This window comes from Nocardia coffeae (genome assembly GCF_019890715.1).
Classification (GTDB): Bacteria; Actinomycetota; Actinomycetes; order Mycobacteriales; family Mycobacteriaceae; genus Nocardia; species Nocardia jiangxiensis.
Genome location: NZ_JAINZY010000005.1, coordinates 230,685 through 563,354, shown reverse-complemented (window position 1 = coordinate 563,354; position 332,670 = coordinate 230,685). Strand labels below are relative to the sequence as shown.

General features: G+C 67.7%; 264 protein-coding genes, 1 tRNA gene, 1 pseudogene and 1 riboswitch (1 of these 267 cut by a window edge). Of the genes and pseudogenes, 132 read left to right on the top strand and 134 right to left on the bottom strand.

Features of this window, described 5'->3' with window-relative positions; all coding sequences use genetic code 11:
• Positions 1 to 275: 275 nt before the first annotated feature.
• Complete coding sequence (locus K7711_RS22015; protein ID WP_222971278.1) at positions 276 to 680, top strand: hypothetical protein; 405 nt, start codon at positions 276 to 278, stop codon at positions 678 to 680.
• 103 nt (positions 681 to 783) lie between these two features.
• On the opposite strand, the gene K7711_RS22010 is transcribed toward K7711_RS22015, so the two are convergent.
• Positions 784 to 1,329 carry a methylated-DNA--[protein]-cysteine S-methyltransferase gene (locus K7711_RS22010; protein WP_222971277.1) on the bottom strand — a complete coding sequence of 182 codons (546 nt, stop codon included), beginning with the start codon at positions 1,327 to 1,329 and terminating at the stop codon, positions 784 to 786.
• 52 nt (positions 1,330 to 1,381) lie between these two features.
• Complete coding sequence (locus K7711_RS22005) at positions 1,382 to 1,663, bottom strand: hypothetical protein (RefSeq protein WP_222971276.1); 282 nt, start codon at positions 1,661 to 1,663, stop codon at positions 1,382 to 1,384.
• A 62-nt stretch (positions 1,664 to 1,725) separates the two neighbouring features.
• Here K7711_RS22005 and yczR point away from each other — a divergent pair, with 62 nt between their 5' ends.
• Positions 1,726 to 3,213, top strand: coding sequence for a MocR-like transcription factor YczR (gene yczR / locus K7711_RS22000; protein WP_222971275.1), 1,488 nt, complete (start codon positions 1,726 to 1,728; stop codon positions 3,211 to 3,213).
• A gap of 65 nt (positions 3,214 to 3,278) precedes the next feature.
• Here the strand turns inward: yczR and K7711_RS21995 are convergent, their stop codons facing one another.
• Together K7711_RS21995 and K7711_RS21990 are read right to left on the bottom strand one after the other, a co-directional pair.
• Positions 3,279 to 3,431: a hypothetical protein gene (locus tag K7711_RS21995; protein ID WP_222971274.1), complete on the bottom strand. Its 153-nt coding sequence runs from the start codon at positions 3,429 to 3,431 to the stop codon at positions 3,279 to 3,281.
• Between the two features lie 89 nt (positions 3,432 to 3,520).
• On the bottom strand, positions 3,521 to 4,810 hold the full coding sequence (locus tag K7711_RS21990; RefSeq protein ID WP_222971273.1) for an adenylosuccinate synthase: 1,290 nt from the start codon (positions 4,808 to 4,810) through the stop codon (positions 3,521 to 3,523).
• A gap of 301 nt (positions 4,811 to 5,111) precedes the next feature.
• On the opposite strand from K7711_RS21990, the gene K7711_RS21985 reads away from it, so the two are divergent.
• Together K7711_RS21985 and K7711_RS21980 are read left to right on the top strand one after the other, a co-directional pair.
• The gene (locus K7711_RS21985; RefSeq protein ID WP_235747527.1) at positions 5,112 to 5,708 is read left to right on the top strand and encodes a hypothetical protein; all 597 of its coding nucleotides are present in this window, start codon (positions 5,112 to 5,114) and stop codon (positions 5,706 to 5,708) included.
• Positions 5,705 to 6,493: a site-2 protease family protein gene (locus K7711_RS21980; protein WP_222971271.1), complete on the top strand. Its 789-nt coding sequence runs from the start codon at positions 5,705 to 5,707 to the stop codon at positions 6,491 to 6,493. Before K7711_RS21985 ends, K7711_RS21980 begins: the two co-directional genes overlap by 4 nt.
• Positions 6,494 to 6,944: 451 nt before the next feature.
• On the opposite strand, the gene K7711_RS21975 is transcribed toward K7711_RS21980, so the two are convergent.
• The 4 genes from K7711_RS21975 to K7711_RS21960 form a co-directional block, all read right to left on the bottom strand.
• Complete coding sequence (locus tag K7711_RS21975) at positions 6,945 to 8,039, bottom strand: FUSC family protein (protein ID WP_222971270.1); 1,095 nt, start codon at positions 8,037 to 8,039, stop codon at positions 6,945 to 6,947.
• A gap of 232 nt (positions 8,040 to 8,271) precedes the next feature.
• On the bottom strand, positions 8,272 to 8,718 hold the full coding sequence (locus K7711_RS21970) for a DUF3151 domain-containing protein (protein ID WP_040828652.1): 447 nt from the start codon (positions 8,716 to 8,718) through the stop codon (positions 8,272 to 8,274).
• Positions 8,719 to 9,745: 1,027 nt separating this feature from the next.
• The gene (locus tag K7711_RS21965; RefSeq protein ID WP_222971269.1) at positions 9,746 to 10,162 is read right to left on the bottom strand and encodes a hypothetical protein; all 417 of its coding nucleotides are present in this window, start codon (positions 10,160 to 10,162) and stop codon (positions 9,746 to 9,748) included.
• Between the two features lie 930 nt (positions 10,163 to 11,092).
• A complete protein-coding gene (locus K7711_RS21960) occupies positions 11,093 to 11,440 on the bottom strand; it encodes a hypothetical protein (protein WP_222971268.1) in 348 nt (115 codons plus the stop codon).
• Between the two features lie 7 nt (positions 11,441 to 11,447).
• Here K7711_RS21960 and K7711_RS21955 point away from each other — a divergent pair, with 7 nt between their 5' ends.
• On the top strand, positions 11,448 to 12,533 hold the full coding sequence (locus tag K7711_RS21955; RefSeq protein WP_222971267.1) for an Rv0361 family membrane protein: 1,086 nt from the start codon (positions 11,448 to 11,450) through the stop codon (positions 12,531 to 12,533).
• Between the two features lie 220 nt (positions 12,534 to 12,753).
• On the top strand, positions 12,754 to 13,797 hold the full coding sequence (locus K7711_RS21950; RefSeq protein WP_222971266.1) for a fused (3R)-hydroxyacyl-ACP dehydratase subunits HadA/HadB: 1,044 nt from the start codon (positions 12,754 to 12,756) through the stop codon (positions 13,795 to 13,797).
• A gap of 5 nt (positions 13,798 to 13,802) precedes the next feature.
• Here K7711_RS21950 and K7711_RS21945 read toward each other — a convergent pair whose 3' ends face one another.
• The gene (locus K7711_RS21945; RefSeq protein ID WP_372460171.1) at positions 13,803 to 15,248 is read right to left on the bottom strand and encodes a glycoside hydrolase family 183 protein; all 1,446 of its coding nucleotides are present in this window, start codon (positions 15,246 to 15,248) and stop codon (positions 13,803 to 13,805) included.
• Between the two features lie 257 nt (positions 15,249 to 15,505).
• On the opposite strand from K7711_RS21945, the gene K7711_RS21940 reads away from it, so the two are divergent.
• Complete coding sequence (locus K7711_RS21940) at positions 15,506 to 15,844, top strand: excalibur calcium-binding domain-containing protein (protein ID WP_308014870.1); 339 nt, start codon at positions 15,506 to 15,508, stop codon at positions 15,842 to 15,844.
• Between the two features lie 215 nt (positions 15,845 to 16,059).
• On the opposite strand, the gene K7711_RS21935 is transcribed toward K7711_RS21940, so the two are convergent.
• Positions 16,060 to 17,139, bottom strand: a complete 1,080-nt coding sequence (locus K7711_RS21935) for a BTAD domain-containing putative transcriptional regulator (RefSeq protein ID WP_222971265.1) — start codon at positions 17,137 to 17,139, stop codon at positions 16,060 to 16,062.
• Between the two features lie 374 nt (positions 17,140 to 17,513).
• Positions 17,514 to 18,551 carry a class II fructose-bisphosphate aldolase gene (gene fbaA, locus K7711_RS21930; protein WP_222971264.1) on the bottom strand — a complete coding sequence of 346 codons (1,038 nt, stop codon included), beginning with the start codon at positions 18,549 to 18,551 and terminating at the stop codon, positions 17,514 to 17,516.
• Between the two features lie 159 nt (positions 18,552 to 18,710).
• On the opposite strand from fbaA, the gene K7711_RS21925 reads away from it, so the two are divergent.
• The gene (locus K7711_RS21925) at positions 18,711 to 19,424 is read left to right on the top strand and encodes a DedA family protein (RefSeq protein WP_372460170.1); all 714 of its coding nucleotides are present in this window, start codon (positions 18,711 to 18,713) and stop codon (positions 19,422 to 19,424) included.
• Between the two features lie 40 nt (positions 19,425 to 19,464).
• Positions 19,465 to 20,130: a DedA family protein gene (locus tag K7711_RS21920; RefSeq protein WP_222971339.1), complete on the top strand. Its 666-nt coding sequence runs from the start codon at positions 19,465 to 19,467 to the stop codon at positions 20,128 to 20,130.
• A gap of 12 nt (positions 20,131 to 20,142) precedes the next feature.
• Here K7711_RS21920 and K7711_RS21915 read toward each other — a convergent pair whose 3' ends face one another.
• Both K7711_RS21915 and K7711_RS21910 read right to left on the bottom strand, forming a co-directional pair.
• Positions 20,143 to 21,228, bottom strand: a complete 1,086-nt coding sequence (locus tag K7711_RS21915; protein WP_222971338.1) for a glycoside hydrolase family 76 protein — start codon at positions 21,226 to 21,228, stop codon at positions 20,143 to 20,145.
• A 182-nt stretch (positions 21,229 to 21,410) separates the two neighbouring features.
• A complete protein-coding gene (locus K7711_RS21910) occupies positions 21,411 to 22,082 on the bottom strand; it encodes a TrmH family RNA methyltransferase (RefSeq protein ID WP_308014869.1) in 672 nt (223 codons plus the stop codon).
• 143 nt (positions 22,083 to 22,225) lie between these two features.
• Between K7711_RS21910 and K7711_RS21905 the strand changes: the two genes are divergently transcribed.
• Positions 22,226 to 22,645 carry a hypothetical protein gene (locus tag K7711_RS21905; protein WP_372460169.1) on the top strand — a complete coding sequence of 140 codons (420 nt, stop codon included), beginning with the start codon at positions 22,226 to 22,228 and terminating at the stop codon, positions 22,643 to 22,645.
• Between the two features lie 3 nt (positions 22,646 to 22,648).
• Here the strand turns inward: K7711_RS21905 and K7711_RS21900 are convergent, their stop codons facing one another.
• From K7711_RS21900 to clpB, 7 genes are all read right to left on the bottom strand, one after another.
• Positions 22,649 to 23,332, bottom strand: a complete 684-nt coding sequence (locus K7711_RS21900; RefSeq protein ID WP_222971262.1) for a lysoplasmalogenase — start codon at positions 23,330 to 23,332, stop codon at positions 22,649 to 22,651.
• Entirely contained in the window at positions 23,332 to 24,390 is a 1,059-nt protein-coding gene (locus K7711_RS21895) for a beta-ketoacyl-ACP synthase 3 (RefSeq protein ID WP_222971261.1), read from the bottom strand. The genes K7711_RS21900 and K7711_RS21895 overlap by 1 nt, the downstream gene beginning before the upstream one ends.
• A 90-nt stretch (positions 24,391 to 24,480) precedes the next feature.
• Positions 24,481 to 25,026 (bottom strand): orotate phosphoribosyltransferase, encoded by a 546-nt coding sequence (gene pyrE, locus K7711_RS21890; protein ID WP_040828671.1) that lies wholly within the window; start codon positions 25,024 to 25,026, stop codon positions 24,481 to 24,483.
• Positions 25,027 to 25,077: 51 nt separating this feature from the next.
• Positions 25,078 to 25,887: an SDR family NAD(P)-dependent oxidoreductase gene (locus K7711_RS21885; RefSeq protein WP_222971260.1), complete on the bottom strand. Its 810-nt coding sequence runs from the start codon at positions 25,885 to 25,887 to the stop codon at positions 25,078 to 25,080.
• Positions 25,888 to 25,947: 60 nt separating this feature from the next.
• Positions 25,948 to 27,123, bottom strand: a complete 1,176-nt coding sequence (locus K7711_RS48970; RefSeq protein WP_308014868.1) for a TtfA family protein — start codon at positions 27,121 to 27,123, stop codon at positions 25,948 to 25,950.
• Between the two features lie 84 nt (positions 27,124 to 27,207).
• Complete coding sequence (locus K7711_RS21875) at positions 27,208 to 28,059, bottom strand: DUF5666 domain-containing protein (protein WP_222971259.1); 852 nt, start codon at positions 28,057 to 28,059, stop codon at positions 27,208 to 27,210.
• Positions 28,060 to 28,115: 56 nt separating this feature from the next.
• Positions 28,116 to 30,671, bottom strand: coding sequence for an ATP-dependent chaperone ClpB (clpB, locus tag K7711_RS21870; protein ID WP_222971258.1), 2,556 nt, complete (start codon positions 30,669 to 30,671; stop codon positions 28,116 to 28,118).
• A gap of 307 nt (positions 30,672 to 30,978) precedes the next feature.
• Between clpB and K7711_RS21865 the strand changes: the two genes are divergently transcribed.
• A complete protein-coding gene (locus tag K7711_RS21865; RefSeq protein ID WP_222971257.1) occupies positions 30,979 to 32,139 on the top strand; it encodes an FAD-binding oxidoreductase in 1,161 nt (386 codons plus the stop codon).
• 57 nt (positions 32,140 to 32,196) lie between these two features.
• On the top strand, positions 32,197 to 32,982 hold the full coding sequence (locus tag K7711_RS21860; RefSeq protein WP_222971256.1) for an FAD-binding oxidoreductase: 786 nt from the start codon (positions 32,197 to 32,199) through the stop codon (positions 32,980 to 32,982).
• Between the two features lie 6 nt (positions 32,983 to 32,988).
• Here K7711_RS21860 and K7711_RS21855 read toward each other — a convergent pair whose 3' ends face one another.
• From K7711_RS21855 to K7711_RS21810, 10 genes are all read right to left on the bottom strand, one after another.
• Positions 32,989 to 34,158: a globin domain-containing protein gene (locus K7711_RS21855; RefSeq protein ID WP_222971255.1), complete on the bottom strand. Its 1,170-nt coding sequence runs from the start codon at positions 34,156 to 34,158 to the stop codon at positions 32,989 to 32,991.
• 531 nt (positions 34,159 to 34,689) lie between these two features.
• Positions 34,690 to 35,115: a heat shock protein transcriptional repressor HspR gene (locus K7711_RS21850; protein ID WP_235747526.1), complete on the bottom strand. Its 426-nt coding sequence runs from the start codon at positions 35,113 to 35,115 to the stop codon at positions 34,690 to 34,692.
• On the bottom strand, positions 35,115 to 36,299 hold the full coding sequence (gene dnaJ, locus K7711_RS21845; RefSeq protein ID WP_222971334.1) for a molecular chaperone DnaJ: 1,185 nt from the start codon (positions 36,297 to 36,299) through the stop codon (positions 35,115 to 35,117). The genes K7711_RS21850 and dnaJ overlap by 1 nt, the downstream gene beginning before the upstream one ends.
• Positions 36,300 to 36,368: 69 nt before the next feature.
• Positions 36,369 to 36,986 (bottom strand): nucleotide exchange factor GrpE, encoded by a 618-nt coding sequence (gene grpE, locus K7711_RS21840; RefSeq protein ID WP_222971254.1) that lies wholly within the window; start codon positions 36,984 to 36,986, stop codon positions 36,369 to 36,371.
• Positions 36,983 to 38,818: a molecular chaperone DnaK gene (dnaK, locus tag K7711_RS21835; protein WP_222971253.1), complete on the bottom strand. Its 1,836-nt coding sequence runs from the start codon at positions 38,816 to 38,818 to the stop codon at positions 36,983 to 36,985. The genes grpE and dnaK overlap by 4 nt, the downstream gene beginning before the upstream one ends.
• Positions 38,819 to 39,125: 307 nt before the next feature.
• Positions 39,126 to 39,770, bottom strand: coding sequence for an HhH-GDP family DNA glycosylase (locus K7711_RS21830; RefSeq protein ID WP_222971252.1), 645 nt, complete (start codon positions 39,768 to 39,770; stop codon positions 39,126 to 39,128).
• A gap of 66 nt (positions 39,771 to 39,836) precedes the next feature.
• On the bottom strand, positions 39,837 to 40,721 hold the full coding sequence (locus tag K7711_RS21825) for an RNA polymerase sigma factor (protein WP_308014867.1): 885 nt from the start codon (positions 40,719 to 40,721) through the stop codon (positions 39,837 to 39,839).
• Positions 40,722 to 40,772: 51 nt separating this feature from the next.
• Entirely contained in the window at positions 40,773 to 41,660 is an 888-nt protein-coding gene (locus K7711_RS21820; RefSeq protein WP_222971251.1) for a haloalkane dehalogenase, read from the bottom strand.
• A 103-nt stretch (positions 41,661 to 41,763) separates the two neighbouring features.
• Complete coding sequence (locus tag K7711_RS21815; RefSeq protein ID WP_222971250.1) at positions 41,764 to 42,591, bottom strand: DUF1707 SHOCT-like domain-containing protein; 828 nt, start codon at positions 42,589 to 42,591, stop codon at positions 41,764 to 41,766.
• Positions 42,592 to 42,600: 9 nt separating this feature from the next.
• Positions 42,601 to 43,686 carry a DUF1707 SHOCT-like domain-containing protein gene (locus K7711_RS21810; protein WP_222971249.1) on the bottom strand — a complete coding sequence of 362 codons (1,086 nt, stop codon included), beginning with the start codon at positions 43,684 to 43,686 and terminating at the stop codon, positions 42,601 to 42,603.
• Positions 43,687 to 43,943: 257 nt separating this feature from the next.
• On the opposite strand from K7711_RS21810, the gene K7711_RS21805 reads away from it, so the two are divergent.
• The gene (locus K7711_RS21805) at positions 43,944 to 45,092 is read left to right on the top strand and encodes a zinc-binding dehydrogenase (protein ID WP_222971248.1); all 1,149 of its coding nucleotides are present in this window, start codon (positions 43,944 to 43,946) and stop codon (positions 45,090 to 45,092) included.
• Positions 45,093 to 45,319: 227 nt separating this feature from the next.
• Here K7711_RS21805 and K7711_RS21800 read toward each other — a convergent pair whose 3' ends face one another.
• The 3 genes from K7711_RS21800 to K7711_RS21790 form a co-directional block, all read right to left on the bottom strand.
• Positions 45,320 to 46,888: a dynamin family protein gene (locus K7711_RS21800; protein WP_308014866.1), complete on the bottom strand. Its 1,569-nt coding sequence runs from the start codon at positions 46,886 to 46,888 to the stop codon at positions 45,320 to 45,322.
• 142 nt (positions 46,889 to 47,030) lie between these two features.
• Positions 47,031 to 48,854, bottom strand: a complete 1,824-nt coding sequence (locus K7711_RS21795; protein WP_222971247.1) for a dynamin family protein — start codon at positions 48,852 to 48,854, stop codon at positions 47,031 to 47,033.
• 32 nt (positions 48,855 to 48,886) lie between these two features.
• Complete coding sequence (locus tag K7711_RS21790) at positions 48,887 to 51,517, bottom strand: IniB N-terminal domain-containing protein (RefSeq protein WP_222971246.1); 2,631 nt, start codon at positions 51,515 to 51,517, stop codon at positions 48,887 to 48,889.
• Between the two features lie 271 nt (positions 51,518 to 51,788).
• On the opposite strand from K7711_RS21790, the gene K7711_RS21785 reads away from it, so the two are divergent.
• From K7711_RS21785 to K7711_RS21760, 6 genes are all read left to right on the top strand, one after another.
• A complete protein-coding gene (locus K7711_RS21785; RefSeq protein WP_222971245.1) occupies positions 51,789 to 53,471 on the top strand; it encodes an Hsp70 family protein in 1,683 nt (560 codons plus the stop codon).
• A gap of 14 nt (positions 53,472 to 53,485) precedes the next feature.
• The gene (locus K7711_RS21780) at positions 53,486 to 55,999 is read left to right on the top strand and encodes a LuxR C-terminal-related transcriptional regulator (protein WP_308014865.1); all 2,514 of its coding nucleotides are present in this window, start codon (positions 53,486 to 53,488) and stop codon (positions 55,997 to 55,999) included.
• 45 nt (positions 56,000 to 56,044) lie between these two features.
• A complete protein-coding gene (locus tag K7711_RS21775) occupies positions 56,045 to 57,235 on the top strand; it encodes a hypothetical protein (protein WP_222971243.1) in 1,191 nt (396 codons plus the stop codon).
• 169 nt (positions 57,236 to 57,404) lie between these two features.
• Positions 57,405 to 58,769 (top strand): S1 family peptidase, encoded by a 1,365-nt coding sequence (locus tag K7711_RS21770; protein WP_222971242.1) that lies wholly within the window; start codon positions 57,405 to 57,407, stop codon positions 58,767 to 58,769.
• A 111-nt stretch (positions 58,770 to 58,880) separates the two neighbouring features.
• Positions 58,881 to 60,230 (top strand): S1 family peptidase, encoded by a 1,350-nt coding sequence (locus K7711_RS21765; RefSeq protein WP_222971241.1) that lies wholly within the window; start codon positions 58,881 to 58,883, stop codon positions 60,228 to 60,230.
• A gap of 354 nt (positions 60,231 to 60,584) precedes the next feature.
• Positions 60,585 to 61,427, top strand: a complete 843-nt coding sequence (locus K7711_RS21760; protein WP_222971240.1) for an NRDE family protein — start codon at positions 60,585 to 60,587, stop codon at positions 61,425 to 61,427.
• Between the two features lie 11 nt (positions 61,428 to 61,438).
• On the opposite strand, the gene K7711_RS21755 is transcribed toward K7711_RS21760, so the two are convergent.
• Positions 61,439 to 62,155 carry a DUF8020 domain-containing protein gene (locus K7711_RS21755; RefSeq protein WP_235747525.1) on the bottom strand — a complete coding sequence of 239 codons (717 nt, stop codon included), beginning with the start codon at positions 62,153 to 62,155 and terminating at the stop codon, positions 61,439 to 61,441.
• 137 nt (positions 62,156 to 62,292) lie between these two features.
• Positions 62,293 to 63,126 carry a DUF8020 domain-containing protein gene (locus tag K7711_RS21750; protein ID WP_235747524.1) on the bottom strand — a complete coding sequence of 278 codons (834 nt, stop codon included), beginning with the start codon at positions 63,124 to 63,126 and terminating at the stop codon, positions 62,293 to 62,295.
• A gap of 474 nt (positions 63,127 to 63,600) precedes the next feature.
• Between K7711_RS21750 and K7711_RS21745 the strand changes: the two genes are divergently transcribed.
• Positions 63,601 to 67,014 (top strand): (Fe-S)-binding protein, encoded by a 3,414-nt coding sequence (locus K7711_RS21745; protein ID WP_222971239.1) that lies wholly within the window; start codon positions 63,601 to 63,603, stop codon positions 67,012 to 67,014.
• 179 nt (positions 67,015 to 67,193) lie between these two features.
• Here K7711_RS21745 and K7711_RS21740 read toward each other — a convergent pair whose 3' ends face one another.
• On the bottom strand, positions 67,194 to 67,643 hold the full coding sequence (locus K7711_RS21740; RefSeq protein WP_222971238.1) for a hypothetical protein: 450 nt from the start codon (positions 67,641 to 67,643) through the stop codon (positions 67,194 to 67,196).
• 254 nt (positions 67,644 to 67,897) lie between these two features.
• On the opposite strand from K7711_RS21740, the gene K7711_RS21735 reads away from it, so the two are divergent.
• From K7711_RS21735 to K7711_RS47710, 3 genes and pseudogenes are all read left to right on the top strand, one after another.
• Positions 67,898 to 69,235 carry a helix-turn-helix domain-containing protein gene (locus tag K7711_RS21735; protein WP_235747523.1) on the top strand — a complete coding sequence of 446 codons (1,338 nt, stop codon included), beginning with the start codon at positions 67,898 to 67,900 and terminating at the stop codon, positions 69,233 to 69,235.
• Positions 69,236 to 69,605: 370 nt separating this feature from the next.
• Positions 69,606 to 70,862 carry a pyridoxal phosphate-dependent aminotransferase gene (locus tag K7711_RS21730; RefSeq protein WP_222971236.1) on the top strand — a complete coding sequence of 419 codons (1,257 nt, stop codon included), beginning with the start codon at positions 69,606 to 69,608 and terminating at the stop codon, positions 70,860 to 70,862.
• Between the two features lie 354 nt (positions 70,863 to 71,216).
• Positions 71,217 to 72,467, top strand: a pseudogene (locus K7711_RS47710) (YibE/F family protein); the annotation flags it as partial.
• An 864-nt stretch (positions 72,468 to 73,331) separates the two neighbouring features.
• Here the strand turns inward: K7711_RS47710 and K7711_RS21720 are convergent.
• Positions 73,332 to 74,729 carry a DUF7159 family protein gene (locus tag K7711_RS21720; RefSeq protein WP_222971234.1) on the bottom strand — a complete coding sequence of 466 codons (1,398 nt, stop codon included), beginning with the start codon at positions 74,727 to 74,729 and terminating at the stop codon, positions 73,332 to 73,334.
• Positions 74,730 to 74,859: 130 nt separating this feature from the next.
• A complete protein-coding gene (locus K7711_RS21715) occupies positions 74,860 to 76,182 on the bottom strand; it encodes a UDP-glucose dehydrogenase family protein (RefSeq protein WP_222971233.1) in 1,323 nt (440 codons plus the stop codon).
• Between the two features lie 278 nt (positions 76,183 to 76,460).
• Here K7711_RS21715 and K7711_RS21710 point away from each other — a divergent pair, with 278 nt between their 5' ends.
• The 3 genes from K7711_RS21710 (at position 76,461) to K7711_RS21700 (ending at position 80,367) form a co-directional block, all read left to right on the top strand.
• Complete coding sequence (locus K7711_RS21710) at positions 76,461 to 78,026, top strand: S53 family peptidase (protein WP_222971232.1); 1,566 nt, start codon at positions 76,461 to 76,463, stop codon at positions 78,024 to 78,026.
• A 22-nt stretch (positions 78,027 to 78,048) separates the two neighbouring features.
• A complete protein-coding gene (locus tag K7711_RS21705) occupies positions 78,049 to 78,597 on the top strand; it encodes a YdcF family protein (RefSeq protein ID WP_222971231.1) in 549 nt (182 codons plus the stop codon).
• Between the two features lie 129 nt (positions 78,598 to 78,726).
• A complete protein-coding gene (locus K7711_RS21700) occupies positions 78,727 to 80,367 on the top strand; it encodes a purine-cytosine permease family protein (RefSeq protein ID WP_308014864.1) in 1,641 nt (546 codons plus the stop codon).
• 84 nt (positions 80,368 to 80,451) lie between these two features.
• Here K7711_RS21700 and dcd read toward each other — a convergent pair whose 3' ends face one another.
• From dcd to K7711_RS21660, 8 genes are all read right to left on the bottom strand, one after another.
• The gene (gene dcd / locus K7711_RS21695) at positions 80,452 to 81,027 is read right to left on the bottom strand and encodes a dCTP deaminase (protein ID WP_222971230.1); all 576 of its coding nucleotides are present in this window, start codon (positions 81,025 to 81,027) and stop codon (positions 80,452 to 80,454) included.
• 46 nt (positions 81,028 to 81,073) lie between these two features.
• A complete protein-coding gene (locus K7711_RS21690) occupies positions 81,074 to 81,850 on the bottom strand; it encodes a MerR family transcriptional regulator (protein WP_222971229.1) in 777 nt (258 codons plus the stop codon).
• Positions 81,851 to 81,933: 83 nt separating this feature from the next.
• Positions 81,934 to 83,433 carry a flavin-containing monooxygenase gene (locus K7711_RS21685; RefSeq protein WP_222971328.1) on the bottom strand — a complete coding sequence of 500 codons (1,500 nt, stop codon included), beginning with the start codon at positions 83,431 to 83,433 and terminating at the stop codon, positions 81,934 to 81,936.
• Between the two features lie 25 nt (positions 83,434 to 83,458).
• Positions 83,459 to 84,379: a ferritin-like domain-containing protein gene (locus K7711_RS21680; RefSeq protein WP_222971228.1), complete on the bottom strand. Its 921-nt coding sequence runs from the start codon at positions 84,377 to 84,379 to the stop codon at positions 83,459 to 83,461.
• A 1-nt stretch (position 84,380) separates the two neighbouring features.
• Positions 84,381 to 85,289: an SDR family NAD(P)-dependent oxidoreductase gene (locus K7711_RS21675; protein ID WP_222971227.1), complete on the bottom strand. Its 909-nt coding sequence runs from the start codon at positions 85,287 to 85,289 to the stop codon at positions 84,381 to 84,383.
• Between the two features lie 2 nt (positions 85,290 to 85,291).
• Positions 85,292 to 86,263: an alpha/beta hydrolase gene (locus K7711_RS21670; protein ID WP_308014863.1), complete on the bottom strand. Its 972-nt coding sequence runs from the start codon at positions 86,261 to 86,263 to the stop codon at positions 85,292 to 85,294.
• Between the two features lie 249 nt (positions 86,264 to 86,512).
• Positions 86,513 to 87,505, bottom strand: a complete 993-nt coding sequence (locus K7711_RS21665) for a ketopantoate reductase family protein (protein ID WP_222971225.1) — start codon at positions 87,503 to 87,505, stop codon at positions 86,513 to 86,515.
• Between the two features lie 71 nt (positions 87,506 to 87,576).
• Positions 87,577 to 88,122 (bottom strand): SLATT domain-containing protein, encoded by a 546-nt coding sequence (locus tag K7711_RS21660; RefSeq protein WP_222971224.1) that lies wholly within the window; start codon positions 88,120 to 88,122, stop codon positions 87,577 to 87,579.
• Positions 88,123 to 88,268: 146 nt separating this feature from the next.
• On the opposite strand from K7711_RS21660, the gene K7711_RS21655 reads away from it, so the two are divergent.
• Entirely contained in the window at positions 88,269 to 88,649 is a 381-nt protein-coding gene (locus K7711_RS21655) for a hypothetical protein (RefSeq protein WP_222971223.1), read from the top strand.
• Between the two features lie 70 nt (positions 88,650 to 88,719).
• The gene (locus K7711_RS21650) at positions 88,720 to 89,532 is read left to right on the top strand and encodes an RES domain-containing protein (RefSeq protein ID WP_222971222.1); all 813 of its coding nucleotides are present in this window, start codon (positions 88,720 to 88,722) and stop codon (positions 89,530 to 89,532) included.
• Between the two features lie 21 nt (positions 89,533 to 89,553).
• Here the strand turns inward: K7711_RS21650 and K7711_RS21645 are convergent, their stop codons facing one another.
• From K7711_RS21645 to K7711_RS21625, 5 genes are all read right to left on the bottom strand, one after another.
• Positions 89,554 to 90,345: a hypothetical protein gene (locus tag K7711_RS21645; protein WP_222971221.1), complete on the bottom strand. Its 792-nt coding sequence runs from the start codon at positions 90,343 to 90,345 to the stop codon at positions 89,554 to 89,556.
• A 280-nt stretch (positions 90,346 to 90,625) separates the two neighbouring features.
• On the bottom strand, positions 90,626 to 124,609 hold the full coding sequence (locus K7711_RS21640) for a C2 family cysteine protease (RefSeq protein ID WP_222971220.1): 33,984 nt from the start codon (positions 124,607 to 124,609) through the stop codon (positions 90,626 to 90,628).
• Positions 124,610 to 125,127: 518 nt separating this feature from the next.
• Positions 125,128 to 125,907, bottom strand: coding sequence for an IclR family transcriptional regulator (locus tag K7711_RS21635; RefSeq protein ID WP_222971219.1), 780 nt, complete (start codon positions 125,905 to 125,907; stop codon positions 125,128 to 125,130).
• A gap of 28 nt (positions 125,908 to 125,935) precedes the next feature.
• Positions 125,936 to 126,736 carry an alpha/beta fold hydrolase gene (locus tag K7711_RS21630; RefSeq protein ID WP_222971218.1) on the bottom strand — a complete coding sequence of 267 codons (801 nt, stop codon included), beginning with the start codon at positions 126,734 to 126,736 and terminating at the stop codon, positions 125,936 to 125,938.
• Positions 126,737 to 126,775: 39 nt separating this feature from the next.
• Entirely contained in the window at positions 126,776 to 128,038 is a 1,263-nt protein-coding gene (locus tag K7711_RS21625; protein ID WP_222971217.1) for a metal-dependent hydrolase family protein, read from the bottom strand.
• 191 nt (positions 128,039 to 128,229) lie between these two features.
• Between K7711_RS21625 and K7711_RS21620 the strand changes: the two genes are divergently transcribed.
• Positions 128,230 to 129,483 (top strand): metal-dependent hydrolase family protein, encoded by a 1,254-nt coding sequence (locus tag K7711_RS21620; RefSeq protein ID WP_222971216.1) that lies wholly within the window; start codon positions 128,230 to 128,232, stop codon positions 129,481 to 129,483.
• 87 nt (positions 129,484 to 129,570) lie between these two features.
• Here the strand turns inward: K7711_RS21620 and K7711_RS21615 are convergent, their stop codons facing one another.
• The 3 genes from K7711_RS21615 to K7711_RS48470 all read right to left on the bottom strand — a co-directional run bounded on the left by K7711_RS21615 (position 129,571) and on the right by K7711_RS48470 (position 131,455).
• Positions 129,571 to 131,022, bottom strand: coding sequence for a sodium:solute symporter family protein (locus K7711_RS21615; RefSeq protein ID WP_222971215.1), 1,452 nt, complete (start codon positions 131,020 to 131,022; stop codon positions 129,571 to 129,573).
• Positions 131,023 to 131,027: 5 nt separating this feature from the next.
• Positions 131,028 to 131,228: a hypothetical protein gene (locus K7711_RS21610; protein ID WP_222971214.1), complete on the bottom strand. Its 201-nt coding sequence runs from the start codon at positions 131,226 to 131,228 to the stop codon at positions 131,028 to 131,030.
• Positions 131,229 to 131,329: 101 nt separating this feature from the next.
• Complete coding sequence (locus K7711_RS48470) at positions 131,330 to 131,455, bottom strand: hypothetical protein (protein WP_268929392.1); 126 nt, start codon at positions 131,453 to 131,455, stop codon at positions 131,330 to 131,332.
• Positions 131,456 to 131,942: 487 nt separating this feature from the next.
• On the opposite strand from K7711_RS48470, the gene K7711_RS21605 reads away from it, so the two are divergent.
• Positions 131,943 to 132,013 (top strand) — tRNA-Gly (locus K7711_RS21605).
• Positions 132,014 to 132,277: 264 nt separating this feature from the next.
• Here the strand turns inward: K7711_RS21605 and K7711_RS21600 are convergent.
• A complete protein-coding gene (locus tag K7711_RS21600) occupies positions 132,278 to 132,724 on the bottom strand; it encodes a hypothetical protein (RefSeq protein WP_222971213.1) in 447 nt (148 codons plus the stop codon).
• 200 nt (positions 132,725 to 132,924) lie between these two features.
• Positions 132,925 to 133,314: an FHA domain-containing protein gene (locus K7711_RS21595; RefSeq protein ID WP_222971212.1), complete on the bottom strand. Its 390-nt coding sequence runs from the start codon at positions 133,312 to 133,314 to the stop codon at positions 132,925 to 132,927.
• Between the two features lie 218 nt (positions 133,315 to 133,532).
• On the opposite strand from K7711_RS21595, the gene K7711_RS21590 reads away from it, so the two are divergent.
• On the top strand, positions 133,533 to 133,898 hold the full coding sequence (locus tag K7711_RS21590; protein WP_222971211.1) for a hypothetical protein: 366 nt from the start codon (positions 133,533 to 133,535) through the stop codon (positions 133,896 to 133,898).
• 112 nt (positions 133,899 to 134,010) lie between these two features.
• On the opposite strand, the gene K7711_RS21585 is transcribed toward K7711_RS21590, so the two are convergent.
• Together K7711_RS21585 and K7711_RS21580 are read right to left on the bottom strand one after the other, a co-directional pair.
• The gene (locus K7711_RS21585) at positions 134,011 to 135,129 is read right to left on the bottom strand and encodes an alkane 1-monooxygenase (RefSeq protein ID WP_235747521.1); all 1,119 of its coding nucleotides are present in this window, start codon (positions 135,127 to 135,129) and stop codon (positions 134,011 to 134,013) included.
• 328 nt (positions 135,130 to 135,457) lie between these two features.
• Positions 135,458 to 136,534, bottom strand: a complete 1,077-nt coding sequence (locus K7711_RS21580) for a lipase family protein (RefSeq protein ID WP_222971209.1) — start codon at positions 136,532 to 136,534, stop codon at positions 135,458 to 135,460.
• Between K7711_RS21580 and K7711_RS21575 the strand changes: the two genes are divergently transcribed.
• Positions 136,512 to 136,859 (top strand): hypothetical protein, encoded by a 348-nt coding sequence (locus K7711_RS21575; protein ID WP_222971208.1) that lies wholly within the window; start codon positions 136,512 to 136,514, stop codon positions 136,857 to 136,859. The two genes, K7711_RS21580 and K7711_RS21575, sit on opposite strands and share 23 nt — an antisense overlap.
• 295 nt (positions 136,860 to 137,154) lie before the next feature.
• Here K7711_RS21575 and K7711_RS21570 read toward each other — a convergent pair whose 3' ends face one another.
• The 3 genes from K7711_RS21570 to K7711_RS21560 form a co-directional block, all read right to left on the bottom strand.
• Positions 137,155 to 137,475, bottom strand: a complete 321-nt coding sequence (locus K7711_RS21570) for a hypothetical protein (protein ID WP_040828866.1) — start codon at positions 137,473 to 137,475, stop codon at positions 137,155 to 137,157.
• A gap of 119 nt (positions 137,476 to 137,594) precedes the next feature.
• The gene (locus K7711_RS21565) at positions 137,595 to 137,891 is read right to left on the bottom strand and encodes a hypothetical protein (protein ID WP_222971207.1); all 297 of its coding nucleotides are present in this window, start codon (positions 137,889 to 137,891) and stop codon (positions 137,595 to 137,597) included.
• Positions 137,878 to 138,102: a hypothetical protein gene (locus K7711_RS21560; protein ID WP_222971206.1), complete on the bottom strand. Its 225-nt coding sequence runs from the start codon at positions 138,100 to 138,102 to the stop codon at positions 137,878 to 137,880. The genes K7711_RS21565 and K7711_RS21560 overlap by 14 nt, the downstream gene beginning before the upstream one ends.
• 74 nt (positions 138,103 to 138,176) lie before the next feature.
• On the opposite strand from K7711_RS21560, the gene K7711_RS21555 reads away from it, so the two are divergent.
• The 4 genes from K7711_RS21555 (at position 138,177) to K7711_RS21540 (ending at position 142,015) form a co-directional block, all read left to right on the top strand.
• Positions 138,177 to 138,962, top strand: coding sequence for an alpha/beta fold hydrolase (locus tag K7711_RS21555; RefSeq protein ID WP_308014862.1), 786 nt, complete (start codon positions 138,177 to 138,179; stop codon positions 138,960 to 138,962).
• A complete protein-coding gene (locus K7711_RS21550) occupies positions 138,959 to 139,702 on the top strand; it encodes a crotonase/enoyl-CoA hydratase family protein (protein ID WP_222971204.1) in 744 nt (247 codons plus the stop codon). The genes K7711_RS21555 and K7711_RS21550 overlap by 4 nt, the downstream gene beginning before the upstream one ends.
• A gap of 265 nt (positions 139,703 to 139,967) precedes the next feature.
• Positions 139,968 to 141,020, top strand: a complete 1,053-nt coding sequence (locus K7711_RS21545) for a glycoside hydrolase family 183 protein (RefSeq protein WP_222971327.1) — start codon at positions 139,968 to 139,970, stop codon at positions 141,018 to 141,020.
• A gap of 302 nt (positions 141,021 to 141,322) precedes the next feature.
• Positions 141,323 to 142,015, top strand: coding sequence for a class I SAM-dependent methyltransferase (locus K7711_RS21540; protein WP_222971203.1), 693 nt, complete (start codon positions 141,323 to 141,325; stop codon positions 142,013 to 142,015).
• A 6-nt stretch (positions 142,016 to 142,021) separates the two neighbouring features.
• Here the strand turns inward: K7711_RS21540 and K7711_RS21535 are convergent, their stop codons facing one another.
• Positions 142,022 to 142,633 (bottom strand): alpha/beta hydrolase family protein, encoded by a 612-nt coding sequence (locus K7711_RS21535; protein WP_222971202.1) that lies wholly within the window; start codon positions 142,631 to 142,633, stop codon positions 142,022 to 142,024.
• 320 nt (positions 142,634 to 142,953) lie between these two features.
• Between K7711_RS21535 and K7711_RS21530 the strand changes: the two genes are divergently transcribed.
• The 5 genes from K7711_RS21530 to K7711_RS21510 all read left to right on the top strand — a co-directional run bounded on the left by K7711_RS21530 (position 142,954) and on the right by K7711_RS21510 (position 149,989).
• Positions 142,954 to 144,780: an acyl-CoA dehydrogenase gene (locus tag K7711_RS21530; protein ID WP_222971201.1), complete on the top strand. Its 1,827-nt coding sequence runs from the start codon at positions 142,954 to 142,956 to the stop codon at positions 144,778 to 144,780.
• Positions 144,781 to 145,070: 290 nt separating this feature from the next.
• Positions 145,071 to 146,153, top strand: a complete 1,083-nt coding sequence (locus K7711_RS21525; protein WP_222971200.1) for a glycoside hydrolase family 183 protein — start codon at positions 145,071 to 145,073, stop codon at positions 146,151 to 146,153.
• A gap of 750 nt (positions 146,154 to 146,903) precedes the next feature.
• Positions 146,904 to 147,932, top strand: coding sequence for a phosphogluconate dehydrogenase (NAD(+)-dependent, decarboxylating) (gene gnd, locus K7711_RS21520; protein WP_222971199.1), 1,029 nt, complete (start codon positions 146,904 to 146,906; stop codon positions 147,930 to 147,932).
• Positions 147,933 to 148,079: 147 nt separating this feature from the next.
• The gene (locus K7711_RS21515; RefSeq protein WP_222971198.1) at positions 148,080 to 149,240 is read left to right on the top strand and encodes a glycoside hydrolase family 3 N-terminal domain-containing protein; all 1,161 of its coding nucleotides are present in this window, start codon (positions 148,080 to 148,082) and stop codon (positions 149,238 to 149,240) included.
• A 149-nt stretch (positions 149,241 to 149,389) separates the two neighbouring features.
• Positions 149,390 to 149,989, top strand: coding sequence for a TetR/AcrR family transcriptional regulator (locus tag K7711_RS21510; RefSeq protein WP_040829089.1), 600 nt, complete (start codon positions 149,390 to 149,392; stop codon positions 149,987 to 149,989).
• Between the two features lie 50 nt (positions 149,990 to 150,039).
• On the opposite strand, the gene K7711_RS21505 is transcribed toward K7711_RS21510, so the two are convergent.
• A complete protein-coding gene (locus tag K7711_RS21505; protein WP_222971197.1) occupies positions 150,040 to 150,975 on the bottom strand; it encodes an AraC family transcriptional regulator in 936 nt (311 codons plus the stop codon).
• Between the two features lie 326 nt (positions 150,976 to 151,301).
• Between K7711_RS21505 and K7711_RS21500 the strand changes: the two genes are divergently transcribed.
• The 3 genes from K7711_RS21500 to K7711_RS21490 all read left to right on the top strand — a co-directional run bounded on the left by K7711_RS21500 (position 151,302) and on the right by K7711_RS21490 (position 154,531).
• Positions 151,302 to 152,273, top strand: a complete 972-nt coding sequence (locus tag K7711_RS21500) for a phosphotriesterase family protein (protein ID WP_222971196.1) — start codon at positions 151,302 to 151,304, stop codon at positions 152,271 to 152,273.
• Between the two features lie 50 nt (positions 152,274 to 152,323).
• The gene (locus K7711_RS21495; RefSeq protein ID WP_222971195.1) at positions 152,324 to 153,544 is read left to right on the top strand and encodes a cytochrome P450; all 1,221 of its coding nucleotides are present in this window, start codon (positions 152,324 to 152,326) and stop codon (positions 153,542 to 153,544) included.
• A 114-nt stretch (positions 153,545 to 153,658) separates the two neighbouring features.
• Entirely contained in the window at positions 153,659 to 154,531 is an 873-nt protein-coding gene (locus K7711_RS21490) for a glycosyltransferase family protein (protein ID WP_222971194.1), read from the top strand.
• A gap of 120 nt (positions 154,532 to 154,651) precedes the next feature.
• Here the strand turns inward: K7711_RS21490 and K7711_RS21485 are convergent, their stop codons facing one another.
• Positions 154,652 to 155,518, bottom strand: a complete 867-nt coding sequence (locus K7711_RS21485) for a MaoC family dehydratase (RefSeq protein ID WP_222971193.1) — start codon at positions 155,516 to 155,518, stop codon at positions 154,652 to 154,654.
• Between the two features lie 12 nt (positions 155,519 to 155,530).
• Positions 155,531 to 156,925 (bottom strand): 3-oxoacyl-ACP reductase, encoded by a 1,395-nt coding sequence (locus tag K7711_RS21480; protein WP_222971326.1) that lies wholly within the window; start codon positions 156,923 to 156,925, stop codon positions 155,531 to 155,533.
• Between the two features lie 240 nt (positions 156,926 to 157,165).
• Between K7711_RS21480 and K7711_RS21475 the strand changes: the two genes are divergently transcribed.
• Both K7711_RS21475 and K7711_RS21470 read left to right on the top strand, forming a co-directional pair.
• The gene (locus K7711_RS21475; RefSeq protein ID WP_222971192.1) at positions 157,166 to 158,482 is read left to right on the top strand and encodes an acetyl-CoA C-acetyltransferase; all 1,317 of its coding nucleotides are present in this window, start codon (positions 157,166 to 157,168) and stop codon (positions 158,480 to 158,482) included.
• A gap of 24 nt (positions 158,483 to 158,506) precedes the next feature.
• Entirely contained in the window at positions 158,507 to 159,028 is a 522-nt protein-coding gene (locus K7711_RS21470) for a GNAT family N-acetyltransferase (protein ID WP_222971191.1), read from the top strand.
• A 25-nt stretch (positions 159,029 to 159,053) separates the two neighbouring features.
• Here K7711_RS21470 and K7711_RS21465 read toward each other — a convergent pair whose 3' ends face one another.
• Together K7711_RS21465 and K7711_RS21460 are read right to left on the bottom strand one after the other, a co-directional pair.
• The gene (locus K7711_RS21465) at positions 159,054 to 160,415 is read right to left on the bottom strand and encodes an ADP-ribosylglycohydrolase family protein (RefSeq protein ID WP_222971190.1); all 1,362 of its coding nucleotides are present in this window, start codon (positions 160,413 to 160,415) and stop codon (positions 159,054 to 159,056) included.
• 8 nt (positions 160,416 to 160,423) lie between these two features.
• Positions 160,424 to 160,792 carry a hypothetical protein gene (locus K7711_RS21460; RefSeq protein WP_222971189.1) on the bottom strand — a complete coding sequence of 123 codons (369 nt, stop codon included), beginning with the start codon at positions 160,790 to 160,792 and terminating at the stop codon, positions 160,424 to 160,426.
• 430 nt (positions 160,793 to 161,222) lie between these two features.
• On the opposite strand from K7711_RS21460, the gene K7711_RS21455 reads away from it, so the two are divergent.
• From K7711_RS21455 to K7711_RS21440, 4 genes are all read left to right on the top strand, one after another.
• Positions 161,223 to 161,705: a universal stress protein gene (locus tag K7711_RS21455; protein WP_040829099.1), complete on the top strand. Its 483-nt coding sequence runs from the start codon at positions 161,223 to 161,225 to the stop codon at positions 161,703 to 161,705.
• Between the two features lie 97 nt (positions 161,706 to 161,802).
• Positions 161,803 to 162,885, top strand: a complete 1,083-nt coding sequence (locus tag K7711_RS21450) for an isochorismate synthase (RefSeq protein WP_222971188.1) — start codon at positions 161,803 to 161,805, stop codon at positions 162,883 to 162,885.
• Positions 162,886 to 163,274: 389 nt separating this feature from the next.
• Positions 163,275 to 163,445 carry a DUF2613 domain-containing protein gene (locus K7711_RS21445; RefSeq protein WP_083896113.1) on the top strand — a complete coding sequence of 57 codons (171 nt, stop codon included), beginning with the start codon at positions 163,275 to 163,277 and terminating at the stop codon, positions 163,443 to 163,445.
• On the top strand, positions 163,426 to 167,931 hold the full coding sequence (locus K7711_RS21440) for an alpha-(1->3)-arabinofuranosyltransferase (RefSeq protein WP_235747519.1): 4,506 nt from the start codon (positions 163,426 to 163,428) through the stop codon (positions 167,929 to 167,931). Before K7711_RS21445 ends, K7711_RS21440 begins: the two co-directional genes overlap by 20 nt.
• Here the strand turns inward: K7711_RS21440 and K7711_RS21435 are convergent.
• Positions 167,928 to 169,079 (bottom strand): acyltransferase family protein, encoded by a 1,152-nt coding sequence (locus tag K7711_RS21435; RefSeq protein ID WP_222971186.1) that lies wholly within the window; start codon positions 169,077 to 169,079, stop codon positions 167,928 to 167,930. The genes K7711_RS21440 and K7711_RS21435 overlap by 4 nt on opposite strands.
• 165 nt (positions 169,080 to 169,244) lie before the next feature.
• Here K7711_RS21435 and pgfA point away from each other — a divergent pair, with 165 nt between their 5' ends.
• The gene (gene pgfA / locus K7711_RS21430; RefSeq protein ID WP_222971185.1) at positions 169,245 to 170,399 is read left to right on the top strand and encodes a cell envelope lipid trafficking protein PgfA; all 1,155 of its coding nucleotides are present in this window, start codon (positions 169,245 to 169,247) and stop codon (positions 170,397 to 170,399) included.
• A gap of 91 nt (positions 170,400 to 170,490) precedes the next feature.
• Here the strand turns inward: pgfA and K7711_RS21425 are convergent, their stop codons facing one another.
• Positions 170,491 to 171,876, bottom strand: a complete 1,386-nt coding sequence (locus K7711_RS21425) for a polysaccharide biosynthesis protein (protein WP_222971184.1) — start codon at positions 171,874 to 171,876, stop codon at positions 170,491 to 170,493.
• A 777-nt stretch (positions 171,877 to 172,653) separates the two neighbouring features.
• Between K7711_RS21425 and K7711_RS47705 the strand changes: the two genes are divergently transcribed.
• The gene (locus K7711_RS47705; protein ID WP_504740509.1) at positions 172,654 to 174,990 is read left to right on the top strand and encodes a hypothetical protein; all 2,337 of its coding nucleotides are present in this window, start codon (positions 172,654 to 172,656) and stop codon (positions 174,988 to 174,990) included.
• Here the strand turns inward: K7711_RS47705 and K7711_RS21415 are convergent.
• A complete protein-coding gene (locus tag K7711_RS21415) occupies positions 174,950 to 176,128 on the bottom strand; it encodes a glycosyltransferase family 4 protein (RefSeq protein ID WP_222971183.1) in 1,179 nt (392 codons plus the stop codon). The genes K7711_RS47705 and K7711_RS21415 overlap by 41 nt on opposite strands.
• A 159-nt stretch (positions 176,129 to 176,287) precedes the next feature.
• Between K7711_RS21415 and K7711_RS21410 the strand changes: the two genes are divergently transcribed.
• Positions 176,288 to 177,139: a class I SAM-dependent methyltransferase gene (locus tag K7711_RS21410; RefSeq protein ID WP_222971182.1), complete on the top strand. Its 852-nt coding sequence runs from the start codon at positions 176,288 to 176,290 to the stop codon at positions 177,137 to 177,139.
• A 47-nt stretch (positions 177,140 to 177,186) separates the two neighbouring features.
• Here the strand turns inward: K7711_RS21410 and K7711_RS21405 are convergent, their stop codons facing one another.
• From K7711_RS21405 to K7711_RS21385, 5 genes are all read right to left on the bottom strand, one after another.
• Positions 177,187 to 177,444 (bottom strand): hypothetical protein, encoded by a 258-nt coding sequence (locus K7711_RS21405; protein ID WP_235747518.1) that lies wholly within the window; start codon positions 177,442 to 177,444, stop codon positions 177,187 to 177,189.
• A gap of 206 nt (positions 177,445 to 177,650) precedes the next feature.
• On the bottom strand, positions 177,651 to 177,851 hold the full coding sequence (locus K7711_RS21400; protein WP_222971344.1) for a hypothetical protein: 201 nt from the start codon (positions 177,849 to 177,851) through the stop codon (positions 177,651 to 177,653).
• Positions 177,852 to 178,150: 299 nt separating this feature from the next.
• On the bottom strand, positions 178,151 to 179,983 hold the full coding sequence (locus tag K7711_RS21395; protein ID WP_222971181.1) for a phosphoenolpyruvate carboxykinase (GTP): 1,833 nt from the start codon (positions 179,981 to 179,983) through the stop codon (positions 178,151 to 178,153).
• A 353-nt stretch (positions 179,984 to 180,336) separates the two neighbouring features.
• On the bottom strand, positions 180,337 to 181,863 hold the full coding sequence (locus K7711_RS21390) for a hypothetical protein (protein WP_222971180.1): 1,527 nt from the start codon (positions 181,861 to 181,863) through the stop codon (positions 180,337 to 180,339).
• Entirely contained in the window at positions 181,850 to 182,980 is a 1,131-nt protein-coding gene (locus K7711_RS21385) for a GTPase family protein (protein WP_308014860.1), read from the bottom strand. The genes K7711_RS21390 and K7711_RS21385 overlap by 14 nt, the downstream gene beginning before the upstream one ends.
• Before the next feature lie 589 nt (positions 182,981 to 183,569).
• On the opposite strand from K7711_RS21385, the gene K7711_RS21380 reads away from it, so the two are divergent.
• The 4 genes from K7711_RS21380 to K7711_RS21365 all read left to right on the top strand — a co-directional run bounded on the left by K7711_RS21380 (position 183,570) and on the right by K7711_RS21365 (position 189,765).
• On the top strand, positions 183,570 to 184,931 hold the full coding sequence (locus K7711_RS21380; protein ID WP_222971179.1) for a lipase family protein: 1,362 nt from the start codon (positions 183,570 to 183,572) through the stop codon (positions 184,929 to 184,931).
• Between the two features lie 59 nt (positions 184,932 to 184,990).
• A complete protein-coding gene (trmB, locus tag K7711_RS21375) occupies positions 184,991 to 185,842 on the top strand; it encodes a tRNA (guanosine(46)-N7)-methyltransferase TrmB (protein WP_222971178.1) in 852 nt (283 codons plus the stop codon).
• A gap of 103 nt (positions 185,843 to 185,945) precedes the next feature.
• Complete coding sequence (locus K7711_RS21370; protein ID WP_372460177.1) at positions 185,946 to 186,671, top strand: NYN domain-containing protein; 726 nt, start codon at positions 185,946 to 185,948, stop codon at positions 186,669 to 186,671.
• A 1-nt stretch (position 186,672) separates the two neighbouring features.
• Positions 186,673 to 189,765, top strand: coding sequence for an MMPL family transporter (locus K7711_RS21365; protein WP_222971176.1), 3,093 nt, complete (start codon positions 186,673 to 186,675; stop codon positions 189,763 to 189,765).
• Between the two features lie 160 nt (positions 189,766 to 189,925).
• On the opposite strand, the gene K7711_RS21360 is transcribed toward K7711_RS21365, so the two are convergent.
• A complete protein-coding gene (locus K7711_RS21360) occupies positions 189,926 to 190,732 on the bottom strand; it encodes an alpha/beta fold hydrolase (protein ID WP_222971175.1) in 807 nt (268 codons plus the stop codon).
• Between the two features lie 39 nt (positions 190,733 to 190,771).
• Complete coding sequence (locus K7711_RS21355; RefSeq protein ID WP_222971174.1) at positions 190,772 to 191,449, bottom strand: DUF1707 SHOCT-like domain-containing protein; 678 nt, start codon at positions 191,447 to 191,449, stop codon at positions 190,772 to 190,774.
• A 276-nt stretch (positions 191,450 to 191,725) separates the two neighbouring features.
• Between K7711_RS21355 and K7711_RS21350 the strand changes: the two genes are divergently transcribed.
• From K7711_RS21350 to K7711_RS21325, 6 genes are all read left to right on the top strand, one after another.
• The gene (locus K7711_RS21350) at positions 191,726 to 192,904 is read left to right on the top strand and encodes an AI-2E family transporter (protein WP_308014877.1); all 1,179 of its coding nucleotides are present in this window, start codon (positions 191,726 to 191,728) and stop codon (positions 192,902 to 192,904) included.
• Between the two features lie 58 nt (positions 192,905 to 192,962).
• A complete protein-coding gene (macS, locus tag K7711_RS21345) occupies positions 192,963 to 194,159 on the top strand; it encodes a MacS family sensor histidine kinase (protein ID WP_222971172.1) in 1,197 nt (398 codons plus the stop codon).
• 1 nt (position 194,160) lies between these two features.
• Complete coding sequence (locus K7711_RS21340) at positions 194,161 to 194,847, top strand: response regulator (RefSeq protein WP_222971171.1); 687 nt, start codon at positions 194,161 to 194,163, stop codon at positions 194,845 to 194,847.
• 233 nt (positions 194,848 to 195,080) lie between these two features.
• Entirely contained in the window at positions 195,081 to 196,631 is a 1,551-nt protein-coding gene (locus K7711_RS21335; RefSeq protein ID WP_222971170.1) for an adenylate/guanylate cyclase domain-containing protein, read from the top strand.
• Positions 196,632 to 196,636: 5 nt separating this feature from the next.
• Positions 196,637 to 197,803, top strand: coding sequence for a lysylphosphatidylglycerol synthase transmembrane domain-containing protein (locus K7711_RS21330; protein ID WP_222971169.1), 1,167 nt, complete (start codon positions 196,637 to 196,639; stop codon positions 197,801 to 197,803).
• Positions 197,804 to 197,830: 27 nt separating this feature from the next.
• Positions 197,831 to 198,211 carry a DUF3054 domain-containing protein gene (locus K7711_RS21325; protein WP_222971168.1) on the top strand — a complete coding sequence of 127 codons (381 nt, stop codon included), beginning with the start codon at positions 197,831 to 197,833 and terminating at the stop codon, positions 198,209 to 198,211.
• Between the two features lie 3 nt (positions 198,212 to 198,214).
• Here the strand turns inward: K7711_RS21325 and K7711_RS21320 are convergent, their stop codons facing one another.
• Complete coding sequence (locus K7711_RS21320) at positions 198,215 to 199,894, bottom strand: NTF2-like N-terminal transpeptidase domain-containing protein (RefSeq protein WP_222971167.1); 1,680 nt, start codon at positions 199,892 to 199,894, stop codon at positions 198,215 to 198,217.
• A gap of 281 nt (positions 199,895 to 200,175) precedes the next feature.
• Between K7711_RS21320 and abmR the strand changes: the two genes are divergently transcribed.
• Together abmR and aroQ are read left to right on the top strand one after the other, a co-directional pair.
• Positions 200,176 to 200,781: an ATP-binding transcription factor AbmR gene (gene abmR / locus K7711_RS21315; protein ID WP_222971166.1), complete on the top strand. Its 606-nt coding sequence runs from the start codon at positions 200,176 to 200,178 to the stop codon at positions 200,779 to 200,781.
• Positions 200,782 to 200,839: 58 nt separating this feature from the next.
• On the top strand, positions 200,840 to 201,271 hold the full coding sequence (gene aroQ, locus K7711_RS21310) for a type II 3-dehydroquinate dehydratase (protein ID WP_222971165.1): 432 nt from the start codon (positions 200,840 to 200,842) through the stop codon (positions 201,269 to 201,271).
• A gap of 22 nt (positions 201,272 to 201,293) precedes the next feature.
• Here aroQ and K7711_RS21305 read toward each other — a convergent pair whose 3' ends face one another.
• The gene (locus K7711_RS21305) at positions 201,294 to 202,415 is read right to left on the bottom strand and encodes a glycerate kinase (protein WP_222971164.1); all 1,122 of its coding nucleotides are present in this window, start codon (positions 202,413 to 202,415) and stop codon (positions 201,294 to 201,296) included.
• A gap of 194 nt (positions 202,416 to 202,609) precedes the next feature.
• Here K7711_RS21305 and K7711_RS21300 point away from each other — a divergent pair, with 194 nt between their 5' ends.
• On the top strand, positions 202,610 to 202,927 hold the full coding sequence (locus K7711_RS21300; RefSeq protein ID WP_222971163.1) for a GNAT family N-acetyltransferase: 318 nt from the start codon (positions 202,610 to 202,612) through the stop codon (positions 202,925 to 202,927).
• Between the two features lie 7 nt (positions 202,928 to 202,934).
• Here K7711_RS21300 and K7711_RS21295 read toward each other — a convergent pair whose 3' ends face one another.
• A complete protein-coding gene (locus K7711_RS21295; RefSeq protein ID WP_222971162.1) occupies positions 202,935 to 203,696 on the bottom strand; it encodes a lysophospholipid acyltransferase family protein in 762 nt (253 codons plus the stop codon).
• A gap of 360 nt (positions 203,697 to 204,056) precedes the next feature.
• Here K7711_RS21295 and K7711_RS21290 point away from each other — a divergent pair, with 360 nt between their 5' ends.
• From K7711_RS21290 to K7711_RS21280, 3 genes are all read left to right on the top strand, one after another.
• On the top strand, positions 204,057 to 204,671 hold the full coding sequence (locus tag K7711_RS21290) for a YqgE/AlgH family protein (RefSeq protein WP_222971161.1): 615 nt from the start codon (positions 204,057 to 204,059) through the stop codon (positions 204,669 to 204,671).
• A 135-nt stretch (positions 204,672 to 204,806) separates the two neighbouring features.
• Complete coding sequence (locus tag K7711_RS21285; protein ID WP_308014876.1) at positions 204,807 to 205,325, top strand: sigma-70 family RNA polymerase sigma factor; 519 nt, start codon at positions 204,807 to 204,809, stop codon at positions 205,323 to 205,325.
• On the top strand, positions 205,322 to 206,068 hold the full coding sequence (locus K7711_RS21280) for an anti-sigma factor family protein (RefSeq protein WP_222971160.1): 747 nt from the start codon (positions 205,322 to 205,324) through the stop codon (positions 206,066 to 206,068). Before K7711_RS21285 ends, K7711_RS21280 begins: the two co-directional genes overlap by 4 nt.
• A gap of 40 nt (positions 206,069 to 206,108) precedes the next feature.
• Here K7711_RS21280 and K7711_RS21275 read toward each other — a convergent pair whose 3' ends face one another.
• The 4 genes from K7711_RS21275 to K7711_RS21260 all read right to left on the bottom strand — a co-directional run bounded on the left by K7711_RS21275 (position 206,109) and on the right by K7711_RS21260 (position 210,683).
• Positions 206,109 to 207,113, bottom strand: coding sequence for an aminotransferase class I/II-fold pyridoxal phosphate-dependent enzyme (locus tag K7711_RS21275; protein ID WP_372460176.1), 1,005 nt, complete (start codon positions 207,111 to 207,113; stop codon positions 206,109 to 206,111).
• Positions 207,114 to 207,289: 176 nt separating this feature from the next.
• On the bottom strand, positions 207,290 to 208,324 hold the full coding sequence (locus K7711_RS21270) for a 3-oxoacyl-ACP synthase III family protein (RefSeq protein WP_222971159.1): 1,035 nt from the start codon (positions 208,322 to 208,324) through the stop codon (positions 207,290 to 207,292).
• An 8-nt stretch (positions 208,325 to 208,332) separates the two neighbouring features.
• Positions 208,333 to 208,992 (bottom strand): DUF8713 domain-containing protein, encoded by a 660-nt coding sequence (locus tag K7711_RS21265; RefSeq protein WP_222971158.1) that lies wholly within the window; start codon positions 208,990 to 208,992, stop codon positions 208,333 to 208,335.
• Entirely contained in the window at positions 208,989 to 210,683 is a 1,695-nt protein-coding gene (locus K7711_RS21260) for a thiamine pyrophosphate-binding protein (RefSeq protein ID WP_222971157.1), read from the bottom strand. The genes K7711_RS21265 and K7711_RS21260 overlap by 4 nt, the downstream gene beginning before the upstream one ends.
• 151 nt (positions 210,684 to 210,834) lie before the next feature.
• Between K7711_RS21260 and K7711_RS21255 the strand changes: the two genes are divergently transcribed.
• The 3 genes from K7711_RS21255 to K7711_RS21245 all read left to right on the top strand — a co-directional run bounded on the left by K7711_RS21255 (position 210,835) and on the right by K7711_RS21245 (position 213,193).
• Positions 210,835 to 211,350 carry an EXLDI protein gene (locus K7711_RS21255; RefSeq protein WP_222971156.1) on the top strand — a complete coding sequence of 172 codons (516 nt, stop codon included), beginning with the start codon at positions 210,835 to 210,837 and terminating at the stop codon, positions 211,348 to 211,350.
• Between the two features lie 122 nt (positions 211,351 to 211,472).
• Positions 211,473 to 212,423 (top strand): ATP-binding cassette domain-containing protein, encoded by a 951-nt coding sequence (locus tag K7711_RS21250; protein ID WP_222971155.1) that lies wholly within the window; start codon positions 211,473 to 211,475, stop codon positions 212,421 to 212,423.
• A complete protein-coding gene (locus tag K7711_RS21245) occupies positions 212,420 to 213,193 on the top strand; it encodes an ABC transporter permease (RefSeq protein ID WP_222971154.1) in 774 nt (257 codons plus the stop codon). Before K7711_RS21250 ends, K7711_RS21245 begins: the two co-directional genes overlap by 4 nt.
• A gap of 52 nt (positions 213,194 to 213,245) precedes the next feature.
• Here K7711_RS21245 and K7711_RS21240 read toward each other — a convergent pair whose 3' ends face one another.
• Positions 213,246 to 213,866, bottom strand: coding sequence for an HAD family hydrolase (locus tag K7711_RS21240; protein WP_222971153.1), 621 nt, complete (start codon positions 213,864 to 213,866; stop codon positions 213,246 to 213,248).
• Between the two features lie 15 nt (positions 213,867 to 213,881).
• The gene (locus tag K7711_RS21235) at positions 213,882 to 214,355 is read right to left on the bottom strand and encodes an SdpI family protein (RefSeq protein ID WP_235747517.1); all 474 of its coding nucleotides are present in this window, start codon (positions 214,353 to 214,355) and stop codon (positions 213,882 to 213,884) included.
• A 148-nt stretch (positions 214,356 to 214,503) separates the two neighbouring features.
• Between K7711_RS21235 and leuS the strand changes: the two genes are divergently transcribed.
• Positions 214,504 to 217,350 carry a leucine--tRNA ligase gene (leuS, locus tag K7711_RS21230; RefSeq protein ID WP_308014859.1) on the top strand — a complete coding sequence of 949 codons (2,847 nt, stop codon included), beginning with the start codon at positions 214,504 to 214,506 and terminating at the stop codon, positions 217,348 to 217,350.
• Positions 217,351 to 217,372: 22 nt separating this feature from the next.
• Here leuS and K7711_RS21225 read toward each other — a convergent pair whose 3' ends face one another.
• Positions 217,373 to 218,218 carry a polysaccharide deacetylase family protein gene (locus K7711_RS21225; RefSeq protein WP_235747516.1) on the bottom strand — a complete coding sequence of 282 codons (846 nt, stop codon included), beginning with the start codon at positions 218,216 to 218,218 and terminating at the stop codon, positions 217,373 to 217,375.
• A gap of 89 nt (positions 218,219 to 218,307) precedes the next feature.
• On the bottom strand, positions 218,308 to 219,012 hold the full coding sequence (locus tag K7711_RS21220; RefSeq protein WP_222971151.1) for an SDR family oxidoreductase: 705 nt from the start codon (positions 219,010 to 219,012) through the stop codon (positions 218,308 to 218,310).
• Positions 219,013 to 219,136: 124 nt separating this feature from the next.
• Between K7711_RS21220 and ggh the strand changes: the two genes are divergently transcribed.
• Together ggh and K7711_RS21210 are read left to right on the top strand one after the other, a co-directional pair.
• Positions 219,137 to 220,471 carry a glucosylglycerate hydrolase gene (ggh, locus tag K7711_RS21215; RefSeq protein WP_040829133.1) on the top strand — a complete coding sequence of 445 codons (1,335 nt, stop codon included), beginning with the start codon at positions 219,137 to 219,139 and terminating at the stop codon, positions 220,469 to 220,471.
• A 112-nt stretch (positions 220,472 to 220,583) separates the two neighbouring features.
• Positions 220,584 to 221,342, top strand: coding sequence for a glycoside hydrolase family 25 protein (locus K7711_RS21210; protein WP_222971150.1), 759 nt, complete (start codon positions 220,584 to 220,586; stop codon positions 221,340 to 221,342).
• Between the two features lie 13 nt (positions 221,343 to 221,355).
• On the opposite strand, the gene K7711_RS21205 is transcribed toward K7711_RS21210, so the two are convergent.
• Complete coding sequence (locus tag K7711_RS21205; protein WP_308014875.1) at positions 221,356 to 222,120, bottom strand: amino acid ABC transporter ATP-binding protein; 765 nt, start codon at positions 222,118 to 222,120, stop codon at positions 221,356 to 221,358.
• Positions 222,121 to 222,143: 23 nt separating this feature from the next.
• The gene (locus K7711_RS21200) at positions 222,144 to 223,946 is read right to left on the bottom strand and encodes an ABC transporter substrate-binding protein/permease (RefSeq protein ID WP_222971149.1); all 1,803 of its coding nucleotides are present in this window, start codon (positions 223,944 to 223,946) and stop codon (positions 222,144 to 222,146) included.
• Between the two features lie 209 nt (positions 223,947 to 224,155).
• On the opposite strand from K7711_RS21200, the gene K7711_RS21195 reads away from it, so the two are divergent.
• Positions 224,156 to 225,007 carry an alpha/beta fold hydrolase gene (locus tag K7711_RS21195; RefSeq protein WP_222971148.1) on the top strand — a complete coding sequence of 284 codons (852 nt, stop codon included), beginning with the start codon at positions 224,156 to 224,158 and terminating at the stop codon, positions 225,005 to 225,007.
• Complete coding sequence (locus K7711_RS21190) at positions 225,000 to 225,569, top strand: TetR/AcrR family transcriptional regulator (protein ID WP_222971147.1); 570 nt, start codon at positions 225,000 to 225,002, stop codon at positions 225,567 to 225,569. Before K7711_RS21195 ends, K7711_RS21190 begins: the two co-directional genes overlap by 8 nt.
• 55 nt (positions 225,570 to 225,624) lie before the next feature.
• On the opposite strand, the gene K7711_RS21185 is transcribed toward K7711_RS21190, so the two are convergent.
• On the bottom strand, positions 225,625 to 226,047 hold the full coding sequence (locus tag K7711_RS21185; protein WP_222971146.1) for a nitroreductase family deazaflavin-dependent oxidoreductase: 423 nt from the start codon (positions 226,045 to 226,047) through the stop codon (positions 225,625 to 225,627).
• 102 nt (positions 226,048 to 226,149) lie between these two features.
• Here K7711_RS21185 and K7711_RS21180 point away from each other — a divergent pair, with 102 nt between their 5' ends.
• Positions 226,150 to 227,118, top strand: coding sequence for an AraC family transcriptional regulator (locus K7711_RS21180; RefSeq protein WP_222971145.1), 969 nt, complete (start codon positions 226,150 to 226,152; stop codon positions 227,116 to 227,118).
• A gap of 144 nt (positions 227,119 to 227,262) precedes the next feature.
• Here the strand turns inward: K7711_RS21180 and K7711_RS21175 are convergent, their stop codons facing one another.
• Complete coding sequence (locus K7711_RS21175) at positions 227,263 to 228,201, bottom strand: LLM class F420-dependent oxidoreductase (protein WP_222971144.1); 939 nt, start codon at positions 228,199 to 228,201, stop codon at positions 227,263 to 227,265.
• Between the two features lie 23 nt (positions 228,202 to 228,224).
• Entirely contained in the window at positions 228,225 to 228,860 is a 636-nt protein-coding gene (locus K7711_RS21170) for an NADPH-dependent F420 reductase (protein ID WP_222971143.1), read from the bottom strand.
• A 126-nt stretch (positions 228,861 to 228,986) separates the two neighbouring features.
• On the opposite strand from K7711_RS21170, the gene K7711_RS21165 reads away from it, so the two are divergent.
• Entirely contained in the window at positions 228,987 to 229,931 is a 945-nt protein-coding gene (locus K7711_RS21165) for a LysR family transcriptional regulator (protein ID WP_222971142.1), read from the top strand.
• Positions 229,932 to 230,123: 192 nt separating this feature from the next.
• Positions 230,124 to 230,843 carry a VC0807 family protein gene (locus K7711_RS21160; RefSeq protein ID WP_222971141.1) on the top strand — a complete coding sequence of 240 codons (720 nt, stop codon included), beginning with the start codon at positions 230,124 to 230,126 and terminating at the stop codon, positions 230,841 to 230,843.
• Positions 230,844 to 230,880: 37 nt separating this feature from the next.
• Here K7711_RS21160 and K7711_RS21155 read toward each other — a convergent pair whose 3' ends face one another.
• Positions 230,881 to 231,372: a hypothetical protein gene (locus tag K7711_RS21155; protein ID WP_308014858.1), complete on the bottom strand. Its 492-nt coding sequence runs from the start codon at positions 231,370 to 231,372 to the stop codon at positions 230,881 to 230,883.
• A gap of 120 nt (positions 231,373 to 231,492) precedes the next feature.
• Here K7711_RS21155 and K7711_RS21150 point away from each other — a divergent pair, with 120 nt between their 5' ends.
• Positions 231,493 to 231,804, top strand: a complete 312-nt coding sequence (locus K7711_RS21150) for a cupin domain-containing protein (protein WP_222971139.1) — start codon at positions 231,493 to 231,495, stop codon at positions 231,802 to 231,804.
• Between the two features lie 100 nt (positions 231,805 to 231,904).
• On the opposite strand, the gene K7711_RS21145 is transcribed toward K7711_RS21150, so the two are convergent.
• Together K7711_RS21145 and K7711_RS21140 are read right to left on the bottom strand one after the other, a co-directional pair.
• Complete coding sequence (locus K7711_RS21145) at positions 231,905 to 232,279, bottom strand: hypothetical protein (protein ID WP_222971138.1); 375 nt, start codon at positions 232,277 to 232,279, stop codon at positions 231,905 to 231,907.
• Between the two features lie 174 nt (positions 232,280 to 232,453).
• The gene (locus K7711_RS21140; protein WP_222971137.1) at positions 232,454 to 233,371 is read right to left on the bottom strand and encodes a TIGR03620 family F420-dependent LLM class oxidoreductase; all 918 of its coding nucleotides are present in this window, start codon (positions 233,369 to 233,371) and stop codon (positions 232,454 to 232,456) included.
• A gap of 170 nt (positions 233,372 to 233,541) precedes the next feature.
• Between K7711_RS21140 and K7711_RS21135 the strand changes: the two genes are divergently transcribed.
• Positions 233,542 to 234,453, top strand: coding sequence for a LysR family transcriptional regulator (locus K7711_RS21135; RefSeq protein ID WP_222971136.1), 912 nt, complete (start codon positions 233,542 to 233,544; stop codon positions 234,451 to 234,453).
• Positions 234,454 to 234,745: 292 nt separating this feature from the next.
• Here the strand turns inward: K7711_RS21135 and K7711_RS21130 are convergent, their stop codons facing one another.
• On the bottom strand, positions 234,746 to 235,540 hold the full coding sequence (locus K7711_RS21130; RefSeq protein WP_222971135.1) for an LLM class F420-dependent oxidoreductase: 795 nt from the start codon (positions 235,538 to 235,540) through the stop codon (positions 234,746 to 234,748).
• A gap of 211 nt (positions 235,541 to 235,751) precedes the next feature.
• On the opposite strand from K7711_RS21130, the gene K7711_RS21125 reads away from it, so the two are divergent.
• Entirely contained in the window at positions 235,752 to 236,837 is a 1,086-nt protein-coding gene (locus tag K7711_RS21125) for an ABC transporter ATP-binding protein (protein WP_222971134.1), read from the top strand.
• Here K7711_RS21125 and K7711_RS21120 read toward each other — a convergent pair.
• Positions 236,830 to 237,357, bottom strand: coding sequence for a winged helix-turn-helix transcriptional regulator (locus tag K7711_RS21120; RefSeq protein WP_235747515.1), 528 nt, complete (start codon positions 237,355 to 237,357; stop codon positions 236,830 to 236,832). The genes K7711_RS21125 and K7711_RS21120 overlap by 8 nt on opposite strands.
• 109 nt (positions 237,358 to 237,466) lie before the next feature.
• On the opposite strand from K7711_RS21120, the gene K7711_RS21115 reads away from it, so the two are divergent.
• Together K7711_RS21115 and K7711_RS21110 are read left to right on the top strand one after the other, a co-directional pair.
• Positions 237,467 to 238,636, top strand: coding sequence for a thiolase family protein (locus tag K7711_RS21115; protein WP_222971132.1), 1,170 nt, complete (start codon positions 237,467 to 237,469; stop codon positions 238,634 to 238,636).
• A 263-nt stretch (positions 238,637 to 238,899) separates the two neighbouring features.
• A complete protein-coding gene (locus K7711_RS21110; RefSeq protein WP_222971131.1) occupies positions 238,900 to 239,880 on the top strand; it encodes an o-succinylbenzoate synthase in 981 nt (326 codons plus the stop codon).
• Between the two features lie 22 nt (positions 239,881 to 239,902).
• Here K7711_RS21110 and K7711_RS21105 read toward each other — a convergent pair whose 3' ends face one another.
• The 3 genes from K7711_RS21105 to K7711_RS21095 form a co-directional block, all read right to left on the bottom strand.
• Complete coding sequence (locus K7711_RS21105; protein ID WP_222971130.1) at positions 239,903 to 240,865, bottom strand: class I SAM-dependent methyltransferase; 963 nt, start codon at positions 240,863 to 240,865, stop codon at positions 239,903 to 239,905.
• Positions 240,866 to 240,936: 71 nt separating this feature from the next.
• Complete coding sequence (locus K7711_RS21100) at positions 240,937 to 241,449, bottom strand: TIGR04338 family metallohydrolase (protein ID WP_222971129.1); 513 nt, start codon at positions 241,447 to 241,449, stop codon at positions 240,937 to 240,939.
• A gap of 129 nt (positions 241,450 to 241,578) precedes the next feature.
• On the bottom strand, positions 241,579 to 242,409 hold the full coding sequence (locus K7711_RS21095; RefSeq protein WP_222971128.1) for a DUF2786 domain-containing protein: 831 nt from the start codon (positions 242,407 to 242,409) through the stop codon (positions 241,579 to 241,581).
• A gap of 165 nt (positions 242,410 to 242,574) precedes the next feature.
• On the opposite strand from K7711_RS21095, the gene K7711_RS21090 reads away from it, so the two are divergent.
• The 3 genes from K7711_RS21090 to K7711_RS21080 all read left to right on the top strand — a co-directional run bounded on the left by K7711_RS21090 (position 242,575) and on the right by K7711_RS21080 (position 245,887).
• Complete coding sequence (locus K7711_RS21090; RefSeq protein WP_222971127.1) at positions 242,575 to 243,876, top strand: ABC transporter substrate-binding protein; 1,302 nt, start codon at positions 242,575 to 242,577, stop codon at positions 243,874 to 243,876.
• A 122-nt stretch (positions 243,877 to 243,998) separates the two neighbouring features.
• Entirely contained in the window at positions 243,999 to 244,982 is a 984-nt protein-coding gene (locus K7711_RS21085) for a carbohydrate ABC transporter permease (RefSeq protein ID WP_222971126.1), read from the top strand.
• Between the two features lie 83 nt (positions 244,983 to 245,065).
• On the top strand, positions 245,066 to 245,887 hold the full coding sequence (locus K7711_RS21080) for a carbohydrate ABC transporter permease (RefSeq protein ID WP_222971319.1): 822 nt from the start codon (positions 245,066 to 245,068) through the stop codon (positions 245,885 to 245,887).
• Positions 245,888 to 245,921: 34 nt separating this feature from the next.
• Here the strand turns inward: K7711_RS21080 and K7711_RS21075 are convergent, their stop codons facing one another.
• Positions 245,922 to 246,254: an antibiotic biosynthesis monooxygenase family protein gene (locus K7711_RS21075; protein WP_222971125.1), complete on the bottom strand. Its 333-nt coding sequence runs from the start codon at positions 246,252 to 246,254 to the stop codon at positions 245,922 to 245,924.
• Between the two features lie 59 nt (positions 246,255 to 246,313).
• Here K7711_RS21075 and K7711_RS21070 point away from each other — a divergent pair, with 59 nt between their 5' ends.
• The 4 genes from K7711_RS21070 (at position 246,314) to K7711_RS21055 (ending at position 250,462) form a co-directional block, all read left to right on the top strand.
• Positions 246,314 to 246,751, top strand: a complete 438-nt coding sequence (locus K7711_RS21070) for a MarR family winged helix-turn-helix transcriptional regulator (RefSeq protein WP_222971124.1) — start codon at positions 246,314 to 246,316, stop codon at positions 246,749 to 246,751.
• Positions 246,752 to 246,916: 165 nt separating this feature from the next.
• On the top strand, positions 246,917 to 249,166 hold the full coding sequence (locus K7711_RS21065; RefSeq protein WP_222971318.1) for a transglycosylase domain-containing protein: 2,250 nt from the start codon (positions 246,917 to 246,919) through the stop codon (positions 249,164 to 249,166).
• Between the two features lie 399 nt (positions 249,167 to 249,565).
• Entirely contained in the window at positions 249,566 to 250,027 is a 462-nt protein-coding gene (locus K7711_RS21060) for a GyrI-like domain-containing protein (RefSeq protein ID WP_222971123.1), read from the top strand.
• A 9-nt stretch (positions 250,028 to 250,036) separates the two neighbouring features.
• On the top strand, positions 250,037 to 250,462 hold the full coding sequence (locus tag K7711_RS21055; RefSeq protein WP_222971122.1) for a GyrI-like domain-containing protein: 426 nt from the start codon (positions 250,037 to 250,039) through the stop codon (positions 250,460 to 250,462).
• Positions 250,463 to 250,479: 17 nt separating this feature from the next.
• On the opposite strand, the gene K7711_RS21050 is transcribed toward K7711_RS21055, so the two are convergent.
• From K7711_RS21050 to K7711_RS21025, 6 genes are all read right to left on the bottom strand, one after another.
• Positions 250,480 to 251,148 carry a Crp/Fnr family transcriptional regulator gene (locus K7711_RS21050; RefSeq protein WP_222971121.1) on the bottom strand — a complete coding sequence of 223 codons (669 nt, stop codon included), beginning with the start codon at positions 251,146 to 251,148 and terminating at the stop codon, positions 250,480 to 250,482.
• Positions 251,145 to 252,779, bottom strand: a complete 1,635-nt coding sequence (locus tag K7711_RS48965) for an adenylate/guanylate cyclase domain-containing protein (RefSeq protein WP_222971120.1) — start codon at positions 252,777 to 252,779, stop codon at positions 251,145 to 251,147. The genes K7711_RS21050 and K7711_RS48965 overlap by 4 nt, the downstream gene beginning before the upstream one ends.
• Positions 252,780 to 252,843: 64 nt before the next feature.
• Positions 252,844 to 254,379 carry a serine/threonine-protein kinase gene (locus K7711_RS21040; RefSeq protein ID WP_222971119.1) on the bottom strand — a complete coding sequence of 512 codons (1,536 nt, stop codon included), beginning with the start codon at positions 254,377 to 254,379 and terminating at the stop codon, positions 252,844 to 252,846.
• Positions 254,380 to 254,708: 329 nt separating this feature from the next.
• The gene (locus tag K7711_RS21035) at positions 254,709 to 255,002 is read right to left on the bottom strand and encodes a hypothetical protein (RefSeq protein ID WP_222971118.1); all 294 of its coding nucleotides are present in this window, start codon (positions 255,000 to 255,002) and stop codon (positions 254,709 to 254,711) included.
• Between the two features lie 203 nt (positions 255,003 to 255,205).
• Positions 255,206 to 256,321 (bottom strand): inositol-3-phosphate synthase, encoded by a 1,116-nt coding sequence (locus tag K7711_RS21030; protein WP_222971117.1) that lies wholly within the window; start codon positions 256,319 to 256,321, stop codon positions 255,206 to 255,208.
• Entirely contained in the window at positions 256,314 to 256,871 is a 558-nt protein-coding gene (locus tag K7711_RS21025) for a PadR family transcriptional regulator (RefSeq protein ID WP_040829363.1), read from the bottom strand. The genes K7711_RS21030 and K7711_RS21025 overlap by 8 nt, the downstream gene beginning before the upstream one ends.
• 171 nt (positions 256,872 to 257,042) lie before the next feature.
• On the opposite strand from K7711_RS21025, the gene K7711_RS21020 reads away from it, so the two are divergent.
• From K7711_RS21020 to K7711_RS21010, 3 genes are all read left to right on the top strand, one after another.
• Entirely contained in the window at positions 257,043 to 257,453 is a 411-nt protein-coding gene (locus K7711_RS21020; RefSeq protein ID WP_040829364.1) for a DUF5318 domain-containing protein, read from the top strand.
• A gap of 280 nt (positions 257,454 to 257,733) precedes the next feature.
• Entirely contained in the window at positions 257,734 to 260,295 is a 2,562-nt protein-coding gene (locus K7711_RS21015) for a transglycosylase domain-containing protein (RefSeq protein ID WP_372460175.1), read from the top strand.
• A 119-nt stretch (positions 260,296 to 260,414) separates the two neighbouring features.
• Positions 260,415 to 262,040, top strand: a complete 1,626-nt coding sequence (locus K7711_RS21010; protein WP_222971317.1) for a glycosyltransferase family 87 protein — start codon at positions 260,415 to 260,417, stop codon at positions 262,038 to 262,040.
• Positions 262,041 to 262,074: 34 nt separating this feature from the next.
• Here K7711_RS21010 and K7711_RS21005 read toward each other — a convergent pair whose 3' ends face one another.
• The gene (locus K7711_RS21005) at positions 262,075 to 263,526 is read right to left on the bottom strand and encodes a glycosyltransferase family 87 protein (protein ID WP_235747514.1); all 1,452 of its coding nucleotides are present in this window, start codon (positions 263,524 to 263,526) and stop codon (positions 262,075 to 262,077) included.
• A gap of 170 nt (positions 263,527 to 263,696) precedes the next feature.
• Here K7711_RS21005 and rpsF point away from each other — a divergent pair, with 170 nt between their 5' ends.
• The 5 genes from rpsF (at position 263,697) to K7711_RS20980 (ending at position 268,865) form a co-directional block, all read left to right on the top strand.
• Positions 263,697 to 263,987 (top strand): 30S ribosomal protein S6, encoded by a 291-nt coding sequence (gene rpsF, locus K7711_RS21000; RefSeq protein WP_040829173.1) that lies wholly within the window; start codon positions 263,697 to 263,699, stop codon positions 263,985 to 263,987.
• 120 nt (positions 263,988 to 264,107) lie between these two features.
• Positions 264,108 to 264,653, top strand: a complete 546-nt coding sequence (locus K7711_RS20995; RefSeq protein WP_222971115.1) for a single-stranded DNA-binding protein — start codon at positions 264,108 to 264,110, stop codon at positions 264,651 to 264,653.
• 57 nt (positions 264,654 to 264,710) lie between these two features.
• The gene (gene rpsR, locus K7711_RS20990) at positions 264,711 to 264,980 is read left to right on the top strand and encodes a 30S ribosomal protein S18 (RefSeq protein WP_222971114.1); all 270 of its coding nucleotides are present in this window, start codon (positions 264,711 to 264,713) and stop codon (positions 264,978 to 264,980) included.
• 19 nt (positions 264,981 to 264,999) lie between these two features.
• Positions 265,000 to 265,455 carry a 50S ribosomal protein L9 gene (rplI, locus tag K7711_RS20985; RefSeq protein WP_040829177.1) on the top strand — a complete coding sequence of 152 codons (456 nt, stop codon included), beginning with the start codon at positions 265,000 to 265,002 and terminating at the stop codon, positions 265,453 to 265,455.
• Between the two features lie 755 nt (positions 265,456 to 266,210).
• Entirely contained in the window at positions 266,211 to 268,865 is a 2,655-nt protein-coding gene (locus K7711_RS20980; RefSeq protein ID WP_222971113.1) for a replicative DNA helicase, read from the top strand.
• On the opposite strand, the gene K7711_RS20975 is transcribed toward K7711_RS20980, so the two are convergent.
• On the bottom strand, positions 268,862 to 269,443 hold the full coding sequence (locus K7711_RS20975) for a TetR/AcrR family transcriptional regulator (protein ID WP_222971112.1): 582 nt from the start codon (positions 269,441 to 269,443) through the stop codon (positions 268,862 to 268,864). The two genes, K7711_RS20980 and K7711_RS20975, sit on opposite strands and share 4 nt — an antisense overlap.
• A gap of 100 nt (positions 269,444 to 269,543) precedes the next feature.
• On the opposite strand from K7711_RS20975, the gene K7711_RS20970 reads away from it, so the two are divergent.
• Positions 269,544 to 270,521: an NADP-dependent oxidoreductase gene (locus tag K7711_RS20970; RefSeq protein WP_235747513.1), complete on the top strand. Its 978-nt coding sequence runs from the start codon at positions 269,544 to 269,546 to the stop codon at positions 270,519 to 270,521.
• A 6-nt stretch (positions 270,522 to 270,527) separates the two neighbouring features.
• Here K7711_RS20970 and K7711_RS20965 read toward each other — a convergent pair whose 3' ends face one another.
• Complete coding sequence (locus tag K7711_RS20965) at positions 270,528 to 271,130, bottom strand: TetR/AcrR family transcriptional regulator (RefSeq protein WP_222971111.1); 603 nt, start codon at positions 271,128 to 271,130, stop codon at positions 270,528 to 270,530.
• 52 nt (positions 271,131 to 271,182) lie between these two features.
• On the opposite strand from K7711_RS20965, the gene K7711_RS20960 reads away from it, so the two are divergent.
• Positions 271,183 to 272,073: an SDR family oxidoreductase gene (locus K7711_RS20960; RefSeq protein ID WP_222971110.1), complete on the top strand. Its 891-nt coding sequence runs from the start codon at positions 271,183 to 271,185 to the stop codon at positions 272,071 to 272,073.
• 57 nt (positions 272,074 to 272,130) lie between these two features.
• Here K7711_RS20960 and K7711_RS20955 read toward each other — a convergent pair whose 3' ends face one another.
• Positions 272,131 to 272,886, bottom strand: coding sequence for a DUF899 domain-containing protein (locus tag K7711_RS20955; RefSeq protein ID WP_222971109.1), 756 nt, complete (start codon positions 272,884 to 272,886; stop codon positions 272,131 to 272,133).
• Between the two features lie 14 nt (positions 272,887 to 272,900).
• Positions 272,901 to 273,665, bottom strand: a complete 765-nt coding sequence (locus K7711_RS20950) for an SDR family NAD(P)-dependent oxidoreductase (RefSeq protein WP_222971108.1) — start codon at positions 273,663 to 273,665, stop codon at positions 272,901 to 272,903.
• Between the two features lie 214 nt (positions 273,666 to 273,879).
• On the opposite strand from K7711_RS20950, the gene K7711_RS20945 reads away from it, so the two are divergent.
• Entirely contained in the window at positions 273,880 to 274,827 is a 948-nt protein-coding gene (locus tag K7711_RS20945) for an RNA polymerase subunit sigma-70 (RefSeq protein ID WP_222971107.1), read from the top strand.
• A 160-nt stretch (positions 274,828 to 274,987) separates the two neighbouring features.
• Here K7711_RS20945 and K7711_RS20940 read toward each other — a convergent pair whose 3' ends face one another.
• On the bottom strand, positions 274,988 to 275,572 hold the full coding sequence (locus K7711_RS20940) for a helix-turn-helix domain-containing protein (protein WP_222971106.1): 585 nt from the start codon (positions 275,570 to 275,572) through the stop codon (positions 274,988 to 274,990).
• A 103-nt stretch (positions 275,573 to 275,675) separates the two neighbouring features.
• Between K7711_RS20940 and K7711_RS20935 the strand changes: the two genes are divergently transcribed.
• Positions 275,676 to 276,296, top strand: a complete 621-nt coding sequence (locus K7711_RS20935) for a class I SAM-dependent methyltransferase (RefSeq protein ID WP_222971105.1) — start codon at positions 275,676 to 275,678, stop codon at positions 276,294 to 276,296.
• A 252-nt stretch (positions 276,297 to 276,548) separates the two neighbouring features.
• Here the strand turns inward: K7711_RS20935 and K7711_RS20930 are convergent, their stop codons facing one another.
• On the bottom strand, positions 276,549 to 277,736 hold the full coding sequence (locus K7711_RS20930; RefSeq protein WP_222971104.1) for a citrate synthase: 1,188 nt from the start codon (positions 277,734 to 277,736) through the stop codon (positions 276,549 to 276,551).
• 54 nt (positions 277,737 to 277,790) lie between these two features.
• On the opposite strand from K7711_RS20930, the gene K7711_RS20925 reads away from it, so the two are divergent.
• On the top strand, positions 277,791 to 278,882 hold the full coding sequence (locus K7711_RS20925; protein ID WP_222971103.1) for a DUF2332 domain-containing protein: 1,092 nt from the start codon (positions 277,791 to 277,793) through the stop codon (positions 278,880 to 278,882).
• Positions 278,883 to 278,891: 9 nt separating this feature from the next.
• Here the strand turns inward: K7711_RS20925 and K7711_RS20920 are convergent, their stop codons facing one another.
• The gene (locus K7711_RS20920) at positions 278,892 to 279,437 is read right to left on the bottom strand and encodes an NUDIX domain-containing protein (protein ID WP_222971314.1); all 546 of its coding nucleotides are present in this window, start codon (positions 279,435 to 279,437) and stop codon (positions 278,892 to 278,894) included.
• Positions 279,438 to 279,554: 117 nt separating this feature from the next.
• Complete coding sequence (locus K7711_RS20915; RefSeq protein ID WP_051193943.1) at positions 279,555 to 279,845, bottom strand: ANTAR domain-containing protein; 291 nt, start codon at positions 279,843 to 279,845, stop codon at positions 279,555 to 279,557.
• Positions 279,846 to 280,371: 526 nt separating this feature from the next.
• On the opposite strand from K7711_RS20915, the gene K7711_RS20910 reads away from it, so the two are divergent.
• Positions 280,372 to 281,055, top strand: a complete 684-nt coding sequence (locus K7711_RS20910) for a class I SAM-dependent methyltransferase (RefSeq protein ID WP_308014856.1) — start codon at positions 280,372 to 280,374, stop codon at positions 281,053 to 281,055.
• Positions 281,056 to 281,085: 30 nt separating this feature from the next.
• A complete protein-coding gene (locus K7711_RS20905) occupies positions 281,086 to 282,660 on the top strand; it encodes a phytoene desaturase family protein (RefSeq protein WP_222971102.1) in 1,575 nt (524 codons plus the stop codon).
• Here K7711_RS20905 and K7711_RS20900 read toward each other — a convergent pair.
• The 3 genes from K7711_RS20900 to K7711_RS20890 form a co-directional block, all read right to left on the bottom strand.
• A complete protein-coding gene (locus tag K7711_RS20900) occupies positions 282,625 to 283,401 on the bottom strand; it encodes a class I SAM-dependent methyltransferase (RefSeq protein ID WP_308014855.1) in 777 nt (258 codons plus the stop codon). The genes K7711_RS20905 and K7711_RS20900 overlap by 36 nt on opposite strands.
• Positions 283,402 to 283,458: 57 nt before the next feature.
• A complete protein-coding gene (locus K7711_RS20895) occupies positions 283,459 to 283,983 on the bottom strand; it encodes a hypothetical protein (protein WP_222971100.1) in 525 nt (174 codons plus the stop codon).
• A 185-nt stretch (positions 283,984 to 284,168) separates the two neighbouring features.
• Entirely contained in the window at positions 284,169 to 284,795 is a 627-nt protein-coding gene (locus K7711_RS20890) for a DUF459 domain-containing protein (RefSeq protein ID WP_222971099.1), read from the bottom strand.
• 122 nt (positions 284,796 to 284,917) lie between these two features.
• Here K7711_RS20890 and K7711_RS20885 point away from each other — a divergent pair, with 122 nt between their 5' ends.
• The 4 genes from K7711_RS20885 (at position 284,918) to K7711_RS20870 (ending at position 290,100) form a co-directional block, all read left to right on the top strand.
• Positions 284,918 to 285,694: a 2OG-Fe(II) oxygenase gene (locus K7711_RS20885; protein ID WP_222971098.1), complete on the top strand. Its 777-nt coding sequence runs from the start codon at positions 284,918 to 284,920 to the stop codon at positions 285,692 to 285,694.
• Positions 285,681 to 286,475, top strand: coding sequence for an SDR family NAD(P)-dependent oxidoreductase (locus K7711_RS20880; protein WP_235747511.1), 795 nt, complete (start codon positions 285,681 to 285,683; stop codon positions 286,473 to 286,475). The genes K7711_RS20885 and K7711_RS20880 overlap by 14 nt, the downstream gene beginning before the upstream one ends.
• A 104-nt stretch (positions 286,476 to 286,579) precedes the next feature.
• Positions 286,580 to 288,952: a lysylphosphatidylglycerol synthase transmembrane domain-containing protein gene (locus tag K7711_RS20875; RefSeq protein WP_222971097.1), complete on the top strand. Its 2,373-nt coding sequence runs from the start codon at positions 286,580 to 286,582 to the stop codon at positions 288,950 to 288,952.
• 257 nt (positions 288,953 to 289,209) lie between these two features.
• Positions 289,210 to 290,100, top strand: a complete 891-nt coding sequence (locus K7711_RS20870; protein WP_222971096.1) for an EamA family transporter — start codon at positions 289,210 to 289,212, stop codon at positions 290,098 to 290,100.
• A gap of 2 nt (positions 290,101 to 290,102) precedes the next feature.
• On the opposite strand, the gene fadD5 is transcribed toward K7711_RS20870, so the two are convergent.
• On the bottom strand, positions 290,103 to 291,674 hold the full coding sequence (gene fadD5 / locus K7711_RS20865) for a fatty-acid--CoA ligase FadD5 (RefSeq protein WP_222971095.1): 1,572 nt from the start codon (positions 291,672 to 291,674) through the stop codon (positions 290,103 to 290,105).
• A 403-nt stretch (positions 291,675 to 292,077) separates the two neighbouring features.
• Between fadD5 and K7711_RS20860 the strand changes: the two genes are divergently transcribed.
• Complete coding sequence (locus K7711_RS20860; protein ID WP_222971094.1) at positions 292,078 to 293,049, top strand: NAD(P)H-dependent flavin oxidoreductase; 972 nt, start codon at positions 292,078 to 292,080, stop codon at positions 293,047 to 293,049.
• 79 nt (positions 293,050 to 293,128) lie between these two features.
• Here the strand turns inward: K7711_RS20860 and K7711_RS20855 are convergent, their stop codons facing one another.
• Positions 293,129 to 294,142: an MBL fold metallo-hydrolase gene (locus K7711_RS20855; RefSeq protein ID WP_308014854.1), complete on the bottom strand. Its 1,014-nt coding sequence runs from the start codon at positions 294,140 to 294,142 to the stop codon at positions 293,129 to 293,131.
• Between the two features lie 122 nt (positions 294,143 to 294,264).
• Here K7711_RS20855 and K7711_RS20850 point away from each other — a divergent pair, with 122 nt between their 5' ends.
• Genes K7711_RS20850 through K7711_RS20830 form a run of 5 tightly spaced genes read left to right on the top strand, consistent with a single transcriptional unit; the run spans position 294,265 to position 303,624 of the window.
• Complete coding sequence (locus K7711_RS20850) at positions 294,265 to 294,534, top strand: acyl carrier protein (protein ID WP_051193949.1); 270 nt, start codon at positions 294,265 to 294,267, stop codon at positions 294,532 to 294,534.
• Complete coding sequence (locus K7711_RS20845) at positions 294,531 to 300,323, top strand: type I polyketide synthase (RefSeq protein WP_222971092.1); 5,793 nt, start codon at positions 294,531 to 294,533, stop codon at positions 300,321 to 300,323. The genes K7711_RS20850 and K7711_RS20845 overlap by 4 nt, the downstream gene beginning before the upstream one ends.
• Positions 300,320 to 302,005: a fatty acyl-AMP ligase gene (locus K7711_RS20840; RefSeq protein WP_222971091.1), complete on the top strand. Its 1,686-nt coding sequence runs from the start codon at positions 300,320 to 300,322 to the stop codon at positions 302,003 to 302,005. Before K7711_RS20845 ends, K7711_RS20840 begins: the two co-directional genes overlap by 4 nt.
• Positions 302,006 to 302,048: 43 nt before the next feature.
• A complete protein-coding gene (locus K7711_RS20835) occupies positions 302,049 to 302,483 on the top strand; it encodes a hypothetical protein (RefSeq protein ID WP_222971090.1) in 435 nt (144 codons plus the stop codon).
• A 4-nt stretch (positions 302,484 to 302,487) separates the two neighbouring features.
• Entirely contained in the window at positions 302,488 to 303,624 is a 1,137-nt protein-coding gene (locus tag K7711_RS20830; RefSeq protein ID WP_222971089.1) for a cation:proton antiporter, read from the top strand.
• Between the two features lie 413 nt (positions 303,625 to 304,037).
• Here K7711_RS20830 and K7711_RS20825 read toward each other — a convergent pair whose 3' ends face one another.
• The 3 genes from K7711_RS20825 to K7711_RS20815 all read right to left on the bottom strand — a co-directional run bounded on the left by K7711_RS20825 (position 304,038) and on the right by K7711_RS20815 (position 305,966).
• Positions 304,038 to 304,433: an RNA-binding S4 domain-containing protein gene (locus tag K7711_RS20825; protein ID WP_222971310.1), complete on the bottom strand. Its 396-nt coding sequence runs from the start codon at positions 304,431 to 304,433 to the stop codon at positions 304,038 to 304,040.
• A 31-nt stretch (positions 304,434 to 304,464) separates the two neighbouring features.
• On the bottom strand, positions 304,465 to 305,088 hold the full coding sequence (locus tag K7711_RS20820; RefSeq protein ID WP_222971088.1) for a C40 family peptidase: 624 nt from the start codon (positions 305,086 to 305,088) through the stop codon (positions 304,465 to 304,467).
• A gap of 81 nt (positions 305,089 to 305,169) precedes the next feature.
• Positions 305,170 to 305,336, bottom strand: a riboswitch (cyclic di-AMP (ydaO/yuaA leader).
• Positions 305,337 to 305,672: 336 nt separating this feature from the next.
• Entirely contained in the window at positions 305,673 to 305,966 is a 294-nt protein-coding gene (locus tag K7711_RS20815; protein ID WP_222971087.1) for a hypothetical protein, read from the bottom strand.
• Positions 305,967 to 306,134: 168 nt separating this feature from the next.
• Between K7711_RS20815 and K7711_RS20810 the strand changes: the two genes are divergently transcribed.
• The 6 genes from K7711_RS20810 to K7711_RS20785 all read left to right on the top strand — a co-directional run bounded on the left by K7711_RS20810 (position 306,135) and on the right by K7711_RS20785 (position 313,669).
• Positions 306,135 to 307,319, top strand: a complete 1,185-nt coding sequence (locus K7711_RS20810; protein WP_222971309.1) for an ATP-binding protein — start codon at positions 306,135 to 306,137, stop codon at positions 307,317 to 307,319.
• A 496-nt stretch (positions 307,320 to 307,815) separates the two neighbouring features.
• Complete coding sequence (locus K7711_RS20805; RefSeq protein WP_222971086.1) at positions 307,816 to 308,778, top strand: alpha/beta fold hydrolase; 963 nt, start codon at positions 307,816 to 307,818, stop codon at positions 308,776 to 308,778.
• 184 nt (positions 308,779 to 308,962) lie between these two features.
• The gene (locus K7711_RS20800; RefSeq protein ID WP_040829203.1) at positions 308,963 to 309,253 is read left to right on the top strand and encodes an Rv0250c family protein; all 291 of its coding nucleotides are present in this window, start codon (positions 308,963 to 308,965) and stop codon (positions 309,251 to 309,253) included.
• Positions 309,254 to 310,112: 859 nt separating this feature from the next.
• On the top strand, positions 310,113 to 310,940 hold the full coding sequence (gene sdhC, locus K7711_RS20795; protein WP_222971308.1) for a succinate dehydrogenase subunit SdhC: 828 nt from the start codon (positions 310,113 to 310,115) through the stop codon (positions 310,938 to 310,940).
• A gap of 39 nt (positions 310,941 to 310,979) precedes the next feature.
• Positions 310,980 to 312,920, top strand: a complete 1,941-nt coding sequence (locus K7711_RS20790; protein WP_222971085.1) for a fumarate reductase/succinate dehydrogenase flavoprotein subunit — start codon at positions 310,980 to 310,982, stop codon at positions 312,918 to 312,920.
• Positions 312,921 to 312,922: 2 nt separating this feature from the next.
• Entirely contained in the window at positions 312,923 to 313,669 is a 747-nt protein-coding gene (locus tag K7711_RS20785) for a succinate dehydrogenase/fumarate reductase iron-sulfur subunit (protein ID WP_222971084.1), read from the top strand.
• Between the two features lie 472 nt (positions 313,670 to 314,141).
• On the opposite strand, the gene K7711_RS20775 is transcribed toward K7711_RS20785, so the two are convergent.
• Together K7711_RS20775 and K7711_RS20770 are read right to left on the bottom strand one after the other, a co-directional pair.
• Positions 314,142 to 314,348: a DUF397 domain-containing protein gene (locus tag K7711_RS20775; protein WP_222971082.1), complete on the bottom strand. Its 207-nt coding sequence runs from the start codon at positions 314,346 to 314,348 to the stop codon at positions 314,142 to 314,144.
• 56 nt (positions 314,349 to 314,404) lie between these two features.
• The gene (locus K7711_RS20770; RefSeq protein ID WP_040829383.1) at positions 314,405 to 315,310 is read right to left on the bottom strand and encodes a helix-turn-helix domain-containing protein; all 906 of its coding nucleotides are present in this window, start codon (positions 315,308 to 315,310) and stop codon (positions 314,405 to 314,407) included.
• Between the two features lie 325 nt (positions 315,311 to 315,635).
• Between K7711_RS20770 and K7711_RS20765 the strand changes: the two genes are divergently transcribed.
• The 8 genes from K7711_RS20765 (at position 315,636) to K7711_RS20730 (ending at position 322,147) form a co-directional block, all read left to right on the top strand.
• Positions 315,636 to 315,950 (top strand): hypothetical protein, encoded by a 315-nt coding sequence (locus K7711_RS20765; protein ID WP_040829211.1) that lies wholly within the window; start codon positions 315,636 to 315,638, stop codon positions 315,948 to 315,950.
• A complete protein-coding gene (locus K7711_RS20760) occupies positions 315,941 to 316,144 on the top strand; it encodes a hypothetical protein (protein WP_040829212.1) in 204 nt (67 codons plus the stop codon). Before K7711_RS20765 ends, K7711_RS20760 begins: the two co-directional genes overlap by 10 nt.
• Positions 316,141 to 316,470, top strand: coding sequence for a hypothetical protein (locus K7711_RS20755; protein WP_222971081.1), 330 nt, complete (start codon positions 316,141 to 316,143; stop codon positions 316,468 to 316,470). Before K7711_RS20760 ends, K7711_RS20755 begins: the two co-directional genes overlap by 4 nt.
• Positions 316,471 to 317,124: 654 nt before the next feature.
• The gene (locus K7711_RS20750; RefSeq protein ID WP_222971080.1) at positions 317,125 to 318,111 is read left to right on the top strand and encodes a DUF4190 domain-containing protein; all 987 of its coding nucleotides are present in this window, start codon (positions 317,125 to 317,127) and stop codon (positions 318,109 to 318,111) included.
• A gap of 88 nt (positions 318,112 to 318,199) precedes the next feature.
• Positions 318,200 to 318,952, top strand: a complete 753-nt coding sequence (locus K7711_RS20745) for an SDR family oxidoreductase (protein WP_222971079.1) — start codon at positions 318,200 to 318,202, stop codon at positions 318,950 to 318,952.
• A 168-nt stretch (positions 318,953 to 319,120) separates the two neighbouring features.
• Positions 319,121 to 319,987, top strand: coding sequence for a carbohydrate ABC transporter permease (locus K7711_RS20740; protein WP_222971078.1), 867 nt, complete (start codon positions 319,121 to 319,123; stop codon positions 319,985 to 319,987).
• Positions 319,977 to 320,855: a carbohydrate ABC transporter permease gene (locus tag K7711_RS20735; RefSeq protein ID WP_222971077.1), complete on the top strand. Its 879-nt coding sequence runs from the start codon at positions 319,977 to 319,979 to the stop codon at positions 320,853 to 320,855. Before K7711_RS20740 ends, K7711_RS20735 begins: the two co-directional genes overlap by 11 nt.
• 20 nt (positions 320,856 to 320,875) lie before the next feature.
• Positions 320,876 to 322,147 (top strand): ABC transporter substrate-binding protein, encoded by a 1,272-nt coding sequence (locus K7711_RS20730; RefSeq protein WP_222971307.1) that lies wholly within the window; start codon positions 320,876 to 320,878, stop codon positions 322,145 to 322,147.
• A 15-nt stretch (positions 322,148 to 322,162) separates the two neighbouring features.
• Here the strand turns inward: K7711_RS20730 and K7711_RS20725 are convergent, their stop codons facing one another.
• Positions 322,163 to 323,104, bottom strand: a complete 942-nt coding sequence (locus K7711_RS20725; RefSeq protein ID WP_222971306.1) for a DNA-3-methyladenine glycosylase family protein — start codon at positions 323,102 to 323,104, stop codon at positions 322,163 to 322,165.
• A gap of 367 nt (positions 323,105 to 323,471) precedes the next feature.
• On the bottom strand, positions 323,472 to 326,243 hold the full coding sequence (locus K7711_RS20720; RefSeq protein ID WP_222971076.1) for an FAD-binding and (Fe-S)-binding domain-containing protein: 2,772 nt from the start codon (positions 326,241 to 326,243) through the stop codon (positions 323,472 to 323,474).
• A gap of 96 nt (positions 326,244 to 326,339) precedes the next feature.
• On the opposite strand from K7711_RS20720, the gene K7711_RS20715 reads away from it, so the two are divergent.
• Positions 326,340 to 326,726, top strand: coding sequence for a hypothetical protein (locus tag K7711_RS20715; protein WP_222971075.1), 387 nt, complete (start codon positions 326,340 to 326,342; stop codon positions 326,724 to 326,726).
• Between the two features lie 200 nt (positions 326,727 to 326,926).
• Here K7711_RS20715 and K7711_RS20710 read toward each other — a convergent pair whose 3' ends face one another.
• The 5 genes from K7711_RS20710 to narH form a co-directional block, all read right to left on the bottom strand.
• Positions 326,927 to 327,826, bottom strand: a complete 900-nt coding sequence (locus K7711_RS20710; protein ID WP_222971074.1) for an NADP-dependent oxidoreductase — start codon at positions 327,824 to 327,826, stop codon at positions 326,927 to 326,929.
• An 89-nt stretch (positions 327,827 to 327,915) separates the two neighbouring features.
• Positions 327,916 to 329,796 (bottom strand): ABC transporter ATP-binding protein, encoded by a 1,881-nt coding sequence (locus K7711_RS20705; RefSeq protein WP_222971073.1) that lies wholly within the window; start codon positions 329,794 to 329,796, stop codon positions 327,916 to 327,918.
• A 217-nt stretch (positions 329,797 to 330,013) separates the two neighbouring features.
• On the bottom strand, positions 330,014 to 330,742 hold the full coding sequence (narI, locus tag K7711_RS20700) for a respiratory nitrate reductase subunit gamma (RefSeq protein ID WP_222971072.1): 729 nt from the start codon (positions 330,740 to 330,742) through the stop codon (positions 330,014 to 330,016).
• Complete coding sequence (narJ, locus tag K7711_RS20695) at positions 330,742 to 331,344, bottom strand: nitrate reductase molybdenum cofactor assembly chaperone (protein ID WP_222971071.1); 603 nt, start codon at positions 331,342 to 331,344, stop codon at positions 330,742 to 330,744. Before narJ ends, narI begins: the two co-directional genes overlap by 1 nt.
• Positions 331,341 to 332,670, bottom strand: partial view of a nitrate reductase subunit beta gene (gene narH, locus K7711_RS20690; protein WP_222971070.1) — the 3' portion only. 263 nt of this gene lie beyond the right edge of the window; the window shows 1,330 of its 1,593 coding nt (coding positions 264-1,593); the start codon falls outside the window, past its right edge; it ends in the stop codon at positions 331,341 to 331,343. Before narH ends, narJ begins: the two co-directional genes overlap by 4 nt.

The window sequence follows — 332,670 nt, the reverse complement described above, 5'->3', positions numbered from 1 at the left end:
AATGTCGCGGGAGCGGCCGCCGGAGCGGCGATCGGGGCGGGCCTCGGCGCGGCGGGAGGTGCGGCCGCCGGTGCCGCCGTGGTCGGGATTCCGGCCGCCCTCGTCGGCGGGGTGGCCGGCGGAATCGTCGGCGGCGCAGCCGGATCCGCCTTCGGCGCGGCGGTCTGATTCGCGGCGAACAGGGGATGGTTCCGGGGCCGATCGCCGATTACGATGCTGTCCGGGCGACTCGACGACGCGTCACCCATCCAGCAGATCATCGTGAAGGTGGTGTCGTGACTCGTCGTCGCAAGGTTTCGGCCGGTCTCGCAGCCGGATTGGCCGCACTGGCGGGTGCGGCCCTGATGGCGTGCACCGGGATCGCACTGGCCGACCCCGGGACGGTGCAGCCCGGGGTGAGCGCGGTGACCCCCGCGCCCCAGAAGTCGCCCCAAACCGATCAACCGGCCCAACTCCATTCGGCCACACCACAAGACCAGTCCCCCGCACCCCGCCGCCGCAGCACCCCCAAACCCTCGCAGACCACCACCCCGGCGGCGCCCCGCGAGGTCCACATCGGCGACCTGAACGCCCCCGTCCCCAACGTCGTGCCCGACGCGGTGGTCGACGGCGTCAACCGCACCAACCAGGACCTGCAGAGCATCATCAAGCCCACCCCCACCCAACAGCCGCACCACTAGCCGATCCTCGGCCTCGATCGGCCCCGGGAGAACACCCGAAATCGGCAGTGGCGCACAGCTCATCCAGCTGATATCGATCTCGAATATCCTGCGGCGCAGGTGATCAGAACAGGGTCGGTTCTCCGAAGCCCGGGGTGCGTTCGATTTCGAGGAGATGCGCCTTGGTGGTTATGCCGCCGGGGGCCGAGAAGCCGTGTAGGGCATGGTCGGCGGCCAGGACTCGGTGGCAGGGGATGATCAGGGGGATCGCGTTCTGGCCGAGTGCCTGGCCGACGGCCTGGGCCGCGCCGCGGGCGCCGATGCGCTCGGCGACCTGGCCGTAGGTGAGGGTGTGGCCGGGGTCGATGGCCCTGGTCACGCCGTAGACGGCGCGGTGGAAATCGGGAAGTTCGGTGTGGTCCAGCCGGATCCAGCGCAGATCGTCGAGGTTGCCGTCGAGGTGGGCGCGGCACGCTGCGATGACCTCGGCGGCCGTGGCATCCGGCTCGACCTCCCGGGCGCCGTCGCGCAGCATCCGGGTGCGGGTGTCCTGCGGTGTGGCCTCGGGTAGATGGAAGCGCAGGACGCCGACATCGGTCCAGACGAGGGCACAGACACCGATCGCGGTGTCGAAGAGCGCTGCCGAGGGCGAGCGATCCGAGGCGGGCATACCGTCAGTCTGCCGGACGGCACCGACAAGTTTCTATGCAGCAGTCCACTTCTCAGAACTGGACTGCCCTACGGAATACTCGACGACGCCCGACGACGGACGGCCGCACAACCACATCGGACTCGGCCCCGGCATCGCGATACGACTCGGCCGCAACCAGATCCGCGTATTGCCGCTGATCGTCTCGAAACGACAGCGACCAGTCCGACATCGGCGCATGCGGCCGATAACGCTCGAGCAGTCCGACAGCGCGCCCGGCGCCGCGCAGCGCGAGCCGATACACGATCACCGCGAAGGCCGCGACGACCAGCACAGAGGCGAGAAAGGTGACCATGTAGAGAATGATCCGGCCAGCTGGACTTGAATCAAATATCCAGAGGGTCGATACTGGACTGCATGGCAATACGTGTGATCAGCGCCGCCACCCTGACCCGCGATCTGGGCCGCTGGCGACACGACGAGAACGGTGACAAACGCGCGGCCCGCCCAGCGTATCTCGCTCTCGCGGAAAGCATTCGGCTGCTGATCCACGACGGCCGCGCCCCGCTGGGCGTCGCCCTGCCGAGTGAGCGAGATCTCGCCACCACCCTGAGTGTGAGTCGCACCACGGTCACCTCCGCGTACGCCCTCCTGCGCGAACACGGCTATCTGATCAGCCGCCAGGGTTCGCGCAGCACCGTCGCCCTGCCGCCGAGCGTCGCGCACGACGGCGCGAAACCCGCGCGCAGCATTCTGGCGCTGATGTCGCCGAATCAGGTGCCCACGATCGACCTGACCTATGCCGCGATGTCCGCTCCCCCGGAGATGAACGACGCGTACTCCGCTGCACTACAAGGCATTCCGCTCTATCTCGGCACACACGGCATGGATCCGGTCGGCGTCCCGCCGCTGCGCGAGGCGCTCGCCCGCCGCTACACCGAGCGCGGCCTGCCCACCGAACCCGATCAGATCCTGGTCACCCTCGGCGCTCAGCACGGCCTGCGCCTGCTGCTGAACGTCCTGACCGCACCGGCCGAACGAGTCCTGATCGATCACCCGACCTACCCCAACGCCATCGAGGCGATTCGCGATGTCGGCGCGCGCCCGGTCCCGGTTCCGCTGCTCCCGGAACACCCCGAAGCCGGTTGGGACCTCGACGGAATCCGCAGTGCGGCCAGGCAAACCGCGGCCAGCGCGGCATATCTACTGCCGGACTTCAACAATCCGACCGGACTGCTGATGAATGAGCGCGACCGCGCCGAACTCGCCGCCATCGCCCGCGACACCCGGATGACGGTGATCGTCGACGAATCCATGGTGGATCTGCAGCTCGACGGCGAAAATCCACCCCCGGTGGCCGCATTCGCCCGCGGCTCGGAGATCGTGACGATCGGTTCGGCGTCGAAATCGTTCTGGGGCGGTCTGCGCGTGGGCTGGGTCCGCGCCGCACCGTCGCTGATCACCAAACTGCTCGGCATCCGCTCGACGGTCGATCTGGGCACCCCGGTGATGGATCAGCTGGCCACGGTCCATCTGCTCGACAACGCGGGCCCCATTCTCGAGCAGCGCCGCGACCAACTCCGCAGCCGCCGAGCCACTCTGCTGGACGCCCTGGCCCAGGACCTGCCGGACTGGCGTGTGGTCCGCGGGGTCGGCGGCATGTCGCTGTGGGTCCAGTTGCCCACACCGGTGTCCTCCGCCCTGGCAGCGGTCGCGCCCAATCACGGTGTGCTGCTGGCGGCCGGACCGCGCTTCGGGGTGCAGGGCGCGTTCGAGCGCTTTCTGCGAATCCCCTTCACCCGGGACGAATCCGATCTGCGACTCGGCGTGAAATCCCTCGCCGAGGCCTACTCCACTCTGACCCCGCACGCCGCGGAACCGCTGGCCCCCATCACCTACTACTGACCACAACGAAAAACCGCACTCCGTCCGGTGATTCGGGCGAGGCGCGGCTCAACGTACGGTGCCGATCAGGATTCGCCGTTGGCATCCTGTTCTGCGGACTCGGGCGCAGCGTGATCGGGAACGCCGGGATTGGGATCCCGGGACAGGTCTATCAGCGGGTGGCGCTCAGCGCCCTCGGGGGCCGCGTGCCGCCCCTGGCTCTGCTGCTCCTGACTCATCGTGTGCTCTCCCTCCAGTTTTCGGACATCAGCACCTTATCCCGGGCGATTTCGGGTAGGCGGAGCGCCCAATCCCCCGGGCGCAGTGACTAACCCAGAATGTCGTGCCGGACGATGGTCTCGTCCCGGCCTGGTCCCACGCCGATGCACGAGATACGCGCACCGGACAGCTCCTCGAGCCGCTCGACGTAGGCGCGGGCGTTGGCGGGCAGATCCTCGAAGGCGCGCGCGTGCGAAATGTCCTCCCACCAGCCGGGCATCTGCTCGTAGATCGGCTTGGCGTGGTGGAATTCGGTCTGCGTGGTCGGCATCTGCTCCACGCGCTCGCCGTCGATCTCGTAGGCGACGCAGATCGGCACCTGGTCCAGGCTCGACAGCACATCGAGTTTGGTGAGGAAGTAGTCGGTGATGCCGTTGACCCGGGTCGCGTAACGCCCGATGACCGCGTCGAACCAGCCGGTGCGGCGCGCGCGTCCGGTGGTGACGCCGACCTCGCCGCCGGTCTTGGCCAGATATTCGCCGGACTGGTCGAACAGCTCGGTCGGGAACGGCCCCGAGCCGACGCGGGTGGTGTACGCCTTCAGGATGCCCAGCACCGTGGTGATCTTGTTCGGCCCGATGCCCGAACCCACCGCCGCACCGCCCGCGGTCGGATTCGAGGACGTCACATACGGATACGTGCCGTGGTCGACGTCCAGCAGCGTGCCCTGCGAACCCTCCAGCAGGACCGTCTGCCCGCCTTCGAGCGCCTCGTTCAGCAGCAGCCGGGTATCGCTGATCCGGTGCTTGAAGCCCTCGGCCTGACCGAGCACCTCGTCGACCACCTGCTGCGGATCCAGCGCGCGGCGGTTGTAGATCTTGACCAGCACCTGATTCTTGAACTCCAGTGCAGCCTCGACCTTCTGGGTGAGAATCTTCTCGTCCAGCACATCAGCCACCCGCACGCCCACGCGTGCGACCTTGTCCTGGTAGCACGGGCCGATACCGCGGCCGGTGGTGCCGATCTTCTTGTTGCCCAGGAAACGTTCGGTGACCTTATCGATCGCCACGTGGTACGGCATGATCAGGTGCGCGTCGGCCGAGAGCAGCAGGCGCGAGGTGTCCACGCCGCGCTTCTCGATTCCCGCCAGCTCGTCCAGTAGTACGCCCGGATCGACCACGACACCGTTGCCGATGACATTGGTGACTCCCGGAGTCAGAATTCCCGACGGGATCAGGTGCAACGCGAAGTTGTCCCCATTGGGCAGGACGACGGTGTGCCCGGCGTTGTTTCCGCCCTGGTACCGCACGACCCAGTCGACCCGGCCGCCGAGCAGGTCGGTGGCTTTGCCCTTGCCCTCGTCGCCCCATTGGGCGCCGATCAGGACGATTGCCGGCATGTGGAGTCTCCTACGGTTTCGACGCGCAGCGCCAACGCTGCAGCTACCTGCCGTTTGTCGAGGCGGTGGCCGGGAGGACAGTCTAGTGGATGGCCGCCGCGTGGCCCGCGAAGCACGACGCCGACTGGCACACCGGACACCGACCGGGACTATCGTTGCTCGGGAGGCGGGCTTTGGGAGTTCGCCCGAGCGCAGCGAGGTCGAGCATGGTGTCGGTTCCGAGGAGGGTGTTCCGCAGTTGAGTACCCACGTTCTCCGCTGCAACGGCGCCCCGGTACCGATTGCGCTCGCGTCCCTCTCGATGACACAGACCTCGGCGATTCCCGATGCGGCTCGGATCGATGAGCTGTTGCCGGTGCTGGCCGCGGACAGTCTGCCCCGGCTGATCGTGCTGGGTGAGGACGCCGGTCTGGCCGCGGTGCTCACCCATCTGTTGCGCACCGAGCGACTGCACGTGGAGATCGGGTACGTGCCGGTGGATCGCACCTACGGTTCGCGCGCCTATGAGACCGGCACCGGTTCGGCGGCGGCCGAGCGGGCCCTGGAGGGCAAGCCGCAGGACACTCCGCTGATCCGCGACGACACCGGCAAGGTACTGGTCGGCCGCGCCACCGTGACCGGGCCGGACGGGTCCCGCCTGGAGGGCGAGGCCTATGCCGACGAGGTGCCGTTGTTCTCGGGAACCATTGCGGCCCTGAATATCTCGCCCACCTTGGAGATGCCGGGCGCACGCGCGGCGGTGGTGCGCAGGTTCCGCCGGCGGCGCTGGGTCGCCGGCCGCGCGATCCAGTTGGGCACCCCGGGCGCGGTGGTGACCCGCGACGGCATCGCCGACGACCGGACCGTGCCCCGGGCGAGTTTCTACCGGCACAACGAGCCCTGGCGGCTGGTTCGATGAACCGCCCGTTCAACACCCGGCGCATGACCGGGGCGGTCCGGCCCAGCCCGATATTCCTGCTGATCGTGCTGCTCACCGCGGTCGGCGGGGTGGTGGCGTGGGAGGCCGAACTGACGTCCTGGCAGGCCAAGCTCGGCGTGTTCGTCTTCGTGGTGGCGGGCTGGATCGTGAGTATGTGCCTGCACGAGTTCGGCCATGCGTATTCGGCCTGGCGGGCGGGTGATCGCGAGGTGGAGCTGCGCGGATATCTGACTCTCAACCCGCTGCGGTACGCCCATCCGATGCTGTCGATCGGGCTGCCGATGTTGTTCATCGCGCTGGGCGGATTCGCGCTGCCGGGCGGTGCGGTCTACGTCCACGCGCACAATTTCTCCCCGCGCGTACAACGCACGATCAGTGCGGCCGGGCCCGCGGTGAATCTGGCGTGCGCGGTGGCGCTGCTGGCGATCGTGCGCGCGGCCGGATCCGAGCAGGACCATCCGGCGTTCTGGTTCGGACTGAGCTTCCTGGCATTTCTGCAGGTCACCGCGACCGTTCTGAACCTGCTGCCGATTCCGGGCACCGACGGCTACGGAATTCTGGAGCCCTCGCTGAGTTATCGGACGCGGCGGTCGATGGATCAGTTCAAGCCGTACGGGCTGTTGTTGCTGCTGGCGATCCTGTGGGTGCCGGGGCTGAATCGGGTGTTCTTCACGGCGGTGAATTATCTGTTCGAACTCTCGGGCGTGTCCTCGGACTGGTCCGCCTACGGGAGTTACCTGACCCGATTCTGGAATTCCTTCTGAACAGCCCCGAGCCCGAATTCACCTGAGCCCGAATTCGCCCTGGCCCGGAAATGGGTGGACCGCCCGATCCAGTCCATCGGGCGGTCCGTCTTCGTACGGGCGTCAGCGCAGTCCACCCCCCTCGACCGGCGCACCGTCGGACAGTGCTGGACGACGTCCTCCCCGGGTCGCACCTACTGACGTGCGGACCCCGTCGCTCCGACCGCGGGACGCGCACCGCCCGTACGAAGTTCCGACCGCGCCACCCCTCGTCGACGCGGTACGACAACGAAGTTATCGGCAGTGGGAAGCCGCTTCACGAGTAGTGCACTACCCGAACCACGATCGTTTTCGCGCGCAATTGGATCGGCGAACGCGCAGTCGCCCTTCGGATTACGCATCGAGGAAAATTGGTCCGGACCGGACGGCATCCGAACAGCAACCGGCGCGGATTCCGCTGCGGCGCCGGAGTTCAGTCCTGCGGTTCGACGTAGGGACGTTCGACGGTCGGCGGGAGCAACGCCATGGCCGACAGCCGCTGCACACCGCAGACCTGCATGAGATCGACCACGATGGAACGAAGTTGGGCGAACACCACGTGCGCGGACAACCCCGCGCCGTCGACCAGATCCACGGTCGCACCCTTGGCGACGCGACGTAGCACCCGGGTTGCCTCGGCGGCGTCGGGCTGCCGGCCCGGATCGGCCAGGACGTACTGCCGCACCACCTCGATGGCCTTGCCGAGTTCCTCGACCTCCTCGACGATTCCGGGATCGAGGATCTCGTCGTCGCGGACCAGGGTCAGAGCGCGGCGCAACAGGACGCGGATGTTGCGCACGGCGTTGTCCAGCGGATCCACCGCCGCCCGAATCAGATCCAGGCGCGGACGGGCGTTCCAGTACAGCGGGGAGATCCGGCTGACCTCGCGGCCGCCCTCGACCGCACTGCGCAACCCGTCGATCTGCGATTGCGTCCCGCGCGCGGATTGCAGTGCGACACGGATCTTTTCCGGATCCTGCTCGTGCAGGCCGTCCGCGCAGCCGGTGAGCGCGCGGCCCATCACGGCCAGGATGTCGGCGGCCTGCTGACGCGCACGGCGCACCGGATGCAGCGGGAAGATCGCCACCACCGCGATCCCGACCAGTCCGCCGACGAGCGAATCCACCACGCGCAGTGCGGCTCCCCCGCTGTGCGGCGGATACAGCGTCGCCACCAGCACCGCGGAACTCGCGGCCTGCATCGGGATGACCGCGCCGCGATCGAGGAATATCGCCGATCCCATCGCCACCGCGACGACCAGCGCGATCTGCCACGGCCCGTTGCCGACCCAGGAGATGAACAGATCACCGATCCCGATGCCGACACTGACCCCCGCGACCAGTTCCACCGAGCGCCGGATCCGCGCGCCGAACGCGACACCGATCGAGATGACCGCCGCGACCGGCGCGAAGAACGGCTGGGGGTGACCGACGATGTGATGCGCGACATACCACGCGATCGCCGCACCCACCGCGCACTGCAGGATCGGCAGCGCGGATTTACGGAGGCGTTGCCAGCCACTGCGCATACGCTCGACACTGCTCTCCCGAACAGCACTGACGGTGAACGAATCTGTGTTCAATTGCCTCCGCTTCGCTCCGGGGGCCGCGGCCCTCCAAGGGCCGATTCTTCCCTCCTCCGCTCCTGCGCTTCGCTCCCCCGCTCCGTCAGTCCAGAATCGACCCGGGCCGCGGCCGAAGGTTGGCGTTGTCCGAGGTGGGCGGAACTCCGTGACGCAGGCGCATCGTCATCGCGCAGGGTCAGTCGATGCCGAGTTCGGCGGCGGCGCGGGGGTCGCAGTCCTCGAGCAGGTCCAGGCAGCGGGCGTACTCGTCGGTCTCGCCGATGGTGCGGGCGGCACGAGCCAGGGCGCCGACGCTGCGCAGGAATCCGCGGTTGGGCTCGTGGCTCCACGGCACCGGGCCGAAACCCTTCCAGCCGTTGCGGCGCAACAGGTCCAGGCCGCGGTGGTAGCCGGTGCGCGCGAAGGCGTAGGCGGCGATGACATCGGCGTCGACCGAATCCGGGCCGGTGGCCTCGGACCGGGTGAGCGCGGCCTCGGCCAGGTGCGCCCAGGCGATGGAGGCCGTCGGGTGCGCGGCGGCGACCTGAACCGGGTCCTGTTTCTCGAGCAGGGCCGACTCCGCCTCCACATTCTCGGGGAGAAGTACCGGCTGCGGTCCGAGCAGATCACCGAAGGACGTCATGGCTCACCATCCTATGGCAGCCGCAATCTGCACCGCTGTCCGAAATGCTCGTTAGGCTTGCCTGGACCGAAACCGATCCGCCGAACGAAGGGCAGCGTGTGTCCGACCCGACAGACGATAAGAAGCCGCAGCCGGACTCTCCCGGCGCCGAGCAACGTCCGTCGTCCGGTGCGCCCGGATCCGGCCCCGCCGCCGTCCGAAACCAATTCATCTCCCGCGACCAGCTCCCCGGCCGCGGACCGGCCGACTCCAACCGCCGTGACCAGGGCGGGCCGCAGCCGCGCGGTGTCGCGCCCGGTGGTCCCGCAGATCAGCGCGGCCAGGGACCGGGCGGTCGCGCGTCCGGCGGGCCGGTCCCCCCGGCCGCGGGACAGAACCGTCCGCCGGGCGGCCCCCAGGGCGCGAACCCCGGCTCGGGACAAGCCGATCCGCCGGATCCTCGTTCGGCGAACGCGGGCCCGCGTCCGGGCAATGCGGGCGCACCGGGCACACCGCGTCCGGGCAACGCACCGAGGCCACTGATCCCCGGCGCTCCCGGACGTCCGGGTGGCGCCCCCGCCGCACCCCGTCCGGGCGGACCGCTCCCGGGACCCGGCGCACCACGCCCCGGCGGCAGCCCGGCGGGGAACCCTCCCGGCAACGGGCCGACCCCCGGCACATCACGTCCGGGCGGCGGGTCCGCCTCGAATCCGCCCGGCGGCCCGCGCACGCCACAGCAGCCCGGCGATGACCGGTCCGCGAAGTCCGCGACCGGGTCGACAACTCCGGGGGGCGACACGTCATCGAATGCGCAGCGGCAGGGCGAAGGGCCGACGGCGAAATTCGCGGGTTGGCCGGTCCGGTCGAGACAGCCCGGCGACGCACCGGCCTCGAATCCGCCTGCCGCACCACGTCCCGGCGGCGGGCCCGCCCCGGCCTCGGGGACTGCACGACCCGGCGGCCCGACGGGCACACCCGGACCGACTCCCGGCGGCACGCCCGGTCAACCACGGCCCGGCGAGGGGCCGACGGCGAAATTCGGCGGCAATCAGGGGGGATCCCCTGGAAGTGCTCCGGATTCGCCCGGGACACCGCGTCCCGGCGAGGGACCCACGGCGATGTTCGGCAGCAATCCGGCGGGATCCCCCGGGAATGCTCCGGCTTCGAATTCGCCCGCCGCGCCGCGGCCCGGCGATGCGCAGACGCTGAAGTTCGCGGGCGGGTCGACGCCTCCGGGTGGTCGCGACCCCCGATCGACCACAGCGCCGGCGGACAACCGACGTCCGGGTGGCGGACAGCCCGCGGGATGGCCGGGCAGCGGACCGGCCCAGGGTGCGCCCGCCTCGGGTGAGCCGGTCCGGCCCGATGCGCGGACCGGCAACGGTCCCGCGCAGGGCTCGCCGACACCGGCGGACCGGCCGGGCCCGGCGGGATCGACGCCGCCGCGCCCCGGCAACGAATCCACCCGGAGTGCGCCGAACCCCGCGCCCGGACCGCAGTCCGGCGATCAATCGGGCCAGCGCACACCGCCACCGACCAATCCGGCCCGGCCGGGTCCGGGGCTGTTCGGCGCCCTGCGCGCCTCCCGCGATCTGGTGAACCCGCCGGGCCGGTCCGGCCCGGGAGCCGCACAGCCCGGCGACGAGCCCGCCCGGAACACGCCGACGAATCCGGCCGGACGGCCCGGCGCCGAAACCGCCGGGACCACACGCGGACCGGCACAACGGCCACCCACGCCTGCCGATTCGACGGCACGGTCCAACGCGGGCGCACCCGCCGGGCCGAGGCTCGGCGAAACCCCCGGAACCACGCGACCGGGCGGTCCGGCACAACGGCCACCGGCATCCGCCGATTCGACAGCACGGTCGGGTCCGAGGGCATCCGACGGACCGCGCCCCGGCGGCGGGCCCGGTCAGGACGCACCCCCGAATCCGACCGCGCGGCCCGGCAACGGACCTGCACAACGGCTACCCGGTTCGCCGGATTCGACAGCACGATCCGGGGCACCGCGCCCCGGTGGCGGACCCGGCCAGGACGCACCCGCGAATCCGGCCGGACGACTCGGTGCGGATCCCTCCGCGACATCGCGACTCGGTGGACCGGCGCAACGCCCGGCCGCAGCAGACACGACAGCCCGGTCCGGCGGCGGGACACCCACACGCCCTGGCAACGGTCCGGCACAACGGCCGCCCGCAGCTGCCGATTCGGTGGATCGCGGGGCGGTGTCAGCTATGGGACCGCGCTTCGGCGGGACCGGTGAGAGGGTACTCATGAGTTCGACCGGACGGCCCGGGGACGAGGCATCCGGAAAGCAGCAAACCGGCGGATCGGCGGGAGGGGCGGATTCGACTCCGCCCGGAAATTCCGCCGGGTCGGATTCCGGTGGCAAGTCCGATCAGGGCACTCCCGCGAATCCGGCGCCCCGGCCCGGGACCGAGTCCTCGCGGCCCGGCAACGGACCGGCCCAGAGCGGATCCAAGACCGACAACCCTGCGGACCGACGGAAGACCGGGACGTCCGCGTCGAGCCCCGGCGACGGGCCGACTCGCGTGATACCCGCGCCCACGAATCCCGCATCGGGTTCCGGGAGCGGGAATCCGGCAGCCCGGCCCGGCTCGGTAACACCGCCCCGGCCCGCGGGGGGATCCGCGAATCCGGCGACCGGGCCGGGCACGGGACCGTCGGCGGTGCCGCGGCCCGGCAGCGTGACGCCCCCGAAGCCGGGCGGGGCGGGATCGACCACACCGGCGGTGTCGCTGCCGGGCGGTTCTTCCGCACCTGCTGGATCCTCGAAGGGGCAGGATTCGTCGGCCGAGGGCGCGGCGGGGACATCCGAGGCCGTCACCCAGGCCATGGCCAAGGGCGGCGGGAAGCCCGGAACAGCCGGTAAGCCCGATTCCGGGAAGTCCGATTCCGATGCGCGGGAAGAGAATTCGGAGCGGTCCGGCACACCGGGCGCGAGCGGCAAGACCACGGTCATCCCCAAGTCCGCACTGCCGGGCGGAAAACCTTCCGGCACAGCGAAATCCGGATCGGGTACCGACCCGGACCAGGGCGGCGCGAAGCCGATCGATCCGAAAACCGCTGTCATTCCGATGGTCCCGGACACTTCCGGCGACAAGACGACCGTGTTGCCGATCCAGGGCTCGGGCGAGCAGGCCACCGAGAAGATGCGGATGGACGGCAAAGCCGGGACCAGCGCCCCCTCACCGGCGGATGCGCAACCCACCGACCCGGGACAGCCGCGGCCGTTCTCGGCCCCGGGCGGAATGCAGGCCCAGTCGGGATCGCAATCCTTTGCGGCACAACAGCAATCCCCGGCCGAGCCGCGCACCATCGCCACCCCCCAGCGCATCCCCGGCGCACCGGACGAATCGACGGGCGAGCCCAAGCGCCGCAACCGGCGCGGACTGCTGATCGCGGGCGCGGCGGCCGTGCTGATCGTGGTTGTGGTCGGCGTGATCATCGCCGTCGTCGGCAGTGGCGACAATTCGCCCGAGGCGAAGGTCAAGACGGCCATCACCGCCTACACCAAGGCCCTGGATTCGGGCAGTCTGCCCGATCTGCAGGCCGCGACCTGCGGTGCGCAGAACGATTTCTACAAGGGCATGGCGAAGTCTCCCGACCAGTACGCGAGCGTGCACAAACTCGCGGTCGACCAGCGCAAGATCCCCAAGGTCGACAGCGTGAACTCGGTCCAGATCACCGGCGACAAGGCGGTGGCGCAGGCCAGCGTCTACACCGACGCCGATGCCACCCGCACCTCGCGCACCTTCGACCTGCAGAACACCGCCGACGGCTGGAAGGTGTGTGATCTGCCGAACGCCGCACAGTAGTCCGGCATCGCCTCGTCCACGGTGTGACGAGGCGATTCGCCGTGTGCTGTGACGCTTTCGCGTCGTCGGGCGATACCCCTCACACACACCTGGTCATCGGTCCTACTCGCCGGTAGAGTAATTGAGTTATCCGGCCGCGCCCACAGCCCGGGTGTGGCCCGCGCATTTCGCGCCATGATCGCCTTTTACAGAGTAAAGACAAGCAGGGAGCACAGGGAATATGCCGCAGCTGGCACCCGAAGCGTCAGCAACCACGGAACTGGTCGGGCAGAACTTCCGCATCAGGGATCACTACGACGTCGGTCGTGAGAAGGTCCGGGAATTCGCCCGCGCGGTCCAGAACAACCACCCGGCACACCGCTTCGAGGACGAGGCAGCCAAACTCGGCCACCGGAACATACTGGCGCCGCCGACCTTCGCCGCCGTCATCGGCATGACGATCACGCAGGCACTGCTGGATTCGACGCTCACGCAATACGATCTGTCCCAAATCCTGCAGACGGACCAGCTTTTCGAGATCCACCGCCCGCTCGTGGTCGGCCGGCGCACGACCAGTCAGGCAAAGATCGAATCGATCCGCCAGGTGCGCGGCAACGACTTCGTCACCGTGCGGGCCACCCTGATCGACGAGGACGGCGAGGTCGCGGTCGTCGCGACGGTGACGATCGTGGCGCGATTGGGCCAGGAAGTCGACTCCGATATCGCCCGGCTGGTCGAGGGCCTGGTGATGCAGCGCCGCGAGACCACCGAGGCCGACCCCGAGGTGCTCATCCCGATCACCGAGGAGCAGGCCGTCATCGTGCCGCCGCTGGCGCGATCACGCGAGCACACCGGGGTGCACACGGTCCCGCGCTTCGAGGAGCTGGCCGTCGGCGACGAGCTGCCGATCGGCCGAATGCAGCTCACCCGTGGCGATCTGGTGAACTACGCCGGCGTCGCCGCCGATCCGAACCCGATCCACTACAGCGACCGCGCCGCCGAACTGGCCGGACTGCCGACCGTGGTGGCACACGGCCTGCTCACCATGGGTCTGGGCGCGGAGTACCTGAGCTCGTGGCTGGGCGACCCGACCGCCGTCGAGTCCTACAGCGTGCGTTTCGCGAGCCTGGTCCCGGTCGAGGCCACCGCGCCCGCCCGGATCGAATTCACCGCCAAGGTCAAATCCCTGGACCCCGAACGCCGTACCGCGACCCTGCTCCTCTCGGGCAGCTCCGCCGGAAAGAAACTCTTCGGCCGAGCCATAGCAGTAGTCCAGCTGAGCTAGGAGATTCAGTCTTCCAACTGCGCGTGCATCAGGTAGACGTTGTAGTCGCTCCAGGTGCTGATGGTGAAGTAGAGGTCCGAGCCGGTGGACCAGGGGTGGATGAAACCGCCGTAGAGCTCCGGATACCGGGAGACGCTGACCGTGGGCGTGCTCTCGGACCAGACGCCCTGGGGTGAATTCGCTTCGCGCAGAACGATTGCGGCCTTGGCGGTGTCCAGATAACTCATCTGCCAGAGGTTGCGCGTGGTGTCGTAGCGCACCGATAGTTCACCGGCCGGACCCTGGACTATCGGTGTCGCGGAAGCGGATCCGCCGACTGGCGTCCACGAACCCTCGTGCCAGTACTGATACGCGGATGTGTTGAGCACCTGGGATTTACGCACCCGAGCCAGGCCCACCGAGCCCAGGCGGGTATTGGGCGTGCCGAACATGTAGACGTAGTCGCCCTGCGGAACCATCGCCGCCACTTGGAAATTCGCCAGTCCGAAGATGTCGTCCCAGTGCGCGTAGGGGTCCTTGGTCCAGGTCCGGCCGTGATCGTCGGAGTAGGCGATACCGCCGTAGTTGGTGAAGAAGGTGCCCGGCGCGCTGTTCCACGTGCGAATCGACATGTAGCTCAGGTACTGTCGCGATCCGACCGCGAAACCCGAGGTCGGGATCGTGGTGATCTCGATGTTGTCCTTCTTGCGACTGTCCAGCACCTCGGCGGCGTGACACCGGTCGTCGGTCACCATGCGATCGAAGATCGCGCCGTGACTCAGATCGTGATTCCTGCTGAACGCCAGCACATTACTGCGCCAGTCCTGACCCATGCCGCCGGGCGGATGGAAGCCGACACCGACGGTGTCACCGAAGGCCATGGCGACCTCACCGGGCGCACTCTCCCACGAGATCCCCAGATCGGTGCCGTACACCTGCCACCGTTTGTCGGTGCGATTGACCGAATTCGCACCGGTTTCCTTGGCCACCTCGCGCACCTCCCCGATCCGCGGCGCGGCGCGCACCGCCGACTGCGGTCCCGGTTCGGTCGGCGGATGCTGTTGTGCGGGCGGCGGCGGACCGGTGTGCGGGGACGGTCCCGGAGGCAGCGCGAAGTAGAACGGCTTGGGATTCACCAGCACATCGGGCAGGCCCAGGCGTTCCAGCAGACTCGGCGGAGGTGCGGGCGTATCGGTCAGATCGGGGCACGGATTGGTGCACGGGTTGGTCGGCAATGTCATCGTGGTGCGTTTGACCGGCGCGGACGCCGACGGACCCGGATCCACGGTCACCACCGGATAGGGCACCGGAACGTCGAGCGTCTTGGGCACCAGCGAGGCGTGCGTCGGCACCGGATCGGTTGCGCACGGCCCGATTCCGGGCGCCGGTGCGGGATCCGCGTGCGCCACGACCGGCACGACCGATACCCCGAGGACGAGCGTTCCGACGGCAGCAAGCAACCGCATGGCCATGGTCCAACCCCTCGCTCCCCCACTTGCGCTTATCGCCCGGACCAGACCCTACTGTATTTTCTGCCTCCGCTGCGCTGCGGCGGGCCGCGGCCCCCGAAGGGCCGTCGAAGTTGGCGTTACCCCGGGTGGACGGGCCTGGGTAACCCGGATTGGCGTTGCACAATGTTGGTGAGCGCAGTGCACGTCGAACTCTCAGGAAAAGCCGCCTAGAGTTGACGCGAAGCATTCATCCGATAGCAGCGTTCAGGATTGCCGCCGTGAACATTTCAGTAGTGCGCCGCATGATTCCCGTCGTCGCAGCAGCCGGGCTGCTCGGCCTGGTCGCACCCGGCGCGGCGCTGGCCGCACCAGGCTCGGGCGCCGGGACCGGTGGTTCGAGCGCTGGTGGCAGCGGATTCACCGTGGACGATCAGGGCACGATCAGCGCGCCGCAGAACAATTCCGGCGATCAGAACACTCCGGTCTGGTATCCGAACTGCGCCTCGGTGCGCGCCGCGGGCAAGGCCCCGCTGTACTCCTCACAGCCCGGCTACAGCGCACTGCTCGATCCGAAGGGCACCGGCGTGGCCTGCGGCCCCGGCAGCACCACGCCCTGATCTACGGCGAGATACGCCGACTTCGACTGCCGACCTGGCCGATTCCACACCGACCCGGCCCGCCCAGTTCCGCCCGCCCCGGGTAACGCCGACGCCAAGGCTGCGGCCCGGGTCGATTCTGGACTGAGTGGAGCGGAGGAGCGCAGCGGGGGAGCGGAGGGAGGGAAGAATCGGCCCTCAGGGGGCCGCGGCCCGCCGGAGCGAAGCGGAGGCCATTAAACACTGCCCTCGAAGCGCAGGACCGTCGACCCGATCCGCACGGCGTCGCCGTCGGCGAGCACCGATCCGCTGTCGATCAGCTCCTCGTTGATGTAGAGGCCGTTCGCCGAATGCAGATCCTTGATCAGCAGTCCGGCCCGGCTCGGCAGGATGTGCGCGTGATACCGGCTGACCTTCGGATCGTCCAGCACCAGGTCGTTGTCGGTCATGCGGCCGATCTTCAAGCCGCCCTTGGGAATCGAGACCGCGCGCCCGTCGGGCAGACGCAGCTGCCCGGAACGCGCCATCCGCGGCGTCTCGGTGACCGTCTCGGTCATCGCCTGCGCCATCCGCTCGACCTTGGCGATATCGGCGGTGTTCAGCGGCTCCTGCCGCAGCACCCGCTGCTCCAGCTCGGTCAGCGCCGGACCCGGATCGATACCCAGTTCGTCGGCCAGGACCGTGCGGACCCGACGGCACGCCTCGAGCGCATCGGCCTGCCGACCGGACAGGTACAGCGCGGTGATCAACTGCACCCACAGGGGCTCACGCAGCGGATGCTCGCCGGTCATCGACACCAGCTCACCGACAACGGAAGAGGCTCGGCCACAAGCGATTTCGGCATCGATCCGGGCCGAGGCGACCAGTAGCCGCTCCTCGTCCATCGCGGTGGCGAAACTCTCGGCGAAATGCAGGCCGGACAGATCGTCCAGCGCCTTACCGCTCCATTCGGCCAGCGCCGCGCCGAACAGCTCCGAGGCGCCGCGCGGATCACCGGCCGCGACGGCCTCCGAACCGGCCCGCCGCGCCGCGTCGAAACGACCCAGATCACATCCGACGTCCGGGATCTCGAGCCGGTACCCCGCCGACTCGGTGCGCAGCACCGACGCCGCATCCAGCCCCGAATTACGCAGCGTCTTACGGATATTCGAGACGAACACCTGCAGACTCGCCTGATACGAGTCCGGTGGCTCCTCGTTCCAGACGATATCGGCCAGCGCCTGCGAGGACACCGCCCGCCGCCGATTCACCGTCAGCGCGGCCAGCAGCGCCCGCGGCTTGGGCCCACCCACCGCAACGGGCGCACCATCGATCATCAACCGAACGGGCCCGAGAACCCGAACATCCAAGCTGTGTGACACTTCACCCCGCCTAGCCGCTAAGGACGCGCCGCCCCGTCGGAGTCACGGTACACCCGCGCCCCGACGGCCCTGCGCAACAACTGCTCTCGCAATTCACCTGGGCAACCGCATGGGTACACCCAGGACCAGACCACGCTCCCACCCGTCACCCGGAAACGCGAGCCCGGCGGCACCCGCCGACCCGATCCGTACGCAACAACCGATCTCGCGAGAACATGGGTAACTCCCCGGGCACGCCCGAAACCCGGCCACGCACCCATCCGTCGGCCCGACGCGCGAGTCCCCGGGCACCCAGCGAAACGCTGAGGTCCCGGGGAGGCGGAGGAGCGTTACTTCGCGCTGACGGACTTGCCTGCGGACTTCAGGTCGTTGCATGCCTCGACGACGCGGTCGGCCATCGAGGTCTCGGCCTTCTTCAGGTAGCTGCGCGGATCGTAGGTCTTCTTGTTGCCGACCTCGCCGTCGATCTTCAGCACACCGTCGTAGTTGGCGAACATGTGGCCCGCGATCGGACGGGTGAACGCGTACTGGGTGTCGGTGTCGACGTTCATCTTCACCACGCCGTACTTCAGCGAATCGTCGATCTCGGACTTCAGCGAGCCCGAACCGCCGTGGAAGACGAAATCGAACGGCTTGGACCCCTCGGCCAGGCCCAGCTTGGCCGAGGCCACCTTCTGGCCCTCGGCGAGCACCTCGGGCTTGAGCACCACGTTGCCCGGCTTGTACACACCGTGCACGTTGCCGAAGGTCGCGGCGAGCAGGTACTTGCCGTTCTCCCCGGAGCCCAGCGCGTCGATGGTCTTCACGAAGTCCTCGGACGAGGTGTAGAGCTTCTCGTTGATCTCGGCCTCGACGCCGTCCTCCTCACCACCGACGACACCGATCTCGACCTCGAGGATGATGTTCGCCGCGGCGGCCTGCTTGAGCAGTTCCTTGGCGATTTCGAGGTTCTCGTCGATCGGGATGGCCGAACCGTCCCACATGTGCGACTGGAACAGCGGGTTCTGCCCGGCCTTCACCCGCTCCTGGGAGATGGCCAGCAGCGGGCGGACGAAACCGTCCAGCTTGTCCTTGGGGCAGTGGTCGGTGTGCAGCGCGATGGTCACGTCGTACCGGGCGGCGATCACGTGCGCGAACTCGGCCAGCGCGGTGGCGCCGACGACCATATCCTTCACGCCCAGACCGGAACCGAATTCGGCGCCGCCGGTGGAGAACTGGATGATGCCGTCACTGCCGGCCTCGGCGAAACCGCGGATCGCTGCGTTGATCGTCTCCGACGAGGTGCAGTTGATCGCGGGGAATGCGAAGGAGTTCTCTTTGGCCCGACCGAGCATCTCGGCGTAGACCTCCGGAGTCGCAATGGGCACTAGGACCTCCGTGGTGGGAAGAAACAGATCTGTCCCCTCTCACCCTAAGGTGCCGCGTCCGCGCTCCGGAAGGTGGTACCGCCGTACCCGCACCCGGTCCACCACCGCAAATTCGGCACAGGTCGGTGTGATAGCTCAGGGGCCGGTACTGTGGGGGCCGTGACCGCGCTGGCCATTACCGACGTTCTTGCGAGCAGCTCCGGAATAAAGGGGCTGCTCGATCCCGTGCATCTGCTGACGGATACACCGCTCAAGCATGCGGTGCTTCCGGCCATCATGGTCATCGTCTTCATCGAAACAGGTCTGCTGTTCCCGGTCCTGCCCGGTGATTCGCTGCTGTTCACGGGCGGAATGCTGGCGGTGCAGAATCCGCATCCGGTATCGATCTGGGCGCTGGTGCCCGCCGTCGCGATCACCGCCATCGCGGGCGATCAGTGTGCCTACTGGATCGGGCGGGCCATCGGCCCGGCGCTGTTCCAGAAGGAGGACGGGCGCTTCTTCAAGCAGCAGTACGTCACCGAGACGCACGCGTTCTTCGAGAAGTACGGACCCAAGACCATCATCCTGGGCCGGTTCGTGCCGATCGTGCGCACCTTCATGCCGGTGCTGGCGGGTGTGTCCAAGATGGATTACCGCAAGTTCCTGACCTTCGACATCGTCGGTGGTATCGCGTGGGGCGGCGGCGTCACGATTCTGGGCGCGCTGCTGGGCAACGTGTCGTTCATCCGCAATCACATCGAGGCGATCTTCATCCTGATCGTGCTCGTCTCGATCCTGCCGGGCATCATCTCGGTCGCCAAGAAGCTCCGCAACCACGAGCCCGTGCTCGAGACCGAACCCGACGTAGTTCCGACGAACGAATCCTTGCGCTGACACCTTGCCGAACACCCCTGTAACCCTCGCACTCGGCGGTATGGAACCGCTGGATTCCGCCGGGCCGCTGCTGGTATGGATCGTCGTCCTGATCTTCGTGTTCCTGGAATGCGCCCTGATCATCGGCCTGTTCCTGCCGGGCGACTCGATGCTGCTCACCGCCGGAATCGTGCTTGCTTCCCACGAGACCGGCAGCACCCAGGTGTGGGCGCTGGCCGTGGGCACCATGATCGCCGCGATCGCGGGTAATCAGGTGGGGTACGTCATCGGGCATCGCACCGGACACCGACTGGTGGCCCGGCGCGACGGGCGATATATCAACACCAGAAATCTCACGCGAGTCACCGAGATGCTGCATCGGCACGGATTCCTGGCGGTGCTGGTGGCGCGCTGGATTCCCTGGGTGCGCACGCTGTGCCCGCTCGTGGCCGGGGCCGCGCAGATGGATCACCGGCGCTACACCCTCGCCAGCACGATCGGCGCGATCATCTGGGCTCCGGTGCTGTTGCTGATCGGCTTCTACGCGGGCGGATTCCTGGGCAAGGTGTCGTGGCTGATGCCGACGGTGATCGGGACGCTGGTCGCCTGCCTGATCATCGGGACCGCACTGGGCATTCGGCAGTACCGGTTGGAGATGTCTCGCCCGACCGAGGAGTTCGACCTCGATCGGCCCGAATCCATGTGCACCGAAGGCGAAGCCCTCTGACGGTCCGCGGACTCAGAATCCGGCGGCGGTCACCGTGTACGCGGCCTCCATCAGCAGCCATCCCGACAATTGCACCGACAGATCCCGCTCCGGGGTGCGCGACGGTGTGACCGATCCGTTCGCGGTGAATTTCGCCGCGCCCGCGGTCCCGACCGGCAGGTGCGCCGGATCGGACCAGACGTCGCCGAACAGCGGTTCGCCCTCCACCTCGAGCCGGTGATCCCAGGCCGCGCGGGCCGAGGCCGTGACGATCGAGGCGGCCTGCCGCCGGATCTGCGCCCGGTCGGCGTTCTCGCCCGGCAGCAGCAGGGCCACCAGTGCCAGATAACGCACCAGAATCCCGTTGAACAGTCCACCGTCCCCGCCGCTGCCGCCGGTGACGACACCGTGGTCGGTCATCTGCTCGGCGACCGCGGCGACCAGCCGCCGCACCCGGTCCACATGCACGGATTCACCTGTGTGCACGGCCAATTCGGTTTCCAGCCCGAGGACCACGCCTTGGCAGTAGCTGAAGACGTTGCGCTCCATCCGATTCGACGGCAGGTGCACGCCGTCCAGGATCAGGCCCGTCTCACCGTCACGCAGATTCTTGTCCAGCCAGTCCGCGATCTCCGTCGCCCGCGTGTAGCGACCGAAGCGGGCCAGGGCGATGGCGGCCGGACCGTTGGCCGGGGTGTTGTAGTAATCGGCGCCCTTGCGCCACGGGAGTGCGCCGATCTGCGGCTGCCAGCCGGTGGTCAGCGCCTTCTCCAGGGCGACCAGCCCGCCGCGCACATCGGTGACGCCGCGGATGCGGTCGGCGCGCTGCAACGCCAGGGCCAGCCAGGCCATATCGTCGTAGTAGTTGTTGGTCCAGCCGGTGAGGTTGCGCAGGCGATGCCCGCGGGCCAGCGCCGCGACGCGGCGCACCCGGGCCGCGGTCGGCTCGCGGTTGGCGGCGTCGACAGCACAGTCGATCAGATGCGCCTGCCACCAGTAGTTCCAGGTGAAGAACAGCCGCTCGCGCAGGACCGGGGGCCAGCCGACCACACCCAGCTCGGTTCCCGGAATCCCCCACAACCTGAGCAGACTGCGCGACACGATCGCGGATTCGGCCATATCCGCGCGGCGCGACCACTCCGCGGCCGTCGGATCGGCCGCCCCACCGGCCGCGGCACGGGCGTGCTGTGGGGTGGGCACATCGTCGCTGGACGCACTCATGGCATCCATGGTGCCAGCAGAACCGCCGTTTTCGCGCCCGATTTGTTACCCAACCGTCTCGCGTCCGCGATCGACCCGGTTCACCAGGCTCGGCTCGGATCGGCGTGCTGCGCGATCCAGGTGTGCATGGCGATCCCGGCCGCGACCCCGGCATTGATACTGCGCGTGGAACCGAACTGCGCGATCGAGACGGTCATGACCGCCGCCGACTTCGCCTGCTCGGTCACCCCCGGACCCTCCTGCCCGAACAGCAGCAGACAGTTGCGTGGCAGCCGCACCGTCTCCAGGGGCACGGCGCCGGGAACGTTGTCGACCGCGACGACGACCAGATTCGCGCGTTCGGCGAATTCCAGCAGTCCGGCGATATCGGCGTGATGTTCGATGTGCTGATACCGGTCGGTCACCATCGCGCCGCGCCGATTCCAGCGACGACGCCCGACGATGTGCACCGCCGCCGCGGCGAACGCGTTGGCCGTGCGGACCACGGTGCCGATATTCGCGTCGTGCCCGAAGTTCTCGATGGCGACATGGAATTCGTGCCTGCGCTCATCGATGTCGGCGATGATCGCCTCCCGCGTCCAGTACCGGTACGCGTCCACGACGTTGCGCCGATCGCCCTCGGCGAGCAACTCCGGATCCAGCCGCGGATCCCGCGGCGGCTCCGTCCCGAACTCCCGCACCCACGGCCCGACCCCGTACGGATGCTCACCCCATTCAGTGGGCCCAGGGAGTTCCTGGTCGCCCGCACTCACGATGCCGACCGCGCGCTGGTGGAAAACACCGATGGATGATCACACAACCGAGAACGCATTTACTGCGCGGGGTAGCGCGGGGGCACTACCCTGGTAAGTGGTGGTGGAGGTGGGTCATGAACCACTCTCGGATACTTCGCACTGTGCTCGGTGTGACAGCCGGGTACCTGATCCTTCTCGGCCTGTGGCTGGGGTGGGTGGTGCATCGCACGCCGCCGGGGACGGTGGCATTCCAGCTGGTGGCGTTGGTGGGGATGTTCGGATCCTGTGTCGGTCTGGGGATGCTCTACGCACAACGTCCCTCGCACAGTGATCGGAAGTTGTTGCGGCACGGCCTGGAAGGGTGGGCGGTGATCGAAGGCGTGCATCCGCTCGAACACACCGACCATCACACCGAACTCACCGAACTGGATCTCGAGCTGAACGTGCCCGGATCCGAAACCTACCGCGGCACCATCGTTTTCGACGTCGCTCCGATCGACCGTCCCAGAATCGCGGTCGGCGAGACGATCTCGATCCGCGTCGACCCGTCCGATCGCGACCGGATCATCCTGTGCCTGTGAGGATCACCGGTGGACTTCGGGATCGGCCAGCAGGTACTGGGCCGCGGCGTAGGTCCCCAGGATGACGCCCTCGCTGATCCGGCGAGCCCGCGAGGTCCGGGCGAACAGGCGACGCACCACGATCAGCCCGTCCGAGACGGTGAACAGCAGCGCGCCCAGTCCCAGCCGGCTACGCGGATCCGACGACGGAACAGTCATCCCCGCAACGGTTTCCGCCTCCGGAGCCAGCCCGGGATCCGAGGCGAGTACCGCGGCCGTACCGAGCGTGGCGCCGTACGCGCTCAACGGAATCGCGATCCGGGGCGCCCGAACCCGCAGCAGCGCACCGGCTCCCGCCCAAGCCGCGATCCGGGGCAGCGCCACCGCGACCCGCGGCCGCGCCCCACGCCGCCACCACAGCGCCGAATACCCCGTCTGCATCACCGCGAACGCGCTCGCGCCCGCGACCAGGCGACGATCGTCGTCCGGATCGATCAGCAGCACATCACCCACCGTCGCGGCGGCCAGCGAGCCGAGCAGCAACCGCCGATCCGCGGGAGCGAGCGCATCGCCCGCGCGCACCACGTCGGCGGCCAGCAGCGGCATCATCGCGGGCTTGCCGATCCACTGCAGCCGCTCGCGTCCGGTGAGCGCACCGGCCACGGTCAACGCGGCCGCCGCCGCATAGGCAATCCGGAACGGGCGCATCAGAAACTGGGCTCGAGCGGCACGGGTGGCAGCCGAACCACTTGACCGGCATAGCTCAGGCCGGCCCCGAAACCGAGCAGCAGGGCCAGCTGACCACCCTTGGCCCGCCCGCTGACCAGCATCTCCTCGATCGCCAGCGGTATCGACGCCGCCGAGGTGTTGCCGGTGTTCTCGATGTCGTTGGCCATCGGGATATCGTCGGCCAGACCGAGATTCTTGCGCATCAGCTCGTTGATCCGGGCATTGGCCTGATGCGGGACGAAGACCTCGATGTCCTCCTTGGCCACCCCGGACATCTCCAGCGCCGAGGACAACGCCCGCGGCAGCGTCACCGCGGCCCACCGGAACACCCGCGGCCCCTCCATCCGCAGCGACATCCGGCCTACCGGCTCGGCGTCGGGATCCGCGCCCTGCAACGCCTGCGCCTTGTCCATGTACGCGAGAAAATCCACGTTCTGGGCGATGGCCTCGGCGTTCTCGCCGTCACTGCCCCACACCGTCGGGGAGATGCCGTTCTCCTCGCTGGGCCCGACCACCACCGCACCGGCGCCGTCACCGAAGATCATCGCGGTGCCGCGGTCGGTCGGATCCAGCCCGACGGTCATCGTCTCGGCCCCGATCACCAGGATGTAATCGGCCGAACCGGCGCGGATCATATCCGCGGCCACGCCGAGCCCGTAGCCGAAACCGCCGCAGCCCGAGGTCAGGTCGAACGCCGGGATGCCGTTCATCCCCATGTCGTGCGCGATGGTCGGCGCACCGTGCGGGGTGAGCTTCAACCAGCTCGAACTGGCCAGCACCAGCGCGCCGATCAGGGACCGATCGATACCGCTGTTGGCGATCGCGCGCTCCCCCGCCGCGGCCGCCATCGAACGCAGCGTCTCGTCACCGCTGATCCAGCGCCGGTTGTGAATTCCGGTGCGCTCGTAGATCCACTCCGGGGTCGATTCGAGTACCTCGCACACCTCGGCGTTGCTGACGATCCGAGTGGGCCGGTAAGCGCCGATGCCGAGCATCGCGACATTCTCACGTCCCTTGTTCACCGCAATGCTCACCACAGGCGACTCACACGACCCTTCACGACAACACTGTTCGACAGGAGACCACCGTCCAGGCTAACCCAGTGCCAACAGCGTCGGACGTCCTCCTCACCCGAGGGCGAGATCCTTCAGCCCGAGGATCGAACGGTATTCCAGACCCTCCGCGGCGATCACCTGATCCGCCCCGGTCTCGCGGTCCACCACGGTCGCCACGCCGACCACCGTCGCCCCGGCCTCACGCAACGCGCGCACCGCGGTGAGCGGGGAATTCCCGGTCGTGGTGGTGTCCTCGACCACCAGCACCCGCTTACCGACGATGTCCGGACCCTCGATCTGCCGTTGCATGCCGTGCGTCTTGGCGGCCTTGCGCACCACGAACGCGTCCACCGGACGTCCGGGGGCGTGCATCACCGCAACCGCCACCGGATCGGCGCCCATGGTGAGCCCGCCGACCGCATCGAATTCCCAGTCCGATACCAGCTCGCGCAACAACGCTCCGATCAGCGGCGCTGCCTGGTGATGTAGTGTCGCGCGCCGCAGGTCGACGTAGTAGTCGGCCTCCTTGCCCGAAGACAGGGTGACTCGGCCGTGCACGACGGCCAGCTCCCGTACCAGCCCGGCCAGTCTGTCCCGGTCGGTGGTCGATTCGATCATCTTGTGTGCCGTGTCCTTTCTGGTCGACCGGCCGCTGCGGGCCTGGCCGCTCTAAGTCCTACCGCGTGCGTTGAACAGGGTCCGACTGGCGCGGACCAGCAGGGAGCGCGGGATCATCCCGGCCACCGTGGTGAGCACCTTGTACTGGGCGCCGGGCACGCTGACCACCTGGTTGGATTCCAGATCACGCAGTGAACCCGCCACTACCTGCTCGACATCGAGCCACATCGGCTTCGGCAGCGACGACATATCGATACCGGCCCGATCGTGGAATTCGGTGTGGACGAATCCGGGGCACAGCGCCTGCACTCGAACTCCCGTTCCTGCGAGTCCGCCCGCCAGCCCTTCGGACAAGGATACGACGTAGGCCTTGGACGCCGAATACGTCGATCCACGTCCCGGAATCAGACCCGCGACACTGGCGACGTTCACGATCGCGCCCTTCGCCGCGGCGATCATCGGCGGCAGTGCCGCGTGGGTCAGCTGCGTGACCGCGGTGACGTTGACGTCCAGCTGCGCCCGCAACTTCTCCCAATCGTTGGACCAGAACTCGCCGGAGATGCCCAGGCCGGCGTTGTTGACCAGGAACTCGACGCCCTCACCCAGCCGCTCGGCGACCCGATCGCGGTCGGCACGGTCGGCCAGATCCGCCGCCAGCACCTGGGACCGGGTGTCGAAACGCCTGCTCATCTCCTCGCCCAGGGCGACCAGACGCTGCTCGTCGCGGGCAACCAGCACCAGGTCGTAGCCGAGCGAGGCCAGCCGCGTCGCGTAGGCGTGGCCGATTCCGGACGTCGGACCGGTGACCATGGCTACGGGCCTGCTCGCGCCGGGTAGGCGGGCGGCGGGTGTTTCGGTCATGCCCTAATCATCGCGCACCCGTGCCGACCACCGTTCACCAGCGGTAGGCACCGCGGATGCTCAGCGCGGCGCGGGGCCCTGATACGGGCGGAAGCCGGGGTGGAACGGGCCGCCGGGGCGGTCGGACTCCTCCTCGGGCAGGTCCTCCGCGAATTCGGGTTCCTCGGGCTGGTGTTCGGAATCCTCGGGCGATTTTTCTTCGGCCGGGGGCCAGTTGCGCCGGACCCGGGTGCGCGGATCGGGCACCACGGCCAGCGCCGGGCGACGTTGCGGCGGTTCGGATTCCCCGGCGATATCGTTCACCAGCGAGGCGTACCCGCTGTCGGACTCGTCGGCGGGAATCTCGTAATCGCGTCGCTCGGAATCGAATTCGCCGAGTTTCGCGGACGGGTGCGCACGGTCGTCCGGATCGTCGAAGTCGCGCTCGTCGTAGCGGCGGTCCGCGTCGGGGCGTTCGGCGTACCTGCGCTCGTCGTCGTAGCGACGGTCCTGGTCGTAATCGCCGTAACCGCGTGGGCCCGGCCGATCCTGCTCGTAGTCCGCCTCGGGATCCTCGCCCTCGGCGCGAGCGCGCGGCAGCGGACGTCCCGGATCACGCACATCGGGATCCCCGGAGTCGCCGCCACCGGCCACCGGTGGCAGTACGTGCAGCAGGCCGGACAGCCGTAGCACCGCGTCGACCGCACCCTCCCACTCCCGCGAGGACAGGCCCACCGGCAGCACGCCGAGCGTCCAGTTGCCCTCACTCCACAGCTGTTGCACGCTGCCGGACAGGGTTTCGATGAAGGCGACCATCCGCTGATCCACCGCGTGCCGGGCGATATCCGGGTTGGTCGCGAACACCACTCGGTCACCGATCGCGCCGAGCAGCTCCAGATCCGCGTCCTTGGGCGGGGCGGCGGTCTTGAGGCGCAGGTCGATATCGATATCGGAGCCGATCTGCCGACGCACGGCGACCAGCGTCGCGGCGTCCTCCAGATCGAACAGAACGAACTTCTCGCCCTTGCGATTACCGGAGACCACGTCGACCGCGGACAGGTACCCGAGTTTGGCCATCGCACCGCGACGCCACGTCGCCGCCAGTGCCGGTTCGACCGAAACATAGGTGTAGCCCTGGGCTTTCGCCCAGACCTGACGCACGTGACCGGTCCGCTGCCGCTGGAGCCGATCGAAATACAGCAGCACGATCGCACCAACCAGTGCGATCGCCGCGAGTCCGAACCACATTGCCGTCATCGCGGACAAGTCTAGTTGCCACGCGCACCGCGCGTGGTGTGCGCACTGCGTGTTGTGCGTGGCCGCCCGGCCGCGGGCCGCGGATCAGCGCGTCGGCGTAGGTGTGGGAGTGCTCTGCGAGGGCAGTGCGGTGCCGATGACGATCTTGGCCTGAATCGACCCGTCGAGGTTCTTGTCACCCTGGACCACGACCATATCGCCGGGATGCAGATCGGCGATGGTGCTCGAACCCAGCGCGATCACCTCGGTCTTGGCATCGGTGTGCACGGTGATGGTCGAACCGGAGAGCGAATCGACGGTCAGCGTGGATCCGTCGTTCGCGCTGATCGTGCCCATCGTCGCGCCGAGGCCGTCGGCGGTGCCGCCCAGTCCGGGCAGCTGCGGCGCGGTGGTCGTCCCGGTGCCGGGCGTATCGGGCGACTGCGGGAACAGCGGCAGTCCGGTGGGAGCCGAGCGGTACGTGGTGCCCCCGGCGGTCGAGGACGACGACGAATCACTGCCCAGGAACAAGCCGACCGCGACCGCGCCGAGCACCACCACCGCGAAGGCCACCAGCGTCAGCCCCACCCACATGCCGCGCCGGTTGCGGTGCGGCGGGAGCTGGTCCGGCGGCAGATCGGGCGGGCCGACCAGCGTCGGCTGCGGGCCGGCCTGGACGGGCGTCGTGCGGGCCGGACCGATCCACTGGGTGTCGTACGCGGCCTCGCCCGGACCGGGCCCCTCGTAGACGCCCCACTGGCTCTGATACGGCGGCAGCTCCCGGGTCGGATTCGGCCCGGGAGCCTGGTCGAAGTACTGATAGGGCTCGGTCGACCCGTATGCGTCCGAGTACTCCGTCGTACGCATACCCTCAGGCTCGCCCGGCGCTCCGAGATGTTCGGTCGGCGCGTCGGGCGAATCCGGCCGCGGTGCCCACGGATCGCTCGGAGTGGTCATACATCCAGATTAGGGGAGATGTAGACCACATCCGAGGATCAGCCGTATGGCCCTGTTCACCTGCCGACAATCAGGCCGTCACCGTCCGGGGAGACGTTGACCTTCACCAGATCGCCGTCGGCGACCTCGCCTGCCAGCAGTTCCTTGGCCAGGGAATCCCCGATGGACTGCTGGATCAGCCGACGCAGCGGGCGGGCGCCGTAGGCCGCGTCGTAACCCCGCTCCGCCAGCCAGAACCGCGCCGCATCGCTGACCTCCAGGGTGAGCCGCCGCTGCGACAGACGCTTCTGCAGCTGGTTCAGCTGGATGCCGACGATCTCCTCGAGTTCCGACTCGTCGAGCGCGTGGAACATCACCACGTCGTCCAGGCGGTTGAGGAATTCCGGCTTGAACGCGGCGCGCACCGCGTTCATCACGAAATCCTTGTCGCCGCCCGCACCCAGGTTGGAGGTGAGGATGAGGATGGTGTTGCGGAAGTCGACCGTGCGGCCCTGGCCGTCGGTCAACCGGCCCTCGTCGAGCACCTGCAGCAGGATGTCGAACACGTCCGGGTGCGCCTTCTCGATCTCGTCGAACAGCACCACCGTGTACGGCCGGCGTCGCACCGCCTCGGTCAACTGACCGCCCTGGTCGTAGCCGACGTATCCGGGCGGCGCGCCGACCAGGCGAGCGACCGAGTGCTTCTCGGAGTACTCGCTCATATCGATGCGGGTCATGGCGCGCTCGTCGTCGAACAGGAAGTCCGCCAACGCCTTCGCCAGCTCCGTCTTACCGACGCCGGTGGGGCCGATGAACATGAACGAGCCGGTGGGCCGGTTCGGGTCGGCGACCCCGGCCCGCGCGCGACGCACCGCGTCCGAAACCGCTTGCACCGCTTCGGATTGCCCGACGACGCGCTTGCCCAGCTCCTCCTCCATGCGCAGCAGCTTGCGGGTTTCGCCCTCGAGCATCTTGCCCACGGGGATGCCGGTCCACGACGACACCACCTCGGCGATGTCGTTGGGGCCCACCTCTTCCTGCAGCATCACCTCGCCGTCCGCGGCCTTGCCGACCTGCTGTTCGGCCTCGGCCATGGCCAGCTCGGCGTGCGGGATGTCCTCGTAGCGCAGCTTCGAGACCTTTTCGAGGTCACCGTCGCGCTCGGCGCGCAGCTCCTCGTCGCGCAGCGCCTCCAGTTCCTCCTTGCGGACCCGGATCTGGTCGAGGGCGCCCTTCTCGTTCTGCCAGCGGGTGGTCAGCTGATTCAGCTTCTCGCGTGCGTCGGCGAGTTCGCCGCGCAGCTTCTCCAGCCGCTGTTTGGACGCCTCGTCGGTCTCCTTCGACAGCGCCATCTCCTCGATCTCGAGCCGGCGCACCGACCGCTCGACCTCGTCGATCTCCACCGGACGCGAGTCGATCTCCATGCGCAGCCGCGAGGCCGACTCGTCGACCAGGTCGATCGCCTTGTCCGGCAGGAACCGCGAGGTGATGTAGCGGTCGGACAGCGTCGCGGCGGCCACCAGCGCGGAGTCGGTGATGCGAACGCCGTGGTGCAGCTCGTAGCGCTCCTTGAGCCCGCGCAGGATGCCGACGGTGTCCTCCACCGACGGCTCGCCGACCATCACCTGCTGGAACCGGCGCTCGAGGGCCGCGTCCTTCTCGATGTGCCGGCGGTATTCGTCGAGCGTGGTGGCGCCGACCAGCCGCAACTCACCGCGGGCCAGCATCGGCTTGATCATGTTGCCGGCGTCCATCGCCGACTCGCCGGTGGCGCCCGCGCCGACGATGGTGTGCAGCTCGTCGATGAACGTGACCACCTGTCCGGCACTGGATTTGATCTCCTCCAGCACCGCCTTGAGCCGCTCCTCGAACTCACCGCGGTACTTCGCACCCGCCACCATCGCGCCCAGGTCCAGGGAGATGAGCTTCTTGCCCTTCAACGACTCCGGCACGTCGCCGGCGACGATGCGCTGGGCCAGGCCCTCCACGATCGCGGTCTTACCGACGCCGGGTTCACCGATCAATACCGGGTTGTTCTTGGTGCGGCGGCTCAGCACCTGGACGACACGGCGGATTTCGGTGTCGCGGCCGATGACCGGATCGAGCTTGCCTTCGCGAGCGGCCGCGGTCAGGTCGGTGGAGTACTTCTCCAGCGCCTGATAGGTGCTCTCGGGATCGGGGCTGGTCACGCGGGTGTTGCCGCGCACGGAGGCCAGCGCCTCGCGCAACGCGTCCGCGCTCGCGCCGTACTTCAGCAGCAGCTGCGAGATGTCGGAATCGCCACTGGCCAAACCGATCAGCAGCACCTCGGTGGAGACGTATTCGTCACCCAACTCCGTGGCCAGCTTCTGGGCGGCACTCATCGCGGCGACGGCCTCGCGGCCCAGCTGCGGTGTGGTTGTCGCGCCGGTCGCGCTGGGCAGCCGGTCGATGATGTCCTGGGCCTCGCGTCGAATCTGGACCGGATCAGCCGCGACAGCCTTCAACAGGGGGGCGGCGATGCCGTCGGTCTGATCCAGCAGGGCCACCAGCAAGTGCGCCGGACGAATCTCCGGGTTGCCCGCGGCCGAGGCGGACTGCAGCGCGGCGGTGAAGGCCGCCTGAGTTTTGGTGGTGGGATTGAACGAGTCCACGATCACCTTCCTACGTGTCGTCTGTGCGCAGCCTCGTCCGGCTGCTTCCGATCAGTTCAACGCAGTAGAAGTTGAGTCTGTTCCGCTCAAGTTTGAGTCTTTTCGGCGGCTCACGCAACATCACCGAGGACCACTTCCCCCACGCTAGCCCGGCGAACCACCCGACCACGGCGTTTCGCCCTCAGCGAGGTTGGGTACCGTCAAGACCTCATAACCGTGCGACCACGGTTTTTTCGGGGATACTGGAACCCGAGCCGGTCCGGGCGTGGCAGTCCGGACCGTTCTATGCAGAAAGGAAGCTCGAGTCGTGGATGCGCGTTCGGCTGCGCTGGTCCGCGCCAATTTCCGGTCCGTCATCGAATCGCCGAACGGGCCGGAACGGCTGGTCAGCGCGTTCTACGGCCATATGTTCGGGGAGAATCCCCGGCTGCGGGAGCTGTTCCCGCCCGCCATGGATATGCAGCCCAAGCGCGTGATGACCGCCGTGCAGTTCGTGCTCGACCATCTCGAGGACTGGGACCGCGCCCAGCACTTCCTCGAACAACTCGCCCGCGACCACCGCAAGTACGGGGTCGAGGCGGCACATTACGATATCGCCGGTCGCGCGCTGGTGGCCGCGTTCCGCACCTACTTCGGCATCGGCGGCTGGTCCCGCGAACTCGAGGAGGGCTGGCGCGATATCGGCATCCTGGTGTCCGCCTCGATGGCCATCGGCGCGAATTCCGATACCTCCCAGCCCTTCTGGGAGGCGACGGTGGTCGGGCACCGGCAGGTGCTGGAGGATCTGGCGATCGTGCGGCTGCAATCCGAGACGCCGATTCCCTATCAGGCCGGGCAGTACGTCCCGGTGTCGGTTCCGCAGCGGCCCAAGATGTGGCGGTACCTCTCGCCCGCGATTCCGACGAATCCCTACGGGGAGATCGAATTCCACGTCCGCAAGGTGGAGAACGGCTGGGTGAGCCCGGCCATCGTCGCCGAGACCGAGGCGGGGGACGTCTGGCAGATCGCCGGGCCGCTGGGCGGGCTGCACGTGGACCGCGACAGCGGCACGGATGTGCTGATGATCGGTTCGGGCACCGGTATCGCACCGCTGCGCGCGCAGCTCATCGAGATGGGCAGGCGCGGCGACAATCCGCGGGTGCACTTCTTCATGGGCGGGCAGTATCCGTGCGATCTGTACGACGTGCAGAACATGTGGCAGCTGTCGCTGAGCAATCCGTGGCTGACCGTGATCCCGGTGTGCGAGAACGCATCCAACCCGTGGTGGTATCCGCATCCCCCGGCCGACCCGCCGTTCGGCATGCACCGCAGGCTGATCGGTAATCTGGGTGCGGTGGTGGCGAGCTTCGGTTCCTGGTCCGATCGGCAGATCCAGATCGCCGGATCGGCCCGGATGATCGCGGCCACCACCCGGGCACTGGTGGCGGTCGGCACACCGGAATGGGCCATCACCGCGGATCCGGTGTGATCCGCAGCCGATCGATTCGACCGCAGGACAAGGTATTTCGACGAACAGGGATGGTGTATGACCCTCGGCCCCGATGAGACCGGCGAGATCCACCTCGGCGCGCCCACCGAATGGGCCGCGACGGTGGTCGGGCACCACCGGCTGCGGCACGACATCGCGGTGGTGCGGCTGATCGGTGATTACGTACCGTTCGTCGCGGGCCAGTCGGTCGAGGTGCAGATTCCGCAGCATCCCGGGTTGCGGCGGCGCCTGTCGCCCGCGCTGGCGCCTTCCCGGGACGGCAAGCTGGAGTTCCACGTCCGGACCGTGCCGGGCGGGTGGTGCAGCGGATCGATCGTCGCGGACACCCAGCCGGGCGACGAATGGCGGATCACCGATCCGGCGGGCTGGCTGGCGGTCGACAACGACGCGACCGATGTGGTGATGCTGGCCGGCGGCACCGGTCTGGCGCCGCTGCGCTCGATCCTGCTGGAGATCTCCCGTCGCCCGGAACCGCCCCGCACCCACCTGTTCATCGGCGGCCGCTCACCCCGCGATCTGTACGCCTCGGACATGCTCTACCTGCTGACCGGCGAACTTCCCTGGCTGACGGTCGTTCCCGTGGTGGAGAGTCCCGACGATCCGACGTGGGAAGACCCCTGGTACGAGAGCTGCCGGGTGGACGTGGGATTCGATGTGGACGAGATGCTGGAGGGCACTCTCGCGGACGTCGTCGGGGAGATGGGGCCGCTGGAGCACCACCAGATCCTGGTGTGCGGTTCGCCGGGGATGACCACGGCTACCATCGATCGTCTGATCCAGACCGGCACCCCCGCGGAAGCCATTCGCTACGAAGGGGTTTGAGGTCTCTCAGAACAACGGGTCGTGGCGGATGTTGGCGGCGGGGGTACCCGCTGCCATCAGGCGGAATTTGGTGGTCTGCACCATCGACGGGGAGCCCGAGATCTGCACGTCGCGATCGGCCCACGGGCCGTAACCCGCCACCACAGCGCCGATCTGGCCGGTGCGGCGCGGGTCCAGGCCCGGCAGATCCGGTGTCGGATCACCGGAATCGAAGTACCACCAAGGGTTTTCCTCGCTCTCGACGATCGGCGTGACGGTCAGCCATTTGCCGGCCGCGGCCAATTCGCTCAGCGTCACGAGGTCGTACAGGTCGCACGGGTGATGTCCGCCGACGAACAGGTGCACCCGCGGATTGGACCGGCGACGCGCCATCGCCACGAGTTGTGCTCGCAGCGGGGCGATTCCGGTGCCGCAGCCGATCATCAGCAGCTTGCGCCGGGTGTTGCGAGGGATGCCGAGCCCGCCCATCGGCGCACTCAACAGCCACTGGTCACCGACCGCGGTGTGCCCGACCAGGGCCGGGCTGACCCAGCCGCCGGTGCGGGCGCGCACGTGGAATTCGATCTCCCCCTCCGCATTCGACGGACCGGCCGGGGACAGGTACCGCCACATCCGCAGCCGGGACGGGATCTGCACGCTCAGGTACTGACCGGCGGCGTACTGCATCGGCTGATCCAACCGCACCCGCACGACGGCGAGATCGTCCAGCACCCGGCGATGTTCGACCACCGTGCCGCTCCACACCGCGGGCGTGTCCGGATCCTGCGCCCCCACGATCATGGTCCGCGTGATCAGGGTGACGCACTCCTGCCAGGCGTGCTCCGCCTCCTCGGTCCACAACTCGGTGCGCGCATGCGCACGCACCGCCGTGATCAGCGATTTCCCCACGGCCGGATAATGTTCCGGCGCGATGCCGTACTTGCGGTGATCGCGACCGAGCTGCGCGAGGAACGGCAGCAGCTCGTCGGGCTCCTCGAGCCGATCCACCACATGGGCGAGCGCGGAGACCAGCCGCTCACGCTGAGTGTCCAGGGATGCGGGAAAGAACTCACGCAGCTGCGGTTGCGCGCTGAACAGGATCGCGAAGAACGATCCGGCCACTTTCTCAGGCCCCGCCTCCTCCGCAGCAACCGCTTTGAACGTCGTCCTGACCAAGGCGGCGGCACGCGAATCCATCTGTCTCACAACCCCATTTCGCACTCGAATACGAGCACGGCCACGAGTAGCACGCCGTCCAGAAACCCGGCAGCAGCCGATACGATCAGAGTGTAGGCGAGGTTTGCCAGCAACGGACCAAACCTCCCGAACAACCCACGTGTAATTCCCCCCGAACCTGCTCAACGCAGGTGCCGACACCGATAAACCAACCGTTTGCCCAGTAAATTCGGTCATTCCCCGCCCACATCTCACCGAATCAACATGATTCATTTTGAAAGACTCACTTCTACAGCGATCTTCCTGCAATCGATCATCACTCGATGTCGACCGCCGGATCGCCCGAGATCACTACTCCGGCAACATTCTCGCCACCCAATCGCGGATTCCGAGGCCGCCGCCCCGGTGCCACATCACCCAATGCCCGACCCGCGAGCACAGCACATCTCGCGCAACCATTCACCGTGCGTACAGTGCGGGGAGGCCACTCCCCCAGCTACGAAAACAGCGCCCCTGTCACCAGGGGCGCTGTCTCGTTGGATATTTCGCGATCTAACGTCGCTTGTTGCGCGGCTGCCAGACCACGAGTGCGGTGCTGCGTTGCGGCGGAGTCAGATCGGGGCGGTAGCCCGAACGCAGGCGTTCCACCTCGTCGGAGAGCTCGCCGACCCGCTGTTGCAGCGCCTCGACCTGGTTGGTCAGTTCGATGATGCGCTTGATACCGGCCAGGTTGACGCCCTCGTCCTGGGACAGGCGCTGCACCTCGCGGAGCAACTCCACATCCCGGTTCGAATAGCGCCGGCCCCCGCCCGAGGTGCGGTGCGGGGTGACCAGACCCAGCCGGTCGTAGGTGCGCAGCGTTTGCGCGTGCATACCGGCCAGCTGGGCGGCAACCGAGATCACGAAGTACTCGACGCCTGCTCCACCCCGGTCGTTACCGGGCGGTTGTGGGGGCGAAGCCCCTGCATGACCGGACATTACGCACCTGCCCATCCAGCTCGCGGGTCGAACCCACCGGCCTTCTCCGCCTCCGCGTAACGCCGCAGCGCCTCGGAGGCCTCGTCGTCCAGCTTCGGCGGAATCGCGACCTTGACCGTCACCAGCAGGTCGCCCGCACCACCGGAGCGCTTGGGCACACCGCGCCCGCGCACTCTCAGGGTACGGCCGTCGGCGGTGCCCGCGGGCACCTTCACGCCGACCCGGCCCTCCAGCGTGGGCACGGACACCGTTGTGCCGAGCACCAATTCGCTGTAACTGACCGGCAGCACCAGGGTCAGGTCGTCGCCGTTGCGGCCGAAGACCTTGTCCTGGCTGACGTGCACGGTGACGAACAGATCACCCGCGGGCGCACCGCGCAGACCTGCTTCGCCCTGGCCCGCCAGGCGAATTCGCTGACCGTCCCGCACACCCGGCGGAATCCGCACCGTGATGGTGCGGGTCCGGTTCTGGATGCCGGTGCCGCGGCAGTCCACACACGGATCGTCGATGATCGACCCCGTGCCGCGGCAGTCCTCGCACGGTTCGCTGAATCCGAACGCACCCTGGTTCCGGCTGATGACGCCGGTTCCGTTGCAGTGCGGGCAGACTCGCGGACTCGTACCGGGCTTCGCGCCGCTGCCGTGACAGGTCGTACACGGCGACGGGCTGGTCATCCGCAGTGGCACGGTGACGCCCTGCGCGGCCTCGCGGAAGCCGAGATTGGTCTCGGTCTCCACATCGCTGCCGCGCCGCGGCCGGGTCGAGGTGCGCGTCGCACCACCGGGGCCGCGGTTGAACAAGCCGCCGAGAATATCGCCGAGCCCGCCGTCCGCGGTGGAACCGGCTGCGCCACCGAAGATGTCGCCCAGGTTGAATTCGTTGAATCCACCCTGTCCGTAGCCGCCACCGCCACCCGGTGAGAAGCCGCCACGACCGAAACCGCCGCTCGCGAACAACTTCCGGGCCTCGTCGTACTCCGTGCGCTTCTCCGGATCGGACAGCACGGCATGCGCCTCGCTGACGGCCTTGAACCGCTCCTCGGCCTTCACATCACCCGGATTCTTGTCCGGATGCAGGTCCCGGGCCAGCTTGCGATAGGCCTTCTTGATCTCGTCCTGGGTGGCGCCGGAGGAAATACCCAGCTCCTTGTAGAAGTCCTTCTCGAGCCACTCACGATTCACCAGGCATCTCCTCCTCTCTGTGCTTGTGCATACCCCCACCCCACCGCCCCGGTCAGCTCACATGTTCGCTGCTCAATGGTCGTCGTCATCGGTGCCAGCATTTCCTGTCACCAGATCTGTTACCCCGTCGGTCACTCCGACAAGCGCGTGCCGCAGCACCCGGTCGCCGAAGCGGTACCCCTTGCGCATCACGACACCGATCACCGGATCGTGGCCCTCACCCTCGTGCTGCACGGCCTCGTGCAGGGTCGGGTCGAACGACTCGCCTTCCGTGCCGAACTGCTCGAGCCCCTGCTTCTGCAGCGCCTCGGACAGCTTGTCCGCCACGGACTTCAGCGGCCCGGATTCCAGGTCGCCGTGTGCGCGAGCGCGATCCAGATCGTCCAGCACACCGAGTAGCTCGGTGACGACCGACGCCTTGGCGGTATCGATCGCGGCCTTGCGGTCGCGTTCGGTCCGCCGCCGATAGTTGGCGTATTCGGCGGTCAGGCGCTGCAGATCGGCTGTGCGCTCGGCCAATTCGGCACTGACCGGATCGGCGTGCACCTCGGCCTCGGCCGCCGATTCGGCTCCGCCCTCGGCCGCGGCGTCCTGCGACGCCGCGGCCTGGCGAACCTCACCAGTGACCGGATCGACCTTGCGGTTGTCCACGATCGTGACCGGTTCGGATTCCGGATTGTTTTCCGTCACTTCTTCTCCGGCTCTTCCACGACCTCCGCGTCGACGACCGTGTCATCGGATTCGGGAGCAGCACCGTTGCCCGACGCTGCCGCATCGGCCGACGACGCCTCGTAGATCGCCTGACCCAGGGCCTGCGACTCGGTGGCCAACTTCTCCACCGCGGTCTTGATGGCCTCGATGTCGGTGCCCTTCAGGGCCTCGTTGGCCTCGGTGATGGCCGACTCGACCTTGCCCTTGAGATCCGCGGGCACCTTGTCCTCGTTGTCCTTGATGAACTTCTCGGTCTGGTGCACCAGGGACTCGGCCTGGTTGCGGGTCTCGGCCTCCTCGCGACGGGTCTTGTCCTCCGCGGCGTGCGCCTCGGCGTCCTTGACCATCCGGTCGATCTCCTCCTTGGACAGGCCGGAGCCGTCCTGGATCTTGATCTTGTTCTCCTTGCCGGTGCCCTTGTCCTTCGCGGTCACGTGCACGATGCCGTTGGCGTCGATGTCGAAGGTGACCTCGATCTGCGGCACGCCGCGCGGGGCCGGCGGGAGACCGGTCAGCTCGAAGGAGCCCAGAAGCTTGTTGTGCGAAGCGATTTCGCGCTCACCCTGGAACACCTGGATCTGCACCGACGGCTGATTGTCATCGGCCGTGGTGAAGGTCTCCGACCGCTTGGTCGGGATGGTGGTGTTGCGCTCGATGAGCTTGGTCATCACGCCGCCCTTGGTCTCGATACCCAGCGACAGCGGGGTGACATCGAGCAGCAGGACGTCCTTGACCTCACCCTTGAGCACACCGGCCTGCAGGGCGGCGCCGACGGCGACGACCTCGTCCGGGTTCACGCCCTTGTTGGGCTCCTGCCCACCGGTCAGTTCCTTGACCAGCTCGGAAACGGCGGGCATACGGGTCGAACCGCCGACGAGCACAACGTGATCGATATTGGAGACCGAGATGCCGGCGTCCTTGATGACGGACTGGAACGGCTGACGGGTGCGGTCCAGCAGATCGGAGGTGATCTTCTGGAACTCCGAACGGCTCAGCTGCTCGTCCAGGAACAGCGGGTTCTTGTCCGCGTCGACGGTGATGTAAGGCAGGTTGATCGAGGTGCTCTGCGAGGAGCTCAGCTCGATCTTCGCCTTCTCCGCGGCCTCACGCAGCCGCTGCATCGCCATCTTGTCCTTGGTCAGGTCGATGCTGTTGCTGGACTTGAACTTGTCCACCAGCCACTGCACGACGCGCTCGTCCCAGTCGTCACCACCGAGGTGGTTGTCACCGGAGGTGGCGCGGACCTCGACGACGCCCTCGCCGATTTCCAGCAGCGAGACGTCGAAGGTGCCGCCACCGAGGTCGAAGACCAGGATGGTCTGTTCCTTGTCGCCCTTGTCCAGGCCGTAGGCCAGGGCCGCGGCGGTGGGCTCGTTGACGATGCGCAGCACGTTCAGACCGGCGATCTGGCCGGCTTCCTTGGTGGCCTGGCGCTGGGCGTCCTCGAAGTACGCCGGGACGGTGATGACCGCGTCGGTGATCTCCTCACCGAGGTAGGACTCCGCGTCGCGCTTGAGCTTCATCAGCACGCGCGCGCTGATCTCCTGCGGGGTGTATTTCTTGCCATCGATGTCCACGCTCCAGTCGGTGCCGATGTGGCGCTTGACCGAGCGGATGGTGCGATCGACGTTGGTGACGGCCTGGTTCTTGGCAGGCTGGCCGACGAGTACCTCGCCGTTCTTCGCGAACGCGACGATCGACGGAGTCGTCCGCGATCCTTCCGAGTTTGCGACGACGACCGGTTCGCCGCCTTCGAGAACGGCGACGACAGAGTTCGTGGTCCCGAGGTCGATACCGACCGCACGAGCCATTGTGTTCCTCCTATGTGACGTACCTATATGTGGCGATGCAGGGCAGACGCCTGCCGCGGCTGCCTGACGGCAACCACCGGACCTCACCCCGACACCGCCTGGAGCACGGTCCTCAGCAATACTGAGCGTGGTCGACTCAATCTTGCATGCACTCGGGGTCCGAGTCAACCAATAACTTGAGTCCTAGACGCTCAACTTTGCGTCGATCCAGTCCAACGAGCGGCCCGCCTCATCCATTCCCGCCCGGCCGAATTATTTTCCCAGACCGCCTCGGCGACCGAAACCTCCTGGTAGACGAGGTTTCGGACTATCCAGCCTCGGCGAGCACCGCGTCGGCGAGATCGCGGTCGAGGGTGACACGCACCAGTGCGGCGGCGAATTCCGCATCGCGACCCGACGGACTCAGCCGATCCAGACTCGCCGGATCGGCGGGCAGACCCAGCCGCTCGGCTCCCTGCCTGGCCCGATCGTCGAAATGCGGCCGCACCCAGGTCCACACGTCCTGGATCTCCCGCAGGAAGATATCCGCGCCGACCGGGCCGATGCCCTTGAACTGCTGTAGCAGCTCGGCCAGCCGACCCGGATCCTCGTCCGCGTCGCTCGCCAGACGGCGCAGATCACCGTGATAGCGCTCGAGCAGGAAGGTGGCGTTGCCGCCGAGGCGGGTGGCCGTGGATTCGTCGTAGCGCCGGTAGTGCCCGCGGCCCAGCGCATCGACCAGGTCCTGCCAGTCGGCCTCGGCGACGAGTCGCGGGGTGGTGAAGCCGGAGTCGATCAGCTCCCGGGTCGCGGCGACCGCGATATCCGAGGAGATGCGGGTGCTCAGCAATTCCGCGAGCATCAGCAGCTGGAACAGCGGCGCGGGTTCGTCGGCCGGTTCGATCCCGGCCTGCCGGGCATAGCTGGTACCGGCGCGATCCAGCAGCGCCCGCACGATATCCGTTCTGCTCATCGGGTGTACCTGCCTTTCTTTCGATCGGCCTACCCGGAACCGCGGCACTGACCACCGCGCGCCGACTCAGTCGCGCGGAGGTTCCAGCATCGGGAAACGTCCCGAATCGAGCAGGGCGGCGACCACATCCCTGCGCGCCTCGGGCGCGGCATAGTCCGGATGCGCGCGCAGTACGGCCGCGGCGTCGTGCAGGCCGATCATCTGTTGTTCGGCGGCGGCGGCCGTGCGACCGCCGGGGGTGATCGAGTGGGTGGCGTAGGCGGGGCGGCGAGGGTCGACGCGGCCGAGTTCGACGGCCTTGTCGACGCGGCGGGCACAACGGCACGCGGCCTTCGGATTCGCCAGGCCGCAGGTGGAGTTCAGGAAGTCGCCGAGGCGTTTCTTGGCTCGCTGCAGACGTTTTCGATAGGCGACCGGCGTCGTGCCGAGAATCCACGCCGCCGCGGACGAGTCGAATTCGAAGACCTCGCTCAGCACGAAGGCGACGCGCTCGTCCCGGCTCAGGCACTGCAGCATGGCCTGGCTGCAGGTCAGGCGGACCTCGCGGGTCAGCAGGGTCGCCTCGGGGCCGCGGTGATCCTGTTCGGCGAGCCCGTCGCGCAGATCGGTGGCGAATTCGTCCAGGGAGAGCTGGGCGCGTTCCTGCGGGCTGCGGCGGCGCAGATTCAGCAGATGGTTCACGCCGATGCGATACGCCCAGGTCAGCAGCCGGGCCTCGGCGCGCCAGGTGGACAGCTTGTCCAGCACGCGCAGCAGGATCTCCTGGGTGGCGTCCTCGGCGTCGGGCGGGCGGCCGGTCATCCGCAGCGCCAGCCGGTACAGCGGATCCTGCAGCAGCCGGACCACCTCGGTGACCGCGGCCGCGTCACCGGCGACCGCCCGCGCGACCAGATCCGCCTCGCCGGGGACGGGCTCCTGCGTGAACGGCGCTGCGGCCGATCCGATGCTCACCCCACCATGGTTCGACGGATCGGCCGGTCACGCAAGCACGGGGACGCCCACTCAGTGCGAAATCACCTCGGCCGACGTGGCAGCTCCGGACAGGTCGTGCGCGCGCAGCCACCGCGCCACCGCCGTGCCGATCGCATCGGGCTGATCCTCGGGCGCGTGATGTCCCGCGGGGCCGATGCCGGCCGTCTCGATGTTGGCGAATGTGGTTCTCGCCCAATCGATAGTCTCGTTCCCACCCATGCCGATGCCGTTCTCGACGGCCATCAGCAGTTTCGGGATCTGCGGGGTGTCGGCCATCGCGCGGCCGTAGTTCACCATGATCTCGGCGACGTCCGCGGGCTCGCCGTCGAACGGAATCTCCCTGGGCCACATCAGCATCGGGCGACGGGACTCGGGCGTCGGGTACGGCGCGCGGTAGACGTCCAGATCGGCCGGGGTCAGACTCTTCGCGCCGAAGGGCAGGTTGAATTCGATGAACATGTTCTCCTGCAAGATCAGCTGCTCACCCTCCGGCGAGCGGAACCGGCGGAACAGCTCCGCGCCCTGCGGCGGCATCTCCGCCCAGCTCAGCGGGCGCAGAAAGGTCTCGAGCACGGCGATCCCGCGCACCCGCTCCGGATATCGCGCCAGCCGGTCCATGGCCAGCGCCCCACCCCAGTCGTGCCCGACGAGCACGACCTCGTCCAGCCCCAGCGCATCGAACCAGGCATCCAGATAGCGCACGTGGTCGGCGAACCGATAAGCGATATCGGGCTTACCCGATTCCCCCATCCCGATCAGATCCGGCGCCAGCGTCCGCACCGCACCGCTCACATGCGGAATCACGTTGCGCCACAGGTACGAAGACGTGGGATTGCCGTGCAGGAAAACCACCGGCACGCCACCCTCGCCGGTGTCGGTGTAGTTGATGAACGAGTCGAGAACGTCGATGGCAGGCATCGCGGATCCTTCCGGTTGAAGTGCTTACACCGGGTTGGACACGTCCTGCGACGTCGTCGTGACAGGGCTTTCAAGTGATGTGCATCACACACTGGACCGGCCGCTAGGCGTGCGCCTTGGCGATGTACAGCGGCTCGCCGGTGAGGTCGACCATGAGGTATCCGCTGTGCGGGCCCTGGATGTAGATGGTCACGACCGGCTGGTTCCCCTCGCCGAGCGTGGTTCGGTCGATGATCACGTGGCTGATCGATGCCTCGGGCGCGCCGACCGACTGCGCCGCACCGGCCAGCAGGGCGGCCAGTTTCGGGATGTCGAGCGTGCTCAGATCGATCGGCTGCAGATCCGGCTGACGTCCGGTGGTCGTCCAGCTGTCGAAATTCCCTCGGTACGAGATTCTTTCGGACTTCGACGGGTCGTTCGCGGCGGGCCGCTCGATCGACGCGGTGTTCGGGTGCAGGACGATCTCGTCCGCGCGCAGGTCGCCGAAATGGGCGCGATAGGCGGCGAAGAAGGCTTCGATTCCGGCGGCGGTCGTCATATCCGTCGTCTCGAGACTCGCGACGGGTCCGTCGTCGCTGCTCGCCCAGCCGCACAGCATGCCGATCAGCGCCGCGGCCACCACCACGGCGGTCGCCAACAGCCATCGCCGCGAGGAGCGGCGTCGGGCCGGGCTGGCCACCGGCGTATCGACCAGATTCGCCGGGATCTGCAGATCGTGGAGAACGGCGTCCAACTGGGCGAAGGTGCGTGCGCGCATCGCGGATCGGGTGCGCTCGGCGTGTTCGGACTCGGTCAACTGGCCGTCCGCACGCGCGGCGTCCAGGACCGCACAGGCATCCACACGATCCGAATCACGAACGCGCAGTGCGCCGTTCACGGTTCCCGAAGACGAACCGGTACGCCCGGACGTCGCGGAACGGGAGGTTTGCATCAGCTGCGCCTAATCGCCGAAGGGGGACACGCGGATGAGCTGCCCGGCGGGCGTGGCCTCGAGATATCCGCTTTCTTTGAACTTGTTGCCGACGTAGATGCTGATCGTCGGCGCCTCGGTGATGCTGTCGACATCCATGATGATGTGGCTCACGGCGCCGCCCTCGACCTTCGTCATCGCGACCGAGCGGCTGATCAGATCACCCAGCGCGGCCACGTTCACCGTCGCCAGATCGAGGATCGGCTTGTCCTTCTGCCGAGTCGTCACCGCACTCGTGGCCAGGAATCCGCCCCGATAGTCGTAGTCGGCGACCCGATTCGGCTGCGCGAGGGTGGTGCGATCGATCGAGGCGTACTCGGGGAACAGACTCACCCGGTCGACCACGGTATCGCCGAATTTCGCCCGGTAGCGGCTCCGGAACTTGTCGAATCCGGCGGCGGTGGTCAGATCGGGCGTCTCGATCACCAGCGGCTGCACGGCCTGCGGCGCCGGAGCCGCCACGGGTGCGAGCGGCGGTGCGGATCGATGGGCCAGCCGGTAACCGCCGACCGCCGCGGCGATGGCGACGACGACCATCGCACCGGCGAACCAGGCCGCCCGCGGCCGGATCTTCGAGCGCGGATCGATCGGTGCGGGCGCGGGTTTCTGCAGGTCTTCGGTCAGTCCGGCGAGATCGCCCAGGGTCTGGGCCTCGGTGGTCAGCTCGGTGAGGGTGCGGTGTTCCTCGGTCGAGAGCTGCCCGTCGGCCAAGGCCACGTCCAGGGCACGGCAGGTCAGATCGCGATCCTCGTCGCGGGCCCGGATGTGGTCCGGATACCGTCCGATCCGGTGCGCCGGATTCGGCCGCGGCGGCTCGGACCAGCCCGCCACATCCGCCGGGAGTTGCAGATCCGCCACCAGTCCCCGCAGCTGTCCGATCGTGCGGGCGGTCCCGGCGCGGTCGGAGCGATCGTGATACTCCTCGGCTCCGAGCTGACCTTCTGCATAGGCGGCGTCGAGCAGCGTGCGGACCCGAACCCGGTCCATATCGCGAGCTCGCATCCCGCCCGAGGCCGCATTCGGCATTTCCGGCCTGTCGGACGATCGCGAGCTCACACCTGGATGTTAGAACGTCGACGACCTGCACCGGAGCCGGATCGACCGGCTTCGAGGATTCCGACGACCATTGGTCCCGTATCGGTCGCGCGCCGGTCACCGGACGGCAACCGGACACTGCTGTGCCGCGGGATCGTTCGAGGTGACGCGTTGTCCCATGGTCGAGGCACCCGGCCACGCCGGTCCGCACTCGAGTGCGCCGACGGGTGCGGCGAAGTCCATGTCACCCTCGGTGACCGCGCGGTACGGTTTCGGATATGAAGGCGGTGGTCTGTTCCGAAGGCGAGCTCGAAGTCGCCGAAATCCCCGCGCCCGAACCCGGTCCGGGGCAAGCCGTGATCGCCGTGCGGCGGTGCGGGATCTGCGGATCGGATCTGCATGCTCGGGTGCACTGCGACGAACTCGCGGACCTGGCCGTCGCGACCGGGTACGACGGGTTCATGCGGTCCGATCAGCGGGTCGTGCTCGGGCACGAATTCTGCGGGGAGATAGTCGATTACGGTCGCGGTTGCCGCAAACGCTGGAAGTCGGGCACCCGGGTGGTCGCCCTGCCGATCCTGCGCGCCGGGCGGGCGCCGCAGCTGACCGGACTGTCCGAGGCCGCGCCCGGCGGTTACGCCGAACAGGTGCTGGTGCAGGAATCGATGACGTTCCCGATCCCGAACGGCCTGTCCGACGACCTGGCCGCCCTCACCGAACCGATGGCCGTGGCCTGGCACGCGGTGCGCCGCAGCCGGATCGGCAGCAAGCAGACCGCCTTCGTGATCGGTTGCGGTCCAATCGGTCTCGCGGTGATCTCGATGCTGAAGGCGGCGGGCGTGCACACCGTCGTCGCCAGTGACTTCTCCACGCGCCGCCGGGAACTGGCCGCGCGCTGCGGTGCGGACGCGGTGGTCGATCCCAAGATAGAACAGCCCTGGACCGCGGGCCCGCGCACCGGCCGGATCGAGGGCGTCACCGATATCCTGAACCTCGGTTTCGACGCCATGGAGAAATTGCGTCGCGTCCCGAATCTGCCCTGGTGGCACCTGTTCCGGATGGCGCACACACTCCGTCTGGACCCGGCCGGTCCGGTGGTGTTCGAATGCGTCGGCGTTCCCGGCATGATCGAGCAGATCGTCACCGCAGCCCCGCCGCGCTCCCGGATCGTCGTCGTCGGCGTCTGCATGCAGACCGACCACTTCCGCCCCGCCATGGCCATCAACAAGGAACTCGACCTGCAGTTCGCCTTCGGCTACGACCCCGGCGAATTCCGCGACACCCTGCACATGATCGCCGACGGCAAGGTCGATCCGGCGCCCCTGATCACCGGAACCGTCGGCCTGCACGGCGTCCAGGACGCCTTCACCGCCCTCGCCCACCCGGACCAGCACGCCAAGATCCTGATCGACCCCGGCGCCTCGTGAGCGTATTCGGCGCGGGGCACACGCTTCGCCCCGGTGACGACGCAAATCGGTGCTCAGGCACACACGAATTGTGTGCCGGGCGCCGAACTCGGACGGATCGGCTGACCCCGCGAATCAACGCTCAGGCGCCAGTCGACCGTGCCCTCGACGCCGAGCGGATGCGGCATCTGATCACACCGATCGGCGCGGGGGTGACAGCGAGTTGCGCGCCTGGTGGGACGGGTGGATCAGCGGGGTGGGGTGATTCGGGCGAACGGGGTGGTGGGCGGGTCCTGGAGGAGGTCGAGCAGGCCCTCCGCGCTGCGGGCGGCGGTGCGGCAGGCGGTGGCGGTGAATTGGTCGGCGAGGGGGTGGGCGGCGCGGGATCGCCACTTGCGGACCGCGGACAGGGCTTGGTCGCGGAGGTGGCGGGAGGTCGCGTCCGAAGGGAGGCCGAGGCGGAGGTGGGCGGCGACGCCGGTGCCGCCGATGAGGCGGTGGAGTTCGGTGAGATCGTCTGGGGGCAAGGGTAATTCGTCGGTACGGAGGTGGCCCAGGAGGCGGAGTTCGGCGAAGCCGTGCACGTCGGCGAGGAGTGTGCGGACGCGGGGCAGGAGTTGATCGGCGGCGGTGCCCGGATGTGCGGTCAGCACTCGGGCCAGTCCGGTCAGGGCCGAATGCGCCTTCAATTGATCTGCGCGCTGGGCGAATTGCACGTCGAGCACGGTGCGTAGTTCTTCGAGACCGCTTCGTTTGGTCAATTCCGTTGCCAGGGAGGATGAGTCGCGCGCACCGAGGCGAATCAACGTGACCGCCAGGCGAATTCCGAACAGTCCGAATCGCGCGGCCAGGTGGGCGCGCAGCGGGGGCGGCACGGGAAGTGACAGATCCGGACCGGCGAATCGGTCCGCGGACAGCAGGGCGAGTCCGAGATCGTCCACCGGGACCGCGGCCAATGCCTCGAACGCGTCGAACTCGCGCTGACGCAAGGTGGCCGCGGCGAAGGCGAGCAGCCCGGCGACCGGAATGACCTCCTGGCACAAGCCCGTTCGCTCCAGCTCACCGGCGAATCGAGACGCCACGTCACGCGCGGAATGCAGTGCGTCGATGCGGCCGGAACCGATCTCGTCGGCGCGCGAGACCACGCCGATCACGCCCAGCGGGCCGTGTTCGCCCGTGCCGATCTGCTCCAGGAAACCGATGTCCGCGGCGTCGAGCCGACGCAGCAGATAGACCACGGCATCCGCGGCGGGCAGCGTGTCATCGGCCGTCTCGTCGGCGAGCAGTCGTTCTGTCCGGCGCGAGACGGCCCGGGACAACGAGGAGATGCCCGGGGTGTCGATGATCGTGGTGCGAGCCAGCGTCGCGGCGGGCCACTCGACGGCGAGATGGTCGACCTCGCGCCGCGCACCGGCGGGCCAGCGCAGTGCGGACAGGTCGAAGGTCAGGCCGTGTGCGCCCGGCAGCCCGTCCGCGCCGGGCCTGCGGCGCACCACGACATCGGCACGGGCCCCGTCCGCGGACATCGCGCCCACCCGCGGCGTGGAACCGTGCCGATACCAGGTGACCATGCGGGTGCACTCGGTCGCGTCGGTCGGCGCGATGTCCTGTCCCACAAGGGCATTGAGCAACGTCGACTTGCCCGCCTTCAGCTGCCCCGCCAACGCCACCCGCAACGGCTGATCGAGCCGCCGCGCACAGTCGTCCAACAGCCCCGCCGCATGCGGCTGCCCCGCGAACGCCCGTCGCGCGGCCGCCAGCAACGCCCGCGCCTCCGGCACGATCCCCTGCCGCACGCCTTCGACCTCGTCATTCACGCGGTCACAGTAACCAGCGCCGCTGTGAATTCGCTACGAACCACACAAATCATCCCGAGGATCACATCCCCCAGCCGATCCGGTCCGATCCCCACGGTCAGCCCGGCAGCAGCATCACACAAACCTCTGCGATTCCTCAGGGTCATCCCGGCGGGAGCAGCGCGTCGGCATGGCGGCGCAACTGTGCGACGGTCCCCAGCTGTTGTTCCAATTCGGTGCAGCGGGCGGCGCGGCGGGCGTTCTCCATGCCCGCGGCGTCCTGGGTGGCCTGCAGGGAGTCGTTGATCGAGCGGAGGCTGCGGTCGGCGATACCGGTGAAGTGGTCGCGCAGGAGGCGGTGAATGCGGTGCAGGCGATCGCGTGACTGTTTGCCCGCCTCGAAGCTGACGTCGTCGAGGTAGCGGCGCACGGCCGTCTTCGCCTCGCCTCGGCGGCGGGTCAGGCGTTCGCGCTTGTCGTCGCGGAATGCCTTGCCGCCCAGCAGAACACCCGCACCGAGGGAGAACGGATTGATCAGTGCCAGACCGGCGACCGTGCTGGCCAGGCCGATCATCACCATGCCGCCGTAGGAGCCGCGCATACCGACCAGGAGTTTGTGGCCCAGGCCGAGGTCGGGTTCGAGATCCGCGAGCGTCACCGATCCCGCGTCTGTGGGATTCAGGCCCTGACGCAGGGCGGGCAGTTCCACGCCGCCGAATTCGAGGAAATGTTCGCCGACCCGTTCGGCCAGCTGGACCGCCCGCGCGTGCGTCCACAGCAGGTTGTCGCCGATGGCGGTATCGGTCGTCGCGGTCAGCCACTCCTCGATCCGGTCCCAGTGCCGGGCCGGATCGTTCTCGTCGATCCAGTCCTCGGCGGTGCGGCCGATATTCCGGAGACGTTCGCGCAGGTCGTGGTCGATATCGCCGGTCAGATCGGTGATGCCGTCGCCGAGAGTCTGCTGCCAGGTGGCGGTTCGCCGATAGAGTTCCTCGGCCTGGGTCCTGGCCATGCGCAGTTCGCGCACGGCCAGTTCGCCGCGCTCGGGATCCTTCAGCGTGACCAGTTCACTGCTCAGGGCCAGGGCCAGATGCTCTGCGGCAGCGGAGATGTCGAGCGCGACGGCCCGCCGGGTGGCTTCGCGTCCACGCGCGACCACCTGTTCGCGCAGGAAATCGTAGAGTTCACCGAAACCCGATTCGCGGCCGAGCTGCTCGTCCTGCAGGCGCAGGGCGTGGCTGCGCAGCAGCGCGGACACCGGGAGGATCGGCGCCTCGATACCGTTGCGCCGCAGGTGTTCCCGATCGGCCTCGAGGATCTGCCGCCAGTGTGGATACAGATCGATCTTGCCCAGCAGCAGGGCCGTGGCCGGACACAGTTCGGTGATCTGCCGCAGCAGGTCGGCCTCGGGTTCGGTGAGTTCGGTGGACGCGTCCGAGATGACCAGCACCGCGTCGGCGGCCGGGGCCATCGCGAGTACCGCTGCCGCGCCGAAGGTTCCGTGGCCGCCGACGGCCGGGGTGTCCACCAGGACGATGCCCTCCGCGAGCAGCGGGTTGGGCGCCTGAACCTCCAGCCTCGTCACCCGTCCGTGCGAATGCGGAGTGACGGTGTGAATTTCACTGAGCGGCAACGGAACTCGCTGTTCCTGTGCCGAACTCCCGTCCGGCCCGGCCAGAACGACCTCGGCCTGCGGTTGCGGCCCGTACGCGAACAGTAGCGGAACCGTGGTGGTGGCGTCATCACCCACCGGGCTGATCTCGAGATTCAACAGCGCGTTGACGAACTGGCTCTTGCCCTGATTTCCCAGGCCCGCCACCACGATCCGGCGCCGCGGATCGCGCACCCGCTCGGCCAGCGTCTCCAGCCGTCCGACCAGATCGCCCCGATCCGCGGCGCGCGCGGCCGCGATCGTCTCCGCCAGGAGGTTCGGCAACGGCAATGCCGTTGTGCCGGATGCTGATTCGTCCACCACCACAGTTCCCATATCTGCTGCTCGCTCTCCTCGCCGTATTCCGCTCAGTGCAGCAATCCGCCGGTGATATCCACACCCGGATGCGTCTCGGTCGTCGTCGCGGCGGTGGTATCGCCGAACAACCCCGTACCCGCGGTATGCGTGGAATCCAGCCCGCCACCGAGGGAGCCGTTCCCGCCGGCACTCAGCGTGCTGTCGATCGTGCTGTGCGTCGCGGCGCCCAGAGTCGAGTCGACGCCGTTCCCGAACGCATGCGAAACATCCACACTCGTCCAGGGATTCGCTGCGGCAGCGGTGGTTCCATCGACTCCCAACGCACTGTGCACCGCACTGTCGGTCGCGCCGCCCACATTCACCCCGAGCCCGGTCCCCGCATGCAGCGCCGTCCCCGCCGTATCGGACACACTCAGATCTCCACCGCTGTGCACAGTCGCCCCACCAGCACCCGACAGACCTGTGGACAACCCCGTCCCAGCCGAAACCGCCGAATTCATCCCCGACGACACAACTGTGGACAGATCACTCCCGGCATGCGCAGCCGAATCCGCACCGGTCGAAAGCGTTGTGGACAAACCACTTCCAACGTGCGCCGCCGAATCCACACCCGTCGACAACGTCGTGGACAACCCACTGCCCACATGCAACGCCGAATCCGCTCCCGAAGACAACGTCGTCGAAAGCCCGCCACCCGCCTGCGCAGCCGACTCGGCACCAGCCGACAACGTGGTCGAAAGGCCATTACCCGCGTGCAGCACCGAGTCCGCACCGGTCGACAACGTTGTGGACAGACCACTTCCGACCTGCAATCCCGAATCCCCGGCCCCCGTCAACGCTGCGGAAAGCCCACTCTCGGTGTGCAGCGCGGAATCGGCGCCACCCGAGAGCGCCGTGGAGAGCCCACCACCGGCCTGCACCGCGGATTCGGCCGCCGTCGACAGTCCCGAATTCAGCCCCGTCGCGAGGGTTGTGGACAGACCGTTCCCGGTCTGCAATGCCGAATCCACGCCCGTGGTCAGGGTTGTGGAAAGACCGGTCCCCGCCTGCACCGCAGCATCCACACCGGTCGACAGGCTGGTGGACAACCCGGTCCCCGCCGACAATGCCGAATCCGCGCTCGACGACAAGGTTGTGGACAGATCATCCCCAGCCTGCAGTACCGAATTCGCCGCGGCCGACAAACCTGTGGACAGTTCGCTCCCGACGTTCACAGCACCGCCGACCTGCGATGCGAGCCCACTCTCCAGTCCCGTTCCGACCTGCGCGCCCAGCCCGGCGATATCACCGGCGGCGGTGGTCAGGCCGGTGGTCGATGCGGTCACGTCCGCACCGAGTCCTGTGTTCAATGCGCTCGCCGCGTCGCCCAGTGCTGCCGCGCCACCTGCCAGAGCACCGATTCCGCCGGTCAGACCGGTTGCGAGCGCCGCAGTCGCATCCGCACCGGCAGCCGACTCCAATCCGGCGCCCAGCTCGGTGCTCAACTCGCCACCGAGGCCGGCGGCGGAATCCAACCCGGCACCGAGATTCTCGGCCGCCCCGAGACCGGCGCCGAACTCACCGCCGAGGTTCGCGGCCGACTCCAGACCAGCACCCAACTCGGCCCCCAGGTTCGCGGCCGAGCCCAACCCGGCGCCCACCTCACCACCGAGGTCCGCAACCGATCCCAACCCGGCACCCAAGTTGGCAGCAGACTCCAGACCGGCACCCAACTCACCGCCCAAGTTCGCAGCCGATTCGAGGCCGGTGTCGACGGCAGCCGTCAGATCTCCGGTGGAGACCAGGTTGGTTGCCGAGGTCAGGCCGGCCGCTGCTTGCGTGCCGAGGTCGGCGGCGGTTCCGACGGCGGTGTCGACGCCGAGGCCCAGTTGCAGGGCGGTGGCGGACTGCGCGGCGGCGTTCGCGGCGAGTGCGGCTTCGGCGCTGAGTCCAGCCGCGGCCGCAGCGCCGAGACCGGCGACGGCACCGAGACCCGCGGCCGCTTCACCGCCGAGACCTGCGACCGCACCGAGTCCGGCGGCCGCTTCACCACCCAGACCCGCAGCTACTTCACCGCCCAGACCTGCGACCGCACCAAGCCCGGCAGCAGCTTCGGCCCCGAGAGCGGTCACTGCCCCAAGGCCGGCAGCAGCACCAGCGCCCAGACCGGCAGCAGCACCGGCCCCGAGACCGGCACCTGCTCCGAGGCCCGCACCGAGTCCGGCGGCGGCCGCGCTCAGAGCTGCGCCAACTTCGAGTGCGGCTTCGGTGCCGAGTCCAGCGGCAGCACCGAGTCCGGCGGCGGCTTCGGCGCCCAGACCTGCGGCTGCTCCGAGGCCCGCACCGATATCGGCGCCGAGTCCCGCGCCGAGGTCGGCACCGGTGCCGATAGCTCCACCGAGCCCCGCGCCAACTCCGACACCAGTGCCGAGCCCGACACCAGCCCCCGCACCGGCACCGGCACCCACGCTCCCACCAACCTGCGCGCCGGAACCTGCCGCGATGATCGCCGCGAGCTGATCGCCCCCGGAAACCAGGGCCGATTCGGCGACCATGGGCGCGACGGCGGCGATGTCCTCGGGAGTGACCGCGCCGAGTCCGGCGGCGCTGAGGGCCTCGGTGGGGTTGATGCAGTAACCCGTGGCGGCCTCGTGGTCGCGGAGTAGGGCGAGGATGAATTCGAGAATGGCGTTCGGGGTCATCGCGTCTCCTGGATCGGCGGACCCTGGTGATCCGCGGTAGTCGAATTGCCTTCGACGCTAGAAACCCCCGCGACAACGCGAAACGGGGTGAAACCCCCTCATATCGACACCGGTCGCGTTGGGGGTATGTCGCCGATTAGGGGAATTTCCCCGCAATCCCCCGAACACCGGTAACGGGGGGTCCCCGGCGGCCGAAAGGCTCGTTAGGTCGGCAGACCGCAGAACTCGCCGATTCACCGCACCACGTGCTCGGAACGACAGGAGTTCTCCGATGACTCAGGACCTGACGCTCGGCCTCACCGCCGGGTCGTCACAAACGGTCGCCGTGACAGCGGCGGCTTCCGGCCGGACGGGCGGATTCACCGTCCGTACCCGGCCGACGGCTCCCGGGCTGGCGCCGGATCTGGCGCGCACCCTGCCCGCGCGGGTCGGGGATCCGGTGGACATCCGCACCGATGACGGGCGGGCCCTGGCCCCGGCCGATCTGCTCGCCGAGGCCATCGGCGCGGCGGTGCGCGATATCGACCCCGCCGGCACGGTGGCCGCATTTCCGGCCTGGTGGTCGCCGCACGCGGTGCGGACCCAGCGCGCGGCGCTCGATCGCGCGGGCCGCGGCGATGTCGTCCTGGTTCCCGAACCCGCGGCGGCCGTGCGCTGGCTCGAGACCGCACACGATCTCGCCGATGGCACGATCGTGGTGGTCTACGACCTGGGCGCGACCGGCCTGACCGTCTCGGTGGCCGACACCGGCCCCGGTGGCGGACCGCGCGCGGAATCGGTGCGTTCCACCGCGGTCGGCGGTGACGAATTCGATCTGTTGATCATGCGCTACGTGCTGGCAAATGCCGTGGGTGATAACGATTTCGATCCGTTCGATCCGGCGGCCGAGCAGGAATTGGCCATTGTCCGGCAGCGCAGCAGAAATGCCAAAGAAGTACTGTCCGGAAATACCGCCACATCGGTCCCGGTCCGGTTGCCGGGCATCTCCCGCGACGTCCGCCTGGTCCGCGACGAACTCGAGGATCTGCTCCGCCGCCCCCTGTCGACCTCGCTGGAGTTGATCCACGAGGTGCTGCACCGGGCCGGGGTGGGTCGCGATTCGGTCGGCCGGATTCTGCTGACCGGCGGCGGCGCAGCGATTCCGCTGGTCACCGAGCTGATCTCGACCGAATTCGGCATCCCGGTGGTCGCCGCCGACGATCCGGCGCACACCAGTGCGTCGGGCGCGGCGCTGCTGGCGGCCGAACTGCTCGCCGAGTCGGCGGCTCCGCAGACCATCGCCCTGGCCTCGGGTGATGCGGTCCTGCACAGCGCGGCAGCGGCGCGGCCCGCGCCCGATGGATCGGTCGATGCCGTCCCGGACCTCCCCGCGGCAACGAAGACCCCCGTTCTACCCGCACTTCCGCAAGACACCACCGTCGACCGATCCGGGTCGCGACGTCGGGTGATCCTGATCGCCGTCGCGGCGATCGCGGCAGCGGCGCTGGCCACCGGGACGCTGGCACTGGGCACCACCACTCCGACGACGAGTTCCCCCGCGACCGTGAGCAGCACGACCACCACCAACGCCCCCTCGGGCACCTCGGCGCCCAGCGCGGCATCAGGTGGCGCAGTCGCCTCCGCGGCGCCGGCGGCGAATTCGGCCACCACCCGGAACGGAACCCCCACCTCCGCGAACGCCGCACCGGTGGCGGGCACGGCCGCTCCCCAATCGCAATCCCCAGCGGCCCCGGCGAATTCGGCCCAGTCGCCGAATACCGCAGCGCAACAACCGGTCACGGTGATCACCGTCCCGGCGATCCAGCCGCCGGCCGCACCGACGGTCCCGGCCGCACCGACCATTCCCAGTGCACCGCTGGGCAATTCCGGTACCAACCCGCTGAACCAAGCGGGCAGCACGCTCGGCACGGTACTGCAGGCACCGAGTCGAATACTTCCACAGACGGGCAAGTGAAAGGCGGTCAACAGGTGGTAGGAAATCCCCCCGTCGCGATCGAGTCGCTGCCCGGGGCACGAGATATCCTGCGCGAACTGGAATCCGGTGACGACGAGGGGTTCGTCCACCTGATCCGCGGACGCGCGGCGACGGGCAAATCCACCCTGCTCGGCGCGGTCCGCACGCGCCTACGCGCCCGCGGCATCCCCACCTGCGACACCGTCGCCGAGGCACTGGCGCCCGGCGCCCGGCCCGTGCTGATCCTCGACGACGCGCACACCCTCGACCCGATCGAGCTGGAAAAACTCAGCGCGGCAATAGGTTCGGACTGCGGCACGATCATCGTGGCGACCCGCCCGCGCCCGCACGACACCGCCCTGCGCACGCTCGCCGACGCGGTGTCCCGACGTGGCCGAGTGACCGACCTGCGCCCGCTCGGCGTGAGCGATATCGCCCCGTTCGCCCGCGAGCTGGGCATGATGGCCCCGCGCGCGATCGTCGAACACGTGCACCGCCGGACCGCCGGAATCCACGGCGGCGTGGTCGCCACGCTGTCCGCGGCCAGCGCCACCCGGCTCGACGCGGGGATCGCCGCGGTGGACCGGGCCGTCAGCGCCTGGGCGCGCTCGATGCTCGAGGACGCCGATCCGGATCTGCTGGACGTCTTCGTCGTCGCCACCACCGGCACCGGTCTGGACCCCGACGAACTCTCCGAGATCCTCGGGAAGAACTATTCCACCGCAAGGGATCTCATCGATCGAGCACGGGCGACGGCACTGGTGACCGACGCCGATCTGCTGCTGGCCGCGGCGGAGGCCCCGCTGCGCACGCTGGTCGGCGACCGCCGCTACCTGGCCGTGCAGCGACGGTTGCTGCAAGCCCGTCTGGATGCCGGACTGCTGCGCGATCACACCGCCCTGCTGCTCGCCGAATCCGGCGTCCACGACCCCCGGCTCACCGAATTCCTCTGCACCGCAGCGGAAAACGCGGGCGACGAGGCGGTCCGCTATTACACCGCGGCCGAACGCAGCGGCGCGGACCGGCGATCCATCGCGATCCGCTGGGCCGAGGCCGCCGCCCGCACCGGCGACGGTGACACCGCACTGCGACTGGCCGAACCGATCCTGGCCGATCCGGCCGTTCCGCGCACGGATCTGGCTGCGGCCGTGCGGATCTGCGCCGGAGTGTGGACCCGCCGCGGCCTGGCCGCCCGCGCCGCCCGGCTGTACAGCTGGCTCGGACCGGACCGGGTGGGCGTCGACTGGGCGCTCGGCGCGAGCGTGCAGTACCTGTCCGGCGATCCCGAAGCCGCCGCGGCACTCTCGGCCTCGGCGGACCAGTGGCCGCCGACCGAGGCCACCGCCCGCTCGAGCCTGATCGCCGACGCCCTGTCCCGCACGATCAGCGACTCCGGCCGCGCCGCAGCGGTTTCCGCCGCATCGTCACTGATCCAGGCCGCCCGCGCGGACAACGCCTCCCCCGACCCCGACCGCTTCGTCCCCTACACCGCGACCTCCATCGCCACCCTGCTGTGCCTGAGCATGGGCGAACCGCAGCGCGCGGCGGACGCGCTGAGCAACACCGCCCACGCCTACCCGGTCCTCGCGGCGTGGACCGCGATGCTCGGCGGCGACGAACAGACCGCCGCGGCGCTGATCGCCGAGGTGGACCTCACCGCACTCCCGCCGCGGGAACGTCTGCTCGCACACGGCGTCCGGATCGGATTGGCCCGCCGCGGCGGCGATCACACCGCCCTGACGCTCGCCTGGCAGGCCGCTCATCCGCTGTTCGACGAAGTCGGCGCGGATCTGCCGGCGCTGCTGCCGATCGGCGAACTGTGGCTGGCCGGTATCCGGCTCAACGACGAGGGCCGGATCGCCGCACTGGTCGAGGGGGCGCGAGAGTTGCTGTGCCGCTCGGGGAATCCGCCCGCGTGGGCGAATGCCTTCCACTGGTACGCGATTCAGGCGGCGATCGCCCGGATGTGCCCCGACGAACTGCTGCCACCGGCCCAGCAGCTCAAGGCCGCCGCCGAGACCGGTGATCCGCACGCCGCGATCCTGGCCGACGCGGGCCGCACCTGGATCCTGGTGCTGCGCGGGGAAGTCGACCGCGACCGGGTCACCGCCGCGGTGCGCAGGCTCGCCGAGATCGGGTTGAGCTGGGATGCCGCCCGGCTGGCCAGCGAGGCGGCGCTGGCGGGCAGCGATCCGGCGGCCTCCACCGCGCTGCTCAAACTGGCTCGCACCATCCGCGCCGACGCCCGTCCACCGCAACGCCCGATCGATCCGGCGGTCCCGGCCCGGCCCGAACGCCCCGAACCCGTGACCACCACCCCGGGGCCGGTGTTGAGCGACCGGGAACGCGAGGTCGCGGAGCTGGTCCTGCTCGGGATGACCTACCGCGAGATCGGCGCTCGGCTGTACATCTCGGCGAAGACGGTGGAGCATCATGTCGCGCGCATCCGACGTCGGATCGGGGCCGGGTCGCGTTCGGAGCTATTGTCGATGCTTCGCGCCATGGGGCACGGTTCGCTGCTCGTGTAGGCGGTGCGAGTACGAACCGGATTGGACCAGAGCGAGGTAACGAGGATGGCCACAGGGGTGGGCCTGCGAATCGCCGACGACGAATGCCTGGCGGCCATCGTCACAGGCGGAGGCGGCGAACCCGGAGAAGAGTCGTCCGAGCCGTATTTCGTGGTGCGTGAATCGGTCCTGCACATGTCCGAGGACGGCGATACCGCGCTGGGCGGTGACCCTCCGGCCGGACCGGCGCACTCCATCACCGGATTCACCGCGGCGGTCGGCGATCCGACGGGTATCAGCGTCGACGACGGCGAGGCGTATCGGGGCGAGGACCTGATGGCCACGGCCCTGTTCTGCCTGATCGATCTGGCGGCCGAGCATCTGAGCGGTCCCGCCGAGTTCTACGCGGTCCATCCCGCGGACTGGCCCGCCGCGCAGGTCCTGGCGCTGCGTGATGCCCTGGACTATCTGGGCCTGCGGTCGGTGGTGCTGATCAGCGAGGCGATCCTGCCCGACGCGCAGACGGGCCGGGAGATCGCCGCCGCGGCGGCACAGGGTGCGCTGGACGCGGTGCTGTCCACCCCGGCGGGCACCACCCCGCCGGATCCCACGCACGCGGAGAACCCGCTCGAAGCCACCGACGTGCTGCCCGCGATCCGCACTGTAGATCCGATGGCGCAGGCGTATTCCGCGGCCATCCCGGTCGACCGGTCGGCCGCGGCCGTACCGCCGCCCGCCCCGGCCGCGGAGCCGACCGCGACCAAGGTGGCCCCGGCCGTCGTCACACCCCCCGCCCCCGCCGACGCCAAACGCATCCCGATGCTGATCGCCGCGGCCGCCGCGATCGGCCTGCTGCTCGGCGGCATCGCGGTGGCGCTGCTGCTGGGCGGCGGCGATTCGACGCCGACGCCGACGGTGCCCGACGCCCGTTCGGACCTCACCCCGACGAGCCAGCCGACCACGACCACCACGCGCACCCCGGTCGCCATCACGCGCGCCCCGGTCACGGTCGTCCCGCGGCCCCCGGTCCGGCGCACCGCCGTTCCGCCACCGCCGAGCAGCGCGCCGCCCGCCACGACGCCGCCCGGTTCTGCTCCGACCGGCACGCCGACGACGGAGCCGAGCGCCACCACCGACCCGAACGACCCCTGGTACACCACACCGAGCCAATCGCCGTACTTTCCATACACTTTCGATCCCTACCCGACGTTCCCGATGCCGCCGACCTACGGTTTCCCGTCAGCGAACATTCCATGATCGGTTCATAGCGAACTTCGCGCGTTTGTGCCTTAAAGTGATGCGCTGACCGTAATAATCCGGCTCCGACCGGAGGGTGCGGTCAGCAGCAGAGCGAGGGTCGTTGTCGCGCAACGAAACACGGCCCCCGGATCTACCGGCACGATCGGGTGCCTTACGAAGGGACTTCATGCGCAAGTTGACGGGCCGTCGCGCAACGGTCAAAGCTTCCACCGTCGCAATCGCCTCGACCCTGCTCCTGAGTCCCCTGCTCGGTACCACAACCGCCAGTGCCGCACCCGCCCCGGCTGCGCAGCTCAAAGCCGATCAGTTACCGCCGACGCTGGTGCAGGCCATCGCACGCGATCTGAAGATGACCCCGGCGCAGTACCTCGATCGCGCTGCCAAGGCCCAGCAGTTGCGCGACTACGCCCGCCAGTTCCGGTCCGCGCACCCGGAGCAGTTCGCCGGTGCCTGGATGACCCGGGACGGCAAACCGACCATGGCCGTCACCTCGCTGGAGGCCGCTCACACCGCGTCCTCGGCCGGATATCAGACCCGGCTGGCTCCGATCTCCGCGGACAAGCTGGAGGGCTCGCTCGATCAGCTCACCCAGTGGATCAACACCCTGCCCCGCCAGGTCTCCTCGGCGATCAACTCGGTGGCGATCGACTTTCTGAACAGCCAGCTGGTGCTGACCGTCGCCAATACACCGGCCGGACATCTGTTGAACCTGCCGACGCTGATCGCCAATGTGAAGGTGATCCTGTCCCCCGACGCCGGCGGCCCGGTCGACCACCACCCGATGGGTGGGGACACCTACATCAGCGCGCCCACCTCGCTGAACGACTCCCAGCTCAAGACCGTCGACGTGTGCTCGTTCGGTTTCAACAGTGTCGACTCGCACGGCACCGCGCTGAATATCAGTGCGGGACACTGTGATCCGAATCTGGGCAAAGGCAATCAGCAGGCCGGGGTGTGGGTGCCCGATCCGCGCAACCTCAAGTCGAGCCCGCAGGCGGGTTCGTTCGTGAACGCCCAGCTGGGCGGGTCGAGCGGCCTGGACTACTCGGTGATCAAGCTGACCGACCGCGCGGTGAAGGCCGGGATGGACAAGCCTTCGGTGCGCGGCGCGAACGGCACCACGCTCACCCTCACCGGCACCGCCGAGCCGGTGACCGGCGCACCGGTGTGCAAGTCCGGTCAGTCCTCGACGTTCACCTGTGGCTACGTCGTCGCGGACCGGGTGGAGACGCAGCTGTACACCGCGGAGGGCGAATCCAAGACAGTGCGCGGTTTCGCCAGTTCGGCCTGCACGCTGGGCGGCGACAGCGGCGGCGCGATCGTGACCGGTACGCTTGCTCTCGGCATCACCAGCGGTTCGAACGCGGCCGACGCACCGGACTGCAAAGCGGCCAATATCGACCTCGCGCAGTACGGCGGCACGGCCTCGCTGGGTATCCCGATCCGGTCGATCCTCTCCGATATCGACGCCAGGTCCGGCGGCGGGCTCGGCTCGGGGATCTCGGTCCGGGTACGCCCGAATGCCGGATAAGTGTGGATTGTCCGTGAATTTCTACTGAACGATTTCGGCGTGTGTCCCCGCGCAGCCGATTACCCGACGTGATAAGTAGGCATCAGAGTGCGAAACCCATATAGTCGGCACATGCTCCTGCCACGCCATCTGCCCTCGCGCGCTGCCCGACGCGGCTCGCGCAACCGTTTCCGCAATGCTGCGGTCGCCGCCTCGGCGGCGATGTTGGTCCTGGGCCCGCTCGCGGCAACGGCATCCGCCGATCCGGCCAAGGCTCCCACGCCGAATCTGCCGGTCGACCTGGCCACGGCCGTGCAGCGGGATCTGAAGATCTCCCCGCAGGAGTACCTGCACCGGGCCGATCTGGCGCAGCACGTGAGCGACTTCTCCACCACCGCGCAGCGGGAGTACCCGCAGACCTTCGCCGGCGCCTGGCTGAACGACGCCGGCAAGGCCGTGATCGCGCTGGCTCCCGGCGCCGGTCACGACGATGCGAGCAAGGCCGCCACCAAGGCCGGATACCAGGTCAAGCAGGTCGCCAAGACCGAGACCGCGCTGCGCAGCGAGAAGAACGCCTTCCAGCAGTGGCTGTCCGGACAGCCCAAGTCGGTGTCGGAGAAGGTGCGCGGCGCGGTGATCGACACCGTGAACAACGCGCTCGCGGTCCGGGTCGACAAGGCCGGACTGCCGATGCCCGGATTCATCGATCCGGCGCGGGTGATCGTGATGGCCGCCGCGCCGACCGGCCCGCAGCAGTCCGATATCGCCAAGGCTTCGGCCGTCGCCGGGCAGATGCGCACCACCCAGGTCGCCGCCGGTGACGCGTACGCCTCGGTCGCGGGCAAGATGCAGCTGATCTGCTCCTCGGGTTTCAACGGCACCGACAGCCGCGGCAACGTCGTCAACATCACCGCCGGTCACTGCGACCCGAACATCCCCGCCGCGGGCACCGCGAACGCCCCGGCCATGTACGAGGTCGCGCCGGGCGAGCACCTGGGCGCGCAGCTGGGCACCTTCCAGAAGTCGGTGCTCGGCGCACAGGACTACTCGATCGTCGCGATCAACAGCGCGGCGCGTGGCCGCTTCAGCAACAACCTGGTTCGCGTTCCGGGTCAGGCGCCGCTGGCCATCACCGGCGTCGCGAATCCGGTCATCGGCGCACCGGTCTGCAAGTCGGGTTCGCGCACCGGTTTCAGCTGCGGTGTGGTGAGCGCGGTCGACCAGGAAGTCCAGGTCGGCGATCACAACCTGGAGCACTCGTTCTCCGCGAACATCTGCGCCCTGCCCGGTGACTCCGGCGGCCCGCTGGTGTCCGGCACGAAGGCGCTGGGCGTGTCCAGCGCGTCGTCGGTGGCCGACTACCCGATCTGCGAGATCCCCAACCTGATCGGCGCCCTCACCGGCAACGCCCCGCAGCTGTTCGCTCAGCCCCTCAGCGCGGTCCTGTCCGCCAACCCGGGCCTCCGCCTGCGCACCAACTGATCTCCCCGCCGAAAGGGCCGACAGCACAACGCTGTCGGCCCTTTCGCATACTGCACTGCCGAACCGATTGGCAGCTCAACGGCGGTGCCGGACAGTTACGGAATCCTGGGACATCCGGCATTCTGAATATATGTGCCTGATCGTGGCGGACCGACCGTGTCTCCAGCAGAGACGGCACACCTCGAGGTCACCGAATTCCGTCCACCCGAGGAACGCCAACTCCAAGGCCGTGGCCCGGGTCGATTCTGGACTGACCGGAGCGCCAGGAGCGAAGCGGGGGAGCGGAGGGAGGGAAGAATCGAGCCTCAGGGGGCCTCGGCCCCGCCGGAGCGAAGCGGAGGCCGAAGGTACAGCATGTGTCTGGTTTTGACAGGGTGGCGGGCGCACCCGGAGTACCGCCTGATCGTGGCGGCCAATCGGGACGAGTTCTACACCCGCCCCACCGAATCCATGCGGCGGTGGCCCGAGGTGGCGGGATTGCTCGCGGGACGGGATCTGGGTGCAGGGGGCGCGATCCCCGGGACCTGGCTGGGCCTGATGGGCGATTTGCATCGGTTCGCGGCGGTGACGAATGTGCGCGGACCGGGTGAGGATCGCACCGATGTGCGTTCGCGCGGCGCGCTGCTGATGGATTTCCTGCGCGGTGAGACCGTGCCGAAGAAGTTCCTCACCGCGGTGGCGGACGCTCCGGACGACTACAACGGTTACAACCTGATCGTCTCGGATCTGCAGACGCTGTGGTGGCACAGCAATCGCAGTGCGCACACTCCGCTCGAACTTCCCCCGGGCCTGCACGGACTGTCCAACGGCGCATTGGTGGGTTCGGTGGACAGCCTGCGCGACACCGTGGTTCGCACCGATACCGACGCACCGGCCTGGCCGAAGGTGCGCGACGGGCTACGCGACCTCGCCGCGGTCATCGCGAACGATCCGGGCGATGTGGACGGCTTCTTCACCGTCCTGGCCGACCGCACGATCGCACCCGACGACGAATTGCCTTCCACCGGACTGTCTCTCGAACGCGAACGCACGGTGTCGGCGCGGTTCATCCCCAGCACCGATCACGGAACCCGGTGCAGCACAGTGCTGTCGGTCCGGGAGAACGGCGAATTCACGATCACCGAGCGATCTTTCGCCATGCGCGGACACGATCTGGGCGAGGTGTCCTTCAGCGGCCGCCTCGAACTACCGCACTGAGCCGAACCCGCTCAGCGACCCGGATTCGCCCACTGGGTCGTGCCGTCCTTCGCCTTCCACGTGTTCTGCAGCTCGATGACCGCCTGATTCAGCGACGGACCGCCCGCCAGGATCGTGCCCAGCACGCCGCCGCCGATCCCGCCCAGGATCAGACCCGGGATGCACACGATCCAGAACGTCAGCACGCAGCCGACCAGACCGCCGATCACCGCGCCGATCAGACCGCCGACCGCGAAGGCCAGACCAGCCTTGGTCGCGACGTCGTTGAACGCGCGCTGGTTCTCGACCGCCGAGGCGACGGGCTGGGCCTGCAGCGGCTTGTCGGCGACGGTCGCGCCGACCAACCGGGGCGCGATCGGCTTGCTCAGATCCACTCCGGCGGGACGGACCGGGGTCAGATCCAGTTCGCGGCCGTCCGCGCGCAGTACCGGGGTGACCGGGATCCGCACCCCGGACACCCGGAAGTCCAGCGGCAGTTCGAGCGCGACGGCCCCGGCCGAATCCTTGACGTTCACGACCCGCCGGGTCTGCCCGGGTGTTTCGCCGGGCTTGTCGACCAGCTGGAACGTGCCGTTCTTCAGCTTGGTGACGACCGTCTTCCCGACCTTCGCGGCCGAATATTCGATCTGCGGCCGGGCGGTTGCAGGATCGGCGTGCGCGGTACCCAGCGCGACGGTCATCGAGCCGATGACCATGGCCGCAGCCGCAGCGCTTCTGCGGAACGTCATTCGGTATTCCAATCCCTCATCAGTTTCGGCCGTGATCTTAACCGAACGGGCGGCATCGGGCCCGGCTTACCGCCACGGGCGGATATACGACACCGGCCCGCTCGCCGAAAAGGCGAGCGGGCCGGTGTTGTTCGGGATTACTTGTGCGCTGCCGACGTGGTCGGGCTGACGCCCACCGCCTGCGCCCACTTGGTCTTACCGGCCGGCTTCTGCAGCGTGTTGATCAGATCCATGCCGGCCGCGACCAAGGTCGGACCACCGGCGGCGATGGTGCCGACGATGCCGCCGAGGGTCGCTCCGATCGGGATACCGGCGATGCAGCCCACACCGAACAGCGGCAGACCGAAGATGCAGCCGACGACCGCGCCGATGGCCATCCCCACGAAGCTGCCGATACCGGTGGCCAGGCCGAACTTCGTCGCGAAGTCGGTCATCGCGGCGTTGTCCTCCTGCGGCGAGGCGATGTCCTTGGCCTGCGGCGCGGCACTGGGCTTGGCCTGCGAGGCCGGGTTCGACGCGGGCTTCGGCGCGGCCTGCGCCACGACGCCCGGCTTGACGTCGGTCGAAGCGATCGGCTCGGGGATCACGGTCTCTTTGGTGATTGTCGCTCCGGCGGGCTTCTGCGGCGTCAACTGCAGAACCTTGCCGTTCTCTTTCACAACCGGCACGACCGGAATCTGCACGCCGGAGATGCGGTAATCCACCGGCATTTCCATGGCGATTTTTCCGGCCTTGTTTTTGACATTGATAATTTGCTGCGGCTTTGCCTGCGGCGTCGCGCCGGGCTTCTGCACGACCTGGAAGGTTCCCCCCTGCAGGGTGGCCACTACCGCCTTGTCCACCAGCTTGACCGAGTAGTCGATCGCATCTGCGGCCGGCTTCGGAGCGGGGGCGGCGTGCGCGGTACCGACAGCGGCGGTCATCGCACCGATGACCAGTGCGGCGCCCGCGGTAGCGGTGCGGAACTTCATTCGGTTTTCCAATCATCAACGGGTGCCGCGGTGTGCCTCCTCTCCGCGAGAGCTCGCGCATCCCTCGAGTCGCTGCCACATCGGTACCGCCGATGGGCGCGGCCTACGGGAACCCTCCCCGAGCAGAGTGGAGATTTACACAGCAAGCAGGACGCGCTGAGCCTAATCGAATGGTCCCCCGGAAGCGACATCCATTTCCCACCAATGGAGTAAGCGTGTCCTTCCCCGGAGGCGAAATTGTCGGGATTTACCGTTGAAGCGATTCAGACCACCGCAAACGCCCAGGACAGTACGTGAGCCGACTCACACACGAGGGCCCACGAGCCCCGGCACGCTGGGGCGTATCAACTTGCGATCATAGAGTGGACACGTAAGTTACCGGTGGGTAACTTACTGGCAGTTAGTATGCGAGACAACCCTGGCGGCAACAGCCCCTGCCGCCGAATGCTCGTTGAACCGAAGGAAGGTCGCGACATGAATGCCCTGACAGTGACGCTGGGCACGATCGGAGTGGTGTTCAGCCTGTTGGCTTGGGCGTCATTCCTGGGCGGCGTCGGCAAGATGGTCCGTGCCATCCGGCTCGGACAATCCGCACCGGACCGCTGGCGGCCGTTCCTACCCCGCCTCGAGACGATGATCGTCGAGTTCCTGGCGCACACCCGGATGGTCAAGTTCCGGACCGTCGGCTGGGCGCACTGGCTCGTGATGATCGGCTTCCTGGCCGGGTTCATCCTGTACTTCGAGGCGTACGGGCAGACCTTCGATCCCGAGTTCCACTGGCCGATCTTCGGCAACTGGCACATCTACCACTTCATGGACGAGCTGCTCGGCATCGCGACCGTGATCGGCATCCTGGTGCTGATCGTGATTCGTCAGCTCAACCACCCCCGGGTGCCCGCGCGGCTGTCCCGCTTCTCGGGTTCGGCGTTCGGCGCCGCCTACGCGATCGAGGCGATCGTGTTCATCGAGGGCATCGGCATGGTCCTGGTGAAGGCCGGCAAGATCGCCACCTATCACGAGTCGACCGCGTGGACCGACTTCTTCACCATGCAGGTGGCCAAGCTGCTCCCCAGCAGTGTGGCGCTGGTCGCGGTGTTCGCGTTCGTGAAGATGGTGTCCGGCAGCACCTTCCTGCTGCTGGTCGGCCGCAACATCAACTGGGGTGTGGCGTGGCACCGGTTCGCGGCGTTCTTCAACATCTACTTCAAGCGTGAGGACGACGGCGGCGTCGCGCTGGGTGCGGCCAAGCCGATGACGTCCAAGGGCAAGGCCCTGCTGGACATGGAGGAGATCGATCCCGACAACGACACCCTGGGCGTCGGCAAGGTCGAGGACTTCTCCTGGAAGGGCTGGCTGGACTTCACCACCTGCACCGAATGCGGTCGCTGCCAGTCGCAGTGCCCGGCGTGGAACACCGGTAAGCCGTTGTCCCCCAAGCTGTTGATCATGTCGCTGCGCGACCACGGACAGGCCAAGGCGCCGTATCTGCTGGCCGGTGGCCGCAAGGATATGGGCGGGGACGAGATCGGCCTGGTCGATGCCGAGGGCAAGCCGAACGAGGCCGCGCTGGCGCAGATCTCGGAGGCGGCGCGCACCGAGGCCGAGCGGCCGCTGGTCGGCGCCGAGGACGTCAACGGCATCATCGATCCCGAGGTGCTGTGGAGCTGCACCACCTGTGGCGCGTGCGTCGAGCAGTGCCCGGTGGATATCGAGCACGTCGACCACATCATCGATATGCGTCGTTACCAGGTGCTGATCGAATCGGAGTTCCCGTCCGAGCTGGCGGGCCTGTTCAAGAATCTGGAGAACAAGGGCAACCCCTGGGGTCAGAACGCCAAGGACCGCCTCAACTGGATCTCCGAGCTGGACTTCGACATTCCGGTGTTCGGCAAGGACGCCGACAGCTTCGACGGTTACGAGTACCTGTTCTGGGTCGGCTGCGCCGGTGCGTACGAGGACCGCGCGAAGAAGACCACCAAGGCGGTCGCCGAACTGCTGGCCACCGCGGGCGTGAAGTTCATGGTGCTCGGTCAGGAGGAGACCTGCACCGGTGATTCGGCCCGTCGCGCGGGTAACGAATTCCTGTTCCAGCAGCTGGCCATGCAGAACATCGAGACGTTCAACTCGGTGTTCGAGGGTATCGAGCAGTCCAAGCGGAAGATCGTCGTCACCTGTGCGCATTGCTTCAACGCGCTGAACAACGAATATCCGCAGGTGGGCGGCAATTACGAGGTCGTGCACCACACCCAGTTGCTGAACCGCCTGGTCCGCGGGAAGCAGCTGGTGCAGGTCAAGCCGGTGTCGGAGAAGGTCACCTACCACGACCCGTGCTACCTGGGCCGGCACAACAAGATCTACAACGCGCCCCGCGAACTGATGGGCGCCTCGGGCGCGACGGTGACCGAAATGCCGCGGCACGGCGAACGTTCCATGTGCTGTGGCGCCGGTGGCGCGCGCATGTGGATGGAAGAGCAGCTCGGTAAGCGGATCAACCTGGACCGGGTGGACGAGGCGCTCTCGACCCTGGACGGCGGCAACTCGCCGTCGTTGATCGCCACCGGCTGCCCGTTCTGCCGCGTCATGCTCACCGATGGCGTGACCGCGCGCAAGGATTCGGGCGAGGTCGGCCAGGGCGTCGAAGTGGTCGATGTGGCGCAGCTGATGCTGCAGTCCATCGAGCGGGTCGAACCGGCGACGTTGTCGCAGAACCTGACGGTGATCCAGGAGCCCAAGGCCGAGCCGGAGCCCGAGCCCGCCGCACCGGCCGCGCAGGCGGCGCCGGCCGCGGAACCTGCGGCCGCCGCGGAGGCGAAACCCGCTGCCGCCAACGGACTCGCGATGAAGGGCGGAGCCAAGGCTCCCGGTGGCGGACTGTCCATGAAGGGTGGCGGCAAGGCCCCCGGTGGCGGACTGTCGATGAAGGGTGCCGCCAAGGCGCCCGGCGCGAAGGCCGAACCGGCTGCGGCTGAGGCAGATTCGGCCGAAGCTCCGGCGGCTCCCGCACCCGCCAAGGGCCTGTCCATGAAGGGTGCGGCCAAGGCGCCCGGCGGCAAGGGACTCGCGATGAAGGGCGCGGCGAAAGCGCCCGGGGCCAAGGCGACACCCGCTCCGGCCGAGACCGAATCCGCCGAATCCGCCGCGGAAGCTCCCGCCGCACCCGCGGCCAAGCCCGGCGGCCTGTCGATGAAGGGCGCTACCAAGGCTCCCGGCGGCAAGGGGCTGGCCATGAAGGGCGGCATCAAGGCTCCCGGCGCGAAGGCCGCCGGAAGCGACTCCGCGGCAGGCGAATCCGCTCCGGCCGAATCCGCTGCGGCTCCCGAGCAGTCCGCGGCCACCGAATCGGCTCCGGCCGCTTCGGAGTCCAAGCCGACGGTCGCGGCCAAGGGCCTGGCGATGAAGTCCGGATTCAAGCGCCCCGGACCGAAGGCCCCGGGCGCGGCGAAACCGGCCGAGTCCGCGCCGGCGAGCGAATCCGCACCGGCCGCCGAGTCGGATGCGGCCCCCGAGCAGTCCGCTACTGCCGCAACCGAATCGGCTCCGGTCGCATCGGAGTCCAAGCCGACGGTGGCCGCCAAGGGCCTGGCGATGAAGTCCGGATTCAAGCGCCCCGGACCGAAGGCCCCGGGCGCGGAGGCCGCACCTGCTCCGTCCACCGACGGGGCGGCCCCGGCCGCGGAGGCTGCTCCGGCTGCCGAGGCTGCTCCGGCTGCGGAGGCTGCTCCGGCTGCCGAGGCTGCGGAGGCTGCGAGCGAATCCTCCTCGGCGGCAGCGGAGTCCGCACCCGCCGAGGCGGAGTCGTCCGGTAACGGCGCTCCCAAGCCCCCGACCGCCAAGCCGGGCGGCCTGGGCTTCAAGTCCGGAGCGAAGGCCCCGGGCCGCAAGAACTGACCGACTTCCGACAACCGAAGGGGCGTAGCCGATCTCGGCTACGCCCCTTCGGCGTTCCAGGCGTCCAAGAGATTTCGGTGCGAGAGAAACGAGCAGGCCCCATGACCGGGCCCGCCCCCGTCGACTGCCGGATGAAATGGGGGCGGACCCGGTGCGGGGCGGCGAGGACCGGTCTGCGGTCAGTCCTCGCCGCCACCCACCGCCAACGCTGTCGTGATGACGGCCGACAGGGGTGGGAGTGTGGTGTCGTCGCCGGTCGGCGGGACCACCCAGTGGCAGCCCTCCCGGGTCCAGCGGCCGAGGCCGGTCGGCAGCATGATCGCACTGCCGATGGCCGGAATGCGGATATCTATGCGGTTGAGCACGTCCGCGACCTGCGGCCCGGGTGGATCGTCCGGAGCGACCACGAAACTCCAGCGGATCTGACGGGCCAGAACGGGAGCGGACATACCTTCCTCGACCAGGGATTCGCTGACCCGTTCGGCGCGAACGGTGGGCAGATGCAGAACGCCGATGCGGCTGGTGATCGGCAACATGACGTAGCCGCCGCGCTCGATCACCGGCAGGGCGAACTCGTACCGGTACAACGCGACCCAATCCTCAGCGGTCCTGAGTTTCTCGACGTTCACGGCGAACTCCCTCGGTCCCTCCAAGGTTCCCGCGAACGGTGCCCGCGAGGTAACGCCCGCTCACTCGCCTTGCACTGCCCTTCCACTGCCTTTGACACACGACCTGCTGTTTCCCCGATACCAGCTCGATTTCGGCTGTGGCCGTGATCACTTCACGCTCGTACTCTGGAGTTCGAAGTTCGTGTGGAAAGGGTGACATCGTGGTCCGGCAGTGGTCTGGCAGGGAAGCCCGTGCCCTCCGCGATGCCAAGCGGATGAGTATCCGGGAGTTCGCTGCCCATTTGGGTGTACACGAACGACTGGTCTCGAAATGGGAGGCCGGGGGCACACGTGTCCACCCCCGGCCCGTCAACCAGGCCGCGCTGGACACCTCCCTGGCCAGGTCCGACGAGGTTGTGCGGGCACGGTTCGCGGCCATGATCGATCAGCCCCTCATCGATCGGCCCGCACCTGAATTCGATGCGCGGCCGGATGATTCGGCGCGCGCCCAGTACTCGAGCGACGCGGAACTGCTGACACTCGTCGACAACGGTGCGATGAGAGGTGATGCGTCGGGAACGATTTCGGAGAGGGATCTGATCATGGCGGCCGCCCACGAAGCCAGCGAGCATGCCGGACGCGCCGAGTCCACCAATATCGGCGCCACCACACTGGAGCAGTTCGACGCCGACGTCACCCGCATCGCCAACGCGTACGTGCACGCCTCGCCGGTCCCGATGATGGTCGAGATGCTGCGGGTGCGCCGACGGGTGTACCGGTTCCTGGAAGGACATCAGAGTCCCGCGGACACCGGTCATCTGTATCTGTTGGCCGGCACCCTGTCCGGGTTGCTCGCCAACGCCAGTACCGATCTGGGTTATCACGACGCCGCGGGTGAGCAGGCCCGCGCGGCCTGGGCTTATGCGGAATTGTGCGGGCACAACGGATTACGCGCCTGGACCCGAGGCATGCAGGCGCTGATCGAGTACTGGTCCGAGCGTCCGCGCCGCGCGGTGCAACTGGCGCAGAGCGGGCAACAGTACGCGGATTCGGTGACCTCGAAGGTGCGACTACTCAATATCGAGGCGCGCATCTGGTCCAAACTCGGTTCGATCAGCGATACCGAGCGCTGTATCCGCGCCGCCGACGTGGCCCGCGGCGGATCCGGCGCCGACGAACTGCACGACGAGATGGGCGGCGTCTTCGGATTCGACGAACCCAAGAGCCACTACTACGCCGGGGCCACCTACATCCATCTCGGCCAAGCCGAACCGGCCCTCATCGCGACCGATCGCGCCATCGACCTGTACGCGAACGGCCCGCAGGAGCAGCGTTCCTACGGCGCGGAAGCCCTGGCCCGGGTGGACAATGCGGCAGCGCACCTGATCAACGGCAGTCTCGACGGCGCCGCCGATTCGGTGCAGCCGGTGCTCGAGCTGGCCGAGGACAAGCGCATCGCGCAGCTGGAGGAACGTCTGACCGGGCTGCGGCACCGCATCGCCGGTCCACGCTTCCGGGCCGCGGTCGAGGCCCGGACGCTGGACGAACGCATCGAGGAGTTCTGCGGAACGAGTGCGGCCCGGGGGATGCTGCCCATCGATCCGGCACTGTGACCTTCTCCACAGTTCGCGGCCCGTCTCGCCCTTCGGACGCGAACCCACAACGGCGAAGAACACCACTCAGCCACCCGGTTCCGCCAACCCCGAACAACGTCAACCCCAAGGTTCGCGGCCCGTCTCGCCGATCGGACGCGTGGCGGGTGCGAGGAACGAGTACCCGACACGGGGCCGAACGGTGAGACCAAGGGGGCCGGCGAACAGCCGAAGCGAAGCGGAGGCAATCCAACACAGTTCGCGGCCCGTCTCGCCGGTCGGACGCGTGGCGGGTGCGAGGAACGAGTACCCGACACGGGGCCGACCGGTGAGACTCAGGGGGCCGCGAACCGCCGGAGCGAAGCGGAGGCCAAAGACACAGCGTGGCACCATGGGACGGGTGAGTCCTACCAGCCAGTCACCGCAGCGTCCGCGCCCTCTGGAGCAGTCGAGGAAGCTCCAGAACGTCCTGTACGAGATCCGGGGCCCGGTACACGCACATGCGGCACGGCTGGAGTCGGAGGGGCATCGGATCCTGAAGCTCAACATCGGCAATCCGGCGCCGTTCGGTTTCGACGCGCCGGATGTGATCATGCGCGACATGATCGCGGCGCTGCCGGTGGCGCAGGGATATTCCGAGTCCAAGGGCATCCTGTCGGCGCGGCGCGCGATCGTGACCCGCTACGAGCTGGTCTCCGGATTCCCGGAATTCGACGTCGACGACGTCTACCTGGGCAACGGCGTGTCCGAGCTGATCACGATGACCATGCAGGCCCTGCTGAACAACGGCGACGAGGTGCTGATCCCGGCGCCGGACTATCCGCTGTGGACGGCGATGACCAGCCTGGCCGGTGGCACACCGGTGCACTATCTGTGTGACGAGTCCAACGGCTGGCAGCCCGATATCGCCGATATCGAGTCCAAGATCACCGATCGGACCAAGGCGCTGCTGATCATCAACCCGAACAATCCGACGGGTGCGGTGTATTCGGCCGAGGTGTTGCAGCAGGTGGTCGATCTGGCCCGCAAACACCAGTTGCTGCTGCTGGCCGACGAGATCTACGACAAGATCCTGTACGACGACGCCAAGCACACCTCGCTGGCCACGTTGGCGCCCGACCTGCTGTGTCTGACGTTCAACGGCCTGTCCAAGGCGTATCGGGTGGCCGGATACCGTTCGGGCTGGCTGGTGATCAGCGGGCCGAAGGAGCATGCGGGCGGATTCCTGGAGGGGATCGACCTGCTGGCCTCCACCCGCCTGTGCCCGAATGTGCCTGCGCAGCATGCGATTCAGGTCGCCCTGGGCGGACATCAGAGCATCGAGGATCTGATCCTGCCGGGCGGGCGGCTGCTCGAGCAGCGTGATGTCGCGTGGGAGAAACTCAACACCATTCCGGGTGTGTCCTGTGTACAGCCCAAGGGTGCGCTGTACGCGTTCCCGCGGCTGGATCCCGAGGTGCACGAGATCCACGACGACGCGAAACTCGTCCTGGACCTGCTGTTGCAGGAGAAGATCCTGATGGTGCAGGGCACCGGTTTCAACTGGCCGCAGCACGATCATCTGCGGATCGTGACGTTGCCGTGGGCGCGTGATCTTGCGGTGGCGATCGAGCGGTTCGGCAACTTCCTGGCGAGCTATCGGCAATAGCCCCCTGATCGGATGACCGTCCCATAAAACAGACCGGAAGTACGAGAAGTCGGGTTTTTGAAGACTTGGCTAGCGCAAAGATCGCCGGTTTGTGTACAGTGGTTTTCGGCACCGAAAGTGCCCCGGCCGAGCCGCCTACCCCCCTGGGCCGCTCGGCCCCGGGTTCAGCCGCCTACCCCCCTGGGCCGCTGAGACCCCGGGCGGCGGAGACATCCCCCTGCTCTCCGCCGCCCCTCCCACACTCTTCGCATTTCACCGGATTCGCTTGGTACGTCCGGGTTTTCGACGCGTTCGCCGGGAATGCTCCGAAGCACTGCCAGTGCCGGTCGCGGTCCCATCCTTTACGCTCGCCCGGTGAGCGACCACCATCATCACCACGACCACTCCGGTCCGATCGCGATCGGGGCCACCGCGGCCCGGATCGTCGTCGGACTGTTGACCGGCATCGGCGTGCTCGTGGTGATCGGCGCGGTGGTGTTGTGGCCGAGTCATCAGCACATCGATATTCCACTGCCGATGCAGAACGGCGGCGGCGGCGCGGTGCAGACCGAGGCCGGCACGGTGACCAAGCAGGACACCGGCCCCTGCGGCAGTCAGTCGAACGGCAAGGTGTTCGCCGAAACCCCGCAACCGCCGCCCAACAACAGTTACGTCTGCGCGCGCAGCCTGGTCGCCATCGAATCCGGACCGGCCACCGGTCATCACACCCTGCTCGAGATCGCACCCGGTCCCGGCCAGCCCGTGCTGCATCAGGGCGATCACATCCGGGTCCTGCGGCAGAACGATCCCACCGGACAGCCCAACTACTCCTTCGAGGACTACTCCCGCGGCTTCCCGCTGACGCTGGTCGTGCTGATCTTCGCTCTGGTGGTCGTCGTGGTGGCGCGCTGGCGCGGATTGCGCGCGGTGATCGGACTGGTATTCGCCTTCGTCGTGCTGATCATGTTCATGTTGCCCGCGCTACTGGACGGCAAACCCGCGCTTCCGGTCGCGGTGGTGGCGGGGGCGATCATCCTCTACGCGGTGCTGTATCTGGCGCACGGGGTGAATCTGCGCACCAGTTCCGCGCTGCTGGGCACGTTGAGCGCGATGGTGCTGGCGACCGTATTGTCCTGGGCGGCATTGAAGATCACCCACGTGACCGGGTTGTCCCAGGAGGACAACACCAATGTCGCCACCTACGTGCAGCACGTCAGTATCACCGGACTGCTGCTGGCGGGGTTCATCATCGGCTCGCTCGGTGTGCTCAACGACGTCACCATCACCCAGGCCTCGGCGGCCTTCGAACTCGCCGCGATCGACGAGAAGGCAACGCGCCGAGAGGTTTTCGCCGCCGCCATGCGGGTGGGCCGGGACCATATCGCCAGTACCGTGTACACGCTGGTGCTCGCCTACGCCGGTGGGGCGCTGCCGCTGCTGCTGATGTTCTCGGTGGCGGGGCGCTCGCTGAGTGATGTGATCACCGGTGATTCGGTGGCCATCGAGATCGTGCGGTCCGCCGTGGGCGGCATCTGCCTGGCGTTGGCGGTGCCGCTGACCACGGTCATCGCGGTCCTGCTGGCCCGGCCGTTCTCGCTGAAATCCGCACCCGAACCCCCGCGCCGGCGCCCTCGCCCCGCGAAGGCTGTCGCCGGTGAACGGCCGACGCGCCGCGGACAGGACGCCCGGCCGCGGCGACGCGCGGCCGAACCGCAGCGGCATGCCGAGGCCGAAGCCGATCCGGACGACGACGAGGACTATCTGCACAGTCTCTCGCAGGAGGAGTACCGGCCCACGCGGCCGGGCCGGGCCGCGACGCGCCGACGTCCCGAGACCGATTCCGCGAGCCGTGGTTCCGCGGCGACCGAACAGCCGCCCGAGGAGTACGCGAACCGCGCCGAGGAATCGTATCCGCGCCGCCGAGCGAGCAGTCCGGCCGCGAATCAACAACCTGCCGAGCCGTATTCGGGCGAGCAGCCCGCCTCACCCCGCCGACGTCTGAGCGCGGATCCGCCGCACACCGGTTCACAACCCGCTGTACAGCGCCCCGACCCGTACGCGAACCAGTGGCCCGACCAGGCCGAGCCCGGCTATTCCGCACCCGACCCGACAGCCGATCCCCGGTCCCGCCGCGGGCGCCTGTCCGCCGAACCGTCGCCGGACTACGATACGAACCCCACCTACGACACCGGCGCGAACTCCTCCCCCGACTGGTTCGCCGACGCCGCGCCGCCCCGCCATTCCGGCCAGGCGTACCCCGAGCCCTGGCCCGCCGCCGACCCCTACGCGAGCGACACCTACTCGAATCAGTGGTCCGGCGAACAGTATCCGGGCGACGAGTCCCCCGACTACCCGCCGCAACCCAGACCGCGACTGTCCGGTAGGCCCGAGAACACCGACACCTCGGGCCGCCACTACCGAAGAGACTGGCCAGCAAACGAATACGACGAATGACCGCCGACAGTGACTCCGCGCACGGACCGGGCCGGTTCAGTGATGCGGAGCCGGAGGCAGCAACGGGGGGATGGTCGGGACCACGATGGCGGGCAGGCCAGGAACGACGATGATCGTGTTCGGGCCGGGATGGGTGGGGGCCGGGGATTCCGAACGCGGGTGATATTCCGGCGGCGGAGCCACCGAGGCATTGGTGGAATCGGCGGGTGGCGGGGTGACCGTCGTGCTGGGTGCGGCAGTGTGCGTGATGCTGGTCGGCACCGCGCTCCGGGTCGATTTCGTACTCTGTGAATCGCCCTGCAGCACTTGCGGACCCCAGCCCAGGGCCAGACCCAACGCGGCGACTACGACCAGTGCGCCGACCGCGACTCCCGCGACGCTCAGATCGCGTAGTCCGCGCGGCGCGCTGATCCCGCCCGACGCGAATTCGCCCGCGACGGACCGTGTTCCCCGGCCGCCGAGCATCATCCGCCGCTTACCGCGACGCGATCGGCCGCGACCACCCAGCACCGACCGGTCGGGCCGCACCACCGGCAGTATCTCGGTCTCGGCCTCGAAGGCCGCGCGGGCCTGCGCGACGGCGCGCGACGGGCGAGCCAGCAGCGCAGCGCCGCGGGCGATCACCGTCTCCGGATGCGCCGGCGCCAGTACCGGAACCCGCAGCCACCGTTCCAGAACCTTTGCCACCTGCGGAATCTGCGCGCAGCCGCCGATCGCGACGACAGCCTGCACCGACCGTTCGGAGCGGGTGATCACATCGCGCGTCATCCGGGCCGAGGACTCCACGGCGAGCATGATCAGCGCGTCGAAGTTCTCCTGCGACAACAGCACCAGCCCGTATTCGGACGGCAGGGCGACCGCGGTGCTGCCGGTCAACTGCTCCTTGGCCGAGCGGCACAGCTGATCGAGCAGCTCGAGCCCCTCGGGATCGGGCGGATGCTCGATGCGGCCGGACGCGATCTGCTGTTCGCGGATCAGCGAATCCAGATAGTCGCCGCTGATATCGCTGGTGCGCTCGCTGTGGTGGATCTGGCGGGTGACGATATCGACCACGCTGACCGACAGGCCCGCACCGCCCAGATCGTAGAGCGCGATCGTGGTCATTCCCTGCAATTCGCCGCTGGCCTGCAGGAATTCGACCGCCGCCGCGACCTCGGGCACCAGCTCGTAGTTGATGATCTGCCGACGCGCGAGGGCCGCGCGCACCGCCCGCGCATGCGGTTCGCTGCGATAGGCGATCGCGGTGGCGCCGATGTCCGGACCGAGTGCGGCGAGGATCGCCTCGACGGCGGCATCCTCCACGGGCTGCTCACCCACCGCGGCGACCCGCATATCGAAACGGTCCGGTGCGAATTGTTCGGCGGAATTACCGGGCTGGGGACGCGCAACGCGAATGGCGCTCGCCCCCACCGATATTCCCAATACCGAACTCATCTGCTGCCCATCTCGTCTCACACTGCACGACGTGCGCGCGGGCCGCTACGCAAGCTGGGTTCTACGCGAGATCCAGCCGTTGTCACTCACGTCCGCGGTACGGGCCACTGTACCTTGCCCCGCTACCAGACTACGGTGTGCCGAGTCCGGCGTACACCCATCCGGCCTCCCGCCACCTGGCGCGTTCGAGACAGTTGCGGCCGTCGATGATCGACCGCGAACGCACCACAGGATTCAGATCCTCGGGACGCAATGCGGTGAATTCCTTCCATTCGGTAAGCACCAACACCACATCCGCGCGATCGCAGGCATCCGCGACGGAGGTCGCATAATTCAGCGTCGGAAATACCCGCCGCGAATTCTCCAGAGCCTTGGGATCATAGACACTCACGACCGCGCCGTGCAGTTGAATCATTCCGGCGACATTGAGTGCGGGTGAATCGCGAACATCGTCGGATTCGGGTTTGAACGCAGCGCCGAGGACGGCCACGTTCGCCCCGAGCAGCGAGCCGCCGCACGCCTTCGCGGCCATGTCGACCACCTTGGTCCGGCGGCGCATGTTGATGTTGTCGACCTCGCGCAGGAACGCCACGGCGTGGTCGGCCCCGAGTTCACCGGCGCGGGCCATGAACGCGCGGATGTCCTTGGGCAGGCAGCCGCCGCCGAATCCCAAGCCCGCGTTGAGGAATCGACGTCCGATGCGGGCGTCGTAACCCAGCGCGTCGGCCAGGATCGTGACGTCCGCGCCGGTCGCCTCGCACACCTCCGAGACCGCGTTGATGAACGAAATCTTCGTCGCCAGAAAGGCATTCGCCGAGACCTTCACCAATTCCGCTGTGGCCAAGTCGGTCTGCAGGAACGGCACCTGCGCCTCGAGCAGCTCCGCGTAGATCTCCCGGACCAGTCCGGCGACCCAGTCGGCTCGCTCGCGCGCGGAGTCCAGGCCGAGCACCAGCCGGTCCGGACGCAGGGTGTCCTGGACCGCGAAGCCCTCGCGCAGGAATTCCGGATTCCACGCGACCTCGACCTCGGCCGTCGCGGCGGCCCGAGCGCGCGCACCCAGTTCGGCCGCGGTGCCCACCGGGACGGTGGATTTGCCGATGATCACCGAGGGCCGCTCGATCAGCGGGGCGAGCGAATCGATCACGGCGTGAACATATTTCAGGTCCGCGGCGTATTCGCCCTTCTTCTGCGGGGTGCCCACGCCGAGGAAGTGCACGTCGGCGTGATCGGCCGCCTCCGGATAGGAGGTGGTGAAGCGCAGCCGCCCGGCATCGAGGTTGCGGCGCAGCACCTCCTCGAGGCCCGGCTCGTAGAAGGGCGTCACCCCGTCGGAGAGCTTGGCGACCTTACCCGGGTCGACGTCGACGCCGACGACTTCGTGGCCCAGCTCGGCCATGCACGCGGCATGGGTGGCCCCCAGATACCCAGTCCCGAAAACCGTGAGACGCATATTCCATTGGTAAGCGCCCGTCGTGGCCGTGCCGCGTCGCCGAGGCAAGTGCTCGGGCAACATCAGATGTACAGGCGGAAACCCCCAGCTCACCGCCGTCCGCGGCGAAACCCGGGTGTACACCGCAGCGCAACCCGCCCGAAACAACCACCTCGAACCCGGACCCCGCGATCCGGGTCGCGCAGATCGCCGGTTGCGCTACGCTGGAGTCCTGTCGCGGGGGGGAGACCGAAAATGACAGCACTCCTTCGCATTTCGTGTGAACGGAGATTCTGCCGATGTCCGATGCCGCCACCGCCGCACTTCCCGGGAGTGCGCGCGCCGCACTCGCCGGAGTCGAAACTCTCGGTCCGGTCGATCCGGCCGCGACCGTCGAATTCACGGTGGTGCTGCGCCGCCGCGCCGAACTACCCGCCGATCTGATCACCGGCCCGCGGGCCGTCTCGGTTCAGGAGTTCACCCAGCAATACGGCGCGGATCCGGCCGATCTGGAACTGGTCGTCTCGACGCTGGAATCGGCCGGGGCCACGATCCTCGAACAGCACCCCGGATCGCGCCGGGTGCGCGCGAGCGCGCCGGTGTCGGTGGCGCAGAAGGTGTTCGCTACCGAACTGGTCCGGGTGAACGCCGCGCATCCGGTCGGCGGTGCGCAGATCGAACATCGGATGCGCACCGGTGAGCTGTCCATGCCCGCCGCGCTGGAGAATGTCGTCACGGCCGTCCTCGGCCTGGACGACCGGCCGCAGGTCGGAATTCACCTGCGCACGATGCAGGGGCATCCGACCGAGTCGGTGGTCTACACCCCGCCCCAGCTCGCCGAGGTCTACCACTTCCCGCAGGCCGGCGGCTCCCAGCAGCGTGCGGCGATCCTCGAATTCGGCGGTGGCTACGACGAAGCGGATATCGCGGCGTACTTCGCCGAACTCGGCATCGAACAGCCCGAGATCACCTCGGTCGGCGTCGACGGTGCGGTCAACGCGGGCACCACCGACGACGCGGCGCTGGAAGTCGCGTTGGACATCGACGTCATCGGCTCGGTCGCGCCGGGCGCGGAGATCGTCGTGTACTTCGCCCCGAACTCCGATCAGGGCTTCGTCGACGCTGTCGCCGCAGCGGTGCACGCCGATGTTCCGTATACGGTCATCAGCATCAGCTGGGGCATGGCCGAGGAGCGCTGGACCCCGCAGGCTTTGGGCGCGATCGATGCGCTGCTGGCCGATGCGGCGGCGCTCGGTGTGACGGTGTTCGTCTCCTCCGGTGACGACGGCAGCCGAACGAACGACTCCACTCCGGGGCCACACGTGTCGTTCCCGGCGTCCAGCCCGCATGTTCTGGCGGTCGGTGGGACCACCCTGTATGCCGATCTGCACACCCGCACGGTGGACGAGGAATCAGTGTGGAGCGGGCACACCGGCGGCGGGGTCAGTACGGTGTTCGAGCTGCCGGTCTGGCAGAAGGAGGTCGCGGTGCCACCGCGGGCCGGCCGGACCGGACGCGGCATCCCGGATGTCGCGGCCGACGCCGACGCGATGACCGGCTATCTGATCCGGGTCCGAGGCACCGAGATGCCGATCGGCGGGACCAGTGCCGCGGCGCCGCTGTGGGCGGGACTGTTCTGCCGGATCGCCGAACTGCTGCTCACGCCGGTCGGCCTGCTCCAGCCCGCGCTGTACAAGGGCGTCACCGCCGGGCAGGCCGCACCCGGCTTCCGCGACATCACCGAGGGCACCAACGGGCTCTACCGTGCCGGTGCGGGCTGGGACGCGTGCACCGGGCTGGGTGTCCCGCACGGTGAGGAGCTGTTGGAGATCGTGCGGCAGTACCTGATCTACGGGGCCGACTGATCGCGCTGGCTACGATCGGCGGATGGCACAGCGCCGCGGCAGAACGAGAGCGAAGTGGGCTGCGCTCGTCGTGATCGTCCTGCTCGCGGTGGCGGTGACCGCGTTGTGGCCGGTTTACGTTCGGCCGCAGGTCGATTCGCCCGCGCCCGCGGACGCGATCCTGGTCCTCGGCGGTGCGCACGACGGACGCGAGGAGCTGGGCCTGCGGCTGGCGCGGGAGGGTTACGCGCCGCGCGTGCTGTTCTCGGATCCGTACGAGCACAGCCCGCTGATGAACCGGATCTGTCACGGCGGATACCGGGTCGAGGTGGACTGCTTCGACCCGGATCCGCGCACCACGCTCGGGGAGGGGCGCGCGCTGGCCGAGCGGGCGCGGGCGGGGCACTGGCGGCGGGTGATCGTGGTGACGTTCACCCCGCACGTCTCGCGGGCCCGCTATGTGCTCGGAAAGTGCTGGAGCGGAGAGATTCTCATGGTCGACGCGCATCCGCCCGTCTCGTTCCGGCGGTGGGCGTACAACTTTCTCTATCAATCGGTCGGCTTTGTGAAAGCCGTCACCGAACAGTGCTGAGCCCTGCCGAATTCGCCGCCGAGGATGTGAAGTAACGCATCCGTAACGGCCCGGAAAACGCCGCTGCACATTCGCGAACCACCCTCGGCCCAGAGCCTGTTCACACGGGCCGGGATAGAGGGAGTTCACGTGGTCGACGTCGACGATCGCCGGGTGCAAGCCACCGCGACGAAGGAAACACTGGAAGACTACACGTTACGGTTCGCGCCGCGCAGCTATCGAAAATGGAGTCCGGCGGTGGTCGGCGTCTCGGCCCTGGGCGGCATCGCCTACCTGGCCGATTTCTCCATCGGAGCCAATGTCGGCATCGCGAACGGCACCGGGAACGCCCTGCTGGGCATCGGAATCTTCGCGGTCGTCATCATGCTGACCGGATTTCCGCTGGCCTACTATGCCGCGCGCTACAACATCGATCTGGATCTGATCACCCGCGGCAGCGGATTCGGCTACTACGGGTCGGTGATCACCAATCTGGTGTTCGCGTCGTTCACGTTCATCTTCTTCGCCACCGAGGGTTCGATCATGGCGCAGGGATTGCAACTGGGACTGCACATTCCGCTGTGGCTGGGATATCTGGCCTCCACGCTGCTGATCTTCCCGCTGGTGATCTACGGGATGAACACCCTGGCCAAGTTGCAGGTGTGGACGACGCCGCTGTGGCTGCTGCTGATGGTGCTGCCGTTCGTGTTCCTGCTGGTGCGGCACCCGGATTCGGTGCGCAGCTTCTTCGCCTACGGCGGCAAGGACGGTGGCGGCGTGAGCCTGACGGGCGCGCTGCTCGCCGCGGGCGTGTGCCTGTCGCTGATCGCGCAGATCGCCGAGCAGATCGATTATCTGCGCTTCATGCCGCCGAAAACCCCTGAGAACAAACGCAAATGGTGGGGCTGGATGTTGCTGGCCGGACCGGGCTGGGTGATCTTCGGTGCGGTCAAACAGGTCGTCGGCCTGTTCCTCGCGGTCTATCTGATCGCGAATCTTCCTGGCGCACAGTCGATCGCCAATCAGCCGGTGCATCAGTTCCTGGAGATCTACCGCGATATGGTGCCGGGCTGGCTGGCCATGACGCTGGCGGTGGTGCTCGTGGTGATCAGCCAGATCAAAATCAATGTGACCAATGCGTATTCGGGTTCGCTGGCGTGGACGAACTCCTTCACCCGCGTCACCAAGACCTATCCGGGACGACTGGTATTCCTCGGCGTCAATCTGGCGATCGCGCTGATTCTCATGGAAGCCAACATGTTCGACTTCCTGAACAATATCCTCGGCTTCTACGCCAACTGCGGTATCGCCTGGATCGTCACCGTCGCAACGGATATCGCGGTCAACAAGTATCTACTGAAGATCTCGCCGAAGCAGCCGGAATTTCGGCGCGGCATGCTGTACAACTTCAACCCGGTCGGACTCGTCGGATTCGGCGCGGCGGCGGTGCTGTCCATCCTGACGTTCTTCGGCGCGTTCGGGGAAATCCTGAAGCCGTATTCGCCGATCGTCGCGGTGGTGCTGGCCTTCGTCCTGACCCCGCTCACCGCCGTGCTCACCAAGGGCCGCTACTACCTGCGCCGCGCCGACGACGGCATCGACCTGCCGATGTTCGACGAACACGGCAACCCGTCCGGCGAAACCCTCACCTGCCACGTCACCGGCGTCGACTTCGAACGCCCCGACATGATCGCCTCCGCGATCCCCGGCCCCGAGGGCGAAATCCAGTACATCAGCTCCTTGGCGCTGTCCACGGACAAGTCCGGCGACCACGTCCTACCTGGTCACTGACCTGTCGACATCCGACGCACCCCGTACACGGAGCCGCCTCGCGCGGACTGTGCACGGGGTGCGTCTGCGTGTGCGGGCGGTGGCTCAGGGCTTGGGCAGGGGGAAGTTCAGGTAGGCCCGGGACGGTGTGGGACCGCGCTGGCCCTGGTACTTGGAACCGGCCGCGCTGCTGCCGTAGGGGTTCTCCGCGGGGCTGGTCAGGCGCAGCAGGCAGAGCTGGCCGATCTTCATCCCGGGCCACAGCGTGATCGGAAGATTCGCGACGTTGGACAGTTCGAGGGTGATGTGACCGGAGAATCCGGGATCGATGAATCCGGCCGTGGAGTGGGTGAGCAGGCCCAACCGGCCCAGACTCGACTTACCCTCGAGCCGCCCGGCCAGATCGTCCGGCAGGCTGCACACCTCGAGGGTCGAGCCCAGCACGAATTCGCCCGGGTGCAGGACGAACGGCTCCCCCTCGGTCGGTTCGACCAGGCTGGTCAGCTCGTCCTGGCGCTGCGCCGGATCGATATGGGTGTAGCGAGTGTTGTTGAACACCCGGAACATCCGGTCCAGCCGCACGTCGATACTCGACGGCTGCACCAGCCTCTCCTCGAACGGCTCCAGCCCGAGCCGCCCACTGGCCAGCTCGGCACGAATGTCGCGATCGGAAAGCAGCACGCCGAAATCCTAGTCGTGGGGTCTGCGGCGAGGATGCGACGGGGACTCACTTGCCGTGCTGCGAGACCGTCCCGTGCCGCAGCGCCGCCGTCGCCAGGTAGTCGCCCAGTTCGGTGCGCAACACCCGGTCCAGGGATTGGGCCAGGCTGGTGTGCACCGCGGTGACGCCCAGTTCGCGCAGGTGGTTGAGCATCTGCGTGGTCTCGGCGATCTCCTCGTTGCTCTCGGGCAGCCACCCGGGGCCGTGTTCGGCGACCAGGTGGTCCTTGGCCGCGGTGACCATGAGCTCGGCGATATCGTCGACCCGGCTGATCACCGCCGAGTACAGATCCAGCAGCCGGCGCAGGCCGATGCCGTATCCGTGCAGTTCGGCGAAGGTGGTGAGCAGTTCGGGTTCGGTGAACTCGACGGTCTCCTCGTGCAGCCGCACCAGGCCCAGTTCGCTCAGCCGGGCCAGCAGATCCGGATCGGGCATGCCGGTGTCCTGCTCGCCGAGCACGGTGGCGACGAGTTCGCGCGGCACCTCGAGCGTCTCGCCCTTACCCCAGGTCGCGGTCACCGCATGTTGCAGGCCGAGGATCTCGGTCAGATCCTTGCCGGTCTCCCAGCTGGTGATGAAGTCCGCGATGTGCGCGGTGGTGAAACCGCGCTGCAGCAGCGCGTCGATGATCTTCAGCCGCTCGAGATGCGATTCGTCGTAGACGAAGGCGCGGCCGCTGCGCTTGCTCGGCACCGGGAGCAGTCCGCGCTCCTGATAGGCGCGCACATTGCGGGAGGTGGTGCCGGCGGCTCGGGCGAGATCGTCGATGCGGTATTCCGCCATCCGAGGATCTCCATTCCCTTCGCTGCGAACCACCGAGATACCCGTGCCGCCGGTTGCGGCGCGGGCGTCGTACCTCGTCGAGTCTAACCGGTGACCGCGGTCACCGGCCGCTGCTCACCGGACGCGCGGGCCGCCGGTGTCAGCACGAAGTCGTCCGGATTCACCCGCGCCAGCTCCCGCGCGTACTGGGTGCCGAAGCCCGGGTACATGGTGGCGTTGAACCCGTCCTCGGTGAGATACCAACTGCGACAACCGGAATTCCACGTGGTGCCGGTCAGCCGCCGTTGCAGCCGGGCGTTGTAGCCGTCCTGCCGATCCCGGCGCACCTCGAGCGCACGCAGATCCCGATCGAGGATCAGGCCGATGGCGTCGGTCAGATAGTCGATCTGGGCCTCCATGTAGACCAGGGCCGAATTGTGCCCGGGACCGGAGTTGGGACCGAAGGTCAGGAACAGATTCGGATATCCCGCCACCGTGACGCTCTTGAATGCGTAAGCGCCCCGGCGCCATTCGTCCGCGAGCACCCGGCCGTCGCGACCGGTGACCGGTACCGGCGAACCGGTCTTGGACACCTCGAATCCGGTGGCGAACACGATGCAGTCGAAGCGGTGCTCGATCCCCTCGGCGGTGCGGATGCCCCGCGGGCTGATCGCGGCGATCGGCCAGGTCACCAGCGTGCAGTTGTCCCGCTGCAACGCCGGATAGTAGTCGCTGCTCATCAGCAGGCGTTTGCACCCGGCCCGGAAGTCCGGGGTCAGCTGCCGCCGCAGCCACGGATCGCGCACCTGAGTTCGCAAGTGCAGCAGGGCAACCGATTCGACGACCCGGGTCAGCGGGGTGTTCCACACCACGCCCAGCGCGACGGACTCGTGTCCCCAGAACCACGCCTCGCGGGCCAGCGACTGGGTGATCGGCAGCTGCCGGTACAGGCGCCTGGTCAGCGCGTTCGTCTCCCGGTTGAGGCGCGGCAGCACCCAGCCGGGCGTGCGCTGGAACACCTTGACCGATCCGGCCCGCTCGACCAGTACCGGAATGATCTGCACCGCACTGGCGCCCGTGCCGACCACGGCCACCCGCTTCCCGGTGAAGTCGTAGTCGTGATCCCACCGGGCGCTGTGGATCTTGTGCCCCTCGAAGGTCTCGATCCCCTCGATCTCGGGCAGGCTTGCATTGGCCAGCGGACCCGAGGCCAGAACAACGGTGCGTGCCTTGATCTTTCGGCGTCGACCACTGAAACTCACCGTCCAGGTGCCACTGGCCTCGTCGTAGTCGACTCCGGTCACGTTGTGGCCGAACCGGATTCGCGGCGCGATCCCGAATTCCCGGACCATGGTGTCGATGTACCCGAGAATTTCCGCACTGCCGGAATAGGTCTGCGACCAGTTCGGATTGGGCGCGAAGCTGTAGGAATACAACCGCGAGGGGATGTCGCAGGCCGCGCCCGGATAGGTGTTGTCCCGCCAGGTCCCGCCGACCCGGTCACCCCGCTCGAAGATAGCGAAGTTCCCGATCCCCTTCTGCCGCAATCTGATCGCCGTGCCGACACCGGCGAAACCGGCTCCGATGATCGCCACGTCCAGCATCTGTGTCTCGCTCATATCCGTCCGTTCACGCGACCGGCTCGTAGGTCAGTTCCTTCGACCACGTCGGCTGCGGGCGCAGCAGCGCCTTGGGATAGTGCGCGGTCAGCTTCACCATGGCGTCGGCGAACAGGTGGTACGGGTGATCGCGATGCACGACCCAGTTGCTGTGCATCTTGACGAACTGGAACATCGGCAGCCGCCGCACGAACTCGCTGCGCTCGCCCACACTCGCGTACCGGCGCATCGCGCCGTACAGCTTCTCCTCGCTGACGCCCATCGCGACGATGTTGTCCCGCATCTTGTTCAGCAGCGGAATGTAACTCAACGTGCCGACGATGAGCGAGGGCTTGCACCAGCCGCCGACCATATCGATCGCGAGCTTCCGGACCGGCGCGTGCCCGAGCAGATCCATGACCGCGTAATCGGTTGCCAGATGGCGTGATTCGTCGTTGTTGATCTTCTTGAACACCTCCTGCGCGACCGGATCGGTGACCTCGTCGGTGATGAATTTGATCAGCGCGCCGTCCAGCGCCACCTCGAGCATCGGGATCACGGTGCCCAGGAAGGACAGCGACATACCGTCGGAGTACTTGTCCAGAAAGTCGATCACGAGTTTGACGTTGACATTCGGCTCCGGAATCTCGTCACCGTCGAGCATGCCCCAGCGCCGCATCAGGGCCAGTTCGGCGTTGGCGTGGCGCTGCTCCTCGGCGTGGAAATACCGGTAGATCTCCTTCAGCGTCTCGGTCGGGGCCTTGCGGGCCATCGCGGCGAAACCGCGCGCGCCGACGTTCTCGATCCACATCAGATCGGCCATGAACGGTTTCAACCGGGCATGCAGATCCGGTCGGATCAGCTCGGCTCCCGGTGCGTCCCAATCGATATCGGCCAGTGCCCACTGCCGGGACTTGATCTTGGCCAGCATATCGTCGAAGTCGAAGGACATCTCAGACTCCTGTCTTCGTATCGTGTCCGTCCGCCGCCTCGGCCGACTGTTGATCGTCGTGCGGCAGAAGATGATTCATGACGCCCAGGGCGTGTGCGTAGAGGGTCGGGAAGTGCCGCTTGAGATGCCAGATCACCTGGGCGTCCAACTGCGGCACCACGTACAACCGGCCCCGGTCGTTGGCGTCGAGGGTGGTGCGCGCCACCTGCTCCGGGGTGAAACCGGTCCAGCGCATGAGGGTTTCGGCCAACTGCTGCGAGGCCGCGGTGATGCGGCCGTCCCGGGCGACGTTGGTGCGCACGAAGGTCGGGCACAGCACCGTCACCGCGACGCCGCTACCGGACAGCTCCGCGGCCATCGTCTCCGACAGCGACATGACCGCGGCCTTGGACACGTTGTACGGGCCCATCGAGGGTGCGGCGGCGAATCCGGCCGCCGAGGCGACGTTGATGATGCCGCCGCGTCCGGCCGCGCGCAGCCTCGGGACGAAGATCTCGCTGCCGTGCACCACACCCCACATGTTGATGCCCAGCGCCCACTGCCAGTCCTCGAATCCGATCTCCCCCACGGGTTTTCCGCCGATGCCCACACCCGCGTTGTTGACCACCAGGGTCGGCGGGCCGCCGAAGATCAGCTCGGCGTGCATGGCCAGGCTCTCCACGTCCTCGCGCCGGGAGACGTCGCAGACGACCGCGTGCGCCGCGCCGCCGTGGATCCGCCGGATCATCCGGACCGTCTCCTGCGCACGCTCCTCATCGATGTCGGAGCACACCACTTCGCCTCCGCGAGCGGCCAATTCGAGGGCGAAGGCGCGGCCGATACCGCTGCCCGCGCCGGTCACCACCGCCTTCGCAGCGCGCGAGCGGCGGTCGCCGCTCAGGGCGGCCACCAGATCGTCGAGTATCCACATGTTCAGCTCACCCGTTCCCGAACCGAGTTCTCCGCGAGTGCGGAGCGGACGAATTCCGCGGCGTGCCGCAGCGCGGGCCCCGCTTCGGGGACCAGCAGCGGCAACGCCTGGAAGACATGAATGCGGCCCGGCCACAGCTCGAGCTCGCAGCGAACCCCTGCCGCGCAAGCCATCTCGTGCAGTCGGCGCGCGTCATCGGACAGCATCTCCTCGGCGCTGGCCTGCACGAACAGCGGCGGCAGCGGGGTACCGGGCGCGATGTCCAGTCGCAGTCGCGGCGAGGCCGCGGACTGTCCGCGCGTGTACAGCTCCACGAGGCGGCGACCGGCCCGCGCGGGCGCCATCGGATCCGGGCGCCGCCGATCCTGCTGTTCGGCGAGCGTGAGCGTGAGATCCATCAGTGGCGAGAACATGAACGCTCCCGCGGGCTGCGCGATACCCGTGCGATCGTTGTGCAGCAACAGATCCAGCGCGAGATGCCCGCCCGCGGAATCGCCGCCGATCACCAGATCACCTGCTCGGTAACCTTTTTCGAGCAGCCAGCGGTATCCGGCCGCGACGTCCTGGGCCGCCGCCGGGAACCGGTGTTCGGGCGCGAGGCGATAGTCGACGAGAAATACCGGCAGTCCGGTCGCCTTCGACAGCCGCGAGGCCAGCCCGCGGTGGGTGCGCGCCGAGCAGACGACGTACCCGCTGCCGTGGATGTAGTAGATCGCGCGTTCGCCGTGCTCCACTCCCGCGGCCCGCACCCATTCCCCGCGCAGGTCACCGGCGCGAACCTCGACCACCGAGGTCCCCGGCAGGGTCGGCCCGAATGCCGCCATCACCGCCGCGATCAACCCGCGGCCCGCCCAGACCCCCGCCCGATTGGCCGGCAACAACCCGTTGACCTGCCGCAACCCGGCCACCGAGGCAGCCGCTGCGATTTGTGCCCGCAGGGACGCGGACCGCGGCAGCCCGGGGCCAGCGGTCACCGTTGACCCTGTACTCGTCATAGTCAGAGCATCACAGCGAATGTGCCAGTTGTCAATGGCACATTCGCTCCCGCCGCTTTCTGCCTCCGGCGGCCCGAGTTCTACTCTCCGGCGATCCAGCCGATATGAGCAAGGGCCGCAGCAGGATTCATGCCCGGTCGCGGAGCAGCGCAGGGCGGCTCGACCAGCCGATTACGGCACGCAAACGACTCGACGCCAGGTCACGAGCTGCCATCGCGGACCGCTCGGTCAGCCGAGCATGGCTCGTATCCGGCTCGGTGCGAGATCGCGGGGTTCGCGGCGGTCCCGGGCGTATTCGGTGACCAGGCGCTGGAGCAGATCGTTGATCGGCGTCGGCACCCCGTGCAGTCGTCCGAGCAGGGCGATCTCGCCGTTGAGGTAGTCGACCTCGGCCGAGCCGGTCGCGCGCGCGAGGCTCTGCCACGTCGAGCCGCCGAGCCGGGGCACCCCCTCGATCTGCTGCAACTGCATCCGATCACCTTGCACCACTTCACGTTCCGCCTCGTCGGCGTAGGGGATCCCGGCCGCGGCCAGGACCACCTCGCCCTCGGCTCGGGCGCCGCGCCACAGGTCCTGCGCCGGTTCACCGCTGTCGTCCAGCAGTGCCATCAGGGCGTTGCCCAGATTGTTGAGGAGTTTTCCGTACTTCCAGCGCATCACGTCCTCGACGACCGGGGCCAGGAATTGGCTCGAGGCCAGATGCTTGCCGAATTCGCTTATCGTGGAATCACTTCCGTGCGGGTAGCGGCCGAGCGTCAGGATGCCGCTCATGGGCGCGGTGTGCGAGACCACCACGCCCGGTTCCAGGTGCGTCGCGGGCAGCCACACGCACATCCCGTACACGGTGCGGAAGATCCGCTGCGCGACCCGTTCGTTCTCCACGCCGTTCTGGGCGCACACCAGCGCGAGCCGGTCCGCGGCGATCCCGCCACCGGCCACCGGCGCGGCGGCCCACTGCGTCAGCGCGGCCACGGTGTCCTGCGATTTCACCGCCAGTACCAGCACGTCGTCGGCCCGCAACTCGCCGAGTTCGGCGGCATCGGTCACGGCGTGGACCGGCAACGTCTCGGCGCCCTCGACGGTGACCAGCCGCAACCCGCTGCCGCGCAGCGCCGCCAGATGCGCACCGCGGGCGACCAGCACCACGTCGTTGCCGCCCTGAATCAGCCGCGCGCCGATGACACCGCCGACCGCACCCGCCCCGATGATGATGTATCGCATACCGGCGATGCTATGTGCGATCGGGCTCCGGGGCAGATCCGGCCGGGTATTCGGTCGCGAGACGGCGACGGCTATTCGGCTGAGGCACTGTCGCGTTCATGCGTCGCCGGCTGCGTTCGGCGCAGCGACGTCCACGCCTCGAGATCCTCTTCGAGGATCGCGTTGAGGTGCCGCATGGTCCCGCGGGCGAGTGTTCTGCGGTCGGCTCCCTCCGCCCGACGCAGTTCCGTGGTCCGCAGCAGGGCTTGCAGCTGGCCGAGAATCACGCTGCGCTGCACCCACATCTCACGATGCCGATACAGGCCGTCCCACGCGGTGAGCACCCCGATCGAGGCGGCCAGGCCGGTGCTGGCCAGGCCCAGCCACGGGGCATCGAACACGGCCACCGCAGCGCCGACCACAGCGATCAGGCCGTTGGCGACCGCGGTCCACACGACGACGCGTTTGGCGCGGGTCTTCACCACCACGCGGGAGCGCTGGTACTCGTTCCGATAGAACGTCAGGTAGTGGAGGCTGATCTCCAGCGTGTCGGCTCCCTCCGGCGGAGGCTCGGGGCTGTGCAGCCCGGAGGAGCGAGCTCTGCGCGGCTCACCGTCGGGCCGGCGAGTCTTGAACATGTATTCCCTGTTCAGAAGAGTGACACCGTACTGTAAGGTGGACTGAAAGTAGCACAAATGGTTGCATTTGGGTGGCATTCGCAGCTACCCTGATTGTCGACGCATTTGTGGTGAGGCAGGCTCACCCATCGAGGATTGTGAGGCCGATGAGCGCACCACACGAAGCCGTCGCCAGTCATGCGCAAGCGTCTCGGCTGCCCACGTCGGAGCTGACAGGTCAGCTCGTACACAATCTGGGTCCGACCCTCGTCGCACTCGTCGCCAACGTGCGCGATCGCAAACTGCCCTACAAGTGGTCGCAGACGGACGGGCCGCGTCCCCGCGATGCCGCACTCACCCGCCTACAGGTGGCCCACCGCTGTTGGAGCATTCTGTCGAGCACGGAAAGTGCGGATGTGGCGCGAGCGTGGTTCATCGGCGCGAACCCGCACCTGGAAGAGGACTCGCCCGCCATCGCGATCCGAGACGGCCGATATCGCGAAGTGATCACTGCGGCAGTGGCATTCGCGGACCGCTCCGGCGACTGACGAACACCCCGGATTCCCCCTTCGATACCATCCCTCTATCGGTGTCGACTCGGATGAAGGGGGAATGGTGGTGTCCGTCAGCGATATCCACTCCGGCGCCGGTACGAATCGCAGATGTCCCAAGACGGGCCTGGCGCTCGTTTCCTCCTCCCGCCGTGAGGTATTCCGCCTCGCCAAACCGGTGTACGGCCCGCTCAATCCGCTCAGGCGCGTCCCGTCCGGTCCGGAGGAACGAGAGGACTGGAACAGATACGACGTCGAGGGGCAGCAGACCGTCTACGCCGCCGGCACGATGGAGGGCGCCTACGGTGAGCTGCTGGCGCCGTTGCGTCCCAAGCTGCCGCGGCGGGCGATGGCGTATTTCGATGATGTGAGCGATGAGGACGAGCTCGAATCACTGATCCGCGAGGAATGGCGCAGCTCCGGATACCGCTCCCCCGGCGAGGTCGACCTGATGTGGCTGACCGAACTGCGGCTGTATCGAATCACCCTGCCCGCCAGGGGATGGTTCATCGATATCGAAGCCGCGGCGAGCCTTTCGGCCATCAGCACCACGTACGCACCGAGAACGCTCATCGAGCGCGGAGTCACCGACCTCACCGTCGCCGAGTTGCGCGGCCCCGCGCGCTGGCTCACCACCGCGATCGCGAACTCCATCTGGCCGGTGACCCTCTACGACGGGACGCTCGCGCACGGCGTGATGTTCGGATCGCGATACGGCAGCGAGTGGACCTGCTGGGCCGTCTGGCTGCGCCGATCCAGGCGATCGCGCCCGAAAGGTCTCATCACCACCGCCGACGACGGCACCGAAGTCCTGCAACCTGCCCTCAATCCCCCGCTGGAGGCGATTCTGTCGGCCTACGGCCTGACCGGAACCTGGTGAGAGTCAAGAGGTTTCGGGTGGCTACTGCTCCGTCGTCGCCGCCTCGGCCCGTTGTCGTAGCTCGGTGAGACCGGAGGCCAGATCCTCGGTGGTGCCGGGACCGACGACGCCGGACAACCGATCCGCGGCGAAGGCGGGGAACCTGCGCAACGCGTCGGTGGCCGGCTGCCCGGCGCGGTAGGCATCGCTGAATCGCAACTGCCACAGGCCCGCTGCGATCTCACCCGTGCGCCCGGCCTCCGGGCGTGGCAGATATCCGGCGGCATCATCGGTGACCGCGGCCCAGACATAGCCCACCACAACGGAATCCAGCCGGACCGGCAGATATCGGACCGGTGCGTCGGTCTCGGACGCGTAGTTCTCCAGCGGGGCACTCACCAGTGGACCCCAGCCCTGCTCGCGGTCCACCGGTGTGCCGTCGGGATAGGTGCCGTCCTGGATCAGCGGGCCCTCGCCCAGCGGCGGTCCGTCCGGATTGAGTTGCTCCCACAGCCAGGCCAGGCTCGGCGATTCGACCGGACTGCTCTGCGCCGGAACGGTTCCGGCGACCGCGTCCTCGGGTGCGCCGATCCACCGCTCGATCGCGGCACGCGCGCTCAGCCCGGCCGCGGCCGACTCGCTCAGTCTCGCCTCCCAGGCGATCAGGCAGTCCAGATCGTCACCGGCCACGGCGAGCCGGCGCTCGAAACCCGCGGCATGCTGGTCCGGGGACGCCCATATGCAGCCGATCACCTCACCGCGCCGGTGTACCGGCAGATAGACCACGGGTCGCCGCGTCCAATGGTGATAGCCGGGGGGTGTGCTGCTGGTCATCGGTACACGATATTCAGATGTACGCGGTCCTGCTCGACACCGCTGCGGAGGAGCATATTTCGCACGCAGCACGTGACCACCCGATGCGCGGGTCGTGATCGTCGCGTACCCGGGCCCACTGCTGCGGCATGGTGGGTGTGCGGGCGAGGTCGGGTCCGGTACTTCCGTCGCCGTGGATCGCGATTCCGCCGGTGCGTGCGGTACTCGGCGTCTGCGCGCTGTGCCGTGGCCGCAGTCACGGCGGACCGGGCGGCGACGAGGCCATCCCGCACCGGAGCGGTCACCCCGGCGGACCGTACAGGCCGAACGCACCGGCGCCACTCATACCGAGACGGCCGAACTTCGGCAGATGCGCGAAATCCACCGCGACGATGCCGCCGCGACGCGGGACGGTCGGATCGGGCGGGTCGATGCGGTCCGGATCACGGAGCCAGGCAGCGTCCGGGCTCGGCCGCCACCACTGCTTGCCGTTCCGGGCGGTGTAGAACTCGCGCCCGTCGGGCTCGCGCCGGAATCGGCGGCCGTCCCGGTATCGGTGGTGCTCGACGCCGTCCACACTCCGGTGGTACCGCCCGCCCGGTCCGACGCTGTAGACCTCGCCGTTCGGATCATCCCGGTACTGGGTGCCGTCCGGGCCGATCCGGTAGACGGTCCCGTCGGGCTCGCGGGGGAACCGGAAGCCGTTCTGCCCCAGAGTGGATTCGTGCGGGATGAGCCGGTATTCGATGCCGGGCAGCGGTTCGGGCAGCTTCCCCTTGCCGTCGTGCGGATTCTCCAGCAGCAGCCCGGTGGGCGTGCCGGAGTCGTCGTGTTCGACGCCCAGCACCGCGTACGCGTGATCGCCCACCAAACCCGGTACGGCGGTGGCGTTCGAGGGCTCCTGCCCGAACATCCGCGTGGCGACGACGATCGTGGTGCCCCGGCGCAGCGCGAAGTCGATCCGATGACCGACCGTCCGGGCGAGGTGCCGGTAGGGATCGGACAGCATCCGGCCCTCGGCCGGTCCGTCGCGCACTTCGCGGTACACGTCGAGCAGGATGTTCTTCTCCGACTCCCAGCGTCCCGGGAACCGCTCGTCGAGGTATGCACGGAAACCGTTGGGGGACAGCAAGTCCCTGGCCTGCATGAACTGTTTCCAGAGCGCGGTCCGGGCATTGCGATCGGACGGGTGCGCGGCGCGCAGTTCGTTCGAGAAGGCCGCGCGCTCCTGTTCGGTCCTGCGTTCCAGGTCGCCGTAGCTGTCGGCGGCCGCGCGGACGAATTCCGGGTCCGCGCCCTCGCCCAGCAGTTCGGCCAGATCGGCGGCATCCAGCCGCAGCGGATTGAGGAAGGACTCGTCGTCGATATCGCGCACGGGCTGTGCGCGGCCGTCCTCGGACAGGTAGAACCCGGCGTGCAGATGCCGGGTGAGGTCCAGGCCGCCACCCTCGGTCAGCTTCCGGTAGCCCTCGTCGCCACCCAGCCGATCCGCTACGGCCTTCTCGATCATGCTCGGCCACAACGGTTCCCCGGGCTCGTGGCCGATATAGCGCGCGGTCTCGGTGCCGGGCGCGAGGTAGATACTCTTCTCGACCCGGACCCATTCGTTCTTCCCGTCGACGCGCAACCGGACGCTGACGGTGCCGTCACCGTGATCGTGCAACATGGCGCGAATCGCGTGCGGGTTGCGGTGGGCCATCGCCTTGAGCGGTGCGACCAGGTTGCAGTCCCCGACCGCGCCCTGCCGTGCATCCTCGGGGCGCGGCCCGTACGGGCCGAACAGATCCTCCGAATGCCGTTCGGCGAGTGGAGGTACCGGGTGCACGACGTCGTCGGGGACGTTGTGGATCGCGTACCACGCCGAATCCTCGGGGCTCTTGATCAGGCGCCACAGCCGGGGGCCGGCCTTGGCGGCCGAGGTGCTGCCGTAGGCGATGCGCACCGCCTTCTCCACGTTCCCGGCACCGATGCCGAGTATCCGGATCTCACTCGGCACGTTCCAGCTCAGCGTGCCGCGAGTGGAGAATGCGTCGGGCACGAAGGTGAATCCGTCGGCCATGTCCACCGACACCCGCATGTCCAGCTGTCCGGCCGGGCCGTCGAACCGGTAGTAGGGCCGTCCCGAGGACGGGACGACGAATTCGGCCTCCGCCTGTCCGGTGGTCGGCAACTGCGACATCTTGCCGACGAGATCGATGAGGGTGAGCACCGGACCGGATTGCGGCTCGTCACCCGCGGAAATCGGTACGGGGACGACCGGGAGCAGTTGCCGCTTCCGTTCGGGGGTGAGGTTCTCCAGGCGCTCGTGCTCGGCCAGAACCGGCGGCTCGAGTCCGCTGCGGTCGTACCCGGTTCGCGGCGGGTCGGGAACATCTTTCGCGCCGAAGACGTCCGGCCGTGCCAGGGTCTGCTGCAGATCGCCGAAGTAGGTATCACTGTCCTCGGGCTCGAAATCGGTTGCGGTCCGGTCGGATTCGGATGCCGCCGGATCTGTGCGCGCATCCGTCGCGGACGACGCGGTGTGCTCGACCCCGGCGGGCGAGGTGGCGAAACCCATCCGCGTCGTGACGGGGAAGTCGGCCCCGTACAGGCCGTGGGCTCCCGCGCCGCTCAGTGCGAGCGTGTTGAACTTCGGCAGATGTTCGAGTCCGACCGTGAGCAGGCCGCCGCGCATCGGAATGGTCGGATCCGGCGGGTCGACCCGGAACGGGTCGAGGAACCACGCCGTACTGCCCGCCGGTCTTGTCCACTTGCCGCCGCTCGCGTCGGTCAAACGTCCACCGCCGCCGGGCAATTGCAGATATCGGGTGCCGTCGGGCATCGTGGTGTGCTCGATGCCGTTCGGATCCCGCCGGTATCGGATTCCGGTCGGACCGTAGGCGAATCGAGTGCCGTCCGGATCCACGCGGTACCGGGTGCCGTCCGGCTCGCTGCCGTATTCGGTGAACGTGCCATCGGCATGGTGGACCCGGCGAGACCCGCCACCCGCGTTCGGCCGATACTCGTCCTCCCGGACGTCGAGGCGATATTCGATGCCGGGGGCCGGAGCCACGAAACTCCGGTTGTTGTCGTGCGGATTCTCCAGGACGAGTCCCACCGGCCGACCACTCGCATCGCGCTCGACCCCGAGCACGGCGTAGTAGTGATTGCCGAGCAGCCCCGGCACCGAGCTGCGGTTCGCGTACACCCCGCCGAACAGGTCCGTACCGAGCACCGCGACGGTGCCGCGCCGCAACGCGAAGTCGATTCGCTCCGCGGTGGCCCGCGCGAGCGCCCCGGCACGGGAACCGAACGCCCGACTCTCCGCGCCGGCAATGCGGAAATCGCCGTATGCTTCGCCGAAATACTGTGTCAGAGCAGCTTTTTCGACGTCCCACTGATCCGGGAAGAGCTCGTCGAGGTAGGCGCGGAAACCCGGCGCCGAGTATCGGTCCTCGGTGCGCATGAACTGCTCCCACGCGGCGTCGCGGGCGGCCGGATCCTGGTGGTTCCGGGTGATCTCCTCCCAGCGCGTGGTGCGCAGGCCGTCCGCGACGAGGTACCAGCCGTGCACGGTGTCGGCGATCGCGCGGGAGAATTCGATATCGACCTGCGGCGCGGCATGATTCGCCACATCCGAGCGCACACTCGAACGCAGCGCATAGTCGGACACCAGCTCGTGCAGGGTGTCGACGTCGAATCCCAACGGGTTCAGGAAGTTCCAGTCGTCGACGTAGTGCACCGGCTGATGCACGCCCCCGGCCCCGACGCGGTGGAAACCGCGACCCAGGCGCGCGGCCGCCTCGGCGGACTGGACTCCGACGATCCCCTCGTATCCGTCGTCCGCACCGAAGCGATGTGCGAAAGCCTTCTCGATCAGGCTGGGCCACAGGGGTTCTCCGGGCTCGTGCGCGACGAAGGACGCGGATTTCGTGTTCGCGTCCACGGGCACCGTCATCGGATGGCGATCCCAGACCGGCACCTTGCCGACCATCAGTCGGACGCTGACGGTTCCGTCGCCGTGATCGTGCAGCATGTCCATGATCGCGTCCGGATCGTGTTCGGACAGCCATTTGAAGGGTGCGATCAGGCCGCAGTTGCCCAGGCCGCCCTGCCGCGCGTCCTGCGGCATCGGCCGCCCCTGCGGCCCGTAGAGCGGTGAGGTTCGCCGATCGGCGAACTGCGGCGGCTTGCCCACGACGTCGTCGGAGGCCGAGATGTGAGTCCAGCCCGCGACTCCGGGATATTTCACCGATCGCCGCATGCCGGTTCCGGAACGCACCACCACCGGCGCGCCGTGCGCCAGGGTCAGCGGAGCCCACTGCCCCTGATCGTCGCGGCCGAGGATGCGCAGGCGCGCGCCAGGCTGGGCACGCCAGCTCAGATGGCCGGTGACGCCGCCGGGGCTATCGGGCTGGAAGGTGAAGTCCTTCGCCAGGTCGGCGGGGATGCGGTAGGTCGGGCCGTTGGTGCGGATGGTCTCGTAGTAGGCGGGGGCGTCGTGCGGGCGGCGCAGGGTCGCGCGCTCCGTGCCGATGGCGGGCAGCAGCGACGTCCTGCCGTTCTGGTCGACGATCGTCAACTTGTCGAAATGCCGGAACGGGACCGTCACCCGCACCGGGACCACCGGGAACGACGCGGCGATCTGCTCCTCGGTCAGGTTCTCCAGGCGTTGGTCGGCGGGCAGCGGGCCGGGGCGCTCGAGCTGCGGATGCGCCAGGTCCGGGCGGCCCGGTTGCGGCGTGAAGTCGCCGGACACCGGTTCGTCGAGCAGGTCGAGCAGATCCGCGCCGAAGTAGGTGTCGCCGCCGGTCGGCTCGAATTCGGTTGTACCGGGCGCGGATTGCTGCTGCGACGACTGGGGGGCGGTGTTCGCGGCGGAGGTGTCCATCGTGGGATGAACGGTCGGCGGGGCCATCTGCGGTGCGGGAAGGCTTGTCGGCGAAGCTGTTTCGTATGCTGTCGCGGCGGCCTGGGGCCCGTACAACCCGTAGGCGCCCGGCCCGTCCATGCTGAGGCGGGTGAACTTGGGCAGATGTTCCAGTCCGACCGCGACGACCCCGCCCCCGGGCGGAGAGGCCATATCCGGCGGATCGTCGAATTCCGGAGCGGGCGAGAACTGGGTCTCGCCGGGACTCTTGCGGTAGGTGGTGCCGTACCAGTTGGTCCAGTACTCGGTGCCGTCCGGCGTGCGGCGGAATTTCTTGCCGTCCGGATGGGTCCGGTACTCGGTGCGGTCCGGGGCCGTGCGGTGCCGGGTGCCGTCCTGGTCGAGCCGGTAGAACGTGCCGTCCGGATCGCGGCGGTCCTGGCTGCCGTCCGGATGGATGTGCGAGACCGTGCCGTCGGCCTCCTCCTGCCGCAGTGAGCCCGCGCCGTCGGGGGTGTAGCCGGTTCCGCTGGGGGCCAGGCGATAGTGGATGCCGCCGACCGGAGTGGGGTAGAGCCGGTTGTCGTCCCACGGGTTGTCCAGCAGCAGCCGCACCGGGGCGCCGGTCTCGTCCCGCTCGACCCCGAGCACGGTGTAGGAGTGCCCGCCGACGAGACCGGGGACCCTGGTGACATCCTCCGTGGTATCGCCGAACCGGTGCGTATCGATCGTCACGCCGGTGCGGCGGCGCAGCGCGAATTCGATCTGCCGGGCGACGCCCTGGGCCATCGGATGATTCCGGGCAATCCAGCGATCCTCGGGAAGACCGCTGTACGCATCGGCGAAATAGTCTCGCAGCAGGTCTTTTTCGGTCGCCGCACCCTCCGGGTACAGCTCGTCCAGATACGTCCGGAAGCCCTGCGGTGAGCGCAGATCCCCGGTGCGCAGATACTCCTCGTACGCGGCGTCCCTGGCATCGTCGTCGTCCGGGTGGGCGGCCGAGAGGTCCTGCCACTTCGACTCACGCCCGGCGAGACTTCGCCGGTTCCACTCGTCGAAGGTGCCGACGATCCGGCGCACGAATTCCGGATCCCCGTCCGAGCCCAACACATCGTGCAGGGTGTTGGCGTCGATCCGCAGCGGATGCAGGAAGTCCTCGTCGTCGATGCTGCGCGCCGGCTGATCGAACCAGTCGCCCGCGCCGCGGTGTGCGTGCGCGCCGAGCATTCCCGCCGCTATACCGGGGCGAATGCCCTCGGTGAAGCCGTGGTAGCCGTCGCCGTTGTTGAGCCGGACCGCATACGCCTTCTCGATCATGCCGGCCCACAACGGCTCTCCCGGCACGTGCTTGGCGAAGTACCCCGCCGTGGTGCCCGGAGTGAGGTAGATGCTCTTGTGGACGCGAACCCATTCGAACGCGTCACCGATGCGGAATCGGACGCTGACGGTGCCGTCGCCGTGATCGTGCAGGATCTGCCGGAGGGATTGCGGATCGATTCTGGCCCTGGCGCGCAGGCCGGAGAGCAGACCACAGTCCCCGGCCCCGCCCTGGCGCGCATCGCGGGCCTGTGGTCCGGCCGGACCGAACAGGTCCTCGCCGGTCCGGTCGGCCAGCGTCGGCAGCTCGGGAAGTACCGCGTGCGGCGCGTTGATCCGAACCCATGCGCCCTGACCGGGATGGGTCACCCACCGCCACGGGCCGTCGCCCGGCCTGGCCACGAGCTTGTTGCCGAAGGGCACCTGGAGGGTGAACCGCTGTCCGGCGCTGTCGTAGGCGGTGAATCGGACCTCACCGCCGGGCGCGTCCCACTCGAGCCGGTCCGGCTGTCCGGCGGATCCGGGGTGGAGGGTGAAACCGTCGGTCAGCGACGCGGGGAGGCGGACGGTGCGGTCCGGGAGGAGGATCTCGTACTGTGCGCCGGTCGGGTCATCGATGTAGGTCGCTTCGGCGGTGAAGGTCGCCGGAAGTTCGTGCGTCACACCGTTTTCGTCGACCAGGACCAGCAGATCGCCGCCGTCGTCCGCGGTCTGCCGGACCGGTTCGACCGGGACGCCGGGCACCGGCAGCAGCGTCTCGCGTTGCTGGTCGGTGAGGTTCTCGAAGCGTTCGTGCTCGGCGAGGGTGGGCGGTTCGAATCCGGTGCGGTCGATGTGGGTGTGCGGTAATTCCGGGCCCGGTGCGCCGTGGAAGTCGACGCCGAGGACCTCGCCCAGGTAGCCGAGCAGGGTGTCCTCGGATTCCGCTGTCGCAGTCGCGGTTTCGGCAGGCCCGTAGAGACCGTGCGCGCCGGGACCGCTCACCGCGAGCGTGGTGAATTTCGGCAGGTGGGTGAGATCGACCGCGACGACGCCGCCGCGGCGGGGAAAGGTCGGGTCCGGGGGATCGGCGCGACGCGAGTCGGGTACCCACCCGGAACCGTTGGGCACCTTGCGGATTCGACGGCCGTCCACGGTCGTCCCGTACTCGTTCCCGTCGGGGGTGCGCCAGTACCGCGCGCCGTCCGGATAGGCGATGTGCAGGACGTCGTCCCGGCTGTGCGTGTAGTACCGGGTGCCGTCCGGGTCGAGGGTGTAGGCACTGCCGTCCGGATCCCAGCGATGCTGGGTGCCGTTCGCGCGGGTGCGGTATTCGGTGCCGTCGGGGGCCTTGCGATAGCGCTCACCGGTCGTCTCGGCGGGCTCGGGATCGAGACGGAATTCGACGCCGCTGCCTGCGGCGGGGCGCTTCGGATCGCGGTTGTGGTCCTGCGGATTCTCCAGCAGGAGCCGGACCGGTCTGCCGGTGTCGTCGCGTTCGACCGCGAGGACCGGGTAGGCGTGCGAATCGAGCAGGCCGGGTACCGCGGTCGCGCCCTCGATGCCGTCGCCGAATCGGTAGGTGCCCACCAGTACCGTGCTGTCGCGCTGGAGCGCGAAGTCGATCCGGGCGGCGATCGCCTGCGCGGCGACCTCATGATTCGACCGCAACGATCGCTGGTCGGCGTCGCCACCGTATACGCCGCTGAAATATCTTGTCAGAGCGTCTTTTTCAGCGTTCCAGTGATTCGGGTGGCCGCTCAGGGCCCGGTCGAGGTAGGCGCGGAACCGCTCGGCCGTCTGATGGGGGTACCGGCCGTTCGCATGGGGGTATTCCGCCGCGAGGTAGCGGGTCCACTCCTCGTCCAGCGCGGTCTGGTCCGCCGGTGAGCCGCTCGGGTAGCGGTCCGTGAGTTCGTGCCACGCCGCTACGCGCCGCGTCTCACGGTCCTGCTCCCAGGCGTCGTAGCTCTCGGCGAGTTCCCGGGCGAACTGGGGATCCGCACCGGGAAGTTCCGCACGCACCAGATCGTGCAGGGTGTCCACATCGAATCGCAAAGGGTGCAGGAAGACTCGGTCGTCGACGCTGCGGACGGGCTGCCGGGATGCGCCGTCCCCGGTGCGCAGCCCGTCGATGCCCAGGCGTTCGGCCGAGGCGACGGTGTCCTTCGCCGCGAGTTCGTAGCCGTGATATCCGTTGCCGTCGTTGAACCGGAGGGCGTACGCCTTCTCGATCATCGCCGCCCACAACGGTTCTCCCGGTTCGTGACCGGCGAAATATCCGCTGTCGCTGCCGCGTCGCGCGTAGACGGACTTCTCCACGCGAACCCATTCCGGTGTGCCGCCGACATCGAAGCGCACGCTCGCCGTGCCATCCCCGTTGTCGTGCACGATCTTCCGGATCGCCGCCGGGTTGCGGGCGGCCAGATGTTTGAGGCGGCCGATCAGGATGCAGTCACCGGCCCGGCCCTGCCGCGCGTCCTCCGGTCGTGCACCGTTCGCCCCGAACAGCGGATCATGGTGCCGCGCGGAGAGTTCGGGCGCTCTGCCGAACAGCCCGGCGGGCGCGGTGACCTCGACCGGAGCCGAATCTCCCGGACGTTTCACCGACCACGAGGACTCGCCCGACCGAGTGACCACGACCGGACTGTCGTGCCGCACACCGAGCATGGTGACCTGGCCGTGCTCATCGGAACCCAGGAAGCGGACCTCGCCGCCCGGCACGTTCCACCGCAACCTGCCCAGCGTCCGGGAACCCCGCGGCGACCGGTAGGTGAAGGTCTGCGAGTCGATGAATTCGCTGGGGATGAGCATGGCCGGTTCACCCGTGAGGTGAATCTCGTAGAACTGCCGCCCGGCACGTTCGACCGGTCTGGCGGGCACCCGTCCGTCCGAGCCGGCCGGCAGCGTCCGGGTCCGCCCGTCCCGGTCGACGAATGTGATCGCCGCGCCGTCACGATCGGTCCGCAGCCGACGCAGGGTGATCGGGACGCCCGGCGTCGGCAACAGCTCCCGCTTCCGCTGCGGCGAAAGCTGTTCGTGGCCTTCGGCATCGAGGAGTCGATCGGCATCGATCAGTGGCGGCGGAGTCGATTCGGTGTGGTCGACATGCGCCCGAACCTGGGCGCCGCCGAACTCCGTGCCGAGAATATCCAGCAGGTCGTGCCCGAAATAACTCTCGCCCTCCCCCGGCTCGAACGACGCCGCACGAGTGGATGCGGCTGCCGACGCGGACTCCGCGAGGGGCTGCCGGTCCTGCCCGATGCCCGGCCCCTCGTCGGTCTCATCCGCGTCACCCACGTGCCGTGTGGGACCGACCGGCATCCCGTCCGCGCCGTAGAGGACCGCACGCACGCTCGCCAGCTCTCGTTGCGGCAGCGGCGGGAACTTCTGTCGCACACCGATTCCCGGATCGTCGACGGAGACGACCCCGTCATCGTCGACCAGCAGATACGCGTGCGCACCGACGCCGTATTCATCGGTGGTGGTGTAGGTGTCCACGACCAGAGCGGTGGCGCCGGAGCCGAGGCGATCGAGCTCCCGGGCCACGGCCGCATGATCCGCGAACGATCGCAGGGGGGCGCCGGCACGGCTTTCGAGCTGGGCGCGCGTGACACCCGCGAGTCCGGCCGGCCTGTCGAACAGTGTGACGACAGGACTTCCGGTGCGACGCTTCAGTTCCGCAACGGCCAGGGGAGCACAGTTGTTCCGCGACGCACCCGGACCGGTGTGCGGCGGTGCCGCCACGCCGGTGCCGCCGATCCGCGAATTCGACGCCTGGGCATCGTGCCGCACGGGTGCGTGCGCGACGCTTCCATCGCCCTGTGCCGGCCCGGCCCTCCCGGCTGCCGCCAGGAGGTTCCGCGCCCCGCGGTCCGGCCGCGAGAATTCCCCGGCAGCCGCATCCGGGCGAGCGACCGCACGGGTCGGTTCAACGCGCTTCGGCTTCACCACCGACGGCGAACCGGCCGCATGCCCCGAGACCCCCGTTTGCGATCCATCCAGCGCTGTCGCGCCCCGGGCGACGGGCTGTGCGTACATGGTGACCACGGACGAATCCAGATGCGGTGCAGCATGTTCGGTCATCGATGCCGGGGCGTACAGATTCACCCGCCGCAACCCGCCCTCGCCGATGCCGGACCGGCGCGCGTCGACGAACGCGGAGACCTCGGCGGCGAGCCGCCCCGGCCCCTCCTGCACCGGCGCGGAGAACACACCGGGTAGCAGGAGTGCGGGCAGGTGAGTGGCCCGACTCTCGTCCTCGCCGATTCGGACCAGCATCGCATGGCCGGGCTGTCCGGCCCGAGTGCGCGATGCATCCGGTTGCACGACAAGGGATATCGCGCGATTCAGCGGTTCGGTCGAATTCTGTGTCCGAGCGTCCCAGTGCACGGTGGCCGCGGCGTGCACAGGGCCGATACCGATGGTCGCGGTGCGCTGATGCCCCGATATGTCCTGTTCGAACGACAGCAGGTGCACCTCGGGCGGCTGCGCACCCGCCTCGCGGGCGGTGAACGCGGCCTCGAGATCCACGGCGTGCAGATCGGCCAGGGTGTTGCGCAGGTTCCGCAGTCGGCGACGCTCGGCCCAGGACAGCGACCGTGCCTCGGCGAGGGCCCTGAGGCGGGCGATCTCGAGCTGGACATATTTGCGGTTCAGCGTGTCCCGAACGGACGCGGGAATGCCGTCGGCGCCGCGCAGCTCCGGATGATCGGTCAGCAGGCCGAGTTGGTATTCCGGCGCGAGATCCCCGAAATGCAGGTTTTCCCACCAGGTTCGGCCGTGCTCGCGCCACCATGCCGCCCGGTCCCGCGCATTCGGCTCGATAGCGTCTCGACTGCCGGGCAGCTGGGGCGGAACGATGCGATCGTGCGATCCGGTGCTCTCGGGGTGCGCGAAAGTACTATCCTGCCAGGACGTTCGGATGGTTCCACCGGCCAACTCCGCGCGCCACGCGTCGAGGTCGGTTTGCTGTTCGGTCACGGTCGCGCGGATGTCCTGCACCGCCTGGCGCATCGTATCGCCGTGCACCGCTGCGGGTTTCGAGAGAATGTCCTCCCGCCGGGCAACCGCGTGCTTCGTCGCATCGAGCAGGATCTGCTGACGGTCCAGGTGAGCGCGCTGGCGTCGGGGTTCGTCGAAGCGATCCCGCGGCCGGTTGTCGTGCCCGAGCCGCTCGAAGCCTTCGGCGAGGGAAAGCCCCTGCCGCCGCAGCCAATCCAGGTAGAAGTCGTTGATCTCCGGGCGCGGCAGGTAGTGCCCGCTGCGATCGGTGAGCAACGTCAGCATTCCATCGCGAGCCCCGATCTCGCCGGCGGCGGTGACGGTGCGCCCGCCGAGGAACGAGGAATGGTGCAGCACACCGGCTTCCGGAGGCGCGGCATACAGGTTGCCGAATTCGTCCGCTACGAAGATCGCCCGGCCGGGGGCCGGACCGTGCTCGTAGGTGATCCGGGTGGTGTCGAAGGCGCGGCCGTCCGAGGCGCGGAACAAACGCCCGCCCGGTCCCACGAAGAGCCGGTACTGTTCGAGTTCCTCGGCGTCCAGGTACCGGACGGCGGTGTCGAGCGAGCTCTCGGGCAGCCGCTCCAGCTGCCGTGCGTTCGCGACGGGATCCAGCGTGGCGTGCACGGTCATCGGCCGGGTCTCGCCGAGATGCTTCTTCTCCAGCGTCGCGCCGCCGAGCAGCGGGGTCTGTGGCGAGGCCAGGACGCGATCCAACGGCGCGGGGATCCGGTCGCGCGGCACCACCTCGGCCGAGGAGGCGACGAGTTCGGACCGGCTCGGATCGGACGGAGTGGTGAACAACCCGCCGACCTCGGTCACGCCGATCTCGTAATCACCGTCGGCCGTGCGCCGCACGAAGACCGCCTGCGCCTGCGGCGTCCCGAGCATCGGGATCACCTGCCCGTCCGGGCGTACGCTCATCACGTTCTTGTGCAAGGCTTCCGCGGCCAGCCGCAGCGGCGCCTCGGCATCGGCCGTCTTCCCGAGCGCGGCGGGGCTCGCCGCCATGAGCCGGCGCGAACGCGTCATCCACTCGTCGAAATCCTGCCGACGCCGCTGCTCGCGCTGCCACTCGTCGGGGCCGATCCCGCCCTGATCCCGCTCCTGGTCGATCTCCTTGCGCCGACGGGTCTCACGCAGTTCCGAACTGTCCAGATGCAGGCTCACATCCATCCGGACGAAGCGCGCCGACGGAAGTCCCACGATCCGCGCCATGGCGGCGAACACCGCGTCCTCGCCCTCGCGCACCGGCTCCCAGCGCGGCGGCATCCGCAGCGAATCATGCTGTGCCCCGGCGGTATCGGCCGCGGCGGGCAGATCCCGCGGCGGTGAGAATTCTGCTGGAGCCTCGGGCTGTTGCCGGTCGTCCATGCCGATGCGCGGTCCGTCGGCGGCGACGGCCGTGGGGGGTTCCAGCCGCGCGTGCAGGACGGTGACTCCGTCGGGGTCGCGTGCCACCCCGACGATCCGGTAGTTCGTGCCGCGCGGCAGGACGAGTTCCTGCTGGCTCGGGTAGACGCCATCGTCGCCGATGTACGCACCGCGCGCGCCCGGCGGCACGATCAGGTCCATCCGGTACGTGGCGGAGGGATCGCCGGTACCCACCGACGTGGACATGAAGCCGAGTTCGTGCTGCGGGACGTTGAGGACGCTGCCGTGCTCGTCGGTGGCGAGGAAGTCGATATCCGCGAGCTGGCGCACGAGACGTACCGGCTCGGTCAACGGAAGCAGATGCGCGGTCGCCTCGTCGAGTTCGGCGATCTGGTGACGGATCGTCCCGGCCCCGAAGGCCCGGCCGAAATACTCCAGATGGTTCTGCGAGATCTCCGCGAAAAGTTCTGCGTCCCTGTCGATCCGCTCCCATCGAGCCTGCGGCCTCGGATCCTCCAGAACCGTGTTCAGCGTGTGCAGCTGCGCGATGTCGTCGCTGGTTCGGGGGCCCTCGGCGAGCAGTTGCTCGCGTCGAGCGAACAACCCGGACACGTCCGGCGCGACACCGTAGGGCCCCGACAGCGTATGCAGAATCTCGCTGCTCTCCCGCAGCCGATCGACCCAGGCGTCGATGTCGGCATCCGATCCGATGGTCCGCAGCACACTGTTGACCAGGAACGATTCCTCGTAGGCCCGCAGCGCGGCGCGTTGGGACTCGGGCAGTCGATCCCAGAGGCCCAGCCGTTCCCGGGCGAATGCCGCACCCGCCTCGTCGGTGTCGAAGCGGCGGATGCCGTCGGGGTCGACATGTCCCAGGGGGTGCGCGGGATCGGTCGCCGGATCGTCGGGGTTCGGGACCGCATGGGCCGGATGGCCGTCGGGTGTGTACAACACGGCGCTGGTGGCCGCGAGATCGCGGCGGGGAATCGGCGGAAACGCGTGCGCCACATCGAATCCGGGATCGACGACGTCGATCGCGCCGTTCTCGTTGACCAGCAGGTAGGCGTGCGCCCCGATCCCGGCGTCATCCGTCGTGTGGTAGTCGTCCACGACCAGGGCGAGATGGCCGTGGCCGAGCGTCAGCAGCTGATTCGCGATGGCCGCGTGATCATCGAACGGCTGCAGCCACGCCCCGGCCGCATGTTCGATCTCCGACCGGCTGATGCCGTCGAGCCCGAGGGGAACCGTGATGAGCCGGGCGATCGGGCTGTCGGTGCGGCGGCGCAGTTCGGCGATGGTGAGCGGACCGCACAGGTTGCTGTGCCCCGCGGAGGGACCGGGCAGGTCACCGCGGGCACGCGATCCGGACGCATGCGACCTACTGCCGTCCGGTCTCCCCGAGTCGGTTCGACCGGAACGGCCACTGCCCGAACGGTTCCGGCCGTATCCCCCGAACACGGACGACCCCGCATCGCGCCGACCCGGCCCGGTGCGATCTCCCGGCGGGAGATTGCCCGCCGCGTCGTTCTCGTCTCCCTTTGCCGCAGCGGCGATATCGGCCGGGCCGTAGAAGCCGTGCGCACCCGCGCCGCTCATGCCGATGGCCTTGAACTTCGGCAGGTGCGCCAGATCGACCGCGACGACGCCGCCCCGGCGCGGGATGGTCATATCCGGCGGGTCGGTGCGGAGCGGATCCGGGGACCACTGCGGGGCGCCCGGCCGTTTGATCCATGTGGCGCCGTTCTTGTCGGTCAGGAATTCGCTGCGGTCGGGGGCGCGGCGGATCCGGCTGCCGTCGGGGAATGCCATGTGCTGTACGCGATCCCGGGTCTGCGCGAAGCGAACCCCGGTGGGTGCGATGGCGTAGACGGTCCCGTCCGGATCGCGGCGGTACTGGCCGCCGTCCGGGCGCAGGCCGTATTCGGTGTAGGTGCCGCCGGGCCGTCCCGACTCGTCCAGCACCGGCACCCGGCGATACCGGTTGCCCTCGGCGTCCGGGGTGTACTGCGTGCCGCGCGGGTCGAGCCGGTATTCGATCCCGGCGACCGGAGTCCGATAGACCCGGTTGGCGTCCCACGGCTGGTGATCCCACGGATTCTCCACCAGCACGCGGGCCGGCTCGCCGGACTCGTCGTATTCGACCGCGTGCACGGCGTAGACGTGGTTACCCGCCAAACCCGGTACCGCGGTGCGATTTTCGGTGCCCGGTCCGAACGTGTGCGTGGTGAGCGTCACGGTGGTGCCGCGTTGCAGCGCCCACTCGATCCGCCGCCCGATGGCCTGCTTGGCGACCGCGAAATCGTTCGACAACCGGCGATGCGTCGGCCCGCCGGTGTGCAGTGCGCTGAAATACCCTGCCAGGGCGTCTTTTTCGGCATCCCACCGACCCGGAAAACGCCGGTCGAGATCGGCGCGGAAGCCCGTGGGCGTGCCGGGATCGCCGGTGCGCGTGAACTCCTGCCACGCGAGGTCCCTGGCGACCTTGTCCTGCCCGTGCGTGGTCTCGAGGTTGTGCCAGGTGGTGCTGCGCAGCTCGGAACGTTCCCGCCGCCACTGATCATAGGTCTCGGCGAGTTCCCGGGCGAACTCGATATCCGCCTCGGGCAACAGCTTTCGCGGCGTTCCGGGCGGCACACCGGCGCGCATGCGCTGCTGCACCAGATCGTGCAGCGTATCGGCGTCGAACCCGAGCGGGTGCAGGTAGGCCGAATCATCGACGCTGCGGACCGGTTGTCGCAGGTTGCTGCCGGGCGCCTGATACGAGCCGGCACCCAGGCGCGCGTCCACCTCGGCCGGACGTCCGGCGATCGCATCGAGGGCGTGGTAGCCGTTGCCGTTGCCGAACCGCTTCGCGTATGCCTTCTCGATCAGGCTGACCCACAACGGTTCTCCGGGCTCGTGGCCGACGAAATGTCCGTTGCCGTCGGTCTCGTAGATCTCCGAGGTGACCGGAACCCATTCGTGCGCGCCGTCCACCAGGAACCGGATGCTGACCACGCCGTTACCGTGGTCGTGCACCATATCGGTGATCGATCGGGGGTTGTGCTCCGCCCGATGTTTGAGCACTGCCAGCAGCGCGCAGTCACCGAGCGCACCCTGGCGAACGTCCTGCGCCCGCGGACCGCCCGCCGCGAAGACCGGATCACCGCGTCGATCGACCAGGTCCGGCAGCTTCGGCAGCACACTGCGCGGAGCGGTCACCGCGACCGACCCGGATTCACCGGGCAGTTCGATCCACCGTTGCGTACCCGTCCCGGGCCGCGCCACGAGCGGCTCGTCGTAGGGCGCCCGGAGCACGGTCGGCGTCCCGTGCGCGTCGACGCCGAGGAATCGAACCTCTCCCCCGGTCTCGGACATGTCGATGTCCCAGCTCAACCGGCCCGAATCGCCGCCGGGACGGTCCGGTTCGAAGGTGAAGTCCTCGACCAGGGCGGCCGGGATCACCCGGTGCCGCCCGTTCGGACGCGCGATCCGGTAGGCCCAGGATCCGTCCTGCTGCTGGATCTTTCGCACCTGCACCATGTCGTCGGTGGGCAGTCGGAGTACGCGGCCGCCGTCGACCAGCGTGATGACGTCGTCGTCGCGGGCGGTGAAGGTGAATACTTCGTCGTCGACGGAGGCGGGCGGGCGGGCGGGCGTGATCGGCACGGGAAGGACCGGCAGCAGTTCCTCGCGCTGCTCGGGGGTGAGATCGTCCAGGTTGTCGAACCGGGTGTCCGGGCGCACGGGTGCGGGGCCGTCGTCGTGTTCCTGCGCGACGGAGGCCGGGTCGTGTTCGGGGACAACACGTTCGATCTCTCCCAGCAGGGCTTGGCCGAAGTAGGTCTCGCCATCCTCGGGCTCGAACGCGGGTGCCGCGGTGCGGGCCGGGTTGTTCCCCTCGACCGGTCTGGTACCGGATGTGATTGCGGCCGAACGACTCTCGGAGTCGTCCGATACCTGGGCGACGGTCCCGTCGGGGCGGGTGAGCGTCGCCGCACCGCGCAAGGGCAGCAGGCCCGCCGGTGGTCCGGGAATGCGGGCGGTGGGAGTCAGGCCCGAGCCGTCCTGCGGTGTCGCCGCGGCAGTCCGATTCGAGCCCGTGCCTTCCACTGCGACAGCACCGGAATCGATGTGGGGCGCGGTGGCTTTCACGAGCGAATCGGGCGCGTGCAGCTCGATCGTGAACGGCGCGGCGGCATTCGGACCCGAACGACGGGCATCGCCGAACGCGGTGATCGTCGCGGCCAACCGGTTCGGGCCGCGACCGGAGAACAACGCCGCCGGCGACCACGACCAGGTCCGCGAACTCTGCCCGGCGGCCGGGTCGACGGTCAGGATCGTCGCGCTGCTCGATTGCGCGCCAACGTGTTCCGTGTGCGCCAGCGCCGCCTCGGTCACGGCGTGCGTCATCGCGCCGACCGAGGCGTCGGCGGGGACGTGCCAGTGCACCGAAGCCGCGCTGTCGACGTCGCCGAATGCGATCGTCGCGGCCGCACGCCACCCCTGCGGATCCTGATCGAAGGACAGCAGGTGCACCGCAGCCGCGCCATTCCGGGATGCGGTGACCGCCGCCTCGAGCTCCGCGGTGTACACATCGGCGAGGGCGGTCTTCAAGTTGTGCAACCGACGCTGGATATCCGGCGTGCGTTCGGCGCCGCTCCCGAGACGCTCGATCTCGAGCTGAAGATGCCTGCGGTTCAGGGTATTGCGCACCGCGGCGGGAATACCCTCACCATTGCGCAGACCGGGGAAATCGGTGAGCAGACCGGATTGGTAGGCCGGTGCGAGATGCTCGAAGTGCAGTCCGTCCCACCAGCTACGGCCGTGCTCGCTCCACCAGCTCGCCAGATTGCGCGACGACCGCTCGGCGGCATCGGGTTCCGGCGGGGCCTGCGGGGGCCTGATCCGATCCTCCGGCGCCGTGGGCGAGGGATGCGCGAAGAGTTGACTGCGCAGATCCGGCTGCACCGCGCCCCCGTCGAGTCCGGCTCGCCAGCGGTCGATTTCGGCCTGCCGCTGGTTCAGCACCGCACGTGCGGCCTGCACGCCCGCACGCACCGTGGGCTCCTGCGCACCGTCCGATGCGGCCAGGGCGTTCTCCTTGCCGCTGAGCGCCGCCGCGGCCGCATCGAGCTGGATCTGCCGCCGCACGATCTCCTCGCGCTGCCGGTCCAATTCGCCGAACCGTTCACGGAGCCGGTTCTCGTGATCGAGCCGCTGGAAGTCGTAGCCGACGTGCAGGCCCTGATGCCGCAGCACGTCCAGGGCGTAGTCGTTGATCTCCGCGCGAGGCAGATAGTGTCCGCTGCGGTCGCCCATCGCGATCAGCCGACCGGCCCGCACGGCCATCTCACCGGCGGCGGTGACGCTGCGCCCACCCAGGAACGACGAGTGATGCAGCACACCGGGTTTCAGATTTCCGGCGTACAGGTTGCCGAATTCGTCCATCACGAATATCGCCCGGCCCCTGGGGCTTTCGATCGTGGTGTCCAACGGCATGCCGTCGCTGACGCGGAACAGCAACCCGTTCGGCCCCACGAACACCCGATACGTTTCGAGCTCCTCGGAGGTCATGTGCTTGACCGGCGTGTGGAAGGCGAGTTCCGGGAGCTCGGCGAGGGTTCTCGCGTCCGGGATCGCCTCGAGGCTGGATCTCGTTGTGATCGGCCGGATTTCACCCGCGTACCGCTTGTCCAGCGCCGCACCGTCGAGCAGAGGTGTCTGCGACGATGCCAGCACCCGGGTCAGCGGTGGCGGGACGCGATCCTCCGGTATCGCCGGGCCGGGACGAGTACCGCCAGCGGGCGGCGCGGCCGATTCGACCGGTCCCGCGAACAGATTGCCCGCCGCCGTGGTGCCGATCTCGTACCGCCCGGCGGAGGTGCGGCGCAGGAACACATCCGGCTGTCCCTCGAAAATGCCCGTCCGGAACCGCCGCCCGTCCGGATGCAGACTGACCACGTTCATCCCGAGGGCGTACGCGGCCAGCACCAAGGGCGCATCCACCGACTCCGGATCGGTCGCGGTCGCATGTGTGCCGGGATCGGCCGCCATGATCGCGCGGGAGCGAGCCAGCCAGTTGGCGACAGCGGGGCGGCCCTGCGGATTGGCGCGTTCGAACTCGTCCAGGCTCTGGTCGATCTTGGCGCGCACGGCCGCGGCACCGGGCAGATTCACCACCCTGGCGATGGCCGCGAACAGCGGATCCGCGGTGTCGCGCACCGGTTCCCAGTGTGTCGGCTCCGGCAGCCGCGGCGCGGCCGGGACGGTGCGGCTGCCGGAGCCGCGCGGCATCCGCCGCGTCTCGGCGGGCCGGTCCGGCCGATGATCGCCGTACACGCCGACGGCCCCGGCGCCGCTCATCCCGAGGACCGAGAACTTCGCCAGCTGCGCGAGGTGGACCGCGATGATGCCGCCTCGGGTCGGCGTCGCCATGTTCCGCGGGTCCTTGCGGTTCGGATCGTCCGACCAGTCCTCGTCCCCGGGGCGCTTCACCTTCTTGACCCGCTCGGGATCGGTCCAGTACTCGGTCCCGTCGGGTGTGCGCCAACGCCGCGTGCCGTCCGGCTCCTCCCGGTACATCGTCCCGTCCAGGCTCCGGAACATCCGGATGCCGTCCGGGGCGATGCGGTACTCGGTGTAGACGACCCCTTGGGGATCGTCCGGATCCGGATGTGGATCGCGGCGGTATCGGGTGCCGTCCTCGAGCGTGCCGTATTGGGTACCGTCCGCGGCCTCGCGATGCCGGGTGCCGCCCGGCGCGATCGGCGCCTCCGGTTCCGGGTCGAGGCGATATTCCAGGCCCTGCACCGGGGCCAGGTAGTCGTTGTTGTCGTCCAGCGGGTTGTCCACCAGCACGCGGATCAGGTCGCCGGACGCATTGCGCTCGACGCCCAGGACGGTGTAGTTGTGCTCGCCGATCAGGCCCGGTACGGCCTCGCCCTCGAAATCCTCGGGAAGGTCCTTGTACTTGGTGACACCCAGCGTCACCGCGGTGCCGCGCCGCAGCGCGAATTCGATCTGATGCGCGACCGCCCTGGCGGCGGGAGCGGCGGAGGCCGGCAGCACCCGATCTCTGGGCTGCCCCGTGTACACATGGGTGAAATACTGTGTCAGAGCCTCCTTTTCCGCATTCCACCGATGCGGCTGTCCCGGGTGGTGCTCGTCCAGGTGATCGGCCAGTGCCCGGTCCAGGTAGGCGCGGAATCCGGCCGGAGTGCGCGAATCCTTGTTCTCCCGGAAGTCTTTGCGCACGGCGTCCCTGGCGTCCCGATCGCGCCGATCGATCCGCCGCAGATCCCGGTTCAGCTGGGAGTACAGGGCACGACGATCGCGACGCCACGTGCCGAAGGTGTCGGCCACCTGGCGGGAGAACTCGATGTCGACCGGACCGTCGTGGTCCTCGGGAAGATTGGCCTGCACGAGTTCGTGCAGCGTATCGATGTCGAATCGCAACGGGTGCAGGTAATCCACGTCGTCCACGGCGCGAACAGGTTGGCGCACAGCACTGTTCGCGGCCTGGAAGAAGCCCTTGCTCAGATGTTCGGCCAGCACGGTGAGGTCGTGGCCCGCGCCGAAATCGTGGAAGCCGTCGCCCCGGTTGAACCGAACGGCGTACGCCTTCTCGATCATACTGGCCCACAACGGTTGTCCGGGCTTGTGCTGAACGAAGTGTCCGGTGTCGGTGCCGGCGCTGAGGTAGATCTGCTTGGTCACCCGGACCCACTCCGGCTTGCCGCGCACGACGAACCGGACGCTGACCGTACCGTCCCCGTGGTCGTGCACGATGTCCCGGATCGCCGCGGGATCGCTCACCGCCATCGCCTTGAGATGCGAGATCAGCGTGCAGTCACCGATGTACCCCTGTGCGGTGTCCTCCGGTCTGGGGCCCTGCGGCCCGAACAGCGGATCGTCGCGGCGGTCGGCGAGCGTCGGCAACTCGTCCAGGATCGCGGTGCGCGCCCTGACCCTGACCTTGTCGGACCTGCCCGGGAATTTCACCCACCACGCCTTGTCCTCGCGGTGCCGGGGCGTCATCACCAGGGACCTCTCGAACGCCACCCGCAGGATGGCCGGCCGATCCCGGTCGTCGGTTCCGACGAACAGGACTTCGCCGTCGCCCACATCCCAGGTCAGAGTTCCGCGGCTGCGGCTGCGCCGCGATCGGTCGAAGTGCATGCCACGGTTGTCGTCCAGGACGGGGATGTATCGGTTTTCGCCGTCCGCCGTGTGGATCTCGTAGTACTCGTGCCCGTGCCGTTCGACGATCTTCGCCTCTTCCCGGCCGGTGGGCGGCAGCCGGTGCATCTCGCCGCGGTGGTCGAAGACGACGAGGGTGTTCTCCCCCTTGGGCGGGGGGAACTCGAAGGCCACCCCGGGCTCGGGCAGCAGTTCGCGCCGCTGCCGCGAGGACAGGTTGTGCAGCAATTCGCTCTCACGAAGTGTCGGCGGTTGGAATCCCCTGTCCGAGAAGGTGTTCCGGGGTTTCTCCGGCACACCGTCGAGTTCGAAGGCGAGTTTCTCCAGCAGGTCGGCGCCGAAGTCGACGATTCCGTCGTCCGATCGGGTCCCGGGCCGCGGCACGCTGGATTCGCCGGTGTCGAAACCCGGGCGGGTGGCTTGGGCGCGCGTATGGGTTGCGCTGCCGTCGGCGGCGGGTACGTCGCGTCGCGTTAGATCGGCCGGGTATGACGATGTGCCGGGCCGGTGGTCCGAGAAGGGGGGATCCGCCTCCGGTTTGGGCCAGTCGTTCGACGACGTCGCGGTCCTGTCGCCGAAGGCGAAGCGGGTACCGGTACCGCGGATCGACAGCAGCGCGAATTTGCTCAGATGCGTGGCATCCACGGTGAGGGTGCCACCCGGGCCGTAGGTGAGTCCGTCGATGGTCTGCGACACATTCGGGTTGCGATCCCACGGGTTCTCCAGCACGACCGCGATACCGCCGTCGTCGCCGGAACGCACATCCACCACCGAATAGGCGTGGGAGCCGACCAGACCCGGATATCTGGTGGTGTTCTGCGAACCCTGGCCGAACTGTTCGGTGGACAGCAGAATCTTGTCGCCGCGGCCGCGGATGAACCGCACCAGATCGGCGAAGTGTTGCCGGGCAACGGAACTGGTCACCGGCGTCCCGGGATCGCTGATCCGGCCGAGATAGTCCAGAACGGCGGCGATCTCGCTCTGCCACTGCGCCCGCTCCGCCGGATCCAGGTGGTAGTTCAGGAAATTCCGGAAGCGATCGACCGAATCCTGGCGGTTGACAGTCCAGATCGGCTCCAGCCGACCGAGCCGTTGCGCGAACGCGAACACCGAATCCGGATCGGCACCGGTACCGATCTGCTCGACGAGCAGATCGTGCAGCGAGTCGACGCCCAACCGCATCGGATGCAGGAAGGTGGCCAGGTCGATACTGCGTACCGGCTGGTGAACGGCCCCGGTGTCGTCGATCTGGTAGGGCGGCAGCAACTCCATCATGGCGCGCGCGGGGTAGCCGCCCTTGATCGCCTGGAAGTTGCCGCCCTGTCGCACGGCGTACGCCTTCTCGATCAGGGCCGGCCACAGCGCACGGCTCGCGTCGTGGGCCGCGTAGATCATCCGACCCTGCGCATCGGTATACAGATCTCGGTTGACCCGCACCCACCGCGGAGCGCCCTGAGCGGTGAAGAACCGCACGGCGACGGTGTCGTCCGGATACTCGGTGATCATGTCCCGGATCGTCTGGGGATCGTTCGCCGCCATATCTTTCAGCGGCGCGATCAGATAGCAGTCCCCGACCCGGCCCTGGGCCGCATCCCCCGGCACGGGCCCCGCGTGGCCGAATACGCCCGCGGTCGCCCGCTGTATCGTGCGGCCGAGTTGCGCCAACGTCTGCTCCGAGACCCGGGTATTCCCGTCCAGCAGCAGTTCGCCGCCGATCCCGACGTCCAGAGGTATCGAGGTTCCGCCGGGCAGATGCGTCGGGCTGTCCGTCGACATCCGCCGCAGTCCCACGAATCCGAGTGCGGCGCCCTGCGACGACCAGGCGGTCGGCGTCTGCCAGTGGTAGGCGCCGTCACTGCCCGCTCCGAACACGGTCAACTCACCCAGCAGATCCCGGTGCACCGAATGGCTCGGGGAATCCGGATCCGCACCGACCCACACGGTGAGCAGATCCGGGTTCCCGGGGTCGTCGATGCCGTGCAGTTCATCGCCCGGCCGCAGGCTCAGCAGCCCGCCGTCGTGGTCCACGATGGTCAGCCGGTCCGTCGGCGCGGCGATCGCGGAACCCGGCATCCGCTGGATCGGCGGCGGATGCACCGGCTCGCCGAACGGCCGCACCGAAACTGTCGTGTCGGCGAGGATATCGGGGCGCAACAGCGCATATGCCTTCTGCGCCAACGCCGCCCACAGCGGTTCGCCGTCGGTGTGCGCCGCATGGATCGGCGAGCCCGACGAGTCGTGCAGCAGGCGCCGATCCACCCGCACCCAGTGCGGTCCGCCATCGATGAAGAACCGCACCCCGACCGTCCCGTCGGGATATTCGTGGAACATGTCCACCAGCGCCTGCGGATCCCGCGACGCGATCCTGCCGAGGTTGTTCAGCAGCACCCTGTGGTCGGCCCAGGTTCCCGCCCGCGCATCCGACGGCCGCGGCGTCGGCCGCGAATCCACCGTCGAGAACAGCGGACCCGTGTGCATGACCATCGCCGTGTCGGCCGCCGGCCCGCCCAGCCCCAGGGCATGTACGGCATCGGCCGGGAGCACGACTTTCGTACTCAGATTCTCGATCCGCACACCACCGGCCGCCGTGGGCTCGGTCGGCAGCAGTTCGCCCGGCCCCAGCTCCGACACACCCCGGTCGTAGAACAACAACGACCCGACCGGCCGCCCATACGCGTCCCGCCGCGGGGTGCCCTCCAATTCCCCACTGGGTCCCGTGGTCCAGTCGAGGTGGTCGAGCAGTTCCGTGTGCAGCCGGTGCAGCGTCCCGGACGGGTCCGAACTCGAGCGGATCTGTGCATTCCCCCTGACGTCCCGCCCGTCCCACAGCACGCTGTCCGTGGGCCCGATCACCACGGCCCGCCCGCCGCGGTCGATCAGCACCGTGTTCCCGGTATTCCCGATCGTGTCCGCCTGCTGCACCGCCAGATTCGGCGGCGCCGCCGAGGAGTACCTGGTGCGCCCGGCAGCGGGAACCGCATTCCCGGTGCTCTCGGGTTCGGCTTCGAACAACCAGCGCAGCTGGTCCGCGGACTCTCCGCCCTCGAGGTAGCCCGGCCCTGGACCGGCGTCCTGCGGGAAGTCCTCCCGCCCGGCGGTGAAAGCTGATTCCGGCGCGTTCTCGGTAGCTGCGGGTTCGGTTTCGAACAGCCAGCGCAGCTGATTCGCGGTGGTTGCGTCTCCGTCCACGAGGTAGCCGGGCCCCGCGCCGGTGTCCTCGGGGAAATCCTCCCGCTCGTCGGAGAGCTGCACACGATCGAACAGCCGTCGCAGACGGGCACGGATCCGGGCCGTGGTTCCAGGCCGTGACGCACCGGGCGTGGGATGGCTGCCGTCGGCGGTCGCGGGAGTTTGCGCGCTACGCCACGTTCGCAGTCCCCGCGGGGCACCGATCCGGAGGTCACCGAGAGTGTGGCCGCCGGGGGTATCACGGCCGGGGGCAATGTCCGGTCGGCCCTCGGGGGTGTAGACCGCAGCGGAGACGGAGCGAACATGTTCCGGACGATGCTCGGTGAAGGGTTGCTCGTGACCGGTGGCCGGTTCGTACACGTAGACGGTCCCACCACGATTGTGCAGGACATACGCGTGCGCGCCGATACCGTGCCGATCGGCTGTTTCGTAGACATCGACCACAGCAGCGGCCGAACCGTCCCCGAGCGCACGCAGCCGATCACCGACCGCATCGTGAGAATCGAAGTCCCGCAACGAAGTACGAGCCGCATCCGCGAACTCCGTAGCACTCACGCCGTCCAGCCCGATCGGGCGATCGATCGAGCCGATCTCCGCTCCGGTGAGTTCCGCGATCCGCCGCAGCGTCAGTGGTCCACAGGCATTCACAGGCGCGAGTTCGGGGACAGCGGTCGAGACCGGATCCCTTGCCACGGCGCGCGATCCGTCAACCGCGGTCGGCGCACGGCCGGATTGGTGGACCGTGACGATCGACGAATCCAGGTGCGGCACGGTGGAATTCACCGCAGCCGTCGGCAGGTGGAGGTGAATCTGCCGCAGAGCGACCGCATTCGCAGCTGCGCGGCGAGCGTCGGCGAATGCGGCGACCGTCGTTGCGAGCGGACTCGGGGCACCGGTCTGCTGTTCGGTGAACGTGTGCGACCGGTTCGGCCGCACCACAGTGCGGCCCTGGTCGCCGACCCGCAACACGGTCGCGGTGCCCGTCCCCGGATCGGACTGCGAATGCTGCTGTGCCACATCGATGATCGTGTGGTTCATCGAGAAGACGCTGGTGTTCGCCGGTGCGTGCCAGTGCACCGTATCGGCCGTATCCACGTGGCCGAACGCGATCGTCGCAGCGCCCGATCGCCCGTCGGCATTCTGGTCGAACGACAGCAGATGCACCGTGGGCGCGGCCGTACCGGAACGTTGTGCGGCGATGGACGTTTCGAGATCGGCAGCCTGCAGATCGGCGAGGATGTTCTTCAGGGCGTGCAGTTGACGCTGCGCTCCCCAGCCGAACCAACTGCTGCCGACGAGCTCGCCGAGCCTGGCGATCTCGAGCTGGATATACCTGCGGTTCAACATATCCCGCACCTGCGCGGGAATCCCCTCACCGTTGCGCAGGCCCGGGAAATCCCGGAGCAGCCGCGACTGGAATTCCGGTGACAGATCCGCGAAACGCAGGTCGTTCCACCAGCTCTCCCCGTGTTCACGCCACCAGCTCGCGCGCTCGGGCGCCGAGAATTCGGTATCGCCGAGTCCGCGCGAGCGCCCCGGCGGCTTGATGCGATCGCCGGGGTCGTGCGGTGCCGGGTGCGCGAACAGCTGACTCTGCAGGGACTTGTCGACCGCACCCGCCCCGGTGACGCGGCGCAAGCGATCCAGCTCGGTCTGCTGCCAGTCCACATCCTCGCGGGTGGCCCGCAGGGTGCCGCGCGTCACGGAGTCGCCCTGCTCCGGTGCGGGGTGCGCCGCGGCGAATATGTTCTCCCGCTGGGTAAGTGCCTGCTTCGTCGCGTCGAGCAGGATCTGCAGCCGCGCGATCTCGGCACGCTGGCGCTCCAGCTCGCCCGACCGGTCGCGTGGCTGGTCCTGGAAATCCCGGCGGGAGAAATTGGCGTCCAGGCGCAGGCCCTGACGTCGAAGCAGATCCAGCGCGAAGTCGTTGAGCTCCGGGCCAGGCTGATAGTGCCCGCTGGCATCGCTCATCGCGCGGAGCAGACCGTCGCGCACATCGAGCTCACCGGCCGCGGTGACGATGCGCCCGCCCAGGAACGACGAATGGTGCTGGACACCGAAATCCTGGTCGCCGGAATACAGGTTGCCGAATTCGTCCATGACGAATATCGCCCGGCCGTAACTGTCGTCCTGCGCGTTGTGAGCCCACGTGGTGTCGAACGGCAGACCGTCCGACGCCCGGCGCAACAGGCCGTCCTCGCCGACGAACAATCGGTGCGACTCGAGTTCCTCGGGAGTCATGTGCTTGACCGGAGTGTGATAGTCGCGGCCCGGTGCTTCCTGCCGGGGTTCGGCGTCCGGAACGGCGTCGACAGCGGTCTTCGCGACGATCGGCCGGGTCTCGCCGATGTACTTGTAGAGCAGGCCGGCACCATCGAGCAGCGGAATCGCAGGCGACGCCAGCACCCGGGTCAACGGCTGCGGGATATTCAGGGTCGCGCCCGTGCGCGCGCTGAGCTCGGCGCGCTGACGTTCGGTACTCACCGCCGTGAACAGATTGCCCTCAGGGGTCACGCCGATCTCGTAGTGACCGCCGGATGTGCGGCGCACGAACACATTCGGGCTGTACAGCAGGGGCACGGTTTCGGACGCATGCCCGTCCGGGTGCGCACTGACCACGTTCATGTTGAAGACCCTGGCGGCGACTTTCAGCGGTGCGTCCGCCGTATCGGGCTCGCGCGAGTTCCGATACGCGGCGGGGTCGGTAGCCATCGTCCGGCGGGCATCGACCAGCCAGTCGAGCATGTCCTGTGACCTGCCCTGCTCGCGCGCCCACTCCGCGTCGGACATCCGTCCGTCCTGCCAGCGGCCCCTGAATTCGTCCAGGGCCTCGCTCTCGGAGCGTTCCATCTCCGACAGACGCTGGTTGATCCGGTCGCGAACCGCGGAAACGCCGGGCAGGTCCAGGATCCGGGCGAGGGCCGCCATCAGCGGATCGCTGTCGTGGCGCACCGGCTCCCAGTGCGCCGGGGCCGGCGGGACCTGTGCGACCGGGCTGTCGGGCTCGTCGGCAACCGTTCGGTCCGGGACGAGGAAAGGCTCGATCCGGGGTGTGGCGGCAGGCTCCACCGTGGCATGCACGATACCGGTGTCGTTGTCGATGCCGGTGATCCGGAATTGCGTATCGCGAGCGAGCAGGAGCTGGTTCCGGCCCGGATGGGCAGCATCGGGGCCGAGGTGGATCCCACGCGTACCCGGCGGTATCACCAATTCCATCCGGTGGGCGAGGTCACCGTCGCGTACCGGGGGAGGTTCCACACCGAGCGAGACGGTCAGATAGCCCGGGTCGTGCCGCACACTGTCGATGAGGCCCGGTCCATCGAATTCGGCCGCGCCCCCGTGCTTTCCGATCACGAAATTGCCGACAGCGTGGATCGTCCGGCGCAGTGGAAGTTCGCGCTGGGTCGCCTGATCGAGCTGCGAAATGTGCTGTTGGACCACATCCGGGTCGAACACCTCGTCGTAGCTCTTCGCCAGGAACACCGACCACGTGCGATACAGGGCGAGGTGGTCCTGCATCTGTTTCCAGTGCGCCGCGGCGTCGTCGCGGGACAGAATCGCTTGCAGCGCCCGTTCTTTGCGCAACTCGGCATCGGTGGCGCTCGGCTTGCTCGCGATCTCGTTCGTCAGCCGGGTGAGCTGGTCACGCAACCCATCGATATCGGGTGGCACGGTGCGCCGGGGAACCAGCAGGCGCACGAGCTCGTAGTTCTGCGCGACCTCGGTGTACCACGCCTCGACCTTGTCGAACCAGCTGCTGCCCGTCCGGTCGGCGATGGTGCGCAGCACGTCGTCGACAATCGGTTGGGCCTGATGCGCGTTCAGCGCCGTCTGCTCGTCGGGTGCTAGCTCCTGCGGCAAGGCCGGCAGGCCGGCCTCGGTTTCCGCCGCCGGAGAAACCGGGATGTGCGATTCTCCGTCCGGGGCGGATGTCGTCGGAATGCCCGAATGCGGTTGCCCGGTAGAGCCGATCCGTAGTTCTTCGCCGAGCGAATTGCCCACGGTCCGGTCCGTCACGTCGCTATCGGCACTGGGGGCCGGCGGAATCGGCCGGCCCTGAGCGGTATACAGGGCTGCTTCGACTCCGGCGACGTCCCGGAGCGGCCGGGGCGGGAAGGAGTGCTCGGCTCCGAGTCCGCGATCGACGACGGTGAAGCCGTTCCCGTTGTTGACGATCAGGTAGGTGTGCGCGCCGATTCCGTATCCGTCACGGGTGGTGTAGGTGTCGACGACGAGCGCCGTGGCGCCGGGACCGTGCTGCGCCAGGGCGCTGGTGACAGCGTCGTGAGTGGTGAAGGGGCGCAGAGTGTTTCCCGCGGCATCTTCCAGCGCGGAGCGGGGAATGCCGGTCGGGCCGCCAGGAAGGGCGAGGGGGCGCACGACGGCGCTGTTGGTGCGGGCGATCAGCTCGTCGATGGTGAGCTGTGCGCAGATGTTGATATCGGGTGTGGCCAGGGAGCGTGTGCCGTCCGTGAAGAACACCGATGACGTACTGCCGTCGGACGTCCGGACGGTGTCGCCGTCCGGACGGGTGATCGTGGGATCGGTTTCGCTGCTGCGTATTTCGGTGTGGCGACCGTCGGTCTCGTCGTGCGATGTGACCGCGGCCGGGTTCGTGTTCTGGTTCGGATGTGCCCGGTCGGACTGTGGTCCGCGGGCGGCGAACGGGTTGTGGACGTTCGCGTCATCGAGATGCGCGGCGCCCGCCCGAGGCTGCGACACGGCCCCGTCGTCGGAGAGATCGTCGCGGAAGAGTTCGTCGAAGGACGCGTAGTCCAGGCGTCCGCGGGAATCTGAATCTTGTTGTCGTGGAGGTGGTGTCGTGGGCTGCCCGGCCGCGGATTCGATCTCGGGCGGCGCGTGTGCGGAATACGTGGGGGCACGACGGGAATCGACCAACTGCTGTTCCACCGCGGCCTTCTGTAGCGGGGTCGCGATGGTGCGCAGGTCGTGCGTGGCCTGATCCAGATCGATTCGGGTCTGCTCGAGCCTGGTCCCACTGTCGGTCGCACCGGTCCGATGCAGCTCGGTGGCCTCCGAATGTGATTGCGCCGCATCCTGATAACGGACCAGGAGTTGTTTCACGCGCGGAGTGGGTGCGCTGGACAGGTAGTCCTCCGGCGAGATGTAATGCACCGCCTCACCGGGGGTGCCGCCGTTCTCCCGACCCCCACGGGCCAGATCGCCGCTGCGCGCGGCCCGGGTCTCCACTTGGTGGTTCACCCGAGCGGAGTAGGCGGGTCCGCCACTGATTTTCACTTTCAGCCCACCGGCGGCGATGGCTTCGGGGACCGGCGTGATGTCCACCCCGCGGCTCATCACCTTGTTGCCCAGGGTGATCCTGCCCATCTTCCCGCCCTCGGCGATGATCTCCTGCAACTTGTCATACGCCGCGCGTTTGCTGCCGAACGAATCCATCCACGCCGCATCCACAGCGTTTAGTTCCACGTCGAGACCACGCGATTCGGCCTCGGCCCGCACAGCCTCGGCCAAGCGGCCGACGTCGGCGTTGTCCATGGCCACGCCCAGTTGCGGGGACCCGGCCTGTTCGAGTTTGCCGGTGTTCGGGTTTTCGACGAAGGCGGTGTCGATGATGTCCTTGGCCATCTGCGCGAATTTGCCGTCGCGGGTGGCGAAATGCTGATCGGGCAACCGATCGAGCTGGGAATCGAAGAACCGTTCCACGCGCGCGATAGGCCCGGTGCCGTACTCGTCGTGCATGATGTCTTCCACACCACGCGGGGTGTGCTCGGTCGCGGTGAGCAGGGTGCCCGAGGTGCCCCGGATCTCCAGATGCCCGCCGGAGAACAGCTGTTTACCGGTGATGCTGATCGAGTACTTCGGATCAGCGGTGATACCGCTGTCGTCTCCGCCGCGGCTGTGTTTGACCTCGAGGTATTTGGCGAATCCGTTCCAGCGGCTCGAGCTTTGCTTCTCCGGATCGTCCATGAGTTGATCGTTCGTCTTCGAGGAAATGATCTTGATCTTGCCGTCGCTGCCGACGTGGTAGTCGGTGTTCTCCCGCGGACCCCACTGCGCTTGCGCGGCATGCGCGTATTCCTCGGCCTGGGCGGGAGTCAGCGAGGTACCCAGCATCGCTTCGAGCTTCTCCCGGCCACCGGGGGTGAGGCGGGAATCGAACATGCCGGGAATATCCGGGTTCTTCCCGAAATCGGCCTCGGCCACGACACCTTCGTCTTTGGCGCGCTGGAAATCCCCCCAAATATCCTTGGTCTTTGCCACGAACTCCGGGCTCGCCTGCTCCGCCGCTCCCGGGGAGAGCACGTAATGGGTTTGCTCGTCGATCAACTGGGCATCGATCTCATCGACGGTCAGCTTGCCGCCGGGGAACGGTTCGAACCGCGCATCCACACCGTGCGCGGCAGCGGCCTCATCCAGCAGGGCCTTGTACTCGGGGAAGGTCGGCGCTTCCGCCAAACTCTGCTGCAACGATTTCAGATCATCGCCACCCAGCCCCGCCTCGGTCAGCGTGTCGATCATCGCCTGGGCTTCCTTCACCGCCCGGAAACCGTAATCCTGCGCGGTCCCCACCACGATGACGCTCTCTCCCGGCGCACGCGCCGGGAACGGCTGATCCGAATCCAGATGGTAAATAGTCAGATTCAGGTCGCGGTCGGCCACCAGTTTCAAGAACTCGTGCTGCATGTGATCCACCAGCGGATCACTACTTGTCATCACATGCGCCAAACCATCATCCAACGCCAGTCGCACGGATCTGAGGATGACGAGCATCTCCTTGCCCTCCCCGGTATCCACCTCCACCGGCGCGTGTTCCATCAACAAATCGGCTATATCCTGGGTGAACCGCTTCACCTTGCCGGTCACCCGGCGATTCAGCTCATTGAGCGCGGCATCCTTCTCGAGCTCCGACCCGTTCTTGATCCGGTCGGTCAATTCGGCGTCGCCGAGTTCGGTCAACGGACCCGATTTCTCCGACGGCTTTCCGGGACCGGCCTGCAGTTCGTAGTACTCCTGCCGAGCATCCGCGGCTGCTTTGGCTGCCCGCACCCGTTCGGTGGCGACCGCTTCGAAGGTTTCCGCACGGCCGATCCGCCCGGACAAGAACGCATCCCAGCGCGCGGACCCCGCCTCCCGCGACGCGGTGACAAGTTTGTCCAACGCGTCCTCGACCGTCCGCAAGTGCTCGGCCGCAGCCTGCTCGTAGGCGGCCCGAGCCCCGGATTCCTCCTCACCCTGGGCGGTTTCGAGATTCTTACGCGCATCCTCGACATGTTTTCCCGACTCGGCGATCCGATCGGTCTGCTCCTGACGCAACCGCGCCGCACGGCTCTCGGAATCGGCGATATCTTTGCGCACCTGAACAATCGGATCCTCCGGCGCGTGATCCGGGCGGGGCTCGACCCGCGCCGCGATGACCGTCGTGCCGTTGTCGTGACCGACGCCGGTGATCCGATAGGTGGTGTCGCGGGCCAGCAACAAATGGTGCGTATCCAGGTGGTCGCCGCCCACGTAGACACCGCGTGTGCCACGCGGAATCTCCAACTGCATGCGGAATGGGCTGCTGGTCGCCGAGGCCGGTTCGTCACGCAGCGGCAGCTGCAGATAGCCGGGTTCATGCTGGACGGTGTCGACCAGATCCCGAATGTTCCGGCCCGTGAACGGGTTACCGTTCTTGTCGACCAGAACGCGCGGATCGGTGAGGGGTCGGTCGATGCGGATCGCCTGCGGCAGTGGCAATTCGTGCCCGGTCGCTTTGTCGAGCAACTCGATGTTGCGTTGAATGTCGCCGGGCTCGAAAGGCCGGTTCAGGTTCTGCCGGAAGTAGTCGGTCCAGGTGCGGTGCAGCGCGGCGCGATTGCGGAGTTGGTTCCACCGTTCTTCGGGGTTCTCGTGGGACAGGATGTCCTCGATGGCCCGCATCTCGCGTTCTTGATCGGGTGTGCGGTTCTTGTTGTCCCGTAGAGTGTCCCGCCGGTCACGCAATGAATCGGCGGGTACTTCGCGCAGGGCGGGGATATCCGGTGCGAGATGATCCTTGCCGGTGAGCAGGCTCGCGGTCTGGTGGTCGGCGGCGAATTCGGTGTGCCGGTCGGGGATGTCGTCGGGTGGGATGTTGCGGAGCAGGTCGTTGACGGTGGCGATGTCGTGGTTGCCCTCCAGCGCCTCCCGCTCCTGGCTCGGCAGGTCGTCCCGGGTGTTCAACCTGTCGGCGGCGAAACCGTCGGCGTGCGTGAGGGATTCGAAGCTGCGCACCTCGTCCGGATTCGCCCGGACCTGTTGTGAATCGTGCAGCGGGGAGCGGATCTCGTCGGTGGGTGAGGAGAGCGGTGTTTCGCTCGAGCGCAGCGCCTGGTTCTGGCGGGAGATCGAGGGCGGTTCGGACCGGCGGGTCGTCGACAGGGAGTGGTCGGATTCGGTCGGCATCGATCGGATCCGGGATTGTTCCGAAACAGAGGGTGTGGCAGTCGCTTTCGGTGCGGTCTCGGTCTTGGATCCCGCGGCGATGCGGGTCACCGAGCGCGATCCGTCGTCCAGGGAGGACGGGCTCGGGCGTGCGGAGGCCGGGGTTCGTGTCGTGGTCGAGTCGGCGGATATCGGTCGGGACAGGTCCTGTGCCCGGTTCCGGATCGGGATATCGGACTTGGGGATGCGTGCGGAGCTTCCCGTCGAATCCTGCGGCGCGAGTGGGGTGGACCGGCTCTGGTTGTGCTCGGTGGAGGTGCGGGTCGGGTCGGACCGGGTATTGGACTCGTCGGGAACTTCCTCGACGGTGGTCCGGTTTTGCGTGCTACCCAGATCGTCTGTGGGCGTGACGGTTCGGTTCTGCGTGGACGGGATATCGGATTCGTCGGGGACCTCTTCCACGGTGGCCTGGTATCGCTTGCGATCCAGCCCCTCCGCGGGCGTGTTCCGCAGCGGAGTGGACTCCGAGTCCGGCTGCGGGGTGTTGTCTCGAAGGAACGGATTCGTGTTCCCGCCACGCGCGTTCGAATCCTCGACACGCGACTGCGGCCCACTGCGGTTACCGAACTGGTTCGTATTCTCCCCGCGCGCATTCGAGTTCACCCCGCGCGGTTGTGTCCCGTTGCCCCGCCGGAACGGATTAGTGGTGCCTGCCTGCACATTCGAATCCTCGACATGTGACTCGTTGCTCTGCCGGAACGGGTTGGTGTTCGCGCCACGCGGAGTCTGCGCCGCAGCAGGATTCGTTTCGGTAGTGGTGCTGCGCGCGTTCTGCGCCTGCGTATTGCGCGATCGGCCGTTCGGGGAGTTGTCTTCCCGCGAGGGCGTCGGCTGCGGCGAATTGTCCCGGGTCTTCTCCCCGCCCAGATTGTTCGTGGAATTCGAGCTGTCGTTCGAGGCGCTCTTGGTGTCGAGGCCGCCGGATTTGCCGCTGTACGTCGATGACCCGTCACCGTACGGCGGCGGTTTGTCCTCAGCGGTGTAGGCGGGCAACACCTCGCCCCCGCCCACAGGTCCAGCGGTGAACTTGGCTTGGAAATGCCCCAGCACCCCGTGCACGCCACCAACCAGACCACCACCCACACCACCCAGCAACGCCGCCGGATCGAACTCCCAATTCCCCGTCAACGCCCCATAAGTCACGATCCCCGCACCCGCACCCACCACACCCGCCGGAATACCGGACCCCACCGCCACCAAACCGGCCTTCCACCAGTTCATCCCACCATTCTTGGCAACCCAACCCCCCAAATACTTACCGCCGAAATGACCGATCGGCGTGGCCACACCACCGGACACCGCACCCACAGCCCCGGTAATGAACATCTGCTTGACGTTGAAACCCTTACTGTGCCCCTCACTCAACTCGATCCCCTGCGCCAGCGCATCGGTCCCCAACCCGATCGCACCCTGCTTCAGCACCTGAATCGCGGTCAACTTCCACAACGGCGTCGCCGCCAACCGCGACGCCCGCGCAGCCAACGCCGCCGCCAACCGCGACGCGATCAACCGCATGATCCCCGCACCCTCGGCCTCGATCAACGGCACCGCCCACGCCCCCCACAACGTGGCCAGCGCATACGCGATCTCCGCGGCCATCACCGCCAAAGTGATGATGATCTGCAACTTCGCGTACTCGGTCTGCTGCCCACAATCGAACACCGAATCCGCCAGCTGCTCGAGCCCCTCGACAATCTTCTCCACCGAGGAATCCCCCGAGAAGAACTGCTCGAACTGCGACCTCATCTGATCCGCGCCACTACCCCCGTAATTACTCGTCGCGGTATCACACGCGGCATGCAGTGGCGCGATGAGCGCGTTCAACGCATTCGCCGCATCGCTCCAGTCCCGACTCAACGCGAAAAGCGCATCCTCATCCCCCTTCGGCCACGACGACCCCGCCAGATACGACAACCACTGCAACCCGGCAGGCATCTCGATACTCATCGCTCACGCCCCCAACGCCGATCCATCAGCGTTCAGCCATCGACGACGAGAACCGAACCCCGCACCCCCGTGCCGCGAGCATGCGGAAACGCCACCCCGCGAAGACCTACCAGGTCAACGCCCGTTCGTCCGCAATTCACTTCGAATTCTCCTGCTACTCACCATGATCCGAAGCCAGCGACAACCCGCCCACCCGGTCACCCAAGGACCGTACCCCGACTTCGACCCCGCCTCCACCCATCCACCCACGAACCTCGACACCCCCCACCAGCCCCAAACCCCCACCCCTGAGCAGCACAATTGCGGGGGAGATCGAGGACGGGGTGAACCTGCTCGAGCGGGGTGTCCCCGAGAACCCTTGCGGCAGCGGAAAACAGGTGCGTGAGAGTGTGCTGGCGGCTGGGCGGGAGAGGTGGCTTGACGGTATCGGCGTACTGGGCGGTGACCGATGATCTGCTGGGCGAGGCGCGGAGAGCGGATCGGCGGAGTCGGCGTCCGGCGCCGAGGCCCAGCCGGCCTCACAGAGGCGCCGCGTACGCCGTCTCCCGGGCCAGTCGCACCGAGATCGCCCGGGTGGCCGAGGTGAGTTCGGCCAGCAGCCGGGCCAGAGTGCTGCTCGCTGTCGGCGCGATCGCCGACAGCACGCCCCGGTAGGTGCGGTCGTTGTCCAGGACCGGCACGGCCACGGCCTGGTAGCCGATGCGGCTCTCCTCGCTCTCGGTCGCGTACCCGCGCTGTCGGATCCGTTCCAGCTCGGCGGGGAACTGGGCCGCGGTCAGGGTGCGCGGGGTCCGGCGCACGATGCGCGTGGTGACCTCGGCGAGCGGGAACTGTGCCGGCAGCATGGCCACCGTCAGCTTCCCGGCGGCACTGGAGCACAACCGCATCTGACGCCCGCTCTCCGCGGACCGGACGCGGATACGGTGACTTCCCGCATGCTCGATGCAGAGCAGCTCGCCGCCCTGGGGAACCGCGAGCAGCACCGCGGTGTTGTTCAGCCGCTGCGCCAGATCCTCCATGACCGGCCTGGCCGCCCGGCCGAGCAGACGCTGCCCGGCTGCGCGCAGACCCAGCTGGTACAGCCTCATACTCAGCTGATATCGCGTGCCCTCGCGCTCGAGCAAACCGGTGGCGATCAGATCCTGGCACAACCGGTGCGTGGTGGCCTTGGCGATACCTGTGCGCTGGGTGATGTCGGTGAGGCTGAGCGAGAGATCCTCGTCGCGGAAGGCGGTGAGAATGCGGGTGACCTTGTCCAGCACCGAGCGGCGGTCGTCGTGCGTTGTCGTCGATGCCACGGGGGCCTCCTGGATCACCCGCAGGTTATCAATCCTTCGCCGCCCACTCGACGACGATCCGGGCGAATTCCACCGGCTGCTGTTCGGGAAGCGGTACATGCCCGCCGGGGACCACCCGTGTGGGAATGGAATGCAGGGTGGCGAACTTCTCGAGTGCGGGCATCGAGAAATGGTCGTTCTCTGCGCAGATCGCCAGCGTCCGGGCGGCAACCCGGGCCAGCCGCTGGTCGAGCATCGAGCGGCGGACGGCCTCATGGCCCTCCTCCACCCGGTCGAGGACGGTCAGCGCGTCGATCATGAAGCGGTTGAGTGCGTCCTCCTCGCCCGGGAGGTAGAACTCCCGCCGGTTGTTCCAGAGTTCGAGCAGATGCGAGCCGTCCGGCCGGGGTTCGACGTAATCCACCATCCGGCGTTCCCCGGCGGTGCGCCGCTTCTCCTCGTCGATATACGGGGTGCCGGACAGCAACAGGCTCCGTACCCGGTCGCCGAGCCGCGCGGCCAGCTCTACCGCGATGGCCCCGCCGGTGTGGTGGCCGACCAGATGGAAGCGATCCAGACCGAGCGCGTCGACGAATTCCTGCGCCGCGTCGGCCCAGCGCTCCACCGAATGCGGGCCGGTTGGCTTCGCCGAGCCGCCGTATCCGAGGGTATCCATGGCAATGGCCCGATATTCGGCGCCGACCAAGGGAAGCACGGAGAGGTACTCCGTCCACGAGCGTGGTGTCTGATGCAGCATCAGGATAGGAGTCGCGGAGCCGCATTCGGCATAGTGCAACTGCCCGAAGGAACTCGGCGCGTAACCGCGCTGGATCCGTGGGGTGTCGGTCATCGGGTCTCCTTTGTCTCGTGTGACGTGCAGAGCAACGGGTCAGGGGGTAACGAGCGCGACCGGGACCGCCGGCGCGTACTCCCGACCGCCTTGGAACACCGCCCGCAGCCGTCCCGGCTCGGACAGCACCCCGAGGTCGCGCACCGGATCGCCGTCCACCACCAGAAGATCGGCCCACCGCCCGGGCGCCACCACACCCGTACGCTCCCCGAGGCCCAGCGCCTCGGCGGCGGCGGAGGTCGCGGCAGTCAGCGCCTCCAGTGGGGACAGCCCGATCTCCTGGTGCAGGAGCTGGAGTTCGCGGGCATGTGCCCCGAAGCGCACGGTATTGCTGGAGTCGGTGCCCGCAATCAGCCGCACCCCCGACCGGTACGCCAGGCGCACGGACTCCAGACGCCGCTCCCGCAGGGCACGCGCCTTGTCCAACTGCTCGGGCGCCAGCCCTCGCTCCCGGCCGCGCTCGACCATGAACTCGCTGATGGACAGGGTCGGGCAGAGCGCCGTGCCCTGCTCGAGCATCCGTTCGACCAGCCGCTCGTCCAGTTCCGAGCCATGCTCCAGGGTGTCCACGCCCGCCGTCAGCGCCGTCTCGATTCCGGCGCGGGTATGCGCGTGCGCGGCGACCCGCAGACCGAGGGCGTGCGCCTCATCGACGATGGTGTCCACCTCGGCCAGGGTGTAGTTGCGCCACTCGGTGCGGTCACCGGCCGATAGCGTCCCGCCGCTGGTACAGATCTTGATCAGGTCCATGCCGAGCCGGGCGTACTCACGTACTCGCTTGCGGCATTCGTCCACACCGTCCGCCGGGGCCCACATCCGGCGCTCGTCCATGGTGGCCGGGCAGAACATATCGCCGTGCCCGGCCGTCATCCCGACCAGCCCGGCGGCCACCACCCGCGCCCCGTCCAGCACCCGAGCACCGATCGCATCCCGCACGGCGGCCTCGAGCCGACTTCCCGCCATATCGCGAACCGTGGTGAAACCGCTGTACAGCGCGGTACGAGCATTCGCCAAGGCGTGCAGAGTCTGGGTCTCCGCCGAGTTGACCATGTTCCACAGATGGACATCGGCCGGCCGCGCCGCCGCGTTGGCGCGAAGGTGGACATGGCAGTCGATCAGTCCGGGCAGCAGGGTCGCGCCGCGCAGGTCGTGGACGAGGTCCCCGGGCGCGCCCGAGATCGTGCCCGACGGACCGACCTCGCTGATGTACTCGCCCTCGACCACCACCGTCATATCCGGCCGGGGCTCGGCCCCGGTGCCGTCGACGAGGGTGGCGTGGGTGAGGACTACTCGATCTGTCATACGGACTTCCTTGCCGGGGGCGTGCTTCCGGACTCGTATCGAACACGCCCGCCCCACCCCGGCACCAGCGAACAGTTCCATTCTCCGGAACCAGCCGCTGGTCCCGACCTGCGGGCTTGTCTTATACACGCAAGAGCACACATCTGCCCGCGAGGGCATTCCGCTATTCACCCGAGGATGACGAGACACCCATGGCAGCAACCGCGACCAGCAGTACATCCACGACCTCCGGCACCCTCCGCGTGCACAGCGCCCGCCTCATCGACGGCACCGGCGCCGCCCCTGTCCAGGACGCCGTGATCCTGGTCGAGAACGGGCGGATCGCCTACGCAGGTCCGATCGCCGGCGCGCCCGCGATCCCCACGGGAACACCGGAACTCGACGCCGGTGGCCGCACGGTCCTGCCTGGCTTCTTCGACTGCCATACCCACCTGAGCTTCGCGCACGGCCAGCCTCACTTCCGCCGGGGCGAACTCGACCCGCTGATGCTCACCCTGGACACGCTGGACCGGCTCGAGCTCACCCTGAACGCGGGCATCACCACCGCCCGCGACCTCGGCGGGCTCCCCTCCGGCTACGGCCGGGCAGTGGCTGCCGGACGTGTCGTCGGCCCGCGCCTGCACACCGCCGTCCGCATCATCAGCCACACCGGCGGCCACGGCGACGTCCGCCTGCCCGACGGCCACGACCTCAGCGGCGGTATGTCCGAGATCGCGGACACCGAGGAGGAATGCCGGCTTGCGGTCCGCAAAGTGATCCGGGACGGCGCCGACGTCATCAAGGTGTGTGCCACCGGCGGTATGGCCAGCCCCTACGACCAGCCCGATGACGAGGGCCTGCGCGAGGAGGAGATCCGGGTGGTAGTGGACGAGGCCCGCCGCCACGGCGGCAAGCCGGTGGCCGCGCACGCTCAGGGCACGGCCGGCATCCTCAACGCCATTCGCGGCGGGGTCACCAGCGTCGAGCACGGCTACGGACTGGATGCTCAGGCGCTCGAACTCGCTGGTGAGCGCGGGACGTACGTCGTCCCCACGCTGTCCACCGTCTACGCGGGCATCAACAGGGACACCATGCCCGAGTACCACTACCAGAAGAAGATCCGCTGGTCCGGTATCACCAAGGAGAACATCGGCCGGGCCATCGAGCAGGGGGCGCGGATCGCCCTGGGTACGGACGCGGCGGTCTGCCCACACGGGCAGAACCTGATGGAGTTGTCCTACCTCGCCGACCTCGGCATGCGCCCGATGGACGCGATCATCGCGGGCACCCGCACCTCAGCCGAGCTTCTGGGCCTGGACGACTGTCTGGGTACCCTCGAAACCGGGAAGCTCGCCGACCTGATCCTGTGCGAGGGCGACCCGTTGGCGGACATCGGCCTGCTGGGCAAGCCGGAGAACGTCCAGGTGGTGGTGCAGGAGGGCGTCATCCGCAAGAACACGCTGTGAACGAGCGGCCAGCGAGGTGAAGTCGTGAGCTGACGAGAAACAGCGGGGCCGGGTCCCACGGACCCGGCCCTGCTGTGTGATGCGCGCTCAGGAACTCGCTACCTCGGCGGTCTCCGGCACCGAAGGCACCTCCACCGGCAGCCGCCCCAGCAATCGTCGAATCGTCTCCACACCCACCGTGACCACGAGGTTCGCCGCTAGACCTACCAGCCCCGGGGAGATGTGCCCCAGATTCACCTCCGGGCTGAAGGTCAACGCGATGACCACCGCAACCCCCGCCACGATCCCGCTCACCGCGCTCGCCGCACCCATCAGCGTCCTCCCGCGGCCCAGCGCGGCGATGGTCGCGGGGGCCAGTTGGCACAGTCCGGTGTAGGTCAGCAGCAGCAGATTGGCCAGCGAGTCCGGGCGGGCCAGCGCCAGCACGAGGGCGAGCCCGGTGAGCACGACGACCGTGCCCTGGCTGGCCCAGTACTGCCCGCGCTCCGAGCGCACCCGGACCACGTTGCGCGCCACCAATGGGCAGATGCCCACCAGCAGCCCGGCCGCCGGCACCATCGCTGCCGCGATCCCGCCCACCGCGATGACGCCCACCAGCCATCCGGGCAGCGCCCGACCGGCCAGGGTGAACAGAGCGGAATTGGCGTTACCCGAACCGCGCAGCACGGTCATCGCGACGAAACCCAGCACGATCGGCATCACCAGGCAGACCGAATACAGCGGCAGCACAATATAGTTCCGCCGCAGCACCTTCGCGTTGCGCGCGCTGAGAATGCTCGGCCAGTTGTGCGGGGACGTGACGAAAACCAGGCCGATCGTGCTCACCAGCACGCTGCTGACGAACCACGTCATGTCGTGCGCGCCCGCGTGCACATACAGGCTCTGCGGCATCGCCGCATGCGCCTTCGCGAACAGTCCGGAGATCCCGCCGGAGAAATGCAGCGGCAGGACGACCACCAGCAGCGCCAGCACCACAAGCATGATGGCGTCCTTGAAATAGGACGTGGTGGCCACGCCGCGCAACCCCGCCCACAGCACGAACGCGACAACCAGCACCGTCCCGCCGATCATGCTCCAGTGCGCGGACCGCTGGTCACCGGTGGCGAACCGGACGATCTGCCCCAGTCCGGTGATCTGCAACTGCAGGTAGGGCAGCAGAAACACCGTCCCCATCACACCGACCAGCCAGCCGAGGAACCGGCTGCCGTACACACCCTCGAAGAAATCACCCTGCGTCAGATATCCCGCCGCGGCGGACCTCCGGCGCAGCACCGGAGCCACCAGGTACAGGCCGAGAAACGCGAGCGGTGTGTAGATCAGCGGATAGAGAGCGCCATTGCCCACGCTGGCGCTCAGCGCCACCAGACCCACGAATGTGAACGTGGTGAACGCCTCGCCGGCCTGCAGCAGCCAAGTGGCGGCCATACCGAGTCTGCGGCCGCCGACCGCCCACCCGTCGATGTCGGTGCTGGCCCCGCGGCGGCCGATGAACCCGAGCAATCCGATCACGAGGATGCCGCCAATCATGACGGCCGACATGGAGTTCACTCCTCGTCACCTCCCTTGGACCGCTCGACGACTACGAGTACCGCACTGACCGAGACCGCGCAGAGACAGACCCACCACATGAGACTCGGCAGACCGAGCCATAGCTGTGGACCGTTCACGGCCGGCAGGGCCAGGCCCAGCGCGTAGAGAACGGGTGGGATCGCGAGGAGCAGCCAGCGTCTCCAGGTATTTCTCATGCCTCTCCTGGGGGCGCTTCCGATGAATTGGCACGATTATTCGGACGATCGGGACGGCGAACAAGGCGAGAGTTCCGGTAGACGGAACTCCGGGAAGCCGCCTATCCCATCCTGGTATCGCGCCCGCCGCCGATCTCGGCTTCCCCAACCCGCACCGCCGCCAGATCGCCCCGGGCACGATGCGCTGGTCCAGCAGCCAGCTCACCACCGCGCTGCTCGAATGTCACCGCGAGAACCTGCCGCAATGACACGCGAAACCGACTGCGCCCCAGTTAAATTCTGGATGTGTTCAAGCTGGTAGTAGCCAAAAGGTCACGCGAATAAGTACACCCCTGACTTCGAAGATATCCAGCGACCCGGAATTCAGGTGAAATCGTGGGGAAAGCTTTGCGACCCAGCACACTTGGGCAAGTCGACACCGATCGACGGCGAATGATCCGGGGCCGCAGAGAGTCACACGAGCCGCGCTGCGCCCGCTTATAAGGTCAGGTCAACGCCGTTAACTGGAGACTCGGATTCTGAGCCGCGCTCAGCGCCCCACCGCGGCGACGGCGACAACGCAGTCGGTACAGTTCGGAACCCGAACATCGCCCTCCCGAGCAACGGACAGCAGCCGACATCCACCTCGTCCGACCAGCCACCGCTTCTACCTGCGAAGTTGGGAATCCGCCGAACTCGTCTGCTATCTTCTCAGCGGGTCCGATAGGGCCGAATGCCGGTGTAGTTTAGTGGTAGAACATCAGCTTCCCAAGCTGAGAGTGCGGGTTCGATTCCCGTCACCGGCTCTCGAAAATGCCCCTCCGCCAGAGTTTTCCGTAATCTCGGCCGCCCCGCTCAGCACGAGGGTGAGGCTTCATTCCAATCCATGCCCCACCGTTTCGGCGCTCTGCAACCACGTCGAGGCGATCTCGGCGTTCGCCGATGCCGACGCAGCGTAGGCGGGCACGGTACGAGTCGACCAGAACGACCGGTACGCGGAAGAGGACGAACGCCTACCACGAAGAGCGCAACCGCCGAGGATGGCTCGAAGGCTGAGCGGCACCGGCGGATCAGCTCCGGTGGCGGAAACTGAGCAGGGATCCGAGGAGACCGCTCAGCGCGTAGAAGGCCGCCCATACCGTGATGACGATGAGCACGACGAACAGCGGTAGCCAGCTGGCTTTGTGATGATCGACGCTCCACCACACTCCCGTGAACAGGATTGCGCTGATGAACAGCAGGATGTCGCGCAAACCGGCGCGATAGGAGGCGGCTGCTCTGCGGAGCGGGCGGTATCGGTGGACGGTGGCGACCAGGTCGTCGATACGGATATCGATGCTTCGCTGGAGTTCGGCTCGCCGCTCCACATCCTGCGGCGACAGGCGGTCCAGTAGTTCCATGTCCTGCTTGATCGCCTTGCGGACGTCGGGGCCCTTCAGATATCCCGCCGCGGCGCCGAGAGCCAATCCACCGGCGATGGGCGCCAGCCCCAGGGCGAGGTCAGCGACAGCGGGCATGCGTTGACCTCCTCTCGACGCACTCGCCTCATGTGGACGATATGTCTGCTGGGCCGTGCGACGTGAGCGGCAAAAGTAACCGCGTTGGGCCCTACCCGACATCACTTCCACCGAGCTGGCCGGATCAGCACAGTTGGCCCGGTAGTGGTGCGCCGTCCCAAGACGACGCACCTCCCCCGGGCACTGCGCGAACCGCCGACTCAGAGCTCGTGATAGAAGCCCATGTTGACGCTGCGAGGCGCGCTGCGATCCGAGATGGTGATCTCACCGTGCCCGCCCCTCGGCAGCGCGACCACCCCGCCCTGTTCCAGGGACTGGCCGAGGTTGCCCACGACCACCCGCACCTCGGAAGCCGGCGCGGCCTCCGAATCCGGCGCCCAGCTCACCTCCCAGGTCCCCTCGGGACCACACGCGAACTCCAGGTGAACCGGGGAGACGAACACCCAGTCACCCGGCACGACGATCCGGCACACCGACTTGTCGCGCCCCACGCGCAACACGGCGCCCGCCTCGCTCGGGGCATCGGCCATCATCATGCCGCCCGTGGCGGCCTCCGACCCGGACACCGTCGCCATGGTCAGTTCGAGCACCTATTCCTCCTCAAAAGTCCCTGCTCAACAACAAATTCGGTCCACAGTGCCGGATCGGGCTCGCCCGGCACCATCACGAAACTACCGGCCGAGAATCGAACCGTCCGGATCAATGACGAAAGACCCTTCCAGCAGACCGGTATTCGTACGAAAGTCGATGCGAGAGGACGACCGAGTACGCACCATCCGTCACATCCGACAGAAGGCAGCGCACATCTATGGAGATCGATATATATCCGGCGCAGAGGATCGCAATCCCCTTTCTGCGCATCGCGATTCGACGCGGGAACAACATACGCGACCTGTACGAGGTCGGCGAGCGTCTCGGTTACAACGTCACAGATCTCGTCTACCTGGACGCCCGAGTCGAATTCCCGCTCACCACGATCGTGCGCGAGCTGCACGCGAGGCCGGGGGCGGCGGTCATCGTGCCGAACCTGCGGCACCTCGACGGCATAGACAGCGCCGTGCGCCTGATCGCGCAGGTCATCACCGTGGAAGGCGAACGCGTGCTCGAACGCGCGCGACACCGTCTCCCCGGGGACCTCGGGGTCGAGCGCATGAACACGCTCATCACCGGCTGACTCGTATACTGTTCTCACACAACGGATCTCGATGAGAGATTCGTCGTGCAGTCTCGCCGCGGCACACTCGTCGACAGGTGATCGACGCGATCGCTACGGCACTGCGCTGCGTTCATCCCCCGGGTTTCACGTTCACCAACGTCATGTCCCCGTCGTAGTGGTCCACGACCCGGTGGTCCATGACCGCGCGCCACAGCGGCGGAATGAAGGCGAGCACCATCATGGTGGCGTAGCCGTACGGCAGCTGCGGCGCCTGTTCGGGACTGCGCAGGGTCTGGTAGCGGCGGCCGGGGTTGGCGTGGTGGTCGCTGTGCCGCTGGAGATGGAACAGCAGGACGTTCGTGACGAGGCGGTCGCTGTTCCAACTGTCGCGTGGTGAGCATCGCTCGTAGCGGCCGTCGGTCCGGCGGGCGCGCTTCAGGCCGTAGTGCTCCAGGTAGTTCACCGTCTCGAGCAATCCGAAGCCGATCACGGCCTGCAACGCCAGGAACGGGATGATGGTGTACCCGAAGGCCAGGATCATCGCGCCGAACAGCACGGCGGTCAACGACCACGCCTGCAGCAGATTGTTCTCCCGGCTGAACCATCGTTTTCCCTTACGGGACAGACGTTCCCGTTCCAGGGACAGCGCCGATCGAAAACCACCGAAGACGCTGCGCGGCAGGAACCCCCACAGCGACTCACCGAAGCGGGCGCTCGCCGGATCCTCGGGCGTGGCGACGCGGACGTGGTGGCCGCGGTTGTGTTCGACGTAGAAGTGCCCGTATCCGGATTGCGCCAGTGCGATCTTCGCCAGGCGGCGTTCGAGATGTTCGGCTCGATGGCCGAGCTCGTGGGCCGTATTTATCCCGATGCCGGATACGATCCCGACCGTCACGGTCAACCCCAGTTTGTCGACGAGACTCAATTCGGGGCTGGACCACATATAACCTGCGACGGCCAGGCCGGCGAACTGTATCGGCAGGAAAAGGTAAGTGCACCAACGATAGTAATGATCGTCGGACAACACCTCGTAGTCCTGCTCGCTCATGTTGCCGCTGTCGCGCCCCACGGCGACGTCCAGCAGCGGTATCACCACCAGCACGAAGATCGGGCCGATCCACCAGAACAGTTCGAGTCCGGTGATCTGGACCAGTTGCGCCGGAAACAGTGCAGATGCGGGCGCTATCGTACCCAGAACCCAGAGATAGCGCTTCCGATCGCGAACAGCGATGTTTTCCATATCCGTCATAACCGTTTCGCCCCACCAAGCCCGATAAACGATCATTCGAAGGCATGTCCGACAGCAGGAGTAATGCGCCGACTCTCCCACGGTAGCGGCCCTGCTGTCGCGTGCCAACGGAAAATTGAAAACACCTGAATGACCGGGCATTCGCACTTTATGCTCGGAAATTAATTCACTACGAACGAAGGACTTTTTCCTCTAGACACACGGCCGGGTCGGACCAGGGCAATTATGCCCGTGGGCCGACCCGTTACCGGCGTTATTCGTTCGAACCGACAACCCGGCTGTCCGGACCGGGATATCGACGTGCCGAAATCGATCGTTCCTCCGGCGCCTACGGCAGCGCGCCGCAATTCACCGGAGCGGGCACATTGGCCAGCCGATCGGTGATCCACTGCTGCGAATCGGCCGCGGAGGGGAAGAAGGCCAGGTCGTGTGTGCCGACGATGCCGGACATCGGCGGCAGCGACCCGTCGACCTGGAACTGCACGGGCGTGCCGTGCCCACACCAGCTCGCGGCCAGGGTACGGACGAGCGGATACGGCATCGCATCATCGTTGCGGGCAGCGTAGACGCGCACCGGTACCGACGGGCCCAGGCCGCCGAGCCGCTGCTCGTCGAACGCCCTCTTCAGCACCGGGGTGCGATCGATCACGGCCGTTATCGGTTGTCCACTGGTGGTCCATCGGGAGGTGTTCTGCGGCTGCACGAAACTGCTGCCGAGGCCACCGCCGCATTTGCCCATCGAATCGTGCAGGATCCCTTTCCCGGTATTGTTCAGCGCGGCATCGAGCGCCGGGCGGGTGTCCGGGTAATCGGCGGCGATGCCGTTCAGGATCCACGCGATGGCCGGTGCGACGCCGGGACGCCCGTCGTTGCGACCGATGTAGAACTCGGGATCCACCAGGGGCGCACCGACATACGCCCCGCGCACATTCAGATCAGGGGCGTACTTCGGTTGCAATTCGGCCGCCGCGCCGGCGCCCATACCGCCCTGGGAGTAGCCGTAGAGCATGACCGGCGAGCGGGGATTCAGGCCGCTGCCGGGCAACCGCAACGCGGCGCGCGCGGAGTCCAGCACCGCGTACCCCTGCGTCTTGCGGTTCAGGAAATCGTGGATACCCGGTGCACCCATGTCGTGGTAATCGGTGATCACCACCCCCATACCGCGCGCCAGCATCTGATAGATCGGGGCGAGGTCGTATTCGACGATCGCGTCGGCAGGCGGCTGGAACTGCACACCCTGCGACAACATCGCCGAAGGCGCGCACTGATCACTCTGCCCCTGCGTGCCGCCCGCGTACGCGATCAGCGGACGTGCCCCGGGACCGGTCCACGGCTGCAGCGGCTCCAGATACGTTCCCACCACCGAGGTCGGCGAGTTGTTGGTGGTGCTGCTGGCGTACGTCATGCGTGTCGATCTCGCCGGAACGGTGCCCGGGATTCCGGGCGCCGAGAAATTCATCTGCGACGTGTCGGCCCGGATGATGGATCCCAGAGTTCCTCCGGACTGTGGCGCCGCCGGCTTCGACCAGGCCTGTGGTGTGGCGATCGCCGCACCGCCGGCCACGATGAGGGTTCCTGACAACGCTGCGACCCAGGCGCGTTTCCCGCTCCTCATATTCGATCCTTTCTGCGATTGGGTTATCCAGAGCAACTGGATCCGGATCGGATACCGAATCCGTGTTCGAGCGCAGAACCGGTCGTACATACAATTCGTGGTGCCGTGGGCATAGCTTAGGACATCACCGGAGCACAGCTGAGCCAGATCGCCGGTCGGATCGGACAATCGATCGAATTCCACCGAGAGGACGCCATTGCTGTTTCGCGCGACCGGCGAAACCATGTGAAAGACCGCGAATTACGCCCGTGGCGACGACGAAAGGCCCTTCGAAGCACCACCGGCGCACGAAAGTCGATACGGGAGAATCAAAACGAGGAGTCGGGTGAATCCCGCGCGGTCGCGAGGGCGAACCGCGGCGGATTGCGCTACCCGGCCGGGCGCGGACGCACCGGCCGGGGCGACACGCGCTACTTGATGCAGTCGGTGAGGATCTTCTGGGTGGCGGACTTGGCCTTGGCGGCGTCGTCCTTGCTCAGGCCCATGGTGGCGGAGTCGAGTTTGTTGGTATCGGTGCCGGGCTTGGTCATCAGGCGCAGTCCGTCCTGCGAGATGCCTTCGCCGACATAGATCTTCGCGGCGCAGTCGGCCAGCTTCGGGTCGTTCAGACCGCTGCTCTGCAACGCCTTGGACAGATCCGCCTGGGTGACCTCGGGCTGGGCGTTGCTCGAGCCACAGCCCGCCAGCAGGGGCACAGCGACCAACGCGGCGGCGATCAGCGTAATCCTCAACTGATTTCCTCGATTCTCGTCAAATACGGCTACGGCGGCGACACACAACCGCCGTGGTGATACTGCCGCATCCCACGGCTCCAGGACAGTCGGAGGTGACAATCCACAATCCGCGGGCGCTACAGATCCATCGCGGCACGCAGCGCGGTATCGAGTCGCTCCAGGGTGTCGTCCTCGACCGCGGCTATGCGTTCGGCCAGCCAACCTCGATAGATGCGGCCCAGATTGCCCGCGTGCACCCAGCCGTGACCGGGAATCGACACGGCCAGGATGTCCTGCGGATCCTCGTCGAGCAGTTCGGCGGCGATCAGCCAGGGGCGCGGCGACTCGTTGATGCCGTCACTCGAGATCAGGACGACGTTGCGACGCCGAGGCAAACCGTGCGGATTGTAGATCCACAGTTCACCCTTGCGCACGCATCAACTCCTCGGCGGCCGCGAGTTCGGCCTCCTCGGCGGCCGCGGCGGCCGCCGGATCGGGCACGGCAGCACAACCGGTGCGCACCGCTTCGCGCCGGGCGGCACGAGATATCCACGCGGACGGGGACATTCCCGCACGCTCCGCGGCCTGCTCGGCGAACGACCAGGCCGCCGCATCGAGTGACAACGTCACCTTACGGGTAGCCATACCAATTATCGTACCGCCGAAACGCACGAAACGAACACTGTTGGCATGACGCCAACCGTTGCTACCCTGTGCGCGTGCTGAATCACCACCGCGTCGGCAGCGGGGAGCCTCTGGTCCTGGTCCACGGCGTCGGCAGCCGCTGGCAGGTATGGGAGCCGGTGATCGACCGGCTGGCGCAATCGTTCGAGGTCTACGCGGTGGATCTGCCCGGATTCGGCGAATCCGAACCACTGGCGCACACCACCGTCGACATGCTCACCGACGCGTTGGCCGCCTTCCTCACCGAGAACGGCCTGGACACACCGCATCTGGCGGGCAATTCCATGGGCGGGCTGATCGTGCTGAACCTGGCCGCCCGCGGTCTGGCTCGTTCGGTGACTGCCTTCTCGCCGATCGGATTCTGGGCCACCGCCGGACGCGTCTGGTGTCAGCAGTCCCTCGGTCAGTCCGCGACGCTCGGCCGGATGCTGCGGCCCGCGCTGCCCTCGATCCTGGGCACGCCCGCCGGACGCGCCGCATTCCTGAGCCTGGTCTTCGGCAAGCCGTGGGCCGTGGGCGGCGACATCGCACTCGCCACCGCCCTCGGCGCGATCGACTCCCCCGGATTCGCACCGGCGTTGGCCTCCTTCGACCACGCCCGCCTGCAGGACTCCGGACGCCTGGCCCGCATCCCGGTCACCATCGCGTGGGGTAATCGTGACGTCCTGCTCACCTACGCCACCCAGAGCCGGCGCGCCCGCGCGCGGCTGCCCGAGGCGCGGCACCTCACCCTGCCCGGCAGCGGCCATACCCCGTTCTACGACGATCCCGATCGCTGCGCGCAGGCCATCCTCGAGCAGATCGCCGCGGCGGACCGATGAGCCCGGTCGCGCTGACCATCGACGGGAACCGTGCCGAGGTCGCCCTGGACCGTCCCGACAAACACAACGGTCTCACCATCGAGATGCTGCGCGAACTCACCCGCGTGGCGCGATTGATCCAGAACCGCAAGGATATTCGCGCGGTAATCCTGCGCGGAAACGGTCCGAGTTTCTCCAGCGGTCTGGATATCGCGGGGACGATGGGCAATCCGCTGGGCGTGGCGCGCAATTTCCTGCCGAATCCATTGCGCGGCACCAATTCTTTCCAGGAAGCCTGCTGGGCGTGGCGGCGACTGCCGCAACCGGTCGTCGCGGCCGTGCACGGGCATTGCTACGGCGGCGGCCTGCAACTCGCTTTGGCGGCCGACTTCCGTTTCGCCACACCGGATTCGGATTTCTCGGTGATGGAAGTGCGGCACGGCCTGATTCCGGATATGACCGGCGCGGCGACGTTGTCGCGGCTGATCGGCCTGGACAAAGCGCTGCTGCTGACCATGACCGCCGATCGGGTGGACGCCGCGCACGCCGCACGTATCGGCCTGATCACCGAGGTCAGCGAGGATCCGATCGCGACCGCGCAGCAGCTGACCGAGCGGATCGCCGAACGTTCACCGCACGCGGTCGCCGCCGCCAAACGATTGTTCGACCGGACCTGGAATGCGTCGGCCCGACGCGCTTTCGGCATCGAACGCGCGACTCAGCTGCCCTTGATACTTCGCCAAGCACGTTTTCGCAGGTAATCTGCGTACCGGCTGTACGCTACGAAGCCGGTGGCAATGCACACCGGTCGATATCTGCAGTACCCCCGTCGCCGGGGTAGCTAAACCCGTGCCGAATGTGCGCAGTTTGTATTTCACATTTTGCCAACCAGTCGATGATCGTGTGTGGCCGCTCTGAGTCTCCACCGGTATCGGCCGCCCGACTCGACACGACTCGGGAAGGCCGACCACGTTGTCCAGAGCAGTATCGATCCTGCTGTCCGCGATAGCCGCGGGTTCGGCGGTGATGTTGACCATGACCGCGCCCGCCGACGCGAATCCCAACGCCATCAACCCCATTCCCGTATTGAACGGGACCAGTGGCCTGCCGCACCTGGTCGGTCGCAGCCGTGCGATATTCCAGGTGACCGGCATGATGAGCCCCAACAACACGCAGAACTACAACGTCCTCGGTACCGATCTGGGCATCATGTGGGACAACGGCAGAGGCCAAATGCTCACCGCATTCGGCGATTCGGCCGGACTCGGGCTGCCGAACCTGCTGGCCGGCAGCACCTGGGCCTGGCGCAGCAATATCCTGGTGCGCAGCCACACCCACAATCCCGCCAACGGCATCTTCTACGACAGCGTCGTGCGCGACGCACTGGGCCAGGCACGCGATCTGATTCCCAGCCCGAAGATCCCGTTCATCGAGATCAGCCGAATCCCGACCGCGGGCATCGAAGTCGGCGGGGTGCAATACATGAGCCTGATGTCGGTGCGCAGCTGGGATAAGGACGGCCAGTGGACGACCAACTATTCCGGGCTGGGCGCCTCGGCGGACAACGGTGAAACCTGGGCGGATCTGGGATTCACCCGACGCCCCAATTCCGGTGGGAACGCCAAATTCCAGATGAACGCGTTCGCCAAATCCGGCGGCTACGTCTACGAGTACGGCACCCAGTCCGGGCGCAACCACGCCGCGTATGTGGCCCGGGTGGCCGAACACGATATTCAGAATCTCGGCGCGTACGAATACTGGGACGGCGGGCGCTGGCGACGCGGTGACGCGAACGCCGCCGCACCCATCGCGGGCGGTGTGGGCGAGCTGTCGGTGATGTGGAACCAATACCTCGGGCAGTACCTGATGCTGACGACCGATCCGTTCAACTCCGTCGTCCTGCGTCGGGCCTCCTCCCCACAGGGCCCGTGGAGCGCACCGGAGGTCCTGATCGACGCCCGCGAACTACCCACCGCCTACGCCCCGTCGATCTTCCCGTACCAAACCGGCCGCGACCTGTACTTCCTCACCACGGTCCACAGCCAGTACAACGTTGTCCTGATGCACACCACGCTGTAACTTTGGCCTCCGCTTCGCTGCGGCGGGCCGGGGCCCTATTAACCCCGGTCCTTCCCTCCCTACGCTCCCCCGCTTCGCTCCTCCGCTCCGGTCAGTCCAGGACCGGGGCGGGCCCCGGTCAGGTGTGGGCGTTGTCCGGGCGGGCGGAACCAGGTGGCCTCTGGTTGGTTTCGCGTGGCTGCCAGGTGTCGCAGCGCGTTCGGTCGGCGGTGAGCAGGATTCGGGTGAGCCGAACGCTCTGTTGCGTGGGGGTTTCGGGCCCGGCTGTGGTCGGGCGAGGCGGAGGCCGGAAGATACAACCCATGGATGCGGCCGATTGGGATGCTCGGTACACGCAGAGCGAGCTGGTGTGGGGGGCGCCGCCGAACGCCACCGTGGTCGAGCACGTGTACGGGCTCGAGCGGCGGGTGGTGTTGCAGCCGGACGCGGCCGGAGAGCCGGTTCCGGAACTTCCCCGCGCGCTGGATCTGGCGTGCGGGGAGGGGCGCAACACGCTGTGGCTGGCCACGCACGGATGGCAGGTTCGGGCGGTGGACTTCTCGCAGGTCGGGATCGACAAGGGGCGGACGGTGGCGTCGCGGTTGTCGCGGTCGGTGCGCGCCCGGATCGACTGGCAGTGCGCCGACATCACCGACCTCGACGCGGCCGAGATCACCGGGCCGTTCGAGCTGGTGCTGAGCGTGTTCGTCCATCTGCCCGCCGAACAGCGCCGGGCGATGCTGACCCGCGCCGCCGAACTACTCACCCCCGGCGGCACGCTGCTCGTACTCGGCCACGACACCACCAACATCACCGACGGTTTCGGTGGACCGCAGGATCGGTCGATCCTGTTCACGCCGGACGACGTGGTGACCGATCTGGCCGCGGTCCCCGATGTCCGCATCCGGATCGCCGATCGCGTACTGCGCGAGACCGAGGGCCGCGATGCGATCGATGCGCTGGTCGTGGCCACGAAGATCGTCCCCGATCTGGCGGAGCAGGCCGCGGAGAGCTGAACACCGTTACGCTCGGTCCGGCGCGGACCACCTGCGCAACCACGGTTCGACCGCGCCGACGATCAGATCGAATCCGCTGCGGAACGAATGTGGTTGTCCCGGAACAACTGTCACCTCGGCCGCATCGGCCGGATCCGGAATGCCGAAGGGGTCGCGCGCCCCGTTGACGACCACGACGTCGAGTGTCTGCGAGGCGGCGAGCAGTTCGTCCCGCCGCGTCTTCTCCGGCTTGCCCGGCGGATGCAACGGAAATGACAGCGCCAGAACGCCTTTCGCTCCGACCTCGACGGCCGTCCGGCACACCACCCGCGCCCCGTTACTGCGCCCGCCCTGGATCAGCGGCGCCGACCGCACCTTCTTGCGCAGTGCCGCAACGACTTCCAGCCAGGCCACATCCTGCGTGGTCACCGATCCCGGGGCCCGCCGCCCCGCTACCCGATAGGGCTGCACCACCCGCGCGACCGCCCCGCCCAACTCCACCGCGCAGTCGCGCACCGCCAGCAGATCCTTCGCCTCGACCCCGCCCCCGGATCCGTGGGTCAGCAACAGCAGGAATTTCGGCGACCGCGGCTTGTCGAGCTCGACCTCCGCAGGTCCCGCACTCGTCTCGATCCGCACATTCGCCGCCTCTCTCCGCACCCTCGGTGCGCCGCCGGAGTCCGGCCCCGCGCCTGGTCGCCGTATGCCACGACAGTAATCCCACGTCGCCGTTCGGCCGGTCACCGAGCCGAAGTGGCCGCACCCGATCTCAGCAGCGGTTTGTTCATCGCATCACACTGCTCGGTCATCCCTTTGACGACGGATTACCGGCCGGTAATATACGCTGTAAGTTACCCGCGAGTAGTGGACCAATGAAGGCCGTTCGCCACTTGCGGAGACCGCGGGCGGGAACGGGCAGCGTCCGACCGCACCAAACTCGATGGAGAGTGAGTAGACAGATGGGTCACTACAAGAGCAACGTCCGCGACCTGGAGTTCAACCTCTTCGAGGTGCTCGGCCTCGGTTCGATCCTCGACAGCGGCGCGTACGGCGATCTGGACGCCGACACCGTCAAGGAGATGCTGCGCGAGGTACGCCGGCTGGCCGAGGGCCCGCTGGGTGAATCCTTCGCCGACGCCGACCGCAACCCGCCGGTCTTCGACCCCGAGACCCACACCGTGGCGATCCCCGAATCCTTCAAGAAGTCCTTCCGGGCGATGCAGGAGGGCGGCTGGGAGAAGCTCGGCCTGCCCGAGGAGCTCGGCGGCCTCGGTGTGCCGCGTTCGATCCACTGGGCGATCAGCGAGCTGATCCTCGGCGCGCAGCCCGCCGCGTACATGTACGCCGCCGGTCCCGGCTTCAACGCGATCTTCTGGAACAACGGCACCGAAGAGCAGAAGAAGTGGGCCAAGATCGCGGTCGACCGCGACTGGGGCGCCACCATGGTGCTGACCGAGCCCGACGCCGGTTCCGACGTCGGCGCGGGCCGCACCAAGGCGGTCCAGCAGGAGGACGGCACCTGGCACATCGAGGGCGTGAAGCGCTTCATCACCTCCGGCGATGCCGACGACCTGTTCGAGAACACCGTGCACCTGGTGCTGGCGCGTCCCGAGGGCGCGGGTGCGGGCACCAAGGGCCTGTCGCTGTTCTTCGTGCCCAAGTTCCACTTCGACCACGAGACCGGCGAGCTGGGCGAGCGCAACGGCGTCTTCGTCACCGGCGTCGAGCACAAGATGGGCCTGAAAGTCTCGGCCACCTGTGAGGTCACCTTCGGCGGCCACGGCGTCCCGGCCAAGGGCTGGCTCGTCGGCGAGGTGCACAACGGCATCGCGCAGATGTTCGACGTCATCGAGAACGCGCGAATGATGGTGGGCACCAAGGCCATCGCGACGCTGTCGACCGGTTACCTGAACGCGCTGGAGTACGCCAAGACCCGCGTGCAGGGCGCCGACCTGACCCAGATGACCGACAAGGCCGCACCGCGCGTCACCATCACCCACCACCCCGACGTGCGACGCGCGCTGATGATGCAGAAGGCGTACGCCGAGGGCCTGCGCGCGGTCTACCTCTACACCGCCGCGCACCAGAACGCCGATATCGCCGAGCTGGTCTCGGGCGCGGACGCGGATCTGGCCGCCCGGGTCAACGATCTGCTGCTGCCGATCGTCAAGGGTGTCGGTTCCGAGCGGGCCTACCAGTACCTGACCGATTCGCTGCAGACCTTCGGCGGTTCGGGCTTCCTGCAGGACTACCCGATCGAGCAGTACATCCGCGACGCCAAGATCGACTCGCTGTACGAGGGCACCACCGCGATCCAGGCACAGGACTTCTTCTTCCGCAAGATCGCCCGCGACCGCGGTGTGGCGCTGGCGCACGTGGCCGGCCAGATCAGCAAGTTCCTCGAGCGTGAGGGCGGCAACGGCCGGCTCAAGGCCGAGCGCAAGCTGCTCGCCACCGCCCTCGAGGACGTGCAGGGCATGGCCGCGACCCTGACCGGTCACCTGATGGGCGCGCAGGAGGACACCAAGGAGCTGTACAAGGTGGGCCTGGGCTCGGTGCGGTTCCTGATGGCCGTGGGCGACCTGCTCGTCGGCTGGCAGTTGCTGTCGCAGGCCGAGATCGCCATCAAGGCGCTGGACAACGGCTCGACCGAGGCGTTCTACCAGGGCAAGATCGCGACCGCCCAGTTCTTCGCCCGCAATGTGCTGCCGGAGCTGACCGCGACCCGCGTGGTCCTGTCCAACCTGGACAACGACATCATGGAACTGGACGAAGCAGCATTCTGACCTGCTGAGTCCGGATGACCAGCACGCCCCGCGATCGGATTCACCTCTGATCGCGGGGCGTTTGCTATGTTCCGGCACGATTGCGCCCCGAACGCTCCCCGAATACGCGTTGTGATGGCCCGCGCGCGAACCCGCCGTAGCGAAGCGGAGGCCGAAGACACAGCATCACGATCATGTAACGGTGGGGGGCGAAACGGACGATGTGATCGATGTTGCGTGTCGCAAGTCGCACATCCGCGCCGTGAACCCGGCACAATACCCACGGCGTCACTCATGGAAGGGAACAGAGTATGAAACGACTGTCCGCATTGGCCGGAGCGTGTGCGGCGGTCGCGATGATCGCGGTCGGGGCGACCCCGGCCGGAGCCGACCCCAACAACATCAATCCCTTCCCCGGCCTGAACGGCACGAATGGTCTGCCCAACCTACCCGGGCCGACCAAGGCGATATTCCAGCTGACGGGAATGGCCAGCCCGAACCACACCGATCAGCAGAACGTGCTGGGCACCGATCTGGGCATCATGTGGGACGACGGGCACGGGCACATGATGAGCGCCTACGGCGACACCGCCGGGTTCGGCGTGCCCAACCTGCTGGCCGGAAGCGTCTGGGCCTGGCGGTCCAACGTGCTGTACCGCAGCCCCGCCGGAGCCGACCCGTCGCACGGCATCCACTACAACAGCTTCGTCGACAACCCGCTGCCCAGCCCGAAGATCCCCGGCATCGAGATCAGCTTCATTCCCACCGCGGGCATCTCGGTCAACGGCGTGCAGTACATGCGGATGATGTCGGTGCACAACTGGGGCAACGACGGGAAGTGGGCCACCAACTTCTCCACCCTGGCGGTCTCCGGTGACGACGGGCAGACCTGGGCCCAGCTGCCCACGACGCGCCGCGCGGCGGACGGACCGTGGAACAACTTCCAGCAGAACGCCTTCCTGAAGGCGAACGGCTACGTGTACGAGTACGGCACCCCCGCCGGCCGCAACAATCCAGGCTTCATCGCCCGGGTGAAACAGGCCGATATCGCCAACAACGAGGCCTACGAGTTCTGGGACGGCAAGACCTGGAAGCCGAAGGACCCGGCCCAGGCCAAGCCGATCGTCGGCGGCGTCGGCGAACTGTCGGTGATGTGGAACGAGTACCTGCACCAGTACGTCATGCTGACCACCGACCCGTTCGATTCGGTCGTCATGCGGACCGCGCCGAACCCCGAGGGCCCGTGGGGCCCCGCAAAGGTGCTGGTAGACGTGCGCAGCCTGCCGACCGCCTACGCCCCGATGCTCTACCCGTACCAGACCGGCAGCGCCCTGTACTTCGCACTGGGCATCCACAACCAATACAACGTGGTCCTGATGCGCTCGCCGCTGTAATTTTGGGCTGTATTTTTGGCCTCCGCTTCGCTCCGGCGGGTTTTCGGCGCTTTAAGGCTTGTCGTTGCACGCTCGAGACTCGGCCTTCGGCCATGCGCTTCGAGCGTGCAACGACAAGCCCGCGCCGAAAACCTTGGAGTCGGCGTTACCTGGCCTGACAGTTCCGGCGTACAGAGACGCATCGCCCTGGTCACGTCGGTTTTTCCTCGCTTCGCTTCGGTCGGTCTTCAGCCGGTGAGGTTCGTCGTTCGGGCGAACACAGTCGACGCGACGGGCGGGGCGAAAAGCGGAAGCACCCCCGGCGAAGCGTCTCTGTTCGGCTGGAAGTCGCCCGCGAAGCGAAAGGCTCAGAAAGGCCAACCCCGAGGTTTTCGGCGCGGGCTCGTCGTTCAGCCCTCGAAGCGCATGGCCGAAGGCCGAGTCTCGAGGGCTGAACGACGAGCCTTACAGCGCCGAAAACCCGCCGGAGCGAAGCGGAGGCCAAAAATACAGCAGCGAAGCGGAGGCCAAAAATAAGAGCCCCGTGCGGTTGCCGGGTCGGGGGTCTGGCAACTGCACGGAGCCGATCTGTGTATCGGAGCCCACGCGGGAGTGTTACACCACCGCGCGGTGCGGGCCTGAGATTTTTTCGTACCTGACAGAGTGGACAATCGAGAAGGCTGCGGCGTGGGCGTGACGGGTTCGCCGAGTGCGCCGCCATGGTGAGAGAGCTCGGACCCGCCGGAGCTCCGGACGACTCGAGGAGAAGGTATGCAGCTGGGAATGATCGGTCTCGGCCGGATGGGCGCCAATATCGTGCGCCGGATCGTCAAGGACGGGCACACCGCGGTCGGCTATGCCCGTCGAGAGAGCCAGATCAAGGAATTCGTCGACGAGCTGGGGGACAAGTTCACCGGCGCCACGGATTACAAGTCTTTCGTCGAGCAGCTCGAGGCGCCGCGCATCGTGTGGGTGATGATCCCGGCGGGGGCGACGGGTGCGGTGATCGATGAGGTCGCCGAGCTGCTCGATCCGGGCGACATCATCATCGATGGCGGGAACAGCCGTTACCACGAGGACATCGAGCGGTCGAAGGCGCTGGCGCCCAAGGGCATCCACTACATGGACATCGGCACTTCGGGTGGTGTGTGGGGTCTGGAGCGCGGCTACTGCCTGATGGTGGGCGGCGAGGCCGAGCAGGTCGCGCACATCGAACCGCTGCTGCGTTCGATCGCCCCCGGTGTGGATGCCGCTCCGCGTACCCCGGGTCGCACCGGTGAGCCTTCGCGCGCCGAGCAGGGTTATCTGCACTGCGGTCCGGCAGGTGCGGGTCATTTCGTGAAGATGGTGCACAACGGTATCGAGTACGGCGCCATGGCCGCGTACGCCGAGGGGATGAACATCCTGCACAAGGCGAATATCGGCGCGCAGTCCGACGCGACGCATTCGGCGGAGGAGACTCCGCTGGACAACCCGGAGTACTACCAGTACGACATCGACGTCCCGGAGGTCACCGAGTTGTGGCGGCGCGGGTCGGTGGTCGCTTCCTGGCTGCTGGATCTGACCGCGCAGCAGTTGCTGCTGGATCCCGAACTGTCCTCGTTCGGCGGCCGGGTGTCGGACTCGGGTGAGGGTCGCTGGACGATTTCCGCGGCGATCGATGAGGGCGTTCCCGCACCGGTGCTGTCCGCGGCGTTGTTCGCCCGTTTCTCCTCGCGCGGCGAGTCGCTGTACGCGGACAAGGTGCTCTCGGCGATGCGCAAGGGTTTCGGCGGGCACAACGAGCTTCCGGCGAAGTAGACCACCGCGAAACTCACTGCCCCGCATCATCGTTCGATGCGGGGCGGTGTCGTTTCCGGGTACGTCGGACACGGACGACGGCTTATTCGCGACATTCGTCCTGCCCGCTGTGTCCAGCGGAGATCGGACCGGCTAGCGTCGGACTACATGCGCAACGTCCGCGGGATCGTGCTTGCTGTCATGGCTGTCGGTTTGACCGCGTGTTCGAGCGGTTCGCCGACTTCGGCGCCGTCGAGTTCCACGACCGCTGCCCCCGGTACCAAACCGGCCCCCACGACCACCACCAGGTCTCAGGCGGACTGCGATGCCGATTATCTGGCGCAGTTCACCACGCGGCAGAAGCTCGCACAGCTGCTGACCGTCGGGGTGACCGGGACGGCGGACGCGGAGAACGTGGTGCGCACGAGTCAGGTCGGCGGGATCTTCATCGGCAGCTGGACCGATCAGGCGATGCTGGCCGATCATCAGATGGATCAGGTCAAGAGTGCGGCGAAGGTGCCGCTGATGGTGACCATCGATGAGGAGGGCGGCCGGGTCTCCCGGCTGAAGAACCTGATCGGCGCGATCCCCCCGGCCCGGACCATCGCTCAGACGATGTCCGCGGACGAGTTCTATTCGCAGAGCCTGACGCGCGGTAAGGCGATGAAGGATCTGGGCATCACCGTCGATTTGGCGCCGGACGCCGACGTCAGCGACGAGGCGGCCGATTCGGTCATCGGGGACCGGTCGTTCTCGAGCGATCCGAATGTGGTGACCTCCTTCGCGGGTGCGTTCATCCGGGCCATGCACGATGCGGGGCTCGGCGCGGTCATGAAGCATTTCCCGGGCCACGGCCACGGTTCGGGCGATTCGCATACCGGCGCGGTGCACACTCCGCCGCTGGCCCAGTTGCAGAACAACGATCTGGTTCCGTTCCGCAATCTGATCGGTTCGGGTGCAGCGGTCATGGTCGGCCACCTGGACGTTCCCGGGCTGACCACGCCGAACGTCCCGGCCAGTATCAGCCCGCAGGCGATGGCTCTGCTGCGGAACGGCAGCGGTTACGACGCGAAACCCTTCGACGGTCCGATCTTCACCGACGACCTGGGCGGGATGGCCGCGATCACCAACCGGATGAATATCGAGGACGCGGTGGCCGCGGCGCTCGAGGCCGGGGCCGACAACGCGCTGTGGACGTCCAGTTCGGCGGTTCCTCAGGTGCTCGACAAGCTCGAGCAGGAGGTGAGCTCGGGTCGTCTGCCGCTGGCTCAGGTGAATGCGTCGGTGCTGCGGATGGTCAAGTTCAAGGGCATCACCCCGCACTGCTGATCGCACTGGCCCGAATGCGACAGCGTTCCTGTCGCCGAGGCTCTGAGCTGCACACTCCTGGCCGTTCGCGGGCGACTTCCCGGCAATGCGCGGTTCGCATAACTTACCTAGGAGTAAGATAGGACTTTCATCATGGCCTAGGAGTGTGAATGGCAGGCGGTACGAAGCGGCTCCCACGGGCGGTTCGTGAACAGCAGATGCTGGACGCCGCCGTCGAGGTGTTCTCCCGCAAGGGTTATCACGACACATCAATGGATGCCATCGCCGCCGAAGCCAAGATATCCAAGCCGATGCTCTATCTGTACTACGGGTCCAAGGACGAGTTGTTCCGGGCCTGCATCGCCCGGGAGAGCATGCGTTTCATCGAGGCGGTCGCGGTCGCGGGCAATCCTCAGCTCACCCCGCACGAACAGCTGCGCGCGGGCCTCGAGGCGTTCCTGTCGTACGTCGACAACAACCGCCTGTCCTGGCAGGTCCTCTACCGTCAGGCATTGGGCCAGCAACCCTTCGCCTCGGAGATCGCCAACAGCCGCGAGCGCATCATCGAGCTGACCGCCAAACTGCTCGAATCCAGCGCCAAATATGCCGAGCCCGGAACGAATTTCGACATCGTCTCGGTAGCGGTGATCGGCGCGGGCGAGGCCATCGCGGACCGAATCGCCAGCGGGGAAGTGGAAGTCGCCGAGGCCGTCAATCTCCTCGACGACCTGGCCTGGCGCGGTCTGGCGGGTAGGAAGAAGGCCGAGTAGAGCACGCCCCGGCAGCACGAAGCCGGGCACCCCCGGCGAGATATCGCGGGTCAGTGGTTGCGCGCTTCCTGCGGCGTCAATCCGAACTGCGCCTTGAAAGCGGCGCCGAAGGCACTGAGCGAGCGGAACCCGCTGGCATAGGCGATCTGGGCGACCGTGCGGTCGGCGGAGCTTTCCCGGAGCAGGCGACGGGCGTGGCCCAACCGCTCGGCGCGGATCAATCGGCTCGGTGTCGTACCGGTGTTCTGCAAGGCCAGTTGGACCTGTCGCATGGACCAACCGAGGTGGTGCGCGATCGCTGCCGGGGTGAGTTCGGGGTCGGTGGCGTGTCGGCGGATGTAGTCACGGACCGCAGCGTCGACCGCCCCCAGCGTGGTGGGCAGCTCTCTACCCGAGCGCAGGCACAGTTTGAGCAGTTCGATCGCCATATCGGACGTCGTGGCGAAGCCGAGGCCGTCGACGGCCGCGCGCTGCTTGCTGAGCTCGCTGATCATGCCGAAGGCGACCGATCCCACACCCTGTCTCAAATCGATCACCGCGGGTCCGGCGCCGATATCGAGCGGAAGCGACCCGGCGGGGATGTTCATGACCCACCCTTGTGCGCTGTGCGCCTGCGCGAAGTCGAACGGGCGTGCCTTCGTGACCACCGCACCCTGTCCGGGCGACACCTGAACGGTGGTGTCGTCCTGCCGGAACTGCATCGCGCCGCCGGTCGGCACGACGACTCGCAGGCTCTCGTCGTCGTCCCGGCGAACATCCGTGCGTGTTCGCGCGTAGGTGATGCCGTCGGACCGAAAGCCGATCAGCTGGTATCCCGCGTAGTGCTGAGCCGCCGTGACGCCGTGGAAGGTCGCGGCATCGGCGAAACGGAACTGCAGGGTCCCCTGGTTTCGGCAGATGTGCTCGGCCCAGAAATCGGCGGACTCGCGGACCGAGACCGCGGAGGTGTCGACCTCCTGCACGAGATACGGCTCGGAATCTCTCATGGGGCAACTCTCCAGCGGCTTGCGCGTGTGCGTGCATTCCATGCGCGCACACGGTCGAACGGGCACAGACGCACTCATAACCTGGAGTCGAATTATGGCCGATCACACCGAGGAAAGACATCATGTCCTGCCGCAACCCTGACGATCAGGCCGATGAGAGTGCCAGCTGCGGGTCCTGCGATGCACAAGGGTGTGCGTTGTGCAACGGCGCTCGGTCGGGCCGCACGCACACCGACCGGACAGCCCGCCTGTTGTGCACCTCGCGTCGAGCTCACATCCGAAAGTTCTCGCCGTAGCCGGCCACACATTTCCAGGAGATATCGACGATGACGAATGTCCAGAGCGTGCGTGGTCCGGTGCCGGCCGAGCAGCTCGGCAACACGCTCATGCACGAGCACGTGTTCGTGCTGGGTGAGGAAATGCGGCGGAACTTCCCGGACTTTCCCGACCGCTGGGACGACGACGTGCGGATCGCGGACGCGGTGGAGAAGTTGCGCCAGTGCGCGTCGCGGGGAATCGCCACGATCGTCGACCCGACCGTGATCGGCCTGGGCCGCTACATCCCGCGCATCCAGCGGATCAACGAGCAGGTCGACATCAACATCATCGTCGCGACCGGCATATACACCTACAACGAAGTTCCGTTCCAGTTCCACTACACCGGCCCGGGACTGTTGTTCGACACCCCTGAGCCCATGGTCGAACTGTTCGTCAAGGACATCCGCGAAGGGATCGCCGATACCGGGGTCAAGGCGGCGTTCCTCAAGTGCGCGATCGAGGAACCGGGCCTGACCCCGGGGGTGGAACGCGTGATGCGCGCCGTCGGGCAGGCCCACGTCGAGACCGGTGCGCCGATCACCGTGCACACCAACCCGCACACAGGGTCCGGGCTCGTCGCGCAGAAGGTCCTCGCCGAGGAGGGGGTGGACCTGACCAAGGTCGTCATCGGTCACTCCGGGGACAGCACCGACCTGAACTACCTGTGCGAAATCGCCGATGCCGGTTCGTATCTCGGCATGGACCGGTTCGGCCTCGACGTGTTGCTGCCGTTCGAGCACCGGGTCGGCACGGTCGTCGAACTCGTCCGCCGCGGCTACGCGGACCGGATGGTGCTGGCGCACGATGCGGCCTGCTTCATCGACTGGCTCTCCGCGGAGGGCAAGGCAGCGGCGCTGCCGAACTGGATCTACACCCATATCAGCGACGACGTGCTGCCTGCCCTGCGCGAGCGCGGAGTCACCGACGAGCAGATCTCCACGATGCTGGCGGACAATCCGCGTCGCTACTTCTCGGCGTGATTCCCCGGGCTCCCGGGGCACGGCAGGACCGAGGTCGAGATGAGGACCGAATGATCCATCCGCCCACCTACGCCCACGGTGATCGAATCGCCCTGTACAGCCCCGAATTCGCCGCTCTGCCACACGAGTGTTACCGCGATATGCGCAAGCGCTTCGGGTCGCTGGTACCGGTCGAATTGTCGCCGGGAGTCCCCGCAACCCTGGTGATCGACTACCGCACGGCCGTGCAGGTCCTGCACGATCCCGCGCATTTTCCGGTCGATCCGCGGGTGTGGGAGAAGGACGTCCCCGACGAGTGCCCGGTGAAGCCGATGCTCGCCTGGCGGCCGAACGCGATACGCAATTCCGGGCAGGAACACCGGCGCTATCGGGAGGCCAATGTCGCGGCACTCTCGGCGGTCGACCTGCACGGTCTGCACGCGGTGGTGGAGCGGATCGCGGTGCCGCTGATCGCGCAGTTCTGCGAGACCGGCTCGGCCGACCTGATCGCGGATTACGCACGGCCACTGGCCTTTCAGGTCGTCAACGCGATGCTCGGGTGCTCACCCGATATCGGCCGGCGGGTCGCCACCGGCGTCATCACACTCTTCGAGGGCTCCGATGCCGCGGCCGGGAACGCGATGCTCGTCGGAGCGCTGAGCGAACTGGTCGCGGGCAAGCGCGCCGAGCCCGGTGACGATGTGACGACCCGGTTGGTCCAGCATCCGGCCGGGTTCGACGATCAGGAGCTCATCGAACAGCTCGTCACGCTCTACGCTGCGGGTGTCGAGCCGGTGCACAACCTGATCGTCAACACGCTGCTGTTGATCCTGACCAACGACCGCTTCGCGGGAAACCTGCTGGGCGGCAGCCTGTCCACCCGTGACGCGCTGGACGAGGTGCTGTTCCTGGACCCGCCGATCGCGAATTTCTGTATGACCTATCCGCGCCAGCCGGTGCTGCTCGACGAGGTGTGGCTGCCCGCCCATCAGCCCGTGATCATCAGCATCGCGGCGTGCAACAACGACCCGGCCATCAGCGGCGGCGACTACACCGGCAACCGATCGCACCTGGCCTGGGGCGCGGGCCCGCACGCCTGCCCCGCACGCCAATCCGGCTACCTGATCGCCCAGGACGGTGTGGACCAACTGCTCGATGCCCTGCCCGAGATCGAACTGTCCGTCGATCCCGGCGAATTGGCTTGGCGCCCAGGGCCTTTCCACCGCGCCCTGGCCACCCTGCCGGTCACCTTCGATCCGGCCCGGCCGTTCGCGAGCTGGCAGCCCGGCTGACGCCCCGGGCGCCCGGCGATCGAGAGCGATGCGCGGACCAGGCACGGCGGTATGCGACCGGGTCGCGGTACGCTGATTTCGGTCCGAGCCCCATTCCGCCATGAGGTGTGCGCATTGCCCGATCTGCTCGACAACGCCGATAAGACGAGGTTCGCAGTCACGATCGCACCGCCGGAAACATACGTTTGGCGAGAGGCATTCCGCGAAGTAGCCGAGACGGTGAACATCGCCCTGCAGCGGCTCGGGCACAGCAGTGTGCTGACCGATGCGGTGGACCTCCCCGGCCGCAGGCATATCCTGTTCGGCAGCAATACGTTGTCGTGGTGGGGAATCGAAATCCCGGACGATACGATCCTGTACAACCTGGAGGCCGTCACACCGGAATCGGATTGGCACTCCGAGGAATTGCTCGAATTGTTCCGCCGTTATCACGTGTGGGACTACAACCGCCACAACGTCGCGGCCCTTCGAGCAGCCGGTGTGCCGCGCGTCCAGTATGTGCCGATCGGCGGTGTGCCGGAACTGGACCGAATCCGACCGGCCGTGACACAGGATATCGACGTCCTGTTCGTCGGCACGTACAGCGCCAAGCGCGCCGCACCGATCGAGCAGCTCCAGCAGGCCGGCTACAACGCACAACTCCGCGAGGGCGTCTGGGGCGCGCAGCGCGACGACCTGTACGCACGGGCGAAAATAGTCCTGAACCTGCACGGCCCCACGATCTTCGAAGTCGTCCGCGTGTCCTACCTACTGGCCAACGGGATATTCGTCATATCGGAAAAGTGCCATTACGCCGACGAGGAGGAAGAATTCGCCGACGGCGTCGTATTCGTCGAATACGACCGCATCGCCGAAACCTGCATCCGCTACCTTTCCGACCACCGAGCGCGAGCAGCCAGAATCACCGCGGGTCGCGAAATCATGCGCAAACGATCGGCCAGGAGATACATCGGCGCCGCACTGGCCGAACCCGCATTCACCGGCTGACACTACCCGGCCCGGAAATGCAAGAGCCGCACGCCTTTCCGGTGATCATCGAATCCCCCATGCGATCCGATGAGTGCTCGCGGAAAGAGCGTGCGGCTCCGACTGCCCGGCGGTACCGGATCAGTGCAGGGTGCCCGTGAGGTAGGGGTATCCCTTCTTCGGGTGCTTCAGGGACAGGTCCCAGCCCTCGGCGGTGTGGTCCGCGTACGCGTTGATCGTGGACGGGAGCAGGATCGGTTTGCCGAAGCGGACCGAATAGGTTGCCGCGGCGGGGATTCGGCCCTCGACGAGGCCGAGAATGGCTGCGGCGGACCACATTCCGTGCGCGATGGAACGGGGGAAACCGAAGGCCTTGGCGCTCAGGGAGGACATGTGGATCGGGTTGCGGTCGCCCGAGGCCGCGGCGTAGCGGTGGATGATGGACTGGTCCACCGCCAGGGTGCGCAGCGGAGGCGGGGGAACCTCTTCGGGCTTGGGTTCGGGGCGGGGGCCACCGGACAGCGAGGTCTTCTGCTGGTGCAGGAACGACGAGGTCTGCCGCCACACCAGTTCCCGGCCGACGTTGATCTCCGTGATCGCGTCGACCACAAGACCTTTCGCGTGTTCGCGCAGGTTCTCCACATGGGTGTGGATGTCCAGCGGCTCACTGGCCGAGATCTCCCGGCGCCGCTCGATCACGTTCTCCATGTGCACCGAACCGACCGCGGTGAACGGGAAATCCCGCGCGGTCAGCAACTGCATGACGGTCGGGAAGGCCAGCACGAACGGATAGGTCACCGGTAGCGAGTCGCCGAACCGCAACCCGGCCGCATGGCAGTACGCGGCCAGATTGTCGATATCGACGCGCACACCGTTCAATTCCACCGCGCGGTCCGGAATCTGCGACTTGCGCGCCGAAACCAGTGGCAGCGGAACGGCTCCCAACGCGGCCTTGAGATACAGGCTGCCGGTCTTGGGCGGCTCGTTCAGTTTGATGGTCTGAGTCATCACGCGCTCCGCTCAGGCACCGATCAGGCCCTGGCCGCAGACGCGAACGACGTTGCCGTTCACCGCGTTCGAGGCCGGGCTGGCGAAATAGGCGATGGTCTCCGCGACGTCGACGGTCTGCCCGCCCTGCGAGAGCGAGCTGAGCAGCCGGCCCGCCTCACGGGTGCCCAGCGGGATCGCGGCGGTCATCGCGGTCTCGATGAAACCGGGCGCGACGGCGTTGATGGTGACGCCCTTCTCCGCCAGCTTCGGCGCCTCGGCGTCGACCATGCCGATCACACCGGCCTTGGACGCGCCGTAGTTGGTCTGGCCGCGGTTGCCCGCGATACCGGCGATGGAGGACACGTCGACCACGCGACCGCCCTGCTTCAGCACGCCCTTGGCGACCAGCGCCTCGGTGATGCGGTGCGGCGCAGCGAGATTCACGTTGAGCACGGCGTTCCACCGGGCGTCGTCCATATTGGCGAGCAGCTTGTCGCGGGTGATGCCGGCGTTGTGCACGATGATGTCGACGCCACCGAAACGCTGGGTGGCGAATTCGGCGATCTTGTCCGCGGCGTCGGCGGCGGTGACGTCCACCGCGAGCGCGGTGCCGCCGACCTTGTTCGCGGTCTGGGACAGCGCGTCACCGGCGGCGGGGATGTCCGCGGCGATCACGGTCGCGCCGTCGCGGGCGAACACCTCGGCGATGGTCGCGCCGATACCGCGCGCCGCACCGGTGACCACGGCGACCTTCCCGGCCAGCGGCTTGTCCCAGTCGGCCGGGGCGGTCGAATCGTCCTTGCCGACCCGGAACACCTGACCGTCGACGAAGGCCGACTTACCGGACAGGATGAAACGCAGCGTGGACTCGAGGCCGGTCGCGCCCGCGGCCGCCTCGGGGTGCAGGTAGACCAGGTTCGCGGTGGCGCCGCGCAGCAGCTCCTTGCCGACGCTACGGGTGAAACCCTCCAGCGCGCGCTGCGCTATCTGCTCCTCGACACTCGAGGTGAGCTCCGGAGTGGTGCCCACGACCAGGATGCGGCCGCTGGGCGCGATCGAGCGCATGGCCGGCTGATAGAACGCATACAGCTGCGCCAGATCCTCGATCGAACCGAGGCCGGTGGCGTCGAAGACCAGTGCGCCGAATTTCACGCCCTGGGCAGGTTCGTCGGCGAAGGTGTAGTCCGACAACAGGTTTCGCACCGCATCGGCCACCCGCCCCTTACCGCCGAGCAGGACCGGACCCGACAGCGCGGGCTCGCCCTTCCGGTAGCGGCGCAGTTTCTCCGGCTTGGGCAGCCCCAGCTTGCTGGCCAGGAACGAGCCGGGGGCCGAGTTGACGAACGATCCGTAGAGGTTGGGAGCGCCCTTGCTTTTGCTGGCTGCCACTGTTCCTACCTTTTCCTTGTGTCGTAGGTGACTCATCGTCGTGCCGGCCCGGTTGCCCGGACGTGTCGCATCCATCACGGGGTACGTATCGACAATGAACTTACTCCAGAGTAAGTTTAATGTAAACCGATAGCGAAGGGGCACCGGACTGCGCCGCTACTTCGGCAGTCCGGGAGCGCCGGAATCCCCGACGACCCACACCCGACGAGACCCGCGTATACCCACCCCGCCGGCTCCGCAAGCTCCGCCGGCTCACCGTCCCCCAAGGAGACTCGAGTGACAACCAAAGCCCGTTCGGCGAAGCCCACCTCGGCCAAGCAGGCACGCCCCGTCGCCGTCCTCGGCGGCAATCGGATCCCGTTCGCCCGCTCCGACGGCAAGTACGCGCACGCCTCCAACCAGGACATGTTCACCGCCGCACTCAACGGCCTGGTCAGCCGGTTCGGCCTGCAGGGCGAGCGGCTCGGATTCGTGGTCGGCGGCGCGGTGCTCAAGCGTGTCGGCGAGCACGGCATGATCCGCGAGAGCGTGCTGGGCAGCGAGCTGTCGCCCTACACGCCCGCGCACGATCTGCAGCTGGCCTGCGGCACCGGGTTGCAGTCGATCGTCACCGTCGGCGACGGAATCGCGTTGGGCCGCATCGACGTCGGCGTCGGCGGCGGCACCGACACCACCTCCGACGCACCCATCGGGGTCAGCGAATCGATGCGCGAGTGGATGCTCGACGCCAACCGCGCCAAGAAGAACTCCGACTACGTCAAGCTGGTCGGCCGGTTGCGGCCGAGCATGGTCGGCATCGAGATCCCGCGCAACGCCGAACCGCGCACGGGGCTGTCGATGGGCGAGCACGCCGCGATCACCGCGAAGGAATTCGGCATCTCCCGCGAGGCGCAGGACGAGCTGGCCTACCTCTCGCACCGCAACATGGCCGCCGCCTACGACCGCGGCTTCTTCGACGACCTGGTCACCCCGTTCCTCGGGCTGACCCGCGACGACAACCTGCGCCCGGGTTCGACGATCGAGAAGTTGTCCACGCTCGAGCCGGTGTTCGGCGTCAAGCTGGGCGACGCGACGATGACCGCGGGCAACTCCACCCCGCTCACCGACGGCGCGTCCGCGGTGCTGCTGTCCAGTGACGAGTGGGCGGCCGAACGCAACCTCGAGCCGCTGGCCCACCTGGTCGACAGCGAGGTCGCCGCGGTGGACTACATCCACGGTCCCGACGGCCTGCTGATGGCCCCCACCTACGCGGTGCCGCGGCTGCTGGCCCGCAACGGACTCACCTTGCAGGACTTCGACTACTACGAGATCCACGAGGCGTTCGCCTCGGTGGTGCTCGCGACGCTGCAGTCGTGGGAGTCCGACCAGTACTGCAAGGAGCGCCTGGGCCTGGACGGCGCGCTGGGGTCGATCGATCGGGCCAAGCTGAACGTCAACGGATCCTCGCTCGCCGCGGGCCACCCGTTCGCCGCGACCGGCGGCCGGATCATCGCGCAGGCCGCGAAGCAGTTGGCGGAGAAGGGATCCGGGCGCACCCTGATCTCCATCTGCGCCGCCGGGGGGCAGGGCGTGGTCGCGATCCTGGAGCGCTGAGCCGGATCGATACACTCTCGAAGAGTGAGTGACATCTCGACGGGCGAGCAGGTGCCGACCACCCGGTTGGCCCTGCTCCGCCCGGTCCCGGCCGACGCCGAGGCCATCCTGCGGATCTGCGGCGTCACCGAGCCATGGGTGACGATTGTTCCAAATCTTGCTGCGGCACAACGTCTCTACACCGAATGGGACGAGCACTGGCGGCAGCACGGCTACGGCTACTGGGCGGTGCGCGCGCACGCGGACGACACCGTCCTGGGGTTCTGCGGAATCCGCTCGATGACGATGCCCGCGGGCCCCGCGCTCAACCTCTTCTACCGGCTGGATCCCGCGACCCGAGGCCGGGGCTTCGCCGCCGAGGCGGCCGCCGCAGTGGTCGCCCACGCCCGCACGCATCTGCCGGAGCTACCGGTGATCGCCCGCATCCAGCCGACCAATGCCGCCTCGCACCGCGTCGCCGAACGCGCCGGACTGTCCCGCGCCGAATACCTGGACACCGACAGCTGGCACCACTACGTGACACCGGCCGGCTGGGGTCGCATGTAACGAGCCGCGCCCCTCGACCGCGGCATCACCCCGACGCGACCTGGCGTCGTGCGATATCGAAGGTGCGGCGGGCGAGGTCTGAGATGCGGACGTTGTCGTAACCGGAGACCGCCGTGTGCAGCCGGTCGGCCAGGGGATCGGTCCAGTGCGACGGGATCGCGTTGGCGCCCAGCAGGATTCCCGCGACCGAGCCCGCGGTCGCGGCGGTGGAGTCGGTATCCCAGCCCGCCTGCACGGTGAGGCCGACGGTCCGGGTGAAATCGCCTTCGCCCCAGAGCAATCCGACCGCGACGAGGCAGGCGTTGCCGATCGCGTGCACCCAGTTGTAGTGCCCGTGCCGGGCGTGCACGGTGGCGACGGCCTGGTCGTAGCCGATGCCGCGTTCATGATCGGCGACCACCTGCGCGAGTGCGACGGCGAGCCGGGAATGTTCCGGAATCGTCTGTTGCGCAACGTTGATCGCTTCCAGGGCGCTGCCCGCGGTGAAGGCCGCGGCGGTCAGGGCGGCCACCCAGATCGCCGCCCAGGCGCCGTTGCCGGTGTGCGAGACCGAGGCATCGCGCGCGGCGAGTTCGGCGGCGCGGGCCGGATCACCCGGACAGACGTAACCGTAGACGTCGGCGCGGACCATCGCGCCGATCCACTCGCGGTACGGATTGCGATAGGTCGCGGTGGCGGGCGGTTCCAGGCCGTCGATCAGATTGCGGTAGGCCACCCGATCGGCGGTGTAGGTCTGCAGGAACGGCATTCGCGCCAGCCATTCGGCGGCCACGTCGGCGGCGGTGAACTCGGTGCCCTGCTGTTCGAGCATGTGCAGGCTCAGCACCGGATAGTCCAGGTCGTCGTCGCGCGGGCAACCCTCGATCCGGCCGCGCACCGACTCCGGCCAGCCCGGCGCGAGGCGATAACCCTCCGGCATCGGACTGAGCACCGGAATGTAGTCGGCCAGCGGATAGGCCCCGGCCAGCTCGAGATAGCCGCGAATATGTTGCGGCGACCAGGCGAAACCGTTCTTCAGCGGTTTACCCAGCGTGCAGCCGACGCAGCGACCCAGCCAGCCGCCGTGCACGCGGTCGTACAGGTGGGTCGGATGCACCGGCGAACGCGGCGGCGCGACGGGCAGGGCTGCGCTGCCCGCCTCGTCGTACGGCCAGCCCGGATCGTGCGGCGCGGCCTCGATGCGCTCGAGCATCAGCCAGCACGCCGCGGCATTGGGCAGCCGGGTATGCGTGAGCTCGCGCACCTCCTCGGCGAAAACATCTACCGCATAACCGGATTCGCGGCGTTGCAGCCATTCGAAGTACAGCAGTGCGCGCGGGTCACCCTCGGGATGGCCGAAGAAGGCGGACTCGATCGGCTCCACACTGTCCACAGAAGTGATGTCCACAGAAGTATTCACAGGATGGCGATGACCGCCTCGACGACCTCGGACAGCAGCGGTAGTGATTCCTCACGCTGCGGGGGACGAGCCCACCAGCGCCCCTCGTGGGTGCGCCTGCCGAATCCGGTGGGCAGGATGACATTGCTTCGAGCAGGACCGATATCCACGCCGTGACGCTCCAATTGGACGGTGCATTCGAGATTCGGATACCCATCGAACACCGCGAGGAATGTGCGGCGCGCCGGTCGTTCCCGGACCAGCACCGGACCGGGCACTCCGCGAACGGTCAGTTCGTCGAGTATCGAGGACCCCAGTTGCTCGGGCGTGTTCACCGCCGCGATCTGGTCGACCAGTGGAAGCACCACGAATCCCGGTGCGGTCACATGCACTCGCGGCAGTCCGAACTGCGACCTGTACGCCTCGGCCCAATCTTGTGGAGTTGCAAGCTGTTCCGATCGCACATTCGACCTCGGCTCCGATGGTCCACCCTCCGGCGACGGGATCGGCCGCCGGGTATCCAGTGAAACTCCAAACCGGTGGGCTCGGCGCAAGTTTCGGTGAACCGTGAGCGAATTATGCAGAACGAAAGCACATGTCGTCGACATACCGACCGTTCGCGTTGTCAGTGGGATCGAGCTCCTCGCCGGACGGGACCCTACCGCGACCGACGGCGACCGGCCACCGATGCGCGGACCGCAGCCACCGACCCGGCGCGCATTCGCGCTGGCAAGAGGGCCTGACATCCCTGTTCCGGACCACTCGGACGGGTATTCTCACGACATAGTCGAGGCGCCGGAACCCAGGAGGTCCCCCATGCCCTGCGATCTGATGCTCATCGCCTACGACGGCTCGGAGAATGCCAAGCGAGCCGTCGAATACGCCGGGCGATTCCTGGCCGCACCCAAAGCCGTCGTGCTCACCGCCTGGGAGCCGATGGTCCGCCAGGCCGCGCGACTGTCCGGAATGTCCGGCGTGGTCCAGCCCGAATGGGTCTCCGACGAGGAGATCGAGGACATCGCCTACGTCGACGCGCGACAGATCAACGCCGAAGGGGTGCGGCTGGCCAAATTGGCCGGGCTCAACGCCGAACCGCGCACCGCCGAATGCACCTCGACGATCTGGAACGCCATCGTCGACGTCGCCGACGACCTGAACGTGGACATCATCGTCGCCGGCACCCGCGGCGCGACGGGTATCCGGGCGCTGCTGCACTCGAGCGTCGCCGAGGCCGTGCTCAAGCACTGCCACCGGCCGATCCTGCTGGTCCCGCCGGGGCGACATGCCGAATGCCCCTGATCGCGCGCTCGCCGAGTCGGGTTGCCGCGCATCACAGTGAGAGGTGCGTCCCCACCCGGGGTCCGCGCACTGTCCGGCCGACTATCGTCGAGGCACTATGGACGGATTTCTGCTCGCTCAGCCCGGCGGTGTCGTACGGACCGCGGGGGTCCGGTGCGCATTCGACGACGCGGAATCCGCCGCGGCCGAGCTTGCGGGCGGGACGGCCGAGCTGATCGTCGGGGCGCTGCCGTTCGATCCGCGTAACCCCGCGGCGCTGTGCGTGCCCGAGCGGGCGCAGCACACCGCGGGGCCGTGGCGTCCGGCGGCGGTGCCACCGCTGCCCGAGGTTCGGTTGATCACCGAAATTCCCAGTGCCGCAGAGCATATCGCGCGGGTGGCGAAGCTCGTGGAACAGCTCTCGGATCGTTCGCAACCGCTGCGCAAGGTGGTCGCGGCGCGTTCGGTGCTGGTGCAGGCGGACCAGCCGCTCGATCCGGAGGTGGTGGCCGCGCAGCTGCTGAGCAGACATCCCCGGGCCAACGTCTTCGCCGTCGATCTGAGTCCCGCCGGACGGCCGGGGGCCACGCTGGTCGGGGCCACGCCGGAGGTTCTGGTCGCCCGGCACGGCGAGACGGTGACGTTGCGCCCGCTGGCCGGGACGATCGCGCGTCATCCCGATCCCGACCTGGACGCCGAGCGCTCGCGAGAGCTGCTGGCCAGCGCGAAGAACCGTGCCGAGCACGCGTTCGTCATCGACTGGATCCGTGAGCAACTCGCCCCGCTGTGCGAACTCACCGTCCCGGACGGCCCCGAACTGACCAACACCCACGAGGTGTGGCATCTGGCCACGCCGATCAGCGGCCGGGTCCGCGACCCGCACACCACCGCCTTCGACCTGGCCCGCGCCCTGCACCCCACCCCCGCGGTCTGCGGCACCCCCACCGACCTGGCCCTGGACACCATCACCGCGACCGAGCAGGACCGCGGCTTCTACGGCGGCGCAGTCGGCTGGTGCGATGCCCGCGGCGACGGCGAATGGGTGGTCGCGATCCGCTGCGCCGAACTCTCCCCCGACGGCCGCACCGTGCGCGCCTTCGGCGGCGGCGGCATAGTCGCGGCCTCGGACCCCCGCGCCGAACTGGACGAGACGACCGCCAAACTCAGAACCTTCCTGGGCAGCCTCAACTGCCCTGTGTAATTCGCCGCGCTCGATTGCCCCGCGACCTACGCGCTCTCATAACGCGCCCAGCGGCGAAGCGTCTCTGTTCGGCTGGAAGTCGCCCGCGAAGCGAAAGGCTCAACAAGGCCAACAACAAAGGTTTTCGGCGCGGGCTCGTCGCTGCGCCCTCGAAGCGCATGGCCGAAGGCCGAGTCTCGAGGGCGCAGCGACGAGCCTTACAGCGCCGAAAACCCACCGCAGCGAAGCGGAGGCCAAAAATACAGAGCTACTCCCGCCGGAGCTTGCGGAGGCCGCCAGCCGCTCACTTACCCGGGGCAATGTGCCTATAGGCAAGTGCATCTACTTCACTGAAGTCAAGATGGTAGGTTGACGCGGATACGTACAGGTCGATGTATGGGAGTACCGCGATGAAGTTTGCCGTTCCCGGGGTAGCGAGCGCTGTCGTCGGAGCCGTGCTGGGCGCGGTCGCGGTGTTCGTGGTCACGGCTGCGGCGGCGCAGAATTCGCGGCCCGATGTGGACCGTAGCGGCAACCAGTCGTCATCGTTGCTCAACAACGTTGAGTACGGCAGCCGCTGAGTCGCCGGCCACCACTGAGTCCGATCCGGATGCGCCGCTGGGGCGGCGCTGGTTCGCGGGCACGGTCGTCGGCGCATTCCTGCTGACCTTTCTGCAGGCTCCCGGCCTCACCGTCGCCGACACCAAATTCGATCTCGCCCAGAATCCGCTGGGTTTCCTGCAGCGTGCCGCGCATCTGTGGAGCAGCCAGGCTCCCATGGGGCAGGTGCAGAATCAGGCCTACGGCTACTTCTTTCCGCACGGCAGTTTCTTCGTCCTCGGACACACGCTGGGTCTTCCGGCCTGGGTGACGCAGCGAATCTGGTGGGCGCTGCTGATTCTCGCCGGGTTCTGGGGCATCGTGCGGTTGTGCGAGGTGCTCGGCATCGGCAGCCGCGGCTCCCGGATCGTCGCGGCACTGGCTTTCGCCCTGTCGCCGCGGGTGCTGACCACCCTGGGATCGATCTCCTCGGAGACGCTCCCGATGATGCTGGCCCCCTGGGTTCTGCTCGCGCCCGCCGCGCTGGGTCGTGTTGTCAAGGTGCGCAAGGGGATACGTCGCCGGTACGGCGCGCTTTCACCGGCCGGTAGTGCGCTGGCGCTGGCGTTGATGGGTTCGGTGAACGCGGTCGCGACGGCGGCGGCCTTTCTGCCCGCACTGATCTGGTGGGCCGCGTACAAGCCGAATCGGGCGTGGTGGCGGTTCACCCGGGCCTGGATTCCGCTGCTGGCGTTGGGGACGCTGTGGTGGGTGGTGCCGCTGCTGATGCTCGGCAGGGTGAGTCCGCCGTTCCTGGACTACATCGAATCCTCGGGGGTCACCACCGAATGGGCCTCGCTGGGCGAGGTGTTGCGCGGGACCGACAGCTGGACCCCGTTCGTCTCGCCGGAACGAATCGCGGGCGCGGTGCTGGTCACCCAGCCCGCGGCGGTGCTGGCGACCGGGCTGCTGGCCGCGGCCGGGATGGCCGGGCTGGCGTTGCGGTCGATGCCGCACCGTGGACGGTTCGTGCTGATCCTGATGCTCGGGCTGGTCGGGATCTGTGCCGGGTACGTGGGGGATCTGGGCGGGCCGTTCGCCGAATCGGTGCGCGTGTTCCTGGACTCCGGCGGGGCGCCGCTGCGCAATGTGCACAAGCTCGAACCGCTGATCCGGATTCCGCTCATCGTCGGGCTGGCTCATCTGCTGCATCGCGTGCCGCTGCCGGGATCCGTGCCGATGCCGGTGTGGCGCAGCGCTTTCGCGCATCCGGAACGGCAGAAGATGGTGGCGGTCGCGGCCCTGATCCTGTGCGCCCTGGCACTGTCCACCTCGCTGGCGTGGACCGGCAAGCTGGCCCCGCGCGGCGCGTACGACCGGGTTCCGGCCTATTGGACCCAGACCGCGGACTGGCTGGCCGACCATGCCGCGAACACCCGCGCCCTGGTGGTGCCGGGCGCGCCGTTCGCCAGTCAGATCTGGGGACTGACCCGCGACGAACCGTTGCAGGCGCTGGCCAGAACGCCCTGGGCGGTGCGCGACGCCATCCCGCTCACCCCGCCCGGCACGATCCGGGCCATGGATTCGGTGCAGCGGCTGATCGCCGACGGACGCCCGTCGGCAGGACTGGCATCGACGCTGATCGATCAGGGCATCGGAATTCTGGTGCTGCGCAACGATCTGGACCCCGACACCTCCCGTTCGACCCGGCCACTGCTGGTCCACGAGGCCATCGAAGGCTCGCCCGGATTGACGAAGGTGGCCGAATTCGGGGACGAGATCGTCGCCTCGCACGGCAAGGGGCTGGTCTCCGACGGGGATCTGCGACCGTCTTATCCGGCCATCCAGATATATCGGGTGAGTGCGCCGCATCCGGGTGAGCAGGCCGATGTCCACAGCGGGCGGGGTGCGCCCGAGTCGTTCCCGGGCGCCTATACGGTGCCGCTGAACTCGGTGCCGGTGGTGCAGGGCGGGCCCGAGGTGCTCGAACGGTTGCGGCGCGATGCCGCCGCGCCGAACGGGCCGGTGCTGCTGTCCACCGATGCGGCGCGAGCCGGGTTATCAGGCAGCACAACGACTCTCACCGATACTCCGATGGATCGCGAGACGGATTTCGGCCGCGTCGACAATCACAATTCGGCGCTGCGCGCACCGACCGATGCCCGGCGGACCCGAAATCTGGTGCCCGATTACGCCGTTCCGGGAACGCCGCGCGTCCAGGGACAGTGGTCGGGGGCGACGATCACCGCATCCAGTTCGGCGGCCGACGCGACCCAGCTGGGCGGCACGGCGCCGGGCAGTTCCACCGCCGCGGCCGTGGACGGCGATCCGTCCACCGCGTGGCTGAGCAACAGTGCCGAACACGCTGTGGGCCAATGGCTTCGGCTGGATCTGAAGCACCCGATCAAGGCGGGGGTGCTGCAGGTGACCACGAGCGCGGCCGCACTGGGCGATCCGGTGGGCCTGGTCGAGGTGCGCACCACGCACGGTACGACGGCGGCACGCGTCAGCAAACCCGGTGAGCCCGTGTCCGTTTCACTACCACCGGGCCTGACCGGATGGGTGAAGATCACCGCGATCGAAACCGAGACCGGAAGTCTCGGTGGACAATTCGGCATCTCCGAGGTCTCGCTGCAGGACTATTCGAACCGGAACGCACCGGTGCCCGTCGCGATCCGCCACCGCACCGTCCTGCCCCCGGTCCCGGCCGGAACACAGGTGCAGGGCTGGAGTCTGGGGCAGGAATTCCCCGGGCGCAGTGGCTGTTTCGACGGGCCCGATCGAGTTCGATGCAGTAACGGACTCGCGCTCCCGCCGGAGGAACCGGGCGCCTTCGAACGCACGCTGAACGTCCCGTCACCGATGGAGGTCACCCCGCAACTGATGGTGCGCGCCCGGCAGGGCCCGGCGCTGGAAGCACTGCTGACCGATCACGACCGACCCATCGCGCGCGGTAAGGCCGACGTCGGCGACCTGCGCGGCTCGGCCTTCGCGGCCACGGACGGCGATCCGAGCACCAGCTGGATCGCCCCGCAGGACACGGTGCGAGATCCCGCGGGCCCCAAGCCGACCCTGACCCTGGAACTGCCCGCGCCGACCCTGGTGGACGGAGTCGAGATCACCCCGCCGCGCGGCGCGCTGCCCGCCCGCCCCACCTCGGTCGCGGTCGATCTCGGCGACGGACCGCAGACTCGCAAGCTCGACCCCGACGCACCGGCGGGTCGGCCGATCCGGATCCCGCTGCACCCCCACGTCACCGACCGGATCGAACTGAGCATCGCCACCTGGAATGCCGTACTGGACCGCACCGCACTGGGTTTCGATCAGCAGCAGCCGCCGGGAATCGCCGAGGTGAACGTCCTGGGGCCGGACTATCCGCCGCCCGCACGCGGCGACCGACCGGTCACCGTCGACTGCGCGCACGGTCCCACCGTCGCGGTGGCGGGACATCTCGTGCACACCACGATCACCGCGACCGCGCACCAATTGCTCACCAGCGCACCGGTTCCCGCGAAGGTCTGCGATATCGACACGGTGACCGCGACCGGAAAGACCGCACCGGCGAACGATCACCCGGCCAACGGATCCGGCTCGGTCGCACTGCCGACCGGAGACGTCGACCTCACCGTCGCACCCACCGACCTGTTCTCCGTCGACGAATTGCGGCTGCCCCGAACCGATCTCACCCCTCACCCGATCGCGGCTCCCCCCGGCACCCGGCTACTGGTCCTCCCGCTGAGCACCAACGTCGGCTGGCGCGCCCGCACCGCCGACGGCCACGAACTCACCCCCGTCGTCGTCGACGGCTGGCAACAGGCCTGGCTGCTGCCCGCCACCGCCCGGGGCCCTGTCACCATCGACTTCCCCATCGATCGCTGGTACCGCCTCGCCATCTTCGGCGGCCTGCTCCTGCTGCTCCCAGTGATAGCCCTGGCTCTCCCCCGCCCCCGCCGCTGGTGGAAGTCCGCTCGCACACCAGCTCCCGGCCACGACACGGGCACGGGCACGGGCACGGGCACGGGCACGGGCACGGGCACGGGCACGGAAGAGGTTGGCACGCAGGGAGAACCACCGGAGACGTCGCATGTCGATGCACTCCGGCCGGCGGAGCATGCTGCTGCGCAGGATGATTCGAGTTCAGGCGAAAGCTCCTCGGCTGCCGACGAATCAGCAGCCGAACCTCCCCGGGCAACCTCGGCCGAGGACGCTCCGGCCCCCCGCACCTGGAATCTGCGGATACCGGCCATGATCGGCCTGACGCTGGCGGTGTTCCTGATCTCCGGGCCGGTCGCGATCGTGCTGGCCGCAATCGGTTTCATCGCGCAGTGGTGGTACCCGCGGATCACGACGCGAGTGCTGGTGGCGGTGGCCGGAATCGGGACGATGATCTCGGCCGCGGCGCTGTCCACCGGACCGTGGCGGTCACCGGACGGATATATGGGCGGGTCGCTGTGGGTGCAGTTCCCGGCGCTGGCGGCGGTTGTCGCGCTGGGCGTCGCGGCGGTCGCGGTCCGGCGGAAGGGCTAGCCGACGCGGCGGCGGACCCAGCGCCGTACCGGCTCCTCGATCAGCGCGTAACCGGCCGCGGACAGCGGCAGGGTGAACAGCACGGTCAGTACCAGCACCTGCGGGAACATCCCGTGGAACGGAATGATGCCGAATATCTGGAACACCACGCTCAGCACCACCAGATGCCAGATGAAGATGCCGTAGGACCAACGCCCGATCACCGCGGCCGGCCGGCTCTCCAGCCACCGATGCCGGTGCCGGCCCAGGATCAGCGGCGCGAGCAGGCCGAACCCGATCAGCGCGCCCAGCGCCATCTTCGCCACGTACTGCCACGCCGCGCCGCGCGCCAGCCCGTCCGGTCCGGCCAGATCGGTCGAGGAGGCCAGCAGGGCGATCAACGCCAGCGACCACATGACCCAGCGGTTCGCGGCGATCCGACGCCACCGCGACGGATCCGCGACGGGCGTCTCGACCAGTTCGGCCAGCAGCATTCCGGCCGCGAACCAGGGCAGATAGCCGGGCAGCCAGTTGTCGGCGTGGATCGCGTTGGGTGTGGGCACCGGCAGCAGATTCCAGCCCAGGCTGATCAGTCCCAGCGCCAGCACGATCGGCGCACGCCACCGCGCGGACCGCCCGCGCAACCACACCACCGCGAAGGCCAGCAGCGGCAGCACCAGATAGAAGGCCATCTCCACGGACAGACTCCACATCTGGGTCAGCCCGTCGGTCAGCGTCAACGGCACGAAGACCTGGATCAACGCCAGATTCGCCACCCACACCCGTCGCCCCGCCGAATCCGCCGCCGTCGGCAGCAGAATCAACACCGCGCACACCACCACCCAGTAGGCGGGCAGGATGCGCGCGGCCCGATGCAGGAGATAACGTCCCGCCGACGGCGCGGTCCCCAGGCCGCGGGCCGCGGCGGCATGCGGTCGCCACAGCAGAAATCCGGACAGCCCGAAGAACACCGCAACCGCCATGTCGAATCGCTCGAACACACGGCCCAGCAGCGGAATTTCCGAGGCGCCGGTCTGAAACGCGACATGGGTCAGCACCACGCCCAGCGCGGCCAGCCCGCGCATACCCTCGAGCGCGGGCACGAACCCGCGCGCCGCCGCGGGCCGGGGTTCGGCCGAGGTGACGGGCGTGGTAATGGTCGTGGTCATCGGGTTCCAGTCTGCCGCGTGGGTATCCGCACCGGGATTCGGGATGTTTCCGGGCTCGGATCGGCGCTCGAGGGGTGCGGACTGTTAGTGTCGGGGCTCACGAGTGCTACGCCGTGACCACAGCGTTACTCGGAACTGCTTGGTACGACGACGAGGAGAGTTTGCATGGCACTCAGTGCCGGTACCAGAAGGACGGTGGCCTGCGTGCTCGTGGGTCTGGGCGCGCTGCTGATCGTCGCGGCGGTACTCATCCCAACATATACCCTCGGTCAGCTGGCCAAGACTCCCCTCGACCTGGAAATCACCACGATCGCACCGAATGACGCGAATGCGCCGAGCAAGGTCCTCGATATCAAGTCGCTCACCTCGGGCACCGGTGCGGCGAAGGTCAACTCCAACGTACGGCTGATCTCGCAGCGGTATCTGACCGTCGAGGATCCCTCGGACAAAACTCAGATGACGATCCAGGCCGGTCAGACCCTGCGCAACATCGACGCCCAGGGCGACACCGGTCTGCTGTCGGCGGTCATCGACCGGGTCACCATCAACCGCAAGACCGGTATGCCGGTCGACGACGACCCGAACGGCTCGATCGCGGTGAACACCGACAGCAACGGCAACAGCATCGCCGACCCGGTCCAGCACGACGGCCTGCAGTACCGGTTCCCGATCGGCACCGACAAGAAGACGTACCCGTACTTCGACATCAACGCGCGCAAGTCGTTCGATATCGACTTCGTCGACCAGACCGAGATCAACGACCTGAAGGTCTACCACTTCCAGCAGAAGATCCCGGCAACCGATCTGTCGAAGGTGGTCGCCACCACCAGCAACCAGGTGAGCCTGCCCGCCTCCAAGTGGGGCATCCCCGGCGGTGACACCCCCGTCACGATGGATCGCTTTTACACCAACACCCGCGACCTGTGGGTCGAGCCCCAGACCGGCACCATCATCAAGGGTTCCGAGCAGATCCACATGTACTACGCGCGCAACGGCGCCAAGCCGGACGTCACCGCGCTGCAGTCGACGCTGGTGTTCGACGACAACACGGTGAACTCGCAGATCGCGATCGCCAAGGACAATATGGACAAGCTCTCCCTGTACGGGCGGACGCTGCCGATCATCCTGGGCGCGGTAGGCGTGATCCTGCTGATCGCCGGCCTGGTGTTCGGCCTGCGCGGCGGCGGCAGCGAGAAGCCGGGACGTCTGGTGCGGCCGAAGAACCCCAAGGGCGGTGAGAGCGCCGAGCCGCGTCCGGGGTCCGGGTTCAATGTCAACGATCAGCCGACGACCCAGATCAAACTGCCGCGGAACACCTGAATGACCCGGTAGAGCAATACGATTCGCCGGTGGCTCCCCGTGCAGTGGGGAGCCACCGGCTTTTCGTTGCGTGGCACGCGCTGTGCAGCGATCAGGCCGAATGGTGAACCGGCATATCGTGATTGCGAGCGGCCGCGCGTAGCACCACCACGATCATCAGTACCGCGACGACTCCGACGACGAGCGTCGAGGTGCCGATCAGCACGGGAAGTGTGTGGGCGAACAGCGCGATCGCAACCACCTCGACGGCCAGTCCGATCCAGGTGATCGCGGCCGGGGCGGTGCGGTCCAGCGCGATCGCCGACAGCAGCGCGCCCTGCAGCAGGGCCAGCAGCGCGCCGTCGAGGGCGAACAACCAGAGCCAGCCCTCGATCGGGGCATAGTCACCTCCGGCGAGCAACGGCGCCAACGGGGCGAGAACCGTCGCACCCGCCACCGCCGCGACGCCGACACCCAGCAGCACGCCCAGCGCGGCGCGGATCGCGCGGGCCGAATACTGCGGCTGCGCCATCCGCGGATACAACACCACACCGACCGCCTGCGGCAGCCAGAACGCGATCTTCGTGGCGATCGCACCCAGCGCATACCGTCCGGCGTCGTCCCGCTCCAGCACGATCCGCGCCACGATCAGATCCGCCGAGGACATCGCCATCAACGCCGCCTGCACCTGCACGGCCCGCAACACCGCCAGACCGCCCGCGCGGATCCGCAACGCGTCCCGGGAGTCCATCGCGGCAGCCGCGGATGGACCGGCCGTCGTCGCTTCCCGCAGATTGCTTCCGCGGCCCGCGTATGCGCGATCACGATGTGGGGAGTCGGCGGAACTCGCATCCGCGCCGACCGAACTCCCGTCACGGGAGCCGATCTCGATACCGCCGGGGTCCGTGTCGAGGGTGCTCACCACCGGAACAGCAGCCCAGCGAGCGCCCATGGCAGCGACGAACAGGCCCAGGGCCGCGGCCCACAGCGCGGCGGCAGCGCCCGCACCCGCCGCGAGTACGACCAGAGCCGGGGCGACCCGCGCGACGCCGGCACCGCCGAGAACCGTCGCCAAGGCGCGAAAACGTCGGCCGCCCTGCAGAATTCCCTGCTCACCCGACAGCAGCACCTGCGCGGGTGCGGCGAGCAACGCACCGGCGGCCGCGACCGCACCGACGTGCAGCACCGCACTCACCACCGGCACCAGCACCGCCGCGATGACGGCGACGACCGCCGCGCACCACCACCCCAGCGCCCGCACCGTCGCCACCCGCGCACCGCGCACCAGCTCACGCGCCACGACGTTCTGCAGTGCCAATGCCGGAACCGCGCACAGCAGCTGCACCGCCAGCAGACTCGCGAACTCGCCGTACCCCGCCACCCCCAGCCATCGCCCGGCCAGCAACTGCAGCAGATACCCGGCCACATTCGCCGTCATCGCCCCAGCGGTCACCAATGTCAGATCCGCGACAGCGGGCAGACGACGGACACCGGACATCCCGCCATGCTGCCACCTCCCACCCTCCCCGCGCCGACGCGGCCCGCGCCGCATCGCCGGATCGCGCCCGCGATCCCAGCAGCAAGCCGACACCCGCACTCCGAAATCAACCGACGAGCGCCGCACTCCGGTAATTCGTACCGCTCACGAAGATGCACCTGCTCGATACCGGACAGCAGGACCTATCCGGACCCACCGCCGACCGGCGGGTCGTGCCACGCGCGTCGGAGACGCGGCACCTCATGGCTCGCCACGAAGGAGAGAACGACTCGATCGTCATTCCGACCGGCCTGACCTCCAGACCATCGCGGCGGTCGGGGCGATCGAACGATCAGCCTGCATGGACCGGGTCGACGACCGGCGGGCCGGACAAGGGGGCCGGACCAACAGAAGGACCGATCGAGCAGGAGGACCAGACCGACAGAAAGACCGGCCAGGCTGAAGAGCCAGCCAGTCAGGCAGACAGATATGCCGAACCGACAAAATGGGCCGAACCGACAAAATGGGCCGGGCCAACAGGTGGACCGAACAGACAGGTGGGCCGGACCGACAGGTGGGCCGGACCGACAGGCGGACCGAACCGACAGGCGGACCGAACCGACAGGCGGGGTGGACCGACAGGCGGGGTGGATCGGCAGGCAGGGTGGATCGGCAGGCAGGGTGAGCTCACAGGTGTGGGTGGATCGGCAGGCGGGGTGCGCTGACAGGTGTGGGTGGGGCCGGCGGGTGCGGGGTGGGAACGTAGGGTGGCTGAGCGTGACTGGGCGCGGGCGCGAGGTGCGGTGGGACCGGATCTGGCCTGCCGGGTACAGCCTGGTGCTGGCGTTGGTGGTGGTGGGGCCGCTGCTCGGGCCGGGGTACCTGCTGCTGCGGGACGGGGTGAGTACGCCGCGGTCCTATCCGACCGATTCGGCGCTGGGGCTTGGGGATGCCGCGCCGCGGGCCGTGCCGCAGGACTGGCTGCTCGCGACGGTGTCGTCGGTCGTGGACGGCGGGATCGTGGTGAAGGCGATCCTGGTCGCCGCACTGTGGGCCGCCGGATGGGGTGCGGCCGCGCTGGCCCGGCGACTGCTCGACGTCCCGGTCGGACCGCAGCTGGTGGCCGCAACCATCGCCGTCTGGAACCCCTACGTGGCCGAACGGCTGCTCCAGGGACATTGGAGCCTGCTGGCCGGATACGCCGCCCTGCCGTGGACCGTACTGGCGGCATACGGAATTCGGCGGCGTGCAACGGAAAAGCTCACCGTTGCGGCACAACCGGATCCGAGCATCGGGCGTGATGCTGCGGACGTGCACCGCGCGGCAGACAACTACGACCGGGCAGACGACCACAACCAAGCGGACGAAGACGACCGGGCGGACGACCACAACCAAGCGGGCGGGCATATCCGGGCAGGCGCGCACATCCGAGCGGGCGCATGCCGCCGGAGCAACGAGCACGTCGGGGCAGGTGCCCGCGGCCGGATGAATGTGCGCGGCCCGGGGTTTCGGGCGTGGGCGGTGTTGGGGGGTTGTCTGGCTGCGGCGGGGTTGACGCCGACCGGGGCACTGCTCGCGGGCTGTGTGGCATTCGTGGTGATCGGTCGGCGGAATCTGGTTGGGGCGCTGGGGTTGTGGTGTGTCGCCTCGGCGCCGTGGTTGGTGGCGGTCGCGTTGTCGGGGACGGGGGCCGAGCCTTCGGATCCGGCGGGGATCACCGCCTTCGCCGCGCGTGCCGAACCCGGGCTGGGCACGATCGGCAGCCTGGCCGGGCTCGGCGGAATCTGGAATGCGCAGGCCGTACCCGGCTCGCGCACAACGGTGTTCGCGCTGGTGGGTACGGCGGTGCTGTTCCTCATCGTGGCCGCCGGAATCCGCCGCGTCGCCGCACCCGGTGATGCGGCCACCCGCTATATCCGGCGAGCGCTGTTGATTCTCGCGGCGGTGGTGATCGTGCTCCCGGCGCTCGGTGCGACCGGATGGGGACTGCACGTCGGCCAATTCCTCGTCACCCGAATCCCCGGTGCCGGATTGTTCCGCGACACACAGAAATACGTCGCACTCGCCATGCCCGCGTTCACCCTGTGCGCCGCCGCGGGCTGTCACGCGATCGCCGCCAGGGTTCGGTCGGCACTCATGGAGCCGAACGTCCCGGAACATCCCTCGCCGATGAATCCCCCCGGCGGCACCCTGGAACGCAGTACAGAAATCCCCGAACACCACAGCCCCGCAGCACATCCCGATGCTGTACTGGAGCGCGACACAGCACCGGAGGGCGACACCTCGCAAGACGGGGAAGCAGCGCGAGGCAGGGAAGCAGCGCAAGACGGAGAGACAGCCCTGGACGGGGAGTCAGCGCAAGACGGGGAAGCAGCGCGAGAGCGTGAGGCAGCACGGGACGGCGAAGCAGCGCTAGAGGGTGAGGCAGCACGGGACGGCGAAGCAGCGCGAGAGCGTGAGGCAGCCGAACCTACGCGCGCAGATGACCGCACCGGAACAGGTTGGTTTGCAGCGGTATTCATCGCGCTGTTGATCGTGGTACTGCCGGATCTCGCGTGGGGCGTGGGTGGCGCGATGCGGGCGGTCCAGTACCCGGCGGGGTGGCAGCAGGTTGCCCAGCGGATGGACGGCCCCGGCGACGTCGCGGTGCTGCCCGGCGGGATGTTTCGCGAATTCCCCTACAGCGGAAGGGTTCCCGTTCTCGATCCGGCGCCACGAATGCTGCCGCGCGACGTACTACAGACCGGGGAGCTGCCGGTGCGAGGCGGCACCGTCACAGGGGAGGGTTCACGGGCCCGGATCGTCGAGAAGTTGCTGCTGAGCGGTGCGAGACCCGACGAACTCGCGGCGCACGGAGTCGGCTGGGTGCTGGTGGAGCACACCTCACCCGGCCCGCTCGGTGATTCGAGAGCTACCCTGGACCGGCTGACCACCGTGTACACCGACCACGATCTGAGCCTGTACCGAGTGCCGCAACCGCGCGGCATGTCGGCGAAATCCCATGGCCTGCACCGATCCATCGCGACCATCGCACATCTGGCCTGGGCGCTGCTACTCCTGACCGGCGTGCTGACCGCGGTGTACGGCCGATGGCCTATTCGGCGTACCGGACGCGCGGAGCGACCAGACCGCTGACGTACTCCCCGCGAGCAGCGGCCGACAACACCTCGTGGACGCCGTTCGCGGTCAGCTCCCAGGAGAACTCGCGCGCACGAGCACGAGCCTTCTCCCCCATGACCGTTCGTGTCTCGGCGGTGGCCAGCAGCTCGCCGACGGCCTCGCTCAACTGCTCCGGATCGTCCACCAGCAGCCCGGTCACCCCGTCCACGACCGAATCGGTGAGCCCGCGCGAACTGCGGTACCCGACCGTGGCCACCCCGTGCTGCGCGGCCTCGATCACCGCCAGCCCCCAGCCCTCCTTGCGCGAGGGCAGCACGTGCACCCATGCGCGCGAGAGCAATTCGTGTTTGCGAGCCTCGTCGACGTGGCCGTGGAAGGTCACCGACCCGGCGATGTGCAGTTGGTGCGCACGGATCTTCAGGTTCTCCGCCCACCAGCCGTCACCGATGATGTCCAGGTGCAGCCCCGGATACCGGCCCCGCAGGGCAGCCACCACGGCGAGCGCGTCCTCGATCTGCTTGTGCGGCACCAGCCGGGAGAGCACCACGATGCTCGGATGCGGCGTCCGGGTCTGCGCCGCACCGGTCGGCACCTGCGCCGGGACGGGTTCGGCGCCGTTGCGCACCACGGCGATTCGGGACGGGCCCACCCCGAGCGAGGCGAGTTCCTCCGCCGAGGGCAGCGAGACGGTCAGATACTGATTGCGGCGATGCGCCCACGGCGACAGCCGTGATTCGATCCACCAGCCGACCCGCCCTACCCAGTGCCCGGCGACCGGCCACTGCTCCCGATGTCCGTGATGCACCAGCACCACCGCGGGCGCGCGCGTCACCGCACGGGCGAAGAACGGAATGCCGTTCTGCGTGTCGATCACCGCATCCGGCCGCACGTCACGCAACGGTCCCAGGCCGATGCGCCCGAGCAGCATCGCCGCCAGCGCCCGCGGATACACCGTGAAACGCCCACCGGCCCGGCTGATCTCGATCCCGTCGACCCGCTCGCGTCGCGCCGCGCCGCGATACCGCGCGGTACGCAGCGTCACCTTCACTCCCCGCGCGGCGAGTTGCGCCCCCACCTGCTCGAGATACCGTTCGCTGCCGCCCCCTTGCGGATGGCCGGTGTCCCGCCAGCACAGCAGCAACACTTCGCGCACTTCGGCGACTCGAGTCGCCGCGGACGGCCCGCGAGGTCCGGGGTCGAGCACTGCGCACTCCAGGTGGTTATCGGAACGGATGAGGTGACAATCCGCTCCACCCTAGCGGCCGGATCCGCTCTCGAGGTTGTGGGATCACTGTGGAAAACTTGAAGAGCCATGCTTCGAGCCGACCGATCCGGAACGCGTCCCACCCCTGAACGCCGCGTCACCGCCGCACTCCCCCGCCGCGCCACCGCGTTCGGCAGGCGAGAATCCCCGAGCTTCGCCCGGCGCGCGACATTGCGCCGATCACTGCGTCTGCTGGGCAGTTTCCGATTCGAGCAGACCGATCCGGCGCTGTTCTACGGCGGGATCGCCGTGGATACCGCCGAGCTGATCGGCGACTTCTATCGCGATCACACCGGCTGTTCGCTGACCGGCGCGACGGTGCTGGACGTCGGCGGCGGACCGGGCTACTTCGCCGACGAGTTCACCGCGGCCGGTGCGCGCTATGTTCCGGTGGAGCCGGATCCGACCGAGATGCACGCCGCGGGTCTGACCGTGCGCGGCGCGGTCCGGGGTTCGGGAATGGCGCTGCCGTTCCGCGACGACGCGGTGGATATCTGCCTGTCCTCCAACGTGGCCGAACATGTTCCGCACCCGTGGCGGATGGCCGAGGAGATGCTCCGGGTGACCAGACCGGGCGGTCTGATGATGCTGTCCTACACCGTGTGGGCAGGTCCGTTCGGCGGGCACGAGACCGGGCCCTGGCACTATCTGGGCGGGGAGTACGCAGCCCGGCGGTATCGGCGTCGCACCGGTCGCGAGCCGAAGAATCGCTTCGGGACCTCACTGTTCGCGGTGCGCGCCGCCGACGGGTTGCGCTGGGCGGCACGGGCGAGCGAACGTGCGGACGTGCCGGCCGTCTTCCCGCGCTACCACCCGCGCTGGGCCTGGTGGTTGGTGCGTGTACCGGGCATCCGGGAACTACTGGTCAGCAACCTCGTGGTGGTCCTGGTCAAACGATGACCCGCGCCGTGCTCCGGCACTGAACCGCGCGAAGGTTGCCGCCGCACTCACCAGCGATGCCAGAACCTGCGCCCCACGGCCTGCTGAGATTCGGGCCACGGCGGTTCCTGCATCGCCAACCCCACCGTTTCCAGCGGTGTGAGCCCCACCGAGCAGGACAACTCGCGCACCGCAGCAACCGCCTCGGCGGCCTGCAGCGCGGCCGTCGCCTGTTCGAGCGTCAGCGTGCGGCCGGGCAGGAAGGATACGACCCACCCGCCGGTGCCGACGGATCTCGCCTGGTGCGGCGTCTGATCACTGGTCATCAACGATCTACCGACTACTTGCACCGCCACGACTCGGACTCCCCTGCAATTGCATCTGTAAAATCGGCCAAAGCAGCTAGTTATCAGCATGCTCCGTCGAGGGGCGAAACGCAATAGTGCGTTCTATGAAAAGCGAACCGGCAGGTAGGCTTTCGGGACTCGGGATGCCTGGAGGTAACCAGCGTGGCCGCTGTGACGCGAGAGCATCACTTCGGCGTCTGCACCCGCAACATCGCGGCCGAAACCTGACCCGGCCGACGCGGGGCATCGACGACCTCGACCTCCCACCCGTCAGGCAACGCCGCCTGCAATTGCCGCGCGGCCCGGCGCATCGGCGTACTCGCAGCCGACAGCTCGAACTCGGCTGTCCGCGGAACGACGGGCGAATCGAACTCCAGCTCGGTCATGCCCACGCACCTCCATGGTCGGCCTGCGCCGACGTGGGACGGAAATGTTCCGCCGAGACGGCGAGGCATTCAGTTCAGCCGATTAGTTAATTTCCCGCAATCGAACCGGTCGGACATGAGATGTAGAACACATTCGAGAATAAGGCACCGCCGCCCGTTTCATACCCATCCGGCCCCTACTACACCGATGTGAAAACTCACACCGCGCGCCATACGGCTCGCGAGGGCGTACCAGTACACGAAAAACCGCCCGCACCGTCGACAAGACGATGCGGGCGGCCGGGGTATTTGGCGGGGACTCAGCCCAGACGCTCTTTGAGTGCCTCGAATTCGTCACGCACGCCGGAGGGCAACTTATCGCCGACGAACTCGAACCACTCTTCGATGAGCGGAATCTCGCGGCGCCACTCGTCCAGATCGACCTTCAGCGAGGCGTCCACATCGGCCGCATCCACCGCCAGGCCCTCCAGATCGAGCTGCGCGGCGGTGGGCACATTGCCGACCGCGGTCGTCTCGGCCTCGGCCTTGCCCTCGATGCGGTTGATGATCCACTCCAGCACGCGCGAGTTCTCGCCGAAACCGGGCCACAGGAAGCGGCCGTCCTCGCCGCGCCGGAACCAGTTGACGTAGAAGATCTTCGGCAACTTGGTGGCATCGGCGTTCTTGCCCAGGTTGATCCAGTGGTTCATGTAGTCACCGACGTGGTAGCCCATGAACGGCAGCATCGCCATCGGATCGCGACGCACATTGCCGACCTTGCCCTCGGCGGCGGCGGTCTGCTCCGAGGACATGGTCGCGCCCATGAACACGCCGTGCTGCCAGTCGAAGGATTCGGTCACCAGCGGAATGGTGGTCTTGCGCCGCCCGCCGAACAGGATCGCCGAAATCGGCACGCCCTGCGGGTCGTCCCACTCCGGCGCCAGCGTGGGGCACTGCGACATCGGTGTGCAGTAACGCGAATTCGGGTGCGCGGCAAGGGTTTCGGTCTCCCGCAGGAACCAGTCGTTACCCTTCCAGTCGATCAGGTGATCGGGCTCGCCCTCGAGGCCCTCCCACCAGACGTCGTGGTCGTCGGTCAGCGCGACGTTGGTGTAGACGGTGTTTCCGGCCTCCAGGGTGGCCATCGCGTTCGGGTTCGAGTTGTGGTTGGTGCCGGGGGCGACACCGAAGAAACCGAACTCCGGGTTGACCGCGTACAGGCGGCCGTCCTCGCCGAAACGCATCCAGGCGATGTCGTCGCCCAGGGTCTCCGCGCGCCAGCCCGGCACGGTCGGCTGCAGCATCGCGAGGTTGGTCTTACCGCAGGCGCTGGGGAACGCGGCCGCGACGTAGTAGTTCTTGTTCTCCGGCGAGATCAGCTTGAGGATCAGCATGTGCTCGGCCAGCCAGCCCTCGTCGTGCGCCATCGCCGAGGCGATACGCAGCGAGTAACACTTCTTGCCCAGCAGGGCGTTACCGCCGTAACCCGAGCCATAGCTCCAGATCTCGCGATCCTCGGGGAAGTGGGTGATGTACTTGGTGTCGTTGCACGGCCACGGCACGTCGGCCTGGCCCGGCGCCAGCGGCGCACCGACCGAGTGCAGGGCCTTGACGAACGGCTTGTCCTTGCCCAGCTTCTCCAGCGCGGCCTTGCCCATCCGGGTCATCACGCGCATCGAGACCACGACGTACTCCGAATCGGTGATCTCCACACCCAGTTTCGGATCCTCGGCGCCCAGCGGACCCATGCAGAACGGCACCACGAACATGGTGCGGCCCTTCATCGAGCCGCGGTACAGCTCGGTCATGGTCCCCCGCATCTCGGTCGGATCGACCCAGTTGTTCGTCGGGCCGGCCTCGGACTCGGTGCGCGAGCAGATGTAGGTGCGCGACTCCACCCGCGCGACGTCGGAGGGATCCGACAGCGCCAGGAAGGAGTTGGGCTTCTTCGAGTCGTTGAGCCGCTGGAACGTGCCGGCCTCGACGAGCTGGGCGGTCAGCGCGTCCCACTCCGCGTCGGAGCCGTCCGCCCACACCACCCGTTCGGGCTGGGTGAGTTCTGCGACCTCCCGCACCCAGGCGAGCAGCCCCGCGTGCTCGGTAGGTGCGGTGCCATCGGATCCGTCAAGACCAGGAATGGTCACTGAGGTCATGAAAACTCTCCTGAGATGGGTGGCCGGGGTGCTGTGAGCGGGCAGCCGGAACAGCTCACGACACCGGAACTGCCACCATTGGCGGTAGGCACCCGTTCCGTCTCGCCGACTTCAGGGGTGGCATATGAGAAGGAGCGGATGCCGATGTTCCTTAGGTAAAGAGGTTAACGCGATGTGACGGTGAGTACGGAATGGGGTTGCTCACTCGGTACCCTGACATCATCTTCTCCAACCGCGGCCGCGAGGAATATCACGAAACGTCTGTTTCCGAGAAATATGCTGGCCCAGGAGTTATGGCCGAGTTAGCAGCGAACTCACGGCGACGCGAAGATCGACTACGTTCACCGCGTTCGTCAGCGCTGCGTGTGCACGGAATCGAGGAGCTGTAGATCACGTCGGCAGGCGGCCAGTTGTGCGGGCTGGCGAGAATTCAGCTCTCGCACTCGCGACTCCAATTCCGCGACGCGACGATCGCTTTCGACCACGCGCGTGGTCGTCGCACGGACCGCCTGATCGGTGAGCTGAGATTCGGCCTCCACCAGTGCGGTCGACACCCGCTGTTCGAGTTGGGCCTTGACGTTCACCAGAGCGTCGGAGACCCATTGACGGATATGTGCGCGATCGGCGATATGGCCGCGGGTGCGCACCACCCAGTAGGCCACGGCCGCACCGAGCAGCAGGGTGACCGGAATGGTCGCGTAGTTCAGCGCCGGGACCAGTGTCAACGGGGCGACCGCCAGGCGACCCAGACCGAATCCGCCCGAGGCGCCCAGCGCGATCATCAGGTGATCTTCCACACCCCGGTGCCGCGGTTCGGGATCGGGACCCAGCCGCGGCGGCGGATCGGTGCGGGGCACCGGGGGCCGGGCAGGCGCGTCGGGGGTGGGACCTGTCGCCGCCTCGAGCTGCCGCGACAGATCGGCCAGGCGCTGGGCGAGGACGGCATCGAGCTCGGCGGTCAGTTGATTCACCGACTGCTGCAGATCCGCGGGGTAGGTCTTGGTGGCGCGGCGGCCCAGGCGGTCGAGGTCGGATCTGGCGGTGGCGTTCAGCGCGCGGACGCGGGCGCCGACGTCGTGCAGCAGATCCATCCGCGCCAGATGCATGCGGTTGCGCAGTGCGGACATCGCCTGGGCCCGGCCACCGTCGCGGGCGGCCAGCAGCGTCGCGCGTTCCTCGCGCAGGCGGGCGACCTCGGTCCCGGAATTCAGTTCGGCGGACTGGTCGACGATGCGCTGCCGGGTGTCGGCCAGCACTCGGTGCAGGACCGCGGCCCAGCGGTCCGGTCCGCCGTCGGCGCCGGCCGCCGCGGTCAGCCGGATGTGCAGCTGGGCCAGGCCGGACCGGTCCAGCAGCGCGGCGTCGCCGGACTGGCGCGCGGCCACGGACAAGCGGGCCGAGACCGGCACGATGACCGGGTCCGCGCCGAGTACCTGGGTCAGCAGGGCGGTGTTGCGATCCAGGACCGCACGCCAGTCCGGGTAGGCGTGGGTGTTGTTCATGGCGAACAGGGTTCGGGTGCCGCCCGAGCGCAGCCGGGACACCGCGTTCAGCGTGCTGGCGCCCAGTGCGGCGCCGGCGTCGAGCAGCAGCAGCGCCACCGCGGGTGCGGCGCCCGGGTCCACCATCGGATCGGTCAGGGCGATGCGCGGTTCGAAACGGGCCAGCTCGGTGCGCAGCAGCAGGGTGCTGGCATCGGCGGGGCCGATCAGCGCGACCGCCTCGGGGGCGGGCAGCACGGCGGCAGACCCGGCGTCCCGGGGACCGCTCGCGGCGCGCAGCAACGCCGCACCCTGCGGATTCCAGCGTCCGACCACCGCATCTACTTCCGGCGAGAGCGGAGCCGGGGCGGAACTCGCGGGCGGGTCAGAGTCCGGCACTGCTCATCCGCTCGAACAACCGGACGTATCCGTTGTGCGCGCGCAGCGCGGCACGGCGGGCCGCGGCGGGCATATCGCTGGACACCACCGCGCGCCAGCGCTGAGCGCGAGCGATCGCGTCATCGGCGTCGGCCGGATACGCCGACGGATAGCCCGCGGCCAGATGCAGGACCTCCGGACAGGCCAGTCCGGCCCGCAGACCGGTCCACAGGGCCTCGTCACCGGACAGATAGTCCTCGATCAGGTCCCGGGCCCGGCCCGCACCCGGGCCGCCGGCGCGCGCGGCCAGGCGGGCCAGCTCGTCGAGGAAGTCGCCGCCGCGCTGCTCGGCGGACCGCTCGTACCGCCGGTGCAGCAGGGTGTGGACCGCATCGATCCCGCTGACCGCGTGCAGTATCTGCCGCATCGTCTGCGGGCCAAGATCCGGATCGCGCGCCAGCGCCGAGATCGCGGTCGACACCCCGAACAGGCCCCAGCGCGCGATCACCGCCTCGCGTTCGGCGGTGTCGGGCCCGAAATCCGGGGAGCAGAACAGTTCAGCGGTCAGCGTGAAGGTCGGATCGGTGGTGGCGGTGTGCCGCCGCAGCGTGGTCAGATCCTCCTGCGACGGCGTGCCCGACCTGGTCCGCACGGCCAGCTCGGAGACCACCGGCAGGGTCGCCATGCCCATCTCGTAGGCGCACTGGCCCACCGCCGCCTCCGCATCGGCCCAGCGGGAACCGACGGCATCGGCCTTGTTCAGCACCACCACGGTCCGATCGCGCGGCAACCGGGACAGCACGGCGCGGTCCCCCGGCTGCAGCGCCGAGGACAACACGTAGACCAGCAGATCGGCGTCGAGGGTCGGATCCGGATGACCCGGCTCGTCCACCGGGCTGGTCTCCTCGGCCGACATCAGCGCCAGCGCCTGCAGCAGAGTGGATTTGCCCGCGCCCGCGCGGCCGGTGACCTGGATGCGCACCGGGCGGCGCCACGCGCTCGCGGCGGCGGCGACCTGTTCGGCCACCCGCGGATCGGTCCCCGGACCCGTGCGTAGATTCGCGATCAACTGGTCGAGTTCCGGTGCGGGTCCGCCCTGTTCGGCGACCAGCCTGGTTGCCGCGGAGTCTGTCGGCACGGTACTACCCCCTTCCGGCGGGCAATTCTCGCAGAACTCACCCGGATTGTCGGCACGGACCACCGTATCTACCCCGCCGAATATCGGACCTGAAACCCACCCCGTCAAACCTCCGTCCGCACCCGCACCCGACGCGACGACAACGCCCTGCTCCCGAACCCTGGAAAGGGTGCGGATCCGAACACGATGTGCGACCGATTCAGCACTGGCGCAGCACCCGGACACTCCCGCCTTCGCACCCCGTCTCCGTGCATCCAGGATTTCGCCGCGCCCGACGTCGTCATCCCCTGCCCGCGAAACGCGGATCCCGGTGATCTCCGACACGCCCGAGGCACGAATCCGGAGCATCAATCAGCGAATGTTGTGTCATTGATCACAGGACGCAATCGGGAATCGGCCTCGGATGGCGGCTGTTTTATTGAGAGACAGCACAATTCAGGTGTGGCGAGGTTTTCGGGTGATCACCCGGTCGCCTACTCTGAGGCCGTCGGCGGCACCGCCGACGTGGGGCAGGGCTGTGCCCGACACCGGTCCGTGCGGGCGGGTGCGGGAAAACGGCCTGGTCACCAGGCTCAGTGAGGAGGTTGCGATGACCGTCATCGAGGACGTCATCGGACGGGTCGACGCGATATCCGGCGTCCGGGACACGATCGACGCGGCGCGTCCGCTGCTGCCGTCGCAGGATCCGTTCCTCATCCCTCCCGCAGACCTCACCCGTTACGCACCCGGCGCCATCCTGCGCAGCCGTGCGGTGCGAATCGGGCTGTTCGGCCTGGTCCCCCAACAGGTCTCGGCCTGGCAGCTGCTCTATCGCAGCACCGATATGAACGGCGACCCCGAGGCCGCGATCACCACGGTGCTGCTGCCCGCCGACGCGGATCCGGACGTCGAACGCCCGCTGCTGGCCTTCGAATCGGCGATCGACGCGACCGCCGAACAGTGCGCGCCGTCCTATGCGCTGCGTTTGGGCGCGGTCGCGCCCGGTTCGATCACCCAGCTGGAATGGATGCTGGTCGCGGGCGCGCTGCGGCGCGGCTGGGCGGTCGGCATCGCCGATCACGAGGGCCCGCACGGCAACTTCGGCGCGCCGCGCGAACCCGGCTACCGGTCCCTGGACGGCATTCGCGCCGCACTGCGCTTCGCGCCGCTGGGCCTGCACGCGCGGACTCCGGTCGCGGTGTGGGGCTATTCCGGCGGCGGTATGGCCGGATCCTGGCTGGTGGAGATGGCGCCGGTCTACGCGCCCGAACTCGATATCGTCGGCGCGGTACTCGGTGCGCCGGTCGGCGATCCGGGACAGGTGTTCGTCGATCTCAACGGCGGACGTTTCGCCGGATTCCCGCCGATCATGATCGCCGCGCTGCGCCGGCTCTACCCGGCGCTGGACAAAATCCTGAACGCCGAATTGAACGCCGAGGGCCGCCGCCTGCTGGACGTGGCCGCCCGCTCCGCACCGATGCTGGCACTGCCCCGCCTGACCGGCCGCGACGTCGGCGACTATCTGGACCGGCCGCTGGCAGAGCTGCTGGCCGAACCGGAGCTGCGCGCGATGCTCGACGACCTGCGCCTGGGCGGCCATGTCCCGAACTGCCCGGTGCTCATGATCCAGCCGGTGAACGACCAGGTCATCAACGTCCGAGCCATCGACGAGCAAGTCGCGCGCTACCGTCGCGGCGGCGCGAACGTCACCTATCTGCGCGACCGGCTCAGCGAACATTTCAGCCTGCTGCCCCTGGCCACGCCGCTGACACTGGACTGGCTCGCCGACCGGATCGCCGGACGCGCGGTCCCCGAGCCGAGCACCCGCACCGTCTGGTCGGTGGTGACCGATTCGTCGAGCTGGCGCGGTCTGCTCGAAATGACGGTCACCGCAACGCGAGTCGTGCTGGGACGCCCGTTGCGCGGCGAGTCGGGCCCGCAGTCCAGGCCGGCCCGCACGCTGGCGGCCTGATCAATCGTCCGGGAAGGGTTGCGCGGTCGCCTGCTGTGCTGATCATCCGATACTGGACAATGGACGCCGTGAACGACGCCGCGAACCACACTGCAGAGCTGGTCGCCGGGCCGCGGTCCACGGCATCGACGGCGGTCGACCGTGCCGCCGGCGCGCCGGATCCGGCCGCCGCCCAGCCCACCGGACCGGGCCACCCGACCGGCTCGCGCCTGCATCCCCGAGTCACCAGCTTCCGCTCTCGCCGTGGCGCACTCACCGCTACGCAGCAGCAATCCTGGGCGCGGATGTGGCCGCGCATCGGCCGCGACGTCTCGGACGACGCGCTCGACACGGCGGCCTGGTTCGGCCGGCAGGCCCCGCTGATCATCGAGATCGGCTGCGGGACCGGCACCGCGACCGCCGCGATGGCCCAGGCCGAACCGGACTTCGATCTGATCGGCATCGAGGTCTACAAGCCGGGTCTGGCGCAATTGGTGCAGCGCATCGAACGCGAGCGCATCGAGAACATCCGGCTGTTGCGCGGCGATGCGGTGGACGTCCTCGAACACATGATTGCCAAGGATTCACTGACTGGGGTTCGCGTGTTCTTCCCGGACCCCTGGCCCAAGGCTCGGCACCACAAGCGCCGCCTGCTGCAGCCCAGCACGATGACGCTCATCGCCAGCCGCCTGAGCCCCGGCGGGATTCTGCACGTCGCGACCGACCATGCCGGTTACGCCGAGCACATCGCCGAGGTGGGCGCGGCGGAACCGCAGTTCATCGGCCTCAACGAGGCCGCAGGCGGCGATCGCGACAGCTTCGCCCAATCCGCTCCGATCGGCTTCGACCGGCCCGTGACGAAATTCGAAAGTAAGGCGCATCGGGCCGGAAGCGACATCACAGAGCTGATTTGGGGGAAGATCGGAGCATGAGCGTGCGATGCGAGCGAACAGTTAGCTCAGCCATTCCCGCCGTCGAGGGTGCGCTGTCATGACGGTCAGCGAGATGGACCACGACGTGATGGACGTCACCAATATGGTGCACAACAGCCCTTCCGATCGCGCTCCGGCCCCGTCCACGGCGAGCTCGGGCGCCGGATCGGCCCCGCAGGGCAGCGGTACCGATGTGCGGCGGGTGCTGCTGGTCTGGGACGCGCCGAATCTCGACATGGGCCTCGGCGCGATCCTGGGCGGACGTCCCACCGCGGCGTACCGGCCGCGCTTCGACGCGCTGGGCCGCTGGCTGCTCGCCCGCACCGCCGAACTGTCCGTCGGCGGCACCGGCCGGGTGGAGGCCGAGGCCACGGTGTTCACCAACATCGCCCCCGGCACAGCCGATGTGGTGCGGCCCTGGGTGGAGGCGTTGCGCAACGTCGGTTACGCGGTCTTCGCCAAACCTAAGATCGACGAGGATTCCGACGTCGACAGCGATATGTTGGCGCACATCGAATTACGCCGCCGCGGTGCGGGTCTGGCCGGAATCATGGTGGCCTCCGCCGACGGTCAGGCGTTCCGCGAACCCCTCGAGGAGATCGCCGCAGGCGGCATCCCGGTGCAGGTGCTCGGATTCCGCGAGCATGCGAGCTGGGCCGTGACGTCCGATATCCTCGAGTTCATCGACCTCGAGGACATCCCGGGAGTGTTCCGCGAACCACTTCCCCGGGTCAGCCTCGAGTCGTTGCCCGACGAGGGTGCCTGGCTGCAGCCCTTCCGGCCGTTGTCCGCACTGCTCACCTCCCGCCCCGCGCAAGGAGTCGCTTAAAGTGTTCACCCGCTGGGGCGATTTGGTCTCCCGATTCCGCTACGTCGTACTGGGCGTGATGGTTGCCGCGCTGCTCGGTCTGGGCGCGTTCGGCCTCGGATTGGACAAACATCTCAGCTCCAGCGGGTGGGACGATCCCGGCTCCGAGTCGACACAGGCTGCGCAGCTGCTGGATTCGACGTACGGCCGCGACCACACCGGTGACGTCATCGTGCTGTACACCGCGCCGGACGGGAAGACCGTCGACGACCCGTCGTTCAACAAGCCGATCATCGAGAATCTGACCAATCTGCCCAAGCAGCATCCGGATCAGATCGACAAGGTCTTCGTCTCGCCGTGGAACGTGCCGGGCGCGGCCCAGTATTCGGCCTCGGTCACCGTGTCCAAGGACCGCAAGGTCGCCTTCGCCGCGGTCGAGCTCAAGGGCGACGACGACACCTCGACGATGAACAACTACCGGGAGGTCCACGACGCCTTCGACATTCCCGGGGTGAATGTTCAGATCGCCGGTCTGCAACCGGTCGCGGGCACCCTGAACGACACCATCGCGTCGGATCAGCGGCGCATGGAGGTCCTGGCCATTCCGGGCGTCGCGGTGTTGCTGTTCTTCATCTTCGGCGGCGTCGTCGCGGCGGCGCTGCCGCTGATCGTGGGTGGCCTGACGATCATCAGCGCCAACGGCATCGTGATGGCCCTGACGAAGTTCACCGAGGTGAACTCGTTCGTGAGCGCGGTGGTCTCGATGATCGGGCTGGGCCTGGCGATCGACTACGGCTTGTTCATCGTGAGCCGGTTCCGTGAGGAACTGGCCGACGGCTACGACACCCGCGCGGCCGTGCGACGTTCGGTCATGACCGCCGGACGCACCGTCGCGTTCTCCGCGACGATGATCATCGCGGCCAGTGCGAGCATGCTGCTGTTCCCGCAGGGCTTCCTGAAATCCGTCGCCTACGGCACGATCGCAACGGTCGCCCTGGCCGCGGTCGCCTCGCTGACGATCCTGCCCGCGATCCTGAGCATCCTGGGCCCGCGGGTGGACATGTTGGGGCTCAAGTGGTTCCGCAAGACCAAGACCACCGAGGAGATCGAGAACGGCTTCTGGGGCCGCAGCACGCAGTGGGTGATGAAACATCCACTGAAGGTGGCGGTCCCGCTGTGCATCGTGCTGCTGCTGTTGATCATTCCGGTGAAGAATCTGCAGTTCGGCGGGATCAGCGAAACCTATCTGCCGCCGGACAATCCGACTCGCGTGGCGCAGCAGGAATTCGATCAGCTGTTCCCGACGCGGCGGACCGATCCGATCAACCTGGTGATCGTCACCCAGGACTCCACGAAGATCTATTCGATTCTGGAGCAGGCGGACAAGGCTCCCGGGCTGGTCACGCAGTTCGCGGTCCCCGGCCAGCCGCCGACCGGTTCGGATGTCTGGAAGACCTCGACGACGCTGGCCAATTCGGACAACGCCAATGAAACCATCGACTATCTGCGGTCGATGAGCGTGCCCGACGGCGTCGACGTGTACATCGGTGGCACCCCGGCGATGCAGAAGGACAGTGTGGACGCGCTGTTGAGCCGGATGCCGCTGATGGTCGTGCTGGTCGTCTTCGTGACCACGCTGCTGATGTTCCTGACCTTCGGCTCGCTGGTGCTGCCGATCAAGGCCGCCTTGATGAGCGCCCTGGGCCTCGGCGCGACGCTGGGCATTCTGACCTGGATCTTCATCGACGGTCACGGGGCCGGGCTGATGAATTTCACGCCACAACCGATCATGTCGCCGGTACTGGTGCTGATCATCGCGATCATCTACGGCCTGTCGACGGACTACGAGGTGTTCCTGCTCTCACGCATGGTGGAGGCGCGCGCGGTGGGCGCGAGTACCACGGAGGCGGTCAAGTCCGGCACCGCGCAGACCGGCCGCATCATCACCGCCGCCGCGCTGATCCTGCTGGTGGTCACCGGCGCGTTCGCGTTCTCCGATCTGGTGATGATGCAGTACATCGCGTACGGCATGGTCGCGGCGCTGCTCATCGACGCCACCGTGATCCGCATGCTGCTGGTGCCCGCCACCATGAAGCTGCTCGGCGACGACTGCTGGTGGGCTCCGGCGTGGATGAAGCGGATCCAGGCCAAGATCGGTCTGGGCGAGCCGATGCTGGGCGATGAACGGCCCGGCGGGGGTGAGGTCGTCGACCTGGTCAAGACCACGCCGGTCACCGATCCGGTGACGATGCAGATCCCGATGATGCCGGACGGCACTCCGGCCAAGTCGGGCCGTAAACCCAAGCGCGCCAGGTTCATTCGGCACGCCGATCCGGAAGCGCCGACCGAGCGGCTGGACTCTCCCGAGACGCCCGATGCGAAGTCGGACGATGCGCAGACGAACGACGCGGGGACGAACAAGGCGAAGTCGGACGACACGAAGTCCGGCAACACGCGGAAGTCGCGGAGCGCGAAGTCTCGCATCCTGTCGCCGCCGGGAGTGCTGCAGCGGCCCGACCCGGAGGCATCCGGCGACGCCGCCGCGACGCCCGCGAGTGCATCGACCCCGCCGCAGTCCTCGCTGAATCTGCCGGGCGTCATCCCGGTGGCCGCGCCGGAGCCGACGCAGCAGTCCCCCGAGGTCTCGCCGCCGCGTAATCTGCCGCGTCCGCCGGTGCCGCCGGGTTCGGGCATGCCGGATCAGGCGGAGTACGGGACGACACAGGATGCGGGGGCCGATCAGGTCGGCACGACGCCCCGAATCCTGCCGCCGCGCCCCAAGCAGTCCGCGGTGCCGCCGCATCCGGCCGCCCGTGCGCAGCGTTATCAGCCGCACGACGGGGTCGATTCCGAGCCGACCGAGGCCGAACCCGCCGTCCCCGCGGGCGATGCCGGAGCCGACGCGCAGACCACGCCGACCCCGACCACCCGTCCCGGCCCGGCGGACCCCCGCCAGGAGGCCAGCCGCAGCAGTATCGAACAGTGGATGGCCGACCTGCGCTCTTCACGCAACCGCCCCGCCCAGCCCGAGAACACCGACGAGGGCAAGCATCACGGCGGCAGCAACCGGACCGTCAGCGTCAACGAGCTACTGCGCCGCCAGAACCGCGAGTGAGCACTGCGTTCGGATGTCGCATATGAGCCATCCGGCGCAAAAACGTCATTACTCCGAGGTGGGTGCCCGCTGCACCGGGCAGGATGCCGCGGATCGCTGAGGACCGGCGACCGCGAAACAGCAGCGTGGCATTCACCATGCACGTGCGGTTCCGCAGGCTCTATCCGTGCGACGCAGCCCGGCCGATCGCCGCGCGGACTTCTGTGGTGACCAGGTCGGGAGCTTCGAGCATCGGGACGTGCCCCACGCCCGGGAGGGTGCGGGATTCGACGCCGGGAGCGGCGATGCCGCGACCGTGGAATCGGGGCGGGAGCAGGCGATCGTGTTCACAGAGCAGCACCGTGACCGGAGCCTGAATCTCGGCGAGACCGGTGAATCCGTTCGCGAGAGTGGGGTCCCGGGCCAGATCGTCGACGACGTGGCAGTGCGCGGGAGCGGCGGCGCAGGCGGTGGCCAGGGCGTGCGGGACCGCGGCCGGACGGTGGGCCAGCAGCGGAATCACCAGGCTGCGCACCATGCTCGGAGCCGACGCTCCCGCACCGACGCCCAGGACCGGGCCGAACGCCCGGTACTTGCGGATCAACTGCTGGGTGGCCGGGACATCCGCCTCCCACAGTCCCCCGGGCGCGATGGCGACGACCGAGCGCGCCCGGCCCCGCGCGGCGAGCTCCAGGGCCAGCCAGCCACCGAGGGAATTGCCCACCAGATGTGCTGTGGGCCAGTCGTTCTGGTCCATGACGGCGGCCACGAAATCGGCCAGCGCGGTGAAGGTCGCGGGACCGGACACCGCCGGGCCGCCCCAGTGACCGGGCAGCGTCGGCGCGAAAACCTCGTGGTCACCGGATAGTTCGTCGATCACCGCGCCCCAGGACTGCCAGGTGAGCAGCAATCCGTGCAACAGCAGTACGGGCTCCCCTCGGCCGGCCCGGAAATGCGGATCCGGTTCGGCCGCGACACGCTGCACCATGGCGGTGACGATACCCGCGTGACCTCGCCTGTCGACCGGTCAGAATCCCGACATCAGCCGACGCCACTGCACCGCGAGCGGCTGTTTGGCGGTGACCGAGCCGAACCGCAGCCGACCGTGCACGACCACGTGCAGCGGCCCGATCGGCGGGCCGGTGCGCACCTTGTTGTTCACGCTGGACCCGATCAGCTCCAGGCCGTCGACGTCGACGGTGGCCGCGCCGGGCAGGATCAGCGTCAGCGAACTGCAGAAATCGTCCATGCGCAGCTCCACCACCTGCGTGGACATCACCGCCTGGGTGAAATCCAGACTGACGCTGGAGCAGTAGTTGTTCAGGTACATGGTCGGCGGGACGTGCCAGGGACCCTTGCGGCTGACCGAGGAGATCCGTGAGCGGATGGTCGCCGACGAGGCGGGCGTGGGGCCCGGAGCCTCGGCATACGACGGCGTCGCCCGACCGGCCGGATCGGGCTGCCCGACCAGCCGGACCCCGGGCAGATCGATCAGCACGGCGTTCAGTTCACCGCGGGTCTTGGCCGCCAGCGCGGTATCCATCCGTTCGGTGAACTCACCGAGCGAGAGCATCCCCAACCCGACCGCACGCTGTAGCAGCATCCCGACATGTTCGCGTTCCGCGTCCGAGACCCGCAGATCCCGATCGCCCGCCGCACCCCCGGTCTCGGGAACCGGCCCGGCGGAAACCGTTTCACCAGCCATGACATCGAGGCTACCGACGTCACAGGCCCCGCACATCAGGGCAATCCCTGATGTTCCGATCCGATACAGCCCCCGGTCAGGGTGTGGTTGACAGCACGGAAAACCGGCATTCCCGTCCGGTGCGCACACGTGCCCGCGACGGTCGCGACGGTTAGGCTCGGCCGCGTGACTGACGTTGGTTCGGACCGGAACGGGTCCGATGCGCAGGACTCCGAGACGCGCGAGAGCCGGAGCGGCCGTCGCGTCGCGGCCGACTCGGTACATCCGTTCGTCCGGGTGAGTGCCGAATGGTGCTGGCGGTTGCTGGTGATCGTGCTGGCAGTCGTCGTCATCGGCTATTTGTCCCGGCGGCTGGCCACGGTGGTCATCCCGGTCGCGATCGCCCTGCTGGCCGCGGCGCTGCTGGTGCCGCTGGTGGATCTGCTGCAGCGGCTGGGGTTGCCGCGCTCGATCGGGGTGTTCGTCTCGCTGGTCGGCTCGCTCGGGGTGATCGCCGGGGTGTTCACCTTCGTGATCGAGCAGTTCGTCACCGGCGTTCCGCAGCTGGCCAACGAATTCAAGACCAGCGTCCAATCCATTCAGGACTGGCTGATCAACGGCCCGCTGCACCTGAGCAACGACCAGATCCGCAATGCGGGCGACACCATCGTCAAAACGCTGGAGCGCAATCAGGATTCGCTGACCAACGGCGCGCTGACCACCGCGGCCGCGATCGGCGAATTCCTCACCGGCACCTTCCTGACGCTGTTCATCCTGATCTTCTTCCTCTACGGCGGCAATCAGATCTGGGAGTTCGTCACCCGGGTGGTGCCGACCCCGCAGCGCGAACGGGTGCGCACCGCCGGACGGCTCGGTTTCGGGACGCTGGTCGGATTCGTGCGCGCGACCGTCGCGGTGGCCGCGGTGGACGCGATCGGCATCGGCACCGGCCTGGCCATTCTCGGCGTGCCACTGGCGCTGCCGCTGGGGACGCTGGTGTTCATCGGGGCATTCATCCCGATCATCGGTTCGCTGCTGGCCGGTTCCATCGCGGTATTCCTGGCGTTGATGACCAAGGGGCTGGTCACGGCGTTGATCGTGCTGGGTATCACCGTCGCGGTGATGCAGTTGGAAAGCCACGTGCTGCAACCGCTGCTGCTCGGGCGCGCGGTGCGGATCCATCCGCTGGCGGTGGTCCTCGCGATCACCACCGGTGTGGTGCTGTACGGGCTGGTCGGCGGTCTGCTGGCGGTGCCGTTCGCCGCGGTGATGAACACCGCGATCCACTCGCTGCTGTCGGGCAGTTCCGAGGAGCTGTATCGGGAGCTCAACAGCGGTGCGTCGCGGCAGCCGATGTTCCACGCCCAACCCGACGAACCCGATCCGAATCGGTTCCGGCTGCCCGAACCCGTTGCGGGCAAGGCCGATTCGGACGAATCCGAAACCGAGGATCCCGACGCTCGAGAACCCCGATGACGGGAAGTCCGACGCCGGGATCGCGAAGACCGAGGATGCGCGCTGACAGGTGCGGCTGATGGCCGCCGGCGCGACACGTGAGCCGCAGGCGCCCGAGAGCGTCGGCGCGACCGCGCCGCTGTGGCGTGCGGCGCAGGCATTCCGCCTGGTCACCGCGCTGTATGCGATCGGCCAGGAGATCGCGTCGGCGCCGTACTACCGGCATCCCGGACTCAGCTGGGTTCTGATCGGTCTGCTCGTGCTCTGGTCGATCGTGTCGGCGGCGCTGCTGTCGCAGTGGCGGATCAGCACCTCACGACGGGTGCGCACGACGGTGGTGATCGGGGATCACCTGGTGGTGATCGCGCTGATGGCCGCCACCCGTCTGGTCGCCGATTACGCCTGGTTCCACGGACATCAGACCGTGCCGACGACGCTGTGGGCGGCCAATGCGGTGATCTCCGCCGCGATCGCGTCCGGTCCGGTGGGCGGGGTCGCGTCGGGTGTGCTGATCTCGGCGGTGAGCATCGTGGTTCGCGCGCAGTGGGAATTGGATCTGTGGTCCGATGCGACCGCGCCGATGCTGGTCTCGGTGGGCCTGGCGCTGGGCCTGGCGGCCGACACCGCCCGCCGCGCACACCGTCAACTGCAGCGTGCCGCCCTGCTCACCGCGGCCGCCCGGGAGCGTGAACGACTCGCCCGCGAGGTGCACGACGGAGTGTTGCAGGTGCTCAGCTACATCAAACGTCGCGGCAACGAGATCGGCGGCAGCACAGCGGAGTTGGCACAGCGGGCCGCCGAACAGGAAGTGGCGCTGCGGGTGCTGCTGTCCGAGCAGAGCGCACCCGTGCCCGACGTCCCGGATTCGCCTGCCGCCGAACAGGATCTGCGTCCTCTGCTGACCGCCCATGCCGCCCCCGACGTCTCGGTCTCCGCGCCCGCGGATCCGGTGCCGGTGGCCCGCGAGGCCGCCCGGGAACTCGCCGCCGCGGTGGCCGCCGCCCTGTCCAATACCGCGCTGCACGCCGGTCCCGACGCGAAAGCCTATGTCCTGCTGGAGGATACCGGTGAGGAGGTGATCGTCTCGGTCCGCGACGACGGTCCCGGCATCCCCGACGGCCGCCTCGCCGAGGCCGCCGCCCAGGGCAGGATGGGTGTGTCCCGATCCATCCTCGGCCGGATCGCCGCCCTCGGCGGCACCGCCGACCTGCGCACCGACGACGGCGCAGAATGGGAATTCCGTCTCCCCCGGCACCGACCGACCCGAAAGGGATGAGATGAGCCAGGACCCCGAGCCGCCCGCCACACCTGTGGCGCAACACGTTTCGGTGATGGTGGTGGACGATCACCCGATGTGGCGGGACGGGGTGTCGCGGGATCTGACCGAGGCCGGGTTCGAGGTGAGCGCGACGGCCGACGGGGTGGCCGCGGCCGCGCGACGCGCAGCGGCGGTGCAACCCGACGTGGTCCTGATGGATATGCAACTCCCCGACGGCAACGGCGCACAGGCCACCGCCGACATTCTGCGGGTGTCGCCGAACAGCCGGGTGCTGGTGCTGTCCGCCTCGGCCGAACGCGCCGACGTGCTGGACGCGATCAAGGCCGGGGCGACGGGTTATCTGGTCAAGAGCGCGTCCGTGGCCGAGCTGATCGACGCCGTGCGCGCCACCGCCGCAGGTCAGGCGGTGTTCACCCCGGGTCTGGCCGGTCTGGTCCTGGGCGAGTACCGCCGCATCGCCAGTACGCCCGCCGACCGCGACGCGCCGCACCGGCCCGCCCTCACCGATCGGGAGACCGAGGTGTTGCGCCTGGTCGCCAAGGGTCTGTCCGCGAAACAGATCGCCACCAGGCTGAGCCTGAGCCACCGCACGGTGGAGAACCACGTGCAGGCCACGCTGCGCAAACTCCAGCTCGCCAACCGGGTGGAACTGACCCGCTACGCCATCGAGCAAGGCCTGGAATGACGCCCACAGTCGCACCGACCATCGCCAACATCGACGTTCGCGGCCCGTCTCGCCGGTCGGACGCGTGGCGGGTGCGAGGAACGAGTACCCGACACGGGGCTCATCGGTGAGGCTTCGGAGGCCGCGAACCCGCCGGAGCGAAGCGGAGGCAAAAGACACAGCGGTAGATTGGTGATCGTGTCAGCGCCCCCGCGAGCCGTGCCAGCCGCACCTCCCACCTCTCGGTAGCAGGCATGGACTCGACACATCTGGCAGCGGTCAAGCAGACCATGCGGACGCGCTGGCCGCTGTACCTGGCCTCCATGCTCGCCGCCAACGCCTTCGGCGCGATCCTGGTCTACGCCTTCATCCAGTACGGCCTGCCCGCACCCGAGGGCTCCCCGACCGGTGTGCGCCGCACAGGCCTGCTGATTCCGCTCCTGGTCTTCGTGATCGGCGGCGTGCTGAGCCTGACCGCCTCGGCGCTGATGCTGCGTCCGGTGATGCGCTGGCAGGTGCGCGGCGGACCACCCAGCCGTCAGGAGCAGATGGCCGCCTTGCACGCCCCGCTGCGTCAGTCGATCCTGCATCTGCTGCTGTGGCTGGTGGGCGGCGCGGTGCTGGGCGCGACGATCATCGTGGACTCGCCGCAGCTCGCGGGCGCGGTCATCGTCACCGAATGTATGGCCGCGACCATCGTGTTCGGTTTCACCTACATGCTGGGTGAGCGGATTCTGCGTCCGGTCGCCGCGCACGCGCTGTCGATGGGCACGTTCGACCACACCCTCACCCCCGGCGTCGGCACCCGGATGGCGATGACCTGGGGTATGGGTACCTTCGCGCCGGTCATCGCGATCGTGCTGCTGTGCACGACGCAGATCACCTCGCAGGTGCATTTCTCCTCGCAGTCGCTGGCGGTGTCGATCCTGCTGCTGTGCGGTGTGGTGATCATGCAGGCGCTGGCGTTGTCGATGCTGACCGGTGCGAGCATCTCCGATCCGGTGCGCCAGCTCTCGCGGGCCATCGACCGGGTGCAGGAGGGCGCGCGCGATGTGCAGGTCGAGGTATTCGACGGTTCGGAGATCGGCCTTCTGCAGGTCGGGTTCAACCGGATGATGGAGGAGGCCGCGCAACGTCGCGAGCTGCAGGAGTTGTTCGGCCAGCACGTCGGCGAGGAGGTCGCTCGCCGCGCGCTCGAGTACGGCACCGAACTCGGTGGTGAAACCCGGTTCGTGGCAGTGCTGTTCGTCGATATGGTCGGCTCCACCGCGACCGCCGCGGAACATCCGCCGACCGAGGTGGTCAGCCTGCTCAACGAATTCTTCCGCGTCGTGGTGGATGTGATCGACCGGCACAACGGCCTGATCAACAAGTTCGTCGGCGATGCCGCGCTGGCCATCTTCGGCGCACCGCTGGACCGGCCCGACGCGCCCACCGCCGCCCTGGCCGCCGCCCGCGATCTGCGCGAGGCGCTGCGGGAGGTGCCCGGCCTGGACATCGGCATCGGCGTCTCGGCCGGACTGGCCGTGGCCGGGAACATCGGCGCGGCCAACCGCTTCGAGTACACCGTGATCGGCGATCCGGTGAACGAGGCGTCCCGCCTGACCGAACTGGCCAAGGAACGCCCCGAACGCGTGCTGACCTCGGGCAGCGCTCTGTACTTCGCCGATCTCGACGAACAGGCGCACTGGGAATCGGGCGAGGAGGTGCAGCTGCGCGGCCGCCGCCGCAAGACCCGGCTGGCCTGGCCGACGGCCGGTGCGGACGGTGACCCTACTGTCGTCCGGCCGCACTCATTAGGCTGACCCTTGTGACGGCCCATCGCGAACCTGCCGGTGAACCCGTGCCGGTCCCGGCACGGGCCCCCCGCGGCCGATTCTGGTGGGTGAAATGGCTGCTCGGTGTCGCGGTCTCCGCCCTGCTGATCGCCGAGGGCCTCTATATCTATCCGCGCCTGCACGAATCCTGGGAGAACCTCACCGAGCTGCACTGGGGCTGGGCCGCGGTCTGCGTGCTCATGCAGGCGATCTCGATGAGCGGATTCGCCCGCATCCAGAAGCAGCTGATGAATGCGGGCGGGGTACAGGTGAGCCAGCGGCGATCGCTGTCGGTGGTCTACGGCGCGACCGCGATGTCGGTGACGCTGCCCGCGGGCCCGATGTTCTCCACAGCCTTCACCTACCGCCAGACCCGGCGCTGGGGTGCGAGCCCGATCGTGGCCTCCTGGCAGCTGGTGTTCTCCGGTGTCATCGGGGCGGCGGGCATGGTGCTGCTCGGATTGGGTGGTGCGGCGCTGGTCGGCGACCGGGTCGGGCCGTGGAAGGTGGTGCTGTCCCTCGGCGCGCTGGTCCTGATCGTGGTCGCGGGCAACTACGCGTCCGGCAATCCGGGTTCGCTGCGGGCGCTGCTGCGCCGAATCCTGCGGCTGATCAACCGGATTCGCCATCATCCGCCCGAGGCGGGGATGGATCGGATCGAGGAGATCCTGCATCAGCTCGAATCGGTCGAACTGGGCCGGCGGGACGGCGCGCTGGTCATCGTCTGGGCGCTGATGCACCGGCTCGGTGACGTGGCCTGTCTGGGCGCGGCCTGTTACGCGGTCGGCGCCGAGCCGCGGGTGGCCGCGCTGATGATCGTGTTCAGCATGGGTAAAGCGGTGGGCAGCATCCCGTTCGCACCCGGCGGGATCGTCTACGTCGACGCCATGCTGATCTACGCACTGACCGCCATCGCGGGTCTGCCCACGGCGCAGGCGGTCGCGGCCGCGGGGGTGTATCGGCTGGTCAGCTTCATCCTGGTGGCGGTTATCGGCTGGATCGTGTTCGCCTTCCTGTTCCGCGGGCGACAGGCCGGGGATGCGGAATACGAGAAGGAATTCGAGGAACGTTCCCTGCTGACCGATCAGCGATCACGCGGGGACAACCGGGCGCCCGCGGGCGCCGACACCGACGACGAGGAGCAACCGCCGACCGGGTGAGCGGTATGCGGCGATTACGCTGACCGCGTGAAGAAATTGGCGCCGTTCCTCATCGACGTGGTGTTGGTGATCGTGTTCTGCCTGATCGGCCGACGCAGCCACCACGAGGGCGCCATCAGCGCCGGACTGTTCCGCACGCTGTGGCCGTTCGGGATCGGACTGCTGCTGGGCTGGGCGCTGGCCCCGCTGCTCGGCGCGCGCGGCCGATTCGACGACGTCCTGGCCCGATTCGACGCCCGGGGGCTGTGGCCCGCCGGGGTGACGCTGTGGCTGTCGACGTTGATCATCGGCATGGTGCTGCGGGTGATCAGCGGTCAGGGCATCGCATTCAGCTTCGTGCTGGTGGCCGCGGCGGTGCTGGCGTTGTTCCTGCTCGGCTGGCGAGCGGCCTGGCGGGCGCTGAGCTGAACGTCACTTGTCGGGTGTGGCGAAGGACTTCAGCAGCAGAGCGGCCATCCGCGCGGTCGCGTTTCCGCTGTCGATGTCGTCGATGTGGATGGCGAACGCCAGATCGCCGATATTGCCGATCAGCCAGCCGCTGGTGCCCGCGGTCGCCGCGAACGCGTTGACGCCCTGGTAGGCGTGCAGGCTCGCCAGATCCGGGCCGTCCGCGGCCGAATCACGCAGCATGGCACGCAATTTGTCGAGTACCGGGCCGGGCAGCGCCGAGAGCTGGGCGTCGGTCGTGCTGGGACGGCCGATCTCGATCATCGGCGGCGCCACCGAACCGCGCACGATACTGGCCGCCGCGATCGCCATCCCGAACGTGCTGGCCAGGATGGGATCCGAACCGCCCTCCTTGACCTGCTCGAAGCCGCGGCCGGCGATGGGCAGCCGGCCGCTGGTCTCGTCCAGTCCGGGCACCTTGAACCCGATGCCGACGCCCAGATCCGCCGCGGCCTGCGCGGCGTCCTGCACCGAAACGTCCTGCGGGGACTTGTTCTTCATGATTCCCGCGGCGGCCTTGAACAGGTCCATATTGCTGCCGGACGGATACGCGGTGGTGAACGCGGGTGAGCCCTGCGCACTGGCCTGATTGTTCTGCGCGGCGGCGACGACCGCGCCGGTGGAGGGCTGGATCGCCACGATCGAGGCGGCGGTGCCGACGCTGACCACCGCGTCCTCGGCGGCGCGCTGCAACTTCTGGTCCATGGTGGCCGCGATGTCCGGGCCGGGTGGGCCCTGACGTCCGGCGAGCTGGGTGACCATCGCCCCGTCGGGCCCGAACAGCTGGACGCCCCAGCCGCGGTGCGCATCCTTGTTGGCCTGCAGGACCTTGGTGTAGGCATCGGTCAACGGCGACCAGATGCGGCGGTCGGCGACGACCAGCTTGGGCTGCTTGTCCATGACGACGCCGGGAATCGCGGCCATCCGCGGTTCCAGGATCGCGAAGTCGTCGTCCCGCAACGAGACCGCGGTGATCGGCTTGCCCTGCGCGGCCTGCAACTGCTGCATCAGATCCCCGCCGGTGATCAGCGGTGCGACCGGTGAGATGGCGTCGGCGAGGGCGTTGGTGGTGGCGACCGGATCGGTCGTCTTGGTCGGATCGATCCTGACGGTGTTGATGTTCTGCTCGGACATCAACGGTGCGCCGACGTTGTCGTTCACCTTGGGGGTGGGCGTGGCGTCGGTGCGCACGAGCTTGACGGTGCGGGTGTTGTCCAGCTGCGGGATCACCAGGGTCGGATCCCAGGAGATGCGCCAGCCGACCGCCAATTTGCGGATACTGCCCTGCAGTTCGAAGTTCCAGTCCTTGCCGGGCCCGAAGTTCCAGTCCGCCTCGAGGTTGAACATGGCCGACGTGTCGTCCAGCCCGATGTACTGGACGACCTTGTAATCGGGCTTGCCGGTATCGAGCCCGTTGAACAGTTGCTTCAACGTTGCCTGCGCACCACTGGGGTACGAGGTGAGATCCGCGGCGTCCGCGGCGTTCTTGTCGTCCAGCAGGCTGGTGAAACGATTGACGATGGACTCGGGATCAGTCGGATTGCTCTGGAACCCGCATGCTCCCATCGTGATCGCCAGGACAGCCGCCCCTGCGAGTGCCGCTGCGCCCCTTACGCGAATGCGGCGGGATCCCCACACATCCATATCGCCCACTCTTCACTCTTGTCACTCCAGCAACGAGAACAACCGTACCCGACAGATTCGTTCGCGATGGCCGCCTTGACACCGTCCGCATTCTCCATGCTCAGCGACCACAATAATGCCCGTTCACCGACATCCACCGCACCGCCTACGGATTCCCGCTCGTGTTCGCTTCCTGGTCTGCTCAAAGGCTGTTCTCCGAGGGCGGAATCGTGCGGACAATTACCGGAGTAATCTTGTAATCACGATTACAGAGCAGACGATTCGAGTGAGGTTCGAGGCTCATGAGACAAGGACAACGCGGGCACGGCTTCGGCCGTCCGGGCGGCTGGCAGCAGGCCGATCTGCCCGACGCCGCCGATGCGCCGGACTGGTTCGCTGGACGATTGCCAACTGAATGGTTCAGTGGCGCACCGATCATCGAGATCGACCGCGACGAGATCGTCGTGATCGGCACGCTGCGGCCCACCACCCCCGAGGGCCCGGCCGACGCCCCCGAGGCCGAGGCCGATCAGCCCACCACGAAGATTCCGCGCGCCACCCAGGAAGGCCAGGTCGCCCGTTTCCGCGAGTCGACCCGCCCGGCGCGGATGCGGATCGCACAGGAGGCGCAGGGCCGCTTCGGACGCACGGTTTCCTGGGGTGTGCTGCTCGGCGACGAGCGGATCCTGTTCACCCACCAGGCCGTTCCGGTGATGACGCGGCTGCGTCAGCCCGAACGCAAGGTACTGGACACACTGGTCGACGCCGGTGTGGCCCGTTCCCGCTCGGACGCGCTGGCCTGGACGGTGAAACTGGCCGGTAAACACGCCGAGGAATGGCTCGGCGAGTTGCGCGAGGCGATGAGCAAGGTGGACACCCTGCGCGCCGAGGGCCCCAAGGGCCTGTAGGAATGCCCCCGGTGGGGCCGCGGCCCCACCGGAGCGGAGCGTAGGCCAAAATTACCTCATGCCAGCTCCGATCCTTGTGCTCAATGGGCCGAATCTGAACATGTTGGGTACTCGTCAGCCCGAGATCTACGGTTCGGACACCCTCGACGACGTGGTCGAGCTGTGCCACCGGACCGCGCAGCGATTCGATCGTGAGATCAGCGCGTTCCAGTCGAATTCCGAGGGCGCGCTGATCGATCGGATTCACGCCGCGCGCGGTGTGGAATCGGCCATCGTGATCAATCCGGGCGGGCTCACGCACACCTCGGTCGTGTTGCGTGACGCGCTGGTCATTCCGGAGGTGCCGATCGTCGAGGTGCACATCTCGAATGTGCATGCGCGCGAGGACTTCCGGCACCATTCGTACATCTCCCCCATCGCCACGGCGGTGATCGCCGGCATGGGCGCTCAGGGGTATGCGGCGGCGATCGAATTCCTCTGCACCCGTTGATCTTCGGGCGACCGGGGCCGGGTCAGCGGCGGTCGAGGACGATGCGTTCACCGATGCGTTCGAGCAGATCCGTCGCGTGGGTCATCGAGCGGACGGGATCGGGTTCGAGGCCGGCGAGGGTGTAGCAGGCGTCGAATCCGGCCGCGCGCAAGCGATCATCGGCGAGCAGGCAGCGTCCGGCGACGGCGATGACCGGGACTCCGGCTGCGCGGGCGGCCGTGGCGACGCCGATCGGCCCCTTGCCGTGCAGGGTTTGTTCGTCGAGTGACCCCTCCCCGGTGATCACCAGGCTCGCCCGATCGAGCAGGCGGGGGAAGTCGATCAGTTCGAGGATCACCTCGATACCGGGACGTTCGACGGCTCCGAGCACCGCCATGGCCGCGAATCCGGTGCCGCCCGCGGCGCCCGCGCCGGGACGTTCGGCCTGCCGCGGATCGATCAGCGTCGCCCAATTCGCCAGGGCCGCTTCGAGTAGCGCGCACTCCTGGGGACCCGCGCCCTTCTGCGGTGCGAAAACCGCTGCCGCGCCGTGTGGTCCGAGCAGCGGGTTGTCCACATCGCTGGCCAGGGTCAGTGCCGTGTCGGCCAGAGCGGGATGCATCCCGGTCCGATCGACGCGAACCGCATGCGCCAATGCCGCGCCACCCCTGGGTATTTCATCACCACGGTTGTCGAATATCCGCATCCCCAGCGCGGTCAGCATGCCCGCTCCGCCATCGGTGGACGCACTGCCGCCGACACCGAGCACGATCTCCCGCACACCTCGATCCAGTGCATGCGCGATCACCTGCCCCAGTCCGTACGTGCTCGCATGCAGCGGGTCCGGCCGTCCACCCGGCAATGTCGCCGGTCCCACGACCGAAGCGAGCTCGATCACCGCCGTCCGCCCCCGCACGGCATAGGCACTCACTCCCGGTTCCCCACCGGCTCCCGCCGCCCGCGCCTCGACCCGTTCCCATCCCACGGCCAGGAACGCGTCGGCCGTTCCGTCCCCGCCGTCGGCCACCGGAACCTGCGCGATCTCGATCCCCGGCGACACCCGCCGAATCCCGGCGGCCACCGCCGCGGCCACCTCCGGGGCAGTCGCGGATCCTTTGAACTTGTCCGGCGCCACCACGATCCGCCGCCACTCCGGCTCCCTCATCCCGTCATTTTGCGACACGCCCCACCCGGCCGCGCGGCGTGACCGGATACACCGCGATCGATCACGCGCACAGGGCAACCAACGGACCGCACGAACCCGCGGCCAACCCGGCATACCGTGCGCAACGCGAATCAATTCCGGGGAAATCAGCCGTACATTGCGACGCTGGTGGTCCGCTGTTCTAGGCTCGGTCGATGACATCCGGCCCGGAAGTCCGCGACAACTCCGTCGAGGATCGGTTCGAATTGTTCGTCGACGGGAATCTCGCGGGTATCGCGGAATATCAGGACACCGCCTCGGAGCGGGCCTTCGTACATACGGAGGTTTTCCCGGACTATTCGGGAAAGGGGTATGCGCGCCTGCTCGTGGACGCCGCGTTGGACAGTACGCGGCAGCAGGGGTTCGGCGTGCTGCCGCTCTGCCCGATGGTTCGGCACATCGTGGAGTCCGAGCCGGAATATCTGGCGTTGGTCCCCGCGTGGGCGCGAGGGCGGTTCGAATTGCCGCAATGAGCGCGGGTCAGTAGGCCGCGACCGCGCCGTCCAGGGCCTGCTGGAGTTCGGTGCGCACCAGTCGCGCGACCTCGGCCGGGCGGGCGGGCAGTTCGGGCACCGGAACCCCGAAGTGGAAACTGGCCGAAATCGCCTCCTGCTTGGTCGGTTCCACCGTGGGGTCGGCGCGCGGGCCGTAGCTGAGCCCGAGGCTGACCAGTGCCGGGCGCGCACCGAGTTTCGCCGCCCGGAACGCGATGTGCCCGACGCCGCTGCCGACGGCCTGCACCTGAGTGGGATCGACCTCGTTGCAGGTGCCCTCCGGAAATATCGCGATGCCGTCTCCGCGCGCCATCCGCTCGGCGCAGATGTCGATCATCAGCTGCCCGGCCGCGTTCACCGCCCGCAGGCCGTGGTCCTTCCCGCGAAAGACCGGAATTCCGCCCATCATGTCGATCCGCCGCCGCAGATCGTCCTCGACGAACAGTTCGTCCTTGGCCAGCACCCGAGTCCGCCCGATCACCGGCCGCAACCCACTGCGCCAGGCCGCCGCGGCCACCGTGTACGGATCCTGCTGCGACAGGTGATTGATCACGATCAGCAACGGCCGCCGCTCGGATATCAACCGCCGCAACGCCTCCCGCGCCCCCGCGGCATACCCGATCCGCGGCCGGTACCGCCGCGCCAGCACCGCGTAGGCGCCCCAGGCCTGCAACCGATTCTGCCGATGCTCCCGGTAGAAGTCGTACACGCCGTCACTGTTCTCGAGCACGACCTCAGGCCGTTCCATACCTACGCGCCTCCGCTTCGCTACACCGGGGCCCAGGCCCCACAGACCGATTCCATGCGAATCGGCCCGGCCCCACCCTTGCACCTGCCACGGTCACTGACCAGAGCAGAACAGAACGAAACGACCCCAGGACCGACCAAACGAGCAGCAGAACATCGAAAGTCATCCAAGTTCCGCCCACCTTGAAAAACGCCAACCCCAAGGCCGGGGCCCGGGTCGATTCTGGACTGACCGGAGCGGAGGAGCGCAGCGGGGGAGCGGAGGGAGGGAAGAATCGGCCCTTCGGGGGCCGCGGCCCGCCGGAGCGAAGCGGAGGCCATTAATACAGCGCGAGGGGTGAAGCGGTGCGATGATGGCTGGGTGGCACGCGCAGAGGAACACGGCGACCGCTCTCGACGAGAATTCCGGCACGAGGATCAGGCGGTGCGGCCCGGGACGCTGCTGGTTTCGGCGACCGACCTGGTCGAGCCGTCGTTCCGGCGGACGGTCGTGTACATCGTGGAGCACAACGACGCGGGCAGTCTGGGCGTCGTGTTGAATCGCCCGAGCGATACCGCTGTGCAGGATGTGCTGCCGCATTGGGCGGATCTGGCGGCCTCGCCGCGCACGCTGTACGTCGGTGGTCCGGTCAAACGCGACGCCGCACTCTGTTTGACGACCGTCAGGGTCGGTACCGCCATCGATCGCATCGATGGCCTGCGCCGGGTGGACGGCCGGGTGGCGTTGCTGGATCTGGATTCGGATCCGGACATCATCGCGCCGCTGGTGGAGGGTATCCGGATTTTCGCCGGGTACGCCGGTTGGACTTTCGGGCAGTTGGAGGGGGAGCTCGAGCGCGGCGATTGGATCGTGCTCTCGGCGCTGCCGTCGGATCCGATCGCGCAGCCCGGCGACCTGTGGGCGCAGGTGCTGCGCCGCCAGCCGCTACCGTTGTCGCTATTAGCGACGCATCCGATCGAACTAGAACGCAATTGACTGCGTATATAGCTAGTGTGGCCACGACATCCGCGCCCCCACCGCGGCGCCTGAGTTGGTGAGCCGATGGCGAGCTCGCCGCGGGCGACCAGTGACGGCGCGACCACTCAGCCTTTCCGAGGCGTTGCGCCGCCGATCCCGGACGGCGCGTCGGAGGTGCAGGCGATGCAGCTCCGGGCGCTGTACGACCAGCATGCGCAGCCCTTGTGGCGGTACACCTACAGCCTGGTCGGCGATTCCGGCCGGGCCGAGGACATCGTCCAGGAGACGCTGTTGCGGGCGTGGCAGCGACCGAATGTGCTGGACCAGTCGACTGCGTCGGCACGGGCCTGGTTGTTCACCGTCGCCCGCAACATGTCGGTGGACGAATATCGCAGCGCCCGGCACAGGCACGAGTTCCGTACGGACAATCCGCCCGAGCAGGCCAGTCCCGATCAGGCGGAGCGGACGCTGGACAGCTGGTTGATCACCGACGCGCTGGCCAGGTTGAGTTCCGATCACCGCGAGGTGATCGTCCGGGCGTATTACCGCGGCCTGTCGACTCAGCAGATCGCGATGGAACTGTCCATTCCCGAGGGCACCGTGAAATCCCGTATGCACTATGGGATGCGCGCGTTGCGTTCGGCATTACAGGAGATGGGGGTGACGAAGTGACGGACGTCCCCCGGATCGGGGAGAACGAGGCGGTGGTCCCGGATGGGGGCGACGACTACGTGATGTGGGATGCGCCGTACGTCCTGGGATCCCTCAGCCGCGCCGAACGCCTGCGTTACGAGGCGCATCTGGACGAGTGTGCCTCGTGCCGGGAGGCCGTGGCCGAATTATCGGGTCTGCCCGGACTTCTCGGTCAGGTCGAGCCCGAAGTGGCGCTGGCGCTGACCGATTCGCCGTCGACACCGCATGTCGTCGTGGTACCGCCGGAACCGAAGCCCGAGGATCCGGTTCCGATGGTCCGCAGCCACGGCCGGGAACGCTGGCTGACGATCGGCGCGGCGGTGGCTGCCGCGGCCGCGGCGGTGGCGATCGCGGTCCCGATCACCGCTGCGTTCGAGCATCGCACCGAAACCCCGCCGACCGAGCAGATCGTCTCCGAACGGCAGTTGGCTCCGGTGTTGCCCTCACCGGTCACCGCCAGTTACAAGCTCGTCGAGGTGCCCGGCGGGACGCGTATCGAAATGACTTGCAGCTATACACCTTCGGAGACCGAGTACAACTGGCACGGCGCGTTGTGGGTGGTCCACGCCGACGGCACCGAGGCGATGGTGGCGCAGTGGACGGCCCACCCGGGCCAGACCCTCACTCCCGACGGCACCACCGCCGTCCCGCCGGATCAGATCCGCGCGGTGCAGATCCGCGACTCGATCACCAATCAGGTCATGCTCACCAGTTCACTGTGAGGTGAACCCGCACAGCACCGCGATGGCGGTGCACAGGGGTTCAGCAACTCCCGGTTCGCTCCGGATCGGCCGGGGCGGTGGTCGACCACACCCCGGACTCCTCGCCCGCCGCCCGCTCGACCCGGACCAGCGCCGGACCGCACAGGGCCCGCTCCACCGCCCGATCCGCGGCCACATCGCCGACGGCGATCCGCGCGCTGCCGTCCGGATACCCCTTCGCCGCGATCCCCGCGCGGGCCAGCGTCTCGACCATGCCCGGCCCGGGCAGGTACAGGAAGTTCCCCCGGCTGCGCGGAATGCGGATACCGCTGCGCCGCAACGTTGTTCGCAACATCTCGCGCTGAACGGTGATCCGCAGGACCCGCTCGTTCAATTCGGTCGCCGCGGCATAGGAGGCCGCCACCGCGGCGGTCGCCGTCTCCGGCATCCCGAACGGCACCTGCAACCGACGCACCCGGCGCACCAGGTCCCGATGCCCGAACGCGTAGCCGATCCGGAGTCCGGCCAGCCCGTACGCCTTCGAGAACGTCCGCAGTATCAGCAGATTCGGGTATCGCGCGATGAGTTCGAGCGGATCGAGCACCTCCTCGGCGCTGAGGAATTCCGCATACGCTTCGTCCAGGATCACCGGAATATGCCGTGGCACACCGAAAAGGAACGCTTTCAACTCACTGGCCGCCGCCACGGTTCCGGTCGGATTGTGCGGACGACAGACCGCCACCAGCGCCGTGCGCTCGCCGATCGCCCGCGCCATCCCCCACAGATCCTGCCTCCCCGACGAATCCAGCGGCACCGCAACAGCTTCCAGACCCGTCATCGCCGCCATGATCGGATATCCGTCGAAGGTCGGCGAGGCGAAGACCATCTCCCGTCCGGGCCCGGCCAGCGTCTGCATGATCTGCAACGCCACCCCCGTCGCCCCGGCACCCACCACCACTTGATCGGCGTCGACCCCCACGCGGTCCGCAATCAACCGGGGCAATCGCTCGGGCAAGAACTCCGGATACCGATTGGCATGCGCCAGAGCCGAATTCATCGCTTCCATGACCGATGGCAACGGCGGGAACGGATTCTCACTCAACGTCAGATCGAACCGCCGCGCACCGTTCTCCCGGCTACGCGCGCCTTGACCAGCCCGGACTCTGCGCCGCATCGACCGATCCGTGCCGCCGCCACTCTTGCGCACGAACGGCCGCGACTCATCCTCGGCAGATCGAATACTCATCTCGCCGCACCCCAGCGCACCGCCGCCGCCCCGGCGAAATCACCGGCGTGGGCGAAGGCGGACATCAGGACGATCGATCCGTTGCGCACGCGACCGGCCTGGTTCTCGATGTCGAGAGTTACGGGAATGCCTGCGGCGAACAGGTTTCCGCAACGGTCGAAGGTGTCCGGATGACGTTCGGCAGGCAGCTCCAGAGCATCGTGCCAGTTGCGCAGGAACAGACGGTTGGGCTGATTGGTGACGAAGGTGTCGATATCGCGCCCCTTCACACCGATGTGGTCGCAGACCGCGAGCGCGACTTCGGGGACGAGGCGATTGCCGCGCGCGAAGACCTTGGTGATCTTGGATTCGGTGAAGCTCACACACGGCTGCCCCTCGCCGGGTTCCCACCATTTGCGCTCGGAGCCGGTGTTGAAATCCATATCCCCGGCGAACTCCGGATAGGTGCGCGTCTCGACGTCCAGGATCGGCGCGTCATCGCTCTTGACCAGCAACCCGACGCCACAGCCGTCACCGGGGACCGGCGCTTGCGCGAGTTTGCGGATATCGGGCTGGGTGAACACGGCTCCGGCCGAGTTCTGGATGGTGGCGATGAGCGCGGAGCGAGCATCGGTGGTACGCAGGATCATTCGCGCCAACTGCATCATGTACACGAAGGCCGCACAGCCGCTGTTCTGGATGTCCAGCACCGTCGAGGGCCGCATCCCCAGGCGCCGCGCCACCTCCGGACCGCACCCGACGATCGGGTTGTACGGCAGCTGGGTGTGCGTCAGCAGTACGTCCACCTCGGAGATCGTCTGCGCCCCATGACGTTCCACGAGCGGTTCGACGGCCCTGGCGACCATGTCGATCGAGGTCTCCTCGCGATCGACGTGATGGCGCGTCGCCGGGGAACGGAACATGACGTTCTTCGCCATCCGCGCCGATCGCATGTACGGGGTGAAGTACTCCGTGCTCACCGGCTCACCGGGCAGGTAGCTCGCCACATCGATCAGGCTGACCGGCGCGAGGCCGGGATCGGTCGATTCCATCGGGGGCCTCATTTCATCCAGTCGGGTTTGATCGGAAGTCCGTGCGCGGCACGGTATTCGCAGATCGCCTTGAGATTGTCGAGTTCGAGCTGGTGCCCGGCGGAGAACATCTCCCAGAAATCACCCACCCACACCGGCCGTTTCGGCGGCGCGGCGTCGGGATAGGGATTCTCGTCGTAGAACGGGTGGTGGCAATTGGTCCACAGCACAACCGAACCCGGCTTGTCGAACACCAGTTGCGCGTCGACCACGCGCATCAGATAGATCATCCACAGATGTCTGCCCTGATCCCACGCGCAGTGATAGTCGACGGTCATCGCGTCGGGATGGGCGACGGTGCGGGTGTAGATCTGGGTTTCCGGGCCCAGCCGGTCGTAGGCCAGCCACAGGCCGGGCTCGTCGGTTTCGGTGAATCCACGCAGGCTGTAGGTCCATTCCTCCAGGCAGCGCGTGTCGGCCAGATAGTCGAAGACCGCACGCGGCGGCGCGTCGATATACGCCTGGACCGGGCAGAACTGCCCGAAGATCTGGTCGTGCGGATAGACCGACCGGAGCATGTCCATGATGATCGGCGTGGTCTCCTCGCGATCGGAATTCTCGATCCGGAGTATCCCCGGAATCTCGCGATCCGGGATATCGCTGAGTGCGGGCAGGGCGCTGGCGGTCACGAATGCCTCCTCGGTACGGACAGGAACGGACTGAACGGGGGGATCTCGTCGGGATCACAGTCGATCGAAAGGAACGATGGTCCAGGGGTTCTCAGGCAGATGCGCAGCGCATCGGTCAGTTCCTCGGTGCTGGCCGGCGCGAATGCGGGCAGTCCGGGAAACATCGCCGCCACACCCGCTCCCAGATTCGAGGGGCGGAATCTGTTGAAGCTGTATCGGTCTCCGTAGTACAGCTGTTCGCGCGTGACGCACATGGCGTGCGCGTTGTTGTTGAACACCACGAAGGTCACCGGCAGCCGGTATTCGATCGCGGTGTGAATCTCCATGCCGTGCATGAAGAACGCCCCGTCCCCGGCGACGACGACCGTGCGCCGCTCGCGGGCGAAGGCGCAGCCGATGGCGGCCCCGAACGCGTACCCCATCCCGCCCATACCCAGCGCGACGACGAATCGTCCGTCGCGAGGCACCCGCAGGTGGTGCACCACCGAGGCTCCGGTGTTGCCGGCATCGGCGAAGACATCGGTCCCGGGTTCCAGGACGGCGCCGAGGGTTTCGACCATGTCGCGATAGCGCAATCCAGGACCGGTGGCCTCGGGCACCGACAACGCGGTCAACGACGATATCGACCGCTCGGCGGGCGGCGTGCGCGGCGGTGCGGCAACCACCCCCTCCGGCGACGACGCGGAACTCTCGAAATCCGCTGCCAGCTCGGCGAGTTCGACATCCAGATCGGTGCTGGTGGCGTAGATCGCGTCCAGGTACGGCCGCTCCGCACCCACCGCGGCCACCACGGTCCCGGACAACGCCTCGGCCAGTCCGGCGCGCGCGGTCACCGGCAGCCGGGTACCGACCAACAGGCACAGCGCACTGCCGCGCACGGCGTCCAGCAGTTCGGGATGCCCCATCGTTCCTGCCACTCCGCAGAATCCGGGTTCGTCCCAGGGAAATACGTCCTTCGCGTCCGGCGCCACGCCGAGGGCGGCCTCGAGCGCCGCGACCAGCCGTCGCAACCCTTCGCGGGCGTCGTCCCGAGCGACCTGATCTCCCGCGATAACGGTGATCTTGCCGGTACCCCTTGCGTTCCGCAGCGCCTCGCGCACGTTCCGCAACCCGGTCTCGTCCCGCACCCGCACCGCCGGACGCGGCCGAAAGGGCGCAACGGATCCCATCGGTGCGCGCTGAACATCCTTGGGCAGCAACAACACCGCGGGCCCACCACCCCGCGCGGCCTCGACCGCTCGCGCCAGATGCGCGGGCAGGGTCTGCACCGACTCCACCCGAGCGCAGTAGCGCGATACCTGATCGAAAAGCATGGCGGCATCGATCGTTCCGGCCTTGCCGCTGGAATCCTGAAAGGCCCCGTGCCCTTCCTGATCGGTCGGCGGCTGCCCGACCAGCGCCAGCACCGGAACCCGCGAGGTGAACGACTCCGCCAGCCCCGCAACGAGATTCATCGCCCCGCCGCCGGAGGTGGCCGCCACGACACCGAGACCGGCGGTGACCCTGGCATATCCGTCCGCCATCGTCGCGGCGGAGAACTCGTGTTTGGCCACCACCCCGGTCACCGCCCCGGAGGATTCGAAGATCGCATCGTAGAGATCCTCGATATTGGCGCCGTCGACACCGAAGACATGTCGCACGCCCAGAGCCTCGACAGCCCGCACCAGATACCCAACTGCCGTCGCAGACATCGGCGCTCCTTCCTGCCGTGTGCCTAGCGGGCCACGATCGGCCGCGCTCACCCCGAACTACGAAGCAGGCGGGCGGGTGGTTCATCCGCGTTCGAAGCGCATTCCCGTGCAGGATCTTGTGTGTATGTATACGTCTACGTATAGTGGAGTCATGCCCAACAAGACCGTATACGTCTCCGACGACGACCTACCCCTGTTCCAGCGCGCACAAGAGCTGGTCGGCGGCAATCTGTCGGGCGCGATCGTGACGGCGCTGCGCCGGTTCATCGAACTCGAGGAGGGACGTCAGGCAGGCTTCGAGGAGATCGTGCTGCGCGTCGGCCACAACGGCGTGCGCCAGGTGCGTTTCTCCGGCGCGCTGCTCACCGAGGCCCACGAATACACCGACGACGCCTTCGAGCGCATCCGAATCTACCGCAGCCGCAAGGGCAAATTCGTGCTGCACACCCAGAGCTCCAAGTGGGACGAGTACCCCACCGAGACCAACTGGATCAAGGATCTGACGAACTGGCGACGCATGCTGGGCGTCAACGATCCGGACTGGGGCGAATTCGCGATGGGCATCTTCGACTCGGCCGAGGAGCTCCGGGGAAAGATCCCCGATCCGATCTACGACCGCGTGGCCGGTATCGCCGACCGTCCGCACATCGAGGATCTCGACATCTGACGTCGCCGGGGCGGTGACCCCGCCCCGCACAACTACACAACACACCCCCTTGTCCGCGCACCGAAGCGGACACGGCTCACTCGAAGCATGCATTCATGCCTATCAGTTGATGAGAGGAAATCATGAGCGACAGCTCTCGCACACCGGCCATTTCGGTCTCCGGCCTGCGCAAATCCTATGGCGAGCAGATCGTGCTCGACGGAATCGACCTGACCGTGCCGCAGGGCACGATCTTCTCCCTGCTCGGCCCCAACGGTGCGGGCAAGACCACCACCGTGCAGATCCTGTCCACGCTGATCCGCGCCGATGCCGGCGAGGCGCGGGTCGGCGGCCACGACGTCGCCGCCGATCCGGGCCGGGTGCGCACGACCATCGGCGTCACCGGGCAGTTCTCCGCGGTCGACGATCTGCTCACCGGCCGGGAGAACCTGCTGATGATGGGCGATCTGTACCACCTGCCGCGCGCGGAGAACCGGCGCATCGCACAGCGACTGCTCGAACAGTTCGATCTGGTGGACGCCGCGGACAAGACCGCCTCGGGCTACTCCGGCGGGATGACCCGCCGGCTGGATCTGGCCATGACCCTGGTCGGCGGACCGCGCATCATCTTCCTGGACGAGCCGACCACGGGCCTGGACCCGCGCAGCCGCCGCGCCATGTGGGACATCATCCGCGAACTCGTCGCCGGCGGCGTCACGATCTTCCTGACCACCCAATATCTGGACGAGGCAGACGATCTCGCGCATCGGATCGCGGTTCTGGACCACGGCCGCATCGTCGCGGAAGGCACCCCGGACCAGCTCAAGCGCCTGGTACCCGGCGGGCACATCCGCCTGAGCTTCACCGACCGAGCCGAACTCGGCGTCGCGGCCGACCTGCTGGGCGGCGTCGCCGACGAACTGACCCTCGCGGTGCCCAGCGACGGATCGGTGAAATCCCTTCGCACCGTGCTGGATCGGCTCGACCAGGCCGGTATCGAACCCGGGGGCCTGGCGGTGCACACCCCCGACCTGGACGACGTATTCCTCTCCCTCACCGGACAACCCACTCCCGAAAAGGAAACCGCGCGATGAGCACCCTGACCTACCCACTGGCCGACTCGACCACCATGCTGCGCCGGAACCTGGTGCACGCCAAGCGATATCCCGGCATGACGATCGGCGTGATCCTGATGCCGGTGATCCTGCTACTGCTGTTCAACTACGTCTTCGGCGGCGCGCTGGGCCAGGCCACCGGCGGCGCGAAGTACATCGACTACATCGTGCCGGGAATGATGCTGATGATTCCGGCGTATCTCGTTGCAGGCATTGCGGTTTCGGTGGCCTCGGATATGACCAAGGGCATCGTCGACCGGTTCCGGACCATGCCGATCGATCACTCCTCGATCCTGACCGGGCAGGTCGTCGGCACCCTGATCCAGGGTCTGCTGGGTGTGGGGCTGATGGTCGCCGTGGGTGTGGCGATGGGGTTCCGCTCGCACGCCACCGTGCTGGAATGGGTGCTCGCATTCGGCCTGATCGCGCTGACGATCTTCGGATTGTCCTGGCTCGGTGTGGGTTTCGGCCTGGCCGCGTCGAATCCGGAGAGTGCGAGCAACACCCCGATGCCGATCCTGTTCCTGCCGTTCCTGGGCAGCGGTCTGGTCCCGACCGGCACCATGCCCGCCGGAGTGCGGCAGTTCGCGGAGTATCAGCCGTTCACTCCGCTGACCGAAACCATCCGTGGTCTGCTGATGGGCACGCCGATCGGGAACAACGGCATCATCGCGGTCGCGTGGTGCGCGGGTTTCATCGTGATCGGCTACCTCTGGTCGCGATCATTGTTCCGGCGTAAGACCAGCTGATCACGGTCGCCGCGAACCCCCGGGCAGGATCCCGGAGCCTGGGGGTTCAGCGCTACCGCCCCGACAGATGCGCGGCGAGCCAGCCATCGAATTCGGTGAGGTCGCCCAGCACCACATCCGCACCCGCTTCGCGCAGTTCCTCGGCGCTGCACGGACCGGTGGCCACCGCGACCGACAACGCCTCCGCGGTTCGCGCACCCCGCACGTCACCGGTGTGATCGCCGACGTAGATGTCCGCCCCGTATTCGCGCAGCGCCTCGGCCTTGCGCTCGGCCCACAGATTCCCGACGACCGCGTCGGCGGGAATGCCCAGATGCCGCAGATGCAGTTTCGCATTCGGCTCGTACTTCGCGGTGACCACGACCGCACGTCCACCGGCGGCCTGCACGGCCTCGACCGCCCGGCGCGCACCCGGCATCATCACCGTCCCGGCGATGGCGTGCTCGGGATACATCGAGCGATACAGCTCGGCGATCGCCGCGACGTCGTCGGCCGGGAACCAGTTCGCGATCTCCTCCTCGAGCGGCGGACCCAGCCGGGTGACCACCAGATCGCAGTCGATCGCCACACCCGTGCGCGCCGACAGCGCCCGATAGCAGGCGCCGATCCCCGGCCGGGAATCGATCAACGTCATATCCAGGTCGAAGCCGACCGTCAGCGCGGAGGAACTCATATCGAGGCTGTGCGCTCAGTTCGCGGGCTGGCAGGCATCACGCAGCGAGCACGCGCCGCAGGCATTGCCGCAGCTGCCGACCTCGGCAGCGGGAGCCAGCCGGGCGATGGCCTGTCCCGCGGCGTTCACTCCGGCGCCCAGGGTGAACAGCGCGATCGCCGCGGCGACGACGGCGGCGGCGATTCCGGCGATCGGCCCGGCCACCAGCGCGACCACACCGCCCGCGATCAGCAGCAGACCCGCGCCGATCGACGTGGGTGCGGCCACCTTGTTGGCGAGCCGGTACGACTCCTCGGTGCGCACGGCCTCCTCGGTGTGCACGCCGAAGTATCGATTGGGGGGCAGGGAGCCGGTCAGCCCGAGTACCCCGGTGACGACGGCCACCGCCGCCAGCACGAACAGGATCAACGCCACCACGAACACCCCGACGACGGTACTCGCGTACCGGATTCGAACCCGGCTCGACCCACCCGATGTGATGCGGACCATGTACCCTTCCCCAGGTTTCCCAGGGCCCTTTTTGGGCGCTGACGTGCGCACGCTTTACGCTGATGAGCAACGTTGAATCCGGGGAGCTCGATTAGTAGAAGGCAGGATCGTGCAGGACACTCGTGCAACCGAACCGACCGACGCAGCCGTGAGTGGACGCAGCGACGGCACCGGCGAGGTGCCCGCACACCGTTACAACGCCGACCTCGCCGGACGTATCGAGCGCAAATGGCAGCGGACCTGGGACGAGCGCGGCACGTTCCACGCGCCCAATCCGGTCGGCCCGCTACGCGGTGAGATCCCCGCCGACAAGCTGTTCATCCAGGACATGTTCCCGTATCCGTCCGGTGCGGGACTGCACGTCGGGCATCCGCTGGGCTATATCGCGACCGACGTGTTCGCCCGCTACCACCGCATGACCGGCCGCAATGTGCTGCACGCGCTGGGGTACGACGCGTTCGGCCTGCCCGCCGAGCAGTACGCGGTGCAGACCGGCGCGCATCCGCGGGTGACCACCGAATCGAATATAGCGACCATGCAGGGTCAGCTGGACCGGCTGGGTCTGGGGCACGACCGGCGGCGTTCGTTCGCCACCACCGATCCGGAGTTCTACAAGTGGACGCAGTGGATCTTCCTGCGCATCTACAACGCCTGGTACGACACGGATCTGGGCAAGGCGCGGCCGATCGAGCAGCTGATCGCCGAATTCGACAGCGGCGCGAGGACTCCCGAGGACGGCAAGGTCTGGGCCGAACTGTCCGCGACCGAGCGCAACGCCGTGGTGGACTCGTATCGTCTGGTGTACCAGTCCGATTCGATGGTCAACTGGTGCCCGGGTCTGGGCACGGTGCTGTCCAACGAGGAGGTCACCGCGGAGGGGCGCTCCGAGCGCGGTAACTTCCCGGTTTTCCGTAAGCGCCTGTGGCAGTGGATGATGCGGATCACCGCCTACTCCGATCGTCTGGTGGACGATCTGGATCACCTGGACTGGCCCGAGAACGTCAAGGCCATGCAGCGCAACTGGATCGGCCGCTCGCGCGGCGCGCAGGTGCGGTTCACCGCGGGCGCGGAGACGATCGAGGTTTTCACCACCCGGCCCGACACGCTGTTCGGCGCGACGTACGTGGTGCTGGCTCCCGAGCACGATCTGGTCGACACCCTGACCGCCGCCGCCTGGCCGTCCGGCGCCGACCCGCGCTGGCAGTTCGGCGACTCCGCGAATCCGGCCGAAGCCGTTGCGGCATATCGCAAGTCGATCGCAGCGAAATCGGATCTGGAGCGTCAGGAGAACAAGGAGAAGACCGGCGTCTTCCTGGGCGCGTACGCCACGAATCCGGTGAACGGCGCGCAGGTGCCGATCTTCATCGCCGACTACGTGCTCAGCGGCTACGGCACCGGCGCGATCATGGCCGTCCCCGGTCACGACCCGCGGGACTGGGATTTCGCCACCGCCTTCGGCCTGCCGATTCTGGAAGTGGTTGCGGGCGGCGATATCTCGCAGGCCGCGTACTCCGGTGAGGGCGCGCTGGTGAACTCCGGCTACCTGGACGGGCTGGAGATCGAGGCCGCCAAGGCGCGGGTCATCGAGCAACTCGAGGCCGACGGCCACGGCAGCGGCAAGGTCCAGTACAAGCTGCGGGACTGGCTGTTCGCCCGGCAGCGCTACTGGGGCGAGCCCTTCCCGATCGTGTACGACGAGGACGGCGCACCGCACGCACTGCCGGAATCCATGCTGCCGGTGACACTTCCGGAGATCGAGGATTTCGCGCCGGTCACCTTCGATCCGGACGACGCCGATTCCGAGCCGTCCCCGCCGCTGGCCAAGGCCACCGACTGGGTGCACGTGGAACTGGATCTGGGCGACGGCCCGAAGAAGTACCGCCGCGACACCAACGTCATGCCCAACTGGGCGGGCAGTTCCTGGTATCAGCTGCGCTACGCCGACCCGACCAACGCCGAGACCTTCTGCGCTCCGGAGAACGAGAAGTACTGGCTGGGACCGCGTCCCATCGAGCACGGCGACCAGGATCCGGGCGGTGTCGACCTGTACGTCGGCGGTGTGGAACACGCTGTGCTGCATCTGCTGTACGCGCGGTTCTGGCAGAAGGTGCTGTTCGATCTGGGTGATGTGACCGGCGTCGAACCGTATCGCCGCCTGTTCAACCAGGGCTACATCCAGGCGTTCGCCTACACCGATGCGCGTGGCGCGTACGTCCCGGCGGCGGAGATCGTCGAGCGGGATGGAAAGTTCTTCTGGACCAACACCTCCGGCGTCGAGGAGGAGGTCTTCCAGGAGTACGGCAAGATCGGCAAATCGCTGAAGAACGCCATCTCACCCGACGAGATGTGCGATCTGTACGGAGCGGACACCTTCCGGTTCTACGAGATGTCGATGGGCCCGCTGGACACCTCACGCCCCTGGGCGACCAAGGACGTCGTCGGCGCGCACCGCTTCCTGCAGCGCATCTGGCGACTGGTGGTGGACGAGGAGTCCGGCGACCTGCGCGTCATCGACGCCGAGCCGTCTGCCGAGGCACTTCGCCTGCTGCACAAGACGATCGCCGGAGCCGGTGACGACTACGCCAACCTGCGCGACAACACCGCGGGCGCGAAGCTGATCGAGCTGACCAACTTCCTGACCAAGAACTACCCCGAGGGCGCCCCGCGTGCGGTGGTCGAACCTCTGGTCCTGATGCTGGCCCCGATGGCTCCGCACATCGCCGAGGAACTCTGGGAACGCCTGGGCCACACCACAGCTCTGGCCCACGGCCCGTTCCCGCTCGCCGATCCCGCACTGCTGGTGGAGGATTCGGTCGAGTACCCCATCCAGGTCAACGGCAAGGTCCGCAGCCGGATCAGCGTCCCCGCCGATGCCGACGCGACAACGATCGAGACCGTGGCACTGGCCGACGAGAAGCTGCTGGAGTTCCTGAACGGCAAGACTCCGCGCAAGGTCATCGTCGTCCCGGGGCGCCTGGTCAACGTCGTGGCCTGAGGTACAGGCGTGCAGTAGCCGCTCAGACAGGCGGCAGGGTGACGTCGTTCAAGGTCACCATGGACAGCTTGCGCTCTTTGATGACGTCCACCATCTGGTTGTAGCAATGGGTGACGGCCGGATGGTTGGCGTGGCCGATGACGATCGCCTGCGGGTTGAAGTACTTGTGCGCCATCTCGATCAGGTACTGCTCGGTGACGATCGAGGAGTCGCTCAGCGAGCCGTACCAGAGGGTGGGCACCGTGTAGCCGTGTTCGGCGGCGACGCGGTCCACGGTCGCGTTGTGGAAACCGTACGGCGGACGGTAGAAAGGCGTGCCGTCTACGCCGAAGGTGTTGCGCAGGAAGGTTTTCGTGCGTTCGAGCTGATCGGCCACGCCGGCGGCGGAGAGTTTGGTCAGCGCCGGATGGTTCCAGGTGTGGTTACCGAGCTGGATCTGCCCCGACTCGACCAGCGGACGCAACGCGTCACGGTGCACGGTCCAGGAACTGTAGGCGGCGGTGACGAAGAAGGTGAAGCGCGCGCCGGTGTCCTGGGCGAATTTGATGTACGCGCCCACGACTTCGGCGTCGGCGCCGTCGTCGACGGTGAGCGCGAGAGTGTTGCCCTTACCGGGGAGCGCGGTGATGGTGTGCCGCGACAGGCGTGTCTTCGGGCCCCCGGGCGGGGCCGGGAGCAGCGGGACCGCGGCCCGCGTCGTCGGGAGTACAGGCGTCGACGATGGAGCCGCCGCCATACCCTTGACCAGATGATTCGGCCCAGCACCGGAGATCGCGGCACCATGCGTCGCGTCGCATCCGGACAGTGCTGCAGCTGTCCCGGCCGCCAGCAGCGTCAACCACTGCCTGCGGTTCATCGTCGAACTCATATTCGCAGAAAACCACTTCGTGCCGGAGACCACTGACCTCAGAAATCTACCGCAGGCAGCCTGCCCTTGCTCCCCGACGACACTCCCGACTACTCGGTGTCGCGGGCGATCGGGCGTAGCACGATTTCGGTGGGGTGGGCGTCGCGAGGTGTTTCGATCGCGGTGCGCACGGTGCGAGCGACAGTGCTCGCGGTGAGGAACTCCCCGGGCCGGTACTCGCGGCCCTCCCCGGCGACGATGTCGCGCTGCATGTCGGTGTCGATGCGGCCGGGATGTATTGAGGTGACCCGCAATTCGGGCTCCTCGAGACGTAGGGCGTCACCGAAGGCGCGCAGCGCGAACTTGCTCGCGGCGTAGACACCCCAGCCGGGATTGGCGCGCAGGCCCGCGCCCGAATTGATCAGCACGACATGGCCTCCGGCGGCACGCAGTGCGGGCAGCAGCAGCCTGGTCAACTCGGAGACAGCGATGATGTTGGCTTCCAAGGTGTTTCGCCACTGCTGGACCGACGATTCGGCGATGGTGCCGAGGTCGGCCACACCGGCGTTGTGCACCAGCACGTCCAGGCGCTCGATCGGGGCGCAGGCGCGGGCGAGGGCCTCGTAGTCGGTCAACTGCACCGGCCACGGGGTGTTGCCGGGGAGTTCCGCCGCGATCCCGTCCAGGGCCTCGGCCGTGCGCGCGCCCAGCAGCAGCTGATGGGTGGGGGCCAGTTCGCGGGCGATCGCCGCACCGAGGCCACGGCTGGCGCCGGTGATCAGAGCGGTCGGCGTGGGCGTCTCGGCGTCGGGCATGGGCTCACCGTAATCGACTCGGAGTGGGTGCGGCATCGCCGACCACGAGCCGCTGACGGACCTCCCGCGGCCCGTCCGAGGTGCGCAGCGCGCACATCTGAAGGTGTCGTCGCAGAATAGGGGGATGAACGGGCCTGGTTTCACCCCCACACAGCTGGCAGCCCGTGCCGCGTACCTGCTACGCGGTAACGACCTGGGGACGATGACCAGCGCCGCACCGCGCCTGTATCCACACCAGTGGAGCTGGGACGCCGCATTCGTCGCGGTCGGACTCGCCCCGTTGAGTGTGGAGCGTGCCGTGGTCGAACTGGACACGCTGCTGTCGGCACAGTGGAAGAACGGCATGATCCCGCACATCGTGTTCGCCAACGGTGTGGATGGATATTTCCCGGGCCCCGCGCGCTGGGAGTGCCGCAAGCTCGCGGCCAACGCGCCCGACGGACCGGACACCTCCGGGATCACCCAGCCGCCGGTGCACGCCATCGCGGTGCAGCGCATCCTCGACCATTCGCGCCGCCACGGGCGCAGCACCCGCGCGGTGGCCGAGGAATTCCTGGACCGGCGCTGGCCGGACCTGATGCGCTGGCACCGCTGGCTGGCCCATTCACGCGATCCGAAACAGAACGGGCGGATCACGATCTATCACGGCTGGGAGTCCGGAATGGACAACTCCCCGCGCTGGGATCGCGCCTACCAGAACGTCGTCCCGGGTGATCTGCCGCCGTACGAGCGCGCGGACAACACGCTGGTGGATCCGGCCCAACGCCCGACCGATCGCGAGTACGACCGCTATCTGTGGCTGGTCGAGCAGATGCGCCGATGTGGATACGACGATTTTCAAGAGGCGTCGTCGATGAGTTTCGCCGTGGAGGACGTGTTCGTCACCGCGATCTTCGTGCTGGCCTGTGAAGTTCTGGCCGCGATCGGTGAGGACTACCGGCTGCCCCGCGCCGATGTGCGCGAACTCTACGAATGGGCGTCGTATTTCCGCGCGGGCGTGATCGCGACGACCGATCCGCGTTCGGGCGCCGCACGCGACTACGACCTGCGGCTGGATTCGTGGATCAATACCGAGACCCTGGCCGTGTTCGCGCCGCTGCTGTGCGGCGGGCTGCCCCGCGAGGCCGAACGCAACCTGCTGCGCATCTTCGAGGGACCACGCTATTGCGGACATCCGGATCTGCGCTACGCCCTGCCGCCGTCCACCTCGCCGGTCTCCAAGGATTTCCGCCGCACCGAATATTGGCGCGGACCGGTCTGGCCGGTGATGAGCTGGCTGTTCTCCTGGGTCTTCGCCCGCCGAGGCTGGGCCGAGCGGTCGTTCATGCTGCGCGCGGAGGGTTTGCGGCAGGCCGCCGACGGCAGTTTCGCCGAGTATTACGACCCGTTCAGCGGTGCGCCGCTGGGCAGTATGCAGCAGTCCTGGACGGCGGCCTCGGTGCTGGACTGGCTCGGCTGAATTCCCAATTTCAGTGAGATTGCCCTAAAACAGCACATCTGCGGCAATCCACTGACACAGAACACGGTCAGGTCTCTGGCCTCCACAGCGACATCCGCTTACCCTCTTGACCATGTATCGACGCATCACGGCTCATCCCCAGGTTCGTCGCTCTCTTCTGTCGCTATCGGCATTTGCCGCCGTCGGCATACTATCGGCAACCGGTCCGGCCATCGCCGCCCCCACCGGTCCGGACGTCTCGTCGTGGCAGCACGTGGACGGCCGGTGGATCAACTGGTTCGCCGTGCGCGGCTCGGGCAACAGCTTCGCGATGCTCAAGGCAACCGAGGGGCTGGACTACGTCAACCCCTACTTCGTGCCGGACAGCCTGCTGATGCGCGCGGCCGGAGTCGCACGCGGCACCTATCACTACGCCCGGCCCAATCTGCCGCCCGAACCACAGGCCGCGCTGTACGCCACGGTGGTCCTGGGTCAGCACGGCGTGCTCGACCTGCCGCCGGTGCTGGATATCGAGAATTCCGGCGGACTGGCGCCGGCCGCGCTCATCAACTGGACGCACCGCTACCTCAACACGGTGCAGTCCCTCACCGGCCGCGTGCCGATCGTCTACACCTACCCGCGCTTCTGGCGCACGGCCATGGCGAATTCGAACCAGTTCACCCAGTACCCGCTGTGGATCGCCGACTACAGCGGCAAACCCCAACCCGACATCCCCGGCGGCTGGCCCACCTGGACCTTCTGGCAGACAACCGATTCCGGCACCATCCCCGGCATCGCGGGCCGCACGGACGTCAACGTCTACAGCGGCGCCCAGGGCGATTTCGGCCGTTATGCCAACATGCCGTCCTCCGGAAGCAGCAGCGGCAGTTAGCCGAGGCCGACAGTCACAGCACCTGGGAGAGGAACTGTCTCAGGCGCGGGGTTTGCGCATCGTCGAATATGCGGTCGGGCGAACCGGATTCGACCAGCTGCCCCTGATCCATGAACATGACGCTGTCGGAAACCGAACGGGCGAAACCCATTTCGTGCGTGACGACGATCATCGTCATACCGCCCGAGGCCAGATCCGTCATGAGTGCCAGGATGCCCTTGACCAGTTCCGGGTCCAGGGCCGAGGTGGCCTCGTCGAACAGCATGAGTTCCGGTTTCATCGCCAGGGCGCGGGCGATGGCGACGCGTTGCTGTTGTCCGCCGGACAGATTCGCCGGGCGGGTGTTGGCGCGCGCGAGGAGGCCGACAGTCTCCAACTGGTCCATGGCGACCTCGCGAGCCGCGTCCCGGGACAGCCCGCGCAGCTTGCGCGGGCCCAGTGCGACGTTGTCCAGGACGCTCATGTGCGGGAACAGGTTGAAGTGCTGGAACACCATCCCGATGCGCTGCCGCAACCGGTCCGGATCCTCGCGGAGCACCGAGACGCCGTCGATCAGCACATCGCCCGAATCCGGTTCGTGCAGGCGGTTCAGCACCCGCAGCAGCGTGGATTTACCCGAGCCCGAGGGGCCGATGACGGTGGTGGTCTTCCCGGCGTCGACGTGGATATCGACGCCGCGCAACACCTGGTTGCCGCCCAGGGTCAGGTGCAGGTCGGTTCCGGTGAGCGAGGAACTGGCCCGGGTTGCTCCGGACTGCTCGCCGCCGGTGCCCTCGATCTCGTTGCCGTGGTGGCTCACGCTCAGCGCCCTTCCGTGGTGACGGACTGCTCGACCGGTTCGACGGGGCCGTCGACCTTTTCCGCACGCCCGGTGCGCAACCGCCGGTCGATGTAGTTGACCAGGTGCGTCAGCGGAATCGTCAACAGCAGATACACCAGACCCGCGGCGACCAGCGGGGACAGATTGCCCGTCTGGGCGTTGAGATCCCTTCCGACCGCGAACAATTCACGCTGAGTGGCCAGCAGGCCGAGGAAGTAGATCAGCGAGGAATCCTTGATCAGCGCGATGAACTGATTCATCAACGCGGGCAACACTCTTCGGACGCCTTGCGGAATCACCACCAGCGTCATCGACTGCCGGTAACCGAATCCGATGGCGCGGGCGGCTTCCATCTGCCCGGCCTCCACCGACTGGATCCCGGACCGGAAGATCTCGCCGATATAGGCCGAGGCCAGCAGCGCCAGCGCGACCGCGCCGAGCCAGTAGGGGTTGTTGCCGGTCAGATTCTTCACCACCGGGCCGACACCCAGACCGATGATGAGGATGATCACCACGGCGGGAAGACCCCGGAAGATATCGGTGTAAATCCTTGCGGGCCAACGCAACCAGCGCGTCCGGGAAATACCCGCCACCGCCAGCAGCATGCCGATGATCGTGCCGAGCACACCCGAAACCAAGGCCAGGATCAGCGTATTGGGCAAACCGGTTGTGAACAGGTCCGGAAATGCCTTGCGGTACAACGACCAGTCGAAGAACGTATCGCCCAACTGCCGCAGGGTCGACTTCGGCGCGGCCTGGGCCGTCGTGGTGGTGTGATGTTCCGCGGCGATCTTCGCGAAATCCGGCAGCTGCGGCACCGGAGCCGCCTTCGACCCCGGCTTCCAGCCCGGCGGGAACGGCCGCGGCTCCCAGTTGGAGTACAGCTTGGCGTAGGTGCCATCCGCGATGACCGCGTCCAGCCCGGCGTTGAGCGCATCGATCAGCGGTTGATTACCCGGCCGCACCGCCCAGGCCGTGAAATTGTCCAGGCTGAACGTGTTCTGCACGATCGAGGTCGAATCCCCCGGTTTGACCGCACCGGTAGCCTGCGCCGAGGGCGCCACCCAGGCATCGATCTGCCCGGTCTTCAGATTCGCGTACGCGGTGTTGTAGTCCGGGAATTTCACCGGGTCCAGATGCAGCGTGTTCACCACGTACTCGTCCTGGACGGTGCCCTGCACCACGCCGATCCGCACGCCCGGGTGCAGGTCCGAGAAGCCGTGCAGCGCACTGCCGTTCGGGACGACCAGGGAGAAGTACCCGAAGTCGTAACCGTTGGTGAAATCCACCAGCTTGCGACGTTCGTCGGTGGTGGTGATGCTCGACGATCCGACATCGAACCGCCGATTCGCCACCTGGGCGAGCAGACCGGAGAACTCGGTCCCCGAGAACTGCACGCGCAGACCGAGTTTCGCGCCGATCGCCTTCAGCAGCTCGTTGTCGAATCCGGTGAACTGCCCCTTGGAGTCCACGCAGATGCTCGGCGGCGCATCGGACAGCGTGCCCACACTCAGCACGCCCGGCGCCAGCAGGCCCAGCTTGTTCACATCGATCTGTTCGACGGGTTCGGTCGTCTGGGTCGTGAATCGATCGGCCCCCGCCGACGCGCCCGCGGCCAGGTTCGTCGGCGCGGCGGCCGCGGCCGCCTCCCCCGGCGGCGAACACAGATCCCGGCTAGCCGACGAATTGCCCCCATTCGATCCGCAACCGGCCACGAACAGTACCGCGAGCAGGGATAACACGGTGACCAGCGTGCGAAGCACCGAACGAGGCAAACGGACCATAGCCGGAAACAGTAGCCGGATACCCGGCACGGACGGGCTTAACGGGCGGGGATCGTCGGGCACGGCAGACATCATCCCGGTCGCGTGGCCCCGCGGGAACCTCTGCGATCAGCTTGATTCGAGCGATCCGATCGACCTGTTGACACCTTCGGCTAATTCGATTAGCTTTATGGCTATCAGCTTTAGCCACTAGCTCCACGGGAGTTGACATGACCGAGTACCTGACCATCGGCAATGGACAGATCGCCTACGACGTGACGGGCGAGGGCCCGCTGATCGTGCTGTCGCACGGCATGGGTGATCACCGCAACGCCTTCCGCCACCTGGTCCCCTTGCTGGTCGACGCGGGCTATCGCGTCGCGAATGCCGATCTGCGCGGACACGGCGACTCCAGCATGAACTGGACCTCGCACGACGGCAGCGAGGCCATCTCCCGCACCGACGTCGCGGGAGATCTGCTCGCACTCATCCGGCACCTGGGTGGCCCGGCGGTCATCATCGGACATTCGCTCTCCGGCGGTGCGGCCACCATCGCCGCAGCTCAGGCTCCCGAACTGGTGAGCGCGATCGTCGAACTCGACCCGTTCACCAAGAAGCAGACGTTCCCGCTGGGCGCACTGCTGACCGTGCGGCGCTACCGGCGCGGCGCACTGCGGCTGATCGGCACGCAGCTGTTCAAGAGCCTCGGGATCTGGATGAGCTACCTGGACGTCGCCTACCCGAACAAGCCGTCCGACCACGCCGAGGCCATGGCCACACTCACCGCCAAACTCCGCGAGCCCGGTCGTTTCGCCGAGTTCATGAAGACCGGCAAGTCCACCCCCGCCGACGCGCACGCGCAGCTGCCGAACCTGTCGAGCCCCGCGCTGATCATCATGGGCACCGAGGATCCGGACTGGGCCGCCCCGAAGGCCGAGGCCGATGCGGTCGTCGCCCTCATGCCCGCCGGACTGGGCCGGGTCGCCATGCTCGAGGGCTCGGGGCACTACCCGCACGCCGACGCCGCCGAGCAGGTGGCCGAGCTGACCCTGAAATTCCTTGCCGGACAACAGCATGCCTAGGGCCGGCCTGAGCCGGGCCGAGGTCGTGCGCGCGGGTGCGGAACTGGCCGACGAGATCGGCTTCGCCAACCTCAGCATGGGGTCGCTCGCCGAAAAGCTCAGTGTGCGAACACCTTCGCTCTACAAGCACGTGGCGAGCCTGGCGGAATTGCAGCACGATATCGCGACATTGGCCATGTCCCAGGCCGACATCCTGATTCGCGACGCGATGCACGGCCTGTCGGGCACCGAGGCGTTACGCGCCTTCGCGCACGCCTTCGGCGATTACGTGGCCGCACATCCGGGCCGCTACAACGCGATCAACGCCGCCGGTTTCACCGGACCCGGTGATCCGCTGCTGGAATCCAGTGGGCGCGTCATCGATTCGATCGCAGCTGTGCTGCGCGGCTATGGAATTCCCGAGGCGGATATGGATCACGCGGTCCGCACGCTGCGCTGCGCCTTCCACGGATTCGCCGCCCTGCAAGCCTCCGGCGGGTTCCACTGGACCGGCGACCCGCAGGACAGTTACGAGTGGATGATCAGCTTCATCGATCGCGGACTCCGCAGCACGGACCGATGACACAGTCTCGGCACCCGCGGACCGGGCGAGGTCTTCGATCAGGAGACTTCCGCGGTCAGGCCCGTACCAGTTCGATGACGGGGATGACCCGGGTCGTCTTGCTCTGATACTCGGCGAACTGCGGCTGCACGGCGGACTGCTTGGCGTAGATCTCGTCGCGCTCGGCGCCGCTGAGTACCTTCGCGGTCACCGGGAAGGTCTCCGTGCCGACCTCCACCTTCGTCTCCGGGTTGGCGACGAGATTGTGGTACCAGGCCGGATTCTCGTCGGAGCCGCCCTTACTGCCGAAGACGAACAACCGCTCACCCTCGCCGAAGTACACCAGCGGCGCGATCCGCTCGGTGCCGGACTTCGCGCCGACGTGGTGCACCAGGATCAGCGGCACGTCCGCGAAGATGCCCGAGCCCTTACCGCCGGTGCTGCGGAACTCATCGATGACCTTGCGATTCATTGCGTCGAAGTCGATAGCATCTGTCATGGCACCACCATATGGACTCGAGTCGCTACAAACGATGATCAAAACTGCCTAAATCATATCCATTTGTTTCATCGATGCGAGAGCGTCGGTATCCTCGGATACATGGATCTACTCGCCGATGTGCTCACCGTCGCCGGAGTTCGCGGTGCGGCCGGTGCACGGATCGAGGCCGCCGAGACCTGGAAGACCTCCTGGCCGCACATCGGTCGCCCGGTGTTCTACGCCGTCACCTCGGGCACGGCGTGGCTGCGCGTTCCCGGGCTCGAGGCCGAGCAGTTGATGCCGGGCGACGTCGTGCTGCTGCCGACCGGGTCCGAGCACACCTTGGGTAGCGATGTCGACACCGTCGCGTATTCCTGCGATTGCGCGACGGCCGAACAGGCCCGCGCCCAGGCGAGTGTGCTGCGCATCGGCGAGGGCGAGATCCGCACGCACATCCTGGGCGCCTCCTACGAGTACGACCCGGTGGTATCCACCCAGGTCCTGGCCTCGCTACCGGAGATGGTGCACATCCGCGCGGACAACGGCGGCACCTGCCTGGACGACACCGTGCGCCTCCTGGCCCGCGAGCTGGCTGTTCCTCAGATCGCCGGCGCGGTCGTGCTCAACCGGTTGGTCGACATCCTGCTCATCCAACTCCTCCGAGTCTGGATGTGCCGCAATCCGTTGCAGGAGAAAGGTTCCTGGCTGGGAGTCCTGAGCGACCCGCTGGTGAGTGTAGCGGTGACCAAACTGCACCAGGCCCCGTCCAAACCCTGGACCACCGACCTCCTGGCGACCGAACTCTCGGTCTCCCGCACCACTCTCGCCCGCCGATTCCGCACCGTCGCAGGCGAAACCCCCGGCAGCTACCTGACCCGCTGGCGAATGAACCTCGCCGCGATCCGCCTCCGAGACACCGAGGACACCCTCGAAACCATCGCGCACGCAGTCGGTTACACCTCGATGCCCGCCTTCAGCCGAGCATTCCGGCGGGATCGCGGCCAGGCACCCGGGACCTACCGCCATGCGGTGCGCGCGGATGCCACCGCAGGCGCGGAATTCTGCGCACAGCGGGTCGCTCACCGCTGATGCAGACCTGTGGCGACGTCATCCGGCGACCATCCGCAACGGCCTACGCCCACAGGGGTCGACCACTCCCCTTCGGCGCGCCCTCGAGCGCCTGAACTCGGAGCCGAGCGGTCGCCCCCGAGTGACGGAGTCCGCAGCAGCACCCTACGAGCAGGCGTCGACGTTGCGGCCGATGTCGTACAGTCGCCTGGCCACGTCCCACTGATTCTGCGGATCTGTGGCTCCCGGAACGTAATTCAGGTCGAAGAAGACCTCCTCGATGCCCGCCGCGGCGAGACGGTGGATATCGCTGGCGATCTGATTCCAGCTGCCGGTGGCCACTCTGCGGCCCTGCTCCGGGAGATCCGAATCGTCCGGGGTGAGTAGGACGTTGGCACGGACGACCGTGGGAAGGTGCTCGCGGCCGTGCGTCGCCGCCGCTTGCTGGACACGGCCGACCATGTCGACGAGGCCGTCGACGGGGACGATGGCCGGGGTGAAACCGTCTGCGAGGCGGCCGATTCGGTCCAGGGCCTTCGGGCTGAAGCCGCCCATCACTATCGGCAGCGGGTCCTGGACGGGTTTGGGGCCGATCACCGATGCGGGGATGGTGTGGTGATCGCCGGAGAACTCGACGGGGTCGGGACCCCAGACCGCGCGCAGCGCCCCGATCGTTTCCTCGGTGACCCTGCCCCGTTCGCGGAAAGGTGATCGGGCGGCGTCGAATTCGTCCTCCGACCAGCCGAGCCCGACCCCCAGCGTCACTCGTCCGTGGGACAGCTGATCCAGGGTCGCGATTCGCCGGCCCAGCAGTACCGGGTTGTAGAGGGGGAGGATGAGCACGCTGACCCCGAGGCGGACCCGTTCGGTGATGGCGGCCACGTAGGTCATGACGGTGAGGTGCTCGAACACTCGTCTGGCCTGCGGGTTGAGCGTGCCGTCGGGACTGCCCGGGTACGGGGTTCTCGGGTTGATCGGGTAGAGCATCCGGTCGCCGGTCCACAGCGAGTCCCAGCCGCTCTGCTCGGCGCGCACTGCGAATTCCCGGATGTTCTCGGTGGTTGCCTGCTCTCCGATATGCGGCAGGGACAGTCCGATTCTCATGGTTTCCGCTCCTGGGTGAGGGTTCAGCGCGCCGACGTGGCGACGCGGAGGGAGAAGTCGAAACCCACTCCGTGGCGGGCCAGGCCCATCATCAGCAGGCCGGTTTCCTCCAGGCTGCGAGCCATGCGCAGCGGGCCGGTGTCCAGCGGGCGCAGGCCCAGACTTTCGATGAACGCGGACACCTTCGCCTTGGCCTGCGCGTCGTCACCGGCGATGAACACATCCAGCGATCGGCCCTGTGCCGCATCGTCGGCCAGCACGGTGGCGAAGATGGTGTTGAACGCCTTGACCACGCGCGCGTCGGCGCTGGCGACCGCCGCGATTTCCTGCGCGGCGGAGCTGCCCTCCGAGGTGGCCAGGCCGGTGAAATCAGCGGCGAACGGATTCGCGATATCAACGATGACCTTGCCGCTCAACGCATTTCCGTACTGTTCGACGAGCGACGCCGCGCTGGAATACGGCACCGCGAGGATGACGATCTCAGCGGCCGGGACCGCACCGAGCCTGCCCGTCGTGGCACCGTCGCCGAGTGCGCGGGCCACCTCGGCGGCCTCGGCCTCGTCGCGGCCGATGATCTCGACGGCGTTGCCTGCGGCGAGCGCGCGAGCGGCGAGCGCCCGTGCCATCCCGCCCAGGCCGATGATGCTGATACTGCTCATGGTGTGTGCCTTTCGGATTCGAGGGAACCGGCATGTTCTGCCTGACCATCAGTCCAACCGCGGTCGCGGATCCCTCGATTCCCGTCTTGAAATCGATATAAAGACGGCCTGCGATAGATTTTTCTTATGCCTAGCTTGAGAGCGCTCGAATGCCTGCTGGCCGTTGCCGAGCTGGGATCGGTGACCCGCGCCGCGCGGCATCTGCATCTCTCGCAGCCCGCGATCTCGCATCAGCTGGCGGCCCTCGAGCGTGAGGCGGGGACCGCGCTGCTGACTCGCGACCGTCGCGGTGTGCGGCTCACCGCAGCCGGGCGGGCGGCGCTGCCCGAGGCACGCCGGGCAGTGGCGGCCGCCGATGACGCCATCGCTCTCGCACGCGCCGTCGGGCGCGGCACCGCGGGCGCCGTCCGGGTCATCTGCGCGCAGAGCCTGACCGTGCCGCTACTGGCGCCCGTGCTGATCCGCTGGAACCAGGACCGCCCCGATGTCACCATCACCCTCCGGGAGAGCACCGACCCCGAAAGTGCCTACGCCATGCTGGAATCCGGCGAGGCCGACCTGCTGCTCTTTCCGGACCTGCGCATCACCGGTTTCGAGTCGACCACGATCGCCGAGGAGGAAATGGTGGTGGCCCTGCCCGCGCGGCACCCGCTGGCCGCTCGCGCCGCCCTCCGGCCATCGGATATCCAGGGTCGGCCATTCGTGCATTTCACCCCCGACAACGAGCTCGGCAACTGGATCCAGCGCCACCTCGATAATGTCGACCTGCAGCCGTCGGTGGTGTTCCGCACCGCCGTGACAGCTCATGCGCCCCAACTCGCCGCCGCGGGCCTCGGCCTGACCGTCGTCCCGATCAGCGCGATCACCCCGGGCTTTCCGGGAGCGGTCCGCCGCTTCGATCCCCGATGGATTCGCCGCCTCGTCGCCTCGACCACGAACCCCCGCGACCCACTCACCGCACAGTTGATCGACGATCTACATCGCACGGGCCTGCACGTTCCACCCGACATCGCCGAGCAGCTGACACCGGCGGAGCAGCCACCGACCGACGTCGCACCCGAAGACCGCTGACTTCCCGAGGGCGAATTCAGCACATGGCGATCAGGAAGCATGGGTATGGGTGGAGGCGAACATCTCCACCCCTTGTCCACCTCTCGGCCGATGCGGGCAAGCGGGACGAACGCGAAATATGGAGGGCGACGCGGGAACTCCCGGTTCCCCGGACACCTCGGCGATCAGCACATCGAGAAAGGCACGCACGCAATGGCATTCGCAGACGCACAGAACGTCCCAGAGACCGCGCGAACCGAGTCGAGCGAGCCGGATACGGGCAACGCCGCATCCGCACCCGGAATGGACCGCAAGGCCCTGGGGCGCCAGTTGCTCCGTGACGCCGGGGTGCCGATGGCGACCTACTACGGGCTGCATGCCGCCGGAGCGAGCAATCTGGTCGCCCTCAGCGGCGGAACGGTGCTGTCGGGTGTGTTCGTGATCGCCGAGATCGTGCGCAAACGCCGGATCGATCCGTTCGCCTCGGTGATCCTGGCGAGCTTCGTGCTCGGACTCGCGCTGACCTTCGTGTCCGGCGACGCCCGCTTCGCGGTCGCCAAGGACTCGTTCACCACAGCCCTGATCGGAGCGGCATTCCTGATCAGCACGGCGATCGGCAAGCCCCTGATCTACCTCAGCGCACAACGCGGCATGTCCGCCGACGCCGCGGCCGCATTCCGGCAGCGGTACCGCACCAGCCCGCAGATGCGGCGCGTAATCGGCAGCCTCAGCGTCATCTGGGGTGCGGGGCTGTGCGCCGAGGCCGCGCTCCGCGTGGTGCTCGTCTACCACCTGCCCATCCCGACCATGGTGTGGCTGTCCACCGTCATGACTGTTGTCACCTTCGGGGTGCTGATCGCCATCACCATGGCGGTGGTCCGCCGAGCCCGCGCCCGTGTCGCACGCGCCGAGGCCGCGGCGGTTCCCGCCTAGCGCTCGCCGACCTCGCCCGGTGCGTCCGGACATGTGGTCATACAGTGTCCGAGCGCGTGGCGGCCACGAGGATTCGGGAGGTACGCGCGGTCTGGTACGACGTATTGCCCAGCGCCGCCATCCCGGCTACCGCCACCAGGAGCAGGGTCCAGCCCCACGCCCATTCCATGGCCTCGACGAACTCCCAGGTCTCCTTGACCGCGATGCACGTCGCGCCGCCCGCGACCAGCAGCCAGCCCAGCGCGGTATTGGAGAACGTCAGGATCCGCTGCACCTCGTCGGCAGTAAGCACCTGCAGCACAGCGCGTTTCATCCGCTCGCGTTCCTGGCGATACTTCCAGTACGCCACCGGCGGCACCAGCCACCACCACGGCGAGATACGACGCGGCGAGACGACTTCGGCAGGAAGCTCCCGCCGCTCGGTCGAACCTTGATCCCGCAGCTCCATCGCCGCCTGATACAACGGCCCCGCCACCAGCAGCCACGCCCCGAACGCCCCCAATGCCGCGATCACCGGATTGTGCGTCACGCTCATCCCTCCAGAAGGAGTGCCAACACTGCACGTAGCGTACGGTGCCGCCGGCCTGCGCATCGGTTCCCGGGCGTCCGCCCACGTCACCGTTCGCCGAGGTGATGCCATGATCGAGACATGCGTTTCTTCGATGCCGGTGCTTTCACCGCCGATCGCCCCTGGGGAGCCCTCGATATCACCGAGATCGATACCGCGACGATTCGGCTGCACTGGACCGATCAGCCGTACCGGTGGCACATCAACGACGGTCCGGAGGTCTTCGTCGTACTGGACGGCGCGGTCGACATGCACTATCGCGAGAACGGCGAGGAACGAGTCGAACACTTGACGCCGGGACGGATCTGTTACGCCGAGATCGGCGACGAACACGTCGCGCACCCGGCGCCGGAGGCCCGGATTCTCGTCGTCGAACGTAAAGGGAGCGTCTGAGCGGGTGACCCGTCGCCGCAGGTCGGGCGATTCGCGGCACGGCTCGGCCACCGGCACGACGTATCGACAGGCGATCAATTCCGAAGCCGGGCCGATGGATTCACGGGTAGTGGAAGTTCGGGATGCTGTCGAAACCGTGGACAGTCGCGATGCTCGTGCTCAGACTCCACACCGTTATGCCCACGGCGACGATTCCGGCCACGAATCCGAGAATCGCCAGCACACCGCCGCGACCGGCGAAGCTGCGCCATCCGACGACGAACCCGACCCCCGACACGACAATTCCCGCCAACGCCGCCACCAGTAACGGAGCGTGCAGGGCGACGGCGCCGCCCACGGTGGTCATCACGACCGAGAACACGGCCAGGAACGGGGCGATCACCAGGCTCAGGACGCCGAGCAGGAACCCGGCGACCGCCACGACGTTGCCCCCGCGCGTCTGCGGCGGAAGTGTTGGTTGCTGCCAGTCGTGCACCTGTCCGATTCGACCAGACCGGGCGAGCGCGAAGCCAGTTGTTTTCCCTGGACCGGGAAATTCGACGTAGCGGACAGATCTGCGCGGCTCCACCGCTCGATGATGCAGCTGTGGTGGTCTTCCACGCGTGCCGAGGTGCCGGCGCAGGTCGCACCGGCACGGTGCGGCGAGTTGTCAGCCGAGGTCGGTCAAGGCCGGGGCAAGGCTGACGTAACCGTCTATGCCGGAGGCGAATTCGATGCCGATCGGCTGCAGGAGGGTGACGTGGTCGGCTCCGGCGGCGAGGTGATCGCGGATCTTCGCGGTGATCGAATCCGGGGTTCCGTGCGCGACGAGGGCGTCGACCACGTGATCGTCCGGTGCGACGTTTTCCGCTGTCTCGTAACCGAATTCGGCTATCGTCGCGCGGAAGGACGGGCGGGTGGACCAGGTGGAGACGACCTGTCGCGCGGTTTCGCGGGCTCGGGCGAGGTCGTCGTCGATCACGGCGGACAGGGCCACTACGAGAAGCTTGTCGGGGCCGAGGGCTTTTCTGGCCTGGGCGGTGTGTTCCGGCGGGAGTCCGGCGGGTAGTGCGCCGTCGGCGATCTCTCCGGCCAGCGCCAGCATTTTCGGTCCGTTCGCGGCGAGGATTCGCGGGTATACGGAATCCGGTGCAGGAGGCCAGGTTTCGCTGTTCATTCCGGTGACGTAGTCGCGCATGGCGGTCAGGGGGCTGCCGAACGGTCGGCCTACGCTCTCGGCCTGCTGCGGGTAGCCGACGCCGAGACCGAGTACGAAACGGTCCGGGTAGGCCTGGGCGAGGTAGGCCGCCGCGCCGTGTGCGGTTTGCGGTGGGCGGGCCCAGATGTTGGCGATGCAGGTGCCCACCGTGAGACGTTCGGTGGCGGCCAGCAGGACGGACAGGTGTGTGAAGGCGTCCTTGCCGATGACCTCGTTGGTCCACAGGGCGCGGTAACCGGCGTTCTCCAGACGACGGCCCGCGTCACGCTGCGCGGTCGCCGACGGGGTGCTGGTGAAGGTGACCGGCAAACTCGCACCGACCGGTCCCAGTGCTCGGCGTGCCGTGTCCACGGCGAGGTCGATCGTCATGGGCGTTCCTCCAGGTGAAATCGCTGCGGGGCGGATAGGTCCACTGTGCTGCCGCGGGCGACTCGCGATCCAATGAATCTTCCGCATCGGGCATTGCGATTCGCGTATCACCGCAGCTGGGCAACGTCGTTGCGACGACCGCCCGGATCGGACGGGACTACTGTGACGGCATGACCGACGCACCGCCCGCAGTGGATCTCGACCTGCGGTTGGTGCACTCCTTCACGCTGGTCGCCGAGCACGGGCATTTCGGTCGCGCCGCCGAGGCCCTGCACGTCACGCAACCCTCGTTGAGCCGGCAGATCAACCGGCTGGAGAAACAACTCGGGGCGCGGCTGCTGGATCGCGGACCGCAGGGCACCCGGCTCACCGAAGCCGGTGCGGTGTTCCTTCCGCAGGCCAGAGCGTTGCTGCGCACCGCGGGCCGGATGGTCGCGCAGACCCGCGCCGCGGCCAGCCCCGGCCACGTCACGATCGGCTACACCGGAGACCTGATCATCACGCCCGTCGTGCGCGAGATGCGCCGCCGCCATCCCGACGCCGAGATACGCGCCCAGCATGTGCAGATCACCGACGTCCAGGCCGCCCTGCATGATCATCGAGTCGACGCACTGGTCACCCGACTCCCCTTCCCCACCGAAGGGCTACAGGTCACCGTCCTCTACGAAGAACCGCGCGTGGTCCTCATGCCCATCGATCATCGCTTGGCGCACAAGGACTTCCTGACTCTCGACGACATCGCCGACGAACCCGTCCCCCGCCTCCGCCGATCCGACCCGGTCTGGAGTGCCTACTGGAACATCGACCCCCGCCCCGACGGCCGGCCCGCCCCCGACGGCCCCATCATCGAAGCCCTCGAAGACAAACTCGAGGTAATCGCCGCCGGAGAAGCCATAGCCATCACCGCAGGCGGCCAATTCCCCACCCTCCGCCCCGACATCATCGCGATCCCCCTGCACGGCGTCGACCCGGCCCACGTGGTCCTGGCCACCCGCCGCGACACCCGAAACCGACTGGTCAACGCATTCCGCAAATACGCGCAGGAGCAGCTCACCGGCTCCGCCACGACCACCGATCCGTGAACCACGCCGGCGCAGCGCCCGATTCTGTTGCAGTTGACCACGATCGGAAGCTCCGTCGATCAGGCCGATCCCGAGACCTGTTGCACATCAACAGATTGCAGATGCACACGGACACGCTCCGCGAAATTTCGACGCGGTGGCAGATCCGTGCGGCGGCCGGTGGCGCGCGTTGTGCTGCGGCTGCTCTACGAACGCCCTCCGACCTGGGCCCGCCGGTGGCCGGAACAGCCGCGCGTCGATGCGGCGGGTTCCGGCCACCGGCGAAGTCCGATCAGCGAATACCCTTGCAGCCCTACGCGATACCGGCGACGGACTCGGGGTTGAATTCGTCGCGCCAGCGGATGGCTTCTTCCAGGGTGCTCAGGTCGTAGTCGGGGCCGCCGGTACCGACGGTGAACAGGGTTGCTCCGGCGGCGACCAGGGCGGGGGCGGCTTCGGCGCCCGGCCAGTTCACCGAGCGTTCGATGGCGGCCGGATCGGTGCCCGCGGCGGTGCAGTGGTCGGCGAGGATCTTCGACTTGCGTTCCAGGACATCAATTTCGGCGAAGGTGTGCCAGATGTCGGCGTATTCGGCCACCAGGCGCAAGGTCTTCTTCTCACCGCCGCCGCCGATCAGGATCGGGATGTCGCGGACCGGCTGCGGATTGAGTTTGCCCAGGCGGGCGGTCAGTCGTTCCATGTACTCCTTGAGCAACGCCAAACGTGATCCGGCGGTGCCGAATTCGTAGCCGTACTCGTCGTAGTCCTTCTCGAACCAACCCGCGCCGATGCCCAGGATCAGGCGGCCGCCGGAGATGTGGTCCACGGTGCGGGCCATATCGGCGAGCAGGTCGGGGTTGCGGTAGCCGCCGCCGGTGACCAGCGCGCCGAGCTGGACGCGTTCGGTCTGCTCGGCGATCGCGCCGAGCATGGTCCAGCATTCGAAATGGGCGCCGTCGGGGTCGCCGTAGAGCGGGTAGAAGTGATCCCAGTTGAACACGACGTCCACCCCGGCGTCCTCGGCGCGGCGCACGGCATCGCGGATGAGGTTGTACTCGGGCGCGTGCTGCGGCTGTAGTTGGACTCCGATGCGAACCGGTCGGGTCATGAATGCTCTCCTCGATGTGAGCTTTTAGCACTGCGAATGACCCTCATCAGGCTACCGCCGGGACGCCCGAGATGTCCGGGCGAGCGTGTACGCCCACAGCGAACCGACACGCCGTGGACATATGCCCAGTAGGATTCGTGCAGCGGTTCGCCGCACCCACCCTCTACTCGGATCGTCCGGCACGTTCCTGCCGGTGAAGGGATGTTTTCTGATGGCTACGGTCACTTTCGACCGCGCGACCCGGGTGTATCCGGGCGCCGCCAAACCCGCTGTCGACGCGTTGGACCTCGAGATCGCCGACGGGGAATTCCTGGTTCTGGTCGGCCCGTCCGGCTGCGGTAAATCGACCTCGCTGCGCATGCTCGCCGGACTGGAGGACGTCGACGGCGGCCGAATCCTGATCGGCGAGAAGGATGTCACCAACGCCGAACCCAAACAGCGCGATATCGCGATGGTGTTCCAGAACTACGCGCTCTACCCGCATATGACCGTCGCGGAGAACATGGGCTTCGCGCTGAAGATGGCCAAGGTCGCCAAGGCGGAGAAGGAGAAGCGGGTCCTCGAGGCCGCGAAACTCCTGGACCTGGAACAGTTCCTGGATCGCAAGCCGAAAGCGCTGTCCGGTGGTCAGCGCCAGCGTGTCGCGATGGGCCGGGCGATCGTGCGGCAGCCGCAGGTGTTCCTGATGGACGAGCCGCTGTCGAACCTGGACGCCAAACTGCGCGTGCAGACCCGCACCCAGATCGCGCAGTTGCAGCGTCGGCTGGGCACCACCACCGTGTACGTGACGCACGACCAGGTCGAGGCGATGACCATGGGCGACCGGGTCGCGGTGCTCAAGGACGGTCTGTTGCAGCAGTGCGCGACCCCGCGCGATCTGTACCGGAATCCGGCGAATCTGTTCGTCGCCGGCTTCATGGGTTCGCCCGCGATGAACCTGTTCACCCTGCCGCTCACCGACGGCGGCGCACAGCTGGGCGGACACGCGCTGCCGGTGCCGCGCACGGTGACCGACGCCGTGGACGGTTCGGTGGTGGTCGGTATCCGGCCCGAGCACCTCGAGTTCACCGAATCGGGCAAGGGCATCGCGATGGAGGTGGACGTGGTCGAGGAGCTCGGCTCGGACGCCTACGTCTACGGGCGGGCGCTGGGCGAGAACGGTTCGGGCGCAGAGGAAACCATCGTCGCGCGGGTCGACTGGCGCAACCCGCCGACCAAGGGCGACAAGCTCTCGCTCACCGCGGATCCGGAGCACGTGTACTTCTTCGCGCCCGAGGACGGCAAGCGGCTCAACTGATTTCGACTCCGCCGGGCCCGCGTCGATCGCGGGTCCGGCCGCGCCGCCATTCATCGTTGAGGCGGATACGCAGATTGTCCATCGGGACCTCGTTGCCGCCCGCGCTGCGGATTTCCACGCGAACCGGCTCGCTCGTATCGTTCTCGACCCGTTCGAGCGGCGGCGTCCCGCCCTGCAGGTACTGATCACCCCACTGCCACAGGGCCAGCACGACCGGGATCGCATCGCGGCCCATCTCGGTGAGCACATATTCGTTGCGGGTGCGTTTGCCCTCCTCGCGGTAGGGCTGTTTGCGCAGCAGACCCGCGGTGGTGAGTTTGCGCAGGGCTGCCGCGGCGGCCGCGTCGGTGATGCCGACGCGTTCGGCGAATCCGTCGAATCGGGTGGTGCCGTAGAGGGCCTCGCGCAGGATCAGGATCGCGGACCGGGTGCCGATGATGTCCAGGGCCTTGACGACCGAACATCCCTCCGGCTTCCACGAACGCAGATCACGTAACGGTCCTTCGAGTACAGCAGACATGACGTACATCATACGACTCTGACTTGTGGCGAGTATCGTCAGCCTCCTACTCTGGCTATAGAACGACCTAGTGAGACCGCATCGTCGCGGTCGGTCGGAAGGAATCGCCATGAGAGACGCAGTGATCGTCGAGGCCGTACGCACCCCGATCGGCAAGGGCAAGTCGACCGGCGCGCTGCACGGGGTGCATCCGGTGGACCTGCTCGCACACAGCCTGCGGGAGGTGGTGCGGCGAACCGGTATCGATCCGGCGCAGATCGACGACGTCATCGGCGGCGTGGTCACCCAGGTCGGCGAACAGTCCGTCAACATCAGCCGGCGCGCCGCACTGGCCGCCGGATATCCCGAATCGGTGCCCGCCACGACCGTGGACCGGCAGTGCGGGAGCAGCCAGCAGGCCATCCACTTCGCCGCACAGGGTGTGATCTCCGGTGCGTACGACGTCGTGGTGGCGGCCGGACTGGAATCGATGAGCCGGGTTCCGATGGGCTCGAGCGTGGTCGGGGCCACCGATATCGGCGGGGCCGGGTTCGCCGAGCGTTATCCGGAAGGGCTTGTGCCGCAGGGCATCAGCGCGGAGTTGATCGCGTCGCGATGGAAGATCGGGCGTACCGCACTGGACGAGTTCTCCCTGGCCAGTCACGAGAAGGCCGCGGCGGCAACGAAGAACGGGGCGTTCGAGGCGGAACTGGCTCCGCTGGAAGGATTGTCGACCGACGAGGGAATTCGCGTCGGCAGCACGCTCGAGACGCTGGGCGCGCTGCGTCCGGCCTTCTACAGCCCCGAATACGCCGCCCGATTCCCGGAGATCGGCTGGAACATCACCGCCGCCAACGCGAGTCAGATCAACGACGGCAGCGCCGCGGTCCTCATCATGACCAGCGAGAAGGCCGCCCAGCTCGGCCTGACCCCGCTGGCCCGGCTGCACAGCTTCGCCGTCGCGGGCGACGATCCGCTGCTGATGCTCACCGCGGTCATCCCGGCGACGCGAAAGGTCTTGGAGCGCAGCGGTTTGCAACTGTCCGACATCGACCTGTTCGAAGTCAACGAGGCGTTCGCCGCGGTGGTCCTGGCCTGGGCCGCCGACACCGGTGCTGATCCCAGGCGCGTCAACGTCCACGGCGGCGCGATCGCTCTGGGCCACCCGCTCGGCGCATCCGGAGCACGCCTGGCCACCACCCTCGTGCACGCCATGCGCGAACGTGGCGCTCGCTTCGGCCTGCAGACCATGTGCGAGGCGGGCGGGCTGGCCAACGCCATGATTCTGGAAAGGCTGTGAGCAGCTGATACGGATCGAGACGATCAGGGCCGGTTCGGGACCATCCGGGACCGACCCTGCGTCATGTTCGGCTCCGGCAACTCGCCCTGTCCCGAGGAACCCGTCGAAGTCACCGGCATCGCCCGTCTCGCGCAGGCGAGCGCGGGGGCTCGCAGCGCCGCGTCACCGTGCCACGACCTTCGCGAGATTAGGCTGTTCCGGGTGAACCAGAACAGAGCAGCGGGCGTGGTCGAGGCGCAGCCGAGTACCCGGTGGGCGGGCGCATGGGTGAGCTGATCGATCCTGCCTCCGCGCACGTCTACGCGATTCCGATGCGGACTCGGTTCCGGGGGATCACGGTGCGGGAGGGGATGGTGTTCGAGGGGCCGCTGGGGTGGGGGGAGTTCTGTGCGTTCCCGGAGTACGGGGATCGGGAGGCGGCGGGGTGGTTGGCTACCGCCGTCGAGCAGGTCACCGTGGGGTGGCCGGAGGTGGTGCGGGACCGGATCGCGGTGAATTGCACCGTGCCTGCGGTTGATCCGGAGCGGGCGTATGCGCTGGTCGCAGGGTCGGGATGTGGGACGGCGAAGGTGAAGGTGGCCGATCACCCCGAGTCACTGGGCGAGGATCTGGAGCGGGTGGCGGCCGTGCGTTCGGCGCTCGGGCCCGAGGGGGCGATTCGGGTGGATGCCAACGCGCTGTGGGATGTCGAAACCGCTGTCGACCAACTCACCCGGATCGACCGGGCCGCAGGCGGTTTGGAGTACGCCGAGCAGCCGTGCCGGACCATCGAGGAGCTGGCGCAGGTGCGGCGGCGGGTGGACGTCCGGATCGCCGCGGACGAATCCATTCGCCGGGCCGAGGATCCGCTACGCGTCGCGGTGGCGGGGGCCGCGGATGTCGCCGTGCTGAAATGCACTCCGCTGGGCGGGGTTCGGCGCGCGTTGCAGGTGGCCGAGGCGGCCGGGCTGCCGTGCGTGGTCTCCTCGGCGCTGGAGACCAGCGTCGGCCTGTCGGCTCAACTCGCACTGGCCGGCGCCCTGCCGAACCTCGAATTCGCCTGCGGGCTGGGCACGGTGAATCTCTTCCAGGGCGATACGGTCACCGATTCGCTCCGTCCGGCCGACGGATACCTGCCCGTCCCGCGCACCCCGCCCACCCCGGATCCCGAACTGCTGCACCGCTTCCGGCATCCGGACCCCGAGCGCACCCGATGGTGGCGCGATCGCCTCGCCCGAGTCCAGCGGCTGCTGCCCAGCGCCTGAGCGGCGAGATCTCACCGGGAGACTATGCCGCCTTCTCCACTGCGGCGATCGCGAATCCGCCCCAGGCACGGCGTTTCTGGGTATCTTCGCCGAGGGTCTGCTGCTCGGTCAGTGACAGGCCGCAGGATCGGAGCAGTTCGGCGAGACGGTCACGCGACGGCGGTGTGCTGTCGACGCCGAATTTCAGCTCCTCGCCCGCGGCGCTGGTCGCGGCTCGGCCATAACGCCAGTAGAACGAGGACGATTCGAACGGTTCGCTGGTGAAATAGTCGAATGCGACGACGCTTCCGGCGGCCGTCGAAGCGATCTTGCGCAGGGTGTCCTCGACGGCGGCCCGGTCGAGGTACATGGTCACGCCCTCCCAGAGGAACAGCGTCCGCTCGTCCGGGGCGAACCCCGCGGCGGTGAGACGGTCGAGCCAGTCCTCCTCCTCGAAGTCGGCAGGCACGAAAGTCACTCTGCCGGAATCTATTCCGGCCTTCTCCAGGGTCTTCCGCTTGACGGTCTGGGTCGGCAGGGTATCGACCTCGAAGACACGCACGCGCAGATCGTTCGCAAGCCCGTAGGCGCGCGTGTCGAAACCCGCGCCGAGAATGACGAACTGCGTGACATCGGGCAGGTAGCGCTCGAGGGCCGCGTCGAAGAACCCGATCCGCGCCGACGCCTCGTACTGCGGGGAAACCTTGCCCTCGTACGGGTAGCGGAACGCCCGCGGCACGTACCCGGTCAGCCGATGCGCCAGGAATACCGGAGCGGTCGTCAGGAACAGCGCCGGGCCCGGAACGCCGGGCAGTGCGCGCAGCAGCCGGTCGGCCGCCTCGTCCGGCCTGGTCCCGAAGTTGTGCTCGGAGTACCGGGCGCTCAGCGGCCCCTGCGCGGTGCCCGACACCCCGGACCGGCCCGAGCTGAGGGTCCCGCCGATCCACATGATGTAGCCGATCAGGAACAGCGGAGACATCACCGTGCACAGAACGTAGAAAGCCACACGTGACACGACCTTGCGCATACGCCTCCCTCGATTCATGGTCGACGCCGAGACTACAACCGAGCAGCCCGTCAACCGATCCGCACACCACAGCCCAGTAGCGAAGTGCGCAACACCAATGCCGCCTCCGGCCCGATGACCCCGTCGACCAGTTCGAGGTACCGGGAACAGAATTCGGGCCCGTGCGCCGCCCGGTCCTGTCCCGGTTCGCCGAGATGGTGCGCGATCTCGTGCAGAACCACCAATTCCCGCAACGCCCAGGCACTTCCACCGGCATGCAACGGCACCGCGAGCACCGCTGTCTCGACCTCGTAATGCGCGGCCCCCGCACCCGCCCGCGCCCGAACCGTCACCGCGTCGCCCGCACGACCCCACCCCGCGCGAACCCAATTCAACGCCAGCACCCGATCCACATAGCTCTGCACCGACTCCACCGACGCGAACCGGCGCTCCACCGGCAGCGTGATCTGCGACCCGTACAGCTCCACGGTCCGCCCGCCACCCTCGTCGGCCCGATCGAACATCCGCCGCACCAGTCCCTCGGCGTCGTACACCCGCGCCCGCTGACTGTCCCGGGTACTCATGCCCCGACTCCGGCTCGCTCCGCCTCGGACACCGGACCTCCCACTGTTCTCGCCGACCTACGACACCTTCGCGACATCGACACAGTTGCGCCGCGCCCCGTCACGGTTACGGAACCGGCCGTGGCCCGATCACGCGTCGAGTTGTCCACGTGCGGCGCCGAGTTCGGGTGCGGAACCCAACCGCGCGGCTCGGCCGGCACGGTCACCGGCACGCCGGGCCCCGGGCGAGTACCCGGCGGACTCCTGCGGACCGCGCCAGGTGCCGCGCGCTTCGGAGGTCCGGGTGTAGAAGCTGGTCAGTTCGAGTTCCTTGTCGCGCAAGGCGATCGCGGTGCCCGCAGCCGCGGTGGACTCGGCCTGCACCTCCGCCTCCACGTCGGCCTTGACCGCGGACAAGCGTCGGCCGACACGCGCGGCGAACGCCATCTGGAAATTCAGCCGGGCCGTCACGGCCGCGACGGGCGCACGCACCTGCCGCTGCACCTTGCGACCGTAACGCTTCTCGACGACGACCTTCTCCACCGTCGCGGACCGGTACTGCCCGGACTTGATGTACAGATCCGACGCCCGCACCATCTGCACCAGCAGACTCGCATACAGCGCCTCGCACGCGGCGATATCGGAGTCGAACCCGTACGCGTACACCTGCGTCGAGGTGCGAGCGACATCGCAGCGCACATCATTGGCGGTGGCTATCGCGACGAACAGTTGCACATAGGTGCGCAGCCCGCGCTTGCCCGCCTCGCCGATCGCGATCACCCGCTGCACCGGCGTCGCCCGGCGCTCCCGGCCCCTCACGTGCGCACGAGCCACCGTCAGATCGATGGACGAGCGGGTCGCCAGGCGTTGCGCGGCGGCGAGAAACGCTTCGGCCTCGTGCTCGTTGTCGGTGGACTCCGCCTGACGCAGCAGTCCGCCGATACGCGTGAGCAACTTGTCCTGAGTTGGCTGAGTCGACATCGCGCACCAGAATATAGAGAACCGACCGACACGACCGGCCACGGACGATGTATCTTGCGTTGTGCAACCGGCTGAGTGTGCCGGCGCTCACGGCTACGCGTCGTCGCCCTCGGCTCCACCGTGCGCGCCATGGCGGCTGTGGCTCGTCTCGACCCTGGAGTATCGATGGCATTGAACAAGGTGAGGTCACGACGCTCGTCCCGGACCTCCCGCGCCGCTCTGGCCGCCGCCTCGGCGGCACTGCTCACCGCGACCCTCGCGAGTGGGTGCTCGAGCAGCAGCGGCAACAACCCGACCACACAGGACCTCGGCGGCCGCGGCCCGATCACCTTCGTCGAAGGTAAGGACACCTCGGAAACCGGTGCGGTCAAACAGCTCATCGATCGCTGGAACGCCGCGCACCCGTCCGAGAAGGTCACCTTCAAGGAACAGTCCAACGACGCCTCCCAGCAGCACGACGACATGGCCCAGCACCTGCAGGCCAAACAGTCGGACTACGACGTGATGGCCCTCGACGTCACCTGGACCGCGGAATTCGCGGCCAAGGGCTGGATCCAGCCGCTGAAGGACTCCTTCGCGCTGGACACCTCCACCCTGCTCTCGCCGACGGTGGCCAGCGCCACCTACAAGGGCAACCTGTACGCCGCGCCGCTGAACACCAACGGCGGCCTGCTGTACTACCGCAAGGATCTGGTGCCGAACCCGCCCAAGACCTGGACCGAGATGACCGGTGACTGCAACGTCGCCAAGGAACACAATCTCGGTTGCTACGCAGGGCAGTTCGCGCCCTACGAGGGTCTGACGGTGAACACCGCCGAGGTGATCAACGCCTACGGCGGCACCTTCGTCGGCCCGGACGGCAAGACCCCGACCATCGACAGCCCGCAGTCCCGCGCGGGTCTGCAGGTGCTTACCGACGCGTACCAGAAGGGCGACATCCCCAAGGAGGCCATCTCCTTCGAGGAGCCCGAGAGCCAGAACGCCTTCGCCCAGGGCAAACTGCTGTTCCTGCGCACCTGGCCGAACTTCTACGGTGTGGCACAGGCCGATTCGTCCGCGGTGAAGGGTGAGGTCGGCGTCGCCGCGCTGCCCGGAAAGGACGGCATCGGCGCCTCCACGCTCGGTGGTTACAACGCCGCCATCAGCGCGTACTCCAAGCACAAGGCCACCGCACTGGACTTCCTGCGCTTCCTGATCAGCGAGGACGCCCAGCACATCGTGGCCGAGGGCGCGTACCCGCCGGTGCGGTCCTCGCTGTACGACGATCCGGCGCTGATCGCGAAGTTCCCGTACCTGCCGACGCTGAAGGATTCGATCGCCAGCGCCGTGCCGCGGCCGGTCACCCCGTTCTATCCGGCGGTGTCCAAAGCCATCCAGGACAACGCCTATGCTGCGATCACCGGAAAGAAAACGGTCGACGCCGCGATCACCGGCATGCAGAAGGGGATCCAGGCCGCCGGTTCCTGACCGCGAGAGCGCCTGTGCCGAGCCGAGTCCCGTAGGAGAGAAGAACGGTGTCAGATCCTTCGGGAACATCGGAGTACACGTCTGTGGCCGAGTCCGCGAGCGATTCATCGACAGCGCCCGATATGCCGAACGGTAGTCGGAAGTCGCCGGTCGCTCGCGCACTGAACAAGCTGCCCGAATCGGGGCGCGCCTGGTTGTTCGTGGCCCCGGTGCTGCTGGCCCTGGCCGTGGTCATCGGCTATCCGGTGGTGCGCGCGCTGATCATGTCCTTCCAGAAGGACTCCGGACTCGATCCGGCGACGGGCATGTTCGTCAACGGCGGCAACGCCGGATTCAGTAACTACACGCACTGGCTGTTGCAGCAGTGCGCACTGCCCGCCGGCGGCACCGAGTCCTGCCCGACCGGCAATCTCGGCTCGCAGTTCTGGACCGCGATCCTGGTGACGCTGCTGTTCACTGTCATCACGGTGACGCTCGAGGCGGTCATCGGGCTGGGTATGGCCACGGTGATGGGCAAGACCTTCAAGGGCCGGGCGCTGCTGCGCGCCGCGGTGCTGATCCCGTGGGCCATCCCGACCGCGGTCACCGCGCGGCTGTGGGAGTTCATGTTCCAGTACGACGGCGTGGTGAATCGTGTTCTCGGAACACACATTCTGTGGCAGACCGACCCGTGGTGGTCGCGGTTCGCGGTGATCATCGCCGACGTGTGGAAGACGACGCCGTTCATGGCGTTGCTGATTCTCGCGGGGCTGCAGGTGATTCCGGCCGACGTGTACGAGGCCGCTCGGGTGGACGGCGCGTCGGCGTGGCAGCGGTTCAGCCACATCACCCTGCCGCTGCTCAAACCCGCACTGCTGGTGGCGATCCTGTTCCGCACGATGGACGCGCTGCGGCTCTACGACCTGCCCGCCATCATGACCCAGGGCAACGCCAACACCCGGACCATCTCGATCCTGGTCGTCGACCAGGTGCGCCAGGGGGCCAACAGCGCCTCGGCACTGTCGGTGATCACCTTCCTGCTGATCTTCGCGGTCGCATTCGTGCTGGTGAAGGTGTTGGGCGCGAATGCGGTTGCGACACAGGAAGAACAGCGGAGGGCGCACTGATGAGCGACACCGGATTCGCCGATGCCGTCACCGTGCCGGAAACCGCCGGAGCGGTCACGGCGCGCGTGCCGCTGAGCAAGCGGATGCGTTCCGCGAGTACGTATGTCGGCGCGCTGATCATCCTGGTGTGGGGCCTGGGGCCGTTCTACTGGATGGCCGTCACCGCCTTCCGCGATCCGACCTACACGTTCGACAACACGCCGTGGCCGACGCATCTGACGACGGAGAACTTCAAGAACGCGTTCGACACCAGCCGCGGCAACAACTTCGGCCGGGCGCTGACCAACAGCGTCGTCATCGGCGCGGCCACCACGGTGATCGCGCTGCTGATCGGCATGATGGCCGCATATGCCCTGGCGCGCATCACCTTCCGCGGTAAGACCCTGGTCGCCGGGCTGGTGCTGAGCGCGTCGATGTTCCCGGTGGTCGTGCTGGTGACGCCGCTGTTCCAGCTGTTCACCGATATCGGCTGGCTCGGCCACTACCAGGCGATGATCATCCCGAACATCTCCTTCGTGCTGCCGATGACCGTGTACGTGCTGGCCTCGTTCTTCGCCGAACTCCCGTGGGAGCTCGAGGAGGCCGCGCGGATCGACGGCGCATCCCGTTACCAGGCGTTCCGCCTGGTGATGCTCCCGCTGGCCGCCCCCGCGGTATTCACCACCGCGATCCTGGCCTTCATCGCCGCGGTCAACGAATACCTCCTGTCCAGCCTGCTGTCCTCCGACGCGACCGAACCGGTCACCGTCGCCATCGCCCGCTTCTCCGGCAACGACCCCCTGGTCCAGCCGTACACGGCGATCATGGCCGCCGGCATCATCGTCACCGTCCCCCTGGTCATCATGGTTCTGCTCTTCCAGCGCCGCATCATCTCCGGCCTCACCGCGGGCGGCGTCAAGAGCTAGGTCGCCTCGCCGTCGGACTCGCCCGCGGGCGAGTTCAGCGGTGGTGGATGGATTCCACGGTGAACAGGTGTGGGTCGAAGTGGTCGGCTACGGCGGCGGCTTGTTTCATGTGTGTCTGGGCGGTGGGGTTGTCGAACACTTCGCGGTAGGCGTCGGGGGATTGCCACTGGGCGTAGTTGATCACTCGGGTGCCGTCGTCGCTGGCGTGGATGTTGGCGGAGATGAAGCCCGGGATGTGCTGCATCACCTCGTCGGTGGCGCGGGTCAGGAGGTCGACCAGGGTGCGCTGGCGGTCGGGCTGGACCGTGAAGACGTTGATCAGGGTGGTGAGCTGGGCGTCGGTCGCGATGGTGGTGGTGTCGGTCATGGCGATCTCTCCTTGATGTCAGGATCCTTACATAGGCCATTATGTGTAAGGTTCCTGTCATGAGTCAAGAGGGCGTCGAACGGCGGGTCGGGTATCTGATCAAACAGGCGCAGCAGACCTTCCATCGCGCATGCGAGGAACGGCTGCGGCCCCTGGGGCTGACCATGTCCCAGTACGCGGTGCTGCGCGCCCTGGCCGACGTCCCGGGCGCGCCCGCCGCCGAACTCGCCCGCCGCACCTTCGTGACCCGCCAATCACTGCGCGACGTGCTCAACGGACTACAGAAGGCGGGTCTGGCCACCGTCGCGGACCAGCCCTCCACCGGCCGCGCCCGCCCGGTCACCCTCACCGAATCCGGCCGCGCCCAGCTGGATCGCGCCGACGCCATCGTGCTGGACATCGACAACCGGATGACCGAGGATCTGGCCCCCGCGGATCTCCGGCAGCTGGCCGCACTCCTGACCACCTGCATCGAAAGCCTCACCGAGCCGACGTGAACGGGCCGATGCGAGCGAGCGCGGGGGTGCACCATCGAGCTGTGTGGACCGCCGGTGCTGCCGGTGTAGGCGGTCGGGTCTTACGCTGGTAGGCGATTTCTATCGTGCGGTTGTTCGATCACCTTGTTCTTGTAGTCCGAGGAGTTGATCGTGAGTTCGATCCGTATGCGGTGGCGAGGTGGCGGGCGCAAGGCTGCGCCGTATGCCTCGCTTGCGGGGTGGAACGAGCTCCCGGGACGGGTCCGGCGACAGCATGCGGCTCCGCAGCGGCGGGTGCGGGGCGAGGACGACGAACCCGCGCACGAGCGGCCGCGGCGGACCCGGGGACAGCGGATCCGGCGATTGCTGTTGGCGCTGTTCGTGATTTTCATCGTCATTCCGGCGCTGCTGCTGGTCCTGGCCTACTGGAGCGCCGAGGTGCCCGCGCCGGACGCGGTGCAGTCCAACCAGATCGCCACCATCACCGCCGACGACGACACCACCGTGCTGGCCAGAATCGTTCCGCCGGAAGGAAATCGGACGCCGGTGCCGTTGGCGCAGGTGCCGGTTCCGGTGCGCGACGCGGTGCTGTCGGCGGAGGATCGGAACTTCTACACCAATCCCGGATATTCGACCTCGGCATACCTGCGCGCGGCGCGGGACAACCTGCTCGGTCGCGACGACGCCGGAGGCGGGTCGACGATCACCCAGCAGTACGTCAAGAACGCGTTCCTGAGCTCCGAGCGCACCCTCTCGCGCAAGGTCCGCGAGCTGATCATCTCGGCGAAGATGGCACGGCAGTGGAGTAAGGACGACATTCTCGCCGCCTACCTGAACACCATCTACTACGGTCGCGGGGCCTACGGGATCGCCGCCGCCGCGCGCGCGTACTTCGCCAAACCGGTGCCCGAGCTGACCACGGCCGAAGGCGCGGTGCTGGCCTCGGTGATCCGCACCCCCTCGCTGCTGGATCCGGAAACGCATCTGCCACAACTGCGGGAACGCTGGAACTATGTGCTCGACGGCATGGTGAGCATGGGCAAGTTGAGCGCGAAAGATCGTGCGGCGATCCAGTTTCCGCAGATCGCGCCGGTCAGCGCATTCACCGACGACGCCGCGCACAACGCCAACGGGCTGATCCGCACCCAGGTCCTGGCCGAGCTGCGCAACGCCGGGATCAGCCAGCAGGAGATCGACACCGGCGCACTGCGCATCACCACCACCATCGACCCGCGCGCCCAGCAGTCCGCCCTGGACGCGGTGCACAACACGTTGAGTGCGCAGCCCGCCCAGTTGCGCAGCGCGGTCGTCTCGGTCGACCCGCGTTCGGGTGCGCTGCGCGCCTACTACGGCGGGGACGACGGCGTCGGCTTCGATTTCGCGCAGGCGCCGCTGCAGACCGGATCCTCGTTCAAGACCTTCGCGGTGCTGGCCGCGCTGCAGCAGGGGATTCCGCTGTCGTACCGGCTCAACAGCGCGCCGGTGACGGTGAACGGCGTCCCGGTCACCAATGTGGAGGGCGAATCCTGCGGGACCTGTTCGCTGGCCGAAGCGTTCAAGCGGTCGCTGAACACCAGCTTCTACCGGCTCGCCGAGACGATCGGTCCGCAGGCCATCGCCGACGCCGCGCATCAGGCCGGGATTCCGGAGCAGATTCCGGGCATCGCGGGCCGCACCCTCAGCGAGAACGGCGGGCCGCCCGCCCTGGCGATCGTGCTGGGCGCGTATTCGGTGCGTCCGGTGGACATGGCCGTGGCGTATGCGACCGTCGCGAATTCCGGGATGTATCACACGCCGTTCATCGTGCAGCGCGTCGTCACGGGGGACGGCCGGGTGCTGCTGGATCGCGGCGTGCCCGGCAAGGATCAACTCCCCGCGCAGCAACGGATTCCGGCGCAGGTCGCCGATACGACGATCTCGGCGATGCTGCCGATCGCGGCGTACTCGAACGGGCACGCCCTGGCCGGTCGCCCCGCCGCCGCCAAGACCGGCACCACCCAGCTCGGCGACAGCGGCGCCAACAAGGACGCCTGGATGGTCGGTTTCACTCCGTCGCTCGCGACGGCGGTCTGGGTCGGCACCGCCCAGTCCCAGGCCATCCGCACCTCCGGCGGCGCACCGATCTACGGCGCGGGCCTGCCCTCGGACATCTGGAAGAAAACCATGGACGGGGCCCTGACCGGCACCCCCGTCGAACATTTCCCGTCCGCCGCGCCCACCGACACGCCGACCGACACGCAGGGACCGTTCATCGCCACACCCCCGTCGTCGGAACAGCCCCACGGCCCGTTCGACATCCTCGCGCCGCCGACCACCACGCAACCTCGCCGCCGCACCCCGGTCCCCGCACCCGCCCCGGCCCCGGTTCCCGCACCCCCTCCCCCGCCACACCAGGTCGAGATCTTCCCGGGCCTGCACGTCCCGGTCCCGGGCTGAGGGTCCGGATTGCCTGGTCACCCGCCGCGGCCCGGACATCTTCGGGACTCCGGTCTCACCGATCGCTATCGGGTCGAGATCATCTCCGGCCGCTGTGTCGTAGTCCCCGACTAAGCTCGGGGAACGGAGCACGCATCGGCAGCACTGCCGTGGACCGGCCCATTGCGGGCCGGTCAGCCGACACGCATAGGATCACCTAAAGCAGGGACACAACAACCCCAGGTCACCCGATTTCCGCCCACTCCACAACACTCCGACGCCCGGCCGGGGCCCGCCCTGGGACCGACGGAGCGACGGAGTACAGCGACTGAGCGGAGAAGGGCAGGACCGGGTGCACAGGGGCCCCAGCCCGCCGGAGCGGAGCGGAGGCCGGAGATACTAGACATAGGGGCGACACCGGTGGATTTCAATATCGTCGAGCGCCACGAGACGCTGGTGGCGGGGACCGTCCTGCGCAGCCCGGCGCTGGCGGTCGAAGGCCCGCGCCGGCTGAAGGTGGAGGAGGCCTGGCGGCACAACCTCAAACGTGATCTGCCGGGCCCCCCGGCGAGCGCGTACGTCGATCACGCGCCGGAGATCGGCTCGTACCTGACGCATATCGTCGGTTACCGCTGCCGCAGGCTCGACGATCTGTTACCCGGTGATGTGCTGGCGCGCGTGCCGGGTGGCCGGTTCGCGCGATTCGTCCGCAGCGGGGACGACCTGGGTGACACCATCGTGTCGGTGTGGCGCGCGGTCTGGGATCTGGAGACCGCCGGGGCACTGGTACGCGCCTACACCGGCGATTTCGAGCACTATCCGGATCGGCGCACGGTAGAAGTGTTCGTTGCGCTGGCCGACGACGACACGGGCGAGAAGTAAGGCGCGAATATGGATTTCGAGATAGTCACCCTCGAGGAGAGCCTCGTCGGCGGGCTCACCGTTCCGCTGGCCGGTCGCGAAGTGGCCGCCCGCGACCTGGATCTGGTCAACTTCACCTGGGACAGATATCTGTCGCGGGACAAGAACGCCCAGCGCGTGGCGGCCTACGTCGGCCAGAACGACCATGCGGTCGCCGTCCTGGGCTACGAACTCGACGCCCTGGATCAGCTCGACACCGGCGACGTCCTGACCAGGATCCCGGCCGGTCGCTACGCCAAATTCGTGGTGTCCGACAAGCCGTACGACCTACTGCGCACGGCCTGGGCGAAGGTGGCCAAGGCCGAGGCCGCGGGCGTCATCACCCGGTCGCACAGCGCGGAGATCGAGCGCTACACGGGTCCGGCCTCGGTGGAGGTCTTCGTCTCCCTGGACTGAAGTAGGGGTACGGGGCCTCAGTGATAGGTGTTCGCGGCGGCTACGAGGGCGCGGCGGTCGGTGACGACGATGCGGCCGCGCCGTAGTTCGACGATGCCGCGGTCCTCCAACTCGCGCAGGATCTTGTTCGCGGTGACGCGGGTGGTTCCAGCCATGGAGGCCAGATCGTCCTGGGTGAGGCGGATTTCGGCGATCGGGGCGGGGCCGCCGTAGATGCGGGCGAGGTTCACCAGGCGGCGGACCACGCGCGCCTCGACCGGCAGGTACAGCGCCTCGAGCACCATGCCGGACAGGCGGCGAACCTGTTCGACGAGAGTGTCGGTGAGCATCCGCTCGACGCCCGGATAGGTGGCGCGCAATGCGGTCAGCTGGGCGCGGCTGAGGCTGAGGGTTTCCGCGTTCTCGGCGGCCTCGACGGTGGCGGTTCGTTTGGCCTCGGGGCTCAGCAGAGCCAGTTCGCCGAACGCGTCACCGGGACCGATGACCGACAACGTGGCGGTGTAGCCGAGCGGGGTGGCCACGCGGATCAGCAGCAGCCCGGAGACGACCAGATGCAGCGTGTCGCCGGGATCGCCTTCGTGACACAGGATTTCGCGGCGTTTGAACCGCCGGGGTGTACACGAGGCGAGCAGCTGACGTCGCTCACCGTCCGAAAGACCGCGCAGCAGTGCGAATTCGGTCGTCATCGCAGTCCCTCCAGGACGTAGCAGGTGACCGGCTCGCGCCGCCCCTTGACGGTGATTCCGCCCAGCGTCCGCACCACCGCCCGCGGACCCAGCTGCGCATACGTCGTCGAGCCGATCACCACCGTGCCGGGTTCGGCCACCCCCTCCAATCGAGCCGCGAGATTGGTGGTGTCGCCGATCGCGGTGTAGTTACGCATCTGTGCCGCACCGACATTGCCCACCAGCGCCGGCCCGGAGTTGACCCCGACCCGGAAACGCGGCCAGTCGGGTCGTCCCGCGGCGATCCGCCCGACGACGTACTGCAACCCCAGTCCGGCGCGCGCCGCGCGCATCGCGTGATCGGGCTGCGGATTGGGTGCGTTGAACACCGCCATCACCGCATCGCCGACGAATTGCACCACCGTCCCGCCCTCGCCCAGGATGACCGGCACGATCGCGCCGTAGTAGGTGTTCAGCATCTGCACCACCGCCGCGGGATCGGTGTTCTCCGCGAACGGCGTGAAACCCGACAGATCCGCCATCAGCACGCTGACCTCCGCGATCCGTCCGCCGAGATCGGCCTGCGCGGGATCGGCGAGCAGTTCGGTCGCCACCGCCGGGGACATATAGGACCGGAACAGCTCGTCCAGCTGCCCGTACAGCCGCGCATTCTGCGCCAGCACCGCGAATTGCCGTTCGGTGAGCCCGAATCGGCGCGCGAGCTGCACCCCGACCGGCCCCAGCGGCGCCTGCGCGGGCACCCCGCTCGCGGCCCGCTCCCGCAGGATGCCGACCATCTCGGTGAGCGCCCGCGCGTAGTCGCGTTCGAGCGAGGCCATGGTCTGGCTCAGTGTGACGCTGTCGAACAGCCCCAATGCCGAACCCTCCCTGCGGAATTGCAGGTGGGTGCTGACGGCGATCAGCGCGAACGCCACCACCATCAGCACGTGCCACTCCCACCACGAGGTCCGCCAGCTGCGCCCGAATCCGACCGCGAGCAGCGCCTCGATCAACAGCACGAAGGTGGTGCAGATGGTGAGCAGCAGCAGCGCCCGCCGCCGCACGAACCGCCACGCGTACACGATCGCCGCGCCCAGATAACACAGCGCGCCGAGCACCGCGATGCCCACCAGCGGGCCGGAAGATTCTGTGGGACTGGGCGTTCCGTTCAAGGGAGGTAGCCGGGTCAGCGAGATCGCGGACCAGACGACGAAACTCAGCGCCGGTAGCGCGGACAGCAACCAGCTGAACCGATGCAGCCGCGCGACCGCCTCCGGCCCGTATTCGACGGCCGAGGCCAGTGCGGCGATCCCGCCGAGGGTCAGTCCGATCGGCACCGCGTACACGAAACCGGCATTGGGCGAGTTCAGGATCACCCCGGGCGTGGCGATCGCGTGCAGCGCGAGGAATCCCGCGGAGAACTGGAACGTCAGCGAGACCAGGATCAGCCGGACGTCGCGGCGAGCGCGCGCGGCGCGAAACAGGATGGTGCCCAGTCCCGTTGCGAGTACGGCCGCGGCGAGCACCAGCCAGAAATGCTGCACATGATGTTCGTAGTGGGCGTCGAGCATCGGATCGGCGACGAGCAACCACAGCCCCACCGCGGGCAGCGATACCGCCGTCACCCACGTCAGCGCTCTCACTGTGAACACTCGTCGAACCTACTCACCGATCAGCGATACGGCATCCCGTCGGGTGCCGGCGCCGCGACTGCGGCTATCTGCCCAGCGGAAGCTGCTGCCACTGTTCGAGCAGCTGATCGATGGTGTGGTCCTTCCAGGTCATCACGAGCACGAACCGGGAGTAGGCGGGATCTGCGAAGAACGTCCACACCGGCGGATGGGTGGTGTCGCGGGCGTAGTCGCTACCGGCACAGGTGACGACCAGCGGAGCCTGCGCCTGCTTCGGGTGGGCCCGATTCTGCGGACGCGGATCGCATTCGTTGAAGAGTTTCGAGACCAGTTGACCCAGGCTCAGGCCGTCGTGTGCCGATCCGGTGCGGTCCATGATGTCGACCACCAGCGGATTCTCGCCGTTGTCCCCCATCGGGATCGGACAGGAGATGCGGGCGTAGTCGTGATCGGCGGGATCTTCCGTGGACCCCGGATCGTTCTGTCTGCACGTGGCTCCGTGCCATCCGGTGTTGGCGTTCAGCCCGCCGATGAGTTCGGGGAATGCCGCCGCGGCGGCGGCGTGCCGGGCATCCCAGCCCGTCGCGACGCCGGGCGGCACCGCGGTGGCGGCATCGGTAGTGCGCGGGCCGCCGAACAGATCGGTGCCCATGGCCAGGTAGGCGATCACCGCGAGAATCACCACCACGGCGCCGGCCACCGGCACCGCCGTGCGCGCCGAGATCCGGCCGCGTAGTGATTTACGCTGGGGCTTCGGGCTTTCCACCGGTTTGGACACGGCCGTGGTGTCGCTGGTCGCGGGCCGGGCCCGCTGCACCTCGGCGATGAATTCGCTGCAACTGGGGAACCGGTCCGCCGGATCCTTGGCCAGCGCCTTGGCGAAAACCGGATCCAGCGAGGCCAGCTGCGGCATCAGCTCGCCCGGCAGCAGTGGCGGCGTATAGACGTGCGCGTGCATCAGGGCGATCGAGTTGGTCACCGGAAACGGCGGCCGCCCGGTCAGCAGCACAAACAGACTGCAGGCCAGCGAGTACTGGTCGGACCGGTGATCCACGGCATCGCCGGAGACCTGCTCCGGCGAGACGTAGGCGGCCGTTCCGGTCACCGAACCGGTCCTGGTCAGACCGGTGGTCACCTCACGCAGCCGGGCGATCCCGAAATCGGTCAGCAGCGCGCGTTCCCGGCGGCCGGGCTCGGGAGCCGCGATCAGGAAGTTCGACGGCTTCACGTCCCGGTGCAGTACCCCGGCCCGATGCGCGTAGTCGAGCGCGTCCGCGATCTGCGCACCGATCCGCAGCGCGCGCTCGAAATCGACGTCGGCGAGCGCGCCGGCATCGGTGCCGTGCACGAATTGCATTGCGATCCAGTGGATATCGCTGGTGACGCCCCGATCGTAGATGGTCACGATATTGGGGTGGTCCAGACCGGCGGTGAAATCGCCCTCCCGTTCGAACCGCTGCCGGGCCTCCGGATCGGCCTTGGACGGATCGAGCAGTTTCAGGGCGACCGCCCTGGGCAACCGGGGATCCTGCGCCAGATAGACGATGCCCCAGCCGCCTGCACCGAGTTTGCGGTCGATGATGTAACCGGCGAACGACTCGCCGGCGTCGAGCTCGATCACCGTTATCCTCCGGTCGCAGCACCGCAGAGGTCATGCGGTAGCGGGTCTTCTCCTACAGCCGGACGAACCTCGCCGAATCGCTTCCCGGCCGCCCCCGACTGATCACTCTCACGAGTACCCCCGGTCTCGCGACAACACACGTCACAGTACTCACATCCGGCTTCGCTCCCGACTTCCCTGTGACCAGTCGCCCGGCCCTCGCATCCGACCTGCGGTTTTGTCGATGGTCGGCCTGCGACGAGTTTGCACAGCGAGTCCGCTCGTGTGTGAGGGGTGGTGCCCCGGCGCTGCGGCCGGGGCACTCGCCGTCCGAGCGCGGTGGTTCGCGATCAGCGACCGCGGAACCAGTCGAAGTCGAAGCCGCGGTTGTGATCGCGGTAGTTCTCCCAGTCGTGGTGGTGGCTGCCGTGCCACACGTAGCGGTCGCAGAAGTTGTAGTAGTGCCAGTTGAAGTTGTTCCAGCCGCAGTACGAGTCACCCCACCAGGTGTGTGCCGGCTGGACGACCGTGGCGTGCACCGGCTCGGCGACAGTCGGTGTGGCGGAAGCGATTCCGGCTCCCGCACCCGCGATGGCGGCGGTGGCCGCGGCGACGGTGGCGATGCGGCGGATCTTGCTGATCATGTTGTGCTCCAAGTTGTTTCGCTCTGGTTGGCAAGGTGATGACAATCTTGCCGAGCGGCGAGCGGAAGTACTGCCAGCACGACGACGCTCGGTGTGTAAACCTCGATACACAACGCGGAAACGCGAATCGCGAAAAAAACGATGCGCCCCCGGGATTCCCGGGGGCGCATCGAATGTCGAGCGTGATCAGGCGCAGATGCTGCTCAGGCGTTGATGATGAACGCCTCGAGCTCGGTGCGGGCCACATCGTCGGCCAGCTGCTTCGGCGGGGACTTCATCAGGTAGGCCGAGGCCGGGATGACCGGTCCGCCGATGCCGCGATCCTTGGCGATCTTGGCCGCGCGCACCGCGTCGATGATGATGCCCGCCGAGTTCGGCGAATCCCACACCTCGAGCTTGTACTCCAGGTTCAGCGGCACGTCACCGAAGGCGCGGCCCTCGAGGCGCACGTACGCCCACTTGCGGTCGTCCAGCCAGCCGACGTGGTCCGACGGGCCGATGTGCACGTCGTTCGCGCCCAGTTCCTTCTTCAGGTTGCTGGTGACGGCCTGGGTCTTGGAGATCTTCTTGGACTCCAGCCGCTCGCGTTCGAGCATGTTCTTGAAGTCCATGTTGCCGCCGACGTTCAGCTGCATGGTGCGGTCCAGCTGCACGCCGCGGTCCTCGAACAGCTTGGCCATGACGCGGTGGGTGATGGTCGCGCCGACCTGAGACTTGATGTCGTCACCGACGATCGGGACACCCGCGTCGGCGAATTTCTTCGCCCATGCCGGGTCCGAGGCGATGAAGACCGGCAGCGCGTTCACGAATGCGACATTGGCGTCGATGGCACATTGCGCATAGAACTTGTCGGCCTCTTCCGAACCGACCGGAAGGTACGAGACCAGGACGTCGACCTTCGCGTCCTTCAGCGCCTGCACCAGGTTCACCGGCTCGGCCTCGGACAGCTCGATGGTCTCGGCGTAGTACTTGCCGATGCCGTCCAGCGTCGGGCCGCGCTGCACGGTGACCCCGGTCGGCGGAACGTCCGAGATCTTGATGGTGTTGTTCTCACTGGCGAAGATCGCGTCGGACAGGTCGAAACCGACCTTCTTGGCGTCGACGTCGAACGCGGCGACGAACTTCACATCGCGGACGTGGTAGGGACCGAACTTGACGTGCATCAGACCGGGCACGGTCGCGCTCTCGTCCGCGTCCTGGTAGTACTGCACGCCCTGGACCAGCGAAGAGGCGCAGTTACCCACACCTACGATGGCCACGCGAATCTCGGACCCGGCGCTCGCACCGGTGGCCTGTGCAGCCGTGTTGACATCACTCATGGCCGGTATTTCCCTCTTTCTGTGGTGCCGCCTTCATCGATTGCTCCGCGGCGATCAATTCGTTGAGCCAGCGCACTTCGCGCTCGCTTGATTCGAGGCCGAGCTGGTGCAGCTGGCGGGTGTAGCGATCCAGGGTCCCGCTGGCCCGCTTGATCGCCTCCCGCAGCCCCTCTCGGCGCTCCTCGACCTGCCGGCGCCGGCCCTCCAGGATCCGCATCCGCGCCTCGGCGGGAGTGCGACCGAAAAAGGCCAGGTGAACGCCGAACCCGTCGTCGGTGTAGTTCTGCGGCCCGGTGTCGGCGAGCAACTCGCTGAACCGCTCCCGGCCGGGATCGGTCAGCTGGTAGACCCGCCGCGCCCGCCTGGTCACCGCACCGGCCGGGGACTCCTCGGCGATCAACCCGTCCGCCTGCATGCGGCGCAGGGTCGGGTAGAGCGACCCGTAGGAAAAGGCCCGGAACGGCCCCAGCAACCCGGTGAGTCGTTTGCGCAGCTCGTAGCCGTGCATGGGCGCTTCCAGGAGCAGCCCGAGAATCGCGAGTTCGAGCACGGGCCTCACCTCCTGACTGTCGTATGCGGACCGCACCTGTGGATGCAATGACCAACTATATCGCGCCGATATAGTAACCGACACGTCGGCGCGACACATCGAATCGCATCAGGCGGATCGGGGACACGGACCCGGCAGCGTGCGTCGGTGCGCACCGCTACTCTGGAGGCCGTGCGAATTCAGCGGCAGGTAGTGGACTATGCGCTTCGGCGCCGGTCGCTGCTGGCCGATGTCTATGCGGGCCGCGTAGCTGTCAGCGAGGTCTGCGATGCGAATCCTTATCTGCTGCGCGCGGCGAAGTTCCACGGACGAGGCAGTGAGGTCACCTGCCCCATCTGCCGGAAAGAGCAGCTCACTCTCGTATCGTGGGTCTACGGCGATGGACTCGGGCCGGTCGCAGGCTCGGCCCGCACGCCCGAGGAACTGATCCGGCTGGCGGAGACTCGCGAGGAGTTCTCGGTACACGTGGTCGAGGTGTGCCGCAGCTGTAGCTGGAACCATTTGGTGCAGTCCTATGTGCTCGGACACGCACCGGCGCCCACGCGTCGGCGCACCGGCACCCGTCGGACCGCCGCCGAGTGATGTGTATCGCGCCCGCGGCCCGCTTCGGCGGGCCATCGGCGGTTGTGATCGGCCGCCCCCCGGACCGTTTCGAGTTATGGAGATCCGAGCTGTGACTTCGCCCTACGACGATGGACCGTCCGGCGGCCGCGCCAACCGCGGTCCGCAATCCGGCCCTGGCGGATATCCCCCGCCGCGGCCGGGGGGCCCGCCGCAGGGCGGACGGCCACGGCCGCCCGCACGTCCCGGAGAGCAGGCGCCCGGCCCCGGCCCCCGACGCAACGGCCCGCCGCCGGGCGATATGCGCGCCCCGCAGGGTCCCGGCAGCCAGCCACCCCGCGGTTCGGGCGCACAGGCCCCGCGCGGTCCCGGCGGACAACCGCCGCGCCGCCCGGCCCCGGGGGCCCGCCCCGGCCCGCCCAGCGGCGCGACGCAGAAGATCCCCAGCCCCTCCTCCGGTGCCACCCAGAAGATCCCGCCCAGTAGCCTCGGCGAGGCTATGGCGAATCGAAATCAACGTTCCGGCAAGGGAACTCGACCACGACCCGGCGAGAACACCCGGCCACGCACCGGGGCCAACCGCGCCGTCGGCGGCGGCACACCACCGTCCGGCCCGCCCCCACGCCGCAACGGCACGGGTCCCGGCGGCCCCGGTGGACGAGGCCCCAAGGGCGGCAAGAAGAAATCTCCGTGGCGGATCGTGCGCCGCGTGCTGTACGTGCTGGTGGCACTGGCCGTCGTCGTGCCGAGCGCGGTCTTCCTGATTGCATACTCGACCGTTTCGGTACCCAAACCCGGCGACCTCAAAACCAATCAGGTCGCCACGATATTGGCCGACGACGGCACCACGACGATCGGCAAAATCGTTCCGCCGCAAGGTAACCGCACCGACGTCACGATCGATCAGATCCCACCGCACGTGCGCAACGCGGTGATCGCCGCGGAGGACCGGTCCTTCTACACCAACCCCGGCTTCTCCGTCTCCGGCTTCGTCCGCGCCGTGCGCGACAACCTGATGGGCAAGTCCACCGCCGGTGGTGGTTCGACGATCACCCAGCAGTACGTCAAGAACGCCATGGTCGGCAATCAGCACTCGCTGACCCGAAAGATGCACGAGCTGGTGCTCTCGGCCAAGATGGCGCGGCAGTGGAGTAAGGACGACATCCTCACCGCGTACCTGAACACCATCCCGTTCGGCCGCGGCACCTTCGGCATCAACGCCGCCGCGCAGGCCTACTTCGGCAAGAAGGTCCAGGACCTGACCGTCGAAGAGGGCGCGATGCTCGCCGCCACCATCAACCAGCCGTACGGTCTGGATCCGGAGAACAACCGCGCGGGCGCGATCCAGCGCTGGAACTACGTGCTGGACGGCATGGTCTCGATGGGCAATCTGCCCAAGGCACAGCGCGTGCCGATGAAGTACCCGAACGTACTGTCCTCGAGCGACGGCGCGACGAAGGACAAGAGCGATCCGGACACCGGTCCCAACGGCCTGATCAAACGTCAGGTGGAGACCGAACTGAACGAGGCGGGGATCAGTCAGAGCCAGATCAACAAGGAAGGCCTGCAGATCACCACCACCATCAACCAGAAAGCCCAGCAGGCCGCGGTTGATTCGGTGAAGAAGAACATGAAGGGCGAACGTCCCGAGGACCGCACGGCCGTGGTGTCGGTCGATCCGAAGGACGGCGGCGTCAAGGCCTACTACGGCGGTGACAACGGCCAGGGCTTCGACTTCGCCAACGCGGGTCTGATGACCGGTTCGACGTTCAAGGTGTTCGGTCTGGCGGAGAACCTCGAGATGGGTAAACCGTTGTCCACCATGTACTCCAGTGCCGATCTGGACGTGCACGGCATCAAGATCACCAACGCCGAGGGTGAGACCTGTGGCGTCTGCACCATCGCCGAGGCGCTCAAGCGATCGCTGAACACCAGCTTCTACCGCATGGAACTGGACATGGGCGGCAACGGCCCGGAGAAGATCGCCTCCATGGCGCACAAGCTCGGCATCCCGGACACCATTCCGGGCGTGGGCAAGACCCTGACCGAACCGGACGGTTCGGGCCCCAACGACGGCATCATCCTGGGCCAGTACCAGGTTCGCGCACTCGACATGGCCTCGGCGTACGGCACGCTCGGCGCCGAAGGCGTCTACCACAAGCCGCATTTCGTGTCGAAGGTCGTCACCGCCGACGGCCAGGTCCTGCTCGATCGCGGTCAGGACGCCGGTGAGCGCAAGGTGTCCAAGGCCGTGGCCGACAACGTGGTCGCGGCGATGGCCCCCATCGCGCACTCCTCGTTCAAGCACGACCTGGCGGGCGGGCGCGTCTCGGCATCCAAGACCGGTACCACCCAGCTCGGTGACACCGGCCAGAACCGTGACGCCTGGATGATCGGCTTGACCCCCTCGCTCTCGACCGCGGTCTGGGTCGGTACCGAAAAGGGTGTCGCGCTGAAGAACGCCAACGGCGGAATCATGTACGGCTCCACGCTGCCCTCGGACATCTGGCGGGACACCATGGACGGCGCGCTCGATGGCACGCCGAAGGAGACCTTCCCGAAGCCGGACCAGATCGGCGGCCAGCCCGGTGGCGTGCCGTCCTACTCCGCGCCGTACACCCCACCCTCGACGACCCAGCAGTACACGCCGCCGGTGGAGATCACGCCGTCGCAGGTGGAGATCTTCCCGGGCGTCACCATCCCGATCCCGGGAATCCAGCAGAATCAGCAACCCCAGCAACAGCAACAGCAGCAACAGCAGAGCGGCCCGGGACCGATGTCCGGTCAGCCCGTCGCACCCGGCGGGACCTGGCCGAGCACACCGGCTCCCGGAGAGAGCAACACGAACGGCGATAGCAACTAGGACAGCTCACCGAGCAACCGGTAGCGTCGGTTGGCGTGTTCGAGGAGCAACTGGCGAAGACGCATCCAGGACCCCGGGGGGAAACACGGGAATCTCCAGACCGATACCCGTCCCCGGCCCTGGACGCCGAGCCCCGATCGGCGACCTGGCGTGACCGTCCCAGCCGTACCGATCCGCTGACCTCGCAGCTGGCCACCGCGATCGGCGGGCCGGTCGGCGACCACGCCCTCATCGGACGCTCCCGATTCTGGACGCCGGTGCGGGTCATGCTGGCCTTCGCGGTGGTCATGCTGGCGCTGAGCTGGGGCGGCAAGGCCGCGTGCATCCAGCAGACCACCACCGCCGACGGCCGCCTGACGCTGGACTGGAACAACGGCCGTCAGTACGTGGCGATGTGCTATTCGGACACCGTCCCGCTGTACGGCGCCGAACGCCTGGACGAGGGCGCGTTCCCGTACAAGAAGAGTTGGACCGAGTTCGGCTCGGACGGCCAACCACACACCCGGTACATGGAATATCCCGTGCTTTCCGGTCTCTACCAGTACATTTCGATGGAACTGGCCAATGTGTGGGATTCGCTCCCGCTGCCCGGCGCGCTGCCGGTGGTGGTGTATTTCAACGTCGCGGTGATCGGGTTGGCGATGGCCTGGCTCGTGACGGTCTGGGCGTCGACACAATTGGCGGGCAGGCGGGTCTGGGATGCCGCGCTGGTGGCGCTCTCGCCGCTGGTGCTGGTGCACGCGTTCACCAATTTCGACGCGCTGGCAACGGCATTCGCCGCCACCGGAATGCTCGCCTGGGCGCGGCGGCGGCCGGTTCTGGCGGGTGTGCTGCTCGGGCTGGGCGGCGCGGCGAAACTGTATCCGCTGCTGCTGCTCGGGCCGATCGTGGTGCTGTGCCTGCGCACCGCCGACCGTCAGCGCATCCCCGGGATACGAGAGTTGCTGCGCCGCCGGGGATCCGACCTGCGCGGGGCGGTGCGCGAATATTTCGCGGGGACCCGGGTCAGTCCGTTGCGCGCCGCGGGCGTCACGGTCGCCTCCGCCGCGATCAGCTGGATCGCGGTGAATCTGCCGATCGCCGTGCCGTTCACGAACGGCTGGTGGGAGTTCTTCCGGCTGAACACCCAGCGGCAGGCCGATCCGGATTCGATCTACAACGTGGTCACCTCGTTCACGGGATGGACGGGCTTCGACGGCACGCTCACCCCGGAACAGACGCCCTCGGCGCTGAACGCGATCTCACTGCTGCTGTTCGTACTGGCCTGTGCCGCAATCGCTTATATCGCCCTGACCGCGTCGCGGCGACCGCGGCTGGCGCAGCTGGGCTTCCTGGTGGTCGCGGCCTTCCTGCTGACCAACAAGGTGTGGAGTCCGCAGTATTCGCTGTGGCTGGTGCCGCTCGCGGTGCTGGCCCTGCCGAATCGCCGAATCCTGTTGACCTGGATGACGATCGACGCGCTGGTGTGGTTCCCGCGGATGTACTACTACCTGGGCACGGATCGCAAGGGCGTACCCGAGCAGTGGTTCACCGGCACGGTCTTCCTGCGCGACCTCGCCGTGATCGCGTTGTGCGCCTTGATCGTCCGGCAGATCTACCGCCCGTCCGAGGACCTCGTGCGGCTGGAAGGCGTCGACGATCCGGTCGGCGGAATCCTGGACCGCGCACCGGATCCGTTCCTGCCGTGGTTGCCCGGGTTCCTGCGGCCGCACGTCTCGCATACGGCCGCGCCGATGGTTCGTTAGCGCTGCTGCCGAACTGGTTACGCGGCAAAGCGTTTCAGGACGACACCGGAACCAGCTCGTCACTGGGATGCTGCGGCGCGGCGGGCGGACCGGCCCGCCACCGCCCGCGCGCCGGCACGTAGACGAAGGCGAAGAGCAGATACACCAGCAGCATCGCCCTGCCCCACACGCCGAACAGCACGAAATGTTTCTCCACGTCGGCAGTGGACCCCTCGCCCAGCGCGTAGAAGTAGCGGAATATGCCGATCCCGAGCGACGCGTCGGCCAGCAGATAGGCCGCCACCACCGACCACGGGATCTCCAGCAGCACCAGGAACGGGATCAGCCACAGCGTGTACTGCGGCGAGTGCACCTTGTGGAACAACAGGAACCCACACAGCATCGCGCCGCTCACGCCCACCCACGGGAACAACCCGCTGGCCTGGTAGCGCCGCCAGCCCAGCCACATCGCCAGCACGAACGAACACACCACCAGCAGCGGCGAGGCCGTGGACACGACGTCCTGGAAGGACTGCTCGGCGCCGGGCGTATCGCCGAACATCGGCCGCAGTCCCCAGAACCAGATCGAATTGGTGGTGATGTCGGCCTGCCGCAACTCCTGGAAGGTGAACGAGGCCCGCCAGCCCTGATATCCGGCCAGGGCGAACGGCAGATTGATCAGCGCCGCGGTCGCGATCGCCGTCGCGGCCACCGCGACGGCGCCGCGCACGTCGTACCGCCGCGTCGGCCGGGTCGGTACGTCGTCGTTCTCGTCCGACATCCAGTCGACGCGCGGCGCCCGGTGATGACGCAGCGCGTCCAGACCGTCACTCCCGCCGACCAGCACGTGAACCATCAACGGCAGCACGAAGATCCCGGGATACAACTTCAGGCAGAAGCCGATGCCCAGCAGTATCGCGGCGAGCACTCCCCGGGTGCGCACCGAATATCTGGTCAGCGTGGTGACCACGTACACCGCGCCGACCGCGGTGCACACCACCGGCAGCTCCCAGTTGTGGAACGCGTACAGCACCAGCGGCGGTCCGGCCGCCCACAGCAGCGCCGCCATCCCCGACATCCGCCCCAGCATCCACGCGGTCGCCAGCGCGAACGGCGCCAGCAGCAGCGCCGAATGCAGCAGGAACGTCGCATCGGTGTGCGCGCCCACCGCACCCAGCCACATCAGCAGCCCGCTGAGCACCGGATATTCCACAGCGCCGCCGGTCAGCGCGCCGTGGGTGGTGATCCCGCCGGTGAGATACGGAAATACGTGCTCGTTGATATCGCGGCCCAGCCACAGGAACTGGATGTCGGAATAGCAGACGTGCGAATCCTTGATGTGATCGAATGCCGCACTGCGGCCGTTCGATTCGAAGGGCTCCCCCGCGCACCGCGCCTTGTTCAGATATGCGAACAGCAGCGTCACACCGCACAGCAACAGCACCGTCACCGCGGCGACCCGGCCCGGCCGCGGGAGGTTCGCCCGCGTTCCCGGACGGTTCGACATGGCACCCACGATAGGTGTGTGTACCCAAATTCCGCTCGGACAGCTCTGGGGGAGATCGATTTCGCGACCGAATGCCTGCTCATGTAGCCTTGTCGGGTTGCTGACGCAACGACCCTCCTGCCACGGAAAGTCCGTGGCCGCACCAAGACCACAGGAGGTGATGGGTTCCCGTGCGTCATTACGAAGTGATGGTCATCCTCGATCCGAGCCTGGATGAGCGAACCGTCGGTCCGAACCTGGACACCATGCTGAACGTCGTGAAGTCCGACGGCGGCAAAGTCGACAAGGTGGACATCTGGGGCCGCCGTCGGCTGGCCTACGAAATTTCCAAGCAGAGCGAGGGCATCTACGCGGTCGTCGATCTGACCGCCGAGCCTGCCACCGTGAGCGAGCTCGACCGCCAGCTGGGACTCAACGAGTCGGTTCTGCGCACCAAGGTGCTGCGCGCCGACAAGAAGTAGTCCCCTGTCCCCGCAGTACTCGTGTGCGTCGGTGCCCTGCTCCAGGCTGTCAGTGCCTGTATCTAGGCTCTAGCGCAACAGCGCATCAACTGCGGACTGCACCGGAGAGCAGGAGGAACCATGGCAGGCGACACGGTCATCACCGTCATCGGCAATTTGACGGCGGACCCGGAGCTTCGATTCACGCCCGCGGGCGCTGCGGTGGCGAATTTCACCGTCGCATCCACGCCCCGCGTGTTCGACCGTAATGCGAACGAATGGAAAGACGGCGAGGCTCTGTTCCTGCGCTGCAACATCTGGCGTGAGGCCGCCGAGAACGTGGCCGAATCGCTGACCAGAGGTTCGCGCGTGATCGTGAGCGGTCGCCTCAAGCAGCGCTCGTACGAGACCCGCGAGGGTGAGAAGCGCACGGTCGTGGAGCTCGAGGTCGACGAGATCGGCCCCTCGCTGCGCTATGCCACCGCCAAGGTCAACCGAACCACCCGCGGTGGTGGCGGCGGTGGTGGATATTCCAATGCCAATTCCGGTGGTGGTGGGGGCTTCGGCGGCTCCAACGGTGGCGGCGGTCGCGGCGGTCAGAACGCCGGCGGCGACGACCCGTGGGGCAGCGCCCCCGCAGCCGGCTCCTTCGGGGGCGGCGCAATGGACGACGAACCGCCGTTCTAGAACGGCTTTCATACGGGGTCACGGATGTGACTCCCAGGCAAGACGGAGAACGAGACCATGGCCAAAGCACCGGCACGCGAAAAGGTGCTGAAGAAGAAGGCCTGTGCCTTCTGCAAGGAAGTCAAGGCTGCTGCCAAGGATGGCAAGAAGTTCGCGGCCATCGACTACAAGGACACGACGCTGCTGCGCAAGTACGTCAGCGACCGCGGCAAGATCCGCGCGCGCCGCGTCACCGGCAACTGCGTGCAGCACCAGCGCGACATCGCCATTGCGGTGAAGAACTCGCGCGAAGTGGCGCTGCTGCCGTACGTGTCCACGGCTCGCTGAGAACGGGAGGCACAACACAATGAAGCTGATTCTGACTGCTGATGTGGACAACCTCGGCGCCCCCGGCGACACCGTGGAGGTCAAGGACGGTTACGGCCGTAACTTCCTGCTCCCGCGTGGTCTGGCGATCGTCGCCACCCGTGGTGCGGAGAAGCAGGTCGCGGGCATCCGCCGGGCGCAGGACGCCCGCAAGGTGCGCGACCTGGACCACGCCAACGAGCTCAAGCAGGCCATCGAGGGCCTGGAGTCGGTCTCGCTGTCGGTGAAGACCGCGGGCACCGGCAAGCTGTTCGGTTCGGTCACCACCGCCGATGTCGCGGGCGCGATCAAGTCCGCGGGTGGCCCGGTGCTGGACAAGCGCAGCATCGAGCTGCCCAAGGCGCACATCAAGAGCACCGGTAAGCACGGTGTCGTGGTGCATCTGCACCCGGATGTGGCCGCCAAGTTCACCCTGCAGGTCGACGCCGCGGAGTGATCTCGCGCGCGAGCGCATGACGTTCGAAGACCGCCTTCGTACCAGGCGTACGAGGGTGGTCTTCGAGCGTGTTTCGTCATGCCCGTGGCATCATTAACCGGCCGTTAGCCGATTTTCGGCGGCCGGCGAGGGATCTCTCGGTGACCGATCTTCGGCCCGACCTCGACGTATTCGGGACAAGATGGGGATAACCGATCGAACCGACCGTTCGCATTGTGACCCCCGTCATATTCCACGAGATCAGCGTTAACCTGACACGCCCGGCTGTTCATCTCCAACGACACGCCGCCGCTTTGTTAATCCACATGTGCGTAACTGCGGAAACGCCTTTTCACCTTGCTGTTGTACAGCGCTCGAGCGAGTTTTCCCCAGGTAATCCACATGGGGTGCACAACAGCAGGTGAACTATCCCCAGTTTGTCCACAGCTGTGTGCACACCGTGGTTTGGTACTCCCCAGCTCGGTCCCATAGGTTCGATCCGATGTCGTGATCCGGTACCCGGACCCGCACCATCTCCTCGGCCTCGCAGCATGCACCATCGGTTTGCTCCGTGCCGCCCTGCTGCATCGCGTGACCTCGTCGCGGCGGTGTGTCCGGGACGGTGCGACCCGCTGTGGAGCGACGGGAAAATGTCGGTGCCCGGGAGTACAACGGGTGATCGATGGTGCTGCAGCCGGAGACGGGGATCGTGGTCGTTTCGCAGCGCGCACAGTTGACGATGCACGCGAGGGCGTGCGAGAGGACGGTCGAGTTTCGTGGCAGTCGTCGACGATCGCGGCACCCCGGAGTACTCGGAGACGCCGGGGGAGGACTTCGGGCGGCAGCCGCCGAACGATATGGCCGCCGAACAGTCCGTCCTCGGCGGCATGATGCTGAGCAAGGACGCCATCGCCGACGTCGTGGAGGTCATCCGGCCCGGCGATTTCTACCGTCCCGCCCATCAGGCCGTCTACGACGCCATCCTGGATCTGTACGGCCGCGGCGAACCGGCCGACCCGGTCACGGTCTCCGCGGCCCTGGACCGCCGCGGCGAACTCAAACGCATCGGCGGACCCCCGTACCTGGTCACCCTGACCCAGACCGTCCCCACCGCCGCCAATGCCTCCTTCTACGCGGAAATCGTTGCGGAGAAGGCGATTCTGCGCCGTCTGGTGGAGGCGGGCACCCGCATCGTCCAGTTCGGTTACGCCGGCGCCGACGGCCAGGACGTCGCCGAGGTCGTCGACCGCGCCCAGGCCGAGATCTACGAGGTCACCGAACGCCGCTCCACGGAGGACTTCCTGCCCCTGGAAGAACTCCTGCAACCCACGATGGACGAGATCGACTCCATCGCCAGCCGAGGCGGCATGTCCCTCGGCGTCCCCACCGGCTTCACCGAACTCGACGAGGTGACCAACGGCCTGCACCCCGGCCAGATGATCATCGTCGCGGCCCGACCGGGCGTTGGCAAGTCGACCCTTGGTTTGGATTTCATGCGGAGTTGTTCGGTGAAGCATGGACTGGCGAGCGTTATCTTCTCGCTGGAAATGAGTAAGACCGAGATCGTCATGCGTCTGCTGTCGGCGGAGGCGAGGATCAAGCTCGGCGATATGCGGTCGGGGCGGATGAGCGATGACGACTGGACCAAGCTCGCGCGGCGGATGAGTGAGATCAGTGAGGCTCCGCTGTTCGTGGACGATTCACCGAACCTGACGATGATGGAGATCCGCGCAAAAGCCCGGCGGCTCAAGCAACGTCACGATCTGCGCCTGGTCGTCGTGGACTACCTGCAGCTGATGACCTCCGGTAAGAAGGTCGAATCCCGTCAGCAGGAAGTCTCCGAATTCTCCCGAAGCCTCAAACTTCTGGCCAAGGAGCTCGAGGTTCCGGTTGTCGCGATCTCCCAGCTGAACCGTGGCCCCGAACAGCGAACAGATAAACGCCCCATGGTCTCCGACCTGCGCGAATCGGGTTGTCTACCCGCCTCGACACGAATCCTGCGGGCGGACAACGGAAGTGAGACCACTCTCGGCGAATTGCTGGATAGTGGCGAGCAACCGCTGGTGTGGTCGCTCGATGAGCGCATGCGCATGGTCGCCCGACCGATGGTGAAAGTATTTCCCAGCGGCCGCAAGGAGGTCTTCCGCCTGCGGCTGGCCTCCGGGCGTGAGGTCGAGGCCACCGGGAACCATCCCTTCCTGACCGTCGACGGCTGGGTTCCACTGGAAAAGCTCACTCCCGGCGACCGGCTGGCGACGCCGCGGACAGTTCCCGAGCCGGTGCACACCGAACGGATGACGGACGATGAGGTGATCCTGCTCGCGCACATGATCGGCGACGGATCGTGCGTCAAGCGGCAACCGATTCGATACGCGAGTGTCGATGAGGAGAATCTCGCCGTAGTCACCAGTGCCGCACAGCATTTCGGTGTTACCGCAGTGCGGGACGAATATGCGGCGGCCAAAGTGACGACGCTGCGGCTGCCCGCCCCGTACCGCCTTACGCACGGCAAACGAAATCCGATCGCCGCCTGGCTGGACGAATTGGGCCTGTTCGGCCTGCGTAGTTACGAAAAGTTCGTTCCCCGGCGCATTTTCGCGCTGCCCAATGAGCAGATCGCACTGTTTCTCCGACATCTCTGGGCCACAGACGGTTCGGTCCGATGGGACGAGAAGGGACGCCAGGCCCGCATCTACTACGCGTCCACCAGCCGCAGACTGGTGGATGATGTGGCCCAGCTACTGCTGCGTGTGGGAGTGCACGCCCGGATCAAGCGGATTACGAAGTCCGGTTATCGGGATTGCTGGCATCTGACGATCGACGGTGCGGACAACCAGACGATCTTCGCGCGAGACATCGGTGTACACGGCGCGCGGGGCGTTGCTGCCCAACAGGTTCTGCATGAAATCGAACCAATAGCACGCAATACGAATGTGGATACGGTCCCCAAAGAAGTGTGGTGCAAGGTCCGCGATCTCCTGACCACCAAGCACATCACCCACCGCGAGTTCTCGGCCGCGATGGGGTCCCGATTCTGCGGTTCCACCATGTGGAAGCACTCTCCGAGCCGCTCTCGCCTGGCTCGGGTCGCCGCAGTTCTCGACGATGCCGAGATCGAAATGCTCGCCACGAACGACGTATTCTGGGACCGCATCGTCGAGATCACCGGCCTCGGTGAGCAAGATGTGTACGACGGATCCGTACCGGGGACGAATAACTTCGTAGCACAAGGCATTTCGGTTCACAACTCACTGGAACAGGATGCCGACATGGTCATCCTGCTGCATCGGCCCGATGCGTTCGAGCGGGACGACCCGCGCGGCGGCGAGGCGGACCTGATTCTCGGCAAGCATCGTAACGGCCCGACGGCCACGATCACCGTTGCGCACCAGCTGCATCTGAGCCGGTTCGTGGATATGGCTCGGGGCTAGTCCGGGGAAACATCGTTCCGCGGTCGCAGGCCGTCGACGAGCAGATCGAGGAGCCGTCCGGCCTGTTCCCGTCGCCCGCTGGTGACGGTGAAGGTGCCGATGAGGCTCGCCGCGATGTCCTCCGCGGCGACATCGGATCTCAGATCGCCTGCGGCGCTACCGGAGTCGAGGATGCGGGTGATCGCCGCGAGCAGCTCGTCGCGGGTTTCGGTCTGTGCGATCTCGCCGGAATCGATCATGGTCCGCAGGGTGTCGATCATGCCGTGCTTGGTCGAGAGCCAGTCGCCGAACAAGTCCATCCACGCGCGCAGCGCCTCGACCGGCGGGACCTGCCGCAGTAGCTCATCGGCTCCCTGCGTGAGCCGTTGCACCTGATCGTGGTACACCGCGTCGACCAGGGACTCCCTGGTGGGGAAGTGCCGGTAGAGGGTGGCGATCCCGACACCGGCCTCGCGCGCGATGGCCCGCATGGACGGCTCGGTGGCCGATGCGGAGAAGGTCCGGGTGGCTGCTTCCAGCAGGGCATACCGGTTGCGGGCGGCATCGGCTCGCAGTTCGGCCGACTCGGCGTTCGCCAAAACGGATCACGCTCCACTTCGTGTTACGCTGAAAAAGGTAAACGGAACATGATCCACTTTATCCGATCGCGGGGAGACCCGGGATCGCCAGGAGACACCGATGACCGATCCCGGCCAGACCACCGCCACGATGCGCGCGGTGCGATTCCGCGAGTACGGACCGGCTCGCGAGGTCCTGCGGATGGAGACCGTGCCGGTTCCCGAGCCCGGACCGGGCCGGATCCGGGTTGCCGTGCACGCGTGCGGACTTGCTCCGGCCGATTGGGCGTTGTGCGAGGGCCTGTTCGCGGGCGAACTGCCCCGAGGTGTCGGAATCGATGTGTCCGGCACCGTGGATGCGGTCGGCGACGGGGTCACCGAGGTCGGCATCGGCGACCTGGTGGTCGGAAATGCGGACTGGCGCGAGTCGTCGTCGGCGGGCGCCTCGGATTACGCGATCATGGACCGCTGGACTCCCGTCCCCCCGGGCCTGGATCTCACGCGGGCCGCGGCGCTGCCGATGGCGGTCGACACGGCCTACCGGCACCTCACGGCGCTCGGGCTCGACCCGGACAAGACGATTCTGATTCACGGCGCGGGCAGCACGATCGGGTACGCGGCCGTGCAGATCGCGCTCGTGCGCGGCCTGCGGGTGATCGCGACCGCCGGACAGGCGCACGCCGAGCGGTTGCGCGAACTCGGCGCCGAGGTCACCTCCTACGGGGAGGGCATGGTCGAACGCGTCCGAGCCCTCGGCGACGGCCCGGTCGACCTGGTCCTGGACACCGCCCCGGTCGGCGGCGCGCTGCCGGATCTGATTCGGATCGCGGGCGGCGACCCGACGCGGGTACTGACCCTCGGCGGCTCGGTACCCGAAGCCGCGGAACTCGGAGCACGGGACACGTTCCACGAAGCCCGCCTCGAGCATGTCGACGGGCTCCCGGAGTTCGTGCGACTCGCCGCGCAGGGCCGCTTCGACGTCCCCGTCGCGGACACCTTCCCGCTCGAGGATTTCGGGACGGCTCTGGAGATCAGTCTGGGCGGCCACGCCCACGGCAAGCTGCTACTGCTCCCCGCAGAGCACGGCGTCGAGGCCTGACCTCGATCATCGCGCACCCTGCGAGCTCGCCTCTCGGGCGATCATGGACACCAGGGTTGCGACCAGTTCATCGGCGGTGACCTGCCATTTGTCCTTGGTGAGGTGACCACTCGACGCCATGGCGGTGATGCCGTGGACGCCCGCCAGCAGGAGTGCGGCGAAGTGGGGGGCTTTCCGGGGGCCGACCAAATCCTCTATGCGAGTGAAGAATTCGGCTTCGGCTCGTTCGCCCGCCAGGGTTGCGGCATGGACCGTCGCGGGGTCGCCGAGGGGGGATTCGAACATCAGGCGGTACAGGTGCGGTTGACGGCGGCCGAGGGTGACGAGTTCGGCGAGGGCGCGCTGCAGCCCGTCGGCCGTGGACGCTTCCGGATCGGCGCACACGGTCCGCACCTGATCCGCGAGACGGTCCAGGGCCTCGGTCGCGACGGTGGTCAGCAGGCTGTCCTTGTCGGGGAAGTGCCGGTACGGCGCGCCTCGGGTCAGTCCGGCGCGCGCGCCTACCGCACGCAGCGTCACCGCATCCGGCCCGCCGCCGTCCAGCAGTTCGGCGGCCGCGTCGAGCAGGGCGCGGCGGGTCGCGGCGGCGGATTCGGTGCGGGTGACCATGTCGGCCACATTACAGTTGACACCGTCATCTGAAAAACCTACCGTCATCAAGATGACACCGTCATCTGAAATCTCGTCCGGAAGTCGCGGGTATGTCGTCGTGACCGGGGCCTCGACCGGGATCGGGGCGGCGTCCGCACGCGAATTGGCCCAGCAGGGGTTCCACGTCATCGCCGGGGTGCGCCGCGATCGCGACGCCGACGCACTGCGAGCCGAGGGCATCGAACCGGTCATCCTCGACATCACCGAACCGGACCACATCGCGCGACTGGCCGCCCGCTTCGGTGAGAACTCGCAGGCAGGACCGCTGCGAGCCCTGGTGAACAATGCCGCCGTCCAGCTCAACGCTCCCGTGGAAACCCTGCCGCTGACCGAATGGCGGCGACAGTTCGAGGTCAACCTCTTCGGCCAGATCGCCGTCATCCAGGCACTGCTGCCCGCGCTGCTGCGCGACTCCGGCCGGGTGATCAACATGAGTTCGATCGGCGGGCGGGTCGCCATGGCCACCTACGGGCCCTACGCGGGGACGAAATTCGCCCTCGAGGCGGTCAGCGATGCGCTGCGCCGCGAGCTCGCACCGCTGGGTGTGCAGGTGGTCGTCATCGAACCGGGGGCGGTCAGCACGCAAATGTCGGACCGGGTGGTCAGCACCGCGAACCAGCTCGCCGCAGAAATGTCGGCGGAACATCGCGCCCGCTACGACGGCCTGATCCACGCGTCCAACGCACATTCCGCCGCGCACGCCGGAGGCGGCAGGTCCGCGCAGGACGCGGCCCGGGTGATCGCGAAGGCCGTCACCGCCCCGAAACCGCGCACCCGGTACACCATCGGCCGCGACGCGGCCCTGATCACCCGCATGCTGCGCGTGGTACCCGATCGAATCCTCGACCGCATCCTCGCCGCCGGGCTGCGGCCGTACTATCCGCAGACCGGCGCGGCCTGAGTGCGGGCCCGCGGTTCCCGGGTGACTTGCACCCGGGAACACCTGTGCGAGTGAGGATTACGCGCTTTCCTGGTCGGCCCGTCGGGGCGGGCGCTGATCGTTCGGGTTGTCGGGGTCCGGATCGCCGAACCAGCGCGACGGGATGTGCTCGCCGTAGCTGTCGTGCCAGTCCCACCATTCGTAGGGCGGGGTTCTGGGGTAGCCCTCGGGGGAGTCCTCCCAGAGTTCCTGGCGGCCCAGTGCGGTCATGTCCAGGAAGCTCCAGGTGGTTCCCATCGCCTCGTCGCCGCGGTTGTTGATGAAATAGGTGCGAAATACCTTGTCGCCGTTGTGGATGAAGGCGTTCGTACCGTGCCATTCGTCGACGCCGAAGTCGGCGTCGAAACCGTCGGTCATCGTGTACCACGGCATCTGCCAGCCCATTCGCTCCTTCAGCGCGACGATGTCGGCCTGCGGTGCGCGGGAGGCGAAAACCAGGGTGGTGTCCCGGGCGTTGAGGTGGGCGAGATTGCCGACGTGATCGGCCATCATGGAGCAGCCGCGGCAGGCATGGCGCGGCCAGCCGCCGACGCCGGGTTCGAAGAACGCCCGGTACAGGACCAGTTGCCGACGCCCCTGGAACAGATCCAGCAGGCTCACCCGCCCTTCCGGCCCCTCGAAGACGTACTGCCGCTCCACGGCCTGCCAGGGCATTCGACGGCGCGCCGCGGCGAGGGCGTCGCGGGCACGCGTCGCCGCCTTCTCCCGCACCAGCATCTCCTGCCAGGCTGTCTGCCATTCCTGCGGCGAGACGATCGGCGGTGTGTGATCCATTGCCATCCTTCCTTTCATGCCAGCGGCGAAATGCCTGCTGCGGTCAGCGTGTTCGCGTGATGGACGGGTTCGGCGGCGGTGGCGATCGCGAGCACGGACGCACCCACCTGCTCGGGCGTCAGCACCGGTCCCCGAGCCCGGACGAAGGTGTCGGCGTCGACGCCCTGCTGCGCGGCGTAGGCCGCGACCGCCGCGGCGCCGAGATCGGTGAGCGGCGTCAATTGCGGTAGCACCGAGACGAATTCGATGCCCAGCCCGGCGCGTTCGGATTCGGCGGCGGCATAACTGGTGATCAGCCGAACCGTCGCCTTCGCCCCCGCGTAGCCGCCGCTCAGTGGTGACCCGTTGATCGCGGCCCCGCTGGAGATCGCGATCACCGAACTGCCCGGCGGCAGCGGGCGGCGCAACGCCTCCTGCGTCCAGTGGAATGCCTGCGCCACATCGACGTTCCAGTTCAGGCTGAAACTCTCCCAGGTCTGCTCCTGCACCGGGCTCATCCGCGGCATCGCCCCGGCGCACAGGACGATGATGCGCGGACGGTACTCGTCCAGAAGCCGAGCGGCGGTGGCCGGATCGGCCGCGTCGGCGACCACCGGCGTGAAGGCATCGCCCAGTTCGGCGTGCACTTTTTCCAGAGCGGCGCCGGTTCGGCCGACGCCCACGACGTGTGCTCCGGCCGCGGTGAGCGCCGCGGCGATCCCGCGGCCGAATCCACGGCCCGCTCCGGTGACGACGGCCGTCGCGCCGTCCAGGTCACCGGGTGTAATCGGTTCATTCATGCTCGTCATCGCTTTCGTCGAAGCTGCGCTCGAGTTCCCCCGTTAGTTGAGATACGGGTTGGCGCGCGGATTCATCGGTGCGCAGGCGGCGGCGCGATATGTCGTGGTCCGCGACTCACGAAGGGTGCGGATGGACCGATGAATTCCGGGCGCGGCCGGTGTCTGTACATAGGGGTCCACCTCCCCCGATGTGCCGAGACCGAGGAGTACGACCGTGCCGGTCCAGGAGAATTTCATCGAACGAGCCGCGCCGTTCCGCGGCGAGCTGATCGCGCACTGCTATCGGATGCTCGGGTCGGTGCACGATGCCGAGGATCTCGTCCAGGAGACGTACCTGCGCGGATGGCGCGGATATCCGGCGTTCGAGGAACGTGCGGCGCTGCGAACCTGGCTGTATCGCATCGCCACGACCGCATGCCTGCGCGCTTTGGAGAACCGTGCCCGGCGAGTGCTCCCGGCGGGTCTGGGCGCGGGCTCGGCCGATCCGGACGCGCCGCTGGACGGGGATGGGGGTGCGTACCGGTGGCTCGAACCGCTGCCGGACGCACTGACTCCCGAGACGACCGTGGTGGCCCGGGAGAGTGTGCGGCTCGCGGTGATGACGGCGATGCAGGAGTTACCGGCGCGGCAGCGCGCGGTGCTGATCCTGCGCGATGTCGTCCAGTTCAGCGCCGCCGAGGTCGCCGAACTGCTGGAGACCACCCCGGCCGCGATCAACAGCGCCCTGCAACGCGCCCGGGCTCACCTGGCGCAGCTCGCACCCGCCGCCGAGCAGGCCGCCGAACCCGACGACGCCGAGCGCCGCGCCCTGCTGGACCGCTATTGCGCGGCCTTCGAGAACGCGGATCTCGACGCCCTCACCGCGCTGCTGGCCGCCGACGTGCGACTCGAGATGCCGCCGGTCCCGGTGTGGTTCACCGGACGCGACGCCGTGACGCGATTCCTCGCCGAACGCGCCTTCACCGATCCCGGCGCGATGGTGCTGATTCCGACCGCGGCCAACGGCCAGCCCGCGGTCGCCGAATACCGTCGCGGTGAAAATGTTGTGCTGCAAGCACATTCGATCCACGTGATAACTGCCGGATCGGATGCCATCAGCGCGATCACGGTATTTCTCGAACCGACGTTGTTCGCGGCGTTCGATATGCCGTCGACGCAGTAGGGAATTACGTCGGCAAGCCGCCGAATCCGTTGCGGGACAGCCATCGCGAGCATGCGCAGGACATGCGGCTCGAAATGATCCCGGACTGCGGACATTCGTTCCCGAGGAGCAGCCCGGGTGGCTGGTCGATCGGCTGACGGATTTCCTCGGCTGAGCTCGTTCAGGTCGGGCGGTAGCGGGCTCGGATGTGGAAGCGCTCGCCCTGCGGGCCCAGGATGCTGAGGAATTCGACCGGGCTGGGGTCGGCGTTGCCGAACCAGTGCGGCAGGTGGGTGTCGAATTCGGCGACCTCGCCACTGGACAGGATCAGGTCCTGATCGCCGAGGATGACGCGCAGGCGGCCGTTGAGCACGTAGAGCCAGTGGTAGCCCTCGTGGGAGCGAGGATCGGGTGCGCGGTCGTGGCCTTCGGCGGGCAGGATCTGTTTGAAGGCTTGCAGCCCACCGGGTTTGCGCGTCAAGGGGATCACGGTCATGCCGTCTCGGATGAACGGACGCGGGAATACTCGCGGGTCGCCGCTGGCGGGTGCGCCGACGAGTTCGTCCAGTGGGACACGGTAGGCGCGGGCCAGCGGGAGCAGTAGGTCCAGGCCGGGTTTGCGCTGGCCGGATTCGAGCCGGGACAGCGTGCTGATCGGAATCCCGGTGCGTTCGGACAACGTCGTCAAGGTGAATCCGCTGCGTCGGCGCAGCTCACGCAGTCGCGGGCCGACCGCGGCCAGGACGGTGTCGAACTCGTCGGTCATGGCTCGATGGTGCCGAAGGTTTGCGGATTCCGCAAAGAGGTTTGTCAGATCCTCATCAACGCGGCAGGTTGGTGATACCGATCCGATCAACGAGGCAGGGACGATGGACGCAGACTTCTGGGATGCCAGGTACGGCAGTCGCGAGCGACTCTTCAGCGGCAACCCGAACGGGGTGCTGGTCACCGAGATCACGGATCTGCCGCCGGGTCAGGCGCTGGACGTCGGCTGCGGCGAGGGTGGTGACGCGCTCTGGCTGGCCCGGCGCGGCTGGCGGGTCACCGCGGTCGACATCTCGCGCGTCGCGCTCGAGCGCGCCGCCGCCTCGGCAACCGATGTCGCCGAACGCATCTCGTGGTCGGTGGCCGATCTGACCCGAACGCCACCTCCGGCCCAGGCATTCGACCTGGTCACCGTGCAGTACTTCCCACTCCCCCGCGAACACGACCACACCGCGCTGCGCGGCCTGCTCACCGCCGTCGCCCCCGGCGGCACCCTGCTCGTCGTCGGCCACGATCTCGCCGACCTGCCCCCGAACCCCGACGGCGATATGAACCCGCACGACTTCTACCAGCCCGCCGAGATCGCCACCCTGCTCGACGAGGACTGGATCGTCCTGATCGACGAAACCCGCCCCCGCACAGCTCCCGCCCCCGCGGGCACCCACCACACCAGCGACACGGTCGTACGCGCCCAGCGCAAGCCGGATTCTGTTGTGCCGCAATGAATCCAGTGCGCTGACACCGCATCCACCCCGGCCCTGCGCCACCAGCCGGAGCCTGATGCACCCCGCCATACTTCCAGCATGCGAGTGATACGGCAGTGACAGCGGTCCGGGTGCCGGATGCGATGGCGCCAGAGGCGTACCGGAATCATCCCGGGCCCAACACAATCCGGTAGCGAGGCCCCGGCATCGCATACCGGGACGAAGCCGATGTCACCTGCACGCCAACACTGAACATTCTGTGCGACAACCGATTCAGCTGATCGGCGGCGTGATGGCCCGAGGCCGGATGAGTACGCCCGAGGCGTATTCCTCCAGCGCGTGGGCCAGCCAGCCCGCGGTGCGGGCGACGGCGAAGAGGGTTTCGCCCGCGCCGGGAATCATGCCGAAGACGATGCCGAGCACGGCGAGCGGGAAATCGCAGTTGAATTCGGGGAGGCGGCGGGTGCGCATTTCGGTGCGCACCGACTCGGCAAGCACGATCGCCGGATGCCCGGAGGCCATGGGACGCAACAGGTTCCACAGGTGGGTGCCGCGGGCGTCGCCGTTCTTGTAGACGGCGTGGCCGAAGCCGGGGATGCGCTCGCCGCGGCGCAGCCGGTCGCCGATGACGCGCGGGACCAGGGCCGGTTCGGTGATCTCGGCGAGCATGCGTTCCACCGCCGGGGAACTGCCGCCGTGCATCGGGCCGCCGAGTACGCCCAGGCCGCAGCCCACCACGGCATAGGGGTCCGCGCGGACCGAGGCCGCCACGCGAGCAGCGAAGGTCGAGGCGGCGAGTTCGTGATCGGCGAGCAGGATCAGCGCGGTGTCGACCAGGCGCAATTCCGGTTCCCCGGACGGTGGCCGCGGACTCAGCCGGGACCACAGCAACGCCGAGATCGATTCCGCGACCGGAACACTCAGTGCGGGCAGAGCCTCGACCATACCCGCGATCAGGGTGCGGCCGATGGCGGCGACAGCCGCCGGATTCCGCTGGAAACGCATCGGATCGCTGATCGCGAGCGCGGTGACCGCCACCTGCAGGCGATCCAGCGCAAGCAGCCCGGCGGGCAGTCCGGCCTGGACCGCGCGAGCCGCCGCGACCGCATCGGCCGGGCAACGCCAGGGGCCGGTCAAGATGAGTTCACCGCGCCACAGCCATTCGGCGACCTCCTCGAAGCGATGGCCGGCGGCCAGTTCGAGGGCATCGCGGCCACGGTAGTACGGCCGATCCCGGCCGAGTGTGGTGATCCGCGATTCGATGGCGATCTCGGTCGGCGCGGGTTTGCGGCGCGGCCGTCCGCGCCGGGCCAACTCCTCCACCTCGGCCGGATCGAACATGCTGCGCCGACGGCCCGGATCGTAACGCCGGTGCAGCACACCCCGGCTGACGTAGGCGTACAGCGTCGCGGGCTTCACCCCGAGCCGGTCCGCCGCCGATCGGGCATCGATCCACTGCATACCTTGACGATAATCAATGTTGATTCGTCTCGACCCCTGGTTCACAGTGGATCCGTGACGCTCATATCCCAGTTCGAGTACCAGACGAAGGTCTGCGCGAAACTCGAGTCGCCGCTGTACGCCGCGCTCGCGACCGGGATCGCGCAGGACATCGGCGAGGGCGGGCCGTGCGCGAAGGCACTGTCCGGATTCGCGGACTCACCACGCGATTCGGTTGTGCCGCTGCGTTTTCTGGCCGCGGTACACGCATTGGTGCTGTCCGGGGCCGCGCCCGATCTGGCCCGGTACTATCCCAGCGCAACGCCGCAGGCCGCCCCGCCGGACGCCGATACCTGGCCCGCCTTCCGCGCCGTCGTCGCCGAGCAGATCGACTGGATCGCAACCTGGTTGGACACTCCGCCGCGCGCACCGCAGACCAACGAGGTCGGGCGGGTGGTGCCGCTGCTGGCCGGACTGCTGGCCGCGGTCGACGCGATGCCGCTTCCGGTGCGTCTGCTGGAACTGGGCAGCAGCGCCGGACTCAATCTGCGTGCCGACCATTTCCGCTGGCGCACCGGCGATCTCGACTGGGGTCCGTCGGATTCGCCGGTCGACCTCGCCGACGCCTGGCAGGGACCGGTACCCGGCTGGCTGACCGCCGCCGCGCGGCGTCATCCGACGCTGGAGGTCGTCGAACGACGTGGCTGCGATCCCGCCCCGCTCGATCCACTCACTGCCCGTGGCTCTTTGACGCTGCGTTCCTATCTCTGGCCGGACCAGTCCGGACGTGCCGAGCGTCTCGCGGGCGCGCTACGGGTGGCCGAGCAGGTCCCCGCCGACGTGATCACCTCGGGCGCACAGGAATTCCTCGCCGGAGTGAACCTGGTACCCGGCACGCTGACCGTGGTCTGGCATTCGGTCATGCGCCAATACGTCGATCCGGACGAGTGGCGCGCGGTCACCGGCGAACTGGACCGCCTCGCCGCGGCCGTCACCCCGGACGCCGGATTCGCCCACATCGCCTTCGAGGGTCAGAACAATTCCGACGACCGGCACGGCTTCCGACTCACCGCGCGCATCGGCAACGCCCCCGAAATCATCCTCGCCCGAGCCAAACCCCACGGCGTCCCCGCCTACCTGCACCCGGCGGACTTCCCGATGGGGTGAGTTCGCGGATCACTGCACGCGTTCACCGATCCGCTCCTGCAACAGCAGTAACGAGTACGCCGCGAGGGTTTGAGAGTCTGTGATCGCGCCGGTGCGGATCATCTGCTCGAAGGTTTCGCGCGGGAACCAGGACATTCGCATGTCCTGTTCTTCGGGTTCGCGTTCGGGCTCGCCGTGGGTGAGGTCGGTGGCGAGATAGACGCGGCCGCGTTGGTTCACGGTGCCGGGGGCGGTGTCGAGGAGGCCGAGGTAGGTCAGGTTCGCAGCGCGCAGGCCGGTTTCCTCACGCAGTTCACGATGGGCCAGTTCGATCGGGTCGGCTGCGGCGCGGTCGGGCAGGGTGCCCGCCGGGAATTCCCAACAGCGTTGTCCGAGTGGATATCTGAACTGTTCCACCAGCAATAGGCGATCCCGCTCCTGCGGCACGATCATGGCGAAATCGGGGCGGCTGACCACGCCGTAGATGCCGGTGGACCCGTCGGCGCGACGGATGTCGTCCTCCCGGACCTCGAGCCACGGATTGGTGTAGACGGTGCGCGATCCGAGCGTCTCCATGCGGAAAGTCTGCCCGAAGATCGCGCCCGCCGCCGCCCGGTGCAGGAGCAGCGGCAGTGGAACCACGCCCGGCGGCCCGGTGTCGCCCAGCAGCGAGCCGGGCAGTGCCCGATTACCTCAGGCGGGGGTAGGCACGTCGAGGTTCGGGCGGGCCAGCAGATGACCCCAGGCGGTGCGGGCCACGGCGGCGGAAACGTCGGGGGTGTCGACCGGCGGTTCCGCCCCGGCTAGTTCGACCAGGGCGCGGGCCAAGCCCAGGGCGGGCACGCGGTGCCGGCGGGCGGTGTCGAGGATCTCGGCGAACGCCTCCGCGGGGCTGTAGCGGCGCAGTGCCACGAGTACGCCCTCGGCGGTGTCGAGCATGCGGGCGTCGTTGCGGTGGAAGGTTTCGATGGCGGGTTGCGTCATGATGCTCAGGTCTCCTGCGGCGTCGTTGCCGGTCGATGGTGTGATTGGACGAGGGGTCGCGGCGATCTAGATTGTCGGGCCGGACACCGATACGGACTGTCGACGAATGTCATATTTCGTCCCTCACCTCCTCACTGCCGAACTACGATCGCCGGAGACGCAGGTCGTCACCGGTTGTCTGAGCACAGGGATGTACCACCGCGAAATACGAAGGGGCCACCCGCTCGACAGGGTTTCGGCGTGCACGAAAGATGTTCCGGGTATGGACGGCCGCCCGGGGGCCCACACGTGCCGCGGGTGACCCGGTCGACCTCGGTGCCTACGCGGACGACCGAGATCAGTAGCCTGTATTCATGCAGGCGCCTCACCCTACGAGGTGCTGACCTTGCCATACTGAGCCCGCCCGCGCCGGAAGTCAAGCAAGATCATTTCCCCGGTGCGAGGACTCGAGACTCGTTGCGGATCAGCCGGTTTCGGCCGGAATCGATCGGGCGAGGGTGTCGGTGCCGATCGTTAGGCTGCGGCCGTGAACGAATCGAACCTCGTCGAACCCGCCGACGTCCCCACCACCAGGAATGCCTACGACGAGGTGGCGGAGCTGTACGCCGGCATGTTCGCCGACGCCCTGGCCGCGCAGCCGTTCGATCGCGCGATGCTGGGCGCCTTCGCGGATCTGGTGCGGGCCGCCGGGTCCGGCCCGGTGATCGATGTCGGCTGCGGTCCCGGACGGATCACGACCCATCTGGACACGCTGGGTCTGGACGTATCCGGCATCGACCTGTCCCCGGAGATGATCCGGCTGGCCCGCGCCGACCGTCCGGATCTGCGTTACGAGATCGGCACGATGGAGCGGCTCCCGCTGGGCGACGCCGCGGTCGGCGGCCTGGTGAGCTGGTACAGCATCATCCACCTGCCGCCGGAACGGGTGCCCGGCGTCCTGACCGAATTCGCGCGAGTGCTGCGGCCTGGCGGGCAGCTGCTGATGGCGTTCCAGGCCGCGGCCGACGAGTCGGTCGAGGTCCAGGCGCACGATCACCGGGTGACCACCTCCTACCGCTGGTCGCTGCGCGGCATGGCCGAACTGCTGCGTCCCCGCGGCTTCACGGTCGTCGCCCGGATGCACCGCGAGCCCGATCCGGACGAGCGCACCCGGCACTGGTATCTGATCGCGACCCGGTCGGCCGAGGCCGACTCGCCCGAGCAGGGGTGATCGCGGCCGGATTCGTGATATCCAGGGCAGATGCGAACCTCGTACGACGTGGTGGTCGTCGGCGGCGGCCACAACGGGCTGGTGGCCGCGGCGTATCTGGCGCGGGCCGGACGTTCGGTGCTGCTGCTCGAACGCGGCCCGCACACCGGCGGCGCGGCGGTATCCGAGCGGGTCTTCCCGGACTTCGATGCGCGGCTGTCCCGCTATTCGTATCTGGTGAGCCTGCTGCCCCGGCGGATCGTCGAGGATCTGGGGTTGCGGTTCGCCACTCGCCGACGGCGGATCTCCTCGTACACCCCGGTCGGGCAGGCCGGTCTGCTGGTGGATACCGGTGATTCGGAACGCACGCGGGAGAGTTTCGTCCGGCTCACCGGGTCCGATGCCGATTTCCGGGCGTGGCAGCAGTTCTACGAGACGACCGGCCGAGTGGCGCAGCGGGTCTTCCCGACACTCACCGAGCCGTTGCCGACCCGCAGCGAATTACAGTGCGCCATCGATGATTCCGCGGCCTGGGAAGCGATCTTCGAACGGCCGCTCGGCGAGACGATCGAAGCGAGGTTCACCGACGATACGGTGCGCGGGGTCGTGCTGACCGACGCGTTGATCGGCACCTTCACCCACGCGCACGATCCGGAGCTGCGACAGAACCGCTGCTTCCTCTATCACGTGATCGGCGGCGGCACCGGGGATTGGGACGTTCCGATCGGCGGGATGGGCGCGCTGACCGACGCACTCGCCACGGCCGCGCGGGCGGCGGGTGCGGAGATCGTGGTGGACAGCGCGGTGCACGCGATCGAAACCGACGGCAGCACAGCGGAAGTCCGATTCTCCGATGGCACGGTCGGCGCACGGCACGTGCTGGTGAATGCCGCGCCGCACGAAATGTCCCGCCTGCTGGGCGATTCCGCGCCGACGAAGCCGGAGGGCGCGCAGCTCAAGGTGAACATGCTGCTGAACCGCCTGCCCCGACTGCGCGAGAACATCGATCCGGGGGCGGCTTTCGCCGGGACATTCCATATCGCCGAGGCGTATTCGCAACTGGACAGCGCCTACCGCGCCGCCGAGTCCGGGAATCCGCCACCCCGGCCGCCGTCGGAGATCTACTGCCACACCCTCACCGACCCGTCGATTCTGGGCCCCGAACTGGCCGCGCGCGGCATGCACACCTTGACGCTGTTCGGGTTGCACACTCCGGCAAGACTTTTCGCCGAGGATCATGATCGCGTCAAACAGCAAGTCCTCGACGCGACGCTGGCACAACTGGATTCGGTACTGGCCGAACCGATTCGGGACTGCCTGGCCACCGACGCCGCGGGCCGGTTCTGCCTGGAGGCCCGTAGTCCGCTGGATCTGGAGCGTGAGATCGGCCTGCCCGGCGGGCACATCTTCCACGGCGACCTGAGTTTCCCGTATCGCACCGACGACGATCCGGACCCCGCGGCCCGCTGGGGCGTGCGGACCGCGCATCGCAACGTGTTCCGATGTGGCGCGGGCACGGTCCGCGGCGGCGGGGTGAGCGGTATCGGCGGCCACAACGCCGCCATGGCCGTCCTCGAAACCCGTTCGGGCTCAGCGCACTCCGGAACGAATCACCAGAGTCCGTAGCGGCAGGTCGAATTCGCCGTCGCCGACCTCCGGGATGCCGCGCAGGTAGGTGTTGATCCGATCGAGCAGTACGGCCCGCTCGTCCGGTGAGATCACCAGCGTGTGCGAATGGGTGCCGATCGTCGCGGTGAGGCTTTCGGCGGTCCGGCGCTGCGCGTGCGGGAAATCGGCCTGCACGAACTCCTCGAACAGCGGATTGTCCACCGTGCCGCCGGAGGTGCGCGTGCGGAAGGACACCTGCGACCGCGAGAGCCGGTCCAGTTCGGCCACCCACGGAACTCCGACGTCGTGCATATTCCAGAATGCGGCGAACACACCACCGGGACGCAACACCCGGGCGATCTCCGGAAATGCGCGTTCCTGATCGAACCAGTGCAGCGCCTGTCCGACCACTACGGCATCCATCGAATCATCCTGCAGTGGAATGGATTCCGCGGTGCCCGCCAGTGCTTTCACGCCCTCGTGGCGGCGGCGGAATTCCGCGCGCATCGCCTCGTCCGGTTCCACGGCGGTGACCCGTGCGCCGACCGCGAGCAGACCTTCGGTGAGTTTGCCGGTTCCGGCGGCCAGATCGAGCACCTCGGGATCCGGCGCGTCGAGCGGCGCCAGCGCCCACCGGATGCCCGCGAGCGGATAGTCCGGTCGATGTTCCTCGTAGGCGACGGCCTCGGGACCGAACGATTTCGCCCGGCGGGCCCGAAGGTCGGTGTCGTCCGCCGCCCATTCGCTCGCACTGGTCACGCTGCTCCCTCCACCTCGCTCGTCGCGCCGCATCCCCCGGTGTCCCGGCTCGCCATGTTAGTGCTCGCCGGTGTGCTCATCGCGCGGGACGGGGGAATGTTCGAAGATGGACATCCGCACCCGCCACATCCGCGGCGGCTCACCCTGGCCGCTGCGCGCCCAGGCCGCCGCCATGGACAGCCGGATCAACCGCCGGGCGGCATAGAACAGCAGCGCGGCCAGCGGCAATTCGCCCACTCCGGCGGTCAGCAGGGAGATCGGCAGGTCGGGGGTGTTCCAGTCCAGGACGATGTCGAACCACGCGTCGCAGCACAGCAGGGTCGCGGTGATGATCGCCCACGGAATCAGGATCGGCCGCCGCAGCCAGGCCCACAGTGCGGTCATCCCGATGGCGGCGACCAGGAAGCAATCGAAGCCGACCCACGCGATATCCCAGTGCGCGACCTCCCGATGCTCGGGCAGGCTGGTCGCCAGGTAGACCACCCACGCCAGCAGGAAGACGAAACTGGCGGTGATCACAGCCAGGAACAACCGCCGCAGATGCACCGCCGCGGGGTGGTTGGGAGTCAATGTGAGCGACATGATCTACCTCCCGGCTGGACGAGCGGACCCTGCTGCCGATCGGACTGCGAGCTGATTATCCAGGTCAACCCTGATATCAGCCGGAATAATTCCGGTGCGCCGCCGAAGCGGCCGACAACGCCGACGGCGTGCCGAGGCCGGCGGGTGATCAGCGACGATCGCCCGAATCGCGGGGGCCGGTGACCTCAGCGCACGACGGGCAGGGCCGAACCAGGTTCGGCCAGCCACAGCAGCCAGTACGGGACCATCAGGGCGGCGAACTCCTCATAACCCTCCGCGCCCGGATGATAGCCGTCCGCGTCGCGTACCGCGCGCATCCAGGTGTGGTTGTGCAGCAGCGGCTGATGCACCCGGACATACGGAACATCCTGCGCGGCACAGACTTCGGAGTAGAGCGAGTCCAATTCGCCGATGCGCCGGTTGTGTTCGTCGTCCGCGTTGGGCGGCGGGGCGACGACCAGCGAGGTCCAGCCGCGCTCGGCCGCGCGGCGCAGGATCGCGGTCAGATTCGCCGCGGAATCCGGCGCGGGCACCCGCACCCGACCGTCCTCGAGCAATGTGTCGTTGACGCCGAAGGAGAACACCACGCGCGCATCGGTTTCCGGGCTCAGGCGCTGGTCGCACTCGGCCTCCCAGCGAGCCGCGATATCCGTCGAGGTCTGCCCGCGCACCCCCAGGTTGTAATACGTGAGCGGCTGTCCGGCGCTGTCCGCGCGCACCGCGAGCCGACCCGCCCAGCCCAGATACCGACCATCTCCCATTCCGGCAACCAGTGAATCGCCGACGAAACAGATACGGACATCTCGAATCACCGAGTGATCGTTGCACGAGCGGCGGCTCGACTTGCGGCAAAAGGCCGGAATCGGCGAGGGTCCCCCTGTGTCGGCGGCCGGTACCCCATAGGATCGGCTGGTTGGTCCGGGAGGGAGCACGAATGGAAACCGAAACGCCGCTGCCGGGATGGTTCACCGGCCTGCTGGCGCATCGTCGCTGGGTCCGCCGCACCCGTCCCTTCTCGCACGTCTACGTGCGAGAAGTGTTCACGTCCGCGTCCTACACCCGGCTGGCCGCCGAATACGAACGGGTACGCACCGATCGGCCCGAACTGTTCGCCAAGGTGGCACAGAACTACGGCGCGAGCGGGGTGAGTCTGGCCGAACTGCGGGACGGGCCGCTGGAGATATTCCTCTCCCGCGCCTGGCACGATCTGATCGCCGGGGTGGTCGGCGTGTCCGATGTCACGGGCGACGTCGAGGGCTCGGTCCACCATCATCCGCCGGGCAGCCAGCGCGGCTGGCCGCACAGCGACCTGGCGCCCGCGTGGTTCCATGGTCAGCCGCCCGGCCAGCACGGCGTGGGCCTGCCGGATCCGGGCATCGATCTCAAGTACGGCACGCGCACCCCCGGGGTCGACGCGCGCGAGTTGGTCCGCGCGGTCGCGGTGCTGTTCTATCTCGGCAATCCCGACTGGCGCTCGGGCAACGGCGGGGAGACCGGGCTGTACTCCGCGATCGGCTCGCCCAACCCGCAGCCGACGGTTTACGTTCCGCCGCTGAACAATTCGATGATCGTCTTCGAATGCACGCCACGGTCGTGGCATGCCTTCGCCGGTGGCAACACCGCCGCCCGCAACAGTGTGGTGATGTGGCTGCACCAGCCACGTGAACAGGCGGTGCGCCGCTGGGGAGGTGCCGGAATTGCCGAATGGTGATCAGCGCCGGGTCGCCTTGGTGACCGGAGCGGGCGGACTGCTGGGCAGTGTGTTCTGCGGGGCGTACTACCAGAACTACGACATCGTCGCGGTCTGCCGCGACCGGGTGCCCGCGGTGCCCTCGCAGGAGGAGTGGTTCATCGATCCGCTCGCGCCGCGAGAAGAACTGCCCGAGAACGCATCCCGGGTGTACGTGATCCGCGCCGACCTGGCCCGCGAGGGTGAGGTGGAGCGGGTGGTGGATCTGGCACTGGCCAAGTTCGGCGGGGTGGATCTGCTGGTGAACAATGCCGCGCGCATCGAACTGCAGCCCAACGGCATGGTCGACGGGGATACCGCCCTGGACGAGTTCGAACCGCAGTTCGCGATGAATGTCGGTGTGCCGCTGCGACTGTCGACCCGCCTCGCGCAACGCTGCTGGCTGGGCGCGGATCTTCGGAACCGGGAACGCAACCGCAATATCGTCAACGTGTCGAGCCTGTCCGGATCGGAGGTGTATCCCGGCGGGCAGGCCATCTACTCCGCGACCAAGGCCGCACTGGATCACCTGACCCGGCATCAGGCCAGTGAATTCGCCGAATTCGGCGTGCGGGTGAACGGTATCGCCCCCGACTCCTTCCCGCACCGGGTGCCGACCCAGAAGGTCGCCGCCGCCATCACCGAACTCGACGCGGGCTCGATGACCGGCCTGGTCTTCGGTGTGCTCGCACCGCCGGAACCGGAGAGTCCCGAGACCGCCGAACCCGAAACCGCGGCAGAGCAGCCTGCACCACAGGGGTGACGGCGTGTTGCCCCTGACCCGTTCCGGGGCGTCCTGCATACTCACAGCTAGTCGACCGAGAGGACCGACGCAGCTCTCCCTCGATCCGAAAGTGCCGAAACGACATGCGAGTCGACGGGCGGGAGATACCGGTCTCCGGTAGCCTCCTGCAACCACACAACCGGCGCACCAGCGACATCCTGCGGGTGATCGCGTCCGCTGCGCTGGTGGCGCTGGTCATCGCCGGATCGCTGATCACCCGGCCGCGCTGGGAAGCGCTGGAACGCTCGGTCTCCGACATCCTGGGCATCCTCACCCCGGAACAGTCCAATCTGGTGTACCTGCTGTACGGCATCGCCATCTTCGCCCTGCCGTTCGCGATCTTGGTGCGGCTGTTGTTCCGCTGGCAGTGGAAGCTGCTCGGCGGTTATCTGACCGCCGGGCTGATCGCCGTGCTCGCGTTGTCGATCACCGATACCGGAATCTCCGCACCGCGCTGGCACCTGGCCGAACCTCAGCAACTCAATACCTTCCTGTCGCAGTTCCTGGACGATCCGCGCTGGATCGCGATGCTGGCCGCGGTGCTGACGGTGGCCAGTCCGTGGCTGCCCGCGTCCTGGCGGCGCTGGTGGTGGGCCGCGCTGCTGGCATTCGTACCGCTGCATCTGTTCGTCAGCCTGACGGTGCCCTCGCGCGCGATGTTCGGTCTGGCGGTGGGCTGGTTCGTCGGCGCGGTGATCACGCTCGTGGTCGGCACGCCCGCCCTGGAGGTGCCGCTGGACGGTGCGGTGCGGGTGCTGGCCCGGCGCGGATACACGGTCACCGCGATCCGGGTGGTGCGCCCGGCCGGGCCGGGCCCGCTGCTGCTCTCGGCCGATACCGGCCCGAATCACCGGCTCACCATCGAGATGTACGGGCAGAACCAGCGCAGCCGCGGCATGTTGCGGCAGCTGCGACGTTTCGTGGCCTTCCGCAGCAGTGAGCGCACGCCCGTGTTCGCGTCCATGCGCCGCAGCGTGGAACATCGCGCCCTGCTGGGTATCGCGATCGGGGATCTGGGGCTGGCCAGCAACAAACCGCTCACCGTCGCGGCCCTCGAACGCGGCTGGACCTTGTACGCGCACACCGTTCCGCGCGGTGAGATCCTGTCCATCGCCGCGGGCGAGGAGGTGCACACCCAGGTGTGGCAGGCGCTGCAGAACATGCATCGCGCCCAGATCTCGCACGGTGACCTGCGGGCCGAGGAGATCCGCATCGCCGACGGGCGGGTGCTGTTCGGCGGGTTCTCCGCCGCGGAGTTCGGCGCGTACGACACCCGCTTCCAGTCCGATGTGGCACAGCTGCTGCTGACCACCGGATCGCTGTTCGGCGCGGAATCGGCCGTGCGCACCGCGATCGAGGTGCTGGGCAAGCAGGCGGTGATCGATGCCTCGCGGCGGCTGACCAAGTCGGCGCTGCCCCGGCTGATCCGGAATTCGGTGCACGACGCGGGCGCGGTGATGAAGGAGGTCCGCGAGCAGGTCCTGCACCAGACCGACGAGGATCGGATCGAAGCCGCGCACATCACCCGGTTCTCCCGGAATCAGTTCATCCAGCTGATCCTGCTGATCGGCCTGGTGTACGTGGCCTATCCGTACATCAGCCAGGTGCCGACCTTCTTCACCGAACTGCGCACGGCCAACTGGTGGTGGGCGCTGCTGGGCCTGACGGTCTCGGCGTTCACCTATGTCGGCGCGGCGATGGCGCTGTGGGGGTGTGCGGGCGAATCGGTGAATCCGCGCAATCTGCTGCTCATGCAGGTGGCGAACACCTTCGCCGCCACCACGACGCCGGCGGGCGTGGGCGGTCTGGCGCTGAGTGTGCGATTCCTGCAGCGCAGCGGGATGGGCGCGGTGAAGGCGACCGCCGCGGTGGCGCTGCAGCAGGCGGTCCAGGTGATCACGCACGTGGTGCTATTGATCGTTTTCAGTGTGGCGGCGGGGGTTTCGGCGAATCTGTCGCATTTCGTGCCGAGTGCGACGGTGCTGTACTTCGCCGCGGGCGCGTTGTTCGGCGCGCTGGGGGTGACCATGTTCGTGCCGAAGGTGCGGCGCTGGCTGCGCACCGAGGTGCGTCCGCAGCTGGCCGAGGTGGTCAGCGAATTGCGCACGCTCGCACGCGAACCCAAACGTCTGGCGATGATCGTGCTGGGCTGTGCGTCGATCACCCTCGGCGCGGCGGGTGCGCTGTGGGCCGCGATCGAGGCGTTCGGCGGGCACACCACGTTCGTGACCGTCACGGTGGTGACCATGATCGGCGGCACGCTGGCCTCGGCCGCCCCGACCCCGGGTGGTGTCGGCGCGGTGGAGGCCGCGCTGATCGGTGGCCTGGCCGCGTTCGGCGTGTCCGCGGGGATCGGGGTGCCCGCGGTTCTGCTCTATCGCGTGCTGACCTGCTGGTTGCCGGTGTTCTGCGGCTGGCCGATCATGCGCTGGCTCAACGACAACAACATGATCTGAGCGCGGATGCCGGACCGGCGTGATCGGACTCACCCTGGCGTGACGGCGGTGTGCGGCGTTATGGTCTGGACCAGATTGCGCATAGGGTTCCGCGCGCAGACCGCCTGAACGACACCACAATCAGGTCTGTGCGGACCGGACCGAGCTGCGCCACGAGGGCACCGCACACGCGAGGCTCCGGCATCTGAAGGGATAAAAGCCTGGAGGACTCTATCGGCCTGCCCGGATTCCGGGCATGACAGAGAGTCCTTCGTGCGATGAATATTCTTGCCGCGGCAGCGATCTCGGATCGATCCTCCTCCGGTGTGCCGGTAACGGTGCTGATCGCCACGCTGGTGGCCGCCGCTCTGCACGCGAGTTGGAATGCGATCGCGCACTGGATCCCGGACAAGACCGTCTCGATCACGATCGTGAATCTCGGCGGCATGGTGTGCGCCGTGGCGCTCATGTTCGTCGCGGCGATTCCCGCCGCACCCAGCTGGGGCTGGCTCGCGGCGTCGGTGGTGCTGCACGTGGCCTACAACTATCTGCTGATGACCTCGTATCGCCTCGGCGATCTGAGCCAGACCTATCCGCTGGCGCGCGGCACCTCACCGCTGGTGGTCACCCTGCTGGCGGCGGCGCTGCTGGGCGAATCGCCCAGCGTGGGCCAGCTCGCCGGAGTGCTGCTGATCTCGGCGGGACTGGCGTGGCTGGTGTTGTGGGGACAGCGGACGAATCCGAGCCGCCCGGCCGCGCTGGGCGCAGCCGTCGCCACCGGTCTGATGATCGCCGCGTACACCACGGTCGACGGCATCGGAGTTCGCCTGGCGCACAGCACACTCGGCTATATCGCGTGGCTGATGCTGTTGGAGCAGATCGTCATTCCCGCGGGCGCGTTCGCCACGCACGGCCGCACGCTGTGGCGCCGGATCCGCCCCGTCTGGCTGATCGGGGTGGCGGGCGGCGCCATGAGCGTGGCAGCGTACGGACTGGTGCTGTGGGCCCAGACCCGCGGGGCCCTGGCCGAGGTGGCGGCCCTGCGGGAATCGAGCATCATCGCCGGAGCGTTGATCGGCACCCTGCTGTTCAAGGAAAGTTTCGGCACGGCACGGATTTTCGCCACCTGCGCCGTCGCCGCGGGGATCGCGGCGATGTACCTGCTGTGAGGCTAGGCCGAATAGTTCTTGCGCAGATCGACTTTCACGACCTTGCCGCTGGCGTTGCGCGGCAGCTCCGGGACGATCACCAGATCCTTGGGGTGCTTGTAGCGGGCCAGGTTCTCGTTCAGGAACGGGGTGAGCTCCTCGAGGGTGAGGGTGTCGTCCGGATTCAGCAGGGCCACAACGGCTACCGGCACCTCACCCCACTTCTCGTGCGCCCGCCCGACGACGGCGGCCTCGTGGATCTTCGGATGCGCGAACAGGACGTTCTCCACCTCGGCACAGTAGATGTTCTCGCCGCCGGAGATGATCATGTCCTTCTTGCGGTCCACCACGTAGACGAAGCCCTCCTCGTCCTGGCGGACCAGATCACCCGAGTGGAACCAGCCGCCCGCGAACGCCTCCGCGGTGGCCTCGGGCCTGTTCCAGTAGCCCTGCATGAGAGTCGGTCCGCGATAGACGATCTCGCCGATCTCACCGGGAGCCACATCGTTCATCTCGTCGTCGACGACGCGGGCCTGAATGGTCGGGATGGGGGTGCCGACCGAACCCAGCTTGCGGATCGCGTCGTCACCCTCGAGCACACAGGTGATCGGCGACATCTCGGTCTGTCCGAACACCGCGACGTTGCGCGCGTTCGGGAAGCAGTCGTCCATCGCACGCAGCACGGTGTCCGAGGCGGGCGCGGCGCCCCAGCACAGCATGCGCAGCGCCAGCTTTCGGGTTTTGACCGTCGGCTCCTCGCAGATCATCTGCCACTGCACGGGAACGCAGAACGCCGCGGTGGCCTGCTCCCGCTCGACCGCGTCCAGCCATTCGGTGGCGTTGAACGCGCCGAGCGGGTGCAGCACGGTCGTGCCGCCGAGCATGAAATACGGTGTGAGACTGCCGAGTCCGGCGATGTGGAACAGCGGTGAGGTGCAGAAGCCGATCGACCCGGCATCCAGTTCCATTGCGCGGATACAGGTCAGGGCCTGGGCGTTCATGTTCGCGTAGGACAGCACCGCGCCCTTGGGGCTGCCGGTGGTGCCCGAGGTGTACATGATCAGCGCCGGGGTGTCCTCCGGAATATCCAGCGGCACATGGGGTTCCCCGTCCTCGCTGAGCAGCTCCTCGTATCCGAGCACACCTTCGCCGGTCTGCCCGCCGATGACGACGCAGGTCTGCAGGGCGGGAGCCTGGCCCATCACACCGGTCGCCAGCGGAGCCAGCATCGTATCGGTGACGATCGCCTTGGCACCGGAATCGGCCACGATGTAGGCGACTTCGGGCGGGGTCAGCCGGAAGTTCACCGGCACCGCGATCGCGCCGAGCGCGTTGATGCCGAAGACGGCCTCGATGTATTCGGTGTAGTTCAGCGCGAGCAGCAGCACGCGATCGCCGAACCCGACCCCTCGGCGGGACAGCGCGTCGGCGAATCGCAGGGACCGTTCGTGGAACTGCTTCCACGTGGTGTCGTGCCCGGAGAACCGGAACGCGACCTGATCGGGGCGCATCACCGCATGAGTGGCGACCTGATTGTTCCAGTGGTTGCGCCGCGATCGGATCGGCTCGGCGAGCGACTGGGCACCGGTGGTCATGCACGAACTCCCTTCGGAACCGCCGCACGCTCGCGCACCGGCTGCCCCGATGGCGTCCACGGCTGAACGAGAATGAGAATACCAGCTAACTTTTTGTCGTGACAAGGATTACAAAGAGTAGTCTAAATACCCAAGGCGACCCAAGAACGCACCAGCTCAGATCATTAATTTACATCGATCACAAATTGTCTGATCATCGAGTCAATGCCGAGCGTCTCAGTTAACCGGGCAAACACACGCTTACATCAGGGTTGTCCCCGGTGGCTCGGCCATGCCACTATCGACGACATTCGGGCCGGGAGCCGCACACGGCGCGAGCACCAGATCCGACGGCGGCGATGCCCGGAGTTCCGGCAGCATCTCCACCGAACGCCGCCGATCACACTCGAGCAGGAGGACATCGATGTTGCGCACCAGGTTCACCGAGAGATTCGGCGTCGAACATCCGATCGTGCAGGGCGGCATGATGTGGGTCGGCCGGGCCGAACTCGTCGCGGCGGTGGCGAACGCCGGCGGCCTCGGCTTCATCACCGCACTCACCCAGCCCACCCCGGACGATCTGCGCCGCGAGATCGCGCGCACCCGCGAACTCACCGACAAGCCGTTCGGCGTGAACGTCACGATCCTGCCCTCGATCAACCCGCCGCCGTACGAGGAGTACGTCCGGGCGATCATCGACTCCGGCGTGAAGATCGTGGAGACCGCGGGCAGCAACCCCGAACCGTTCCTGCCCTACTACAAGGACGCCGGAATCAAGGTGCTGCACAAGTGCACCAGCGTCCGGCACGCGCTCAAGGCCGAGCGGATCGGCGTCGACGGCGTCTCCATCGACGGTTTCGAATGCGCCGGACACCCGGGTGAGGACGATGTGCCCGGCCTGGTCCTGATTCCGGCCGCCGCCAAGGCCCTGTCGATCCCGATCATCGCCTCCGGCGGTATCGCCGACGCTCGCGGCCTGGTCGCGGCGCTGGCGCTGGGCGCGGACGGGGTCAACATGGGCACCCGCTTCATGTGCACCCAGGAGTCGCCGGTGCACGACACGGTCAAGGAGCAGATCGTCGCGCACACCGAGCGCAACACCCAGCTCATCTTCCGCACCATGAACAACACCGCCCGCGTCGCGGACAACGAGATCAGCCGCAAGGTCGTGGAGATCGAGAAGGCGGGCGGCGTCTTCGAGGACGTGCGCGATCTGGTCGCCGGTGCGCGCGGACGACGCGTCTTCGAGGACGGCGATCTCGATGCGGGCATCTGGTCGGCCGGACAGGTCCAGGGCCTCATCGACGACATCCCCACCTGCGAGGAGCTGATCTCCCGCATGGTGACCGAGGCGCAGGGCCTGATCAACGACCGGCTGGCGTCGTTCGTGCGCTGAGCCCGCCCGCGGGTGCGGCCGGGCGAGGGGTAGGTCCCCGGTCGGCCGCACCCGTGTCCGGGGCGAATGTGCCGCCGGCTCAGGCTCGTTCGGCGACCGCGTTGAAGTCGTGGCTCGCGATGATCTCGATACCCCGCGGCAGCGCGTGCAGACGCTGCACGGTCTCGAAGGCACGGTCGCGATCGGCATCGGCGAGCTGTCCGGGCATCGGCGCCTTCTCGCGGATCAGCTTGATCTGCAAGGTGTTCCACACCGCATCACCGGCCAGCAGCACATGCGTGCCGTCGTTCACGGCCAGCAGCACCCCGATACTGCCGGGGGTGTGCCCGGCCAGATCCAGCAGGACCACCGAGCCGTCGCCGAACAGATCGTGACTGGCCGGGAAGGTCAACACCGGCGGCCCCTCGAGGTGCAGCGGCTGCACAGCACGATCGCGCAGCGGTACGCGCACCACGCCGTACGGTGCGGTATCCCCCGTCATCGCCCACTCGTATTCCACTGCGGGAACACGCAATTCGACCGAATCGGGAAGTTCCAGCAAACCGGACACGTGATCCCAGTGCAGATGGGTCGCGATGGTGAAATCGATATCCGAACCGGACAGATCCTGCCCCGCCAGCGCGTCCTCGAGCCCGAGCACCGGTTTACCCGGGGCGACGAACAACCCCATCGGAAAAGGCAATCCGGGCAGCACCCGCTTGTGCACGCCCGCGCACATCGCCGGATCGATCACGAAGCGGGCGCGGGGATGTTCGACCAGGAACGCACCCATCCCCATGGGCAGCGTTCCCAGGCTGCGTACGCCCTCGGCGACCAGCGCGGTCGGCGCCGACGTGCGCGCCTGCAACAGCGCGGTCAAGCGAACCATGTTGCGGGGGTTCGGAACTCGGGCGCACTCGAGTCCGGCCAGGAACTCCGGATCGGGACGCCGCGGATGCAGCAGACGACGTGGCGTGGCCGCGAGGGCGGCGCAGCAATGCGCGAGGGTGCCCAACGCGCCGGGTCTGCCGTCGGAGAAATCGGTCACATCACCACCTTTGCCGAACGTGCCCCGGTTGGCGAAAACCGGCTCGGAGCTCGTGTGCTGGTTCACAGCGACACCGTAGCGATCCGGATGCGAACAGCAAAGCCCTTCTCCGCGCGCCGAGTTCTCGGCATAATCGGCGGAGGTACCTGACGGCCGGCGGCCACCGCCGAATGCGGGGAGGAGAAGCCGTGCGGCAGCGTTCTTCGGTCGAAGGCCGGTCCACCGGACACCGGTCGGATCTGACCTCAGCGGCGGTGACGGCCATCGCGGAACTGCTCGGCGTCCCCGCGGACACCGTCTCCGTCGGTACCCCGTTCAACGATCTAGGTCTGTCGTCGGTGCAGCTGGCGCGTCTCACGGCCGTGCTGGAGGACGCACTGGGCGTGGAGGTCTCGCTCACCGACCTGTTCGATCATTCCGATATCGACCGGCTCGTCGAACATCTAGCGACCCGATGACAGCCGGCTCCGGCGGCACCCCACTGCCCGCCCCCGGTCCGGGGCAGCGGGATTCGACGACCACGACGGAATCCGACGCCGCCTCCGTCCCCCCGGTCGCGATCATCGGCATCGGCTGCCGCGTGCCCGGCGCGCACGGCGTCGGCGAATTCTGGCGACTGCTGCGCGAGGGCCGGGACGGGACCACCGCGCCGCCGCGCGATCGCGCGGGGACCCGGCGCGGCGGCTATCTGCGCGGGCTCGACGCCTTCGACAACGACTGGTTCGCCATCTCCGAACGTGAAGCGGCCGTGCTGGATCCGCAACAGCGGCTCGCGCTGGAGGTCGCGGTCGAGGCGCTCGACGACGCGGGTGTCGGGTATCGGGTGCGCGGGTCGCACACCGCGGTGCTGTTCGGAGCGTGCGGGTACGACCACGGCACGGTGCTGCTCGGGCAGGGCGGGTACGACGCGCCGTACGCGGTCACCGGATCCGCACTGAGCATCATCGCCAACCGGCTGTCCTACGCCCTGGATCTGCACGGACCGAGTCTGGTGCTGGACAGCGCGTGTTCCTCCTCGCTGGCCGCGGTGGACATGGCGATGCGGCTGCTCGCCGACCGCACCGTCGACCTGGCGATCGTCGGCGGGGTGAATCTGCCACTGCTGCAACACACTTCGGACTACCTGGACCAGGCCGGATTCCTCGCCCCGGACGGGCGGTGCAAACCCTTCGACGCCGCCGCGGACGGCTACACCCGCAGCGAGGGATGCACGGTGCTGATCCTGCAGCGCACCGCCGACGCCCGCCGCGAAGGTAATCGGGTGTATGCCGAGATCGTCGGCGCCGCAGTCGGTTCCGATGGCCGGTCGAACGGCCTGTACGCGCCCAACGGACGCGCCCAGCAGCAGGTGATCCGGCAGGCGTGGGCGCGCGCCGGGGCAGATCCCGAAACGGTCGGATACGTCGAATGTCACGGCACCGGAACACCGTTGGGTGATGCGGTGGAGGTCGGCGCACTGGCCGCGGTGCTGTCCGACGGCGAACGGACCCGGCGAGTCTGGATCGGGTCGGTGAAATCGAATCTCGGTCATCTCGAGGCCGCCGCCGGGGTCACCGGAATCGTCAAGGCGGCGTTGAGCATCGCGCATGCCACGATCGCCCCGAACGTGCACTTCCACACCGAGAATCCGCTGCTGAAGCTGGCCGCCCGGGGTCTGGCCGTGCCGACCGAGCCGATCGGGTGGGCGGCGGAATCGGCCGCGGGCCGGTACGCCGGAGTCAGCTCGTTCGGATTCGGCGGAACCAATGCGCATGTCGTGCTGCGCGGGATGGATCCCGTTGCACCGCAACGAGAGGCCGATCCGCCCACACTGTTTCCGGTCACCGGGCGAGATGCCGAGGATCTCCGGCAGCAGGCGCTGCGCTGGGCCGAAGCGCTGGGGCGCGGCACCGGATCACTCGGCGAATTCGCAGCTGCCGCAGCACGATCGATACCCGAGCAGATGCGCGGTGCGGTGCTCGCCCGTGATCGCGCGGAGGCCGTAGCCCGATTGCTGGAGCTGGCCGAAGCCGCCGAACCGTCCGGGCCTGCGAGCCCGGAGGTGACATCCGATGCGATCGCGGCAGCCTCGCCGAGGACCCCGGCGACCGTCGATGCGTCGGACCGGAATGCCGAGGCGCACAGACCGACCGGTGACGATGCGGTGGATCCGACTGCGCACCCGGCAGGGGTGCACAGCCCGTCCGGGCGACGGCGGCGCGGGCGAATCCTGTTGGTGTTCTCCGGACAGGGTGGACAGCATCAGCGGATGGGGCGCGGTCTGGCGGCCAGGTATCCGGTGTTCGCCCGAGCACTGGCCGAGGCCACCGATGCGGTGACCGCCGCCGGAGGGCCTCGGGTGTGGACGCCCCGGCACGGCTTCGCACACAGCCTCGACACGACCGATCTGGTGCAGCCCGCGCTGTTCGTATTCCAGATCGCACTGACGGAACTGCTGGCGCACTGGGGGATTCGGCCCGACGCGGTGATCGGACACAGTCTGGGCGAGATCGCGGCGGCCGTGGTCAGCGGCGCGCTGTCACTCGGCGACGGCGCCCGGATCGTGGTGGCGCGCAGTGCGATTCTGGCGCAGCTGGACGGACACGGGGCGATGGCGATGCTCGAGGCCACTCCCGAGGAGGCCGCGCGACTGGTGGACCCCGTCCGCGCGCACGTCTCGGTGGCCGCGATCAACGGTCCGCGGTCGGTGGTGGTGTCCGGCACGCCGCGCTATGTGGAGACGCTGATCCGGCGGGCCACCCGCCGCAGCGTCTACGCGCGGCGGATCGCGGTGGACTTCGCCGCGCACAGCCCGCAGGTCCACGAGCCCGCGGCCGAACTGCTCGCCCGGCTCGACGGGATCACACCGCGCCCACCGCGAATTCGGTTGTATTCCACGACCCGGCCCGGTGAGTTGATCACCTCCGCCGCTCTGGACGCGAAGTACTGGGCCGAGAACGCCGAGCGCACAGTCGAACTCGCGGCCGCGATGGAATCGGCCGCGGCCGACGGCTGCACCACCGCGATCGAGATCTCCCCGCATCCGATTCTGGCCCCGGCCATCCGGGAGTTTCCGGACTTCCGCGAGGCGACGCATCCGATGGCCGACCGGGACGACGAAGCCACCGCTTTCCTCGACGGCATGGCGCGGCTGTACCTCGAGGGCCGATCCGTGGGCTGGGCCGCACTGGGCGCGTTCCCCGGCCGAATTCTCGAAAGACGCTGGCGCCATACCTCTTTCCCGCTGCTGACCGATATGGCACCCGCGCCCGCCGCCGAGGAGCTCGGCGACCATGTCGTGCGGGGTGTGCCGATGGTCCCGGCGACGTACTGGTTGCGCGGACTACTGCGAATCGCCGGAGAACGGACCACCCGGCTCACGGAGTTCACCGTCCGGGAGCCCACCGATCTGACCGCCCTGCCCGATGTCACCTTCCGTGCCGGAACCGATCTGCTCGAGGTGTCCGGCCCGGTCCCGCTGGCCACGGCGCGGATCGCCGCCGAGCCGACGCCCGCGGAGATCGTCGGCTGGATGCGCGCGATCGATGCACACCGCATCGCCCAACCCGGTATGCGCGCGGTCGGCACGCGCGAGTTCTACGCGATGCTGCGTGCCCGGGGACTCGACTACGGCCCCCGCTTCCGGCCCCTGCGGGGCATCGTCGCCGAATCCGCGAGCGCCATAGGGCTTCTCGGCCATATCCCGCTCGATGCCGCGGCTCTCGACGGCTGCCTGCAACTCATCGCCGCCGCGGCGGGTCCACACCTGCCCGCCAACGTTCTGCCGCTGCCCGCCCGCATCGATTCCGCTTGGCTCACCGCGTCTTCCGAGGTCCTGCTCGCCCAGGCGCATGCCTTCCTCCGCAACGCCGACTCCGACGGCCTGCATTGTGATGTGCTGGTCACCGACCAGCACGGCGCTCCCGCCGCCGCCCTTCTCGGCGTCCACATCCACTATGTCCGTCTCCCTGATCCCCCGGACCACTCGTTCATGAGCACCTCTGCGCCATCTCGGGGCCGCGAGGGTGATCGACCGAACGCTTTCGGTGACACGCATTTCACCCCGCCCTGGCAACCCGGTTACCGATGGCCCACCGGCGAAGGCTCGCACGGCCCTGCGGCACAACCGGATACACCGCAGGACAACTCTTTCGGTGACAACACTCTTGCCGATCAACAGGGCGTCGAAGGTGCGGTGTCCGCCCGTACCGGACATTACCTCGGCCATTACGCGAATCCCGTTTCAGGCCAATGGGGTCGGCCGGGGACGCGCGGCAACGATCACCCCATTCTCGATCGATCCGATTGGGACCGTGGCGTGCTCGGCGCACACGGACTCGGGCCGGTGTTGCGGCGCGAGTCGTGGGCTCGCGTCGAAGTGCCGGATGCGGCAGGGGCAGTGCGGAGTTCGCGGGTTCGGCGGGTGATGGTGATCGGCGAGTCTCGGCTGGCGGTCGGGCTGGCTCGGGCGATGGACGCCTGGGTGCCCGCCGAGCGGGTTGCCCGGGATCCGATCGAGGCGAGTCCGATCGTTTCCGCGACGCTCGCCGGTCGCGGGGATCCCACGGCGGTCGTCGCGGTGTGGCCCGCGGTGTCCGCGGCCGGATCAGCGGTGGCGGAGATCGGGCGCGCACTCGAACTGCTGCAACGGATTCAGGAGTGCGATGCGATGGCGTCGCTGACCGTGGTGCTGCGCGATCGCCGGAGCGTGACCCAGCAGGGGATCGCCGGGTTGGTGCGGTCCCTGCAACTGGAGTCGGGCCGGCCGGTCCGGCTGGTGTGGGCGGGGGCCGAGCGAGCCGAGCCGGGGCCGTTGACCGGTCTGGCGCTGTCGACCGCGGGACCTGACGAGGTGCGGATCGGGCCCGGCGGCGTGGAGGCCAGGCGATTCGAGCCGGTGTCCTTCCTGGCGCGTCCGGTCGAAATCCAGCCGGTCGGAGCATATGTCGTGACCGGCGGACTCGGCGCGCTCGGCGCGGTGGCCGCGCGATGGCTGCTGGATTCCGGCGCGGGGGATGTGGTGGTGCTGACCCGGCATCCACGTCCGCTTCCGCCGCTGCTCGAGGGTCTCGAGGACCGGATCGTGGTGTTGCGCTGCGATGTCACCGATCCGCGCGATCTGGCCAACGCCCTGCACGACATCCGCGAGTGCGGCGCTCCCATCCGCGGCCTGATCCATTCCGCGGGCGCGCTGCACGATGCCGAGTTCAGCGCCGTGACAACGGATCTGCTGGCATCGATGTTCGAGCCCAAACTCGCCGCGACGGCCGATCTGCTGGATCTGACCGCCGCCGATCCGATAGATTTCGCTCTGCTGTTCTCCTCGGCGACCGGCGCGCTGGGCGCACCCGGCCAGGCCGCCTACGCCGCGGCCAACGCCGCCCTGGACGCGCTCGCGGCGACCCGCGCGAACCGCAGGGTGATCAGTATCGGCTGGGGCAGTTGGGAATCCGGCCTGGCCGCCACGGCGGGAGGCGCGGAACACCTGCGCCGCGCGGGCATCACGCCGTTCACCACCGCCCGCGGCACCGCGGTCCTGGACTCGCTCCGCGGGTACCCCGGCCCCCACGTCCTGGCCATGGACTACACGCCCACCACGGACGACTCCCCGATAGCCCACCGCCTCCGCGCCGTCCTGCCGACAACCCCTCAGGCACAAGAGGATCCCACCTCAACGAACGAATTCAGCTACGGTCCGGCCGATCTGGAGCAGACGACCCCGGACGACCGCGTCGGCAATCGGCGCGCACCCGCCGATCGACCATCACTCTCCGCCGAATCGGGCTACTTCGGCGCGCTCGCAGCACGTATACCGACGAACCCCGTTCCGGAAGCAGACACGAGTGCCGTGGCGGATGAATACCGGTATACCTACGGTCCGACCGGTTGCTCCGGGGAGAGTCCGGGCGCAGATCTGCTGGCCGACAACGGTGTTCCCGCCGGCGGTTCGATCGGTTCGGGAGTTGATCGAGATTCGGTTCCGGCATCCGATCCGGAGCTCGAGCCGACCGCGCATGTGCCGGTGGCACAGGTCATCCGGGCCGCGCTGGCCGCGACGCTGGGGATCGCGGCGGAAAGTATCAGGCCGGAGGTGGATTTCACCGGTCTGGGGTTGTCCTCGTTGCTGGCGATCGAATTGCGCCGGACGCTCGAGGCACGGCTCGGGGTTCGCATCGCGACCGCCGAACTCTTCGAACACCCCACCGTGGCGATGCTCGGTGCGGCGCTGTCCGCGCGGCTGCCCGATGCCCGAGGGGAGACCCGGTGAGCGGATCGGTCGACGCGCTCGCCGCGGCGGTGACGCGATGGGCCGCGGACCGGCCGGACGCACCCGCGTTCACCGCGCTGTCGTACTCCGGTCGAGATCGCCGCTCACATTCGTTGACCTTCGCCGGATTACACAGCGCCGCAGGTGTTCTGGCCGCGAAGATCAGCGCCGCGACGAGTCCGGGGGACCGGGTCGCCATCCTGTGCGATCACGGCCTCGACTACGTGGTGGCATTTCTCGCCTGTCTGTACGCCTCCCGGGTGGCCGTGCCGCTGTTCCCGGTGCGAGGTCACCGCAATGCCGATCGCCTCGCGGCCGTCCTGGACGATGCGCGCCCGACACTGAGCCTGGTCGATCCGGGCAGCGAAACGACCACGGCGGACAGTGGATTCGCGCTGGGTGACCTCCTGCCGGTGTCCATCGAGCCCGCGGACATCGCGGCGCCACCACAACCGGTCACCGAACATCCGGCCTATCTGCAATACACCTCCGGCTCCACGAAAACACCGGCCGGAGTGCAGGTCTCCCACGCCAACCTCGCCGCGGCACTCGAACAACTGCGCACCGGACTGCCCGTGGTGAACGACAAACCCGTCGTCACCTGGCTGCCGTTCTTCCACGATATGGGCCTGGTCTTCGCCATGTCGCTGCCGCTGTACACCGGCGTGCCCGCGATCACCCTGCCACCGGCCGAATTCGCCAAACGCCCGATCCGGTGGCTGCAGGCATGCGGCGACTACCACGCGGGAGCGACGGCAAGTCCGAACTTCGGCCTGGCGCACGCGGTTTCGGCCACGACGCCGCGCGAGCGCGCCGAACTGGACCTGTCCGAGCTGGCACTCGTGCTCAACGGCGCGGAACCCATCCGGGCCGAGGTGCTGACGACGTTCACGAAAACCTTCGCCCCCCACGGTTTCCGGCACTGCGCCCACACCGCCGGATACGGCCTGGCCGAAGCAACCCTGCCGGTCGCCTTCGGCGCACTCGATAAACCGCCCGCGACCACCGAATTCGACCGCGCCGCCCTGGCCGACGGCCGCGCGATCCTCGCCGAGCCGGGCGACGGAATCCGGCTCGTCGGCTGCGGCACCCCCGCCGACCAGCACATTCGGCTGGTCGATCGATCCGGAACGTCGGTAGCGGCGGGTGCGGTCGGCGAGATCTGGGTGCGCGGCCCGAACGTCTGCGCCGGATACCTGGGCAAACCCCGCGAGACGGCCGAGACATTCGGCGCACGATCCCCCGGCGAGGCGGAGAACTGGCTCCGCACCGGCGATCTCGGCTTCCAGCACGACGGTCAGCTCTACATCACCGGACGTCTCGGGGATATGATCGTCGTCGCCGGTCGCAACCACTATCCGGCCGATATCGAAAGCACCGCAACAGATTCCGCGCCCGAGGTGCGCACCGGCCACATCACCGCCTTCGGTGTGGACGACGGTTCCCACGAGGCGCTGATCGTGGTCGCCGAGCTGAACGAGCGCCCCGTCGATATCGCCGAAGTGATCCGCCGCATCCGCGCCGCCGTCGCGGCCGCGCACGATATCGCGCCGACCGAGGTGGTCCTGGTCGAGCGCGGACAGATTCCCAAGACCTCCAGCGGCAAGCTGCGCCGCGGCGAATGCCGGATCCGCTACCGCCGGGACGAGTTGGTCCGCGTCGAGGCCGCGCCGAGGGTGTAAACCTGATCCACACCCATCCACAGATCGTGGCGGAGGAGTATCGATGGCGACCACCAACCCCGTGCGCTGGCTGGACGAACCAGAGAAACACGACTATCCGGCGGCGGCCGACTATCTCGAACTGCTCGCGGACCCGGATACCGTGTCCACGTTGCTCGATCGACTGGGCAGTGCGCCGATCGTGCACAAGAAGGCCAAGGACATCCTGCGCGCGGCCGGGCTCGCCCTGCTGCCGCCGGACAATCCGCACGTCCGCGCCGATCTCGGCAAGATCCTGGCCGGTAAGGCGCTGTCCCCGATCCTGCTGGTCCAGGGCGATCTGACCACCGGAACCCCCGCCCAGATCGCCGACGGCTACCACCGCGTGTGCGCCTGCTACCACGCGGACGAGAACATCCCGATCCCCACCAAACTCGCGGCTCTGGGCGACCTCGGAGAAGGGGACCCCGAATCCGGGAAGAAGAAACGGAAGAAATAGGGCGGTGAGCTTCGCGACTCTCGCGCTGGTGCTGGCGCTCGGCCTGGTCGGGCCGCTGCTGTCCTGGCGCGAGAGCTGGCACGTTCCGGTGATCGTGGGCGAACTGCTCGCCGGAGTCGTCTTCGGCGCGACCGGTTTCGGCGTGCTCGATCCCGGCGATCCGATCTTCTCCTTCCTGGCCGATATGGGATTCGCGCTGGTCATGTTCGTGGCGGGCACCCATGTCCCGGTGCGGGATCCGGCGGTCCGCTCGGCGCTGGCGGTCGGAGCGCTGCGCGCGGTGCTGGTCGGATTGCTCGCCGCGGCGGCCGGATTCGCCCTGGCGAGCTGGTTCGACACCGGACACGGCGCGATCTACGCGGTGCTCATCGCCTCCTCCTCGGCGGCGCTGACCTTGCCGATCATCGATTCCCAAGGGTTGCAGGGCAAAACCGTGCTGGAGCTGACCGCGCAGGTGGCGATCGCCGATACCGCCTGCATCGTGGCATTGCCGCTGGTCATCGACATCTCGCAGGCCGGTCGCGCGGCGCTCGGCGCGCTGGCCGTCGCGGCGGGCGCGATCGCGCTGTTCTTCGTCCTGCGCTATCTGGACCGATCCGGACGGCGCCGTCGCGCCCACCACGTCTCCGAACAGCGAAAGTTCGCACTGGAACTGCGCGTCAGCCTGACGCTGCTGTTCGCCTTGGCCGCCCTGGCCACGCGGACGCAGGTCTCGATCATGTTGGCGGGCTTCGCGGGTGGACTCGCCGTGGCGGGAGTCGGCGAACCTCGGCGCGTCGCGCGGCAGCTGTTCGCGATCACCGAGGGATTTCTGGGTCCGCTGTTCTTCGTCTGGCTCGGCGCCCGGCTCAACCTGCGCGAATTCGCCGATCAGCCGCGGTTGATCCTGCTCGGATTCGCACTCGGCGCGGCCGCGGTGCTGGCCCACGTACTGATGCGGCTGCTGGGTCAGCCGATCCGGTTCGGCGCGTTGGCGGCCGCGCAGATCGGCGTGCCGGTCGCGGCGGTCACCGTCGGCACCCAGCTGCACGTGCTCGAACACGGCGAGGCGGCGGCGCTGATGCTGGGCGCCCTCGTGACCATCGCCGTCGCCGCATTCGCCGCGGCCTCGGCTGCCCGATCCGCTCCCAACAGCAACTGAATTCGCCCGGCGTCGACCGGATCAGTATGGACCTCATGATGTCTCGGTCAGTAGGCAAATCTCTGGCAATGCGAGTTTCGCACTGTCGAGACCTACCGAGCGGCCGGAAGACCGTCACCCGAAGGTGACCGTCCGTCGGGGTTTCGGACCGATTTCGGTGTGTCGGTGCCCGATTCGACGATGCGATGTGGCGAGGATCACTCGTCAAATTCCCGGCGGCCAGTGAACGGCTGCATCGCAAGGGAATAACCGATTGCGCGGACTGTGATCCGAAGTCGGCGCACGACGAGTGCGTCGCCTCGCGGCGACGACAAGATGGGCGTTCGGCCCGGCTTCGGGTAACGAGCAGTCGATCGACCAGAACTCGTGAAGTGGATAGGGACTTCACGGCACGCCGAACAGCATGAACATGCTCAGGACGAGTCGGTGGGGCCTCGGCCGAGCAATCGATCCGTCTCACGCCGTTCACGTTTCGTGGGCCGTCCGGCGCCACGATCACGGCGAGGCATGGTCGCCACGATCTCGGGAGGAGGTGGTGGCGGACTCTTATCGATCAGGCACTGTGCGGCGATCGCCGCACCCACGCGTTTGGTGATGACCTTCTCGACGATGACGATGCGATCGAGCCCGTTGATCCGGGCTCGCACTTCATCGCCGGGTTTGACCTGATGAGCAGGTTTGACCGCAACGCCGTTCACCTTGACGTGCCCGCCGCGACATGCGGTCGCGGCGGCCGACCTGGTTTTGAACAGCCGGACAGCCCAGGTCCAGGAGTCGACCCGGGCTGTACTCGGTTGCGTCGGTGGCAGTTTCGCCTCCAGAGCGGAACTGGGGCGAGAATCAGGCCACGCGACGCGCGGTGACGATCGAGTTGGGATCGAGGTGCGCGTAGCTGACGGTCTCACCCGACTGCGGTGCCTGCAGGATCTTGCCGTCGCCGGCGTACATCGCCACGTGGCCGCCGCCCTCCTGGATGACCAGGTCGCCGGGCTGCAGGTCCTTGAAGGCGACCGGCTTGCCGACGTGCGACTGCTCGAAGCTGGTACGCGGCAGGCTGACTCCGGCCTGCTTGTAGGCCCACTGCACGAGGCCGGAGCAGTCGAAGTTCTGCGGGCCCGAGGCGCCCCACACGTAGTCCGAGCCGATCTTGCTCTGGGCTGCGTTCAGTGCGATGTTCTGCGGCCCCTGGTGCTGCTGCACGCCGGGCAGAGCCGCGGTCAGACCGGGAATGCTGGGCTGCTGCAGGCTCTGCGGCGCCAGCGCCTTCTGCGCGGACTTGATCTGATCCGCGTGGTCCTTGATCAGGTCGGCGTGATCGGCGAGCGCCTGATTCACGGCCTTGACCTGCTGAGTGAACGACGAATCGACCGGCACATCGAAATCTCCGACACCGGGCACGTTGATGGTCTGCGCCATCGCCGAAACCGCAGGCATGGCACCGGTTGCCGAGGCAACCGCACCCATGACGAGCGCACCCTTCACGGAATTCGGGAGCCGAGATTCCCGTTGCAAACTGTGTCTACCCACCGAGCTGAGTCTCCTGTTTCTTCCACTCCACCCGCCGACCGAGTTAGCTGACGGGTTCGGGCCGGGAAGATCGGTCCTACCTCGACCGACCTCGTATAGCCGGGCGAGGATTCACCCCATTACATCTGGGTCCTCGGTTCGGCGAACGAGCTTGCGCCCGAACGCCGATTTAGCGGTGACTCGACTGGCCGTTTCCCCTACGAAGCGGCCCACTTCGTCAAGTCACGAGAAGATTACGGCTAGCGCGTGATGTTGTCCACCCCACAGCACGGCGTGTTGCACCGAACGCGGCAAAGCCCCAGGACAGGGTCCGATTCGGCGTGTCGCGCGGCGAGTAACGGAGCGATATCGGCTCGACCACAACTGTTATCGACGCGGGTGGGAACGTTATGAAGTCGGCTCTTTCCGTTATCGCCCGGCAAACCTGAGGCGTTAACAACCGCCCGCGACGAACCGTCCAGACTCCCTCGCCCACCGACCGGACCCGACCGAACGAGCGGCCGCACCCCGAAGCGGAGGGATCAGCCTCGGCCGCCGTCGCGCTCGGCGAGCGCGCGTTCCAGTTCCTCGATGCGACGCTGCGCGTCGGCCAGTCCGACCTCGAGCCGACCCAGCGCCATCACGAGCGGACCGACCGCGAGATCGGCCACCAGTTGCGGATCGTCGTAGCCCTCGCCGATCGCCTTCAGGATGTTCGTGCGAATACGCGCCGCGAGAACGGCTTCCCGCGGGACGTTCCACGATTCGACGACCTCGGCGGTACCGCCTTCGGGTACCTCGACCTGCGGCACGCCGGCATCGTGTTCCTCGCTCATGACTCTCCTGTGCCCTCGGCCCCCGCGGCGTCGCGACGGGTCACACCTGTGTCGACAACCACAAGCCTAGAGACCGTATTCCCGAGCCGCACATCCCTCGCTAGCCGCATCTAGGGAACGCGGTAGATGTCCGAAGATTTTCCGCGCGACGCACTACCGTGGAACGGCATGGACCCCGTGCGCAATCCGTACGCCCCCGGCGCCGGACAACGCCCGCCCGAACTCGCCGGGCGCACGAAACAACTCGACGCCTTCGACGTGGTGCTCGAACGCATCTCGCGCGGGCGGCCGGAGCGCAGCGTCATGCTCACGGGTCTGCGCGGCGTGGGAAAGACGGTGCTGCTCAATCACCTTCGCTCGGCCGCGCGCGCACGGGATTGGGGCACCGGCAAATTGGAGGCCCGGCCCGATCAGGAGCTGCGCAGGCCGCTGGCCTCGGCTCTGCACATGGCGGTGCGGCAGATCGCCGTGGCGCACCGCAATCTGGAGATGGTCGACGACTTCCTGGGCATACTCAAGGCTTTCGCGCTGCGCGCCACCGTCGACAAGGGGATGCGCGAGCGCTGGCAGCCGGGTATCGACGTCCCGGCGGTGACCGGCCGCGCCGACTCCGGCGACATCGAGATCGATCTGGTCGAACTGCTGATGGAGGCCGCGCAGGTGGCCCGCGACATCGGCGTCGGCATCGCGATATTCATCGATGAGATGCAGGATCTGGGCCCGGCCGACATCTCCGCGATCTGCGGCGCATGTCACGAATTGAGCCAGGAGGCAGCGCCTTTGATCGTGGTCGGCGCGGGTCTGCCGCATCTGCCCGCGGTGCTGTCGGCCTCCAAGAGCTACTCCGAACGGCTGTTCAGTTATCACCGCATCGACCGGCTCGACCGGGAATCGGCCGATCTGGCGCTGATCGCCCCGGCCGAGCGCGAGGAGGTGAAATTCACCTCCGAGGCACTGGATTCGCTGTATCTCAAGGCGGACGGATACCCGTATTTCGTCCAGGCCTACGGCAAGGCGACCTGGGATCTGGCCGCGCAGAGCCCGATCACCGCCGAGGATGTGGAGCTGGCCGCCCCCGCCGCGGAGGAGGAACTGGCGGTCGGATTCTTCGGGTCCCGATACGAGCGGGCGACCCCGGCCGAACGGGAGTACATGCGCGCGATGGCCGAACTGTCCGGTGACGACGGTCCGGTGGCGACCGCCGCCATCGCCAAGGAACTGGGTCGCCGCCCGGCTTCGCTGTCACCGGCGCGGGACGGGCTGATCAAGAAGGGGCTGATCTATTCGGCCGAGCGGGGGACCATCGGGTTCACGGTTCCACACTTCGGCCGTTATCTGCGCAGCGTCGCCTGAGGGCGTCATCCGAGACATCCGCAATGCGTCGCCGCGGCCGAGCGCTGCCGGTCGAGGCCGCACGATTCTGGAATCTACCCGTATCTAGTTGTCCCTCTAGATGAACGTAGATTCAGCTCGACAGCCCGCTCCACACGGGAATCTACAGATCTCTTGCATAAATCCTAGATGCTGATAGATTCGCTTGATAACGAATAGGTAACGCAAGGGCCGAACGTCCCGATCTCCGGGCGATGCACCCGTCGCTCCCACCTTTCGCTACAACAGTCTATGCATATCGCTAGATATGGGTAGAAAGATCAACCGTACAGTTCACGCGGCATTCCGATCGAAGATGTCGCGTACCGCCCGAGAGTCCCCGGAATACCGCCTCCGACCGCGATCGACGACCGGCCGCAATTCCACAACGTGTGGATAACGCCTGGTTGGCGCGGTTAACGCACTGGAAATCCAACTCGACAACCGGGCAAGAGCGGACTCGCACCAGGAGGACGTCATGTCCACGATCGCACTCCTCGCCGACGATCACGACGGCCGGAACGCCACCGTCAGCGCCGACGACGGCACTCCGCTCGCCGTGCGCGTCTTCGGCCCGGACGACGCGTCGCTGACCGTCGTATTCGTCCACGGCCACTGCCTGCGCGCGGACTCCTGGTCCTTCCTGCGCGAACACCTGATGCCGCACTGGGGTTCGGACACCCGCATGGTGTTCTACGACCATCGCGGGCACGGTGATTCGGGTGCGGCCGATCCGTCCACCTACACCATCGAACAGCTCGGCCACGACCTGGACGCGGTGCTGCGCGCGGTCGCGCCGACCGGACCCGTTGTGCTGGTCGGACATTCGATGGGCGCGATGGTCGCGCTCGCGTACGCCCGCCTGTTTCCCGCGGCGATCGGGGACCGGGTCGCCGGGATCGCCCTGCTCGCGTCCGCGGCCGGCGGCATCACCAGTGTCGGGCTGGCTCGCGTGCTGCATCGGCACGCGGTGACCTCGTTCCAGGTCGCGGTGCGGCGCGCGCCGCGAATCATGCAGGCGTCCAAGCAGTTCGGCGGCCGGATCCTCGAACCGATCGTGCGCGAGGCGAGTTTCGGCACCCGCGCGGTGAGCCCGCGGATGATCGCGCTGGCCACCGCGATGCTCAACGACACGTCCCTGCTGACCATGGCCAGTTTCCTGGACTCGCTGATCCGCTTCGACGAGACCGCGACGCTGGCGCTGCTGTCCGATCTGCCCGCACTGGTCTTGGCCGGTTCGGCCGACATCATGATCCCGTTCGCGCATTCGGTGGTGCTGGCCTCCCAGCTCTCCGCCGCCGAACTGGTGCGCCTGGACGGGGCCGGGCACAGTGTCATCCTCGAACGCGCCGAGGAGGTCGCGATCGCGGTCCTGGGACTGGTGGACCGTGCCCGCGCCACGATCGGAACGCCGAATCCGGTCTGCGCCATCGCCGGATGATCTTCCCGGGATCCTCCCGGGTCCGGGGAAAATCCCTGGTCCACGGCGCGTTCGAGCCAGGATCGAAAACTTCGCGTACTGTGTTGTAGATCACGATGTGCGGTCGATCACAGTAAGATCATCATCGATCGCAATCGGGGCGGCACAGCGCCGAGTCGCCCTCATACGGCTCGAGGAGGATTCGATGACACGCAGCGATATTGCGGAGCTCCACTTCGCGGTCGGGCAGCTCCAGCAGTGCATCGGCGCACTGCGCGGTCACTACGGCGACGCGCGCTCGGTCCGCCGCCTGGAGAACGACCTCGAACGGCTGCTGCTCGACACCGAGGATTTCGAGCAGGCCCCGCCGCCGGAGGTCAGTTCCCGCCGCGAGCAGGACGTCATCTACGTCCCGGACAGCAAGTCCGACGAGGCCGCGTGGATGGGCGCACAGGACGAGGGCCTCGGTTTCCACTCCCGGCCCCGCACCAAATAGATTGCTCCCCCGCCTCCCCGCGACTTCAGCGTGTCGTTGAGCGCGGGGAGAGTTGGGCTTCGGGGTGACGGTCGAGCAGTCGGCCATTTTTCGGACGTACCCGGCGAGTTACCCATGTGCCCACGAGATGAGTTGCCCATTTCCGCCATCGCGGGATCGGGTGATCGGCTTGCCGTCGGTAGCGTGATCGTGTTCGCGGACCGGCGGTACGGCCGTGTCGCTCGCCGAGTGCCATGCAGCGTTCTGCACCCTCTCACGCGGCGCGATGTCCGAGCGGCTCGGTTGCCGATTTCCGCTTGCGAAGTAGACCGGCTCCCGTCGTGAGGTGATGCCGACGGATAACTTCGGCGGCTCGGCGAACCCGCTCGCACGCGGATGCGGAGGATCGCTTCGGGGACGACATCGAAGCGTTGTCCGCAGACCCGGATCGAGCATCCCCCGATGGTCTCCGCGGTACCCGCCGACGCCCCTTCCGGTAATTCGATCTTGATATCACCCACCGCGCGGACGCTCGTCGATCATGGTCCGCGGAATTGTTGCTGGTACGTGGCGGTGTGGCCGGTGAAGTTCGGGGAGTGAAAAGTGCGAATTTCGCGGACTGGTCGAATTGTCTTGTTACTCAAGGTAGTTCGTGATTGTTGCCCGAGATTCGCCCGAACTCGCCGCGGCGGACGAAGATCAGAAAATGTGGCGCAAATCATACGAATGCAAGCGGTGCGATATTCCCGAAGCCCGTGACAGGTCATAGCTCAGGTGCCGTATGGTGCTCAGCATCACATTCGATGCCGGAGGTAACGATGATGTTCCGCGGGGCAGATAGGCGAGGCATCCTGCCGTGAGCGAGCTTGCTAGCGAACCAGTGACCACACAGCGCACAGTTTCCGAATCGGGCACAGGAGTCTTCGGCCGGGGCCGCGCGAGCATCCCGGACCGCACGCTGCGCACCGACAAATGGTGGGTCCCACCGACGATGACGGTGATCGGCCTGGCCGCGTTCGTCATCTACGCGACGGTCCGGGCCTTCGTCCGCACCGCCTACTGGGTGTCGGACTACCACTATCTGACGCCGTTCTACTCACCCTGCGTGAGTACCTCGTGCGCCGAGGGTTCGAGCCACTTCGGGCACTGGTTCGGCGCACTGCCGAGCTGGATCCCGCTGGGCTTCCTTGCCCTGCCGTTCCTGCTGCTGTTCCGGTTGACCTGCTACTACTACCGCAAGGCCTACTACCGGTCGGTGTGGTTCTCCCCGCCGGCCTGCGCGGTGGCCGAGCCACACGCGAAATACACCGGGGAGACCCGGCTTCCGTTGATCATCCAGAACTCGCACCGCTACTTCTTCTACATCGCGGTGGTCGTCTCGCTGATCAACACCTACGACGCGATCATGGCCTTCCACGGCAAGAACGGTGGCTTCGGTTTCGGCCTGGGCAACATCATCCTGCTGGCCAACGTGATCCTGCTCTGGGCCTACACGGTCTCGTGCCACTCCTGCCGCCACATCACCGGCGGGCGGCTCAAGCACTTCTCGGCTCATCCGGTGCGGTACTGGATCTGGACCCAGGTGTCCAAGCTGAACACCCGCCACATGCAGTTGGCCTGGACCACGCTGGCCAGTCTGGCGATCACCGACTTCTACGTCATGTTGGTCGCCAGCGGCACCCTCACGGACCTGCGGTTCGTGCACTGATCTCGCTCAATTCCTCAGCCTCTCAGGAGTATTCGGTCCATGCCTGAAGTCGAACGGCACAAGTACGACGTCGTGGTGATCGGCGCGGGTGGCGCCGGTTTGCGCGCGGTGATCGAGGCGCGCGAACAGGGTCTGTCGGTGGCGGTGGTGTGCAAATCGCTGTTCGGCAAGGCGCACACCGTGATGGCCGAGGGCGGCTGCGCGGCATCGATGGGCAACGCCAACGAGAAGGACAGCTGGCAGACCCACTTCCGCGACACCATGCGCGGCGGCAAATTCCTCAACAACTGGCGGATGGCCGAACTGCACGCGCAGGAGGCTCCCGACCGGGTGTGGGAGCTGGAAACCTATGGGGCGCTGTTCGATCGGACCCCCGACGGACGAATCAGCCAGCGCAACTTCGGCGGTCACACCTATCCGCGCCTGGCGCACGTCGGCGACCGCACCGGCCTCGAGCTGATCCGCACCATGCAGCAGAAGATCGTCTCGCTGCAGCAGGAGGATTTCGCGGCGACCGGCGACTACGAGGCGCGGATCAAGGTCTTCGCCGAATGCACCATCTCCGATCTGCTCAAGGACGGTGACCGGATCGCCGGCGCCTTCGGGTACTGGCGCGAATCGGGCAACTTCATCCTGTTCGAGACCCCCGCGGTGGTCCTGGCCACCGGCGGAATCGGCAAGTCCTACAAGGTGACCTCGAATTCCTGGGAGTACACCGGCGACGGGCACGCGCTCGCGCTGCGCGCCGGGGCGACGCTGATCAACATGGAGTTCCTGCAGTTCCACCCGACCGGCATGGTCTGGCCGCCGAGCGTGAAGGGCATCCTGGTCACCGAGGGTGTGCGCGGTGACGGCGGGGTGCTCAAGAACACCGAGGGCAAGCGGTTCATGTTCGACTACATCCCCGCGGTGTTCAAGGGGCAGTACGCCGAGACCGAGGAGGAGGCCGATCAGTGGTTGCGGGACAACGATTCCGCGCGACGCACCCCGGACCTGCTCCCGCGCGACGAGGTGGCCCGCGCCATCAACGAAGAGGTCAAAGCCGGTCGCGGCACCCCGCACGGCGGCGTCTACCTGGACATCGCCTCCCGGCTGCCGCGTGAGGAGATCCTCAGGCGCCTGCCCTCGATGCACCACCAGTTCAAAGAGCTTGCGGACGTGGACATCACGGCCGAGCCGATGGAGGTCGGCCCGACCTGCCACTACGTGATGGGCGGCATCGAGGTCGATCCGGATACCGGTGCGGCCGCGGTGCCGGGCCTGTTCGCGGCGGGTGAATGTTCCGGCGGCATGCACGGATCCAACCGGCTCGGCGGCAACTCGCTGTCCGACCTGCTGGTCTTCGGCCGGCGCGCCGGACTGGGCGCGTCCTCGTACGTCGACCAGCTCGCCGAACGCCCGAAACTCTCCGAGGACGATGTGGCCGAGGCCGCGAAAACCGCGCTGGCGCCGTTCGATCCGCCCGCCGAGGGCACCCCGGAGAATCCGTACACCCTGCACTCCGATATGCAGCAGACGATGAACGACCTGGTCGGCATCATCCGCAAGGAACACGAGCTGAACGAGGCCATCGAGAAGCTCGGCACCTTGCGCGAACGCTACGACCACGTCACCGTGCAGGGGCAGCGGCCGTTCAATCCGGGCTGGCATCTGGCTCTGGATCTGCGGAACATGCTGCTGGTCAGCGAATGTGTGGCGCAGGCGGCGTTGATCCGCACCGAGAGCCGCGGCGGGCACACCCGCGACGACCACCCCAAGATGGACGCCGACTGGCGCAACAAACTGCTGGTCTGCCGGGTCGACCCCGAGGACGACGCGCAGACCGTGCCTGGCGTCACCGTGACATCGGCCGATCAGAAACCCATGCGGGACGAGCTGCTCGCCCTGTTCGACCTGGGTGAACTCGAAAAGTATTACACCCCTGCTGAACTCGCCAAGCATCCGGCGGCAGGAGAGGCTTCCGCGAAAGGGGATGAGTAGCAATGGGTTACGACGCCAAGTTCCGAGTATGGCGCGGCGACAACGACAGTGGCGGCCTGCAGGACTTCACCGTCGAGGTGAACGAGGGCGAGGTCGTGCTCGACATCATCCATCGGCTGCAGGCCACCCAGGCCCCGGATCTGGCGGTCCGCTGGAACTGCAAGGCCGGTAAGTGCGGATCCTGTTCCGCCGAGGTCAACGGCCGTCCCCGGCTGCTGTGCATGACGCGCATGTCCACCTTCACCACCGACGAAGTCGTCACGGTGACGCCGATGCGCACCTTCCCGGTCATCCGCGATCTCGTCACGGACGTGTCGTTCAACTACGAGAAGGCCCGGGAGGTCCCGTCGTTCACCCCGCCTGCCGATCTGAAGCCCGGTGACTACCGGATGCAGCAGGTGGACGTGGAACGCTCCCAGGAGTTCCGCAAGTGCATCGAATGCTTCCTGTGCCAGAACACCTGCCACGTGGTGCGCGATCATGACGACAACAAGAACGCGTTCTCCGGTCCGCGTTATCTGATGCGAGTCGCCGAACTGGAAATGCATCCGCTGGATGTGGCCGATCGCCGTGATATGGCGCAGGACGAATTCGGGCTCGGCCTCTGCAATATCACCAAATGCTGCACCGAGGTGTGCCCGGAGCACATCAAGATCACCGACAATGCCCTCATTCCGATGAAAGAACGGGTCGCCGACCAGAAATACGATCCGATCGTCTGGCTCGGAAACAAGCTCTTCCGGCGGTAACCGATCAGCGTACGGCGAGGGCCCGGCCGTGGCCGGGCCCTCGCCGTACGGGAAGTACCTCAGGGGGTGTATTCGGCCCGGAGACAACGGGAATCGTCCACCTCGGGCCTGCGGGACCAGCTACAGCTGGGTCACCACACCAATGGCGACGAGCGCGACGAGCAGACCGAACAACAGTGCGGAGAACACCGCTCCGGTCAGTACGTACACACCTCCCGCCGATACCGCGAACAGCATTCCTACGATCAGACGTTCAACCCAATCGCCTGGGAACAGTCTGCGGTACCGGGGAGTGTTTTTCAGCCCTCGGTCCACATATTAGCGTTACCCATTACCCGCATGAGCAAACATACTTTTGTTGTACAACGGCCACCGATTCGTGATCTTCACCCGCGATGACCTGCAGCGAATATCCGGCAGCCGCGGAACGGACGGGCCGTATCGCTCCCGGCCCGTCCGGCGTGCGCTCGGATCAGCGATCGTCGAATCGTCCGCGCTGAACCGCCGTGGTGAACGCGGTCCAGTCGGCGGTGCCGAAGATCAACGCCGGGTCGTCCGGATTCTTGCTGTCGCGCACACCCACCCGCCCGCTGAACAGGAATGCCACCTCGACGCACTCCTTGCCGGCACCGCTGCGACTGCTCTTGAACCACCGCGCGCCCGCCAGCTCGCTGCTCATCCTCATCTCCTCAATGTCCTTTCCGGCACGAGCGAGCCCGCGGGAGTGCGGGGCGCTCACACCGCGTACTCCTTCGCGACCTGCCGCAGCAGGTTCCTACTGGTGTGAACATCCAACGCGCAGCGCAACAGAACCTCGTGGGCATGCCGATAGCGCCGCACGTCGGCTTTCCTCTCGAGATACAGATCTCCGGTGAACCCCTCCACGTACACCACGGGAGGTTCGACCGGTTGCCCCTTGCTGTCGGTCCCGAACTCGAGGATCACGAACGGACCGGTCGAAAGACCCAGGGGGACACCGGCTGCGAAGGGCAGGATGCGCAGCGTGACATTGTCCCGAGTACTGAGATCGGCCAAGTGCCGCAGCTGCGCCGCCATCACCCTTGCACTTCCGACGACGCGGCGCAAGACCGACTCGTCCAGCACCACGTCCACCGTCGCCGGATGCGCTTTACGAGTTATCAAGGCCTGCCGCTGAAGTCGTAGTTGAACGCGGCGGTCCAGTTCGGCGTCGGTGTCCTCGGGATAGCCGAGCCGGTTCAGCGCACGAGCGTAGTCGGCGGTCTGCAGCAGACCCGGCACCAGCTCGGACTGATAGGACACCAGCCGCAGCGCCGATGCCTCCAAACCCACGTAGACATCGAAGTTTTCGGGAATCAGATCACCGTAGGCGTGCCACCAGCTCTTCACCGCCGCCTGCTGGGCCAGGCCCTTGAGGCCGTCGGCGATCTCGTCCGGAATGCCGTAGATCCGGCAAAGTTCCTGAATATCTATGGTGCGTATGCGATCTGCCTGCCCCTTCTCCAGACGCTGCAGCGTGCTGGCGCCCCACTCCATCAGCCGCGCGGCCTCCGCGATGGTGAGGCCACCCTGAGTTCGCCAGTCGCGCAGGTACCTTCCGAGCTGACGCCGAGGCAGGGTCGACGACGAGGCGTTCTCGGAACTCTGGTTTTCGGAACTCACGGACACAGCACACACTCCGTTCATATCGGATGCCGCCGGCATCGAGTGCGGGTCGGAAGTACCGTGGGGCCCCCGCCGAACTACCACCACCCCGACCCGGACGTCACATCGGCGAGGGGGGCTCTCATCCACTATGGAGAATCTTCCTCCCCCAAGCGGATTCGCTGCTGGACATTCGCCTGAATTCGTTCTGGATATCCAAACCGGGGCGGTTGGGCCGCCTGTTGGTGGATGCTGGAAGTGTGCTCGGGGATAGCATCTAGTTCGAAACGGTTCCGAAAAACCTCCGGGCATCATCAGGATTCGCACGCAGGAACGAGGAGTCATGGCCGTACACGTCATCGGGTCGTCGTTGATGACCAGCGATTGCACGCCCCACCGTGCCCGCAGTGTGGGACAGGAGGGTTGGGTCGTGTCGTATCTGCCCGGCCGCACCCTGACCTGCGCGCAGGCGGTAGCTGCGCTGCAGGTTGCCGAAGCGGTGCCACCACTGCTGGACTCGGTCGGGGGATTGGCGACCAAGGTGGGCCTCACACTGTTGGAAGCACTGGGTATGGCTATCAACCAGCAGCCTTGGGACGATCAACCCGCACCTCGACGATCGGTTCGCCGATACGGGGAGGTGGCGGCATGCAACTGACCAACCTCAACATGCCGGTCGCCGGTCTGCTGCGCTGCGCCAACGATCCTGGCGTGCTGACCGTCGAACAGGCCCATGCCGCAATGCAACTGCACCTGGAGTGCTCGGTCGACCTGTGCCGGGTGCGTCGTCGCGCCCGCGCCGTGCTGGTCGAAGAGGGCCGCTGCGTGCTGGACCAGCGGGCGCTACCGTGACCGCGCTGGAACCGGCGGGCAGCCGGAAGGTGGTGCGGCTGCTCCCTCCTCCCAGCCGCACCACCCCCCGCCACGCCGCGACCGCGACCTCCGCACGCCACGCCCTGGCGCCCGGCCGCCACGCCGCCGCGGCGTATCTGGCCGCGAAGCCCGGACGGCGCCGTGAACTGGGACGTCATCGAGCTTCGCTGCCGCGCACGGCATCCGGCGCCACCGCGGCCCACACCGGTCTCAACAACTACGACCGCATGCTGTTCTGGTTCGCCGGAGCGCTGTTGAGCCTGCGCATAGCCTTCATCGGCGAAAACGTCATCGACGAGTACTGAGCTCGCCGGACGATGTGCGTCGCAGGGTATTCCGGGCCGGACGGTGTGCACGACCATGTGATCGGTCCGGATCGCCACAACATCCTCGGCCACAGTGATGACGCAGGAGTCGTAGGCGCAACTGCGCCACGTCGGCCGCGGACCACGCGGATCACTCGGTCAGCGCAGACCGGTCGGTCGGCGATCCTGGCGCAACTGCGCCATCTCGTGGCGCACGAACAGTCCGGCAATGCACCGGCATACGGTGTCCGGGCACACTCCGGGTGACGACGGCGTCTCGGTGCACGATCGCCGGTACCCGGTTGCTGCGGGTACCGGCGATCCGGCCGTGCGGGTGATCGGCGGGTGATGGCGCAACTGTGCCGTATTGCGTCACAGGACATTTCGCGACAAGGCGCGCGAATTCGCTCGACCGGAACGGCCGGATTGCTGGTTACCTGCGGCGATGGTGTGCCCGGGTCGCGGCGGAGAGGTTGCCGGGATCGATCCGGCGGATGCTCGGGGATGACATCCGACGGGTCGGCGGCACCGGCGGGCGAGAACGTCGGCAGATATCACTGACCGGGGTTGCGGGGGCGGCCAGGGCCCTTATCCTCTTCGTTATCGGGGCGGGTCCGTTGTTCGAGGTTCCTGCTCGTGTGTGAGAGGAACTGTATGGCCCGACGCAAGCAGTCCGCCGACGCGCAGGGATCCACGGCCCAGGCCTCGGGGCCCTGGCCGGTGGCCGAACCGGAAGAGGACCGGTGGGGTACCGCGCAGAACCGGCGGTTGCCGCCCGAGCCGGACGGACAGCGGTGGGACAACGGGACAACCGGACGTCACCCGGTGCAGGCTCCGGCCGCCCGCGCCGACACCGGCCAGAATCGGCGGCTGGCGCCGTCACCGGAGGGTGAACGGTGGGAGGCCGCGCAGACGCGGCGCCAGGGCCCCGCAGAGGACGACGGCTACGAGACCGGGCAGACCCGGCGGCGGGCTCCGGCCGCGGACCCCGACGAGGACTACTACGAACCCAGCAGCAGACGGCGGTCCGGGCGATTACGGGTGGAGGTGCCGCCGATCGTCAACCCGTACTCGATCGTCGCGCTGGTGGCCGCGCTGGTGGGGTTGTTCCCGGTGGCGATCGTGTTCGGATTCATCTCCTTCACTCACCCGCGCGGCCGGATGCTGGCGCTGTTCGCGCTGGTCATCGGGGCCGCGGAGGCGACCGCGCTGATCGGGCTGCTCGCGCTGTCCGGAGTTACGGTGCCGCACGATCTGTTTCGCACCCAGGCCGATTCGACGGCGGTCACGCAGACCTCGACCGCACCGGCGAACACGAGTGACGTCCCGCCCGTGCAGGTCACCGTGAGCACCGCCGCGCCGACCACCTCAGCGGACCGGACCGCGGTCGCGCAGGGCGAGGTGTGCACCGAGACGCAGGCCGCGCTCATCGGCACCGCATCGGACGGCGGCACCCTGCTGTGTTTGAAGGGCACCAGCGGATATCGCTGGGCCGGGCCCTACACCGTCTCGACCGCCGTGTACGACAAGGGCTCGAAATGCAATGCGGCCAGCGACAAGTCCGCGCGCACCGCCGACGGCCACGCACTGGTCTGCGAGGGGCAGGGGCGCAGCGCCGTCTGGGCGCCCTGGGTGGAGTAGGTCCGGCGGCCTACTCGCCGGTTCGTATGCTGCATGGTGCGGAAGACCACCGTGTTCGACGCCGACCGATGCAGACGGAGGATAAGTCATGGCCGAACGAGTTGCCGTAGTTACCGGAGCCGCCCGGGGGATCGGCGCAGCCGTCGCCAAACGGCTGGCCGCGGACGGACTGGCCGTCGGCGTCCTGGATCTGGATGCCGCGCACTGCGCCGACACCGTGCAGGCGATCACCGAAGCCGGTGGCAAGGCCGTGGCGCTGGGCGCGGACGTGTCGAACGAGGATTCGGTGGCCGCCGCCGTCGAGCAGCTGGCCGGATCGCTCGGCGCGCCGACCGTCGTGGTGAACAACGCCGGGATCCTGCGGGACAACCTGCTGTTCAAGATGTCCGTGGCGGATTGGGACTCGGTCCTGGGAGTCCATCTGCGGGGTGCGTTCCTGATGACCCGCGCGGTGCAGAAGTACATGGTCGAGGCCAAATGGGGCCGGGTGGTCAACCTGTCCAGCACTTCGGCGCTGGGCAACCGCGGCCAGGCCAACTACTCCGCGGCCAAGGCCGGCATGCAGGGCTTCACCAAGACCCTCGCGATCGAACTGGGCAAATTCGGCGTCACCGCCAACGCCATCGCACCGGGCTTCATCGCCACCGATATGACCGCGGCCACCGCGGCCCGCGTCGGCGTGGACTTCGAGGACTTCCAGAAGGCCGCCGCGGCCCAGATCCCGGTCCAGCGCGTCGGCCGCCCCGAGGACATCGCGCACACCGCCTCGTTCCTGGTCAGCGAGGGCGCGGGCTTCGTCTCGGGCCAGGTCATCTACGTCGCGGGCGGCCCCACCAACTGACCCTCGCAGGTCGCTGCGCTTTCGAATCCGGCTGTACTCGAACGGATTTCGCATCGGTCGGTGGGTATGCGAGGTGGTGCGTCCGACAACCCGCATACCCGCCGCGACGGCATGCGCCCAGCACGTGCTGGGGACGGTCCTGCGGAAGGCGGGGGTAGGTTCGCGGATATGAGGCGGCGGGCGGTTCGGCGGGGGCTGGTGAGTTACGGGCTGTTGTTGCCCAGCTTGGTGGGGGTCGGGTGTTTTCTGGTGTTGCCGATCCTGGTGGTGGGTTGGCTCAGTGTGCACAGTTGGAATCTGTTGGGGCCCATGCGGTTCGTGGGGCTGCGGAACTGGCGCGCGGTGCTGGGGGATCCGGCGTTCGGACATTCGCTGCTGGTGACATCGGTACTGGCGGCGATCGTGGTGCCGGTGCAGACCGTCCTGGGTTTCGCCGTCGCTGTGCCGCTGGCACGGCGACGCGGCGGAACGGCGTTCCGGGTGGTGTTCGCACTGCCGTGGATGTGTGCGCCGGTCGCGGTGGGTGTGGTGTGGCAGTGGATGTTCGCGCCGACCGGCGGTGCGATCGACGCCGCACTGGGCAGCCGGATCGAATGGCTGTCCGATCCGGCGCTGGCGCTGCCATCGGTTGCGGCGGTGAGCATCTGGTCGAATTTCGGCTACGTGGCGCTGTTCTTCGTCGCCGGGATCCGGGCGATCCCGGCGGAGATCCTGGATGCCGGTGCGCTGGACGGGGCGAGCGGCTGGCGGCGCACGCGCTGGCTGGTGTTGCCGCTGTTGCGCCCCACCATGTTCTTCGTGCTGGTCACCGGTGTGCTGACCGCATTCCAGACCTTCGATACGGTGTACGCGCTGACCAGGGGCGGGCCCGGGAATCGCACGGATGTGGTCGCCCTGCGAATCTTCGACGAGGCGTTCGTCGCCGCGCGGCCGGGACGTGCCGCGGTGATGGCGCTGGTGGTGTTCGCGGTGATGTTCGTGATCACCGTTCTGCAGCATCGCTACTTCCGGAATCGGACGGTCAATGAGTACTGAATCGATCGGAATCTCCACCGACACGCGATCTTTCGCGAAGCGGCCGAAGTTCCGCGCGCGGCTGCGCGGTATCGCGGTCTATCTGCTGCTGTTCGCCGGGGCCCTGCTGACCGTCGCACCGCTGGTGCTCAGCGCCCTGACCGCGGTGAAAACCCCGGAGCAGTTCGCGACCGGTTCGCCACTGGCCCTGCCGAATCCGGTGACCGGGGTGAATTTCACGACGGTGCTGAGCGAGGGACTGGGCCGGGCCGTCCTGGTGACCGCCCTGATGACGGCGTTCATCACCGGCGGCCAGCTGATCACCTCGATTTTGGCGGCATACGCGTTCGCGCGCACCGAATTCCCCGGACGCGACATCCTGTTCTGGATCTACCTCGGCACCATGATGGTGCCCTCGATGGTCACCCTGATCCCGTTGTACCTGATGTTCGCGAAGCTCGGCCGGCTCAATACGTTCTGGGCGTTGATACTTCCGTTCGTGTTCGCCTCGCCCTACGCGATATTCCTGCTGCGCCAGTACTTCCGGTCCATCCCGGAGGAACTGCTGGGCGCGGCGCGGCTCGACGGCGCGAACACCCTGGACATCCTGGTTCACGTGATGGTGCCGATGAGCCGGCCCATTCTGGCCACGCTGACGCTGATCACCGTTGTCACACAGTGGAACAGCTTCATGTGGCCGCTGGTGGCGAGCAGCGGTGAGACCTGGCAGGTGCTGACGGTCTCGACCGCGACGCTGCAGACCCGGTACAACGCGCAGTGGACCCTCGTGATGGCCGCGACGACGTTGGCGATCGTACCGCTGGTGTTGTTGTTCGTGGCGTTCCAACGTCAGGTGCTGCGATCGATCACCACGACGGGCCTGAAATGAGTACCGGGACAGCACGATCCCTGAAGACTTCCACCCGGGTGCTACTGGCCGTCGCGTTGAGCGTGGTGTTGCTGATCGCCGCGGCACTGTGGCTCGGGCGCACCGGCGACGGCTCGGGACGCACGGTCCTGCGAATGCGGATCTGGGACGAGAGTTTCGTGCCCGCCTATCGGGCATCGCTCGATGCGTTCCAGCACGCGAATCCGGATGTCGAGGTGCGGATCACGGTGGTGCCGTGGGCTTCCTACCAGCAGAAACTGCGGCTGGATGTGGCCGGGGGCACCGTGGACGACGTGTTCTGGACCAATACGTTCTCCGATTACGCGGATTCGGGCCGACTGCTGGATATCGGCGCGCTGCTGGGCCCGGATGCCGCGCGGGCCTGGGACCCGTCCGCGGTCACGCAGTACAGCCGCGACGGAAAGCTCTGGGCGGTACCGCAATTCGTGGACGGCGGGACGGCGGTGTACTACAACCGCGCACTGCTGGACGCCGCGCACATCGATCCCGCCGCGCTGTCGGGATTGCGCTGGGGAGGCGAGGCGGACACCTTCGCACCGACACTGCACCGGCTCGCCGCCGTCGCACCGTGGGCATACAACGCCGCCAACGATTTACAGTCCATCGAGCTGCCGTTCCTGGGCTCGGCCGGTGGACGCCTGCAGGGAGCGGACGACCGATTCGTCTTCGACAGCCCGCAGGGCAATCAGGCGTTCGGCTACCTGGTCCGCCTGATCGCCGATCGGCTCGCCCCCTCGGCGGCCGATACCGACACCAATACCGATTTCACCAGAAATGCCTTCCTGCAAGGGAAGTTGGCGCTGTTCCAATCCGGCACCTACAACCTGGCCACGATCGCGCAGCAGGCGAAGTTCCCGTGGGGCATCGCGATGATCCCGGCCGGACCGGCCGGACGGGTCAGCACCGACAACGCGATCGGCCTCGCGGGCAATGCGGCGACTCGTCATCCGGCGGCCGTGCGCCGCCTGCTGGCCTGGCTCGGCGGCGCCGAGGGCAACCGCTACCTGGCCGTCTCCGGCGCGACCATCCCCGCGGTCGTCGCCGATCAGCAGATCTATCGGGATTACTGGGCGCACAAGGGGATCGATGTCTCCCCGTTCTTCGACGTACTCGACGGGCCGCGCATCTCCGCAGGCAGCGGGGCGGGATTTCCGGCGGCCAACGACATCATCACCCCGATCCTGTCGGAGATGTATCTCGGCCGCACACCCGTCCCCGAAGCCCTCCGCCGCGCCGTAGCGGCGGGTAATGCCGCCATGAGTGATCGATGACGTTTCCGCGGCCGATCAGATTCCGGTGATGTCCACCAGCGGAGTGCGCGGTCCGAACTTGGGCTTGCGGGCCTGCCCGGAGATCTCCAGCAGGCGCACAGCCCGATAGCGGTGCGGGCGAAGGGGTTCGAGGTAGTCGACCATGGCCGCGTCGTCGATGGGACGGCCCAGCAGCGTCCAGCCGACGATCGCGGCGAGGTGGAAATCCCCGACCGACAGGGCATCCGGGTCGCCCAGCGCGCGCTGGGCGATCTCCGCGGCGGTCCACACGCCGATGCCCGGGACCAGTTGCAGCCGCTCGGCCGCGGCCGCGGGATCGAGGTCGGCGGCCTGTTCGAGTTTGTCGGCCATGCGCGCGGCCAGCACGATCGTCTTCGAACGCTGTGGATCGACGTTCGCGCGGTGATACTCCCAGGAGGGGATGTGCCGCCAGGTGTGCGCGTCGGGCGGGACCCGCATCGGTGTCGGCGTCGGGCCCGGTGCGGGGTCGCCGAACTTGCACACCAGTCGCCGCCACGAGGCACGCGCGGAGACGGTGTGCACCCGCTGCTCGAGCACCGCCGGGGCGAGCGCCTCGAAGATCAGCCCGGTGCGCAGCATCCGCAGGCCCGGGAAGCGGCGGTGCGCCTCGACGATCTTGGGATGCGTCGGGGTGAAGTCGCTGAGGTCCTCGTCGAGGCACAGCATGTGCGGCAGCCGCTCGACGAACTCGGCCGCGCCCGGACCCCAGGCCCGTGCCGCCACCGACCGCGGTCCCGCCTGGGTAAGCCGGTAGGTGACCGGTCCGGTGGGCATGCGCGAGGCGTGCCAGTGCGCGCCGTCCCGGGTGGTTGTATGGCAGGGATCGCTTCCGCCGCGACGCAGCGGCGCGAGGGTGCCGGCGAGATCGATCGGCAGTTCGGCGCCCACCGTGCGCTGCGCGTCGACCCTCGATTCCACCGGAACATTGTGCGCCATCCCGGGAAGCCGATCGCACGCACCCGGCTCGATTCCAGTGACATGCATCACTAGACAATTCGGGAAAGCCGATTTCAGACCAGGTGAGCCGGTCACGGGAACCGCTGGACTGTAACGCGACTGTCATAGAGTGCGATTTCCGATCGGATTCATCGAGCCACCGATCCCTATTGCGGCAATCGGTCGGCATTTCGCGCAAGGGAGGCTCTAATGCTCACGACCATTCTGAATCAGCTGCTGAACATCTGGGGTGGGATCTTCTCCGGCAGCTCCGGCTACCAGATCGCACCGGGCACGCTGCCGTTCGGGAGCTGACCCGCCACCGTGCGCACCCGTGACCGAGGCCGGGTGCGCACCACCACGATCATCAGCGGTCGAGCAGGAATTGCGCGAGGTGGATCGCGGACCTATCGGCCAGCTGGTCAGCCTGGGTGCGGCAGGAGAAACCGTCCGCGAGGAACTCCGCGTCGACGTCCTTCCGCAGTGCGGGCAGTAATCCGTTCTCGGCCACCGCGACCGATATGTCGTAATGGCCGTATTGCATGCCGAAATTCCCAGCAAGCCCACAGCATCCGGCGACTTCCGTGACCGTTGCGCCCGTTCTCCGGAGAATTTCCCGATCCGCGTCATATCCCGTCAGCGCATGGTGATGACAATGCGGTTGCACCAGAACCGTATGCCCGCTGCGATCCGGCGGACGCCAGGCGGGATCCTCGGCGAGGAATTCCGCCAGGGTGCGCACCGCCCGCGCGGTCCGTTCAGCCCGGGGATCATCCGGCAGCAGGGCGGGCAGATCCGAACGCAGCGCGGCGGTGCAGGAGGGTTCGAGTCCGATCACCACGCCGCCCGCGCTCACATGATCGTCCAAGACGCTCAGTGTGGCCCGTAGCCGGGTACGTGCGCCGTCGAGCTGTCCGGTGCTGATCCAGGTGAGCCCGCAGCACACCCGGCGTTCGGGGATGCGCACTCGGTGTCCCAGTGATTCGATGAGTTCGACTGCAGCCCAGGCAATCTCGGGATCGAAGGCATCGGTGAAACTGTCGATCCACAGCATCACCCCCGGTTCATCATCGGGCACGCGCACCCCGCGTCGATCGGTCCATCTGCGGCGAAAACTCCGGTCCGCCAACGATGGGACCGCGCGTCTGGGATCCATGCCGGCGGCGCGGAAGCCCGCCCGGCGCAGCGGCGCGAATCCCGCGACGGCATTGAACACGCTGGGCATGCGCACCCCCAGGGCCAGCCAACGCGGCAACCAGCCCAGCGCGTAGTGATCGATCGGCCGGAGCCTGCGCCGATAGCGGCGGTACAGGGTCTCGGCCTTGTAGGTGGCCATATCGACCCCGGCCGGACAGTCCGCATCACATGCCTTGCAGGACAGGCACAGATCCAGTGATTCGGCGACCGCGTCCGAACGCCAGTCCAGCGCTCCCCGAACGACCTCCTGCAGGACGCGGGCCCGCCCACGGGTGCTGTCCTTCTCGTCGGCGGTCGCCAGATACGACGGGCACATGAAACCTCCCGTCGCCCGGGTGTCCGCCCGGCACTTGCCGATCCCGACGCAGCGGTGCACGGCCGTGCCGATGTCGCCGTCGGCGGGGAAGGCGAATCCGCCCGCGGACGGCATCGCGCGCAGTCCCGCGAGACGCAGATCCGCGTCGATCGGGCTGGGGCGCACCAGAACTCCCGGATTGAGTACGTCATCGGGGTCGAACAGCGCCTTGAATCCGGCGAATGCGTCGAGGGCGGCCGGAGAGTACATGCGCGACAACAACTCCGAACGGGCGCGGCCGTCACCGTGTTCTCCCGACAGCGAGCCGCCGTGCTCGACGACCTGATCGGCGGCATCGGCGAGGAAGGCCCGGAACCGCTGCGGCGCATCGGCTATCGGCAGATCCAGCCGGATGTGGATACAGCCGTCGCCGAGATGTCCGTAGAGCAGCCCGTCCACCTCGTGCGTGCGCATCAGCTCGTCGAAATCCCGCAGGTAGGCACCGAGATTCGCGGGCGGCACCGCGGCGTCCTCCCAGCCGGGCCAGGCGGGGCGGCCGTCGGGGGTGCGCCCGGCCAGGCCCGCGCCGTCGGCGCGGATCCGCCACAAGCGCGCTGCCACAGCGGAATCGGTGACGATGCGGCTGTCGAGCGCGTGCGCGGTCCGGCACAGCGCGGCCGCCCGGTCGTGCGCCTCGTCGGCGGTGTCGCCCGCACATTCGACGAACAGCCAGGCCCGGCCCTCGGGAAGTTCGGGAACCGTGCCGCGATGGGCGTGCACGACGTCCACGAGCCGGGCATCGATACCCTCCACCGCGATCGGATCGACCGCGGTGACCGTCGCGACATCATCTGCCGCCGTGGGCATATCGGGATATCCGAGCACTACCAGGACGGTTACCCGGGGCACCGGAACCAGCGTCACCGACGCCTCCAGCAGTAGGCCGCAGGTGCCCTCGGTGCCGACGAACGCGCGCGCGGCGGAGGGATCGCGTTCGGGCAGTAGATGTTCCAAGCCGTAACCCGAGGCCTGCCGCTCGAAGCGCCCCAGTTCGGTGCGGATCACCGCGAGCCGGGCTCGGGCGAATTCGTCCAGGCCGGGTACCGCGGACAGTCCCGCGCCGAGGGTTCGCTCGGTTCCGGTGCCGTCCAATATCCGCAGTTCACGCACGGTATCCGAGGTCCGGCCCCAGGCCATCGCATGCGGCCCGCACGCATTGTTCCCGATCATGCCGCCCAGGGTGCAGCGATTCTGCGTGGACGGGTCCGGCCCGAAGCGCAATTCGGACGCCCCGGCCCGGCGCTGCAGGCTCCCGAGCACGACCCCGGGTTGCACTCGCGCACAGGACTTTTCGGTATCGATCTCGAGGATCGCGGACATGTGCCTGCTGAAGTCGAGTACCAGACCGGCGCCGATCGCATTGCCCGCCACCGACGTTCCCGCGCCGCGGGCGGTGACCGGAACCCCGCGGTCCCGTGCCGCCGCCAGCACCGCGGCCACATCCGCATCGCCGCGTGGAAAGACCACCGCCGCGGGTGGCACCCGGTAGTTCGAGGCATCCGAGGCGTACTCCGCACGCCGCCGCTCACCGGCGTCGACCTCGCCGTCGATCCTGCTCTCCAGCGCCCGCAGCCACGAATCGGTCATGGACTCAGCCTATGCGGGGTCGGTGCGGGCCTGCGACCTGCGGCGCGCACGTCCCACCGCCGGTTGCACATCCGTATCCGGCGTACCGTCGAACGGGTGCAGATCTCCACCGAGCGCATCCTGATGATCGGCCTCCACCCCAGTGCGCTCGACTACAGCAAACTCCCCGGCCTCGACGAGGCCACCCTGACCGCGCGCATCGAAGCCGGTAACGCGGCCCTGCGCGCCGCCGGATTCGACGCGGTGTCCTGCCAGATCCCCGCCGACCCCGCGCAGGCCGAGACCCGAATCCGCGAACACCTCGCCGACGGCCCGTTCGGCCTGGTCATGATCGGTGCGGGCATCCGCACCAATATCAGCTACACCCTGCTGTTCGAGCAGATCGTCAACGTGGTCACCGAGGCGGCTCCCGGTATCCGTTTCTGCTTCAACACCTCGCCGGAGACCACCGTCGACACCCTCCGCCGGTGGGTGACGCCGTAGCTGCGGCACCCGCTCGCAGGACCGATATTCAGCGGTCGACCGGGACTTTGCCGAGCCCCTGGCCGAATTCGCTGCCGGTCGAGCCGCGGCGAGGTCAGCGAGCAGGACGATGCAGAAACGCAGACAGCATCGGCGAGGAGAAAGCCGCCGTCGCCCAACTCGATTCCGTTCGGTTTCGACATCGTCCTGCTGGCGCGTACTCAGCCGGCCGTGACCAACACGATCTTGCCGAGCCCGTGGCCGGACTCGCTTTCCCGTTGGGCCGCTGCGGCTTCGGCGAGCGGGAAGATGCGGGCCGGGGCGGGCAGGCGGATGGCGTCCATGGCGAGCAGACGGGCAGCCTCGACCACGCTGTCGAGCGGTCCGCTGGGGCGGGAGTAGAAGGTGATGCCCTTCTCGGCGGCCGCACCGTCGGCGATGGTGATGATGCGGTCGGTGCCGCCGCGCAGTTCGATGGCGGCGTCGAGGAATCCGTGTCCGGCACAGTCGAATACGGCATCGATGCCGTGGGGAGCCAGGGCGCGCACGCGGTCGGCGACGCCCGCGCCGTAGGTGGTGGGCGCGGCGCCGAAGGAACGCACGACCTCCTGATTGGCCGCGGAGGCCGTGCCGATCACCCGAGCGCCCGCGGCCCGCGCCAGCTGTGCGGCCATCGAACCGACCGCACCCGACGCGCCGTTCACCAGCAGCGTCTCATCGGCTTGCACCCCCAGCTGCTCCAGGCCGCCACCCGCGGTGTTGGCCGCGACCGGGATCGCGACGGCATCGATGAAGGACAGCTCGGCGGGTTTGGCGACCAGACGTTCGGCCAGTGCGAATTCCGCGTAGCCGCCGCCCACCGCCCAGCCGATGACCTCGTCGCCCACCTGCCAGGCGGCCTCGGGACCGGCCGCGTCCACGACTCCGGCGATCTCGAATCCGGCCCGGCGCGGAAAATCCGGGCCGGGCATCATCCCCTGCCGAATCTTCCAGTCCGCCGGATTCACCCCCGCCGCACGCACCGCCACCCGCACCAGCGCACCCGCCGGTTCAGGTATCGGCACCTCTACCAGCCGCAACACCTCGGGCCCACCGATTTCGTCGTACTGGATCGCCTGCATGAGACCGAGCCTATGCGCTGAGTCCGATGCCTTCTCCGATCCCCGACCCCGCCCCGGTCCGGCGGCCCTGTCGGTGCCGATACCTCCACTCATGCGGCGACCGAGTCACCCTCGTCGGCGAATTGGGTGTGATACAGCTCGGCATACCGGCCCTCGCGAGCGAGCAGATCGGTGTGGGTGCCACGTTCGACGATCTGCCCGGATTCCACGACCAGGATCTGGTCGGCGTTGCGAATGGTGGACAGGCGGTGGGCGATGACCAGCGCGGTACGGCCGGTCAGCACCTCGGCCACGGCTTCCTGCACGGCTGCCTCGGAGGTGGAGTCCAGCGAGGCGGTGGCCTCGTCCAGCACCACCACGCGGGGCTGTTCGAGCAGGAGACGGGCAATGGTGAGGCGTTGCCGTTCACCACCGGACAGGCGGTATCCGCGCTCGCCGACGACGGTGTCCAGCCCGTCGGGCAGCGAGTCGATCAGATCGCCCAATCTGGCGCGCCGCAACGCATCCCAGATCTCCGCATCGGTCGCGGCGGGACGAGCCAGCCGCAGATTGGCGCCGATGGTGTCGTGGAACAGATGTCCGTCCTGGGTGACCAGGCCGACCGCGGCCTGAATGGATCGACCGGTCAGCTCGCGCACATCGGCTCCGTTCAACCGGACCGCGCCCGAATCCACGTCGTAGAGGCGTGAAACCAGTTGTGCGATGGTCGATTTACCGGCGCCCGAGGAACCGACCAGCGCGATCATCTGGCCGGGCTCGGCCCGCAGCGAAATCCCGTGCAGCACCTCCTCGCCACCGCGGGTGTCGAGGGTGGCGACATCCTCGAGCGAGGCCAGCGACACCTTGTCCGCCGCCGGATATCCGAACCGCACGTCGTCGAACTCCACCGTGACCGGGCCCGGCGGCACCTCGCTCGCATCGGGCGCGTCCTGGATGAGCGGCTCGAGATCGAGGATCTCGAAGACTCGCTCGAAACTGACCAGCGCGGACATGATGTCCACCCGGGCGCTGGCCAAGGCGGTCAGCGGGGTGTAGAGCCTGGTCAGCAGCAGCGAAAGTGACACCACCGCACCGGCGTTCAACTGACCGCGCAGCGCGAACCAGCCGCCGAGTCCGTAGACCAGTGCCACCGCCAACGCCGACACCAGCGTCAGCGCGGTCACGAAGGTGGTCTGCAACATCGCGGTCCGCACGCCGATATCGCGCACGCGCCCCGCGCGCAGGGCGAATTCCGTCGACTCGTGCTGCGGCCGCCCGAACAGTTTCACCAGCGTCGCGCCCGGTGCGGAGAAACGCTCGGTCATCTGCGTACTCATCGCCGCGTTGAGCTGCGCGCCCTCCCGCTGGATCGCCGCCACCCGGGTGCCCATCCGCCGCGCCGGAATCATGAACAGCGGCAACATGATCAACGCCAGCACCGTGATCTGCCAGGACAGCTGCACCATCACCACGACGGTCAGCAGCAGCGTGACGATATTGGTGACCACGCCCGAGAGCGTGGTGCTGAACGCCCGCTGCGCACCGATCACATCGCTGTTGAGCCGACTCACCAGCGCACCGGTACGGGTGCGGGTGAAGAAGGCGATCGGCATCTTCTGCACGTGGTCGAATACCGCCGTGCGCAGATCCAGGATCAACCCCTCGCCGATCCTGGAGGACAGCCACCGGATCACGATGCCCAGCGCCGCGTCGATCACGGCCAGCGCACCGATCGCCACCGCCAGCAGCACCACCACCCGCGCGGCGGAATGCCCGACGATGTGATCGACCACCCGTCCGGCCAACAGCGGATTGGCCACCTCCAGCACCGCCGAGACGACGCTGAACACCAGAAATCCGATCAGCAACGTCCGATGTGGCCGGGCGAACCGCAACATCCGCCGAGCCGTCGCACCGCTGAACCCACGCCGCACATCGGGCGCACCGGCCTGCCGATACATCTGACTCCAGGCCACCGATTCGATCGTCATCACCCAGCTCCCTTCCACCGGCCATCCAACACCGACCCACCGACACTAGAACCTCAACAAAGGTTCAGCTCAAGTGTTCCGGGCGGGGAGCGCGTTCACCCACAGCGGAAACGGTCGACGACGCAGCCGAAGGGCGTCTGTCGGATCAGATCCCGTTCGAGGCTGTAGACGAAGCTCACGCAACCGGTCGTGGCACCACCGAGAACAAAGGGGGAATTCAGTTTTCGATCGGTTCCCAGCCGCGCCGCGCGGCACGTTCCCCGGCGGCCTGCTTCGGATCGCGGTAGCGGTAGACGATGTAGGGGCGGAACAGGTACTGCACCGGGGCGCTGAACATGTGGACCAGGCGGGTGAACGGGACCAGCGCGATCAGGAGCATGCCGATCACGGCGTGGACCTGATAGGCGACCGGAACCGAACTCATCAGGGCGGGGCTGGGATCGAGGATGAAGATGTGCCGGACCCAGGGGGCGATGGTGGTGCGGTAGTCGTAGCCGTGCGAGAGGGTCGAGTGGGTGAGTTTGGCGAACAGGCCCAGGAAGATCGCCGAGAGCAGGAACAGGTACATCACCTTGTCGTTGCGGGTCGTCGCGCGGAACACCGGCGCGTGCGTGCGGCGGCGCAGCACCAGCAGCAGCACACCGGCGATGGCGAGCACACCCGCGATCGTGCCGCCGATCAGGGACAGCAGATGGTATTGATGTTCACCCAAACCCAGTGCGCTGGTCCAGCTTTCGGGGATGAACAGGCCCATGAGATGGCCGACCAGGACGAACAGGATGCCGTAGTGGAACATCGGCGAGGCGATGTTGAGCAGCCGCGATTCGTAGGATTCGGAGGATCGGGTGGTCCAGCCGAATTTGTCGTAGCGGTGCCGCCAGAACAATCCGCCGATCAGCGATATCAGGGCGATGTAGGGCAGTGCGCCCCAGAGGAATACCTGCATCAGTGACCTCCGTTGCCGAGCACGGGTAGTAGATCGAGGTGGCCGTAGGGGGACAGGCCGACGGTCTCGGTGGCCGGGCCGGACCGCGCCAGCGCACGCGCGGCGGCGCGATCGCGCGGAGTCGGGCCGGGCAGGCTTGCGCTGAGTGCGTTCAGGACGTGCACGTACGGCGTGTCGACCTCGTCCAGCGCCAGCCGCAGCAGTTCCAGCCCCGGCCGATGTTCCAGCAGCAGATCGGAAGATCCTGTGGCAGCGCAGAATTCGAGGACGACAGGCAGGTAGTCGGGCAGTTCGGTATCGCGCAACTGCATCCCGTGCTCGCGATAGATCTGCTTGAGCCGGGCCAGCGAACCGCCGCGCCGACGCGTATCGCCGTCCTGCCACCAGGTCAGATGCAGGCAGTGCCGGTTGTGGAAATCGAAGACCTGCACGTACTGCTCGCACAGCGCGGCCCGCCCGAGGACCGCGGCGCGTTCGAGGAACGGCCGCAGCGCGGGCGCACCCGCGCTGAACAGCGGCAACCTCTCGAAGAGGCGATCGTCGGGATAGTCCAGGCAGTGCGCGGCGGCCTGGTACAACGCCGGAACCGAATGACCGCTCATCGGTGGTCCTCATCGGCGGTCTGCCGCCGACGCAGCAGATGGAAGTTCTCGACCGTCATGAGCGGCAACAACTTTCGCCCGGAATCGTCCCCGAGCGGCCCGGTCGCGCCCATGCCGGGACCGCCGTCGTAGTCCAGACTGCACCCGTCGGGCAGCATGGATTCCTCGAGCTGCTGTGCCTCGCCCACGGCCGCGGTCGGAATCACGTAGCGCTCATCGTATTTGGCGATCGCCAGCAGCCGGAACATCTCCCGCAGCTCGGCGCCGGTCATGCCGACCGCCTCGGGAATCGATTCGTCGGGCGGATCGCCGAGATTGATGTCGCGGTGATACGAACGCATGGCCGCGAGCCGGGCCAGCGCATCCTTGACCGGGACCACATCACCCGCGGTGAACAGCTCGGCCAGATATTCCATCGGAATACGCAGCGAATCGATCGCGCCGAACAGATGTCCGGCGTCCTCGCCGTCGAATCCGGTCTCGGACAACGAATCGACCACCGGCGACAGCGGCGGGATGTACCAGACCATCGGCATGGTGCGAAATTCCGGATGCAGCGGAAGCGCGACACGATATTTGCTGATCAGCGCGTGCACCGGCGAACGGCGGGCGGCATCGATCCAGTCCGCCGGAATTCCGGCCCGCTCGGCCTCGTGCCGCACCTGCGGATCCTCCGGATCCAGGAAAACACCCAGCTGCGCCTCGTAGAGATCGGTGTCCGACGGCGTCGAGGCCGCCTCGGTGACGCGGTCCGCGTCGTAGAGCACCACGCCCAGATACCGCAGTCGCCCGACGCAGGTCTCCGAACACACCGTCGGCAGCCCGACCTCCATCCGCGGATAGCACAGCGTGCACTTCTCGGCCTTGCCGGTCTTGTGGTTGAAGTAGATCTTCTTGTACGGGCAACCCGTCACGCACATCCGCCAGCCGCGGCAGCGGTCCTGATCGACCAGCACGATGCCGTCCTCACCGCGCTTGTACAGCGCACCGGACGGGCACGAGGCCACGCACGACGGATTCAGGCAGTGTTCGCAGATCCGCGGCAGATAAAACATGAACGTCTGCTCGAACTCGAATTTCACCTTCTCCGAAGCGGTTTCGCGAACCTTGCGGACGATCGGATCCTGGTCGCCGAATTCGGTGACGCCGCCGAGGTTGTCGTCCCAGTTGGCGCTCCACTCGATCCGCATCGGCTTGCCGGACAGCAGCGAACGCGGCGGCGCGACCGGATAATCGTCACCGAGCGGAGCCTCGGTCAGCGCGCGATAGTCGTAGGTCCACGGCTCGTAGTAGTCCCGGATCAGCGGCAGCACCGGATTTCCGAAG

Coding starts and splice junctions, on each gene's coding strand:
- K7711_RS22010 (WP_222971277.1), bottom strand. CDS start 1,329: ATGCCCGCCTCGGATCGCTCGCCCTCGGCAGCGCTCTTCGACACCGCG.
- K7711_RS22005 (WP_222971276.1), bottom strand. CDS start 1,663: ATGGTCACCTTTCTCGCCTCTGTGCTGGTCGTCGCGGCCTTCGCGGTG.
- yczR (WP_222971275.1), top strand. CDS start 1,726: ATGGCAATACGTGTGATCAGCGCCGCCACCCTGACCCGCGATCTGGGC.
- K7711_RS21995 (WP_222971274.1), bottom strand. CDS start 3,431: ATGAGTCAGGAGCAGCAGAGCCAGGGGCGGCACGCGGCCCCCGAGGGC.
- K7711_RS21990 (WP_222971273.1), bottom strand. CDS start 4,810: ATGCCGGCAATCGTCCTGATCGGCGCCCAATGGGGCGACGAGGGCAAG.
- K7711_RS21985 (WP_235747527.1), top strand. CDS start 5,112: ATGACACAGACCTCGGCGATTCCCGATGCGGCTCGGATCGATGAGCTG.
- K7711_RS21980 (WP_222971271.1), top strand. CDS start 5,705: ATGAACCGCCCGTTCAACACCCGGCGCATGACCGGGGCGGTCCGGCCC.
- K7711_RS21975 (WP_222971270.1), bottom strand. CDS start 8,039: ATGCGCAGTGGCTGGCAACGCCTCCGTAAATCCGCGCTGCCGATCCTG.
- K7711_RS21970 (WP_040828652.1), bottom strand. CDS start 8,718: ATGACGTCCTTCGGTGATCTGCTCGGACCGCAGCCGGTACTTCTCCCC.
- K7711_RS21950 (WP_222971266.1), top strand. CDS start 12,754: ATGCCGCAGCTGGCACCCGAAGCGTCAGCAACCACGGAACTGGTCGGG.
- K7711_RS21945 (WP_372460171.1), bottom strand. CDS start 15,248: ATGGCCATGCGGTTGCTTGCTGCCGTCGGAACGCTCGTCCTCGGGGTA.
- K7711_RS21935 (WP_222971265.1), bottom strand. CDS start 17,139: ATGATCGATGGTGCGCCCGTTGCGGTGGGTGGGCCCAAGCCGCGGGCG.
- K7711_RS21920 (WP_222971339.1), top strand. CDS start 19,465: ATGGAACCGCTGGATTCCGCCGGGCCGCTGCTGGTATGGATCGTCGTC.
- K7711_RS21915 (WP_222971338.1), bottom strand. CDS start 21,228: ATGGCCGAATCCGCGATCGTGTCGCGCAGTCTGCTCAGGTTGTGGGGG.
- K7711_RS21900 (WP_222971262.1), bottom strand. CDS start 23,332: ATGCGCCCGTTCCGGATTGCCTATGCGGCGGCGGCCGCGTTGACCGTG.
- pyrE (WP_040828671.1), bottom strand. CDS start 25,026: ATGATCGAATCGACCACCGACCGGGACAGACTGGCCGGGCTGGTACGG.
- K7711_RS21885 (WP_222971260.1), bottom strand. CDS start 25,887: ATGACCGAAACACCCGCCGCCCGCCTACCCGGCGCGAGCAGGCCCGTA.
- K7711_RS48970 (WP_308014868.1), bottom strand. CDS start 27,123: ATGACGGCAATGTGGTTCGGACTCGCGGCGATCGCACTGGTTGGTGCG.
- K7711_RS21875 (WP_222971259.1), bottom strand. CDS start 28,059: ATGACCACTCCGAGCGATCCGTGGGCACCGCGGCCGGATTCGCCCGAC.
- K7711_RS21860 (WP_222971256.1), top strand. CDS start 32,197: ATGACCCTCGGCCCCGATGAGACCGGCGAGATCCACCTCGGCGCGCCC.
- K7711_RS21855 (WP_222971255.1), bottom strand. CDS start 34,158: ATGGATTCGCGTGCCGCCGCCTTGGTCAGGACGACGTTCAAAGCGGTT.
- K7711_RS21850 (WP_235747526.1), bottom strand. CDS start 35,115: ATGTCCGGTCATGCAGGGGCTTCGCCCCCACAACCGCCCGGTAACGAC.
- dnaK (WP_222971253.1), bottom strand. CDS start 38,818: ATGGCTCGTGCGGTCGGTATCGACCTCGGGACCACGAACTCTGTCGTC.
- K7711_RS21830 (WP_222971252.1), bottom strand. CDS start 39,770: ATGAGCAGAACGGATATCGTGCGGGCGCTGCTGGATCGCGCCGGTACC.
- K7711_RS21820 (WP_222971251.1), bottom strand. CDS start 41,660: ATGCCTGCCATCGACGTTCTCGACTCGTTCATCAACTACACCGACACC.
- K7711_RS21815 (WP_222971250.1), bottom strand. CDS start 42,591: ATGCAAACCTCCCGTTCCGCGACGTCCGGGCGTACCGGTTCGTCTTCG.
- K7711_RS21805 (WP_222971248.1), top strand. CDS start 43,944: ATGAAGGCGGTGGTCTGTTCCGAAGGCGAGCTCGAAGTCGCCGAAATC.
- K7711_RS21795 (WP_222971247.1), bottom strand. CDS start 48,854: ATGGGAACTGTGGTGGTGGACGAATCAGCATCCGGCACAACGGCATTG.
- K7711_RS21790 (WP_222971246.1), bottom strand. CDS start 51,517: ATGACCCCGAACGCCATTCTCGAATTCATCCTCGCCCTACTCCGCGAC.
- K7711_RS21785 (WP_222971245.1), top strand. CDS start 51,789: ATGACTCAGGACCTGACGCTCGGCCTCACCGCCGGGTCGTCACAAACG.
- K7711_RS21775 (WP_222971243.1), top strand. CDS start 56,045: ATGGCCACAGGGGTGGGCCTGCGAATCGCCGACGACGAATGCCTGGCG.
- K7711_RS21770 (WP_222971242.1), top strand. CDS start 57,405: ATGCGCAAGTTGACGGGCCGTCGCGCAACGGTCAAAGCTTCCACCGTC.
- K7711_RS21765 (WP_222971241.1), top strand. CDS start 58,881: ATGCTCCTGCCACGCCATCTGCCCTCGCGCGCTGCCCGACGCGGCTCG.
- K7711_RS21760 (WP_222971240.1), top strand. CDS start 60,585: ATGTGTCTGGTTTTGACAGGGTGGCGGGCGCACCCGGAGTACCGCCTG.
- K7711_RS21755 (WP_235747525.1), bottom strand. CDS start 62,155: ATGACGTTCCGCAGAAGCGCTGCGGCTGCGGCCATGGTCATCGGCTCG.
- K7711_RS21750 (WP_235747524.1), bottom strand. CDS start 63,126: ATGAAGTTCCGCACCGCTACCGCGGGCGCCGCACTGGTCATCGGTGCG.
- K7711_RS21745 (WP_222971239.1), top strand. CDS start 63,601: ATGAATGCCCTGACAGTGACGCTGGGCACGATCGGAGTGGTGTTCAGC.
- K7711_RS21735 (WP_235747523.1), top strand. CDS start 67,898: ATGAGTATCCGGGAGTTCGCTGCCCATTTGGGTGTACACGAACGACTG.
- K7711_RS21730 (WP_222971236.1), top strand. CDS start 69,606: ATGGGACGGGTGAGTCCTACCAGCCAGTCACCGCAGCGTCCGCGCCCT.
- K7711_RS21720 (WP_222971234.1), bottom strand. CDS start 74,729: ATGAGTTCGGTATTGGGAATATCGGTGGGGGCGAGCGCCATTCGCGTT.
- K7711_RS21715 (WP_222971233.1), bottom strand. CDS start 76,182: ATGCGTCTCACGGTTTTCGGGACTGGGTATCTGGGGGCCACCCATGCC.
- K7711_RS21710 (WP_222971232.1), top strand. CDS start 76,461: ATGTCCGATGCCGCCACCGCCGCACTTCCCGGGAGTGCGCGCGCCGCA.
- K7711_RS21705 (WP_222971231.1), top strand. CDS start 78,049: ATGGCACAGCGCCGCGGCAGAACGAGAGCGAAGTGGGCTGCGCTCGTC.
- K7711_RS21690 (WP_222971229.1), bottom strand. CDS start 81,850: ATGGCGGAATACCGCATCGACGATCTCGCCCGAGCCGCCGGCACCACC.
- K7711_RS21685 (WP_222971328.1), bottom strand. CDS start 83,433: ATGCTGGACGTGGCGATCATCGGAGCCGGTTTCGCCGGTGTCGGCACG.
- K7711_RS21680 (WP_222971228.1), bottom strand. CDS start 84,379: ATGTCCTTCGACTTCGACGATATGCTGGCCAAGATCAAGTCCCGGCAG.
- K7711_RS21675 (WP_222971227.1), bottom strand. CDS start 85,289: ATGTGGATACTCGACGATCTGGTGGCCGCCCTGAGCGGCGACCGCCGC.
- K7711_RS21665 (WP_222971225.1), bottom strand. CDS start 87,505: ATGCGATACATCATCATCGGGGCGGGTGCGGTCGGCGGTGTCATCGGC.
- K7711_RS21660 (WP_222971224.1), bottom strand. CDS start 88,122: ATGTTCAAGACTCGCCGGCCCGACGGTGAGCCGCGCAGAGCTCGCTCC.
- K7711_RS21655 (WP_222971223.1), top strand. CDS start 88,269: ATGAGCGCACCACACGAAGCCGTCGCCAGTCATGCGCAAGCGTCTCGG.
- K7711_RS21645 (WP_222971221.1), bottom strand. CDS start 90,345: ATGACCAGCAGCACACCCCCCGGCTATCACCATTGGACGCGGCGACCC.
- K7711_RS21640 (WP_222971220.1), bottom strand. CDS start 124,609: ATGAGTATCGAGATGCCTGCCGGGTTGCAGTGGTTGTCGTATCTGGCG.
- K7711_RS21630 (WP_222971218.1), bottom strand. CDS start 126,736: ATGACCGACACCCCACGGATCCAGCGCGGTTACGCGCCGAGTTCCTTC.
- K7711_RS21625 (WP_222971217.1), bottom strand. CDS start 128,038: ATGACAGATCGAGTAGTCCTCACCCACGCCACCCTCGTCGACGGCACC.
- K7711_RS21620 (WP_222971216.1), top strand. CDS start 128,230: ATGGCAGCAACCGCGACCAGCAGTACATCCACGACCTCCGGCACCCTC.
- K7711_RS21615 (WP_222971215.1), bottom strand. CDS start 131,022: ATGTCGGCCGTCATGATTGGCGGCATCCTCGTGATCGGATTGCTCGGG.
- K7711_RS21610 (WP_222971214.1), bottom strand. CDS start 131,228: ATGAGAAATACCTGGAGACGCTGGCTGCTCCTCGCGATCCCACCCGTT.
- K7711_RS21600 (WP_222971213.1), bottom strand. CDS start 132,724: ATGCCCGCTGTCGCTGACCTCGCCCTGGGGCTGGCGCCCATCGCCGGT.
- K7711_RS21590 (WP_222971211.1), top strand. CDS start 133,533: ATGGAGATCGATATATATCCGGCGCAGAGGATCGCAATCCCCTTTCTG.
- K7711_RS21585 (WP_235747521.1), bottom strand. CDS start 135,129: ATGACGGATATGGAAAACATCGCTGTTCGCGATCGGAAGCGCTATCTC.
- K7711_RS21580 (WP_222971209.1), bottom strand. CDS start 136,534: ATGACGTACGCCAGCAGCACCACCAACAACTCGCCGACCTCGGTGGTG.
- K7711_RS21560 (WP_222971206.1), bottom strand. CDS start 138,102: ATGGCTACCCGTAAGGTGACGTTGTCACTCGATGCGGCGGCCTGGTCG.
- K7711_RS21550 (WP_222971204.1), top strand. CDS start 138,959: ATGAGCCCGGTCGCGCTGACCATCGACGGGAACCGTGCCGAGGTCGCC.
- K7711_RS21545 (WP_222971327.1), top strand. CDS start 139,968: ATGTTGACCATGACCGCGCCCGCCGACGCGAATCCCAACGCCATCAAC.
- K7711_RS21540 (WP_222971203.1), top strand. CDS start 141,323: ATGGATGCGGCCGATTGGGATGCTCGGTACACGCAGAGCGAGCTGGTG.
- K7711_RS21530 (WP_222971201.1), top strand. CDS start 142,954: ATGGGTCACTACAAGAGCAACGTCCGCGACCTGGAGTTCAACCTCTTC.
- K7711_RS21525 (WP_222971200.1), top strand. CDS start 145,071: ATGAAACGACTGTCCGCATTGGCCGGAGCGTGTGCGGCGGTCGCGATG.
- gnd (WP_222971199.1), top strand. CDS start 146,904: ATGCAGCTGGGAATGATCGGTCTCGGCCGGATGGGCGCCAATATCGTG.
- K7711_RS21515 (WP_222971198.1), top strand. CDS start 148,080: ATGCGCAACGTCCGCGGGATCGTGCTTGCTGTCATGGCTGTCGGTTTG.
- K7711_RS21510 (WP_040829089.1), top strand. CDS start 149,390: ATGGCAGGCGGTACGAAGCGGCTCCCACGGGCGGTTCGTGAACAGCAG.
- K7711_RS21505 (WP_222971197.1), bottom strand. CDS start 150,975: ATGAGAGATTCCGAGCCGTATCTCGTGCAGGAGGTCGACACCTCCGCG.
- K7711_RS21500 (WP_222971196.1), top strand. CDS start 151,302: ATGACGAATGTCCAGAGCGTGCGTGGTCCGGTGCCGGCCGAGCAGCTC.
- K7711_RS21495 (WP_222971195.1), top strand. CDS start 152,324: ATGATCCATCCGCCCACCTACGCCCACGGTGATCGAATCGCCCTGTAC.
- K7711_RS21485 (WP_222971193.1), bottom strand. CDS start 155,518: ATGACTCAGACCATCAAACTGAACGAGCCGCCCAAGACCGGCAGCCTG.
- K7711_RS21480 (WP_222971326.1), bottom strand. CDS start 156,925: ATGAGTCACCTACGACACAAGGAAAAGGTAGGAACAGTGGCAGCCAGC.
- K7711_RS21455 (WP_040829099.1), top strand. CDS start 161,223: ATGCCCTGCGATCTGATGCTCATCGCCTACGACGGCTCGGAGAATGCC.
- K7711_RS21450 (WP_222971188.1), top strand. CDS start 161,803: ATGGACGGATTTCTGCTCGCTCAGCCCGGCGGTGTCGTACGGACCGCG.
- K7711_RS21445 (WP_083896113.1), top strand. CDS start 163,275: ATGAAGTTTGCCGTTCCCGGGGTAGCGAGCGCTGTCGTCGGAGCCGTG.
- K7711_RS21435 (WP_222971186.1), bottom strand. CDS start 169,079: ATGACCACGACCATTACCACGCCCGTCACCTCGGCCGAACCCCGGCCC.
- pgfA (WP_222971185.1), top strand. CDS start 169,245: ATGGCACTCAGTGCCGGTACCAGAAGGACGGTGGCCTGCGTGCTCGTG.
- K7711_RS21425 (WP_222971184.1), bottom strand. CDS start 171,876: ATGTCCGGTGTCCGTCGTCTGCCCGCTGTCGCGGATCTGACATTGGTG.
- K7711_RS21410 (WP_222971182.1), top strand. CDS start 176,288: ATGCTTCGAGCCGACCGATCCGGAACGCGTCCCACCCCTGAACGCCGC.
- K7711_RS21405 (WP_235747518.1), bottom strand. CDS start 177,444: ATGACCAGTGATCAGACGCCGCACCAGGCGAGATCCGTCGGCACCGGC.
- K7711_RS21400 (WP_222971344.1), bottom strand. CDS start 177,851: ATGACCGAGCTGGAGTTCGATTCGCCCGTCGTTCCGCGGACAGCCGAG.
- K7711_RS21395 (WP_222971181.1), bottom strand. CDS start 179,983: ATGACCTCAGTGACCATTCCTGGTCTTGACGGATCCGATGGCACCGCA.
- K7711_RS21380 (WP_222971179.1), top strand. CDS start 183,570: ATGACCGTCATCGAGGACGTCATCGGACGGGTCGACGCGATATCCGGC.
- trmB (WP_222971178.1), top strand. CDS start 184,991: ATGGACGCCGTGAACGACGCCGCGAACCACACTGCAGAGCTGGTCGCC.
- K7711_RS21370 (WP_372460177.1), top strand. CDS start 185,946: ATGGTGCACAACAGCCCTTCCGATCGCGCTCCGGCCCCGTCCACGGCG.
- K7711_RS21360 (WP_222971175.1), bottom strand. CDS start 190,732: ATGGTGCAGCGTGTCGCGGCCGAACCGGATCCGCATTTCCGGGCCGGC.
- K7711_RS21355 (WP_222971174.1), bottom strand. CDS start 191,449: ATGGCTGGTGAAACGGTTTCCGCCGGGCCGGTTCCCGAGACCGGGGGT.
- macS (WP_222971172.1), top strand. CDS start 192,963: ATGGCCGCCGGCGCGACACGTGAGCCGCAGGCGCCCGAGAGCGTCGGC.
- K7711_RS21340 (WP_222971171.1), top strand. CDS start 194,161: ATGAGCCAGGACCCCGAGCCGCCCGCCACACCTGTGGCGCAACACGTT.
- K7711_RS21335 (WP_222971170.1), top strand. CDS start 195,081: ATGGACTCGACACATCTGGCAGCGGTCAAGCAGACCATGCGGACGCGC.
- K7711_RS21320 (WP_222971167.1), bottom strand. CDS start 199,894: ATGGATGTGTGGGGATCCCGCCGCATTCGCGTAAGGGGCGCAGCGGCA.
- abmR (WP_222971166.1), top strand. CDS start 200,176: ATGAGACAAGGACAACGCGGGCACGGCTTCGGCCGTCCGGGCGGCTGG.
- aroQ (WP_222971165.1), top strand. CDS start 200,840: ATGCCAGCTCCGATCCTTGTGCTCAATGGGCCGAATCTGAACATGTTG.
- K7711_RS21305 (WP_222971164.1), bottom strand. CDS start 202,415: ATGAGGGAGCCGGAGTGGCGGCGGATCGTGGTGGCGCCGGACAAGTTC.
- K7711_RS21300 (WP_222971163.1), top strand. CDS start 202,610: ATGACATCCGGCCCGGAAGTCCGCGACAACTCCGTCGAGGATCGGTTC.
- K7711_RS21295 (WP_222971162.1), bottom strand. CDS start 203,696: ATGGAACGGCCTGAGGTCGTGCTCGAGAACAGTGACGGCGTGTACGAC.
- K7711_RS21275 (WP_372460176.1), bottom strand. CDS start 207,113: ATGGAAGCGATGAATTCGGCTCTGGCGCATGCCAATCGGTATCCGGAG.
- K7711_RS21270 (WP_222971159.1), bottom strand. CDS start 208,324: ATGGAATCGACCGATCCCGGCCTCGCGCCGGTCAGCCTGATCGATGTG.
- K7711_RS21260 (WP_222971157.1), bottom strand. CDS start 210,683: ATGTCTGCGACGGCAGTTGGGTATCTGGTGCGGGCTGTCGAGGCTCTG.
- K7711_RS21255 (WP_222971156.1), top strand. CDS start 210,835: ATGCCCAACAAGACCGTATACGTCTCCGACGACGACCTACCCCTGTTC.
- K7711_RS21250 (WP_222971155.1), top strand. CDS start 211,473: ATGAGCGACAGCTCTCGCACACCGGCCATTTCGGTCTCCGGCCTGCGC.
- K7711_RS21245 (WP_222971154.1), top strand. CDS start 212,420: ATGAGCACCCTGACCTACCCACTGGCCGACTCGACCACCATGCTGCGC.
- K7711_RS21240 (WP_222971153.1), bottom strand. CDS start 213,866: ATGAGTTCCTCCGCGCTGACGGTCGGCTTCGACCTGGATATGACGTTG.
- K7711_RS21235 (WP_235747517.1), bottom strand. CDS start 214,355: ATGGTCCGCATCACATCGGGTGGGTCGAGCCGGGTTCGAATCCGGTAC.
- K7711_RS21225 (WP_235747516.1), bottom strand. CDS start 218,218: ATGAGTTCGACGATGAACCGCAGGCAGTGGTTGACGCTGCTGGCGGCC.
- K7711_RS21220 (WP_222971151.1), bottom strand. CDS start 219,012: ATGCCCGACGCCGAGACGCCCACGCCGACCGCTCTGATCACCGGCGCC.
- ggh (WP_040829133.1), top strand. CDS start 219,137: ATGAACGGGCCTGGTTTCACCCCCACACAGCTGGCAGCCCGTGCCGCG.
- K7711_RS21210 (WP_222971150.1), top strand. CDS start 220,584: ATGTATCGACGCATCACGGCTCATCCCCAGGTTCGTCGCTCTCTTCTG.
- K7711_RS21200 (WP_222971149.1), bottom strand. CDS start 223,946: ATGGTCCGTTTGCCTCGTTCGGTGCTTCGCACGCTGGTCACCGTGTTA.
- K7711_RS21195 (WP_222971148.1), top strand. CDS start 224,156: ATGACCGAGTACCTGACCATCGGCAATGGACAGATCGCCTACGACGTG.
- K7711_RS21190 (WP_222971147.1), top strand. CDS start 225,000: ATGCCTAGGGCCGGCCTGAGCCGGGCCGAGGTCGTGCGCGCGGGTGCG.
- K7711_RS21185 (WP_222971146.1), bottom strand. CDS start 226,047: ATGACAGATGCTATCGACTTCGACGCAATGAATCGCAAGGTCATCGAT.
- K7711_RS21180 (WP_222971145.1), top strand. CDS start 226,150: ATGGATCTACTCGCCGATGTGCTCACCGTCGCCGGAGTTCGCGGTGCG.
- K7711_RS21175 (WP_222971144.1), bottom strand. CDS start 228,201: ATGAGAATCGGACTGTCCCTGCCGCATATCGGAGAGCAGGCAACCACC.
- K7711_RS21170 (WP_222971143.1), bottom strand. CDS start 228,860: ATGAGCAGTATCAGCATCATCGGCCTGGGCGGGATGGCACGGGCGCTC.
- K7711_RS21165 (WP_222971142.1), top strand. CDS start 228,987: ATGCCTAGCTTGAGAGCGCTCGAATGCCTGCTGGCCGTTGCCGAGCTG.
- K7711_RS21160 (WP_222971141.1), top strand. CDS start 230,124: ATGGCATTCGCAGACGCACAGAACGTCCCAGAGACCGCGCGAACCGAG.
- K7711_RS21150 (WP_222971139.1), top strand. CDS start 231,493: ATGCGTTTCTTCGATGCCGGTGCTTTCACCGCCGATCGCCCCTGGGGA.
- K7711_RS21140 (WP_222971137.1), bottom strand. CDS start 233,371: ATGACGATCGACCTCGCCGTGGACACGGCACGCCGAGCACTGGGACCG.
- K7711_RS21135 (WP_222971136.1), top strand. CDS start 233,542: ATGACCGACGCACCGCCCGCAGTGGATCTCGACCTGCGGTTGGTGCAC.
- K7711_RS21130 (WP_222971135.1), bottom strand. CDS start 235,540: ATGACCCGACCGGTTCGCATCGGAGTCCAACTACAGCCGCAGCACGCG.
- K7711_RS21125 (WP_222971134.1), top strand. CDS start 235,752: ATGGCTACGGTCACTTTCGACCGCGCGACCCGGGTGTATCCGGGCGCC.
- K7711_RS21120 (WP_235747515.1), bottom strand. CDS start 237,357: ATGTCTGCTGTACTCGAAGGACCGTTACGTGATCTGCGTTCGTGGAAG.
- K7711_RS21115 (WP_222971132.1), top strand. CDS start 237,467: ATGAGAGACGCAGTGATCGTCGAGGCCGTACGCACCCCGATCGGCAAG.
- K7711_RS21110 (WP_222971131.1), top strand. CDS start 238,900: ATGGGTGAGCTGATCGATCCTGCCTCCGCGCACGTCTACGCGATTCCG.
- K7711_RS21100 (WP_222971129.1), bottom strand. CDS start 241,449: ATGAGTACCCGGGACAGTCAGCGGGCGCGGGTGTACGACGCCGAGGGA.
- K7711_RS21095 (WP_222971128.1), bottom strand. CDS start 242,409: ATGTCGACTCAGCCAACTCAGGACAAGTTGCTCACGCGTATCGGCGGA.
- K7711_RS21090 (WP_222971127.1), top strand. CDS start 242,575: ATGGCATTGAACAAGGTGAGGTCACGACGCTCGTCCCGGACCTCCCGC.
- K7711_RS21085 (WP_222971126.1), top strand. CDS start 243,999: ATGCCGAACGGTAGTCGGAAGTCGCCGGTCGCTCGCGCACTGAACAAG.
- K7711_RS21080 (WP_222971319.1), top strand. CDS start 245,066: ATGCGTTCCGCGAGTACGTATGTCGGCGCGCTGATCATCCTGGTGTGG.
- K7711_RS21075 (WP_222971125.1), bottom strand. CDS start 246,254: ATGACCGACACCACCACCATCGCGACCGACGCCCAGCTCACCACCCTG.
- K7711_RS21070 (WP_222971124.1), top strand. CDS start 246,314: ATGAGTCAAGAGGGCGTCGAACGGCGGGTCGGGTATCTGATCAAACAG.
- K7711_RS21065 (WP_222971318.1), top strand. CDS start 246,917: ATGCGGTGGCGAGGTGGCGGGCGCAAGGCTGCGCCGTATGCCTCGCTT.
- K7711_RS21055 (WP_222971122.1), top strand. CDS start 250,037: ATGGATTTCGAGATAGTCACCCTCGAGGAGAGCCTCGTCGGCGGGCTC.
- K7711_RS21050 (WP_222971121.1), bottom strand. CDS start 251,148: ATGACGACCGAATTCGCACTGCTGCGCGGTCTTTCGGACGGTGAGCGA.
- K7711_RS21035 (WP_222971118.1), bottom strand. CDS start 255,002: ATGATCAGCAAGATCCGCCGCATCGCCACCGTCGCCGCGGCCACCGCC.
- K7711_RS21030 (WP_222971117.1), bottom strand. CDS start 256,321: ATGAGTGATGTCAACACGGCTGCACAGGCCACCGGTGCGAGCGCCGGG.
- K7711_RS21015 (WP_372460175.1), top strand. CDS start 257,734: ATGCGCGCCCCGCAGGGTCCCGGCAGCCAGCCACCCCGCGGTTCGGGC.
- K7711_RS21005 (WP_235747514.1), bottom strand. CDS start 263,526: ATGTCGAACCGTCCGGGAACGCGGGCGAACCTCCCGCGGCCGGGCCGG.
- K7711_RS20995 (WP_222971115.1), top strand. CDS start 264,108: ATGGCAGGCGACACGGTCATCACCGTCATCGGCAATTTGACGGCGGAC.
- rpsR (WP_222971114.1), top strand. CDS start 264,711: ATGGCCAAAGCACCGGCACGCGAAAAGGTGCTGAAGAAGAAGGCCTGT.
- rplI (WP_040829177.1), top strand. CDS start 265,000: ATGAAGCTGATTCTGACTGCTGATGTGGACAACCTCGGCGCCCCCGGC.
- K7711_RS20970 (WP_235747513.1), top strand. CDS start 269,544: ATGACCGATCCCGGCCAGACCACCGCCACGATGCGCGCGGTGCGATTC.
- K7711_RS20965 (WP_222971111.1), bottom strand. CDS start 271,130: ATGGTCACCCGCACCGAATCCGCCGCCGCGACCCGCCGCGCCCTGCTC.
- K7711_RS20960 (WP_222971110.1), top strand. CDS start 271,183: ATGACACCGTCATCTGAAATCTCGTCCGGAAGTCGCGGGTATGTCGTC.
- K7711_RS20955 (WP_222971109.1), bottom strand. CDS start 272,886: ATGGATCACACACCGCCGATCGTCTCGCCGCAGGAATGGCAGACAGCC.
- K7711_RS20950 (WP_222971108.1), bottom strand. CDS start 273,665: ATGAATGAACCGATTACACCCGGTGACCTGGACGGCGCGACGGCCGTC.
- K7711_RS20940 (WP_222971106.1), bottom strand. CDS start 275,572: ATGACCGACGAGTTCGACACCGTCCTGGCCGCGGTCGGCCCGCGACTG.
- K7711_RS20935 (WP_222971105.1), top strand. CDS start 275,676: ATGGACGCAGACTTCTGGGATGCCAGGTACGGCAGTCGCGAGCGACTC.
- K7711_RS20930 (WP_222971104.1), bottom strand. CDS start 277,736: ATGCAGTGGATCGATGCCCGATCGGCGGCGGACCGGCTCGGGGTGAAG.
- K7711_RS20920 (WP_222971314.1), bottom strand. CDS start 279,437: ATGGAGACGCTCGGATCGCGCACCGTCTACACCAATCCGTGGCTCGAG.
- K7711_RS20915 (WP_051193943.1), bottom strand. CDS start 279,845: ATGACGCAACCCGCCATCGAAACCTTCCACCGCAACGACGCCCGCATG.
- K7711_RS20905 (WP_222971102.1), top strand. CDS start 281,086: ATGCGAACCTCGTACGACGTGGTGGTCGTCGGCGGCGGCCACAACGGG.
- K7711_RS20895 (WP_222971100.1), bottom strand. CDS start 283,983: ATGTCGCTCACATTGACTCCCAACCACCCCGCGGCGGTGCATCTGCGG.
- K7711_RS20885 (WP_222971098.1), top strand. CDS start 284,918: ATGGAAACCGAAACGCCGCTGCCGGGATGGTTCACCGGCCTGCTGGCG.
- K7711_RS20875 (WP_222971097.1), top strand. CDS start 286,580: ATGCGAGTCGACGGGCGGGAGATACCGGTCTCCGGTAGCCTCCTGCAA.
- K7711_RS20870 (WP_222971096.1), top strand. CDS start 289,210: ATGAATATTCTTGCCGCGGCAGCGATCTCGGATCGATCCTCCTCCGGT.
- fadD5 (WP_222971095.1), bottom strand. CDS start 291,674: ATGACCACCGGTGCCCAGTCGCTCGCCGAGCCGATCCGATCGCGGCGC.
- K7711_RS20860 (WP_222971094.1), top strand. CDS start 292,078: ATGTTGCGCACCAGGTTCACCGAGAGATTCGGCGTCGAACATCCGATC.
- K7711_RS20845 (WP_222971092.1), top strand. CDS start 294,531: ATGACAGCCGGCTCCGGCGGCACCCCACTGCCCGCCCCCGGTCCGGGG.
- K7711_RS20835 (WP_222971090.1), top strand. CDS start 302,049: ATGGCGACCACCAACCCCGTGCGCTGGCTGGACGAACCAGAGAAACAC.
- K7711_RS20820 (WP_222971088.1), bottom strand. CDS start 305,088: ATGGGTGCGGTTGCCTCGGCAACCGGTGCCATGCCTGCGGTTTCGGCG.
- K7711_RS20815 (WP_222971087.1), bottom strand. CDS start 305,966: ATGAGCGAGGAACACGATGCCGGCGTGCCGCAGGTCGAGGTACCCGAA.
- K7711_RS20810 (WP_222971309.1), top strand. CDS start 306,135: ATGGACCCCGTGCGCAATCCGTACGCCCCCGGCGCCGGACAACGCCCG.
- K7711_RS20805 (WP_222971086.1), top strand. CDS start 307,816: ATGTCCACGATCGCACTCCTCGCCGACGATCACGACGGCCGGAACGCC.
- K7711_RS20800 (WP_040829203.1), top strand. CDS start 308,963: ATGACACGCAGCGATATTGCGGAGCTCCACTTCGCGGTCGGGCAGCTC.
- K7711_RS20790 (WP_222971085.1), top strand. CDS start 310,980: ATGCCTGAAGTCGAACGGCACAAGTACGACGTCGTGGTGATCGGCGCG.
- K7711_RS20785 (WP_222971084.1), top strand. CDS start 312,923: ATGGGTTACGACGCCAAGTTCCGAGTATGGCGCGGCGACAACGACAGT.
- K7711_RS20775 (WP_222971082.1), bottom strand. CDS start 314,348: ATGAGCAGCGAGCTGGCGGGCGCGCGGTGGTTCAAGAGCAGTCGCAGC.
- K7711_RS20765 (WP_040829211.1), top strand. CDS start 315,636: ATGGCCGTACACGTCATCGGGTCGTCGTTGATGACCAGCGATTGCACG.
- K7711_RS20760 (WP_040829212.1), top strand. CDS start 315,941: ATGCAACTGACCAACCTCAACATGCCGGTCGCCGGTCTGCTGCGCTGC.
- K7711_RS20750 (WP_222971080.1), top strand. CDS start 317,125: ATGGCCCGACGCAAGCAGTCCGCCGACGCGCAGGGATCCACGGCCCAG.
- K7711_RS20745 (WP_222971079.1), top strand. CDS start 318,200: ATGGCCGAACGAGTTGCCGTAGTTACCGGAGCCGCCCGGGGGATCGGC.
- K7711_RS20740 (WP_222971078.1), top strand. CDS start 319,121: ATGAGGCGGCGGGCGGTTCGGCGGGGGCTGGTGAGTTACGGGCTGTTG.
- K7711_RS20735 (WP_222971077.1), top strand. CDS start 319,977: ATGAGTACTGAATCGATCGGAATCTCCACCGACACGCGATCTTTCGCG.
- K7711_RS20725 (WP_222971306.1), bottom strand. CDS start 323,104: ATGGCGCACAATGTTCCGGTGGAATCGAGGGTCGACGCGCAGCGCACG.
- K7711_RS20720 (WP_222971076.1), bottom strand. CDS start 326,243: ATGACCGATTCGTGGCTGCGGGCGCTGGAGAGCAGGATCGACGGCGAG.
- K7711_RS20710 (WP_222971074.1), bottom strand. CDS start 327,826: ATGCAGGCGATCCAGTACGACGAAATCGGTGGGCCCGAGGTGTTGCGG.
- K7711_RS20705 (WP_222971073.1), bottom strand. CDS start 329,796: ATGACGATCGAATCGGTGGCCTGGAGTCAGATGTATCGGCAGGCCGGT.
- narI (WP_222971072.1), bottom strand. CDS start 330,742: ATGCAGGTATTCCTCTGGGGCGCACTGCCCTACATCGCCCTGATATCG.
- narJ (WP_222971071.1), bottom strand. CDS start 331,344: ATGAGCGGTCATTCGGTTCCGGCGTTGTACCAGGCCGCCGCGCACTGC.